The organism is Pseudomonas sp. ZL2, from assembly GCF_054788455.1.
Genome location: NZ_JBGOGX010000003.1, coordinates 1 through 454,328, shown reverse-complemented (window position 1 = coordinate 454,328; position 454,328 = coordinate 1). Strand labels below are relative to the sequence as shown.

Genomic DNA, 454,328 nt, shown 5'->3' with positions numbered 1-454,328 from the left:
TGAAACTCAAGGAGTTTTCAGTTCCGACTGCGCCGGAAGTGGGGCGAATTATAGACAGATCCACAGGGGCGTCAAGGACTTATTTCAACTTTGTTTCAGCGGCGGCGTTTTGGCTATAAGCCACAAGCTTCAAGCTGCAAGTAAAAGCAGAGGCACCGCGCTCAACTTGTAGCTTGCAGCTTATAGCTTGAAGCTTTAGACCACCTTGGCCACCCGCAGACGCTCGATCTCCGATGCCGCCAAGCCAAGCACTTCGCCGAGGATCTGCTCAGTATGCTCCCCCAGCAACGGCGGTGCATGGCGATACTCCACCGGCGTCTCGGACAGACGAATCGGGCTGGCCACCTGCGGCACCTGCCCGGCCAGCGGGTGAGGCATCTCGATAGCCAGGCCCCGCGCCTTGACCTGCGGATCGGCAAACATCTGCGCCAGGTCGTTGATCGGCCCGCACGGCACACCCGCCCGTTCCAACTGCGCGACCCATTCAGCGGTGGTCTTGAACACCGTGGCCTGGCGGATCAGCGGGATCAGCTCGGCACGGTTGGCAACCCGCTGCTTATTAGTAGTAAAGCGCGGATCGTCTGCCCATTGCGGCTGGCCAGCCACTTCGGCGAACTTGCGGAACTGCCCGTCGTTGCCCACGGTGAGGATGAAGTCGCCGTCGGCAGTAGGGAAATCCTGGTAAGGCACGATGTTGGGATGAGCATTGCCCAGACGCCGCGGTGGCGTGCCGGTGGTGAGGTAGTTCATGGCCTGGTTGGCCAGGCAGGCAACCTGCACGTCGAGCAGCGCCATATCGATGTGCTGGCCGCCGCCATCGCGGTCACGATGGGCGAGGGCGGCCAGGATCGCCACGGTCGAGTACAGCCCGGTGAGGATGTCGGTCAGCGCGACACCGACTTTCACCGGCCCCGCACCTTCTTCACCTTCCGGCCGGCCGGTCAGGCTCATCAGCCCGCCCAGGCCCTGGATCATGAAGTCATAGCCGGCGCGCTTGGCGTAGGGCCCGGTCTGACCAAAGCCGGTGACCGAGCAATACACCAGGCGCGGGTTGATCGCCTTCAGGCTTTCATAGTCCAGCCCATAGGCAGCCAAGCCACCAACCTTGAAGTTCTCGATCAGCACATCCGACTTCGCTGCCAGCTCGCGCACCAGGCGCTGGCCCTCGGGCTGGGTGAAGTCGATGGTCAGCGAACGCTTGTTGCGGTTGGCCGCCAGGTAATAGGCAGCCTCGCTGGTGTTCTCGCCGTAGGCGTCCTTAAGGAAGGGCGGCCCCCAGGCGCGCGTATCATCGCCGCTGCCCGGGCGCTCGACCTTGATCACTTCGGCGCCGAGGTCGGCGAGTATCTGCCCGGACCAGGGCCCGGCCAGCACTCGCGACAGATCCAGCACCCGCAGATGAGATAGTGCGCCCATTGCTGGCTCCTTATTAATAGAAGGACTGGATGCCGGTCTGTGCGCGACCAAGGATCAGCGCGTGCACGTCATGGGTACCTTCATAGGTGTTGACCACCTCAAGGTTGACCAGGTGACGGGCAACGCCGAACTCGTCCGAGATACCGTTGCCACCCAGCATGTCGCGAGCCATACGGGCGATGTCCAGGGCCTTGCCGCAGGAGTTGCGCTTCATGATCGAAGTGATTTCGACCGCAGCGGTACCTTCGTCCTTCATCCGGCCCAGGCGCAGGCAGCCTTGCAGGGCCAGGGTGATTTCGGTCTGCATGTCGGCCAGCTTCTTCTGGATCAGCTGGTTGGCTGCCAGCGGGCGACCGAACTGCTTGCGGTCCAGGGTGTATTGGCGCGCGGTGTGCCAGCAGGCCTCGGCGGCGCCCAGGGCACCCCAGGAAATGCCATAACGCGCAGAGTTCAGGCAGGTGAACGGACCTTTGAGGCCGCGCACATCCGGGAAGATGTTCTCTTCGGGGACAAACACGTTGTCCATGACGATTTCGCCGGTGATCGAGGCGCGCAGGCCGACCTTGCCGTGAATCGCCGGGGCGCTCAGGCCCTGCCAGCCTTTCTCCAGGACGAAACCACGAATGTCGCCGGCATCATCCTTGGCCCAGACCACGAACACGTCGGCGATCGGGCTGTTGGTAATCCACATCTTGCTGCCGCTCAGGCGATAGCCCCCGTCGACCTTCTTGGCGCGGGTGATCATCGAACCCGGATCGGAGCCGTGGTCGGGTTCGGTCAAGCCGAAACAGCCGATCCACTCGCCGCTGGCAAGCTTGGGCAGGTACTTCTGCTTTTGTGCCTCGGTACCGAATTCGTTGATCGGCACCATGACCAGCGACGACTGCACGCTCATCATTGAACGGTAGCCGGAGTCGATACGCTCCACTTCCCGGGCAATCAGGCCGTAGCACACGTAGTTCAGGCCGCTGCCGCCGTACTGCTCGGGAATGGTCGCGCCCAACAGGCCGACTTCGCCCATCTCGCGGAAGATCGCCGGGTCGGTCTGCTCGTGACGGAACGCTTCCAGCACGCGCGGGGCCAGCTTGTCCTGGGCGAACTGATAAGCGCTGTCACGCACCATGCGCTCTTCTTCAGTGAGCTGTTGGTCGAGCAACAGCGGGTCGATCCAGTTGAAGCTTGCTTTACCGGCCATGAGCGAATCCTCGAGAAATGGGACCAGAGTTGTTGTGCCTTGATCCTAGGCCCGTTCAGGCGACGAGACAAACGAGGATTGCGCATGCTCTTGTGATAATTTCTCACTTCGTAATGGCCCTAAAGGCCATCTTTACGCCATATTAGTGAGGTTGATGTACATGCGGCGCAAGATCCCCAGTACGGCGGCCCTGGTCTGCTTCGAGGCTGCAGCCCGCCACGAGAGCTTTACCAAGGCTTCCCAGGAGCTATCCCTGACCCAGGGCGCCGTATGTCGGCAAATCGCCGGGCTCGAGGAGTTTCTCAATGTCGAATTGTTTCGCCGCTCCCGCCGCGGGGTGAAGCTCACCGAAGCCGGGCTTTCCTATAGCCGCCGGGTCGCCACCCAGCTGGACGCAGTGGAGCGCGACACCCTGTCGGTAATGGGCCAGCAGGGCGCCAACGTCATCGAACTGGCGGTGGTACCGACATTCGGCACCCAATGGCTGCTGCCACGGCTGAAGGATTTTCAGCAGCGCCACCCCGAGGTCACGGTCAACCTGACCAACCGCACCCGGCCATTCCTGTTTGCCGATACCAGCTTCGACGCGGCGATCTACTTCGGTGATGCCGACTGGTCGGGCACCGAGTCCCATCGGCTGATGGGCGAGAACCCCGTGCCGGTGTGCAGCCCGGCGTTGCTTGGCAATAACAAGCAGCTCACGGGCGAGCAGATCGCCCAGTTGCCGCTGCTGCAACAGACCACCCGGCCCTATGCCTGGCGCCAGTGGTTCAACAGCCTGGAGATGAATGTCGCCCGCGACATGACCGGCCCGCGCTATGAGCTATTCTCGATGTTGGCACAGGCCGCCATGCACGAGATGGGCGTGGCGCTGATTCCGCCCTTCCTGATCCAGCGCGAACTGGCAGAAGGGCGCCTGGTGGTGGCCAGCCCGCACGCGCTGTCGAGCATCAAGGCGTATTACCTGATGATCCCCGAGCGCAAGGTGGAATCGGCTTCGCTGCGCGCTTTCCGCGACTGGCTGGTGGGAGAGGCGAGCCGCTACGCCGCAGCGCATAAGGACGACAGCTATAACTTGACCCCGTAGTCAGCAAAACTGAAACCCTACAGATATAAGGAAATGTCGCATTTAGGCCAACTGTTTCAGAGGCCCTCACAAAAGCCCTTAACCCTGCTGTTTATGCGGCCTTCACAGCATAAATCGCGCTTTTAGCCAGGCATTCAGCAAATTCGGCGGAAAATTTTCAAATTTTACCGTAATCTCCCTGAAGCCCGCGCTTGGCGGGCTCCAGGCCTGTTATTGCGACATTCGGTCACAGGGTGACTTGTAGTTTGATTGCCGTCACCCTTCAAAACTGGTTGAAGCGATTCAGGAATCACCTGCAAAATGCCGCGCCCCGCTTGAATTCGGCGGGATCGTGCTGATCGGCCGCCCCAGCGCACCATCCGCAGTGCACTGGTTTACCAACAAAAGATCACGCAGGAGAAATGACGTGCACATTGGTGTTCCTCTCGAAACGCAGACGGGCGAAACACGGGTTGCTGCAACCCCGGAAACCATCAAGAAACTGATTGGCCAGGGGCATCAGGTCACCGTCCAGAGCGGCGCCGGCATCAACGCCAGCGTTCCGGACAGTGCCTATGAAGCAGCAGGCGCCACTATTGGCAGCGCTGCCGATGCGTTTGGAGCTCAGCTGGTTCTGAAGGTTGTAGCCCCTGACGATAGCGAACTGGCCCAGATCAAGAGCGGCACTGTCCTGGTGGGCATGCTCAATCCGTTCAATAACGAAACCATCGCCAAGATGGCCGAGTGCGGCATTACCGCCTTTGCCCTCGAAGCTGCGCCGCGCACCTCGCGAGCCCAGAGCCTCGATGTGTTGTCGTCGCAGGCAAACATTGCCGGTTACAAGGCGGTGTTGCTCGCGGCTCACCACTATCCGCGCTTCATGCCGATGTTGATGACCGCTGCCGGTACCGTTAAGGCCGCGCGCGTGCTGATCCTCGGCGCCGGTGTCGCCGGGCTGCAGGCCATCGCCACGGCCAAGCGCCTGGGTGCGGTGATCGAAGCCTCGGACGTGCGTCCGGCAGTGAAGGAGCAGATCGAGTCGCTGGGTGCCAAGTTCATCGACGTCCCTTACGAGACCGATGAAGAGCGCGAGTGCGCCGAAGGTGTCGGCGGTTACGCCCGGCCCATGCCGGCCAGCTGGATGCAGCGCCAGGCGCTGGCGGTGCACGAGCGCGCCAAGCAGGCCGACATCGTCATTACCACCGCACTGATCCCCGGCCGCAAGGCACCCACCTTGCTCAGCGCCGAAACCGTGGCGCAGATGAAACCCGGCTCGGTGGTCATCGACCTCGCCGCAGCCCAGGGTGGCAACTGCCCGCTGACCGTCGCCGACCAGGTGGTGGTGGAGCAGGGCGTGACCATCGTCGGCCCAACCAACCTGCCAGCCCAGGTCGGCGCCGATGCCTCGGCCCTGTACGCACGCAACCTGCTCGACTTCATGAAGCTGCTGTTCGACAAGGACGGCGCGCTGACGATCAACCTCGAAGACGACATCGTCGCCGCGTGCCTGATGTGCCGCGACGGCCAGGTCATCCGCAAGAACGGATAAGGAGCCAGACAATGGAAGACATGCTGATCTCTCACGGCGTCTATAACCTGATCATCTTCGTGCTGGCGATCTATGTCGGTTACCACGTGGTCTGGAACGTCACCCCTGCACTGCACACCCCGTTGATGGCGGTCACCAACGCCATCTCCGCCATCGTCATCGTCGGCGCCATGCTGGCCGCCGCGCTGACCGTCACACCGCTGGGCAAGACCATGGGCACCCTCGCGGTGGCCCTGGCGGCGGTCAACGTATTCGGCGGTTTCCTCGTCACCCGGCGCATGCTGGAGATGTTCAAGAAGAAAGCCCCAAGCAAGGGCGCAGCGAAGCAAGAGGGGCAGAAGTAAACATGAGCATGAACCTGGTAACACTTCTCTACCTTGTCGCCTCGGTATGCTTCATCCAGGCGCTCAAGGGTCTGTCGCACCCGACCACGTCGCGGCGCGGCAACCTGTTCGGCATGCTCGGCATGGCCCTGGCGGTGATCACCACCATCGGCCTCATCTATAAGCTCGGAGCTGAACTGGCCACCGATGGTATCGGCTACGTCATTGTCGGCCTGCTGGTCGGCGGTACTGCCGGTTCGATCATGGCCAAGCGCGTTGAAATGACCAAGATGCCCGAGCTGGTCGCCTTCATGCACAGCATGATCGGTCTGGCCGCGGTGTTCATCGCCATTGCCGCAGTGGTCGAGCCGCAATCGCTGGGCATCGTCGCCAGTATCAGCGACCCGATCCCTAGCGGTAACCGCCTGGAACTGTTCCTCGGTGCCGCCATTGGTGCGATCACCTTCTCAGGTTCCGTCATTGCCTTCGGCAAGCTCTCGGGCAAGTACAAGTTCCGTCTGTTCCAGGGCGCACCGGTACAGTTCAGCGGACAGCACAAACTGAACCTGGTACTCGGCCTTGCCACCATCGGCCTGGGCCTGGTGTTCACGTTCACCGGCAGCTACAGCGCCTTTGCCCTGATGCTGATCCTGGCGTTCATCATGGGCGTGCTGATCATCATCCCGATTGGTGGCGCCGACATGCCGGTGGTGGTGTCGATGCTCAACAGCTACTCGGGCTGGGCGGCAGCAGGTATCGGCTTCTCGCTGAACAACTCGATGCTGATCATTGCCGGCTCCCTGGTCGGTTCGTCCGGTGCGATCCTCTCGTACATCATGTGCAAGGCGATGAACCGCTCGTTCTTCAACGTGATCCTCGGCGGTTTCGGCGGCGCGGCAGAAGCGGCCGGCCCGGCGGGCGCCAAGGAAGCCCGCCCGGTGAAATCCGGTTCGGCCGACGATGCGACCTTCCTGCTCAGCAACGCCGACACCGTGATCATCGTCCCCGGCTACGGCCTGGCGGTGGCCCGTGCCCAGCACGCACTGAAAGAGCTGACCGAGAAGCTGACCCACAACGGCGTGACCGTGAAGTACGCGATCCACCCGGTGGCGGGGCGCATGCCCGGGCACATGAACGTACTGCTGGCCGAAGCCGAAGTGCCATACGACCAGGTGTTCGAGATGGACGACATCAACTCCGAGTTCGGCCAGGCCGACGTGGTGCTGGTACTTGGCGCCAACGACGTGGTCAACCCGGCAGCGAAGAACGATCCGAAGTCGCCGATTGCCGGCATGCCGATCCTCGAGGCCTTCAAGGCCAAGACCATCATCGTCAACAAGCGCTCGATGGCCAGCGGCTACGCCGGCCTGGATAACGAACTGTTCTATCTGGACAAGACCATGATGGTCTTCGGCGACGCCAAGAAGGTCATCGAAGACATGGTCAAAGCGGTCGAATAAGCCGTTCAACCTGCTGTGACAAATAGCCCCAGCGCGGTACCGGCTGGGGCTTTTTCATGCCCGGCCCGCCGACAGAAGGCTCTATTTCAGGGCTTCGCATTCGACCTTGGTCGCGGGACGAAGCCAGGCGAAAACACTAGACTGCGCATCTAGCTTTAGTAGCCCGAGATAACAATCCATGTACCGTGATCGTATCCGCTTGTCCTCCCTGCACAGCAAGGTAATGAGTGCGGCTGATGCCGCTGGCCTGATCGAGGACGGCATGACCGTCGGCATGAGCGGTTTTACCCGTGCCGGTGAAGCCAAGGCCGTGCCCCATGCACTGGCCGAACGCGCCAAGCAGTCGCCCCTGAAAATCAGCCTGATGACCGGCGCAAGCCTGGGCAACGACCTCGACAAACAGCTGACCGAGGCCGGTGTACTGGCCCGTCGCATGCCGTTCCAGGTCGACAGCACCCTGCGCAAGGCCATCAACGACGGCAAGGTCATGTTCATCGACCAACACCTGTCGGAAACCGTCGAGCAGCTGCGCAACCAGCAGCTCAAGCTGCCGGACATCGCGGTCATCGAAGCGGTCGCCATCACCGAGCAAGGCCACATTGTGCCGACCACTTCGGTGGGCAACTCGGCCAGCTTCGCGATTTTCGCCAAACAGGTGATCGTCGAGATCAACCTGGCGCACCACGCCAACCTGGAAGGCCTGCACGACATCTATATCCCGACCTACCGCCCGACCCGTACGCCGATCCCGCTGGTAAAAGTCGATGACCGCATCGGCAGCACCGCGATCCCGATCGACCCGGCCAAGATTGTCGGTATCGTCATCACCGAGCAGCCGGACTCGCCGTCCACCGTGCTGCCGCCAGACGACGAAACCCAGGGCATCGCCAACCACCTGATCAACTTCCTCAAGCAGGAAGTCGACGCCGGGCGCATGACCAACAAGCTCGGTCCGCTGCAGGCCGGTATCGGCAGCATTGCCAACGCGGTGATGTGCGGCCTGATCGACTCGCCGTTCGAAGACCTGACCATGTACTCCGAAGTACTGCAGGACTCGACCTTCGACCTGATCGACGCCGGCAAGCTGAGCTTCGCTTCGGGCAGCTCGATCACCCTGTCGACCCGCCGCAACGCCGACGTCTTCGGTAACCTGGAGCGCTACAAGGACAAACTGGTCCTGCGCCCGCAGGAAATTTCAAACCACCCTGAAGTGGTCCGCCGCCTGGGCATCATCGGCATCAACACTGCCCTTGAGTTCGACCTGTACGGCAACGTCAACTCCACGCACGTCTGCGGCACGCGGATGATGAACGGCATCGGTGGCTCGGGCGACTTCGCCCGCAACGCGCACCTGGCGATCTTCGTCACCAAGTCGATTGCCAAGGGCGGGGCGATTTCCAGCGTGGTGCCGATGGTCAGCCACGTCGACCACACCGAGCACGACGTCGACATCCTCGTCACCGAGCAGGGCCTGGCTGACCTGCGTGGCCTGGCACCACGCGAACGTGCCCGGGTGATCATCGACAACTGTGTGCACCCGGATTACCGCGACGCGCTGAACGACTACTTCACCCGCGCTTGCGAACGCGGCGGCCACACGCCGCACATCCTGCGCGAAGCCCTGGCCTGGCACGAAAACCTGGAAGAAACCGGGCGCATGCTCGCCAGCTGACCTGCACAGTAACCGGCCGGTTGTGCGCAATGCCAACCGGCCGGACAACTGATTTATTTATTTTGGCAAAAACTGTTCTACTGTACCGGTGATTTCACCACCATTTTCCGCCCTCTTGTCCCTTCTCCGAGCAGAAATGCACCATTTCAGTGCCGACCAGTACAGTTGCGCCTATTCCGAGTGCAACAGTCGCTTAAAACAGTTAACTGGCCCATCACAATGCAGGTGAACTGTATCTACTGTTATGGACGGCAGAGGAGGATCATTGGCATCAGTTAAATCACTACCTAATGCCGCCACAAGCGGAAGGATGACATCATGGAACGTACCCTCAGTTCCGATCTGGTTTTCGAAAACACCGCCGAACAATCCAAGGCCTCGCTGCCACTGCGCCTGCTGGCCAACCTGATGCTGTGGCAACGCCGTATTGCCAGCCGCCACCAACTGGCTCGCCTGGACTCGCGTCTGCTGGCTGATGCCGGTATCAGCGAAGCACAACGCTACGAAGAGCTGAGCAAGCCTTTCTGGCGTTAATGCAGGGCTCGCCGGCCAAGGCCGGCACCTCGAATTCCCCAAAACCCGTCGCAGGTGACTGCTGACGGGTTTTGTCGTTTAAAGGCCCGAGATAGAGCGGCTGACACCACGACAGGTACAGTTATACATTTAATCAATATGACCGGTACAGTTGATAAATCTTGCGACGAGGTGGTCCAAGCCTCAGGTTCCTATCGCGTGATACCCTTAGCGTACCCAGCTTGGTAATAAGTAGCGCAACAAGCTGAGCGTGCGTCTGACATAAGAACCACCAAAAAGCCTATCCAGGAGATCGACCATGTTCCATTCACGCTTGTTTGGCGCCGCGCTGCTGCTGGCCCTGGCTTCCACTGCCAACGCCACCAGCTTTGTCGTCACCACCGATACCGTCGTTCGTGGCGTCGCCGCCTCCACTGATGCCACCTCCGATGTGTCGTCCTCGTTCCGTGACGACAAGATCGTCCAGGCCGCCCGTGACGACGCCGCCAGCTTCGTTGCCAGCCACGGTGACATCCGCGGCGCGAAACTGGAGAGCGCTTTCGCCCACATTCGCCAGCAGACCCCAACCCTGCAGGCCAGCGACGCTCAACTGGCACAGGCCATCCTGGCGCTCTGAAGCACTCGCTTCCGGCCCATGCATGTAACAACGTGCAACTAAGCCGGGCCCTCTGCGCTGGTCCTCACCAGCGCATTGGGATAGCCTTTGCCGCCTGATTCAGCTGCCGTTCGAGACCCATGCGTTATCTGTCATTGCTGTTGCTCGTATTCTGCTGGAGCGGTGCCGCCCAGGCGCTGGACCTGACCACCAACAACCTTGTCGTCAGTGGTTACGTCACCAGCAAAGTGACGTCGGCGCCCTTCGATCGCAAACTGCTGCTGGCCGCCCATGACGATGCCGCTGCCTTTGTGGGCAGCGACGGTCAATGGCGGGGCGCTCGCCTTGAGGCTGCACTGGACCGGCTGCGCCAGGCCAACCCGGAACTTCATGCCAGCGACCTTGAACTGGCGCAGGCAATTCTCGTCCAATGATTACTTCTGTTTTCCCGGAGATGCTCCATGCGTAACCCGCTGATTGCCGCCACCCTTGGCCTTCTGCTGCTGGCCGATGTGGCCCAGGCACAAACCCTGGTGGCCACCAGCAACATCATCGTTCGCGCCTTCGGCCGCTCGATCGACTTCACCTCCGACACCACTACTTCGATTCGCGATTCCAAAGTCGTGCGCGAAGCCCGCGACGATGCCGCCAGCTATGTCGCCAGCCGTGGCGAGATCCGTGGCGCACAACTCGAAGCCGCCTTCGATACCCTGCGCCAGCGTGTTCCTGAAGCACGCCAGGCCAGTGACCAGGTCCTGGCTGAAGCCATTCTCGCTCTGTGAAGCCGGTGCGTGCCTGGCTGCTGGGTTGCCTGCTGATACTGTTCGGCAGCCCGGCACTGGCCGACCTGCAGCTGGTGCTGCAGGCCGATGACTTGAACCCGCAGCAACAGCGGGCCAGCCAGGCATTGCTGGACGAAGCCCTGCAGGCACTGCCGCCGAGCTTCAAGACCCGCCTTGACCGACGCATCCAGGTCAGCTGGAGCAGCCGCATGCCGGCCGACGCCTACGGCCAGGCATCGCTGGTCTCCACCCTGGAGCTCAATAGCCGCCTGCTGCCGGGCCTTGCCGATGGCAGCGCCGCCACGCAGAAGACCGGCCGCCCCCACGGCACCGTACGCCAGGAGTTGTTGGCCACCGTCCTGCATGAGCTGACCCACATCTATGACCGCGCCCGCCTGTGGCAGGGTGCGCAACGTCGGCTGATCACCCAGTGCACCCGACAGCGGAACAGCCAGGGCAAAGTCGGCCTGCCCGAACAGTGCCGTGGCCAGACCGAACGCCGTTTTACCCTCAGTGACGACCCGCGCCTACTCGATCTGGCTGGCTGGCCGCAATATGTCGGCCGTCGTGGCGAGCGCGAACAGCACAACCGCCAGGTGGCACGCAGCCCCGACAGCTATGAGCTGAGCAGCCCCAAGGAATTCATTGCGGTCAACATGGAGTACTTCCTGCTCGACCCAAGCTTTGCCTGCCGCCGCCCGGCCTTGCAGGCTTACCTGAAGGAGCATTTCGACTGGGCGCCCGAGCATCCGCCATGCCCGAGCGCATTGCCGTTCCTCAACGCCGGCAATGACTTTGCCAAATCGCCGCTGGGCGAGATCGACCCCGAGCGGGTCTATGCCGTGGATTACCTGCTGGCCGAAGCCAACCAGAACTGGGTCAGCCGCTGGGGCCACAGCATGCTGCGCCTGGTGATCTGCGCCCCAGGGCGCCCGCGCGGGCCGGACTGCCGCCTGGACCTGGACCAGCACCTGGTGCTGTCGTACCGGGCGTTCGTCAATGATGTGCAGCTGTCGAGCTGGGACGGTTTGACCGGTGCCTACCCGTCGCGGCTGTTCGTGTTGCCACTGGCCCAGGTCATCGACGAATACACCAAGACTGAACTGCGCAGCCTCGCCTCTATCCCGCTCAGGCTCAACCGTAACGAACTGGAAAGCCTGGTGCGGCAGGCCGTCGAGATGCACTGGAGCTACGACGGCAACTATTACTTCCTGTCCAACAACTGCGCGGTCGAAACCCTCAAGCTATTGCGTAGCGGCACCGCCAACCCACGCCTGAACAATCTGGACAGCATCGTTCCCAATGGCTTGCTCGAAGTACTCGAAGGCCGCGGCCTGGCTGACGTCAGCGTGCTCGACGACCCGCGCGAAGCGCTACGCCTGGGTTACCGCTTCGACTCCTACCGCGACCGCTACCAGGCGATGTTCCTGGTACTGAAGCAGCAGCTGCCGATCAAGCAGGACAGCGTCGAAGCCTGGCTGGAACAATCTGCCGAACAACGCCAGCAGTGGTTTGCCCAAGCCGACCTGCGCACCAGCGCGGCGTTGCTGCTACTGGAGCAAGCCAGCCTGCGCCGCCAGCTGTTGCTGGCCCAGGACGAGGTCAAGCAGCGCTACCTGACCGGGCGGGAGCTCAATGACGCCAGCGTCGGCAAGGCTAACAACACCCTGCAGCAGATTCTCGCCAACAGCGGTTTTCTCAGCCGCCCGGCGGAACTGCTGGGCAGCAGTGGCTACGGTTTGCCCCAGGCCAGTGAGCGGGAAAAGCTGCTGAGTGAAACCAGCCAGCGGCAAAAACAGCTGCAAACCCTCAGCGCCGAACTCGACAAGGAGGTGCGCGCCTTGCTCGGCCCGACACGCGCGGCTGAAATCAAAGCGGTCGAGGCCAACATCAAGCAGGTGGGCGAACATTTGCGCGCACTGCACAAGGCCGGCGGCGGCCTGCAACTGCCCTGATCACAGGGTTTCGCCATGCTCTTCAGGCAACTGTTCATCCAGGTGCAGCCAGGACAGGCGGCTGTCGATCCAGATGTGCCGGTTGGGCGGCGCCAGCTCCGGCTGGTCGAGCGTCGTCACGGTGACGTCGATGCTCTGCGGGCTCAGATCAGTGGTCAAGGCCACATGGGCACCGCAACGACTGCAAAAATATCGCACGCAACTGGCCGATGAGTCATAGCGTTGCGGCGTACCACTCAACCACTGGAAATCATCACAGTTCACCGTCAACCAGGTGATCAACAAGCCACCACTGACCCGCCGGCAAACCGAGCAATGGCAGTGGGCAACATCCGTCAACGGGCCTTGAATCCGGTAGCGCAGGGCGCCGCAATGGCAGCCGCCTTCGTACGAATCGCGCATCGCTCCCTCCTGTTACCTATTGGCTTACAGCCAACAATGCACCTCTCGTCGGCTTTGGGCCAGCGAAAGCTGGCTGAAAGCTTCCCGCCTTAGGATTGCCTCCACTACCGGCACCAGACCGGTCAGCCAGGGCCCTGTGTCTTTCATACAGCGCCCGGCCCAATTAACAACAACAATGGTGATACTGATGCTTTCCTACGCCCGCCTCCCTGCAGCCATCCCTCCGCTATTCCACGCGCCGCGCCCCGCGCGCTGATCCGCCCGAATCGTTCTTCCTTCGACGCGCTACGCCTGGAGTACTCCCATGCTGACCTTCCTCGGCTTCGCCATGGTCATCACCTTCATGTACCTGATCATGACCAAGCGCCTGTCGGCCTTGATCGCGCTGATCCTGGTACCGATTCTGTTCGCCCTGTTCGGCGGTTTTTCCGCCAAGATCGGCCCGATGATGCTCGAAGGCATCAGCAAACTGGCGCCGACCGGGGTCATGCTGATGTTCGCTATCCTGTATTTCGCCCTGATGATCGACTCCGGCCTGTTTGACCCGGCCGTACGCAAGATCCTCAAGCTGGTCAAAGGCGACCCGCTGAAAGTCTCGGTCGGCACGGCAGTGCTGGCCCTGGTAGTGTCGCTGGATGGTGACGGCGCCACCACCTACATGATCTGCGTGGCGGCCATGCTGCCGCTGTACAGCCGCCTGGGCATGAGCCCGCGGATCATGGCCGGCCTGATCATTCTCGCCGGCGGCATCATGAACATGACCCCCTGGGGTGGCCCGACCGCTCGCGCCGCCAGTGCCTTGCATGTCGACCCGTCGGATATCTTCGTACCGATGATCCCGGCCATGCTCGCCGGTGTCGTCGCCCTGCTGGCCATCGCCTACATGTATGGCAAGCGTGAGCGCGCTCGCCTGGGCGAACTGCATCTGCCGGGCGATGAAATCGATCACAGTGAAATCAGCGTCTCGCAGTTCCCGGATGCCCGCCGTCCCAAACTGCTGTGGTTCAACGGCGTCCTGACCGCCTTGCTGATGGTCTCGCTGATCATGGGCCTGTTGCCGCTGCCGGTGCTGTTCATGATCGCCTTCAGTATCGCGATGATCGTCAACTACCCGTGCCTGCAACAGCAGAAGGACCGCATCGCCGCCCATGCCGGCAGCGTCCTGGCGGTGACCGGCCTGATTTTCGCCGCCGGTATCTTCACCGGTATCCTCTCCGGCACCGGCATGGTCGACGCCATGTCCAAAAGCCTGCTGGCGGTCATCCCGGATGCGCTGGGCCCTTATCTGGCGGTGATCACGGCGATCGTGAGCATGCCGTTCACCTTCTTCATGTCCAACGACGCCTTCTACTACGGGGTATTGCCGGTGCTGTCGGAAGCGGCCAGCCATTACGGCATCTCGCCTGTTGAGATGGCCCGCGCGTCGATCGTCGGCCAACCCGTGCATCTGCTCAGCCCGCTGGTACCCTCTACCTACCTGTTGGTGGCCCTGGCCGGCATTGAGTTCGGCGATCATCAGCGCTTCACCCTGAAGTGGGCAGTGCTGGTCTGCCTGTGCATAATGCTCGCCGCGCTGCTCATGGGAATTTTCCCCCTGTTCAGTAGCCTATAAGACAACAGAATCACCTAACCGTAGCCGCGCCCCATTGCCTGGGGCGTTCTGCTTACATCGTTCGAAGGAATACACATGGAATGGCTGACCAGCCCAGAAATCTGGGTTGCCTTTTTTACTCTGACGGCGCTTGAGATCGTTCTCGGTATCGACAACATCATCATGATCTCGATCCTGGTCAGCCGCATGCCCAAGCACATGCAGCAGCGCACTCGGATCTTCGGCCTGGCACTGGCCATGGTCACCCGGATCCTCCTGCTGCTGTCGATCACCTGGGTAATGCGCCTGACCGCCGATCTGTTCGTAGTGTTCGACCAGGGCATTTCCGGGCGCGACCTGATCCTGTTCTTCGGCGGCCTGTTCCTCTTGTGGAAAAGCTCTCAGGAGATTTACCACGGCCTGGAAGGTGAAGACGAAACCAGCGACGAGCCAAGCGGCGCCGGCGGCAAGTTCTTCTACACCATCATCCAGATCGCGATCATCGACATCGTCTTCTCCCTGGACTCGGTGATCACTGCCGTGGGCATGGTTTCCCACGTACCGGTGATGATCGCGGCGATTATCGTCGCCGTGCTGGTGATGATGCTCTGTGCCGGCGCCATCAGTAACTTCATCGACAAGCACCCGTCGCTGAAGATGCTCGCCCTGTCGTTCCTGATCGTGGTCGGTACCGTGCTGATCGCCGAATCCTTCGACGTGCACGTACCGAAAGGCTATGTCTACTTCGCCATGGCGTTCTCGCTGGCAGTCGAAGCGATCAACATCAAGATGCGCACGGCCATGGCCAAGAAAAAGCAACAGAGCGATCCGGTGAAACTTCGCAAGGACATCCCGGGTCAGTAATCCCGGTGCTGTTGAAAAGGGCCCTGCGGGGCCCTTTTTTCATCCAGCTTCATGACAGTGCTGTTTCAAAGCCTGCCGTGGCTATGCGATGCTGGCGCCACGGCCATTGGCCGACTACAGCTTAAGTGGGCACTGGGAAAAACCGCCTGGTAGCAGGACAGGCTCACGGCATCATCCATTTGCCCCACTGGGGCGCATAACAGGGGGCCTTTTCAATGCTGACCCTGCTCAATCTGCTTTCCGCCGTGGCGTTGCTGATCTGGGGCACGCACATCGTGCGTACCGGCATCCTGCGGGTGTATGGCTCGAACCTGCGTCGGGTGCTGAGCCAGAACATGTCCAAGCGGCCGTTGGCCTTTGTCGCCGGTATCCTGGTGACGGCGATGGTGCAAAGCAGCAACGCCACGGCGATGCTGGTGACCTCGTTCGTCGGCCAGAGCCTGATGGGGCTGACCCCGGCGCTGGCGATCATGCTCGGTGCCGACGTCGGTACCGCGCTGATGGCGCGGGTGCTGACATTTGACTTGTCGTGGCTGTCGCCGCTGCTGATCTTTCTCGGGGTTATTTTCTTTCTTTCCCGCAAGCAGACCCGCGCCGGCCAACTGGGCCGCGTCGGTATCGGCCTGGGCCTGATCATCCTCGCCCTGCAGTTGATCGTCGAAGCGGCAGCGCCGATCACCCATGCACAGGGCGTGAAAGTGCTGTTCGCCTCACTGACCGGCGATATCCTCCTCGATGCCCTGGTCGGCGCCCTGTTTGCACTGATCTCCTACTCGAGCCTGGCCGCCGTGCTGCTCACCGCAACCCTGGCCGGTGCCGAGTTGATCAGCCTGCCGGTGGCCATCGGCCTGGTGATCGGCGCCAACATCGGCAGTGGCCTGCTGGCCTTTCTCAGCACCAGCATGCAGAACGCCGCAGGCCGTCAGGTGGCGCTGGGCAGTTTGCTGTACAAGCTGATCGGCCTGGTGCTGATCATTCCCGTGCTCAATCCGCTGGTGGCGTGGATGGACAGCCTGAGTTTCAGCCCCCAGGAACTGGTCATCGGCTTTCACCTGCTCTACAACACCTTGCGCTGCCTGATCCTGTTGCCGACGGTGACGCCCATGGGCCGCCTGTGCAGCTGGTTACTGCCTGAGCGCGAAGAAGCCAACGGCCGTGCCCGCCCACGGCACCTGGACGCTACCGCGCTGACTACGCCAAGCCTGGCCCTGGCCAACGCGGTACGCGAAACCCTGCGCATGGGCGATCTGGTCGACAGCATGCTCGATGCCATGCTCAATGTGCTGCGCGGCACCCAGACCGCCATGACCCAGCAGATGCGCGGCCTGGGCGAAGACGTCGAGGCCCTGTACAACGCCATCAAGCTGTACCTGGCGCAAATGCCCCGCGAAGACCTCAGCGAGCAGGACAGCCGGCGCTGGGCCGAGATCATTGAGCTGGCGATCAACCTCAAGCTTGCCAGCGACCTGATCGAGCGCATGCTGCGCAAGGTTCAACAGCAGAAGACCTCTCAGCGCCGGGAGTTTTCCGACGTCGGCCTGGAAGAGCTCACCGGTTTGCACAGCCAGTTGCTGGCCAATTTGCGCCTGGGCCTGTCGGTGTTCCTCAGCGCCGATCCGGAAAGCGCCCGCCAGCTGCTGCGGGAAAAACGCCGCTTCCGCGCCCAGGAACGACGCCTGGCCCACGCCCATGTCAGCCGACTGCAACGTAAAGTGGTGCAAAGTATCGAGACCAGCTCATTGCACCTGGAACTGATCGCCGACATGAAACGATTGAACTCCTTGTTCTGCAGCAGTGCCTATGTGGTATTGGGCGGCGCCGATACCGGCGGCCTGCTGCTCGACAGCGTGCCGGACGACGCTCACTCACCCTGACCGCTTCACCTCAAGAACTCCCGCAAGGAAGCTCGCCATGCGTTGCCTGATGTTCATTTGCCTGTTGCTGGGCTGCGCGCCCGGCTTTGCCATCGACCGCTCCCAGGTCGAAGGCTACCTGCTGCCCAATGGCCTGCAGGTGGTGCTCAAGTCGGGTTATGAACGCAGCCATGTGTCGATTCGCCTGGTGGTGGGTGTTGGCTTCGATGACTTCCCCTGCGAGCGCCAGGAGCTGCCGCACTTGCTTGAACACCTGCTGTTCAGCGGCATCGACGACAGCGGCGAGGGCGGCCTGGAAGAACGCATGCAGGCACTGGGCGGGGAGTGGAATGCCTATACCAGCAGTGCCGACACCACCTTCGTCATCGAAGCGCCGGCGCGCAACCAGCGCAAGGTACTCGACCTGCTGCTGGCGGTGATCAACGACACCCGGATCGATGAAAAAGCCCTGGAGCTGTCCAAGCGCATCGTCGAACGTGAAGACGGTGGCCATTACTCGCACCTGCAGCGCTGGCTCGACCGCCAGGACATCGGCCATCGCGCCAGCGACCAACTGGCAGTGGAGCTGGGGCTCAAGTGCGCCGAACGTTCGTCGATCGAGGACATGACCCTGGAAGAGGTCAATGACCTGCGCGAGCACTGGTACGCGGCCAACAACATGACCCTGATCGTTGTCGGCGGCCTCGACCGCCTGCTGCCAGCCTATCTGGAGCGCACCTATGGCGAGCTGCCAGCGGTCGAGCCGGGTGAGCGCCGGGTGCTCGACGGTGTCACGCACAAAGCCGAAGCCCGCCGTGAGTTGACCCGTGACTGGCTGGGCGACAGTGCGCGCCTGCACTGGCTATTCCTCGAACCGGTACTGGACAACGACCACGGCCAGACCTGGGACCTGCTGCAGCGCTACCTGGACTGGGCGTTGTACGACGAACTGCGGCTCAAGCACGGGTTTTCCTACGGCCCGTTCAGCCAGCGCGAGAGCTTCGGTGACACCGGGCTGATGGTGCTCAATGCCGATCTGGACCGCGCCGATGTCGATGCCGCCGAGCAGGCCCTGGCCGCCATGCTCGAGCGCCTGCGCAAGGATGGCCTGGACCCGGCAACGTTCCAGCGCATCAAACAGGCCGCCATCGACCGCGAAGCCTGGACCACCCAGGGCAACAGCGTCCTGGCCGATTATTACTGGGGGGCGCTGAACGATTACGCCGACGGGCGCTTTGCCGATCCGGTGCGGGCGTTGCGCAGAATCAGCCTGGAAGATGCCAACCGGGCCCTGCAGCAGTTACTGGCCGAGCCTGGCTATGTGCGGATCGAGAAGCCGCTGCTCAGTTTTGACGAGCTGTATGGGTGGGTGGCGCTGGCGGTGGGGGTGTTGTTGGCCGGGGTGTTGATCTGGGGGCGGCGGCGTTCCCGCTGAAATCATCGCGGGGCAAGCCCGCTCCTACAGAGTATCCTGTGAAGGTTTTTACCTGACCTTGCGAACACCTTCATGCCTCTTTACCTCCAGCGCCTGATCGAGCTGATCAAGCGCTATCCCGGAGTCATCGCCCTCGGTGGTTTCATTTCCGGTGTCGGCAGCTTCATTCTGGTCGATCGCCAGGAGAGCCTGGCCAGCTGGATCGCCATCGTCATGCTCATCAGCTGGATCTGGCTGATGATGGAGAACACCTTCACCAAGGTCTTCACCAAGGTCTTCAAGCGCGAAATCCCCCAGCCGCTGCTGCGCTACGCGACGCAGATGATCCACCAGGAAAGCCTGTTCTTCGTCCTGCCGTTCTTCTTCGTGACCACCACCTGGAACAGTGGCCAGCTGGTGTTTACCGGCATACTCGCCGCAGCCGGACTGATATCGATCATCGACCCGCTGTACTACAAGTGGCTGGCCCCGCGGCGCTGGCTGTACCTGGCGCTGCATACCCTGACCTTGTTTGCCGCGCTGCTGACCGCGCTGCCAATCATCCTGCACCTGACCACCTCGCAGAGCTTCAAGCTGGCCCTGGGCATCGCCATGCTGCTGTCGTTCCCGAGCCTGGCCAGCAGCTTCCCGATCAGCCACTGGCGCCGTGGGATCATGCTGGTGGTGATGACCCTGGCCGTCGGTGCCGGCGGCTGGATGCTGCGCTCCTGGGTGCCACCAGCGACCCTGTGGATGACCGAAGTGGCGGTCAGCACCCAGGTCGAGAACCGCACGCCGGGCAAAAGCCTGGAGCAGATCAAAGCCAGTGAAATACGCAGTGGTCTCTACGCCTTTACCGCGATCAAGGCCCCTCGCGGGCTGAACGAGCGGATCTACCATGTCTGGCAATTCGAGGGCAAAGAGGTCGACCGTATCGCCCTGGACATTCATGGCGGGCGCAAGGAAGGCTACCGGGCCTGGACCCACAAGCAGAACTTCCCCGGCAACCCGGTCGGGCGCTGGCAGGTGCGGGTGCTGACCGAAGACGGCCAGGTCATCGGCGTGCTGCGCTTTCGCGTGGTTGACGATGGTCAAGCGTTTGCGGCCGAGTAACGCTATGCTCTGAGGCTGCGAACCGTTGGTCGGACTGCATGGAGCCTATGACTACACACGCCAGCGCCACCCTGGATACTGCAAGCAGCCCGCCACGGCTGCGGATCACCGGTGACTGGACCCTGGCCAACTACGCCAGCCTCAAGCGCAGCAGCGACAGCCTGGCCGGCCAGTATGACCCCTCTACCGAGGTCGATCTCGACCAGCTTGGCAAGCTCGACACCGCCGGTGCGGCTTTGCTGGTCGAGCTGCTCGGTGCCGAGCGCCTGGCGCGGCTGACCGAAACCGCCACACACTTGCCCGCTGCCAGCCAGGCGCTGCTCAAGACTGTGTATTGCTCGGTGCAGGACTTCTGCATCCCGCAAAAGCAGCCGGAACGCTCGGTGCTGATTCAACTGCTCAGCCGTATCGGCCGCGCGGTCGACATCCTGTGGCAAGACACCCTGCAGATCCTCGGCTTCATCGGCCTGATCCTGCAAACCCTGTTCCTGCGTCTGCTCCAGCCCAAGCGCTGGCGGGTTACCTCGGTGGTTGCGCATATCGAACAGACCGGCCTGGACGCCGCGCCCATCGTCGCCTTGCTGACCTTCCTGGTCGGTGCGGTGGTGGCCTTTCTCGGCGCCACGGTGCTGGCCAGCTTTGGTGCCAGCATTTTTACCGTCGACCTGGTGGCGTTCTCGTTCCTGCGTGAATTCGGCGTGCTGCTGACCGCAATCCTGATGGCTGGGCGTACTGCCAGCGCCTTCACCGCGCAAATCGGTTCGATGAAGGCTAATGAGGAGATCGACGCCATCCGCACCCTGGGTCTCGATCCGGTGGAGTTGCTGGTGGTGCCGCGGGTGCTGGCGTTGCTGATCGCGCTACCGTTGCTGACTTTTGTCGCCATGCTCTGCGGCATTATCGGCGGGGCGGTGGTCTGTGCGCTGTCGCTGGGTATCTCGCCGGCGATGTTTCTGTCGCTGCTGCAAAGCGATATCGGTGTGCAGCACTTCCTGGTCGGGCTGGTGAAAGCACCGTTCTTCGCCTTCCTGATCGCTGCCATCGGCTGCCTGGAAGGCTTCAAGGTCAGCGGCAGCGCCGAATCGGTCGGCGCCCACACCACCTCCAGCGTGGTGCAGTCGATCTTCGTGGTGATCGTTCTGGATGCCGTGGCGGCACTGTTTTTCATGGAGATGGGCTGGTGAAAGAGGCCAACGGCAACGCTCGCGGGACGGTGATCGAAGCCCGGGGCATCTGCAACCGCTTCGGCACCCAGAGCGTGCACGAGCAACTCGACCTGGACCTGTACCGCGGCGAAATCCTCGCGGTGGTCGGCGGCTCGGGCAGCGGCAAGTCGGTGTTGCTGCGCAGTATCGTCGGCCTGCGCCGGCCCAACGAAGGCCAGGTGCGGGTGTTCGGCCAGGACCTGAGCAGCGCCAGCGACGAGCAGCGTTCACTGGTCGAGCGGCGATTCGGCGTGCTGTTCCAGAAGGGCGCGTTGTTCTCGTCACTGACCGTCACCGAAAACGTCGCCTTGCCGCTGATCGAGCACGCGGGCCTGAGCCGCGCAGATGCCGAGCACCTGGCCGGGGTCAAGCTGGCCCTGGCCGGGTTGCCGATTTCCGCGGCAGACAAATATCCGTCGTCGCTGTCAGGCGGGATGATCAAGCGCGCGGCGCTGGCCCGGGCGCTGGCCCTGGACCCGGACATCCTGTTTCTCGACGAACCCACCGCCGGCCTTGATCCGATTGGCGCGGCGGCCTTCGACCAGCTCATCCTGACCCTGCGCGACGCCCTGGGCCTGAGCGTGTTCCTGATCACCCACGACCTGGACACCCTCTACACCATCACTGATCGCGTCGCCGTGCTGTCGCAGAAAAAGGTGCTGGTTGCCGGGCCCATTGCCCAGGTCGAAGACACCGACGACGCCTGGATTCACGACTACTTTCATGGCCCGCGTGGCCGCGCGGCGTACCAGGCCGCTACAGCGCCCAAGGAGCTCTGAGATGGAAACCCGTGCACATCATGTTTTGATCGGCCTGGTCACCGTACTGGTGGTGGCCGGCGCCATGCTGTTCGGCCTGTGGTTGACCAAGTCCAGCGTCGACAGCACCTTCAAGGACTACGAAGTGGTGTTCAACGAAGCCGTCTCCGGTTTGTCCCGGGGCAGCTCGGTGCAGTACAGCGGCATCAAGGTCGGTGACGTGACCAGCCTGCGCCTGGACCCCAGTGATCCGCGCCGGGTACTGGCCCAGGTGCGTCTGAGCGCCGATACCCCCATCAAGGAGGACACTCAGGCCAAACTGACCCTCACCGGCATCACCGGCACCTCGTTCATCCAGCTCAGCGGTGGTACGCCACAAAGCCCCGAGCTCAAGGGCAAGGATGGCAAACTGCCCGTGATCATCGCCTCGCCGTCGCCGATTGCCCGCTTGCTGGATGACGGCAGCGACCTGATGACCAACATCAACGCCCTGGTGCACAACGCCAACGCGTTGTTCTCCCAGGACAACGTCGCCCGCCTGAGCAACACTCTGAACAACCTCGAACAGACCACCGGAGCTTTCAACGACCAGCGTGGCGACATCCGCGAGGCCATCCAGCAACTGGCCCAGGTCGGCAAGCAGGCCGGGGCCATGCTCGAGCAGACCAGCGAACTGATGCGCAACGCCAACGGCCTGCTCAGCAACCAAGGCAAGCAGATGTTCGGCAGCGCAGAGCAAGCCATGCAGTCGCTGGCGCAAAGCACCGCGACCATCAACAGCCTGCTCAATGACAACCGCGAAGCCATCGACGGCGGCGCCCAGGGTTTCAATCAACTGGCGCCGGCAATCCGCGAGCTGCGCGATACCCTGACCTCGCTCAAAGGTATCTCCCAGCGCCTGGAAGCCAACCCCAGCGGCTACCTGCTGGGCCGTGACAAAAACAAGGAGTTCGAGCCATGAGCCATACCTGCCGCTACCTCGTCCTGGCCACTGCGCTGAGCCTGAGCAGCGCCTGCTCGATCCTGCCCCAGGCCGAACCTGCCGACATCTACCGCCTGCCTTCGGCGCAAAGCACCCGGACTGTGCCGCACAGCACGTTGTGGTCGCTGCGGGTGAACAAGCCGATCGCCAGCGATGTCCTGAACAGCCCGCGTATCGCCGTGGTGCCGCAAGGCGACCTGATCAGCAGCTACAAGGGTGCACGCTGGAGCGACCCGGCGCCGACGTTGCTGCGCAATCGCATGCTCGATGCCTTCCAGCGTGACGGCCGGGTGCAGCGCCTCAGCGCCGACGACAGCAACCTGCAAAGCGATTATGAAATTGCCGGTGAACTGCAGGCCTTCCAGAGCGAGTACAGCGCCGATGGCCTGGCGGTGGTGATCCGCTACGACGCGCGCCTGGTGCAGGGCCGCAGCCAGCGCATCCTCGCCAGCCGGCGCTTTGAGGTGCGCCAGCCGGTGAGCGACAAGCAGGTTTCAGCGGTGGTCAGCAGCTTTGGCACGGCCAGCGACCAGTTGATGAAGCAACTGGTCGACTGGACGGTAGTCCAGGCCGGTCAGCTTCAGGCGAAGAACCAGTAGCACACGAAGATCGCCGCGACCACTCCGGCCAGCTCCGCCAGCAACGCACAGCCTACTGCATGGCGGGCGCGCTGGATGCCGACGGCGCCGAAGTACACTGCCAGCACGTAGAAGGTGGTTTCGGTGCTGCCCTGGATGGTGGCTGCCACCAGGGCCGGGAAGCTATCCACGCCGTGAGTCTGCATGGTTTCGATCAGCATCGCCCGTGCCGCACTGCCGGAAAACGGTTTGACCAGGGCTGTGGGCAGGCCTTCGACAAAGCGGGTATCCCAGCCCAGCCACTCGACCGCATGACGGATGCCATCCAGAGCCAGCTCCAGAGCCCCTGAGGCGCGCAGCACGCCGACGGCGCAGAGCATGGCAACCAGATAGGGCAACAGGCTCTTGGCGACGTCAAAGCCCTCCTTGGCGCCTTCCACGAAGGTTTCATAGACCTTCACCCGCTTCAGCGCACCGATCACCAAAAACAGGATGATCAGGCCGAACAACGTCAGGTTGCCGAGAATCGATGACAGGCTCGCCAGCGCCGTGGCCGACAGGGTGCCGAGAAAGGCCATGAACCCGCCCAGCAGCAGGGCGCCCGGGATCAGGTAAGCCAGCACTACCGGGTCCCATAGCCGAAGTCGCTGCATCACCGCCACCGACAACAGGCCGACCAGGGTCGAGGCGCTGGTGGCGAGCAGGATCGGCAGGAACACCAGGGTCGGGTCCATTGCCCCTTGCTGGGCGCGGTACATGAAGATGGTCACCGGCAGCAGGGTCAGCGAGGAAGCATTGAGCACCAGGAAGAGGATCTGCGCGTTGCTGGCGGTCGTGGAGCTGGGGTTGAGTTCCTGCAGTGCGCGCATGGCCTTGAGGCCGATGGGCGTAGCGGCGTTGTCCAGGCCCAGGCCGTTGGCGGCGAAGTTGAGGGTAATCAGGCCCAGGGCCGGATGGCCGGGCGGGACTTCCGGCATCAGCCGGGCGAACAACGGGCCGAGGACCTTGGCCAGCCATTCGACGATGCCGGCCTTTTCGGCAATCTTCAAAAAGCCCAGCCACAGGGTCAGGGTGCCGAACAGCAGGACCATGACCTCGACCGAGAGCTTGGCCATGGCAAAGATGCTTTCGACCATTGCCGCGAAGATCCCGGCGTTACCGCCCACCAACCATTGTGTCAGTGCCGAGACGGCGGCGACCAAGAAAAAACCAAGCCAAAGGCCGTTGAGCATCCGTTGTTCCCCCCAAAGATGGCGCAAATGATAGCGGGCCGGGTTGGCTTCGCGCCATAAACGTCGACTCAGGCACCGTCTCCATCGCGGGTCAAGCCCGCTCCCACACTGCAGGGGCGGGCTTGACCCGCGATAGGGTCAACAAAAAAGCCCCGACCAGGTCGGGGCTTTTCGTGCAGCCGGTTAGCGCTTACTTGCTGGCAGGCTTGCCAGCCGGTACGGCTTCCTTGCTGCGCCAGTGCGGCAGCGAGTTCCAGTAGCGCTGGCCCTTGGCATCGTCGTACATGCCTTCCCAACGAGCGATAACCAGTACCGCCAGGGCGTTGCCGATCACGTTCAGGGCAGTACGAGCCATGTCCATGATGCGGTCGACACCGGCGATGAAGGCCAGGCCTTCCAGCGGGATACCAACGCTGCCCAGGGTGGCCAGCAGGACCACGAAGGACACGCCCGGTACACCGGCGATGCCTTTGGAAGTGACCATCAGGGTCAGCACCAGCAGCAACTGCTGGCTCAACGACAGGTCGATGCCATACAACTGGGCGATGAAGATCGCCGCGATGCTCTGGTACAGGGTCGAACCGTCAAGGTTGAACGAGTAGCCGGTCGGCACCACGAAGCTGCAGATGGCTTTCGGCGCACCGTAGGCTTCCATCTTCTCGATCACGCGCGGCAGCACGGTCTCGGAGCTGGCGGTGGAGTAGGCCAGGACCAGTTCGTCCTTGAAGATGCGCATCAGCTTGATCACCGAGAAGCCGAACAGGCGGGCGATCAGGCCAAGGACCATGAAGGCGAAGAAGGCGATGGCGAAGTACACCAGCAACACCAGCTTGGCCAGCGGCAGCAGCGAGGCGAAGCCGAAGTTGGCGACGGTCACCGCGATCAGCGCGAACACACCGATTGGCGCGTAGTTCATGATCATGTGAGTGACCTTGAACATGGCTTCGGAGACGCCCTGGAAGGTTTTCACCAGCGGGTCGCGGATGTCTGCCTGCAGGCTCGACAGGCCCAGGCCGAACAGCACCGAGAAGAAGATGATCGGCAGCATCTCACCGCGCATCAGCGCTGCGAAGATGTTCGACGGGATCAGGTTGAGGATGGTCTCGATGAACGCATGCTCATGCTGAACCTCGGCCGCCGTGGCCTGGTACTTGGAGATGTCGACGGTACCCAGGGTGCTCATGTCGATGCCGGCACCCGGGTGGAACAGGTTGGCCAGCACCAGGCCGACGACGATGGCGATGGTGGTCACCACCTCGAAGTAGATGATGGTCTTGAGGCCGATACTGCCGAGTTTTTTCGCATCGCCAACCCCGGCGATACCCACGATCAGCGACGAAATCACGATCGGGATGACGATCATCTTGATCAGGCGAATGAAGATGTCACCTGCAGGCTGCAGGACGTTGCTGATCCACCATGCCTTTTCTGCACTGAAATGGTTCAGTAAAGCGCCGATTGCAATCCCCAGTACCAGACCGATGAGGATCTGCCAGGCGAGGCTTAGCTTTGCCTTCTTCATGTCGTTACCTTTCTTCAAGTGGAAACGGCCACCAGGCTGATAACCGCGATCCAGAGCTGTTGCCAGCGATCCGTATCGTTTTTGTTATCTGCCGATGACATCGTAAAAGGTCACCGCAAGCGAGCGTAGGAACGCTCAGGCCAGCGAAAAAAGGCGCAACTATTCCGACGTGGGGGGGCTCCGTCTAATGCCGTAAACGACTACCCTATGCCGAATCGGCATGAGGTTTATCGGCCAAATCGTACGTCACAATGGGTTATTCGCCTACCGTTCGGAATTCCGACGATGGCCAAAGCGCCATAATCCGGCAGATATAGAGGTATCCACCTGCAAGGCAAAGGCCTTTGTTCGACAATCCGAATGGGTGAAATTGCTTCGACTTTGGTAGGGCGGCGGGGTGAAAAAATATCGATGTACGGTCGGGCAAAAATATGCGTCGACTGCTTCGGTAGGAAAAACGAATTTACTGCGAGGAAAAGGCGATTGCCTCAAAGAGCGCTACGGAAGCCCGGTCGGGCACCTCTGCCTGAAGGCAGTTACCCGACCCGGAACTTCCGCTACCGCTGCACCTGACCCGGCCCTCATCGGAGGTACTCCCTGTACCCCTAGGCCCCTCCGATCCTGAAACAATCAGAGCAGCCCGGCCCCCTGGTCATGCGCCTGCCTTCCTCGGGTGGCGCAGCATAGAAGCCTGAAATGGAAAAAGGTTCAGCTTCTATATATGTACTGATGTGTGAGCAACACCTCAGTACCAGTTCGGATCCCGCTTGAGTTGCTCCTTGAGCAGGGCCTGCATGCCTTCGTCCGGCTTGCCCAGCCATCGGTAGTCGGCGTGGCGTGTGGGCGACTTGTCGGACGGCAACCCTTCGGGTACTTCAACCAGCATCCCGTAGGCTTCGTCCTTGTCCCAACTGAAGGCAACGATCAGGCGCTTGTTCAGGCATTTCTGCTCGGACTCGCACAACGGTCCGACCAGATACTTGTCGCCATCTTCCTCAACCGCCGACATCTGTTGCTCGGAGGTACCGCTCAGGTTGAGGACCCATTCGGGCAAGCGCTCTTCGTTTTTGACCACGTCCTGCCAGGTTTCCCGGTATTCAGGGTCCGAGCCAAGAACCTGATTGGCCCGGACCTGGCCGTCATTGGCCGCCATTGCCACTGCGCTGCCGCCCATGATCAGGGCGGCAACCAGGGCTCTGCCTAGCGTTGTGCTCATACTCAGCCCCTACCGCGGCGACCAAAGAAGAAGGACACCACGAATAGCACCAGGAAGATAATGAACAGAATCTTCGCGATACCGGTAGCGGCGCCGGCGATACCACCGAAGCCCAGCACGGCAGCGACAATGGCGATAATCAGGAAGGTGATGGCCCAACTCAACATGGTGATTCTCCTTACCGTTTTTAGAAGAGGTCCTTGGGTGTTCGCTTAAAACACCCAGCGATCACGGGGTGCAGCGTTATCAACAACGGCTGGAGTGGTCACTGGCGTAGACAGTGCGACCCGGGCCTGCAGCGGTGCAATGGAGCGTTGCGCCTGAACCTGCGCCACCAGTGCTGCCTGGGCAGCCAGCTGCTCGGCACTGTGCGCGGTTTCCCAGCTGTTATAGAGCTGACCGGCAATCAGGGTCAGCAACAGCGCCAGGCTGAAAAACAGGCCTTGGCGCAGCTGAAGCGAAGAAACCTGCACTAGGGTGGCGGGGTAGCGGTTCATGCCGTGCTCCTCCTGCTGCGTTTACTGTTGACTTGATGTAGTCATTGCAGCCTGCATGCCATCCTTTAAAACAATTTTTTATCGTTAAAAATCAATATGTTATCCATATATTTGGATCCCGCCCGAAACGTATCCTGCACGATCGGGCGCAGGCGCTCGTGCGTTTTGCATGATCAGCCCGGGACCTTGCTCGCCACCTTGAGCATGTCGGCATCGACCCCGCGAACGCCGCGAATCTGCCGGGCGACCTCGACGGCAATGGTCTTCTGCTCGCTGCTGACCACCTCGCCAGACAAGCGCACCACGCCATCCTGGGTCGCCACCTTGATGTTCGGGCCATCGAGGTTGCGGCTGTACATGAAACTGGTCTGCACCTTGTCGTTGATCCAGGCGTCGCTGAGCTGCGGATCGGCAACCAGCTCCTGGCGCTCTTCGCGCAACCTGGCCATATCCGCGGCACCCAGGCTGATCAGGTTGTTGACCAGGTAAACGCCCTCGGTGGAGCTTGCCAGTACGCCCGCCAGCTCCTTGGCTTCGGCGCTGCTGACTTGGCCGCGCAGGGTGACCACACCTTCACGGCTGTCTACTTCTATAGGGGCTGCCTGGGTATGAGTGCTCCACAGCAGGCGCGCGCGAATAATGGAGGCGAGGGTCGCGTCCTCCAGGCGCTGGGCATAGGCGCGCAGCTCCAGCGGTTGTTCGACCAGTTCGGCATTTAGCTGCAGGTCGTTCTGCACCGCCTCGATGCCGCGGGTCGCCAGGGCAATACGTTCGGCCAGCTGACGCTCGACCTCGTTTTCCACCTCACCCTGCAAATGCGCCGTGCTGCCCTGGACCTTGACCTCGATCTTGAACGGGTTGAGCAAGCGGTTGAGCGCCAATGCAGTTTGCAAGGCGCCTTCTTGGCGGGCCTGCTGCACGCTGGAAGAAGGCGATTCGGCGGCGCTGCTGGCCATCGGCAGCAGCAGGAACAGGGCAGTAGCGACTGCCAACGGATAGGGCGCGGACATGACAAAGCCTCCGATGGGTCAGAGTCTTTTGTCTTCGCAGAGCCCGTGCCAGTTCCTTGCGGGTAAACAACCGCTGACTTTTCAGTGGGTTAGATAAGTGCTGGGCGAACGGCTACCATGCAGACAGCGGAATGAATCAGAATGAACCATGCAACTTGCCCGATTTTTCCGACACTAACCTAGATCATTCTCAAAGGAGCGTAGGAAATGGAGCCAGCCCAGGAACATCAAGGCCGTATTCTGCTGGTCGACGATGAGTCCGCCATCCTGCGAACCTTCCGCTACTGTCTCGAAGATGAAGGCTACAGTGTGGCCACCGCCAACAGTGCGGCGCAGGCCGAAACCCTGCTGCAACGACAAGTCTTCGACCTGTGTTTCCTCGACCTGCGCCTGGGCGAGGACAACGGTCTGGATGTACTGGCACAGATGCGTATCCAGGCGCCGTGGATGCGCGTGGTGATCGTCACTGCGCATTCGGCGGTCGACACCGCGGTTGATGCAATCCAGGCCGGTGCCGCCGATTACCTGGTGAAGCCGTGCAGCCCGGACCAGTTGCGCCTGGCCACTGCCAAGCAACTGGAAGTCCGTCAGCTGTCGGCACGCCTGGAAGCACTGGAAGGCGAAGTCCGCAAACCCAAGGACGGCCTCGACTCGCACAGCCCGGCGATGATGGTAGTGCTGGAAACTGCCCGCCAGGTCGCCACCACCGACGCCAACATCCTCATTCTCGGTGAGTCCGGTACCGGTAAAGGTGAACTGGCCCGCGCCATTCACGGCTGGAGCAAGCGTGCGCGCAAAGCCTGCGTGACCATCAACTGCCCGTCGTTGACCGCCGAGCTGATGGAAAGCGAGCTGTTCGGCCACAGCCGCGGTGCCTTTACCGGTGCCAGCGAAAGTACCCTGGGCCGGGTTAACCAGGCTGACGGCGGTACGTTGTTCCTCGACGAGATCGGCGATTTCCCGCTGACCCTGCAACCCAAGCTGCTGCGCTTTATCCAGGACAAGGAATACGAGCGGGTCGGCGACCCGGTGACCCGCCGTGCCGATGTGCGGATTCTGGCCGCGACCAACCTCAACCTTGAGGACATGGTCCGCGAAGGACGCTTCCGGGAAGACCTGCTGTACCGTCTGAATGTCATCACCCTGCACCTGCCGCCATTGCGCGAGCGCAGCGAAGACATTCTCACCCTGGCCGATCGTTTCCTCGCCCGCTTCGTCAAGGAATACTCGCGACCGGCACGCGCGTTCAGCGACGAAGCCCGCGCCGCGCTGCTCAATTACCGCTGGCCAGGCAATATCCGCGAGCTGCGCAACGTGGTCGAACGGGCGAGCATCATCTGTGCCCAGGAGCGCGTCGAGATCAGCCACCTGGGCATGGCCGAACAACCGGCCAGCAATGCCCCGCGCATTGGCGCGGCGCTGAGCCTGGATGAACTGGAACGCGCCCATATCGGTGCGGTACTGGCCACCAGTGAAACCCTCGACCAGGCCGCCAAGACCCTCGGTATTGATGCCTCGACCCTGTACCGCAAACGCAAGCAGTACAACCTGTGAAACTGGCGATGAAGCTGCGCACGCGGCTTTTCCTCAGCATTTCAGCGCTGATCACTGTCGCGCTGTTCGGCTTGCTGCTGGGCCTGGTCAGCGTGCTGCAGATGGCCAACGCGCAACAGGCGCTGGTGCGGGAAAACTCGGTGACCCTCGACCTGGGCCTGAAGCTACGGCAGAACCTGGGCGAGCAACTGACCCTGCTGCTGGATGACTCCCAGGACAAACCAGCCCTCGAAGGGCTGCAAAGGCAGTTCCAGCAACTGCTGGACGAAGGCATCAACCATGACGACGACAGCCCTGGCGATCAGGGCTTTGCCAAAGCCAGTATCGATTACCAGGCCTTCCTCCAGGCCTACCGTAGCAGTAGCTCGCCTTCCAAGAGTCTGGGCGCGGACCAACCGTTGGGCCACGCCTTCAACGTACTGCGTGCCGATCTGGTCGAATCGCATAAACGCGCCTTGCAGCACATCAACGAAAGCGAGCAGAAAGCCCATGACCGCGCCCTGCTGATTGGCGGCTTGCTCGGCCTGGTTGGCCTGACAGTATTGATTCTCGGTTTTGTTACAGCCCATGGCATCGCCCGCCGCGTCGGCCAGCCGATCGAAGCACTGGCCAAGGCCGCCGACCAGATCGGCCAAGGCAACTTCGAGGTGACCTTGCCGGTCGCCCACGCCCTGGAGCTGAACCAGCTGACCCGCCGCTTTGGCCTGATGGCCGAAGCCTTGCGCAAGCATCAAGCAACCAACATCGACGAAGTACTGGCCGGCCAGCAGCGTCTGCAAGCGGTGCTCGACAGCATCGACGACGGCTTGCTGATCATCGATCGCCAGGGCCATCTGGAGCACCTCAACCCGGTCGCCCAACGCCAGCTGGGCTGGGAAGATGCACGCCTGGGCACCGGGCTTGGCGATGCCCTGCAGCGCCCGGAGCTGGACGAACAACTGCGCCTGGTGCTGCGCGGCGGCACCCTGGACCGGGTGCCCGATGATCTCAGCCTGGAAATAGATGAAGAATCCCGGCTGCTTTCCTACAGCCTGACACCGGTATGCCATCCACAAGGGCAAATCCTCGGCGCGGTGATGGTGCTGCACGATGTCACCGAACAACGCGCATTCGAACGGGTACGCAGTGAATTCGTCCTGCGTGCCTCCCATGAGCTGCGCACGCCGGTGACCGGCATGCACATGGCTTTCGGCCTGCTGCGTGAGCGCCTGAGCTTTGCCCCTGATTCGCGGGAGGCGGACCTGTCCGACACCATCGGCGAAGAGATGCAGCGCCTGAACCAGCTGATCAATGACCTGCTGAACTTCTCCCGTTACCAGAGCGGCCTGCAAAAGCTCGAACTCACCCCTTGTGCCATCGACGAACTGCTGGGCCGTGCCTGCGAGCGTTTTGCCGCTGCGGCCAACGACAAGCAGATCGAGTTGCAGGTCGAACTCACTGCGCCCCTGCCGCGCATCCAGGCCGACCCCGCGCAACTGGACCGGGTCATGGACAACCTGCTCGACAACGCCGTGCGCCATACGCCGACTGCCGGGCGCATCCGTCTGCATGCACGCCGTCACGCCGAGCGGGTGATCATCAGCATCGAAGACAACGGTGAGGGCATCGCCTACGGCCAGCAGGGCAGGATCTTCGAGCCTTTCGTCCAGGTCGGGCGCAAAAAGGGCGGTGCAGGCCTGGGCCTGGCGCTGTGCAAGGAGATCGTCCAGCTGCACGGCGGGCGCATGGGGGTGTATTCGCGGCCAGGCCAGGGCACCCAGTTCTATATGGCCTTGCCGGTCTGAATCACCTGCGGCTCAGGCTTCATCGTCGATGCGACGAGGCCCGAGACGCCGGCCGCGGGTGATCAGCTCGATGAACTGGCGGGCGTTGAGCGGATGAGCGAACAGCCAGCCCTGGCCGTAATTGACCCCTTCACTGTTCAGCAGCAAGGCTTGGTCTTCGTACTCGATACCCTCGGCAATCACCCGCAACTGCAGGGCGTGGGCCATGCGGATGATGTGCGGCGCCACCCCGCTGCTGGCCGCGTCATGGCCCAATGCATCGATAAAGGCCTTGTCGATCTTCAGGCAATCGACCGGCAGGGTTTGCAGGTAGGCCAGGCTGCAATAGCCGGTGCCGAAATCATCGATCAACACCTGATGCCCCACCGCCCGCAAGGCTTGCAGGTTATCCCGGGCCACCACTACATCAATCAGCCCGCGCTCGGTGACCTCGAAGGCAATCTGGCTGGCCGCCACATGGTGCAAAGCCAGCAACCTCGCGGCTACCCGACCGATTCTCGGCACCATGACATCGCAAGCGGCAAGATTTACCGAGATGTACAGCTGGCGATTGGCGCGCAGCAACTGGCCCAATTGCTCCAGCACTCGCTGCAGGACGAAGTCGGTAATCTGACGGATCTGCCCCGTGTTCTCCGCCAGCGGGATGAACAAGTCCGGGCTGGTCAGCGTGCCATCCGGCCGTCGCCAGCGTACCAGGGCTTCAGCCCCCACGCAGCGGCGGCTGGTGAGTTCGAAGATCGGCTGGTAGAGCACTTGCAACTCCCCCCGGCGCAAGGCGCCCTGCAGCTCCGAGCTCATCGAGCGACGCTGGCGAACCAGCTGCAGCACCAACCAGCCAATGCACCAAGCCAGCACCAGGCTGCCTGGGAACAGTAGCCAGAGAATGCCGTTCATCTTCAACGGCAAGCTGGCCCGCGGGGCGATCAGCACCAGTTGATAGTCCGGCGACTTGGTCGGCATACGGTAGATAAGCCGGTCCGACAGCTCCAGCAGGGAATCGTTGGAGGCCGGCGGCCAGTCGGTTGACGGCGGCCATACTTGCGGCGGGCCAAGTACCGGAACGGCACGTGCACCGTTGTCCAGCACCACTAGCAAGCTGCCCTCCGGCGGCAGGTCGACCACATCGGTCAGGTGCCCACGGGAAGTGGCGACGAGAAATTTGCCACGGCCAAGCATCAACGCCGCCAGGTTGTCATCGGGTTCGGTGGTGGTGTTGAGCCAGTAGCTGTAGGTAGGGCCCTGGATATCGGCAGGGCGTAACGGATTGATGGTGCGCTCGCCGATGCGGTTGGAACAGGCGATAGTGCCATCGACGTAGGCGGCTTCATAAACGAAACGGTAGCTGAAGCCGACCTGCTGCAAGGCCGCTAGCATATTGGCGTCGCAGCCCCGCAAAGGCTGGGCCTGAAGCTGATCGACGCCTTCGCGCAACTGGCCGAATATCTGTTCCAGGCGCACGAGAAAACGCTCGCCCTTGGCGTTCATCTGCTCGATTTCGCTTTGCTGTATCTGGTGCATGGCCACGCCAACGCTGGCCATGAGCAACAGGATCGCGCTGGCCGTAGCCGCGAGTATGGCCAATAACCAGGGACGATAGAGCAGGTGGCGCAGCACGGACAGGGCAGCTGACATCAATAAGCATCCAGTTGAATACCAAGAGGTATAGCAACTGCCAGCCAAGTCAGCCTGCCCGTTGGGCGGTGCCGGTTAACGACTGCTGTTGAGCACCTGCAACATCGCCGCTGTTTGTGCATCCGGCACACCATCGAAACGCTGGGGGCGGAAGCGCATCTGGAAAGCTGCCAACACGTGCTTGGTGCTGACGTCGTATTCGCCGGTCTGCTCGATGGCATAGCCAAAGCGCTTCAACTGCTGCTGATACCAGGTGATGCTCGGCGGATTGACATTGAAGTACGCCTGCTGCCGGGCCACGGCCTGTGCGTTCGGCCAGACCCCAAGCCCCGCGTCTGCCAGGCGCTTCCAGGGGAACATCGGACCCGGGTCGAGTTTGCGCAGCGGCGCGATATCGCTGTGGCCGATGATGTAGCGGGGTTTGATGTTGTTGCGCTTGACGATGTCCTTGAGCAGGACGATCAGCGCTTCGATCTGTGCCTCGGTGTACGGCTGCCAGACCCGCCCGGTTGGCGTGTCGGTAAAACCCGGATTGACGATCTCGATACCGATGGAGGTGGAATTGAGCCAGGTGCGGCCATCCCACTGGCTGTCGCCGGCATGCCAGGCACGGCGGCCCTCGTCGACCAGTTGATAGACGGTCGCCGGTGAATCGCCAATCAGGTAATGACTGCTGACTTCACCGTGGGTCAGCAAGGCCAGGGAACGCTCCAGCGACGCGTTGGTGTAATGCAGGACGACGAACTGGATCCGTTCGTCCTGGTTGGCGGAGGTGTGGCTGCGATCGATCCGCAGGCCAGTGGCGCAACCTGCCAGGGTCAGCAGCAGGAGGGCGGTGAAAAACGCTTTCATGGAGAGGGCACTGTGATGAGAGTCTGCAAAGCGTAAGCTTACCGTATCCTCAATGTTGCCACTCAGCCCTGTTCGACACGATTTCGACCAAGATGTTTCGCCCGGTACAGCGCCTCGTCCGCCCGCTTGAGCACCACCTCGCTGCGCTCACCGCTGCGAAATGCGCTGATACCGATCGACAAGGTGATGGTCACCCGCTCGCCCTTGAAGTGGAACGGGCAGGCTTCAATGGCTGCGCGCAAGGTTTCCGCCAGTTGGCAGCCAGCAGGCAGCGAGGTTTGCGGAATCAGCAAGACGAACTCCTCACCACCAAAGCGGGCGATGAAATCACGGCTGCGCAGGCGCTTGCGCAGCACGCTGGCGACAATCTTCAGCACCTTGTCGCCAGCCAGGTGGCCATAGCTGTCGTTGATACGCTTGAAATGGTCAAGATCGAGGATCGCCATTAGCAGGTGGCCACCGCTTTCTTGCCACTCCAGCACTTCCTGATCGACCCGCTCCGACCAGGCGGCGCGGTTGGGCAGGCCGGTGAGGGGGTCGATCAGGGCTTTCTGACGCTGCTCCTCAAGGTGCTCGCGATAGCCCAGGGCTTCCTGCTCCATGCTTGCCACCCGTTCGGCCAAGCCATGCAGGCGACTGGCCATCTCCTGCTCGCGCTGATCGCGCTGTTGCTGGTGCTCGTCCATGGTACCGAGCAAGCCTTCGAGGCGGTTTTCGAGGATGTTTTTGAGACTGCCCAAGTCGGCTGCGCCCTGCACACTGCTTTGCAGGCCATCGACTTGCTCACGCAGCTGGCTGTCGAGGTCGCGCGCTGCCGAGGTATTGTCGGCATGGCCTTCGCTGGCTTCGTGCAGGTGGCTCTGGAATGACTCCAGGCGTTCGTTGAGTTGCTGCAGGTAGGCTTCGAATTCGTGCTGGCCACTGTCGTTGATCGCCAGCATCAGCACTGCCAGATCATCCAGCACCGGCAGCAGCTCATACCAGTTCAGGCCGTGCTCCAGGCGCTCGCGCATGGATTGCGCCTGGGCCTTGTGGCGTTCGGGCAGGGTCAGGTCGTCGAGCAAGCCAAGCAGAGTCTCTTCAATATGAGTTGCGACCGAGCTGTAAGTGGGCTCGGTGCCATCGGGCAGGGCGTACTGGGCGTCCTCATCGTCGACGGCCTCGGCTTCTGGCTGGTGAGCGGGGGGATCGTCCGGGCTATGTTCGAGTAGCGCCAATACATCCTGCTCACTGTCCAAAATGATGGACTCGACCGGCGCTGGCAGTTCGGGTTCGGGCTCTGTTGGCAGCTCTAGAACTGGCTCGGGCTCGGGCTCGGGCGCAGCCGTAAGCGGTGGCTCTTCGTTAGCTTCAGCCTCGACCGTTGCGGGCTCGAACGCCTCGGGCACAAGCGCTTGAGCAGCCGACAAGGGCTGCAACTCATCGATATCGACGGGCTCTTGCGGTGCAGTTTCCACAACAGCTTGCGGCATCGGCGCAAGCTGCTCTCTAGCCTCAGGTACAGCCACTGCTGTTCCTGCGAGCGCCGGTTGCAAGGCTTCGGCTTCTGCTTCGGCTTCGCGGTTTCCGAACAAACGCTGCAGCAAGCCGGGCCGATGCGCCTCTTCAGGCCGCTCCAGCGCCAGCAGTGCTTGGCCCTGCAAGCCGCTCAACTCGCCCAGCAGCAGGGGCATTTCCCGGGATTGGCTGGCGCGGGCCTCGACCTGCTTGGCGAATTTTTTCAGCGGTCGGCTGACGTCGCTGGGCAAGGGCAGGGTCTGCAACTGGCTGACCAGCGAGGCGAGGGCAGTGGTGACCTGAGCGATACGGGTTTCCCGGCGCTGCTCGGAATCGAGCACGGCCTTTTCCAGGCGCGGGATCAAGCCGGCGAGGGCGGCGTCCATGTTGTCGGTGCGGATCACCTCGCGCATTTCCTTCATGCACTGGTCCACCGCGCGGTCGCTGCCTTCAGCGGCCAGCGTGCTGCGCACAAGACCACGGCGCAACAGGTCGAGACGGGCCTCCCAACGGCGCTCCAGCTTCTCTTGCTGCTCGATACTCTTGAGGTATTTCTCTTTCCAGCGCTGGGCTTCGTCGGTCATGCCTGGGTCCGCAGAGGGTAATGGCAATTAGCTCAAAGCGGGCAGCGTATCCACAGCAAGGGCATCAGGCAAACGAATCTCAACCGCGACCGGAAGATGATCGGAAATAGGCTGGGCCAGAACCTCGACCCGCTCCAGGGTCAGGCTCGGGCTGAGCAGAATATGATCAAGGCAGCGCTGTGGCCGCCAGCTGGGGAAGGTGGCTTGAATCTGGGGCGCGATCAGGCCCAGATCGCGCAGCGGCGAGTGTTCGAGCAGGTCGGTGGCATGGGTGTTCATGTCACCCATCAGTACCTGATGGCGGTAGCCGCCGATCAGTTCGCGAATGTAGGCAAGCTGCCGGGCTCGGGTCTTGGAGCCAAGGGCCAGGTGCATCATCACCACGACCAGGGCGTCTTCACCCTCGCCGAAACGCACCAGGATTGCCCCACGCCCGACAGGGCCCGGCAACGGGTGATCTTCGAGCAGTTGCGGCTTCAGGCGGCTGAGCACGCCATTGCTGTGCTGGGCCAGACGACCGAGGTTGCGGTTGAGCTGCTGGTACCAGTAAGGGAAAGCACCGAGCTGGGCCAGGTGCTCGACCTGGTTGACGTAGCCCGAGCGCAGGCTGCCGCCGTCGGCCTCCTGCAAGGCGACCAGGTCGAAATCGGCGAGCAGGTCGCCGATTTTCTGCAGGTTGCCGGCCCGCCCGGTGTGCGGCAGCAAGTGCTGCCAGCCACGAGTCAGGTAATGGCGGTAACGCTCGGTGCTGATGCCGACCTGGATGTTGAAACTGAGCAGCCGCAGCCGGCCATCCTCTGGCAGGCCGTTGGCCTGCAAGTGATGTTCGTTGACCTGCGGATCATGCAGGCCAACGCCACGCTCGGTTCTCCAGCGGCGCATGGCTGGCGCCGCTTACTTAGCGGCGCGCTCCTTGGCGATCAGGTAGTCAGCGACATTCAGCACGCCCTGCGGACCTTTGGCGGTGCCCAGGTCAAAGCGGTACTTGCCGTTGACAACCATGCTCGGTACGCCGGTGATGCCGTACTTCTGGGCCAGATCTTTGGCCTGCTTCACTTGGCCCTTGATGGCAAAGGAGTTGAAGGTGGCGAGGAACTTGTCGCGATCAACACCTTGAGTGGCGAGGAAGTCAGCCATCTCTTCAGGCTTGGTCAGGTGCTTGCGCTGAACCTGAATGGCTTCGAACACCGCAGCGTGAACCTTGTGTTCAACACCCATGGCTTCGAGGGTCAGGAACATCTGGCCGTGGGCATCCCAAGGGCCACCGAACATCGCCGGGATCCGCTTGAAATTGACGTCCTCGGGCAGCTTCTCGACCCATGGATTGACCACCGGCTCGAAGCTGTAGCAGTGCGGGCAGCCATACCAAAACAGTTCGACCACTTCGATCTTGCCAGGTACCGACACCGGAACCGGGTTCTGCAGCTCGGTATACCGGTCGGAGGGTACCGGTTCTGCCGCCTGGGCAGTCATGCCGAAGAGGCTGGCGGTGACCAGCGCGGCGCCGAGAATCAGATTACGCATGCTTTACTCCTGAGCAGTCTATTGAGTCGCCTTGGCGCGACCGGTCGCAGGACAGGTCGAGGCAGGCCCGAGTTCGTTAGTGTAACGGCAGCGGGCACAAAAAAGGGCGGCCGAAGCCACCCTTTTCATCTTTGCGCCGCAGTATTAACCCAGCGTTAAAGCGCGGATCAGTGCAGACCCTGGATGTAGCTGGACAGCGCTTCGATGTCCTTGTTGCTCAGCTTGGCAGCGATGGTGCGCATGGTGGTGGCGTCGCCATCGTTGGTACGGTTGCCTTCGCGGAAGTCGGTCAACTGCTTGGCTACGTAGCTGGAGTGCTGGCCACCCAGGTGCGGGAAGCCGGCCAGGGCAATGCCTGCGCCGTTAGGCGAGTGGCAGCCGGTGCAGGCCGGCAGGCCTTTCTCGACGTCGCCGCCGTTGAACAGAGCGCGGCCACGCTCGACCAGCTTCGGATCAGCCGCGCCGACACTGCCTTTCTGGCTGGAGAAGTAAGCGGCGATATCCGCCAGGTCCTGGTCGCTGAAGGCGGCCAGCATGCCGGTCATTTCCAGCACGGTGCGCTTGCCCGACTTGATGTCATGCAATTGCTTTTCCAGGTACTTTTCACCCTGGCCTGCAAGTTTCGGGAAGTTCGGCGCCAGGCTGTTGCCGTCCGGATTGTGACAAGCGCCACATACAGCAGTTTTGGCCTGACCAGCAGCGGCATCCCCTTTGATAGGCTCTGCGGCATTGGCTGCACCGGTGATGCCCAAGGTCAACAGCAGACTCACGAGTAGTTTGTTCATCAGCTAATCCAACTACGGCTAAGGGTGAAAGAGTTATGTATCGGGACTTTGGCTCATCCACTGGATGATTGCCTGGTAGTCCTCGGCACTGCAGTCCATGCACAATCCACGCATTGGCATAGCCTTGAAACCCTGGGTGACATGCACCACCAGCATCTCCATACCCTTCGCCAGTCTTGGCTCCCAAGCCGCACGATCACCCGCTTTCGGTGCCTGTGGCAGCTGCCCGGCGTGACAAGCCGCACACGTGCGGTTGTACAACGCCTCGGGATCCTGTGTAGCCTGAGCGCTGAATAACGGTATCAAGACACCGACAACAAGCAGCCATTTCGTCATGCGAACGACCTTTCAGGGTTGGGGGCTGCACTGCGTTCTAATGCGCAAGCTTGAATCCGATGCCCCCGTGCACATCCTCCTACGCTGGGATAATGCGCACACAAAATCTGGGGCATTATATACTCCCGTTACTGAAACGGAAACGACACCGCTTGCCGAGCCTGCCTCTGGCAACGCCCACACCGGATATCCCATGCAAGTCAAAAACCCCATCCTCGGCCTCTGCCAACAGGCCAAATTCGCCATCAGTGCTGCCAAGGTCGACCAGTGTCCGCCCGACCAGGGCTATGAAGTGGCCTTTGCCGGCCGTTCCAACGCCGGCAAGTCCAGCGCCCTGAACACCCTGACCCACGCCAGCCTGGCGCGCACCTCGAAAACCCCGGGGCGCACCCAGCTGTTGAACTTCTTCAGTCTGGACGATGAACGGCGTTTGGTCGACTTGCCGGGTTACGGTTATGCCAAGGTGCCAATCCCGCTCAAGCAGCACTGGCAGCGCCACCTGGAGGCCTACCTGGGCAGCCGCGAGGCCTTGAAGGGCTTGATCCTGATGATGGATGTGCGCCATCCGATGACCGACTTCGACATGATGCTGCTCGACTGGTCGCGCGCATCGGGCATGCCGATGCACATCCTGCTGACCAAGGCTGACAAGCTGACCTTCGGTGCAGCCAAGAACACCCTGCTCAAAGTTCAGTCGGAAATTCGCAAAGGCTGGGGCGACAGCGTGTCGATCCAGCTGTTTTCGGCGCCCAAGCGTCAGGGCCTGGAAGAGGCCTACGGGGTGCTGGCGCGCTGGATGGAACTGCCGGACAAGCCCGCCGAATAAGGGCTGCCCGGCAAACGCCGGGCAAAAAAAACCCCGGACTTCGTATGGGGAGGGGGAAGTTCGGGGTTCAAGTTTCCGGACCGCTAGGGCGGGGTCCAGATATCTGCCAACACTTAACACAACATAGGAGCATCGAAGGGCTTCACCAGCCATTCAGTTACTCTGAGTCGCGGTTCACCGGTTTAGTTCCGGACGTTTAAAAACTATTTGCGATAGATGGGAAATTTCCGGCACTGATTCCATCTAGCCAGGCCAGAAGCCGCGACGATATGCCGCAGCTTTCCCCCGATTTTCAGCGCATTTTTAGTGCGCTTCGTCCCAATTTGCCCCCACTCCGACCTCAACCAGCAACGGAACATCCAACTGGGCAGCCCCGCTCATGTGTGGACGAATTTGCTCGCGCACCTGCTCGACCAGGTCTTCGCGCACCTCCAGCACCAGTTCATCGTGCACCTGGAGGATTACCCGGGCATCCAGGCCCGAATCGGTCAGCCAGTTATCCACAGCGACCATGGCGCGCTTGATGATGTCGGCCGCCGTGCCCTGCATCGGCGCGTTGATTGCGGTGCGCTCGGCGCCTTTGCGCAGGGCCGGGTTCTTGGCGTTGATCTCCGGCAAGTACAGGCGCCGGCCAAACAGGGTTTCGACATAACCTTGCTCGGCCGCCTGGGCGCGGGTGCGCTCCATGTAGGCCAGCACGCCGGGGTAGCGGGCGAAGTAACGATCGATGTAGGCCTGGGACTGTTTACGGTCGACGCCGATCTGCTTGGCCAGGCCGAAGGCGCTCATGCCGTAGATCAGGCCGAAGTTGATGGCCTTGGCGCTACGTCGCTGGTCGGTAGTGACCTGCTCCAGCTCAACGCCGAATACCTCGGCAGCGGTGGCACGGTGAACGTCCAGGTCGTTGCGGAAGGCGTGCAGCAAGCCTTCGTCCTGGGCCAGATGGGCCATGATCCGCAGCTCGATCTGCGAATAGTCCGCCGCCAGCAGTTTGTAGCCCGGGGCCGCAACGAAGGCCTGACGGATACGCCGGCCTTCGGCGGTACGGATCGGGATGTTCTGCAGGTTCGGGTCGCTGGACGACAGGCGCCCGGTGGCCGCCACCGCCTGATGGTAGGAGGTGTGGATACGCCCGGTGCGGGGGTTGATCTGCTCTGGCAGGCGATCGGTGTACGTGCTCTTGAGCTTGCTCAGGGAGCGGTACTGCATCAGCACCTTGGGCAGCGGGAAGTCCATGTCGGCCAGTTCCGCCAGCACCGCTTCGGCGGTGGAAGCCTGGCCCTTGGCGGTCTTGTTGAGCACCGGCATACCGAGCTTGTCGTAGAGGATCACGCCCAGTTGCTTGGGCGAACCGAGGTTGAACTCCTCGCCGGCGATCTCGAAGGCCTGGCGTTCCAGCTCGGCCATTTTCTCGCCCAGCTCGATACTCTGCACGCCCAGCAGCTTGGCATCGACCAGCGCGCCCTGGCGTTCGATCTTGGCCAGTACCGGTACCAGCGGCATCTCGATGTCGGCCAGCACCGATTGCAGGCTTGGAATCTGCGCAAGCTTCTGCTGCAGGGTCTGGTGCAGACGCAGGGTCACGTCGGCGTCTTCCGCGGCATAGGGGCCGGCCTGTTCCAGGGTGATCTGGTCGAAGGTCAACTGCTTGGCACCTTTGCCGGCGATGTCGGTAAAGCCGATGGTAGTGTGGTTCAGGTACTTGAGCGCCAGGCTGTCCATGTCATGACGGGTGGCGGTGGAGTCGAGCACGTAGGACTCGAGCATGGTGTCGTAGGCCACGCCCTGCATCTGGATGCCGTTGGCAATGTCGCCACCGATGGCGCAGTGGGCCAGGATGTTCATGTCGTACTTGGCGTTCTGCGCCACCTTGACCTTGGTCGGGTCCTCCAGCAGCGGCTTGAGCGCCAGCAACACGCTGTCGCGGTCGAGCTGCTCGGGCACGCCCATGTAGGAATGGGTCAACGGCACATAAGCGCCTTCATGGGCCTGGACCGCGAACGACACGCCGACCAGTTGCGCCTGCTGGGCATCGAGCCCGGTGGTTTCGGTGTCGAAAGCGAACAGTGGCGCCTGGCGCAGCTTCTCTAGCCAAGCGTCGAATCGGGCCTGGTCGAGGATGGTTTCGTACTGGGCCTCGACCACTTCCTGCGGCGCTTCGACCACCACCTCCTGGCCGGCGCGCTTGGCGTCGCGCTGGACTTCGTCGATCCAGCTCTTGAATTCCATCTCCGTATACAGCGCCAGCAGCGCGTCACGGTCTGGCTCGCCGCAGACCAGCGCATCGACTTCAACGTCCAGTGGCACGTCAATCTTGATGGTTGCCAGCTCATAGGAAAGGAACGCCGCGTCACGGTGCTCTTCAAGCTTCGCCGGCAGGGTCTTGGCGCCGCGAATGGCCAGGGCCGGAACCTTGTCGAGGTTCTGGTAAAGGTCGCTCAGGCCGCCGCCGATACCGGTCAGCAGGCCCACCGCGGTCTTTTCGCCTACCCCCGGTACACCCGGGATGTTGTCGACCTTGTCGCCCATCAGGGCGAGGAAATCGATGATGTGCTCAGGACCGACGCCAAATTTCTCGTGCACGCCAGCCACGTCGAGCACGCTACCGGTCATGGTGTTGACCAGCGTAATGTGGCCGTCGACCAGCTGCGCCATGTCCTTGTCGCCGGTGGAGATGATCACCGGACGCCCGGCAGCAGCGCTGCTGCGCGCCAAGGTGCCGATAACGTCGTCGGCTTCCACGCCTTCGACGCACAGCAGCGGGTAGCCCAGGGCACGCACGCTGGCGTGCAACGGCTCGATCTGCACCCGCAGGTCGTCGGGCATGCTCGGCCGGTTGGCCTTGTACTCGGCGAACATTTCGTCGCGGAAGGTGCCGCCCTTGGCGTCGAAGACCACCGCGAACAGGCTGTCCGGATACTGCTTGCGCAGGCTCTTGAGCATGTTCAGCACGCCCTTGACCGCGCCGGTTGGCAGGCCCTTGGAGGTAGTCAGTGGTGGCAGCGCGTGAAAGGCGCGGTACAGGTACGAGGAACCGTCCACCAGGACGAGGGGAGCTTGGCTCATGTGCAGAATCAACCTTTTCGACGGGCCCGGCGCTAGAATGTCCGGAACATTGACGACAAAGGGACAAGGTTATCATGCGTACACTAAATCGCCTGTTGCTGCTCAGCCTGTTGGCAGTCACTCCGGTCGTCACCCTGGCAGCGGACGACGCGCCATCGGCTGATCCGGATGTAACCATTCGCACGGAAGGCGACAAAACCATCCAGGAATACCGGCAAAATGGCTTCCTGTATGCAATCAAGGTGACCCCGAAAGGCGGCAAACCTTACTTCCTGGTACGCGCTGATGGTTCGGAGGGCAATTTCATCCGCTCCGACCAACCGGACATGCTGATCCCGTCGTGGAAAATCTTCGAGTGGTAAGCCGTACCCTTTACATCAACCTGGCACTTCCCTGCTGAAGTGCCCGTATGGGCAATTTTTGATCATGTCAGTCTTCACCCCCCTGACCCGGCCTGAGCTGGAAACCTTTCTGGCGCCGTACGGCCTGGGCCGCCTGCGGGACTTCCAGGGCATTGCCGCCGGTACCGAGAACAGCAACTTCTTTGTCAGCCTGGAACAAGGGGAGTACGTGCTGACGCTGGTCGAACGCGGGCCGATCCAGGACCTGCCGTTCTTCATCGAACTGCTCGATGTGCTGCATGAGGCCGACCTGCCGGTACCGTACGCCTTGCGTGGCAACGACGGCGTGGCCCTGCGAGAGCTGGCCGGCAAGCCTGCGCTGCTGCAGCCACGGCTGCCGGGCAAACACATCAAGACCGCCAACAATCAGCACTGCGTGCAGGTGGGCGAGTTGCTCGGGCACCTGCACCTGGCCACCCGTGACAAGGTCCTGGAGCGCAAGACCGACCGCGGCCTGGACTGGATGCTGGAAACCGGCGCCGAACTTATGCCGCGCCTGAACGCCGGACAACGCCAGCTGCTGCAGGCTTGCCTGGACGAGGTGGGCGAGCACAAGGCGCAGATCATGGCGCTGCCCCGGGCCAACCTGCATGCCGACCTGTTCCGCGACAACGTGCTGTTCGAAGGCACCCACCTGACCGGCCTGATCGACTTCTACAACGCCTGCTCGGGGCCGATGCTCTACGACCTGGCGATCACCCTGAACGACTGGTGCTGCGATGATGCCGGGCTCATCGACGGCCCGCGGGCGCGGGCGTTGCTGGGGGCTTATGCGGCGCTGCGGCCGTTCACTTCGGCCGAGGCCAACCTGTGGCCGGTGATGTTGCGCATTGCCTGCGTGCGCTTCTGGCTGTCGCGCTTGATTGCTGCCGAGTCGTTTGCCGGGATGGACGTGCTGATTCACGATCCGGCGGACTTTGAAGTGCGCCTGGCGGCGCGGCAGCAGGTGGAAATCGCTTTGCCGTTTGCGTTGTGAAACATCGCGGGGCAAGCCCGCTCCTACAATAGGTTGGAGCGGGCTTGCCCCGCGATCAGGGCGTCACAACTTCTCCAGGCACCCCGCCAGATCATTCCCCAGCGTCTCCAGCAACTGCTCATAGCCCTGGGCACTGGCTGGCGCGGTCCCGCCCAGCGCATCCAGCTCAGCCAGGGTCACCGGCAGCCCCGCCGTCAGCGTTTCGGCCAGCCGTGGCCGCAGTGGCGGCTCGCTGAACACACAGGTCTTGCCCACTTCCTGCAGACGCTTGCGCATCGCCGCCACGTGCTGAGCACCTGGCTGCACTTGCGCAGCCACGCTGAACACCCCGGTGTGTTTCAGGCCATAGGCCGATTCGAAGTAATCGAAAGCTTCATGGAAGACAAAAAACGGTTTGCCGCTGATACCCGCCATACGCTTTTGCAGGCGCAGGTCGAGTGTATCCAGGCGCTCGCCAAAGGCCTTGAGGTTGCTCTGGTAGCGCGCCGCGTTGGCAGGGTCGGCAGCGCTGAGGTCAGCCGCCATCTTCGCCGCAATCACCCGGGCGTTGACCGACGACAGCCACAGGTGTGCATCGAGGCTGCCGGGGCGGTGATCGTGGTCATGATCGTCGCCATCTTCGTCGTGGGAGTGGCCATCTTCGTCGTGGGAGTGGCTATCTTCGCCAAAGTGGCGCAGGTGCAGGCCAGGCAGGTCCTGCACGGCGACGCTTGGCTTGCTGCGGGTCTTGAGCACACGAGGCAGGAAGCCTTCCATGTCCGGGCCGATCCAGTACAGCAACTCGACATCACCCACGCGCCGTACGTCGGAAGGACGCAGGGCGTAATGGTGCGGCGAGGCGCCTGGCGGCAGCAGCACTTCAGGGGTGCCGACGCCGTCCTGAACCGCTGCAGCGATCTGTTGCAGGGGCTTGATGCTGGTCAGCACACGCACTTCGGCCTGTGCCTGGGCCATCGCCAAGGTGGCGATAAAAGCGACAAAAAGGGCAAAAATTCGGGACACGATGACCACTCACAGGGGCTGAAACAGGTAACATAATAACGTCTCCAATCAGAACCGTCGCCGCTCATGCCTAAAACCCCGCTGGCCAACCGCCCCCACGACCACTCCCATTGCGTGCACAGCGCCCTGGCCGAGGCCGATGCGCTGTGCGCACGCCAGGGTGTGCGCCTGACCGCCTTGCGCCGGCGCGTGCTGGAGCTGGTATGGCAGAGCCACAAGCCGCTGGGTGCCTACGACATCCTTGCCGTGCTGAGCGAGCAGGACGGTCGCCGGGCGGCGCCGCCCACCGTGTACCGGGCGCTGGATTTCCTCCTGGAAAACAGCCTGGTGCACCGCATTGCCTCGCTCAACGCCTTTATCGGCTGCAGTCACCCCGAGCATGCGCACCAGGGGCAGTTCCTGATCTGCCGCGAATGCCACGTGGCCATCGAGCTTGAGCAAAGCAGCATCAGCGACGCCATCGTCGCCAGCGCCAAAGAGGTCGGTTTCAGTGTCGAAGCACAGACGGTCGAAGTGGTTGGCCTGTGCGGCAACTGCCGGAGCGCCTGATGAGCAATGCGCTGATTCGCCTCGAACAGGTGGGCGTGAGCTTCGCCGGCCAGGCGGTACTCGACAGCATCGACCTGGCCGTGGAGCCCGGACAGATCGTCACCCTGATCGGCCCCAATGGTGCCGGCAAAACCACCTTGGTGCGCGCCGTGCTGGGCCTGCTCAAGCCGCATACCGGCAAGGTCTGGCGCAAGCCACGGCTGCGCATCGGCTACATGCCGCAAAAGCTTCAGGTCGATGCCACCTTGCCGCTTTCGGTCCTGCGTTTTTTGCGCCTGGTACCCGGCGTTGACCGCGCGGCGGCGCTGTCGGCATTGAAGGAAGTCGGCGCCGAACAGGTCATCGACAGCCCGATCCAGGGCATTTCCGGCGGTGAGATGCAGCGTGTATTGCTGGCCCGGGCGTTGCTGCGCGAACCTGAACTGCTGGTACTCGACGAACCGGTGCAAGGCGTCGACGTCGCCGGCCAGTCCGAGCTGTACAGCCTGATTACCCGCCTGCGCGACCGTCATGGCTGCGGCGTGCTGATGGTTTCCCACGACCTGCACCTGGTCATGAGCACCACCGACCAGGTGGTCTGTCTGAACCGTCACGTCTGCTGTTCCGGCCATCCGGAGCAGGTCAGCGGCGACCCGGCTTTCGTTGAGCTGTTCGGCAGCAACGCGCCGAGTCTGGCGATCTATCACCACCACCACGACCACGCCCACGACCTGCACGGCTCGGTGGTTACCCCGGCCAAAGGCGGCCATGTCCACGGAGATCACTGCAAGCATGGCTGATTTTCTGCTTTACGCCCTGCTCGCAGGTTTGGCACTGGCACTGGTCGCAGGCCCTCTGGGGTCCTTCGTGGTCTGGCGGCGCATGGCCTATTTTGGCGACACCCTGTCCCATGCCGCGCTACTCGGCGTCGCCTTGGGCTTTGTGCTGGATGTCAGCCCGGCCCTGGCGGTAACCGTCGGCTGTCTGTTGCTGGCTATCCTGCTGGTGACCCTGCAACAGCGTCAGCCGCTGGCCTCGGACACCCTGCTGGGGATTCTTGCGCCCAGCACGCTTTCCCTTGGCCTGGTGGTACTGAGCTTCATGCACGATGTGCGCATCGACCTCATGGCCTACCTGTTTGGCGACCTGCTGGCGATCAGCCCGGGGGATCTGGCCTGGATTCTCGGCGGCAGCGCCGCAGTGCTGCTGTTGCTGGTGGTGCTGTGGCGCCCGCTGCTGGCGGTCACCGTGCATGAAGAACTGGCCATGGTCGAAGGCTTGCCTGTCGCCGCGCTGCGCCTGGCGCTGATGCTGCTGATCGCGGTAGTGATCGCCGTGGCGATGAAGATCGTCGGCGTGCTGCTGATCACTTCGCTATTGATCATTCCCGCCGCTGCGGCGCAACGTCACGCTCGCTCGCCGGAACAGATGGCCCTGGGCGCCAGCCTGTTGGGGGTGACTGCGGTTTGCGGAGGGCTGGCGCTATCGTGGTTCAAGGACACCCCGGCCGGGCCGTCCATCGTGGTCTGCGCCGCAGTGCTATTCTTGCTAAGCCTGGCACTGCCCCGGCGCTGAAGGCGTGGGGCGCAGCCTCGGCGGTTGCACCCTGCGACATTAAAAACGCGCAGGGTCCTGAAGAGTTATTTTCGAGTCTGCGGACTGGGTGTAGACTTGCTCGCTTTTTGCGCAAATAGAGAGTCGCAGGAATGAAGCCGTTCGCCTCCCGTTATCTGCTCCTTGCCGCGTTTTCGCTGATCCTCGCCGCGTGCTCCAGCACCCCGGCCGACAACGCCGCCGTGCCTGCCCAGCCTGATGCCTGGCAGCAGCTGGAGCAAAGCATCGCCAGCAGCGAGCTGGCCACTGCCGAAGATCAACTCGCCACCCTGCAAAGCCAAGCGCCAAATGACAGCCGGATCGAGCAATACCAGCGTCAGCTGGCCGAAGCCTATCTGCAACGCAGCCAGATCGTCCTGCAAAAGGGTGATGTGAATGCGGCTGCCACCGCATTGGCCCGCGCCCGCGCGCTGATGCCCAAGGCACCAGCGCTGACCGGTGGTGTCAACGGCGCTATCGCCCAGGCGCGCAAGGCCGAGCTCGATAAAGCCGAGGCTGCCCTGAAGGCCGCCGAAGCCCGCCCGGCCGCCAAACTGATCGACCCGACCGCACCCAACACGGTCGTTGCATTGAAAACCACGAATATTCGCGAAATGCGCAAGCAACTGGATGACATCGCCACCGATGTGGTCAATTACCAGTGCGAGGTGGTGTTCCAGGTTCCGCGTAAGCAGGACGCGCCCTGGCTGCAAACCCTGCTGGGCAAACGGGTGAAAAAACTCGACAGTGAGTTTGCCTTGCAGCAAAGCCACGAGATTCATCGCAACCAGCCTGCCCAGGCGGTGTTGATCCCGCGCCGCCCGTAACAAAAAGGGTGCCCAGGCGGGCACCCGGTTCCTGCCTCAAGCCGGAATGGCTTTCGCTGCAGCCTCACGCGCCCACACCCGATGCTTGCTGATTGCAGTGATGAAGGCCTTGTAATCTTTGTCATCGTTGCCTAGCAGCAAACCGCTGTCGACCTTGAGCCCCAGTTTGTCGAGCACGGCTTGCGCCTCGCTGGCCAAGCCGATCGGCTTGAGGTGCTTGTAGGCTTCGAGCAGGAAGTGCACCGCTACACCATCACCCGCCAGGGCCTGCAGTGAGGCCTTGCCGCCCGGCACCCAGACTGCATCGAAAATCACCGAAGGCATGCCTTGCATCGAAGCATCCACTGCCAACGGCTTGCCCTGGGCGGTCTTGACCGGTGCCGAAGTAGGGCCAAGTACCTTGATCTGTGCGCTCTCGGCTTCCAGCGCCTTGACCAGGCCATCGACACTGGCGGCATCCACCCCATCGGCCACCAGCACTGCGACCTTGCGGCCCTTGATGCCTTCGCCCAGCAGGTTCATCTGACTCAGGGCAGGGGACTCCTTGAGGCTTGGCGCAGGCACATCCACCGTGCCTTTCTTCGGCGCCGGCAGGCCCAGGTTCGCCGCCACGCGCGCGGCCAGCTTGAGGTCGATGTTGGCGAGGATCTCGTTGACCTCGCGGGCGCGGATGAACTCACGCTCAACCTTGCCCAGCTCGAAGCTGTAGGCACTGACGATGTGTTCCTGCTCGGTCGGGCTCATGCTCTGGAAGAACAGCCGTGCCTGGGAGAAGTGGTCGGCAAACGACGGGCTGCGCTGGCGCACCTTGTGCGCTTCGATGCGTTCCGGGTACGACTCGAAGCCGCCATCGCTGGCTGCTGGCGCGGTCTCCTTGGGCCAACCGCCGTCGATCGAGTTGGGTTCATAGGAAGTGCGGCCCTTGTCCACGGTGGTCCGGTGCAATGCATCACGCTGACCGTTGTGGTTGGGCGCCAGCGGGCGGTTGATCGGTATCTCGTGGAAGTTCGGCCCGCCGAGCCGGCTGATCTGGGTATCGGTGTAGGAAAACAAACGGCCCTGCAGCAGCGGGTCGTTGGAAAAATCAATGCCGGGAACGATATGCCCGGGGCAGAAGGCAACCTGTTCGGTTTCGGCAAAGAAATTGTCCGGGTTGCGGTTGAGCACCATCTTGCCCAGCGGCGTAACCGGCACCAGCTCTTCGGGGATGATCTTGGTCGGGTCGAGCAGGTCGAAGTCGAACGTGTGCTCGTCTTCTTCAGCAACGATCTGCACGCCGAACTCCCATTCCGGGTAATTGCCGGTTTCGATCGCTTCCCAGAGGTCGCGGCGGTGGTAGTCGGTATCTTTACCCGCCAGCTTCTGCGCTTCGTCCCAGAGCAGCGAACATACACCAGCCTTGGGCTTCCAATGGAATTTGACGAAGCTTGACTTGCCTTCGGCATTGATCAGTCGAAAGGTGTGCACACCGAAACCCTGCATGGTCCGCAGGCTTTTCGGAATGGCGCGGTCGGACATCGCCCAGATCACCATGTGCGCTGACTCCGGCACCAGCGAAACGAAGTCCCAGAAAGTGTCGTGGGCCGAGCCTCCGGTGGGAATTTCGTTGTGCGGCTCAGGCTTCACCGCATGGACGAAGTCGGGAAACTTGATGGCATCCTGAATGAAGAACACCGGCATGTTGTTGCCCACCAGGTCGAAGTTGCCTTCATCGGTAAAGAATTTGACGGCAAAACCGCGCACATCACGCACGGTATCACCAGAACCCCGTGGGCCCTGAACGGTGGAAAAACGCACGAACACCGGGGTAATTTTCTCCGGGTCCTGTAGGAAGCCGGCCTTGGTCAAGGCGGCATGAGATTCGTAGGCCTGGAAGTAACCATGGGCCCCGGTACCGCGGGCATGCACGATGCGTTCAGGGATGCGCTCGTGGTCAAAATGCGTGATCTTCTCACGCATGATGAAGTCTTCAAGCAGCGACGGGCCACGGTCGCCAGCCTTGAGGGTGTTCTGGTTGTCGGCAACCTTGACCCCCTGATTAGTGCGCAGGGCCTGGCCGGTGGCGTCACTGCGAAACACCTCCAGGCTTTGCAGCTTGGCGTTGGTATTGGCCCGGTCGGGGGTCTGGGTACCGGCGAGTTGGCTTTCCTTGGGCGGGTTCTTCTTGCTGGGCATCAGTGTGCTCTCCTCACTCGATCAGTCCTGCGGTTCGACCCCACGGTGGGCCCTATTCAGTAGGGACTGATGGCTTGTGCAGGCGTTCCTTCGGATTGACCACTGATCGCGTTATTCCAGTAGCATTGGTCAATTGCGAAATAAATGCTAAGAACCTCTATACGAACAGGCTAAAATGCGCGCCCGGCTAACCGCTGACCCCATTCCCATGCGCCCCACAAGGTTCGCTACGTGATCGAGTTTCAAAATGTCCATAAGACCTACCGCGTTGCCGGTAGGGATATCCCCGCACTGCACCCGACCAACCTGAGCGTCGAAGACGGCCAGGTGTTCGGGCTGATCGGCCATTCCGGTGCCGGTAAAAGTACCCTGCTGCGCCTGATCAACCGCCTGGAAGCGCCGAGCGGCGGCAAGATCATCGTCGACGGCGAAGACGTCACTGCGTTCAACGCCAACGATCTGCGCCGATTCCGCCAGCAAGTCGGGATGATCTTCCAGCACTTCAACCTGCTGGCCTCCAAGACTGTCGCCGACAACGTGGCCTTGCCACTGACCCTGGCCGGCGAGCTGTCGCGCAAGGAAATCGACACCCGCGTCAACGAACTGCTGGCCCGCGTCGGCCTGTCCGATCACGCGAAAAAGTACCCGGCGCAGCTCTCCGGCGGCCAGAAGCAGCGCGTCGGCATCGCCCGCGCCCTGGCTACCAAACCGAAGATTTTGCTGTGTGACGAAGCCACCAGCGCCCTTGACCCGCAAACCACCGCTTCGGTGTTGCAGTTGCTGGCCGAGATCAACCGCGAATTGAAACTGACCATCGTGCTGATCACCCATGAAATGGACGTGATCCGCCGGGTCTGCGACCGCGTGGCCGTAATGGACGCCGGGCAGATCGTCGAGCAGGGCCCGGTGGCCGATGTGTTCCTGCATCCGCAACACCCGACCACCAAGCGCTTTGTCCAGGAAGATGAACAGATCGACGAGAGCGAACAGCGCGACGACTTCGCCCACGTGCCAGGGCGCATCGTGCGCCTGACCTTCCAGGGTGACTCGACCTACGCGCCGCTGCTGGGCACTGTGGCCCGGGAAACCGGTGTGGACTACAGCATCCTGGCTGGCCGCATCGACCGTATCAAGGACACCCCGTATGGGCAGCTGACCCTGGCCGTCACTGGCGGCGACATGGAAGCGGCGTTTGCCCGCTTCACTGCGGCTGATGTTCATATGGAGGTACTGCGTTGATGGACGCTTTGAGTTTCTTTGCCAACGTCGACTGGGCCGAAATCTGGCTGGCCACCATCGACACCATGATCATGCTGTTCGGCTCGCTGTTCTTCACCGTGCTGCTCGGCCTGCCGCTGGGCGTGCTGCTGTTCCTCTGCGGCCCGCGCCAGCTGTTCGAGCAGAAGGGCGTGTACGCGCTGCTGTCGCTGGTGGTGAACATCCTGCGCTCGCTGCCGTTCATCATCCTGCTGATCGTGATGATCCCCTTCACCGTGCTGATCACCGGCACCTCGCTGGGCGTCGCCGGGGCCATCCCGCCACTGGTGGTTGGAGCCACGCCGTTCTTCGCCCGCCTGGTGGAAACAGCGCTGCGTGAAGTCGACCGCGGCATCATCGAAGCCACCCAGTCGATGGGCGCCACTACCCGCCAGATCATCATGAACGCCTTGCTGCCCGAGGCCCGCCCGGGCATCTTCGCGGCCATTACCGTCACTGCCATTACCCTGGTGTCCTACACCGCCATGGCTGGTGTAGTGGGCGCTGGCGGCCTGGGTGACCTGGCGATCCGCTTCGGTTACCAACGTTTCCAGACCGATGTGATGGTGGTCACCGTGGTTCTGCTGCTGGTCCTGGTTCAAGTCCTGCAGAGCGTGGGCGACAAACTGGTTGTGCATTTTTCCCGTAAGTAACCCCATGGGTCGGCACTAGCCGACGCACCGGGGGCCGGATCGGCCCTCACAAGGAGTGATTTGATGAAAAAGCTGCTTGCTGTTGTCGCCGCCGTCGCGGCTTTCTCGGCCCAGGCCGAGACCCTGACCGTCGCCGCCACCCCGGTGCCGCACGCCGAGATCCTCGAGTTCGTCAAACCGGCCCTGGCCAAAGAAGGCGTGGAACTGAAGGTGAAAGTATTCACCGACTACATCCAGCCGAACGTACAGGTCGCCGAGAAACGCCTGGACGCCAACTTCTTCCAGCACCAGCCGTACCTGGATGAGTTCAACAAGGCCAAGGGCACTGATCTGGTCAGCGTTGCCGGCGTACACCTGGAGCCGCTGGGCGCCTACTCGAGCAAGTACAAGAAGCTCGACGAGCTGCCTTCGACTGCCACCGTGGTCATCCCCAACGATGCCACCAACGGCGGTCGTGCCTTGCTGCTGCTGGACAAGGCCGGTGTGATCAAGCTCAAGGACAACAAGAACATCCTCTCGACCGTCAAAGACATCACCGAGAACAGCAAGAACCTGAAATTCCGTGAGCTGGAAGCCGCGACCATCCCGCGCGTGCTGACCCAGGTCGACCTGGCGCTGATCAACACCAACTACGCGCTGGAAGCCAAGCTCAACCCTGAGAAGGATGCGCTGGTCATCGAAGGCAGCGATTCGCCTTACGTGAACATCCTGGTGACCCGCGAAGACAACAAGGACGCGGACGCTGTGAAGAAGCTGGTAACAGCCCTGCACACGCCGGAAGTGAAGAAGTTCATCGAAGAGAAGTACAAGGGCGCGGTCAAGCCGGCGTTCTGATAAGCCGCATCGCCCTCATCGCTGGCAAGCCAGCTCCCACAGGTTCAGGTGCAAAGCCGGACCTTGTGGGAGCTGGCTTGCCAGCGATGCTTTTCAGTCGCGCTTAACCAATCCCGGCAACTGCGCAACCAGCTTCTGGTTGTTGAACGGCGCCCGGATAAACCCGCGCTGCTTGCCATCCGGCCCCAGCAGTGCCAGGTTGCCGCTGTGATCAACCGTGTAGTTCGGCTTGCTGGTATCGGCCGGAATGAACGGAATGCTCACCGCATTGGCCAGCTTCTGAATGTTCTCCAGCGAGCCGGTCACCCCGCGAAAATCCTTGTCGAAATAGCCCAGGTACTGCTTCAGCTGTGCCGGGGTGTCGCGGTTCGGGTCGACACTGACCAGCACCACCTGCAATCGGTCTACCGCCTCTTTGGGCAGCTCGCTTTTCACCTGGCGCAGCTGGGCGAGGGTGGTCGGGCAAATGTCCGGGCAGAAGGTGTAGCCGAAGAACAGCAGCGACCACTTGCCCTTGAGCTCGTCCATCACCACCGGCCGACCCTGCTCGTCGGTCATCTCCACGGCAGGCACGGTGCGGCTCTGTGGCAGCAGGATGATGCCGGCATCGATCAGCTCGGTAGGATTACCCTCGCTGCGGCCATTGAGCACCTTGTTGACGGTAAGCCCGAGGATCACGGCGACCAGGGCAACGAGAATAAAGACGGTTTTCTGGGTTCGAGTCATAGGTTCAACAGTAGGTAGTGGTCAACAAGCAGCGCGATGAACAGCAGCAACAGGTACCAGATAGAGTACTTGAAGGTCTTGATCGCCGCGTGCGGCCGACTGCCACGGTACAACACCCAGGCCCACTGCAGGAAGCGCCCGCCCAGGGCCAGGGCGCAGGCCAGGTACAACGGGCCGCTCATGTGGATGGCGTAGGGCAGCAGGCTGACCGCCAGCAAAACCAGGGTGTACAGCAGGATATGCACCTTGGTGTAGTGTTCGCCGTGGGTCACCGGCAGCATGGGAATATCAGCCTTGGCGTACTCCTCCTTGCGGTGAATGGCCAAGGCCCAGAAGTGCGGCGGCGTCCAGGCGAAGATGATCAGCACCAGCAGCAATGGCTCGGCGCTGATATGCCCGCTGATTGCCACCCAGCCCAGCAGTGGCGGGGCGGCGCCGGCCAGGCCGCCGATAACGATGTTCTGCGGCGTGGCGCGCTTGAGAAAGCCGGTGTAGATCACCGCGTAGCCGAGCAGCGAGGCCAGGGTCAGCCAGGCGGTCAGGGCATTGGTGAAGACCAGCAGCAGGGCCATGCCCATTGTCGCCAGCAGCAGGGCAAAGGCCAGTGCCGCCGCCGGTGCCACTCGGCCTTCGGCAATCGGGCGTTTATGCGTACGCGCCATCAGCGCGTCGATACGCCGGTCCACCACATGGTTGACCACCGCAGCACCGCCGGCGCAGCAGGCGATGCCAAGGTTGCCGAACAACAGGATGGTCCACGGAACCCCGGCGCGGGTGGCGAGGAACATACCGACCAGCGAGGTGATCAGCATCAGCACCACCACCTTGGGTTTGGTCAGCTCCAGGTAATCACGCCAACCTGCTTGCAGCCTGCGCTCGCTCAGAAGCGTCGCCATGAGTTATCTCCCAGATAATGAACGACTCCGCCGCTAGCCAGCGGGGTCAGGCGCCAGCCCTGGCTGACCCGACGAACTTTGGCCTGGGCAACCAGGCGAATGCGGTAATTGACCAGCACCATGCTCAGCAACAACATGGCGCCACCGGCGTTGTGCGCCACGGCCACAGCCAGCGGCAGGTGGAACAGCACGTTGCTGACCCCCAAGGTCACCTGCACTGCCAGCGCCACCAGCACCAACCCGGCCAGCCTGCTCAAGCCATGGCGATGCAGCTTCCAGCTCAGGGTCAGCATGACTGCGGTCACCAGCAAGGCACCCAGGCGGTGACTCATGTGAATCGCCGTGCGCGCATCGCTGTCGAGCTGGCCGCCGAGGTAATTGGGGCCGATGTGCTGGGTCAGGTGAAAGCCGTTGGCAAAATCGGCCTGCGGCCACCACTGGCCATGGCAGGTCGGCAGGTCAATACAGGCCACTGCCGCGTAGTTGGCGCTGACCCAGCCACCCAGGGCGATCTGGCCAATCACCACCAGCAAGCCCAGCGCCGCCACCCGGCGCACGCTCAAAGGCAGCTTGGGCAAGGGTGCAAAGGCCCGCGACAGGCGCAGGCTGAGCAGGAACAACAGGCTCAAGGTGGCAAAGCCGCCCAATAGATGTGCCGTAACCACCTGCGGCCAGAGCTTGAGGGTCACCGTCCACATGCCGAAGGCCGCCTGGGCGAACACCACGCAGAGCAACAGCAGGGGCAGGCGATAAGGCTGGCCATCGCGGCCATGACGGCGCCAGGCCTGCAGGGCCAGCAGCGTGATCACCAGCGCCAGGGTGCCGGCAAAGTAGCGATGGACCATTTCGTTGCGGCCCTTGTGCGCCTCCACCGGAGTGTCGGGGAAGTGCAGCTCGGCGTGGGCCAGTTGCGCTTCGGTCTTGGGCACGCTGATAAAGCCATAGCAGCCCGGCCAGTCCGGGCAACCCAGGCCGGCGTGGGTCAGGCGGGTATAGGCACCGAGCAACACGACAACCAGTGCCAGCAGGGTGGCGAAGACGGCGAGGCGAAATCCTGGTCTGGCCATGGCGATGTCCTACCCGATGTTGGACAGCTTCAGCAGGTGGCGCAGGTCGTTGAGCAAGTCCTTGCCCTTGACCCTGGCGTCGTAGCGCAGCACCAGGTTGCCGTGCGGGTCGATGATCCACAGCTGGGCATCCTGTTTGCCCTGGCTGACCGCGCCGTAGCGCGACAGGTCCAGGGAGTAACGCTGCAGTTGCGGGTACTCGCGGTCCAGCTTGGCCTGGTAGTCGCTGGCCAATGGCTGGCCGGCGGCCAGGGCATGGCTGGCGCGGCTGGCATCGCGGCCCAGGCCGATCTGGATCTGCCGGGCCAGGTACACCAGTTGCTGGCAGTCCAGTGCGCAATCCTTGGGCGTACTCACCAGCAGTTGCCAGCGCCCTTCGTCAGCGCTCACCCCCAGGTCGGTGCGGGTCTGGCCGTTGCCGATCATTTCCCCGTGGTAGCTACGGCTGTCGGGCACCCAGAACTTGAGTTTGTACATGCTGGTGGCAAGGATCATCGGGCCGAGTACCACCAGCAGGATCAGCAGCAGCTGCAGCCGCCCGCGCGCACGACTGCGCGGGACCTTGCCTTCAGACATGTTGAGTGGACTTGTGACGGCTCCCATGCTGTTTCTCCTTGTTGTTATGCCAGCCGAAATAGAGGTAGAGCAGCCCCAGGGCCAACGCCAGGGCAAACCACTGCACGGCGTAACCCAGGTGTTTTTCCGGGCCCAGAGCGACTACCGGCCAGTCCAGCCGGTAGCTGGCCGGGCCCGGTTCCAGGCGCAATTCGTGGGTGAAACCATCGCGGCCCAACAGCGGCCACAGCATGCTGGCGTCGATGGCGGTGATCAGCCGCGGCCAACTGCCGCCTGCCGGGTCGGCCTGCAATTGAAAGGTGGCGCCCGGGGCGACATACACCGAGGCGTCCAGGCTCAAAGGCTGATCAGGCGTGCTGAACTGCACGGGTATGCGCCGGTCCGGCCAGGGCAACCAGCCGCGATTGATCAACAGCCACAGGCCGCTGGCCTGGTCGAGAAAGGGTTGCAGCAGCTCGACGCCGACCTGGCCATCGCGCATGCGGTTATCCAGCAACAGGCTGTGCTGACCATCAAAATGGCCATACAGGTGCACCCGGCGATATGCCGGATCATCGATCTGCAGCAACTGCGCACTGCCTACCGCGTCGCCGGCACTACGCTCGGCGTAGGCCTGCAGCAGCTGGCGTTTCTGCTCGGCACGCCCGAGCTGCCAGCAGCCGAGCGCAATCAACCCCGGCAGCAGCAACAGCACCACCAGGGTCGGCACGATGCCGGGGCGAAAGCGCGTCACCGGGCCCTCGAAAGGTCAGTCGCTATACTTGTACTCATCACTGCATCCCCCCGGAGTTTCGCCATGCTTAAAGCCGCGATTGTCCTGATGCTGTTGGCGACCATCGCCAGCCTGTTCAGCGGCCTGTTCTTTCTGGTCAAGGACGACGGGCAGTCGACTCGCCTGCTTAAAGCCCTGACTGTTCGCGTCACCCTGGCCGCCTTGACCCTGGCCCTGGTGACCTGGGGTTTCTATAGCGGCCAGTTGGTGTCCCACGCGCCGTTCTGAACCCGGCTACAGCACATAAACAAAGATAAACAGCCCCACCCAGACCACATCGACGAAGTGCCAGTACCAGCTGGCCGCCTCGAAGCCGAAGTGTTTGTCGGCGTTGAAGTGCCCGCGCATGATCCGCACCAACATCACGAACAGGATCAAGGTACCCATGGTCACGTGGGCACCATGGAACCCCGTGAGCATGAAGAAGGTGGCGCCATAGATGCCCGAGCCCAGGGTCAGCCCCAGTTCGGTATAGGCCTCGTGATACTCGTAAGCCTGCAGCACCAGGAAGCCCAGGCCGAGCAGGATGGTCAGCGCCAGCCAGGCCTTCAGCGGCCCGCGGTGGTTCTTGCGCAGGGCATGGTGGGCGATGGTCACGGTGACACTGGAGCTGACCAGCAGGATGGTGTTGATCAGCGGCAGGTGCCAGGGGTCGATGATGTCCTTGGGCGGCGGGAACAGTTTCGGGTCTGGGGTATTGAGCAACGGCCAGGCGAACTCGAAGTTCGGCCAGAGCATGTGGGTCACACCCTTGGCACCATCGCCACCGAGCCAGGGCCCGGCCAGGTTGCGCACATAGAACAGCGCACCGAAAAAGGCGATGAAGAACATCACCTCGGAGAAAATGAACCACGACATGCCCCAGCGGAACGAGCGGTCCAGCTGCGGGCTGTAGAGCCCGGCGCGGCTTTCCTTGACCACCGCGCCGAACCAGCCGAACAGCATGTAGGCCAGGCACAGGGCACCGAAGAAGAAGATCCACGGCCCGTGGGATTCCGGCCGCCCGGCCTTCAGGTCATTGAACCAGGTGCCCAGGCCGAACACCGTGATGAACATGCCGACCGTGGCAATGATCGGCCACTTGCTTTGCGCCGGGACGTAATAGTGCTCATGGGAAGCCATCTTGGTGTTCTCCTTATCGGGCGCCCTGTGCAACCGGGTCCGCCAGGTGTGCAACCGGCGGGTGGCGAGCGGTGATATCGAACAGCGTGTAAGCCAGTGTCAGGTGTTTCACATCCTTGGGCAGGTCGCGGTCGACGATGAAGCGCACGGGCATTTCGATGCGCTCACCCGGCTGCAGCACCTGCTGGGTAAAGCAGAAGCATTCGGTCTTGTGGAAATACGCCGCCGCCTCGGCTGGAGTAATACTGGGAATGGCCTGGGCGCTCATGGGTTTGTCGGTCGGGTTGCGGGCGATGAACACCATCTGGTTGACCGCCCCCGGGTTGACGTCGATCTGGTCGGCGGTGGAATAAAAGTCCCAGACCATGTCGCTGGCGTTGGTCGACATGAACTGCACCTTCACCGTACGGTTGGGGTCGCTGACCTGGGTGCCTTCGTACTGCCCGCCGGTCTTGCCATTGATGCCAAAGGCCTTGCACATCACGTCGTAGATCGGCACCAAGGCAAAACCGAAAGCGAACATCACCACGGTCAGCAGCATCAGCCGCCAAACCAGGCGTTTGAGCGAGGTCCCTTCACTCATGGCTGCATCCTCGGGCCGGAGCCGTTCATTTCACTTCCGGAGGAGTCTGGAAGGTGTGATAGGGCGCCGGTGACGGTACCGACCATTCCAGCCCTTCGGCGCCATCCCAGGGTTTGGCCGGCGCCGGGGCGCCGCCGCGAATGCACTTGATGACGATGAACAGGAAGAAGATCTGCGTGGCACCGAAGGTAAAGGCGCCGATTGACGAGATCATGTTGAAGTCGGCGAACTGCAGGTTGTAGTCCGGAATCCTGCGCGGCATGCCGGCCAGGCCCACGAAGTGCATGGGGAAGAAGGCCATGTTCATGCCCACGAACGACAACCAGAAGTGCAGCTTGCCCAGGGTTTCGTCGTACATATGCCCGGTCCACTTCGGCAGCCAGTAATAGGCCGAGGCGAAGATGCCGAAGATCGCACCGGGCACCAGCACATAGTGGAAGTGAGCAACCACGAAGTAGGTGTCGTGGTACTGGAAGTCCGCCGGGGCGATCGCCAGCATCAGCCCGGAAAAGCCACCGATGGTGAAGAGGATGACGAAGGCGATGGCAAACAGCATCGGTGTCTCGAAGGTCAGCGAGCCTTCCCACATGGTGCTGACCCAGTTGAACACCTTTACCCCGGTGGGCACCGCGATCAGCATGGTGGCGTACATGAAGAACAGCTCGCCGACCACCGGGATGCCGACCACGAACATATGGTGGGCCCAGACGATAAACGACAGGAAGGCGATCGCCCCGGTGGCGTAGACCATGGAGGTGTAGCCGAACAGCGGCTTGCGCGAGAACGCCGGGATGATCGAGCTGACCGCGCCGAAGGCCGGCAGGATCATGATGTACACCTCGGGGTGGCCGAAGAACCAGAACACATGCTGGAACAGCACCGGGTCACCGCCGCCGGCGGCGCTGAAGAAGCTGGTGCCGAAGTGGATGTCCATCAGCATCATGGTCACCACACCCGCCAGCACCGGCATCACCGCAATCAGCAGGAAGGCGGTGATCAGCCAGGTCCAGACGAACAGCGGCATTTTCATCAGGGTCATGCCCGGGGCACGCAGGTTGAGGATGGTAGCGATAACGTTGATCGCGCCCATGATCGAGCTGATGCCCATCAAGTGGATGGCGAAGATGAAGAAGGTCACGCTTTCCGGCGCATAGGTGGTCGATAGCGGAGCGTAGAAGGTCCAGCCGAAGTTCGGCCCGCCGCCGGGCATGAACAGGGTCGAGACCAGCAGCAGGAAAGCTGCCGGCAACAGCCAGAAGCTGAAGTTGTTCATCCGCGGCAGGGCCATGTCGGGCGCGCCGATCATCAGCGGGATCATCCAGTTGGCCAGGCCGACGAAGGCCGGCATCACCGCACCGAAGACCATCACCAGGCCGTGCATGGTGGTCATCTGGTTGAAGAATTCCGGCTGGACGATCTGCAGGCCAGGCTGGAACAGTTCGGCGCGGATGACCATGGCGAACGAGCCGCCGAGCAGGAACATCATGAAACTGAACCACAGGTACATGGTGCCGATGTCCTTGTGGTTGGTGGTCAGCACCCAGCGCATCAGGCCCTTGGCCGGCCCGTGGGCGTGCTCATGACCGTGGCTGTGGTCGTCGATCACTGCGCTCATGTCCTGTCTCCTGCAGTCCGGTGGTTGGGGCGCGGATACGCGTCAACCCGGCTCATTTGCTTTCTGCCTGTTTGATCGCCAGCACGTCTTTTGGCGTGACCATGTCGCCCTTGTTGTTGCCCCAGGCGTTACGTTCGTAGGTCACCACGGCGGCGATATCGACTTCCGAGAGCTGCTTGCCGAAGGCGGCCATGGACGTGCCCGGCTTGCCGTGGAAGACGATGCTCAGGTGATCTTCCTTCGGCCCGGTGGCAATCTTCGACCCCTTGAGCGCCGGGAACATCGGTGGCAGGCCCTGGCCTTCGGCCTGGTGACAGGCCACGCAGGTGGTGTGGTAGACCTTGTCGCCGCGCTCGACCAGCTCTTGCAGGGTCCATTCCTTGCTGGTCAGCTCCTTGAGCTTGGCCGCTTCGGCCTTGCGCTCGCCGAGCCAGGTGTCGTAGTCGGCCTTGGACTTGACCTCGACCACCACCGGCATGAAGCCATGGTCCTTGCCGCACAATTCGGTACATTGGCCGCGGTAGATGCCGGGCTTCTCGATCCGGGCCCAGGCTTCGTTGACGAAGCCGGGGATGGCGTCACGCTTGACCGCAAAGGCCGGCACCCACCAGGAATGGATAACGTCGGCGGCGGTCACCAGAAAGCGCACCTTGGCCCCCACCGGCAGCACCAGCGGCTGATCGACTTCGAGCAGGTAGTGCTCATCCTTGGGGGCTTTGTTGTGGATCTGCTCGGCGGGGGTGGCCAGGTTGCTGAAGAACTCGACGTCCTGCCCCAGGTACTTGTAATGCCACTTCCACTGGTAGCCGGTGACCTGGATGTCGACGTCCGACTCGCTGGCATCGTAGATATCGATCAGGGTCTTGGTCGCCGGAATGGCCATGGCCACCAGGATCAGGAACGGCACCACCGTCCACATGATCTCGACCCAGGTGTGCTCGTGAAAGTGCGCGGGCTGCTGGCCGGTGGAACGACGGTGGATGATCATCGACCAGAACATTGCGCCAAAGACCACCAGACCGATGATCACGCAGATCCAGAAGATGGTCATGTGCAGGTCGAACACTGCGTTGCTGACTTCAGTCGCCCCTGGCGCCATGTTCACGGTCCAGGCGGCGTGCGCCTGACCGAATACCGACCACAACAGGAGGCCCATCCAGACATGTGGATGTCGCATCATTGCGGGTTCCCCTTATCGTTCTTGTTATCCCGGAGGCGTGGACCTACGGCTAAGGGTACGGCGGCCAAGACTGCGAACTTCGACGACCGAGCCCCTGCGAACTGCAGTCGGGCCTCATCAGCGAATCACTTTCAAACCGGAGTATAGACAGCGACCCCGGCCTCGCAACGCGCGCAAGGAAAACATCAGAAGAAGTTGAACGTTTGCGCGCAAAGCCGCGAATTACCTGGCTTGGGGCACAATGATGGCATTTCGATATAATTGGCGAATATTAAGTTGTTAATGGTTATGCCAAATGCGTCTTAGGCATTTTCAGAACCGAGCTACCTTATGTCTTCCGTTTGTCACGCCTTTACCCTGGAGTTGTCATGAACATCGCCGCTTTGCGCGAGCAGATCACCCGTGCCCGTCAACATGAGACCGAAACCGGCCAACTGAAAGAGCAACTCGAAAAACAGCTGCCCCACCTGCATCCTTCAATCCATTTGCCAGAGGCCGATGCCCAAGGCGCCCTGGCGCGCTTCGTCGGCGCTTATATCGATCAGGTTCCGGAACTGCTGGAAGCGGCCAATGACGTTGCCCGCGAAGCCGGCATCGAGTCGCAGATCAAACCGGTGCTGAAAATCGCCGAACAGTATTTCCTGCAACCGCCCACCATCACCAATACCCACCTGGGCCTGGGCTGCCTGCTGGATGAGGCCTACCTGGCCCACCGCCTGGTGGAAGAAGTTAACGATCTGTACATCAAGCACTTCAACCAGCCGCTGATCCCGCTGGACACCACCGTGGCCAACCTGATCGCCCATCAACTGATTGGTGAAGACTTTGCCAACCAGCTGGATGAAGTGGTGCACCACTCGGTGGATGAGATGCTCAATGACCAGAGCTTTGCCCTGGAGTCAGTCGAACAGTACCGCGACAAGCTCAGCAGCCCGGACACTGGCGAAGCCTGGAAGCGCTGGCCGTGCCTGTCGCGGCAGTTGGGTGTGGGCCTGGAGCTGGATCAATCCGCTTGATATTGATGCGCCAGCATCGCCGGCAAGGCCGGCTCCCACCGGTTCAGTGCAGAGCCCGAGCGGGGTGTGGGAGCTGGCATTGCCAGCGATGGCAACACCGCTGAATCCAGATCAGGCCCCCAACCCCGCCGTCGTGCGCACTCGCCCCTCGACCCGGCGCTTGAGTCGTCGCTGCTCGATCAGCAACCGCGAACCCTTGCCGGCGTTGGCCCGCCCCCAGTCCTCGAGCAGCTCCAGGCAGGAGTGGTCGATGTAGCTGAGGTTGGCCAGTGGCACATGCAGGGTGGTCCCGGGCGGAATGCCTTCAAGCACCTGGGCCAGCGCGGGCACCTTGAGAAAGGTCGCCGCGCCGCTCAGGCGCAGCTCCAGATGGCCCGGTTGATCAAGGCTGACCACGCTGATTTTCAGGCGTGCGGCCTTGAGCGCCAGCTTCAGCAGGGTCAGGGCAAAACCGAGCAACACGCCGGTGAGCAGGTCGGTGAAGATGATTGCCAGCGCAGTCGCGGCATAGGTCAACATCGGCATGCGTCCATAGCGCCCGAGCCCGCGAAAGGCCTTGAAGTCGACCAGCTTGACCCCGGTGTAGACCAACACACCGGCCAGGCTCGCCACCGGAATCTGCTGCAGCACGCTGCTCAACACCACCACGAAGGCCAGCAACCAGACCCCGTGCAGGATCGCCGACAGGCGCGTCTGCGCGCCGGCCTGGACGTTGGCCGAGCTGCGCACGATTACCCCGGTCATCGGCAACGCACCGAGTACCCCACAGAGCATGTTGCCCAGCCCCTGCGCCGACAGTTCACGATCGAAGTCCGAACGCTGGCCGTTATGCATGCGATCGACCGCAGCGGCAGAGAGCAGGGTTTCGGCGCTGGCTATAAAGGCCAGGGCGAAAGCGGCGACCAGCAGGTTCGGGTCGGCGAGGTTGAGCAGGTCAGTCGGGCGCAGCCAGTCGATGGCTTCGCTCAGGTTCGCCGGCACTTCGACGCGGTTCACCGGCAATGCCAGCCAGATGCTGATTGCTGTCATCAAGGCCACGCCAAGCAAGGCCCCCGGAACGAATCGTAGCGACTGCGGGCGCAAGCGCTCCCAAGCCCACATGATGGCAATGGTGCCAAGCCCGAGCGCACCGGCCTGCCAGCCATTGCCCCGGCTTTCCAACGGCAGCGCCTGAGTCAGGGTTGCCGGAAAGCCCAGCAGGTTGGCCAGGCCCGAGGGTTGGGGGGCGCTGTCGAACATCACATGCACTTGGGACAACACGATCAGCACGCCGATACCGGCGAGCATGCCGTACACCACCGCCGGCGCCGTGACCCGAAACCAGCAGCCCAGGCGCAAGCGCCCGGCGAGCAATTGCAGCAGGCCGGCCAACAGCAGGATCGGGCCGAGCATCGCCACGCCGTGCTGGCGCACCAGTTCGAACACCAGCACCGCCAGGCCGGCTGCCGGACCGCTGACCTGCAACGGCGAGCCGGCCAGCCAACCGACGACAATGCCGCCGATGATCCCGGTGATCAGGCCCTTGGCCGGCGGCATGCCCGAGGCAATGGCGATGCCCATGCATAAGGGCAGGGCGACCAGGAACACCACCACCGAGGCCAGCAATTCACGCGGCAAAGCCGCTTTCACTTGTGTCTTGTTCACCCTGTCACTCCTTCTTTCACGATTCATGGCCATTCCAATGGCCGCTGGCACAACCCCTGACACACGCGCAGGCACACACCGCCAGCGGGCGCCGGCAAGGCAGTCAGGGAAATTCAAGGCAGCCGATGACCAGGCCGCACCAGGCAGGTGCGGCCGTCAATCAGCTATTCGCGGGGGTGTCTGGAACGCTTAGTAGCGTCCTCTGGGTGTTGCGCAGGGGATCGGCTGACCTTGGGCAAGGGGCAGGAAGCTGTCGCTTGCCGCGTCGTAGGCTTCGATCTGGCTGGTTTCGATGTCGTAGATCCAGCCGTGAATAAACAGCTGGCCAGCCGCCAGGCGCGAGGCCACCGAAGGGTGGGTGCGCAAGTGGTGCAGCTGGGCGATGACGTTTTCCTTGGTCAGCACCTGCATGCTTTCATGCTCGCTGCCACAGGAGCAGTTGTCTTCGACCACCGTGCGGGCGACCTCGGCATGGCGCAGCCAGGCTTTGACCGTCGGCATCTTCTCCAGGCTCTGGGGGTTGAGCACCGCGCGCATGGCGCCACAATCGGAGTGACCGCAGACAATGATGTGGTGTACGCCGAGGGCCAGCACAGCATATTCGATGGCGGTGGATACGCCGCCGTTCATCTGCCCGTAAGGTGGCACGACGTTACCGACGTTGCGGGTCACGAACAGATCGCCAGGGGAGCTCTGGGTAATCAACTCGGGCACGATGCGCGAGTCGGCACAGGTGATGAACATCGCACGGGGCTTTTGCGCGGTGGCGAGTTTCTTGAACAGCTCCTGCTGCTCGGGAAAAACGTCGTGATGGAACCGCAGAAAGCCGTCGACGATATGCTTCAGGGCGGCATCGGCGCTCTCGGTGGGGGTTTCCGGGACGGCCTTGGATGGGTCCTTGACGGGCATGATTCATCCTCTTTGACGGTTTTAGGTTAAGTCCATTTTACCGGGTTGATGATTCAAACGGCGTATGACAGTTGGATGAAATACGCGCGCCAACAATCACATCAGTTGCTGGCTGAATTCCTACGCTACTCGGCGAAACTTAACTCAAACTGAATTGCGAGGCTCTAGTACGGGCGTTCCAGAGATTCAAAGAGTTGCCAGGATAATATCAAAAAAACATTAATGGCCAATACCCATTATTGAAATCAGAGCAGTGACATCTGCCCGCCAGGGGGGCAAAACGCACTGCAATCAAGCGCGTAGCCTTCGCGCCGGTTCAGCCCCAGGCGGCGGATCGCCTTGCTGAAGCGTTGCGCCAGCAACTCGGCAAATACCCCTTCGCCGCGCATGCGCGCACCGAAGCGGCTGTCGTACAACTCACCACCGCGACTCTGGCGGATCAAGCTCAGGACATGATTGGCCCGTTGCGGGTAATGGTCCTGCAGCCATTGCTCGAACAGCGGCGCGACCTCCAGCGGCAGGCGCAACATCATGTAGGCCGCGCTCAGGGCGCCGTTGGCCTTGGCCGCCTCGAGCAAGTGCTCAAGCTCGCTGTCGTTGATCATCGGGATCATCGGCGAGCACAACACCCCCACCGGAACACCAGCCTCAGTGAGCACCCGGATTGCCCGCAGCCGTGCCTTGGGTGCTGCTGCCCGTGGCTCCAGGGTGCGTTTTAGTTCGTCGTCCAGCGTGGTCAGGCTGATCATCACCTGCACCAGACGCTGCTGGGCCAGTTCGGCAAGCAGGTCAAGGTCACGCAGGATCAACGAGCCTTTGGTGACAATGGTGACCGGATGGCGATAACGCAGCAGCACTTCCAGCAGTCGGCGAGTCAGCTTTTGCTCGCGTTCGATGGGCTGGTAGGGGTCGGTGTTGGAGCCCAGGTTGATCGGCGCGCACACATAGCCCGGCTTGCTCAATTGCTGTTCGAGCACGGCGGCGGCGTTGGTCTTGGCAATCAGCTTGGTTTCGAAGTCCAGCCCCGGCGACAGGTCCCAATAGGCATGGCTGGGCCGCGCATAGCAGTAGATACAGCCATGCTCGCAGCCGCGATAAGGGTTGATCGCACGATCAAAAGGCAGGTCGGGCGAGTTGTTGCGGGTGATGATGCTCTTGGCGGTTTCGATGCGTACTTCGGTGCCCTGGGTCAGGGGCACTTCCTGGTACCAACCGTCATCCTCGGCCACCGAGCGATTCGGGGCGAAGCGGTTATGGGGATTGCTCGCGGTGCCACGACCCCGCACCGGTCCTTGAGGATTGAACATGAAAAACCCCGAATACTGTTTTTATATACAGTACACGGGGCTTGCGTTCGATTCCAGTACCGCTGGGCGCCAGCCGAAAACGCTGGCGCTGGCGCGTTTACTCGGTTGACTTCTTCAACTTCGGATTAGGGAAGAACTGTACCGTCTGCACCGTAGCCGCAGCCGGTTTCACCTCGACCTTGTTGACCCGGGTCCCCAGTTCCTTGGGCACCGACAACCCTTTCTCGTTAAGGGTGTCGGAAAACCCGCAGGCCACGCACTCACGGTGCGGAACGCTGTCTTCGCTCCACATCATCAGTTTGTCCGGCTCGCTGCACGCCGGGCAGACCGCCCCGGCGATAAAGCGCTTTTTCGTTATCACAGGCCCATCACTCATGCCGCCACTTCCTCACTCAAGCCGCTATGGCGCAAGAGTGCATCGATTGACGGCTCGCGGCCACGGAAGTCGACGAACAGCAGCATCGGCTCCTGGGAACCGCCACGGGCCAGGATCGCTTCGCGGAACGCGCGACCGGTGTCGGCATTGAGCACGCCTTCTTCTTCGAAGCGCGAGAAGGCGTCGGCCGACAGCACTTCAGCCCACTTGTAGCTGTAGTAACCGGCTGCATAACCACCGGCGAAGATATGCGCAAAGCTGTTGGGGAAGCGGTTGTACGCAGGTGGGCGCATGACCGAGACCTCGTCGCGGATGCCTTCGAGCACTTGCAGTACACCGCGGCCGTCGCCGTGGCTGGCGTGCAGTTCGAAGTCGAACAGCGAGAATTCCAGCTGGCGGACCATCATCAGCCCGGACTGGAAGTTCTTTGCCGCCAGCATCTTCTCCAGCAAATCCTGGGGCAGGGCTGCGCCAGTTTCGTAGTGACCGGAAATCAGCGCCAGGCCTTCAGGCTCCCAACACCAGTTTTCCATGAACTGGCTCGGCAGCTCGACCGCATCCCAGGCCACACCGTTGATACCGGAAACACCGGCATGCTCGATACGGGTCAGCAGGTGATGCAGGCCATGGCCGAATTCGTGGAACAGGGTGGTGACTTCATCATGGGTCAGCAGCGCCGGCTTGCCAGGGGCGGCCGGGGTGAAGTTGCACACAAGGTTGGCCACCGGGCTCTGCAACTGGCCGTCAGCGGTCAGGCGACGGTCGCGGGCGCCGTCCATCCAGGCACCGCCGCGCTTGTTGGCACGGGCGTAGAGGTCGAAGAAGAAGCGCCCGACGTGCTGGCCGTGCTCCTTGATTTCGAACAGGCGCACGTCCGGATGCCAGCTATCGAAGCCCTTGAGCTCGGCAATCTCGATGCCGTACAGGCGCTGGACGATGGTGAACAGGCCGGTCAGCACCTTGTCGATCGGGAAGTAGGCGCGCAGGGTTTCCTGGGAAACGCTGTAGCGCTGTTCACGGAGTTTTTCCCCATAGAAACCGCTGTCCCAGCTTTGCAGGTCCGGGCACCCCTGCTCGGCGGCATAGGCCTTGAGCTGGGCCAGATCCTGGGTGGCAAACGGCTTGCTGCGCTTGGCCAGGTCACGCAGGAAGCTCAGCACCTGATCGCTGGACTCGGCCATCTTGGTCGCCAGGCTCAGCTCGGCGAAGTTCTGGTAGCCCAATAGTTGAGCCAGTTCCTGACGCAGATCGAGGATCTCGCCCATCACCGGACCGTTGTCGAACTGGCCGGCGTTAGGGCCCTGATCGGAGGCGCGGGTGCAGTAGGCGGCGTAGATTTCCTCGCGCAGGGCGCGATCTTCAGCGTAGGTCATCACCGCGTAGTAGCTGGGGAATTCCAGGCTGATCAGCCAGCCATCGAGGCCCTTGGCCTGGGCGGCGGCAGCCATCTGTGCCTTGGCCGAGTCAGTCAGGCCGGCCAGTGCCGCTTCGTCGGTGACGTGCTTGGTCCAGGCCTGGGTGGCGTCCAGCAGCTGGTTGGAGAAGCGGCTGCCCAGTTCGCTGAGCTTGCTCTGAACTTCGGCATAACGTTGTTGCTTATCGGCCGGCAGGTCGATACCCGACAGGCGGAAGTCACGCAGGGCGTGTTCGAGAATTGTCTTTTGCGCCACATCGAAGCCGGCGGCTTCGGGGCTGGCGATCAACGCTTCATAGGCCTGGAACAGCTCGCGGTTCTGGCCCATTTCGGTGGCGTAGGCGCTCAACGCCGGCAGGCAGGCCTCGTAGGCTTCACGCAGTTCGGCGCTGTTGCACACGGCATTGAGGTGGCTGACCGGACTCCAGGCGGCGCCCAGGCGGTCGTTGAGTTCGTCCATGGCCAGGATCAGGCCGGCCCAGCTTGGGTGCTTGCCCTGGGCCTGGAGGATGTCGGCAATGGCTTTACGGTTGTCGGCCAGGATCTGTTCAATCGCCGGCTGCACATGCTCGGCACGGATCGCCGAGAAGGGCGGCAAGTCATAAGACTGCAGAAGCGGGTTGTTCGCACTCACGGTTAAACACCTTGGCAGAAGAAACACTTCCCCATCTTAATTACAATCGACGCCGACCGCAGCCCTATCCATACCAAAGAGAATTCCTATCATGGCCATCCGTAGCTTCCAGCATCACACTCCCAGGCTTGGCGAGCGTGCCTTTGTCGACCGCAGTGCCGTGGTGCTGGGCGATGTCGAGATCGGCGCCGACAGCTCGGTGTGGCCATTGACGGTGATCCGCGGCGATATGCACCGCATCCGCATCGGCGCGCGCACCAGTGTCCAGGACGGCAGCGTGCTGCACATCACCCATGCCGGGCCGTTCAACCCGGATGGTTTCCCGCTGCTGATCGGCGATGAAGTAACCATCGGTCACAAAGTCATGCTCCATGGCTGCACCCTGGGCAACCGCATCCTGGTCGGCATGGGCAGCACCATCATGGATGGTGCAATCGTCGAAGACGAAGTGATCATCGGCGCCGGCAGCCTGGTGCCTCCGGGCAAGCGCCTGGAAGGCGGTTTTCTCTATGTCGGCAGCCCGGTCAAACAAGCTCGCGCCCTGACCGAGAAGGAGCGCGCGTTCTTCCCCTACAGCGCCGGCAACTACGTCAAACTCAAGGATCAGCACCTGGCCGAAGGCTACCACCTGCCCGAGTGAACCTGCCCACAGCCTATTCGAGACTGCCATGCACCAGCAAAACATCCTCTTCGACCTCGACGGTACTCTGACCGATCCGCGATTGGGCATCACCCGCTCGATCCAGTACGCACTGGCCAAGCTCGGCATCGATGAGCCGGACCTGACGCGCCTGGAACACTTCATCGGCCCGCCGTTGCTGCAGGCGTTCATGCAGTTCTATGACTTCGATGAGGCCAAGGCCTGGGACGCGGTGAACTTCTATCGCGAGCGCTTCAAGGTCACCGGCCTGTACGAGAACCAGGTGTTCGACGGCGTCAGTGAAATGCTCGAAACCCTGCAAGGGCAGGGCCGCACCCTGTACATCGCCACCTCCAAACCCTGGGAATTTGCCCGCGAGATCGCCCGGCACTTCGATTTTGCCCGGCACTTCAAGGTGATCTACGGCAGCGAGCTGGACGGCACCCGCACCAACAAGGTCGAGCTGATCCGCCACCTGCTGGCCGAAGAAGCCCTGGACCCTGCGCACACCCTGATGATCGGCGACCGCAAGCACGACCTGATCGGCGCGCGCAGCAACGGCCTGGAAGCGGTAGCGGTGGGTTATGGCTTTGGTAGCCATGAAGAGCTGACAGCGGAGCAGCCGGCTTATCACTTTGCTACGTTGGCGGAACTGCATCAGGCTTTTCAGCGCGGCTGAGGCCCCTATCGCGGGGCAAGCCCGCTCCCAGTGGAGGAGCGGGCTTGCCCCGCGATGCTTTTCAGCGCCTGCTGACGCTGTTCAAGGGGCAGCCGCCCGAAAGCTTCTACTCGCTGATAAAACACCTGCCAATCGCCCCCCACCTCGGCAAACAGCTGCGCAAACGCCGGCACCCACTGGTCATACAGGCCAAAGGGCAGCAACTTGGCATTGTTCATCGGCGCATTGATCCAGGCGTCATAGCGCCCGACACCGCCCCATTGGCTATCGCGCAAGGCCCGGTACTCACGGCGCAAGCGTTCGAACTCGGCCTGCTTGCCAGCGCGCTTGGCGGGCTCGGTCAGCGGCGCCGCGTACAAGGCTTTGAGCCGTTCGCGGCTGGCCAGCACCAAGCCGACGAACTGCTCGCGCTGCTGGCTGCCAGCCTCGGCCAGCGCTGGCAGACTCCGCGCCGCTCGCCATTGACGGGTACCTTCCTGCTCGACAAACGTGGCGAAGGACTCGTTGAACGCAGTGTCGTCCTGTACATAGACCCGTTGGTGGGCCAACTCATGGAAGATCACCGTGGCCAGGCGTTCATCGCCCCAACCAAGCATCGAACTGAGGATCGGGTCGTCGAACCAACCCAGGGTCGAATAAGCTTCAACGCCACCCACATACACATCCAGCCCTTGCTGTTTCTGCAGCGCCGCCGCTCCTCGCGCCGCACCCTGGCTGTAATAACCGCGGTAGGCAACGCAGCCGGCGATGGGGAAGCAATGGGTTTGCGGCTCAAGTGAAAACTCCGGTGTGGCGAACACATTCCAGACCACATAGGGCCTGCCGATGTCGGCATACACCCGGTAACTGCGGTTGTCCGGCAGCTTCAAACGCGCACTGGCGAAGGCCCGGGCCTGCTCGGCATGCAACAAATGCTGGCGCAATGCGCTGTCGGTGGCCGGGTCGGCTACCAGTTCGGCGACCGGCTGGCGTGCCTGCAACAACTGCCACTGACCACTGGCCAGTTGCCCGTAGTAACTGACACTGGTGCAACCGTTCAGCAGTCCAATGGCCAGGAAGGGAACCAAGTAGCGAAAAATGTGGTCGAGTGACACATGACTTGAGCGCAACAAAAAAAATAGTCGAAGCATTCGTATCCCGTCATCCGCTCAAGTACTCGTCAGCTTCAAGACTATCCTGCCCGGCTGGAGTTTTGCCATGCGTACACTGCTTGTCATCAGCGGTCTTCTGCTTCTGTCCGGCTGCGCCGGCCTGCCCGATCCCGACCCCAACCAGGCCTGGATCGACCTCGCACCGGGCCAGGATGACACCCTGCATGCCATGGAAATTGACGAACGTGCCTGGGCCGACAAACGCTATTTCGAGGTACCGCCAGGCAGCCATGAGCTGACCGTGCGCTATCTCTTCCCGGTTACCCCAAGCAATATCGGCCCGGTCGACGAGCCGCTGTGGCGCGATTGCCAGCTGAATGTGAAGTTCAAGGATTTCAGTGCCGGCCAGCGTTATCAGCTTGAGGCCGGCAGCATCGGATTCCGCCCCTGGGCCAAGCTCTATGACGAACAGCGCAAAGTGGTCGGCAAAGGCCAGCCGGCGGGCTGCCAGCGTACCTAAAGGCGTGAATGGCGCTATGCTTATGCTTTGTAACCCGCACGTCGGAGTTCGCCATGCGCCAGCCTATGATGCTGCTCGCAATCAGTACCCTGGGAGCTTGCGCCAGCCCCCTGCCACCTGTGGATAACAAGCAGGCCTGGGTCGACCTTTACACCATCACACCGGGCAAACTGGTGATGGCCGAACAGCTTGATGGCCAGCGCCTGACCGATGGCCGGTTCTTCCAGGTCACGCCCGGCGCACACGAGTTGGTGGTGAGGTTCGATTACGAAATCTACTCCGGTGGTTTCAGCACCGACCCGACCGAGCGTACCTGTTACCTGACGGTCAAATTCGCCCATTTCGAGGCCGGTCAGCGCTACCGCCTGGAAGCCCGGGCACCGGCCATGCAGCCCAGTGCCTACCTCTATGACGCTCAGCGCAAGGTCGTGGCCGAGGAATCGAACGACATCTTCTGCACACCCTGATACCTAGCGATCATTCTTTTGATAGATGATCTTCTTGGTGCCGTTTTCACAGCTGCCAACCACCATGTTCTGGTCTTTGACTTCGTCATTGCTGACAATTTCCAGGGTGTAGGAACTCACGTTGTTGGCCTGGATCTTCGCCTCAATCTCGGCCTTGAGCTCTTCACAGTTCTTGGTCGCGGCCAACGCAGACGTTGCCAGCAGCGAAGCGAGCACAGCGATTGCAACACGGATCATGGGACAGCTCCTTGTGGCGGCAGACGTTCTACCGACCCTCATTTGACCACAAGAAGCGCGTCCCGGTTCTGCCTTAACTCAGCAGCGTCGCATCCAGGCTGATTTTCGCGTTGAGCACTTTCGATACCGGGCAACCGGCCTTGGCCTTGTTGGCGATCTCAAGAAACTGCGCTTCGCTGGCCCCGGGCACCTTGGCCTTTAGGATCAGGTTCACGGCGGTAATGGCAAAGCCATCTGGCAGTTTGTCGAGGGTCACTTCAGCAATGGTATCGATGCGTTCTGCGGTCAATCCGGCCTCACCGAGCATCATCGACAGGGCCATGGAGAAACAGCCGGCATGCGCCGCACCGATCAATTCTTCCGGGTTGGTGCCCGGCTGGCCCTCGAAGCGGGTGTTGAAGCCATAGGGGTTCTGTTTAAGCGCGCCACTTTCCGTAGAAAGCAGGCCCTTGCCGTCCTTCAAGCCACCTTGCCAGATAGCCGATGCTGTTTTTTTCATAATGCCTCCTGAGCTCCGTGGGACGCGTGATATCGCGCCTTGCCTTAAATTCAGAGATCCTTGACTCAGGCAAGTTCAGACGGATTACAAACCCTGGCATTGATTCCTGCAGATGTGCCCATACAGAGCTAGAAAGGCCGTTGGGTTATTTCGGCCAATCGACTGCCCAGGAGGCTCAAACGCCCATGAAGCGACTTGCGGATATCAAGATCTCCACCCTCGACCTGGTACCAGTGCGTGCCGACAGCGGCCCGGCGCAGTCCCTGCGCAACTCGCTGGACCTGGCGCAACATGTCGAAAAGTTTGGCTACAACCGCTTCTGGGTGGCCGAGCACCACAACATGGATGGCATCGCAAGTTCTGCAACCTCGGTACTGCTCAGTTACCTGGCCGGTGGTACGTCGACCATTCGCGTTGGCGCCGGCGGGGTAATGCTGCCCAACCATGCGCCGCTGGTGATCGCCGAACAGTTCGGGACCCTGGCCAGTCTTTACCCCGGGCGTATCGACCTGGGCCTGGGGCGCGCACCCGGCTCCGACCAGATGACCGCCCGCGCCCTGCGCCGCGAACGCTCTGGCAGTGCGGACGACTTCCCCGATGATGTCGAAGAACTGATGCGTTACCTGGGCCCGCGCACACCGGATCAGAAAGTCATTGCCGTGCCGGGATACGGTACTGAAGTACCGATCTGGTTACTGGGTTCGAGCCTGTTCAGTGCGCAATTGGCCGGAATGCGCGGTTTACCCTACGCCTTCGCTTCGCATTTCGCCCCGCGCTACATGCACGAAGCGATTCGCGTGTACCGCAACCACTTCCAGCCTTCGGCCGTGCTCGACAAGCCCTACGTGATGCTCGGTGTACCCCTGGTGGCGGCCGAGACTGATGAACAGGCTGATTACCTGGCCACCTCGGTGTATCAGCGCATCCTCGCCCTGATGCGCGGCCAAAGCCTGGTGCAACGTCCGCCGGTAGAGACCATGGACGGCCTGTGGCTGCCTCATGAGCGTGAAGCGGTGGGCAGTTTCCTTGGCCTGGCGATGGTGGGTAGCCCAGAGAAAATCCGCGCCAAGCTTGAGGTGCTGCTGGAGCAAACCGAGGCTGATGAGCTGATCTTTACCTGCGATCTGTATGAGCATGCAGACCGGATTCGGTCTTATGAGCTGCTGGCGCAGACGGTGCTGGGCGGCTGAGGGCCCTATCGCGGGGCAATCCAGCTCCTACAATCAGGTAGGAGCGGGATTGCCCCGCGATGGATTCAATATCGATCAGCCGCGCTTGTAGACGATTTCCTTGGTACCGCCTTCGCAGCTACCCACGACCTTGCCACCAGCGGCAGCGCCTTTATCGACGATCTCCAGCGAGTAGCCGCTGACGCCCTTGGCGTCGATCTTGGCGGCTATCTCAGCTTTCAACTCTTCACATGGCTTGCCGGCTGCCAACGCGGTACCCGCCAACGTCATCAAACCTATCGCTACTACTAACTTCTTCATCGATCGCTTTCCTTGTTCAGATCAAAGTAGAGAAGGGCGCCAGGAGGGCCGGGCGCCTCAGACTGTGTAACGCAATTGACCCGCACAAGCCAGTGTCGCCGCTTCAGCTATTGACGATGCGAAAGCCCACCTTGAGCGTGACCTGAAAATGCGCGGCCTTGTTGTCCTTGATATGGCCACGGGTGTCGACCACCTCGAACCATTCAAGATGCTTGATGCTTTTGCCTGCCTCGGCCAGGGCGTTGTTGATCGCCTCTTCAATGGAAGTAGGCGACGAGCCGACAAGCTCGATTTTCTTGTAGGTGTGGTGATCTGACATGGCAACCTCCTTTTTTAATGTGAGATAGAGCCTAGCAGCGCCGGGCTGATTTACCTGCGAGGGGTAAATACCGCTAAAAGTTCGACTGCACTTTCCCAACACCCTGTAGTCGGAAACTACACAGCTCAACTCAACCTCGAAGGAGAGTCACCATGGCCAACACCTCGCTGCGCAAAGCTTCGCTGCAAAGCATGGAAGCGGAAATCGAAAGCCTGCTCAAGTCCCTGGAAAGCCTCAAGGACGATGCCTCGGATGAGTCGCGCAAAACCTTGAAGACGCTCAAGGGCAACGCCGAGAATGCCCTGCGCCATTCGCGCAGCCTGCTCAGCGATGCCTACGAAGACGTCAAAACCAAGACCCGCCAGACTGGCCTCGCCACCCGCGACTATGCCCAGGAGCACCCTTGGACCACCGCCGGTGTCGCCGTTGGCGCCCTCGGCCTGTTGGCCGCGTACCTGCTGTGCAAACGCGGTAACTAAGCGGCCTGGCGCGCCAGCTCGGCGCGCAACCAGCCGGCTAATTGCTCGGCGCGCCCGTCTGCGGCGCGTCGCGGCACCCACAGGGCCAGCGCGGCCTGTGTTTCACAAAATCCCCAGGGTGCAGCCAGACGGCCGGCCCGCAGATCGTCGGCTACCAGCGGTTGCGGTGCAATCGCCACACCCAGCCCCGCCACTGCCGCCTCCAGCAAGTAATACAGATGCTCGAAATCCTGCCCGTAGCGCAGCGCCTGCGGGTCTATACCCTGCTGCGCGGCCCAGCTTGGCCAGGCTTGCGGGCGAGAGGTGGTCTGCAACAGTGTTTCAGCCAGCAGCGCCTCAGCCGGCGCCTGCTGCAAGCGGTTGAAGCCGGGGAAGTGCGGGCTGAGCACCGGGCCAATGCGCTCCTGGGCCAGCACATGAACCTGCATGTCCGCCGGCCACGGTGGCTCGGCAAACACCAGCAGGGCGTCCAGCCCCGGGCGGCGCGGGTCGAGATCACCTTCACCGGCCGACAGGTGCAGGCGCAGTTGCGGCAGGTCCGCCTTCAGCCGGCCCAGCCGCGGGATGAACCAGCGTGCCAGCAAGCTACCGGAACAGCCGAGGACGAACGGCGCATCGGCGCTGCTCTGGCTCAGTTCGGCGCACACCCCGCGCAGACGCTCGAACGCGTCGCTGCTGGCATCGCGTAAACGCACACCCGCATCTGTGAGTTTAAGGCCGCGCCCTTCCTTGACGAACAACGCCACCCCAAGGTGTTCTTCAAGCACCTTCAATTGCCGGCTTACCGCACCGTGGGTAACGTGCAGCTGCTCGGCCGCCTGGCTGACGCTGTTGAGCCGGGCAGTGGCTTCAAAGGCCCGAAGGGCATTGAGGGGAGGCAGGTCCTGGCGCATGACGTGTGAGTTTTCCTGACATGTTGTCGCAATCTTATCGGTTTTCAGTTGCGCGTGTCGTGGTTAGAGTAAAGCCATTCCCGACTTCACTACCGCCCTGGAGCGACCCATGACCCAGACCAACTTCCGCGCCGGCCCCGATGCCAACGGCCTGTTTGGCGCATTCGGCGGCCGCTACGTGGCAGAAACCCTGATGCCGCTGGTGCTCGACCTGGCCCGCGAATACGAGGCGGCCAAGGCCGACCCGGAGTTCCTCGAGCAACTGGCGTACTTTCAGCGCGACTACATCGGCCGGCCCAACCCGCTGTATTTCGCCGAACGCCTGACCGAACATTGCGGCGGCGCGAAGATCTTCTTCAAGCGTGAAGAGCTCAACCACACCGGCGCGCACAAGGTGAACAACTGCATTGGCCAGGTACTGCTGGCCAAGCGCATGGGCAAAAAACGCTTGATCGCCGAAACCGGAGCCGGCATGCACGGTGTGGCCACTGCCACCGTCGCCGCACGCTTCGGCCTGCCTTGCGTGATCTACATGGGCGCCACCGACATCGAGCGCCAGCAAGCCAACGTATTTCGCATGAAGCTGCTGGGCGCCGAAATCGTCCCGGTCACCGCCGGTACCGGCACCCTCAAGGACGCGATGAACGAGGCTTTGCGTGACTGGGTCACCAACGTCGACGACACCTTCTACCTGATCGGCACCGTGGCCGGCCCGCACCCGTACCCGGCAATGGTCCGCGACTTCCAGTCGATCATCGGCAAAGAAACCCGCGAACAGCTGCAAGCCAAGGAAGGGCGCCTGCCCGACAGCCTGATCGCCTGCGTCGGCGGCGGCTCCAATGCCATGGGCCTGTTCCACGACTTCCTCGATGACGCCAGCGTGCAGATCATCGGCGTCGAAGCCGGTGGCCATGGCGTCGACACTGACAAGCATGCCGCCAGCCTCAACGGTGGCGTGCCGGGCGTACTGCATGGCAACCGCACCTACCTGCTGCAGGATGCCGACGGCCAGATCACCGACGCCCACTCGATTTCCGCCGGCCTCGACTACCCCGGCATCGGCCCTGAACACGCCTGGTTGCACGAAGTGAAACGCGTCGAGTACGTCAGCATCACCGACGACGAAGCCCTGGCCGCGTTCCACACCACCTGCCGCCTGGAAGGCATTATTCCGGCCCTGGAAACCTCCCATGCCCTGGCCGAAGCGATCAAACGCGCGCCAACCCTGCCCAAGGATCACCTGATGGTGGTGTGCCTGTCCGGGCGCGGCGACAAAGACATGCAAACCGTGATGAGCCATATGGCCGCCCAGGAGAAACAGGCATGAGCCGTCTTGAACAACGCTTCGCCGAACTGAAGGCCGAAGGCCGCTCCGCACTGGTCACCTTCATCACCGCCGGCGACCCTGGCTACGATGCCTCGCTGGAGATCCTCAAGGGCCTGCCGGCTGCTGGCGCCGACGTGATCGAGCTGGGCATGCCGTTCACCGACCCGATGGCCGACGGCGTGGCAATTCAGCTCGCCACCCTGCGCGCCCTGGAAGCCGGCCAGACCCTGGCGAAAACCCTGCAGATGGTCAGCGAGTTCCGCGTCGGCAACCAGACCACGCCGATCGTGCTGATGGGCTACTACAACCCGATCCACCGCTTTGGTGTCGAGGCCTTCGTGGCCCAGGCCAAGGCAGTGGGCGTGGATGGCCTGATCATCGTCGACCTGCCGCCAGAGCATGATGCCGAGCTGGCTACCCCGGCCCAGGCCGCAGGTATCGACTTCATCCGCCTGACCACCCCGACCACCGACGACGTGCGCCTGCCGCGCGTGCTTGAGCGCAGCTCGGGCTTCGTCTACTACGTGTCGGTTGCCGGCGTGACCGGTGCCGGTTCAGCGACCACCGAACACGTCAGCAGCGCCATCGAGCGCCTGCGCCGGCACACCGACCTGCCGATCAGCGTCGGCTTCGGTATCCGCACGCCAGAGCAGGCAGCTGCCATTGCCAAACTGTCAGATGGTGTAGTGGTAGGCTCGGCGCTGGTGGACAAGATTGCCAATGCCAAGAATGCCGAACAGGCCGTGGGTGATGTGCTCGAGCTGTGCTCGGCGTTGGCCCAGGGTGTGCGGGGTGCGCGCAAGGCTTGAGGCAGCGCCTCAATCGCCGGCAAGCCGGCTCCCACAGGACAGCGGCGATCTTCGGATCACTCCGGTACCTGTGGGAGCTGGCTTGCCAGCGATGGTAAAGCTCGAAATTTCAAGGCTGTTGAAAGATCGAAAGATTCAAAGGCCGCACCGCTCCCATCCAGATCGCATGATCGCGATGATCGGCCAGCTCATCCCCGGTCAGCGGATGCAGAAACACCACCAGCCCATGGCGATACAACGCCAGCCAGGGCAACACCACGCCCACCACCTCAGGCCCGAAGGCCAGCTGGCAGCTCCAGTCCGGGTGCGGTCCGACCGGCTTCTGATGCATGCGGCCCATGCTCACCGGAAACAGCCGAGCGGCTTCTTCACACAGTTGCCGGGCCTGTTCCATGGTGCTGGCGTCATAGTAGATATGGGCGTGATAACCCTTGATCCTCTGCACGAAAACTCCTGAATCATAACGAACCCGCAGCGCGCTGCGCGGGTCAAATGATCACCCGCTGCCAATGGAGTGATCTGGTGAAAAATGCCGAAACCCCAGTGTTCAAACTGGCCCTGCTCGGAGGACTGAGCAGCCTGGGCAGCGCCCTGATGGCCGAATTGCTCAAGCGCCAGCACGAGGTGATCGCCGTGGTCGATGACCTCAACAGCCTGGCGCCACGCCCCGGCTTGCACTTCAAGACCGGCGGCCTGGACAACCCCGATCAGGCTGAACAAAGCGTAGCCGGCGGTTCGGCGGTGATCTGCCTGCTGGCGGCACTGGCGCCTGACGACTTTGCCGCGCAGCTGCGCATGAGCCAAGCGCTGATCGCCGGCATGGCCCGCACAACTATACGCCGGCTGCTGCTGGTGGGCGATTTCGACGTGCTGGATCACAGCGAAGGGCACAGCGAGCAGCAACGGGCCTGCGCCGACCAGATCGTCGACCTGTTGCAGCGCAGCCCGCTGCACTGGACCTTGGTCAATACTCCACAACAGGTTGCTGGCCTGGGTATCGAGCATTTTCACCAGACCCACGGCACCCTTGAGCCGGGCCTGGCCGAGCCACTGCAACGCCTGGCCCGGGTGGCGGCCGCCATGGTTGATGCCCTGGAGCTGAAGCTGCACCACGGCGAACACGTGAACTTTGTCTTCTGACCCGGCTTGCACCCAAGCGCCCGACATCGCACCCTGAACAGCTTCCACCTGCGATAGAGACCCTTCATGGCCTGGCCCGACCGCCACCAACTGCTGCCGTTTCTCACTTGGCTGCCGCGCCAGACCCGAGCCAGTGTGCGCCGCGATCTACTGGTCGGCCTGAGCGGGGCGATCCTGGCCTTGCCGCAATCAATCGCCTACGCCCTGATCGCCGGGCTGCCTGCCGAGTACGGGCTGTACGCGGCGATTGTGCCGGTCATGATCGCCTGCCTGTGGGGTTCTTCCTGGCACCTGATCTGCGGGCCGACGGCAGCGATCTCAATCGTCCTCTATGCCAGCGTCAGCCCGCTGGCGGTCGCTGGCAGCAGCGACTACATCACCCTGATCCTGCTGCTGACCTTCCTCGCCGGGGTGTTTCAGTGGTTGCTGGGGCTGCTGCGCTTTGGTGCGCTGGTCAATTTTGTCTCGCAATCGGTGGTGCTGGGCTTCACCCTGGGTGCTGCGGTGGTGATCGCGCTTGGGCAACTGCCCAACTTGCTGGGGATGAACCTGCCCAGCCAGGCCACGGCATTGAAAACCCTGCAAAACTTGCTGGATCACGCCGGGGAGGTGGATTGGCCTTCACTGTTGCTGGGCCTGGGTACCGTACTGCTGGGCGTTGCGGTAAAGGTAATGCGCCCGCGCTGGCCCGGCCTGTTGATAACCTTGGCGGTTGCCAGCTTGCTGGTCTGGTCGCTGCCAGGCGTTTTTGGCCACGTGCAATTGGTCCCCGGCTTCATCGGCCAGTTGCCACCGCTGAGCCCGTTGCCACTGCTGGACCTGGAACTGATCCTGCGTCTGCTACCCAGCGCCGTCGCGGTAGGCATGCTCGGTCTGGTTACCAGCCTGTCGATTGCCCGCTCGCTGTCTTCACGCTCCGAACAGCTCATCGATGCCAATCAGGAGATCCGCGCCCAGGGCTTGTCGAACATGGTCGGGGGGTTCTTCTCCGGCTACCTGTCGTCCGGTTCCTTCACCCGCTCCGGGCTCAGCTATGACGCTGGCGCCCGTTCGCCCTTGGCCGGAGTGTTTTCCGCCCTGTGGGTAACTTTATTTGCGGTAGCAGGGGCGGGACTGATCGCGCATATCCCGATCCCGGCCATGGCCGGCAGCATCCTGCTGATCTGCTGGGGACTGGTGGATCGTCGGGTGATCCGCGCACTATTTCGGGTCAGCCGCTCGGAATTTCTGGTCATGGCCCTGACTGCTGCCGCCACCTTGCTGCTGGAGCTGCAAACAGCAATCTACGCCGGGGTACTGGCGTCGCTGTTTTTCTACCTCAAGCGTACTTCGCGGCCACGGGTGCAGCAGTCTCGTGAAGGCGATGCCGATGTGCTGCGGGTGGGTGGCTCGATCTTCTTCGGCGCCAGCCATTACCTGCAGGTACGCCTGCAACGCTGCCAGGGCCCGCAGGTGGTGATCGATGCGCGGCAGATCAACTTCATCGACTATTCCGGGGTCGACATGCTCCACCGCGAAGCCCGGCGACTGGGCCGTGCGGGCGGCAGCCTGACGCTACAACGGGCGCGCCCGCAAGTGATCGAGGAATTGCACAAGCTCGAAGGGGCAGCGAACTGCCCGATCCGCTTCAAAGATTAGCCGCGCGCCAGCTGGCGGCGCAGTTCATCCAGCACCGGGGCAGTGTCGGGGCGCACGCCACGCCAGATGAAGAACGCCTCGGCGGCCTGTTCGGCAAGCATGCCCAGGCCGTCCAGGACCTTGGCGGCCTGGTGCTCGCTGGCCCAGCGGCAGAAAGGCGTCGGCTCCTTGCCATACATCATGTCGTAGCACACGGTTTTACCCGGCTCGATCAGGCTGGCGGAGATCGGCGGCAACTCGCCGGCAAGGCTCGCCGAAGTGGCGTTGATGATCAGGTCGACCGGCTCTTCAAGCCAGTCGAAACCGCTGGCAGCCACCGGCCCCAGGTCGGCGAACTCACGGGCCAGTTGTTCGGCTTTTTCCACCGTGCGGTTGGCGATCACCAGCGAAGCCGGATTGTGCGCCAGCAATGGCTCCAGCACCCCACGCACGGCACCGCCGGCGCCGAGCAGCAGGATGCGCTTGCCGGTCAGTTGCACGCCGGCATTGACGGTCAGGTCGCGCACCAGGCCGGCACCATCGGTGTTGTCGCCCTGCAGGCTGCCGTCGGCGAGCTTGCTCAGGGTGTTGACCGCCCCCGCACGCTTGGCCCGTGGCGTCAGGCTATCGACCAGGCGATAGGCTTCTTCCTTGAACGGCACGGTGACGTTGGCGCCCAGGCCCTGCTTGAAAAAGCCTTGGGCACACATGCTGAAATCATCCAGTGGCGCCAGCAGCGTGCTGTACTCCAGCTGCTGGCCGGTCTGGTCGGCGAACAGGCGGTGGATCAGCGGCGACTTGCTGTGGCCGATCGGGTTGCCGAATACAACGTACTGGTCCATTCACGCGGTTCCTGGGTCAAGGTCGGGCAGGGCCGGAAAGTTATCCACAGCGGTTCAGTGGCTGGTCCTGGCCTCGCCAAGCCAATCACGGTCCTGCAGGAAATACTCGGTCAGACGTGCTTCTTCGCTGCCTGGCGCGGCCTTCCAATCGTACCCCCAACGCACTTGCGGTGGCAGCGACATGAGGATCGATTCGGTACGTCCGCCCGATTGCAGGCCGAACAGGGTGCCACGGTCGTAGACCAGGTTGAACTCGACATAGCGGCCGCGACGGTATTCCTGGAACTCACGCTGCTCGGCGGTATAGGGCTGATCCTTGCGGCGCTGGACGATCGGCAGGTAAGCCTCGACATAGGCGTCGCCGATGGCGCGGATGAAGGCGAAGCAGGTGTCGAAGTCCCATTCGTTGAGGTCATCGAAGAACAGGCCGCCAATGCCCCGTGGCTCGCCGCGGTGCTTGAGGTGGAAGTAGCGGTCGCACCAGGCTTTGTAGCGCGGATAGACGTCGGCGCCAAAAGGCGCGCAGGCGCGCTCGGCAACCTGGTGCCAATGCACACAGTCTTCTTCGTTGCCGTAGTAAGGGGTCAGGTCGAAGCCGCCGCCAAACCACCAGACGGCTTCTTCACCTTCTTTCTCAGCGATGAAAAACCGCACGTTGGCGTGGGAAGTCGGCACATGCGGGTTGTGCGGATGGATCACCAGCGACACGCCCAGGGCTTCGAAACCGCGCCCAGCCAGCTCCGGCCGGTGGGCACTGGCCGAGGGTGGCAAACCGCTGCCGAACACGTGGGAGAAGTTCACCCCGCCTTTTTCGATGACCTTGCCGTCGCCGATCACCCGGGTTCGCCCGCCACCGCCGGCCTCGCGCGTCCAGGCGTCCTCGACAAAGCGGGCGCCGCCGTCTTCGTTTTCGAGGGCGGTGCAGATACGGTCTTGCAGGTCGAGCAGGTAGGCTTTCACGGCCTCGGTGCGGCTAGTCATCAGGTCACCTGGAAGCGGGCTAAGGCAAATTCGGCGCGTAGCATACCACCGGCGGCAGGCGGGCCGCAGTTGACGGCGATCAAGCAAAGGCGTCCGATAGGGGTTTTCCGGTACCTTCAGGAGAGTGCAGATGGCCAAGCGTATCCAGTTCAGCCAGCACGGCGGCCCCGAAGTCCTGACCCTGGTCGACTTCGAGCCGGCGGCGCCCGGCCCGCAGCAGGTCCGCGTGCGTAACCAGGCGATCGGCCTGAACTTCATCGATACCTACTTTCGCAGCGGTCTCTATGCGCCGCCGTCACTGCCATCGGGCCTGGGCACTGAAGGCGCCGGAGTGGTCGAGGCGGTGGGCGAGCAAGTCACCCGGCTCAAGGTCGGCGACCGCGTCGCCTATGCCGGCGGCCCGCTGGGCGCCTATAGCGAAGTGCATGTGCTGCCTGAGGCCAACCTGGTCAAACTCCCCGACAGCATCAGCTTCGAGCAAGCGGCGGCGGTGATGCTCAAGGGCCTGACCGTGCAATACCTGCTCAAGCAGACCTACGCGGTGCAACCGGGCGAAACCATCTTGTTCCACGCCGCAGCAGGTGGCGTCGGCTCGCTGGCCTGCCAATGGGCCAAAGCCCTGGGGGCCAGATTGATCGGTACTGTCAGCTCCGCCGAGAAGGCCGAGCGAGCCAAAGCCCTGGGCGCCTGGGCGGCCATCGATTACAGCCGCGAAGACGTGGCCCAGCGAGTACTGGAACTGACTGACGGAAAGAAATGCCCGGTGGTGTACGACGGCGTCGGCCAGGACACTTGGCTGACTTCATTGGACTGCCTGGCGCCGCGTGGGCTGATGGTCAGCTTCGGCAATGCCTCTGGCGCGGTGAGCGGGGTCAACCTGGGGATCCTGGCGCAAAAGGGCTCGCTGTATGTCACCCGGCCAACCCTGGCCAGCTATGCCAATAACGCCGAGAACACCCAGGCGATGGCTGACGATCTGTTTGCGATGATTGCCAGCGGCAAGCTGGCTGTGGATATCCAGCAACGTTATCCACTGAGCGAGGCGGCCAGGGCACAGAGCGAGCTGTCGGCGCGCAGGACGGTGGGGTCGACGGTGTTGCTGCCTTGAAGCGGGGGTGAATTCATCGCCGGCAAGGCCGGCTCCCACAGGGCTCTCGGTAAACCTTGTGGGAGCTGGCTTGCCAGCGATGAGGCCCTCAGCCGGCCCGCACAATCTCACCGGTCGCCAGGTCACGAATCACACTCGGGTTACGCCGCCCACCCAGGGCGCCACCGAGCACCAGGTCCAGCTGCCCGCGGAAGTACTGCTCGACGCGCAAACGGGTCTTGGCAGCCGGGCGACCTTGCGGGTTGGCCGACGTGGAAATCAGCGGCCCGACCAGTGCGCACAAATCCCGCACGACCGGGTGATCGCTAACGCGCAACGCCACCGTGTCATGCACCCCGGTAATCCACTCCGGCAGCAGGTTCTGATGCGGCACCAGCCAGGTGTTCGGCCCCGGCCAGGTCGCAGACATGCGGTCCAGCCAGGTTTCGGGGAAATCCTCGAAAAGGAAGTCGAACTGGTGGATATTATCGGCGATCAGGATCAGCCCCTTGTCGACCGAACGCGACTTGATCGCCAGCAGGCGATCCACCGCTTCTTCGTTCCAAGGGTCACAACCCAGGCCCCAGACCGCTTCGGTCGGATAGGCAATCACCGCACCTGCCCGAATTTCACGCGCGGCTTGTTGCACACGCCAACTGCTCACCATTGCTTTCACTCCGCATAAAGGCAGATGAGCAGTGTACTTAGCCGGGCCGGGCAAACCAACGCCCAGCTTCATTACAGACCCTTCCGGCCAATTCCAGCTCAGTCAGCGCGGCCAGCACCCTGGGTAACGGCCAGCCACTGCTACTGGCCAGGCCCTCAGTGGTTTGCGGCGCGGCCAGCAGCAAGTCGACCAGGGCATGGCTGGCGGTTACAGGCGATTGCAAGGGCGGCAAGCGCTGCCAGCCCTGCAGGGTTTCGACGATCTGGTCGACGGTTTCCACCAACAAGGCGCCATCACGAATCAACTGGTGACAGCCCTTGGAGCCGGGGTGGTGAATCGAGCCTGGAATGGCATACACCTCGCGGCCTTGCTCAGCCGCCAGTCGCGCGGTAATCAGCGAACCACTGGCAAGACTCGCCTCGACCACCAGCACACCCAGCGACAGGCCGCTGATGATCCGGTTTCGCCGGGGAAAATTACCGGCCACAGGCCCGGCATCCAGCGGAAACTCGGAGACCACCGCGCTACCTCGCTCGATCATCGCCGCCGCCAGCGCTCTGTGGCGCTGTGGATAAAATTTTTGCAGCCCGGTACCCAGCACACCGATGGTCTGCCCGCCGGCGTCCAGGGCAGCCTGATGCGCAGCGCCATCGACCCCCAGGGCCAGGCCGCTGGTAATGACAAAACCACCCCGGGCAAGACTTCGAGAGAAGGCCGCTGCTGTATCGAGCGCAGGCCTCGCCGCCCTTCGACTGCCAACGATCGCCAACTGCGGTTTTTCCAGAATGGCCGGGTTGCCGGCGATAAAAAGCAGCGGCGGGGCGTCCCCCAGTTCGGCCAGCAAGCCTGGGTAGCAGGGGTCATCCCACATCAGCAAATGCTGGTCGCGGGCCTCTAGCCAGCGCATTGCCGCTGCCGCGCCGTCACGCACTTCAAGGCTGCGCCGGGCATCGCTGCTCTCCGTTGGCACGCCCAGCACGCGCCAGGCAGCGGCCGGCGCACTGAGTGCCGCAGAGGCGTTGCCAAAGGCCTGGATAAGGGTATGAAAACGCCGCGGCCCCAGGGACGGCAGCAAATGAAGACGCAAGCGCGCTTCGAGTTCGGCGGGTGAACACGCCGGCGATAAGGGTTGCGACATGACGATCATCCTTGATCGGGCAGCCTGGGCCAGCCGTGAAGAAGCTGTGGATAACTCTGTTGATAATACTTTGACAACCGGTTGAAGGATTTCCCTCGAGGGCAGTCCTTCAGGCTTGCAGACACGGGTGAAAAAGCACCCTGAAACCTTAGCTGACCTTTGCCAGGTGCCGAATGCGCCGAATCCCTTTATTATGTGTACTCATGTTTGTAATTCATCGCACAGTGCAGCTCATACGCTTATGGCCATTCTGAACATCCTCGAATTCCCGGACCCGCGCCTTCGTACCATCGCCAAACCGGTGACCGAAGTCGACGACGGCGTTCGCCAGTTGATCGATGACATGTTTGAAACCATGTACGAAGCCCCTGGCATCGGCCTCGCCGCCACCCAGATCAACGTGCACCAGCGCATCGTGGTCATGGACCTGAGCGAAGACCGCAGCGAGCCACGGGTGTTCATCAACCCCGAACTCGAGATGCTGACCGACGAAATGGATCAGTATCAGGAAGGCTGCCTGTCGGTGCCCGGCTTCTACGAGAACGTCGATCGCCCGATACGGGTCAAGGTCAAGGCGCTGGACCGCGACGGCAAGCCGTACGAGCTGATCGCCGAAGGCCTGTTGGCGGTGTGCATCCAGCACGAATGCGACCACCTCAACGGCAAGCTGTTCGTTGACTACCTGTCGACGCTCAAACGCGACCGGATCAAGAAGAAGCTGGAAAAACAGCATCGCCAGCAAGCTTGATCTCCTCTTCCCAAAGGCTTGCTCCGGCAAGCCTTTTTCTTTTTAAGCGAGAACTCCATGCGCATTGTCTTCGCAGGCACCCCAGAGTTTGCCGCCGAACACCTCAAGGCCCTGATCGACAGCCCCTATGACGTGGTGGCGGTCTACACCCAGCCGGACCGTCCGGCCGGTCGTGGGCAAAAACTGATGCCAAGCGCGGTCAAGCAGCTGGCTGTGGATAACGGCATCCAGGTCCTGCAACCACCGACCCTGCGCAACGCCGAGGCACAAGCGGAACTGGCAGCCCTGCAGCCTGACCTGATGGTGGTGGTCGCCTATGGCCTGATCCTGCCCCAGGCGGTGCTGGATATTCCGCGCCTGGGCTGCATCAACAGCCATGCTTCGCTGCTGCCGCGCTGGCGTGGCGCCGCGCCGATCCAGCGTGCGGTCGAAGCCGGTGACAGCGAAAGCGGCGTCACCGTGATGCGCATGGAAGCGGGCCTGGACACCGGGCCGATGCTGCTCAAGGTCAGCACCCCGATCAGTGCCAGCGACACCGGTGGCACCCTGCACGACCGCCTCGCCGAAATGGGCCCGCCAGCCGTGCTCGAGGCCGTTGCGGGCCTCGCCGCTGGCACCTTGCAGGGTGAAGTACAGGACGACAGCCTGGCCACTTATGCACACAAGCTGAACAAGGACGAAGCGCGCCTGGACTGGAGCCGTCCGGCGGTTGAGCTGGAGCGCCTGATTCGCGCCTTCAACCCATGGCCGATCTGCCACAGCACCCTCAACGGCGAAGCCGTGAAGGTGCTCACCGCCAGCTTATCCACAGGCTCGGGCAACCCAGGGGAAATCCTCTCTGCCAGCAAGGACGGCCTGATCGTCGCCTGCGGTGAGCAGGCGCTGTGCCTGACCCGCCTGCAACTGCCTGGCGGCAAGGCGCTGAACTTCAGTGACCTGTTCAACAGTCGCCGCGAGAAATTCGCCACCGGCACGGTACTTGGCCAATGAATCCACGTCTGGCAGCCGCCCGCGCCCTGGCGGCAGTACTCAGTGGCAAGGCATCGCTGAACAGCTCGCTGCCAAGTCAGCTGGACAAAGTCGAAGTACGTGACCGTGGCCTGACCCAGGACCTGGCCTTCGGCACCGCGCGCTGGCAGCCACGGCTGTCGGCCCTGGCCGAGCGCCTGCTGCAGAAGCCGTTCAAGGCCGCCGACGCTGATGTCGAGGCGCTGCTGCTGGTCGGCCTGTATCAGCTGCTCTACACGCGCATTCCCGCCCATGCCGCCATCGGCGAAACCGTAGGCTGCGCCGACAAGCTGAAAAAGCCCTGGGCCAAGGGCTTGCTCAACGCCGTGCTGCGCCGTGCGCAACGGGAAAGCAGCGAGATTTTCGCCGAGCTGGAACGCGACCCGGTGGTGCGCACTGCGCACCCGCGCTGGCTGCAAAAGTCGCTCAAGGCCTTCTGGCCCGAGCAATGGGAAGCCATCTGCGCTGCCAACAACGCCCACCCGCCGATGATTTTGCGGGTCAACCGCCGCCATCACAGCCGCGATGCCTACCTCGAACTGCTGCGTGAAGCCGGCCTTGAAGCCGCGCCCTGCCAGTTCAGCGGCGACGGCATCCTGCTCGCCGAAGCCTGCGATGTACGCGGCCTGCCCGGTTTCGACCAGGGTTGGATCAGCGTCCAGGACGAAGCCGCACAACTGGCCGCCGACCTGCTCGACCTGTCCCCCGGCCAGCGCGTGCTCGACGCCTGCTGCGCCCCGGGTGGCAAGACCTGCCACCTGCTGGAAGCTGAAGCGGGGCTGGACGCCGTGGTCGCTATCGACCTTGAGGCCAAGCGCCTGACCCGCGTGCGCGAGAACCTCGATCGCCTGGGCCTCGACGCCCAGTTGATCGCCTGCGACGCCCGCGACACCGCCAACTGGTGGGATGGCAAAGGCTTCCAGCGCATCCTGCTCGATGCGCCGTGTTCAGCCACCGGGGTGATCCGCCGCCATCCGGACATCAAGCTGACCCGCCAGGCCGGCGACATCGCCGCCCTGGCCAGCCTGCAAGGCGAGCTGCTCGACGCCCTGTGGCCAACCCTCGAGGTCGGCGGCATCCTGCTCTACGCCACCTGCTCGACCTTGCCGACGGAAAACACCGAAGTGATCGAGGCCTTCCTCGCCCGCACCCCCGGTGCCCGCGAGCTGGACCTGGCGACCCAGGCCGGTATCCGCCAGCCCCATGGCCGCCAGTTGCTGGCCCAGGAAGGCGGACACGACGGCTTCTACTATGCCAAGCTGATCAAAATCGCCGCCGTGCGCGGATAACAAGAGAAGGGAACAGCGGATGAAGATCATCATCCTCGGCGCAGGGCAGGTCGGCGGTACGCTGGCTGAACACCTGGCCAGCGAAGCCAACGACATCACCGTGGTCGACACCGATGGCGACCGCCTGCGCGACCTCGGCGACCGCCTGGACATCCGTACCGTGCAGGGCCGCGCCTCCTTTCCGACCGTGCTGCGCCAGGCCGGCGCCGACGATGCCGACATGCTGGTGGCGGTAACCAATAGCGACGAGACCAACATGGTGGCCTGCCAGGTCGCCCATACCCTGTTCCACACCCCGACCAAGATCGCCCGGGTGCGCGAATCGGCCTACTTGACCCGCGCCGGCCTGTTCGACAACGACGCCATCCCGGTCGACGTGCTGATCAGCCCCGAGCAGGTGGTAACCCACTACATCAAGCGTCTGATCGAACATCCCGGCGCCTTGCAGGTGATCGACTTCGCCGAAGGCAAGGCCCAACTGGTGGCGGTCAAGGCCTACTACGGCGGACCGCTGGTGGGCCAGCAACTGCGCCAGATCCGTGCGCACATGCCCAATGTCGACACCCGCGTGGCAGCGATCTTCCGCCGTGACCGGCCGATCCTGCCCCAAGGCGACACGGTCATCGAGGCCGACGACGAAGTGTTCTTCATCGCCGCCAAGGCGCACATCCGTGCGGTGATGGGCGAGCTGCGGCGCATCGACGAGACCAACAAGCGCGTGGTCATCGCCGGCGGCGGGCAGATCGGCGAGCGCCTGGCCGAGGCCATCGAGAGCCGTTACCAGGTGAAAATCATCGAGATGAACCCGGCACGCTGCCGGCACCTGTCCGACACCCTGGAAAGCACCGTGGTACTGCAAGGCAGCGCCTCGGACCGCGACCTGATGCTCGAAGAGAACATCGCCGAAGCCGACATCTTCCTGGCCCTGACCAACGATGACGAGGCCAACATCATGTCCTCGCTGCTGGCCAAGCGCCTGGGCGCGCGCAAGGTAATGACCATCATCAACAACCCGGCCTATGTCGACCTGGTCCAGGGTGGCGAAATCGACATCGCCATCAGCCCGCAGCTGGCCACCATCGGCACCCTGCTGGCTCACGTGCGCCGCGGCGATATCGTCAGCGTGCACTCGCTGCGCCGCGGTGCGGCCGAGGCCATCGAGGCGATTGCCCACGGCGACTCGAAGTCGAGCAAGGTGATCGGCAAGGCCATCGAAGACATCGCCCTGCCACCGGGCACCACCATCGGCGCGATCATTCGCGACGAAGAAGTACTGATCGCCCATGACGACACGGTGATCGAAGCCGGCGACCACGTGATCCTCTTCGTTGTGGATAAAAAGTACATCCGTGACGTCGAGAAGCTGTTCCATGTAGGGTTGAGCTTCTTCTAAAGAGGGACCTGGAATGCGCGAATCACTGGAAAAGATGCTGGCCAAGGGTGTGGATAACGCCCTGTTGCGCTTTGGCCTGGGCAAGGCCTGGCTCGATGAAGGCAATGGCGCCGAGGCGGCCGTGCACTTGCAGCGCTGCGTTGAGCACGACCCGAAGTATTCGGCGGCATGGAAGCTGCTGGGCAAGGCGCATCAGCTACAGGGAGACCTGGCGGGTGCACGCAAGGCCTGGGAGCAGGGGCTGGAAGCGGCTCGCGCCCATGGCGACAAGCAGGCCGAGAAAGAGATGACGGTGTTTCTGAAGAAGCTCGACAAGGCTGTTTAGGACCGCTTCGCGGTCCATCGCCGGCAACGCCGGCTCCCACAATTGATGGCCGAACTCGATCCTGTGGGAGCTGGCTTTGCCTGCGATAGGGAGCTCAATACCAGCGCGGCTCACCCGCCGGACGCTTCTTGAAGCGCTTCATGCTCCACATGTATTGGCTCGGATACGCCCGCACATAGCGCTCGACCACCTGGCTCATGGCCGCCGCCGAGGTTTCGGTGTCTTCGCTGTACATCGCCTCGGGCGCCGCTTCCAGGATCACCTTGAAGCCAGAGCCATCCGGCAGGCGCAGGGCATGCAGGAACACCCCGACTGCCTTGCCGCCAGCGAGCATGTTTGGCACGAATTTGCTGGTCAGCGCCTTGGTGGCGAAGAACGGCACGAAGATCCCCGCCGACTCGGCCGGCTCCGGGTCTGCCGGAATGCCGACCTGACCGCCTCTACGCACTTCCTTGATGATGCTCAGGATGCCTTCCTTGGTGGAAGCGGCCACGCGGTTACCCAGCTGCACGCGCTGCTCGCGCAACAGGTCATCAACCGCCTTGAGCTTGGGCGGGCGATAGAAAATGATCGGTTTGCACTGGCTGCAATAGAAGTGGTTGAGCACTTCCCAGTTGCCCAGGTGGCTGGTGATGCCGACCACGCCCTTGCCCGACGCCAAGGCAGCTTCAAGCACGTCCAGGCCTTCGACCTCGCGCACCAGGTCGAGCGAGCGCTGGGCCGGCCAGATCCAGGCACAGGCGCTTTCGGTAAAGGATTTGCCGATGTCCATCAGGGTCCGGCCAACCAGTTGCTCACGGGCAACCGGGTCCATTTCCGGGAAGCATTTGGCCAGGTTGATGCGCACGACGTTGCGCGAACTGTTCGGCACCTTCCACATGATCCAGCCGATGGCCGCGCCGACTCGCTGTACCGCGCCCCAGGGGAGTTTGGCAAACAACCGCAACGCCCCGACCATCAAGGCGCCCTTGAATTTATCCACAGGCTGGTTCCTCTTTCTGCAAGCCGGCCATTGTAACCCTCAGCGCAGCAGAGCGGCGTAGCGATCACAATCGCGGGTGTGATCCATGACCATGCCGGTGGCCTGCATGAAGGCGTAGCAGATAGTCGGGCCGACAAAGGTGAAGCCAGCTTTCTGCAGTGCCTTGCTCATTGCCTTGGCCTCATCGGTGACTGCCGGGACCTCGCTGCGCTGGCCGAAATGATTGATCTTCGGTGCGCCGCCGACGAACGACCAAAGCCATTCAACGGGGTTCTCCAGCGCCAGCCAGGCCCGCGCATTGCGCCGCGCGGCATTGAGCTTGAGGCGGTTGCGGATGATGCCCGGGTCGAGCATGCGCTCTTCGATCTCTTCATCGCTCATTTGCGCCAGGCGCTGCGGATCGAAGCCGAACAGCACCTGACGGTAGCGTTCGCGTTTCTTCAGCACAGTGATCCACGACAACCCGGCCTGGAAGCCTTCGAGCAGCAACATCTCGAACAACTGGCCAGGATCACGCTGCGGCGTGCCCCATTCCTGGTCGTGGTAAGCCTGGTAAAGCGGATCGTCGGTACACCAAAAGCAACGTGGCATAAGGCTCCAAGGGTAGAGGCCTGCGCGAATCGGGTTATACTCCCGCTCTTTATATTCGCAGCCCTAGAAACAGGTGAATTTCGTGAGCCAGCCTACGCCAGCCGTGCGTACCTTCCAAGACTTGATCCTCGCCCTGCAGAACTACTGGGCCGAGCAAGGTTGTGTGGTGCTTCAGCCCTACGATATGGAAGTAGGCGCCGGCACTTTCCATACTGCCACGTTCCTGCGCGCCGTCGGCCCGGAAACCTGGAACGCCGCCTATGTGCAGCCTAGCCGTCGTCCGGCGGATGGCCGTTATGGCGAAAACCCGAACCGCCTGCAGCACTACTATCAGTTCCAGGTGGTCCTCAAGCCGAACCCGGCGAACTTCCAGGAACTGTACCTGGGCTCGCTGAAAGCCATCGGCCTCGACCCGCTGGTGCACGACATCCGTTTCGTCGAAGACAACTGGGAATCGCCGACCCTCGGCGCCTGGGGTCTGGGTTGGGAAATCTGGCTCAACGGCATGGAAGTCACCCAGTTCACCTACTTCCAGCAAGTGGGCGGCATCGAATGCTTCCCGGTCACCGGTGAAATCACCTACGGCCTGGAACGCCTGGCCATGTACCTGCAAGGCGTGGATTCGGTCTACGACCTGATCTGGACCGACGGCCCGTTCGGCAAGGTGACCTACGGCGACGTGTTCCACCAGAACGAAGTGGAGCAGTCGACCTACAACTTCGAACACGCCAACGTCGAGAAGCTGTTCGAACTGTTCGACTTCTACGAAAGCGAAGCCAACCGCCTGATCGAGCTGGAGCTGCCGCTGCCGACCTATGAAATGGTCCTCAAGGCCTCGCACACCTTCAACCTGCTCGATGCCCGCCGCGCCATCTCGGTGACCGAGCGTCAGCGTTACATCCTGCGCGTACGGACCCTGGCCCGGGCCGTAGCCCAGAGCTACCTGCAAGCCCGCGCCAAGCTGGGCTTCCCGATGGCGTCCCCTGAATTGCGTGATGAAGTGTTGGCTAAGCTGGAGGCTGCACAATGAGTGCTCAAGATTTCCTGGTTGAACTGGGCACCGAAGAACTGCCACCCAAGGCCCTGAGCAGCCTCGGTGACGCCTTCCTCGCCGGTATCGAGAAAGGCCTGCAGGCCGCTGGCCTGAACTACACCGACAAGCAGGTGTTCGCCGCGCCGCGCCGCCTGGCCGTGCTGATCCGCAACCTCGACACCCAGCAGCCGGACCGCAGCGTCAACCTCGACGGCCCGCCACGCCAGGCCGCCTTCGATGCTGAAGGCAACCCGACCCAGGCCGCCCTGGGCTTCGCCAAGAAGTGTGGGGTAGAGCTGTCGGATATCGACCAGAGCGGCGCCAAGCTGCGCTTCTCACAGCACATCCCGGGCAAGGCCACCGCCAGCCTGCTGCCAACCATCGTCGAAGACTCGCTCAACGACCTGCCGATCCCCAAGCGCATGCGCTGGGGTGCACGCAAGGAAGAGTTCGTGCGTCCAACCCAGTGGCTGGTCATGCTGCTCGGTGACGAAGTGGTCGACTGCACCCTGCTGGCGCAGACTGCCGGTCGTGAATCCCGTGGCCACCGCTTCCACCATCCGGAAAACGTGCGCATCAGCGCCCCGGCCAACTACCAGGAAGACCTGCGCAAGGCGTACGTCCTGGCAGATTTTGCCGAGCGCCGCGAGCTGATCAGCAAGCGTACCGCCGAACTGGCAATGCAACAGGAAGGCAGCGCCATCGTGCCGCCAGCGCTGCTCGATGAAGTGACCGCCCTGGTCGAATGGCCAGTGCCGCTGGTGTGCTCGTTCGAGGAACGCTTCCTTGAAGTACCGCAGGAAGCCCTGATCACCACCATGCAGGACAACCAGAAATACTTCTGCCTGCTGGATGCCGACGGCAAGCTGCTGCCGCGCTTCATCACCGTGGCCAACGTCGAGAGTCGCGATCCGAAGCAGATCGTCGAAGGCAACGAGAAGGTCGTGCGCCCACGCCTGACCGACGCCGAATTCTTCTTCAAGCAAGACAAGAAGCAGCCGCTGGAAAGCTTCAACGAGCGCCTGAAGAACGTAGTGTTCCAGGCCCAGCTGGGCAGTGTCTTCGACAAGGCCGAGCGGGTTGCCAAGCTGGCTGCCTTCATCGCTCAGCGCATTGGCGGCGACGCCCAACGTGCGGCGCGTGCCGGGCTGCTGTCGAAATGCGACCTGGCCACCGAAATGGTCGGCGAGTTCCCTGAAATGCAGGGTGTTGCCGGCTACTACTACGCGCTCAACGACGGCGAGCCGCAAGACGTTGCCCTGGCCCTGAACGAGCAGTACATGCCGCGCGGTGCCGGTGCCGAACTGCCGTCGACCCTGACCGGCGCGGCTGTGGCCATCGCCGACAAGCTCGACACCCTGGTGGGTATCTTCGGTATCGGCATGCTCCCGACCGGTAGCAAGGACCCCTATGCCCTGCGTCGTGCAGCGCTGGGAGTACTGCGCATCCTGATCGAGAAACAGCTGGACCTGGACCTGAACGAAGCGGTGAACTTCGCAGTCAGCCAGTTCGGTACCAAGGTCAAGGCCGCCGGCCTGGGCGAGCAGGTACTGGAGTTCGTCTTCGATCGTCTGCGTGCCCGTTACGAAGACGAGGGTATCGACGTTGCCACCTACTTGTCGGTGCGTGCCCTCAAGCCAGGCTCGGCCCTGGACTTCGACCAGCGCGTGCAGGCCGTCCAGGCCTTCCGCCAACTGCCGGAAGCCGCTGCCCTGGCCGCGGTGAACAAGCGCGTGTCGAACCTGCTGAGCAAGGCCGAAGGCGCTGTCGCCACCACGGTCGAGCCGAAGTACTTCGACAACGCCAACGAGTTCTCCCTGTACTCGGCCATCCAGCAAGCCGACCAGGCCGTGCAGCCAATGGCTGCCGCGCGCCAGTACAGCGAATCGCTGGCGCGCCTGGCAGCCCTGCGTGAACCGGTCGACGCCTTCTTCGAGGCGGTGATGGTCAACGCCGACGACGCCAATGTCCGCGCCAACCGTTATGCCCTGCTCAGCCGCCTGCGCGGTCTGTTCCTGGGCGTGGCCGACATTTCGCTGCTGGGGTAAGTCTTGAAACTGCTGATTCTCGATCGGGACGGGGTTATCAACCAGGACTCCGACGCCTACATCAAGTCGCTGGACGAGTGGATTCCGATCCCGGGTTCGATCGAAGCGATTGCGCAGTTGAGCAAGGCCGGCTGGACGGTGGCGGTTGCCACCAACCAGTCCGGCATTGCCCGTGGCTACTACGACCTGGCTACTCTCGACGCCATGCATGCGCAATTGCGCAAGCTGGTGGCCGAGCAGGGTGGCGAAGTCGGGCTGATCGTCTATTGCCCGCACGGGCCCGATGAGGGCTGCGCCTGCCGCAAACCCAAGCCGGGCATGCTCACCAGCATTGCCGCGCATTACGACGTGAATCTGGCCGGCGTGTGGTTTGTCGGTGATAGTAAGGGTGACCTGGAAGCCGCTTTGGCCGTCGATGCTCAACCGATTCTGGTAAAAACCGGAAAAGGCGAGAAGACCCTGAGCAAGGGAATTCCAGAGAACACGCTGATTTTCGATGATCTGGCAGCCATCGCCAGAGAACTTATCCACAACTAGCGCGTCTGCAAAACAGGCGCACTTTTACTAGGCGGGCAAGCCCGCAACGGTACATGCCGCTATGTCGATCTTGCAGGCGATCAGAGTTTTTCTTTTTTACCTGCTGCTGGGTACCAGCTCCTTGCTGTGGTGCACCCTGAGCTTTTTTATCGCGCCGTTTCTGCCATTCAGCGCCCGCTACCGCTTCATCAACGTCTACTGGTGCCGCTTTGCGCTGGTGCTGGTACGGGTGTTTCTCAACATCAAGGTCAAGGTCACCGGGGCTGAGAACATCCCCAAGCAACCCTGCGTGATCCTCTCCAACCACCAGAGCACCTGGGAAACCTTTTTCCTTTCCGCCTATTTCTCGCCCTTGAGCCAGGTGCTCAAGCGTGAACTGCTGTATGTGCCGTTCTTCGGCTGGGCCATGGCCATGCTGCGGCCGATCGCCATCGACCGCGACAACCCCAAGGCGGCCTTGAAGCAAGTTGCCAGCAAGGGCGACAAGCTGCTCAAGGAGAACGTCTGGGTACTGATCTTCCCCGAAGGCACCCGCGTGCCGTTTGGCCAGATCGGCAAGTTCTCGCGCAGCGGTGCCGCGCTGGCGGTGAACGCTGGCCTGCCGGTGCTGCCAATCGCCCACAACGCCGGCAAGTTCTGGCCCAAGCAGGGCTGGGGCAAGCGCGCCGGCACCATCGAGGTGGTGATTGGCGCCCCGATGTTTGCCGAAGGTAGCGGCCCACGGGCCATTGCCGAGCTCAACGACCGTGCTGCTGCGTGGAACGAACAAACCCAGCGTGACCTCGGCTCACTGCCTGCAGCAGCGCCAAACCAAGCGCAAGGCGTGGCCTGACCGATCTGTGGATAACTTGTGTACAGTATTTGGATTTCTCAGCGAAAAATCCGCTAAGTGATTAATTTAGCTACTTATTTCTCTGTATGACTGTTTTCTGAAAATCGTGCATAAGTTTTTTCGCGGCATAAAAAAACCGGCGCTTACGCCGGTTTTTTTGTGCCTGCAAATCCTCACACCTTGTCGATATCCACGTCACGGGTTTCTTTCAGGCAGAACAGCCCCACCACCAGGCTGATGCCGGTGATCAACACCGGGTACCAGAGCCCGTAGAAAATGTCGCCGGTGTACACCACCAGGGCAAAGGACACGGTGGGCAGGAAGCCGCCGAACCAGCCGTTACCGATGTGGTAGGGCAGCGACATCGAGGTGTAGCGGATGCGGGTCGGAAACAGTTCGACCATCACCGCCGCCAGCGGGCCGTAGGTCATGGTCGCGATCAGGATCATGGCCACGATCAGCAGCACCACCATCGGCTGGTTGACGCTGGCAGGGTCTGCTTTGGCCGGGTAGCCGGCCTTGTCGATGGCAGCGCGCATGGCCGCTTCGTCAAAGCCGCTGATCTGCTGCTCGCCAATACTCACCACCACCTCGGCGCCAGCGGCCGCTTCAGCCGAGCTGTAGGGCAGGCCCTGTTTGACCAGGAAGGTCTTGACCTTGTCGCAGGGGCTGTCAAAACGCGCCTTGCCCACCGGGTCGAACTGGAAGGTGCAGCCTTGCGGGTCGGCCATCACCACAATCGGCGCCTGACGGCTGGCGGCGTCGATCTGCGGGTTGGCGTAGTAGCTCAGGGCCTTGAACAGCGGGAAATACAGCACCGTGGCCAGCAGCAAGCCGAGCATCAGGATCGGCTTGCGCCCGACCCGGTCCGACAGCCAACCGAAAAACACGAAGAACGGCGCGCCGATCACCACGCTGATGATCAGCAGGGTGTTGGCCTGGGCCGGGTCCATCTTGAGCATCTGGGTGAGGAAGAACAGCACATAGAACTGCGCGGTGTAGAAGGTCACCGCCTGGCCGGCGTTGATACTGAACAGCGCAGTGAGCACCACCTTGAGGTTGGGCCAGGAACCGAACGACTCGCGGATCGGCGCTTTACTGGTCTTGCCCTGAGCCTTCATTTTCACGAAGGCTGGCGACTCATGCATGCTCATGCGAATCCAGGTGGAAATCCCCAGCAGCACAATCGACAGCAGGAACGGCAAGCGCCAGCCCCAGACTTCGAACTGGTCACCGCTGATATAGCGGCTGCCGAGTACCACCAGCAACGACAGCAGCAGGCCGAGGGTTGCGGTGGACTGGATAAAACCGGTGTGGAAGCCGCGCTTGCCGGGTGGTGCATGCTCGGCAACATAAGTGGCTGCGCCACCGTACTCGCCGCCCAGGGCCAGGCCTTGAAGCATGCGCAACACCACCAGAATGATCGGTGCAGCAATGCCGATACTGGCATAGGTCGGCAACAGGCCAACGGCAAAGGTCGACAGGCCCATCAGCACGATGGTGACCAGGAAGGTGTACTTGCGTCCGATCATGTCGCCCAGGCGGCCGAACACCAGCGCGCCGAAGGGCCGCACCAGGAAACCGGCGGCGAAGGCCATCAAGGCAAAGATAAAGGCAGTGGTGTCGTTCACCCCGGCAAAAAACTGCTTGCTGATGACCGCGGCCAGCGCCCCATAAAGAAAAAAGTCATACCACTCGAAAACCGTCCCGAGGGATGACGCGAAAATGATCTTGCGTTCTTCCCGGCGACTATTGCTCGCCGTTGCAGCGCCCTGCTCTTGAATGTAATCCGACATCGTTGCTGTCCTCGGCCTGCAGGCCCCAGTGATTATTCTTGTTGTTCCACTGTCGGCGCCGGCAGACTGCGTCCGGCGCCGTTGTTGCTACGCACCCTGGTCAGGGCGTCGGTACGGCGGTGTTTTCGTCGATGCTGGTTGTGGATAACGTCCCCTGGCGAATCAATTGCGCCGCCTTCTCGGCAATCATCAGGGTCGGTGAGCAGGTATTGCCGGAGACGATTTGCGGCATGATCGAGGCGTCGGCGATGCGCAGCCCCGGCACGCCGTGCACCCGCAGCTGGTCGTCGACCACATCCAGCGGCCCGTTGCCCATGCGGCAAGTACCCACCGGGTGGAAGATCGTAGTGCCGATCTGCCCGGCGGCTTCATGCAGTTGCTCTTCGCTTTGCAGGTCCGGGCCGGGCAGGTATTCGCGCGGGCTGAAGGCAGCCAGGGCAGGGGCCCGGACGATCTTGCGGGTCAGGCGAATGGCCTGGGCGGCAACGCGCAGGTCTTCGGGGTCACTCAGGTAGTTGGGATCGATCAGCGGTGCATCGTCCGGGTTGGCCGAACGGATATCGATACGCCCGCGGCTGGCCGGGCGCAGGTTGCACACCGAAGCAGTAAACGCCGGGAAGCGGTGCAGTGGCTCGCCGAAGCGTTCCAGCGACAGGGGCTGCACGTGGTACTGCAGGTTGGCCGAAGCCTGTTCGGGCCCGGAACGAACAAAAGCCCCCAATTGGCTCGGCGCCATCGCCAGCGGACCGCTACGATCGTAAAGGTAACGCAGGCCCATGCCGAGCTTGCCCCAGAGGCTGTTGGCGACCTGGTTGAGGGTTCGCGCCTGGGTAACCTGATAGATCAAACGCAGTTGCAGATGGTCCTGCAGGTTGCCACCAACGCCGGGCAGCTCGTGACGAACAGTTATCCCCAGGCTCTCGAGCAAGCCGCGCGGACCAATGCCGGAGCGCTGCAGGATCCCGGGTGAACCCACGGAGCCTGCACACAGGATGATTTCCCGGCGTGCGCTGAAGTTCTGCCAGTTGCCTTGCCAGCGGGCACGTACCTTGGAAGCACGGCCGTCTTCCAGCACTACCTGGTCAACCAGCACATCGGTCAGCACGGTCAGGTTGGGACGTTTGAGGATCGGGCGCAAAAAGGCCTTGGCCGAGTTCCAGCGAATGCCGGAACGCTGGTTGACCTGAAAGTATCCACAGCCCTGGTTATCCCCGGTGTTGAAGTCAGCAACGCTGGCGATGCCGCTCTGCGCCGCCGCTTCGCGGAACGCATCGAGGATCGGCCAGGAGTAGCGTTGTTGCTCGACCCGCCACTCGCCCTCATTGCCATGGGCTTCGCTGGCGCCGGCGAAGTGGTTTTCGCTGGCCTTGAATAGTGGCAGCACATCCTTCCAGGCCCATCCGGCATTGCCTTGCTCGGCCCAGCGATCGTAATCGCCAGCCTGGCCGCGCATGTAGATCATGCCGTTGATGGACGAACAGCCACCGAGCACCTTGCCCCGTGGATAACCCAGGGCACGGCCATTGAGGCCGGGTTGCGCTTGGGTCTTGAAACACCAGTCGGTGCGGGGATTGCCGATGCAATAGAGGTAGCCCACCGGAATGTGAATCCAGGGGTAGTTGTCGCGCCCACCGGCTTCGAGCAGTAGCACCCGGCAGCCTGGCTCGGCGGATAAACGATTGGCCAGAAGGCATCCGGCAGGGCCGGCACCCACCACCACATAGTCGTAGACAGGATCGGCTGATGGCATGGGCAACCTCGCGCCTGATTATTATTCTTGTCCCAGCCCATGTTATTGATTAATTTCGGGATGAAAACGTTAGATTTCACTCAAGTGCTGTGCGTTTTAACACAACGTCCGTGAACACCTGATTCACAAGGAAAAGCATGTTCGACTGGAATGATCTGCGGTTTTTTCTCGAGTTGCAGCGCAGCGGCCGGCTGCTGACCGCGGCCAAACGCCTCAACACCACCCACAGCACCGTGGCCCGGCATATCGACAATATCGAGCAAAGTCTGGGCACCGCGCTGTTCGTTCAGCATGCCCAGGGCTACGAACTGACGCCTTCCGGGCAGGCCCTGCTCAAGCACGCCGAAGCCATGGAAAACGTTGCCCTGCTGGCTCAGGAAGAGATCACCCAGGCCATCACCCCGCTGGGCAAGATTCGCCTGGGGGTAACCGAAGGCATCGGCATCATGTTCTTCACCCCGCGCATGGGCAGCTTGTTCGAGCGCTACCCGGGGCTTGAGGTGGAGCTGGTGGCAGTACCGCGGTTTGTCAGCATCCTCAACCGCGAGGCGGAAATCAGCATTCACCTTGAGCGACCCAACGCCGACCTGTTGATAACTCGCAAACTCACCGACTACCGCCTGGCGCTGTACGCCAGCCCCGAATACCTGGCCCAGGCGCCGGCGCTCAATCATCGCGAAGACCTGGCCAAGCACAGCTGGATCGGCTACGTCGACGACCTGCTGTTCAGCCAGGAATTACTGTTTTTGAACAGCTTCTGCCGGGCACCCAATGTCGCGTTTCGCAGCACCAGCGTGATCGCCCAGCAACAGGCCGCTCGCGCCGGCCTGGGCATCGCCGTGTTGCCCAACTACATGGCCCGCCACGATCCGGCACTGGTGCGGGTGCTGCCCAGCGAGACCATCCAGCGCAGCTACTGGATCTGTACCCGCCGTGAGCTGCACAAGTCAGTGCGCCTGCGCGTGGTCTGGGATTTCCTCCTGGCCCTGTGCGCGCAAGAGCAGGACGCCTTGCTGGCGGAGTAGGGCGTCAACTGCCCAGGGTTTTGACCGCCAGCAACAATGCCGCGCAGATACCCACACCCGCGAACATTTGCTGCAGTCGCGGCCCGGCCAGTTTGCTGGCGACCTGGCGAGCCAGCAGCAGCCCGAGCACGGCGCCGCCGGCAAAGGGGGCGCCCACCGCCCAATGCATGACGCCGCCGACCGTCGCGCTGACCACACTGCCGGTGGACACCAGGGCGATCACCGCCAGCGAAGTGGCAACGATGCTCTTCATGTCCAGGTTGGTGTAGCGGCTCAGTGCCGGGATGATTACGAAGCCGCCACCCACACCCAGCAACCCCGAAAGCAAGCCGGACAGCGCGCCGGTAAAGGCCAGTGCGCGGGCGCAGGGCAGGGTCCAGCGCAGACGCCCCTGCAAAGGGTTGAGCACACAGGGCATGACCATGCGCTGGCCCAATGGCGGCTCGCCGCGAAGCTCCCGGCGAGCCTTGAGCAGCATGCGTGCACAGGCATAGACCAGCACCAGGGCGAAGGTCAGGGCCAATGGCCCGTTCGGCAAACGATGGGCAAGCATCAGGCCGAAGGGCGCGATAGCAATGCCGATCAACGCCACGAACAGCGCCGCGCGATAACGCACCAGGCCCTGGCGCAATCCCAACAGGGCACCCACCGCCGCCGCCATGCCGACGGCCAGCAGGCCGACTGGCGCCGCCTCGACCATCGACAAGCCCAGGCCGAATACCAACAAGGGCACGGCAAGAATGCCGCCGCCGGCGCCGGTCAGCGCCAGCACCGCACCAATGATCGCTCCCAAACCTGCCGCAAGAAACTGATGCTCGATCACCGCAGGCCCTCGGCGGTAACCCGGGGTTTGGCCAGCCACTCACGGCCCTTGAGCATGCAGCACCAGTACAGCGGCGGCAGGATCTGTGCCTTCAGTAGCCAGGCCAGGCGCGTCGGCCGGCGACCATCGAGCAGCCAGCGCGGGAAGCTCGGCGCCAGCTTGCCGCCATAGGTGAACTCGGCGAGCACGATCTTGCCGCGCTCGACGGTCAACGGGCAGGAGCCATATCCATCATAGTGGGCGAGGTTGGGCAGGCGCCCCAGCGCCACCAGTACATTATTGGCAACCACCGGCGCCTGTTTGCGTGCAGCCGCCGCGGTCTTGGCATTGCTGGTATTGATGCCATCGCCCAGGGCGTGGATGTTGGCGTAGCGCTGGTGACGCAGGGTGGCCGGGTCGACATCGATCCAGCCGGCCTGGTCAGCCAGCGGGCTGTTACGGATGAAATCGGGAGCGACCTGCGGCGGCACAACATGCAGCATGTCGAACGGCTGAACCCGGGTTTCGCTGCTGCCATCGGGCAGGGTGCGCACGAAGGTCGCCCGCTTGCCCGGACCATCGACAGCAACCAGGCGGTGGGCGTACTGCAGGTCGACTGCGTACTTGTCGATGTACTCCATCAGCGCTGGAACATAGTCGGGCACACCGAACAGTACGCCACCGGCATTGAAGAACTGTGCCTGGATGTTCCCCAGGCGACCGTTGCGCAACCAGTGATCGCAAGACAGGTACAAGGCCTTTTGCGGTGCACCGGCACACTTGATCGGCATCGGCGGCTGGGTGAACAGTGCCCGCCCTTCACGAAGATTCTGCACTAATTGCCAGGTGTAGGGCGCCAGGTCGTAGCGGTAGTTGGAGGTCACGCCATTGCGCCCGAGGGTTTCGCTCAGGCCTTCGATGGCGTCCCAATCGAGCTTCAGCCCTGGGCAAACCACCAATTGCTCGTAACTGAGCAGACGGCCGTCATTCAGGGTGACCGTTTGTGCCTGCGGGTCAAAGGTCTCGACCCGCGCCTTGATCCACTGCACGCCACCAGGAATGGTCGAAGCCATGGTACGTGCCGTCGAAGGGGCCTGGAAGATGCCAGCGCCGACCATGGTCCAGCCGGGTTGGTAGTAGTGAACGTCAGCCGGGTCGATGATTGCGACATCCAGCGAAGGGTCGCGGCAGATCAAGCTGGAAGCGGCGGCGATACCGGCGGCACCGGCACCGACGATCAGCACTTTATGATGGTCGCCTTTCGGCACCTCGGCAGGGGAGGGTTGAGCATGCATGGCAGGGTCCTTCTAATAATAATTCTGGGGTGAAGCTCAGAGCACGTTGAGCGGGATCTTCAGGTAGCGCACTCCGTTCTCTTCAGGTTCGGGCAGCTGGCCGCTGCGCATGTTGATCTGCACCGAGGGCAGGATCAGTACCGGCATCTCCAGGGTGGCGTCGCGGGCTTCGCGCATGGCGACGAAGCTGTCTTCGCTGATGCCTTCATGGATATGGATATTGCTGGCGCGCTGTTCGGCCACCGTGGTCATGTAACGTAGTTCTCGGCCACCCGGCAGGTAGTCGTGGCACATGAACAAGCGCGTCTCGGCGGGCAGGGCGAGGATGCGCTGGATCGAGCGGTACAGGGTGCGCGCGCTGGCGCCAGGGAAGTCGCAACGGGCGGTGCCGTAGTCAGGCATGAACAGGGTATCGCCGACGAAGGCGATGCTCTGTCCTTCGATTTCCAGCACGTAGGTCATGCAGGCCGGGGTATGCCCGGGCGTGTGCAGGGCACGCGCTTGCAGGTTGCCGATGGTGAAGGGCTGCTCATCGTCGAACAGCACATCGAACTGGCTACCGTCGCGGGCAAAACCGGTATCGGCATTGAACAGCGCGCCGAAGACTTTCTGCACCTGGGTGATCTGGCTACCAATGGCGATCTGGCCACCCAGGGCCTGCTTGAGGTAAGCCGCCGCAGACAGGTGATCTGCGTGTACGTGGGTTTCCAGAATCCACTGAACCTTGCCGCCCAGTTCAGTCACCCGGCCAATCAGCTTGTCTGCCGAAGCACTGGTGGTGCGCCCGGACTTTGGATCGTAATCCAGCACACTGTCGATCAAGGCACAGTCGCCGCTGCTACGGTCCATCACCAGGTAGCTGATGGTCGAAGTCACACTGTCGAACAGTGCCTCCACATACAAGTTGCCGCCGATGATCATTTACTACGCTCCGAATTCATCACAGGTGCCAGGTATGAAGCCTTGCTGGCAGTGGACAGGCTGTCATCAAGATATGTGCCACGGAATAGGTAGGCCTTTTCCCAATGGTTAAGGCGGTATTTCAGGCGGCGTATCGCTCATCGCTGCCAGACTGTCAGCATAGTTGGCAGTGACATGGCAGCACCTGGCAGTTTTTGGCAGTCCCTGGCACCTTCAGTTAAGCTTTGCCCGTGCTTGCCCAGGTGTCGCCATGTCTTTCTCTACTGCTGTTGCTCCTCATCCTGCCGTACAGGCATTGGTGTCCTACCTCGAACACGACGCCCAGCCGACCATCGTGCTGGACACCGACTACAACATTCTTGCCGCCAACGGTGCCTACCGACGCCAGTTCGGCATTGACGGCCAGCCGCCCATTGGCGCCAAGTGCCACCGGGTGTCCCACCACTACGCCGTCCCTTGCGACCAGGCCGGTGAACACTGCCCGATGCGCAAGGCCTGGGACAGTCGGCTGCCCGAGCGTGTGCTGCATGTGCACCACACCCCTCGCGGGCCGGAGCATGTGGACGTCGAGTTACGCCCTATCCTCGACAAGCAGGGTGAGGTGGTAGCTTTTGTCGAGCGCCTGACCAGCATCACCGTCGCTTCGGCTCAGCCCCAACAACACGGCCTGGTCGGGCGCTCACCGGCGTTCCAGGACGCACTGGCGAGCCTTCAGCGTGCGGCACCTGCGCAAATCCCGGTATTGCTCCAGGGCGAATCCGGTACCGGCAAGGAGCTGTTTGCCCGCGCGCTGCACTTGGGCAGTCCACGGGCAAACGGCCCATTGGTGGTGGTCGATTGCACCGGCCTGACCGAGTCATTGTTCGAGAGCGAACTGTTCGGTTACGAGAAGGGTGCCTTTACCGGCGCCCACCAGCGCAAGATCGGCCTGGCGGAAGCCGCCCATGGCGGCACCTTGTTCCTCGATGAGATCGGCGAAGTGCCGTTGCCGATGCAGGTCAAACTGCTGCGCCTGATCGAGTCCGGCAGCTTTCGCCCGGTTGGCAGCCTGCGCACGGTTCACTCAGATTTCAGACTGGTCTCGGCCACCCACAAACCACTCAAGGAAATGGCAGCGGCGGGCACTTTCCGTGAAGACCTGTACTACCGCATTAGCGGCTTCCCCATTCGCCTGCCGGCGTTGCGCGAGCGGGTCGATGATCTGCCGTTGTTGATCCAGAGCCTGCTGCAACGAATGGCAGGTTCTGCAGCGCCGCAGGTCGATCCACAAGCGATGAAACGGCTGAACTTGTACGCCTATCCCGGCAACATTCGCGAGCTGCGCAATATCCTCGAGCGGGCGCGGCTGTTCGCCGACGACGGACTGATTCGTGCCGAGCATCTGCCTGCGGAGCTCGGTTCGGTGCTTGGGCCGATGCCAAGCATGAGCCGTCGATCCAAAGACAACCTCGGGCAGCTGGCCCAGGCCCTGGACAGCTTCAATGGATCGCGCAGTGAGCTGGCGCGTCATCTGGGGATGAGTGAACGCACCTTGTACCGACGCCTGCGCGAATTGGGCCTTTGAGCCCGACGCAGAAACAACAAACCCCGGCTTTTTCTTCTACGCTGAAACTGCTCACCCGCTGCGAAGAGCTTTCCATGCGTCGATTGCCGAGTCGGTAACCAGGTGCCCGGGCGCCTGACGTTCCGCTCTGTCTTTTCTGCCACAGGAGCATCGTCATGTCTGCCTGCCTTCACAGGGCGATCTTGCTCACCATCGCCATACTCGCGCTTTTTGGCTGTTCCGAAGAGGATGCGCAACCTAAGGCAACCGCCACGGCGCCTGCAACAGCTGTACCGGCTGTACCGGCCGCTCCGACGACGCCAAGCGAGGCGGTGTTCAACGCCGAACAGCTTGATCAAATGCTTGCACCGTTGGCGTTGTATCCGGACGCTTTACTGGCTCAGGTGCTGATGGCCACCACCTATCCAGGCAATGTCGCCGACGCGGTTGTCTGGTCCAAGGCGCATCCGAACGTCAGCGGTGATGCCGCCGTCAAGCAGGTCGCCGACCAACCTTGGGACCCCAGCGTGCAATCGTTGGTGGCTTTTCCGCAGGTGCTGGCCACACTTGGCCAGGACCCGGTCTGGGTGCAACGAGTCGGTGATGCCTTTCTCGCCCAGCCCGACGCGGTGATGAACTCGGTGCAGCGCCTGCGCGCCAAGGCCAAGGCTGCTGGCCACCTGGAGTCCAACGCTCAGCAGACCGTTATCGTGCAACCGTCAAGCGCCCCCGCAGGCGGCACGACCACGGTGGTGCAAGGTACCGCGCCGGCACAGACTATCGTTATCCAGCCGACCAACCCGCAGGTTGTATACGTGCCAAGCTACAACCCCTCTGTGGTGTACGGCAGTTGGTCCTCGCCATCCTACCCTCCAGCGTATTATCCGCCACCACCGGGGTATGCCATCGGCACGGCTTTAGCGACCGGCCTGGCTTTCGGTGCTGGAATAGCGATCGTCAATTCACTGTGGGGGGATTGTGACTGGGACGATCATGACGTCGATATCAACGTCAATCGCTACAACAATATCAACAACGTCAACCGCAGGCTCGATGCCAACCAGAACAACTGGCGCCATAATCCTGCGTATCGCGACGGCGTCCCGTACCGCGACCAAGCCAGTCGAACCCAGTTCGACCGGCGCTTACCCGGCAGCGCAGAGCGCACTGCCTACCGCGGAGACACGCCGGCCCGGGTCGAAGATCGCGCGCGAGCCCGTGAAACCCTGGCACAGCGCGGCATCGAAGCACCGGCAACCAGTAACCTTGAAGCCCGCCAACGGGTGCAGAGTGCCGACCGCGAGCGCGCCCAACAGCGCCTGGAAAAGCAGGGCATCAACCCGTCCGGCAACGCACGCGAGCGCGCCCAGGTCGCCGACCGCCAACTGAAAAATGACGGTCAGGCTCGCCAACGTGCGCAGGCGCCCCAGAAGAACCGCCAGCCTCAGCAGCCGGGGCGCAACCAACAAGTCCGCCAACAAGTTCGCCAGCAACATGTTAGCGCCCAGGCGCCCCGCAACAATGCGTTGGCCGGGGTGCGCAACCCTTCGCAGTCACGCAGCGCGAGTAATCGTGGCCAGATCAGCCAACGGAGCGCCAGCCGACCGTCCGCAGCGTCTGCGGGCCACCAGGTGCAACGACCCGCGCGGATGCAACCCAGCGGTGGCGGCCGTCGCCGTTGAGAGGAGAGTCAGTCATGAATGCTGCTAGTCGAATTGTGCTGGTTCTGCTCCTGTTCTGGACATCCAGCAGTTTCGCTCAGAAACACTTCCCAACCCCGGAGGCCGCCGGCGAAGCACTGGTGCAGGCGCTTGGAAGTGAAAAGGCCGATAGCCAACAGTTGGCGAACTTGCTCGGCAACGACTGGAAGAGTTATATCCCGGCCAAGAACGTCGATCGTAAAGATGTTGATGCCTTTCTCTCCCTCTACAAGGAAAAACATCAGGTTCAGTCCGACAACCCGAAGCGTGCACATCTGGTCGTCGGCGACACGCCCTGGATGTTCCCGATTCCCATCAGACACAATACTGGCGGTTGGGCATTCGACACCAAAGCTGGCGCCGAGGAAATCCGCCAGCGCCGCATCGGACGCGACGAACTGGCGACAATTCAAGCGGCGCGTGCCTATCACGACGCGCAGATGGATTACGCCGAGATTGATCGTAATGACGATGGGGTCCTCGAATACGCGCAGAAGTTCATCAGTAGCGACGGGCAGTTCGACGGCCTGTACTGGCCGGAAGAGGGCGGTGTCGAAGAAAGTCCGCTCGGACCGCTTTTTGGAGATACCGCGACTGGCGACGACTGGCACGGCTACCACTATCGCATCCTCACTGGCCAAGGCCCTTCGGCGCCGGGCGGCGCCTATGACTACATGATTGGCGATCGCATGACGCGCGGCTTTGCCGTGATCGCCTGGCCGGCAGACTACGGCGACACTGGCGTGATGAGTTTCATGATCAGCCACGACGGCGAACTGTTCGAGAAAGACCTCGGTCGTGACAGCGCCAAGCAAGCTGCTGCGATTACGCGTTTCGACCCCGACAGCAGTTGGAGCGAAGTAAAGGACGAGGAAGAGGCGCGTTGAACCGAGCAGCTCAACACATGGAAGCCAACGCAACAAAAAGCCCGCGTGAGCGGGCTTGATGATGTTGCATTTTTGAACCTACACCTGATCAGAAGTCCAGGTTGGACACTGCCAGAGCGTTGCTCTCGATGAACTCACGACGTGGCTCAACGGCGTCGCCCATCAGGGTGTTGAAGATCTGATCGGCAGCGATCGCGTCTTCGATGGTCACCTTGAGCATGCGGCGCACAGTTGGGTCCATGGTGGTTTCCCACAGCTGATCCGGGTTCATCTCACCCAGACCTTTGTATCGCTGAATAGTGTGGCGCTTGGTGCTTTCGGTCATCAGCCAGTCGAGGGCTTCCTTGAACTCGGTGATGGCTTTCTTGCGCTCGCCACGTTGCACGTAGGCGCCTTCACCCAGCAGGGTACTCAGCTGTGCACCGAGGGCGGTGACGGTGCGGTAGTCGTTGCTGCCGAAGAAGTCACGGTTGAAGGTGACATAGCTGGCCAGGCCGTGGGAGGTGATTTCCACTTCCGGCAGCCAGACGTTGCGCTCTTTGTCTTCGCGCAGGCTGGCCTTGTACAGCAGGCCGGACTTCTCGCTGATACGCAGGCGCTCTTCGAACTTGCCCAGCCATTCCTGCATGGCAGCGTGGTCGCCCAGCTGCTCCAGCGAGACCGCCGGCAGGTAGACGAAGTGCTCAGTCAGCTCCTGCGGGTACAGGCGCGACAGGCGCTTGAGAGTTTTCATCACGGTACGGAATTCGTTGACCAGACGCTCCAGCTCGACGCCGGAAACAGGTGGTGCGGATTCGTCCAGGTGCAGGCTGGCATCTTCCAGAGCCGACTGAGTCATGTACTCTTCCATGGCGTCGTCGTCTTTGATGTACTGCTCTTGCTTGCCTTTCTTGACCTTGTACAGCGGCGGCTGAGCGATGTAGATGTAACCACGCTCGACCAGTTCCGGCAGCTGACGGAAGAAGAAGGTCAGCAGCAGGGTACGGATGTGCGAACCGTCGACGTCAGCATCGGTCATGATGATGATGTTGTGATAACGCAGCTTGTCGATGTTGTACTCTTCGCGGCCGATACCACAGCCCAGCGCGGTGATCAGCGTGCCCACTTCCTGGGACGAGATCATCTTGTCGAAGCGTGCTTTCTCGACGTTGAGGATCTTGCCCTTGAGCGGCAGGATCGCCTGGGTCTTGCGGTTACGGCCTTGCTTGGCCGAGCCACCCGCGGAGTCACCCTCCACCAGGTACAGTTCGGAAAGAGCAGGGTCCTTCTCCTGGCAGTCCGCCAGTTTGCCCGGCAAGCCGGCGATATCCAGCGCACCTTTGCGGCGAGTCATTTCCCGCGCTTTACGTGCAGCTTCACGGGCACGAGCGGCGTCGATCATCTTGCCGACAACTGCCTTGGCTTCGTTCGGGTTCTCCAGCAGGAAGTCGGAGAAGTACTTGCCCATCTCCTGTTCCACGGCTGTTTTCACTTCCGAGGACACCAGCTTGTCTTTGGTCTGCGAGCTGAACTTCGGATCTGGCACCTTCACCGAGATGATCGCGGTCAGACCTTCACGGGCGTCGTCGCCGGTGGTCGAAACCTTGTTCTTCTTGGCCAGGCCTTCCTGCTCGATGTAGTTGTTCAAGTTACGGGTCAACGCCGAGCGGAATCCGACCAGGTGAGTACCACCGTCGCGCTGCGGAATGTTGTTGGTGAAGCACAACAGGTTCTCGTTAAAGCTGTCGTTCCACTGCAGGGCGATTTCCACACCCACGCCGTCTTCACGCTGAACGCTGAAATGGAATACCTGGTTGACCGGAGTCTTGTTGGTGTTCAGGTATTCAACGAAGGCACGCAGACCGCCTTCGTATTTGAAATGCTCTTCTTTGCCCGAACGCTCATCCTTCAGCAGGATGCCAACGCCGGAGTTGAGGAAGGACAGTTCACGAATCCGCTTGGCCAGGATGTCCCAGCTGAAGTGGATATTCTTGAAGGTTTCAGCCGATGGCTTGAAGTGGATGTGGGTACCGGTGGTTTCACTTTCGCCAACAATTTTCATCGGCGCTTGTGGAACACCGTGGACGTAAGTCTGTTCCCAGATCTTGCCACTGCGGCGAACGGTGAGGATCAACTGCTCGGAGAGAGCGTTAACTACCGACACACCTACACCGTGCAGACCGCCGGATACTTTGTAGGAGTTGTCGTCGAACTTACCGCCCGCATGGAGGACGGTCATGATGACCTCGGCGGCGGAAACGCCTTCCTCTTTATGCACGTCAACCGGAATGCCACGACCGTTGTCGCGAACACTGATGGATTCGTCCGGGTGAATAATTACGGTGATGTCATCGCAGTGGCCGGCGAGTGCCTCGTCGATCGAGTTATCGACCACCTCGAACACCATGTGGTGCAGGCCGCTACCATCATCGGTGTCGCCAATGTACATACCGGGACGCTTGCGCACGGCATCTAGCCCTTTCAGCACCTTGATGCTGGAGGAGTCGTACGTTTGATTTTCGCTCATGCCTTCACTCCCGATGGTCGTGGGTCTGGGTGATACGGCCCTGTTCCACGTGGAACAAAGCAACTGGCGTTTCCGTCTGCCAGCCTTCCCTCAATAATTCTTGATCTACACAGGTGATAAACACCTGGCAGCGTAAGTCTTCCAACAAGCGACAAAGTGCGCGGCGGTGCTGGTCGTCGAGTTCCGACGGCAAGTCATCCACCAGATAAATACATTGGCCGCGACGCGCCTGGCTAACCAGATGGCCTTGGGCGATACGCAATGCACAGACCACCAGCTTCTGCTGGCCGCGAGACAAAATGTCAGCCGCGTTATGGGCGCCGAGTCTCAGGCGCAGGTCGGCACGTTGTGGGCCGGCCTGGGTATGGCCCATGTGCTGATCACGTTGCAGGGAGGAGGCGAGCACTTCACTGAGTTCGCGATCCTTGTCCCAGCCACGGTAATAGCTCAGGGTCAGCCCTTCGAGCTCGACCAAATCGCTCAGGGTTTGCTCAAAGACGGGCTTCAAGGCCTTGATGTAATTGCGACGGTATTCATCTATTTCCGCGCTGGCCAGGCACAGTTCCCGGTCCCAGGCCGCTTGCGAAACAGCGTCAAGTGTACCATGCCGCAACCATGAGTTCCGCTGCCGCAAAGCCTTCTGCAGGCGTTGCCATGTGGCCATGAAGCGGGGTTCCACGTGGAACACTCCCCAATCGAGGAACTGCCGACGTATTTTCGGAGCGCCTTCGAGCAGGCGAAAACTGTCCGGGTTGATCAGTTGCAGGGGCAGTATCTCTGCCAGCTGTGCAGCACTACGGGCGTTCTGACCGTCGATGCGAATGGTGAACTCACCTTGCCGATCCCGCGAAATCCCCAGGTTGCTCGAACCGCCTTCGCTTAACTCGACCTGGCCGAATACCGTACAAGCCAATTGCTCGTACTGAATCACCGGTGTCAGGCGGGTGCTGCGAAACGAACGGGCCAGGCCCAACAGATGAACGGCTTCCAGCACGCTGGTTTTGCCGCTGCCGTTGGCGCCGTACAGGATATTGATGCGGGGGGAGGGAGAGAAGGTCACCGGGTGCAGGTTACGCACCGCGGTGACAGAAACGCGACTGAGGGACATCTAGAGTCTGCTGGACAAATTACAGACGCATCGGCATGACAACGTAAGCGGAGTCGTCGTTGTCAGCTTCCTGCAGCAGGGCACTGCTGTTGGAGTCCGACAGGATCAGACGAACCTGCTCAGTGGTCATGACACCCAGTACGTCGAGCAAGTAGCTGACGTTAAAGCCGATTTCCAGCGAACTACCGTTGTACTCGACGCTGATTTCTTCTTCCGCTTCTTCCTGCTCAGGGTTGTTGGCCTGAATCTTCAACTGGGCATTGGCCAGTTGCAGGCGGATGCCGCGGTACTTCTCGTTGGACAGAATCGCGGTACGGCTGAAGGCCTCACGCAGTGCCTGACGGTCGCCGACCACCAGCTTGTCGCCGCCCTTGGGCAGTACACGCTCGTAGTCGGGGAACTTGCCATCGACCAGCTTGGAGGTGAAGGTGAACTCACCGGTGGTGGCGCGAATATGGTGCTGACCCAGAACGATGCTGACCATGCCATCCGGTTCGGTGAGCAGGCGCGCCAGTTCGAGGATACCTTTGCGCGGTACGATGACCTGGTGGCGATCAGCCTGGCCGATATCGGCACGCATCGAGCACATGGCCAGACGGTGACCGTCGGTGGCGACGGCGCGCAGCGTATCGGTGGACACCTCCAGCAGCATGCCGTTGAGGTAGTAGCGCACGTCCTGCTGGGCCATGGCGAAGCTGGTGCGCTCGATCAGGCGGCGCAGGCGGCTTTGCTCCAGGTTGCAGGTCAGCGAGCCAGGGCCTTCTTCCACCGTCGGGAAATCATTGGCTGGCAGGGTCGACAGGGTGAAGCGGCTACGGCCGGCCTTGACCACGAGCTTCTGCTCATCGAGCTTGATATCGATCAGCACGTCGTTGGGCAGGCTTTTGCAGATATCCATCAGCTTGCGCGCAGGCACGGTGATCTCGCCAGGTTCAGCCGGCTCTTCCAGCTGCACACGGCCTACCAGTTCCACTTCCAGGTCGGTACCGGTCAGCGATAATTGCTGACCTTGTACCACCAGCAGTACGTTGGACAGTACCGGCAAGGTCTGGCGGCGCTCGACGACGCCTGCGACCAGTTGCAGGGGTTTCAACAGGGCTTCGCGTTGAATGGTGAAATGCATGGTCTAGTCCCTTGCCTTTAATAAGCTGCGCTGACGTTCATCAAGTCGTCAGAGTCCGCAGCAGGTTCTTGTAGTCCTCGCGGATATCCGCGTCGGATTCCTTGAGTTCGTTGATCTTGCGGCACGCATGCAACACGGTGGTGTGATCGCGGCCGCCGAAAACGTCGCCGATTTCCGGCAGGCTGTGGTTGGTCAGCTCTTTGGACAAGGCCATGGCGACCTGCCGCGGACGGGCTACCGAACGGGAACGACGTTTGGACAACAGATCGGAGATCTTGATCTTGTAGTACTCGGCAACGGTGCGCTGGATGTTATCCACACTCACCAGTTTGTCCTGCAGTGCCAAAAGATCCTTGAGCGATTCGCGAATCAGCTCGATGGTGATGTCGCGACCCATGAAGTGCGAATGCGCAATCACCCGTTTCAGTGCGCCTTCGAGTTCACGCACGTTCGAGCGAATTCGCTGAGCGATAAAGAAAGCAGCATCGTGCGGCAGGTCGACCTTGGCCTGATCGGCCTTCTTCATCAGGATCGCTACCCGGGTTTCGAGCTCCGGAGGCTCTACCGCGACGGTCAGGCCCCAGCCGAAACGCGACTTCAGGCGCTCTTCCAGCCCTTCGATCTCCTTCGGATAACGATCGCTGGTCAGAATGACCTGCTGACCGCCTTCGAGCAGGGCGTTGAAGGTGTGGAAAAACTCTTCCTGGGAACGCTCTTTACGGGCAAAGAACTGAATGTCATCGATCAGCAGCGCATCGACCGAACGGTAGAAACGCTTGAACTCGTTGATGGCATTGAGTTGCAGCGCCTTGACCATATCGGCGACGAAGCGCTCGGAGTGCAGGTACACCACCTTGGCATTCGGGTTCTTCTTGAGCAGGTGGTTACCCACAGCGTGCATCAAGTGGGTTTTACCCAGGCCCACACCGCCGTACAGGAACAGCGGGTTGTAGCCATGCTTGGGGTTGTCGGCAACCTGCCAGGCCGCAGCGCGGGCCAGCTGGTTGGACTTACCTTCGACGAAGTTCTCGAAGGTAAAGGTGCGGTTCAGGTAGCTGGTGTGCTTGAGCGCACCCTCGACCTGCACGGTGCGTTGTTCGGTGCGGCCGCTTGGCGCCGGGGCGGCATTGGTTTCGCCCATGGAATCGAAGCTGTCACGCGAAGGTGCTTCCTCGACTTCGGCCACCGGTGCCGGTGCTGCTACGGGTGCGGCTACAGGTTCGTTGACCACCGCAGTTTTCGCAGCCTGGGCCTGGGATGCGGCTACAGCCGCGGCGAGCGGTGCATTAGGCGCGGCACGCGGCGCCGAACTGCGTCTGCTGCCTATTAATAAGGAAAGGGCAGGCGCAATACCGTTGCCGTGTTCACCCAGCAGCTCGAGCAGACGGCTCAGGTACTTTTCATTGACCCAGTCGAGAACGAAACGGTTGGGCGCATAGACGCGCAACTCGTCGCCTTCGGCTTCGACCTGTAGCGGACGGATCCAGGTGTTGAATTGCTGGGCAGGCAGTTCATCGCGCAGAAGCTCCACGCACTGCTGCCAAAGTTCCACTGACACGGATATCCCCTGAGTTGAAAGCCGGTGAGGCAAAAACAAGCGCCCATTGTACCCAGCGCCAGCGCAGTTATCCACATGCAGGTGCGTCGAGGATGGCGATAAATCAGCAGTTTAGTGACCAAAATGTCGTTCTGGCCATGTGAATAAGCCCTGTGGATAACCGCGCCTGAGGTCTTTGCACAACTGGGGGTCGAAATCGGTGGATAACCTGCCTGTGGATAACAGGCCATTTGATCCACAGCTTTTCCGAGGGTACAACACAGTCAGAGCACCTCTTCTCGACAAGGTTTCTTTCCTCTGTACATTACGTGTTTCAAGGGCTCTAGCTTGTTATCCACAGAAATCGTCCACATAAGATTTATAAGATTCACTAAAAAGCTTTAAATAAGTCCTCTCTTTTTTTCTATGTTTAAGTGATCCGTTACTCGCGACCTGTCAGCCCGCTCCGAGCGATCCCCCGAATGAAGCCGATTTTCCGTCCATAAGGAAAAGCTGGTTGGAAATTGACCTACGGCCCTGCTTTCTCTAGAATCGCCGGTCTCTTAAAACGGGGGCCATTCCGGCCCGTTGTCGACGAACCAGGTAACACGCCATGAAACGTACTTTCCAACCAAGCACCATCAAGCGCGCTCGCACTCACGGTTTCCGTGCCCGTATGGCCACCAAGAACGGTCGTGCCGTTCTGTCGCGTCGCCGTGCCAAAGGCCGTAAGCGCCTGGCAGTTTGATTTTTCGGCACTGGTGGTGAGTCAGGACTTCAGTCGGGAAAAGCGTCTGCTTATTCCCCGACACTTCAAAGCGGTCTTCGACTCCCCAACCGGCAAGGTTCCAGGGAAATGCCTGCTGATCCTTGCTCGCGAGAACGGTCTTGATCATCCCCGCCTGGGGCTTGTGATCGGGAAAAAGAGCGTCAAGCTCTCCGTTCAACGCAATCGCCTGAAACGCCTGATGCGCGATTCGTTTCGCCTGAACCAGCATTCGCTTGCCGGTTGGGATATCGTGATCGTCGCGCGCAAAGGGTTGGGCGAGATTGAAAACCCAGAATTGCACCAACATTTTGGCAAGCTCTGGAAGCGCCTTGCACGCAGTCGGCCCGCTCCAGTGGTTAACACCGACTCTGTGGGGGTAGACAGTCAAGATGCGTAAACTGGCGCTCGTTCCGATCCAGTTTTACCGTTATGCCATTAGTCCTCTGATGGCCAGTCACTGTCGTTTCTACCCCAGTTGCTCCTGCTATGCGTACGAAGCCATCGAAACACATGGCCTTTTACGCGGCGGGTGGCTTACCGTTCGTCGCCTGGGGCGTTGTCATCCGTGGAATGCCGGTGGTTTTGACCCGGTTCCACCTGCCTCCTCTTCCCGTACTTCTTCGATAGCCGAGTAATCATGGATATTAAACGCACGATCCTGATCGTCGCCCTGGCAATCGTGTCCTACGTCATGGTCCTTAACTGGAACCAGGACTATGGCCAGGCTGCCCTGCCGACTCAGAATACTGCTGCCAGCAACGTTGCCCCGGCCCTGCCGGACACCGCGCAGGCCGGTAACACTGGCGCCAGCGCCGATGTACCGAGCGCCAACGCTGAATCCAGCCCAGCAGAACTTGCCCCGGTAGTGGTCAGCAAGGACCTGATTCGGGTCAAGACTGATGTCCTCGATCTGGCTATCGATCCCAAAGGTGGTGACATCGCCCAGCTGATGCTGCCGAAGTACCCACGCCGTCAGGACCATCCGGACATTCCGTTCCAGTTGTTCGACAACGGTGGTGAGCGTACTTACCTGGCACAGAGCGGTCTGACTGGCGCCAACGGCCCGGATGCACGTTCGTCTGGCCGTCCGCTGTATGCCGCTGATCAGAAAAGTTATCAACTGGCCGATGGTCAGGACCAACTGGTCGTCGACCTGAAGTTCAGCGATGCCGGCGTCAACTACATCAAGCGCTTCAGCTTCAAGCGCGGTGAGTACGACCTGACCGTCACCTACCTGATCGACAACCAGAGCGCCCAGCCCTGGACCGGTAACCTGTTCGCGCAACTCAAGCGCGACGCCAGCTCGGATCCTTCCTCGAGCACCGCAACCGGTACCGCGACCTATCTGGGTGCCGCCCTGTGGACAAGTTCGGAGCCCTACAAAAAGGTGTCGATGAAAGACATCGACAAGGGAAATCTGAAAGAAAATGTTTCCGGTGGCTGGGTAGCCTGGCTGCAGCACTACTTTGTAACTGCCTGGATTCCTAACAAGTCTGACAACAACATCGTTCAGACCCGTAAGGACAGCCAAGGCAATTACATCATCGGTTTCACCGGCCCGGCATTGAACGTTGCCGCCGGCGGTAAAGCCGAAACCAGCACCGTGTTGTATGCCGGTCCCAAGGTTCAGGACAAACTCAAAGAGTTGTCCCCAGGTCTGGAACTGACCGTCGACTACGGCATTCTGTGGTTCATTGCCCAGCCCATCTTCTGGCTGCTGCAACATATCCACAGCCTGCTCGGCAACTGGGGCTGGTCGATCATTGTCCTGACCATGCTGATCAAGGCACTGTTCTTCCCGCTGTCAGCTGCCAGCTACCGTTCGATGGCGCGCATGCGTGCCGTGGCACCAAAACTGGCGATCTTGAAAGAACAACATGGCGACGACCGGCAGAAAATGTCGCAAGCCATGATGGAGCTGTACAAGAAAGAGAAGATCAACCCGCTCGGCGGCTGCCTGCCGATCCTGGTGCAGATGCCGGTCTTCCTCTCGCTGTACTGGGTTCTGCTGGAAAGCGTCGAGATGCGTCAGGCGCCATGGATGTTCTGGATCACTGACCTGTCGATCAAGGATCCGTTCTTCATCCTGCCGATCATCATGGGCGCGACCATGTTCATCCAGCAGCAGCTGAACCCGACTCCGCCGGATCCGATGCAAGCCAAGGTGATGAAGCTGATGCCAATCATCTTCACCTTCTTCTTCCTGTGGTTCCCTGCAGGTCTGGTGCTGTACTGGGTTGTGAACAACTGCTTGTCGATCGCACAGCAGTGGTACATCACCCGCGGCATCGAAAAGGCTACCAAGAAAGCCGCTGCTTGACGGGTTAGCCAGCTAACCTGTGGATAAACGCCCCCTCGTGGGGCGTTTTGCTATCTGTCGTTTTTGTCGTGAGGCCTTCGAGCATGAACACTGTGCGTGAAACCATTGCCGCCATCGCTACCGCCCAGGGACGTGGGGGCGTGGGGATCGTGCGGCTATCCGGCCCTCTGGCCGAACAAGCCGGGCTGGCCATCTGTGGAAAAACGTTAACGCCGCGGCACGCCCATTACGGCCCGTTCCGCGCTGAAGATGGCCTGGTACTGGATGAAGGCATTGCGCTGTTTTTCCCAGGGCCCAACTCCTTCACCGGTGAAGACGTGCTGGAGCTGCAGGGCCACGGCGGCCCGGTTGTGCTCGATATGCTCCTGCAGCGCTGTGTACAACTGGGTTGCCGCCTGGCGCGTCCGGGGGAATTCAGCGAGCGTGCGTTCCTCAACGACAAGCTCGACCTGGCCCAGGCCGAGGCAATCGCCGACCTGATCGAAGCCAGTTCTGCCCAGGCGGCGCGTAATGCCTTGCGCTCGCTGCAGGGCGAGTTTTCCCGACGTGTGGATAACCTCACGGAGAAATTGATCAGCCTGCGTATTTATGTGGAAGCGGCAATCGACTTCCCCGAAGAAGAAATCGACTTTCTCGCCGACGGTCACGTGCTGGGTATGCTCGATGACGTGCGCAACAATTTATCCACAGTGCAGCGCGAAGCCGGGCAGGGGGCCTTGCTGCGTGACGGCATGACGGTGGTGATTGCCGGCCGGCCGAACGCCGGCAAGTCGAGTCTGCTTAACGTTCTGGCTGGCCGCGAGGCGGCGATTGTCACCGATATCGCCGGCACCACCCGGGACATCCTGCGCGAACATATCCACATCGACGGCATGCCGCTGCACGTTGTTGACACGGCCGGGTTGCGTGATACCGATGACCATGTGGAAAAGATCGGCGTCGAACGCGCCCTCAAGGCTATCAACGAAGCCGATCGGGTATTGCTGGTGGTCGACTCCACAGCACCGGAAGCCAGTGATCCGTTTGCCCTGTGGCCGGAATTCCTCGATCTGCGTCCGGATCCGGCCAAGGTCACGCTGATTCGTAACAAGGCGGATTTGAGCGGCGACGCGATTGCCATGGAACAGAGTGAAGATGGCCATGTCACCATTACCCTCAGTGCCAAGGACAGCGACATGGGCCTTGAGCTGCTGCGCGAGCACCTGAAGGCCTGCATGGGTTATGAACAGACTGCCGAAAGCAGCTTCAGCGCACGCAGGCGCCACCTGGAGGCATTGCGTCAGGCCAGTGCACACCTGGAGCACGGCCGCGCCCAGTTGACCCTTGCCGGTGCCGGTGAACTGCTGGCAGAGGATCTGCGCCAGGCTCAACAAGCCCTGGGCGAGATTACCGGGGCATTCAGCTCTGATGACTTGCTTGGGCGGATCTTCTCCAGTTTCTGTATCGGCAAGTAAACATCCTGATCTACCGTCGGGTCTGCAACGGACCCGACTGCAGCAGCCTTTTTCTCCAATCCCCTCTCCTGGTCAGTACAGCCACAGTGCTCGTGCTGCGCTGATGCCTGCGCGTCTATCCACAATTCTCTGACATAAGCCCTGTGGAAAACCCACCTTCAGCTCCGTTGATAACTGGCCTTCAAGGCTGGAGATAACTACGCTTGTGGGTAACTGACCATTTCATCCACAGGCTTAAAGCGCTTATCCAGAACGCTCATCCCGGGTAGACCACAGGGTTTTGAATCTCTGTACATAAGGTAAATAAAGGCCTGTAGAACTTTATCCACAGAAAGGTGCCTGACTAAGAATAAACATAAAAACAAAGCTTTAATAAATTTCTCTCTTTTAATTTCTATTACTCGCCATTCATCCACAGCCTGGTTAAATTTTGTGCAAAAGGTTCCTTTAGAGGGGGGTAAGTCCCTATACTTGTGCGTTATCCCTATCTATTCCCGAAACAGGCACGAGGTGCGTGGTGGATTTCCCTTCCCGTTTTGAAGTGATCGTCATCGGCGGCGGCCATGCCGGTACCGAGGCTGCGCTTGCGTCTGCACGCATGGGTGTAAAAACCCTGCTGTTGACCCACAACGTGGAAACCCTCGGTCATATGAGTTGCAACCCGGCCATCGGTGGCATCGGCAAGAGCCACCTGGTCAAGGAAATCGATGCGCTCGGCGGTGCCATGGCACTGGCCACTGACAAGAGCGGTATCCAGTTCCGTGTTTTGAACAACCGCAAAGGCCCAGCCGTGCGCGCTACTCGCGCTCAGGCCGACCGCGCCATCTACAAATCGGTGGTGCGCGAGATTCTCGAGAACCAGCCCAACCTGTGGATATTCCAGCAGTCGTGCGACGACCTGATCGTCGAGCAGGACCAGGTACGTGGGGTGGTGACGCAAATGGGTCTGCGTTTTCTCGCTGACTCCGTAGTGCTGACCACCGGAACCTTTCTCGGTGGACTTATCCACATCGGTTTGCAGAATTACTCCGGCGGCCGCGCCGGCGATCCGCCATCGATTGCCCTGGCTCGCCGCCTGCGTGAACTGCCGCTGCGCGTTGGTCGCTTGAAAACCGGTACGCCGCCGCGCATCGACGGCCGCTCTGTGGATTTCTCGGTGATGACCGAGCAACCGGGTGACACGCCGATCCCGGTGATGTCGTTCATGGGCTCCAAGGAGCAGCATCCGCGTCAGGTCAGCTGCTGGATTACCCACACCAACGCCCGGACCCACGAGATCATTGCCTCGAACCTCGATCGTTCGCCGATGTACTCCGGGGTCATCGAAGGCATTGGCCCACGCTACTGCCCGTCGATCGAAGACAAGATCCACCGCTTCGCCGACAAGGAAAGCCATCAGGTGTTCATCGAGCCCGAAGGCCTGAACACCCACGAGCTCTATCCGAACGGGATATCCACATCCCTGCCGTTCGATGTGCAGTTGCAGATCGTCCGCTCGATCCGCGGCATGGAAAACGCCCACATCGTGCGCCCGGGCTACGCCATCGAATACGACTACTTCGATCCACGTGATCTCAAGTACAGCCTGGAAACCAAGGTGATTGGCGGGCTGTTCTTTGCCGGCCAGATCAACGGCACCACTGGCTACGAAGAAGCCGGTGCCCAGGGTCTGCTCGCGGGTACCAACGCCGCACTGCGTGCGCAAGGCCGCGAAAGCTGGTGCCCACGCCGCGATGAAGCGTACATCGGGGTGCTGGTTGACGACCTGATTACCCTGGGTACCCAGGAGCCGTACCGCATGTTCACTTCGCGCGCCGAATACCGGCTGATCCTGCGTGAAGACAACGCCGATCTGCGCCTGACCGAGAAAGGTCGTGAACTGGGCCTGGTCGATGACGAGCGCTGGGCCGCGTTCAGTGCCAAGCGCGAAAGCATCGCCCTGGAAGAACAGCGTCTCAAATCCACCTGGGTCCGCCCGGACACCACCCAAGGTCAGGCCATTGCCGAGAAATTCGGCACGCCGTTGAGCCATGAATACAACCTGCTCAACCTGCTGACTCGCCCGGAAATCGATTACGCCGGGCTGATGGAAGTGACCGGCGGTGCCGAGATCGACCCGCAGGTGGCCGAACAGGTTGAAATCAAGACCAAATACGCCGGTTACATCGACCGGCAACAGGAAGAAATCGCCCGGCTGCGCGCCAGCGAAGACACCCGCCTGCCCGACGATATCGATTACAGCGGTATTTCCGGGCTGTCCAAGGAAATCCAGGGCAAGCTCGGCCAGACCCGGCCCGAGACCCTGGGCCAGGCTTCGCGTATCCCCGGCGTGACCCCGGCGGCGATTTCCCTGTTGCTGATTCATCTGAAAAAACGCGGCGCAGGCCGCGAGTTGGAGCAAAGCGCTTGAGTTCTCAGGTCACCCCTCAACACGCCGAAGAGTTGTCCACAGGCGCCCGCCAGCTCGGTGTCGAGCTGAGCGAGGCCCAGCAGGCACAACTGCTGGCCTACCTGGCCTTGCTGATCAAGTGGAACAAGGCCTACAACCTGACCGCCGTGCGCAATCCGGACGAAATGGTTTCCCGCCATCTGCTCGACAGCCTCAGCGTCATGCCGTTTATCCACAGCGAGCGCTGGCTGGATGTCGGCAGCGGCGGTGGCATGCCGGGCATTCCTTTGGCTATCCTGCATCCGGACAAGCAAGTCACGGTGCTCGACAGCAACGGCAAGAAAACCCGCTTCCTGACCCAGGTAAAGCTTGAACTCAAACTGGATAACCTCACAGTTATCCACAAGCGGGTAGAGGAGTTCCAACCGGAGCTGCCTTTCACCGGAATTGTTTCCCGTGCTTTCAGCAGCATGGAGAACTTCACCAACTGGACGCGCCACCTCGGTGACGCCCAGACGCAGTGGCTGGCAATGAAAGGGCTGCATCCTGCCGATGAGCTGGTAGCATTGCCGGCAGATTTCAGAGTGGATAGCGAGCAGGCCTTGACCGTTCCGGGTTGCCAAGGCCAACGCCATCTGCTGATACTGCGCCGCACGGCATGACTGGGAACACAAGCAAGAATGGCTAAGGTATTCGCAATCGCGAACCAGAAAGGTGGTGTGGGCAAAACCACCACCTGTATCAATCTCGCAGCATCGCTGGTGGCAACCAAGCGCCGCGTGCTGCTGATCGATCTCGATCCACAGGGCAACGCCACCATGGGTAGCGGTGTGGATAAACACGTCCTGGAACATTCGGTCTATGACCTGTTGATCGGCGAATGCGACCTGGCCCAGGCCATGCACTTCTCCGAGCACGGCGGCTATCAGCTGCTGCCGGCCAACCGCGACCTGACCGCCGCCGAAGTGGTCCTGCTGGAAATGCAGATGAAGGAGAGCCGCCTGCGCACCGCGCTGGCGCCGATCCGCGAGAATTACGACTACATCCTGATCGACTGCCCGCCGTCGCTGTCGATGCTGACCCTCAACGCCCTGGTCGCCGCCGATGGTGTGATCATTCCGATGCAATGTGAATACTTTGCCCTGGAAGGCTTGAGCGACCTTGTGGATAACATCAAGCGGATCGGCGAGCGGCTGAACCCGCAGCTCAAGGTCGAAGGCCTGCTGCGGACCATGTACGACCCACGTCTGAGCCTGATCAACGATGTTTCCGCACAGCTCAAGGAACACTTCGGCGACCAGCTGTACGACACCGTGATTCCACGCAACATCCGCCTTGCCGAGGCCCCGAGCTTCGGCATGCCGGCCCTGGCCTACGACAAGCAATCGCGTGGCGCCCTGGCATACCTGGCACTGGCCGGGGAACTGGTTCGTCGCCAACGTCGTCAAACCCGCACTGCACAGACAACTTAAGGAATCCGCATGGCCGTTAAGAAACGGGGTCTCGGACGTGGGTTGGATGCACTGCTCAGTGGTCCGACCGTCAGCGCGCTCGAAGAGCAGGCTGTCCAGGTCGACCAAAAGGAACTGCAACACCTGCCGCTCGACCTGATCCAGCGCGGCAAGTACCAGCCGCGCCGGGACATGGACCCGCAGGCACTGGAAGAACTCGCCCACTCGATCAAGAGCCAGGGCGTGATGCAGCCGATCGTGGTGCGCCCGATCGCTGACAACAAATTCGAGATCATCGCCGGTGAACGCCGCTGGCGCGCCAGCCAGCAGGCCGGCATGGACACCATCCCGGCCATGGTCCGCGATGTGCCGGATGAAGCGGCCATCGCCATGGCCCTGATCGAGAACATCCAGCGCGAAGATCTCAACCCGGTGGAAGAGGCCATCGCCCTGCAGCGTCTGCAGCAGGAATTCCAGCTGACCCAGCAACAGGTCGCCGATGCTGTGGGCAAGTCGCGGGTAACCGTGGCCAACCTGCTGCGCCTGATCTCGTTGCCAGAGGTGATCAAGACCATGTTGTCCCACGGCGACCTGGAAATGGGTCACGCCCGGGCATTGCTCGGATTGCCGGATGAACAGCAGGTCGATGGGGCGCGTCACGTTGTCGCACGCGGCCTGACCGTGCGCCAGACTGAAGCACTGGTTCGCCAGTGGCTCAACGGTAAGCCTGAGGCCGCAGAACCTGCCAAGCCGGACCCGGACATCACCCGCCTTGAACAGCGTCTGGCAGAGCGTCTGGGCTCGGCCGTACAGATTCGTCACGGCAACAAGGGCAAGGGCCAGTTAGTTATCCGTTACAACTCACTAGATGAGTTGCAAGGTGTGCTTGCTCACATCCGCTGAAACAATTCCTTTTGTAGCGCGTAGTCGGAAATCACTACCCGGCAGTTGAATAGGGGTTAAACCGCCCCTATACTCTGCGCGCATTTTGTCGGCACAAATTATGCCAAGTCATAGCTGACTGGTTGGTCGACTTTCGAGGAGCAGTTGTGATGGAAACCCGCACGCCAAACCGCTTGCCTTTCCATCGCTGGGCGGTTTTTCCGGTACTGTTGGCTCAATGTGTCGTGTTTCTGCTGGCAACTTTGGCGTTGTGGCAGTGGCACGGGGCGGTCAGTGGATATTCGGCACTCTGCGGAGGGCTGATTGCCTGGCTGCCGAATGTGTATTTCGCCTGGAAGGCTTTTCGTTACACGGGAGCCAGGGCAGCGCAGGCCATCGTCAAGTCGTTCTACGCTGGCGAGGCAGGCAAGTTGATTTTGACGGCAGTGCTTTTTGCACTGACGTTCGCAGGAGTGAAGCCATTGGCGCCGTTAGCAGTCTTCGGTGTCTTTCTGCTGACCCAGTTGGTCAGCTGGTTCGCGCCCCTGCTGATGAATATAAGACTTTCGAGACCTTAGGGCGTTTGAGGCAACCATGGCAGCAGAAACCGCTTCGGGCTATATCCAGCACCACTTGCAGAACCTGACCTTCGGTCAACTACCAGACGGCGGTTGGGGCTTTGCCCATTCCGCAGCAGAAGCCAAGGCAATGGGCTTCTGGGCTTTCCACCTGGATACCCTGGGTTGGTCGGTCGCACTGGGTCTGCTTTTCGTATTCCTGTTCCGCATGGCAGCCAAGAAGGCGACTTCCGGTCAGCCTGGCGGCCTGCAGAACTTCGTAGAAGTGCTGGTTGAGTTCGTCGACGGCAGCGTCAAGGACAGCTTCCACGGCCGCAGCCCGGTGATCGCCCCGCTGGCGCTGACCATTTTCGTCTGGGTCTTCCTGATGAACGCCGTCGACCTGATCCCGGTCGACTGGATTCCGCAACTGGCCATCCTGATCTCCGGTGATCCGCACATTCCGTTCCGTGCCGTTTCGACCACCGACCCGAACGCGACCCTGGCCATGGCCTTCAGCGTATTCGCCCTGATCATTTTCTACAGCATCAAGGTCAAAGGCCTCGGCGGCTTCCTCGGCGAGCTGACCCTGCACCCGTTCGGCAGCAAGAACATCTTCGTTCAGATCCTGCTGATTCCGGTCAACTTCCTGCTCGAATTCGTGACCCTGATTGCCAAGCCAATCTCGCTGGCCCTGCGTCTGTTCGGCAACATGTACGCCGGCGAGCTGGTGTTCATCCTGATTGCCGTGATGTTCGGCAGCGGCCTGCTCTGGCTCAGCGGCCTGGGCGTGGTGCTGCAGTGGGCGTGGGCTGTGTTCCACATCCTGATCATCACCCTGCAAGCGTTCATCTTCATGATGCTTACCATCGTCTACCTGTCGATGGCTCACGAAGATAACCATTAAGACCGCCTGGCGTGTCTGATGACCCTTGCGCCGGTACGGGGAAGGGTCGAAAAAGTCCGCAAGGGCAGCTGTACCAAACGATTTTGTTTTACCGCTTCAAACTAAAAAACCTAACCAATACGACGTAAAAGTCGGGAGGAAAGATGGAAACTGTAGTTGGTCTTACCGCTATCGCTGTTGCTCTGCTGATCGGCCTGGGTGCTCTGGGTACCGCCATTGGTTTCGGCCTGCTGGGCGGCAAGTTCCTGGAAGGCGCTGCTCGTCAGCCAGAGATGGTTCCAATGCTGCAAGTTAAAATGTTCATCGTTGCCGGTCTGCTCGACGCCGTAACCATGATCGGTGTTGGTATCGCTCTGTTCTTCACCTTCGCTAATCCCTTCGTTGGTCAAATCGCCGGCTAATCACTCGAATTCTCGAGTGGTTTGGTGTGATGGACAAAGAACGAGCGAGGTGTTGGCGTGAACATTAATGCAACCCTGATTGGTCAGTCCGTTGCGTTCTTCATTTTTGTGCTGTTCTGCATGAAGTTCGTGTGGCCTCCGGTCATCGCGGCATTGCAAGAACGTCAGAAGAAGATCGCGGATGGACTGGACGCTGCCAACCGAGCAGCTCGCGACCTGGAGTTGGCCCAAGACAAAGCGGGTCAGCAACTGCGCGAAGCGAAAGCTCAGGCAGCCGAAATCATTGAGCAAGCCAAGAAGCGCGGTGCTCAGATCGTCGAGGAAGCCCGTGATCAGGCCCGCGTCGAAGCTGACCGTGTGAAGGCTCAGGCTCAGGCCGAGATCGAACAGGAAATTAACGGTGTCAAAGACGCCCTGCGTGCCCAAGTGGGTCTGCTGGCTGTCGGCGGTGCTGAAAAGATCCTTGGCGCCACAATCGATCAAAACGCGCATGCGGAGCTGGTTAATAAACTGGCCGCTGAAATTTAAGCGAGGGCGATCATGGCAGAACTGACCACGTTGGCCCGACCTTACGCTAAGGCGGCCTTTGAGCACGCCCAGGCCCATCAGCAACTGGCCAATTGGTCAGCCATGCTCGGCCTGGCTGCTGCAGTGTCGGAAGACGACACGATGCAGCGCCTGCTCAAGGCCCCGCGACTGACGAGCGCAGAAAAGGCCGCCGCGTTTATTGACGTGTGCGGTGACAAGTTCGATGCACAGGCACAGAATTTCATTCATGTTGCCGCGGAAAACGACCGTCTCCTGCTTTTGCCGGAGATTTCGGCTTTGTTCGACCTGTACAAGGCTGAACAAGAGAAATCCGTGGACGTGGAAGTCACCAGTGCTTTTGCGTTGAACCAAGAACAGCAAGACAAACTCGCCAAGGTTCTCAGTGCACGGCTCAGCCGGGAAGTGCGCCTGCATGCGACGGAGGATGCCACCCTGATCGGTGGTGTCGTGATCCGCGCCGGCGACCTGGTAATCGATGGCTCGGTTCGCGGCAAAATCGCGAAACTGGCCGAAGCATTGAAATCTTGAGTTTGAAGGGGCAGCAGAGCAATGCAGCAACTCAATCCTTCCGAAATTAGTGAAATCATCAAGGGTCGCATCGAGAAACTCGACGTGACCTCCCAAGCCCGCAACGAGGGTACCGTCGTCAGCGTTTCTGACGGTATCGTGCGGATTCACGGTCTGGCCGACGTTATGTACGGCGAAATGATCGAGTTTCCAGGTGGCGTGTTCGGTATGGCCCTCAACCTGGAGCAAGACTCCGTTGGTGCGGTAGTACTGGGCGCCTACGACACCCTCGCTGAAGGCATGAGCGCCAAGTGCACCGGCCGCATCCTCGAAGTTCCAGTTGGTAAGGAACTGCTGGGTCGCGTAGTCGACGCACTGGGTAACCCAATCGACGGCAAAGGCCCACTGGGCAACACCGAGACCGACGCGGTCGAGAAAGTTGCTCCGGGCGTGATCTGGCGTAAGTCGGTAGACCAGCCTGTACAGACTGGCTACAAATCTGTCGACGCCATGATCCCGGTCGGCCGTGGCCAGCGCGAGCTGATCATCGGTGACCGTCAGATCGGTAAGACCGCCATGGCGATCGACGCCATCATCAACCAGAAAGACTCCGGTATTTTCTGTGTTTATGTTGCTGTCGGTCAGAAGCGTTCCACCGTTGCCAACATCGTTCGCAAGCTGGAAGAAAACGGCGCCCTGGCCAACACCATCGTGGTGGTTGCCAGTGCTTCGGAATCCGCCGCACTGCAATTCCTGGCGCCATACGCCGGTTGCACCATGGGCGAGTTCTTCCGTGACCGCGGTGAAGACGCGCTGATCGTATACGATGACCTGTCCAAGCAGGCCGTTGCCTACCGTCAGATCTCCCTGCTGCTGCGCCGTCCACCAGGACGTGAAGCGTACCCAGGTGACGTGTTCTATCTCCACTCCCGTCTGCTGGAGCGTGCATCGCGCGTTTCCGAAGAGTACGTCGAGAAGTTCACCAACGGTGCTGTAACTGGCAAGACCGGTTCCCTGACCGCACTGCCGATCATCGAAACCCAGGCTGGCGACGTTTCCGCGTTCGTTCCGACCAACGTGATTTCCATCACCGACGGTCAGATCTTCCTGGAATCGGCCATGTTCAACTCGGGCATCCGCCCTGCAGTGAACGCCGGTGTTTCGGTATCCCGTGTGGGTGGTGCCGCTCAGACCAAGATCATCAAGAAGCTCTCCGGTGGTATCCGTACCGCTCTGGCTCAGTACCGTGAACTGGCGGCATTCGCCCAGTTCGCTTCTGACCTGGACGAAGCCACCCGTAAGCAACTCGAGCACGGTCAACGTGTTACCGAGCTGATGAAGCAGAAGCAATACGCTCCAATGTCCATCGCGGACATGGCGCTGTCGCTGTATGCCGCTGAGCGTGGGTTCCTGACCGACGTTGAAATCGCCAAGATTGGTAGCTTCGAACAAGCACTGATCGCTTACTTCAACCGTGATCACGCCGAACTGATGGCGAAGATCAACGTGAAGGGTGACTTCAACGACGAAATCGACGCTGGCATCAAAGCCGGTATCGAGAAGTTCAAGGCCACCCAAACCTGGTAAGCCGCAGCGGGGGCTTTGCGGCCCCCGCTTGCTAACCTGATAGGTGTTACATGGCAGGCGCAAAAGAGATTCGCAGTAAGATTGCGAGCATCAAAAGCACGCAAAAAATTACCAGCGCCATGGAAAAAGTGGCGGTCAGTAAAATGCGCAAGGCACAAATGCGCATGGCTGCTAGCCGTCCTTACGCGGAGCGTATCCGCCAGGTTATCGGTCATCTGGCCAACGCCAACCCGGAATACCGCCACCCCTTCATGATCGAACGCGAAGTAAAGCGCGTTGGTTATGTCGTCGTGAGCAGTGACCGTGGTCTGTGCGGTGGCTTGAACACCAACCTGTTCAAGGCTCTGGTCAAGGACATGGCGGTCAACCGCGAGCAAGGTATCGAGATCGATCTTTGCGTGGTTGGCAGCAAGGGTGCGGCGTTTTTCCGCAGCTTCGGCGGCAACGTCGTAGCCGCGATCAGCCACCTGGGCGAAGAGCCGTCGATCAATGATCTGATCGGCAGCGTCAAGGTCATGCTGGACGCTTACCTGGATGGTCGTATCGACCGTCTGTCCGTGGTATCGAACAAGTTCGTCAATACCATGACGCAAGCCCCAACGGTCGAGCAGTTGATTCCGTTGGTTGCAACCCCGGATCAAGAACTCAAGCACCACTGGGACTACCTCTACGAACCTGACGCCAAAGAGCTGCTGGACGGCCTGATGGTGCGTTACGTGGAGTCGCAGGTCTACCAGGCGGTGGTCGAGAACAACGCAGCTGAACAAGCTGCCCGGATGATCGCGATGAAGAACGCCACCGACAACGCCGGTGACCTGATCAGCGAATTGCAGCTGATCTACAACAAGGCGCGTCAGGCTGCGATCACCCAAGAGATCTCGGAAATCGTCGGCGGCGCTGCCGCGGTTTAACGGTTCAAATATTCAGAGGATCCAGCTATGAGTAGCGGACGTATCGTTCAAATCATCGGCGCCGTCATCGACGTGGAATTTCCACGTGACAGCGTTCCGAGTGTTTACAACGCGCTGAAAGTAGTAGGCGCGGAAACCACCCTGGAAGTTCAGCAGCAGCTGGGCGACGGCGTGGTTCGTACCATTGCGATGGGCTCGACCGAAGGCTTGAAGCGCGGTCTGGACGTTGCAGACACCGGCGCAGCCATCTCCGTACCAGTCGGTAAAGCGACCCTGGGCCGGATCATGGACGTCCTGGGTAACCCAATCGACGAAGCTGGCCCGATCGGTGAAGAAGAGCGCTGGGGTATCCACCGCGACGCTCCTTCGTTCGCTGACCAGGCAGGCGGCAACGACCTGCTGGAAACCGGCATCAAGGTTATCGACCTGGTTTGCCCGTTCGCCAAGGGCGGTAAAGTTGGTCTGTTCGGTGGTGCCGGTGTAGGCAAAACCGTAAACATGATGGAACTGATCCGTAACATCGCCATCGAGCACAGCGGTTATTCCGTGTTCGCCGGTGTGGGTGAGCGTACTCGTGAGGGTAACGACTTCTACCACGAGATGAAGGACTCCAACGTTCTCGACAAAGTAGCGCTGGTCTACGGTCAGATGAACGAGCCACCAGGAAACCGTCTGCGCGTAGCGCTGACCGGCCTGACCATGGCTGAGAAGTTCCGTGACGAAGGTAACGACGTTCTGCTGTTCGTCGACAACATCTATCGTTACACCCTGGCCGGTACCGAAGTATCCGCACTGCTGGGCCGTATGCCTTCGGCAGTAGGTTACCAGCCGACCCTGGCTGAAGAGATGGGCGTTCTGCAAGAGCGTATCACTTCGACCAAGGAAGGTTCGATCACCTCGATCCAGGCCGTATACGTACCTGCGGACGACCTGACCGACCCGTCGCCAGCGACCACCTTCGCCCACTTGGACGCTACCGTCGTACTGTCCCGTGACATCGCCTCCCTGGGTATCTACCCAGCGGTCGATCCACTGGACTCGACTTCGCGCCAGCTGGACCCGAACGTGATCGGCAACGAGCACTACGACACCGCTCGTGGCGTTCAGTATGTTCTGCAGCGCTACAAAGAGCTGAAGGACATCATCGCCATTCTGGGTATGGACGAACTGTCCGAAACCGACAAGCAGCTGGTATCGCGCGCTCGTAAGATCCAGCGCTTCCTGTCCCAGCCGTTCTTCGTGGCCGAAGTCTTCACCGGTTCTCCAGGTAAATACGTTTCCCTGAAAGACACCATTGCAGGCTTCAGCGGCATCCTCAAAGGTGACTACGACCACCTGCCAGAACAAGCGTTCTACATGGTCGGCAGCATCGAAGAAGCCGTCGAGAAAGCCAAGAAACTGTAATCCCGGCGCCCCGCAAGGGGCGCTAATCAGGTTGAGGCAAGCAGATGGCTATGACAGTCCATTGCGATATCGTCAGCGCGGAAGGGGAAATTTTCTCCGGTCTGGTCGAGATGGTGATTGCGCACGGCAACCTGGGTGATCTTGGTATCGCTCCAGGCCACGCCCCGCTGATCACTAATCTGAAGCCAGGTCCGATCACGCTGACCAAGCAGGGTGGCGCCCAAGAGGTGTTCTACATCTCTGGTGGTTTCCTCGAGGTCCAGCCGAACATGGTCAAGGTGCTTGCCGATACTGTGCAACGTGCTGCAGACCTGGACGAGGCTCAGGCTCAGGAAGCCCTCAAGGCTGCCGAGAACGCCCTGAATCTGAAAGGCGCGGATTTCGACTACGGCGCCGCCGCCGCACGTCTGGCCGAGGCCGCAGCCCAGCTGCGTACCGTCCAGCAAATGCGCAAAGGCAAGTAATCTGGCGCTCGCCGATCACTTCCGTAGCGATTGAGTTAAAGGGTAGCCTCGGCTACCCTTTTTCTTTTTCCGAATTTCTTCTTCTGGTCACAGCGCTGACCCCCCAGGATTGGTAGCCAGTCAATGTCTCTCGATATCGTTATTCTCGCCGCAGGCCAAGGTACCCGCATGCGCTCGGCGCTGCCCAAGGTGCTGCATCCGGTCGCCGGCGACTCCATGCTCGGCCATGTTATCCACAGTGCCCGCCAACTGCAGCCGCAGGGTATTCATGTGGTGATCGGGCATGGTGCGGAGCTGGTACGTGAACGACTGGCCGCCGATGACCTGAACTTCGTGCTGCAAGACAAGCAGTTGGGCACCGGCCACGCCGTGGCCCAGGCCCTACCGGCACTGAATGCCGATACCGTGCTGATCCTCTACGGCGATGTACCACTGATCGAGGTAGACACGCTCAAGCGTTTGCTTGCCAAGGTCACCCCGCAGCAGCTTGGCCTGCTGACCGTGACCCTGGATGATCCGACCGGCTATGGCCGCATCGTCCGTGATGCCCAGGGTCAGGTGGCGGCGATCGTCGAGCACAAGGATGCCAGCGACGCACAGAAAGCTATCAACGAAGGCAACACCGGCATCCTCGCCGTCCCGGGCGCGCGCCTGGCTGACTGGCTGGGCCGGCTGTCGAACAACAACGCCCAGGGCGAGTACTACCTCACCGACGTCATCGCCATGGCCGTGGCCGATGGCCTGGTGGTCGCCACCGAACAGCCGCTGGACCCGATGGAAGTGCAGGGCGCCAACGACCGTCGCCAGCTGGCTGAGCTGGAGCGTCACTATCAGCTGCGCGAAGGCCGCCGCCTGATGGCCCAGGGCGTGACCCTGCGTGACCCGGCGCGCTTCGATGTACGTGGTGAAGTGACCGTTGGTCGCGACGTGCTGATCGATATCAACGTGATCCTCGAAGGTCGCGTGGTCATCGAAGACGACGTCGTCATCGGCCCGAACTGCGTGATCAAGAACAGCACCCTGCGCAAGGGTGTGGTGGTCAAAGCCAACAGCCATCTGGAAGGCGCGATCATGGGTGAAGGCAGTGATGCCGGCCCGTTTGCCCGCCTGCGTCCAGGCAGCGTGCTCGAAGCGCGTGCCCATGTGGGTAACTTTGTCGAATTGAAGAACGCCCACCTGGGTGAAGGCGCCAAGGCCGGTCACCTGACTTACCTGGGTGATGCCGAGGTCGGCGCGCGTACCAACATTGGGGCCGGCACCATCACCTGTAACTATGACGGCGCCAACAAGTTCAAGACCGTGCTGGGTGAAGACGTGTTCATCGGCTCGAACAACTCGCTGGTAGCGCCTGTGGATATCCTCGACGGCGCCACCACCGCAGCGGGTTCAACTATTACCCAGAACGTTGAAGCGGCGCAGTTGGCGGTCGGTCGGGCGCGTCAGCGCAATATCGATGGCTGGAAGCGGCCGGAGAAGATCAAGAAGAGCTGAGTTATCCACAGCTGAAAAAGAAGGCCGACGGGATTGTGCATAAGTCGGCCTTTTTCATTCTGTGGATAAAGTCGTGCTGTGGAGAAAGTTGTTCACATTAAGAAAATCTTTTCAGCGTCCTTGACGCATGAGTCGCTATAGGTTTTGATTGGCATCATTATCTTTCGAAACGAAACTTAAGGCACCATGTCGAAACGTAACACTCCCCAACGTCGTCATAACATCCTGGCTTTGCTCAATGAGCAGGGCGAGGTGAGCGTCGACGCTTTGGCCAAGCGTTTCGAAACCTCGGAAGTCACCATCCGCAAGGATCTGGCTGCCCTTGAAGCCAACGGCCTGCTGCTGCGTCGCTATGGCGGTGCGGTAACTCTGCCGCAGGAACTGTTTACTGATCAGGGCCAGCCGGTCTCCCTTTATAAGCAGGCCATCGCCAAGGCTGCTGTGGGACGTATCCGCGAACACGCACGAATCATCATCGACAGTGGCAGCACCACCGCTGCGATGATCCCGGAGCTGGGTCATCAACCCGGTCTGGTGGTGATGACCAACTCGTTGAATGTGGCCCGTGCCCTCAGCGAACTGGAACACGAACCGGTACTGCTGATGACCGGTGGCACCTGGGACCCGCATTCGGAATCGTTCCAGGGCCAGGTAGCCGAGCAGGTACTACGCTCGTACGACTTCGACCAACTGTTCATTGGCGCCGACGGCATCGACCTGGCGCGCGGCACCACCACGTTCAACGAACTGCTGGGCCTGAGCCGGGTGATGGCTGACGTCGCCCGGGAAGTGATCGTCATGGTCGAGTCCGACAAGGTCGGGCGCAAGATCCCCAACCTTGAGCTGCCGTGGAGCAGCGTCAACACCCTTATTACTGATGATCGCCTGCCCACCGAGGCACGCGAACAGATTGAAGCCCGCGGCATCAACGTGATTTGCGCCGCTATCACCCAGGAGCATGACTAATGTGTGGAATCGTTGGTGCCGTCGCCGAACGTAACATCACAACCATTCTGATCGAAGGCCTCAAGCGTCTCGAGTACCGTGGCTATGACAGCGCAGGTCTGGCCGTTTACACCCAGCAGGGCAACCTCGAGCGCCGCCGTCGTATCGGCAAGGTCAGTGAGCTGGAAGCTGCAGTCGGCGCTGAACCGCTGGCCGGCAACCTGGGTATCGCCCATACCCGTTGGGCCACCCACGGTGCCCCAACCGAGCACAATGCTCACCCGCATTTCTCCGGTCATGAACTGGCGGTGGTGCACAACGGCATCATCGAGAACCACGAAGAACTGCGTGAAAAGCTCAAGGGCCTGGGTTACGTATTCAGCTCCGAGACCGATACCGAGGTGATCGTTCACCTGCTGGCTCACACCCTCAAATCTTTGCCTGACCTGGCCGATGCCCTCAAGGCTGCGGTCAAGCAGCTACACGGCGCTTATGGCCTGGCAGTGATCAGCGCCAAGCAGCCTGATCGCCTGTTGGCAGCCCGCAGCGGCAGCCCGCTGGTCATCGGCCTGGGCCACGGCGAGAACTTCCTGGCTTCCGACCAACTGGCCCTGCGCCAGGTCACCGACCGCTTCATGTACCTGGAAGAGGGCGACATCGCCGAAATCCGCCGCGAACAGGTCACCATCTGGGACGTCGCCGGCACCCAGGTCCAGCGCGAAACCGTGCAATACCATGAAGGCGCCGAAGCGGCTGACAAGGGCGAGTACCGTCACTTCATGCTCAAGGAAATCCACGAGCAGCCAACCGTGGTGCAACGCACCCTGGAAGGCCGCCTGGGCAAGGATCACGTGATGGTCCAGGCTTTCGGTCCGCAAGCTGCCGAGCTGTTCGCCAAAGTGCGCAATGTGCAGATCGTTGCCTGCGGCACCAGCTACCATGCCGGTATGGTTGCCCGTTACTGGCTGGAAAGCCTGGCCGGTATTCCTTGCCAGGTCGAAGTCGCCAGCGAGTTCCGCTACCGCAAGGTGGTGGTGCAGCCTGACACCCTGTTCGTCTCGATCTCCCAATCGGGTGAAACCGCCGACACCCTGGCTGCCCTGCGCAACGCCAAGGAACTGGGCTTCCTCGGCAGCCTGGCAATCTGCAACGTTGGCATCAGTTCGCTGGTGCGTGAGTCGGACCTGACCCTGCTGACCCAGGCCGGCCCGGAAATTGGCGTAGCTTCGACCAAGGCCTTCACCACCCAGCTGGTGTCGCTGATGCTGCTGACCCTGTCCCTGGGCCAGGTGCGCGGTACCTTGGCCGCCGGTGTCGAGGCTGAGCTGGTGGAAGAACTGCGTCGCCTGCCAACCCGCCTGGGCGAAGCCCTGGCCATGGATGCGATCGTCGAGAAGACCGCCGAGCTGTTCGCCGACAAGCACCACACCCTGTTCCTCGGCCGCGGTGCGCAGTTCCCGGTGGCGATGGAGGGTGCTCTGAAACTCAAGGAGATCTCCTACATCCACGCTGAAGCCTACCCGGCCGGCGAGCTCAAGCACGGCCCGCTGGCGCTGGTCGACAGCGACATGCCAGTGGTCACTGTGGCGCCGAACAACGAGCTGCTGGAAAAGCTCAAGTCCAACCTGCAGGAAGTCCGCGCTCGCGGTGGCGAGCTGATCGTCTTCGCAGACGAGCAGGCCGGCATGAGCAATGGTGAAGGCACCCATGTAATCGCCGTGCCGCACATCATCGATGCCCTGGCGCCGATCCTCTACACCATCCCGCTGCAACTGCTGTCGTACTACGTGGCGGTGCTCAAGGGTACCGACGTCGACCAGCCGCGTAACCTGGCGAAATCGGTGACTGTCGAGTAACGGTCGCTGCGGTAAAGTCCAGATGGTTTTAAAGAATTAAAACTGTCGCGGATGAAGGGAGCCGCCACTGGCTCCCTTCTTTGACGCGCCCTTCCTATCTCCTGTTGCGCTTGCCGCAACCCTCGTTCGACACTTGCCGGCCATGCCAGCGTCATGCTGCTTTAGCCTGTGTGCTATCTCAGTTTCTGACTCACGATCGCTTCACGAACGTAGCGCGCTGGTGAGTTTCCAAGCGTTTTGCGAAACATGCTGATGAAAGAACTGACAGACTCATAGCCCAACGCTTCGGCGGTGCTCTGCACCGATGCGCCCTCGACCAAGTGCTGCAACGCAACGATTATCTGCCATTGCTTACGCCAATGTCCGAAGGTAAGGCCCGTCTCGCTTTTGATCAGCCGCGCAAGAGTCCGCTCACTCATGGCAACCCTGTCTGCCCACTCGGCCACTGTCACACGACTAGCAGGGGCCTCAGCCAAGGCGCTAGCAATCTTCCGTACTTGCGGGCTCTTCGGAAGCGGTAGATAAAAACGCTCAGTAGGTGCTTGTTCCAGGAGCTCAAGTAGCACCCCAGCAAGCCGCGTAATCTGGCCATCGGCAGGATAATCGTTAGGGCAGCCTGCCAGATGCAAAACCAACTCCAGGATGAGTGGGCTCAATGCCAGGGTGCAGCAATGCTCCGGAAGCTGAGCGATGCCAGGCTCTATGAACAGCAAGCAGATCTTGCCATTGGCCGTAACGCGGTTGCTATGAACTGTTCCACTTGGAACCCATACACCAAAGCCTGGCGGTACCATCCATAAGCCATCTTCGATGGTGCACACGTTTCCCCCTTTCAATGCCACGACCAGTTGGCCCTTGCGGTGGTAGTGGACAGGTACCTCAGTGTCGTTTTGTTGAGACTCGATCAGCAAGGCCACAGCCGGCTGCGCAAGTGAATCAGGATCATGAAGATCTAGAGGGAAAGCGGTCGTAGCCATAAAGTGCCGCTATGTCTGAATTTGATTATTTATTGTCTTAATAGTCCATATCTGAATCAAGCTGCATTTTCTACGATGCGCTGACTTGGCCAGCAACAGGTGCGATCCATGCTCAGCGAGTTCTCCTTTGCCAACGTGTACTTCCCTCCACTGTTCATCTACCTGCTGGTAGCAACGGTGCTCTATCTCATTTTGGAAAGGATGACGCGACGTTGGTTGGACCTGATGTGGCATCCAAACCTGCTCCGATTCTTCCTGTCGGTGTCCTTGCTTTCTCTGCTGGTCATCAATTTCTGAAGAGGCGTCGATGAATCACGTAGTGAGATTGTTCAAGTTCCTGGCCACCCTGGTTGTTGGTGCCTTTTCACTCTATTTCTGCCTGTCACTTTGGAATGCTTATGTATTGGCACCATGGACCCGAGATGGCCGCATTAGTGCTCAGGTTATCCGAATCGCTCCCGAGGTATCCGGCAGCATCGAGCGGGTTTGGGTCGGTGATAACCAGTGGGTGCAAAAGGGCGATCTGATGTACAGCATCGATGCTCGAAGCTATGCCCTGGCAGTCGATCAAAAAGCCGCCGAACTGGCCGAGGTCAAGGAGGTGTTCCAGCAGCGCAACGAAGAGCTACGCCGCAGGAAGCTGCTTGTAGGTGTAGTGCCCAAGGAAGAGATCGATAACGCTGTACGCTCCAGTGCAATCGCCAAAGCTCGGCTGAACATTGCACAGACCCAGTTGGCACAGGCTCAACTGGAACTACAACGCACCAAGATCTTTGCGCCCGTAGATGGCTACGTCACCCAACTGCGTCTGCAACCCGGTGATTATGCCGTTGCAGGTGGCACCAACATGTTCGTTGTCGACAGCAAGAGTTTCTGGGTCACCGGCTATTTCGAGGAGACCAAACTCACAAATATTCCTCTTGGAGCCAGTGCCAAGGTCAAGCTCATGGGGTTCTCGCCGCTGCTCTCCGGTCATGTGTCGAGCATAGGACGGGGAGTCTCAGATACCAATGAAGTGCGGGCGCAGAACGGTTTACCTCAGGTGAGCCCGACGTTCAGCTGGATTCGACTGGCCCAGAGATTGCCGGTGCGCATTGAAATTGACCACATCCCGGAGGGCGTGGAGCTTGCAGCAGGCATGACAGCAAGTATTGAGGTGGACCAGGCTGATGCACCAAACCATCAGCGTCTGACTCATTGGCTCCAGGAGTATCTGTAATGGGCGCCGTAGCTATAGGTAAACGGTTTGGTGCATTGCCGTTGCCCTTTACTTCTTCTACAAGCCTGTATGTCTTGCGCAGTTGCATGGCAGCAGCTCTGGCATTATGCGTAGGTCTCTACCTGCATCTGGACTCGCCATTCTCCGCGGCCTCTACCGTGCTCCTGCTGGTCAATCCCGTTCAGGGAGCTGTGGTTGGCAAAGGTCTGCATCGTATCGCCGGCACACTGGTAGGTGCCGTAGCCGCATTCGTTCTGGTGGCGTGTTTCGCCCAGCAAATGATCCTGTTGATATTGGGCGTTGGGATATGGCTTGGGCTATGTGTAGCCGCTATGTCTGTAGTTCGGCATTACTACGCAACAACCGCCGTAGTGGCCGGCTACACCGTTTGCCTGGCGTTGGGGCCAGCCATTGTCGAACCTCAGATCAGCTTTGAACACATCGTCTCCCGTGCCACTGCGGTGGTGGTCGGGGCTATTAGTCTGACTCTGGTTACCGTTCTCTTCAGTCGCAAGACAGTCGAGGCTCGGATACGCGACACCGTGATCAGCTTGTGTGTCAAGGCCGCAGCATTGATTGCAGAGAAATACGCACAACCTGCAGATGAGCAGGCGCATCGCAACCGTCTTGTCCTCGCGGCAGAGATCAACAAGATGGACGATCTCCTCGGTCTGGGTCGAGGTGAATCCTGGGTCATCAGTGACAATTTGAAAGCCATCAGGTCTGGCTCGGCTTACTTGCAATCGGCACTGCTGGAACATGAGTTGCCTGCCGACTTGTCGGTACTGGAATCAACACATGCGGTTTCGGCAACGGGCCTTCAGCTTGCTTCGGTAAGCAGGGCATTAAGCGAGCACTCTCTGAGCCTGTCAGAGGCCAAGGTCCGAGTTCGAAATATTCGTGACGAGCTAGCAAGCAAAATAGCTTCGGCTCCCCAATCGAGTCATCCAGAACAACGTACCCTCCTTGCGTTCAGGCGCTTGGACGAGCAGTTGGAAGAGTTCGCTTTGGCCCTGGAAGGCTTCTCTTCCCTAGAGCAAGAAACTGCTCATGTTCATCGCCCATTTCGCTTTCATCGCCATTACGCCGACGGCCTGCGTAACGGGATCAGAGCCCTTCTGGCAACTTTGCTGGCAGGTGCTGTCTGGTACATAAGTGGCTGGGACCAAGGCCCGACCCTGCTGGCAGTTCTGGGGCCCTACTGCACACTGATCGCTGCAATGCCCACCCCCGAAAAAGGCACCGAAAGCTTTCTACGTGGGACGCTGTATGCGATTCCCGCAGCGCTCGCGTGCAAGTTCCTCATCCTGCCGCAGATCAATGGTCTGCCACTGCTTCTGGTCAGCCTGAGCCTTTTCTGGTCGTTCGGCATTCACGCGACTACCTTGCCTTCCCGCGCTTTCCAAGGGGTAGCTTTTCTGATCGCCTTCAACACTTTGGTATCTACTACTCTCGTACCCGCCTATGACTTCAATGATTTCGCGAATCAATCCGTTTCATGGATCATCGCTTTAGGTATCTGTCTGCTTGCGTACCAGCTACTACCAAAACGAAATGACAGGAATTTCGATGGGCTAGTTGAAGCCCTTCATCGCGAGACTCTGGTATTGCTTCGACGGGGTGCTGCCGGTAGTGATCACTCATGGCAGGTACGCCAGCAGCACCGGCTCGCCTCGTTGGCTGCACTGGCACCGGCAACACTCGATAGCCAACATCAACACGAGTACCTGGGCAGGTTGTCACTGCAACTAGCGCGTGAACTGAGGCGGGTGCATGCCGACCTGAAGCATCTTGACCCTCAAGGCCCGATCGCGCAGCTCATCGGCGCTGGTCTGAGCCGCCTCGCTCGCTCCCCTCAAAGCTACCCCCGGATGATCCTTCAATCACACCGAACCGCAAATTCATTGCGTCGGCTTGGCGCGATGCATTTCGCTGCGATCTTCGATGATTTGGCCTGGTTGTTGGGACAGTACGGACACGTTCAAAGTAAAAAAGTGAGGTCCTCATGAAACTGGTTAGCTCAATCCTGCTTGCTCTCTTGCTCCTCAGCCCGCTTAGCCAAGCATCAGATGGTGCAGAGGCATTGGAGCGATGGCACCAAAGATTCAAAGAGGAGCGCAGTCAGGACAAAGGTCGGTCCGAAAAGAAGCCAATTGCGCCATCGACTTCGAACACTAGTAAAAAAACAGACTGACCTGCGCCTCTTCCGGTATTCCAAAGCGATCATGTGAGTACTCTGCTACAGACGCTAATCGCGGTTCGAACAGACATAACGTGCTCCTCCCTTGTGCATTCAAATCGGGTCACCGATTTGAATGCACTTTTTTCTAGAATCGCCCGTTGAGAAACGTCGGCCAGATAAGCACAGGCCATCTGCCCTGTTTTGTCGGTTTGTCCGGCAAGCAGACCCATTAGCTGGCCTGGATCAATAGTCCAGGCGCGCGCTTGGCATAGTGTGCGCAGTCCATGTTTCTTTTTCACGGACGAAAAGCTATGCAGACTCTGGAGCGAAAGCTTGATATCCAGCCCCTGTCGCGGGCGGACATGACCATCGAACTCAACGGCCAGGCAGTCGCTGTCGCCGCCGGTGAAACCGTGCTCAGCGTGCTCAACGCTGTGGGCCTGCGCCAGGTGGCGCGCAACGATCACGATCAACTGACCGGCGCTTTCTGCGGCATGGGTGTCTGCCATTGCTGCCTGGTGTCGATCAACGGCCGGCCCAAGCGCCGCGCCTGCCAGACTGTGGTGCAGCCGGGTATGCAGGTCGAAACCGGGACCAACCGCTTTGCCGGGCAGGAGGCACCATGAGCCTGCGTCCAGTGATTGTCGGGGGTGGTTCGGCGGGTATGGCGGCGGCGATCGAGCTGGCCAACCACGGTGTTTCCAGCCTGTTGTTCGATGAAGCCTCGCGTCCGGGTGGCGTGGTCTTTCGCGGGCCGCTGCGCAGCGGCGTCGACCTGGGTTACCTGGGCGCCCGCTACAGCAAGGCGCTGAAGAAACTGCACAAGGATTTTGCCGCCTGCGGCGATCGTATCGACCTGCGCCTGAACAGCCGCGTGGTGGGTGGTGACGAGCAGCGCCTGATGGTGCTCGATGCCGAAGAAACCCTGCACGAGATCGACTATTCCCACCTGCTGCTGTCGGCCGGTTGCCATGAGCGCAACGTCCCCTTCGCCGGTTGGACCTTGCCTGGCGTCATGCTGCTCGGCGGGCTGCAACTGCAGATCAAGAGCGGCGTGGTCAAACCCCTGGGCAGTACCGTGATCGCCGGTACCGGGCCGTTGTTGCCGCTGGTGGCCTGCCAACTGCACGCGGCCGGGGCGAAAGTCGCCGGTGTCTATGAAGCCTGCCCGTTCAGCAAGATCGCCCGTGAAAGCCTGGCGCTGATGAACAAGCCGCAACTGTTCCTCGATGGCCTGAGCATGCTCGGCTACATGAAACTCAATGGCATCCCCATGTACTACGGCTGGGGCGTCGTCGAAGCCAAGGGCGAGGGCGAACTGGCTGAAGTGACCGTGGCACCCTACGGTGACGATTGGCAACCAGACCTCTCCCGCGCTCAACGCGAACCGGCGCAAACCCTGGCGGTGGGCTACGGCTTTATCCCGCGCACGCAACTCAGCCAGCAACTGGGTCTGGACCACGGCTTCAACGAAGACGGCTACCTGCGCCCGGAAAGCAACGTCTGGCAGCAAAGCAGCCAGGCGCATATCCACCTGGCTGGCGACATGGGCGGCATCCGTGGTGGCGAAGCGGCAATGCTCACCGGGCGCATCGCCGCCGTCTCGATCCTGCTGCAGCGCGAAGTGCTCAACGCTGAACAGGCCATCGAATTGCGCGAGAAGTACCTCGGCCAACTGGCGGCAATCAAGCGCTTTCGCGCTGGCGTAGAACGCTACACCCACCGCGGCACCAAGCAGATTGACCTGCCGCAGCCCGACACGGTGATCTGCCGCTGCGAACACGTGACCCGCAGCGACATCGACCGCGCCCTGGAGCAGGGTGTCGAAGACATGGCCGGGCTGAAGATGCGCACCCGGGTCAGTATGGGCGACTGCCAGGGGCGCATGTGCGTCGGCTACTGCAGCGATCGCCTGCGCGAAGCCACCGGGCGCGCCGACGTAGGCTGGCTGCGCCCGCGTTTCCCGATCGACCCGATTCCATTCTCTGCATTCCAGCAACTCGGCACGGAAGCCTGAAGCATGAACAGAACCTATGATGTGGTCATCGCCGGTGGCGGCGTGATCGGTGCGTCCTGCGCCTACCAGCTGTCCAAACGCAAAAACCTGAAAATCGCCCTGATCGATGCCAAGCGCCCGGGCAATGCCACCCGCGCCTCGGCGGGCGGCCTGTGGGCAATCGGCGAGTCGGTGGGCTTGGGCTGCGGGGTGATCTTCTTTCGCATGATGTCGGCCAAGCACAAGCGCGAGGCCCATGGCGCGGCAGTGGCGGTGGATTCGAGCACGCCGCATATCCTGCCGCAGTCGTTCTTCGACTTTGCCTTGCAGTCCAACGCACTTTATCCACAGCTGCACCGCGAGCTGATCGACCGCCACGGCATGGACTTCAAGTTCGAGCGCACCGGCCTCAAGTACGTGATCTACGACGATGAAGACCGCCTGTACGCCGAACACATCGTCGCGCAGATTCCGCACCTGGCCGACCAGGTACGCTGGCTCGACCGCGAGGCCCTGCGCCAGGCGGAGCCGGCAGTCAGCCATCAGGCCCATGGCGCTCTGGAGTTCCTTTGCGATCACCAGGTCAGCCCGTTCCGCCTGGCCGATTCCTATATGGAAGCGGCGCGCCAGAACGGCGTCGACCTGTTCCACAACACCAACATCACCGGCGTGCTGCACCAGGGCTCGCGGGTCAGCGGTGTGCAAACCGCAGAAGAGGGCACCTTTCACTGCGATACCCTGATCAACGCCGCTGGCGCCTGGGCCGCAGACTTGAGCGAATGGGCCACCGGCCTGCGGATTCCGGTCAAGCCGGTCAAAGGCCAGATCATCCTCACCGAGCGCATGCCCAAGCTGCTGCAAGGCTGCCTGACCACCAGCGATTGCTACATGGCGCAGAAGGACAACGGCGAGATCCTGATAGGCAGCACCACCGAGGACAAAGGCTTCGACGTCAGCAACACCTTCCCGGAAATCAACGGCCTGGTTCAGGGTGCGGTTCGCTGTGTACCGGAGCTGGCGCAGATCAACCTGAAACGCACGTGGGCCGGCCTGCGCCCGGGCTCGCCGGACGAGCTACCGATTCTGGGGCCGGTCACGGAAGTCAGTGGTTACCTGAATGCCTGTGGACACTTTCGCACCGGCATCCTCACTTCGGCCATCACCGGGGTGCTGATCGACAAGGTCGTGCATCAGGAAGCCCTGCCGCTGGATATCACTCCATTCCTGGCCGAGCGTTTTGACTTGCTTGCTGTGGAAAACAAGCAGGCTGCCCTGGCCTGATTGTGGATAAACCGGCCTTCAGCCCTGGGGGCCGGTATTCATCTGTGCCACTAAACTCAAGCACTGCCGGACCTGTGGCGAGTTATCCCCAGCCCGGCGACTGAGTATGATCGGTGACACTGCGGTTTTTTCTGGCAGTGGTGCATAAACAATGTCGGCGCGATGCTGGCTTTGCACGGACGCTGGCACCAACGTTATCCCCAGGCCAGCAGCAACCAGGCCCAGCGCGGTCTGCAGTTCGTTGGTCCACTGGATTACCTTGATGTTCACACCCTGGGCGGTAAACAGCGCCATGATGTGATCGGCGTAGCTCGGCCGCGGGTTGGCGGGGTAGAGCACGAAAGGCTCGTCGGCCAGGCGTTTGAGGTCCAGGGGCTGGCCGAGCAAAGGGTGCCCGCAGGGCAGGGCAACGACTAACGGTTCCTCGCGCAGCAACACCTGTTCGATGGCTGGATCCTTGATGTGGATGCGGCCAAAGCCGACATCGATGCGCCCGGCCTTGAGTGCCTCGACCTGCTGCAGGGTGATCATTTCCTGCAGGCCCAGCTCCATTTCCTCATTGCGCCGCAGCTGGCGAATCAACTCGGGCAGCAAGTCATAGAGCGTCGACGGCGCAAAGCCGATTCGCAGCCACTGCCGTTCACTGTTGGCGATGCGCCGGGTGCCTTCGGCGATCTGTTCGAGCTGGTCGAGCAAGGCAGCGCTCTGCTCGTGGAAAAACCGACCGGCTTCGGTCAGGCGCAGGGGCCTGCCACGCTCCAGCAGTTCGACGCCGAGGGTTTCTTCCAGCTGACGGATCTGCCGGCTCAAGGGCGGCTGGGCAATGTGCAGCTGCTCGGCGGCGCGGGTGAAATTGAGGGTTTGCGCGAGCACCCGGAAGTAGCGCAGATGACGCAATTCCATGATACCTCCAGGGTATGGTTGCCTACCCAACGGATATTGGACTGCCTGCAGGCGCTGGCGCAAGCTGCTGCCTTGTGGATAACCAGACCCTGTGGATATCGTCGTACGACCATAACAATGAGGCCAGCCCATGAGCAGCCAACTGTTGAGCGAGCGCAGCCGTGTGTTCCAGCATGCCGACCCTTATGCGGTGTCCGACTACGTCAACCAGCACGTTGGCGGCCACAGTCTGCGCCTGCCGCGCAGCGGTGACCTGCAGGCGAGCATCAACCATCGCAAGTTTGCCAGCCTCGACCTGTGCCGCCTGAGCTATGGGGGCAGGGCGCGGATTACTTCGCCGGCGCTGGGCACCCTGTATCACCTGCAGATATTGCTTAAAGGGCACTGCCATTCAAGCTGTCGCGGCGATGAGCATCACTATGTGCCCGGCGAGCTGCTGCTGATCAATCCGGACGATCCGGTTGACCTCACCTACTCGGCCGATTGCGAAAAATTCATCCTCAAGTTGCCGGCCAACCTGCTCGAACAGGCTTGTCTGGAACAGCGCTGGCAACTGCCCGAAGGCGGTATCCGCTTCACCAGCGCGCGTCATGCCACTGGCGCGCTGGCGGGGTTTATCGGCCTGATCGGGCTGGTGTGTGACGAAGCCGAATCCACCCAGTCGCTGCCGCAGGTGCAGGAGCATTACGGGCGCATCGTCGCCAGCAAGTTGCTGAGCCTTTTGGGCAACAACATCGATCGTTGCGAGCCGGGGTTGCAGACCCACTCGTTCGAACAGCTGGTGGCCTATATCGACGTCAACCTGCATAAGGATATCGGGGTCAGCCAGTTGATGACGGTAGCGCGGGTCAGCGAGCGTTCGTTGTATACGCTGTTCGAGCGTCACGCCGGCCTGTCACCCAAGGGGTATGTGCGCCAGCGCAAGCTCGAGCGGATTCACGCGGCCCTGCAGGACCCCTCCAGCCCGGTCCGCAATGTCACCGAAATCGCCCTGGACTACGGCTTCCTGCACCTGGGCCGCTTCGCCGAAAGCTATCGCCAGCGCTTCGGCGAGCTGCCTTCGGTTACCTTCAAACGCCACCGCTGAACGCTCATCGGCCCCTGCGCAATCTGGATAGCGATTCGCAGGAAACGGCTATTGGCGCCTTGCTGCTGCTCCTAACCTGACCTTGCGAACACTGCCCGGCCCCGCGCCCGGCAGGTATCGCCATTCAGGTTTCGATAACAACAACAAAAGAGACGCGCCTCATGCGAGCGATCGATATCAATAGCCTGATCGATCAGGCGAAGTTCAATTCCTTTCACTGGCGTGTGCTGTTCTGGTGTGCGCTGATCATCATCTTCGACGGTTACGACCTGGTCATCTACGGCGTGGTGCTGCCGGCCTTGATGCAGGAGTGGGGCATGACCCCGCTGCAGGCCGGTGCCCTGGGCAGCTATGCGCTGTTCGGCATGATGTTCGGCGCCCTGGTGTTCGGCCCGCTGTCGGATCGGATCGGGCGCAAGAAGGCCATCACCCTCTGCGTGATCCTGTTCAGCGGCTTTACCGTGCTCAACGGCTTTGCCCGCAACCCTGCCGAGTTCGGCCTCTGTCGCTTTCTGGCAGGGCTAGGGATCGGCGGGGTGATGCCCAACGTGGTGGCGCTGATGAACGAATATGCGCCCAAACGCATGCGCAGCACCCTGGTGGCGATCATGTTCAGTGGCTACTCGGTGGGCGGCATGCTCTCCGCCGGGTTGGGCATCGTGCTGTTGCCGGCCTTCGGTTGGCAGTCGGTGTTCTATGTGGCGATCATCCCCTTGCTGGTGCTACCGCTGATCCTGCGTTACCTGCCCGAGTCCCTGGGGTTTCTGGTGCGCCAGGGTCGTACCGAACAGGCCAGCCAGTTGCTGCAGCGGGTCGAGCCGAGCTATCAGCCACAAGCGGGTGATCGTCTGGAGGTGGTGACCGGCACTCAAGCCGGTGGCTCGGTACCGCAGCTGTTTCGCGAAGGGCGAGCGCTGAGTACGTTGATGCTCTGGGTCGCGTTTTTCTGCTGCTTGTTGATGGTCTATGCCCTCAATTCCTGGCTGCCCAAGCTGATGAACAACGCCGGCTACGGCCTGGGCTCGAGCCTGGCGTTTTTGCTGGTGCTGAACTTCGGCGCGATCTTCGGTGCGGTCGGCGGCGGCTGGATTGGTGACCGCTTCAAGCTCGATCGGGTGCTGGTGGTGTTCTTCGCCGTGGCGGCGTTGTCGATCAGCCTGCTCGGCTTCAAGAGCCCGACGCCGGTCTTGTACCTGCTGATCGCCATTGCCGGCGCGACCACCATCGGCACGCAGATTCTCGCCTATGCCTGTGTAGCCCAGTACTACCCCATGGGGATCCGTTCGACGGGATTGGGTTGGGCATCGGGTATCGGTCGCAGCGGGGCGATTATCGGGCCGATCCTGGGTGGGATGCTGCTGGGGATTCAGCTGCCGCTGGCGCTGAATTTCATGGCCTTTGCGCTGCCGGGGGCGGTAGCGGCGGTGGCGATGATGGTGTTTGCCGGGCGTGGTGCTGCCAGGGGCAGGGCGGCGTTGCAGTCAGCGGCATAGCCAAATAACCGCGTTGGCCCTATCGCTGGCAAAGCCAGCTCCCACAGTGGTCGGAGTACATAGCGTTCTTGTGGGAGCTGGCCTTGCCAGCGATGCAGGCGCCACAAATTTACAAGCCAAAACAACAATAACAAGAGCACCACTACCATGACCAACTTCCCACACTGCGGGTTGCTGTTTCTCTGCGCCCTGAGTTTCTGCGCCAATGCCGCCGAGCCGGGTTTTATCAAGGACGCCAGCGCTACCCTGCAAGCGCGTAACTACTACTTCAGCCGCGACTTTTCCGGCATTGTCGGTGCCAACCAGCAATCAAAGGCTGAGGAATGGGGCCAGGGCTTTATCTTCAACTTCAAGTCCGGTTATACCCCGGGCCCCTTGGGGGTGGGCGTCGATGCCATTGGCCTGCTCGGCCTCAAGCTCGACAGCAGCCCGGATCGCACCGGCACCGGTTTGCTGCCGGTGCAGGACGATGGCCGCGCTGCCGATGAGTACAGCCGGGTCGGCGCCACGCTGAAAATGCGCTATTCGAAGACCGAGCTGAAAGTCGGCGAGCTGCAAACCAATCTGCCCATCCTGCAATACAACGACTCGCGCCTGCTGCCACCAACCTACCAGGGCGTCAGCCTGACCTCGGCCGAGATAACCGGCCTGACCCTGCAGGCCGGCCACCTGAGTTCTACCAGCCTGCGCAACGAAGCCGGGGACGAGAAAATGATCGCCATGCTCGGCCACTTGCCCCAGCGCCAGGCCGACAGCGATGCCTTCAACTATGCCGGTGGCGACTACAGCTTCAACGCCAATCGCACCACCGCCAGCCTCTGGTACGGGCGCCTCGAAGATATCTATCAACAAGGCTTCGTGGGCTTGAAGCACAGCCAGCCCCTGGGCGACTGGACCCTGGGCGCCAACCTCGGTTACTTCACCGCCAGGGAGCAGGGCGATGCGCGCCTTGGTGATGTCGACAACCGGGCGTTCTATTCGCTGCTGTCGGCCAAGCGTGGCGGGCACACCTTCAGCGTCGGCTACCAGGCAATCTATGGTGACGATGCCTTCCCGCGGGTGTTCCCGAACATCTCGCCGCTGGGCAACGAAGTGCCAACCTATGAATTCTCCTACACCGATGAGCGTTCCTGGCAGGTACGTTATGACTATGACTTCGTGGCCATGGGCATACCGGGTTTGACTGCCACCGTGCGTTACCTGAAGGGCAATAACGTCGATACCGGGCTGGGCTTCGAGGGCAAGGAACATGAGCGCGATCTTGACCTTGGCTATGCGGTGCAGAGCGGGCTGCTCAAAGGGCTGGGGATACGGCTGCGCAATGCCATGGCACGGTCCAATTACCGTTCGGACATTGATGAGAACCGGGTGATCCTGAGTTACACCTGGACGTTGTTGTAGGCCATATCGCGGGGCAAGCCCGCTCCTACCGGGGTTGTGGGTAACTCTGTGGGAGCTGGCTTGCCAGCGATGCTTTTGGAAACACACCGTCCATCCCCAGGTTGCTCGCCGGCCAGTGCTATCGCTTAGACTGGCCGCATAACTACAACGAGTGACCTGGTATGGCTGGTATGGCCGATATGGGTATGGACAGTCCCCTGCTCAGCGAACGCAGCCGGGTGTTCGAGCGTGCAGACCCTCATGCGGTGTCGACCTACGTCAACCAGCATGTCGGCCCCCATTGCATTCGCCTGCCGCGCTACGGGCATCCGGAGGCGTACCTCAACCATCGCAAGTTCGCCAGCCTCGACCTGTGCCGGATCAGCTACGGCGGCGATGTGCGGGTGATGTCGCCAGCGCTGGAGAACGTCTTTCACCTGCAGATCCTGCTGCGTGGCCACTGCCTCTGGCGCCGTGGCCGTGAAGAGCGCCTGCTGACCCCCGGCGGGCTGCTGCTGATCAACCCCGACGAACCGGTCGACCTGGCCTATTCCGCGGATTGCGAGAAGTTCATCCTCAAGCTGCCCACCCGCCTGCTCGAATCAGTGTGCGACGAGCAACGCTGGCAGCGCCCCAGCGAAGGTGTGCGCTTTCTCGATCATCACTACCAGCTGTTGGCGCTGGAAGGCTTTGCCGGGCTGCTGGCGATGGTCTGCCAGGAGGCCGAAAGCAACGAGCCGATGCTGCGGGTGCAGGAGCACTACAGCCAGATCGTCGCCAGCAAGCTGCTGACCCTGATGCACACCAACGTCAGCCGTGAAGCCCTGAGCAGCCAGGCGGCATCCTTCGAGCGGATTGCCGAGTACATCAGTGCCAACCTCAAGCAGGACATCTGCAGCGAACAGCTGGCGCAGCAGGCGAGCATGAGCCTGCGCTCGCTGTATGCCTTGTTCGAGCGCAACGCTCGCACCACGCCCAAGCTGTATATCCGCCAGCAGAAACTCGAACGCATCCGCGCCAGCCTCAGCGACCCCGACTGCAAGGTGCGCAACATCACCGAGCTGGCCATGGACTATGGCTTCGTCCACCTCGGGCGTTTTTCTGAACACTACAAGTCGCTATTCGGCGAACTGCCCTCCGACACCCTCAAGCGCCGCCTCTGACACTTTGCAGAAAACGGATAAAGGTCTGCACAAAGCGGATATTTACCGTGCCCCTCGCTCCCTAACCTGACATGGCCTGAACACAATAACAACGGAGGCCCCGGCCATGTCCCTGGGATTCGATTACCTTAATTCCCTGCTTGAAGAAGATCAGGAGAAGGGCGTCTTTCGCTGCAAGCGCGAGATGTTCACCGACCCCCGTCTGTTCGATCTGGAAATGAAACATATCTTTGAGGGCAACTGGCTGTACCTTGCCCACGAAAGCCAGATTCCTGAAAAGAACGACTTCCTCACCACCACCATGGGGCGCCAGCCGATCTTCATCGCGCGCAACAAGGATGGGGTGCTCAATGCCTTCCTCAATGCCTGCAGCCATCGCGGTGCGATGCTTTGCCGACACAAGAGCGGTAACCGCTCGTCCTACACCTGCCCGTTCCACGGCTGGACCTTCAACAACTCCGGCAAGCTGCTCAAGGTCAAGGATCCGGTCGACGCCGGCTACCCGGCCAGCTTCAACTGCGAAGGCTCCCACGACCTGACCAAGGTCGCCCGTTTCGAGTCCTACCGCGGCTTCCTGTTCGCCAGCCTCAACCCGGACGTGGTGCCCTTGGTGGAGCACCTGGGTGAGTCGGCGAAGATCATCGACATGATCGTCGACCAGTCGGCCGATGGCCTGGAAGTGCTGCGCGGTTCGTCCTCGTACATCTACGAAGGCAACTGGAAGCTGACCGCTGAAAACGGCGCCGATGGTTACCACGTCAGCGCCGTGCACTGGAACTACGCCGCTACCCAGAACCAGCGCAAGCAGCGTGAAGCCGGTGATGAGGTCAAGACCATGAGCGCGGGCGGCTGGGCCAAGAGCGGTGGTGGTTTCTATTCCTTCGACAAGGGCCATCTGCTGCTCTGGACTCGCTGGGCCAACCCCGAGGACCGGCCGCTGTTCGAGCGCCGTGACGAACTGGCGGCTGACTTCGGCCAGGCTCGCGCCAACTGGATGATCGAGAACTCGCGCAACCTGTGCCTGTACCCGAACGTGTACCTGATGGACCAGTTCAGCTCGCAGATCCGCATCGCTCGGCCGATCGCCGTGGACAAGACCGAGATCACTATCTATTGCATCGCCCCCAAGGGCGAGAGCGACGAGGCGCGAGCCCAGCGTATTCGCCAGTACGAAGACTTCTTCAACGTCAGTGGCATGGCCACCCCGGATGACCTGGAAGAATTCCGCTCCTGCCAGATGGGCTATCAGGGCGGGCGGGGCTGGAACGACATGTCCCGTGGTGCCACCCATTGGGTCGAAGGCGCCGATGCCGCCGCGCAGGAAATCGACCTGCATCCGCAACTGAGCGGCGTGCGCACCGAAGACGAAGGCCTGTTCGTGCTGCAACACAAGTACTGGCAGGAAACCATGCTCAAGGCCCTCGCCGCCGACCAGCAGTTGATCCCCGTGGAGGCCGTGCAATGAGCATTTCCTTCGAGCAAGTGCGCGACTTTCTCTTTGAAGAAGCACGCTACCTGGACGACAGCCATTGGGACCAGTGGCTGGAGTGCTACGCCGCCGACGCCACCTTCTGGATGCCGGCCTGGGACGATAACGACCAGCTCACCGAAGACCCGCAACGGGAAATCTCGCTGATCTGGTACGGCAATCGTGGTGGCCTGGAAGACCGGGTGTTCCGGATCAAGACCGAACGCTCCAGCGCGACCATGCCCGACACCCGGACCTCGCACAACATCAGCAATATCGAGCTGCTGGAGCAGGGCGAAGGCCTGTGCAAGGTGCGCTTCAACTGGCACACCCTGAGCTTTCGCTACAAGACCGTCGACAGCCACTTCGGCACCAGCTTCTACACCCTCGATATCCGCGGCGAACGGCCGCTGATCAAGGCCAAGAAGGTAGTGCTCAAGAACGACTACGTGCGTCAGGTCATCGACGTTTATCACATCTGAATCCTGCTTTGCTGCGAGGTGCGCCATGCACAAGATCGCCTTGAATTTCGAGGACGGGGTCACCCGTTTCATCGACGCCACCGCTGACGAAAGCGTGGCCGATGCCGCTTACCGCCAGGGCATCAACATTCCGCTGGATTGCCGCGACGGCGCCTGCGGTACCTGTAAGTGTTTCGCCGAAGCTGGCCGTTACGACCTCGGTCAGGAATACATCGAAGACGCCTTGAGCGAGGAAGAAGCCGCCCAGGGCTATGTGCTGACCTGCCAGATGCGCGCCGAGAGCGATTGCGTGGTGCGTGTGCCGGCTTCGTCGCAACTGTGCAAGACCGAGCAGGCCAGCTATCAGGCCAGCATCAGCGCCGTGCGCCAGTTGTCCGACAGCACCATTGCCCTGTCGATCAAGGGCGAGGCCCTGAGCCGCCTGGCGTTTTTGCCGGGGCAGTACGTCAACCTCGGCGTGCCCGGCAGTGAGCAGACTCGCGCCTATTCCTTCAGCTCGTTGCAAAAGGACGGTGAGATCAGCTTTCTGATCCGCAACGTGCCGGGCGGCTTGATGAGCAGCTTTCTTACCGGCCTGGCCAAGGCGGGCGACAGCATGACCCTGGCCGGCCCGCTGGGCAGTTTCTACCTGCGCGAGATCCGTCGGCCGTTGTTGTTGCTGGCCGGTGGTACCGGGCTGGCGCCGTTCACCGCGATGCTGGAGAAAATCGCCGAAGAGGGCAGCGAGCATCCGCTGCACCTGATCTACGGCGTCACCAACGACTTCGACCTGGTCGAACTCGACCGCCTGCAGGCCTTTGCTGCGCGCATCCCGAATTTCAGCTTTGGCGCCTGCGTAGCCAACCCCGAGAGCCAGCATCCGCTCAAGGGCTATGTCACCCAGCACATCGAGCCGCACCACCTCAACGAAGGCGATGTCGATGTGTACCTGTGCGGGCCGCCACCGATGGTTGAGGCGGTCAGCCAGTACATCCGCGAACAGGGCATCACCCCGGCGAACTTCTACTACGAAAAATTCGCCGCCGCCGCTGCCTGAAGCCGTTTTATGGGGCCGGGCGCATCGTGCGGGTACGGTCGGTCCCTTTTTTATTCGAGGTTGTCATGAACAGATTCACCAACAAGGTCGCGCTGGTTACCGGCGCGGCGCAGGGGATCGGCCGTCGTCTGTGCGAGCGTCTGCTTGCAGAAGGCGCGACGCTGGTGGCCGTGGATCGCTCGGAGCTGGTGCATGAACTGCAAGGCGAGGGCGTGCTGAGTTTGACCGCCGATCTTGAACAGCACAGCGAGTGCAGCCGAGTGATGGCCGCTGCGGTGGAGCATTTCGGCCGCCTCGATGTGCTGGTCAACAACGTTGGCGGCACCCTCTGGGCCAAGCCGTTCGAGCACTACGAAGCGGCGCAGATCGAAGCGGAAGTGCGCCGCTCGCTGTTTCCCACGCTGTGGTGCTGCCATGCGGCGCTGCCCTACATGCTTGAGCAGGGCAGTGGGGCGATCGTCAACGTCTCCTCGATCGCTACCCGCAGCATCAATCGCGTGCCCTATGGCGCGGCCAAGGGTGGCGTCAATGCACTGACTGCCTGCCTGGCCTTTGAAACCGCCGGACGCGGAGTGCGGGTCAACGCCACGGCGCCCGGCGGCACCGACGCACCGCCACGGCGGGTACCGCGCAACAGTGCCGAGCAGAGCGCCGAGGAGAAAGTCTGGTACCAGCAGATCGTCGATCAGACCCTCGACAGCAGCCTGATGAAACGCTACGGCAACCTCGATGAACAGGTTGGCGCAATCCTCTTCCTCGCTAGCGACGAAGCCTCTTACATCACCGGCACGGTGCTGCCGGTCGGCGGCGGCGACCTCGGTTGAGCGCCCCTGGAGAACCTTGATGAGTCATCCCCTGATTGAGCGCATCTCGACCCTGATCGTCGACTTGCCAACCATTCGCCCGCACAAGCTGGCGATGCACACCATGCAGAAGCAAACCCTGGTGATCATCCGCCTGCAGTGCAGCGACGGTATCGAAGGCCTCGGCGAAGCCACCACCATCGGTGGCCTGGCCTACGGCAACGAAAGCCCGGAAAGCATCAAGCAGAATATCGACAGCTATTTCGCGCCGCTGCTGACCGGCCTGGATGCCAGCAACATCAACGCCGCCATGCAGCGCCTGGACAAGGTGATCAAGGGCAACACCTTTGCCCGCTCGGGGATCGAAAGCGCCTTGCTCGATGCTCAAGGCAAACGCCAGGGCCTGGCGGTCAGCGAGCTGCTCGGCGGGCGTGTACGCGACAGCCTGGAAGTGGCCTGGACCCTGGCCAGCGGCGACACCGGGGGCGACATCGCCGAGGCCGAGCAGATGCTCGACCTGCGCCGTCACCGGATCTTCAAGCTGAAGATCGGCGCCAACGAAGTGGCCCATGACCTGCGCCATGTCATCGCGATCAAGCGGGCACTGGGCGAGCGTGCCAGCGTGCGCGTCGACGTCAATCAGTACTGGGACGAGTCCCAGGCGATCCGCGCCTGCCAGGTGCTGGGCGACAACGGCATCGACCTGATCGAGCAACCGATCTCGCGCATCAACCGTGCCGGCCAGGTGCGCCTGAACCAGCGCAGCCCGGCACCGATCATGGCTGATGAATCAATCGAAAGCGTCGAGGATGCCTTCAGCCTCGCGGCTGACGGCGCCGCCAGCATCTTCGCCCTGAAGATCGCCAAGAACGGTGGCCCACGCGCTGTGCTGCGTACCGCGCAAGTTGCCGAAGCCGCCGGTATCGCCCTGTACGGCGGGACCATGCTCGAAGGCTCGATCGGCACCCTGGCTGCCGCCCATGCCTTCGTCACCCTCAACCAACTGACCTGGCATACCGAGCTGTTCGGCCCACTGCTGCTGACTGAAGAAATCGTGATCGATGCGCCGGTGTACCGCGACTTCGCCCTGCAGGTACCCCGCACTCCCGGCCTTGGCCTGACCCTGGACGAAGAGCGCTTGGCGTTCTTCAGCCGCACGTAAGCAAGGAGAGACACCATGTTGTTCCACGTGAAAATGACCGTGAAATTGCCCCTGGACATGGACCCGACCAAAGCCGCGCAGCTCAAGGCCGACGAGAAGGAACTGGCCCAGCGCCTGCAGCGCGAAGGCAGTTGGCGCCACCTGTGGCGCATCGCCGGGCATTACGCCAACTACAGCGTGTTCGACCTGCCCAGCGTCGAAGCCCTGCACGACACCCTGATGCAACTGCCGTTGTTCCCCTACATGGACATCGAAGTCGACGGCCTGTGCCGCCACCCGTCATCGATCCACAGCGACGACCGCTGAACAACGAGCGCCGATAACAACAATTCGAGGTAACCCGTCATGACCGTGAAGATTGCTCACACTGCCGATATCCAGAAATTCTTCGAAGAAGTCAGTGGCCTGCACAACGACCAGGGCAGCCCGCGCCTGAAGCTGCTGACCCAGCGCATCGTCAACGATGTGGCGCGCCTCATCGAAGACCTGCAAGTGACCCCCGACGAGTTCTGGAAGGCGGTCGACTACCTCAACCGCCTCGGCTCGCGCCAGGAAGCCGGGCTGCTGGTTGCCGGGCTCGGCGTCGAGCACTATCTGGACCTGCAACTGGACGCCCAGGATGCCGAAGCCGGCATCAGTGGCGGCACCCCGCGGACCATCGAAGGCCCGTTGTATGTGGCGGGTGCCCCGCTGGCCGAAGGCGAGGTGCGTATGGACGATGGCCGTGACCCGGGCACGGTGATGTTCCTCCAGGGCCGCGTGCTGGATGAACAGGGCCAGCCGGTAGCTGGCGCCGTGGTCGACCTGTGGCATGCCAACACTCAGGGCACCTACTCGTATTTCGACAGCACGCAGTCCGAGTTCAACCTGCGCCGGCGCATCGTTACCGACGCCGAAGGCCGCTACCGCGCCCGCAGTATCGTGCCGTCGGGCTACGGTTGCCCTGCGGACGGGCCGACCCAGGAGTTGCTCACTCAGCTCGGTCGTCACGGCAATCGCCCAGCGCATATCCACTTCTTCATCTCGGCCCCTGGCTACCGGCACCTGACCACCCAGATCAACCTGGCGGGCGATGAGTACCTGTGGGATGACTTCGCCTACGCCACCCGTGACGGGTTGATTGGCGAGTTGCGCTTTGTCGAGGATGCGGCGGCGGCCGATGTTCGTGGTGTGGAGGGGCGCTTTGCCGAGATGGACTTTGACTTCCAGCTGTTGAGTGCGCCCAAGCCTGCCAGTGAGCAGCGCAGCCAGCGGCCGCGGGCGTTGCAGGACGTTTGAGGCCGGGTTGAATCCATCGCTGGCAAGCCAGCTCCCACAAGGTTCAGTGCAAACCCTGTGGGAGCTGGCTTGCCAGCGATGCCTTTCAGAAGCCCACGACTGGATAAATTCATGAAAACAATATTCCAGGACTTCTCCCTCTCCGCCCTGGTCGCCGGCTTCATCGCCACCCTGATTTCCTACGCCGGCCCCTTGGTGATCATCTTCCAGGCCGCCCACAGCGCCCAGCTGTCGGCGGCCGAACTGTCTTCATGGGTCTGGGCGATTTCCATCGGCAGCGGCCTGCTCGGGGTAATCCTCAGCCTGCGCTACAAGGTGCCACTGGTGATTGCCTGGTCGGCACCGGGCTCGGCATTGCTGGTAGCGTTGTTGCCGGGAGTCGCCTTTGCCGAAGCCGTCGGTGCCTACATCGTCGCCAACCTGGTGATCCTGCTGGTGGGGCTGTCCGGCGCCTTCGACCGTATCGTCGGCAAGCTGCCGCCAGCCATATCGGCAGCGATGCTGGCGGGCATCCTGTTCAGCTTCGGCACGGGTCTGTTCGTTTCGCTGAAATCGCAGCCAACCCTGGTGCTGGCGATGTTCGTCAGCTACCTGCTGTTCAAGCGTCTGGCCCCGCGCTATGCGGTGCTGGCGGTGCTGGTCTGCGGCGTGAGCATTGCTGTGCTGGGCGGTGAGTTGAACAGCTCGGCACTGGTGATCGGCCTGGCCACGCCGGTATGGACCACGCCAGCGTTTAGCTGGAATGCAGTACTGAGCATCAGCCTGCCGCTGGTGATGGTGGCCCTGACCGGGCAATTCGTGCCGGGCATCGCGGTGTTGCGCAACGACGGGTATCGCACACCTGCCAGCCCGATCATTGCCAGCAATGCCCTGACCAGCCTATTGCTGGCGCCGTTCGGTTGCCATGGCCTTAACCTGGCGGCGATCACCGCAGCAATCTGTACCGGACGCGAGGCTCATGACGACCCTGGCCGCCGCTATTGGGCCGGGGTTTGGGGTGGCGTGCTGTATTTGCTGCTGGGATTATTCGGCGCGACCCTGGTTTCACTGTTCACCGCCTTCCCCGCTGCCTTGATTGCGGCCCTGGCCGGGTTGGCGTTGTTCGGGGCGATTGGCGGCGCACTGGCCGGGGCGATGAGCGTGCCGAGTGACCGTGAAGCGGCGCTGATCACCTTTCTCGTGACCGCTTCGGGCATGTCATTTCTTGGTTTGTCGGCGGCGTTTTGGGGGCTGATTTTCGGCCTGTTCGCACACTGGCTGCTCAACCTGCGGCGATTGACGCCACAGGCTGGCAGGGCAGGGGTGCAGGCTGACTGATCAGATCTGCATGGCTTTGCCGTCGACGTTCATCGCTGCCTGGCGCAGGGCTTCGGAGCGGGTCGGGTGCGGGTGGCAGGTGAGGGCGATGTCTTCAGCCGAGGCGCTGAACTCCATGGCCACGCAGTACTCGCCGATCATCTCGCTGACACTCGGGCCGACCAGGTGCACACCCAGCACTTCATCGGTACGGGCGTCAGCCAGGACCTTGGCAAAGCCTTCGGTCTCGTGGTTGATCTTGGCCCGGCTGTTGGCGCTGAAAGGGAACTTGCCGACCTTGTACTCGCGCCCTTCGGCCTTGAGCTGTTCTTCGGTCTTGCCGACGCTGGCCAGCTCCGGGCGGGTGTAGATCACCGCCGGGATCAGGTTGTAATTGACCTCATGAGCCTTGCCGGCGATCTGCTCGATGCAGGAGACGGCTTCGTCCTCGGCTTTGTGCGCGAGCATCGCCCCGGAAGTGACATCGCCAATCACCCAGACCCCCGGCACGCTGGTGCGGTGGTGCTGGTTGGCGAGCATGCCGCGCTTGTCAGTCTCAAGGCCGACACTTTCCAGGCCCAGGCCCTGGGTGTAGGGGCGCCGGCCGATGGCGACCAGCACGTAATCGGCTTCGAGGGTTTCGGCGCTGCCGCCAGCGGCAGGCTCCAGGCTCAGGTTCACCCCGTGCGCCGAAGCGCTGGCCTGGGTGACCTTGCTGCCGAGCTTGAACTTCATGCCTTGCTTGGCCAGGGAGCGTTGCAGGGTTTTTGCCGCTTCTTCATCGGTGCCGGGGCAGATGCGATCAAGGTACTCGACCACGGTCACCTGGCTGCCCAGCCGGCGCCACACCGAACCCAACTCCAGGCCGATCACGCCGGCGCCGATCACCACCAGGTGCCTGGGCACCTCACTCAGGGCCAGGGCACCGGTGGAGTCGATGATGCGCTGGTTGTCGATAGTGACACCTGGCAGCGGCGTTGGCTCGGAACCGGTAGCGATGACGATGTCCTTGGCCTGCAGCTCGGTGACAGCGCCCTGGTCGTCGGTCACTTTGACCCGGCCGATGCCGTCGAGCTTGCCCCAGCCCTTGATCCAGTCGACCTTGTTTTTACGGAACAGGAACTCGATGCCCTTGGTCAGGCCGCTGACGCTTTCGTCCTTCTGCTTCATCATCTGCGCAAGGTTGAGGGTTGGTTTGACTTCGATGCCGAGGCTGGCGAACTCGCTGCCAACTGCCGCCTCATACAGCTCGGAGGCATGCAACAGGGCCTTGGACGGCATGCAGCCGACGTTCAGGCAGGTGCCGCCGAGGGTTGAACGGCCTTCCACGCACGCTACGCTCAGGCCCAGCTGGCCAGCGCGGATGGCCGCGTTGTAGCCGCCAGGCCCGCCGCCGATGATCACCACATCATAGTTTTTCATTGTTGTACTCCAGGATGAAGAATCGACAATGGCGCCAAGACTAATCCGCAATTCGATTGATTGTATACAATTGATCGCGGGCTTGATCAGGCGTCGCAAGGTCTGGAACGGGGCAGATAGGCTCAGACTATGGTCGGCATTAGCTGAAACTTGCTGTAGATGAACTACCCTTTTCGACAGACGTCCGATGAAAAAAGGAGGCTCATTTCATGCTTGCGCAACTTCCACCTGTTCTGCAAAGCCTGCAACTGCCGCTGCGATTGAAGCTCTGGGATGGGCATGCGTTCGATCTGGGACCAAAGCCGCAGGTCACCATCCTGGTCAAGGATCCGCAACTGATCACCCAACTGACCCATCCGAGCCTGGATGAACTGGGTGCGGCATTCGTTGAAGGCAAGCTGGAACTGGAAGGCTCCATCGCTGAGGTGATCCGTGTCTGCGACGAACTCAGCGTGGCCTTGCTCAAGGATGAAGAAGACGATCAGCCGGTGCGTACCGAGCATGACAAGGCTACCGATGCGGCAGCGATCTCTTACCACTACGACCTGTCCAACGCCTTCTACCAGCTGTGGCTGGATAGCGACATGGCGTACTCATGCGCCTATTTCAAATCGGCAACCAACACGCTGGAGCAAGCCCAACAGAACAAGTTCGAGCACCTGTGCCGCAAGCTGCGCCTGCAGAAAGGCGACTACCTGCTCGATGTCGGTTGTGGCTGGGGCGGGCTGGCGCGCTATGCGGCGAGGGAGTTCGGCGCCAAGGTGTTCGGCATCACCTTGAGCCAGGAGCAGCTCAAGCTGGCCCGTGAACGGGTCAAGGCCGAAGACCTGGAAGGGCAGGTGGAGCTGCAGATTCTTGATTACCGTGACCTGCCCCAGGACGGCCGCTTCGACAAGGTAGTGAGTGTCGGTATGTTCGAACACGTCGGCCATGCCAACCTGGCGCTGTATTGCCAGCGGCTGTTCGGGGCAGTGCGCGAAGGCGGCGTGGTGATGAACCACGGCATTACCTCCAAGCACACCGATGGACGACCGGTCGGGCGTGGCGCCGGTAGTTTTATCGAGCGCTACGTATTTCCCCATGGCGAGCTGCCGCACCTGTCGATGATCAGTGCGCGGATCAGCGAGGCGGGCCTGGAAATCGTCGACGTCGAGAGCCTGCGCCTGCATTACGCGCGGACCCTGGAACATTGGAGCAACCGTCTCGAAGCACAACTCGATAAGGCTGGCGCGCTGGTGCCAGAGAAGGCCCTGCGCATCTGGCGCCTGTACCTGGCCGGTTGTTCCTACGCCTTTGCCAAGGGCTGGATCAACCTGCACCAGATCCTCGCGGTGAAACCTTTCGCCGATGGCAGCCATGACCTGCCGCTGACCCGTGCAGACTTCTACCGCTGAAGCGCCTTACAAGATCGGTGAGATCAACCTGGCGATACGCATCCCCAGTTGTTGCAGGCGGTGCGTGTCGCGAGTGTCTTCGGCGGTGATCTCCCGGGCTCGATCGAAGTCATGGGCGAGCATGGCTTCGACCTGGTCGGCGAACTCGCGGTCCACCGTCAGCAGCATGATTTCGAAGTTGAGGCGGAACGAACGGTTGTCGAGGTTGGCGCTGCCGATGGCGCTGATCTCGCTATCGACCAGCACCACCTTCTGATGCAGGAACCCCGGCTCATAGCGAAACATACGCACCCCGGCGCGCACCGCCTCGAAGGCGAACAGGCTGGAGGCGGCGTAGACGATGCGGTGGTCCGGTCGCGAAGGAATCAGGATGCGCACATCCACACCGCGCAATACCGCCAGGCGCAAGGCAGCGAACACCGCCTCGTCGGGGATGAAGTAGGGGCTGGTGATCCACAGCCGTTCGCGCGCCGCGTGAATGGCCTCGACGAAGAACAGTGAGCAGGTCTCCTGTGGGTCGGCCGGACCGCTGGCCAACACCTGGCAGAGCACACCGTCTTCCGGGTAGGTATCCGGCAGAATCAGTGGCGGTAGGTTTCGCGACGCCCAGAACCAGTCTTCGGCGAACGACTCCTGCAAGCAGGCCAGCACCGGCCCGCTGACCTGTACGTGAGTATCACGCCAGGGCGACAGCTTGGGGTTGCCGCCGAGGTACTCATCGCCAACGTTATGCCCGCCAAGAAACCCCTGCAGGCCATCGACCACGACGATCTTGCGGTGGTTGCGGAAGTTGACCTGGAAGCGGTTGAACCAGCCGCGGCGGGTAGCGAAGGCGCGGATGTTCACGCCGCCGTCACGCAGCTTCTGGCTGTAGGCGGAAGGCAGGGCGTGGCTGCCGACGCGGTCATAGAGCACGTAGACCTTCACGCCTTCGGCGGCTTTTTCTAGCAACAGGGTTTGCAACTGCCGCCCGAGGGTATCGTCGTGAATGATGAAGAACTGCACCAGCACCGTATCGCGAGCGCCAGCAATGGCGCGCAAGATCGCATCGAAGGTGGCCTTGCCGTCGACCAGCAAGCGCACCTGGTTATTGGCCAGGCACGGCATGCGCCCGAGCTTGGGCATCGCCCGCAGTGCGCCATAGGATTCCGAGTTGCGCGCGGCCAAGGCTTCCTCGACCCAGGGTCGCCAGTTCAGGTCGGCCATGGCCACGTGCATTTCGCGGTTGGCCTGGCGCCGGGCCTGGATGTAGGCGTCGAAGGTTCGGCTGCCGAATACCAGATAGGGAATGAGGGTGAAGTAGGGAATGAACAGCAGCGACAACGCCCAGGCAATTGCCCCCTGGGCCGTGCGCACGGTGAACACTGCGTGCAAGGCTGCGATTGCGCCAAGCAGGTGAATCACGCCAATGAGGTAACCGAAGAAGTAGGGGCTGTGGTAATCCATACGCATCCTGCTGTCCGAAGGCTCTGCCCCTAACAGAGCATGTTCATGGCAGCACTTGCAACCGAAAGCACAAATTGACGTCTAAGCTGTGTTCCAGCTTGGGGCTGGAGTTTCGAGGAGTCATTACATGAAGAATCGTCTGCCGCTGCTGGCACTGGTGCTGGGCCTGGCAAGCCCGTTGGTGCATGCGCAGGTGCTGCAACCTGGCCTGTGGGAGCTGACCACCAGCAACATGCAGGTCGATGGCAAGCCGTTGCCGGACATGGGCTTCATGCTCGGCCAACTGAAGAACCTGCCGCCTGAACAACGGGCGATGATCGAGGGTGGCCTGGCCAAGCAAGGGATCAGCGTGGCCGGTCAGGGCGTACGTTCCTGTCTGACGCCTGAGCAGGTGAAAACCAATGACATTCCGCTGCAGGATCCCAAGTCCGGCTGTACTCAAAAAATCACCGAGCGCAACGGCAATGTCTGGAAGTTCACCTTCAGCTGCCCGAAAGCCCAGGGCAATGGTGAGGCTCAGTTCCTCAGCGACCGCGAGTTCCTGACCAAGGTCAACGGCACCTTCAATGCCTCCGGCGTGCAACAGCAAGGCAGCATGAACACCCGTGCGGTGTGGCTGGGTAATGATTGCGGTACGGTCAAACCGCGAACCTGAAGCGCCTCACCACCGCCATTGGCTGTGAGCGACTGCGTCGTGGGCGTGCAGGCTTTCGGCATGTTCCACGCGCAGGTTGAAGCCGCCGAGCCAGGGCAGGGTTTTCAAGGCCACGTGCAGTCGCCGGGCGGCATCTTCACAGAACATAAGATTCTGTCCATTGGCCAAGGCAAAGGCCTGTTCATCGGCGCGCTTTACCGCAGTTTGTACCGCAGTGCCCAAGGCATTTTCGGCCTGGTTGATCAACGCTTCTAGCGGCAGTTCGTTAATCCCTTGCCTCAAACGAACCTGCAGCTTCGCCACACTGCGTTGGCTGTGGGGGGTAGCGACGATACCTTCGGCACTGCCCAGCCAACTCAAGACAGCTTCATGGCTCAAGCTGCGATTGCCAAAGTCGGTGAGGAACTGCTGCTGAATCAACTGTCGAGCCAAGGCAGCGGAGCAGGGACAGGTGGAGGAATACTCCACATCGACAAATAGTTCCACGTGGAACACTCCGTCTTTTATCTGCGCATCCAGGGTAACCGGATAGGCTTTCCAGCCCGCCAACGGGCTGATCAGGGCAGGTCGTTTGAGCATCAGTTCGAAACGAAGGGTCAAGAACGCGCTGGCGGAAAGCCCGATATGACTATCGAGAAACCGCTCCAGAACTTCGTTCACTAACGCAGGGCTCAACGCTTGTTGTTCTAGAGCTTCCAGCGCCAGGTACAAGCGTGACATGTGAATGCCCCGAGAGGCGCCATCATCAAGGCTGACACCCGCGTCGGCACTTGCTGGCAAAATCTGCCCATTGATCCGTAGGGGCAGGGCAATACCACTCATGCCCACCCAATCCAGTGGCAACTGGCTGTTAGTGGCTTGGGCAGCAATGTCAGGAAGGGTGAAAGCGCTCATCAGTGGTTCACTTTTCAAGGAAGACTATTGGCAGCCGCTCAGGCGATTGCAGCGCAGATTGAAACGCTGCCCGGTGGAACTGGACACGCTGTTCAAGGTGGTCCAACCCACGCGCCGGCTGTAACCGACCCAGGTTTCACCGTTGCTCGCCACGCCTGTGTAAAAGGTCAGCTGGCCATAACGGCTGTTGGTTTGTGCCCATAGCCTGCGACCTTCCATTTCAAAGCCGCGCAGGTAGGTAGTGCTGCCCTGGGTTTGCACGCTGTAGTAATTGCCTTGGGCATCGCTGCAGGCAAGCAGTGTTGCGCTGCGGGTACAGAGCGCCAGGCCGTTGCTGAGGGGCGCGGTGTTCGCGCTGGCGAACTCGCACAGCAGCAATGCGGCGAAGGCAAACAAGCAACGCGATTTCATCTTTCAGGTCGGCCTTTGGTCATGTTCTGAGCGAAGTGGGTTGGCGAGATTGTATTGTTATAATATAACATTGCGCAATGCATCGTTCGAATGCACTCGCCCTGATGAGGATAGCCCCCATGCCCAACCGTCTTCCCGTCACCGTGCTCTCCGGCTTTTTGGGTGCCGGCAAAAGCACGCTGCTCAATCACGTGCTGAAAAACCGCGACAACCTGCGGGTCGCGGTGATCGTCAACGACATGAGTGAAATCAACATCGATGCCAGTGAGGTCCAGCGCAACGTCAGCCTCAACCGCGCCGAAGAGAAGCTGGTGGAGATGAGCAACGGTTGCATCTGCTGCACCCTGCGTGAAGACCTGCTCGAAGAGGTCGCCCGCCTGGCCCGTGAGGGGCGTTTCGATTACCTGTTGATTGAGTCCACCGGCATCTCCGAGCCGTTGCCGGTAGCCGAGACCTTCACCTTTCGTGATGAGCAAGGCCGCAGTCTGGCCGACCAGGCACGCCTGGACACCATGGTCACCGTGGTCGATGGTTTGAACTTCCTGCGTGATTATCAGGCAGCCGAAAGCCTGGCCAGCCGTGGCGAAACCCTTGGTGAAGAAGATGAGCGCTCGATCAGTGACCTGCTGATCGAACAGGTGGAATTTGCCGACGTGATTCTGCTGAGCAAGATCGACCTGATCAGCAGCGCCGAGCGCGAAGAGCTCAGTGCCATTCTGCGCAGTCTCAACGCCCAGGCGCAGATTGTGCCGATGGTCATGGGCCAGGTGCCGTTGCAACAGATCCTCAACACCGGTCTGTTCGACTTCGAGCGCGCCGCCCAGGCGCCCGGCTGGCTGCAGGAACTGCGCGGGGAGCATGTGCCGGAAACCGAGGAGTACGGCATTGCCGCTACTACCTGGCAAGCGCGCCGGCCGCTGCATCCGCAGCGCTTTTTCGACTTTATCCACAAGCCCTGGGACAACGGCCGGCTGCTGCGCTCCAAGGGCTTCTTCTGGCTGGCCAGCAAGCACCAGGACGCCGGGAGCTGGTCGCAAGCGGGCGGTATGATGCGCCATGGTTTTGCCGGGCGCTGGTGGCGTTTTGTTCCACGCGAGCATTGGCCGCAGGATGAGCAGAGTACTGCAGCCATCCTCAAGAACTGGAATGCCGAATGCGGCGATTGCCGCCAGGAGCTGGTGTTCATTGGGCAGAACATCGACTTCGCCCGGCTGGATGCCGAGCTCTCGGCCTGCCTGCTCAGCGATGCAGAAATGGCCGCAGGCGTGCACAGCTGGCGGCAATTGTCCGACCCGTTTGGCCCCTGGTTCGACGAGGAAGCGGCGTGATGCGCCAGGCATTCGGCGAAACCCCTCAGGTACTCACCGAGGCGTTGCAGGATGGCGTGAACCTCGCGGTGTGGCAGCGGCGCCTGCCGGTGCAGATCGAGGACTTTGCCCGGTTGCTGTTGTCGCTGAACCAACCGCTCGGTGAAAGCCGGGTCATCGAACTGGATGAGCAGCAACAGCTGCCGGACCTCAGTGGCTTGCTGGGCAGTTATGCCGACCTGGAGGGCCACGTGGCGTTTCTGACCGATGTTGCCTGGCTGGTAGCCGCCTACGCTTGCCTGCTTGATGCCCGGCGTGTCGGACTGCGGTTACAGGCGCTGAGCAACGCCATGTGCCCGCGGTTTCATGTCGATCATGTCCCCCTGCGTTTGCTGAGCACCTACGCCGGCCCGGGCAGTGAATGGCTGGAAGAAGGCGCAGTCGACCGATCGCAGCTCGCCCGGGAACAACCGGATGCCAATGCCGTCCGCCAGTTGGCCGTGGGCGAGGTGGCTTTGCTCAAGGGCGAGAAATGGCTCGGCAATCAGGGCGCCGGGCTGGTCCATCGTTCGCCGATGCTGGTGAACGGCGAACGTCGTCTGATCCTCAGCCTTGACTGGATGGCCTGAAATAGCGGCATAGTGGTGAAAATTTCAGGCACTCTCCGTCCCATGTTGCAGAACATTCCTACCCACGTGATTGCCGGTCCGCTCGGTGCCGGCAAGACCAGCCTGATTCGTCAGTTGCTGGCGCAGCGGCCCGCCGATGAGCGCTGGGCTGTGCTGATCAACGAGTTTGGCCAGATCGGCCTGGATGCGGCGCTGCTGGCTACCGATGACGATGGGATTGCCCTGGGTGAAGTGGCCGGTGGTTGCCTGTGCTGCGTCAACGGCATGCCGTTCCAGGTCGGCCTGGGTCGGTTGCTGCGCAAGGCCAGGCCGCATCGGGTGTTTATCGAGCCGTCCGGATTAGGCCATCCGTTGCAGTTGCTTGAGCAGCTGCGTTTGCCGCCTTGGCAGGGGGTGTTGGCGGTACAACCGGCAGTGCTGGTGCTGGATGCCGAGCAACTGGCTGCAGGTTTTGCCCTGCCTGAAGCACAACAATCCACCCTGGCCAGCGCCGGGTTGCTGGTGCTGAACAAATCCGCCGGGTTGGAGACACAACAGCGCTTGTGGATAACTTCTCAGCTACCTGCTGCCCGTCTGTTCTGGACCGATTTTGGCCAGATACCCTTGTCCGAAGTGCCTGTGGAAAGCGCTACAGCGCCATTTTCCGGCGCTGTGGATAAGCTGGCGGCGGTCAATGTTTCCGGGGTTGTCAGCAGCCTGTGGACAAATCCGCAGGAGCCTATTTGCAGTATTCAGCAGGCCGCGGAGGGTTGGAGCATAGGTTGGCGATGGCACCCGAGTCAGGTGTTTGATCGTGGCCGCGTGGAGCTTTTTCTGAAGGGCTTGGACTGGCGCCGCGCCAAGGCAGTTATCCACAGCCTGGACGGCTGGCAGTCGATCAACGCCTTGGCAGGGCAGCCTTCGTTGCTGTGGAGCAGCAGTGAATGGCGCCGCGACTCGCGCCTGGAGCTGATCTTCGTCGAGCCGCAAGACCCTGAACGACTAAAGCAAGCCATGCTGGCCTGCCGCGCCTAGTTGCGCCAGCGGTTATGATCCTGACGCCACTGGTTCATCTCGACGACATTGTCGTGGTGTTGAGGCGTCTTGATCTCGAACGGGTAGGGCGCCAGTTCGATCTGCATGGTGTGGGCGCCGAACTGGGTAACGGTACCGGGGTGGCGCTGTTCGCCGGTCACGGTGAATTCGAAGTTGTACACGCGGGCCAGGCGCTTGCGGCCGTTGGCGTCGCGCACGAAACCGATGCGCTTGAGCGCGACATTGCCATCGAGCAGTTCCAGGTCAAGCTTGGCGCAGTGCTGCTTGACCCGCTCCAGGGCCTTTTCACGCAAGCCGTGGTTATGCCACAACCAGGCGCCTGCCGTGGCCAGCAGCATCAGCACGAAGAGATTTCCCAGGGTCAACATTTACATATGCTCCAACGAGGTATGCCCAGCTTAACTGCCTCCCCGGTCTGTCGTACAGGTGGCATTTAGCGCCATACTGCGCGCCTTGTTTTTCATTCCTACGCTTCGGAAGACCTGCATGAAACGTACACCGCATCTGCTCGCCATCCAGTCCCACGTGGTATTCGGCCATGCCGGCAACAGCGCTGCGGTGTTTCCCATGCAGCGGGTCGGGGTGAAGGTCTGGCCGCTCAATACCGTGCAGTTCTCCAACCATACTCAGTATGGCCAGTGGACCGGAGAAGTGCTTGCTCCAGCGCAAATACCTGCACTGGTAGAGGGGATTGCGACGATCGGTGAGCTGGGCAATTGCGATGCAGTGTTGTCCGGCTACCTGGGCAGTGCCGAGCAGGGGCGGGCGATCCTCAGCGGCGTGGCCCGGATCAAGGCCGCCAACCCGCGCGCCTTGTACCTGTGCGACCCGGTGATGGGCCATCCGGAGAAGGGCTGTATCGTCCCGGCCGAGGTCAGCGAGTTTCTGGTTGAAGAAGCGCTGACCAGCGCAGATGTACTGTGCCCGAACCAGCTGGAGCTGGACAGCTTCTGCGGGCGCCGTGCCGAGTCGCTGCAAGACTGTGTCGACATGGCCCGCAGCCTGCTGGCGCGGGGCCCGAAGGCGATCCTGGTCAAGCACCTGGCTTATCCTGGGCGTGGTGCCGAAGACTTTGAAATGCTGCTGGTGACTGCCGAAGGCAGCTGGCATATCCGCCGCCCGCTGCTGGCGTTTGCCCGCCAGCCGGTAGGCGTTGGCGACCTGACTTCAGGCTTGTTCCTGGCGCGCTTGCTGTTGGGCGAGGATTGGGTGGCGGCTTTTGAGTTCACCGCCGCCGCGGTGCACGAAGTGCTGCTGGAAACCCAGGCCTGCGCCAGCTACGAGCTGGAGCTGGTGCGTGCCCAGGACCGCATCGTGCACCCGCGGTTGCGCTTTGCAGCGCAGCCTCTGGCCTTTTAAAGGGCGTCGCCCTTGAGCTCCTGATAGCGTTTTTCCAACTCCTGACGGATCAGCCGGCGCTGTTTGCCCTGCAGGAAACGGCGCTTTTCCTCGCTGGTTTCAGGCTGGCGCGGCGGCACCGCCACCGGCTTGCGGTCATCGTCGACGGCGACCATGGTGAAGAAGCAGCTATTGCTGTGGCGCACCGAACGTTCGCGAATGTTTTCGGTGACCACCTTGATGCCGACTTCCATCGAGGTGTTGCCGGTGTAGTTGACCGAGGCGAGGAAGGTCACCAGCTCGCCGACATGCACCGGTTCGCGAAAGACCACCTGGTCGACCGACAGGGTCACCACATAACGGCCGGCATAGCGGCTGGCGCAGGCATAGGCCACTTCATCGAGGTATTTGAGCAGGGTGCCGCCGTGGACGTTGCCAGAAAAGTTGGCCATGTCCGGGGTCATCAGGACGGTCATCGACAGCTGGGCGTTTCCAGGTTCCATAGTGTGCTCACGGTAAGGTTGCGCTGAGGCGGGGTGGCGATTGCTATTCACGCTTCTTTCCCCCAATACGATTCCCATCTACGTAGACGGGACGCTGACAGCGGCCTTGCCGTCACGCTGTTTGTGCCATTTGCAGCGATGCTTTGGTCGATCTGTTTCTTCATATTGCACCGGCTATTTGCGACAAGCGGCGGTGTTAACCTGAGGAGGCCCATGCAACGTGGGCTTCCTACATTTAAAACGCTATGTACCCGCAACTCAATCAGACAATTCATCGGGTGAGTTGCGGCTTGTCTCTGGATACCAGGTAAGGAGTCCCACGCCGTGCATGCCATCAGCTTTATTCAGGATTTGGCAGTGATCATGCTGGTTGCCGGGGTGGTCACTATCCTGTTCCACCGCTTCAAGCAGCCCGTAGTGCTTGGCTACATTGTTGCCGGCTTTATCATCGGCCCGCACACCCCGCCGTTTGGCCTGATTCACGACGAAGACACGATCAAGACCCTGGCCGAGCTCGGGGTGATCTTCCTGATGTTCTGCCTGGGGCTGGAGTTCAGCCTGCGCAAGTTGTTCAAAGTCGGGGCCACGGCGTTCATCGCCGCGTTCCTGGAAATCGTGCTGATGATCTGGATCGGCTTCGAGATCGGCCGCTGGTTCGGCTGGAACACCATGGATTCGCTGTTCCTCGGTGCCATCCTGGCAATCTCCTCGACCACCATCATCGTCAAGGCGCTCAACGACCTGAAGATGAAGAACGAGCGCTTTGCCCAGCTGATCTTTGGCGTGCTGATCGTCGAGGACATCCTTGGCATCGGCATCATCGCCTTGCTCTCGGGCATCGCCGTCAGTGGTACGGTGAGCTCCGGCGAAGTGTTCTCCACAGTCGGCAAGCTGTCGCTGTTCATGATCGTCGCCCTGGTCATCGGCATTTTGCTGGTGCCGCGCCTGTTGGCATACGTGGCCCGTTTCGAAAGCAACGAGATGCTGCTGATCACCGTCCTGGGCCTGTGTTTTGGCTTCTGCCTGCTGGTGGTCAAGCTTGAATACAGTATGGTCCTGGGCGCCTTCCTGATCGGTGCGATCATGGCCGAGTCGCGTCAGTTGCTGAAGATCGAGCGGCTGATCGAGCCGGTTCGCGACCTGTTCAGTGCCATCTTCTTCGTCGCCATCGGCTTGCTGATCGACCCTTCGATCCTGGTCGAGTACGCCTGGCCGATCGTGGTCATCACCATCGCCGTGGTGCTGGGCAAGATGCTGTCCTGCGGCATGGGCGCCTTTATCGCCGGTAACGACGGACGTACCTCGCTACGGGTAGGGATGGGGCTTTCACAGATTGGCGAATTCTCTTTCATCATCGCCGCACTGGGCATGACCCTGCAGGTCACCAGCGACTTCTTGTACCCGGTGGCGGTAGCCGTTTCGGCTATCACCACACTGCTCACGCCTTACCTGATTCGTGCTGCCGACCCACTGTCGTTGAAGCTGGCCAAGGTTGTGCCGGGGCGCCTGTCGCGGGTGTTGTCGCTGTATGGCGAGTGGTTGCGCAGCATCCAGCCCCATGGCGAAGGGGCATTGCTGGCCTCGATGATCCGACGGATTCTGCTGCAGGTGGGGGTAAACCTGGCGCTGGTGGTGGCGATCTTCTTCAGCGGTGGCTATTTTGCCGCGCGCATTGGTGACTACCTGAGCGAATGGGTCAGTGATGTTGGCCAGCAGAAGGCCTTGATCTGGGGCGCGGCGCTGATGCTGTCGCTGCCATTCCTGATCGCCGCGTATCGCAAGCTCAAGGCGCTGTCGATGCTGCTGGCGGAGATGGGGGTCAAGCCGGAGATGGCCGGACGGCACACCCAGCGGGTTCGACGGGTGATTGCCGAGGTGATCCCACTGCTGTCGCTGCTGGTGATTTTCCTGCTGCTGTCGGCGCTGTCGGCCAGCATTCTGCCTACCAGCGAGCTGCTGTTACTGATCGTGGTGGTCGCGGCGGTGGTGGTTGCAGTGCTGTGGCGCTGGTTCATCCGCGTGCACACACGCATGCAGATCGCCTTGCTGGAGACCCTGGAAAACAACCAGGAGAACCACCACTAAGAGGCGCTTCCTGCGCGGGGCGGTTCGAATGTCCGAGGGGATGGAGCGGTAGCGAAGCGCCACGCGCAGGAAGGCGTGGCGATTCTACGAACATTAATAGCCAAGAGCCATTATTTTATGCGGTTATTTCTCATTCAGCTTTCCAGCCAGACGTCCCGCGCCCAGTGCCAGACCGATTCCCAGCTGTCTTCGGTAACGATTTCTTCTTCACCGGACCACAGCACCACGGTGCCGTCTTCTTCGACGCAGTAGTAGTCGTCGCCATCCTGGCAGATCGGGATCAGGTCGCGCGGCACGCCGGCATCCCAGGCATTGGCTGCCACGTCCGGCAAGTAGGTATGCGACTGCGAGTCGGTGACGGTGACCGGCTCCAGGCTACCGTAGACCACGTCGCTGACCGTCAGCAGGAATTCCTTGAAGACGAACGGAATGTTGATGAACAACTCTTCTTCGATTTCGACCAGTTGGTCTTCGTCCGGCAACTCCAGCGGCACCGGTACCGGTTCATTGGCTTCTCGGAGCTGTTCGATGACTTCTTCCACGGTTCTATCCTCTAACCTTTACGACACGCTGCGCGTTATACCCTAGTAGCCCGCTGCGCTAAAAGCAAAACCCCGGGACAAGCCCGGGGTTTTTTTGTGCAATGCCTCAAGATCAGCCGTTCTGACGGATCCCGGCGACCAGCCAAGGCTGGTTTTCGCCCGGCGCGCGTTCCATGTTCCAGCTTTCGCTGAACACTTCGCCCTGGTCGAAGCGCGAGGTCTTCGACACACCGCTGAAGGTCAGGGTGGCGATGGTCTTGTCGGCACGGTCGTCGACACCTTCGAGCTGCACGTTCAGGTCGTCGATGTAGGTTGACTGGAATGCATCACCCAGGTCAGCACGCTCTTGCTTGAGGAACTGCAGCATCTGCGGCGTGACGAACTCGGCGATCTTGTCCATTTCGTTGGCGTCCCAGTGCTGCTGCAGCGACTGGAAGTGGTTGCGGGCAGCCGCGAGGAAGCTCTGCTCGTTGAACCAGGCCGGGGCGTTGATCACCGGGCGGGCAGCGGCGGCAGGCGCAGCGGAACCACCGAAGATCGACGGCTGGGCAGGCTGCTGGTGCACTTCACGCTGGAATGGCGCGTGGCCGGCGGCGGCCATTTGTGGCTGCTGCTTGCGACGACGGGCGGCGATGAAGCGGAACACCAGGAAGGCGATCAACGCCATGATCAGGATGTCGAAGATCTGCATGCCCTGGAAGCCGTCGCCCATGAACATGGAGGCCAGCAGGCCACCGGCGGCGAGACCGGCCAGTGGGCCGAGCCAGCGCGAAGCACCGCTGGCAGCGGCAGGTGCGCGACCTGGCGCGGTTGGCGAGGCAGCCGGAGTAGCCGGGGCCGCCTGACGGGTCTGGTGGGTCGGCGCGGCGCCCGAGCTCTTGCCGCCGCCGAAGCGTTTGGCGTTGGCGTCGAGACTCATCGTCAGGCCGATGCACAGCGCCAAAGCGATGCTAAGAAAACGTTGCATAGAAGGGTATTCCCGTTTTGTGGATTGCACGCGCGTCATGGTGCACAGGTTGTAGGACACATGACCAGCGCCATAATGTTTCCAGCTTTTGCCTGAATTGTCTGTATACGCTGTAGGAGCGGGCTTGCCCCGCGATTTGCGGTTTGCAAGTCACATTGCATCACGGGGCAAGCCCGCTCCTACAGGGCCTCAAGCTTGGCGTAACCGAGCATCAGCCATTTGCTGCCCTCGGCGAAGTTGACCTGGACCCGGGCCTGGGCGCCGGAACCCTCGAAGTTGAGGATCACGCCTTCGCCGAATACCGCGTGCTGCACCCGCTGGCCCAGATTGAAGGCGGTCTGCGGGATGTTGGCGTTGGCAAACAGGCTGCTCGAGTTCTGCTGCTGGCCCGAGCCGAACGGACGGCTGACGCTGTTGGACAAGCGTACTTCCTGAACCAGGCCGGTCGGAATCTCGCGTACGAAGCGCGAGACCTTGTTGTAGGTCTCGCTGCCATACAACCTGCGGGTTTCGGCGTAGGTCATCACCAACTGCTGCATGGCGCGGGTGATGCCGACGTAGGCCAGGCGGCGCTCTTCTTCCAAGCGGCCGGGTTCTTCCAGGCTCATCTTGTGCGGGAACAGGCCTTCTTCCATGCCGACCAGGAACACATGGGGGAATTCCAGGCCCTTGGCGCTGTGCAGGGTCATCAGCTGGATGCTGTCTTCGTGCTCGTCGGCCTGGGCGTCGCCGGCTTCCAGCGAGGCGTGGCCGAGGAACGCCGCCAATGGCGAAAGCTCGGCGTCTTCTTCGCTGTTTTCGAAGTTGCGCGCGGCGCTGACCAGTTCCTCAAGGTTTTCTACCCGGGCCTGGCCTTTTTCGCCTTTTTCTTCCTGGTGATAGACGATCAGCCCGGACTGCTCGATAACCGTCTGGGTCATCAGGTGCAGGGGCATCTCCAGGACCTTGGCAGCAAGGTTTTCGATCATTTCCATGAACGCGCCCAGGGCACTGGCAGCGCGGCCTTTGAGCGCCTTGTTGGCGATCAGCAGGCTCATCGATTCCCACATCGAGACCTGGGCGTGGCGCGCGTGCTCGCGAATCGCTTCGACGGTTTTCTCGCCGATGCCACGCGGAGGTACGTTGATTACCCGCTCAAGGGCGGCGTCGTTGCCGCGGCCTTCAAGCAGACGCAGGTAGGCCATGGCGTTCTTGATCTCGGCGCGCTCGAAGAAGCGCTGACCACCATAGATGCGGTAAGGAATGCGTTCGCGCAGCAGCGCTTCTTCAAGCACCCGCGACTGGGCGTTGGAGCGATAAAGGATGGCGATATCGTTGCGGGCCAGGCCGGTCTTGAGCGCGCTTTCGATGCTCTCGACCACGTAGCGGGCTTCGTCGTGTTCGTTGAAGGCGGCGTACAGGCTCAGCGGCTCGCCATCGCCACCGTCGGTCCACAGCTCTTTGCCCAAACGCCCGCTATTGTTAGCAATCAGGGCGTTGGCCGCCTTGAGGATGCCGGCGGTGGAGCGGTAGTTCTGCTCCAGGCGGATCAGCTCGGCGTCGGGGAAGTCGGCCGTGTACTGGTGGATGTTCTCGATCTTGGCGCCGCGCCAGCCGTAAATCGACTGGTCGTCGTCGCCGACCACCATCAGGCTGTCGCCACCCTTGGCCAGCAGTCGCAGCCAGGCGTACTGCACGGCGTTGGTATCCTGGAACTCGTCGACCAGCACATGGCGGAAGCGCCGCTGGTAGTGTTCGAGCAGGCCGGGGTGGTCACGCCACAGGTCCAGGGCGCGCAGCAGCAGCTCGGAGAAGTCGATGACGCCGGCGCGCTGGCAGGCTGCCTCGTAGGCTTCATAGATGCTGCGCATGGTGCCCAGGAACAGGTCACCACTGGCCTGGATATGTTGCGGGCGCAGGCCTTCGTCTTTCTGGCCGTTGATGAACCATTGCGCCTGGCGCGCCGGCCAGCGCTGTTCATCCAGGCCCAGCTCGCGGATTACCCGCTTGACCAGGCGCTGTTGGTCGTCGCTGTCGAGGATCTGGAAGTTCTGGTTCAGCCCCGCCTCTTGCCAGTGCGCGCGCAACAGGCGGTGCGCCAGGCCGTGGAAGGTGCCTACCCACATGCCGGCCGGGTTGATGCCCATCAGCTGTTCGATACGCTGGCGCATCTCGGCAGCGGCCTTGTTGGTGAAGGTCACCGACAGGATCGAGTGCGGCGAGGCCTGCACGACCTGGATCAACCAGGCGATGCGGTGCACCAGCACACGGGTCTTGCCGGAGCCGGCACCGGCCAGGACCAACTGACGACCGACCGGCGCAGCTACAGCCTGGCGTTGGGCGTCGTTGAGAGAGTTCAACAGGAGAGAGAGATCATCGCGCATCTGGCCATTTTAGGGGCGCAGACGACCCTTGGGCAAATATACAGTAGAAAAACTTGCCACTGACGACCGGCCGGTCACCGGCTGCAGCCCAAGGCCTGCGCGCTTGAGCGCCTGCCGTCGGGAAATGCGATGAAATAATTATGATCCAGAGCAGTTTGGCCCGGGGGCTTGCTTGTGTATGCTCCGTGCACGTTTAAGGCTAACCATTACAAGAACACTGCCTATGACACTCGGTTCCGACTCCATGAGCGCCCCTTCCGAAGCGCGCCGGAGTATTCGCAAACACTTCGCAACCCAACTGGCTGTCGAGCGCACCCGCCTGCTATACCAGGGCTCGTTGCTGCCGACCCTGTTCATGCTGCTCAATGGTCTGGTCTGTGCCTGGTTGCTCTGGAGCCCGGCGCGCTACCTTTTGGTCAGCGTGTGGATCGTCTGGCTGATGGCCCTGGTGGCGTTGCGGGTGATCCAGGTCGCCGCCTTCGATGCCGCCATGCCCGATCGTCAGGCCCAGCCCAGCTGGTGGCGAATGTTCCTGCTCGGTTCGGCTTTCAGCGGCCTGACCCTGGCCAGCGCGGCAATAGCCCTGGTGCCTGTGGATAACTTCGTGCAGCAGGCCTGGGTGTTTGGCCTGCTGGGGGCGGCGACGCTATCGGCCAGCGTTGCCTATGCCGTCAGCCTGCCGGCCTTCCTCAGTTTTACCTTGCCCTGCCTGCTGCCGCCGATTGCCTTCCTGTTCTGGAATGGCGATGAACAGCAGCGCGGCTGGGGCTGGCTTGGGCTGATTCTATTGATCGCCTTGTCAGTGGTGGCCTGGCAGGTCAACCGGCTGATCGAGCGTGGGCTGTTGCGGCGCTTTCAGAATCAGGAACTGATCGAGCACCTGCAAGCTGCGCAAAGCCGCAGCGAACGACTTAACCAGGCATTGGCCGGGGAGGTCGAGCAGCGTCGGTTGATCGAGGAACAACTGCGCGAGGCGCAAGTGGGACTTGAGTCGCGCGTCGCCCAGCGCAGCCAGGAGCTCGATGTTGCCAACCAGGCGCTGAGCAAGAGCGAACAGCGCCTGGCCCTGGCCCTGGAGGCCAGCGAACTGGGGCTGTGGGACTGGAACCTGGAAACCGACGAGATCCACCATACCCAATTGCGTGAATTGTTCGGCCTGGAGCCTGAACAGGTCCAGGAAATGCTCGCGCACCTCAAGCCACGGCTGCATCCCGATGACGTGCCGCTGCTCAAGCGCACCCTGGTCGAACACCTCAAGGGTCGCAGCGAGGATTACCGCATCGACTACCGGGTGCGTCACCGCCAGGGCCACTGGTGCTGGATCGAAGACCGTGGTCGGGCGGTGGAGCGCGATGCCAGCGGGCGGGTGTTGCGTATGCTCGGCACCCGCCGCGATATCAGCGCGCAAAAAGCCCAGGAAGAACAACAGCGCCTGGCCGCCACCGTATTCGAAGCGGCCAGCGAAGGCATCGTGATTCTCGATCCTGACTATGTGTTGCTGGCGGTCAATCAGGCCTTTTGCCGGGTTACCGGCTACAACCGCGAAGAACTGCTCCAGGGCCGTTTGCTGGAGCTGCCGTGCAGCCGGGATGCACGCCGGCATTCCCAGGTCATCGAACTGGCGCTGGAGCAGCAGGGCAGCTGGCAGGGTGAGCTGGTCGAGGCGCGCAAGAACGGTGAGCTTTATCCACAGTGGCTGCAGCTTAACGGCGTGCGCGATGCCCGCGGCAACCTGACCAGCATCGTCGGCTTCTTTACCGACCTGTCGGCGCGCCGCGAGTCCGAGGAGCGCCTGCGTTACCTGGCCCACTATGACGAGCTGACGGGCCTCGCCAACCGCGCCTTGTTCCGCCTGCGCCTGCATGAGGCCGGTGAGCGCCTGCGTCAGAGCGGGCGCGGGCTGGCGCTGCTGCACATCGACCTGGACCGCTTCAAGCTGCTCAATGACAGCCTTGGCCATGAAGTTGCCGACCATTTGCTCAAGCAGATGGCCCAGCGCATCAGCAATGCCATGCCCGAGGCCGACACGGTGGCGCGGCTTTCCGGCGACGAGTTTGCCGTGCTGTTCGATGCCTATAGCAACCTGTCGAGCCTGGTGCGGGTCGCCAGCCGCTTGCTGGACAAGTTGCGTGTGCCGCTGCGGGTCGATGGCCACGAGCTGGTGATCAGCGCTTCGGTGGGCATCAGCCTGCTGGCCGACACCTCGCGGGATGTCACGGTGCTGGTCAGCCAGGCCAATACCGCCATGCAACACGCCAAGCACCTGGGGGGCGACAACTTCCAGTTCTACACCGAGAGCCTGCAGGCCAGCACCCTGCAGCGCCTGCAGTTGGAGAACCACCTGCGCAAGGCCATCGAAGAGCGCCAATTGCAGGTCTACTACCAACCCAAGTTGTGTCTGGCCACTGGCCGTCTGCATGCAGCCGAGGCGCTGGTGCGCTGGCAGCATCCGCAGTGGGGCATGGTGCCGCCGTCGGACTTCATCGGCCTGGCCGAAGAAACCGGGCTGATTGCGCCGATGGGCGAGTTCGTCTTGCGCCAGGCTTGCTGGCAGGCCTGCGAGTGGCAGCGCATGGGCCTGGAGCCGATCCGCGTGTCGGTGAACCTGTCGGTCTATCAGTTGCGTCAGGGCAAGCTGGTCAGCCTGGTGCGCCAGGTGCTGGAGGAAAGCGGCCTGGCCCCGCACCTGCTGGAACTGGAGCTGACCGAGAGCCAGTTGCTCGACAGCGTCGAGCACATCATCGCCACCTTCCGCCAGTTACACGAACTGGGGGTAAAGCTGGCGATCGACGACTTCGGCACCGGCTATTCATCGCTCAGCTACCTCAAGCGCTTCCCGGTGGATTACGTAAAAATCGATCAGGCCTTTATCCGTGGCCTGAGCGAGGGTAGCGAAGACGCGGCCATTACCCGGGCAATCATCGCCATGGCCCAGAGCCTGGACCTGCAGGTAGTGGCCGAGGGCGTCGAGACCCATGAACAGCTGGATTTCCTGCGCAAGCAAGGCTGCAATGAAGTGCAGGGCTACCTGATCAGCCGGCCGGTACCGGCGCAGGAGCTGGCCGGGTTACTGGCCAGCCGCTACAGCTTTTAAAGGTGCCAGGCGCGGCCCTGGTGCGCCAGCAGGCTGTGCGCCTGGTCCGGGCCGTTGCTGCCGGCATGGTAGGGGCGTGGGGCCTGGAAGTGCTCCTGCCAGCCGGTGAGGATCGGGTCGATCCAGGCCCAGGCGGCCTCGACTTCGTCACGGCGCATGAACAGCGTCGAGTCGCCTTCGAGCACATCCAGCAACAGCCGCTCATAGGCGTCCCAGCGACGGGTCTGGCCGAACACCTGGGCCAGGTTGAGGTTCAGTTCCACCGGCTCCAGGCGCATGCCCTTGCCGGGGGTCTTGGTCATCATCTGCAGGCTGATGCGCTCATCGGGTTGTAGTTGAATCAGCAGTTGGTTGGCCTGATCACCTTCGAACAGGCGATGGGGCACCGGCTTGAACTGGATGACGATCTGCGACGAACGCTTGGCCAGGCGCTTGCCGGTACGCAAATAGAAGGGCACGCCGGCCCAGCGCCAGTTGTTGATATGCGCTTCTACGGCGACGAAGGTCTCGGTATCGCTGTCGTTGTCGACATCTTTCTCGAAGTAGTAGGCCGGAACTTCCTGGCCGCCGATCTTGCCGGCGCTGTACTGGCCGCGCACGGTCTTGTCCTGCACATCCTGGCCAGTGATCGGTTGCAGGGCCTTGAGGATCTTCACCTTCTCGTCGCGTACCGCTTCGGCCTCGAACTGTGCCGGTGGCTCCATGGCCACCAGGCAGAGCAGCTGCAGCAAGTGATTCTGCAGCATGTCGCGAGTGGCGCCGGCGCGATCGTAGTAGGCGCCGCGGTTCTCTACACCGAGGGTTTCACAGACGCTGATCTGCACATGATCGACCTGGTTGTTGCGCCACACGGGCTCGAGCAGGGCATTGGCGAAGCGCAGGGCCATGAGGTTCTGCACGGTTTCCTTGCCCAGGTAGTGATCGATACGAAACACCTGCGACTCGGCGAAAACGGCGCCGAAGGCCTCGTTGATTGCCGTCGCCGACTCCAGCGAGTGGCCGATCGGCTTTTCCAGCACGATGCGCGCATCGTGATCGGCCAAGCCTGCGACTTTGAGGTGGTTGGCAATTGGCACGAACAGGTTGGGTGCGGTGGCCAGGTAGTAGATCCGGGTCAGGCCGCCGGCCTCACCCAGAAACCGTGCCAGACGGACAAAATCGGCGCTTTGCGAGGCGTCCATGGGGAAGTAGTCGAGGCGGGCAGAGAAGCGCGCCCAGACATCTTCATCGAAGTCGGCACGGGCGATCTGCGCCCGGCAACGGCGTTCGGCGAGCTTGAGGAATTCATTGCGTGGCAGATTGCTGCGGGCCAGGGCGATGATGCGCACGGCGGGGTGTAGGCGAGCCTCGCGATACAGGTGGTAGAGCGCCGGAAGCAGTTTGTGCAGGGCCAGGTCACCGGTGCCGCCGAACACCATGATGTCGCAAGGGATAGTCAATACCACCACTCTCCTAGTTCGTTTAGCTGGGCGGGTCGCCGGTCATGTAGTATAACTACAAGAAAGCTACAACCCGGTCAGTCGATCATAACCGAGTCCTGCCCTTGAATCTGTTGCAACACATCGCCCAGTCGCGCCATCTGCTACGCAAATCGGAACTCAAGGTTGCCGATCACGTGCTGCTTGATCCTGCGGCCGTCATGCATAGCTCCATGGCCGACCTTGCCCACAGCGTCGGCATCAGCGAGCCGACCATCGTGCGTTTTTGCCGTGCGATCGGTTGTTCCGGGTTCCAGGACCTCAAGCTCAAGCTGGCCCAGAGCCTGGCGGCGGGCGCAAGTTTCGGCCAGTTCGCCATTCATGAGGACGACTCGGTTGCCGACTACAGCCTGAAGATCTTCGACACCACCCTGCATACCCTGATGGAAGTGCGCGAGCACCTCGATCCACAGGCCTTGCAGCGTGCGGTGACCGCCATGGCCCAGGCCCAGCGCGTCGAGTTCTACGGTTTTGGTGCCTCTGGCGCGGTAGCGGCCGATGCCCAGCACAAGTTCTTCCGCCTGCTGCTGACGGCGGCGGCGTATTCCGACCCGCATATGCAGGCAATGTCGGCGGTTACTCTCAAGCCTGGCGATGTGGCCATCTGCATTTCCCAGTCGGGGCGCTCCAAGGACCTGCTGATCACCGCCAACCTGGTGCGTGAAAGCGGCGCCACGCTGATTACCCTGTGCCCGAGCCAGACGCCATTGGCGGAGCTGTCGACCGTCAACCTGGCCATCGACGTGCACGAAGACACCGAGATCTACACCCCGCTGACCTCGCGTATTGCCCACCTGGTGGTGATCGACGTGCTGGCCATGGGCGTGGCCATGGCCCGCGGGCCGAGCCTGGTCAACCACCTCAAGAGCGTCAAGCGCAGCTTGCGCAGCCTGCGTTTGTCGCCCAAGTCGATCAAGGCGATGGACGACTGATACATCCTCTAGGAGCGGGCTGCCCCGCGAATCGCGGGGCAAGCCCGCTCCTAGAGGTTCATTGATTTGTCATTGGCCCGCCGCCAAACCGTAATGCCACGACGTCAGGCTGAAGCTCCCGCACTCGAAAAGGGAGATATGCAATGGCTCGTGAATTCGATGGCTCGTACCAACCCAACGCCAAATCCCGCAAACAGCAGGAAAAAGACCAGCGCCGCATGGAGTTTCGCCGCGCGATCGAAAGCTATTCCGAGCAGCGCCGCCTGCTGCAGGAGATCACCGATTACGCCGACTTGCAGACCCTCAGCGTGTGGCAGGTATCGGCGGCAGAATCCCCGAGAAACGCTCAACAAGCCCGCTGATCTGTGCACGTTCGCTACGAATGAACGCTAAAAAGGCCAGGGCCACCGGCGACTGCCGCTTGGCCTTGGACTGCACCACGCACCAACTGCGGTACAGTGGCAGCTCTTCGACCGGCAGTTCGCGCAGCACGCCGGTCGCCAGTTCCAGGTTCAGGGCGTGACGGGTCAGCAGGGCGATACCCAGGCCTGCGATCACGCATTCGCGCTGGGCATCGGCCGAGGCCACCTCCAACGTCTGGGTGAAGTGCACGCGCTTTTCCTTGAAGTACTCTTCGCAAGCCTTGCGCGTGCCCGAGCCCTGTTCGCGCACTAATAGCGTGTGCGGCTCAAGGTCCTGCAGGCGCAGGCTGTCGAGCTTGCACAGCGGGTGATCGGGCGGTGCCACGGCAACGATCGGATTATTCAGGAACGGCAGGAACTCCAGGCCCATGTCCTGGGGCACCATGGACATGATGATCAGGTCATCACGGTTGTCCGAGAGGCGACGGATGGCCTGGGCCCGGTTGACTACCGTGAGGGTAAGATTGACCTCCGGGTGCAGGCGTTTGAAGGCGGCGAACAGGTGCGGAACGAAGTACTTGGCGCTGGATTCGACCGCCAGCTTCAGTTGCCCCTGCAGCGAGCCCTGCATGTCCGAGAGCTGCATGTCGAGGCTCTCCAGGCGCCCGAAGATGTCGCGGCTAGCGCGCTGCAGCGCTTCGGCGGCGTCGGTCAGGTAGAGCTTTTTGCCGACGTACTCGAACAGCGGTTGGCCAACCAGTTCTTCGAGTTGACGGATTTGTAGACTAACGGCGGGTTGCGTCAGGTTCATCTCCTCGGCCGCCCGGCTGTAGGAACGCAAATCACAGACCTCATTGAAGATCTGAAGTTGACGCAATGTCATACGCATCAATGACTTACGCATTTCTCTCAAGCCCCGGCAAAACCTTGTAACAGCACTATAAGCTTTTGCTTATGCACACCCTAATAAATATTGATTTTTGTTTATCCAGAGACAGCGCTAGGGTAAAGATGCGACTGGCCAGCGACGATTGGTCACGCGCCGACCGGCGTTGCCGGCTCGTTTGTTCTAGCGGCCTTGGGAATACTCCAGTGATAAAAAAGATCCTGATCGCCAACCGCGGTGAAATTGCTGTTCGAATCGTGCGTGCCTGCGCCGAGATGGGCATCCGTTCCGTGGCGATCTACTCAGACGCCGACCGCCATGCCTTGCACGTCAAACGTGCCGATGAGGCCCACAGCATTGGTGCCGAGCCCCTGGCCGGCTACCTGAACCCGCGCAAGCTGGTGAACCTGGCCGTGGAAACCGGTTGTGATGCGCTGCATCCCGGTTATGGTTTTCTGTCTGAGAACGCTGAACTTGCGGACATCTGCGCCGAACGTGGAATCAAATTCATTGGCCCTTCGGCGGAAGTCATTCGCCGCATGGGTGACAAGACCGAAGCCCGCCGCAGCATGATCAAGGCCGGCGTGCCGGTCACCCCGGGCACCGAGGGCAACGTCGCCGACATCCATGAAGCGCTGCTCGAAGGCGACCGCATCGGTTATCCGGTGATGCTCAAGGCCACTTCCGGTGGTGGCGGCCGTGGTATTCGTCGCTGCAACAGTCGTGAAGAGCTGGAACAGGCTTTCCCGCGGGTGATCTCCGAAGCGACCAAGGCCTTTGGTTCTGCGGAAGTGTTCCTGGAAAAATGCATCGTCAACCCGAAACACATCGAGGCGCAAATTCTCGGCGACAGCTTCGGCAACGTCGTGCACCTGTTCGAGCGCGACTGCTCGATCCAGCGGCGCAACCAGAAACTCATCGAAATCGCCCCGAGCCCGCAACTGACCCCCGAACAGCGCGCCTACATCGGCGACCTGTCGGTACGCGCGGCCAAGGCCGTGGGTTACGAGAACGCCGGCACCGTGGAGTTCCTGCTCGCCGATGGCGAGGTGTACTTCATGGAGATGAACACCCGGGTGCAGGTGGAACACACCATCACCGAAGAAATCACCGGCATCGATATCGTTCGCGAGCAGATCCGCATTGCCTCCGGCCTGCCGCTCTCGGTCAAGCAGGAAGACATTCAGCACCGCGGCTTCGCCCTGCAGTTCCGGATCAATGCCGAAGACCCGAAAAACAACTTCCTGCCCAGCTTCGGCAAGATCACCCGCTACTACGCGCCCGGCGGCCCCGGTGTGCGCACCGACACGGCGATCTATACCGGCTACACCATTCCACCGTTCTACGATTCGATGTGCCTGAAACTGGTGGTCTGGGCGCTGACCTGGGAAGAAGCCATGGACCGTGGCCTGCGTGCCCTGGACGACATGCGCGTACAAGGGGTGAAGACCACCGCCGCCTACTACCAGGAAATCCTGCGCAATCCGGAATTCCGCAGCGGTCAGTTCAATACCAGCTTCGTTGAAAGCCACCCGGAACTGACCAACTACTCGATCAAGCGCAAACCCGAAGAGCTGGCCCTGGCCATCGCTGCCGCCATCGCCGCCCACGCAGGCCTGTGAGGAACCCATAATGTCCAAGAAGATCTTTGTTACTGACACAATCCTGCGCGACGCCCACCAGTCCCTGCTGGCCACCCGCATGCGTACCGAAGACATGCTGCCGATCTGCGACAAGCTCGACAAGGTCGGCTACTGGTCGCTGGAAGTCTGGGGTGGCGCAACCTTCGACGCCTGCGTGCGCTTCCTCAAGGAAGACCCGTGGGAGCGCCTGCGCAAGCTGCGCGCGGCACTGCCCAACACCCGCCTGCAGATGCTCCTGCGCGGGCAGAACCTGCTCGGCTACCGCCACTACAGCGATGACGTGGTCAAAGCCTTCGTCGCCAAGGCGGCGGTCAACGGCATTGACGTGTTCCGCATCTTCGACGCCATGAATGACGTGCGCAACCTGCGCGTGGCCATCGAAGCGGTGAAGGCCGCTGGCAAGCATGCCCAAGGCACCATCGCCTACACCACCAGCCCCGTGCACACCATCGAAGCTTTCGTCGCCCAGGCCAAGCAGATGGAAGCGATGGGTTGCGACTCGGTGGCGATCAAGGACATGGCCGGCCTGTTGACCCCGTACGCCACCGGCGAGCTGGTCAAGGCGCTGAAGGCCGAGCAGTCGCTGCCGGTGTTCGTCCACTCCCACGACACCGCCGGCCTGGCTGCCATGTGCCAGCTCAAAGCTATCGAGAACGGCGCCGATCATATCGACACCGCCATCTCCAGCTTTGCCTGGGGCACCAGCCACCCGGGCACCGAGTCGATGGTCGCGGCTCTCAAGGGCAGCGAATTCGACACTGGCCTGAGCCTGGAACTGCTGCAGGAAATCGGCCTGTACTTCTATGCCGTGCGCAAGAAGTACCACCAGTTCGAAAGCGAGTTCACTGCTGTCGATACCCGCGTGCAAGTCAACCAGGTTCCGGGCGGGATGATTTCCAACCTGGCCAACCAGCTCAAGGAGCAGGGTGCGCTCAACCGCATGAACGAAGTGCTGGCGGAAATCCCGCGGGTCCGCGAAGACCTCGGCTTCCCGCCACTGGTGACCCCGACTTCGCAGATCGTCGGCACCCAGGCGTTCTTCAACGTGCTCGCCGGCGAGCGCTACAAGACCATCACCAACGAGGTGAAGCTGTACCTGCAAGGCGGCTACGGCAAGGCCCCGGGTGTGGTCGACGAAAACCTGCGGCGCCAGGCCATCGGCAGCGAAGAAGTCATCGACGTCCGTCCGGCCGACCTGCTCAAGCCAGAAATGACCAAGCTGCGCAACGACATTGGCGCCCTGGCCAAGTCGGAAGAAGACGTACTGACCTACGCCATGTTCCCGGACATCGGGCGCAAATTCCTCGAGGAGCGTGAGGCCGGCACCCTGACCCCTGAAGTGCTGCTGCCGATTCCGGAAGCAGGCGCTGTGGCTTCGGCTGGTGGCGAAGGCGTACCGACCGAGTTTGTCATCGACGTGCACGGCGAAACCTACCGGGTGGACATCACCGGTGTTGGCGTCAAGGCCGAAGGCAAGCGCCACTTCTACCTGTCCATCGACGGCATGCCGGAAGAAGTGGTGTTCGAGCCGCTCAACGAGTTCGTCGGCGGCGGCAGCAGCAAACGCAAGCAGGCCAGCGCGCCGGGCCATGTCAGCACCACCATGCCGGGCAACATCGTCGATGTGCTGGTCAAGGAAGGCGACATGGTCAAGGCCGGCCAGCCAGTGCTGATCACCGAGGCAATGAAGATGGAGACCGAAGTGCAGGCCGCGATTGCCGGCAAGGTCACCGCCATTCATGTGGCCAAGGGCGACCGGGTCAACCCGGGCGAGATCCTGATCGAGATCGAGGGCTGATTTTCACGCCCTCATCTACAAGCGGTTAACCTCTGGGGGGCGTATGCTCCCCTTTTTTTGCCCGCTCCTAGCGGCACGCTTGCAGTGTTCGCGCCTGCCCCTCGGGCCGCTGGTTATCCTCCGCCAACCAGCGCTCGAACCCCGCCGCAATCGCCGGCCATTCATCATCGGTAATCGAGAACCAGGCCGTGTCGCGGTTACGGTCCTTGATCACCATGTGCTTGCGAAACACCCCTTCGAAGGTGAAGCCAAAGCGTAGCGCGGCACGCTTGGAGCGGGCGTTGTCGTTGTTGCACTTCCATTCCAGGCGGCGGTTGCCCAGCGCGAACGCCAGCTTGCCGAGCAGGTAGACGGCCTCGCTGCCCTTGGGCGTGCGTTGCATGGCGGCGCCGAAGGCGATATGACCAATCTCGATGCGGCCCTGGTCAGGAACGATCGACATGAGGCTGAGGATGCCCTGGGTCTGGCCGTTGGCAAGGTCGATGACGCTATAGAACAGCGGATCGCTGCTGGCGGCGTTGGTGTCGAGCCAGTGATCGAAATCCTCGCGTTCGCTGAACGGACCGTAGGCCAGGTAATCCCACAGTTTGTTATCGGCCCGGGGGCCCTGGAACACTTCCCAGAGGTCTTCGGTGTCGCGTTTGGGGTCGAGTTTCTCCAGGCGCACGAAGCGCCCGGTCAGTGTTGCAGGTTGTGGGCGCTTGGCCGGATGCCAGTTCAATGGGCTGCTCATGGTGGCTCCTCTAGCTTACAGCGGTTTGCGGAACTGGATGAAGCCGGGCCGCTCGGCAACCTGTTCGTACAGGCTGATGGCCGTGGCATTGGTTTCGTGGGTCAGCCAGTGCACCTTGGCGCAACCTGCCGCCTTTGCCGTAGCGTAGACGTGTTCGATCAGTTGGCGGCCGACACCCAGGCCCCGTTGTTCGCTGTGCAGGTACAGGTCTTGCAGGTAGCAGGAATTCTCGATGCTCCAGTTGGAGCGGTGATAGATCCAGTGAACCATGCCCAGCGCCTTGCCGTCGACCCAGGCCAACGCGGCGTTGGTGGGTTCGTTTGGGTCGAGCATACGCTCCCAGGCCACGGCGCTGACCTCGTCGGCGATCCGGGTTTCGTAGAAGCGTTGATAAGCCTGCCACAGCGGCAGCCAGGCAGTGTGATCATCGGCAGTGACGGGACGGATGGTTACGCCAGGCATAGGTATGTTCCTTCAAGGTTGGCCCATCAGGGCGGCCAGTTGGTTGTCCAGGGGGTCGGTGCTGTTGGCCAGGCCGTTGCGCACGCCTTCGATATCGATGGCCGAACGGTTCTGGCTGAGTTTGCGTGTGCCTTGCAGGCGTTCGATGGGCAGGGCGAAGCCGACGATCGCCTTGAGCATGCCGGCCATGTAGTCGGCCGGCGCCTCATCCACTGACCAGGGTTTGGACTGGCGCTGTTCATGGTGATCGCTCAGGCGCTGGACGATAGCCAGCAGGTGCTCGGCGTCGTGATACACCTCGGCCTTGCCCCAGGCGTGCACCGTCACGTAGTTCCAGGTCGGCACCGTACGCGGGTCGTCGACTTTGCTGGGATAGTAGCCGGCGCTGACGTAAGCATCAGGCCCGGCAAACACCACCAGCGCCTCGGCGCCGTTGGCCAGCTCCTGCCATTGCTTGTTGGCGCGGGCGAAGTGGCCGTACAGGGTGCCGTTGCTGCCCTGGCTGCGATCCAGCAGCAAGGGCAGGTGGCTGGCCTGCAAACCTTGGGCGCCGTGGGTGACCAGCACGGCGAGGCGCGTTTGTTCGATCTGCTGATGCAGGCGGTCGAGATCGGTTTCCTTGTGGCTCGAAGGTGTGAACATATGGATTGTCCTTGGCGAATGGCTCAATCCTAGGCAGGCTATTGGCCTATGGTAAGAGCCATTTCCAGCTAATTTCATAGGTCCATTGTCATGAGCGAGCGTCCCTTCACCTTGCCGTTCGACCCAACGGGCATCGTTCTTGATCGCCGCCAGGGACTCAGCCGCCAGCTTTATCAGGCCCTGCGCATGCGGGTGCTGGACGGCCGCCTGAGCAGTGGTACGCGCCTGCCTGCCAGCCGCGACATGGCGGCGGCGCTGGCGCTGTCACGCAACAGTGTGGTGCGCGCCTATGACCAGTTGTACGCCGAAGGCTTTATCGAAAGCCGGGTCGGCGATGGCACCTATGTCAGTCAGCTGCCAAAATTATCCACAAAAGTATCCACAGGGTTATCCCTGGGTTTTTCCACAGGGTTATCCACAAAAACCGCTGAAAGCACTGAGGTTTTATCCAGTAAAGTTATCCACAGTGGTCCTTTGAGCCGCCTGGAAAACAACCATTTGCCGGAACCTAAAAGCGGTCCGCCGCGGGCGTTTCGCGTCGGGTTGCCGGCGTTCGACCTGTTCCCGTTCGACGTCTGGGCCAAGCTGCAGGCGGGTTTCTGGCGAAATCCCGGAGCTGCTGCGCTTGGGTATGGTGATCCTGCAGGCGAGCCGCAACTTCGAGAGCTGATCGCCACCTATTTGCGCCGATCTCGTGGGCTTTCCTGCACGGGTGAACAAATTGTGATCACCAGTGGCGCGCAGCAGGCAATCAGCCTTTGTGCACAGCTGCTACTGGAGCCTGGTGAGGTAGTTGCTGTGGAAAACCCCGGTTACCGTGCCGCCGGCAATGCCTTCGCGCTGACCGGGGCAAAGGTGCAGGGTGTAGGGGTGGATCACGAAGGTCTGGACTGCACAGCGCTCAATGCCGTGGAACATTGCCGCCTCAGTTACGTGACGCCGTCCCACCAGTACCCGACCGGGGTCACCATGAGCCTGGCCCGACGCCTGGAACTGCTGGCCTGGGCCGAGCGCAGGGACGGCTGGATCATCGAGGACGACTACGACGGCGAGTACCGCTACAGCGGTGACCCACTGGCGCCGCTCGCGGCATTGGATCGTACCGGGCGGGTGTTGTACGTCGGGACCTTCGGCAAGATTGCCTTCCCGGCGCTGCGCCTGGGCTACCTGGTATTGCCCAGGCAACTGGTGCAGGCGTTTTCCCGCTGCCGGGCGCTGGCGGTGCGGCATTCGGAGGTGGGCACCCAGGCGGTAATGGCGCAGTTCATGGCCCAGGGGCATTTTCAGCGGCATATCCGGCGCATGCGCCGAGCTGCGTTGAACCGGCGCAACGCATTGAAGGCCGGCTGGGCGGTTGATGTTCCCGGTCTTGGGCCGATGCCCGAAGTTTCAGCGGGGCTGCATGTGAAAGTCGATGTCGAGAGTTTCGCCCGCGAGCAGGAACTCATTGCCCGTGCAGAAACGGTGGGCGTCGAGCTCAACGCCCTGAGCGATTACTGGCTGCCGGACTCGCTCACCCCTGTGGATAAGCGTGCTGGCCTGGTATTGGGCTTCGCCGCGGTGGACGAAGCCGCTATTGCCGACGCCCTGGCCCGCTTGCGCCGGGCCTGGCGTGAGTGACGATCAGGTCCCGGCCTTGATCTTGGTCCAGGCGCGGGTGCGCGCCCGCTCGGCATCCCGCGGCAGCGGTTGCAGGGTGTAGAGCTTGGCCATGGCCTCTTCTGTCGGGTAAAGGTTGGGGTTGTTGCGGATGGCCGGGGCAACCAACTCGGTGGCGTCCTTGTTCGGGTTCGGGTAACCGACAAAGTCGCTGATGGGCGCGATCACCTTCGGTTGCAGCAGGTAGTTGATGAAGGTGTAGGCATCTTGCGCATTGGCCGCTCCTTTGGGGATCGCCAGCATGTCGAACCAGATCGGCGCGCCTTCCTTGGGCAGGCGCATATCGACCACCACGCCGTTCTTCGCTTCAGTGGCGCGGTTGGCCGCCTGGGAGAAGCTGCCGGAGTAGCCCACGGCCACGCAGATGTCGCCATTGGCTATGTCGGCCATGTACTTCGAGGAGTGAAAGTAGGTGACGTGCGGGCGGATTTTCAGCAGCAGTTCTTCAGCCTTTTTGTAGTCCGCCGGCTTCGTGCTATTCGGTGGCAGGCCCAGGTACTGCAAGGCCAGCGGCAGGATCTCCGACGGCGAGTCGAGCAAGGCCACGCCGCACTGCTTGAGCTTGGCGATGTTCTCTTCCTTGAAGATCAGGTCCCAGCTGTCGACCGGAGCATTGTCGCCCAGCGCCGCCTTGACCTTGGCCGGGTTGAAGCCGATCAGCACGGTGCCGTACATATACGGCACGGCGAACTTGTTGCCGGGGTCGTTGGCCTCGATCAGCTTCATCAGTTTCGGGTCCAGGTGCTGCCAGTTCGGCAGCTTGCTGCGGTCCAGCGGCTGGAATACCCCGGCTTCGATCTGCTTGGCCAGGAACACGTTGGACGGCACCACCACGTCGTAGCCGGAGTTGCCGGTCAGCAGCTTGGCTTCCAGGGCTTCGTTGGTGTCGAAGATGTCGTAGATGAGTTTGACCTGGCTGTCTTTCTGGAAGTCCACCAGGGTTTGCGGGGTGATGTAGTCGAACCAGTTGTAGACCCGCAGGGTGCGTTGTTCGGCAGCTTCCAGGCTACCGGCGAGCAGGGTGCTGCAGAGCAGGGGGGCGAGCAGGCGCTTGAGTCGAGTCATGCTTGAGCTTCCTGTTGGGCGCGTTCGAAACCTTCGAGTACGTTCACCGCGTTGATACCGATTTCCTCGACGGCATAACCACCTTCCATGACGAACAGCGTCGGCTTGCCGAGGCGGGCGATGCGTTCGCCCATCTTCAGGTAGTCGGGACTGTCGAGCTTGAACTGGGAAATCGGGTCGTCCTTGAAGGTGTCGACGCCGAGGGAAATCACCAGCACGTCCGGGCCATAGGCGGCGATGCGTTCACAGGCCTCATCCAGGGCCTTGCTCCAGGTCGGCCAGTCGCTGCCGGCAGGCAGCGGATAGTTGACGTTGCAGCCCAGGCCTTCACCTTCGCCTTGCTCGTCGGCATAGCCGAGGAAAAATGGAAACTCGGCCTGCGGATCACCGTGAATCGAAGCGAAGAACACGTCACGGCGCTGGTAGAAGATTTCCTGGGTACCGTTGCCGTGATGGTAGTCGACATCGAGGATTGCCACCTTGCGCCGGCCCTGGTCGAGGAACGCCTGGGCGGCAATGGCGGCGTTGTTCAGGTAGCAGTAGCCACCCATGACGTCACTGGCGGCGTGATGTCCCGGTGGTCGGCAGAGGGCGAAGGCGCTGTGGGCGCCGGCCTGGATCGCAGCCTGGGCGGTCAGGGCCACTTGCGCGGCGCTGTAGGCCGCTTGCCAGGTGCCAGCGGTAATCGGCGCGCCGGCATCGAAGCTGTAGTAACCGAGTTCGCCATGCAGGCCGGTGGGTTTGACGCTGCGCAGGGTGCGCGCCGGCCAGGTGAAGGGCAGCAGGTCGCCTTCGTGGCCCAGTTGGGTCCAGCGCTGCCAGGCACCTTCGAAGAAGTTCAGGTAATCGGCACTGTGCACGCGCAGCAAGGGCGCGCGGCCAAAATCGGCAGGGCCCTTGATTGCGCCCAGCTCGCGGGTTTTTACCCGCTCCAGAACATGGTCGGCGCGCGAGGGCATCTCGAAGCAGGGCATCAGTTGCCCGTCGATCAGCTCGCAGCGGCCGTGGTGCAGGCGGTGGTCATCGGAATAGATCGTCAGCATTTTGTTGTTCTCCGGGTCACTGGCGTCGCTCCATTGTTGGTGGCGCGGGTCCGGGGCAGAACGACGGAAACGGCCAAAAGGGGATCAATATGGCCAACCTGGTTGTCCGGATTTCGCCCCCTGGCGGTGCAACCGTTGTATTCAGGCGCGGAAGTGACTCGGTGCAACCCCGCTCCAGCGCATGAAGGCGTGGCGAAAGCTGGCGGTTTCGCTGAAGCCCAGCAGTTCGGCGATGCGGTAGATGGGCAGCTGATCTTCGGCCAACAGCTGCTTGGCTCGCTCGAAACGCAGTTCATCGAGCAGCTGTTGATAACTGCTGCCCAGCTCCTGCAGGTGCCGGCGCAAGGTGCGTGACGAGCAGTTCATCTGTCGCGCCAGGCCTTCCAGGCCGGGAGCTGCATCGAGTTGGTCGAGCAGCAGCTGGCGGATCCGCCCGAGCCAGGCCTGGCGGCCGGTGAATTCCAGGTTAAGCCGCCGGCAGCGCTCGCTCATGGCCCGGTGGGTGATCAGGTCGGCCAGCGGCAGAGGTTGGTCCAGCCATGTGCGGGCGAAGGCGAAGGCATTGTCCGCGGCGTCGAAGCGCAACGGGCAGGCGAAGCTGTCGCCATACAGCGCATGGTAATCCGGGGTCGGGTGGGCGAAGCGTGCAGCCAGCAGTGGCAGCGGCTGGCCAAGCAGGTCGTCGCAGATGACTTTCAGCGAGGTCAGGCAGAACTCGGCATTGAAGGCTGCCAGCTGTGGTTCTTCGCGATAATCGCTGGCGCTGAACCAGACCCGCTCGCCATCGTCGATCAAGCGCAGCTGGAAAAGTGTTCCCAGTAGCGCCGGGTATTGCATCGCCAGACGCAAAGCGTCACCTAAGGTGGCACTGGAGAGCAGGGCGTAACCGAGCATGCCGTAGCAGGAAACATGCATGCGCCGGCCTAACTCCAGCCCCACTTCGCGGCGCCGGGCCACGGCATTGGCACACACCAGCATCTCCTGGCGGGTGGTGATGCGCGAGTCGGCGCGGCCCAGGTCTGCCGGGCTGATGCCGCTGCCGGCAAGCAAGGCTTCATCGCCAGGGCCCTGGCCTTGAAAGGCTTGTAGAACCAAGGACACGGCGTTCAGGGTGGTGAGGTGTGAATGGAGCATGCTCGGCTTCTTTCGACAGGTTGGCCGAACAAGTCGAGCAATTTGTATGCCTTCAGCCGCTTATAGCAATTCACCGCAAAGATCCTGTTCGACCAGGCGGCGTACCTCGGTAACCGGCAAGCCACAGCCCAGCAGCAACTGCAACTTGCCGAACAATGCCTCACGGGTCATGCCGGCCCCCGACAGCACGCCGACCTGACGCAAGCGGCTGCCGGCCTCGTAGACATCCAGTTCGACCCCGCCTTCATGGCACTGGGTGATGGCGACTACGACGATGCCACGTGCCCGAGCCTCAGCCAGGGCCGCGAGAAAGTCGGGGTTGTCGGATGGGCCGGTGCCACTGCCGAAGCACTCCAGGATCAGGCCCTGTGCACCGCTGGCGAGCGCGGCCTGCAACAGCGGCGCGCCAAACCCCGGCACCAGGGGCAGCACCGCGACATTGGCGAGCTGTTTTGGCTGGCGATAGTCGAGCGCTGCCGGCAAGGGCTGCGGCGTGGCAGAACCTGCAAAGCGCTTCAGGGTGACGAATGGATGACGGCCAAAACTGCGTACCTTGGCCGTACGGTGCGGGGCCAGCAGTTCACCGTGAAAGTACAGTTGCACACCCGGCGGGACGCCGGCAGCCAGGGCTTGTAGTGCCCCGGTGAGGTTTTCCCAGGCATCGCTGTCGGCCACGCCGGCTGGCAGCATGGAGCCGGTGAACAGCACCGCGGCCTGCAGGCCAAGCAACTGGAAGCTCAACGCCGCGGCGCTGTAAGCCAGGGTGTCGGTGCCATGCAGCACCAGCACGGCATCGCAACCTTGCCCGTCGACCGCCTCGATAATCGCTGCGCGTAGGCGCTGCCAGTACTGCGGGGTCATGTTGGCGCTGTCGATCAGTGGCAGCAGTTCTCGGAACTGCCAGGCGGGCAGGTCGGCCTGCCCGGCCAGATGCTCGCGCATCCTTTGCTCGAAGTCCGAGGCCGGGGCCAGGCCATTGGCGCTGTTTTGCATGCCGATGGTGCCGCCGGTGTACAGCACCATGATGTTGCGGGCCGGTTGCGCAGTTGCCATCGCCTGTCTCCGTGGTCAGCTTGAGGAAGACCGACCACAGTACGCCATCACCGCGCAGGCTGTCAGCGCTTGGAGTCTTCGACCTTGGCTGGCCAGGCTTTGGTGTCGAGGTCGAGGTCGGCGAACTTGGCCGAATCGAACACCGGCGTTTTCACCCCGGCAGCGCGCTGGTCGTCGTAGTCGCGCAGCACGCGCATGGCCACCTTGAACAACAGGGCCAGGGCGATCAGGTTGACGAAGGCCAGGCAGGTCATGGTGATGTCGGCGAACGCGAACACCGTGCCCAGATTCTGCACCGCGCCCCAGAAGATCAGCAGCAACACCAGTGCGCGGTAGCCGATCAGGGCCTTGCGGTTGTCACCGACCAGAAAGCGCAGGTTGCTCTCGCCCAGGTAGTAGTTGTAGAGGATCGAGGTGAACACGAACAGCGCCAGGGCGACACTGATGAAGATCCGCCCCCAGTCACCGACTACGGCAGCCAGCGAGTTCTGGGTCAGGGCGATGCCGTCGCCTTCGAAGCCCGGGGTATAGAAGCCCGAGAGCAGGATCAGCAAGGCGGTGCAGGTGCAGATGATGAAGGTGTCGAGGAACACCGAGAACGCCTGGACTACGCCCTGGGCAATCGGGTGGTCGACCTGGGCCACGGCGGCGACGTTGGGTGCGCTGCCAAGGCCGGCTTCGTTGGCGAACACGCCGCGTTTGACGCCCATGATGATGGCGCTGCCGACCAGGCCACCGAAGGCCTGATCCAGGCCGAAGGCGCTCTTGACGATGGTCATCAGCATGTCCGGTACCTGGTCGAACTGCAGCACGATCACGTACAGGGTCACGGCGATGTAGGCCAGGGTCTTGACCGGTACCAGCAGGTCGGCGACGGCGGCGATGCGCTTGATGCCGCCGATGAACACCAGGCCCAGCAGCACGGCCAGAGCAATGCCGGTATAGGTGGTGTCGAACTGGAAGGCGTTGTTCAGCGAGTGGGTCACGGCGTGGGCTTGCAGGCCGTTGAAGGCGAAGCCGAAGGTGATCAGCAGCAGGAACGCCATGACCATGCCCAGCCAGCGTTTGCCCAGGCCATGTTCGATGTAATACGACGGGCCGCCGCGGTACTGGCCTTCGCTGTCGCAACGCTTGTACAGCTGGCCGAGGGTGCATTCGATGAAGCTGCTGGACATACCCACCAGCGCCGTCACCCACATCCAGAACACCGCGCCGGGGCCGCCGAGGGTCACGGCGATGCCGACACCGGCAATATTGCCCGCACCGACGCGGCCGGCGAGGCTGAGCATCAGCGCCTGGAAAGAGCTGAGCTGTTCGCTGCTGCTGCGCAGGCTGTCGCGAAATACCGAAAACATGTGGGTGAAGTAACGCAACTGAACGAAACGCGAGCGGATCGTGAAGTAACTGCCCAGACCGACAATGAGCACGATCAGTACCTTGCCCGAGAGGAAGTCGTTAATGACTTCAAGCATGGAGTGTTCCTCGCTTTTAATGGCTTTTACTGCGTGTAGCGCCGGGGTGCTGGCACGCAAGAGGGCGGGCACTATACCGATGCGAGCGCCGCGCGTCTGCCTTGGCGTGGCGGATATGCCCTGTGGTTGCCGTTGTGGGAGCTGGCGTTGCCAGCGATGCGGGCGCCGCGCAGTAGCTGAAACCGTGCGGGTTTTATCGCCGGCAAGGCCGGCTCCCACAGGGATAGAAGGTGCGGCAGGAGGGCATAAAAAAAGGGCCCGGGGAGTGATCCCTGGGCCCTCAAAAGGTGAGAGGTGTCTAGTCCCTCGACCTGGTGAGCGTGTTACAGCATCGGTTACGCCTTGAGCGGCACCAGACGCGGAGCAATCATGTTTTCCGGACGCAGGATGTCGTTGAGCATCTCTTCGTCCAGCAGGCCTTCCTCACGTACCAGTTCCAGCACACCACGGCCGCTTTCCAGGGCGATGGCAGCGATACGGGTCGCGTTTTCGTAGCCGATGTACGGGTTCAGGGCAGTGACCAGGCCGATCGAATGTTCGACCAGTTCGCGGCAGCGCTGTTCGTTGGCGGTGATACCGACGATGCAGTGCTCGCGCAGCATGTCCATGGCGCGTTGCAGCAGGCGGATCGAGTCGAAGATCTTGTAGGCGATCAGCGGCTCCATGACGTTCAGCTGCAGCTGGCCACCTTCGGCCGCGACGGTCAGGGCCAGGTCGTTGCCCATGATGGCGAAGGCCACCTGGTTGACCGCTTCCGGGATTACCGGGTTGACCTTGCCTGGCATGATCGAGCTGCCTGGCTGACGCGCCGGCAGGTTGATTTCGTTGATGCCGGTGCGTGGGCCGCTGGACAGCAGACGCAGGTCGTTGCAGATCTTCGACAGCTTGACCGCGGTACGCTTGAGCATGCCCGAGAACAGGACGAAGGCGCCCATGTCCGAGGTGGCTTCGATCAGGTCGGCAGCCGGTACCAGCGGCTGGCCGCTGATGGTGGCCAGGCGCTGTACGGCCAGGAGCTGATAGCCTGGGTCGGCGTTGATGCCGGTACCGATGGCGGTACCACCCAGGTTGATTTCGGTCAGCAGCTCTGGCGCCAGGGAACGCAGACGGTTGAGGTCTTCGGTCATGGTGGTGGCGAAGGCGCGGAATTCCTGGCCCAGGGTCATCGGCACGGCGTCCTGCAGCTGGGTACGGCCCATCTTCAGTACGTGGTCGAATTCCTGACCTTTGGCAGCGAAGGCCTGGATCAGGCTGTCGAGGCTGGCCAGCAGGGCGTCGTGACCCAGCAGCAGACCCAGGCGGATCGCGGTCGGGTAGGCGTCGTTGGTCGACTGCGCCATGTTCACGTCGTTGTTCGGGTGCAGGTACTTGTATTCGCCTTTCTGGTGGCCCATGGCCTCCAGCGCGATGTTGGCGATCACTTCGTTGGCGTTCATGTTGGTAGAAGTACCAGCACCGCCTTGAATCATGTCGACCACGAACTGCTCGTGGTAGTCGCCGCGGATCAGGCGGGCGCAAGCCTCGCTGATGGCAGCGTGCTTGGCATCGCTCAGGTGACCCAGCTCACGGTTGGCGTCGGCAGCAGCCTGCTTGACCATGGCCAGGGCCACAACCAGTTTAGGGTAGTGCGACAGCGGAACGCCGGAGAGGTGGAAGTTGTTGGCAGCACGCAGAGTCTGGATACCGTAGTAGGCATCAGCAGGGACTTCGAGGGTGCCAAGCAGATCTTTTTCGACACGGAACGATGCAGCAGCGGACATGATAGATATCATCTCGAGTTTGGCCCGGCACATGCCGGAATGGCGCCAATCCTAGGCTTGCGCCGATTTTGCGGCCAATGCTGTTGCGCGCTAACCTATGCACAAACGGCATACAGGTTGGTGTGACGCCAACTGCCGATCGAGCGTGTTCAATTTTGGTGCATGCCTGGAGAGCCCATGAACCTTGAGAGCAAATGGCTGGAAGACTTCAGCGCCCTGGCCGCGACCCGCAGTTTTTCCCAGGCCGCCGAGCGCCGTTTCGTCACCCAGCCGGCCTTCAGCCGGCGGATTCGCAGCCTGGAAGCGGCGCTGGGGCTGACCCTGGTCAACCGCTCACGCACGCCTATCGAGCTGACGGCGGCGGGGCAGTTGTTTCTGGTGACGGCGCGTACGGTGGTTGATCAGTTGGGCGAGGTGCTGCGCCATCTGCATCACCTGGAAGGCGGGCAGGGCGAGGTGATCCAGGTGTCGGCGGCGCACTCGCTGGCGCTGGGGTTCTTTCCACGCTGGATTGCGCAACTGCGTAACGACGGCCTGAACATTGCCACGCGCCTGGTGGCGACCAACGTCGGCGACGCCGTGCATGCCCTGCGCGAAGGCGGCTGCGACCTGATGCTGGCCTTCTACGACCCGGATGCAGCCTTGCAGATGGATGCGGAAATTTTCCCGTCGCTGCACCTGGGCCACACCGAGATGTTGCCGGTGTGCGCCGCCGATGCCGAGGGCAAGCCGCTGTTCGACCTGGAAGGCGAGGGCAGTGTGCCGTTGCTGGCCTACAGCGCTGGGGCGTTCCTCGGACGTTCGGTCAATCTGCTGCTGCGCCAGCGCAACCTGCGTTTTACCACTGTCTATGAAACGGCGATGGCCGACAGCCTCAAGAGCATGGCCCTTGAAGGCCTGGGCATCGCCTGGGTACCACGGCTGTCGGCGCGGGCCGAGCTTGAGCGCGGTGAGCTGGTGATTTGCGGCGGCAGCCAGTGGCACGTACCACTGGAAATCCGCCTGTATCGCTGCGCCCTGGTGCGCAAGGCCAACGTGCGCCTGCTGTGGCGCAAGCTGGAGGGTGGTTCGCCAGCCGCCGGGGCTTGACCCGAAAGTCAGCCAAAGCCCCGAAAAATAAGGCCGACAGTTGGTCGTCAGGGTGCATCCAAGACGTTCCTTTGCGGTATACTGCGCGGCCTTTGGTCGGTATGCCCGGCCCTAATTCGTATAACAAGCCACGCCGGTCGTCCCGCGTGGCTTGTTGTTTTTTGACGCGCCTGCGGGCGCCCAAGAGAAGAGGCTCGACGATGAGTGCACTGGTTGGCGTGATCATGGGCTCCAAGTCCGATTGGTCCACCCTTAGCCACACCGCCGATATGCTGGAAAAACTCGGCATTCCCTACGAGGTCAAGGTGGTGTCTGCCCACCGGACCCCGGACCTGCTGTTCCAGTATGCCGAAGAGGCCGAAGGCCGTGGCATCGAGGTGATCATCGCTGGAGCCGGTGGCGCTGCCCACCTGCCAGGCATGTGCGCGGCCAAGACCCACCTGCCGGTGCTGGGCGTGCCGGTACAGTCGTCGATGCTTTCCGGTGTCGACTCGCTGCTGTCGATCGTGCAGATGCCAGCCGGTATTCCGGTAGCCACCCTGGCCATCGGCAAGGCCGGTGCGATCAACGCCGCGCTGCTCTCGGCGAGCATCCTCGGCGCCAAGCACCCGCAGTTCCACACTGTGCTCAAACAGTTCCGCACTGAACAGACAGACAACGTTCTGGACCATCCAGATCCGCGCCAGGCCTGAGGTCAAAAGCATGAAAATCGGTGTAATCGGTGGCGGCCAGCTGGGCCGCATGTTGGCCCTGGCAGGTACCCCGCTGGGCATGAACTTCGCTTTCCTCGACCCGGCTCCGGACGCCTGCGCGGCGCCTCTGGGCGAGCACCTGCGCGCCGATTACGGTGACCAGGATCACCTGCGGCAGCTGGCTGACGAAGTTGACCTGGTGACCTTCGAGTTCGAAAGCGTCCCGGCTGAAACCGTGGCCTTCCTGTCGCAGTTCGTGCCGGTCTACCCGAGTGCCGAGTCGCTGCGCATCGCCCGCGATCGCTGGTTCGAAAAGAGCATGTTCAAGGACCTGGGCATTCCCACTCCGGCCTTCGCCGATATTCAGTCGCAAGCCGACCTGGATGCCGCCGTTGCCAGCATCGGCCTGCCTGCCGTGCTCAAGACCCGCACCCTGGGTTATGACGGCAAAGGTCAGAAAGTGCTGCGAACTGCCGAGGATGTTGTAGGCACCTTCGCCGAACTGGGCAGCGTCCCGTGCCTGCTCGAAGGTTTCGTGCCGTTCACCGGCGAAGTGTCGCTGATCGCCGTGCGCGCCCGCGATGGCGAAACCCGTTTCTACCCGTTGGTGCACAACACCCACGAAAGCGGCATTCTGCGCCTGTCGGTGGCCAGCGAAGACCACTTGCTCCAGAGCCTGGCCGAAGACTACGCCGGCCGCGTGCTCAAGCAACTTGACTATGTCGGCGTGCTGGCCTTCGAATTCTTCGAAGTCGATGGCGGCCTCAAGGCCAACGAGATCGCCCCGCGGGTACACAACTCCGGGCACTGGACCATCGAAGGCGCCGAGTGCAGCCAGTTCGAAAACCACCTGCGCGCCGTTGCCGGCCTGCCGCTGGGTTCGACTGCCAAGGTCGGCGAAAGCGCCATGCTCAATTTCATCGGTGAGGTGCCGGCGGTCGACAAGGTGATTGCCATCGACGAATGCCATCTGCACCACTACGGCAAGGCCTTCAAGGTCGGGCGCAAGGTCGGCCATGCCACCCTGCGTTGCGACGACATGGCGACCCTGGAGCAAAAAATCCAGCAAGTCGAAGCCCTGATCAAGGGCTGAAGGGAACCTTCCCGCTGCTCTATCCCTCTGATGGCAGGATGCCAAAGCGCTGACTAGGCTTTGGCATGCGCCATTCAACTCAGAGGGATTGCCATGGGTATCATCGGAACCATCTTCATCGGCCTGATCGTCGGTCTGCTGGCACGCTTTCTAAAGCCGGGCGACGACAGCATGGGCTGGATCATGACCATTCTGCTGGGTATTGCCGGTTCGCTTGCCGCGACCTACGGCGGCCAGGCGCTGGGCATCTATCAGGCCGGAGAGGGTGCGGGTTTCCTCGGCGCGCTGGTGGGCGCGATTGTCCTGTTGGTGATCTACGGCCTGGTCGTCAAAAAGAGCTGACGGCAGGCTAGAATGCTCGGCACCGAACTCCTTCGTTGCCGAGCTTTTTCATGCGCCGTGTATTACTCCTCTCCCTATTGCTGCTGAGCGGCCTGGCCCGGGCTGAAATGCCGGAAACCGACTGGCTGGAACTGATGCCCAAGTCGGACCAGAAAGCCCTCGAGCAGATGCCCGAAATCGACCACAACTCCCCGGAAGCCATGGGCACCTTCACCGACAAGGGTGGCCTGAAGCAGAGCAAGGGCCTGCCGGCGGTGATGTATTCGACCAAGACCGTGCCGGCCATGAACGGCAAGCACATCCGGCTGGGCGGTTATCCGGTGCCGCTGGAAACCGACGCCAAGGGCAACAGCACACTGTTCTTCCTGGTGCCTTACCCGGGCGCCTGCATCCACGTGCCGCCACCGCCACCGAACCAATTGGTGCTGGTGCGCTACCCCAAGGGCCTGAAGCTCGACGATATCTACACGCCGCTATGGGTCAACGGCACCTTGAAGGTGGAAACGGTCAGCAATGACCTGGCCGATGCCGCTTATGCAATGGATGCGGCCAAGGTGCGAGTGGTTGAAGACGCAGATTTGTGAATGATCGCGGGGCATGCGCCCCGCGATAGCGATCTAGAGCGCCTGGCTGCCGATCGTCAGGCTCAGCGAATGGGTAGCCCCCGGCGCCAGTGTCACCAGGTCATCCACCACGTTGGCGGTCTCGATGCAGAGCATGCGCTGCCAGCCATCCTCGGCCATGTCCGGCAACTCGGCGGCACGCTCGGTCCAGGGGTTCCAGATCACTGCCGTACGCGAACCCTTGGCCGTTATCACCACGCGGCGGTTCCAGGCCGGGTCGACGATGCTCAGTTGCTCGGGCGCCTGCAGATAAATGCGGTCGGTTTCACCGGCAAAGCCCAGCGCGCCTTGCTGCTGGCGCTGCTCCCAGTTGGCCAGGGTTTCGATGTAGCTCAGGCCATCGACACCTCCGACCTGCACCTGCCGCACATCGCTGACGGCGAAGTAGCTGTGCAGCGCCTGGCTCAGGGTGACCGGAACGTTGTCGAGGTTGTAGCTGGAGAGGGTGATACTCAGCTGTTCGCCCATGACGATGGTCAGCTTGAGCTCGACAATGTGAGGCCAGCCGGGGAGATCGCCCTGACTGGCGGGCAGGGTGAACTCGGCGCGCACGCTGTCGCCGCTGCTGTCGATGCCCAGCAACTGCCAGTCACGGCCGCGCACCAGGCCATGGGCCGGGCCGTCTTCACCGTGATACATGGCCTGCACGGCTTCGGGGTTGCGCTTGAAAATGCCGAACCAGGGCCAGCACACCGGAACCCCGGCGCGCACGGATTTACCCTGCCTGAAGATGGCTTGTTCGCTGAGCCACAGCAAAGGCGGCTCGCCGAGGCGCTGATAGCTCAGCACCTGCGCGCCCTGCTGGGCGACCAGCAATTCAGCCGTGTCGCTGGTGATGCGCCAGCAATTGAGCTCGCCGTGCTTTTCGGATTCGACCTTGGGTGTGGACATGCGCTTTATCTCGTTGGTTTGCCGTACGGCCTTGGACCGCTTGCATGCCTTCGAGTTTACCGCGCAGCGGTCTCAGCGACGAGGAGGAACCGAACGGGTGCGACCGCTGCCGTCGATGGCGACGAACACGAATACGGCTTCGGTAACCTTGCGCCATTCGCTGGACAGCGGATCGTCACTCCACACCTCGACCATCATCTGGATCGAGCTGCGGCCGATTTCCAGGGTCTGGGTATAAAAGGACAACTGCGCGCCGACAGCCACCGGCACCAGGAATGCCATGCGATCGATGGCTACGGTAGCCACTCTGCCACCCGCAACGCGGCTGGCCATGGCGGTACCGGCCAGGTCCATCTGAGCGACCAGCCAGCCGCCGAAGATATCGCCAAAACCGTTGGTTTCACGGGGCAATGCAGTGATCTGCAAGGCCAGGTCGCCTTGCGGGATAGGATCTTCTTGTTCGAGTTCAATCATGCCGGGGGTGCCTCTGACCCATGACGCTTCGTTGGTTGGCGCTATGACAGACGCCTCGAAAAACGATTCAGCACAACTATTCTACGCTGCTTTCGCTTTGCCAGGCGGCGAAGGGAAACTCTGCGAAACCGACTAAGCATACCTAGCGGCGTTTTCGCACAACATCCTTCAGAAGACCCAACCTTTTCCTACAAGCGGCCAGTATATAGAGCCGAAAGCGCAGCGACGACCATGCAGTCATGAATACTTGTATTGAATTTGTACTGCTATGTGCTTTTTCCGCCAATTTGCTATCTTTCGATGCTTCCCAGGCCGAAACCCGCGTGCCAGGCGGCCTGCACCCCAATAAGAAATGCCAACAAGAGAGACCTATGACCTCCGTGCCCGGCAGTATCGCGCAGCCTTCGAGGCCGCTGACCCGCAGTGACTACAAGACCCTGTCGCTTTCCGCCCTGGGCGGTGCGCTGGAGTTCTACGATTTCATCATCTTCGTGTTCTTCGCCACGGTGGTCGGCAAGCTGTTCTTTCCCGCCGAAATGCCTGAATGGCTGCGTTTGATGCAAACGTTTGGCATCTTCGCCGCCGGCTACCTGGCACGGCCTCTGGGTGGCATCGTCATGGCCCACTTCGGCGACCTGCTGGGGCGCAAGAAGATGTTCACCCTGAGCATCTTCATGATGGCCGTGCCGACGCTGATCATGGGCCTGCTGCCGACCTACGCGCAGATCGGCCTGTGGGCGCCGATCCTGTTGCTGGTGATGCGGGTGATCCAGGGCGCGGCGATTGGTGGTGAAGTGCCGGGCGCCTGGGTGTTCGTCTCCGAGCACGTGCCGGCGCGCAATACCGGTTACGCCTGCGGTACGCTGACGGCGGGCCTGACCGCCGGGATCCTGCTCGGTTCGCTGGTGGCAACGCTGATCAACACTGTTTATAGCCAGCAGGAAGTCGCCGATTACGCCTGGCGTATCCCGTTCCTGCTCGGCGGGGTGTTCGGCCTGTTCGCGGTGTACCTGCGCCGCTGGTTGCATGAAACCCCGGTGTTTGCCGAGATGCAGGCGCGCAAGGCGCTGGCCGAAGAGGTGCCGTTGCGCGCGGTGTTGCGTGACCACCGTGGTGCCATTGTCCTGTCGATGCTGCTGACCTGGCTGCTGTCGGCTGGCATCGTCGTGGTGATTTTGATGACCCCGGCGCTGCTGCAGAGTCTTTACCAGGTCAGCCCGACCGACTCGCTGAAGGCCAATAGCCTGGCCATCGTCCTGCTCAGCCTCGGCTGCATCGGCACCGGTGCATTGGCCGACCGCTTTGGCGCCGGCCGGGTATTCATCGTCGGTAGCCTGGCGCTGCTGGTCACGTCCTGGACCTTCTATCACACCTTGCCTACCCACCCGGAGTGGCTGTTCCCGCTGTATGCCCTGACCGGACTGTGTGTCGGCATTGTCGGCGCCGTGCCTTACGTCATGGTCAAAGCCTTCCCGCCTGTCGTACGTTTCAGCGGACTGTCGTTTTCCTACAACCTGGCCTACGCGATTTTTGGCGGGATGACGCCGATGGTAGTGACCGCGTTGCTCAAGTTCAGCCCGATGGCACCGGCCTACTATGTTGCTGGCATCTGTGCCATTGGTCTGCTCGTGGGTATTTATCTGACGGCGAAGAAGCGCTGAAACCGCTCTAACACAACCCTCGCAACATTTTGAAAAGGCCATCACCGCTAGCCGGTGATGGCCTTTCATCTAATTGTCACATTCGATTCATAGAGTAGTCATACGGCCTGCAGATACTTGGGCCCGATCCATCTCACCCCAATTCCTGCTAGGAGCAAGGCATGAAACTGAAGCGTTTGATGGCGGCCCTGACTTTCGTCGCCGCTGGCGTTGCCACCGCCAATGCGGTTGCCGCTGTTGACCCAGCTATTCCGACCTACACCAAGACCACCGGTGTGTCGGGCAACCTCTCCAGCGTCGGTTCCGATACCCTGGCGAACCTGATGACCCTGTGGGCCGAGGCCTACAAGAAGGAATATCCGAACGTAAACATCCAGATTCAGGCTGCCGGCTCCTCCACCGCGCCACCCGCGCTGACCGAAGGCACCGCCAACCTCGGCCCGATGAGCCGCAAGATGAAGGACGTCGAGCTGCAGGCCTTCGAACAGAAATACGGCTACAAGCCAACCGCCATCCCGGTTGCCGTCGACGCCTTGGCCGTATTCGTGCACAAGGACAACCCGATCAAAGGCCTGACCATGGCCCAGGTCGATGCAATTTTCTCCTCGACCCGCCTGTGCGGCGCCAAGGCCGACGTCAAAACCTGGGGCGACCTGGGCGTGACCGGCGACCTGGCCAACAAGCCAGTGCAGCTGTTCGGTCGTAACTCGGTGTCCGGCACCTACGGCTACTTCAAGGAAGAAGCCCTGTGCAAAGGCGACTTCAAGCCTAACGTCAACGAACAACCTGGCTCGGCTTCGGTCGTGCAGTCGATCAGCAGCTCGCTGAACGGCATCGGTTACTCGGGCATCGGCTACAAGACCGCCAGCGTCAAGACCGTGCCACTAGCCAAGAAGGAAGGCGGTGCTTTCGTTGAAGACAACGAAGCCAACGCCCTGAACGGCACCTACCCGCTGTCGCGCTTCCTCTACGTCTATGTCAACAAGGCACCGAACAAGCCTCTGGCCCCGCTGGAAGCCGAGTTCGTCAAACTGGTCCTGTCGCAAGCCGGCCAGCAAGTCGTGGTCAAGGACGGTTATATCCCGCTCCCTGCCAAAGTGGTTGATAAAGCCCTGGCGGACCTGGGTCTGAATCACAACGGCAACGTTGCGAAGAAGTAACTGAAAGACCGGCGGGGTCAGGTTTTGACCTGGTCTCGCCACAAATTGCGAGTCCGCTGCCAGGGGTATCTGCGCGGCGGGCTTTTTTGCGTCACTGCATTGTCATGTTTTTGTCATACGGGACCGCTAGGGTGTGCGCATGAATGATCTGGCCAACTCCACAATGACCCAAAATTCTCCCCCCGTGCGGATTGACTTCAATACGCCCGAACTGCAACGCAAGCGGCGCATGCGTGCGCTCAAGGACCGCCTGACCCGCTGGTATGTACTGGTGGGCGGGCTTGCCGTGCTGGCGGCAATTACCCTGATCTTCTTCTACCTGGCCTACGTGGTCGTGCCGCTGTTCCAGGGCGCCGAACTGACCAGCAAGAAGGCCCTGGAGCCGACCTGGCTGCAGCAGGACGCCGGCAAGCCGCTGATGATCGCCCTGGAAGAACAGAACCTGGTCGGCATGCGGGTTTCCGACAAGGGCCAGGCGCTGTTCTTCGACACCAAGACCGGTGCTGAGCTCAAGCGCGTCGAGTTGCCGGTGCCAGCCGGTACCCAGGTGACCTCGATCGGTGCCGACCAGCCGGGCAACCCGCTGGTGGTGCTGGGTTTGTCCAACGGTCAGGCGCTGGCGTTCAGCCACAGCTACAAGATCACCTACCCGGACAACAAGAAAACCATCAGCCCGGGCATCGACTTCCCTTATGGCCAGGAGCCGTTCACCCTGGATGAACAGGGCCGGGCGCTGGAGCATGTCAGCCTCAACGTGAATGGCGAGACCCTGGTGGTGGCCGGCTCTACCGGTGCGCACCTGCAGGTTGTGTCGCTGAGCCGCGAAGAAAACATGATGACCGGCGAAGTCACCAGCGAGCAGAGCCGTATCGACCTGCCGCAAATGACCGAGCCGGTCAAAGCCATTTTCATCGATCCGCGCCAGCAGTGGCTGTATGTAATCAACGGTCGCGCCCAGGCCGACGTCTTCAGCCTGCGCGACAAGAGCCTCAACGGCCGCTACAAACTGCTCGACGACGGCAATGCCGAAGTTACTGCCAGCACTCAGCTGGTGGGCGGTATCTCGCTGATCATCGGTGACTCCAAAGGTGGCCTGGCCCAGTGGTTCATGGCCCGTGATCCGGACGGCGAGCAGCGCTTCAAGCGCATTCGCGAGTTCCAGATGGGCAAGGCGCCGATCGTCCAGATCGATGCTGAAGAACGCCGCAAGGGCTTCATCGCCCTCGATGCCGATGGCGAGCTCGGTGTGTTCCACAGCACCGCGCACCGTACCCTGCTGGTCGAGCCGGCCGCTGAAGGCGCGGGCGTCCTGGCGCTGTCGCCACGGGCCAACCGCATCATCATCGAAGAAGGCGGCAAGCTGCTGCCGCTGACTTTGAAGAACCCGCACCCGGAAGTGTCCTGGAGCGCGCTGTGGAGCAAGGTCTGGTACGAGAACTACGATGAGCCGAAGTACGTCTGGCAGTCGACCGCCTCGAACACCGACTTCGAACCCAAGCTGAGCCTGTCGCCGCTGACCTTCGGTACCCTGAAGGCGGCGTTCTACGCGATGATTCTCGCCGCGCCGCTGGCCATTGCCGCCGCCATCTACACCGCCTACTTCATGGCCCCGGGCATGCGCCGCAAGGTCAAGCCGGTGATCGAGCTGATGGAAGCGATGCCGACGGTGATTCTCGGCTTCTTCGCCGGCCTGTTCCTGGCGCCGTTCCTTGAAGGGCACCTGCCGGGCGTGTTCAGCCTGTTCCTGTTGATGCCGCTGGGTGTTCTGGTGGCTGGTTTTGCCTGGAGCCGTCTGCCCGAGTCTCTGCGCCTGCGGGTACCGGACGGCTGGGAAGCGGCGATCCTGATCCCGGTGATCCTGTTCACCGGCTGGTTCGCCCTGTACATGAGCCCGTTCATCGAGACCTGGTTCTTCGACGGCGACATGCGCCTGTGGATCACCAACGATCTGGGCATCACCTACGACCAGCGCAACGCTCTGGTGGTCGGTATCGCCATGGGCTTCGCGGTGATCCCGAACATCTATTCGATCGCCGAAGATGCCGTGTTCAGCGTGCCGCGCAGCCTGACCCTGGGTTCGCTGGCGCTCGGTGCCACGCCGTGGCAGACCCTGACCCGTGTGGTCATCCTGACCGCCAGCCCGGGGATCTTCTCGGCGCTGATGATCGGCATGGGCCGCGCCGTGGGTGAAACCATGATCGTGCTGATGGCCACCGGCAACACCCCGGTCATGGAAATGAACCTGTTCGAAGGTATGCGCACCCTGGCGGCCAACGTTGCGGTGGAGATGCCCGAGTCGGAAGTCGGTGGCAGTCATTACCGCGTGCTGTTCCTCGCCGCGCTGGTGCTGCTGATGTTCACCTTCGTGATGAACACCTTGGCCGAGCTGATTCGCCAGCGTCTGCGCAAGAAATACTCGTCGCTTTGATAGAAAGGTAGCGATCCGTGAAAAAGGATTCCCTCAAAAGCTGGTTCAAGAGCGGCGCCCCCGGCGTCTGGATGAGCGGTGGCGCGGTCGCCATCGCGGTGATCATGACCATCGGTCTGCTCGCCGTGATCGCCGTGCGCGGCCTCGGCCACTTCTGGCCGGCCGACCTGCTGCAAGCCAGCTACAACGTGCCTGGCCAGGCCAATCACATCGTCGTGGGCGAAGTGGTACAGAAGGAAGAAGTACCTCGTGCCCGTCTCAAGGGCGCCGGCCTGCCGGTGCCTGACGAAGGCCCGGAGTTCATGACCCGCGAACTGATCAAGGTCGGTAACCGCGACCTCAACGGCAGCGACTTCACCTGGGTGGTCGGCGAATGGCTGACCGACCAGCAAAAGCCGGTCGAGCTGATCGCCCTGGAGCGCCGCGAGTGGGGCAACTTCTACGGTTACCTGGTCAGCGTCAAGGAAAACGGCAAGGTTGTCGCCGAAGGCCAGGCGGCCTGGAACGAACTGCAAAACCGCCTCAAGCGTGCCGACAAACTGGCCGGCGAACTGCAGAAGCTTGAGAAGAAAGACATCGGTGCGATCAACTACGGCCTTGAGCGCCTGCGCCTGCAGACCCGCAAGCTGGAACTGGATGGCAAGCTGGATGCCGCTGCCCAGGCCGATATCGAAGCCGAGCGCGCCGAGCTGAACAACCGTTACAAGGCCATCGAAGAGCGCCTGGGCGGCCTGCACCAGGACTTCGGCCGCGACAGCCTGGTAGCCAAGGACGGTAATGGTCGTGAGGTGGAAATCAACCTGAGCAAGGTGGTGCACGCCTACCAGCCGAACGGCATGGGCGTGTTCACCAAGCTGGGCGTGTACTTTGCCAAGGTCTGGGAATTCCTCAGCGACGACCCGCGTGAAGCCAACACCGAAGGCGGGATCTTCCCGGCGATCTTCGGTACCGTGATGATGACCCTGATCATGGCGGTGATCGTCACCCCGTTCGGCGTGCTGGCGGCGGTGTACCTGCGTGAGTATGCGCGTCAGGGCCCGGTGACCCGCCTGATTCGTATTGCGGTGAACAACCTGGCGGGTGTTCCGGCGATCGTTTACGGCGTGTTCGGCCTGGGCTTCTTCGTCTATGTGCTGGGTGGCTCGCTCGACCGCCTGTTCTTCCCTGAAGCGCTGCCCGCGCCGACCCTGGGTACCCCGGGCCTGCTCTGGGCTTCGCTGACCCTGGCGCTGCTGGCGGTGCCGGTGGTGATCGTGGCCACCGAAGAAGGTCTGGCGCGGATTCCGCGCACGGTCCGCGAAGGATCGCTGGCGCTCGGTGCGACCAAGGCCGAGACCCTGTGGAAGATCGTCTTGCCGATGGCCAGCCCGGCGATGATGACCGGCATGATCCTCGCCGTGGCCCGCGCCGCAGGTGAAGTCGCGCCGCTGATGCTGGTGGGTGTGGTCAAGCTGGCGCCTTCGCTGCCGGTGGACGGCAACTACCCGTATCTGCACCTGGACCAGAAGATCATGCACCTGGGCTTCCACATCTATGACGTCGGCTTCCAGAGCCCGAACGTCGAGGCCGCGCGGCCGCTGGTGTACGCCACCGCGTTGCTGCTGGTGCTGGTAATCGCCACCCTGAACCTCTCGGCGGTATGGATTCGTAACCACCTGCGCGAGAAGTACAAGGCGCTGGACAGCTGACTGAAAGCTATTAGCCATAAGCGGCAAGCTACAAGCCGCTTTTGCTCAAACTTGCAGCTTGCAGCGAGAAGCTAGCAGCTACAAACGGAGTGAAATCATGCAACATGAAACCCATTCTCACGGTATAGACATGTCGGCCCTGGGTCGCGACAAACAGAGCCTGCGCCTGGCTGAAGAAACCGTAGCCATCGAAGTGCCTGGCCTGAGCCTGTACTACGGCGACAAGCAAGCCCTGTTCGATGTCAGCATGAACATCCCCAAGCAGCGCGTGACCGCCTTCATCGGCCCGTCCGGCTGCGGCAAGTCGACCTTGCTGCGTACCTTCAACCGCATGAACGACCTGGTTGACGGCTGCCGCGTGGAAGGCGCGATCAACCTCTACGGCAACAACATCTACCGCAAGGGCGAAGACGTTGCCGAGCTGCGCCGCCGGGTCGGCATGGTGTTCCAGAAGCCCAACCCGTTCCCCAAGACCATCTACGAGAACGTGGTCTACGGCCTGCGCATCCAGGGCATCAACAAGAAGCGTGTGCTCGACGAAGCCGTGGAGTGGGCGCTCAAGGGCGCGGCGCTGTGGGAAGAGGTCAAGGACCGCCTGCACGAGTCGGCGCTGGGTCTGTCCGGTGGTCAGCAGCAACGTCTGGTGATTGCCCGCACCATCGCCGTGGAGCCGGAAGTACTGCTGCTCGACGAACCCTGCTCGGCACTCGACCCGATCTCGACGCTGAAGGTCGAAGAGCTGATCTATGAGCTCAAGTCCAAGTACACCATCGTCATCGTTACCCATAACATGCAGCAAGCGGCGCGGGTCTCGGACTACACCGCGTTCATGTACATGGGCAAGCTGGTGGAGTTCGGTGATACCGACACGCTGTTCACCAACCCGGCGAAGAAGCAGACCGAAGACTACATCACTGGCCGTTACGGCTAACGGCAGTTGCAAGCTTCAAGCCGCAAGCTGCAAGAAAGTGGCGAGCGTGAAGCCCGGGAACGACACGAACAAACTTGAAGCTTGAAGCTTGCTACTTGAAGCTTTTTCGCGGAGCGAAAGCATGATCGATAAAGACAGCCTTACCCACCATATCTCCCAGCAGTTCAACGCCGAACTCGAAGAGGTTCGCAGCCACCTCCTGGCGATGGGCGGCCTGGTCGAGAAGCAGGTCAACGACGCGGTTACCGCGCTGATCGAGGCCGACTCGGGCTTGGCCCAGCAGGTGCGCGAAGTCGACGAGCAGATCAACCAGATGGAGCGCAACATCGACGAAGAGTGCGTGCGCATTCTGGCCCGTCGTCAGCCGGCGGCGTCCGACCTGCGTCTGATCATCAGCATTTCCAAGTCGGTGATCGACCTGGAGCGCATCGGCGACGAGTCGACCAAGATCGCCCGCCGCGCCATCCAGTTGTGCGAAGAAGGCGAGTCGCCCCGCGGTTACGTCGAAGTGCGCCACATCGGCGACCAGGTGCGCAACATGGTCCGCGATGCCCTCGATGCCTTTGCCCGTTTCGACGCCGACCTGGCGCTGTCGGTGGCCCAGTACGACAAGACCATCGACCGCGAGTACAAGACCGCCCTGCGCGAGCTGGTCACCTACATGATGGAAGATCCACGCTCGATCTCGCGTGTTCTCAGCGTAATTTGGGCCCTACGCTCGCTGGAGCGTATCGGTGACCACGCGCGCAACATCTCCGAGCTGGTGATCTACCTGGTGCGCGGCACCGACGTCCGTCACCTGGGCCTCAAGCGCATGCAGGAAGAGGTTCAGCGCAGCGGCGAAAAGGCTAATGTTCCGGGCAAATCTGACGATAACTAAGACTGCCCGAGAATGAACGCCCGGCCTTGGCCGGGCGTTTTCGTTTGCGGGTGAGGCAGCCGCGAACGAAACAACGAGTCCCGGCGTGACCCAATGTTTGGCAAATGGCCATCAGTCAGCGTTATGCTAGTCGGGATTCAATAGGAGTGGCGATGAGTAAAGTCAGTGTGTTGGTTGTGGATGATGCGCCGTTCATTCGCGATCTGGTCAAGAAGTGCCTGCGTAACTACTTCCCCGGTGTTGTGATCGAAGACGCGGTCAACGGTCGCAAGGCCCAGACCTTGTTGAGCCGTGAGACCTTCGATCTGGTCCTGTGCGACTGGGAAATGCCGGAAATGTCCGGCCTTGAGCTGCTGACCTGGTGTCGCCAGCAGGAGTCGATGAAGACCCTGCCGTTCATCATGGTGACCAGCCGTGGCGACAAGGAGAACGTGGTTCAGGCGATCCAGGCCGGGGTCTCGGACTTTGTCGGCAAGCCATTCACCAACGAGCAGCTGCTGACCAAGGTGAAAAAAGCCCTGACCAAGGTCGGCAAGCTCGACACTTTGCTGGCCAGTGCACCGACCCGCGCTACTTCGGCGTTTGCCAACGACTCGCTGAGTGCCCTGACCGGCGGCCGTGCCGAAACGGTCAAGCCGGCAGCGCCAGCAGCCCCGGTAGCGGCGGCCAAGCCACTGGTGAGCGCTCCCAAGCCTGCAACTGCCGCACCGGCAGGTCGTGGCCAGGGCCAACTGCGTTTGCCAAGCGGCGTTCAGCCGTGCGTGATCAAGGCCCTGAGCCTCAAGGAGGCGCTGTTGGTGGTGCGCCGTGGCGAAACCCTGCCACAGGTACTGGAGGGCGCGGTGCTTGACCTGGAGCAGGGCGAGAACGCCGAGATCGCCCGTCTCAATGGCTACCTGCATGCGATTGCCGCGCTGGAGCCCAAGCCGGACAGCGACTGGCTGCAACTGACCTTCAAGTTCGTTGACCAGGATGCGCAGAAGCTCGACTACCTGTCGCGTCTGATTGCCCGCGGATCGGCGCAGAAGCACTTCGTGCCGGGGGCCTGACGGCCCCATCCCTGGCAAGCCAGCTCCCACAGGGTCTGTGACTATCGTTTCTGTGGGAGCCGGCCTTGCCGGCGATCAAAGCACCGCTCGTCTCCTGGCACACCCCTGAAACACTCTCGCCCCATCCCCGCCAAAATCTGCTGCTAGGCTTCGACAGACCATCAACTGTCAAAAAGCCACTACTCATGCCTGCACGCACGCTGCTGTTCTGCGCCTTGCTCACGGCTTGCGGCCCTGTGCTCGGCATAACCCTCTACAAAAGTACCGACGCCTATGGCGTGGTGTCTTATTCCGATCGCCCGATTCCCGGCAGCCGGGCGTTTGTCTTTGGCGACAGGATGGTCGAACAGCTGGACACCCAGGTGCAGTTGCAGGTCAACCGGTTTGCCGGTGGTGTGCGCTTCAGTGCGCGCAACGACACTTACGCGCCAGTCGAGGTGGAGCTGCGTCTGCAGCGCATGGGCAATGTGCAGGGTGGGGCGTCACGGCTGGTACGGGGGGTAATACCGGCACGCACGACGATGCCGTTGACCCTGCTAAGTGCACGGCAGCCCGGCAGACCGGTGAGCTATAAGGAGAAATTCTCTTACGCCCTGGGCAACCCGGGCCAGCGCCAACTGGCCTTCCGCTACCCCTTGCCCTGGCGCGGCGGGCCTTTTCGCCTGAGCCAAGGGCCAAACGGCCGCTACAGCCATTTCGGGCCCAAGGGCCGCTATGCCATGGACATCGCCATGCCTGAAGGCACGCCGATCATCGCCGCAAGGGCGGGGGTAGTGATCAAGACTGAAAACAGCCAAAGCGGCCGTGGCAGCCATCCTTCGGGCAATTTCGTGCGGGTCCTCCACGAAGACGGCACCATGGGCGTGTACCTGCACCTGATGCGCGGCTCGGTGGTGGTCAGGGAAGGGCAGCGAGTGGTGTACGGCACGCCGCTGGCCAAATCCGGCAATACCGGCAACAGCAGTGGCCCGCACCTGCACTTTGTGGTGCAGCGCAACGTCGGGCTGGCGCTGGAGTCGATACCCTACCAGTTCAACCAGCCCGTCGGCGGGTTGCCGAACTTTACCGCCGGCAACCCCTGAGGCGGTTCAATCGAGCTTGAGCACCTTGGCCAGGACGATCTTCGGCCCTTTCATCTTCTTGATGATGATGCGCAGGCCTTCGACTTCCAGCAGCTCTTCCTCTTCCGGCACCCGCTTGAGGGTCTCGTAGACCAGGCCGGCGAGGGTTTCCGCTTCGATATGGTCAAGGTCGACACCAAGCAGGCGCTCGACCTTGAACAGCGGTGTATCACCGCGCACCAGCAGCTTGCCCGGCTGATAGGCGAGGATGCCGCGTTCGGCCTTGCGGTGTTCGTCCTGGATATCGCCAACCAGCACTTCCAGCACGTCCTCCATGGTCAGGTAGCCGATCACCTTGCCGTCGGCTTCCTCGACCAGGGCAAAGTGCGCGCCGCCTTTGCGGAACTGCTCCAGCAAGTGAGCCAACGGCATATGCCGCGACACACGTTCCAGCGGGCGGGTCAGTTCCGCCAGGTTGAACGACTCGGGAATATGGTCGAGGTCGGCCAGCTCCAGCAGCAGATCCTTGATGTGCAGCAGGCCGATGAATTCGCCGCGCTCGGCATCGAGTACCGGGTAGCGGCTGAACTTGTGCCGGCGGAACATCGCGAGGATTTCCTTGAGCGGTGCATTGGCGTCGAGACAGACCATGTCTTCACGGGAGTTGGCCCAGTCGACTACCTCCAGCTCGCCCATTTCCACTGCCGAAGCCAGTACGCGCATACCCTGGTCGCTAGGGTCCTGGCCACGGCTGGAGTGCAGGATCAGCTTGAGCTCTTCGCGGCTGTAATGGTGTTCGTGGTGCGGCCCGGGCTCGCCCTGGCCAGCGATACGCAGGATGGCGTTGGCGCTGGCGTTGAGCAGGTAGATGGCCGGGTACATGAGCCAGTAGAACAGGTAGAGCGGCACCGCCGTCCACAGCGACAGCAGCTCGGGCTTGCGGATCGCCCAGGACTTGGGCGCCAGCTCACCGACGACGATGTGCAGGTAGGAGATGACGAAGAAGGCGCTGAAGAACGAGATGCCCTTGATCACTTCCGGCGACTCGACGCCGACTGCGCCCAGCAGCGGTTCGAGCAGGTGCGCGAAGGCTGGCTCACCCACCCAGCCCAGGCCCAGCGAGGCAAGGGTGATACCCAGTTGGCAGGCGGACAGGTAGGCGTCCAGTTGGCTGTGGACGGTACGCAGGATCTGCCCGCGCCAGCCATGCTGCTCGGCAATCGACTCGACCCGGGTCGAGCGCAATTTGACCATGGCGAACTCGGCGGCAACGAAAAAGCCGTTGAGCAGCACCAGCAGCAGAGCAAAAAGAATCATGCCGAAATCGGCGAACAGTGCAGCGAGGTTGAAACCAGGGGAAGGGTCCATGATGGAGTTTTACGGGGTCCGTCTTCTAAGAATGGGAGTACAGCAATGCCAGCATGTGCTGGCGCGAGTCAGCCAATGTAGCGGCTGACTGTGCAAATTTAAAGGGCGGCGGCTCAGGAGGCCTGGCGCGCCGCGATCTGGGCAGGGGAGAAATGGCAGGTAAAGGTGCTGCCGTGGCCGGGTACGCTGCTGATTTCCAGGCGCGCGCGATGGCGCAACAGGACGTGCTTGACGATCGCCAGGCCCAGGCCGGTGCCGCCGGTGTTGGAGGCGCGGCTGGAGTCGACCCGATAGAAGCGCTCAGTCAGGCGTGGCAGGTGCTTGGGGTCGATGCCGATGCCTGAATCCTGCACGCTCAGGTGCGCGCCTTGCTCGTCGGCCCACCAGCGGATGCGGATCTGGCCTTCATCCTGGGTGTATTTGACCGCGTTGAACACCAGGTTGGAGAAGGCGCTGCGCAGCTCTGCCTCGCTGCCCTTGAGGCGGATGCCTGGCTGGGCTTCAAGGCTGATGCGCTGGTTACGTTGCCCGGATAGCGCCTGGGCGTCGCCCTTGATCGACTGTAGCAGGGTTTCGACGGCTACTGGCTGGTTGTCCGAGGGGTAGTCGGTGGCCTCCAGCTTGGCCAGCAACAGCAGGTCATTGAGCAGGGTCTGCATGCGCCCGCCTTGCTGCTGCATCTGCTGCAGGGCGCGAACCCAGCGTGGATTCACCTCCTCAACGTTGTCGAGCAAGGTTTCCAGGTAGCCGGCAATCACCGTCAGCGGCGTACGCAGCTCGTGGGAGACGTTGGCAACGAAGTCCTTGCGCATCTGTTCCAGCTGGTGGATGCGGGTGACATCGCGCACCAGCATCAGGTGTTCGTTGTTGCCGTAGCGGGTGATGTGCAACTGCACGCGCATGCGGTCGTTGATCGGTGAAGGGATTTCCAGCGGCTCTTGATAGTTTTCCTGCTCGAAATACTCCTTGAAGCGCGGATGGCGGACCAGGTTGGTCACCGGCTGGCCGCTGTCCTGCGGGGTTTTCAGGCCCAGCAGAGTTTCTGCGGCGCGGTTCCACCACTCCAGGTTGCCATCGCTGTCGAGCATGATCACCGCGTCCTTGAGCGCAGCGGTGGACTCCTGCACCCGGTCGATCACCGCCTGCAGGCGCCCGCGCACGCGCTGATCGCGGCGTTGCAGGTGATAGATGCTGTCGAACACCTCGCCCCACAGGCCATAACCATCGGGCGGTGCTTCATCGGGTTTGTGCAGGCGCAACCATTCATGCAGGCGCAGCAGTTGCTTGAGGGTCCAGCCCAGGTAGATGGCCAGGCCCAGGGCCAGGCTCCAGCCATAGTAGCCGCTGATCAGGCCCGCCAGCAGGCAGACGGTGATCAGCAACAGCATGTGGCGAATCAGGGTGCCATGCCAGTTCTGGTTCAATTGGGATCCTTAGCGGATCAGCTGCACGTTGCAAGCTACAAGCTGCAAGGTTGAAGCGGATCTGCGTTTGCTTTTGCTCTTTCTTGCAGCTTGAGGCTGGCAGCTTGCAGCGTTCTCAACTTTTGGTCGAGAACCGGTAACCCGTGCCGCGGACGGTTTGTACCAGATTTTCGTAGGCATCACCCAGCGCCTTGCGCAGGCGGCGGATGTGCACGTCGACGGTGCGCTCCTCGACATAGACATTGCCCCCCCAGACTTGGTCGAGCAGCTGGCCGCGGGTGTAGGCGCGCTCCTGGTGGGTCATGAAGAACTGCAGCAGGCGGTACTCGGTCGGGCCCATTTCGGCGGGCTTGCCGTCGATGGTCACCCGGTGGCTGATCGGGTCGAGCAGCAGGCCACCGACTTCGATCGGTGCTTCGCCATCGCTCGGGCCTGCGCGGCGCAGTACGGCCTTGAGCCGGGCTACCAGCTCGCGCGGCGAGAATGGCTTGGTGATGTAGTCGTCGGCGCCGACTTCCAGGCCCTGTATCTTGTTGTCTTCCTCACCCTTGGCGGTGAGCATGATGATCGGGATGTCGCCGGTCAGCTCGTCACGCTTGAGGCGTCGGGCCAGCTCGATGCCCGAGGTGCCCGGGAGCATCCAGTCGAGCAGGATCAGGTCCGGCTTGCGGTCGACGATAATGGCGTGGGCCTGCTGGGAGTTCTCGGCTTCCAGGCAGTCATAGCCGGCCATTTCCAATGCAACGGCGATCATCTCGCGAATTGGCGCTTCGTCGTCAACGATCAGAATGTTTCTGCCAACCATGCTCAAACCTCTTCCATTAAAGGTGTCTTGGCCCGCATTAGATAACGGAATTATTGCAGTCGTGTGACAGCTCGTGGGCCATTGCAGCAACATTCTGTTACTGGGCTAGGCTTAAACTCCCTCTCCCGATTATTACGGTGAATCCAATGACACGACATACGCTGAACTGGATGACGCTTTTCGCTGCAGTGGCACTGGCGTTGCCAGGGATAGCGTCGGCCCATCATGCCATGATGAAGGACGGCATGATGGTCGACCATGCTGGCATGACGCTCTACACCTTTGACAAGGATTCGGGCGGCAAGTCCATGTGCAACGATGAGTGTGCCAAGAACTGGCCGCCGCTGATGGTCAAAGCTGGCGACATGGCGGAAGAGGGCTGGACTCAAGTCAAGCGCGATGACGGTTCAATGCAGTGGGCCTACAAAGGCAAGCCGGTGTACACCTTCATCAAGGACAAGAAAGCCGGTGACATGACCGGTGATGGCATGAAAGATGTCTGGCACGTGATCAAGTAACAGTGCCTTCAATCGCGGGGCAAGCCCGCTCCTACATGTAGGAGCGGGCTTGCCCGCAAAAAGATCAGAAACTGTAATCCAGCACGATGCCGATAAAGATCAGCAGCCCCGCCCAGTGATTGTGCAAAAAGGCCTTGAAGCACGACTCGCGGTCCAGCTTGCGCGTCGACCAGAACTCCCAGGCAAAGCACACTAATGCCGCCAACAGCCCCAGGTGGAACCAGCCGCCCAGTTCGAAGCGGTTGCCGGCCAGCAGCAAGCAGCCCAGCGACAGCACCTGCAAGGTCAGAATGATCACCCGATCGGCTTCGCCAAACAGAATGGCAGTGGATTTGACCCCGATCTTCAGGTCGTCATCACGGTCGACCATGGCGTAGTAGGTGTCGTAACCCACGGTCCACAGCAGGTTGGCGATGTACAGCAGCCAGGCAATGGCCGGCAGCTCGCCGGTGGCGGCGGTGAAGGCCATGGGGATGCCCCAGGAATAGGCCGCGCCCAGTACTACCTGTGGGTAGTAGGTGTAGCGCTTCATGAACGGGTAACAGGCCGCCAGCGCCACCGCGCCGAACGACAGCCATACCGTGGTGGCGTTGGTGCATAACACCAGCAGAAAACTCACTCCGACCAGCACGGCAAACAGGGTCAGCGCTTCGCGGGCGTTGATCCGGCCAGCGGCCAGAGGGCGATCGGCGGTGCGTTTGACGTGGCCATCGACCTTGCGATCGGCAAAGTCGTTGATCGCGCAACCGGCGGCGCGCATCAGTACCACGCCAAGGGTGAAGATCAGCACGTTGGCCACGGTCGGTGTGCCCTTGGCCGCAATCCAGACTGCCGAGAGGGTTGGCCACAGCAGCAGATAGATGCCGATCGGGCGGTCCATCCGGCTCAGCTGAATGAAGTCCCAGGCCCGTGGGTGCAGGCGATTGAACGACTTGAGCAACTGCAGGTACATCAGTGGTTCTCCGAAGGGGTGTCGGCAGCAATCCACAGCGTAGGCAAGAACACCTCGGCCACCAGCACGCTCAAGGGGCCGCGGTCAAAGCGTGAGCGGCGCCCCCACAAGCTTTCATGGCGTTGTTCCGCCGGCAGCCAGGCCTGTGGATAGTTGCAGACCTCAATGGGCCTGCGGACAAAACCCTTTTCGCAAAACAACAGCTCACCCAGTGAGCGGCTGCCCAGTGCTTCCAGGTCCAGGCCGCCACTTTCCAGCGAACTGCGCGCGGCCACGCTGCGGGCGAACACCCAGGGCTGGCCATGGCCGCGCAGGTACACCTCGCGCACCCAGCCTTCGCTGCCCTGGGGCAGGTCAAGGGCCAGGCATTCGTCGTCGCGCAGGCGTTGCCAGCCTTCGCAAAGGGGTGTCACGGAAAAGTGATCGGCGGATAATTGGATCAGGCGGCGGGTCAGGGAGCCCTGGTCGAACAACCAGTCAAGGGTCGCGGGCGAGGTGTTGTCTGCCACGTCAGGGTGCTGCAGCCAGAATGCAGCGGGCGCTTGCAATGTTTCGTACGGCACGTCGGTATCGAATAACAGGCCAGAGAGACGCCGAGCTTAGCATGATTGCCCGATCCGGCTTGCATGCTGGCACCTCGCTCCAGTACAAAGCCCCTCTTTGATGGCCGCCATTGTAATGTTCACGAGAGCGGCCACTCCAAAGCCTGAGTCTTTCGAGGAAGTGCGTAATGAAAAAGTGGCAATGTATCGTCTGTGGCCTGATCTACAACGAAGCCGACGGTTGGCCGGATGACGGTATCGCTCCAGGCACCAAGTGGGAAGATGTACCCGAAGACTGGCTGTGCCCGGACTGCGGTGTCGGCAAGATGGACTTCGAAATGATCGAAATCAACTGATCTCACTCAATCAGATTCAAGGAAAGCAGCGCATGACGGCTCCAGTGGTGATTGTCGGTACGGGTCTGGCGGGTTACAACCTGGCTCGCGAATTTCGCAAGCTCGACGGTGAAACACCGTTGCTGCTGGTCACCGCCGACGACGGCCGTTCCTACTCCAAGCCGATGCTCTCCACCGGTTTTGCCAAAAACAAGGACGCCGACGGCCTGAGCATGGCCGAGCCCGGCGCCATGGCCGAGCAGCTCAAGGCCGAAGTGCGCACCCACACCCGCATCAGCGGCATCGATCCGGGCCACAAGCGCCTGTGGATCGGCGAAGAGCAGGTGCCCTATCGCGACCTGATCCTGGCCTGGGGTGCCGAGACCGTGCGGGTGCCCGTCGAAGGCGATGCTGCCGAGCTGATTTTCCCGATCAACGACCTCGAAGACTACGCCCGTTTCCGTGCCGCGGCAGCCGGCAAGCAACGGGTGCTGATCCTCGGTGCCGGCTTGATCGGCTGTGAATTTGCCAATGACATGAGCCTGGGCGGCTTTCAGGTCGAGCTGGTGGCGCCGTGCGAGCAGGTCATGCCGACCTTGCTGCACCCGGCGGCCGCTGCCGCCGTACAGGTTGGCCTGGAGGGGCTGGGCGTGCGTTTCCACCTGGGGCCGGTGCTGACCCGCCTGCAGCGGCTGGAGCAGGGCCTGGAGGCGCACTTGTCAGACGGCAGCGTGATCGCTTGCGACCTGGTGGTTTCAGCCGTTGGCCTGCGGCCACGCATCGATCTGGCTTCGGCAGCGGGGCTGCAGGTCAACCGCGGCGTGGTGGTCGACCGTCAACTGCGCACCTCTCACGACAATATCTTCGCCTTGGGCGACTGCGCCGAAGTCGATGGCCTCAACCTGCTGTACGTAATGCCCTTGATGAGCTGCGCCCGGGCATTGGCGCAAACCCTGGCCGGTAACCCGACAGCGGTTGCCTATGGGCCGATGCCGGTCACGGTGAAAACCCCGGCCTGCCCGCTGGTGGTTTCGCCCCCGCCCCATGGCCGCGAAGGCCAGTGGAGCGTTGAGGGGCTGGGTACGGACCTCAAGGTGCTCTGTCACGATGCGGACGGCCAGTTGCTGGGCTATGCCCTGACCGGCACTGCGGTCATGGAGAAGCTGGCTCTAAATCGGCAACTTCCGGCGCTAATGGCGTAAATAACCGGCGTTCTGTCGGATTTCCCCTGCCTTTGCCCCAACAATGGCCGCCCAGAGACTGGCGCGGCCCCTGAGGGCATGCCATTCTCACTCCCGTCTGCCGCAGTTTAGAGCCTGCGGTGCCTTGGGCGCTGTTCTTGAAGAGCAGCACGGCATAACAACAAAAAAACCGTCAAAGAGGCTTCACTATGCGTAAACCAGAACTCGCCGCCGCCATTGCGGAAAAGGCCGATCTCACCAAAGAGCAAGCTAACCGCGTGCTCAACGCCGTGCTCGAAGAAATCACTGGCGCCCTGCATCGCAAGGACAGCGTGACGCTGGTCGGCTTCGGTACCTTCCTGCAGCGCCACCGCGGTGCCCGCACTGGTAAAAACCCGCAAACCGGCGAACCGGTCAAGATCAAGGCCAGCAACACCGTTGCTTTCAAACCCGGCAAATCCCTGAAGGACAGCGTCAATCCGTGATGCCTCGCACAGATCGATTGCAGTAAAAAACGGGCACCGCACAAGGTGCCCGTTTTTTATTGCCGCCGCCCTGGCATCTGGCTAGCATACGCGGCCCCCGTCGCAAGGACGGGAAAGTGTCCAGGGAGGGCCGTGATGAAGATCGAAGGATTCGCAGTAACCGCTAGCGCAGGGCAACGCCATGTATGACGGTCTGACCTTGCCCAACTACCTGGCGAGTGTCGCCGACAGCAACCTGTTCGGCAGCCTGGCCTTTGTCTGCCTGATATTGATACTCACCGGCCTGCACCGGCGCTGGCGCGACCAGCTCTGGCATCGCCTGCTGACGTTCATTTGCCTGACCACCGTGGTGGTCATGGAACTGGTGGGCTCCTACTACGCGAACCTGCCACCGGCATGAGCAAAGGCAGATGGTTCGCTCTGGCGTTGCTGGTGCTCCTGCTGCTGCCAGGCGTGACCACGCAGTTGTACTGGAACGCGCTGCTGCTATGGATGGAACCTGACAACTTCATCCCCGCCGAGTCCTCAATGCTGACCTTCGAGCCCTACCAGATTTCCCAGGGCTCCTCGTCGTACTGGCTGTACGGCCAGGACAAGCACAACTACTACCACTTCACCTACGACGCCGCGCACCCCTATCGCTATATCCCCCGCGACAACAACTGCCCGGGCTTCGACAGGAACGATGTGCGCAGCTGGTGCCAGGTCTTGCAAGGAAACACCCGATGATCAAGCGTTGGCTGATCGCCCTGGCCACGCACGCGCTGGCTTGCTACCTGTTCCTGGTGCTCAACGACATCGGGGTTGATTACTACAAGCAGGTCTACGGCGGCTTCACCGCCCGCGGCGTGGCGTCTGGCGCCATTTTCTGGCTGGTCTTCGATGTGATGGTGATCTTCAGCCTGGTGATCGTTTTTGTGCCGAGGCTCAAGCACAAACTCATGATCAATGGTGCGCTGGTGGCGTTGATCATCTACTGGCTGATGCCGGATCACCCGGTGCGCACGATGTTCTTCAGCCCCCTGGCCGGTGGCCTGACTTTCCTGGCGATAATGATTGCCCACTGGTTGGGCCGGCTGAATGTATTCAAAAAGGGACAGTCTTGAAACGTAGGCACTATTTTGCCCTGGCGATAGTTGGGGCATTGGTACTTTGGGTGGGACACAACATCCAGGTACTGATCGACCGGCCAGGCGAAGTCAGGGTGGTCAGCGAATCGGGCCGTTATCTCATGGAAAACGTGCCGGTTGGTGGCTGGCTGGTGCCTTTCGATGACCTGGCCTACCTGCGTTTCATTGACCGCAGCAATCAAAAGCAGGTTTACCGCACGCCGCTGTTCTCGCAGATCTCCTTGGACATGCGCGACTACGAAGACGACGGCAGCGTCGGCATCGTCTGGATCAGCTTGTTCAAGGCCGATGGGCATATCGAGATCGCCATGCCCAACTGGGAACCCCATTGGCTCAACTACTTCATCAGCAATACGCCCTATGACGTGGCCGACGAGCAGGCCGATTGCCGCAAGCCGGAAAACGCCCTGCGCTTCATCTGGGATGTGCTGAGTTACTGGCTGGGCTTCAGTGACTACTGGTGTACCCCCACTCAACAACTGATCGACAGAGGCAAACCATGAAGGGCTGTGCGACGAACTTGCGGCAGTGGCTCTGCTCGTTTCTGCTGCTGGCCGGCGCGACAACCTGTGTTGCCGCCCCGGTGGACATGCCGGATTGCTCCGACAATGACTTCGGCGCCTTCTTCACCGCGTTTGCCCAGAGCGAGGCGCTGCAGCAGTCGCTGGTAGCCGACCCGCTGATCGAGCAACGGATCTACCCCGGGCGCAAGCAACCGCGTGTGTCGATTCGCAAGCTGACCCCCGAACAGCGCCCGTCCCTGGCGTTGCTGCAGCCGGCCAAGCGTGCCGAGCTGGGCCTGGTGGTCGAGCAGGAGGGCATACGGCAAGTGGTGTTGCACGACACCAAGGGCGAACTGCTCAAGGTCTACACCTTTTCCCGTGGCCAGTGCTGGGTGCTGCAGCGGATCGACGACTGGTCCCTGGAAGGCTTCTTCACCGGGCGCAAGGAGAAGGTCGCCGGCGAGCTGGATGTCGAGCGTGCCAGGCTCTATGAGGACCTGGGCAGGGCAGGGCTCTACGACAACCCTGGGCAACTGATGAACGCCGCCCTCAACAGCCTGCTCAGTGCCGCTGCCAAGGGCAACAACGAAGCGGCGGTGCAGGCGGTCATCCTGATTTTTTCGGGAGAGGCCGAACGGCTGCCGGACGCGACCATCGTGCAACTGCTGGAATCGGCCATGAGCACTGAACGCGACGCCGGCGCCATGCTGGCGCACTTTGTGTGCTACGGCGAAGAGTATGCCGAGAACTTGACCTGCCAAAACCCGGGCAAAGCACTGCAAGCCTTGCAGCAATCGGCGAAGCTGGAGTCACCGAGGGGGCTGGTGGACCTTGGTTACGCCTATGAGAAAGGCAAGCTTGGCCAGCAGGACAATGCCCGCGCCATGGCTTGCTATCAACAAGCCGCCCTTGAGGCGAGCGGTTACCGTGATAGCGCCGTGGACGGCATCAAGCGCCTGAGCGACCAAGGCGTGGTCGAGGATGTAGTGCAGAAATGCCTGTAACTCGCCCTTATCGCCTGGCAATCGCCCTGATTGTGCATGTGTTGGCCATTGTCACTTACCTGCTGCTGCACAACACCGGCATGACGATGTACAGGCAGATGGCCGGCGGGCTGATGTCGCGTGGGGTGGCGATCGGCATGGGCATGTATTTGATCTTCTACTTCGTGGTGCTGATGAACCTGGTGATCGCGCTGGTGCCGCGGCTCAAGTGGCGGTTGCTGCTGGCGGCCGCCATTCCTGCGACGATCCTCTTGTACCTGCTGCCGCAGCATCCGCTGCGCGCGCTGTTTTGCAGCGTGCTGGGGGTTTCCACTGCATTGGCGGCAATCGGCGCGAACCAGTTGATCTTGCACCTGCTGAGCAAGGTCCGGCGCCAGTGAATAACCCGGTTACAAGGCCAACGGCGGCTATCGTCGCGTAAAGCGCAGAGAACTATGGCGTTTTCGTAGCGAGACTATAAACTGCTTCGCCAGTCACTTTTTAGCCGAGGCGTGCACATGAAGTTTCGCTTTCTCCTTTGGGCCATGGGCCTGCTGATGGCCAAGGCCAGCCGCAACAACCCTGCCTTCCAGCAGCAACTGGCTGACAAGGATCTGGTGTTCCAGTTGCAGACCCTCGATGGCAAGGCCGCTCGCCATTTCATCGTCAAGGACATGCGCATCAGCAGCAAGTCCGGCACCCATGCCGCCCCGGCGTTCGCGATAGCGTTCAAGGACGCAGCGTTCGGCTTTGCCACCCTGCAGGCCAAGAACAAGCAGCTGGCCTTCATGCAGGGGATTCAGGACAAGAGCATCCAGATCAAGGGCAACCCGGCGCTGGTGATCTGGTTCCAGGGCCTGATGAAGTACCTGAAGCCGAAAAAGAAGGCCTGACCGTCAGGGTCAGGCCCAGGCCTCAGTGCTGGCTGAACTGCGAGGCCAGCTCACGGAGCATGGCTTCGGCTTCCAGCACCTTGTTGACTACATCCTCGGCTTTTTCGCGGGTCAGGTTCAGACGCTCGAGCAGCTCGTCGGGGATGCTTTCCTGCGGGCCCGAGCCGATCCCGCGTGAGCGCAGCAAGCGTACTGCCAGGCATACCAGGTTGGGGAAGGCAGCGTGGTCGCCGGCGTAGGTCGGGTCGTGCTGGAAGCGCAGGGCGGTGGACAGTTCTTCCGGCATGTCCCAGTAGCGCATCAGCCAGGCGCCGATCTGCTCGCGGCTGATACCCAGCAGGTGCTGTTCGACATAGCTGTGGCACAGGTGCGGATTGACCTCCAGGTGCCGGCAGATCAGCGAGAAATGCGGCGGGAACACATGTGCCAGCAACAGGTAGCCGAAGTTGTGCAGGAGCCCGGCCAGGTAGGTCAGGCCCGATTCCGGGCGCTCGGCCCGGGGCATGGCACGGGTCAGGCCTTCGATCACCGCAGCGGTGTAGATCGATTGCTGCCAGTAAGGCGTGGTCTGTTGCGGGTGGTCCTTGGGCAGGCTCAGGGTCTTGCCCAGAGCCAGGCCCAGGGCCAGGTTGATCACCAGGTCAAAGCCCAGCACGCGGACGATGGCGTCTTCCACCGAGCGGATCTTGCCCGGTGAGGCGTAGTAGGGCGATGCTGCCCAGCTGACCACTTGCGCGGCCAGCGCCGGGTCGGTTTCGACCACGCCGGTGATGTCATCGATGGTGGCGTTGGGGTCGACCCGCAGCTTGATGATCTTTTGCGCGGTTTCCGCCAGCGGCGGGATCTCGATGGTGCTTTCCAGGCGCTGCTGGATACGCCTGGCGGTGAACGCCTGGACGGCCTGGGAGATCTCGTCGCGGTCGTCATGGGGGCGGTCGAGGTTGGGGCGGATGCTGCTCAGCAGTTCGCCGAAGTTGCCGGCGCTGGCCTTGCTGAGCATTTTCTTGAAATCGTCGCGCTCGATCTCCAGCAACAGCCCGGCCTCCCCGGAGTGAATCAGCAGGCGCTCGGGGCGCAGCAGGCTTTCTTCATACAGGCATGGCGAGCTAGTCAGGGCCGGGATCCCGGGGAGGATCTTCAGGCCGTGCTTTTCCAGCATGTGGCGCAGGCGTTCCAGCGGCACGGCGGCGAGCTTGCGCCCGGTCAGTTCGGTCAGGCGATTGAGGTCGAGGAGCTGGTTCTGCGGGAACAGCACCATCAGCGCGCCGACTTCATCGTCCAGCAGTACGGCCTGCACCTTGGCGGCGGCCGGTAGCTGCGGGTGTTCGCTCACTTCGCGGTAGGCGATGCCGAGCTTGTCGAGCAGCAACCGGATAACAGACGGAGCGTGGGGGGTTGCGGTGTCCAAAGCAACTTCAGTCATGGTCTGTATCCAAAAATTTTTCAATCGCATGAGTATAACCAGCTTGAACCCTGGGCTGGCTGCAATCTGGGACGGGCGTCACACTTGGCCATATTGCTGGCCGTGGCGCAGCCAGCGCTCCAGCAACGGGCTGACGTGGGTCGGCCAGCGCGCCAGCAACGCTTGGGCGGCATCGCGCACGGCGGGTAGCAGGTCGGCGTCGCGCATCAGGTCGGCGACCTTGAATTGCAGCAGGCCGGTCTGGCGGGTACCGAGCATTTCGCCGGGGCCGCGCAGCGCCAGGTCCTTCTCGGCAATGATGAAGCCGTCGTTGGTTTCGCGCATGATCCCCAGGCGTTCGCGGCCGATCTGCGACAGCGGCGGGTGATACAGCAGCACGCAGTGGCTCACTGCGCTGCCACGGCCAACCCGGCCGCGCAGCTGGTGCAACTGGGCCAGGCCCAGGCGCTCGGGGTTCTCGATGATCATCAGGCTGGCGTTGGGCACGTCGACGCCGACCTCAATCACCGTGGTCGCCACCAGCAGTTGCAGGTTGCCCTGCTTGAACTCGGCCATCACCGCGGCTTTTTCCGCAGGCTTCATGCGCCCGTGGATCAGGCCGACACGCAACTCGCCCAGGGCGCTGCTGAGCTCCTCGAAAGTGGTTTCGGCGGCCTGGCAGGTCAGCTCCTCGGATTCTTCGATCAGGGTGCACACCCAGTAGGTCTGGCGTCCTTCGGCACAGGCTGCACGGACCCGCTCGACCACCTCGAAACGACGGCTGTCAGCCACCAGCACGGTATTGACCGGGGTGCGGCCTGGCGGCAGTTCGTCGAGGATGGAGGTATCCAGGTCGGCATAGGCGCTCATTGCCAGGGTGCGCGGGATCGGCGTCGCGGTCATGATCAGCTGGTGCGGGCAGAGCTGACCACCCACGCCTTTCTGGCGCAGGGCCAGGCGCTGCTGCACGCCGAAGCGGTGCTGTTCGTCGATGATCGCCAGGGCCAGGTTCTTGAACTTCACTTCTTCCTGGAACAAGGCATGGGTGCCGACCACCATCGGTGCACCGGCGGCGATCTGTTCCAGGGCGCTGGTGCGCGCCTTGCCCTTGAGCTTGCCGGCCAGCCAGGCAATTTCGATGCCCAGCGGCTCCAGCCAGCGCTTGAAGGTGATGAAGTGCTGCTCGGCGAGGATCTCGGTGGGCGCCATCAGTGCCACCTGGTAACCGGCTTCCAGCGCCTGCAGGGCGGCCAGGGCGGCGACCACGGTCTTGCCCGCGCCAACGTCACCCTGGACCAGGCGCAACATCGGCTCCGGCTGGCTGAGGTCGTAGGCAATCTCGTTACCGACCCGCTGCTGCGCACCGGTGGGTGCAAAGCCGAGGTTGGCCAGGTACTGCCGGGGCAGCCGGCTGGCCTTGGGCAGCACCGGCGCCCGCTGGGCGCGCAGGCTTTCGCGCAGGCGTTGCTGGGACAGCTGGTGGGTTAGCAGTTCTTCGAACGCCAGGCGGTGCTGGGCCCAATGGTGACCTTCGGCAAGCTCATCGACATCGGCATCGGCGGGTGGGTGATGCAGGTAGCGGATCGCATCGTCCAGCGGCGCCAGTTGGTAATCCCGGGCCAGCTCTTCCGGCAGCCAGTCCGGCAGGCTCCGCGGGCCGAGCATCGCCAGGCTCTGCTGACACAGCTGGCGCAGGCGTTGCTGGGTCAGGCCTTCGGTGGTCGGATAGATCGGTGTCAGGGTCTGTTCCACCGGCGCCGGCTCATCGCCGGTCAGCGCGCGGTATTCCGGGTGGTAGATCTCCAGGCCCGAAGCACCGGGGCGGGCTTCACCGTAGCAGCGCAGGTGGGTGCCACGCTTGAGGCCTTCCTTCTGCGCGTTGCTGAAGTGGTAAAAGCGCAGGCTCAGCACGCCGCTGCCATCGCCCAGGCGCACCAGCAGGCTGCGGCGCTTGCCCATTACCACGTCGGTGCCGCTGACCACGCCTTCGATGACCGCGTCCTGGCCCGGGCGCAGGGCGCCGATGGGCACCACGCGGGTGCGGTCCTGGTAGCGCAGCGGCAGATGGAACAGCACGTCCTGGAGGTTCTCCAGGCCGACCTTGGCGAGCTTCTCGGCCATGGCCTCGCCGACACCCTTGAGCGCGGTCACCGAGACCTGGGACAACTCCGGCATGGTGCTTTCCTACTGGCTCGCGGCGGGTTTGGCGACCGAGCACAGGCGGATCGAGTCAGCGAGGATCTCGATCGCCTTGGGCCGCGGGAAGCTGGCGCGCCAGGCGATGGCCACGGTACGAAACGGTGCCGGTGGGCTCAGGGGGCGCACTTCGATCACGCCGGGGGCATAATGATGGCTGTGCACCGCCGACAGCGGCAGGATCGACACACCGAGCCCCGACGCGACCATATGACGAATGGTTTCCAGCGAGCTGGACTCGACCGTGGTGTGCTTGGCGCCGTCGCTGCCCTTGGCCAGGGTCGGGCAGGCCTCGAGCACCTGGTCACGGAAGCAGTGGCCTTCACCGAGCAGCAGCAGGCTCTTGTCGTTGAGCAGGCCGGCGTCGATGGTTTCTTTCTGGGTCCATGGATGCTCGCTGGGCATCAGCACGTAGAAAGGTTCGTCGTACAGCGGCAGCGTCAGCACATCGGCCTCGTTGAACGGCAGGGCGATGATCACTGCGTCCAGCTCACCGTTGCGCAGCTTGTCGCGCAGTACATGGGTGAAGTTTTCTTCGATGTACAACGGCATCTGCGGGGCGACCCGGTGCAGTTGCGGGATGAGGTGCGGGAACAGGTAGGGGCCGACGGTGTAGATCGCGCCGACTTTCAGCGGGGCGGTCAGCTGGTTCTTGCCGGCCTGGGCCAGTTCGCGAATGCCCTGGGCCTGTTCGAGGACCTTTTGCGCCTGGGCCACGATGCCTTCGCCGACCGGGGTCAGGCGCACCGCGCTTTTGCTGCGCTCGAAGATCAGTACACCCAGCTCGTCCTCAAGCTTCTTCACGCCGACCGACAGGGTCGGCTGGCTGACGTGGCAGCGCTCGGCAGCGTGGCCGAAGTGCTGCTCTTGGGCGAGGGTGACGATGTAGCGCAATTCTGTGAGGGTCATAACGTGCGTCCATGAAGTTGCGGCCCCAGCATAGCGGCTGCAATCGATAGACGCACGTTATCAGACTTGCTCGTTTGTGACAGAAACAAAGCGTTAGCGCTTGTCCAGCGAGTAGACGAAAGGCGCGATCACTTCAATGCTGCCGTTGTTGAGCAATTCCTTTGGCGGCGGTGGAACCGGTTGCGCACGACGGATCATCTCCAGAGTCGCCCGATCCAGTGCCGCGCTGCCCGAACCACCGGCCAGGGCGTAGGAGAGGATCCTGCCCTCGCCATCGACCACGAAGCGCAGGCGGTTGATGCCTTCCATGCGCATGCGCCTGGCGTTTTCCGGGTACTTCTTGTACTTCGCCAGGTGACGCAGCAGGTCGCTCTGCCAGGTGGGCAGGGCGTTGCTGTTGGTGGCGATGCTCGGCGCCGGGGCAGCCGATTTCTGCGCCGGTGCGGTGCTTGGCGGTGTATCGACCGCTTCCTCGTCGGCCGGCTTCTCCTGCGGCGGCTCAGGCTTTTTCTCAGGCTTGGGCGGCTGCGGTTTGGCCTTCGGCTTGACCGGTTTGGCAATGGCGATCTTCGGTTTCGGCGCCTCGGCCAGTTTCGGCAGCGGCGGTTCTTCTACCGGCGCTGGCGGTTGTGGCGGGGTGACCACCTTGGGTGGAGGTGGCGGTGCCGGTTCGGGCATCGGTGCCATTTCGACCATCATCGCCGCAGGCGGCAACTCGATCGCCTGGGGCACCGACCAATTGAGCGTCAGCAACACGGCAACGGCATGGATACCCAGCACAATCGCCAGACTACTGCTGTAACGCGCCAGCTTATGCCGCGTCTTGATCATTTCTTGGCTGCCGTCTCGAGGCCGACCAGACCGACTTTCAGGTAACCGGCCGCGCGCAGCGTGTTCATGACTTCCATCAGATCGCCGTAATCCACGCCTTTGTCGGCCTGGAAGAAGATCGTGGTGTCCTTGTCGCCCTTGGTCTTGGCGTCGAGGATCGCACCGAGCTGGTCACGCTGGACCTGCTCGTCACCGACGTACAGGTTCTGGTCCGCCTTGACGCTGAGGAACACCGGTTTTTCGGGCCTCGGCGCAGGTTTTGCGGTCGAGGCTGGCAGGTCGACCTTGATGTCGACGGTCGCCAGCGGCGCTGCCACCATGAAGATGATCAGCAGGACCAACATGACGTCGATGAACGGCGTGACGTTGATTTCGTGGTTTTCGGCGAGGTCGTCGCCACCTTCGTTAAGATGCAGGCCCATGGTTTAGCCCACTTTGACCATGTGAGGTGGGGCAGCACGATCGCCTGGCTGGTGGTCCAGGTCGCGGCTGACCAGCAGCAGGACCTCGGCCGAGGCATCAGACACCTGAGCCTTGTAACCGGCGATGGAGCGGGCGAAGACGTTGTAGATGACGACTGCCGGAATTGCCGCTACCAGGCCCAGGGCGGTGGCCAGCAGTGCTTCGGCGATACCCGGGGCAACCACGGCGAGGTTGGTGGTCTGGGTTTTGGCGATGCCGATGAAGCTGTTCATGATGCCCCATACGGTACCGAACAGACCGACGAACGGGGCGGTGGAACCGATGGTTGCCAGTACGCCGGTGCCACTGCTCATGTTGCGGCCGCTGGCGGCTACCAGGCGCTCAAGGCGGAAGCTGACGCGTTCCTTGATACCTTCTTTCTCGCGGGTATTGGCCGACAGGCGCATTTCATCCAGGGCATCGTGGACCAGGATATGGGCCAGGGTGCCTTCTTTATTGGCGCTGTCGCTGGCTTCCTTGAGGGTGGTGGCACGCTTGAGTGCAGCAATCTCGCCACGCAGGCGGCGCTTGGCGCCCATCAGCTCGAAGCCTTTGGCGATCCAGATGGTCCAGGTGATGATCGAGGCGATGGCCAGGCCGATCATGACGATCTTGACCACGATGTCGGCGTTTTTGTACATGCCCCACGGCGACAGGTCGTGGGCCATGCCCAGGCTGGTATCTTCAACCAGTGCTTCAACGCTTTCGTCGGCCGGGTTGGCTGCCTGGCCGTCGATCGGGGCAGCGGCAGGTGCGGCAGCCGGATCGGTCGGTGCTGCAGCCTGTTCGGCGCCTGGTGCGGCCGGTGCTACGGCTGCAGCTGGAATGACGGGGGCAGTGGTCGGCTCATCGGCCAGGGCGGCGGGTGCCATTACCAGGCTGAACATCAGCGCGGCAATGGCGCGCCATGCGCGCGACATGGTTGGCGAAGCGGAAGGTTGGATACGTGTCATGCTGGCCTGACCTGATGAAGAAGAAAGAGGTGCTTGTCCTTCCAGGCCTCGAGACAGGCCGAGAACAAAATTGGGTGGCCATTATTGCAAGTAATTCTTGTTAGCAGAAGTAATAAAGTTACTTTTTTTCCACTATAGCTAGCCGCCTATCGATTTATTTGGATAGGCTGGGCCTTTGATTTGCGGAGTTTCGGGATGTCTGCGCCCTCAGTTCTGATCGTCGGTTGTGGCGATGTCGGTGGCCGTCTGGCCAAGCAATTGCTGGCTTCTGGCTGGCCGGTGAGCGGCTTGCGCCGCAGTGTTGGCCAATTGCCAGTTGGGGTGACGGCTATCGCTGCCGACTTGAATGATCCGCGCTGTCCGCCCGAGTGGCCGGTTGACGCGCCGGATTACCTGGTCTACAGCGTCGCGGCGAGCCAGCATGACGAAGCCGGTTATCAGTCAGCTTATGTTGAGGGCTTGCGCCGCGTGCTGGGCTGGCTGGCCGAGCGCGGGCAGAAGCCGCGGCGGCTGTTGTTTGTATCGAGCAGCAGCGTGTATGCGCAGAAGGATGGTGAGTGGATTGACGAAACCGCTGCCGTGGAGCCCGAAGGCTATTCCGGCAGGGTAATGCTCGAAGCCGAGCAGCTGGCGCTGGCCAGTGGCATTCCAGGCACCATCGTGCGCCTCACGGGGATCTACGGCCCGGGCCGCGAATGGTTGCTGAGCCAGGTACGCCAGGGCTATCGGGTGACTGAAGAGCCGCCGCTGTACGGCAACCGTATCCACGCTGAAGACGCGGCCGGGTTGCTGGCCTTTTTGCTCAAGGCCGATCACCAGGGCAAGGTCCTGGAAGATTGTTACATCGGTGTCGATGACGCGCCGGCGCCGCTGTTCGATGTAGTCGCCTGGCTGCGCGAGTACATGGGCGTTACCCAGTGGTCGGAGCAGGAGCGGGTGCGGCGTACCGGCAGCAAGCGTTGCAGCAACGCCCGGGCCCGGGCACTGGGCTGGGCGCCACAGTACCCTAGCTACAAGGAAGGCTATGCGGCCATCCTTGCCGGTAGCAATTAACCCTTACTGACGCTCAAGCAGCCAGCGGCGAGTGCCAGGATGCAGATCCGGCATCTCGTCGGCCTGGGCCTGATTGACGGCCTGGAAGATTTCCAGCTGTTTGCCGTCACGCTTGAAGATCCACGGGTTGCCTTGCTGATTGCGCTCCAGCCACAGGCTGTCGTACTCGCCGCTCATGGCCGCGCAGTCGCCAGCCAGGCACAGGGCGTAGCGATCCAGGCCGGGCAGGCCGTCGAGGCTGCCATTGGCGCGAAAATGCGCAATCGTCCCCTGTCCGGGGCCTTCGATGATCTTCCAGTTGCCACCCAGGTAAGCCTTGTACAGCTCGGTTTCGAAGGTGGTGCCAGCTGGCGCATCAATCGGGGCCGGGGTTTCGGCGCGCTGGAAACTCTGCTGCGGATTGGCGTCACTGGCCGCTTGAACCAGTTCGTCGCCGTCCAGGCTCAGCGTTTCGACATAGTTGCCGTAGAAATCGACTTCCCACTGGTCGTCCTTGAGCGCCTTGAGCTTGCCGTCCCCGGCTTCGAAGCCGTTGCTGAAGGTGGCCTGGGCGGCGGCAATGTTGACCTTCCACTCAAGGTTCGGGCCATTGGCGAGCAGGGCCTGGCGCAGGTTGACGCCTTTGGCCGCAGCATCGATGGCGTTCTGATTGATCCAGGTACCGTTGAGGTCTTCCGGGCTGTGGCTGGCGCAGCCGCTCAACAGGGTGGCGAGCAGCGACAGGGCGAGCGCGTAGCGCATGGCGGGGGTCCTTGCAGGGGCGGGGGATGAAGGCGCACCGGGCGGTGCGCCTTCAGGGGGTATTACTCGATGACCAGGATGGCATCCATTTCAACCTGCGAACCCTTCGGCAGGGCAGCAACGCCAATGGCGGCGCGGGCCGGGTACGGCTGGTCGAAGTACTTGCCCATGATCTCGTTGACCTTGGCGAAGTGGCTCAGGTCGGTGAGGAAGATGTTCAGCTTGACGATGTCCTTGAACGAACCGCCGGCGGCTTCAGCAACGGCCTTGAGGTTTTCGAAGACCTGAACGGTCTGGGCTTCGAAGCCTTCGACCAGTTCCATGGTTTTCGGGTCCAGCGGGATCTGCCCGGACATGTACACCGTGTTGCCGGCCTTGATCGCCTGGGAATAGGTACCGATGGCGGCTGGGGCCTTGTCACTGGTGATGACGGTCTTGGTCATGATGACTCCTTGCTGTTATTGGGCTACGCACGCATGCGGGTGATTCGGATCACCCCGGTCAGGGCGCGCAGTTTCTTGATCACGCGTGCCAGGTGCACTCGGTCGTGCACGCTGACCACCAGTTGGACCACGCTGATGCGACCATCGCGTTCATCCATGCTGATTTTCTCGATATTGCCGTCGGCGGCATTGACGCTGCTGGCCAGCAGGGCGATCAGGCCGCGCTGGTGCTCCAGCTCGACGCGCAGTTCGACGTTGAATTCGCCGGTGACATCCTTGGCCCAGGACAGCTGGATGCACTTTTCCGGGTTGTGGCGGATTTCGCTGATGTTGCGGCAGTTTTCCAGGTGCACCACCATGCCTTTGCCCGCCGACAGGTGCCCGACAATCGGGTCGCCCGGGATCGGCGTGCAGCATTTGGCGTAGCTCAGTACCAGGCCTTCGGTGCCGCGGATCGCCAGCGGGCCCTCCGGGCTTGGCAGTTGCTCGCCTTCGGTGGACAGCAGGCGGCGGGCCACCACATAGGCCATGCGGTTGCCCAGGCCTATGTCTTCGAGCAGGTCCTCGATCAGCTCCAGGCGGTATTCGCCGAGCATGGCCTGGATGCGCTCCTGGGGAATCTTGTCCAGGGCACTGTCGAAACCGTTGAGGACCTTGTTCAGCAGGCGTTCGCCAAGGCTGATGGACTCCGAGCGGCGCTGCAGCTTGAGCGCATGGCGGATGTGCGTGCGGGCCTTGCCGGTCACCACGAAGTTGAGCCAGGCCGGGTTCGGCCGCGCGCCCGGGGCGCTGACGATCTCGACCGTCGAGCCGCTCTGCAGCGGTTCGGACAACGGTGCCAGGCGGCGGTTGATGCGGCAGGCAATGCAGCTGTTGCCGACGTCGGTGTGCACCGCGTAGGCAAAGTCGACCGCCGTGGAGCCTTTGGGCAGCTCCATGATCCGGCCTTTGGGCGTGAACACGTAGACCTCGTCCGGGAACAGGTCGATCTTCACACTCTCGATGAATTCGAGGGAGTTGCCCGCACGTTGCTGCATTTCCAGCACGCCTTTGACCCACTGGCGCGCCCGGGCATGGGTGCCCTTGGGCTGCTCGTCGTCACTGGACTTGTACAGCCAGTGGGCGGCGATGCCGTTGTTGGCCATCTCTTCCATTTCGCGGGTGCGGATCTGGATCTCGATCGGTACCCCGTGCATGCCGAACAGCGTGGTATGCAGCGACTGGTAGCCGTTGGCCTTGGGGATCGCGATGTAATCCTTGAAGCGCCCCGGCAGCGGCTTGTACAGGTTATGCACGGCGCCGAGCACGCGGTAGCAGGTGTCGACCTTGTCGACGATGATACGGAACGCGTAGACGTCCATGATCTCGTTGAAGGCCCGGCGTTTGCCGCGCATCTTCTTGTAGATGCCATAGAGGTGCTTCTGCCGGCCGCTGACTTCGCCCTCGATACCGTCGACCGCCAGGCAGTGGGCCAGCGACTCTTCGATCTTGTTGACGATTTCCTTGCGGTTGCCGCGGGCACGCTTGACCGCCTGGTAGATGCGCGCCGAACGCATCGGGTGCATGGCCTTGAAACCGAGGTCTTCGAACTCTACGCGCACACTGTGCATGCCCAGGCGGTTGGCGATGGGCGCGTAGATTTCCAGGGTTTCTTTGGCGATGCGCCGGCGTTTTTCGCCGGACAGCACTTCGAGGGTGCGCATGTTGTGCAGGCGGTCGGCCAGCTTGACCAGGATCACGCGGATGTCCCGGGCCATGGCCATGGCCATTTTCTGGAAGTTTTCCGCCTGGGCTTCGGCCTTGGTCTCGAAGTTCATCTGGGTCAGCTTGCTGACGCCGTCGACCAGTTCGGCCACGGTTTCGCCAAATTGCGAGCTGAGCGCTTCCTTGGCGATGCCGGTGTCTTCGATCACGTCATGGAGCATGGCCGCCATCAGGCTCTGATGGTCCATGTGCATGTCGGCAAGGATGCTTGCCACCGCCAGCGGATGCGTGACGTAGGCTTCGCCGCTGCGACGGCGCTGGCCGTCGTGGGCTTGTTCGGCGTAGAAATACGCCCGGCGCACCAGGTTGACCTGGTCTGCGCCGAGGTAGGTCGACAAGCGATCGGCGAGGGCGTCTATGCTCGGCATGGGATTACCTCTTGCCAAGGGACGGGGACCGGCGCCGTACTACGTCGACCAGGCATGGGCTTAGACCGCCTCGTTGGCCTCGTCACCCTCGCCGAACGCGAAGATCGGATCTTCTTGCGTGCGGATATCCTGTTCGGCCATGAACTCAGGGGTGCAGATGCCTTCAGCGATTTCGCGCAGGGCAACGACGGTAGGTTTGTCGTTTTCCCATGCCACTTTCGGCTCTTTGCCGCCGGTGGCCAGTTGACGGGCACGTTTGGTGGAGAGCATGACCAGCTCAAAACGGTTATCCACGTGTTCTAGGCAGTCTTCAACGGTTACGCGGGCCATGGTCTTCCTCAAGTAGCAAATGCGGTGTTCAGCCCGAATGGGCGAGCGGACTCGATAGTTTAAAAAATCACCAGCCTTTATGGAAGCGCTGATTTCATTTCGAGCCCTTGATACCCCGACGATAACCATTTCAAGGGCTCTAGCACAACTGTCTTGTATGCGTGCTCAATTCAATAGCATCGCGGGGCAAGCCCGCTCCTACAGTGGTTCTGTGGGAACGGGCTTGCCCCGCGAGGACGATTTCACTGGCGACCCAAGGCGTCACGCAGGCGCGGGGTCAATTCGTCGAACAGCGTCTGCACCGAACGCAAGGCCCGGCAATCCGGCCGGGTCAGCAGCCACAGTTCGGTATCGCAACCGGGCAGCGGATCGCTCAACTGCTCCACCCCCGGCAGGGTATGGGCCATGTAGTCGGGCAGGGCGGCAACGCCCAGGCCGGCACTGACCAGTTGGGCAATTGCCGAAATCCCGCTGCAGCGGTATTTGGGCATCACCCCGGGCATGTGCTCGCTGCGCCAGACCACGGTCGGGTGATCCTGCATGGCGTCGTCCGGGGCGATCCAGGCCACGCTGGCAGGGTTTTCAGTCAGGCGTTCGCGAAACTCCTCGCGCCCACAGATCACGTAGGACGCCGCCCCCAGGCAACGTCCGACCAGATGCTCCGGCGGCGTATTGGTCAGGCGCAGGGCCAGGTCGGCATCCCGCCGGCTGAGGTTGGCAAAGGTATTGGAGGTCGCCAGCTCCAGCGACAGTGCGGGATACGCTGGCATGAACTCGGCCAGCGCCGGCAGCAGCAGGCTGTGCAGCACGGCGTCGGTGCAGGTCAGGCGCACTGTGCCGCTGACCACCTGTTCACCATGCTCCAGTGCCACGCGCGCGGCATCCAGCGCCTGTTCGGCGCGCTCGGCCTGCTCGGCCAGGGCCTGGGCGGTGCCGGTGGGGATGTAACCCTTGCGGCTTTTGACGAACAACGCGGTACCCAGGGCGGCTTCCATGCGCCGGATCGAACGAAAAACAGTCGATACATCGACCTTCAGCAGCTCGGCGGCCTTGGCCAGGGAGCGGCCGCGGACCAGAGCGAGCACCAGTGAAAGGTCGGCGTGGCTGATCTGATATTGCATGGATGCACTCTTTGCTTGCCTAAATGCCAATGTCTGTTGCGTGGGGGCCATTCTATAGTGAGGCGGCAGTCGTGAATCAAGTCGCGACGTTGTCAGATAAATCTGGAACGTCCGTGCGAAGCCACGGCGTTCAGCTGTTCCCCACGATGGGACCACTTAAAAGAACAAATGAAACCATCGCCGCTCCCGATAGCGCAGTAGTACCTCCTCCATGTCGTTCGATAAAAAATCAAAGGATGCCTAGCCATGACGTCGGTCTCCCCGTGCGCCATCCCTCTCGATGAGATGGGCGAATTTCTCCAGGCCCACCCTGAGGTGCAATTTGTCGATCTGCTGATTGCAGACATGAACGGCGTGGTGCGCGGCAAGCGCATCGAGCGTGCAAGCCTGGTTAAAGTCTACGAAAAAGGTATCAACCTGCCGGCTTCGCTGTTTGCCCTGGACATCAACGGCTCGACCGTCGAAAGCACCGGCCTGGGCCTGGACATCGGCGATGCCGACCGCATCTGCTATCCGATCCCCGGCACCCTGGCCTACGAGCCCTGGCAGAAGCGCCCGACCGCGCAATTGCTGATGACCATGCACGAGCTGGACGGCACGCCGTTCTTCGCCGACCCGCGGGAAGTGCTGCGCAGTGTGGTGGAGAAGTTCGATGCGCTGGGCCTGGATATCTGCGCGGCGTTTGAGCTCGAGTTCTACCTGATCGACCAGGACAACCTCAACGGCCGTCCGCAACCGCCGCGTTCGCCGATCTCCGGCAAGCGCCCGCAGTCGACCCAGGTGTACCTGATCGACGATCTCGACGAATACGTCGATTGTCTGCAGGACATGCTCGAAGCGGCCAAAGAGCAGGGCATCCCGGCGGATGCGATCGTCAAGGAAAGCGCCCCGGCGCAGTTCGAGGTCAACCTGCACCACGTCGCCGACCCGATGAAGGCCTGCGACTACGCAGTGTTGCTCAAGCGCCTGATCAAGAACATCGCCTACGACCATGAAATGGATTCCACCTTCATGGCCAAGCCCTATCCGGGCCAGGCGGGCAACGGCCTGCACGTGCACATCTCGTTGCTGGACAAGAAAACCGGCAAGAACATCTTCACCAGCGAAGACCCCGAGCAAAGCGAGACCCTGCGCCACGCTATCGGCGGCGTGCTGGAGACCATGCCGGCATCGATGGCCTTCCTCTGCCCGAACATCAACTCCTACCGCCGTTTCGGTGCCCAGTTCTATGTGCCCAACGCACCCAGCTGGGGGCTGGACAACCGCACCGTTGCGGTCCGCGTGCCGACCGGCAGCAGCGATGCCGTGCGCATCGAGCACCGTGTCGCCGGTGCTGACGCCAACCCGTACCTGATGATGGCGGCGATTCTCGCCGGTATCCATCACGGCCTGACCAACCAGATCGAGCCGGGAGCGCCTATCGAAGGCAACTCTTACGAGCAACTGGAACAGAGCCTGCCGAACAACCTGCGCGATGCGCTGCGAGAGCTCGATGACAGTGAAGTGCTGAACAAGTACATCAGCCCTGACTACATCGATATTTTTGTCGCCTGCAAGGAAAGCGAGATGGCCGAGTTCGAGGTGTCGATTTCCGACCTCGAATACAACTGGTACCTGCACACGGTGTGACGCCGGAGAGAACAACAATGACAACAGCACCACGCCAACACTGGGAACAGCTTTTCCAGGGCCTGAACATCGAAGGCCGTGCCTTTATCGACGGCCAGTACTGCACCAGTGTGTCTGGCGAGACCTTCGAGTGCACAAGCCCGGTCGACGGTCGCCAACTGGCGCACATCGCCAGCTGTGACAGCGCCGACGCCGAACGTGCGGTGGCCGTTGCCCGGCGCAGTTTCGACAGTGGTGTCTGGGCCAACCAGGCCCCGGCCCAGCGCAAGCGGGTGCTGATCGCCTTTGCTGATTTGCTGCTGGCAAACGCCGAAGAACTGGCATTGCTGGAAACCCTGGACATGGGCAAGCCGATTGCCGATTCCCTGAGCATCGACATTCCGGCGGCGGCCAACGCCATTCGCTGGAACGCCGAAGCCATCGACAAGATTTACGACGAAGTTGCTGCGACCCCGTCCGACCAGCTGGGTTTGGTCACCCGCTCGCCGGTCGGCGTGGTCGCGGCCATTGTTCCGTGGAACTTTCCACTGATGATGGCCTGCTGGAAACTCGGCCCGGCCCTGGCCACCGGTAACTCGGTGATCCTCAAGCCGTCCGAAAAGTCGCCGCTGACCGCCATTCGTATCGCCCAACTGGCGATCGAAGCGGGCCTGCCGGCCGGCGTCCTCAACGTGCTGCCAGGCTATGGCCACACCGTCGGCAAGGCCCTGGCCCTGCACATGGACGTCGACACCCTGGTGTTCACTGGCTCCACCCGTATCGCCAAGCAGCTGATGGTCTACGCCGGTGAGTCGAACATGAAGCGGGTCTGGCTCGAAGCCGGTGGCAAGAGCCCGAACATTGTCTTCGCCGACGCCCCGGACCTGCAGGCCGCCGCCGAAGCTGCGGCCAGCGCCATTGCCTTCAACCAGGGCGAGGTATGCATTGCCGGTTCGCGCCTGCTGGTCGAGCGCAGCATCAAGGCGCGCTTCCTGCCGATGGTGGTCGAAGCCCTCAAGGCCTGGAAACCCGGCCATGCGCTGGACCCGGACACCCGCGTCGGCGCCCTGGTGGACACCACCCAGCTGGATACCGTGCTGGGTTACATCGAAGCCGGCAAGGCTGACGGTGCCACCCTGGTCATTGGCGGCGAGCGTGTCCTGGAAGACACCTGCGGTGTTTACGTGCAGCCGGCGATCTTCGACGGCGTCACCAATGCCATGCGAATCGCTCGCGAAGAAATTTTCGGCCCGGTGCTGTCGGTGATCACTTTCGACAGCGCCGAAGAAGCCATCGCCATCGCCAACGACTCGCCTTTCGGCCTGGCCGCGGCGGTATGGACCAGCAACATTTCCCGCGCCCACAACACCGCTCGCGCCCTGCGTGCTGGCAGCGTCTGGGTCAACCAGTACGACGGCGGCGACATGACCGCGCCGTTCGGCGGCTTCAAGCAGTCGGGCAATGGCCGGGACAAATCGCTGCACGCTTTCGACAAATACACCGAACTCAAGGCGACCTGGATCAAGCTGTAAGGGAGGGTGAACCCATGCAAACTACCGCCGCAATGCCGCCTTTGATTGGCGTTTCCGCTTGCCGCCAGCAACTGGGCAAGAACTCGTCGCACACCGTTGGCGACAAATATGTCGAGGCCGCAGGTTTTGCCGGGATCCCGCTGATCCTCCCGGCACGGGCCGAGCCCAGCGACCCGCGCCGCGTATTAGAGCGGCTCGATGGCATTCTTTTTACCGGTTCGCCTTCAAATGTCGAGCCGCATCATTACAATGGCGCCCCCAGCGTGGAAGGGACCAGGCACGACGTGTTTCGCGATCGGCTGACCCTGCCGCTGCTGCAGGCCGCGATTGCCGACGGCGTGCCGGTGTTCTGCATCTGCCGCGGATTCCAGGAACTCAACGTGGCCCTCGGCGGCACCCTGCACCAGCGGGTGCAGGAGCTGCCTGGTTACCTGGATCATCGCGAGCCGCAGGATGCCCCGCTGGAAGAACAATACAGCCTCCGTCACCTGGTTACTGTCCAGCCCGGCGGGCTGTTCGAGCGCCTGGGGATGGAGCACAGCTTCATGGTCAATTCGCTGCACAGTCAGGGTATCGATCGCCTGGCTGACGGCTTGCGAGCCGAGGCATTGGCCCCCGATGGACTGATCGAGGCGGTGTCCATGGATGACGCCCCAGGCTTTGTGGTCGGTGTGCAATGGCACCCCGAGTACCGCTTTGCCGACAACCCGGTCTCGCTGCGCCTGTTCCAGGCGTTCCGTGAGGCATGCCTGGCCCATGCCATGGGCGAGCAGATCCGGGAGAAGACCCTATGAGGTCAACCGGTTGATCCGGGCTTGAAGTACCACGCAACAGGTTTCAGTGAGTGAAAGCGGACACCCTGCGGGGCGTCCTGAAAAACAATACCAATATTGGCGGCAACTACTCATGAGTGAACACAAAGCAGGCCTGTCCCCAGGTGAGGGCGGGCGATCCAAGGGGCTGGCCAAGGGCCGGCTCGGACTGCTGGCCAGCATCGTGCTGGGCATCTCCACCATCGCCCCGGTCTATACCCTGACCGGCGCGCTGGGACCGACCGTGCGTGAAGTCGGGGCTCACCTGCCGGCGGTATTCATCGTTGGCTTCCTGCCGATGCTGCTGGTGGCCCTGGGTTACCGCGAACTGAACGCGGCCGAGCCGGACAGCGGTACTTCCTTTACCTGGTCGGCGCGGGCCTTCGGCCCGATGATCGGCTGGATCGGCGGCTGGGGGCTGGTCACTGCGACCACCATCGTGCTGTCCAACCTGGCCGGGGTGGCCGTCGACTTCTTCTATCTATTCCTTGGGCAGATCACCGGCAGCCACGAGGTGGCTGCGCTCAGCGACAACTTGCTGATCAATGTGGTCACCTGTTGCGTGTTCATCGCCATGGCGGTGTGGATCTGTTGCCGCGGCATCGCCACGACCATGACCGTGCAGTACGGCCTGGTGGCATTGCAGCTGGTGGTGCTGGTGGGCTTTGCCATGGCTGCGTTTGGCGAGTCTTCGGCGACGCCGCCGCTGGCGTTCGACCTGGACTGGTTCAACCCCTTCGGCGTTGAATCGTTCTCGGCTTTTACCGCCGGCCTGTCGCTGTCGATCTTCATCTTCTGGGGCTGGGACGTGTGCCTGAGCATCAGTGAAGAGTCGGTAGGTAGCGGTGACACCCCCGGCCGCGCGGCCACTCTGACGGTACTGTTGATTCTCGGCCTGTACCTGGTCACGGCGATTGCCACGCTGCAGTTTGCCGGTATCGGTGATATTGGCCTGGGCTTGAACAACCCGCGCATCCAGGAAAACGTCTTCGCTCACCTGGCCGGTCCGGTCATGGGCCCGTTGGCGATCCTGATGTCGATCGCTGTGTTGGCCAGCACTGCTGCCTCGCTGCAGTCCACCTTCGTGTCGCCAGCACGTACGCTGCTGGCCATGGGTTACTACGGGGCCGTGCCTGAGCGTTTCGCCAGTGTCTGCCCGCGTTCGAAAACCCCGCGTTATGCCACCATCTGCGCTGGCGTTGCAGCAGGCGTGTTCTACGTGACCATGCGCACCCTCAGCGAGAACGTCCTGGCTGACACCATCACCGCCCTGGGCATGATGATCTGCTTCTACTATTCGCTGACCGCCTACGCCTGTGTCTGGTACTTCCGCCACAGCCTGTTCGACAGCCTGCGTCACTTCCTGATGCGCGGCCTGTGCCCGCTGCTCGGCGGCGGCATCCTTTCGGTGATCTTCCTGCAGACGGCCATCGACAGCGCTTCGCCGTCGTTCGGCAGCGGTTCGCATGTGGGTGGGTTGGGACTGGTGTTCGTGATCGCAATGATCATCACCGTGCTCGGACTGGTGCTGATGATGCTGTCCCGCCTGCGTGCGCCGGCGTTCTTCCTGGGCATGACCTTGCACCGTCACGCCACGGTCTCCAGCCGCCGTTAAGCGGCTGGAGGTGCCGGTTGCTCAGGCAAGCAATTGCTTGAGCAGCTGGCCATGACGCTGCTGCTGATTGGCCTGCAGCAAGCGATTGGCGCGGAACACCGCCTTGAGGTCTTCCAGTGCCGTGGCGAAGTCATCATTGATGATGACGAAGTCATATTCGTCGTAGTGACTCATTTCGCTCACCGCTTCACGCATCCGTCCTTCGATGATCTCGTCGCTGTCCTGGCCGCGGTTGGTCAGGCGCTGGCGCAGGGCCTCCTGGGTCGGCGGCAGGATGAAGATCGATCGCGCCTCGGGCATCAGCTTGCGCACCTGCTGGGCGCCTTGCCAGTCGATCTCGAGGATCAGGTCCCGGCCTTGGTCAAGGGCCTGCTGCAGCGCGCTGCGCGAAGTCCCGTAGAAGTTACCGAAGACCTCGGCCTGCTCGAGGAAGTCGCCTTGCTCGATCATCAGCTTGAACTCGGTATGCTCGACGAAGTGGTAGTTCACGCCGTGCACTTCGCCCGGGCGCATGGCCCGGGTGGTGTGCGAGACCGATACCTGGATGCTGTTGTCAGCGTCGATCAGGGCTTTGACCAGGCTGGTCTTGCCGGCGCCGGAGGGGGCCGAAACGATATAAAGGGTGCCGCTGCTGTGATTCATGGTCGGGGTGGCCTTACTCAATGTTCTGTACTTGTTCACGCATCTGCTCGATCAGTACCTTGAGGTTGACCGCGGACTGGGTGCTGCGTGGGTCGAAGGCTTTGGAGCCCAGGGTGTTGGCTTCGCGGTTGAGCTCCTGCATCAGGAAGTCCAGGCGCCGGCCGGCGGCGCCGCCGGACTTGAGCACCCGGCGCACTTCGGTGACGTGGGTGCTCAAGCGGTCGAGTTCTTCGGCAACGTCGCTCTTTTGCGCCAGCATGACCATCTCTTGCTCCAGGCGCTGCGGGTCGAGCTCGGCCTGCATGTCACTGAAGCGGTCGAGGATCTTCTGCCGTTGGGCGGCGAGCATCTGCGGTACCAGGACGCGCAGGGTGGTGACCTCGCTGGCCATGTTGTCCAGGCGCTCGTTGATCAATCGGGCCAGCTCGGCGCCTTCGCGGTTACGGCCATTCTTCAGTTCGTTCAGGGCCTCTTCGAACAAGGCCATGGCTTCGCTGTTGAGCGCCTGCGGGTCGGCGGCATCAGCCACCAGCACGCCCGGCCAGGCCAGTACTTCGAGCGGATTGAGCGGTGCTGGCTGCTTGATCAGGCTGGCGACTGTCTCGGCGGCGGCAACCAATTGCGCGGCGCGCTCGCGATCAATCTGCAGGGCCTTGCCGTTATTCTCTTCGTTGAAGCGCAGGGTGCACTCGACCTTGCCGCGCGACAGGCCCTGGCGCAAGCTCTCGCGCACAGCACCTTCGAGGTCGCGGAAGGCTTCTGGCAGGCGCAGGTGCGGCTCCAGGTAGCGATGATTGACCGAGCGCAGTTCCCAGATCAGGGTGCCCCGGCTACCGGCGCGCTCGACACGAGCAAAAGCGGTCATGCTGTGCACCATGGGAAGTACCTCGCGCAATAGATGAAGGAAAGCCAACGGCTGAAGGCGCAGGATTGTAGCGCAGTGCAGCGCTGGCTCCCAATCCACTGATGTTACAAACCCTTGGGCCGTTCCCGGAAAAACCCGACCTGCGGCCCTGGGCCGTCTGTTTCGGGGCCTGCGACAATAGGCATGTCCTCATCGCCCGGCGCGCTCTATAATGCTGGGCAGATTCAAGTCCAGTACAGGTATCCCAAATGAAACGTCCAAGTGGTCGCGCTGCCGATCAGCTTCGCTCGATCCGCATCACCCGCAACTACACCAAACACGCCGAGGGGTCAGTACTGGTCGAGTTCGGTGACACCAAAGTCATCTGTACCGTCAGTGTCGAGAACGGTGTCCCGCGCTTCCTCAAAGGTCAGGGCCAGGGCTGGCTGACTGCCGAATACGGCATGTTGCCGCGCTCCACCGGCGAGCGTAACCAGCGCGAAGCCAGCCGTGGCAAGCAAGGCGGGCGCACCCTCGAAATCCAGCGCCTGATCGGCCGTTCCCTGCGCGCCGCGCTGGACATGAGCAAGCTGGGCGACATCACCCTGTACGTCGACTGCGACGTGATCCAGGCCGACGGCGGCACCCGCACCGCATCGATCACCGGCGCCATGGTTGCCCTGGTCGACGCTCTGCGCGTGGTCAAGAAGCGTGGCGGCCTGAAGGGCGGCGACCCGCTCAAGCACATGATCGCTGCCGTTTCGGTGGGCATGTACCAGGGTGAGCCGGTGCTCGACCTGGATTACCTCGAAGACTCGGCCGCCGAGACCGATCTGAACGTGGTGATGACCAGCCAGGGCGGTTTCATTGAAGTCCAGGGCACTGCCGAAGGCGCGCCATTCCAGCCGGAAGAGCTCAATGCCATGTTGGCATTGGCGCAAAAAGGCATGGTCGACCTGTTCGAACTGCAGCAAGCCTCGCTGGCTGACTGAATTCAACCCGGGCAAGGAGCAGAATATGACCGAGCAGCCGTTGCAGTTGCCTACCCCCAATGCCGAAGTGCGGCAGTGGGCAATGTTCTGCCACCTGGCCGCGCTGTTGGGCCTGGTCTTTCCCTTCGGTAGCCTGTTGGGGCCGTTGGTGATGTGGATCTGGAAGAAGGACGTCGATCCGTTTGTCGATGCCCAGGGCAAGGAAGCGTTGAACTTTCAGATCACCGTGTTCATTGCCTCGATCATCTGCGCCGTGCTGATGTTCGTGCTGATCGGTGTGGTGTTGTTCGGCATGCTGATGATCGCCGTGCTGATCCTGACCATCATGGCCGGGGTCAAGGCCAATGACGGCCAGCCTTATCGCTACCCGTTGACCTGGCGGCCGATCAAATAATGATCAGCTGAATGTTGCAGTGACAAAAAAGCCGACGCGAAGTCGGCTTTTTTGTGGCTGAGCAAATCAGATGGTCAGCGTCCAGTCGTAGTCCACGATCAGCGGCGCGTGCTGAGAAAAGCGCGGCTGGCGTGGCAGGCGTGCGCTGCGCACGAAACGGCGCAGGCCCGGGGTCAGCAACTGGTAGTCGAAGCGCCAGCCCAGGTTGAGCATCTCGGCTTGCTCGTTGTCTGGCCACCAGCTGTACTGGTCGCCTTCACGGCTGACTTCGCGCAGGGCATCGACATAACCCATGTTGCCGACAATCTCGTCCATCCAGGCGCGTTCCGGCGCCAGGAAGCCTGGAGATTGCTGGCCATCTCGCCAGTTCTTGACGTCGAGTTTCTGCTGCGCCACGTACAACGAGCCGCAATAGATGTATTCACGACGCTTGCGCCGTTGCTTGTCCAGGTACTTGGCGAAGTCGTCCATCAACTTGAACTTCTGGTTCAAGTCTTCATCGCCGTTCATTCCCGAAGGTAGCAACAGGGTTGCGATACTTACCTTGTCGAAATCGGCCTGCAGGTAACGTCCGTAGCGGTCGGCTGTCTCGAAGCCCAGGCCGCTGATGACTGCCTTGGGCTGCAACCGCGAATAAAGTGCCACGCCGCCTTGGGCGGGAACTTCTGCGTCGCAGGCATAAAGGAAGTAGCCATCGAGCTGGAAAGCTGGGTCGTCGAGTTCAAAGGCCGAGGCGCGGGTATCCTGAAGGCAGATGACGTCAGCATTCTGGGCTTGTAGCCAGCTGAGCAAACCACGCTCAACGGCAGCCTGAATGCCATTAACGTTCACACTGATGATCCGCATAAATGGCCCCAAAAATCTCGTGCGTGTATGATACCCGAGCTGTACTCAATTAGCTAAATCCGTGGTATCCGGGACTCTTCATGCAGCCGTATCAGCGCGACTTCATTCGTTTTGCCATCGACCGCGGGGTTCTGCGCTTCGGTGAATTCACCCTCAAGTCCGGGCGCACCAGCCCGTACTTCTTCAATGCCGGCCTGTTCAACAGCGGCTCGGCCCTGGCTCAGCTCGGGCGTTTCTATGCTGCGGCGATCGTCGACAGCAAGATCCCCTTCGACGTGCTGTTCGGCCCGGCCTACAAGGGTATCCCCCTGGCGGCAGCCACTGCCGTGGCCCTTGCCGAGCACCATGACCTCGACCTGCCATGGTGCTTCAACCGCAAAGAGGCCAAAGCCCATGGTGAAGGCGGTAGCCTGGTCGGCGCGCCGCTGACCGGCGATGTACTGATCATCGACGACGTGATCACTGCCGGCACTGCCATCCGCGAAGTCATGCAGATCATCCAGGGTCAGCAAGCCAAGGCTGCTGGCGTGCTGATCGCACTGAACCGCCAGGAGCGCGGCAACGGTGAGCTGTCGGCGATCCAGGAAGTCGAGCGTGACTTCGGCATCCCGGTGGTGAGCATCGTCTCGCTGACCCAGGTGCTGGAGTTCCTCGCCGACGACCCGGCGCTCAAGCAGCACTTGCCGGCCGTCGAGGCCTACCGGGCGCAGTACGGTATCTGAAGCCAATAAAAAAAGGCGACCATAGGGTCGCCTTTTTTTGTGCCTCATCGCGGGTCAAGCCCACTCCCACAGGCTCTGTAGGAGCGGGCTTGACCCGCGAAAGGGTTTAACGCGGCTTGTGATTGGTAATCAGGGTACCCACACCGCTGTCGGTGAAGATCTCCAGCAGCACCGCGTTCGGCACCCGGCCATCGATGATGTGCGAGCTGTTGACCCCGCCTTGCACCGCTTCCAGTGCGCAGCGGATCTTCGGCAGCATGCCGCCGTAGATGGTGCCGTCGGCGATCAGTTCGTTGACCTGCTCGGTGGTCAGGCCGGTGAGCACGGTGCCTTGCTTGTCCATCAGGCCGGCGATGTTGGTCAGCAGCATCAGCTTTTCAGCCTTCAGCGCTTCGGCCACTTTACCTGCCACCAGGTCGGCGTTGATGTTGTACGACTCGCCATTGGCGCCCACGCCGATTGGCGCGATCACCGGGATGAAGTCGCCTTTGACCAGCATGTTGAGCAGGTCGGTGTTGACCCCGACCACTTCGCCCACATGACCGATGTCGATGATTTCCGGGGTGGTCATCTCTGGCGTCTGACGGGTGACGGTGAGCTTCTTCGCACGGATCAGCTCGGCATCCTTACCGGTCAAGCCGATGGCGCTGCCGCCATGACGGTTGATCAGGTTGACGATGTCCTTGTTGACCTGGCCGCCGAGGACCATCTCCACCACGTCCATGGTTTGCGCGTCGGTAACGCGCATGCCATCGATGAAGTGGCTTTCGATCGACAGGCGCTTGAGCAGGTCACCGATTTGCGGGCCGCCGCCGTGCACCACCACCGGGTTGATGCCGACGGCTTTCATCAGCACCACATCGCGGGCAAAACCGGTTTTGAGCTCTTCGCTCTCCATCGCGTTGCCGCCGTATTTGATCACCAGGGTCTTGCCGACAAAGCGGCGAATGTAAGGCAGCGCTTCGGACAAAACCTGGGCGACATGGGTGGCGGCATCGCGATCGAGGGTCATGCAGGGCTCCAGTTGGAACAGGGGGTCGGTCAGAACTTGGGTTGCAGGTCAGGGGCAACGCGCTTCAGTTGGGCGCGGAATACCTCTTTGATACGCTGCAGTTCGGCGTCGTTGTCGGCCTCGAAGCGCAATACCAACACCGGCGTGGTGTTGGAGGCGCGAACCAGGCCCCAGCCGTGGGGGTAGTCGACCCGCACACCATCGATGGTGGTCAGGTTGGCGTCGTTGCCCCAGTCGGCGTTGCGTTGCAGTGCATCAATGATGCTGAATTTACCCTCGTCGGTCACATCAATATTGATTTCCGGCGTGCAAATATCGTTCGGGAACGCAGCAAACAGCTGTTCGGCATCGGTTTTGGCCTTGCTGAGGATTTCCAGCAGGCGTGCGGCGCTGTAAATGCCGTCGTCAAAACCATACCAGCGCTCCTTGATGAAGATGTGACCGCTCATCTCGCCTGCGAGCAAAGCACCGGTCTGCTTCATCTTTTTCTTGATCAACGAGTGGCCGGTCTTCCACATTAGTGCGCGGCCACCGTATTGCTCGATCAACGGGGTCAGGCGACGGGTGCATTTGACGTCGAAGATGATCTCGGCGCCCGGATTTCTCTCAAGTACGTCCTGAGCGAACAGCATCAGCAGGCGGTCCGGGTAGACGATGCTGCCGGTGTTGGTGACCACGCCGACGCGGTCGCCATCGCCGTCGAAGGCCAGGCCCAGGTCGGCACCGGTTTCCTTGACCTTGGCAATCAGGTCGACCAGGTTCTCAGGTTTGCCTGGGTCCGGGTGGTGGTTGGGGAAGTTGCCATCAACCTCGCAGAACAGCGGGATCATCTCGCAGCCCAGGGCTTCGATGAGCTGGGGAGCGATCACGCCGGCCGCACCGTTGCCGCAGTCGACGACCACCTTGAGCTTTTTCCCCAGCTTGATATCACCGGTGATCTGCTTGAAGTAGCGATCGAGGATTTCGACTTTCTCGACGCTGCCTTCGCCACGGCTCAGGTCGTTGCTTTGCAGGCGGGTCAACAACGCCTGGATCTGTTCGTTGGCCAGGGTGTCGCCGGCTATGACGATCTTGAAGCCGTTGTAATTCGGCGGGTTGTGGCTGCCGGTGAGCATCACCCCGGACTTGCCGGCCAGCACGTTGGCGGCGTAGTACAGGGCAGGGGTCGGTACCAGGCCGACATCGCTGACCTTGCAGCCGGCTTCGACCAGGCCCTTGATCAGTTGCTCGACCAGCATCGGCCCGGACAGGCGGCCGTCACGGCCGACCGAGATGTTCGGTTCACCCTGGGCGAGGGTTTGTGCGCCGATGGCGCGACCGATCCAGTAGGCGGTTTCGGCGGTGAGGGTGTCACCGACCACGCCACGGATGTCATAAGCGCGGAAGATGCTGGCGGGAAGTACAGGTACCAGGTGTGCCATGTCGTTCATCTCTGGGGAGCTCCAATTTAGAGGGCGTGCAGGGCAGGCTCAAACTGAACGCTTTGACGGCCATTTCGCCAGAGAGTTCGCCATCCTTGGCTCGCGCTGGGCAACCGACGGATCAATGGCTACCGGAATGGCCGAAACCGCCAGCGCCGCGCTGGCTTTCGTCGAAGGCTTCGACGATATCGAAATGCGCCTGTACCACCGGTACCAGCACCAGCTGCGCGATGCGCTCGCCGATGGCGATGGTGAACGGGGTCTGGCCGCGGTTCCAGCAGGAAACCATCAGCTCGCCCTGGTAGTCGGAGTCGATCAGGCCGACCAGGTTGCCGAGGACGATACCGTGTTTGTGGCCAAGGCCCGAGCGCGGCAGGATCAGTGCTGCCAGGCCCGGATCACCGATGTAGACCGACAGGCCGGTAGGGATCAGCAGGGTCTGGCCAGGCTCGAGGACGGTGTCTTGCTTGAGCATGGCGCGCAGGTCGAGGCCGGCCGAACCCGGGGTGGCGTACTGTGGCAGCGGGAAGTCGCTGCCGATGCGTGGATCGAGAATCTTGGCTTGTAGAGCGTGCATGCGAAATTAAACCTGGTTGAGACGTTCGGCGATGAAAGCGACCAGCTGGCGGGCGATCTTGCCCTTGCTGGTCTGCGCGAAAATAGTTGCGTGAAGTTGACGGTCGATGACGCTGCAGGCGTTCTCCTCGCTGTTGAAGCCGATGCTGGGGTTGGCCACATCGTTGGCGACAATCAGGTCGAGGTTCTTGTCCTTGAGCTTGCGCGCGGCGTAATCGAGCAGGTGTTCGGTCTCGGCGGCAAAGCCGACGCTGAACGGGCGATCGGGGCGGGTGGAGATGCTGGCGAGAATGTCCGGATTACGGACCATCTGCAGCAGCAGGCCGTCACCTGTCGTAGGGTCTTTCTTGAGTTTTTGCGGGGCCACAACCTCTGGGCGGTAGTCTGCGACTGCTGCCGAGGCGATGAACACATCGCAGGGTATGGCCGCTTCGCAGGCGGCGAGCATGTCGCGGGCGCTGACCACGTCGATGCGGGTGACACGATCGGGCGTTGGCAAGTTCACCGGGCCGGTGACCAGGGTTACCTTGGCGCCGGCTTCGACAGCCGCTTCGGCCAGGGCAAAGCCCATTTTCCCCGAGCTGTGGTTGGTGATGTAGCGCACCGGGTCGATGTTTTCCTGGGTCGGGCCAGCAGTGATCAGCACGTGCTTGCCGGTCAGCGACTCGCGCTTGAAGGTCTCGGCGGCGCACCAGGCCAGGTCAGTGGCTTCGAGCATGCGGCCCAGGCCCACGTCGCCACAGGCCTGGCTGCCGGAGGCCGGGCCGAACACCTGGATATCACGGCTTTGCAGCAGCTCCAGGTTGGCCTGGGTGGCCGGGTCGCGCCACATCGCCTGGTTCATCGCCGGGGCCACGGCCACAGTGGCGTCGGTAGCCAGTACCAGGGTGGTCAGCAGATCGTCGGCAACACCCTGTGCCAGGCGCGCGAGCAGGTCGGCGGTGGCTGGGGCAATCAGCACCAGGTCGGCCCACTTGGCCAGTTCGATATGGCCCATCGCCGCTTCGGCAGCAGGGTCCAATAGGTCCATGTGCACCGGATGCCCGGACAAGGCCTGCATGGTCAGTGGGGTGATGAATTCGGCGCCGCCACGGGTCATGACGACGCGTACTTGGGCGCCGTGTTCCAGGAGTCGGCGAACCAGCTCGGCACTCTTGTAGGCGGCAATGCCGCCGCCGACGCCGAGAACGATGCGCTTCCGATACAGCCGCTGCATAGGCTTGCCTTTTGCTCAGTGATTACACGCGGCGACGACGCCTCCCCAGGCCGGTTCGTCGCGTAAAAATGAGCGGCTAATGTAGCACAGGGCTCAAACCGGGAGCAGTAACCGAAAGACAGAGGGAATTGTCATGAGTATCAGGGACTGGCCTGCGGCGGAAAGACCGCGGGAAAAACTGTTGGAGTCGGGGGCGGGCAGCCTGTCGGATGCCGAGCTGCTGGCTATCTTTCTGCGCACGGGCGTGCGTGGGCGTAGCGCGGTCGACCTGGCCAGGCATTTGCTCGGGCGCTTCGGCAGCTTGCGCGCGCTGCTCGAGGCTGACAGCCGCAGCTTCAACGGCGAACTCGGGCTGGGGCCGGCGAAGTTCGCCCAGTTGCAAGCCGTGCTGGAAATGTCCCGGCGCCACCTGGCTGAGCGCCTGCGGCGCGATTCAGCCTTGCAGAGCCCGCAAGCGGTCAAGGATTACCTCAAGGCGTGTCTGCGCCACGAGCCGCACGAAGTGTTCGGTTGCCTGTTTCTCGACAGCAAGCACCGGGTGCTGGCCTTCGAGGCGCTGTTCCAGGGTTCGATCAACAGCGCCAGTGTCTATCCCCGGCAAGTGATCAAGCGGGCCCTGGCGCACAACGCTGCGGCGTTGATCCTCTGCCACAACCATCCCTCGGGTGTGAGCGAGCCCAGCGATGCCGACCTGGTGCTGACCCGGCGCCTGAACAAGGCCCTGGACATGATTGAAGTCCGCGTGCTCGACCATTTCGTCATCGGCGACGGCGAGCCGCTGTCGATGGCTGAGCACGGCTGGCTTTAACGCGAGGTACTGACCCCGGCAAAGTCCTGGCGGCCGAACGGGCTGACCTGATAGCCCTGGACATCCTTGCGGGCCAGCACGGCGGCCGTCGGGTGGGCCAGGGGCAGCCACAAGGCCTGCTGCTGGATCAGCGTCTGGGCCTGCTGGTACAGGCGACTGCGCACGCTCTGGTCGTTGGTGGTCTTGCCGGCGCTGATCAGCTGGTCGAGGCGCTGATCGCAGTAGCGGGCGAAGTTGGTCCCTGACTTGACCGCCGCGCAGGAAAACTGCGGGCTGAGGAAGTTGTCCGGGTCGCCGTTGTCGCCGGCCCAGCCCATGAACAGCAGGTCGTGCTCGCCGGCCTTGGCCCGGCGGATCAGCTCGCCCCATTCGATCACGCGGATTTCGGCCTTGATGCCGATTTTGCCCAGGTCTGCCTGCAATAATTGAGCGCCAAGGCTGGGGTTGGGGTTGAGCAGGCTGCCTTGCGGGCGGGTCCAGATGGTGGTGCTGAAGCCGTCCTTGAGGCCGGCCTTGGTCAGCAGCGCCCGGGCCTTGTCGAGGTTGGCCGGATAGCCGGGCAGGTCCTTGGCGTAGCTCCAGGTGTTGGGTGGGTACGGACCATTGGCGGCAACGGCGGTATCTTCGAACACAGCCTTGAGGTAGCTGGCCTTGTCGAAGGCGAGGTTGATGGCCTGGCGCACCTCCGGCTTGTCCAGGGGCGCGTGCTGGCTATTGATGGCGACGAAAGCAGTCATGAAGGCTTCGGTCTTTTCTACCTTCAGGGTCGGATCCTCGCCGGCCGCGGCGATATCCAGCGGTTTTGGCGACAGGGCGATCTGGCACTCGTTGCGCTTGAGTTTTTGCAGGCGCACGTTGGCGTCGGGGGTGATGGCGAAGATCAGTGGATCAACCCCAGGCTTGCCGGCAAAGTAGTCCGGGTTGGCCCGGTAGCGGATTACCGCGTCCTTCTGGAAGCGATTGAACACGAAAGGCCCGGTGCCGATTGGCTGGCTGTTGAGCTTCTCCGGAGTACCGGCCTTGAGCAGTTGGTCGGCGTACTCGGCGGAGTAGATCGAGGCAAAGCCCATGCTCAGGGTGGCCAGGAAAGTGGCGTCGGGGTGATCGAGGGTAAAGCGCACGGTCAGCGGGTCTACCGCCTCGATCTGCTTGATCAGGCTGGGCAGCTGCAGTGACTGGGCGTGCGGGTAGCCGCTCTGGGCGATCTTGTGCCAGGAATGGGCGGGGTAGAGCATGCGCTGGAAGCTGAACAGCACGTCGTCGGCGTCCAGGTTGCGATTGGGCTTGAAGTAGCCGGTGCTGTGGAATTTCACCCCCGGGCGCAGCTTGAACTCGTAGATCAGGCCGTCCGGCGACACCGTCCAGCTTTGCGCCAGGCTCGGCACTACCTGGCCCTGGCGTGCGTCGAACTCGACCAGGCGGTTCATCAATACATCGGCCGAGGCATTGGTGGTGGTCAGCGAGTTGTACTGGACCACGTCGAAGCCTTCGGGGCTGGCTTCGGTGCATACGCTCAGCGCAGCCGCCTGGGCGAAAGCCGGGCCGAGCAGGGTGGCGAACAACAGGGGTAGAACGGCAGCGCGCATGGGGATTCCTTGGCTGATCGATGGCCCATCTGCCAATGCAGTCTGGAAAAGTCCTACCCTAGTGTGCCGTGAGGCAAATGACCATATCCTTTTTTGCCGATCGGGCGACGGGCGGTCGACAGCCGGCCGGGCCAGTGGTTATGCTGCTCCGGCGTGTCGAACAGCAAGTCAAAGCACATCTTCTGTTGTTGTGCTCTGGTCTTTCTGGTATAAAGCAGCGCTCTTTTCTAGGGGCTCGGCTTGTCGCATCTGCTGACCGAGTCGATAAGACCCTGAAGAAACACGGCGCCTGGCGCCAAAGACTGAGAGATTAAGCGGCCAACCCATGCCGGGTTGGGCATGTGGTTTTAGAGGGCTGAGGCATGTCGAGAGTCTGTCAAGTTACCGGTAAGGGTCCGGTAACCGGGAATAACATTTCCCACGCAAACAACAAAACCCGTCGTCGTTTCCTGCCGAACCTGCAGCATCATCGCTTCTGGGTCGAGTCCGAGAAGCGTTTCGTGCGTCTGCGCGTATCTGCCAAAGGCATGCGCATCATCGACAAGCGCGGCATCGATGCCGTTCTGGTCGACATTCGCCGTAACGGCGCTAAGGTCTAAGGGAGAGAATCATGCGTGAATTGATCCGTCTGGTGTCGACCGCTAATACCGGCCACTTCTACACCACCGACAAGAACAAGCGCACCACTCCGGACAAAATCGAAATCAAAAAATTCGATCCGGTTGTTCGCAAGCACGTGATCTACAAGGAAGCCAAGATCAAGTAATTGATCCGGCGGACGAAAAAAGGGCCCGTATCTCAGGATACGGGCCCTTTTTTTATGCCGCTTTTTCGGTACCAGGGCCTAAGCCCGGCTGTCGATCAGTTGAAGGCGAACGATTTAATCTTGCCGTCCGCATCCCCCTCGATCTGAATCCGCTCCGGATCATACTCGCGAGTCGAGCGGTCATTGATGCCGACGACGCGGTCACGACCGGTCAACTCACTGACGTAGGCTTTGACGCTAGGTACATAGCGGGTGCCGATAAGGTGATCGATCTGTTGCAGGGCTTCTTCGTTGGTCATGACGTTGCTTCCTTCGATTGATTGAATGCCCGGTTGGGCAACGCCATGCTCTGTTGGACAAGTCCTGCTCGAGCGGTAGATATTTATTTCTGCTCGAACATCACATAGATCTTGCGGCACGGTTCCAGCACTTCCCAGGTGCCCTTGAAGCCCGCCGGGATCACGAAGCGGTCGCCAGCGCGCAGGGTTTTTGCCCCGCCGTCCTCATCACGAAGTACCGAGACGCCTTGAACGATCTCGCAATACTCATGTTCGGTGTAATTGACGGTCCATTGCCCGACCGCGCCTTCCCAGACGCCCGCATGAAACTGTGAGCACGGGCTGGAGTAGTGGTTGTAGACCGCCTGCTCGGGATCGCCCTTGAGCACCTTTTCTGCGGCGGGGCGGTAGCGCTCGGCCTCGGTCAGCACCTGGGCAAAGTCGATGATCTGGTTAATGCGCATGGTCGGGTCCCCTTTTTGTTGTTTAATAAAATGAACATCAGTAGGTGTTTGATGTGATTATGTCAAATATATTGAAAATTAGGGCGCCGGTGGTTTAGGGTGGCAGGTGCCTGTGCGCGTGTGTCGCCCAGCCAGAATTTTCGACAGTGCCCCCAAGCCCTCGTGCGGCACTGCACCTTAACAAGAGGAGGAGTTTCGTATGACCACCCTGACTCGTGCGGACTGGGAACAACGTGCCCAGCAACTGAAGATCGAAGGCCGTGCTTTCATCAATGGTGAATACACCGCTGCCGTTTCCGGCGCCACGTTCGAGTGCCTCAGCCCGGTCGACGGACGCCTCCTGGCGCAGATCGCCAGCTGCGACGAGGCCGATGCCAACCGCGCCGTGGAAAATGCCCGTGCCACCTTCGCCTCCGGCGTCTGGTCGCGCCTGGCCCCGGCCAAGCGCAAGGCCACCATGATTCGTTTCGCCGGCCTGCTCAAGCAGAACGTCGAAGAGCTGGCCCTGCTGGAAACCCTGGACATGGGCAAGCCGATCAGCGACTCGCTGAACATCGACGTGCCAGGTGCCGCCCAGGCCCTGAGCTGGAACGGTGAAGCGATCGACAAGATCTACGACGAAGTCGCCGCCACCCCGCATGATCAGCTGGGTCTGGTGACCCGTGAGCCGGTGGGCGTGGTTGCTGCCATCGTGCCGTGGAACTTCCCGCTGCTGATGGCCTGCTGGAAGCTCGGCCCGGCGCTGGCCACCGGTAACTCGGTGGTGCTCAAGCCTTCGGAAAAGTCGCCACTGACCGCCATCCGCATCGCCCAACTGGCGATCGAGGCTGGTATCCCGGCCGGCGTGCTCAACGTGCTGCCAGGCTATGGTCACACCGTCGGCAAGGCCCTGGCCCTGCACATGGACGTCGATACCCTGGTGTTCACCGGTTCGACCAAGATCGCCAAGCAGTTGATGATCTACGCTGGCGAGTCGAACATGAAGCGCGTCTGGCTGGAAGCCGGCGGCAAGAGCCCGAACATCGTCTTCGCTGACGCCCCGGACCTCAACGCCGCTGCCGAATCCGCTGCCAGCGCCATCGCCTTCAACCAGGGCGAAGTCTGCACCGCAGGTTCGCGCCTGCTGGTCGAGCGCTCGATCAAGGACAAGTTCCTGCCGCTGGTGCTCGAAGCACTCAAGGCCTGGAAGCCGGGCAACCCGCTGGACCCAGCCACCACCGTCGGTGCCCTGGTCGATACCCAGCAGATGAACACCGTGCTGTCCTACATCGACGCTGGCCACAGCGATGGCGCCAAGCTGCTGGTGGGCGGCAAGCGCATTCTCGAGGAAACCGGCGGCACCTACGTCGAACCGACTATCTTCGACGGCGTGACCAATGCCATGAAGATCGCCCAGGAAGAGATCTTCGGCCCGGTGCTGTCGGTCATCACCTTCGACTCCACCGAAGAAGCGATCAACATCGCCAACGACACCCCGTACGGCCTGGCTGCCGGTGTGTGGACCGCCGACATCTCCAAGGCGCACCTGACCGCCAAGGCCCTGCGTGCCGGTAGCGTGTGGGTCAACCAGTACGATGGCGGCGACATGACCGCGCCGTTCGGCGGCTTCAAACAGTCGGGCAACGGCCGCGACAAGTCGCTGCATGCGCTGGACAAGTACACCGAGCTGAAAGCGACCTGGATCAAACTGTAAGTCCTGGCGGACCTGTCGCGGGGCAAGCCCTCTTCCACAGTGTGGGAGCGGGCTTGCCCCGCGATTTTTTTGGAAGGAAGACGCCGATGCGTTGGGGAACCTATTTCGCCGTGCTAGCGGCCGTGCTCAGTGTCGGTCTGGCCTTGGGCGTCAGTATGCCGCTGGTGTCGTTACGCCTGGAGGGCTGGGGCTACGGCAGCTTTGCTATCGGCGTGATGGCGGCAATGCCGGCCATTGGCGTGCTGGTCGGTGCCAGCCTTTCCAGCCGTCTGGCTGCGCGCTTCGGCACGCCGGGGCTGATGCGCCTGTGCCTGTGGGCCGGGGCGTTTTCCATCGGCCTGCTGGCGCTGCTACCCAGTTATCCGTTGTGGCTGGCCCTGCGCTTGCTGATCGGGGTGATCCTGACCATCGTCTTCATTCTTGGCGAAAGCTGGATCAACCAGCTGGTGGTCGAACAGTGGCGCGGACGTCTGGTGGCACTGTATGGCAGCAGCTATGCCCTGAGCCAGTTGGCCGGGCCGCTGTTGCTCGGCGTCGTGGGCTCGGAAGATGACCTGGGCTTCTGGCTCGGTGCCGGCCTGCTGATTGCCGCGCCGCTGGTACTGCTCGGCCGCGATGGCGCGCCCAGTGCCGAATCCTGCAGTGTGACCTTCGCGGACCTGTTCGGCTTCTGTCGGCGCTTGCCGGTGATCGCCTGGGCCATTGCTTTGTTTGCTGCCTTCGAGGCCATGATTCTGACCTTGCTGCCGGTCTACTGCCTGCAGCAGGGTTTCACCACCGAAATCGCCCTGTTCATGGTCAGCACCGTAGTGGTCGGTGATGCGCTGCTGCAGTTGCCGATTGGCGCGTTGGCCGACCGCATGTCGCGGCGCACGCTGTTCAGTGGTTGCGCATTGACCCTGCTGGCTTCAAGCCTGGCGATTCCGCTGCTGCTGCAAACGCCGCTGATCTGGCCGCTGTGGGTGCTGTTCGGCGCCAGTGCTGGCGGCCTGTTCACCTTGTCGCTGGTGCTGATTGGCGAGCGTTATCGCGACGACGCGCTGGTTCGCGCCAATGCCCACGTTGCGCAGCTGTGGGGCATCGGTTGCCTGATCGGGCCGCTGGCGGCAGGGGCGGGCAGCCAGTGGGTCAGTGGGCATGCGCTGCCGCTGTTCATGGCTTTGGGCGCGTTTGGCCTGGTGCTGCTTGCACGGCGGCCCAATGCTTTCGAACCGGCCCCGGTCTAGAGCATCTTCTCCAGGCCCACGGCCTTGCTGATCCAGGCGTTGAAGCGCCGCCAGACGCCGCCGGGCTCGGTGGTCAGGGTGTGCAGGCGGTGGTTGTCTTCGGTCACCCAGACCAGCTGGCCATCGACCAGTTGCGGCTGGTAGCTGAGGGCCGGGGCCATGCCTTGGGCAGCCAGTTCGCGGGTGTATTCGGCCAGCTCCGGGCTGTCGACCAGCACGCCGACCTCGGTGTTCCACAGCACCGAGCGCGGGTCGAAGTTGAACGAACCGATGAAGGTCTTCTTGCGATCGAAGACGATCGCCTTGCTGTGCAGGCTGGAGTCGGAGCTGCCGCGCAAATTGATCCTGCGGCTTGCGCTCGGATCGCCCGGCTGGCGGCGCAGTTCATACAGATGCACGCCGTGCTCGAGCAGTGCCTTGCGATAGGGGGCGTAGCCGCCGTGCACCGCCGGTACATCGGTGGCTTCCAGCGAGTTGGTCAGCAACTTCACCGATACGCCTTTGTCGGCATGGCTGGTCAGGTAGAGCAAGCCGGACTCGCGGGGCACGAAGTAGGCCGAGATCAGGATCAGTTCGTGCTGGACATTGTTCAGGTCGGGCGCCAGTTGCTGAGTCATCAACAGCTGCGGGTCGGGCTCATCGCGGGCCAGGACCTTGCTCGGCGCGTCCCAGAGCGCCTGGTTATGGGCCCAGATCAGCTCGTTGCGCCACACATCCAGGCGCGGCCGGGTCTGGTAGGCCATCAGCCGGTCATAGAGTGCCTGGCGCTTGATCCGTGCTTCAGCCAGTGAGGCCTCCAGGCGCTGACGGCTTTCGCGCAAGTCGCGAGCGTCCGGTTGGGTGAGCAGGAAGTCGCCAATGGGCTTGCTCAAGGCGCTGTTCCAGTATTGATCGAAGCTGTGCCCCAATTGCTCGGCCACCGGGCCGACGCCGAGCAAGTCGATGTCGGTGAAGTTCAGGTTGGGTTCGGCATCGAAATACTCATCTCCCAGGTTGCGCCCGCCGACGATGGCCATGCTGTTGTCCACCAGCCACAGCTTGTTGTGCATGCGCCGATGCTGCAGCGACAGGTTGAACAGTCGGCCCATGGCCCGGGTCACGCCGGTGCTGCGGCCCAGGTGTAACGGGTTGAACACGCGGATGTGGATGTTCGGATGCGCGGCCAGGGTGCCCATCAGTTCGTCGAGGCCGTCACTGGTGGTGTCATCGAGCAGGATGCGCACCCGTACGCCGCGGTCGGCGGCTTGCAGCAGTTCATGCACCAGGGCGCGGGTGCTCAGGCCGTCGTGGACGATGTAATACTGCAGGTCGATGCTCGACCGGGCGTTGCGGATCAGTTCGGCGCGGGCGCGGAAGGCTTCGTTGCTGTTGGGCAGCAGGCGAAACCCCGAGCGTCCGTCATAGGCCGAGGCCTGGCGCTGTACTGAGCGGCCGAACGACGACTCGCTGGCCGGCAGGGCCTGGCTGATTTCCCGTGGCTGGCTGACGCTGGCACAGCCGCCCAGGCCGAGCAGCAGCGACAGCAGTAGGGGCAGCACCCGCTGGCTTTTCAAGAAAATTCGTCCTGTTACAACTGAGGCATATGGATATGGACCACGAGCGGCGGCGGAAAGTTACCCGTTGCTGTGCTCTTGGGCCAGTAGACGAATGGCGGTCTCGCCGACCTTGCGCACCGCCGCTTCGATCTCGGCGCTGGGGCGTGCGGCGAAGTTCATCCGCAGGCAGTTACGGTACTTGCCCGAGGCCGAGAAAATACTGCCGACGGCAATCTGCACCCCTTGCCCAAGTAAAGCCCGGTTCAGGCGCAATGTGTCGAAACTTTCCGGCAGCTCCACCCAGAGCATGAAGCCGCCCTGAGGCCGGCTGGCGCGGGTGCCCGGTGGAAAGTAGCGGGTAACCCAGTCGCTCATCTGGTCGCGCCCGCGCTGGTACTGGCTGCGCATGCGCCGCAGGTGCGGCTGGTAGTGTCCGCCTTCGATGAAGTCGGCGATGGCCAGTTGTGGCTGCGTGGCGGTGCATCCGGTGCTGATGTACTTCATGTGCAGCACCCGCTCCAGGTAACGCCCGGGGGCTACCCAGCCAATACGCAGGCCTGGCGCCAGGGTTTTGGAGAACGAGCTGCACAGCAGCACCCGACCGTCCTCGTCGAACGACTTGATGGTCCGTGGCCTGGGATAGGTGTAGGCCAGGTCGCCATACACATCGTCTTCGAGGATCGCCACGTCGAAGCGTTGCGCCAGGGTCAGCAAAGCCTTCTTGCGCGCCTCGGGCATGATGTAGCCGAGCGGGTTGTTGCAGTTCGGAGTGATCTGGATGAGCTTGATCGGCCATTGCTCCATGGCCAGCTCCAGGGCTTCGAGACTGATCCCGGTGAGCGGGTCGGTGGGGATTTCCAGGGCCTTCATGCCCAGGCCCTTGAGGGTCTGCATGGCGCCATGAAAGCTGGGCGAATCCACCGCGACGATATCACCGGGCTGGCACACCGCGCGGATGCTGCTCGACAGCGCTTCGTGGCAGCCGGTGGTGACCACCAGGTCCGCCGGGCTCACGGTACAGCCGGAATCGAGCATCAGCCGGGCGATCTGCTCGCGCAGGGCCTGGGTGCCGGAGATGGTGTCGTAGTACAGGCCGGGCATGTCCTGACGCCTGCTGAGCTGGGCCAGGCTGCGCAGCAGCGGCTTGAGGGTCGGGCTGTCGATGTCGGGCATGCCACGGCCCAACTGCACCACGTCCTTGCTCGGCACGCTGCGAATCAGCTCGATGACCTGCTCCCATTGGGAAATATCCACCGGGCGTTGTGCCGGCCGACTGACATCGGGGAGGGCAGGCAGGCTGCGATTGTTGGGCACGAAGTAACCGGATTTCGGCCGGGGCGCGGCCAGGCCGTTGTCTTCCAGCAGGCGATAGGCCTGCTGGACGGTGCTCAGGCTGACACCATGCTCGAGGCTCAGGGCGCGCACCGAAGGCAAGCGATCGCCGGGACGGTACAGGCCTTGTTCGATGCGGGCGCCGAGCAACTCGGCGAGGTTGACGTACAGCGTCATGGCATACTCCGGAGGGCGGCTACAGCAACTGACCAATACAGATGGGGAAAAAATACAGCATTCAGTAGGAAATCTGCCAATTCTGTATGGAAATAATAGTCAGGCTTTGGATCTGTAATGGTTTTGCACCGACGCGCATGCTTGCTCCACGGTTCACACACCCTGGAGGTAACAAGCAATGAGCGGCATGAGCGATGTGCGCCTGAAACTGTATGCCGAAGAACTGAGCCGCGAGCAGCGCACCCGGTTATCCAGTACGCCCGCCGGCCTCAACCGCTGGGGCCTGATGGTTCATCGCTGGCATACCCGCAGGGCGCTGCTGGAGCTGGACGCCGCACAGTTGCGCGATGTCGGTCTGACCCGTGAGCAGGCCCGCGAGGAAGGGTTGAAACCCTTCTGGCGCTCTTAGGTCAGCTCTTTCAGTCGGTGCCAGAGCATGCCCAGGGCCAGTAGCGGCGAGCGCAGGTGCTTGCCGCCCGGGAAGGTGATGTGCGGTACCCGGGCGAACAGGTCGAAGCGCCCGCTGTGCTGGCCGCTGATGGCTTCGCCGAGCAGCCTGCCGGCCAGGTGCGTGGCATTGAGGCCATGGCCGGAGTAGGCCTGGGCGAAGTACACGTTGGGCTGGTCGGGCAGGCGGCCGATCTGCGGCAGGCGATTGGCACCGATGCCGATCATCCCGCCCCATTGATAGTCGATACGTACATCGGCGAGCTGCGGGAACACCTTGAGCATCTTCGGTCGCATATAGGCGGCGATATCCTGCGGATCACGCCCGGAATAGTGGCAGGCGCCGCCGAACAGCAGCCGGCGATCGGCGGACAGACGGTAATAGTCCAGGGCCACGCGCTGGTCGCAGACGGCCATGTTTTGCGGCAGCAACTGGCTGGCCTGGGCCTCGCTCAGGGGTTCGGTGGCGATGATATAGCTGCCGGCGGGCAGCACCTTGCCGCCAAGCTCGGCATTCAGGTCGTTCAGGTAGGCGTTGCAACCCAGCACCAGGGTGCTGGCATGGACGGTCCCGTTGGCGGTGTGCACCCGCACTTGCGAGCCATAGTCGATCCGTGTCACCGCCGACTGCTCGAACAGACGCACGCCCAGCTTGCTGGCGACGACCGCTTCGCCCAGGGCCAGGTTAAGCGGATGCAGATGTCCCGAGCCCATGTCGATCAGGCCACCAACGTAGCGGTCCGAGCCGACTACGCTGTGCATCTGCTCCGGCTGCACCAGGCGTAGCTCATGGCGGTAACCCAAACTGCGCAGCTCTTCGGCGTCCTCGGCGAAACCCTGCAGGTCACGGGGTTTGTTGGCCAGGTCGCAGTAGCCCCAGGCCAGGTCGCAGTCGATGGCGTGGCGCTCGATTCGCTCGCGGACAATATCTACCGCTTCCAGGCCCATCAGCTTGAGCTCTCGCACGCCGTCGCTGCCAAGGATCGGGGTGAATTGCTCAAGGCCATGGCCGACTCCGCGAATCAGCTGGCCGCCATTGCGCCCGCTGGCGCCCCAACCGATCTTGCGCGCCTCCAGCAGGATCACATTGAGGCCGCGTTCGGCCAGTTCGATTGCCGTGTTCAGCCCGGAAAAACCGCCGCCGACCACGCAGACGTCACAACTCAGTTCGCCCTGCAGCTGTGGGTAATCCGCCTGTGGGACGCTGCTGGCAGCGTAGTAGGAAGCGGTGTGCGAGGCGGGCTGCTGAACGCCGGCGTTCATGGCATTGTCCTGGTTCTGAGTGTTTGGAAAATTTTACGCAGGATAAGCTGCGCTTTCAGGGGCGGGCAACCGTAGGGCAAAATAGTGCGCCACACTTCTTTGCCGCAGGCCGCCATGAGTTGCAACAGCCACAAGATCCGCTTCCTGCGTGAGCAGATCCCGTCATTCGAATGCGTGCCCGGATGCCACGACTGCTGTGGGCCGGTGACCACCTCCAGCGAAGAAATGGCCCGCCTGCCGCGCAAGAGCGCCGCCGAGCAGGAAGCCGCACTGGCGGAACTGAACTGCGTGCACCTGGGCCCCAACGGCTGCACCGTGTACGAAGAACGGCCGCTGATCTGCCGCTTGTTCGGCACTACCCCAAAGCTGCCATGCCCCAATGGCCGCGCCCCGGCCGAGATGATCGAGCCGCAGGCCGAGAAGCTGGTGCACCAGTACATCGCCAGCACCCGGCAGGTGCTGGTCTGAGCCTCAGTCCGGAATCGGCAGGTTGAGGCTTTCCTTCACCTCTTCCATGACGATATAGCTCTTCGACTCGCGCACATGCGGCAGCTTGAGCAGGATGTCGCCGAGCAGCTTGCGGTAGGAGGCCATCTCGGAAATCCGTGCCTTGACCAGGTAATCGAAATCGCCCGAGACCAGGTGGCACTCGAGCACATGTGGCAACTTCAGCACGGCACGTCGGAATTCCTCGAAGGTGTCGCCCGACTTGTAGTCGAGGCTGATTTCGACGAACACCAGCAGGCTGCCCTTCAAATGCTGCGGGTTGAGCCGGGCGTTGTAGCCCATGATGATCCCTTCGCGCTCCAGGCGCCGGACCCGCTCGGTGCAGGGGGTCGTCGACAGGCCGACCTTTTCGCCCAGTTCAGTAAACGAGATACGCCCATCTGCCTGCAGGATGCGCAGGATATTGCGGTCGATCTTGTCCAGTTCACGTTTGCTTTGGTGCTGGGTTCTCATAGTGGATGCCCCTCCGTAAAAGCCAACCTTGCCGAGAATTCTCGCCAAATATAGGCTTTTATATAGTGAAAAGCACTGGTCATACCTTCCTATACTGCGCCCATCTATGCCATTAACAACAAATGTCAGCGGTACGCTGCGTCGAGGGTAATAAACATGCGAGTTCTGGTGCTTGGTAGCGGTGTGATCGGAACCGCCAGTGCCTACTATCTGGCACGGCAAGGGTTCGAAGTCGTCGTGGTCGACCGTCAACCGGCAGTCGCCATGGAAACCAGTTTTGCCAACGCCGGCCAGGTCTCGCCTGGTTACGCTTCGCCCTGGGCTGCCCCGGGTGTGCCGCTCAAGGCCATCAAGTGGCTGCTTGAACGCCACGCGCCCCTGGCCATCAAGGCCACCGCCGACATTGACCAATACCTGTGGATGGCGCAAATGCTGCGCAACTGCACCGCCAGCCGTTATGCGGTGAACAAGGAGCGCATGGTGCGCCTGTCCGAGTACAGCCGTGACTGCCTCGATGAGCTGCGCGCTGAAACCGGGATTGCCTACGAAGGCCGTACCCTGGGTACCACGCAGCTGTTCCGCACCCAGGCACAGCTGGACAACGCCGCCAAGGACATCGCCGTCCTCGAGCAGTCCGGTGTGCCGTACGAAGTACTCGACCGCGCAGGCATCGCCCGCGTCGAACCGGCCCTGGCCAACGTTACTGACATCCTCGCCGGTGCCCTGCGCCTGCCCAACGACCAGACCGGCGACTGCCAGCTGTTTACCACCCGCCTGGCGGAAATGGCGATCAAGCTCGGCGTCGAGTTCCGCTTTGGCCAGGACATTCAGCGCCTGGACTACGCCGGTGACCGCATCAATGGTGTGTGGATCGACGGCAAGCTGGAAACCGCCGACCGCTACGTGCTGGCCCTGGGCAGCTATTCGCCGCAGTTGCTCAAGCCGCTGGGCATCAAGGCCCCGGTCTACCCGCTCAAGGGTTACTCGCTGACCGTGCCGATCACCGACCCGGCCATGGCCCCGACCTCGACTATTCTCGACGAAACCTACAAGGTCGCGATCACCCGTTTCGACAACCGCATCCGCGTTGGCGGCATGGCTGAAATCGCCGGTTTTGACCTGTCGCTGAACCCGCGTCGGCGCGAAACCCTGGAGATGATCGTCAACGACCTTTATCCTCGTGGCGGCGACCTGAGCCAGGCCAGTTTCTGGACCGGCCTGCGCCCGACCACTCCGGACGGTACGCCGATCGTTGGCTCCACGCCGTTCCGCAACCTGTTCCTCAACACGGGGCACGGTACGTTGGGCTGGACCATGGCTTGCGGTTCCGGTCGCCTGCTGGCCGACCTGATTGCGCGCAAGAAGCCGCAAATCAGCGCCGAAGGCCTCGATATCTCTCGCTACGGAAAACACCAGGAGCCTGCCAAACATGTCAGTCCAGCGCCAGCTCACCAATGAGCGCATGAGCCAGATCGTCACCCACAACAGCACCGTCTACCTGGCGGGCCAGGTGGGTGACGACATGAACGCCGGGATCGAGCAGCAAACCCGCGAGACCCTGGCCAACATCGAGCGCCTGCTGGACCTGGCCGGCACCGACAAGAGCCGCCTGCTCTCGGTGACCATCTACCTCAAGGACATCGACGCGCACTTTCAGGGCATGAACGCGGTGTGGGACAAGTGGCTGCCAAAAGGCGTCGCGCCGGCCCGTGCCACCGTTGAAGCCAAGCTGTGCGAACCGGAAATCCTCATCGAGCTGTCGGTGGTCGCCGCACTGCCGTAACACCCGATCCCTCACCCGGTGCCGCCGGCGGCCGACCAGCTGCCTTCGGGCACCGGGTTTTTTACTTTTAACCAGACTGCCCAGAAGGCTGCCGTCATGCGTCCTGCCCGTGCCCTGATCGATCTTCAAGCCCTGCGTCACAACTATCAACTTGCCCGCGAACTGACCGGAGCCAAAGCCCTGGCCGTGATCAAGGCCGATGCCTATGGTCACGGTGCCGTGCGTTGTGCCCTGGCCCTGGAGCAGCAAGCCGATGGTTTTGCCGTGGCCTGCATCGAAGAGGCGCTGGAGCTGCGCGCAGCCGGGATCAAGCCGCCGGTGCTGCTGCTTGAAGGCTTTTTCGAAGCCAGCGAACTGCAACTGATCGCCCAGCACGACCTGTGGTGCGTGGTGCATTCGCTGTGGCAGCTGGAGGCGATCGAACAGGCACACCTGAGCAAGCCGATCACCGTCTGGCTCAAACTCGACTCGGGCATGCACCGGGTCGGCCTGCACGCCAAGGACTATCAGGCCGCGTACCAGCGCCTGCTGGCCAGCGGCAAGGTTGCGCGTATCGTGCTGATGAGCCACTTCGCCCGTGCCGATGAACTCGACAGCGACGCCAGCAACGAACAACTGGCGGTATTCCAGGCCGCGCGCCAGGGCCTGAGCGCCGAGGTCAGCCTGCGCAACTCGCCGGCCGTGCTCGGTTGGCCGAATATGCCCAGCGACTGGGTGCGCCCGGGCCTGATGCTGTACGGCGCCACGCCCTTCGAAGTGCCTCAGGCAGAAGCTGCGCGCCTGCAGCCGGTAATGACCGTGCAATCGCGGGTGATCAGTGTGCGTGAGCTGCCGGCCGGCGAGCCTGTCGGTTATGGCGCCAAGTTCATCAGCCCGCGGCCGACCCGGGTTGGCGTGGTGGCCATGGGGTACGCCGATGGCTACCCGCGCCAGGCGCCAAACGGTACACCGGTGCTGGTGGCCGGCAAACGCACCCAGCTGATCGGCCGGGTGTCGATGGACATGCTCTGCATTGACCTGACCGACGTGCCGGAAGCGGGCCTCGGCAGCCCGGTGGAGCTGTGGGGCAAAAACGTGCTGGCCAGCGAAGTGGCCATGCATGCTGGCAACATCCCTTACCAGATTTTCTGCAACCTCAAGCGCGTACCGCTGGACTACAGCGGCGATTAAGGCGCCAAAGCGGACAGGCTGCGGGTCGAAGTGTTGTAAATACTGAACGCTGTTGCGATGATGACGTTCAATTTCGACCCCACTCGTTCGTTTAGGAGGGCTCCAGCATTGGACGTCGGTGAACGACTGCAAGCCATTCGCAAGCTCAAGGGCCTGTCACAGCGTGAACTCGCCAAACGTGCGGGCGTCACCAACAGCACCATCTCGATGATCGAGAAGAACAGCGTCAGCCCTTCAATCAGCTCGCTGCGCAAGGTGCTGAGCGGTATTCCAATGTCCATGGTCGAGTTCTTTTCCGAAGAGCTGCAACCGGAAAACCCTACCCAGATCGTCTATAAAGCCCACGAACTGATCGACATTTCGGACGGTGCGGTGACCATGAAACTGGTCGGCAAGGCGCACCCGAGCCGGGCTATTGCCTTCCTCAACGAGGTCTATCCGCCGGGTGCCGATACTGGCGAAGAAATGCTCACCCATGATGGCGAAGAGACCGGCATCCTCCTCGAAGGCCGCCTTGAACTGGTGGTGGGCCTGGAAACTTTCATCCTCGAAGCGGGCGACAGCTACTATTTTGAAAGTACCAAGCCGCACCGTTTCCGCAATCCTTACGATGAGCCGGCCCGGCTGATCAGCGCGGCGACTCCGGCCAACTTCTAGTGGGCATTGCGCGGCGGATTGTCGCGGCTAAGACCCTTTGGACACTAGGGTTGTTTCGGTGAGGCAGGGTTCCCGTTATACTTGCGCCGCCTGCGAAACCGTGGCCGCGGGCGTGACTAGCCACCATGAGGGTGTACGCGTGAATCTAATCAAGAAAATGCTGGCCGTACCAGCTGCCGTATTGGCCCTTTGGGCAGTCAGCGCACAAGCTGCGACCAACGACGACATCGCCAAGCGACTGGAACCGGTTGGCCAGGTGTGTGTACAGGGTCAGGAATGCAAGGGTATGGAAGTCGCGGCAGCTGCTGCTGGCGGCGGTGCCAAGACCCCGGATGAAATCATCGCCAAGCATTGCAATGCTTGCCATGGCAGCGGCCTGCTCGGCGCACCGAAAATCGGCGATACCGCCGCCTGGAAAGAGCGCTCTGACCATCAGGGTGGTCTGGACGGCATCCTCGCCAAGGCCATCACCGGCATCAACGCCATGCCGCCAAAAGGCACCTGCGCCGACTGCTCGGATGACGACCTGATGGGCGCCATCAAGAAGATGTCCGGCCTGTAAGCCCAGCGCTTGCCCAGCAAAGCCCGCCACGTGCGGGCTTTGTGCGTTTTAGCGCTGGTCAGCGCAGCATTCTGGCGGCATGCTCGGTCCAAAGTGGTCAAGGAATGCCACAGGAGGCCGAGATGGCGTACAGCTGTTCGATCGACACTGCCGTGGACCAGGTGCTGGCACGCCTGCCCGCGCATATCCACATGGGCCTGCCGCTGGGGCTGGGCAAGCCCAACCGCTTCGTCAATGCCCTGTATGCGCGGATCCGCCAGTTGCCCGAGCGGCAACTGACGATCTACACCGCCTTGAGTCTCGGCCGCCCGGACCTTGGTGACGGCTTGCAACGGCGCTTTCTTGAGCCCTTCATCGAGCGCGTGTTCGCCGACTACCTCGAACTGGACTACCTGCACGACCTGCGCCGCGACCAGTTGCCGGCGAACATCCGTGTCGAGCAGTTCTTCATGCAGCCCGGCAGCCTGCTGCACAGCGCCATGGCCCAGCAGGACTACGTCAGCAGCAACTACAGCCACGCCGCCCGCGATATCAATGCCAAGGGCTTGAACCTGGTGGCGCAGCTGGTCGCCGAAGACCCGGCGCATCCCGGCCAGCTGAGCCTGAGTTGCAACCCGGACATCACCCTCGACCTGTTGCCAATGATCGCCCGCCGCCGGGCGGCCGGTGAAACCATCCTGGTGCTCGGCCAGGTGCATACCGAACTGCCGTACATGCCGGGCGCCTCGGAGCTGCCCCGGGATGACTTCGACCTGCTGATCGATAGCGCGGAAAGCACCCGGTTGTTCTCCACGCCGAACATGCCGGTCACCACCCAGGACCATTTCATCGGCCTGCATGCCAGTACCCTGGTGCGCGATGGCGGCACCCTGCAGATCGGCATTGGCGCCATGGGCGATGCGCTGACCGCCGGGCTGCTGGCGCGGCAGGCTGACAGCGAGGCCTACAGTGCGTTGCTGGCTGATATTGACCTCACGCCCTGGCAAACCCTGATCGCACGCGAAGGCGGCATCGAGCCCTTTACCCACGGCCTGTATGGCTGTAGCGAAATGTTCGTCAACGGCCTGCTGGCACTGGTCGAAGCGGGGATCATCCGCCGCCCGGTTTATCCTGAAGAGGCACGCCAGCAGGCGGCCAACAATGGCGAGCTGGATGACCAGGGCGTGTTGGTGCATGGCGGCTTCTTTCTTGGCCCTCAGGCCTTTTACCAGCGCTTGCGGGAAATGCCTTTAAGCCAGCGCAAACGCTTTGCCATGAGCGCCATCAGCTACATCAACGAGCTGTATGGCCAGGAGTCGCTCAAGCGCCTGCAGCGCCAGGATGCGCGCTTTATCAACACGGTGTTCACCATGACCTTGATGGGCGCCGGGGTGGCCGATCAGCTGGAAGACGGCCGGGTGCTCAGCGGGGTAGGTGGGCAGTACAACTTCGTTGCCCAGGGCCATGCACTTGAAGGCGCGCGCTCGATCCTGCTGCTGCGCAGCTGGCGTGAAGCGGGCGGGGAGGTCAGCTCCAACCTGGTCTGGGAATACGGTCACTGCACCATTCCCCGGCACCTGCGCGACATCGTCGTCACCGAGTACGGCATCGCCGACCTGCGTGGGCAAACTGACGCCGAGGTGATTGCACGGTTGCTGGCGATCAGCGACACGCGCTTTCAGCCCGAGCTGATCGAACGGGCGCGGAAGGCCGGCAAGTTGCCGAAGGATTTTTGCCTGGATCAGCGCTTCACCGAGAACACCCCGCAGCGTTTGCAGGCGCTGCGCGAAAGGCACGCACGGTTGTTCCCCGAGTATCCGCTGGGCAGTGACTTCACGGCTGAGGAGCGTGATTTGTTGCGGGCGCTGAATTGGCTCAAGAGCAAGTTCAAACTGAGCGAGGTGCTTGAGCTGGGCAAGGCGGCGCTGGATGCACCGGCACCCGAGGCGTTTCCCGGGCAGTTGACGCGGATGGGACTGGCGCAGCCGCAGGGGCTGAAGGAGGACTTGTATCAGCGCTTGTTGCTGGCGGGGTTGCAGGCAACAGCGTTCCGTTGAGGACGCTATCGCTGGCAAGCCAGCTCCCACAAGGTCCGCGGTATGCAGTATCTGTGGGAGCTGGCTTGCCAGCGATGAGGCCAGCGCAAATTACTCGATGAAAGTAACCACGCCACCTTCCAGCGACTTCACCCGAGCCAGCGATTCAACGCGGTAGCCCTGGCTGTCCAGCTCGGCACGGCCGCCCTGGAACGACTTCTCGATGACGATACCCAAACCGGCAACGGTGGCACCGGCTTGCTTGATGATCGAGATCAGCGCCTGGGAGGCTTTGCCGTTGGCCAGGAAGTCGTCGATCACCAGCACGCGGTCGCTGCTGTTGAGGTGGCGCGGGGAGATCGCCACGGTGTTTTCAGTCTGCTTGGTGAAGGAATACACCGAAGCCACCAGCAGGTTTTCGGTCAGGGTCAGCGACTGGTGCTTGCGCGCGAAAATCACCGGAACGCCCAGTTTCAGGCCGGTCATCACCGCTGGGGCAATGCCCGAGGCTTCGATGGTGACGATCTTGGTGATGCCCGAGTCGGCGAACAGACGGGCGAACTCGTCGCCAATCAGTTGCATCAGCGCAGGGTCGATCTGATGGTTGAGAAACGCATCGACTTTGAGAACCTGATCGGAAAGCACGATGCCTTCTTCGCGAATCTTCTGGTGCAGTGCTTCCACTGTGGTATTTCCTCGATGTAGCAAGAGTGGCCACGGCAATACGCCGCAGCAAAGGTTGATTATCTAACGTTTGAGCATGGCACGGATATCGGCCAGTGCATTGTTGCCACGAGCGGCCTTCACTTCGGTCGGCGCGTCGTCCAGGCCCTCCCAGGCCAGGTCGTCGTCGGGCAGCTCGTCCAGGAAGCGGCTCGGCGAACAATCGATGATCTCGCCGTACTGCTTGCGCTTGGCGGCAAAGGTGAAGGCCAGGGTCTGACGTGCGCGGGTAATCCCGACGTAGGCCAGGCGCCGTTCTTCTTCGATGGTGTCGGCTTCGATGCTGGAACGGTGCGGTAGGATTTCCTCTTCCATGCCCATGATGAACACGTAGGGGAATTCCAGGCCCTTGGAAGCGTGCAGGGTCATCATCTGCACACCTTCGGCGCCGTCTTCCTCTTCCTGCTGGCGTTCGAGCATGTCGCGCAGCACCAGCTTGCCGATGGCTTCCTCGATGGTCATGCCACCGTCTTCGTCTTTCTCGAGGGTGTTTTTCAACGCCTCGATCAGGAACCAGACGTTGCCCATGCGAAAGTCCGCGGCCTTGTCGCTGGAGCTGTTGGTGCGAATCCAGTTCTCGTAGTCGATGTCCATGATCATGCTGCGCAGGGCAGCGATCGGATCTTCCAGGGCGACCTGCTCGCGGACCTTGTCCATCCAGCGTTTGAAGCGCTGCAGGCGGTCGGTGTAGCGGCTGTCCAGGTGTTCGCCGAGGCCCAGCTCCTCGCTGGCGGCGTACATCGAAACCTTGCGCTCGGTGGCGTAGTTGCCAAGTTTTTCCAGGGTGGTCGAGCCGATTTCCCGGCGCGGCACGTTGATCACCCGCAGGTAGGCGTTATCGTCGTCCGGGTTTACCAGCAGGCGGAAGTAGGCCATCAGGTCTTTGACTTCCTGGCGTCCGAAGAAGCTGTTGCCGCCCGACAGGCGATACGGCACCTGGTGGTGCTGCAGCTTCAGCTCGATCAGCTTGGCCTGGTAGTTGCCCCGGTAAAGAATGGCGAAGTCGCTGTAGGGCCGGTCGGTGCGCAGGTGCAGGCTGAGGATTTCCATGGCCACCCGTTCGGCCTCGGCTTCCTCGTTCTTGCAGCGGATCACGCGGATCTCGTCGCCGTGGCCCATCTCGCTCCACAGCTGCTTTTCGAAGGCATGCGGGTTGTTCGAGATGAGTACGTTGGCACAACGCAGGATGCGGCTGGTGGAGCGGTAGTTCTGCTCGAGCATCACCACTTTCAGCGACGGGTAGTCGTCCTTGAGCAGCATCAGGTTCTCGGGCCGCGCACCGCGCCAGGCGTAGATCGACTGGTCGTCGTCGCCGACCACGGTGAACTGGTTGCGCGTGCCGATCAGCATCTTCACCAGCAAGTACTGGCTGGCGTTGGTGTCCTGGTATTCGTCGACCAGCAGGTAACGTACCTTGTTCTGCCACTTCTCCAGGACATCGGGGTTGTCCTGGAACAGCTTGACCGGCAGCAGGATCAGGTCGTCGAAGTCCACCGCGTTGAATGCCCGCAGGGTGCGCTGGTAGTGCGCATAGACCACCGCGGCGGTCTGCTCCTTGGGGTTGCGGGCCTTTTCCAGGGCTTCGGGCGGCAGGATCAGGTCGTTCTTCCAGGCGCCGATCATGTTCTTGATCTCGTCGATGCCGTCGTCGCCCGAGTATTCCTTCTGCATGATGTCGGTCATCAGGGCTTTGACGTCGGTCTCGTCGAAAATCGAGAAGCCCGGTTTGAAGCCCAGCCGTTCATGCTCCTTGCGGATGATGTTCAGGCCCAGGTTGTGGAAGGTCGACACGGTCAGGCCGCGGCCTTCGCCCTTGCGCAGCAGGGTGCCGACCCGCTCCTTCATCTCCCGCGCGGCCTTGTTGGTGAAGGTCATGGCCACGATGTACTGGGCACGGATGCCGCAGTTCTGGATCAGGTGCGCGATCTTGCGGGTGATCACGCTGGTTTTGCCGGAGCCAGCACCGGCGAGCACCAAAAGAGGGCCGCCGACGTAGTTCACGGCTTCTTGTTGCCGGGGGTTGAGTCGGGACATGACGAAAACCGGGGACGCTAGAAAAATAGCCGGGCATTTTAGCAGGGGTAGAAAGTTTCTGCCGCGACCGTCTGACAGTGTGACGTACCACGCGATCTAAATTTGCCGCATTTGATACTTTCCCGCAGGATGCGTGGCGAAACCTGCGGGATGTCGGCAATGGAATGGCATGACTTTAAGTGAAAATCATTTTCATTAATGGTTTAGGATACGCATTCTCGCTGCCCATCGTCATTTGACTGCGCCTACGTCCTAAGGAGCCAGCTTGTCTACGCCCGTCGAACCCTTGCGTTTGCTCCTGCTGGCCGATGAGCCGGAATGGGCCACTGTCTTGCGCGAGTGTCTGCTGCCGATGGCGGGCCAGGCGGTATTGCTGACCGCTCCGAACTGGGAGGCAGTCGACACCCTGTTTGCCAACGACCGCAATGCGCTGGTGCTGGCGACCCCGCCACTGCAACCGGCGCCCGGGCGCTGCATATTGCCGATGGTTCTGCTGCTCGAGCACGAGCCGCAGGTGCCGCCGCCGGGGGTCAGCGACTGGCTGATCCGCGACCAACTGACCAGCAATATCCTGCGCCGCAGCCTGCGCCATGTCCGCGAGCGCGGCGTCCTCGAAGCGACCTTGCAGCGTTTGGCCGAGCAGGACCCGCTGACCGGCATCGCCAACCGCCAGGGCTTTCAGACCCTGTTGGCAGCGCGCCTGGCTGACAGCGAAGGGCGCGGTGTCGCCCTCGGTCATCTGGACCTCGACAACTTTCGCCATGCCAACGATGCCCTTGGTCATCAGGCCGGCGACCGGCTGATCCTGCAAGTGGTGGGCCGGCTGAAAAGCCAGCTCGAAGCCGGTGACCAGGTCGCGCGCCTGGGCAGCGACGAATTCGCTCTGTTGATCGATACTCGCCGCGAGCCGCAGCGCGCCGAATGGATGGCCGAACGCATCACCGAAGCCCTGGCCGAACCCTACTGGATCGACGGCGAAAGCCTGCTGCTAGGCTGCAGCCTGGGCGTCGCCCACGCCCGCGCCCAGGGTGGCGCCGACCCGCTGATGTGGCATGCGCACATCGCCATGCAGCAGGCCAAGAGCACCCAGGGCTGTACTTTCCACGTCTTCAACGAACGCATCAACCGCAACGCCCGCAGCCTTGCCGACCTGGAAAGCGAACTGCGCCGGGCGCTGCGTCGTGACGAGCTGGAACTGCACTACCAGCCGCGGCTGAACCTGGCCGACGGGCGCATCGTCGGCCTCGAAGCCCTGGTGCGCTGGCGCCATGCCGAACGCGGGCTGCTGCCGCCCAGCGAGTTCGTGCCCCTGGCCGAGCAGAGCGGGCTGATCGTGCCCCTGGGCTACTGGGTGATTTCCCGTGCCCTGCGCGACATGCAGGCGCTGCGCGAACAAGGGCTGGCGCCCTTGCACATGGCGGTGAACCTGTCGTTCCGCCAGTTCCAGGACAGCCAGCTGTTGGCGACCCTGAGCCGGCTGATCATCGAGCACGGCGTCGATGCCCGCTGGCTGGAGTTCGAGCTGACCGAAACCGCGGTGATGCGGCGCAACGACCTGGTCAAGCAGACCATGGATGCGCTGGGGCGCCTGGGTGTGCGCTTTTCCCTGGATGACTTCGGTACCGGCTTCTCGTCGTTCGTGCACCTGAACAGCTTGCCGATCACCTTGCTCAAGGTCGATCGCAGCTTTGTCGGCGGCATGGAGCAGCGCGAAGAAAACCGCAAGCTGGTGCACGCGATGATCAACCTGGCGCACAACCTCAACCTCGAGGTGGTGGCCGAGGGTGTGGAAACCCCGGAGCAGATGGACCTGTTGCGCAGTTTTGATTGTGACCAGGTGCAGGGGTTTCTGATCAGCCGGCCGTTGCCGATGGATGAGTTGATGGAGTATCTGCTGCGTGGTCCGGCGCAGCAGTCGGTGGCTTTGTAGATTCTGGGGCTGCTTTGCAGCCCATCGCTGGCAAGTCCAGCTCCCACAGGGCCTTCAAACCACCGAAGCCGTCACCTTGTTCACCCCACCGGCACTGCCCAGCAAGCGCTTCATTCGCCATTCAAATGCCAAAGTCAGGCTCACCGCCGCACACGCCAGGCCCAGCGCCAGCCCCCACCACACGCCCACCGCACCCAGGCCGAGGTTGAACGCCAGCAACCAGGCCGCCGGCGCACCGATCACCCAGTAACAGAACAGCCCGACCAGGAAGGTGGTCTTGGCATCCTTGAGCCCGCGGATCGAGCCCATGGCAATCGTCTGCACACCATCGAACAGCTCGAACCAGGCGGCGACCATCAGCAGGCTCACGGCCAGCTGGATGATGTCGGCAAAGGCCGGGTCACCGTGGTCGAGGAACAGCCCCACCAGCGGGTCTGGCAGCAGCCAGAAGAGGATGGCGAACATCAGCATCATCGCCGCGCCAAAACCGATCCCAACCCGGCCAGCGTGTCGGGCACCCAAGAGGTTATCGGCACCGTAATAGAGCCCTACACGCATGGTTACGGCATACGACAGGCCCGCCGGAATCATGAACGCGGTCGAGACGATCTGCAGGGCGATCTGGTGCGCGGCAAGCTCGGTGCTGCCGAGCACGCCCATGCACAGTGCGGCGAAGGCGAACAGGCCGACCTCGACGGTGTAGGTGCCGCCAATCGGCAAGCCCAGGCGCCACAGCTCGCGCAGGGCTGGCCACGACGGGCGGCTCAGGCCCTGGCGAATCGGGTAGGGCGCGTAGGCCGGGTGCCAGCGGATATACAACGCCATGGCCACGGCCATGCAGTTGGCAACGATCGCGGTCACCAGGCCGATGCCCACCAGGCCCAGTTTCGGCAGGCCGAACATGCCCTCGATCAAGGCGTAATTGAGCAGGAAGTTGGCCACTGTGCCGACCAGGCTGATAACCATCACCGGCGTCGAACGGCCGATGGCGCTGGTAAAGCCGCGCAGGGCCATGAAGCTCAGGTAGCCGGGCAGGGCGAAGGGCAGCAACAACAGGAACTGCGCGGCGGCCTCGACGTTGTTGGGGCTCTGGCCGAGCAGTAGCAGCACCGGCTCCAGGTTCCACAGCGCCAGTGCTGCCACCAGGGCCATGACCCAGGCCAGCCACAACCCGGCCTGGGTCAGGCGGGTGGCGCCGGCGATGTCACCGGCACCCTTGCGAATCGCCACCAGGGTGCCGACCGCGGCGATCACACCCAGGCAAAAGATCGACACGAACGAATAACTCGCCGCCCCCAGACCACCACCGGCCAGCGCTTGCGGGCTGATGCGGGCCATCATCAGGGTGTCGGTGAGTACCATCAGCATGTGCGCCAACTGCGAGGCAATCAGCGGCCCGGCCAGGCGCAGCAAAGCCTTGAGTTCATGGGTAGGCGCAGCCTGCATGGAGTCGTCCTTTTCTTACGCGATAGATTCAAAGCATGAAAGCTTGAGGCTTTGCACGGTTATCCACAAAAGGATAATAGCGATGCTTGGCATGATTAAAACTCATGGGAGTATGATCCTGACGATCGCCTGTGGATAACCCGGAGCCCGTCCCTCATGTCTCGTCGTTTACCGCCCTTGTACGCACTGCGGGCTTTCGAAGCGGCCGCCCGGCACAGTTCGTTCACCCGCGCCGCAGATGAGTTATCAATCACCCAGAGCGCGGTCAGCCGGCACATCCGCACCCTTGAGGAGCACTTCGCCTGCCGTTTGTTCGTGCGCAACGGCCGCAGCCTGCAACTCAGCGAAGCGGCGCGTTTGCTCCTGCCCGGAGTGCGCGAAGGCTTTGCGGCACTGGAGCGGGCTTGCAACACCCTGCGCAGCGAGGACGACATCCTGCGCATGAAAGCCCCTTCGACCCTGACCATGCGCTGGCTGCTGGCACGCCTGAGCCGCTTTCGCCACCTGCAGCCGGGCAACGAAGTACAGCTGACCAGCGCCTGGATGGACGTCGATCATGTCGATTTCAATCATGAGCCTTTCGACTGCGCGGTGTTGCTGAGTGACGGTCACTTCCCGCCGGATTGGGAGGTCAAGCGGCTGTTTTCCGAGCTGCTGATACCGGTCGGCGCGCCGGAACTGCTCAAGGAAGGACCCTGGGATGAGCGGCGCCTGGCGGGTGTCGAGCTGCTTCATCCGACCCCCGACAAGCGCGACTGGCGCAGCTGGCTGGCGCGCATGGACCTCACCGACAAGGTCTCGCTCAAGGGTGGCCAGGTGTTCGATACCCTGGAACTGGGCATGATCGCCGCTGCCCGGGGTTATGGCGTGTCCATGGGGGACTTGTTGATGGTGGCCGAGGATGTCGCCCAGGCCCGGCTTAGCCTGCCATGGCCGACGGCGGTTGCCAGCGGGCTGGATTACTACCTGGTCTGGCCGAAAACCCGCCCCGGTGGCGAGCGCTTGCGACGCTTGAGTGACTTCCTGCAAGGCGAGGCAGACTCCATGGACTTGCCCAAGGTGGAAATACTGGGGCCATCAGCGTCTATCGGAAGCGGTTGAACGTTTGCGCGGGATAACCCTGTTGCACACTCAAGTATTGCCGCGCGCCGCCGAAGCAGAGGCATCAGAGCCACGTCTAGATGGCTCGCTTCCCGTATTGATGCGGACGGTCAGCGTGATCAGGACGATCCCGGCCCCTCTTGCCAGGAGCTTCCATGTCTCAACCCCGTGCCCGGATTGCCTCGCAACTCGGTATCGCCCTCGCCATCGTGCTGGCCGTGGTGATTACCGGTAGCACCCTGTTTGCCCTGCGTTCGCTGGACAACGCCAACCTGATTACCCGCCAGGAACACCTGGCCAGCGAAGCGCGACTGCTCGCCGATCAGCTCGATACCTTTCACGGCACTCTGCGCGAAAGCACTCAGCGCCTGAGCGGCTTGTTCGAGAAGCGCTTTGCCGCCGGTTTGCAGTTGCATTCCGGGGAGTCGGTGACGGTTGCGGGGGTTGCCACGCCCGCGCTGTACCTGGGTGATCAACTGCTCAACAACGACTTTCGCCAGGTGGATGATTTCCGCCAGATGACCGCGGGCGTCGCCACCTTGTTCGTGCGCAGCGGTGAAGACTTTGTCCGTATCAGCACCTCGCTGACCAAGCAGGACGGCAGCCGCGCCATCGGCACGCTGCTCGACCGCCAGCATCCGGCGTACGCCCGCTTGCTGGCCGGTCAGGCCTATGTTGGCCGGGCGAACCTGTTCGAGCGCGATTACATGACCCAGTACACCCCGGTGCGTGACAGCAGCGGGCGGGTGATTGCGGTGCTGTTCGTCGGCTTCGACTACACCGATGCGCAAAAGGCCCAGTTCGCCAACCTCGGGCGCTTTCGCATCGGCCAGACCGGCTCACTGGCCCTGCTCGACGACAAGCAGCACTGGCTGGTGCCGCCAGCAGGTGTGCGCCCGGATAGCCAGGCGGCACAGGCACTTGCCGGGTTCACCGCGGGCGAAGGGCGTTTCTGGCATGACGGTGTCGAAGAGCTGTTCAGCGTTGCCGTGCCGTTTGCAGGTGGGCCCTGGACGGTGGTGGCGAGCATGCCGAAGGCGGAAATCCGCGCGGTAACCTGGAGCGTCGGTACCCGCCTGGCCATCGGCAGCCTGTTGGCGATGCTGCTGGCCGTTGCTGCGACCCTGTGGCTGTTACGCCGCCGTCTGCGCCCGCTGGGTGATCTGCTGCAGCAAGCGCAAGCCCTGGGTGGCGGTGACCTGCAGGCGCGTCTGCGGGTATCGAGCAACGATGAAATCGGCCAGCTGGCGCACAGTTTCAACCAGATGGGCGAAGCGCTGGCGAGCATGGTCGAGCACATTCGCGCAGCGGCAGAGCAGGTCAGCAGCCGTGCCCAGGCATTGTCGGGAATGTCCTCCGGTGCCTGTGAGGGGATGGAGCAGCAATCCGGCGAAATCACCAGCATGGCCGGTGCCGTCGAGCAGTTCAGTGCCACTTCGATGAACATTGCCGACAACATGGGCAGCACCGAGCGCATGGCCCAGGACAACGTCCAGCAAACCCGCACTGGCCGCACCTCGATGGACCAGGCGTCGTCGTCCCTTGAGCAGATCGCCAGCGCACTGGCCGGCACCGCCGAAGTGATCGACACCCTCGGCCTGCGCTCCCAGGAAATTGGCGGCATCGTCGGGGTGATCACCTCGATTGCCGAGCAGACCAACCTGCTGGCCTTGAACGCTGCCATTGAAGCGGCGCGGGCCGGTGAACAGGGGCGGGGCTTTGCCGTGGTCGCGGACGAGGTGCGCAATCTGGCCTCGCGTACCCGTCAGGCTACCGATGAAATCTCGACCATGATCGGCAGCATCCAGCAGGAAACCGGCAACGCCATCAGCACCATGGAGCAGGGCAACCGCCTGATGCAGGAAGGGTTGGAGCGCAATGCCAAGGTTGCCGCGGCGCTGGCGCAGATTGATGAACGCAGCCGTTCGGCGGGGGAACAGTTTGCCGCCATCACCACGGCAACCCAAGAGCAGAGCAGCACGGCGAATGTGCTCAGCCGTAACCTGCAGAGCATTGCCCTGGCCAACAGTGAGCAGCGCGAGGTAGCGACGAACCTGGCGGCTACGGCGCGTGAGCTTGAGGGATTGGCGGGGCAGTTGCGGCAGGAAGTGGATCGCTTTCGGGTTGGGCGTTAGGTTCTAAATCGGGGCCGCTTTGCGGCCCATCGCCGGCAAGGCCGGCTCCCACAATGGAACTGCAAACACTGAAACTGTGGGAGCTGGCTTTGCCAGCGATGGGCTGCGTAGCAGCCCTGGGTTCCTACAGCTGCGACAGGCCCAGCGCCTGCGCACAGGCCATCAACGATCGCCGCTCACTCTCGGCGTACAACCCCAGCTCATCCTGCACCGGTTTGCCCAGCGCCTGTTCGAAGGCTTCGCGGTTGGCATTGCTGCCGTACTCGTTCTGCGCATCATCGCCCAGGTTCGACTGGAAAATCCCCGCCGCACTGACCGGCAGAAAATCCTCGTACACCAGCGCTTCAAAGTGAACATGCCCAGCGTCGATCAGCCCCTGCAATGAAGTCGGCCGCTGCGCTTCACCACGCGCCGCCAACCCGCGTTCGGTCGGGAAGTAGCGGAAGTACGCCAGCGCCTGCTCCCGCATCTGCGCCAGGTCATCCGGGAAGGCCTTGAAGCTGTCGCTGAGCAGACTCATGTAGCGCTCGGCATTGGCCTCGGCGGGAACGCCACCCAGCGCCGTGCGGGCGGCATCGAGCAATTGGTCATAAAGCTGGCGACCTTTTGGCGTCAGTGCTGCACCCCGTTGCTCGATCTCGCCAAAGCGCGCGGTATGGCTGCCACTGCCTTCACCCTGCTGATCAGTGAACGCGACCTTCTCCTGCAGCGCCTTGAAACTAGTCTGACGCAGCAGTATCGGGCAGCGACGCGGTGGCGGGCCTTCGATTACGGCCTTGGGCGGAATACCTTTGGCCGGCATGCCCAGCTGGATGGCATCGATGTCCAGGGTGCGCGGAGTCAGGTGATTGATGTGCGGGCCCTTGAAGGCCACCACATCGGCAATCAGGCGGTGCTGGTCGTGTAGTTGCTGGTACTGCTCGGCGGTCACCGTGGCGTCCCGGTGCCAGCGGAAGGTGTGCAGGGCTTCGTCGACAAACGCCAGGGCATCGTCGGCATTCAGGCCACCATCGCGCTCGAATTGCTCGATCAACTGCAACGCACGCGGGGTGAAGATTTGCCGGCGGGCGAGAATCTCGCGCGACAGCTCACGCAGCGCCGGGTTGTCGATCAGCTCCAGGCGCAGCAGCGAGGTGAAGACCCGGAACGGGCTGATGTGCAGCGATTGCTCGTGCACGGCGCGAAAGGCGGTGGAATGCACCGGTACACCGGCGCTGCTGAGGTCGTAGTACCCCACTGGTTGCATGCCCATCACCGCGAACAGGCGGCCGATGGTTGCCAGCTCTTCGGCGGTGCCGACGCGAATGGCGCCGTGGCGTTCCTGGTCGAGGCGCTCGATTTCACCGGTCCAGCGCAGGGCCTGGGCAACCTCGGGTTGCTGGGTCATGACCTGCTGATTGATTTCGCTCACCAGTGACAGCAGCGTGCCGTACAGCGGCACCTCTTGCTTGTACATGAGCGACATGGCGGCCGAGAACTGCGCGCGAATGCTGTCCGGGCTGACGAAATCTTGAGCGGGCATCGAAAGCTTCCTGGTAAGTGGGCACCCTTACATGAAAGCGAGGAATGCAGTGCTCGCACAAGCGAAAAAAAGTCGATCTGTCATTCCAAAAATTATCAACCTTGCAGGTCCAGCTCCGCCCGAATCCAATCGACCAACGCGCGTACCTTCGGCACCTCCGCCGCATGCTCGGAAAACGCCAGGAAATGCGCGCCATTGCTGCGCATGCTGTGCTGCCAGGGCACGATCAATTTGCCTTCGGCCAGTTCCTGGGCCACCAGATAGCGCGGCACCAGGGCCACGCCGCAGCCGGACTGGGCAGCGCTGAGGCTCATATAGAAGGTATCGAAGCGCGGCCCGTGATAACTGTTGGCCGAATGCAGGCCTTGCTCGAGAAACCACTCGTGCCAGGCCTCCGGACGCGAAGTGCTTTGCAGCAGCACCAGCTCGGCCAGTTCGCTGGCGTCCTTGAGCGTGCGCCCCTGCAACAGTTCCGGTGCGCACACCGGCAGCACTTCCTCGCCGAACAGCTCGATGCAGGTGGCCCCCGGCCAGGTGCCCTGACCAAAGAAGAACACCACGTCGGCAGTGGCCTGCAGCAGGGCAAAGGGCTCCATCTCGTTGCGGATGTCGAGGTGGATGTTCGGGTGCTGCTTGCCGAAGCCTTTGAGGTGCGGGATCAGCCAGCGCACGCCAAAGCTCGGTTGAGTGGCTACCTTGAGGACTTCGGTCTGTTCGCCGTAGGACATGATGTAACGGCTGGACATATCGACCTGGGTGAGAATCTTGTTGACCTCGGCCAGGTACAGCGCGCCTGCTGGAGTCAGTTGCAGGCGCCGGCGGATCCGCAGGAACAGGTGATGGCGGAGCATCTCTTCAAGCTGGGCCACCTGCTTGCTCACCGCGCTCTGGGTCAGGTGCAGCTCTTCGGCGGCGCGGGTGAAGCTCAGGTGCCGGGCGGCAGCCTCGAAACACTGCAGGGCGGCCATCGATGGCACCAGACGTTTGGACATAGCGGTCTCTAAGCCAGTAGATCATTACCTGGCGGAATGATATGCAGAATAAAGGTCGTTTGTTGCGCCAGAGTGATCGGATTAATACTGATCCCTATCACTATTTCAACCACTCATCGCATGCAGGAGAAGAAAATGGTTGATGGACTGCTTGACCGCCTCGGTGTTCCCACTACTGCCTACACCCATGGCAACCATCCCGTTCACACCCCTATCGATGGCAGCGCGATTGCCTCGGTGCACCTGGAAAGCAAAGCCCAGGTGACCGCCAAGATCGATCAGGCTGAACAAGCCTTCCAGGCTTGGCGCAACGTTCCGGCCCCGCGTCGCGGTGAGTTGATCCGCCTGTTTGGCGAAGTGCTGCGCAAGCACAAGGCCGAACTCGGTGAGCTGGTGTCGATCGAAGCCGGCAAGATCACCCAGGAAGGCCTGGGCGAAGTGCAGGAAATGATCGATATCTGCGACTTCGCCGTCGGTCTGTCGCGTCAGCTGTACGGCCTGACCATCGCCTCCGAGCGCCCGGGCCACCACATGCGTGAAACCTGGCATCCGCTGGGGGTGGTCGGGGTGATCAGCGCCTTCAACTTCCCGGTCGCGGTCTGGGCCTGGAACACCACCCTGGCACTGGTGTGCGGCAACGCCGTGGTGTGGAAGCCGTCGGAGAAAACCCCGCTGACCGCGCTGGCCTGCCAGGCGCTGTTCGAAAAAGCCCTGAAAGCCTTTGGCGAAGCGCCAGAAGGCCTGAGCCAGCTGATCATCGGTGATCGCGATGCCGGCGAAGCCTTGGTCGACGACCCGCGCGTGCCGCTGGTCAGCGCCACCGGCAGCACCCGCATGGGCCGTGAAGTCGGCCCGCGCGTGGCCGCGCGTTTCGGTCGCAGCATCCTCGAGCTGGGTGGCAACAACGCGATGATCCTCGCGCCCAGCGCCGACCTCGACCTGGCCGTGCGCGGCATCCTGTTCAGCGCCGTTGGCACTGCGGGCCAGCGCTGCACCACCCTGCGCCGGCTGATCGTTCATCGTTCGATCAAGGACGAAGTGGTGGCCCGGGTCAAAGCCGCATACGCCAAGGTACGTATCGGTGATCCACGTAAAGACAACCTGGTCGGCCCGCTGATCGACAAGGCTTCGTTTGAAGGCATGCAGGACGCCCTGACGCGCGCCCGCGATGAAGGCGGCCAGGTGTTTGGTGGTGAGCGGCAGCTTCAGGACCAGTACCCGAATGCCTACTACGTTTCTCCAGCTATTGCCGAGATGCCCGCGCAGAGCGCCGTGGTTCGTCATGAAACCTTCGCCCCGATCCTCTACGTGCTGGCCTACGACGAATTCGACGAAGCCCTGCGCCTGAACAACGAAGTGCCGCAAGGCTTGTCGTCGTGCATCTTCACCACCGACCTGCGTGAAGCCGAGCGCTTCCAGAGTGCGGCAGGCAGTGACTGCGGGATTGCCAACGTCAACATCGGCACCAGCGGTGCGGAGATTGGCGGGGCGTTTGGCGGTGAGAAGGAAACCGGCGGTGGCCGTGAGTCGGGCTCGGATTCGTGGAAGGCCTACATGCGTCGGCAGACCAATACCGTGAACTATTCCCGCGAGCTGCCGTTGGCGCAGGGGATTGTGTTCGACTGATCACCGAGTCGGCCCCATCGCTGGCAAGCCAGCTCCCACAAGGACCGCTGCTCCCTGTGGGAGCTGGCTTGCCAGCGATAGGGGCACCACCGCACAAGAATAAAAGAGGAAGCCGGCCATGCCAGAACTGCGTCAACAATGCCTCTGGGAACACGTCACCCAGCCCGCCGCGCCATCCCGGGTGCTGAACGCCGAGCTCAAGGCCGATGTGTGCATCATCGGCGGCGGTATCACTGGCCTGTCGGCAGCCATTCACCTGCTCGAACAGGGCAAGACGGTGATCCTGCTCGAAGCCTGGAAAATCGGCCACGGTGGTTCCGGGCGCAACGTCGGCCTGGTCAACGCCGGCACCTGGATTCGTCCGGATGACGTTGAAGCGACCCTTGGCCAGAAGCAAGGCAGCCGCCTGAACAAGATACTGGGTGAGGCGCCGGGCGAAGTGTTCGCCACCATCGAACGCCTGGGTATCGACTGCCAGGCCCACAACACCGGCACCCTGCACATGGCCCACAACGCCACCGGCGTTGCCGACCTCGAAGCCCGTCACCAGCAATGGAGCCGGCGTGGCGCCGATGTCGAGCTGCTGACCGGGGCCAAGTGCGAAGAATATTGCGGTACCGACAAGATTTCCGCCGCGCTGCTCGATCGCCGCGCCGGCACCATCAACCCCATGGGTTATACACAGGGCCTGGCCGCTGCGGTCGAGCGTCTGGGTGGGCAGATTTTCCAGCAGTCCGCCGTGCAAGGCCTGGAGCGTGAAGGCGGCAGCTGGCGGGTGAAGACCGCCAAAGGTTCGGTCAGCGCCGACAAGGTGGTGATCTCTACCGGCGCCTACACCGAAGGCGACTGGACCAACCTGCAACGCCAGTTCTTCCGCGGCTACTACTACCAGGTCGCTTCGGTGCCGCTGCAAGGCGCCGCTGCCGACAACGTGCTCAAGCACGGCCAGGGTTCGTGGGATACGCGCACGGTGCTCAGCAGCATCCGTCGTGATGACCAAGGGCGCCTGTTGCTCGGCAGCCTCGGGCGGGTCGACAACAAGCCGGCCTGGTTCATCCGCAGTTGGGCCGACCGCATCCAGAACCACTACTTCCCGCAACTGGGCAAGGTCGAGTGGGAAATGCACTGGACCGGCTGCATCGACTTCACCCCGGACCACCTGATGCGCCTGTTCGAGCCGGCGCCGGGCATCGTCGCCGTCACTGGCTACAACGGCCGCGGCAACACCACCGGCACGGTGATCGGCAAAGCCTTTGCCCAGTACCTGCTCTGCGACAACCCGGATGCCTTGCCGATTCCGTTCTCGGCAATGAAACCGGTGTCGGCGCCGGCGCTGCGTACCGGCTTCTACGAAACCGGCTTCTCGCTGTATCACGCCGGGCAATGCTTGCGCGTGGTGCTCTGACGGCTACTTGTGCAGCCAGCTGAGAAAACCGCCTTTCTTGATGGCTGCAGGCTTTTGCTCCAGCAGTGACTGGCGGGTTTGCTGGCGGATGCGTTGCAGCTTGAGCAGCGCAGTCTTGACCTCGGTGCGTTGCTCCAGGCAACTGCGCACTTCGTCCTTGTCGATGCGATAGAGAATGCAGCTGGTCAGGGTGCGGAACTCGGCAGTGGAATCATCCGCTTCCAGCAAGCCCTCCACTCCCAATACCTCACCCGGGCCCATGCGCCCGGCTTCGAGCTGCTTGTCGCCATCACGAATGCCGACAGACACCACCCCGGTGCCAATCACCAGCAGGTAATCCGAGCTGTCGCCGACGCCGAGGATCACCTGGTCGGCCAGGTATTCCACGGCGGTCATGCGCTGGCTGAGGTTGTCTTTCTCCTCGTTGCTGAGCGAACGGAAGATCCGCACATCCTCGAGCAGGGCGCGCTGACGGTTCCACATCTGGCCTGGCTGGGTATCGCTGTTCCACACCACGCCGGCCGCTTCCAGGTGGCGGTGGGCGAGGTCGAACATATGGTTGCGCACCTCGGTCTTCTGGCTCATGGAGCTGACAAAGCCGCTGGCCTCGTACTCCACCGACTCCAGGCTCGAACTCTTGATCGTCGCTTTCGGGGCAGGGGTGATCAGTAACGTGCGCGTGCCTTGCAGGGTTTTCTCCAGCGCATCGAGCACCCGTCGCGGGCGCACCTTGGCCGGCACCACGACGGTGATGGAGACGCCGTGCACATCGCTGGGCTGGCTGAAGTTGAGCAGCTTGGCCTTGGCCGCCACCGAGTTGGGAATCACCGCCATGCTGCCGTTGCCGGTAAGCAGGCGGGTGGCGCGCCAGTCGATCTCGATGACCTTGCCTTCGGTGCCGTCGATGCTGATCGAATCGCCGATCTGATAGGGGCGGGTGGTATTCAGCACAATGCCGGAGAACACATCGCTCAGCGTGCTCTGTAGCGCCAGGCCGATCACGATTGCCATGACCCCGGAGGTTGCCAACAGGCCTTTGACCGGCAGCTGCAGCACATAGGCCGCTGCGGCAACAATAGCGACCAGGAAGATCACCGCCCCCAGCACATCCTGCAGCAACCGCCCGGTGTGACCGCTACGGGCCACCAGCACCAGGCCGATCACTACCGTGGCGGTACGCGCCGCAAACAGCCACCAGGCAATCCCCAGCACCGTAGCGAGCAGATTGCGCGGCACATCCTCGACCCAGGGCGCAGGTTGCAGCGGGCTGACCCCGGCGCTGATCAGCACCCAGGTAAACAGCGAAAACGCCAGCAAGCGCGCACCGATGCGCCAAGGGCGGCGATTGGCGGGTATCAGTTGCCAGAGCGTGAGGTCGAGCACGATCAGGGTAATGCCGAGCAACAGCGGGTAACTCTGGACGAATGCGAACATACCGGTCTCGGTGCGGTGGGCTGTTGCCAAGTTAAGAGCAGAATGCGGGCAATTACTACTGGTTGCTGGGGCGATAGTGCAGCGCTTCGGCCAGATGATCACGGCCAATGTTTTCAGCCTGTTCCAGGTCAGCCAAACTACGCGCGACCTTGAGCAGGCGGTGGGCGGCTCGTAGCGACAGGGTCAGGCGTTCGCAGGCGCTTTCCAGCCAGGTCTGGTCGGCTGTGGATAACCCGCAATACTGGCGCAGGCCGGGCAGGTCGAGGAAGGCGTTGGCGCAGCCCTGGCGCTGTTGCTGGATGTCGCGGGCGGCGGCGACTTGCGCGGCAATGGTGGCGCTGCTTTCGCCGTGGCTGCTGCTGGTGGACAGTGCCGTGGCTTCGCGGGCGACAGTCAGGTGCAGGTCGATGCGGTCGAGCAAGGGGCCGGAGAGTTTGTTGCGGTAGCGCTGGATCTGTTCGCTGCTGCAGCGACAGCGCCCGGTGGGGTCGCCAAGATATCCACAGGGACAGGGGTTCATGGCGGCGACCAGCTGGAAGCGCGCCGGAAAGCGGATCTTGTCCTTGGCCCGGGCGATGACGATTTCGCCAGATTCCAGCGGTTCGCGCAGCACTTCCAGTACGCGCCGCTCGAACTCCGGCAGCTCATCGAGGAACAGCACGCCGTGATGGGCCAGGGTTATCTCTCCTGGCTGCGGTCGGCTGCCACCGCCGACCAGCGCAGCACCTGAGGCCGAATGGTGCGGATGACGAAACGGACGCTGCGGCCAGCTGCTCAGCGGTACATGGCTGGCCACCGACTGGATCGCTGCCACCTCCAGTGCCTCGCGCTCATCCAGCGGCGGCAACAGGCCGGGCAGGCGGCTGGCGAGCAGGGTCTTGCCGGTGCCGGGTGGGCCGCTGAACAGCAGGTTGTGTGCGCCTGCGGCCGCGACCAGTAGCGCGCGCTTGGCGGCTTGCTGGCCTTGCACTTCGTTGAGGTCGGGGTAGGGGCGGATCTGCAGCAACAAGCCGTTGGCAGCGTAGGGGTTGAGCGGGGTCTGGCCGTTGAAGTGGGCGACCAGCTCCAGCAGGTGACTGACTGCAAACACCACCAGCCCCGATGCCAGACAGGCTTCTTCGGCATTTTCCTGCGGCACGACCAGGGCCCGACCGGCTGCTCGTGCAGCCAAGGCTGCGGGCAGAACACCTTGCACCGAGCGGATCGCCCCGGACAGCGCCAGTTCGCCCAGGCATTCCACCTCGCCAAGCGCTGCAATCGGGAACTGGCCGTTGGCGGCGAGAATCCCCAGGGCGATGGCCAGGTCGAAGCGCCCGCCATCCTTGGGCAGGTCGGCTGGCGCGAGGTTGAGGGTGATGCGCCGGGCGGGGAATTCCAGGCCGGAATTGAGGATCGCGCTGCGCACCCGATCCTTGCTTTCCTTCACGGTCGCTTCCGGCAGGCCAACCAGGGTCAGCGCCGGCAAACCATTGGCCAGATGCGCTTCAACACTGACCGCCGGGGCCGAAACACCGACCTGGGCACGGCTGTGGACAAGGGCGAGGGACATGAACGCTCCATGATCTAGACGAGGCCGCGTCCTGCGGCTCTGCAAGCGTAGTGGGGTGGAGCGGATCGGGGCGGGGAAGAGTGAGTCAGGTTTTTACAGGACCATTTGTGCGAGCGCTGCGCACTCGATCGCCGGCAAGCCAGCTCCCACAGGTTCAGCACTGTTCTCAGGCTTGGCGCTCACCTTGTGTAGGAGCGGGCTTGACCCGCGATGGGGTCAGCTCAGCCAGCTCCCACTGCTCCCCGGGCTGGCACTGACCCTGTGGGAGCTGGCTTGCCAGCGATGAGGCCAGCTCAGCCAGCCACGCCGAGCGCACTACCGCGTCGCTCAGGCGCGCACGTAAACCCAGGCCGTCAGGCCAGAGGCCAGGGTCACCGCAACCCGCTTGTAGTCGGACACTTCATAGGCATCCGCCGCCGCAAGCTCGGCCTCGCTGATCTGGAAGACCATGCCGGCCACGCTGTCGTTTGCATTGTTGCTGGGGGTGACGATCGGGTGGTGGGTCTTGCCGCTGGTGGCCAGGACTTGCGGGTCGGTAATTTCCACCCATGTCTGGCTGTAACCGAGCATCTGGTCAGTCTGGCCGACCAGTTCGCGGCCGAAGTTGGCCAGTTGCACGGCTTTGTCCTGCAAGGTGCCGTAGGAGAACAACAGCACCGGGTACTCAGTAGAAGGCGTCATCGCAAGCTCACTCGGCAGCGGGCGGGTTCTGGCGTGCTTCCATCTCCGCGACCTTGGCTTCGAGCGCTTCAAGGCGGGCGCGGGTGCGGGCCAGGACGACCATCTGGCTGTCGAATTCTTCCCGGCTGACCAGTTCCAGTTTGCTGAACCCACTTTGCAGCAGGGCCTTGAACTGGCTTTCGATTTCGCTGCGGGGCTGCGAGGAGTCGCCACTGAACAGGCGCGAGGCCTGGTCGCTCAGGGCATCAAGAAAGGCTTTGGGCGCGAGCATGTTCGGCTGTCCACAGTATGCAATGGGGCGCCAGTGTAACACGCACCTTTAGCGCCCCAATGCTGCACGCTTTTCGCGCATGGCGGCGAAACGCCGCGCACCGTTGTTGTGCATCAAAACGGTGCTGGCGACTGGCCAAGTCGGGCCGAGTAACGTAAGTCCCTGTAATCCGGGGGTTTAACCAATCTGGCAAGCTTTCTGCTAAGACCTTCATGACCCATGCACTGATGCAGTCACCATGACGACGCGTTACAAAGCCAGGCACTGCGCTTAGACTTGAGTCGGGTTTGTTTTCCTGGGGCAAGTCCACCAATTCGGGAGAGAGTTTCATGAAGCTAGTCACTGCCATCATCAAGCCGTTCAAGTTGGACGACGTGCGCGAGTCGCTGTCCGAAATCGGCGTGCAGGGCATCACTGTCACTGAAGTCAAAGGTTTCGGCCGGCAGAAAGGTCACACCGAGCTGTATCGCGGCGCTGAATATGTGGTCGATTTCCTGCCCAAGGTGAAGATCGACGTCGCCATCGACGACAAGGATCTGGACCGGGTCATCGAGGCGATCACCAAGGCGGCCAACACCGGCAAGATCGGTGACGGCAAGATTTTCGTGGTCAATCTGGAGCAGGCGATTCGCATCCGTACCGGCGAAACCGATACCGACGCGATCTAACAAAAAAGCCTCACCAAACCCCAACGCCCCAGGAGATAACAATATGACTCTGCGTCAGTTCGCAGGGCTAGGAGCCCTTTTGTCCCTCGTAATGCCCGGCCTGGCCCTGGCAGAGGAGGCAGCCCCCGTGCTCAACTCCGGCGATACCGCCTGGATGTTGACCGCCACAGCCCTGGTGCTGTTCATGACCATCCCTGGTCTGGCCCTGTTCTACGGCGGCATGGTGCGTTCCAAGAACGTGCTGTCGGTGATGATGCAGTGCTTTGCGATCACCGGCCTGATCAGCGTTCTGTGGGTGGTTTACGGCTATAGCCTGGCGTTCGATACCACCGGTATGGAGCAAGGTGTAGTCAACTTCAATTCCTTCGTTGGCGGTCTGTCCAAGGCGTTCCTCGCCGGCGTGACCCCGGCGAGCCTGACCTCTTCGGCGGCGCTGTTCCCTGAAGCGGTATTCATCACCTTCCAGATGACCTTCGCGATCATCACCCCGGCGCTGATCGTCGGTGCCTTTGCCGAGCGTATGAAGTTCTCGGCGATGCTGATCTTCATGGCCATCTGGTTCACCCTGGTCTACGCGCCGATCGCCCACATGGTCTGGAGCGGCAACGGCGGCCTGATGTGGGACTGGGGCGTGCTCGACTTCGCCGGCGGCACCGTGGTGCACATCAACGCCGGTATCGCCGGCCTGGTGGCCTGCCTGGTGCTGGGCAAGCGCAAGGGCTTCCCGACCACGCCGATGGCGCCGCACAACCTCGGTTACACGCTGATGGGCGCGGCCATGCTGTGGATTGGCTGGTTCGGCTTCAACGCAGGCTCTGCCGCTGCGGCCAACGGCACCGCCGGCATGGCCATGCTGGTGACCCAGATCGCCACCGCCGCAGCGGCCCTGGGCTGGATGTTCGCCGAGTGGCTGACCCACGGTAAGCCAAGCGCACTGGGCATCGCCTCGGGGGTGGTAGCAGGTCTTGTGGCCATCACCCCGGCTGCCGGCACCGTCGGGCCGATGGGCGCCCTGGTGATCGGCCTGGTGGCAGGCGTGATCTGCTACTTCTGCGCCACCAGCCTCAAGCGCAAGCTCGGCTATGACGACTCCCTGGATGCCTTCGGCGTGCACGGCATCGGCGGTATCGTCGGTGCGATCCTCACCGGCGTGTTCGCAGCCCCGGCCCTGGGTGGCTTCGGCACCGTTGAAGACATCGGCGCACAAGTCTGGATTCAGGCCAAGGGTGTCGGCTTTACCGTGATCTACACCGCGATCGTCACGTACGTGATCCTCAAGGTGCTGGATCTGGTCATGGGCCTGCGGGTCAACGAAGAAGAAGAGTCGGTCGGTCTCGACCTGGCGCAACACAACGAGCGCGGCTACAACCTGTAACGGCCTCGAAAAAAACTTGCCCGGCTTGCCGGGCATTTTTTTGCCCGTAAATTGTCCGTTCGTTCAAGCGCAAACGGTTTCTACCCGAGCTTTGATGGCTGCGTGTGATGTGGGCAGAAAACTTACAGCGCTCAGTGAAATTTAGGCACTTTGCTTTTTCTCTGAGCACGCTAGAATGCGCGCCGAAGGGTGCTGACGAGCTGTCCGCAAACTTCCATACCCTTTGCTAGGCTTGCCAATAAGCGAGTCGATCACGCCAGGGTATGTCGGCGCATTAACGCCGCCCGCTCTTTATTTGTACAGGCCTCGCCCGTGACGTGGGGTTTGCCCGGTTCTCGCCATTCGTTGTGGCGCAACCACGGCCTGCGGCCAGTCCGCGGACCTTGAATTTTTTCTGGCAGCTGTCGATTTTCGACGTTGCTGGTCTATAACTAATCTGCTTTTCGCAAGTCATGAGGTAGAACATGAGCGACGACGATCTGGAAACTGACGACCTCGAAGTAGGCGACGAAGACGAAGGTGATGAAGGCCTCGAAGCGGCAGCTGATGATGTGGCTGACGACAGCGGCGACGACAGCCCGGCACCTGTAGCCAAGGGCAAGAAGTCGGCGGCGGTCTCGGTCGACGAGATGCCGAGCATGGAAGCCAAGCAGAAGGAGCGTGATGCTCTGGCCAAGGCCATGGAAGAGTTTCTCTCCCGTGGTGGCAAGGTGCAGGAAGTGGAGGCCAACGTGGTCGCCGATCCGCCCAAGAAGCCGGACAACAAGTACGGTAGCCGCCCTATCTGAGTGGCCCCGTCAGCAAAAAAGCCCGCCGTCGCTGCGGGCTTTTTTGTGTCTGTAATGGTTGGATCGCCGAAATGTAGGAGCGGGCTTGCCCCGCGATGCGATGTGCGCTGACAGTCCGCAATCGCGGGTCAAGCCCGCTCCCACAGATTTAGCGCCAGCTGTTGAGCAGTTCAGGCAGCTGCGACAGGCGCTGGATCTCCGCGTCAGGGCGGTTCTCAGCCTCCCAGGTCTTACCCTGAGGGTTGAACCAGATCGCCCGCAGGCCGGCACGCTGGGCGCCGGCAATGTCATCGCCGGGGTGATCGCCGATATGCACCGCCGCATGCGCTTCGACCTCACCCTGACGCAGGGCTTCGAGGAAGGGCTGCGGATCGGGTTTGCCAACGCCTAGGTCTTCGGCGCACAGGGCAAACTTGAAGTAGTCGGCCAGGCCCAGGCGGCGTACATCGGCGTTGCCGTTGGTAACCACACCCAGGGTATAGCTGTGCCGGAGGATCTCCAGTACCGGCTGCACTTCGGGAAAAATGTCGATCTGGTGCCGGGCATGCAGGAACACTTCGAAGCCTTCGTTGGCCAGCTCACGGGCCTTGTTCTCGCTGTAGCCGACCTCTTCCAGGGCGCGGAACAGCACGCGCCGACGCAGGGCGCTGATGCGGTGCTTGAGCCCGGGTTCCGCCTGCACCAGATGCTCGCGGATGGCGTACAGGTGCTCCACCGGGACCGCGCCCAGGGTTGGCGCATTGGCCGCCAGCCAGTCGCGCAGGATGGCCTCGGCGCTGACAATCACCGGCGCGGTGTCCCACAGGGTGTCGTCGAGGTCGAAGGTGATCAGCTTGATGCTCATGAGTCACTGCCCTTACTGCGTTTGGCCCGGGGATGGGCGCTGTCATAGACGGCGGCCAGGTGCTGGAAGTCCAGGTGAGTGTAGATCTGCGTGGTGGCGATGTCGGCGTGGCCAAGCATCTCTTGCACGGCGCGCAGGTCCTGGGACGATTCCAGCAGGTGGCTGGCGAAGGAGTGCCGCAACATGTGCGGGTGCAGGTTCTGGCCCAGCTCGCGGGCACCAGCGGCCTGCACGCGCAGCTGAATGGCCCGTGGGCCGAGCCGTCGGCCTTGCTGGCTGACGAATACGGCGCCGTCCTGCGGGCCACTGCCAGCGCGCAGGGGCAGCCATTGTTCCAGCGCCTCGCGGGCCTTGCGGCCGACCGGCAGCACGCGGGTCTTGCTGCCCTTGCCGTGCACCTGCACCAGGCCGCCCGGCAGGTCGAGCTGCTCCAGGTTGAGGCTGGTCAGCTCCGACAGGCGCAGGCCGGAGGAGTAGAACAGCTCGAGCATGGCCTGGTCGCGGCGGGCGAGAAATTCATCCTCGACTGCGCCTTCCAGCAGTTGCAGGGCGCGGTCGGTGTCGAGGGTCTTGGGCAGGCGCCGCTCGCCCTTGGGTGCCGACAGGCCGTTGGCCGGATCGTGGCTGCAGTGGCCTTCGCGGTTGAGGTAGCGGTAGAAGCCACGCACTGCCGAGAGCAGGCGGGCGAGGCTGCGTGAAGACTGGCCCTGATGGTGCTGGCGGGCGATCAGTTGGCGCAGATGCTGGATTTGCAGGGCGTTCCAGCTGTCGATGCCGCCTTTGGTGCAGAACGCCAGGACACTTTCGAGGTCGCGTCGGTAGGCCAGCTGGGTGTGTTCGGACACCTGGCGCTCGTTGCGCAAGTGCGCGCAGAAGGCCTCCAGCTGGCGTTCCACTAGCGCACCGGACGCAGGGTCTGGGTATGGCGCGGGACGACCCGGCCCAGCACTTCGGCGATGTAGCTGAGGAACAGGGTGCCGACCGTGCTCTTGTAATGCTGCGGATCGCGGCTACCGATCGCCAGTACGCCGTGCAGGCCCTGATGGTTGAGGGTGGCGACGGCGCTGGAGCCGACTTCCTTGCGCTGCTCTTCGCCGAACAGAAAGTCCAGCTCGTGATCACGCAGGTTGCCGCTGACCGTCTTGCCGGCGCACAGCAGGCCGCCAATGGCTTGCTGGGCGTCTGTGCTGTTGACCCAGCGGCCGACCGGCGCGGCGGTTTCGCCGAACAGGATCAGGCTGACAAAGGGCACCTTGAACTCCTGGCGCAGGCTGTCTTCGACGGCCATGACCACGCTTTCGAGGCTGTCGGCATCGAGCAGGTCGAGGATCAGCCGGCGGGTCTTGTCGAACAGCCGGTCGTTGTCGCGGGCCACGTCCATCAGTTGCGAAAGGCGGTGGCGCATTTCGATGTTGCGGTCGCGCAGCAGCTTGAGCTGGCGCTCGACCAGCGACACGGTGTCACCACGCTGATGGGGGATGTGCAGCTCGCTGAGCAACTCGTCGTGCTCGGCGAAGAACGTCGGGTTGTCGCGCAGGTAGGCAACCACGGCCTCAGCCCCGAGGTTGGGCGTCGAGCCCTCGGCGCTAAGGTCGGTGGGCTGTTCGGCGGGAGCCTGGGGCTGATCGGTCATGGCTGGTACTCACTCATAGACGAACCTGTCCTTCAAACACGCGTACGGCGGGGCCGGTCATCAGCACCGGTTTGCCCGGGCCTGCCCATTCGATGGACAGGCGCCCACCCGGCAGGTCGATCAACAGCGGTGAATCCATCCAGCCCTGGCTGATCGCCGCCACGGCAGCGGCGCAGGCGCCAGTACCACAGGCCTGGGTTTCGCCAGCGCCACGTTCCCACACCCGCAGTTGCGCGCGGTGGCGGTCGATGACCTGGATGAAACCGACATTGACCCGCTGCGGGAAGCGCGGGTGATGCTCGATCTGCGCGCCCAGCTCGTGCACCGGTGCGGCGTTGATGTCGTCGACGCGCAGCACCGCATGGGGGTTGCCCATCGACACGGCGGCCAGTTCGACAGTGCGTCCGGCGACCTCCAGCGGGTAGCTCAGGGCCTGGGCCGGCGCGTCGAACGGAATCTCGGCCGGCACCAGCCGCGGCGGGCCCATGTCGACGCTGATCTGCCCGTCGTTGCGCACGTCCAGCTCGATGATGCCGCCCTTGGTTTCGACGCGGATGCGTTTTTTAGCGGTCAGGCGCTTGTCCAGCACGAAGCGTGCAAAGCAGCGCGCACCGTTGCCGCACTGTTCGACTTCAGAGCCGTCGGCGTTGAAGATCCGGTAGCGGAAATCCACTTCCGGATTGCTCGGCGCCTCGACGATCAGCAACTGGTCGAAGCCGATGCCGGTGTGGCGGTCGCCCCATTGCTTGGCGTGCTTGGGCAGAATGTGCGCATGCTGGCTGACCAGGTCGAGGACCATGAAGTCGTTGCCCAGCCCATGCATCTTGGTAAAACGCAGCAGCATGGGTTTACTCCGGCAGCAGGCTTTCGCCGGCGAACAACTCGGCCACGGTTTCGCGACGACGCACTTCGAAGGCCTGGTCACCATCGACCAGCACTTCGGCACAACGACCACGGGTGTTGTAGTTCGAGCTCATGACAAAACCATAGGCGCCCGCCGAGTGCACCGCCAGCAAGTCGCCTTCGGCCAGGTTCAGTTCGCGCTCTTTGGCGAGGAAGTCGCCGGTCTCGCAGATCGGCCCGACGATGTCGTAGGTACGGCCTTCACCGGCACGCGGTTGCACCGCGGTGACGTTCATCCAGGCCTGGTACAGGGCCGGGCGGATCAGGTCGTTCATCGCCGCATCGACGATGGCGAAATCCTTGTGCTCGGTGTGCTTGAGGTACTCGACCTGGGTCAGCAGTACGCCGGCGTTGGCGACGATGTAGCGGCCCGGCTCGAACACCAGGGCCAGGTCGCGATCACCGACGCGCTCGCGGATGGCCTTGATGTAGTCGCTGGCCAGTGGCGGCTCTTCGTCGCGATAGCGCACGCCGACGCCGCCACCCAGGTCCAGGTGGCGCAGGAGGATGCCGCAGTCGCCGAGGCGGTCGATCAACGCCAGCAGGCGGTCGAGGGCATCGAGGAAGGGTTCCAGGGTGGTCAGTTGCGAGCCGATATGGCAATCGACGCCGACCACTTCCAGGTTCGGTAGCTGCGCGGCGCGGATGTACACCTCTTCGGCATCGGCGATGGCGATCCCGAACTTGTTTTCTTTGAGGCCCGTGGAGATGTACGGGTGGGTGCCGGCATCGACGTCCGGGTTGACCCGCAGCGAAACCGGCGCACGCACGCCCATTTCGGCAGCCACTGCCTGCAGGCGCTCGAGCTCGTCGGTGGATTCGACGTTGAAGCAGTGCACGCCGACTTCCAGGGCGCGGCGCATGTCTTCGCGGGTCTTGCCGACGCCCGAGAACACCACGCGATCGGCACGCCCGCCAGCAGCCAGGACCCGCTCCAGCTCACCGCCGGAAACGATATCGAAACCTGCGCCCAGGCGGGCCAGCAGGTTCAGCACGCCGAGGTTGGAGTTGGCCTTGACGGCGAAGCACACCAGGTGCGAAACACCCTCCAGGGCATCGGCGTAGCTACGGTACTGGGCCTCGATGTGGGCGCGCGAGTAGACGTAGGTGGGCGTGCCGAAACGTTTGGCGATGGCCGACAGGGCCACGCCTTCCGCGAACAGTTCACCGTCGCGGTAGTTGAAAGCGTCCATGGGTTACCCTTACTGGTGCTTGTGCGATTGCGACTTTTGACCGTCTTTGCTTTCGTCTGGCAGGTACAGCGGGCCCTTCTGGCCGCAGGCGGAAACGAGGCAGGCAACCGCGACGAGCGCCGCGAGGGTGGAGATCAGGCGCTTCATGGCGTAATCCTTTGTAATAAGCAGTATTGCGCCCGAGTATACCGAGCGCCCGGCCCCTTGCCTATGCAGGCAGCCCGCCGTCGGGCGGGGTGGTGGCTGCGCCGGCGGGCGCAGGTCGGTATCCTTTGCATTCGGCGCGCCGCGCTCGTATCTTGCCCGGCTTGCGTGTGTGCAGACATTTTTGAGGTTCTTGCAATGAGTTTGACCGAAGCGCGTTTTCACGACCTGGTCGACGCGACCCAACAGGCCCTGGAAGACCTGTTCGACGAGACTGACCTGGATCTGGACATGGAGAACTCGGCAGGGGTCCTGACCATCAAGTTCGACAACGGCAGTCAGCTGATCTTCAGCCGTCAGGAGCCGCTGCGCCAACTGTGGCTGGCCGACAGGTCCGGTGGTTTCCACTTCGACTACGACGAGCAGAACGGCAAGTGGACCTGCGAAAAGAGCGGAGAGCTGCTGGGCGAAATGCTCGAGCGCATCGTCTGGGAGCGAGCGGGTGAAAAGCTCGATTTCGACGACATCTGATGAGCAGTGCAGCCAAGCCGGCCAAGCCGCTCTACAGCAATGTCAGCCCGGCAGTGCCGTCGCCGTGCATCAGCACCTGCCGGCTGGATGAGCACAAGGTCTGCATCGGCTGCTTCCGCCATGTCGAGGACATTCGCCAGTGGCGTGCGGCCGACGATGAGCAACGCCGGCAGATCTGCCGTGAGGCGCTGGCGCGTCGCCAGCTGGCCGGGTCGGCATAGACCCTCCGGGTATTGTGTATTTACTTGGCTGTGGTAGTGTCGAACCTGTTTCGGCTGTGCCGAATTCCTGCAAACCCCGCCCTTGGGCGGGGTTTTGCTTTATATCGCCCAGAAAAAGGAGTCTGACCGGATCATGAGCACCAAGCCTTCCATTATCGTCACCCGATTGGACGTACAGCGTCTCGAGCGTCTTATCGACAGCCTCGATGAGAAGACGCAGGATTCGCCGGGTGTGCTCGCCTTGCAGGACGAGCTGGACCGCGCCGAAACGGTCGGTCACGAGGAAATTCCGGCCGGTGTCGTGACCATGAACTCCCGGGTTCATTGCCGCGAAGAAGCCAGTGGCAAGGACTACCACCTGACTTTGGTCTATCCGAAAGACGCCAATGCCGACGAAGGCAAGATCTCCATCCTCGCCCCGATCGGCAGCGCGCTGCTGGGCTTGTCGGTGGGCGAGAAGATCGACTGGCCGGCCCCGGGCGGCAAGACCCTCAAGCTCGAGCTGCTGGCAGTCGAGTACCAGCCAGAAGCGGCAGGCGACTTCGACCTCTGAGCCTCAAGCCTGCGCCAGGGCCTCGTTGAGCGCCCGCTCCAGTTCGCCCTTGTAGCGCAGGTACAAGATGCTCGAACCCAGGCCGTCGGCCAGCAGGCCGGACAGGTCCAGGTCAGTGATGTAACACCGGTAGCGCTCGGCCTCGAGGCGCTGCTCGATGATCTCGCGGGCGACCACGGCATACAGCTGGTCGCCGTGCTCGAGCTGGGAAAACTCCCGTTGATTGCAGTACAGCGTGACTTGCACGTCGTCGCTGGCGCCTGCCTGCAAAATCGCCTGCACCTCGTAGTACGGCCGGTCGCTAGTTTTGACCTCGACCTGGCGCGCTTCCACCTGGCGGACCTTGCCGGTACCCGATGGCAACAATTGGTAATAAAGAATATCCAGTGAGCCTTGGGCCTGCAGGTTGTCCAGCGGCAGGCGCGCTTCGCGGCGAAACACGATTGATTGCAAAAAGCGCTGCAGCGGCAGCAACAGGCTGTTTTCATCGTGGAACGGCAGGCGCTGCTGCCACAGCGCATTGTGCTCATCGAGCACATAGACATCCGCCCAGGCGTCCTGCACCCGATAGAACAACTGGATGCACTGCGGCTGCCCCAGGGACAGCAGCTGGGCCAGGTCAAGCTCCTGCAGGGCGTTGGCGTCCAGGTGCAGGGGGCTGTAATCGCTGCGCTCTTCGCCGAGGTAACGCAGCACGGCGTCCTGATCTTCCAGGGTCACCAGGTTCACCGCGCCGCTTTGCAGTTCCAGCACATGGGTGTGTTGCTCAACCTGCAACAGGTAGCGGTGGTTGAGGTTCTGCGCGAGCAGCGCCTGGGTAGTGGCGAACACTTCCTCGACCCGCAGGGCGATGGCCTGGGCACGGTTGTGGCAGAAACAGCGCACCCGCAGCCTCGGCGTGTGGCCGGTGCCGAGGCTGTTGAGGTAATCGCGCAGGCAGCGCAGCAGGGCATGTTCGCCGTCGTAGCGGTGTACCTGCACTTCGTTCCAGCTATTGAGCGTGACCTGATCGAGGGTCAGCACCAGGTTTTCGCGCACCCCGGCATAGCTCAGCGAGTCGGTGCGCTCGGTGGTCATCAGGATGTTCAGGTCGCGGTGGTGCTGCAGCGGGTCGATGCCGACGTTGACCAGCAGAAGGATCTCGTCCGCCACGCTCGGTTGCAGCAGGCGCTGTTCGCTGACCACCGGCAGGGGCAGGGCGACGCTCTGTTGCAGGCTGCCGAGCAGGTTGAACAGCTCATACTCGCTGAGGTCGCTGCTGCCCGGGTGCAGGGCCAGGCGCGTGCTGCTGTCGATCACGCCATTGCGGTGGGCCCAGGTCAGCAATTCGAGCAGTTCGCGGCAACGCTTGATCGGGGCAAAGTGCTCCCACTCGTGTACGCCCAGGTTGCCGTTGTACAGGCCCCAGTGAGTTTGCCCGGGTTCCTTGCGGTTGGGCGACTGGACCAGGGTCAGGGTGTCTTCGGCGAGGTCCGGGGCGATCCCCGGGTTGATGAACTCGACCTTGCCGGCGCGCCGTTCGAAGGCGGCGTACAGGCGCCGGCCGAGGACGCTGAGGTCACGCTGGTCGATGCGGCTGATAGCGTTCTGGCTGCGGGCGAATTGGCAGAGGAAGCGGTAGCTGTAGTTCAGCTCGGCCACCAGCTCACGGCGCTCGACCGCCACCTGGCGGACTTTCCACTGGCTGCGGCTGTCGAGCAGCGCCAGTTGGCGCTCATCCCAGCCCCATTCCTGGCTGAGGCGCTGCAGCAGGTCACGCTGCCAGCTGGCACTACGCTGGCGGGCCAGGCCGCTGAGTTTCTTGTTCACCTTCAAGTACAGGCTGCGCCGCACCAGCTCCAGCCGCTCACGTTCGCCACGGCCTTGCAGGTACTGCTCGATACGCCGGTAGACCATCATGTACGGGTCGAGCTCGTCGAGATCGAGGTGATTGCTGAACACCGCCTGCTTGAACTGCAGGCTCAGGCACTGTACCTGCGGGTGTTCGCTGGCATAGACCTCGGTGAGCAGCAGCTTGAGCACCGACTTGTAGGGCGACTCGATACCCTTGAACAGCTGCCACAACCCGGCGCCGACGAACTCGCCCGGCGGGATGTGCGCGAGGTTGCCGAGGTCGAGGTTGTCTTCGGCGCGCACGAAGCGCTTGGACAGCAGGGTATCGATGTATTGCCTGTAGCGTGTTTCTTCGTAGACCGGTACCAGCCACCACAAGGGCGTGCGCCCGGCGAGCCAGATGGCGGTACGGTAAAACTCGTCGAGCAGCAGGTAATGCTGGGTGGTGCCGCAGTCATCGGAGCTGAGCTGGCCGTCGCGCTCGCCCTGGACGAAGCTTTGCGGCTCGATCAAAAACAGGTGGGCTTCGGCGCCCTGGCTGGCAGCCCAGATTTCCAGCAGCAGGCATTTCTTGCGCAGCTCTGCCAGTTCGCTTTCGCTGAGGTCGGCGGCGTGACAGACCCAGACGTCCATATCGCTTTGCTCGGCCTGGGCCAGGGTGCCCAGGCTGCCCATCAGGTACAGCCCGTGAATCGGCTGGGGCGGGTTGCCGCGGCGGGCCTTGTACGAGAACGAGCGGGTCAGGCGCTGGGCTTCGGCCAGCAGTGGGGCATCAGGCTCGAAATTGGCGACGCCCGCCGGTGTGTTGCCGGATACATAACCGGGTAGCAGTGGGTGATTGACGTGGAAAAACAGCGGCAGCAGGGTCAGCACCTGCTGTTGCCGGCTCGACAGCCCGTCCATGGCCCGCCCCAGGCGCCCCTGGTTGAGCGTCAGGAAACGTTGGCGCAGCTGGCTGAGCACCTTGCGGTCAATGCCCTGGTCGAGGTCGGGGCGAATTTCGTGGGGGTGGTTCATGGCGAGCTAAACCGGCCGTCTGGGGAGCAATGGCGAGTTTAAGCTATTTTAATTTTGACGCCATTTTATTAGCGTTGGTGTGGATACGACCGCTAGCAAGGCCAGCCCCCACTGTGGGAGCCGGCGTTGCCGGCGATGGACTGCAAGGCAGTCCCGATCAGGCAGGTTCGACGACATTCAGAATGTTCAGCAACACCTGCACGTTCTCGGCAGCATCGTGACCAAGGCTGGTCAGATACCCGCCATCGGGCTGGTCGGTGAGCTTTTTCTCGTACAGGCGACGCGCAGCGGCGATCACCTCCTTGGAGGCAGTGTTATGGACCTTGATGCCTTCCTGGCTGCTATCCAGGTTGAACAAGGCAAGGACTTCCAGCTCGGCAATCAGTTCGGGGGTAAACGACATAGAGACTCCGACTTCCAGACAAGGAGGGCAGCACCGTCGCCGGTGCCTGGTTTTGCAGTGTAGTCAGGGAAATCCTGCTTTGCTTCAGACCTTTTCCGGCGGCAGCTCGGGCAGGGCGCGCAAGGCGGTTTCGTACCATTCGGTGTTGAACGCGCGGTCGTCTTCGAGCATCGCGTCAATCTCGTAGGCCAGCACATGGGCCATCAGGTTGAGAATATCTTCACGCTCGTAGCCCACCAGGGTCAGCTTGTTGAACGTGGCCTTGGCCGCCGGCGGGTTGTCGCTTTCGATCTGGTTCTCGATGGCTTCGATCAGGGTCGACTCGGCGAACTCTTCTTCGTCGTTGTCGATATCGGTTGGTTCGCTCATGGGCGCTTTCCTCTTTAGGGGGGCCCAGTTTGCCACGAGCCGGGCACCGATGCCTTGCTATCGACGAACTCCATGATGCTGGTCAGTGCCCGGCACTTGGGTCTATAACAACCCGGCCAACCCCTTTACGGCCTGGAGGCTGTTTCATGCTCAAGCTTCATGGATTTTCGGTCAGCAACTACTACAACATGGCCAAACTGGCGCTGCTGGAGAAGGGCGTGCCGTTTGAAGAAGTGCTGTTTTTCGGCGGCCACAGCCCCGAAGCGCTGAAGCTCAGCCCGCGCGGCAAGGTGCCGGTGCTGGAGACCGAAGAGGGCTTTATCAGCGAAACCAACCTGATCCTCGACTACATCGAGCGGACCCAGCCGGGCAAGGCGCTATTGCCTGAAGGGGTTTTTGCCCAGGCCAAGGTGCACGAGCTGGCCAAGGAGATCGAGCTGTACATCGAACTGCCTGCCCGCGCCTGCTACCCCGAAGCATTTTTCGGCGCACGGGTCGATGACGCCATCAAGGCCAAGGCCAAGGCCGAATTGCTGGCCGGTATCGCCACCCTCAAGCGCAATGGCAAGTTCAGCCCATTTGTGGCCGGCGACAGTCTGACCCTCGCCGACATGCTGTTCTGCTTTAGCGTCGACCTGGCCTATGCCGTGGGCAAGAAGGTCTTCGCCATCGACGTGCTGGAAGACTTCCCGCAAGCGCGTGAGCTGTTGGAGCGCTTCAAGCACAACCCGAACGTGCAGAAAATTGCCGCCGACAAGGAAGCGCAGATGCCTGCTTTCCTGGAGATGGTGCGCTCAAGCAAGCCTTGAAGGCCAAGTGCTGCCACCCAGTCAGAACTGGCCGGGCAGCAGCACGCGACAGGGCTTAGCGCGCGGCGAGCAGCGCCTTGCCGCGGGCTACGGCAGCGCGTACTTGTGCAGGCGCAGTACCGCCGATGTGGTCACGGGCGTTGACCGAGCCTTCGAGGGTCAACACGGCGAACACGTCCTGCTCGATCTGGTCGCTGAACTGGCGCAGTTCGTCCAGGCTCATTTCGGCCAGGTCCTTGCCGGTATCGACACCGTATTTAACCGCGTGGCCGACGATTTCGTGGCAGTCACGGAACGGCAGGCCGCGGCGCACCAGATAGTCGGCCAGGTCAGTGGCGGTGCTGAAGCCGCGCAGGGCCGCTTCGCGCATGATGGCGTGGCGTGGCTTGATCGCCGGGATCATGTCGGCAAAGGCACGCAGCGAGTCGCGCAGGGTGTCTGCGGCGTCGAACAGCGGCTCTTTGTCTTCCTGGTTGTCCTTGTTGTAAGCCAGGGGTTGGCCTTTCATCAGGGTCAGCAGGCCGGTGAGGGCGCCGAACACACGGCCGGTCTTGCCGCGTACCAGCTCCGGCACGTCCGGGTTTTTCTTCTGCGGCATGATCGAGCTGCCGGTGCAGAAGCGATCAGGCAGGTCGATGAACTGGAACTGGGCGCTGGTCCACAGCACCAGCTCTTCCGAGAAGCGCGACAGGTGCATCATCGCCACGCTGGCGGCAGCGCAGAATTCGATGGCGAAGTCACGGTCGGAGACGCCGTCGAGCGAGTTGCCGGCCACGGCTTCGAAGCCCAGCAACTGGCAGGTCAGTTCGCGGTCGATCGGGTAGGTGGTGCCGGCCAGCGCGGCGCTGCCCAGGGGCATGCGGTTGGTGCGCTTGCGGCAGTCGACCAGGCGCTCGTAGTCGCGGCTGAGCATCTCGAACCAGGCCAGCAGGTGGTGGCCGAAGGTTACCGGCTGGGCGGTCTGCAGGTGGGTGAAGCCGGGCATGACGGTTTCGGCTTCGCGCTCGGCCTGTTCCAGCAGCCCCTGCTGCAAGCGGGTGATTTCGGCCAGGATCAGGTCGATCTCGTCACGCAGCCACAGGCGGATATCGGTTGCGACCTGGTCGTTGCGGCTACGGCCGGTGTGCAGCTTCTTGCCGGTGATGCCGATGCGGTCGGTCAGGCGCGCTTCGATGTTCATGTGCACGTCTTCAAGGTCGACGCGCCAGTCGAAGTTGCCGGCCTCGATTTCGCCCTGGATGGTCTTCAGGCCATCAATGATGGTGTCGCGTTCGGCGTCGGTGAGAACGCCGACCTTCGCCAACATGGTGGCGTGGGCGATCGAACCCATGATGTCGTGGCGATACAGGCGCTGGTCGAAATTGACGGAGGCGGTGAAACGGGCGACGAAGGCGTCGACGGGCTCACTGAAGCGGCCGCCCCAGGACTGATTGGTCTTGTCGGTGCTCATGGATTCACTCGTTGAAGGCGTGAACGGAAAAAGTGGCGTCGATCATAGCAGGATTGGCGGCCCTGCCGGAGTGCGGCGGTCGGGGCAAATGCGGGTTTATGTCGCAGCACAGGCCCGCGACAGCGCGCTTGCAACAGGATATTTATCGATTGAACGGCAGTGTTGCGGCAACCGTCTACAGTTGGACAGAGGCTCGGCATGTTTCCTGCCGAGCCAGTGAATCTTTAGCCATCGTGCGAGTCTGAGCGTGGATCGCCGTGACGGTCGTCACCTCACCTGTCTACGCTATCCTTGTGCGAGACTCACGCAGGAATCCAGCGCAATATGAATGTCCTGATCGTTGATGACGAACCCCAAGCCCGGGAACGCCTGAGCCGACTGCTCGGCGAACTGGAGGGCTATACCGTGCTGGAGCCCAGCGCCACCAATGGCGAAGAGGCTCTGGCCCTGATTGACAGCCTCAAGCCCGAGGTGGTCCTGCTCGACATTCGCATGCCGGGGCTGGATGGCCTGCAGGTCGCTGCCCGGCTGTGCGAGCGTGAAGCACCGCCTGCGGTGGTGTTTTGCACCGGTGACGATGAGTTCACCGTACAGTCGTTCAAGGACAGCACCCTGGGCTATGTGCTCAAGCCGGTGCAACCCGACAGCCTGCGCGAAGCCCTGAGAAAGGCCGAGCGCCCCAACCGCGTGCAACTGGCGGCCCTGACCCGTCCGGCAGCCGAGAGCGGCAGCGGCCCGCGCAGCCACATCAGTGCCCGTACCCGCAAGGGCATCGAACTGATCCCCCTCGATCAGGTGATCTATTTCATTGCCGACCACAAGTACGTGACCCTGCGCCACGAATCCGGTGAAGTGCTGCTCGACGAACCGCTCAAGGCGCTGGAAGACGAGTTCGGCGAGCGATTTGTGCGTATTCACCGCAACGCCCTGGTCGCCCGCAACCGCATCGAACGCCTGCAACGCACGCCACTGGGGCATTTCCAGCTATTTCTCAAGGGCCTCAATGGCGATGCCCTGATTGTCAGCCGCCGACATGTGGCCGGTGTGCGCAAAATGATGCAACAGCTTTAAGGGCGGGGACCATGGAGCAGTCGACGGCCAGGGAAGGTCGCCTCCTCCCATGATTTAGATCTGCTAGCGGTCTGGACTGAGCTGTTATCATCGGGAGAATCTATCTCGTACGGATCGTTCCATGTCCACTCGCGAAATCCGCATTGCCACCCGCAAAAGTGCCCTGGCCCTGTGGCAGGCCGAATATGTCAAAGCCCGTCTGGAACAGGCCCATCCCGGTCTGGTCGTGACCTTGGTGCCGATGGTCAGCCGTGGCGACAAGCTGCTCGACTCGCCGCTGTCGAAAATCGGCGGCAAGGGGCTGTTCGTCAAGGAACTGGAAACCGCGCTGCTCGAGAACCAGGCCGACATCGCCGTGCACTCGATGAAAGACGTGCCGATGGACTTCCCCGAAGGCCTGGGCCTGTTCTGCATCTGCGAGCGCGAAGACCCGCGCGATGCCTTTGTTTCCAACACCTTCAACAGCCTTGAGGCGCTGCCGGCCGGCAGCATCGTCGGTACCTCCAGCCTGCGCCGCCAGGCCCAGTTGCTGACCCGCCGCCCTGACCTCGAAATCCGCTTCCTGCGTGGCAACGTCAACACCCGCCTGGCCAAGCTCGACGCCGGTGAGTACGACGCCATTATCCTCGCGGCCGCCGGCCTGATCCGCCTCGGCTTTGAAGACCGCATCACCTCCAGCATCAGTGTCGACGACAGCCTGCCTGCGGGCGGCCAGGGCGCGGTGGGCATCGAGTGCCGCAGCGCCGACAGCGAAATCCATGCGCTGCTGGCCCCGCTGCATCACGCCGACACCGCTGACCGGGTCACTGCCGAGCGGGCGCTGAACAAGCACCTCAATGGTGGCTGCCAGGTGCCGATCGCTTGCTACGCGGTGCTCGAAGGCGAGCAGCTGTGGCTGCGCGGACTGGTTGGCGAGCCGGCTGGCGGCAAGCTGCTCACTGCCCAGGCCCGCGCGCCGCGCCAGGATGCCGAAGCGCTGGGCATCAAGGTCGCCGAAGACCTGCTCGGGCAAGGTGCCGAGGACATCCTCAAGGCGGTCTACGGCGAGGCCGGGCATCCGTGAGCTGCTGGCGCCTGCTGCTGACCCGGCCGGCAGAAGAGTGCTCGGTGCTGGCCCAGACGCTTGCCGAACAGGGCGTGTTCAGCAGCAGCCTGCCGTTGCTGGAAATCGAGCCGCTGGCGCTGACGCCAGCGCAGCTTCGCCAGGTACAAGCGCTTGATCAGTACTGCGCGATCATTGTCGTCAGCAAGCCGGCTGCGCGCCTGGCGGTTGAACAGCTGAATGCGCACTGGCAGCAGCCGCCCGAGCAAGCCTGGTTCACCGTCGGCGCAGCCACCGCGCAGATCCTCGACGACCATGGCCTCAACGTCAGTTATCCACCGCAAGGTGACGACAGCGAAGCGCTGCTGCAGCTGCCGGCATTGACCGCAGCGATCAGCCAGGCGCAAGCCCGGGTGCTGATCATTCGCGGCGAAGGCGGGCGCGAGTTGCTCGCCGAACGCCTGGCTGCACGGGGTGCCCGCGTCGATTACCTCGAGTTGTATCGCCGCTATCTGCCGCATTACCCTGAGGCTGTCCTGGCCCGGCGTATTGCCGGGGAACGCCTGAACGGCCTGGTGGTCAGCAGTGGGCAGGGTTTTGAACACTTGCGCCAACTGGCGGGCGAAGACTGGCCACGGCTGGCGCAGCTGCCATTGTTCGTGCCCAGCCCACGGGTGGCGGAACTTGCCCGCGCCAGTGGCGCACAGAATGTAGTGGATTGCCGTGGTGCCAGCGCCACGGCTTTGCTGGCAACATTGCAGGAAACTCCTGCACCAGCCCCCTAAGGCGCTAAGCTGATTGGCGACGTGCCGCAAAGCAAAGGATGGATACGTGAGCGAAACTGTCTTGCCCAACGATGAACTGAAGGCCCCTGAGGCTGCTGCGCAAACCCCCGTGGAACCGGCCAAGCGGTCCGGTAATGGTCTGGCAATCCTGGCCTTGCTGCTGGGCGCGGCGGGTGTTGCAGTTGGCGGGTGGGGCGTATGGCAGGTTCGCCAGCTCCAGGGTGCCGAGCAGGGGCAGGTGCAGAACCTGCAGGCCCTGAGCGAGCAAACCCGGGCCCTGCAGCAGCGTGAGCAGCAACTTTCTGCACAGCTGGCCGTTTTGCCGCCTGCTTCCGAACTGGAAGACCGTCGTCGCCTGGTCGCCCAACTGCAGGGTGATCAGCAGCGTTTGAGCCAGCGCCTGGAGACCATCCTCGGCGCCAGCCGCAAGGACTGGCGCCTGGCCGAAGCCGAGCACCTGCTGCGCCTGGCCAGCCTACGTCTATCCGCCTTGCAGGACATCGTCAGTGCCCGCGAGCTGGTCAAGGGGGCAGACGAAATCCTCCGTGAACAGAGCGACCCGGGGTCGTTTGCCGCCCGCGAGCAACTGGCCAAGAGCCTGGCCACCCTCAACAGCGTCCAGCAGCCCGATCGCACCGGCCTGTTCCTGAAGCTGGCAGCCCAGCGCGAGCAAGTGCTGCAGCTCAGTGCCCAGTCGCCGGAGTTCAACAGCAATGCCGATGCGCTGGGAGCCCTGACCGCTGATGGTGATGGCGCCAGTCGCTGGTCGCAGTGGTGGGCCGAGCTGTCCAAGTACTTCCAGATCGATTTCAACGCCGACGACAATGTTCGTCCGCTGCTGGCCGGGCAATCGCTCAATCAGTTGCGCCTGGCCCTGAGCCTGACGATCGAGCAAGCCCAGTGGGCTGCGCTCAATGGCGAAGCCAAGGTCTATACCCAGGCCCTGGATGACGCCAGGAGCGTGCTGTTGGCCAATTTCAACCCGGACAACCCGCAGAGCCAGGCAATGCTTGCCGCTCTCAACGAGCTGGCCGAGCAGCCGGTTGCGGTGGTGGTGCCGGACCTGGCAGACAGCATCAGTGCCGTTCAGGCCTACCTTGAGCGCCGGCATCTGCCGGTCGAGGAGGCCAAGCCATGAAGCGCGTCTACCTGCTGGCGGTGGTGGCCATTGCAGTGGCTGCTGCGCTCGGGATCGCGATCGCCAAGCACAGCGGCTATGTGCTGATCTCCTACGGCAGCTTTCGCTATCAGTCGGGCCTGTGGGCAGCCCTGGCGGCGCTGGCCGGGATTATCCTGGCGGTGCTGCTGGTGCGCTACCTGGTCGGCCTGGTGCTGACTTCAGGCGGGGTGGTCAACCCCTGGTCGCGGCGCAACCGCAGCCGTCGCACGCAACTGGCCATCGAGCAGGGCCAGCTGGACCTCGCCGAGGGTCGCTGGGCCAGCGCTCAACGTCACCTGCATCGCGCTGCCGAAGCCGAGCGTCAACCGCTGCTGTACTACCTCGGCGCCGCGCGTGCCGCCAATGAGCTGGGCCGCACCGAAGACAGTGACAACCTGTTGGAGCGTGCCCTGGAGCGTCAGCCCGAAGCCGAGCTGGCCATTGCCCTGAGCCACGCCCAGTTGCAGATGGACCGCGGCGACAGCGACGCGGCCCTGGTTACCCTGCAGGCCATGCAGGAGCGTCACCCGCACAACGTTCAGGTGTTGCGCCTGTTGCAGCGTCTGTATCGCGAGCGTGGCGACTGGTCAGCACTGATCCGCCTGCTGCCTGAGCTGCGCAAGGACAAAGTGCTGCCGGCGCCGGAGCTGGCTGAACTGGAGCGCCGTGCCTGGGGTGAGAACCTGAGCCTGGCGGCCAGCCGCGAAGGCGATGAACAGACCGCGCGGCAATCCCTTGAGCGCGCCTGGCAGCAGCTTACCGCTGCGCAGCGTCAGGAACCGCCGCTGGTGCTGGCCTATGCCGAGCAGCTACGCCAGCTGGGTGCTGAAAGCGAGGCCGAGCAGGTCTTGCGTACAGCCCTCAAGCGTCAGTACGAAAGCCATCTGGCCCGGCTGTACGGGTTGGTGCGCGGCGGCGACCTGGCTCGCCAGTTGCAAACGGCCGAAGGCTGGCTCAAGGAGCATCCTGACGATCCAAGCCTGCTGCTCACCCTGGGCCGCCTGAGCCTGCAGAACCGCTTGTGGGGCAAGGCGCGGGATTACCTGGAAAGCAGTTTGCGTGTGCAGCGCAATCCCGAGGCCTGTGCCGAACTGGCGCGCCTGCTTGCTGGCTTGGGTGATACCGAACGCAGTAACCAATTGTTCCAGGAAGGCCTGGGCATGCTTGATGAGCGTCTGCTGGCATTGCCACTGCCAGAGGTCGTGCGAGCTTGAGTTACCCATGGGCGCGCCGAAAAACGCGGGCCCATGGGCTTGAGCCAATTTCCTGCGTTAGCCGGTAAGTTTTCCTTCAAATACCTACGCATTTTTCTTGCTGAGTTCGGGATACTTCCCCAGTCGTTCAGGGACTTGTCCCGACTGTCTTGCCTTGATACAAGCCGCGCCTTTCCTCTACCGTTATCGCCTGTCTATTGCGCTCCTGGATTCGCCATGTCGTTGGCCCGCTTGCGTTCACTATTCTTCCCGGCGTTGCTGGCATCGATACTGGTCCAGGCTGCCGCCTATTACCTGGAATTCGGCATGGGCCTGGTGCCATGCCCGCTGTGCTACAGCCAACGCCTGTTCCTGGGCGCGTTTGCCGTGGTCTGCCTCTGCGCGGTGGTGCATTCCCCGGGGCGTCTGGGTACCCGCATCTATGCCGCTCTGGCGCTGTTCTTTGCCGCAGGTGGCGCGCTGCTCGCCGCCCGGCACGTGTGGCTACAAGGCAATCCGGCGCTTTCAAGCACCGAGTGCGAACCGGCTTTTGACTACGTTATCGAAAGCATGCCAACGCTCCAGGTCATCAAGGCAATGGTCATCGGCAGCCCCGATTGCGTGCCTATCAACTGGAGTTTCCTGGACCTGACCCTGCCTGAATGGAGCCTGCTGTCCTTTGTGTTGCTGGCAACCTTGCCGACCTTCCGCCTGCTCGGCCGCACCCGCCCCCTGTTCACCCGCGCGGTAAAAAACTGAGGCGAAGTTTTTCACAGTGCAAGCGACCGGCGGCAAAGGATGGTCGGATTAAACACTTGTATGAACTTTGTCGCGTGCGTACCTTGAAGGCTAGGGCGCACGGGAATAATCTCCCTGCACGCATACCGAAAACACAGCTGCTCGATGCCGCTCTGCTGATTCCACCTTTGCTCTGCACATTTGCGGCGCGGGGGCAGGGGCATTACCCAGAAGGGAAGAGATCGCCATGCTAGATAGTTGTCAGAATGCTCAGGAACGCTGGGGTGGGGTTCATAAGCTCATTGACCGCTGGTTGGACGAGCGTGCAGAGCTGGTGACGGCCTTCCGCGAGCTGCGTGATGCCAAGCCGGCGTTTGCCGACAAGGACAAGAACCGTGACTTCTGTGCGGTGCTGATCGATTACGTGTCAGCGTGGCATTTCGAAGTGAGCGAACAACTGGTCAGCGAAGCCAAGGCGTTTGGTGATACTCGCGGCCTCGAGCTGGCCAAGCAGATCAGCCCTCGCATCGACGCCATCACCGAAATCGCTTCGGCTTTCAACGATCACTGCGACAAGGGCAACTGTAACGACCCTGAACGTTTCGCGGAAAAGCTGGGCAAGCTCGGCAGCCTGTTGCATGAGCGTTTCGAGCTCGAGGATTGCCTGATCGAAGTGCTGCATACTGCGCACAGTGAAGAAGGCGCGGTGCAGGCCTGACGGTGCTGCCGACCCTCAGTCGGCAACCCCGAGCAGTTCGATCTCGAACACCAGCGGCGTATAGGGTGCAATCAGGTCACCCGCGCCATCGGCGCCGTAAGCCTGCGCCGAAGGGATCACCAGCCGCCATTTCGCCCCGGTCGCCATCTGCGGCAATGTCACCTGCCAGCCCTCGATAACACTGTCCAGATTGAACCACTGTGCCTGCTGGTTCTGATCGAACACGGTCCCGTCCGGCAACTTGCCAACATAGCGAACCTGGACTTTGCCTCCCGCTTTGGGTTTGCTGCCAGTGCCGGCCTGCAATTCGCTCACGAGTATGCCTTCAGCCAGTTCACGCACTCCGGGCCTGGCCCGTTCAGTGGCCATGAAACGTTTCTCTGCGCTCAGCAATTGTTCGGTCTGGGCTTGAACTGCAGCCTCGTTGGCCTGGGCATCATGTTCACTGAGTATTGCCGTCATGCGCTCTTTGCTCAGCGCCAGCGGCTTGTTCTGATAAGCCTGGCGCAACCCTTCGATCAAGGCATCGAGTTGCAGGCCGGGAACTTCGGTACGCAGGCGTTCACCCAGGCTGGCGCCCAGGCTGTAGGCCAGGTCATGGTCACTTGTCGAAGTAGTTTCAGGCGCTGCAATTAACGATGTCGGCAATAGCAACAGGGTAAGGATTAGATAGCGCGGCACAGGCTCGCTCCTGCTTCAGAGGAAACAAAGTATGCCAGCCTTCGCTCGTCACTTCGTGTAAATATCAGCAACACTTTGTGCAGCATCTACACTTGTTTCCAGCTGCAGCGATAACAACTTTGCCCAGGCATGCAACGCGGCGCATTTAATACTGTCAACATGCCCTAGCGGCGGTAGCAGCAGAAGCATAGTATGAGCCGCAATCTCGTCAGCCAGGAGGTAAACCATGTCGGCCAATAAGAAGCCAGTAAGTACGCCGTTGCACCTGCTCCAGCAACTCTCGGGCAGCCTGCTCGATCATTTGGAAAATGCCTGCTCGCAAGCGCTGGCTGATGCTGAAAAACTGCTCGCCAAGTTGGAAAAACAACGGGGTAAGGCACAGGAAAAACTGCACAAGTCCCGTCTTAAACTGCAGGACGCTGCCAAGGCTGGCAAAGCCAAGGCACAGGGCAAGGCCAAGGACGCTGTGGCCGAACTGGAAAAGTTGCTCGACAATTTGAAGGACCGTCAATCGCAAACGCGCACCTACATCCTGCAACTCAAGCGTGACGCTCAGGAAAGCCTGAAACTGGCCCAGGGTGTTGGCAAGGTCAAGGAAGCCGCCGCCAAGGCGTTGACCCTGCGTTCGGCCAAACCTGCTGCAGTGGCTGCTGCCAAGCCAGCCGCCAAACCTGCTGCCAAGGCACCGGCCAAAGCCGCGAGCAAACCTGCTGCCAAGCCTGCGGCAAAACCGGCCGTTAAAGCCGCCGCCAAACCAGCAGCCAAGCCTGCTGCTAAAGCACCCGCGCGCACTGCTGCAGCCAAGCCTGCTGCTGCCAAACCGGCCGCCAAGCCTGCTGCCAAAGCCCCTGCCAAGCCTGCGGCGAAAACTGCAGCGGCAAAACCGGCAGCCAAGCCGGCAGCTAAACCCGTTGCGGCAAAACCTGCCGCTAAACCTGCCGCTAAACCAGCAGCGGCAAAACCAGCAGCCAAGCCAGCCGCAAAAGCTCCGGCCCGTACCGCTGCAGCCAAACCGGCCGCGGCAAAAGCCCCGGCTAAGCCCGCTGCCAAACCTGCCGCTAAGCCTGCTGCCGTAAAAGCACCCGCCAAGCCTGCTGCAAAGCCCGCTGCAGCCAAACCAGCAGCCAAGCCGGCTACTCCAGCAGCACCGGCAGCAGCCGCTGCTCCTGCACCGGCAGCCGCTGCGTCGTCTGCACCAGCAGCTTCGGTAACACCGGCCACTCAGACCCCGTCTTCGGCGTCCTGAGTCGTCAGCATCACGGCGCGCAGCCTGTGCAGCGCGTCGTGATGCGCACCGGCGCCTTCGGGGGCCAGCCAGCTTATCCAGTCCAGTGCGGTTTCGGGCGTTGCTGCCCAGTCCTTGCAGGTCGTCTCAAGGCGCTCCAGCAGGATGCGTTCTGCCGCTAACTCCAGACCTTTTACCTGCTCGCGCAATCCCGTCAATTGCGGATCCCTGGCTGCCTCGTTTCGCCAGGACTGACGCAGGGCGCGCAGTGGTTTCACCACTTCGGTTTGCCAGGTCTCGGCCAGCTCCGTGAGCTGTCGCACCCGTTGTTCGTTCGCTGCTACGCCACGGGCACTAAGCCAGATGCCGCACAGCAGCAGGCAGACGTCGCCACCCAGGTCCTGCCACTGCAGGCAGGCGGCTTCCACGCCTGGTCGGGCGTAAAGCTTCAGGGCAAAATTCCACAGGTCGGTGTGCATGGTCCCACTCGCGCCAGTTGCCGACGAAGCTGGTAGACTCCGCGGCCATTATGATCAGACTATCGAACCTCACTTTACAGCGTGGTCCACAGCGCCTGCTAGAAGGCGCCGAGATGACCCTGCACGCCGGTCATAAAGCCGGCCTGATCGGTGCCAACGGCGCCGGTAAATCCAGCCTGTTTGCCTTGCTGCGCGGCGAGTTGACGCCCGACTCCGGTGACTGTCAGCTGCCTGCGGACTGGCGCATCGCGCACATGCGCCAGGAGGTCGATACCCTCGACCGCCTGGCGGTCGACTATGTACTCGACGGCGATGCCCGCCTGCGCAAGGTCCAGGCCGACCTGGCTGCGGCCGAAGCCGCCCACGACGGCACTGCGCTGGCACGCCTGCACATCGAACTCGACAGCGCCGACGGTTATACCGCCGACGCCCGGGCGCGCAAGTTGCTGGCGGGTCTTGGCTTTACCAACGAGCAGGTGGACCGCCGGGTCGGCGACTTCTCCGGTGGCTGGCGGATGCGCCTGAACCTGGCCCAGGCACTGATGTGCCCGTCCGACCTGTTGCTGCTCGATGAACCGACCAACCACCTGGATCTCGATGCCATCCTCTGGCTGGAAGACTGGCTCAAGGGCTACCCCGGCACGCTGCTGCTGATTTCCCACGACCGAGACTTCCTCGATGCCGTGGTCGATCATGTCGCCCATGTCGAGCAGTGCAAGCTGACCCTCTACCGTGGCGGCTACACCGCGTTCGAGCGCACCCGTGCCGAGCGTCTGGCGCAGCAGCAACAGGCCTACGAGAAGCAACAGGCCCAGCGCGCGCACATGGAAAAGTACATCGCCCGGTTCAAGGCCCAGGCTACCAAGGCCCGTCAGGCGCAGAGCCGGATCAAGGCCCTGGAGCGCATGGAAGAGCTGTCGGCGGCCCATGTCGATTCGCCGTTCGACTTCGTCTTCCGCGAGTCGGAGAAAATCTCCAGCCCGTTGCTCGATCTGTCCGAAGGCCGTCTGGGCTATGGCGACAAGACCATCCTCGAGAAGGTCAAGCTGCAGCTCACGCCGGGTGCCCGGATCGGCCTGCTGGGCCCGAACGGCGCTGGTAAGTCGACCCTGATCAAGAACCTCGCCGGTGAGCTGGAGCCCCTGAGCGGGCGCCTGGTGCGTGGCGAGAACCTCTCGGTTGGCTACTTCGCCCAGCATCAGCTCGACTCGCTGGACAACAAGGCCAGCCCGCTGCTGCACCTGCAACGCCTGGCGCCGACCGAGCGCGAGCAAACGCTGCGCGATTTCCTCGGTGGCTTCGACTTCCGTGGCGGGCGCATTGACGAGCCGGTGCTGAACTTCTCCGGCGGCGAAAAAGCCCGCCTGGCTCTGGCCCTGATTGCCTGGGAGCGGCCGAACCTGTTGCTGCTCGATGAACCGACCAACCACCTGGACCTCGAAATGCGCCTGGCGCTGACCATGGCCCTGCAAGAGTTCAGTGGCGCGGTGCTGGTGGTCTCCCACGACCGTCACCTGCTCAAGAGCACCACCGATGACTTCCTGCTGGTAGCCGACGGCAAGGTCGAGGCTTTCGATGGCGATCTGGACGACTACAGCCGCTGGCTGGTCGAGTACCGTCAACGCAATGCTCCGGTGAGCAGCGCGCCGGTCAATGCCGACAAGACCGACAAGAAGGCTCAGCGCCAGGCCGCAGCGGCCCTGCGTCAGCAGCTGGCACCGCACAAGCGTGAAGCCGACAAGCTCGAGCGCGAGTTGGGCAGCGTGCATGAGCAACTCGCCAAGGTCGACGCCGGCCTCGGCGACAGCGCGCTCTACGAGGCGGCGCGCAAGGACGAGCTGCGTGACCTGCTGGCTCAACAAGCCAGGCTCAAGGTCCGTGAAGGGGAGCTGGAAGAAGCCTGGATGGCTGCCCTGGAGACGCTTGAGAGCATGCAGGCGGAGCTGGAGGCGTTGTCCTGATGGAATCCTTGCAATGGCCATTGCCGGTGGAATGGATCGCACCGTTCTGGCTGGGTTTGCAGATCCTGCTGATCCTTTCGGCGGCGTTCATCCTGCAGCGTGTGGTTGCGCGTTGCCTCAAGCGCCTGGGCGAGCGCTATCCGTTGCCGCCCGAGCTGCTGATGCCGCTGCGCGGTGGCCTGCGCTGGCTGATCATGGGCAGTGCGCTGATCTTCGTCCTCGAACGCCTGGGGGTTTCCGCCACGGTGCTGTGGACCGCCTTGTCCGGTTTCGTTGCGGTGGCGGCAGTGGCGTTCTTCGCCATGTGGAGCGTGCTGTCGAACCTGCTCTGCGCGGTGCTGATCTTTACCGTCGGGCCATTTCGCATCGGTGATGTGGTCGAGCTGGTCGAAACCATCGACAAGCCCGGCGTCAAAGGCCGGGTGGTCGCGATCAACCTGTTGTTCACCACCTTGATCGAACTGCCGGAGGCTGGCGGTGCGCTGGTGCAGGTGCCCAACAGCCAGTTCTTCCAGAAATCGGTACGGCGCTGGCGCGGTGCCGAAGTACTGCCGCTGGTGAGCGAAAGCAAAACTTCGGACAATTGATCGGTCGCAGAAAAAAATCGTGGTGATTTTTTCGCCAGGGCACTAGCTTAGAGGTTTGTAACAAGTTAGTGCCGAGGTGCGCGATGTTATTGGAAACGTGGTTGGCATTTTTTGCCGCTTGCTGGGTAATCAGTCTGTCGCCGGGGGCCGGGGCCATTGCCTCGATGTCCTGTGGCCTGCAATACGGCTTCTGGCGCGGCTACTGGAACGCGCTAGGCCTGCAACTGGGCCTGGTGCTGCAGATTGCAATCATTGCCGCCGGCGTCGGTGCCATCCTCGCGACATCAGCCACTGCGTTCCAGGTCATCAAATGGTTCGGTGTTGCCTACCTGGTGTATCTGGCGGTCAAGCAGTGGCGCGCGCTGCCGGCTGACATCAGCGACAATTCCGCCGTACGCCCCATCGGCAAGCCGCTGAGCCTGGTGTTCCGTGGCTTTCTGGTCAACGTCAGCAATCCCAAGGCGCTGATCTTCATGCTCGCGGTGCTGCCGCAGTTCATCAACCCGCATGCGGCCCTGCTGCCGCAGTACCTGATCATCATCGCGACCATGGTCACGGTCGACCTGATGGTCATGGCGGGTTATACCGGGCTTGCAGCCAAGGTGTTGCGCCTGCTGCGCACGCCCCGGCAGCAGCGGCGGATGAACCGTACCTTTGCCGGGTTGTTCCTGGGCGCGGCGACGTTGCTGGCGAGTATCCGTCGGGCGCCGGTTTAGGAACCCGCGATAAACTCACCGCACACAAAAAGGCGACCCGAAGGTCGCCTTTTTGCTTTCTCAGCGCAAAATCTGCGCCGGCTCATCAGGCGGCAAGTTGTTGCGCGCCGGTGCACGTTCGTGCCCCGGTACGCTACCGCCCAGTTGCTCGGCCATCTGCCGCGCAACGTCCATTCCCAACTCCTTCGAGACCTCACGCACCACCCGCGGGCGGTTCAGGGTTACCCGCACATCCTGGCTGTTGACCAGCTTGGTGTCCTGGCCTTCGCCCATGGCGGTGAACGCCGAGGTGATCTCGTAGGTCTTGGTGTTGATCAGGCTGAAGTCGGCCACCAGGCTCAGGCCAAGGATGGCCGAATAGCTGTTGGTGTTGTCCAGGGAGGTGATATCGCGCTGGAAATCGATATCCGACAAGGTGCCGAACAGCACGTAGTCGGCGCCCTTGAAGTTGCCGTTCTTGATGCGCCGGATCACGTCATACACGTCGCCTTTGGCATCGGCGGTGTAGGGCGTGCCCTGAACCAGCTGAAACATCCCGGACTTGAGAATCTCGCCCTTGATGTCACCGGTGAACTTGCGCAGTTCGGTCTGCTCGATGTAGCTGTCGCGGCTCTCGTACTCGCTGTAGCTCGACGAGCCACTGGCGTGGTACATGCTTGCCTGGCCGCTGCTCTGCGCCGAGACCGTGTGGATGTACTGCTCCACACGCTCCTGGTACGCGAGGTCGGTGACCGCGACCTTGGGGGCCGCTTGCACGCTGAACGCGCAAGCCAGGCCCAGAACGCCCATCCATGCACGCATTGCTTAGCGCTCCGTGGTCTTGCGGATTTCTTTTTCGTCCATCCACTCGGCCAGGCCGCTTTCAACGTCGATCAACTGCAGGCTGAACTTGTAGAACACGTCCTTGTAGTCGCTGCTGCGCTTGACGATCGAGCTGATCGAGCCTTCCAGGCGGTACTTGGCGGCGATCATGTTGCCGGTCTTGGCCACAGTGCCCTTCTTGTACAGGCCGCTCTGGTTCTGCAGCTTGAGCTGGTCGACCTGGCTCTGCATCTGGGTGTTGTCGCTGGCGAAGCGGGCGGTGCCGGACTTCATCAACTGGGTCTTGATCGAGGTGGTGATCTCGCGGGTATCGATGTACTCGCTGGTCTTGTTCTTCACGTCATAGACCTGCACCACCGGGCGACCCTGGAGGATGCCGGACTGGGCCAGGGAGCGGGTCATGGATTCGGCGATCATCTGCAGGTCGGTCGAACCGAACTCGTTGGTGACCAGTTCCACGGCCTTGCTGTCGCCGTAGCCGATGTTCTTGCCGCCCAGGACCGGCGACGGCGTGCTGCAGCCGCTGACCAGAGCAATGGCGAGGGCGGCGAGGGAAATGCGTGCAATCATGAAAAGGTGCTCCTGCAAAAATGATTACTGAGACTGAACTTCAAGGCGGAAATCGGTGGCCTGCGGCACGGGTGCGATAGCCGGCAACACGCTGGCCTGCTTGCCGTACAGGATCACGGTCTTCCAGCTTTCTTCATCGGCAACCGGGAAGCCGTCGTTACCCAGCCAGGCGAAGCGGTAGAACAGGGTTTTGTTGCTGCCGCTGGTGTTGTTCAGCGACACCTTGACGGTCAGGAAGCCGTTCTCGCGCGCAACGCGCATCGGGCCGGTTTCGATGTTCTTCAGTTTGCCCATCTTCACCACCTTGCTGGCGGCGCTGCCAGGCTCTGGCGGTGGCGGGGTCGCGCAACCGGCCAGCAGGGCAGTGACGAGAACGGCGAGCAATTTGATACGCATGACGCTTCCTTAAGGTTGTTTGAGGCTGGCGACGGCCTGACCCGCGGCTTTCGTTTCCACATGCAGGGCTGGACCACCGGCAAAGACCTGGTTGCCGACCACGCGCAGGGTGACGACCTGGAACGGGCGGTCGATCTTCACGCTGACCTGGCTGCCACCCAGGCTCGACGGCAGGCTGAGCTGGTGCTCGCCCTGGCGCAGGCGCACGCGGGCAACCTGGGTTTCGTCAGGCAGGGTGCGCCAGGTGCGGGTGTCGGCACCTTCGGTGATGGTCGAGGCAATACCGACGGCGAGGCCGGCCAACGGGTTGACGTCGTTCAGCTGCTTCTGTGCCACGCCACGGGAGATGGCCCGTACGCTGGTACGCAGGATGATCCCCGGCATGTCGTCACGCAGGGCGCGGCGCGACATGGCGGTGGTGCTGTTGAGGGCGGTCAGCTTCAGCTCGCGGTCATTCAGGTAGATCTCGCTGAAGTGCGCAGTGGAAGTGTCTTCCTTGATCACCGGGAACGACAGCGGGGTGATTACCAGGTTGCCGCTGATTGGCAACGGCAGCGGGACACGCACCGAGTCGCGGGCCGGGGCCAGGCCGCTCTGGATCACGATCAGCACGTCGCTGTCGGTGGTTTTCGCTGCGGGCTTGTCCAGTTCGAGCAGGGCCTGCTCCAGCAGCGGGGTGTTCGGGCGCAGCTCGGCAGCCTTGCGGTAGCCCGGTGCAGCCAGGCCTTTTTCGCCCAGGGCTTCGTACACATAGCCGGACAGGTAGTGGCTGAACGCACTCTGGTAGCTGTTCTTCAAGCCGACCACTTCCGGAGCGTCGAGGCTGGCTACCGGGTAACCCTGGAGCTCCTTGTACTCGGTCTTGACGCCTTCTTTCTCGGCCTCTTCTTCGCGCTTGAGGTACTCCTTGTCGCGCAGCTCGGCGATGACCGCTTCACGCTCGTGGGTCTTCTTGATTTCGGTACGGGCGCCGTCGAAGTCGTTCTGGGCCAGCAGGTTGAGGGCCATCTGCGTGGTCAGCATGACTTTTTCGTAGTCGTAGCCTTCGTAACGGCGGACCTTGTCGTTGACCAGGTAGCTGCCGAACTGGCTCAGGTACTTGTCGGTGTCCAGCTTGACCGACTCTTCCCACTTGAACACCACGTCGTCGGCACTGCGCCAGGCCAGCTGGCTGCCGGCCAGGTCGCCCTTGGAGCGCAGCAGTTCGCCTTTCTCGAAGTAGTAGAGAAGGTCTTTGTCCTCACCCTTGTTGTTCTTTTCCAGCAGTTGCAGGGCAGCGTCGACGTTGCCGCTACTCAGGTGCTGGTTGGTTTCCTGAAGTTCGCTGTCGTAACTGCGAAAGGCCGAGCAACCAGCCAGTTGGATGGCCGCGACCAGGGTCGCGACGGTGAGGACACGGGATGCCATCTGAATTCTTCTTCCCTGAATTGATGAGAGGCCTGGGGGGCGAGACGGCTGTCATCTCTCTGGCGATATCGCCAAATCCTCTTAAAAGAAGAGCCTAAATTCTTATCCGCTATATAGCGGCGCGGCATTATAAACGCATTTGCTGGCTAATTAATGGCGTTTTGCTTTTTGAATCTGCCGTTGTGCCAGCATTCACATATCGGCCGACGAACGGTTGTTCTTTAGCCGGAAGGGATTCAGGGCTATTTGTCACAAAATTTTTCAAGGATCAGCCTGACAAGCCTTGAGCGAAGGGCAGTGGAAGTGAACAATGCTTTACCTCGTATTTCCATTTGAGAGTCGCTCATGATTCCCCGTTCCCGCTTACTCGCCTGGCTGCTCTGGCCGGTGCTGGCGTTGAGCAGTGCCACACTGCTGGCCGACAGCACCGATGGCGCTGCCAAGGCCCTGCACCTGCTCGATTACATCGGTGCCGATTACCCGGCCACCGTTGAGGCAGGCAAGGTCATTGACGAAGGGGAATACCGCGAGCAGCTCGAGTTCATCGATGTGCTTCAGGGGCTGATCGTCGCCTTGCCTGCGCGTGCGGAGCGCCAGGCCCTGGAGCAAGGTGTGGTCAATTTGCGTCAGGCGGTCAGTCAGCGTAAGGACGGCCCGGGCGTCGCCCGTCAGGCCCGTCTGCTCGGCGCGCAACTGGCGGTGGCTTATGATGTCAGCCAGGCGCCGATCATTACCCCGGACCCGAGCCGCGGCGCGCCGCTGTATGCCCAGCATTGCTCGGTGTGCCATGGCGATACCGGCGCTGGCGACGGCCCGGCCGGCCTCGGCCTGACCCCGCCGCCGGCGAACCTGCGCAGCGCCGAGCGGCTCGACCGTTTGAGCCTGTTCGACCTGTACAACACGCTCGGCCTGGGTATCGAAGGCACCGACATGCCGTCGTTTGCCGACCAGCTCGACGAGCGTCAGCGCTGGGACCTGGCGACCTATGTCGCCAGCTTCACTGCCGACCCGGCCACGGCCAAGGGTGACAAAGCCTACAACCTCGCCGACCTGGCCCGTCAGACGCCGGCCGAAGTCGAAGCCAGTGAAGGGCCGCAAGCGCTTGCCCGGTTCCGCGCCCAGCGTGCCCAGCCGCCACAGGTTCAGCGTGGCCCGGCGCAACTGCTGGAGTACACCGCCAGTACCCTGGACAAGAGCCTGGCGGCATATAAGTCCGGCGACCACGAACAAGCCTATGACCTGTCGGTAGCGGCCTACCTGGAAGGTTTCGAGCTGGTTGAAAGCTCGCTGGACAACGTTGATGCCAACGTGCGCAAGGACACCGAAAAGTCACTGATGGCGTACCGGCAGTCACTGCAGGACGGCTTGCCGCTGGAGCAGGTGCAACAGCGCCTGGATGCGGCCAAGGCCAAGCTCAAGGATGCCGCCGGCCTGCTTGGCGGTGATGGTCTGAGCTGGTCGCTGAGTTACATTTCAGGCCTGCTGATCCTGCTGCGCGAAGGCCTGGAAGCAATCCTGGTGCTGGCGGCGATCCTCGCCTTCCTGCGCAATACCGGCCAGCAATCGGCGGTGCGCAGCGTCAACGTGGGCTGGGGCCTGGCCCTGCTTGCCGGGCTCGGTACCTGGGCGCTGGCGGCGTATGTGATTGACGTCAGCGGCGCCCAGCGCGAATTGCTTGAAGGCTGCACGGCACTGTTTGCCAGCGTCATGGTGCTTTGGCTGGGCGTGTGGATGCACGATCGCCGCCACGCGGCGGCCTGGCAGGACTACATCAAGAGCAGCCTGGTCAGTGGCGGCGGGCGCTTCGGTTTTGCCGTGCTGGCGTTCTTTTCGGTGTACCGCGAGTTGTTCGAAGTCATCCTGTTCTACGAAACCCTCTGGCTGCAGGCCGGCCCCGCCGGGCACAACGCGGTGCTGGCCGGTGGCGCCACGGCGCTGGTGCTGCTGGTCGGCCTGGCCTGGGTGATCCTGCGCGGTTCGGCCAAGCTGCCGCTGGCGCTGTTCTTCAGTATCAACGCGGCATTGCTGTGCGCCTTGTCGGTGGTGTTTGCCGGGCACGGGGTCAAGGCCCTGCAGGAAGCCGGGGTGTTCGGTACACGGCCGGTGGCGTTCTTCGATTTCGACTGGCTGGGGATTCATGCCGATGCCTACTCGTTGGCAGCGCAGGTAGTTGCGCTGCTGGCCATTGCCATCCTCTACGGGCGCAGCCGCCTGGCCGAGAAGCGCCGCCAACTGGCGGGCTGATTTGAAGCGAAACGGGTGAGCAGGGATACTGTTCCCCCGTTTTTGTTGGAAATCTGTGCCATGCGTGTGTGGATCGATGCCGACGCCTGCCCCAAGGCGGCCAAGGATCAACTGGTCAAGTTCGCTCTCAAGCGACAGCTGGAAGTGGTGCTGGTGGCCGGGCAGAGCCAGATCAAGCCGGCCTTTGCCTGCGTCAAGCTGATCGTCGTGCCCAGTGGTCCGGATGCCGCCGATGATTACCTGGTCGAGCACGCCGTGCCTGGCGAACTGGTGATCTGCAGTGATGTGCCGCTGGCCGATCGCCTGGTCAAGAAGGGTGTTGCCTGCCTCGACCCGCGCGGCAAGGAATTCGACGAGCGCAACATGGGCGAGCGCCTGGCGGTGCGCAACCTGTTCACCGACTTGCGCGAGCAAGGGCAGGTCGGTGGTGGTCAGGCGCCTTATGGCGACCGCGAGAAGCAGGCGTTTGCCAACGCCCTGGACCGGATCCTGACCCGCCTGGCGCGCCAGGTGCCATAGCCGCTGGCTTGGGCTGGCGATCACCCTGTGGGCGCTGGCTTTGCCAGCGATCGAGCGCGCAGCGGTCGAAAGTCAGGCAGCAATGAGGTGTTGACTGTACAGGCCTCATCGCCGGCAAGGCCGGCTCCCACAGTGGATCTGTGCCTCACTCCAGTGTTCAGTCATTCTCGTGGGTCAGTTCCAGCACCCGGTCGACCAGCTTGTAAATGCCACCTGCCGCTTCGCTGATGCTTTTGGCCAGCATGTAGGCCGGGGTGCTGACCAGCTTGCGCAGGGTGTCCTCGACGATGTCATGGACATCGCATTCCTCATGGGTGCCGCCCATCTTGACGATAGCCGCGCTGGTGCCGGCATCGTTACCGATGGTGCAGACCACGCCGGGGCCGTAGATCTTCGCCGCCAGGGCCGGTGAGATGCAGATCAGGCCGACCGGCTTGCCGGCTTCGGCGAAAGCTTCAGCCAGGGCCAGGACGTCCGGGTGCACGCTGCAGCCGGCGCCTTCCACGGCAAAATTCGAGAGGTTTTTCGCCGCGCCAAAGCCGCCCGGCACGATCAGTGCGTCGAAGTCCTTGGCGTCGGCTTCACGCAGATCCTTGGCCTCGCCGCGGGCGATCCGCGCCGATTCCACCAGCACATTGCGGGTCTCGGGCATTTCTTCGCCGGTCAGGTGATCGATCACATGCATCTGCGCAATGTTTGGCGCAAAGCACTGCACTTGCGCCCCGCGCTGATCCAGGCGCAGCAGGGTGATCACGCTTTCGTGAATCTCGGCGCCGTCATAAACGCCACAGCCGGAAAGAATCACAGCAACTTTTTTCTGGGTCATGCTCACTACTCCCGATTCGAGGCGCTAAATGTCCTCTAGTTTGGCAGATGTGGCCATAGGGGTTGTGCCATTCCCGGCCTAATCTTGCTGGATAGCCTGGAGATGGATAACCCATGGACCTGATCCTGTTGGCGGTACCGTTTTTCTTCGTTCTGATCGTGGTCGAACTGCTCGCCGACCAGTGGCGGGGCATGCGTACCTATCGCCTGGCGGATGCTATCAACAGCCTCAGCGCCGGGGTGCTGTCGACCACCACCGGCCTGTTGACCAAGGGCGTGGGCCTGGTTACCTACGCCCTGGCCTGGGAACATCTGGCACTGTTCAAACTGCCGGGCGAGGCGCTGTGGGTGTGGGTGCTGGCGTTTGTCTTGTATGACTTCTGCTATTACTGGCTGCACCGTATGGGCCACGAGCGCAACATCCTCTGGGCCGCTCATTCGGTGCATCACCAGAGCGAGGACTACAACCTGTCCACGGCCTTGCGCCAGACCAGCAGCGGCTTCTTGCTGTCTTGGATCTTCTACCTGCCGATGGCCGTGCTGGGCGTGCCGCCGCTGGTGTTCATCACCGTCGCGGCGCTCAACCTGCTGTACCAGTTCTGGGTGCACACCCGGCACATTCCGAAACTGGGCTGGTTCGAATGGCTGTTCATTACCCCGTCCAATCATCGTGTCCACCATGCGCAGAATCCTCTGTACTTGGATCGCAACTACGGCGGAGTGTTCATTGTCTGGGATCGTCTGTTTGGCACCTTCCAGGAAGAGGATGACAACGAGCCGGTGATATTCGGCGTGACCACGCCGCTGGCCAGCTGGAACCCGCTGTGGGCCAACCTGCAGTTCTATGCCCAGCTATGGAGCGATGCGCGGCGGGCCGAGTGCTGGTGGGACAAGCTGCGGATCTGGTTCATGCCCACTGGCTGGCGCCCGGATGACGTGGCCCGGCGTTATCCACAGGCCAAGCAGGACTTGAGCCGCTTCGAGAAGTTCGAGGTGCCCCTGGCCTGGCCGCAGCAGCTTTATGTTGTTGTGCAGTTCGTGGCTTATGTGGCGTTGGGCAGTTACTTGATGGAGCACGCCGAGCAGCTGTCGATCGGTGCATTGCTGCTGGGCTGGGGCTTGATGGCGTTTGGTTTGTTCGTGCTGGGCACGGCGCTGGAGAACCGGCCCTGGGCCTTGAGGCTGGAACTGCTGCGTCTGGGGTTGAATGCCCCGGCCATGCTGCTGGCCGGGACTACCGGCTTATGGCCGGTCACCGCCCTGGCTTGGGTCTTGCTGCTTGGCTACAGCTTGCTCAGCCTGTTCGGCCTCTACGGCAGCCGCTTCCTTGCGCGCAACGCGGGCAGCCTTGAAGCGCCGGCGCAGCCACAGGCAGCCGCCGAGCACCAGCAGGCCGCCGAGCACCCATAGCTCGTATTTCTTCACGTTGCCCAGCAGGCCTTCGAGAATGGCGCCGAAGTGATAGGCAGCAGCGCCCAGGGCCAGGGCCCAGATGGCTGCGCCAATGCCGTTGAGCAGCAGGTAGCGGCGCGGCGGGTAGCCGGACAGGCCGATGGCCACCGGCATCACCGTGCGCAGGCCATAGACGAAGCGGAAACTCAGAACCCAGATGTCCGGATGACGGCGAATGTGCTCCAGCGCACGGTCGCCCATCATCTGCCAGCGCGGTTTGCGCGCCAGCAGTTTGCGCCCATGGCGGCGCCCCATGAAGTACCACAGCTGGTCGCCCGCGTAGCTGCCGAAGAAGGCCACTACGACCACCAGGTTGATATCCATGTATCCGCGGAACGCAAGGAAGCCTGCGAGAACCAGGATGGTCTCACCTTCGAAAAACGTGCCGAGAAAAAGGGCAAAGTAGCCGAAATCCTGCAGGAATTGTTGGAGCATTTTCTGGGTGCTGGCGAAATGAACGCGCAGCCTAACCCTTCGTGGCCTTTGGGGAAAGTGTCCAAATGTGTCTCGACGTGAACATTTCCTACAAGGACAATGACTGCGTCCTCAAGTCGCAGGGTTGCCCTTGGCTGTCATACAGGCGTCATAATGGCCGCTTATAACTGTCGCGCTCGCCCGCCTGCGCGGGCTCAGGAGTCTGCCGTGAGCTTTACCCCCGCTAACCGTTTGTTTCCTGCCACCCGTCTGCGTCGCAACCGTCGTGACGACTTTACCCGTCGTCTGGTTCGCGAAAATGTTCTGACTGTCGATGACCTGATCCTCCCGGTGTTTGTCCTCGATGGCGAAAACCGCCGCGAAGAAGTCGCCTCGATGCCGGGCGTCGAGCGTTTGTCCATCGACCTGTTGCTGGAAGCTGCGCAAGAGTGGGTAAAACTGGGCATTCCGGCCCTGGCGCTGTTCCCGGTAACCCCGGTGGAAAAGAAATCCCTCGACGGCGCCGAAGCCTGGAATCCCGACGGTATTGCCCAGCGTGCCACTCGTGCCCTGCGTGAGCGTTTCCCGGAACTGGGGGTGATCACCGACGTTGCCCTGGACCCATTCACCACCCACGGCCAGGACGGCATTCTCGATGAAGAAGGCTACGTCCAGAACGACATCACCGTCGATGCCCTGGTACGCCAGGCGCTGTCCCATGCCGAAGCCGGTGCCCAGGTGGTCGCACCATCGGACATGATGGACGGCCGCATCCAGGCCATCCGTGAAGCCCTGGAGCTGGCCGGTCACGTCAACGTACGGATCATGGCCTACTCGGCCAAGTACGCCAGCGCCTATTACGGCCCGTTCCGCGATGCGGTCGGCTCGGCGCTGAACCTGGGCAAGGCCAACAAGGCCTCCTACCAGATGGACCCGGCCAACAGTAACGAGGCCCTGCACGAAGTGGCCGCCGACCTGTCGGAAGGTGCCGATATGGTCATGGTCAAACCGGGCATGCCGTACCTGGATATTCTTCACCGGGTCAAAGACGAATTCAAAGTGCCGACCTTCGTGTACCAGGTCAGCGGCGAGTACGCCATGCACATGGCGGCGATTCAGAACGGCTGGCTCAGTGAAGGGGTTATCCTTGAATCCCTCACCGCTTTCAAACGGGCGGGCGCCGATGGCATCCTCACCTATTTCGCTGTTCGCGCTGCTCAATTGATGAGAGGGCAGTAACGCCCTTCAGGAACGCTAGATGAATAACGAAGTACTTACCGACGTCGCTGTGAAAGACGCCCAGCCTGTGCCCGAGCAGATGGTCGAGACCCCGCCGGAACCGCCTGCGGTTGCCGAGCCTGCGCTCGAAGCCCCTGCGGTAGAGGCGCCAGCTCCGGCACCGGTGGCCGCGCCGGCCATCGTCATTCCCGGCCTGGACGACAGCAGCCTGTACATTCATCGCGAATTGTCCCAGCTGCAGTTCAACATCCGCGTGCTGGAACAGGCGCTGGATGAGTCCTATCCATTGCTGGAGCGACTGAAGTTCTTGCTGATCTTCTCCAGCAACCTGGATGAGTTCTTCGAAATTCGTGTGGCGGGCCTGAAGAAACAGATCACCTTCGCCCGTGAACAGGCCGGCGCCGACGGCTTGCAGCCGCACCAGGCGCTGGCGCGGATCAGCGAGCTGGTGCACAGCGAAGTCGATCGCCAGTACGCGATCCTCAACGACGTGCTGCTGCCGGAGCTGGAAAAACACCAGATCCGCTTCATCCGCCGCCGGCACTGGAACACCAAGCTCAAGACCTGGGTGCGGCGCTTCTTCCGTGACGAGATCGCACCGATCATCACCCCGATCGGCCTCGACCCGACCCACCCGTTCCCGTTGCTGGTGAACAAGAGCCTGAACTTCATCGTCGAGCTTGAAGGCGTCGATGCCTTCGGTCGTGATTCAGGCCTGGCGATCATCCCGGCGCCGCGTTTGCTGCCGCGGGTGATCAAGGTGCCGGAGGAAGTCGGGGGGGCTGGCGACAACTATGTGTTCCTGTCGTCGATGATCCACGCTCACGCCGATGACCTGTTCCAGGGCATGAAGGTCAAGGGCTGCTACCAGTTCCGCCTGACCCGTAACGCCGACCTGGCGCTGGACTCCGAGGATGTCGAAGACCTGGCCCGGGCCCTGCGCGGCGAGCTGTTCTCGCGCCGTTATGGTGATGCCGTGCGCCTGGAAGTGGCCGACACCTGCCCCAAACACCTCTCCGACTACCTGCTCAAGCAGTTCAGCCTGAGCGAGAGCGAGCTGTATCAGGTCAATGGCCCGGTCAACCTGACCCGGCTGTTCAGCATCACCAGCCTGGACAGCCACCCGGAGCTGCAATACACGCCGTTCACCCCGGCGATCCCCAAGCTGTTGCAGAACAGCGAGAACATTTTCAGCGTGGTCAGCAAGCAGGACATCCTGCTGATGCACCCCTTCGAGTCGTTCACTCCGGTGGTCGACCTGCTGCGCCAGGCGGCCAAGGACCCGCACGTCCTCGCCGTGCGCCAGACCCTGTACCGCAGCGGTGCCAACTCGGAGATCGTCGACGCGCTGGTCGACGCCGCGCGTAACGGCAAGGAAGTCACTGCGGTGATCGAATTGCGTGCGCGTTTCGACGAAGAGTCCAACCTGCAGATGGCCAGCCGCCTGCAGGCTGCTGGTGCGGTGGTGATCTACGGCGTGGTCGGCTTCAAGACCCACGCCAAGATGATGCTGATCCTGCGCCGCGAAGCCGGCGAGATCGTCCGCTACGCGCACCTGGGTACCGGTAACTACCACGCCGGCAACGCCCGCCTGTACACCGACTACAGCTTGCTGACCTCCGATGACGCCCTCTGCGAAGACGTCGGCAAGCTGTTCAGCCAGCTGATCGGCATGGGCAAGACCTTGCGCATGAAGAAGCTGCTGCACGCGCCGTTCACCCTGAAAAAGGGCATGCTCGACATGATCGCGCGCGAAACCCAGTTCGCCCTCGACGGCAAGCCGGCGCACATCATCGCCAAGTTCAACTCGCTGACCGATCCGAAGATCATTCGCGCGCTGTACAAGGCCAGCCAGTCAGGGGTGCGTATCGATCTGGTGGTGCGTGGCATGTGCTGCCTGCGCCCGGGCATTGCCGGGGTATCGCACAACATTCAGGTGCGCTCGATCATCGGCCGCTTCCTCGAACACACGCGGGTGTTCTACTTCCTCAATGGCGGCGAAGAGCAGATGTTCCTCTCCAGCGCCGACTGGATGGAGCGCAACCTCGACAAGCGCGTCGAGACCTGCTTCCCGGTCGAGGGCAAGAAGCTGATCCTGCGGGTGAAAAAGGAACTGGAAGGGTACCTGACCGACAACACTCACGCCTGGATCCTGCAGCCGGATGGCCGCTACGTACGCAGCACGCCAACCGGCAACCAGAACCCGCGCAGTGCCCAGGCCACTCTGCTCGAGCGCCTGAGCAATCCGGTGCTTATCGTACGCTGAGTACGAAGCCGACCCGGGCCAGCCACTCGGCCTCCAGGCCGAAGTCGGCCTGGGTCAGCTGGTTTTCATCCAGCCAGCCCACAGGGAACTCGACGTCCAGGCTGTCGCCTTTGGCGTGCAGGGTCACCGTGGGCATCTGCTGGGTGCCGCGGATGTGGTGGAACAGGATCGCAAAGCGCAGCAGCACGCACAGGCGGATCAGCTTGGCGGCGTCGTCGCCGAACTCGGCGAACTTGTCCTTGGGAATGTTGCGCCGGTGGCCGCGTACCAGCAGCGCGAGCATCAGTTGGTCTTCCCGGGAGAAGCCGGAAAGGTCGGAGTGCTCGATCAGGTAGGCGCCGTGCTTGTGGTAATGGTAGTGGGCGATGTCCAGGCCCACTTCATGCACCTTGGCCGCCCAGCCTAGCAGTTCACGCCAGATACCGTCTTCCAGGTCCCAGTCCTTGGCCACCTGGTCGAAGGCATGCAGGGCCTTGCGCTCGACCCGTGCCGCCTGTCCCTGATCAACGTGGTAACGCTCCATCAGCGAGGTCAGGGTGCGCTCACGTACGTCTTCGTGGTGATGGCGGCCAAGCAGGTCGTAGAGCACGCCTTCGCGCAGAGCGCCGTCGCAGTGATCCATGCGTTGCAGCTCAAGGGCGTCGAAAATCGCTTCCAGGATCGCCAGGCCTGCCGGGAATATCGCCCGGCGGTCGGGTTTGACCCCGTCGAAGTCAATCTTGTCGGTTTCCCCCAGCTTGAACAGCTTGCGTTTGAGCCAGGCCAGGCCTTCGGCATTGACCTCGCCGCTGCCCATGCCACCGGATTTCAGCGCCAGGCCAATGGCGCGGATCGTCCCCGAAGAGCCGATGGCTTCATCCCAGGTCAGGCGGTGCAGGGCGTTTTCAATGCTCATCAGCTCCAGGCGTGCGGCGGTGTAGGCCTGGGCGTAGCGCGCCGGGGTGATCTTGCCGTCGCGGAAATAACGCTGGGTGTAGCTGACGCAGCCCATCTGCAGGCTTTCGCGCAGCAGCGGCTCGAACCGCTGGCCGATGATGAATTCGGTGCTGCCGCCGCCGATGTCGGCGACCAGGCGCTTGCCCGGGGTGTCGGCCAGGGTATGGGACACGCCAAGGTAAATCAGGCGGGCTTCTTCACGACCGGAGATGACTTCCACCGGGTGGCCAAGGATGGCTTCGGCGCGGCGGATGAATTCGCCACGGTTGCGCGCCTCGCGCAGGGCGTTGGTGCCAACGATGCGTACGGCGCCATCGGGCAGGCCGTTGATCAGTTGGGCAAAACGCTTGAGGCAGTCCAGGCCGCGTTGCATGGACTCTTCGCTGAGCTGGCGCTCTTCGTTGATGCCGGCGGCCAGCTGAACTTTTTCGCCGAGCCGCTCCAGGATGCGGATCTCGCTATGGTGGGCCTTGGCGACCACCATGTGGAAACTGTTGGAGCCCAGGTCTATGGCAGCGATCAAGGACAGATTCTTGGCTGTGGTTTGCGGCATGGTCATGGGTTCTCGGTCGATAACCCGGCAATCCTGCCACGATCCGGCGCTGGCGCCAACGCGCAGCGTATCAAGGCTTGATATGGGGCAGGTTGTGCGGGAAATATGATTTTCCCGTGACAGCAGCGATATGCGCGGTCATGCACAACTATAGTTACACTCAATCGTTCCCGGCTTCCTGTAGGCGGCGGGTGCAGCTATGATGGGCCACGTTTTTTTGCTTACGACCTTGGAGACTTCCATGAGCAGCGATCTTATCAAACACGTCACCGACGCCACCTTCGAAGCCGAAGTTCTGAAGGCTGAAGGCCCGGTGCTGGTCGACTACTGGGCTGAATGGTGCGGCCCTTGCAAAATGATCGCGCCGGTTCTGGACGACATCGCCGCTAGCTACGCGGGCAAACTGACCGTCGCCAAGCTGAACATCGACGACAACCAGGAAACCCCGGCCAAGCACGGCGTGCGTGGCATCCCGACGCTGATGCTGTTCAAGAACGGCAACGTCGAGGCCACCAAGGTCGGCGCGCTGTCGAAATCTCAGCTGGCAGCCTTCCTGGACGCCAATATCTGAGTGAAAAAAGCCCCGCATTCGTCGGGGCTTTTCTTTATCTGGTGACTAGACGCCAGAAAAAGCAGGTGTTACATTCGGCCTCGCACTGTTTCTTCGGTGCCCTCTGCACGCCGTCGCCGACGCATCCCTAATTCGAATCAGTACGCGATCCTGTCGCCTTCTTTGCGGCGCGGCTTCATTAAGCCAGAAGCTTAATTCCCCCTTCTTACATGATTACGTCACTCCCCTTATGAACCTGACTGAACTCAAGCAAAAGCCGATTACCGATCTGCTCGAAATGGCCGAACAGATGGGCATAGAAAATATGGCCCGTTCGCGCAAGCAAGATGTGATTTTCTCCCTGTTGAAAAAGCATGCGAAAAGCGGCGAGGAAATCTCCGGTGACGGCGTGCTGGAGATTCTCCAGGACGGCTTCGGCTTCCTGCGCTCGGCCGATGCCTCGTACCTGGCCGGCCCGGACGACATCTACGTGTCGCCAAGCCAGATCCGCCGTTTCAACTTGCGTACCGGCGACACCATCGTCGGCAAGATCCGCCCGCCAAAAGAAGGCGAGCGTTACTTCGCCCTGCTGAAAGTCGACACCATCAACTTCGACCGGCCGGAAAACGCGAAGAACAAGATCCTGTTCGAGAACCTGACGCCGCTGTTCCCCAACGAGCGCCTGAAGATGGAAGCCGGCAACGGTTCCACCGAAGACCTCACCGGCCGGGTTATCGACCTCTGCGCCCCGATCGGCAAAGGCCAGCGCGGCCTGATCGTCGCTCCGCCAAAAGCGGGCAAGACCATCATGCTGCAGAACATCGCGGCCAACATCACCCGTAACAATCCCGAGTGCCACCTGATCGTCCTGCTGATCGACGAGCGCCCGGAAGAAGTGACCGAAATGCAGCGCACCGTGCGCGGCGAAGTGGTTGCCTCGACTTTCGACGAGCCGCCAACCCGCCACGTGCAGGTTGCCGAAATGGTCATCGAGAAGGCCAAGCGCCTGGTTGAACACAAGAAAGACGTGGTCATCCTGCTCGACTCCATCACCCGTCTGGCCCGTGCCTACAACACCGTGATCCCGAGCTCCGGCAAGGTCCTCACCGGTGGTGTCGATGCCCACGCCCTGGAGAAGCCGAAGCGTTTCTTCGGTGCCGCGCGTAACATCGAAGAAGGCGGTTCGCTGACCATCATCGCCACCGCGCTGGTCGAAACCGGCTCGAAGATGGACGAAGTGATCTACGAGGAGTTCAAGGGTACCGGCAACATGGAGCTGCCCCTGGACCGCAAGATCGCCGAGAAGCGTGTCTTCCCGGCCATCAACATCAACCGTTCGGGTACCCGTCGCGAAGAGCTGCTGACCGCCGACGACGAGCTGCAGCGCATGTGGATCCTGCGCAAGCTGCTGCACCCAATGGATGAAGTTGCTGCTATCGAGTTCCTGATCGACAAACTCAAGCAGACCAAGACCAACGACGAGTTCTTCTTGTCGATGAAGCGCAAGTAAACTGCTGCGCTGGGCAAGAGCCGGGGCGACCCGGCTTTTTGCTATCTGTACTTTGGCTATTCTGAGCAGCCGAGTTCGGCGCTACACTCTGCAGCCCGACCGCTACGGCAGCCAATACGAGGCTTTTGCATGCAGTATCGCGATTTGCGCGACTTTATCCGTGGCCTGGAACAGCGCGGCGAACTCAAGCGCATCCAGGTGCCGATCTCTCCAGTCCTGGAAATGACCGAAGTCTGCGACCGCACCCTGCGCGCCAAAGGCCCGGCCCTGCTGTTCGAAAAACCTACCGGCTTCGACATTCCGGTGCTCGGCAACCTGTTCGGTACCCCGGAGCGGGTAGCCATGGGCATGGGTGCCGAGTCGGTCAGCGAGCTGCGCGAAATCGGCAAACTGCTGGCCTTCCTCAAGGAGCCCGAGCCGCCGAAAGGCCTCAAGGACGCCTGGTCGAAGCTGCCGATCTTCAAAAAGGTCGTGGCGATGGCGCCGAAGGTGGTCAAGGATGCGCCGTGCCACGAAGTAGTCATCGAAGGCGACGATGTCGATCTGGGCCTGCTGCCTGTGCAGCATTGCTGGCCGGGCGACGTTGCGCCGCTGATCACCTGGGGCCTGACCGTTACCCGCGGGCCGAACAAGGACCGCCAGAACCTGGGTATCTATCGCCAGCAGGTAATCGGCCGCAACAAGGTCATCATGCGCTGGCTGAGCCATCGCGGCGGCGCCCTGGACTATCGCGAATGGTGCGAAAAGCACCCCGGCCAACCCTTCCCGGTGGCCGTGGCCCTGGGCGCCGACCCGGCGACCATTCTCGGTGCTGTGACGCCGGTGCCTGATACCCTGTCCGAATATGCCTTCGCCGGCCTGCTGCGCGGCAACCGCACCGAGCTGGTCAAATGCCGTGGCAGCGACCTGCAGGTGCCGGCGACAGCCGAAATCATTCTCGAAGGCGTGATCCATCCGGGCGAAATGGCCCCGGAAGGGCCGTACGGCGACCACACCGGTTACTACAACGAAGTCGACAGCTTCCCGGTGTTCACTGTCGAGCGCATCACCCACCGCACCAAGCCGATCTACCACAGCACCTACACTGGCCGTCCGCCAGATGAGCCGGCGATCCTCGGCGTGGCGCTGAACGAAGTGTTCGTGCCGATCCTGCAGAAGCAGTTCCCGGAGATCACCGACTTCTACCTGCCGCCTGAGGGCTGCTCGTACCGCATGGCGGTGGTGACCATGAAAAAGCAGTACCCGGGCCACGCCAAGCGCGTAATGCTGGGTGTCTGGTCGTTTTTGCGACAGTTCATGTACACCAAGTTCGTTATCGTCACCGACGACGATATCAATGCGCGGGACTGGAACGACGTGATCTGGGCAATTACCACGCGGATGGACCCCAAGCGCGATACGGTGATGATCGACAACACCCCGATCGATTACCTGGACTTTGCTTCGCCGGTGTCCGGGCTGGGATCAAAAATGGGCCTGGATGCCACCCACAAGTGGCCGGGTGAAACCACCCGCGAGTGGGGCCGGGTCATCGTCAAGGATGAGGCCGTCACTCGGCGGATCGATGAGCTTTGGCATCAGTTGGGAATAGACTAAATGCAGGTAACCTTGCAGCCGTCCGGGGCCGTGTTGGCGCTCAAGCCCGGAGAAAGGATTCTGGATGCGGCGCGGCGCCTGGGCTACGACTGCCCGCAGAGCTGTCGCAACGGTAACTGCCATGTCTGCGCCGCGCTGCTGGTCGAAGGCCGGGTGCGCCAGGATGGCGTCGAGCGTGATCACGGCGAGCTGTTCACTTGCATCGCCGAGCCCCTGGAGGACTGTGTCTTGTTGTGGGATGGCGTGCTGGCCCTGGGCGAATTGCCGGTACGGACCCTGGCCTGCCAGCTCAGCGAATGCGTGGAAGTCGGCGGCGACGTCTGGCGCGTGCGCCTGCGTGCGCCAGCCGGCAAGCCACCGCGCTACCATGCTGGGCAGTACCTGATGATCGAGCGTGACAGCGGCGACAAGGCCGCCTTCTCGCTGGCCTCGGCACCGCACACTGGCCGCGACCTTGAGCTGCATGTGCTGGCCCGCGAGAACAGCGCACTTGAGCTGATCGCCCAGTTGCAACGCAATGGCATGGCACGGCTCGAGATGCCGTTTGGCGACACGCACCTGGCGGAGTTGCCCGACGGCCCGCTAGTGCTGATCGCCGCCGGTACCGGCATGGCGCAGATGCACAGCCTGATCGAGCATTGCCGGGCCAGCGGTTTCAAGCACCCGGTGCACCTGTACTGGGGCGTGCGTCTGCCGGACGACTTCTACCAGATCGAGCACTGGGCCGAATGGGAGCACCTGCCCAACCTGTTCCTGCACAAGGTGGTCAGCGATCTGTGTGGTTGGGAAGGGCGCTGCGGCCTGCTGCACCAGGCGGTGTGTGAAGACATCAGCGACCTGGCCGGTGTGCATGTCTATGCCAGCGGCTCGCCGAACATGATCTATGCCACGCTCGATGCCCTGGTCGAAGCCGGCATGGATGCGCATCAAATGCGCGCCGATGTATTCGCTTATGCCCCACGCAATTGAATGACGGAATAAGGCACGCTGCAACAGCGTGCCGGCTTAAATAACGGTTGGCGTTGCCCGTGGTGATAAGCCAATAATTATTGGCAACAACGAAAATAACTTTCGCTACACTTGAAACAGTGCACCTGTTATCGCACCTGCACGGCCGTTGTTGCCGTCTCCGGTGGCCTGGGGGCTTGTATTGCAGCGCTTATCTGCCGTACGGTAACTCGGTGCGCAGTGCTTTGGCTTATAGTGCAGTGCTTTGGTAATTCACGGGGAAGTGTGGCGGCAGCTATGTCGGCGATCGAAACTGCATCTTTGAATGTGGCATATCCTCCTTTGCTTGATTTCGGGGAACAATTAACCCGCGAGCAACTTGTACATTCAGTTCAACACACCATGTCCCGGCATCAGGGCGGCCCGGTGTGGTTGTTTGCCTACGGCTCGTTGATCTGGCGCCCGGAGTGCAATGCCGCCGAAAGGCGCCGGGCGCGGGTGCATGGTTATCATCGTGGTCTGTACCTGTGGTCCCACGAGCACCGCGGCACGCCGGAATGCCCGGGTCTGGTCTTCGGCCTGGATCGCGGTGGTTCGTGCAGCGGTTTCGCCTACCGCTTGCCGGACGACTGCCTGGAAGAATCGCTGCTGGCCTTGTGGCAACGGGAGATGCCTTACCCGGCCTATCGTCCGCACTGGCTCAATTGCCGTCTTGAGGATGGCAGCAAGGTCCAGGCCCTGGGCTTCGTACTCGAACGCCACTTGCCGTGCTACGCCGGCAATTTGCCGGACACCTTGCTCAGTCAGATCTTTGCCAGTGCCAAGGGTCGTTATGGCACTACCCGCGACTATGTCGAGCAGACCCTCGATGCCCTGCGCAGCCACGCCATGCCGGATCGCAATCTGGAGGCGCGCTTTCGGCGTTGTCATTCCAGGTAGGAGCGGGCTTGCCCCGCGATGAGGTCGGTAATGTGGGAGGCATCGCGGGGCAAGCCCGCTCCCACAGCTTCAGCTGTTTAGGCCATGGTCACTACCAGCTTGCCTACCGCCTTGCGCTGGCCAAGCATCTCGATGGCTGCACCGGCTTCAGCCAGCGGGAAGGTTTGCGACACCAGCGGCTTGAGCTTGCCCTCGGCAAACCAGGCAAACAGCTGCTGAAAGTTCGCCGCGTTGTCAGCCGGCTGGCGTTGGGCAAAGGCGCCCCAGAACACCCCGAGCACCGCCGCACCCTTGAGCAGCGCCAGGTTCACCGGCAGCTCGGGGATGCGTCCGCTGGCAAACCCGACCACCAGCAGCCGGCCATTCCAGGCGATACCGCGCACCGCCTGGTCAAACAGGTCGCCACCCACCGGGTCGTAGATCACATCGGCGCCATTGCCGCCGGTCAGGCGTTTGATCTCGTCCTTGAGGCTGGCTTCGCTGTAGTTGATCAGCTCGTCGGCACCGGCAGCCTTGGCCACGGCCAGCTTCTCGGGACTGCTGGCTGCGGCAATCACCCGCGCGCCCATGGCTTTGCCAATTTCCACCGCCGCCAGGCCGACACCGCCGGAAGCACCGAGCACCAGCAGGGTTTCCCCGGCCTTGAGCTGGCCGCGCTGGCTGAGCGCATGCATCGAGGTGCCGTAGGTCATGCCGAAGGCCGCAGCGGTGGTGAAGTCCATCTGCGCTGGAATCGGCAATACGTTATAGGCCGGCACCGCCACCTGTTCGGCAAAACTGCCCCACCCGGTCAGGGCCATGACCCGGTCGCCGACCTTCAGGTGGCCAGCCTTTTCGCCCACGGCGCTGACCACGCCAGCGGCTTCGCCACCCGGCGAGAATGGCAGTGGTGGTTGGAACTGGTACTTGCCTTCGATGATCAGGGTGTCGGGAAAGTTGACCCCGGCGGCCTGCACGTCCAGCAGGATCTCGTTCTTCTTCGGCACCGGGCTGGCGACGTCTTCCAGGACCAGGTTTTGCGCCGGGCCAAGGGCTTTGCACAACACTGCTTTCATCGGGACTATTCCTTTGCGCGTAGTGGCCGATAAGTGTAGGTGGGCGAGGTGCCGGGTCAACGAGCATGGCCCGCCCTGATAGGCCGGCATAAGCCCGGGCTTGGGTTTGACCGGTGCGCTGGGTATGCTGGCGCCAACTGTATGAGGAGCGAATTCGTGAAAGCGTGGATCTTGATGGTACTGGCGCTGATGCTGCCGATGGCGGCCATGGCCGAGGAAGCCAAGGAAGGGGAACCGAAGGTTTCCTATATTTCCCTCACCCCGCCTTTTGTGGGTAACTACGCCCTCGATGGCGGGTCGAAATTGCGCGTGTACAAGGCCGACGTGGCCCTGCGGGTCAACAGCGACGCCGCGGCGGCAGCAGTGCGTCATCACGAGCCGTTGATCCGTAACCAGCTGGTTGCCCTGTTCACCCAGCAGAACCTCGAGAGCATGAGTAACGTCGAGGCCAAGGAAAAGCTGCGTCAGGAAGCCCTGAAGCAGGTCCAGCAGGTGCTCGAAACCGAAGAAGGCAAGCCGACGGTCGACGACCTGCTGTTCAACAACCTGATCGTCCAGTAATCACGACGTCAGGCTGCGGCGAAAGCGCGCCAGGGCAATCGCGAAGAAGGCCAGGCCAATGGCGGCGAGCGCTGCGATGTCTGGCCAGACTACTTCCAGCCCGGCGTCACGGAACAGGATGGCTGCACTCAGGCTGACGAAGTGGGTCGAGGGCGAGCCCTGCATCACCCACTGCAGCCACTGCGGCATGCTGTCCAGTGGCGTGCTGCCGCCCGAGAGCAACAGCATCGGGATGATCACCGGGATGGCCAGCAGGCCGAACTGCGGGGTCGAGCGTGCCAGGGTGGCGAGGAAGATCCCCAGCGCGGTGCTGGCGAACAGGTACAGCGCCGTCACCGCCAGAAACAACCCCAGCGATCCCGCCAGTGGCACCCCCAGCGCCCCTTTGACGATCACTTCCAGCGACACCCAGGTGCACAGCACCACCACCAGGGCGTTGCTGCCGATCTTCGCCAGCATGATTTCCAGGGCGGTCAGCGGCAGCACCAGCAGGTGGTCGAGGGTGCCGTGTTCGCGCTCGCGCAGCAGTGCCGTGCCGGTGAGGATGATGGCCAGGATGGTGATGTTGTTGACGATCTGGATCACCGCCAGGAACCAGCCACCCTCAAGGTTGGGGTTGAACAGCGCCCGGGCACTGAGCAGTGCCGGGCTGCCGGCAGTGGCCGAGCCCTGGTTGGCGTAGTCGAGCAGTTCGCGTTCGACGATCCGGCCGATGTAGCCGGCGCCCATGAATGCCTGGCTCATGGCCGTGGCGTCGACGTTGACCTGCAGCTCCGGCGAGCGTCCGGCCAGCAGGTCGGTCTGGAAGTTCACCGGCACGTTGATCACAAAGGTGTAGCGGCCGCTGTCCATGGCCTGGTCGAGCTGATCGTAGGCCAGTGGCACAGCGCGCTGGAACTCCGGTGGTTGCAGGGCTTCGGCGAGTTTGCGCGAAACCAGGCTATGGTCTTCGTCGATCACCGCGACGCTGGCGTTGTGCACGCCGATCACCGAGCCTGCGGCCGGCATGTAGATCGCCACGCTGAAGGCATACAGCAGGAACAGCAGCAGCACGCTGTCATGACGCAGGCTGGTCAGCTCCTTGAGCCCCAGGCGCAGGGTGTGTGCCAGACGATGCATCAGACCTCCTGCTTCTTCAGCATGGCCAGACTCAGGCCGGTGAAACCGACAAAGAAGCCCAGCAGCGCCAGGCATTGCGGCCAGAGTTCACGCAAGTCCAATGCCTTGGTGAAGGTGCCGACAGCGATATCGAGAAAGTAACCGGCCGGGAACAACTGCCCCATCAAGGCCGCAGCGCCGTCGAGCGAGGAGCGCGGCACGATCAGCCCGGAGAACTGAATGGTCGGCAGGCTGGTGATGATCATGGTGCCGAGGATCGCGGCGATCTGGGTGCGGGTGAAGGCCGAGATCAGCAGGCCCAGGCTGGTGGTCGCCAGCAGGTACAGCAAGCCACCGCAGGCCAGTGCCAGGGCGCTGCCCTTGAACGGCACGCCGAACAGCCAGCGGTTCATTGCCACCAGCAGCGCCAGGTTGATCATGCTCACCGCCAGGTACGGCGCCTGCTTGCCGAGCAGGAACTCCAGGCGGGTCAGTGGCGTGGCATAGAAGTTGGTGATCGAGCCCAGTTCTTTCTCGCGCACGATACCCAGCGCGGTGAGCATCGCCGGAATGAACGCCAGGATCAGCGCCATCACCCCGGGGCCGATGGCGTTCACGCTGACCACATCCTGGTTGTAGCGAAAGCGGGTTTCCAGGCGCACCGGGGTTTGCCCGGGCCGGGACTTGCTGCTCAGCGCCGCCAGTTGTTCAAGGTTGGCCTGGTGCACGGCCTCGACATAGTTGCGGCTGGTCTCGGCGCGAAACGGCATGCCGCCATCCAGCCAGGCCGCGACTACCGGCTGGCGCCCGGCGTACAGGTCGCGGCCAAAGCCTGGCGGAATCTCCAGGGCCAGTTTGATTTCCGAGCGCTGCAGGCGTTTATGCAACTGTGCGGCATCGCGGATCGGTGTCTGCTCGGCGAAGTAGCGTGAGCCGCGGAAGGCTTCCAGGTAAGCGCGGCTTTGCGGGCTCTGGTCCTGGTCGTAGACGGCGAAGGCGAGGTTCTCCACATCCAGGGAGATGCCATAACCGAAGATCACCATCATGAACAGCGCGCCGAGCAGGGCGAAAGCCAGGCGCACCTTGTCGCGCAGCAGTTCCTTGCCTTCGCGGGTGGCGACGGCGAACAGGCGCTTGAGGCTGAAGCCGCGGCGCAGGTGCAGCGGCGCTGCGTTGGCTGGAGTATCGAGCTGGGTGCTGACCGTCGGCGCTTCGCTGGCTCCCTGAGCCTGTTCCAGGCAGGTGACGAAGGCGTCTTCAAGGGTCTCGCCACCAAACTGCTGCTGCAGCGCCGCCGGGGTATCGCAGGCCAGGACCTTGCCGGCATGCATCAGGGAAATCCGGTCGCAGCGCAACGCTTCGTTCATGAAGTGGGTGGAGAGGAAGATCGTCACCCCCTGGTCTCGCGACAGCTCGATCAGCAGGCGCCAGAAATCATCGCGGGCGGCGGGATCGACGCCTGAGGTGGGTTCGTCGAGGATCAGTACTTCCGGGCGGTGCAGCACTGCCACCGCCAGTGACAGGCGCTGGCGCAAGCCCAGGGGCAGGGCGCCGGACTGCTGGTCGGCGATGGCGCCCAGGTCGAAACGCTCGATCAACTCGGCGATACGCGGGCCACTCTCGGCCTTGGGCAGGTCGAACAGCCGCGCATGCAGGTCAAGGTTCTGTCGCACGCTGAGTTCGCCATACAGCGAGAAGCTCTGGGACATGAAACCGACGCGCTTGCGCGTGGCCAGGTCCTTGGCGTTCACCGGGCGGCCGAGCAGGGTGGCGCTGCCTTCGCTGGCCGGCATCAGGCCGGTGAGCACCTTCATGGTGGTGGTCTTGCCGCAGCCGTTGGAGCCGAGAAAACCGAAGATCTCGCCACGGCCGATGGCGAAGCTGACCTTGTTCACGGCGGTGAAGTCGCCGAAGCGCAAAGTCAGTTCGTGGGCCTCGATGGCGATCTCGGCATTGCCGGTGTCACGCGCAGGGATCACCAATGGCTGCTGGCTGTGCTGGCTGTCGCCCTGGAAGTGGGTAAAGGCGTCATCGAGCTTGTGGCTGGCGGTGGCTGCGGCCAGTTCTTCGCTCAAGCCCGCGGCAATCAGCCGGCCACGATCAAGCATCAGGCAGTGTTCAAACTGTTCGGCTTCTTCCATGTAGGCCGTGGCCACCAGCAGGGTCAGTTGCGGTCGCTCCTGGCGTACCTGTTCGACCAGCTCCCAGAAGCGCCGGCGCGACAGCGGGTCGACGCCGGTGGTGGGTTCGTCGAGAATCAGCAGGTCCGGTTCGTGGATCAGCGCACAGCACAGCCCGAGCTTCTGCTTCATGCCGCCCGACAACTTGCCCGCCGGGCGCTCGGCAAAGCGCAGCAGGTCGGTGGCCAGCAGCAGGTTGTGCATGCGCTGTTCGCACTCCTTGGCGCCAAGGCCGAACAGGGTGGCGAAGAAGCGGATGTTCTCGCTGATCGAAAGCTCAGGGTAAAGGTTATTGCCCAAGCCTTGGGGCATGAAGGCGATGCGCGGGTACAGGTTGTTGCGATGGCGGCGCTGGCGGATCGAGCCGCCGAGCACCTGCAGCTCGCCGTTTTGCAGTTTCTTGACCCCGGCGATCAGCCCGAGCAGGCTCGACTTGCCGGCGCCGTCCGGGCCGATGAGGCCGCAGCGGGTGCCAGCCGGCAGGCTGAAGGCGATGTCCTGCAGGGCACTCAGCCCACCGTAGCGGTGGTTGATGCCCTCGGCGTTCAGCGCCAGCGCGCTCATTGCAGGTTGGCCGGCCAGTCCACATCAGCGGTGCGCACATAGCCTGCGCCCGGCATGCCGGGTTTGGCCTGGGGCACGGCGCTCGGTTCGGTCAGGCGCAGCTTGACCCGGAACACCAGCTTCTGGCGCTCGTCACGGGTTTCCACTTGCTTGGGGGTGAACTGTGCCTTGGCCGCGACGAAGGCAATTTTCGCCGGCAAGGCCCGGTCGGGCAGGGCGTCGAGGACGATGCGCGCCTGGTCGCCGACAGTCAGGCGGCCTGTGGTGGAGGCGGGCAGGTAGAGGTTCATGTACTGGTCGCTCGGGTCGATCAGCATCAATACGCGGCCGCCAGCACCGAGCACTTCGCCAGGTTCGGCCAGGCGCAGCTGGATCACGCCGTTGATCGGCGCGCGCAGGCTGCTGTCGTCGATTTCGCTGGTCAGTTGCGCGACCTGGGCTTCGGCAGCGCCGATGGCCGCCTTGATTGCCGCCAGTTGCGCGCGGGCGGCGACCACGGCCGAGTTGCTGGTGTCGTAACGGGCCTGCTGCTGGTCGAGCAACTGCTGGCTGGCATATTTGCGCTGGAAGATTTCGCGTACGCGCTTGAGCTCCTGGCTGGCCAGCAGTTGTTCGCTCTGGCGCAATTGCACCGTGGCCTGGGCCGCGGAGTAGTTCTCCCGGGCGCGCAGCACTTCGGCTTCGGCCTGGCTGCGCTGGGCTTCGAGGGTGCGGGTGTCGATGCGGGCGAGCAACTGGCCCTGTTTGACCGTATCGCCTTCATCGACCAGTACTTCGGCCAGGCGCCCGGGGATCTTGCTGGCGATCTGCACTTCAGTGGCTTCGAGCCGGCCGTTGCCCATGCTCAGGCCTTCGGGCAAGCGGTCATGCAGGGACTTCCAGTAGCCCAGGCCACCTGCGGCCAGGAGCAGGGCGATCAAGGCGCCGGCGAAGAGTTTGGGGGTGTGTTGGCTCATCGACATGGTTGGGCAATCCTTGCTGCATTAACGTCAAATTGTGACGCTGCACCGGTCCTGGTGCGTTGATGTTCGTCAAATGAGCGGCAATCCTACCCTGTTTAACGCAGTGCGAGTACCGCTGCCCATTGTTCGGCGGTGACCGGCATCACCGAAAGACGGCTGCCTTTGTGCACCAGCGGCAGTTCGGCCAGGGCGGTTTGCTGCTTGAGGTAGCCCAGTTGCAGGACCTTGCCGAAGGTTTCGACATGGGCGACATCCACGGCGCTCCACGGGTTCTTCTCGTCGTTGGCCTTGGCGTCGAAGTAATGGCTTTGCGGGTCCAGCGCAGTGGGGTCGGGGTAGGCTGCGGCGCTGATGCGGGCGATGCCGGCAATGCCCGGCTCCGGGCAGCTGGAGTGGTAGAAAAAGAACAGGTCACCGACCGCCATGGCGCGCAGGAAATTACGCGCCTGGTAGTTGCGCACGCCATCCCAGCGCGCTTCGCCAAGGCGCGCCAGGTCCTTGATCGAGAGTTCGTCGGGCTCGGATTTCATCAGCCAGTAGGCCATGGGTGGTGCTCCAGACAATGTTTGAAATAACCTGTTTCAGGAAACCGACGGTCGGTTGGCGTCAACGTTTGCGTGTCGCCTCAGGTTGTCGGAGAATGCGCGCATTTTAAGCTTGACGCTGCTGCAACAACAAAAACGTTGCTGACAACGTGATCAGTTTGCCTGAGGGGGGCAATCGATGAATCGCAAACCGGATTTGCTCTGGATTCTGGTGTTTCTGTTCGGTTTGGGTGTTGTCACTACCGGTTATGCGCAAAGCCTTTGGGAACGCAAACTCGACGCCCCCTACGAAATGCCGGTCAATCCGCAACAGCGTTGATTGCCCTTGCTGGCGCCTATCAATCGGGTGCCAGGTACCAGCCACGGTCCGAGACCGTCCCCTGCAGCGGCACATCCCAACTGGCTTGCGCCAGTCGCTCGACCTTCTGGCATTCATGCGCCAGGCCCAGCAGCAATGGCTTTTTCCAGGCCTTGCGGCGGGCCTGATAGGCCAGGCTGCGGTCATAGAAACCGCCGCCCATGCCCAGCCGACCACCCACTTCATCAAAACCCACCAGCGGTAGCAGGATCAGGTCCAGCGCCCAGATCGGCCGTTGCCGGGCCAGGCTGATGTGCGGCTCGGGGATGCGAAAGCGGTTGGGCCGCAGCTTCTCGCCGGCTTCGATGCGCTGGAACACCATCTTGGTCTTCGGCCAGGCGTGCAGCACCGGCAGGTAGGTGCGCTTGCCGCGACGCTGGGCTTCACGCATCAGCAGACGCGGGTCGATCTCGCAATCATTGGGCAGGTACAGGGCGATGTGTCTGGCCCGGCGAAACAGCGGGTGCTGCGCCAGCTGACGGTACAGGCCTCTGGCTGCCTGGCGCTGTTCGGCCGGCGTCAGGGCGCGGCGGGCATCGCGAAGCAGGCGGCGAAGTTGGGGGCGGGTAAGCGGCGCGGTGTCGGTCATGGCACGGGCGGTCCCAGAGAGGGCTGCCACCTGCGGGTGACAGCTCGATTGCCCGCGCAGAAGGGCGGGCAAAGGTAATTCAGGCTCCCCGACGAACCGCTGTCGGTGTAGCCCTTGAACCCGAAAGTTCAAGGTGGAGATTGCAGGAGGCGTTAAGGCTTTCCGTCAAGCGGACATGCACACCGGCCCCACGTGCAACCCCCGTGGTTGTGCGTATCGGCTCAGGGACATGACCGACTGGCAAGCACTCCAGGGAGTGGCGCCAGTATACCGATACTCAACCCTTATTTGAATCTTGATCGTCGGCCAATGCCTGATCGACGCGTTCAAGCAGGTCGCGCACCTGTTCACGGTTAACGCCAGTGCCCGTCGCTTCCGGGCGTTCCTGGTTGTGCAGCAGGTCGTGGGTGATGTTCAGTGCGGCCATCACGGCAATCCGGTCGGCACCGATGACTTTGCCGCTGCTGCGGATTTCGCGCATCTTGCCGTCCAGGTAGCGCGCGGCGCTGACCAGGTTGCTGCGTTCTTCCGGCGGACAGATGATCGAATACTCTTTGTCGAGAATCTGAACAGTGACGCTATTGCTTGAGCTCATGAGTCTTGCTCCAGGGCCTTGAGTCGCAAAATCATCGATTCGACCTTACGCCGGGCGATTTCATTTTTTTCGATGAGGTGGGCGCGCTCTTCGCGCCAGGATTTTTCCTGAGCTAATAAGAGTGCATTTTGCCGTTTTAGTTGCTCGACCCGCTCAATCAGCAGTTCGAATCGGCCCATCAGCGCTTGCAGATCGTTCTCTTGCATTGGTTGCCACTCGATTCGGTCTTGCGGGTGGTTGCCCGGTTTATGCCCTGGCCGGCCCGGAGTTGGCCGCGTCGATGGTCTTGGCGCGCCTGCCGGTGCTAGGATACAAGGTCTTCATTCTAGTCATTGCGCCGTCTGGCGCCTAGTTGCCCATGCCCAATACCAATTCGCCGTACACCGCCTTCGCCACCTTGCTCAGCAGCAACGGGCATCCTGTTTCCCCTGCCGAACTGCACGGGCTGTTGCTCGGGCGCAGCTGCGCCGGTGCTGGCTTCGATGCCGACGCGTGGCTGGCAGACGCCGCTGGCCTGCTGGAAAGCGAGCCGGTAGACAACGTTCGTAACGCTTTGATCGGCCTGCAAGAAATGGTCAAGGGCGAACTCACCAGTGACGATATCACCGTCGTGCTGTTGCTGCCGGGTGATGATGAGCCGCTGACCGAGCGTGCTGCCGCCCTGGGTCAATGGTGCCAAGGCTTCATTGCCGGTTTCGGCCTGAACGCCGGTGGCAAGGAACTGAGCACCGAGGCCAAGGAAGTGCTGCAGGACCTGGTCGCGATCTCTCAGGTTCAGGACGCCCTGGAAGAATCCGAAGACGGCGAAAACGATTACATGGAAGTCATGGAATACCTGCGTGTCGCCCCGCTGCTGCTCTACACGGAGCTGGCAAAGCAGCCGGTCGAGCCTGCGGCCAAACCTTCGCTGCACTGATCAACCAGGGACTGCCACTGCCCATGAGCCACATCCCCAAGTCGGAATACGCCCGTCGACGCAAGGCGCTGATGGCGCAGATGGAACCCAACAGCATCGCCATCCTGCCCGCCGCCGCGGTTGCCATCCGCAACCGCGACGTCGAGCATGTGTACCGCCAGGACAGCGACTTCCAGTACCTCAGCGGCTTCCCCGAGCCCGAGGCGGTGATCGCTCTGATCCCTGGCCGCGAGCACGGCGAATACGTACTGTTCTGCCGCGAACGTAATCCCGAGCGCGAGCTCTGGGACGGCCTGCGTGCTGGCCAGGAAGGAGCGATCCGCGATTTTGGCGCTGATGACGCCTTCCCCATCACCGATATCGACGACATCCTCCCCGGCCTGATAGAAGGCCGTGACCGGGTGTATTCGGCCATGGGCAGCAACCCCGAGTTCGACCGCCACTTGATGGAGTGGATCAACGTGATCCGCTCCAAAGCGCGCCTGGGTGCGCAGCCGCCGAACGAATTCGTTGCCCTGGATCATCTGCTGCACGACATGCGCCTGTATAAATCGGCGGCGGAAGTGAAAGTGATGCGCGAGGCCGCGGCGATTTCCGCCCGTGCCCACGTGCGGGCCATGCAGGCCTGTCGCGCCGGTCTGCGCGAGTACAGCCTGGAAGCCGAACTGGACTACGAGTTTCGCAAGGGCGGGGCGAAGATGCCGGCCTACGGCTCGATCGTCGCCGCCGGGCGCAATAGCTGCATCCTGCATTACCAGGAGAACGACGCGCCGCTCAAGGACGGTGACCTGGTGTTGATCGACGCCGGTTGCGAGATCGACTGCTACGCCAGCGACATCACCCGTACCTTCCCGGTCAGCGGGCGTTTTTCGCCGGAGCAGAAGGCTATCTACGAGCTGGTATTGAAGGCTCAGGAAGCCGCCTTTGCGGTGATCGCCCCGGGCAAGCACTGGAACCACGCCCACGAAGCCACGGTGCAAGTGATCACCGAAGGCCTGGTGGAGCTGGGCCTGCTCAAGGGCCAGGTGCAGGAACTGATTGATAGCGAAGCCTACCGGGCCTTCTACATGCACCGCGCCGGGCACTGGCTGGGCATGGATGTGCACGATGTCGGCGAGTACAAGGTCGGTGGTCAGTGGCGCGTGCTCGAGCCGGGCATGGCCCTGACCGTGGAACCCGGCATCTATATCGGTGCCGATAACCAGAGTGTCGCGAAGAAGTGGCGCGGCATCGGTGTGCGAATCGAGGATGACGTAGTGGTAACCAAGCAGGGCTGTGAAATCCTGACCTCCGGCGTACCCAAGACGGTTGCCGAAATCGAAGCCTTGATGGCTGCTGCGCGCAGTGACGCGGCATGAGCCGGGTCAATCTGGCGATCATTGGCGGCGGCCTGGTCGGCGCCAGCCTGGCCCTGGCCCTGCAAGCCGGGGCCAAGGCCCGTGGCTGGAAGATCCTGCTGATCGAGCCGTTCGCCCCTGGTGACAGTTTTCAGCCGAGCTACGATGCCCGTTCTTCGGCGTTGTCCTTCGGTACCCGGCAAATCTACGAACGCCTCGGCCTGTGGCAGCAGATCAGCCGCCGCGCCGAGCCGATCCGCCAGATCCAGGTCTCCGACCGCGGGCGCTTTGGCGCCACCCGCCTGGATGCCCTGGAAGAAGGCGTGCCGGCGCTTGGCTATGTGGTCGAGAACGCCTGGCTCGGCCAGTGCCTGTGGAAGGGCCTGGACGCCGAGGTGGTGAGCTGGCGCTGCCCGGCGGAAGTCACCGCCATGCAGGCGTTGGAAGACGGCTATCGGCTGTCGCTCAACGACGACACCACGCTTGAATGCGACCTCGCGGTACTGGCCGATGGCGGCCGCTCCGGCCTGCGCGAGCAACTGGGCATTCATGTCAGCCAGCGGCCGTACAACCAGAGCGCCCTGATCGCCAACATCACCCCGAGCGAAGCCCATTGCGGCCAGGCCTTCGAGCGCTTCACCGATGACGGGCCGATGGCCTTGCTGCCATTGCCGGAAAACCGCTGCGCGCTGGTCTGGACCCGCGCCGGGATGGACGCCAAGCGTTTGGCCGAACTGGACGAGCGCAGCTTCCTCAGCGAGCTGCAGGACGTGTTTGGCTACCGCCTGGGCTCGCTGCGCCAGGTTGGCGCCCGGCATTTGTATCCATTGTCGCTGGTCGAGGCCCAGGAGCAGGTGCGCCCGCACCTGGTGGTGCTCGGTAATGCCGCGCACAGCCTGCACCCGATTGCCGGGCAGGGTTTCAACCTGTCGCTGCGCGATGTGCAGTCGCTGGCCGAAGGCCTGCTGGCCAGCCCAGGTTTGCCGGGAGATTTCGCCACACTGCAAGCTTATCGCGAGCGTCAGCGCCTGGATCAGGACCTGACCGTGGGCTTCTCCGACCGTGTGACTCGTTTGTTCGGCAGCGCCCAACCGTTGGTGGCCACCGGCCGTAACCTGGGCCTGCTCGGCCTTGACCTGCTGCCCCCGGCCAAGCGCTGGTTCGCCCGCCAGGCCATGGGCCTGGGCACTCGCCCGGACCCACGGAACTGAACATGAGCGACCCGCGCAAACTGGCCCGGCGCGCGCGCAGGCTGCGCTGGCTGCTGAACATCTATCCGCCGTACCTGGGCGCGGGCATCCGTGTGCTCAGCGTCAGCCCCGACCTGCGCCATATCCGTGTGCGCATGGGCCTGCGCTGGTTCAACCGCAATTATGTCGGCACCCAGTTCGGCGGCAGCCTGTATGCGATGGTCGACCCGTTCTACATGTTGATGCTGATGGAGCTGCTCGGGCGTGAGTACATCGTCTGGGACAAGGCCGCCAGCATCGACTTCGTGTCCCCGGGCAAAGGCCCGGTGTTCGCCGACCTGCGCATCGACGATGCGCTGCTCGACGACATCCGCCAGCACACCGCCGGCGGCAAAAAGTATCTGCCACGACTTCAGGTCGATATCCGCGACGCCGCCGGTGAGCTGGTGGCGCGGGTCGACAAAACCCTTTACGTGCGGCTCAAGCCGCAAGCGAGACAGGCTTAAGGCATGGAAATGCGCGCAGATCTGTTGATTGTCGGTGCTGGTATGGTCGGCAGCGCTCTGGCCCTGGCGTTGCAGCACAGCGGCCTGGAAATTCTCTTGCTCGATGGCAGCCCGTTGTCGATCAAGCCCTTTGACCAGCAGTCGGCATTCGAGCCGCGGGTCAGCGCCTTGTCGGCGGCCAGCCAGCGCATCCTCGAGCGCCTGGGCGCCTGGCAGGGGATCAGCGAACGGCGCTTGAGCCCCTACTCGGACATGCGTGTGTGGGACGGCAGTGGCACTGGCCAGATCCACTTCTCGGCCGCCAGCGTGCATGCCGAGGTGCTCGGCCATATCGTCGAGAACCGGGTGGTGCAGGATGGCCTGCTGGAGCGCCTGCACGACAGCGAGATCGGCCTGCTGGCCAATGCCCGCCTGGAGCAGATGCGCCGCTCCGGCGACGACTGGCTGCTGACCCTGGCCGACGGTCGTACCCTGCGTGCGCCGCTGGTGATTGCCGCTGACGGTGCCAACTCGGCGGTGCGCCGCCTGACCGGTTGTGAGACGCGCGAGTGGGATTACCTGCATCACGCCATCGTCACCAGTGTGCGTTGCGCCCAGCCGCATCAGGCGACCGCCTGGCAGCGCTTTACCGATGAGGGGCCGCTGGCGTTCCTGCCCCTGCTGCGCGATGGCCAGCAGGATTGGTGCTCGATCGTCTGGTCGACCACGCCGGAGCAGGCCGAACACCTGATGGCGTTGAGCGACGAAGGGTTCTGCGCCGAGCTCGAGCGTGCCTTCGAAGGGCGCCTGGGCAGCGTGCTGCAGGCCGATCCGCGGGTCTGCGTGCCACTGCGTCAACGTCACGCCAAACGTTACGTGGCCGAAGGCCTGGCGCTGATTGGCGATGCCGCGCACACCATTCACCCGTTGGCCGGGCAGGGTGTCAACCTCGGTTTTCTCGATGCCGCGGTGCTGGCCGAAGAGCTGCAACATGCCTACGAGCGTGGCGAGCGCCTGGCCGATATTCGCGTGCTGAGCCGTTTCGAGCGCCGGCGCATGCCGCACAACCTGGCCTTGATGGCGGCGATGGAAGGTTTCGAGCGCCTGTTCCAGGCTGATCCATTGCCCTTGCGCTGGTTGCGCAATAGCGGCCTGAAATGGGTCGAGCAACTGCCGGAAGCCAAGGCTTTGTTCGTGCGCCAGGCCCTGGGCTTGAGCGGTGACCTGCCGGAACTGGCGCGGGCCTGAGGGCCCCGCAACATCTGGTAACTCCTCACTTGTGAGTTCGGTTGAGAAGCCAAATGGGATTAACTACCATTTGCGCCTCTCTTGAACTCCGAGGACCGCACCATGTTGCCACGCAAGCACGTACTGGCCGCCCTGGCTCTGACCCTGTTCGGCACTGCCGCCCAGGCGGCGGACGAGGTGGTGGTGTATTCCTCGCGCATCGACGAGTTGATCAAACCGGTATTCGACGCCTACACCAAAGAGACCGGGGTGAAGATCAAGTTCATCACCGACAAGGAAGCACCGCTGATGCAGCGGATCAAGGCCGAGGGCGAGAACGCCACTGCCGACCTGCTGCTCACCGTCGACGCCGGCAATCTCTGGCAGGCGGAGCAGATGGGCATCCTGCAGCCGATCAAGTCGGACATCATCGACAAGAACATCCCCGCCCAATACCGTGCCTCGTCCCACGACTGGACCGGCCTGAGCCTGCGCGCGCGGACCATTGCCTACTCCACCGACCGGGTCAAACCCGAAGAGTTGAGCACCTACGAGGCCCTGGCCGACAAGAACTGGGAAGGACGTCTGTGCCTGCGTACGGCGAAGAAGGTCTACAACCAGTCGCTGACCGCCACCCTGATCGAAACCCACGGCGAGCAGAAAACCGAAGAAATCATCAAGGGCTGGGTCAACAACCTGTCCACCGACGTGTTCTCCGACGACACCGCGCTGCTCCAGGCGATCAACGCCGGCCAGTGCGACGTCGGTATCGTCAACACCTACTACTACGGCCGCCTGCACAAGGAAAACCCCAAGCTGGCAGTCAAGCTGTTCTGGCCTAACCAGGCTGACCGTGGCGTGCACGTCAACCTCTCGGGCATTGGCCTGACCAAATATGCGCCGCATCCTGAAGCGGCGAAGAAGCTGGTCGAATGGATGACCGGTGAAGAGGCGCAGAAGATCTTTGCGGGCGTGAACCAGGAGTTCCCGGCCAACCCGGCTGTGGCGCCTTCGGAAGAAGTGGCCGCCTGGGGCAAGTTCAAGGCCGACAGCATTCCAGTGGAAGTAGCCGGCAAACGCCAGGCCGAAGCCATTCGCCTGATGGATCGGGCTGGCTGGAACTAAGCGCCAGGCTTTATCCTTCCGGGGCCCTATCGGGCCCCAATCGCTGGCAAGCCAGCTCCCACAGGGATAGCGGTGCTCTCTTTTCACTGTGGGAGCTGGCTTGCCAGCGATCGACCGCAACGCGGTCGCAATCATTCCCATAGAGATTTCACTTTTGGCCCACCCCGCCCAACGCCGCTGGTACCCCCTGGTCTTCACCATCGCCGCCCTGGTGCTGCTGCCGCTGAGCGTGCTGTTGTTGTCCTGGCAGTCGGTCGACATGCAGATCTGGTCGCACCTGCTCGATACCCAGATGAGCCGCCTGCTGGGCAACACCCTGACGCTGATCCTCGGTGTCGGCGTCGGCGTGACGGTGCTGGGAGTGAGCCTGGCCTGGCTGACCAGTCTGTGCGAGTTTCCCGGGCGGCGCTGGCTCGACTGGGCCCTGATGCTGCCCTTCGCAATTCCGGCCTATGTGCTGGCGTTCGTGTTCGTCGGCCTGCTGGATTTCGCCGGGCCGGTGCAAACCCTGTTGCGCGAGTGGTTCGGGCCCATGCACCTGCCGCGGGTGCGCTCCACCGGCGGGGTGATCACCGTGCTGGTGCTGGTGTTCTACCCGTACGTTTACTTGCTGGCCCGTAACGCCTTCCTGGCCCAGGGCAAAGGCCTGATGGAAGCGGCACGGGTACTGGGACTTTCGCCGCTGCAGGCATTCTGGCGGGTCGCCATGCCCATGGCGCGGCCGGCGATCGGTGCCGGGGTGGCGCTGGCGTTGATGGAGACCCTGGCGGATTTCGGCGCAGTGTCAGTGTTCAATTTCGACACCTTCACCACCGCCATCTACAAGACCTGGTACGGCTTCTTCAGCCTCTCCAGCGCCGCCCAGCTGGCCAGCCTGCTGTTGCTGGCGGTGATGCTGGTGTTGTACGGCGAGCGGCGTGCCCGTGGCGCGGTGCGCAGCAGCAACGAACGGCCGCGGGGCAAGGCGTTGTATCACTTGCGTGGATTCAAGGCGCTGGCTGCCAGCAGCTGGTGCCTGCTGGTGTTTGCCTGTGCCTTCGTGGTGCCGATGCTGCAACTGATGGTGTGGTTCTGGCAGCGCGGCCGCTTTGACCTCGACGAGCGCTATGCTGGCCTGATCCTGCATACCCTCTACCTGGGCGCCATGGCGGCGCTGATTACCGTGTGTGTCGCCCTGGTGCTGGCGTTTGCCCGGCGCCAGGCACCGACGCCGGGCATCCGCGCGGGTGTCGGTCTTGCCAACCTGGGCTATGCCTTGCCCGGTTCGGTGCTGGCGGTGTCGATCATGCTGGCCTTCAGTTACCTCGATAATCAGTTGGTGGTGCCGCTCTCCAACTGGCTGGGTGGCGCCGGCAAGCCGTTGCTGCTCGGTAGCCTGTCGGCTTTGTTACTGGCTTACCTGGTGCGTTTTATTGCAGTGGCCTACGGGCCATTGGAAAACAGCCTGGGGCGGATTCGTCCTTCTTTGCCGGAAGCGTCCCGCAGCCTGGGCGTCAGCGGTCCGAGATTGTTTTTCAAGGTGTATCTACCCTTGCTGGTGCCCGGTGCAATGAGTGCAGCGCTGCTGGTGTTCGTCGACGTGCTCAAGGAGATGCCGGCGACCCTGCTGATGCGCCCGTTTGGCTGGGACACTCTGGCAGTACGGGTGTTCGAAATGACCAGCGAAGGCGAATGGTCGCGAGCGTCGCTGCCGGCCTTGACCCTCGTGTTAGTCGGCCTGTTGCCGGTCATCGGGCTGATTCGACGTTCGGCCCAGCACCCGGGTCAAACGCGCTGAGGGTGTAAGCCTGCCTCCTTGCAGCTACAATGCGCGGCATTCGCTGCGGCCGGTCCTACAGGCCGGGTAGCTGCAACGCTGCCAGCCGTAGCCTCGCCACGCCCGGAAGGAGAAACCCATGGGACAGCGTACGCCTCTTTATGACCTGCACTTGGCCCTTGGCGCCAAGATGGTCGATTTTGGCGGTTGGGATATGCCTCTGCATTATGGTTCGCAGGTCGAGGAGCACCATCAGGTGCGCCAGGCCTGCGGCGTATTCGATGTATCCCACATGACCGTGATCGATATCCGTGGCGTCCAGGCCCGCTCTTGGCTGCAGCATGTGCTGGCCAACGATGTCGACCGCCTTGGCGCTCCCGGCAAGGCCCTGTACAGCACCATGCTCAACGAGCAGGGCGGAGTCATCGACGATATGATCGTCTACCGTTGTGAAGACGGTTACCGCCTGGTGGTCAACGCTTCGACCCGCGACAAGGACATGGCCTGGCTGCAGGCGCGCAAGATCGGTTTCGAAGTCGAACTCAGCGAACGCCCGGAACTGGCCATCCTGGCCATCCAGGGCCCGGACGCACGGGAAAAGGTCGCTGAACTGGTGACTGCCGCACGCGCCGCGTTGATCCGTGAACTGAAACCCTTCGAAGGCCTGGCCGACGGCGACTGGTTTATCGCCCGCACCGGTTACACCGGTGAGGATGGCCTGGAAATCATCTTCCCCGCTGTCCAGGCCCCGGCATTTTTCAACGACCTGGTCGGCGCCGGCATTGCCCCGAGCGGCCTTGGTGCGCGCGACACCCTGCGCCTGGAAGCCGGCATGAACCTTTATGGCCAGGACATCGACGAAGCCCATACGCCGCTGACTTCGAACCTGGGCTGGAGCGTCGCCTGGGAGCCGGCAGCGCGCGATTTCATCGGCCGTAAAGGCTTGTTGGAAGAAATCGAGCATGGCGTCGAGCAGAAACTGGTCGGCCTGGTGCTCGAAGAACGCGGGGTTTTACGCGCCCACCAGGTGGTCCGTGTCGCCGGGATTGGCGAAGGGGAGATCACCAGTGGTAGTTTCTCTCCTACGCTGAGCAAATCCATTGCCCTGGCGCGGGTGCCGATGGCCACCGCCGATCGTGCCGAGGTGGAGATCCGCGGCAAGTGGTACCCGGTGCGAGTGGTCAAGCCGACCTTCGTGCGCCATGGCAAGATCCTGATCTGAACCTTTCTGGCGGGCCAACCGCTGACCCAATCGAGGACAACAATTATGAGCAATATCCCCGCCGACCTGCGTTTTGCCGAAAGCCACGAATGGGCCCGGCTGGAAGCTGATGGCACTGTGACTGTCGGGATCAGCGACCACGCCCAGGAAGCCCTGGGTGACGTGGTGTTCGTCGAGCTGGCGGAAGTGGGCAAGGTCTTTGCCGCCGGCGATGCGGCGGGTGTGGTCGAGTCGGTCAAGGCAGCTTCCGACATCTACGCACCGGTCAGCGGTGAAGTGATTGCGGTCAACGAGGAGCTGGCCGACAGCCCTGAGTCGCTGAACAGCGATCCGTACGCCAGCTGGATCTTCAAGCTCAAGCCAAGCGACAAGGCCGAGCTGGACAAGCTGCTCGACGCCGCCGGTTACAAAGCCGCCATCGGCGAATAGTTTCACGCAGGCGGCAATCTCTTCCTAGACTCAATATGCCTCGAGCGCTCGAGGCTTGGTCGAGGAAGAGAGAGCCGCTATGTCCCAGTCGCCGTCCCTGAGCCAACTGCAAGACCGCAATTCTTTCCTGCGTCGCCACCTGGGGCCCGATGCCTCGGAGCAGCAGGCCATGCTCGCCACCCTCGGCGTTGGCAGCCGGCGCGAGCTGATCGAGCAGACCGTGCCGCCGGGCATTCGCCTGATCCGGCCGCTGGACCTGCCTGACGCCCTCGATGAACAGGCCGCCCTGGCCAAGCTCAAGGGCTACGCCGAGCAGAACCAGGTGTGGACCAGCCTGATCGGCATGGGTTATCACGGCACCGTCACCCCCACCGTCATTTTGCGTAACGTCCTGGAAAACCCGGGCTGGTACACCGCCTATACCCCGTATCAACCGGAAATCGCCCAGGGCCGCCTGGAAGCTTTGCTCAATTTCCAGCAGATGATCATCGACCTCACCGGCCTGGACCTGGCCAACGCCTCGTTACTCGACGAAGCCACCGCCGCGGCGGAAGCCATGGCCCTGGCCAAGCGCGTGGCCAAGTCGAAAAGCAATGCCTTCTTCGCCGATGAACACTGCCATCCGCAAACCCTCTCGGTGCTGCAGACCCGTGCCGAAGGCTTCGGCTTCGAACTGATCGTCGACGCTGTGGATAACCTCGCCAAGTACCAGGTATTCGGGGCTTTGCTGCAATACCCCGATACCCATGGCGAAGTGCGCGACCTGCGCCCGCTGGTTACCCAGTTGCATGCCCAGCAGGCATTGGCCTGTGTAGCTGCCGACCTGCTCAGCCTGGTAATGCTGATGCCGCCGGGCGAGCAGGGCGCCGATGTGGTGCTGGGCTCGTCCCAGCGCTTTGGCGTGCCCATGGGCTTTGGTGGCCCGCATGCGGCGTATTTTGCCTGTCGTGACGAGTTCAAACGGGCCATGCCCGGGCGCATCATTGGCGTGTCCAAGGATGCCCGGGGCAACACTGCGTTGCGCATGGCCCTGCAGACCCGCGAGCAGCATATCCGCCGCGAGAAGGCCAACTCCAACATCTGCACTGCCCAGGTACTGCTGGCCAACATCGCCGCGTTCTATGCGGTGTACCACGGCCCGGAAGGCTTGCAGCGCATCGCCCAGCGCGTGCATGCGCTGACCTTCGTGCTTGCTGCGGGCCTGGAGAGCAAGGGCATCAAGCGCCTCAATGAACACTTCTTCGACACCCTGACCCTGGAGGTCGGTGGCAGCCAGACGGCAATCATCGAAAGCGCCGAGGCGGTGCAGGTCAACTTGCGGATTCTTGGCCGCGGGCAACTGGGCGTGAGCCTCGACGAGACCTGTGACGAAAGCACGGTCATGCGCCTGTTCGATATCTTCCTCGGCGCCGACCACGGGCTGGATATCGCCGCGCTGGATGCCCTGGCGCAGCCCGAAGGCATTCCGCCAGCACTGGTGCGGCGCTCGGACTTTCTCCGTCACCCGGTGTTCAACCTGCACCACAGCGAAACCGAAATGCTGCGCTACCTCAAGCAGCTGGAGAACAAGGACCTGGCACTGAACCAGTCGATGATCCCGCTGGGCTCGTGCACCATGAAACTCAACGCCAGCAGCGAGATGATCCCGATCACCTGGCCCGGCTTTGCCCTGCTGCACCCCTTTGCGCCGGCGGCACAGGTGCAGGGTTACAAGGCGATGATCGACGAGCTGGAAAGCTGGTTGTGTGCGATCACCGGCTTCGATGCCATCTGCATGCAGCCCAACTCTGGCGCCCAGGGCGAGTACGCCGGGTTGATGGCGATTGCCAAGTATCACCGCAGCCGCCATCAACCGCAGCGCGATATCTGCCTGATCCCGGCTTCGGCCCACGGCACCAACCCGGCCTCGGCGCAGATGGCCGGGATGCAGGTGGTGATCGTCGAGTGCGACCAGGCCGGCAACGTCGACCTGGCCGACCTCAAGGCCAAGGCGCAGGCGGCCGGCGAGAAGCTGTCATGCCTGATGGCCACCTATCCATCGACCCACGGCGTCTACGAGGAGGGCATCAGCGAGATCTGCGAGGTTATCCACAAGCACGGCGGCCAGGTGTACATGGACGGCGCCAACCTCAATGCCCAGGTCGGCCTGGCGCGACCGGCGGATATCGGTGCCGATGTCTCGCACATGAACCTGCACAAGACCTTTTGCATCCCCCACGGCGGTGGCGGCCCGGGCATGGGCCCGATCGGCGTGCGGGCGCATCTGGCGCCCTTTGTCGCCAGCCACCCGGTAATCCCGCTACCCGGCCCCGACCCGCAGAACACAGCGGTCAGCGCCGCGCCCTGGGGCAGCGCCAGCATCTTGCCGATCAGCTGGATGTACATTGCCATGATGGGCCCGCAGCTGGCCGATGCCAGCGAGGTGGCGATCCTCTCGGCCAACTACCTGGCCGAGCAGTTGGGCGGCGCCTTCCCGGTGCTTTATCGCGGACGCAACGAACGGGTGGCGCATGAGTGCATTCTCGACCTGCGGCCGCTGAAAGCCCTGACCGGGATCACCGAGGAGGATGTGGCCAAGCGTCTGATGGATTACGGCTTCCACGCACCGACCATGTCATTCCCGGTGCCGGGGACCTTGATGGTCGAGCCGACCGAGAGCGAGTCCAAGGCCGAGCTGGACCGCTTTGTCGAGGCGATGTTGAGCATTCGTGCCGAGATCCGCGAAGTGCAGGAGGGTAACTGGCCGGCAGAAGATAATCCGCTCAAGCATGCGCCGCATACGCTTGAGGATGTGCTGGGCGTATGGGAGCGGCCCTACAGCATTGCCCAGGGCGTGGCGCCCAGTGCCCATGCGCGGATGCACAAGTACTGGCCGGCGGTGAACCGGGTCGACAACGTGTATGGCGACCGGAATCTGTTCTGTGCCTGTGTGCCGGTGGAAGATTACCGCTGAGGCAATTGTTTCGGGTAGGAGCGGGCTTGCCCCGCGATGAGGCCGGTGCAGACTGGCTTTTTCGCATTCGCGGGGCAAGTCGAGGCGTCGCACCGCCGCTCCCACAAGGGTTGTCGTTTACTCGCTGGCTACCGCGTTCTTGGCCAGGATCGCATTGGCCAGTTCCATGTCACTGACTTTCAGGCCCGGGTTGTCGGCGCGGACTTTCTGCATCGCCGCTTCCAGGTATGGGCCGCGAATCGCACCTTCGCTGGCGACAAAGCTGCCGGCATCATCCTGGGCAGCCACGACCAGCTTGTGGTCTTTGGAGGTCAGGTAAGAGGACGCGGTGGTGGCGCCAGAAGAGATGACGTTGCGCCAGAAGGTATCAGCCATGGCAGATCCAACCGGCAGGGAGAGCAGGGCAAGGGTTGCGACTGCAAACTTGAAACGCATTAAGGTGACTCCAACTGAGGTGAACTGGGGCCTTTGATTGGGTTTATGTGGATCTAGTTCCCTGGCCAGATAAAAGGTTTGGCGCCTGCTTCAGGCGATGACGCGAAGCACTTCGGCCTCGGTTGTCTGCCCTGTGGCAACCTTCTCGGCGCCACTGTGCTTGAGGCTGAGCATGCCGTCATCAAGCGCCAGTCGGCGCAAGGCGAGCAGATCGAGGTCGGGCTCGATTCGGGCTTTGAGTGCATCACTGATGCCCAGCAGTTCGTAGATCGCGCTACGTCCGTGATAGCCGGTCTGCCGGCATTCACTACAGCCCACCGCTTGATGGCTCTGCCCCGGCGACGCTGGCGCGGCCTTGCAGTGCTTGCACAGGGTGCGCACCAGGCGCTGGGCCATGACCCCGATCAGGCTGGCCTTGAGCAGGTAAGGCGCGATACCCAGCTCCAGCAAGCGGGTGATGGCGCTGCAGGCGTCGTTGGTGTGCAGGGTCGAGAGCACCAGGTGCCCGGTGAGGGCGGCCTGGATCGCCACCTGGGCAGTTTCCAGGTCTCGTATCTCGCCGATCATGATGACATCCGGGTCCTGGCGCAGCAGGGCGCGGGTCCCGGTGGCAAAATCCAGGTCGATGCTTGGTTGCACCTGCAACTGGTTGAAGGCCGGCTCGACCATCTCGATCGGGTCTTCGACGGTGCACAGGTTGATCTGCGGGGTGGCCAGGTGCTTGAGGCTGGCGTAAAGGGTGCTGGTCTTGCCCGAGCCGGTGGGCCCGGTGACCAGGATGATGCCATGGCGATGGTCAAGCATCGACAGCCAGCGCCTGAGGTCGGCTCCGCCGAGGCCCAGTTGCGCAAAGTCCTGTTGCAGCAGTTGCGGGTCGAAGACTCTGAGCACCAACTTTTCGCCGAAGGTAGTGGGCAGGGTCGACAACCGCAGCTCGACCTCTTCGCCGCCAGGCAGGCGGGTCTTGATCCGGCCATCCTGGGGGCGGCGCTTTTCTGCGACATTCATGCGCCCCAGGTTTTTCAGGCGGCTGACCACAGCCAGGGTGACCGGCCCCGGGAACTGGTAGACCGGATGCAGCACGCCGTCGATACGAAAGCGCAGCTGACCCTGGTCGCGCCGGGGTTCGAGGTGAATATCGCTGGCGCGCTGTTCGAAGGCGTACTGCAATAGCCAGTCGACGATGCTGACGATATGCGCATCGTTGGCTTGCGCCTCGCGGCCCCGGTTGCCCAGTTCGAGCAACTGCTCAAGATTGCCCGCGGCCGTCGGCATTGACTGTTGCTGGCTGGCGCCACTGACCGATTGTGCGACCTGGAAAAACGTCTGGCTGAGCTGGCGGATCTGCACCGGGCTTGCCAGCACGCGCTTGATCGGCCGTTGCAGCACCTGGGCCAGGTCCGCTTCCCAGGCGCGTACATAAGGTTGTGCGCTGGCCACGGTGACGCCGCTGGCATCGGCGGCCAGCGCGAGGATGCCGTGGCGCCGGGCGAACCCTGCGGACATCAGGCCGGTGAGCCGGGCAAGGTCGATCTTCAGGGGATCGATATGCAGGTAAGGCTGGCCAGCCTGCCTGGCCAGCCATTGGCACAGGGTACCCAGGTCCAGGCGTTGGCCGGGATTGCCCAGGTCGGCAAGCTGTTGGCTGGCGATCCATTCGAGTGGGTGCTGCTCGTGCTGCACGGGAGGGCAGATGTTGCGATCATCCGGGCTGATGCGTTGATCGGCCACCAGCTCGTCAAGCAAGGTGCCGAGGTCAAGCCAGCGATCTTCGCTGAGGTTGTGCATGCGTGCGGGCTTCCTTGCCGCGCCACCGACAGTGGTGGCCTGAGCAAGGTTAGCCGCTGAGGCGGGCTTTCCACGGGTACAAGGGTTACCAGGCTTTTCGGGTCTCGCTCAATTGCACCTCGGTCACGCAGATCAGGTTGCGCATTTTTTGTGCAATCAGTTCGGCGCGGTGCCAGCTCAGGCCGCTGATGCCGATCTCGACGTTGAGCAGATCATCCTCTTGCTCAACCTTCAGCCGATGCGGCACCAGAAATTGCAGGGCAAACAGGTTGAGCAGCCGGCACAGGCTGTCGGGCTCGGCTTCTACCTGCAGTTGGTAGCAGACATCGCTGTGCACGTTGCTGGCGGCCCAGACATCGTTGCGCAAGGGCGTAAGGGGGCTGTCCAGCCGTTCGAGAGCGCTCATGGGATTCTCCGCAGAAAGTGGAGAAATTTTTACATGCAGGTCGGGGTATTTCTTCTCTATGATCGTGCGATATCGCCAGCTATTGAATAGCTCAATTCGTTACTATCCGTTTTGGAGGAATAATCATGCACAGCGAGTTAGACGCCTATGACCGGCGCATCCTGGCCTTGCTGCAGGAAGATGCCTCGCTCTCCAGCGCGCAGATCGCCGAGCGCGTGGGCTTGTCGCAATCGCCATGCTGGCGGCGCATACAACGCCTGAAAGAGGAGGGGGTGATTCGCGCCCAGGTAACCCTGCTCGACCGCAAGAAGATCGGCCTGAACACGCAGATTTTCGCCGAGGTCAAACTCAACGCCCACGGGCGCTCCAACTTCACCGAGTTCACCGAGGCGATCCGCGGCTTTCCGGAAGTGCTGGAGTGTTATGTCTTGATGGGCGCAGTGGATTTTCTGCTGCGCATTGTCACCCCGGACATCGAAGCCTACGAACGGTTCTTCTTCGAAAAGCTGTCGATGGTGCCGGGGATCCAGGAGGTCAACTCGACCGTGGCCTTGTCCGAAATCAAGTCCACGACGAGTCTGCCGGTATTGCCTTGAGCCTTACTTGCGCAGCAGATGCTTCCAGCCGCGACTCTGGAACACCGCCATGGCCTGGTGGACGCGGGCTTCGAGCACTTCGTCGCTGATCGGCAGGTTGGCCAGCTCGTGCAGCTTGTTCAGTTCACCGAACAGGCGGTCCAGGTCCGGGCTCTCCAGCACCTGACGGGCGTGGTGCAGCCAGGCTAGCAGGCGTTCGATCCGCGGCAACTGCTCGGCCAGGTCTTCCGGCTGGCGATGGTATAGCGGCAGGTTGAGGGCCCTGGCTTCTTCGGCCAGCAGCACGTTCAGCCAGTTGGCCAACTGTGCGGCGCCCTGGCGGTCGCCGCGCTTGTTGCGCTCGACGGTCCAGCCACGGGCCAGCAGCCAGCGCGAGGTTTCCAGGGAGAACTGGCCCCAGCGGGTTTCCAGCAGCTCTTCAGCGAACTGCTCGGGCGCAGCGCGACGCACGTCTTCATCGTCGGCACCGGCCAGCACCAGCGGGCGCCAGTCTTCGAGCAGGGCGTCAAGGCTGTTGCGCAGCTCGCGGGTGCTGGCGCGTGGGCCGGCCTGACCGAGGCTGCTGGCCAGGGCGCGCAGCTCCCAGAGGCTTTCGACCCAGTCCTGCAGCAGGCGCCAGTGGCCATTGAAACGGTACTGTTCGGCCAGGCGCTGGCTGCTGCCGAGCAACTGCCAGGCCAGCGCAGCGAAGGCGTCGTCGAGGGTCATCTCGGCGTTCAGTTCGGCGCCAGGCAGGCTCAGGGCGTAGCTGCCGGCGTCGAGCAGGCGGTAGCCGCGCTCGGCCTTGCTGATGTCGCAGGGCATCAGCGGCAGTTTTGCCGACAGCTCGGCGGCCAGTTCCAGCAGGGCTTCGGGGGCGCCTTCGCGCAGCTCCAGCTCCAGCTCGCAGATTTCTTCCTTCTGCTTGCCGGCGACCACGGTGCCGAGGTCCAGTGCGGCTTCGATCACCACCTTGGCCTTGCCGCGGCCCCAGGCGATTTCGGCGTATTCACGAGTGAAATCGGTGGTGAACAGCGGCTTGATGGTCTTTTTGTCGACATCAGCCAGTTGCTCTGGCCAGCACTCGGCGTCGAGTTTTTTCAGGTCGAGCTTGGCCTTGGGCAACTCCCACTCGAACTCGTTGCGCTGGGACAGGCCGGCGACGCTCTGGCCGCGGGTCTTGAGGGTCTGGATCACCACATCGCCGTCGCGGCGCAGGCGCAGGGCGACCTTGGCGGCGGCCAGGTCGCGCTCCGGGGTGTCGAAGTACTGGTTGAGCAGTTCGCGGCTTTGCCACCCGGACTTGTTGCGCTTGTTCAGCAATGGGTGTTCACGCAGGGCGGCGAGGGTCTCGCGGCTGACCCGCAGTTTGATTTCGGTTTCTTTATGCATTGCTGGGTAATCCAGGCTCGAATGACAGGGAGCGTCTTGGGGGTGCAGTGTACAGGAGTCGGCTAGCGGCGGTTTATTCCCGGTGCCGGATGGCCCTATGATGGGCTTCGCCCAAGGAGAAAGCGCATGCCGTTGCCATCGCTCAAAGAGCAGTTCGCCGCCCTGATCGCCGCGCCATCGGTCAGTTGCACCCAGCCGTCACTGGATCAGTCCAACCGTGCGGTGATCGACCTGCTGGCCGGCTGGCTGGGGGACCTGGGTTTTGCCTGCGATATCCAGCAGGTCAGCCCGGGCAAGTTCAACCTGCTGGCAAGCTACGGCAGCGGCCCGGGCGGGCTGGTGCTGGCCGGGCACAGCGACACCGTGCCCTACGACCCCGAGCTTTGGCAGACCGATCCGCTCAAGCTGACCGAGGTCGACGGGCGCTGGGTGGGCCTGGGCAGTTGCGACATGAAGGGCTTTTTCGCCCTGATCATCGAAGCCGTGCAGCCCTTGCTGGCTCATGACTTCAAGCAACCGCTGCTGATTCTCGCCACTTGTGATGAAGAAAGCTCGATGGCCGGCGCCCGCGCCTTGGCCGAGGCCGGGCGGCCCTTGGGCCGTGCGGCGGTGATCGGCGAGCCGACCGGGCTCAAGCCGGTCCGCCTGCACAAGGGGGTGATGATGGAGCGCATCGACATCCTTGGGCGCAGCGGCCACTCGTCCGATCCGAGCCTGGGCCATAGCGCCCTGGAGGCCATGCACCAGGTGATGGGCGAACTGATGAACCTGCGCCGGCAATGGCAGAAGGAATTCAGCAACGCGCAGTTCAGCGTGCCGCAGCCGACAATGAACTTCGGCTGTATCCATGGTGGCGACAACCCCAACCGCATCTGCGGCCAGTGTGCCCTGGAATTCGACCTGCGCCCGCTGCCGGGCATGGACCCTGAAGTGCTGCGTGCCGCCATTCGCCACAAACTGGCGCCGCTGGCCGAACAGCATCAGGTGCGCATCGACTATGCACCGCTGTTCCCCGAGGTGCCGCCGTTCGAGCAGGCCGCCGATGCGGAACTGGTGCGGGTAGCCGAACGTCTTACCGGTCATCGCGCCGAAGCGGTAGCCTTTGGCACCGAAGCGCCTTATCTTCAGCGCCTGGGCTGCGAGACCCTGGTGCTCGGCCCTGGCGACATCGCCTGCGCCCACCAGCCGGGTGAATACCTGGAAATGTCACGCTTGCAGCCTACTGTGCGTCTATTGCGTGAGTTGATCGAACATTATTGCCTCAGCCCGGTAATTGCCCGCTGAGCTGAACCGTTTTGCAGAGGAGATTGCGCGTGACGCCAAGCCTGTTCCGACGATAACCCTTCGAGCGCTGTGTGCTTTCCCGTTCTTGTCCCTATTTTCTACAGGCTCTCCGGTTATGCCCGAATACGTCAATTGGCTGCGTCACGCTTCGCCTTACATCAACGCCCACCGCGACTGCACCTTCGTGGTCATGCTCCCCGGTGATGGGGTCGAGCACCCCAACTTCGGCAATATCGTCCACGACCTGGTGTTGCTGCACAGCCTTGGCGTGCGCCTGGTGCTGGTCCACGGTTCGCGCCCGCAGATTGAAAGCCGCCTGGCTGCCCGCGGCCTGGCCCCGCACTACCACCGCGGCATGCGGATCACCGATGCTGCCACCCTGGAATGCGTGATCGACGCCGTCGGCCACCTGCGCATCGCCATCGAAGCGCGCCTGTCGATGGACATGGCCGCCTCGCCGATGCAGGGCTCGCGCCTGCGCGTGGCCGCTGGCAACCTGGTTACCGCACGGCCGATCGGCGTGGTCGAAGGCGTTGATTACCACCACACCGGCGAAGTGCGCCGGGTCGACCGCAAGGGCATCAACCGCCTGCTCGACGAGCGCTCTATCGTCCTGCTTTCGCCTTTGGGCTACTCGCCCACCGGCGAGATCTTCAACCTGGCCTGTGAAGACGTCGCCACCCGCGCCGCTATCGAGCTGGGCGCCGACAAGCTGTTGCTGTTCGGTGCCGAGCGTGGCCTGCTCGACGAGCAGGGCCGGCTGGTACGCGAGTTGCGCCCACAGCAGGTGCCCGCGCACCTGCAGCGCCTGGGCAGCGATTACCAGGGCGAGCTGCTCGATGCTGCCGCCGAAGCCTGCCGTGGCGGCGTGGCGCGCAGCCATATCGTCAGCTATGCCGAAGACGGCGCCTTGCTCACCGAGCTGTTCACCCGCGACGGTGGCGGCACCCTGGTGGCCCAGGAGCAGTTCGAGAAGGTCCGTGAGGCGGCGATCGAGGATGTCGGTGGCTTGCTCGACCTGATCAGCCCGCTGGAGGAGCAGGGCATCCTCGTGCGTCGTTCGCGCGAGGTGCTGGAGCGCGAGATCGAGCAGTTCAGCGTGGTCGAGCGCGAAGGCATGATCATCGCCTGTGCGGCGTTGTACCCGATTGCCGATTCTGAAGCGGGTGAGCTGGCGTGCCTGGCGGTGAACCCGGAGTATCGCCATGGTGGCCGTGGTGACGAGCTGCTGGAGCGTATCGAGACGCGGGCGCGGGAGATGGGGCTCAACACGCTGTTTGTGCTAACGACGCGGACAGCGCACTGGTTCCGCGAACGCGGCTTCGTGCCGAGCGGCGTCGAGCGGCTGCCGGCGGCGCGGGCATCGCTGTACAACTATCAGCGTAATTCGAAGATCTTCGAAAAAGCGCTGTAGCCTTTGGGGCTGCCTTGCAGCCCATCGCTGGCAAGCCAGCTCCCACAGGTCCGGTGTACACAGCACTTGTGGGAGCTGGCTTGCCAGCGATGAGGCCATAAAAAACGCCGTCGACTCAGGGGCCGACGGCGTTTTTCATTCCAGCATCCAACCGCTGTTACACGGTATGCAGATACCAGTTGTACTCAAGGTCGGAGATGGAGTGTTCGAACTCCTCCAGCTCGCTCTCTTTACAGGCCACGAAGATATCGATGTATTTCGGATCGATGTACTTGGCCAGGATCTCGCTGTCGTCCAGCTCGCGCAGGGCATCACGCAGGTTGTTCGGCAGGCTCTGCTCGTTCTGCTCGTAGGAGTTGCCTTCAACCGGCTCGCCCGGGTCGACCTTGTTGGTCAGGCCATGGTGAACACCGGCCAGTACGGCGGCCATCAGCAGGTACGGGTTGGCGTCGGCACCGGCTACGCGGTGTTCGATGCGCACGGCATCCGGCGTGCCGGTGGGCACGCGCAGGGCCACGGTACGGTTGTCCAGGCCCCAGCTCGGCGAATTCGGCACGTAGAACTGGGCACCAAAACGGCGGTACGAGTTGACGTTCGGGCAGAGGAACGCCATCGACGCCGGTAGGGTCTCGAGCACACCGCCGATCGCGTGACGCAGTGCGGCGTTCTGCTCGGGATCCTCGCTGGTGAAGATGTTCTTGCCATCTTTGTCCAGCACCGAGATATGGACATGCAGACCATTACCCGCCTGGCCCGGATAGGGCTTGGCCATGAAGGTGGTATCCATCTCATGGTCGTAGGCGATGTTCTTGATCAGGCGCTTGAGCAGGACCGCGTAGTCGCAGGCCTTCATCGGGTCGGCAACGTGGTGCAGGTTCACTTCGAACTGGGCCGGGGCGCTTTCCTTGACGATGGCGTCGGCAGGAATGCCTTGTTCCTTGGCGCCTTCGAGGATGTCCTGCAGGCAGTCGACGTACTCGTCGAGGTCGTCGATCAGGTACACCTGGGTCGAGATCGGGCGTTTGCCGGAAATAGGCGAACGCGGCGGTTGCGGACGGCCATTCACGTTCTCCTGGTCGATCAGGTAGAACTCCAGCTCGAATGCGGCACAGATGGTCAGGCCGAGCTCGTCGAACTTGCTCACGACCTGACGCAGGACTTCGCGCGGGTCGGCGAAGAACGGCTCGCCTTCGAGCTCGTGCATGGTCATCAGCAGTTGTGCGGTGGGACGCTTCTGCCAAGGCTCGTTGGACAGGGTGTCAGGGATTGGATAGCAGATGCGGTCGGCATCGCCGATGTCCAGGCCAAGGCCGGTGCTTTCGACGGTCGAACCGTTGATATCCAGGGCGAAGAGGGAGGCCGGCAGGTTGATGCCTTTCTCGTAAACCTTGTGGAGGCTGGTGCGCTCGATGCGCTTGCCGCGCACCACACCATTCATATCTGCAATCAGAAGGTCAACGTAGAGAACCTCAGGATGTTCCTTAAGGAACGCGTTCGCTTCGTTAAGCTGAACGGCACGCGGGGGTACCGACATGATGCAACACCTTTGTTGTTAAAAATATCAATCAATGGGGGCTTGCAGGTTCAGTCAATCGGAAAGCCTTGCTGAAGTCAAGCCAGCCCCATGATGCCCTAAAATGGCCCTCAAGCGGCATTTTTGCTGCAATTGGGGGCGCCGACAAGGGCTGCTTTCGTACGGTAACGGCGATCTTGAGCGGGGCGTGTTCTATTTTTTACGGGGGTGTTGTGTAAAAAAATGAACAAGGCTAAGCTCGGTGGCAACCCATAACACCAATAATACCGGGGGTTACATGTCACGCCTGCCGACAACCGGCATCATCGCCCGCCGTTCACAGAACGGTTTGCACGCGTTCCTCGCGGGTGGCTTGCGCCATGCGCCAGCACGTTGCGCCCCGGCTGAAATAATTGACGGCCCGGGTGTCCTGCCTGCTGCCGACGCTGCTTCGAATTACCTCTGCCATCACTATAGCGGGCTCGTCAGCCTTGCGGGAACTGCCCGTTGCGGCCTCCCTGCGCCTGACTTTTGCTTTAGCCTCGTGGGGCATCCAGAATGTCTGGGACGGCCCACTCCGGGTGTCGTCCTGACGTCTGTCCAGACATTTACCTCCTGAGGTATTTATGAGTAGCAACCTCGACCAGCTCACCGATTGGTTGAAAGAACACAAGATCACCGAAGTCGAGTGTCTGATCAGCGACCTCACCGGTATCACCCGTGGCAAGATCTCGCCGACCAACAAGTTCATTGCCGAAAAAGGCATGCGCCTGCCCGAGAGCGTGCTGCTGCAGACCGTGACCGGCGACTATGTCGACGACGACATCTATTACGAGCTGCTCGACCCGGCCGACATCGACATGATCTGCCGCCCCGACGAGAACGCGGTGTTTCTCGTGCCTTGGGCCATCGAGCCGACCGCCCAGGTGATCCACGACACCTACGACAAGCAAGGCAACCCGGTTGAGCTGTCGCCGCGCAACGTGCTCAAGAAGGTCTTGAAACTCTATGCCGACAAGGGCTGGCAGCCGATCGTGGCACCAGAAATGGAGTTCTACCTGACCAAGCGCTGCGAAGACCCGGACTTCCCCCTGCAGCCACCGATCGGCCGCTCCGGGCGCCCGGAAACTGGCCGTCAGTCGTTCTCGATCGAAGCGGCCAACGAATTCGACCCGCTGTTCGAGGACGTCTACGACTGGTGCGAGCTGCAGAACCTGGATCTCGACACGCTGATCCACGAAGACGGCACGGCGCAGATGGAGATCAACTTCCGTCACGGCAACGCCCTGTCGCTGGCCGACCAGATCCTGGTGTTCAAGCGCACCATGCGCGAGGCCGCGCTCAAGCACAACGTCGCCGCCACCTTCATGGCCAAGCCAATGACCGGCGAGCCGGGCAGCGCCATGCACCTGCACCAGAGCATCATTGACGTGCACACCGGCAAGAACATCTTCTCGGACGAAGACGGGCGCATGAGCGAGTTGTTCCTCAACCACGTCGGCGGCCTGCAGAAGTTCATCCCGGTGGTGTTGCCGCTGTTCGCGCCGAACGTCAACTCGTTCCGCCGCTTCCTGCCGGATACCTCGGCACCGGTAAACGTCGAGTGGGGCGAAGAGAACCGTACCGTTGGCCTGCGCGTACCGGATGCTGGCCCGCAGAACCGCCGGGTCGAGAACCGTCTGCCAGGCGCCGACGCCAACCCGTACCTGGCGATCGCCGCCAGCTTGCTGTGCGGCTTCATTGGCATGGTCGAAGGCATCAAGCCGAGTGCGCCGGTACAGGGGCGTGGTTACGAGCGCCGCAACCTGCGCCTGCCGCTGACCATCGAGGACGCCCTGGAGCGCATGGAAAACTGCAAAGCCCTGGAGCCATACCTGGGCAAGAAATTCATCGCCGGCTACGTCGCCACCAAACGCGCCGAGCATGAAAACTTCAAACGCGTAATCAGCTCCTGGGAACGTGAGTTCCTGCTGTTTGCGGTCTGATCAACCCGGAGCCGCAGGACCGCGGCCGTCAACAAACGGAGAAGCACATGAGCGTCAACAACCCGCAAACCCGTGAGTGGCAAACCCTTAGCAGTGAGCATCACCTGGCACCTTTCAGTGACTATAAACAGCTGAAGGAGAAGGGGCCGCGGATCATCACCAAGGCCGAGGGCGTGCACCTGTGGGACAGCGAGGGCAACAAGATCCTCGATGGCATGGCGGGCCTGTGGTGCGTGGCGGTCGGTTACGGCCGTGAAGAGCTGGTTGAAGTGGCCGCCAAACAGATGCGCGAGCTGCCGTATTACAACCTGTTCTTCCAGACTGCCCACCCACCGGCACTGGAGCTGGCCAAAGCGGTCTCCGCCGTGGCGCCGAAAGGCATGACCCATGTGTTCTTCACCGGTTCCGGTTCCGAAGGCAACGACACCAACTTGCGCATGGTCCGCCACTACTGGGCGCTCAAGGGCAAGCCGCAGAAGCAGGTGATCATCGGTCGTATCAACGGTTATCACGGTTCCACCGTGGCCGGTGCCGCCCTGGGTGGCATGAGCGGCATGCATGCACAGGGCGGGACGCTGCCGGGCATCGAGCATATCCCGCAGCCGTACTGGTTCGGCGAAGGTGGCGACATGACTCCGGACGCGTTCGGCGTGTGGGCAGCCGAGCAGTTGGAAAAGAAAATCCTCGAAGTTGGCGAAGATAACGTCGCCGCCTTTATCGCCGAGCCGATCCAGGGCGCGGGCGGGGTGATCATTCCGCCAGACACCTATTGGCCGAAGATCAAGGAAATCCTCGCCAAGTACGAGATCCTGTTCATTGCTGACGAAGTGATCTGTGGCTTCGGTCGCACCGGTGAGTGGTTCGGTTCCGATTACTACGACCTCAAGCCCGACCTGATGACCATCGCCAAGGGCCTTACCTCCGGTTACATCCCCATGGGCGGTGTGATCGTGCGTGACGAAGTGGCCAAGGTGCTCAGCGAAGGTGGCGACTTCAACCACGGCTTCACTTACTCCGGTCACCCGGTGGCGGCGGCGGTGGGCCTGGAAAACCTGCGGATCCTGCGCGACGAGAAGATCATCGAGCGTGTCCACGAAGAAACGGCACCGTATTTGCAGAAACGTCTGCGTGAGCTCAACGATCACCCATTGGTGGGCGAAGTGCGTGGCCTGGGCATGCTCGGTGCCATAGAACTGGTCAAGGACAAGGCTACCCGCGCCCGTTACGAAGGTCAGGGTGCAGGCATGATCTGCCGCCAGTTCTGCTTCGACAACGGCCTGATCATGCGCGCCGTGGGCGACACCATGATCATCGCCCCGCCGCTGGTGATCAGCCATGCAGAGATCGACGAGCTGGTGGAAAAGGCGCGCAAATGCCTGGACCTGACGCTCGAAGCGCTGAAGTAGCCAAGTGCTAGGCTAGCGTAATGGCATCAATGAGTTTCAAGGTGCCTCTTTTGTTGAAAGAGCGCCTTGTAACTTGCCAGACTAGCGACTGTTTCAGTCGCTCGGAGCTTGCGCCGAATAAGCCGGCCGCTGAACAGATGGCTAAATAAAAATTCTGGAGCATTACGCATGAAGAAATTGGGCAAGACGTTGCTGGCTATGTCCCTGATGGGCGCCATGGCCAGTGCTGTTCACGCGGATGACAAAGTACTGCACGTCTATAACTGGTCCGACTACATCGCACCAGACACCGTCGCCAAGTTCGAGAAACAGTCCGGCATCAAGGTCGTCTACGATGTCTTCGACAGCAACGAAACCCTTGAGGCCAAGTTGCTGGCGGGCAAGTCCGGCTACGACGTGGTAGTACCTTCTAACAACTTCCTGGCCAAGCAGATCAAGGCCGGCGTCTACCAGGAGCTGGACCGCTCCAAGCTGACGAACTGGAAGAACCTCGACGAAGACCTGCTCAAGGCCGTTGGTGACGCCAGCGACCCGGGCAACAAATATGCGTTCCCCTACATGTGGGGCTCCATCGGCATCGGCTACAACCCGGAGAAGGTCAAGGCTGCGCTGGGCATCGACAAGATCGATTCCTGGGACGTGGTGTTCAAGCCCGAGAACATCGCCAAGCTCAAGAGCTGCGGTGTGAGCTTCCTCGATGCTCCGACCGAGATGATCCCGGCGGCGCTGCACTACCTGGGCAAGCCGACCAACAGCACGAAAAAAGAAGACCTGAAAGCCGCCGAGGACCTGTTCCTCAGCGTGCGTCCTTCGATCGGTTACTTCCACTCCTCCAAGTACATCTCGGACCTGGCCAACGGCAACATCTGCGTGGCCGTGGGTTACTCGGGTGACCTGGAGCAGTCCAAGGCCCGGGCCCATGAAGCCGGTGACAAGGTCAAGCTGGACTACATCATTCCGAAAGAAGGCGCCGGTACTTTCTACGACATGGTTGCCATCCCCAAAGATGCCGCCAACGTCGACGCCGCCTACAAGTTCATGGATTTCCTGATGCAACCGGAAATCATGGCCGAGATCACCAACGCCGTACGTTTCCCGAACGGCAACAAGGCGGCCACCCCGCTGGTGGACAAGGACATCTCGGGCGATCCGAGCATCTACCCACCGGCTGATGTGAAGAAACAGCTGTACGCAATTGCTGACCCGGGTGCCAAGGCCCAGCGCGAAATTACTCGCAGCTGGACCAAGATCAAATCGGGCAAGTAACCCTGGTTGCCTCCCTGGGTGCGGTGTAAATCCCGCCCAGGGAGCATGAAAGCACAAATTTTTTTTGCGGCACGAGTGCATCGAAGGTAAGTTGCGCGCCGGTTTGCTTATCCGGCAGGTATTTCTGTCGTTCGCCACTGGCACATTTGTGAGGACCTCCCACTTGTCTATTTCTGTATTTCGCAAGGCCGTCATGGCTGGAGCGGGTCTGACGCTGGCGATCAGCGTCCAAGCGGCGCCCACGGTGCACATTTATAACTGGTCGGACTACATCGGTCAGACCACCCTCGCCGACTTCGAAAAAGCCACTGGCATCAAGCCGGTGCAGGATGTCTTCGATTCCAACGAAACCCTGGAAGGCAAGCTGCTGGCCGGTCGCACCGGCTATGACGTGGTCGTGCCGTCCAACCATTTCCTCGGCAAGCAGATCAAGGCGGGCGCGTTCCAGAAGCTCGACAAGGCGCTGCTGCCCAATTACGCGAACCTCGACCCGGCGCTGATGAAGCGCCTGGAAAAGAACGATCCTGGCAACCAGTACGCCGTCCCCTACCTGTGGGGCACCAATGGCATCGGCTACAACGTCGAGAAGGTCAAGGCGGCGCTGGGTACCGACAAGATCGATTCCTGGGCCATGCTGTTCGAGCCGGAAAACATCAAGAAGCTTTCCAAGTGCGGGGTCGCCTTCCTCGACTCGGCCGACGAGATGCTCCCGGCCGTCCTCAACTACATGGGGCGAGACCCCAACAGCACCAACCCCAAGGACTACGCCGACGCCGAGAAGAAACTCCTGGCCGTGCGTCCTTACGTGACCTACTTCCACTCGTCCAAATACATCTCGGACCTGGCCAACGGCGACATCTGCGTGGCCGCCGGTTTCTCCGGCGATGTATTCCAGGCCAAGTCCCGCGCCGAAGAAGCCGGCAAGGGCGTCAAGGTGGCCTATGCGATTCCCAAGGAAGGCGGCAACCTCTGGTTCGACATGCTGGCGATCCCCAAGGATTCCAAGAATGTCAAAGAGGCCCACGCCTTCATCAACTATTTGCTGCAGCCTGAGGTCATTGCCCAGGTCAGTGATTACGTCGGTTATGCCAACCCGAACCCCAAGGCTGGCGATCTGATGGACCAGAGCGTGCGAACCGACGCAGCGGTTTACCCACCGCAAGAAGTGCTGGACAAGTTGTACGTCAATTCCGAGCTACCTCCCAAGGTGCAACGGTTGATGACCCGTAGCTGGACCAAGGTCAAGTCGGGCAAGTAAAAATCCAGGGTCCGTCACGGCAGGGGCGGGCGCAAAAAATCTTGTTGGGAGTTTCACAAATGGCAGTTGCCTCCGGTGCCTATAAGAAAGCCCTCGAGGGCGACCAGCAACCTAAACAGGTGCTGGTCAAAATCGACCGGGTCACGAAGAAGTTCGACGAAACGATCGCCGTGGACGATGTGTCCCTGGAAATCAAGAAGGGCGAGATCTTTGCCCTGCTCGGTGGCTCGGGTTCGGGCAAATCCACCTTGCTGCGCATGCTCGCCGGTTTCGAACGGCCAACCGAGGGGCGTATTTTCCTCGATGGTGTAGACATCACCGATATGCCGCCCTACGAGCGGCCGATCAACATGATGTTCCAGTCGTACGCGCTGTTTCCGCACATGACCGTAGCGCAAAACATTGCCTTCGGCCTGCAGCAGGACCGCATGCCCAAGTCCGAGATCGATGCCCGCGTGGCCGAGATGCTCAAGCTGGTGCACATGACCCAGTATGCCAAGCGCAAGCCGCACCAGCTCTCCGGTGGCCAGCGTCAGCGCGTGGCCCTGGCCCGCTCGCTGGCCAAGCGGCCGAAGCTGCTGCTGCTCGATGAGCCGATGGGCGCGCTGGACAAGAAACTGCGCTCGCAGATGCAACTGGAGCTGGTGGAGATCATCGAGCGGGTCGGCGTGACCTGCGTAATGGTGACCCACGACCAGGAAGAGGCCATGACCATGGCCCAGCGCATCGCCATCATGCACCTGGGCTGGATCGCCCAGATCGGCAGCCCGATCGATATCTATGAAACCCCGACCAGCCGCCTGGTCTGCGAGTTCATCGGTAACGTCAACCTGTTCGAAGGCGAAGTGGTCGATGACGCCGAAGGCCACGCGGTGATTTCCAGCCCCGAGCTCGAGCGCCGCATCTACGTCGGCCACGGTGTCACCACCTCGGTGGAAGACAAGCGCATCACCTACGCCCTGCGTCCGGAAAAACTGCTGGTGACCACCGAGCAGCCGACCTGCGAGCACAACTGGTCGCGCGGCAAGGTCCACGACATCGCCTACCTGGGCGGCCATTCGGTGTTCTACGTCGAGCTGCCTGGCGGCAAGATCGTCCAGTCGTTCGTCGCCAACGCCGAGCGCCAGGGCACCCGGCCGACCTGGGACGACCAGGTCTACGTCTGGTGGGAGGATGACAGCGGCGTGGTACTGCGCTCATGAACGCCCGCAAGCTCAAGCGAGCCTTCAACCGAATAAAGCCCGAGGGGCGCCATGTGGTGATCGGCGTGCCGTTCATCTGGCTGTTCCTGTTCTTCATGCTGCCGTTCTTCATTGTTCTGAAGATCAGCTTCGCCGAAGCCGACGTGGCGATCCCGCCGTACACCGAGATCTACAGCTACGTCGAAGACAAGGTGCAACTGGTGCTCAACCTGGCCAACTATGGCCTGTTGACCGAAGATGAACTGTACATCTCGGCGTACCTGGGTTCGTTGAAGATGGCCTTCGTCAGCACCCTGCTGTGCCTGCTGATCGGCTATCCGATGGCCTATGCCATTGCCAATGCGCGCAAGGAAACCCAGACCGTGCTGTTGCTGCTGATCATGATGCCGACCTGGACGGCGATCCTGATCCGCGTGTATGCCTGGATGGGCATCCTCAGCAACAACGGCCTGCTCAACGCCTTCCTGCTGTGGCTAGGCTTGATCGATCAGCCGTTGCAGATCCTCAACACCAACCTCGCGGTATACATTGGTGTGGTCTATTCGTACCTGCCATTCATGATCCTGCCGCTCTATGCCAACCTGGTGAAGCACGACCAGAGCCTGCTTGAGGCCGCGTCGGACCTGGGTTCGAGCACCTTCAACAGCTTCTGGAAGATCACCGTGCCGCTGTCGAAGAACGGCATCATCGCCGGCTGCATGCTGGTGTTCATTCCGGTGGTGGGTGAGTTCGTCATTCCTGAGCTGCTCGGCGGCCCGGAAACCCTGATGATCGGTAAAGTGCTCTGGCAAGAGTTCTTCAACAACCGCGATTGGCCGGTGGCCTCTGCCCTGGCGGTAGTGATGCTGGCGATCCTGATCGTACCGATCCTGCTCTTCAACCGTAGTCAGGCCAAAGAGATGGAGGGCAGGGCATGAAGCGTTTCAGTTTCTCCAAATTGATGTTGATCCTGGGCCTGCTGTTCATTTACCTGCCCATGCTGATCCTGGTGATCTACTCGTTCAACGCCTCCAAGCTGGTTACGGTGTGGGGCGGCTGGTCGGTGAAGTGGTACGTCGGCCTGCTCGACAATACCCAGCTGATGGGCTCGGTGATGCGCTCGCTGGAGATCGCCTGCTACACCGCGATCGCCGCAGTGGCGCTGGGTACCCTGGCCGCCTTCGTGCTGACCCGGGTCACCCGCTTCAAGGGCCGTACCCTGTTCGGTGGCCTGGTTACCGCACCGCTGGTAATGCCCGAGGTGATCACCGGTCTGTCGCTGTTGCTGCTGTTCGTGGCCATGGCGCAGATGATCGGCTGGCCCCAGGAGCGTGGCATCGTCACCATCTGGATCGCCCACACCACCTTCTGCGCAGCCTATGTGGCGGTAGTGGTGTCGGCACGCCTGCGTGAGCTGGACCTGTCGATCGAAGAAGCGGCCATGGACCTCGGTGCGCGGCCGTGGAAGGTGTTCTTCCTGATCACCATCCCGATGATCGCACCGTCGCTGGCAGCAGGCGGGATGATGTCCTTCGCCCTGTCGCTGGATGACCTGGTGCTGGCCAGCTTCGTGTCCGGCCCTGGCTCGACCACCCTGCCGATGGAGGTCTTCTCTGCCGTGCGTCTGGGCGTGAAGCCAGAAATCAACGCCGTGGCCAGCCTGATCCTGCTCAGCGTGTCGCTGGTGACCTTCATGGTCTGGTACTTCAGCCGTCAGGCCGAAGAGCGTCGCCGCCGGGCGATCCAGCAGGCAATCGAAGAAAGCGCTGCCGACTCGTGGAAACAACCGGACGTGCGTCGCGCGCCGGCGCCGGTTTCGGCGTGATCTGACGGGCCTCATCGCCGGCAAGCCGGCTCCCACAGGTTCTGTGTACGCAGTCCCTGTGGGAGCTGGCTTGCCAGCGATGGGGCCTTCGGGTTTTCACTCCGGCCAGTGCCAGGCCGGCTCATCCAGCATCCCCTGACCGGCAACACGGGTCTGCCCCAGCACCTTCTCCAGCACGATCGAATTGCAGGTCGCATCCTGTTCCAGCGCGGCCACCAATCTTCGTGCATGCGACACTACCCATACCTGACACTGCTCCGAGGCGCGAACGATCAAGCGTGCCAGTGCCGGCAGCAAGTCCGGGTGCAAGCTGGTTTCCGGCTCGTTCAACACCATCATGGTCGGTGGCCTTGGCGTCAGCAGCGCGGCGACCAGCAGCAGGTAGCGCAAGGTGCCGTCCGACAGCTCGGCTGCGGTCAGCGGTCGCAACAAGCCTTCTTGATGGAACAACACGCCAAACGCCCCACCCGGCACTGCATCGATTTCCAGGCGCGCGCCTGGGAAGGCATCGGCGATGGTCGCCTGTAAGGCGTGCGGGTCGCCGATCTCGATAATGGTCTGCAGCGCGGCGGCCAGGTCGCGGCCATCGTGGTGCAGCACCGGCGTGCGCGTGCCCAGTTGCTGGCGGCGGGCCGGGGCATCACGGTCGGTGCGAAAGTGATCGTAGAAGCGCCAGCCACGGATGCGCTCGCGCAGCAGCAACACTTCGGGCGAGGAACGCAGGTTGCCGACCTGGTCGAACAGGCTGTCGAAGCTCGGTGTGTGCTGCGCCTGCACATCCCATTGCCGTCCTTCGCGGGCCTTGACCATCGGCCCCTGGCGATCCACCAGCAGGCTGGCCGGACGGTACAGCGTCCCTGCCCAGATGCTTTCGCGCTTGATCTGCGGGTCGAGTGCGAAACATGATTTGCTCGGTTCCGGCAGGCCCAGGCCGATGGCGTAACCGAACGCCTCGTCAGCAAACCCCAGGCGCAAGCGCCGAGCGTGCTGGCGCGGACCGCCCTGGATGGCGACTTCGCCGTTGCTCATGCGCCGGCTGATCTGCTCGGGGCCGGCCCAGAACGTTGATTCCAGCCCGCCTTCCACGGCCAGGGCGTTGACCACGCCACCCTGGGCCGTTTCGGCGAGCAGGCGCAAGGCCTTGTACAGATTGGACTTGCCGCTGCCGTTGGGCCCGGTGATGACATTCAAGCGTGCCAGCGGCAGCACCAGATGATTGATCGAGCGGTAGTTGGCGACAGCCAGGGTGGTCAGCATGGCGGCGTCCGTTCAGGCAAAGAGGCCAGTATCGCCGATTCTGCGTGGTGAACGAATTGTGTATGCCGACAAGCGGCAAGTGGATCCCTGATCTACGCTAACACTCGCATTCCTCAATAGATCTGGCACGTGCAAGGAGCCTGCATGACGGTGTCGCGTTCTTTATCGATCGTCTGCCTGGGGGTGTTGTTGGTGCTGGCGGGGTGCGGCGAAAAAAAGGCTGCTGAAGCCGAGCTGCCCAGGGTCGGCGTACAACGAGTTGAGCCCAGTGATTTCGCGGCTTCGGTGACGCTGACCGGTGATGTTCAAGCGCGGGTGCAGACCGATCTTTCGTTTCGCGTGGGCGGCAAGATCATTGCCCGCAGCGTCGACGTCGGCGATCACATCAAGGCCAACCAGGTCCTGGCCCGGCTCGACCCCAAGGACTTGCAGACCAATGTCGATTCGGCCAAGGCCGAAGTCTTTGCCGAACAGGCGCGCGTGACCCAGACCGCCGCCGCCTTTGTCCGTCAGCAAAAGCTATTGCCCAAGGGTTACACCAGCCAGAGTGAGTACGACTCTGCCGAAGCGGCTTTGCGCAGCAGCCAGAGCGCCCTCAAGGCCGCTCAGGCACAACTGGCCAACGCCCGTGAACAGCTGAGCTACACCGCCCTGGTGGCCGAGGCGGACGGGGTGATCACCGAGCGCCAGGCCGAAGTCGGCCAGGTGGTCCAGGCCACGGTGCCGATTTTCAGCCTGGCCCGCGATGGCGAGCGTGATGCGGTGTTCAACGTCTATGAGTCCTTGCTGGTGGCGCCACCGAGCGAGCATGCCATCACCGTGCGCCTGGTCGATGACCCGAAGATCCAGACCCAGGGCCATGTGCGGGAAGTCACCCCGACGGTGTCGGCGCAAAGCGGCACGGTGCAGGTCAAGGTGGCCCTGGACCAGGTCCCGGCGGGAATGGAACTCGGCTCGGCCGTCACCGCTACCGGTAGCAGCCAGGGCAAGCCAAGCGTCGAGTTGCCCTGGTCGGCCCTGACCAAGGCCCTGCATGACCCAGCTGTGTGGGTGGTGGGCGAAGGCAACAAGGTCAGCCTGCAGCAGGTCAAGGTGATTCGTTACCTCACGGGCAAGGTGGTGGTCGGCGAGGGCCTCAAGGGCGGGGAGACCGTGGTGGTGGCGGGCGGACAACTGCTGAACCCGGGCATGCAGGTGGAAATCGCCGCGAACAAGGACAGCGGGGTGGCGCAATGAGAACCGTGACCCTGGGCCTGTGCAGCCTGCTGTTGCTCAGCGGCTGTGAACAGCAGGCGACTGCGCCTGAACCGGTCCGGCCGGTGTTGTCGATGATCGCCGAGCCTCAGGTCCAGGCCAACCTGGGCCGTTTCGCTGGCAGCATCCAGGCGCGCTACGAGAGTACCTTGGGTTTTCGTGTGGGCGGTCGCATCGCCCGACGCTGGGTCGATGTCGGCAGTCAGGTGAAACCGGGTGACTTGCTTGCCAGCCTTGATCCGACTGATCAGCGTAACCAGTTGCGCGCCGCCGAAGGCGACCTGGCAAAAGTCCAGGCGCAATGGATCAACGCCCAGGCCAATGCTCGCCGCCAGCAACAGTTGTACGACCGCGGCGTGGGCGCCCAGGCGCAGCTGGACATTGCCCAGACCGACCTGAAAACCACCACCGCCGCGCTGGAGCAGGCGCGCGCGGCCGTGGCCCAGGCGCGTGACCAGCTTGGCTACAGCGAACTGCGTACCGACCACGCGGCAGTGGTCACCAACTGGCAAGCCGAGGCAGGGCAGACGGTCAGTGCCGGTCAGGCCGTGGTCACCCTGGCCAGGCCGGATATCAAGGAGGCGGTGATCGATCTGCCGACGTACCTGGCCGAGCAGCTGACGACCGAACTGAAATTCCAGGTCGCTTCGCAGCTGGACCCCAGCATCAATACCGCCGCGACCCTGCGTGAACTCGAACCCCAGGCCGATGCTGCCACCCGCACCCGGCGCGCGCGACTGACCCTGGTCGACACTCCGGCGGCTTTTCACCTGGGCACAGCCATCAGCGTCACCTTGACTTCCCTGGTGTCGCCGCGAACTGAGCTGCCGCTATCGGCATTGCTGGAACGGGATGGGCAGACCCAGGTCTGGGTGGTCGATCCGCAGCAGAACACCGTCGCTGTGCGCGAGGTGAAACTGATGGAACGTACATCCGACAGCGTCGTGCTGAGCTCAGGGGTGCAGGCAGGCGAACGGGTGGTGACGGCAGGCGTGAACAGCTTGAAGCCGGGCCAGAAAGTCAAAGTCGATGAGGAAGATCCACGATGAAAGGAAGCTTCAACCTATCGGAGTGGGCGCTGAAGCACCAATCCTTTGTCTGGTACCTGATGTTCGTCGGCTTGCTGATGGGCGTACTTTCCTACATGAACCTGGGGCGCGAGGAAGACCCGTCATTCACCATCAAGACCATGGTGATCCAGACACGCTGGCCTGGAGCGACGCAGGATGAAACCCTCAACCAGATTACCGACCGGATTGAAAAGAAGCTCGAAGAGCTGGATTCGCTCGACTATGTGAAAAGCTACACCCGCCCGGGTGAGTCGACGGTCTACGTCAACCTGCTCGATACCACTCCGGCCGAGAGCATCCCCGAGATCTGGTATCAGGTGCGCAAGAAGATCCAGGACATACGCGGCCAGTTTCCCCAGGGTATCCAGGGCCCGGGGTTCAACGACGAATTCGGTGATGTGTACGGTTCGATCTACGCCTTTACCGCCGACGGCCTGACCATGCGCCAGTTGCGCGACTACGTCGAACAGGTGCGCGCCGAGATCCGCGAAGTGCCCAACCTGGGCAAGGTGGAAATGATCGGCACCCAGGACGAGGTGCTGTACCTGAATTTCTCCACACGCAAACTGGCGTCGTTCGGTATCGACCAGCGCCAGGTGCTGCAAGCCCTGCAGAGCCAGAATGCGGTAACCCCAGCCGGGGTCATCGAAGCCGGGCCTGAGCGGGTTTCGGTGCGCACCAGTGGCCAGTTCGCCTCGGAAAAAGACCTGCAAGCGGTCAACCTGCGCATCAATGACCGCTTTTTCCGTCTGGCCGACATTGCCGAGATTCAGCGTGGCTATGTCGACCCACCCGCGCCGATGTTTCGCTATAACGGTCAGACCGCCATCGGCCTGGCCATCGGCATGAAGGCCGGTGGCAACATCCAGGCCTTCGGGGCCGACCTGCACAAAATGATGGACCGGGTGATTACCGAACTACCGGTCGGTGTTGGCGTGCATACCGTGTCCGACCAGGCCGTGGTGGTCGAAGAGGCAGTGGGGGGGTTCACCAGCGCGCTGTTCGAGGCGGTGATCATCGTGCTGGTGGTGAGTTTCGTCAGCCTCGGCGTGCGCGCCGGGCTGGTGGTGGCCTGCTCGATCCCGCTGGTGCTGGCCATGGTGTTCATCTTCATGGAATACAGCGGTATCACCATGCAGCGGATTTCCCTGGGTGCTTTGATCATTGCCCTGGGCTTGCTGGTGGACGATGCGATGATCACCGTGGAGGTGATGGTCACGCGCCTTGAAAAGGGCGAGAGCAAGGAGCAGGCGGCAACATTCGCCTACACCTCGACGGCATTCCCGATGCTCACCGGTACTCTGGTAACCGTGGCGGGCTTCGTACCCATTGGCCTCAATGCCAGTTCGGCGGGGGAATACACCTATACCTTGTTCGCAGTGATTGCCGCGGCTTTGCTGGTGTCCTGGGTGGTGGCCGTGATGTTCGCGCCAGTGCTGGGGGTGCATATCCTCAGCACCAAAGTCAAAGCCCATGATGCGGAGCCCGGCCGCGTCGGCAAGGCTTTCGAGCACAGCCTGCTGTGGTGCGTGCGCCATCGCTGGGTGACCATCATCGGTACGGTGTTGTTGTTCGTGCTGGCGTTGTTCTGCATGCGCTTTGTCCAGAACCAGTTCTTCCCCTCTTCGGATCGCCCGGAAATCCTGGTCGATCTGAACCTGCCGCAGAATGCTTCAATCGAGGAAACCCGCAAGGCCGTGGACCGCTTGGAGGCGACGCTCAAGGGTGATCCGGATATCGTGCGCTGGAGCACCTATATTGGCCAGGGTGCGATCCGCTTCTACCTGCCGCTGGACCAGCAGCTACAGAACCCTTACTACGCCCAGCTGGTGATCGTCAGCAAAAGCTTCGAGGCGCGCGAGGTACTGATCAAGCGCTTGCAGCAGCGCTTGCGCGAGGACTTCGTCGGCATCGGCAGCAACGTTCAGTCACTGGAAATGGGCCCACCGGTGGGCTTGCCAATCCAGTATCGGGTCAGCGGCAAGGACATCGATCAGGTGCGCCAGCATGCCATCGCGCTGGCAACCTTGCTGGACAGCAACGATAACATCGGCCAGATGATTTATGACTGGAACGAGCCAGGCAAGGTGTTGCGGATCGAGATCGCCCAGGACAAGGCGCGCCAGTTGGGCTTGTCGTCCGAGGACGTGGCCAATGTGATGAACAGCATCGTCAGCGGCATGCCGGTGACCGAGGTGAATGACAATATCTACCTGATCAATGTCGTGGCCCGTGCCGAGGACAGCGAACGTGGCTCGCCGCAGACCTTGCAGAACCTGCAGATCGTCACCCCCAATGGCACCTCGATCCCGCTGCTGGCTTTTGCCACCGTACGCTACGAGATGGAGCAACCTCTGGTCTGGCGCCGCGACCGCAAGCCAACCATTACCATCAAGGCGGCGGTGCGCGGCGATATCCAGCCAACCGACCTGGTGCGTGATCTCAAACCGCAGATCGACGACTTCGCCAGCAAATTGCCGGTGGGCTACCAGGTGGAAACCGGTGGTACGGTGGAGGCCAGCGGCAAGGCCCAAGGCCCAATCGCTAAAGTGCTGCCATTAATGTTCTTTTTGATGGGCACGTTCCTGATGCTCCAGCTGCATAGCGTGCAGAAGCTGTTCCTGGTCGCCAGCGTGGCGCCGCTGGGCTTGATCGGTGTAGTCCTGGCGCTGGTGCCGACGGGCACGCCGATGGGCTTTGTGGCGATCCTGGGGATCCTCGCGCTGATTGGCATCATCATCCGCAACTCGGTGATCCTGGTGACCCAGATCGACGAGTACGAAGCCCAGGGCTATTCACCCTGGGACGCGGTACTGGAAGCGACCAACCACAGGCGCCGGCCGATCCTGCTGACGGCGGCAGCGGCGAGCCTGGGCATGATCCCGATTGCCCGGGAAGTGTTCTGGGGGCCGATGGCCTACGCCATGATTGGCGGGATTATCGTGGCGACCTTGCTGACCCTGCTGTTTTTGCCGGCGCTGTATGTGGCCTGGTACAAGATCCGCGAGCCGCAGCACCATTGACTACGCCATCGCTGGCAAGCCAGCTCCCACAGGGTCCGGTGCGTGCAGACCCTGTGGGAGCTGGCTTGCCAGCGATGCGGTGCATCAGAAACATCCGGTCTGATTGACACCCCACTTTGCCTTTCTTGTGCAGCTACCTTGAAGGTTCATCTTCAGGGAGCGCGACACGGAACGTCCATCCTCTCATCGACTACGCCGGGGGCGCGTGTCTGAACCCGGCAGGTTGTATCTGTTGACCAGTGTGATCGAGAACCGCACGCCCATCTTCGAAGATATCTGGCTGGCCAGATTGATCATTGCCCAGTTTCGTCAGGCCGAGGAAGAGCAGTCGGCTAGAACTTTGGCGTGGGTGGTGATGCCTGATCATTTTCACTGGCTGATCGAGTTGCATCAGGTGACGCTGAAAACCCTGATGCGCCGACTCAAATCTCGATCTACGTGTGCGGTGAACAAGGCCTGCAATCGCCATGGGCGGCTATGGCAGCAAGGGTTTTATGACCGGGCGTTACGTCGTGAGGAGGATGTTCGCGCGGTTGCCCGTTATATCGTTGCCAATCCATTACGAGCGGGCTTGGTACACCACATTGGTGACTATCCTCATTGGGATGCCGAATGGCTTTGACCCGTGTAACGGCCATCGCTGGCAAGCCAGCTCCCACAGGTTCTGCATGCACTGGCCCCTGTGGGAGCTGGCTTGCCAGCGATGAATTCAGCGCTTGTTCAAACCCTTTGCCAACCGATCCCCGCCCAGCTGGATCAACGCCACCAACACCACCAGCATGACGATCACCGTCAGCATGATCTGGCTGTCGAAGCGCTGGTAGCCATAGCGGTAGGCAATGTCGCCCAGGCCCCCGGCACCAATGGCGCCAGCCATGGCCGAGGAGTTGATCATGGTCACCAAAGTGATGGTAAAGCCGCCGACAATACCCGGCAGGGCTTCTGGCAGCAGCACATGCCAGACGATGTGCCAGCGCCGGCAACCCATGGCCTGGGCCGCTTCGATCAGGCCATGGTCGACCTCGCGCAGGCTGACTTCGGCGATGCGCGCAAAGAACGGCGTGGCGGCAATGGTCAGCGGCACTACCGCTGCCCAGACACCATAGGTGGTGCCGACGATCAAACGGGTGAAGGGGATCAGCGCCACCATCAGGATCAGGAACGGAATCGAACGGAACAGGTTGACGAAGGCGCCGAGCACCCGGTTCAGGGTGGGCGCTTCGAAGATCCCGCCCTTGCCGCTGGTGACCAGGATCACCGCCAGCGGTACACCGGCGAGCAGGGCAATCAGCGACGAGACGCCAACCATCAGCAGCGTGTCGAGTACACCCTGAAGCAAGCGATCAAACCACATAACCCAGTACCTCCACCTGTGCAGCCCATTGCCGGGCGCGCTCAATCACCTGCTCGTGGCTGTGCGGCGAGTGGGCCACCGACACCACGAGTTGCCCCAGGGCGCGGCCCTGGATCGGTTCAATGCCGCCTTGCAGCAGGCTGATCTGGCCGCCGAGCAAGGTGAACAAAGAAGACAGCTCCGGCGCCTGCTTGTCCTTGCCGCTGACCCGCAGGTTGAGCACCAGCGCCGCTTCCGGGCTGGGCGCCTGTGCTTGCAAGCGTGCCTGCAACGCAGCCGGCAGGGCGGCTTGCAACGGTGCAAGCAGGGTCTTGCTGACCTCATGCTGCGGGTCGCCAAACACTTGCCAGACGGCACCCTGCTCGACGATTCGCCCACGCTCGAGCACCACCACTCGATGGCAGATATCGCGAATCACCGCCATCTCATGGGTGATCAGCACGATGGTCAGGCCCAGGCGCTGGTTGATGTCGCGCAGCAGGCCGAGGATCGACTCGGTAGTCTCCGGGTCTAGTGCCGAAGTGGCTTCGTCACACAGCAGAATTTCCGGGTCATGTACCAGCGCCCGGGCAATGCCGACGCGCTGTTTCTGCCCGCCGGACAACTGAGCCGGGTACACGTGGTGCTTTTCCTGCAGCCCGACCAGTTCCAGCAACTCGGCGACCTTGCGCTGGCGCTGGGCCTTGGGCACGCCGGCAACCTTGAGCGGCAACTCGACGTTCTGCCACACGGTCTTGGCCGACATCAGGTTGAAGTGCTGGAAGATCATGCCGATGCGCCGGCGCAGGCGCACCAGGCGGTCTTCGTCGTACTCGCCAATGTCCACCTGGTCGATCAGCACCCGGCCATGGCTCGGTTGCTCCAGGCGGTTGATGGTACGGATCAGCGACGACTTGCCGGCACCGCTGCGGCCGATGATGCCGAAGATCTCACCGTGCTGGATGTTCAGGTCGATGCCGTCCAGCGCCGGGGCTTGCTGGCCCGGGTAGGTCTTGCCCAGGCCGATGAAACGTACATGGGCGTTGCCCAGCTCCGGGTGCAAGGCCCGTTGCCGGGCCTGTTGCAGGGGCGCGAAAGGCCGCTGCTGCTCCTGCGCCACGCGGGCGCTGACGGCGCTCATCTCAGCTCTCCCAGCCAGCTTGGTAGAGCTTGCCGTGGGCCTGGTCGAGGGCGGCCCGCACCACCGGCGAGTGCTGGTAGATGTCGATGAATCTGGCCAGGCGCGGGTCGTCCTTGCTCTGCGGGCGGATGACGAACTGGATCACGTATTCCTTGTGGTCCAGGCCGTCGAACAGCAGCGCCGAGGTGGCGTCGAAGGTCTTGGCCAGGCGAATGTAGGCCGGGTAGCCCTGGACCAGGTCGGCGTCATCGTAGGCGCGCACCAGTTGCACCGCTTCGACCTGGAGGATCTTCAGTTTTTTCGGGTTGGCGACGATGTCTTCTTCGGTGGCCTTGTAGCCGGCGCCGGGCTTGAGGGTGATCAAACCGGCTTTGGCCAGCAGCTGCAAACCGCGGCCGCTGTTGATCGGGTCGTTGGCGATGGCGACGCTGGCGCCCTCGGGCAACTCAGCGAAGCTTTTGAATTTTTTCGAGTACAGGCCGACGTTGTTGATGATCCCCGGGGCGAAGGGCACCAGGTCGAAACCGCCGGCGGCCTTGGCGTTTTCCAGAAACGGGATGTGCTGGAAGTAGTTCACGTCGATGTCACCGGCCGCCAGGCTGACGTTGGGCGCGATCCAGTCGCTGAACTCGATCAGCTCGACGTCCAGGCCCTGTTTCTTCGCTTCGCTGACGGCCGCTTCGAGGGGGATGGAAAAGGCTGCGGTGGTGCCGACTTTCAAGGCGTCGGCGGCCTGGGCGGTGCCGAACAGGCTAAAGGTCAGGGCCAGGGCTGCGACCGGGCGGGCAATAAAGGTCTTAAGCATGCTGTAGCGCTCCCGTCGGGGTCGTAGGGGTGTGGCGATAGCTGGCGCCAGGATGGTCTGCCGGCAGGTGAGGCTGGTCGCTGGCGAAGAGTTTCTCGCGCAGGCTGCCCTGTTCGTAGGCGGTCTTGTACGAGCCGCGGCGTTGCAGCTCGGGGATCACCAGGTCGATGAAATCGACATAGCTTTCCGGGGTAACCGTGCGGGCCAGGTTGAAGCCGTCCAGGCCGGTTTCGGCGATCCAGCTTTCCAGCTCGTCGGCGACCTGGGTCGGCGAGCCGATCAGGGTGATGTAGCGTCCGCCAAGGGCGTGTTGCTCGAGCAGCTTGCGCCGGGTCCAGTCGTTGTTCTGCAGGTTCTTGGTGGCGGACTGGATGGCGTTGCTTTTCACGTACTGGATCGGCTCGTCCAGTTCGTACTCGGAGAAATCGATGCCGGTGGAGCTGGCAAAGTGCGCAACACCGGCCTCGGCGCTGGCATAGCGCAGGTACTCGGCGTGCTTGGCCTTGGCCTGCTCTTCAGTGCGGGCGACGATCACCGTCAGGCCCATGAACACCTTGATCGCCTGCGGGTCACGCCCCGCTGCCACGGCGGCAGCGCGCACCTTGTCGACCTGGGCGCGGGTGGCGGCCTTGTTCTGGCCGCTGATGAACACGCACTCGGCGTGGCTGCCGGCAAAGCTCAGGCCGCGCTCGGAGCTGCCGGCCTGGAACAATACCGGGGTGCGCTGTGGCGATGGCTCGCACAGGTGATAACCCTCGACCCGGTAGAACTCGCCCTTATGGTTGACCTTGTGCACTTTGTCCGGCCGGGCGTAGACCCGCTGCTGGCGGTCGTTGACCACCGCGCCGTCTTCCCAGCTGCCTTCCCAGAGCTTGTACAGCACCTGCAGGTACTCGTCGGCCTGGTCATAGCGGCGGTCGTGCTCGGGCTGCTGATCCAGGCCCATGGCCTTGGCTGCGCTGTCGAGGTAGCCGGTGACGATGTTCCAGCCCACCCGGCCACGGCTCAGGTGGTCGAGGGTGGAAAGGCGCCGGGCGAACAGGTAAGGCGGCTCGTAGGTCAGGTTGGCGGTCAGGCCGAAGCCGAGGTTGCGGGTGACGGCGGCCATGGCTGAAACCAGCAGCAGCGGGTCATTGACCGGAAGCTGGATCGACTCCTTCAGCGGTACATCGACGGACTGTTGGTAGACATCGTAGACGCCGACGATATCGGCAATGAACAACCCGTCGAACAGCCCGCGCTCCAGTAGCTGGGCCAGCTCGGTCCAGTATTCGAGGGTCTTGTACTGGCTCGAGTTGTCCCGCGGATGGGTCCACAGGCCGTGGTTGATATGGCCGACGCAGTTCATGTTGAAGGCGTTGAGCAGGATCTTCTTCTTGGCCATCAGATGGTGCCCCGCAACGGTGGATTTTCATCGTTCAGGTAGTAGTTGCCGATGGCGTGGTACTTCCAGCGCACCGGGTCGTGCAGGGTATGCACCCGGGCGTTGCGCCAGTGTCGATCAAGGCCATGCTCGGCCAGGGTTGCCTGGCTGCCGGCCAGCTCAAACAGCGTGGTGCCGGCGGCGAGGGAAATCTCGGTACTGATCGCCCGCGCTTCGGCCACGGCGATGGAGGCGGCGGCGACGGTTTCGGCATTCGGCTCGGCCTGGGCACGGTCGAGGTGCTCGCCGGCGCGTTCGAGCAGGGCTTCGGTAGCGTGCAAGCGGATCGCCAGGTGGCCGAAGGACTTCAGGGTCAGCGGGTCTTCGCTGGCCTGGTCGACACCGGAGTCGACCCATGGCCGGCTGCGGGTGCGCACGAAGTGCAGGGCATCTTCATAGGCGGCGCGGGCGATGCCGGTGTCAATGGCAGCATGGAGGATCTGCGCCAGCGGGCCGACCGTGGTCGGGCGCTCGAAGGCACTCTGGAACGGCAGCACGTCCTCGGCGGCGACCTGCACGTTGTCGAACACCACTGAACCGCTGCCGGTGGTGCGTTGGCCGAAGCCGCTCCAGTCGTCAATTACCTTCAATCCAGCGCTGTCAGCCGGCACGAAAGCCAGGCGCTGAATGCCCACTTCATCGACGACCGACGTGGGGATGCGCTGAGCGTAGATCGCACCCGTGGCGTAGAACTTGCGGCCATTGATGCGATAAGCGTCGCCATCGCGGGTCAGGGCAGTGGTACGGTCGTGGGCAGTCTTGGTGCCGAGCTCGGCCAGGGCATTGCCGAAGCGCTTGCCGGCCAGTACTTCGGCGTACAGGCGCTGCTGTTGCTCCGGACTGCCGTTCACCCGCAGCACTTCCAATGCATAGAAATGGTTCTGTGGAATTTGCCCCAGCGAGGCGTCGGCCTGGGCGATGCGGGCGATGACCCTGGCCAGGGTGACGTTCGATACGCCAGCGCCGCCATAGGCCTTGGGCACGCTGATGCCCCACAGGCCGGAGCGGGAGAACAGCTCGAGTTCAGGGTGCGGCAGGCGTCGTTCGCGGTCGCGCAAGGCGCTGTCGCGATGCAGTTGGACGGCGATTTCCTCGGCGATTTGCAATGCCTGGGCGTCAGTGTGGATGACCGCGACGTTAGCGTGCGGTTGTGGCAATAGGCTCATAAACAGGGCTCCAGTGGTCTGGTCAAATCCAGGAGTGCCGGGCAGGCAAGGTACCGTTGAGGTGATAGGCGCCGACGGCGTGGTATTTCCAGCGCACCGGGTCGTGCAGGGTGTGCACGCGGGCATTGCGCCAGTGCCGGTCGAGATTGAACTCGGCCAGGGTGGCGCGGCTGCCGGAGAGCTCGAAGAGCTTCTCGCTGGCTTGCAGGGAGATCTCGGTGGTCAGCACCTTGGCTTCGGCCACGGCGATCGAGGCGCGGGCGGCAGCGGCGGCGTCGACCGGTGCGGCGTTGACTTCGTCGAGTACCCGCGCAGCCTTGCCCAGCAGTGCCTGGGCGGCGTGCAGCTCAAGCTGCAGACGGCCGACGTCGGCGATCACGTAGAGATCGTGACTGGCGCGATCGACCTTGGCGTCGATCCACGGCCGGGCTTTTTCGCGGACAAATGCGATGGTGTCGGCAATCGCCGCTTCGGCGATGCCTGCATCAATGGCAGCCTGGATCAGCTGCGAAGCGGCGCCCTGGATGTTCGCTACTTCGCCCTGCTTCCAGGTATCGATCACCAGTTCGGCGTCGACCTGCACCTTGTCCAGCAACACGGTGCCGCTGGCGGTGGTACGTTGGCCGAAACCGGACCAGTCGTCGACGATGCGCAAGCCCGGGGTGCCACGGCGGACGAAGGCCATGACCTGGCGGCCGTCGTCGTTCAGCGCCTTGACCGCCACCCAGTGGGCAAACAGGGCGCCGGTGGAATAGAACTTCTGGCCACTGAGCACATAATGATCGCCCTCGCGGGTGATCCGCGCCTTGAGGTCCAGGGTGTGCTTGGTGCCGCGTTCCGGCCCGGCATTGCCGATGCGCCAGCCGTCGAGCACTGATTTGAACAGCAGCTCTTTCTGCCGCTCAGTGGCGGTGCCTTTGAGCAGTTGCAGGATACCGAACTGGTTTTGCGGGATCTGCCCCAGCGCCGGGTCGGCGGCGCTGATGATGCGAAACACCTCGGCAATGGTGACAAACGACACCTGCGCGCCGCCAAACGCCCGCGGGATGCTGATGCTACCCAGGCCGCTGCGGGTGAATTGTTCGATTTCTGCCCAGGGCAGCTTGCGTTGCTGGTCGCGCCTGGCCGCCTGGCCGCGAGCTGCCTCGGCCAGCTCATGGGCCGCCTGCAGGGCTTGCTCGTCATTGCTCAGCACCTTGGCCGGCAACAACAGCGGGGCGCTGTCCAGGTCGCTGTGGATTGTGGTTTCTGCCAGATTGGACATCAGTACCGCTCCTTGGCTGCACTCAATGCCCTGGCGTTACGCACTGGGGTGATTGTGTTCCTGACCATACCTACCTCACGAATTGAAAACGTCGACGCGGGGGTGCGGCGACAAAATTGCGCTGGTCCGGTGGTCCGGTTCATATACCCTAATAGCGTATAAAAATTAAATAAACTAACTTTTAGGAATAAATATAGAAGTACTTGGCGGTCGCTGGAGGAACGCCTGCCGGGGCAGGGCAGGCGCTATCAGAAAGGCGGGACAGGGGAGGGAAAAACTCAGTAACCGGTGTTCTGCGTGCCGAGGAATTTGCCGAGGAACTGGCGGGTGCGTTCTTCTTTCGGCTGGGCAAACAGCGCCTTGGCTTCGCCCTGTTCGACGATCACGCCCTTGTCGAAGAAGATCACCCGGTTAGCTACATCGCGGGCAAAACTCATCTCGTGGGTGACGATGATCATGGTGCGCTTTTCTTCGGCCAGGCTGCGGATGGTCGCCAGCACTTCGCCGACCAGTTCGGGGTCGAGCGCCGAAGTCGGCTCGTCAAAGAGGATCACCTCCGGCTCCATGGCCAGTGCCCGGGCAATCGCTACCCGCTGCTGCTGACCACCGGACAGCTTGCGCGGGTAGGAGGCCTCTTTGCCGGCCAGGCCGACCTTGGCCAACAGCTTCATGCCCAGGGCCACGGCCTGCTCGCGAGGCGTCTTCTTGACCACCAGAGGGCCTTCGATGACGTTCTCCAGCGCAGTGCGATGGGGGAACAGGTTGAAGTTCTGGAAGACGAACCCGACCTCCTGGCGCAGCCGACGGATCAGCCCGCTTTGCTGGCTGAGCGGACGGTTGGCGTCAATCTCCACATTGCCGACCTTGATGCGCCCGCTGCTGGGGGTTTCCAGCAGGTTCAGGCAACGCAGGAAGGTGGTTTTGCCGGAACCGCTGGGGCCGATGATGGCGATCACCTCGCCGGCCTCGACCTTGAGGCTGATGTCATCGAGCACGGTCTGGCCGTTGAACTGCTTGCTCAGTCGTTGTACCTCGATCATGCCTCAGGACTCCTGGTCGTGCCGGTTGACTCGCGCTTCCAGGCGGTTCTGCAGGTGTGCGAGAACGCTGGCCAGCACCCAGTAGATCAGTGCAGCGGCAAGGTACATGGTGAAGATTTCGAAAGTGCGCGCAGTAATCAGCTGCGCCTGGCGGAACAGCTCCGGCACCTGGATGGTGGCGGCCAGGGCGGTGTCCTTGACCAGCGAGATAAAGCTGTTGCCCAGTGGCGGCAAGGCGGTGCGCGCCGCTTGCGGCAGGATCGCCCGGCGCATGGCCTGGCCACGGGTCATGCCGATGCTGGCGGCCGCCTCCCACTGGCCGCGGTCGATGGAGCTGATTGCGGCGCGAAGGATTTCACAGGCATAGGCGGCCATGTTCAGCGAGAAGCCGATCAGCGCCGCCGGCAGCGGATCGAGCTCGATGCCTAGCTGCGGCAGGCCGTAGTAGATCATGAACAGCTGCACCAGCAGCGGCGTGCCGCGAAAGAACGAGACGTAGACCCGCGCGGTCCAGCTCAGCAGCTTGAGCGACGACAGGCGCATCAACGCCAGGCTGAAGCCCAGCAGCAGGCCAAAGAACATCCCGCCGAGGCTGAGGACTACCGTGAAGTACGCGCCCCTGAGCAGGAAGGGCGCGGACTCTATTGCGAGTTGGAAAGCTTCTTCCATTATTGAGTGACGTCAGCGTTGAAGTACTTTTCCGAAAGCTTTTTCAGCGTGCCGTCGGCGCGCAGCTTGTCGATGGCCTTGTTCACGGCGGCCAGCAGTTCCGGCTCGCCTTTGCGCAGGGCAATACCGGCTTCCTGGCGGGAGAACGCGTCACCGGCGGCGGTGGTGTCCTTGGCTTTCTTGGCGTATTCCAGTGCGGCCAGACGGTCGATCAGGATGGCGTCGATACGGCCGACACGCAGGTCCTGGAACTTGGTCGGATCGTCTTCGTATGTGCGCACGTCAGCGGTCGGCACATTGGCTTTGACCCACTGTTCGTAGTTGGTGCCCAGGCCCACGCCGACTTTCTTGCCGCCCAGGTCGGCAGCGGACTTGATGTTCAGGTCGGCGGCCTTTTTCGTCAGCACAAGCGCCTGAATCCCGGAAACAGTGTAGGGCTCGGAGAAGTCGTACTTCTTCTTGCGTTCTTCGGAGATGGTCACCTGGTTGACCACCGCATCCAGGCGCTTGGACTCCAGGGCCGCGAGGATGCCGTCCCACTTGGTCGGTTGCAGCTTGACCTTGACCCCCAGCTCCTTGGCCAGGGCCTCGGAGAGTTCCACCTCAAAGCCGGCCAGCTTGCCATCGGCATCGACGAAGCTGAACGGTGGATAGGTGCCTTCAAGGCCGATGTTGATCACGCCCTTGTCCTTGATCTGCTGCAGTTGCTCGCCAGCCACAGCCTGGCCGAGCAGGCTGGCCCCGAGCAGCAGGCCAAGGCCGGCGGCTACTGCCTGTTTACCGAAAGCGGAAATCTTCATGGTTAGCCCCAATGTTGTTGTGAGTGTGGCGCTGACTATAGGGTGACGCTTTTAGTCTGAAAAATAATATAAATTCATGCTCTTATATCATTTTCAAATAAGTTGATTAGCCGTTCCAGACCTCAGGGTAGGCGAATAATGCCGGTGCCCCACCGGTATGCAGAAAAATCAGCGGGCCGTCGTCGAAGCGCTGGCGGGCAATGCCGTCGAGCAGCCCGGCCATGGCCTTGCCGGTATACACCGGGTCGAGCAGCAATCCTTCCTGGCTGGCCAATAAGCGAATGGCGGCAAGGGTGCCAGCGTTCGGTTCGCCATAGCGTGGGGCGAAGTACTCGTCCCACAGTTCGATCTTGAAGGTTTCTGGCAAACGCACGCCCAACAGCTCGGCGGTGCGTTCGGCCAGGCCCTGGACTTTCGGCCGCTGGTCTTCATCGCTGCGCGATACGGTCACGCCGATCACCGGCAGTTTCGGCAGTTTGTGCGCCAGGGCGATGGCCAGGCCGCTGTGGGTGCCGGCGCTACCAGAAGCCAGTACTACCCCGGCGAACTGCTCGCCGCAATGTTCGATCTGCTGTGCCAGCTCAAGGCCTGCGCGTACATAACCCAAGGCACCCAGCGCGTTGGAGCCGCCAATCGGCACGATGTAGGGTTTGCGCCCGCTGGCGTGCAGGCGCACCGCCAGGGCTTGCAGTTGTTCATCGGCATTATCGAGGTTGTCGACCAGTTCGACCTTGGCGTCGAACAACTCCAGCAACAGTCGGTTGCCGTTCTGCCGGTAGTTGAGCGAATCGGTACCGATCGGGTTTTCCAGCAGAGCTACACACGTCAGGCCCAATTGAGCGGCCAGGGCTGCGGTCTGGCGCACATGGTTGGACTGGATCGCCCCGGCGGTGACCAGGGTGTCGGCACCTTTGCTCAGGGCGTCGGCGGCCAGGTATTCGAGCTTGCGCAGCTTGTTGCCGCCCATCGCCAGCGGCGTGCAATCGTCGCGTTTAACGTAGATGTCGCGGCCAGCCCAGGCCGAGAGGCGATGGAGTTTTTCCAGCGCGGTGGGGGCGCCAAGCAAGTCCAGACGATTGAAGCGGGCAAGCTGTCGGTCGATCATGGGGTCACGTCGGCTAGGTAAAATTTGACTATAAGCAGCCTGCGGCGTGCGGGCAACTACCTGGCTTATGCCGCCTTTATCGCGTTCTGGAATAAAGGGTTATTTTTTCCCCTGTAGGAATTTGCCGTAAAGTGATCGTCAATTGTGGCGGAACTTCAACCCACCGACCGCCGCTGCAGCAGGAGAGGTAACCGTGAGCGAGAACGCGCAATCAGGGCATTGGCAGCTGCAAACCATCGTTGGCCAGCTGCGTGCCGCCCGCGATCAGTGGCGCAGCAGCAATGGTCGCAGCAGCGGCGAGCAAGGCGGCCGTGAGCTGCCTTCGCGCGAAGCGGTGCGGCATATTCTCGAGCAGTTGTGTGGTGCCTTGTTCCCTATGCGCCTGGGCCCGGTCGACCTGCGTGAAGAGAGCGAAGACTTTTATGTCGGCCATACCCTCGACGCGGCCCTGACCGCCTTGCTTGCCCAGGCCCGCCTTGAACTGCGTTATGTCGCTCGCCAAGGTAAAAACACATCGTCCGAGATCGATGCCAAGGCCTTGCGCCTGATCCAGGACTTTGCCGCGGCCTTGCCGGGTCTGCGCAGCATCCTCGATACCGATGTGCTGGCCGCTTTCCACGGTGACCCGGCGGCGCGCAGCGTCGATGAGGTGCTGCTGTGCTACCCGGGTATTCTCGCCGTCATCCACCACCGCCTGGCCCACCATCTGTACCGGGCCGGCCTGCCATTGCTGGCACGGATCAGTTCGGAGCTGGCCCACTCGGTCACCGGCATCGATATCCATCCCGGCGCGCAAATCGGCCCGAGCTTCTTCATCGACCACGGCACCGGCGTGGTGATCGGCGAAACGGCGATCATCGGCGAGCGGGTACGCATCTACCAGGCCGTTACCCTGGGCGCCAAACGCTTCCCGGCGGACGAAGACGGGCAGTTGCAGAAGGGCCATCCGCGTCACCCGATTGTCGAGGACGACGTGGTGATTTATGCCGGCGCGACTATTCTGGGACGAATCACCATCGGCAAGGGTTCGACCATCGGCGGCAACGTCTGGCTGACCCGCAGCGTGGCCCCGGGCAGCAACCTGACCCAGGCCAATCTGCAGCATGATGACGGTACCCAGAAGTAGGCGACCCAAAGCTTGGCTTGCGGCAACGGGTCGCATCGCGACCCCCATCCATGTTTAACTTGAACGCTTGTTCAAGTTAAAACGGTGGTCCGCTGCCGGTGTTCAACAGGAGGAAACCCTTTGCTGAACCCGTTCAATCCAAGCTTCTCCCCCCTCGGCGAGGTGCACGCCCAATGAGTGCACCCAGCCCCGACTCCAGCGGCAAGATCCGCATGAATCCGCCGGTTTTCTACTTCGCGGCGAGCTTTATCCTGATATTCGGCCTGGTGGTCATCAGCAATCCGCAAGCCGCTGGCGAGTGGCTGCTGGCGGCGCAGAACTGGGCGGCCAACACCGTTGGCTGGTACTACATGCTGGCGATGACGCTGTATCTGGTCTTCGTGGTGGTCACCGCCTTGTCTGGCTACGGCAAGATCAAGCTCGGTGCCGACCACGACGAGCCCGAGTTCAGCTACCTGTCCTGGGCCGGCATGCTGTTCGCAGCAGGCATCAGCATTACCCTGTTCTTCTTCTGTGTCTCCGAACCCCTGACCCACATGCTCCAGCCGCCGCAAGGCGAGGCCGGCACGGTCGAGGCTGGGCGCCAGGCGATGCAGCTGCTGTTCCTGCACTGGGGCCTGCATGGCTGGGGCGTGTTCGCCTTTGTCGGCATGGCCCTGGCGTATTTCGCCTACCGGCACAACCTGCCGCTGGCCTTGCGTTCGGCGCTGTATCCGCTGATCGGCAAGCGTATCAACGGCCCGATCGGTTACGCCGTGGACGGCTTCGGCATCATCGCCACGGTGTTCGGCCTGGGCGCCGACATGGGCTTTGGCGTGTTGCACCTCAACTCCGGCCTGGACTACCTGTTCGGCGTGCCGCATACCCAGTGGGTGCAGGTGATCCTCATCACCCTAATGATGGGCGCGGCGGTCGCCGTGGCGGTTGCCGGGGTCGAGAAGGGCGTGCGGGTGATGTCCGACATCAACATGTTCCTGGCCTGCGCGCTGCTGCTGTTCGTGCTGTTCGCCGGGCCCACCCAGCACCTGTTCAATACTCTGATCCAGAACCTCGGTGACTATCTCGGCGCCTTGCCGCGCAAGAGTTTCGATGTCTACGCCTACAACCAGGCCAATGAGTGGCTGGGCGGCTGGACCGTGTTCTACTGGGCCTGGTGGATTGCCTGGGCGCCGTTTGTCGGCCTGTTCATTGCGCGGATTTCCCGCGGCCGGACCATCCGCGAGTTCGTCTTTGGCGTGCTGCTGATTCCCCTGGGTTTCACCCTGGCGTGGATGTCGATCTTTGGTAACAGCGCGCTGTTCCAGGTGCTCGAACACGGCATGACCGCGCTGGGCCAATCGGCCCTCGACAACCCGTCGATGACCCTCTACCTGTTGCTGGAAACCTACCCGTGGAGCAAGGCGGTGATTGCCGTCACGGTGTTCATCAGCTTCGTGTTCTTCGTGACCTCCGCCGACTCCGGCACCGTGGTGCTCTCGACCCTCTCTGCACGTGGCGGCAACGCCGACGAAGATGGTCCGAACTGGTTGCGGGTGTTCTGGGGCGCGATGACCGCGCTGGTGACCAGCGGGTTGTTGTTCGCTGGCAGCATCGATTCGCTGAAGTCGGCGGTGGTACTCACCTCGCTGCCGTTCTCGGTGATCCTGCTGTTGATGATGTGGGGCCTGCACAAGGCGTTCTACCTGGAATCGCAACGGCAGATCGCCCAGCTGCATTCGCTGGCACCGTTCGCCAACTCGCGGCGTGGCCGTGGTGGCTGGCGTCAGCGTTTGAGCCAGGCCGTGCACTTCCCGTCACGCGATGAGGTGTATCGCTTCATGGATGACGTGGTGCGCCCGGCGATTGCCGAGGTGACCCAAGTGTTTGGCGAGAAGGGTCTGCATGTCATCACCCAGGAAGACCCGAGCCACGACAACGTCAGTTTGAAGATTGGCCATGGTGAAGAGCAGCCGTTCATTTACCAGGTGCAGATGCGCGGTTACTTCACCCCATCATTTGCCTTGGGGGGCCTGGGTACCCAGGAACTGAAGAACCGCCGCTACTACCGTGCCGAAGTGCACCTGAGCGAAGGCAGCCAGGATTACGACCTGGTTGGCTACAGCAAGGAGCAGATCATCAACGACATTCTCGATCAGTACGAGCGGCATATGCAGTTCTTGCACCTGGTGCGTTGATTTTTCTGGCCCCATCGCTGGCAAGCCAGCTCCCACAGGGTTTTGTGGGAGCTGGCTTGCCAGCGATGGTAGCGCCGCGATGGATCTTTAAAACGGCGCGTCCCCCAGAATCGTCGCCCGGTGCATCACCCGCCGCACCGGCCGGTAATCATCCACCGCGTAATGCTGGGTCACGCGGTTATCCCAGAACGCCACGTCGTTTTCCTGCCAGCGCCAGCGAATGGTGAACTCCGGACGGGTCGCGTGAGCGAACAGCAGCTTGAGAATTGCCTCGCTTTCAGCCTCGCTCAGTTCGTTGATGCGGGTGGTGAAACCGTCGTTGACGAACAGCGCCTTGCGCCCGCTCACCGGGTGAGTACGGATCACCGGGTGCGACAACGGCGGGTTGTTGCGCCGTGCCGCTTCCCAGCGCGCCAGGTCTTCAGGGGTGGTACCGAAGCGCTCCAGCGGAAACGACTTGGTGAAGTCATGGGTCGCGGTAAGGCCAGCAAGCAGCTGCTGCAGCGGTGCCGACAGCGCCTCGTAGGCAGCGATGCCACTGGCCCACAAGGTATCGCCGCCGTAGGCCGGCAGCTGCTTGGCACTGAGCACGGCACCCAGCGCCGGGGTCGGCAGGAAGGTCACGTCGGTGTGCCAGATGGCGTTGTCGCGCACGTCGGTGACGGCGGTATCGAGCACCAGCACCTGTGGGGTTTCCGGCACATTCGGGTAGATCGGATGGATATGCAGGTCGCCAAAGCGCGCGGCAAATTCGGCCTGCTGCTGCGGGTTGATCGGCTGGTCGCGAAAGAACAGCACCTGATGCTTGAGCAGTGCCTGTTCGATGGCGTCGCGTTGTTCTTGGCTGATTTCGCGGCTGAGGTTGATGCCGCTGATCTGGGCGCCGAGGGCAGGGCTCAGCGGGGTAATGGTCAGGCTCATGGTTGTTCTCTATCCGTTGTCAATGGCTCTGGCCGTGCCAGGGCACCAGCTTGCGCTGCAGGGCGCGCAGGCCCATCTCCAGGGCGAAGGCAATCAGCGCGATCACCAGGATGCCCAGCACCACCACATCGGTTACCAGGAACTGCGCCGCCGACTGGACCATGAAACCCAGGCCGCTGGTGGCGGCGATCAGCTCGGCAGCCACCAGGGTCGACCAGCCGACACCCAGGCCGATGCGCACGCCGGTGAGAATGTCGGGCAGGGCGCTGGGCAGGATCACATGGCGAATCAGCTGCCAGCGCGTGGCCCCCAACGACTGCGCCGCGCGCAGCTTGGTGGGGTCGACGGTACGCACGCCAGTGGCGGTGGCAATGGCGATCGGGGCGAAGATCGCAAGATAAATCAGCAGCACTTTCGACAGCTCGCCGATGCCGCACCAGATCACGATCAGCGGCAGGTAGGCCAGGGGCGGAATCGGCCGGTAGAACTCGATCAGCGGGTCGAGAATGCCGCGGGCGATACGGTTATGGCCGATGGCAATCCCGATCGGAATCGCCGTGACGATCGCCGCAGCGAGGGCCAGGCCAATACGTTGCAGGCTGGCGCCCAGATGCTGCCACAGGGTGGATTCCATGTAGCCCTGGGTCAGTAGCAACCAGGCCTTGCTCAGCACCGCTTCGGGTGAGGGCAAAAACAACGGCTCGATCCATTCGGCGGCGGTAACCGCCCACCACACCAGCAACAGCGTGGCCAGGGTCAGGGCGCTGATCCAGCGGGTGCTCAGACTGCGCCGGGGTTTGCTCGGCGTGGTTTGGCTGGCGGCGCGTTTGGCCGCTACCGGGACATCCAGGCTGCTCATGCAGACTCCTGCCGCGTCGCGGCACTGCGTTGGGAGAACACCCGGGCCAGCACGTGCTCGCGGGTTTCGATAAAGCGCGGGTCGGACTTGATCGAGCGGGCCGGCTCGCCGGCGCTGTAGCGCTGGCCGAAATCCAGTTGCAGGCGTTCGACGATCTGCCCGGGATTCGGCGCCAGCAACACCAGTTCGGTGGCGAGGAACACCGCCTCTTCAATGTCGTGGGTAATCAGGAACACCGGTTTGGCGGTGCGCTGCCAGACTTGCAGCAGCAACTCCTGCATCTGTTCACGGGTAAAGGCATCCAGTGCGCCAAACGGCTCGTCCATCAGCAGCACACGCGGGTCGGCAGCCAGCGCCCGGGCCAGGCCCACGCGCTGCTTCTGGCCACCGGACAGCTGCCAGATTCGCCGGCTGGCAAAGTCCGCCAGGTCGACCAGGGCGAGCATCTCGCGGGCCTTGGTTTCCCGCTTGGCGCGCGGTACCCCGGCCAGTTCCAGGCCGAAGGCAACGTTGGCCAGCACATCCTGCCAGGGCAGCAGCGCATCATCCTGGAACACCACGCCGCGCTCGGCGCCGGGGCCTTGCACCGGGACGCCGTCGAGGGTGATACGGCCGCTGCTGGGCGCCACGAAACCGGCAATCAGATTGAGCAGCGAGGTCTTGCCGCTGCCCGAAGGGCCGAGGGCCACCAGCAATTGCTGCGGGCCCAGGCTCAGGTTGATGTCGGCCAGCACCGGCTCGGCCGCGCCGGGGTACTGTGCGCTGATGCGCTCCAGTTGTAACAGGGCCATGGTCTGCTCCGAGTCTCAGTTGGCAATGAATTTGGCGCTGACGTAAGGCGCATAGTCCGGCAGCACCGCTTCGACCTTGCCTTGCTCCTTGAGGAAGGTAGCGGTGTCGGTGATTGCCTGGGTGGTCGGTGCGCCCAGCGCTGCAACCTGGTCGGCGGCCAGCGGGAACACGTTGCCTTGCAGCAGGCCAGGGATATCAGCCGCCTTGGCGCCGGAGAGCTTCACCAGCTTGTCGACGTTGCTCTTGTTCGCCAGCCATGCTTGCGGGTCTTTGCGGTAGTCGGCGTAGGCATCCAGGGTGACTTTGGCGAAGGCCTTGACGATCTCCGGGTGCTTGGCCGCGAAGTCCTTGCGCACGATCCAGGCGTCGAAGGTCGGTGCGCCTTTGTCGGCCAGCTCACCGGAGGTGATCAGTACCTTGCCGTTTTCCTTGGCCACGCCCAGGGCCGGGTCCCAGACGTAGGTGGCGTCGATGTCACCGCGCTTCCAGGCGGCGATGATTGCCGGTGGTGCGAGGTTGAGGATCTGTACCTTGGCCGGGTCGATGTTCCATTGCTTGAGCGCAGCCAGCAGGCTGTAGTGACCGGTGGAGACGAACGGTACGGCGATCTTTTTGCCAATCAGGTCCTGCGGCGAGTTGATGCCGGCGCCATCGCGGGCGACCAGGGCTTCGGCAGCGCCAATCTGGGTGGCGATCAGGAAGGTTTCCACCGGCAGCTTGCGGGTCGCGGCCGCGGCCAGCGGGCTGGAACCGAGGTAGCCGATCTGCACATCGCCGGAGGCCACGGCGGTGATCACGTCGGCGCCGCTGTCGAATTTGCGCCAGTCGATGTCGGCTTTGCTGGTTTTCTCGTAGGTACCGTCGACCTGGGCGACTTTCGCCGGGTCCACGGTGGTCTGGTAGGCCACCGTCAGGTCGGCCGCCTGGGCAAACCAGCTGGTGCCGGCCAGGGTCAGGGCGGCGAACAGGCGCAGGGGAGCATGCAGGGTCATGGTTAACTCCTTGTCAGGCGGGCGGTTGTGTTGGTGTGGAATAAGACTAGATGATCTAAGAAAGTTAAAATAAATAACTTTTTTGCATTAGCTTAGGAGCCAATTGATTTAAGGCTCTGCAAATGAGGTGGTTTCATCGCGGGGCAAGCCCACTCCTGCAGGTCCTTGTGGGAGCGGGCTTGCCCCGCGATACGATCTCACTGAATAAACTTGGCGCTCACGTACGGCGCGTAGTCCGCCAGTACCGCTTCGACCTTGCCCTGTTCCTTGAGGAACCGCGCGGTCTCGCCAATCGCCTTGGGCGTCTGGCTCTGCAGCAACTGCGGCTGCGCCTGGGCATCGGGGAACGCCGCCCCGGCCAGCAACTGCGGAACATCTGCCGGATTGGCGCCGGTCAATTTGGCGATCTTCTGCACCGGTACCGAGTCGCTCGTCCACTGCGCCTTGTTGGCAGCGTAGTCGGCAAATGCATCAAGGGTGACCTTGGCGAACTTGCTCACCACCTCAGGATGCTTCTCGGCAAAAACCTTGCGCGCTACCCACACTTCGAACGTCGGTGCACCCCAGCCGCCAACCTCGGCGGCGTCGGTGAGCGTTTTGCCGGTCTTGCGGATTTCGCCCAATGCCGGCGACCAGACAAAGGCACCGTCGATGTCGCCACGTTTCCACGCTGCGGCGATTTCCGCTGGTTGCAGATTGACCACCTTGACCTGACGGGTGTCGAGGTTCCAGTGCTTGAGCGCACCAAGCAGGCTGTAGTGCGAGGTGGACACGAACGGCGTGGCGATGGTCTTGCCGACCAGGTCCTGCGGGCTGTTGATGCCGCTGCCGTTGCGCACCACCAGTGCTTCGGCGGCGTTGATCTGCGCCGAGACGATAAACGCCACGATCGGCAGCTTGCGCGAAGCGGCAGCGGCTAACGGGCTGGAGCCCAGATTGCCAATCTGTACATCGCCAGAGGCAATCGCGGTGACCACTTCCGGGCCGCTGTTGAAACGGCGCCAGGCGATCTTTTCACCGATGGCCTGTTCATAGGCGCCGTCGGCCTGGGGCACTTTGCTCGGGTCGATGCCGGTTTGGTAGCCCACCGTCAGTTCATCGGCCTGGGCGACAAAAGTGATGCTGGTCAAGGCCAGGGCATAAAGGAAACGCAATGATGGTCTGGCCATGAGGGGCTGCCTTGTCGAAGGGGGAAGGTTCGACAAAGCTAAGCGATCTAAAAAACCGCTTCAAAATACCCTTTAGGAATTAGCTTATGTGCCGATAACGGCAGCGGAGAAAAATTCGGATCATATTCCGTAATAATCTGAAAAATTACGAAATAAGTCTTTTTGGATTTATAGGATTGTCATTATCCTTCACCCCCACCGCTGGCGCATTAGACCAAAGTAGTGAAATGAATAGTTACGATTGACTAGACGGTCACCCTTTGGTGCAAATCGCCAATCGACGTCGAGCGGGACACAAAGATCCTGCCGTAAGCGACACACAAGAATTAGAACGTAGAGGAGCAAAACATGTACAAGTCCACCTTGGCACTTGCCGTGGCCGTTGGGGTTCTGGCCCAGCAGGCGGGTGCTGCCGGTTTCGTTGAAGACAGCAAGGCAAGCATCACTGCCCGCAACTTCTACATCAACACCGACAACCGTAGCGGCACCGCTGACCCATCCAAGACTGAAGAGTGGGGCCAAGGCTTCATTTTCAACTTCACCTCCGGTTACACCGAAGGTACCGTCGGCTTTGGTGTCGATGCCATCGGCCTGCTGGGCATCAAGCTCGACTCCGGTCGTGGCACTGCCTACAACAAAACCAACGGCAGCACTGGCGGTACTGTATTCCCGAGTGAAAGCAACGGCCGTGCTGTCGACGATTTCGGCAGCCTGGGCCTGACCGGCAAGGTCAAGTTCTCCAAGACTGAAGCACGCCTCGGTACGCTGATGCCGAAGCTGCCGGTCGTGACCTACAACGACGGTCGACTGCTGCCGCAAACCTTTGAAGGTGGTCAGGTCACTTCGAACGAAATCGAGAACCTGACCTTGATCGGCGGTAAGCTGGAGCACGCCAAAGGTCGTAACTCCACCAACAACGACTCGCTGTCGATTGCAGGTGCCAACAGCCGTACTGGTCAGCGCAGCAACGCCTTCTACTACGCCGGTGGCGACTACAAGGTCACCAAGGACCTGCTTGCCCAGTACTACTACGGCAACCTGGACGACTTCTACAAACAGCACTTCCTCGGCCTGACCCATAACTGGGCGCTGCCGGTCGGTAGCCTGAAGTCCGACCTGCGTTACTTCTACAGCGATTCCGATGGCAAGAACGCCAGCACTGAAGGCCGCCTGGCTGGCTATAAAGCTTCCGGATACCAGAACAACGGCGAAGTGGACAACCGCACCTGGAGTGCGATGTTCACCTATAGCCTGCAAGGTCATGCGCTGAGCGCTGGTTACCAGCGTGTCAACGGCACCAGTGACTTCCCGTTCCTGAACCAGGGTGATGGTGCTTCGGCCTACCTGATCACCGACCGTCAGATCGGCAAGTTCCAGCGTGCCGGCGAGCGCACCTGGCTTGCGCAGTATGCCTATGACTTCGCTGCGGTTGGCCTGCCGGGCCTGACCACCTCCGTGGTCTACCTCAAAGGTACCAATATCAATGCTCCGGGCAGCGACCGTTCCGAATGGGAGCGCGACTTCTCCCTCGGCTATGTTGTACCTGAAGGTACCTTCAAAGGCCTGGGCCTGGCCTGGAAGAACGCTTCGCTGCGTTCCGACGCAGTCAACCAGCGTGACCAGGACGAAAACCGTCTGATCCTCAGCTACACCCTGTCGATCCTGTAAGTCGGCAATCAGAGCCCGTCCCGCATTTGTGCCGGGCGGGCTTTCTTTTGCCTGTTTTTTGATATCCCTTTTTGATCTAAATAAATCGATATTTATTCTTTTTAATTTTACGAGTAAGCAGGCACAGTGAAGCCATAACGAACCCAGCCAAGGAGCCGCACCATGAGCCTCAGACTCGGCGATATCGCCCCCGACTTCGAACAGGATTCCAGCGCCGGCAAGATCCGCTTCCACGAATGGCTGGGCGACAGCTGGGGCGTGCTGTTCTCTCACCCGGCCGACTTCACCCCGGTGTGCACCACCGAGCTGGGTTTCACCGCCAAGCTCAAAGAGCAGTTCGCCGAGCGCGGGGTCAAGGCCATCGCCCTGTCGGTGGACCCGGTGGATTCGCACCACCGCTGGATCGAAGACATCAACGAAACCCAGAACACTGTCGTCAACTTCCCGATCCTGGCCGATGCCGATCGCAAAGTCTCCGACCTCTACGACCTGATTCATCCCAATGCCAGCGATACCCTGACGGTGCGTTCCTTGTTCGTTATCGATCCGAACAAGAAGATCCGCCTGACCATCACCTATCCGGCCAGCACCGGGCGCAACTTCCACGAGATCTTGCGGGTGATCGATTCGCTGCAACTGACCGACAACCACAAGGTTGCCACCCCGGCCAACTGGCAGGATGGTGACGAGGTGGTGATCGTGCCGTCGCTCAAGGATGAAGACGAAATCAAGCGCCGCTTTCCCAAGGGTTACCGGGCGGTCAAGCCGTACCTGCGCCTGACCCCGCAACCCAATCGTTGATCTTTAGCCATAGCAGGGAACTCGGGCCGTTTTACGGCCCTTTTTTTCTTCCCCCCAATACCTGTAGGAGCGGGCTTGCCCCGCGATGCTCTCATAGCTCTTAAAGGAATAAACAAATGAAAAAATATGATTTATCGATATATGTATCAAGCTGTTAAGGTCACTTCACTCCAGCGAGAACTCCAACTCGCGGCCCTCTAGAACACGATCAAGGATGCGTTCCAATGCTGGTTGTTTCTCTCGGTGGTAGTCCCAGTCTGCGTTCCCGCTCCGGTGTCCTGCTTGAGCGCAGCCGCCAGTGGCTGCAAGGCCAGGGCGTGGAAGTGGTGACTTTCCAGGTGCGGGATTTTCCGGCCGAAGACCTGCTCCATGCACGTTTCGACAGCCCCAAGGTGCAGCACTTCCTGCAATTGGTAGAACAGGCCGATGGCCTGGTGGTTGCTACCCCGGTGTACAAGGCCTCGTTCGCCGGTGCGCTGAAAACCCTGCTCGACCTGCTGCCCGAACGCGCCCTGAGCCACAAGGTGGTGCTGCCGATCGCTACCGGCGGCAGCATCGCCCATATGCTCGCCGTGGACTACGCGCTCAAGCCGGTGCTGTCGGCACTCAAGGCCCAGGAAACCCTGCAAGGGATCTTCGCCGACGACAGCCAGATCGCCTACGGCGAAGGCAGTGCCGCCGCGCAACTGGCGCCGGCCCTGGAGCAGCGTCTGCTCGAATCCCTGGAACTGTTTCACAGCGCCCTGGCGCGTCGACCCAAACCGGTTGCGCCGGGCGTGTTGAATGAACGTCTGCTCAGTGCTCGCTGGAGCATCTGAAGCGTATCACCCGCTACCTGTAGTTCCCACCTTACTCGCCCGCCAACGGGCAAGCAGGTGCAGCCTGAACCCCAACAGCAAAGGAGAGCGCTATGCGCACTGTCATTTTGCGTCGTGGTCTGGTCGCTCTGTTTGCTGCGGCTGTGTCCTTCGGCGCCATTACTCAAGCCCAGGCCGAAAGCCTGCGTATCGGTTACCAGAAGTACGGCACCCTGGTGCTGCTCAAGGCCAAGGGCACGCTGGAGAAGCGCCTTGCCGCTCAGGGCGTGCAGGTGCAATGGACTGAATTCCCCGGTGGCCCGCAACTGCTCGAAGGCCTGAACGTCGGCTCGATCGACTTCGGGGTGACCGGCGAGACGCCGCCGGTGTTCGCCCAGGCCGCTGGCGCCGACCTGCTGTATGTCGCCTACGAACCGCCAGCGCCGCACAGCGAAGCCATCCTGGTGCCCAAGGGCTCGCCAATCCAGTCGGTCAAGGAGCTCAAGGGCAAGAAGGTCGCGCTGAACAAAGGCTCCAACGTTCACTACCTGCTGGTCCGCGCCCTGGAAGACGCCGGCCTCAAGTACAGCGACATCCAGCCGGTATTCCTGCCGCCCGCCGATGCCCGCGCCGCCTTCGAGCGTGGCAGCGTCGATGCCTGGGTGATCTGGGACCCGTACCAGGCCGCTGCCGAGCAGCAGTTGCAGGCACGCACCCTGCGTGACGGCGAGGGCATCGTCGACAACCATCAGTTCTACCTGGCGACCAAGCCCTACGCGCAGAAGCACCCTGAAGTGATCAGCGCCTTGGTCGATGAAGTGCGCGCAGTGGGCGAGTGGTCCAAGGCCAACCCGCAGGAAGTCACCGACCAGGTCGCGCCGCTGCTCGGCTTGCCCGCCGACATCACCCAGACCTCGGTCAAGCGCCAGGGCTACGGCGCCGCCTTCCTCACCCCGGAAGTGATCGCTGCCCAGCAGAAGATCGCCGACACCTTCAAGACGCTCAAGCTGATTCCCAAGCCGTTGAGCATCAAGGACGTGATCTGGACACCGCCGGCCAAGGTCGCCAGCGCCCCTTGACGATTTGCCCGCGCCGGGGCGCCGCCCCGGTCTGCGCCACCCCTAGGAGACAACTCCAATGAGCCTCAACGTATTCTGGTTTCTTCCAACCCATGGCGACGGCCATTACCTTGGCACCGCCGAAGGCGCGCGCGCCGTCGATCACGGCTACCTGCAGCAGATTGCCCAGGCGGCTGACCGCCTCGGCTTTGGCGGTGTGCTGATCCCCACCGGGCGTTCCTGCGAGGACTCCTGGCTGGTCGCCGCTTCGCTGATTCCGGTGACCCAGCGCCTGAAGTTCCTGGTAGCCCTGCGTCCGGGGATCATCTCGCCGACCGTGGCAGCGCGTCAGGCGGCGACCCTGGATCGTCTTTCCGGTGGTCGTGCCTTGTTCAACCTGGTCACCGGTGGCGATCCGGAGGAGCTGTCCGGTGACGGCCTGTTCCTCAGCCACGAAGAGCGCTACCAGGCCTCGGTGGAGTTCACCCGCATCTGGCGCCGGGTGCTGGAAGGCGAAACCGTCGACTACGACGGCCAGCACATCCAGGTCAAAGGCGCCAAGCTGCTCTATCCGCCGATCCAGCAGCCGCGTCCGCCGCTGTACTTTGGTGGCTCTTCGGAAGCGGCCCAGGACCTGGCGGCCGAACAGGTCGAGCTGTACCTGACCTGGGGCGAGCCACCCGCCGCGGTTGCCGAGAAGATCGAGCAGGTGCGTGCCAAGGCCGCCAAGCAAGGCCGTAGCGTACGTTTCGGCATCCGCCTGCACGTGATCGTGCGTGAGACCAACGCCGAAGCCTGGCAGGCCGCCGAGCGCCTGATCTCGCACCTGGACGACGACACCATTGCCCGCGCCCAGGCCTCGCTGGCGCGCTTCGATTCGGTCGGCCAGCAACGCATGGCCGCGCTGCACGGCGGCAACCGCGACAACCTGGAAGTCAGCCCCAACCTCTGGGCCGGTGTCGGCCTGGTGCGCGGCGGTGCCGGTACGGCCCTGGTCGGCGATGGCCCGACCGTGGCCGAACGGGTCAAGGAATACGCGGCGCTGGGTATCGACACCTTTATCTTCTCCGGTTATCCACACCTGGAAGAGTCGTACCGGGTGGCCGAGCTGCTGTTCCCGCACCTGGACGTGGAGCGCCCGCAACTGCCGCAAAGCGGTGGCTACGTGAGCCCGTTCGGCGAGATGGTCGCCAACGACATCCTGCCCAAATCCTCGGCGCAGCGCTGAGGGCCGGGCCATGAGTCGTTCATCCACTCCCTGGCAGCAACGCCTGGCGCCCTGGGCGCTGCCGTTACTGTTGTTGGCGGTCTGGCAACTGGCAGTCAGCGTCGGCTGGCTGTCGACGCGGATTTTGCCGGCACCAAGTGCAGTATTGAGCGCCGGCGTCGAGCTGGTGCGCAGCGGCGAGATCTGGACCCACCTGGCAATCAGTGGCTGGCGGGCAGCCGTCGGCTTTCTGATTGGTGGCGCCATCGGCCTGGCGCTGGGCTTTATCACCGGCCTGTCGAAATGGGGCGAGCGCCTGCTCGACAGTTCGGTGCAGATGATCCGTAACGTGCCGCACCTGGCGCTGATTCCGCTGGTGATCCTGTGGTTCGGCATCGATGAGTCGGCGAAGATTTTCCTGGTGGCCCTGGGCACCCTGTTCCCGATTTACCTGAATACCTACCACGGCATTCGCAACGTCGATCCGGCCCTGGTGGAAATGGCCCGCAGCTATGGCTTGTCCGGCTTCGAGCTGTTCCGCCAGGTGATCCTGCCGGGCGCCTTGCCGTCGATCCTGGTTGGCGTGCGCTTTGCCCTGGGCTTCATGTGGCTGACCTTGATCGTTGCCGAAACCATCTCGGCCAATGCCGGTATCGGCTATCTGGCAATGAATGCCCGCGAGTTCCTGCAGACCGATGTGGTGGTACTGGCCATCGTCCTCTATGCCGTGCTCGGCAAGCTTGCCGATCTGGCCGCACGCGGTCTTGAGCGGGTCTGGCTGCGCTGGCATCCGGCCTATCAACCGAGCAGGGGAGAGGGCGCATGACCATCCTCAAGGAAACGCCACCACGACTGCTGCGCGGGATTCCGCTGGCGGCGCAGAACCTGCAGAAGACCTTCGGCCAGCGCCAGGTGCTGCGTGACATCGACCTGCATATTCCGGCCGGGCAGTTCGTCGCCATTGTCGGGCGCAGCGGCTGCGGCAAGAGCACCTTGCTGCGCTTGCTCGCCGGGCTCGACCAGCCCAGTGGCGGCGAGCTGTTGGCCGGTTCCGCGCCGCTGCGCGAAGCCCAGGAAGACACCCGCCTGATGTTCCAGGAAGCGCGCTTGCTGCCGTGGAAGAAGGTCATCGACAACGTTGGCCTGGGCCTGTCGGGCAACTGGCGGCCGCGAGCCCTTGAAGCGCTGGAGGCGGTCGGCCTGGCCGAGCGCGCCCATGAATGGCCGGCGGCGTTGTCGGGCGGCCAGAAGCAGCGTGTGGCCCTGGCCCGCGCCCTGATCCACCAGCCACGCCTGTTGCTGCTCGACGAGCCATTGGGCGCGCTGGATGCGCTGACTCGTATCGAAATGCAGCAGTTGATCGAACGGCTGTGGCGCCAGCACGGCTTCACCGTGTTGCTGGTTACCCACGACGTCAGTGAAGCGGTGGCGGTTGCCGACCGGGTGATCCTCATCGAAGACGGCGAAGTGGGCCTGGACCTGACGGTCGACCTGCCTCGCCCGCGGGTGCGCGGGTCACACCGCCTGGCCGCACTGGAAACCGAAGTACTCAACCGGGTTCTGTCGATTCCGGGCACACCGCCCGAGCCGGAACCTGTCGCACCTTTGCCGACGCAATTGCGTTGGGCTCTCTGACCTGTAAGGAACCAAGCAGATGACTATCAAAGCGATCAACGTACGCAACCAGTTCAAAGGCACCGTCAAGGAAATCCTCGAAGGCCCGGTGTTGTCGGAAATCGATGTGCAAACGGCCTCGGGTATCGTCACTTCGGTGATCACCACCCGCTCGGTGCGCGAGCTGGAGCTGACCATTGGCAGTGAGGTGATTGCCTTTGTGAAGTCGACTGAAGTGTCGATTGCCAAGCTCTGACTACCAGGGCAAGGCTTTGCCTTGCATCGCTGGCAAGCCAGCTCCCACAAGGTTCGGTGTATACAGTCCCTGTGGGAGCTGGCTTGCCAGCGATGAGGCCATCAGCGTTTAGGCAGAAACGGCGGCAAATACAGCCCCAGATACGCATCAAACACCCGCATCCCTTCCTCGGCCATGCGCGGCGTGATCTGCCCGTGCAACTGCACCGAGCGGGCATACACCCGATCGCCCAGCTCCATGGCCAGCGCAAACACATCCACGTCCTGCGGCAACACCGGCAACTGGAAATGCTCGGCGAACAAGGTATGCATCAGGTCGCCCAGCTCGATGTCGTGCTGGCGGTCAGCCTGGGTCACTTCGCTCAGACCATGCTGGGCCAGGATCAACTGGCGCGCCGCGGCATCTTCGTTGTAGATCACCAGCATGCGTTGCTCGACCAGGCGCGACAGGTCGTGCCAGGTGTTCAACGCCGCTGCATCAATGGGCGCTTCAAGGCAGGCGCGAAAGGCGCTGTGCACGTCGGCGGTGAGCGCTTCAAGCAGGGCCGGGACACTGGCGAAGAAGTGATACACCGACGACGGCGGAATCTGCGCGCGCTCGGCCACGCTGTAGATCGACAGGCTGGCCACCCCTTCGCTGGCCAGCAGCGTGCGCGCCGCCTCGAGGATCGAATCGATCCTCGCCTGGCTGCGGGCCCGGGGTTTGCGCGGGGTAGCAGTGCGGGTCATGTCAGTTGCTGATCGCCAGGATGCTCGCCTGGTAAGCGCTGACGAACAGGTCGAAGTCGGCCTTGTCCTCTTCGCGCTCGAGCTTTGCCTGGGCTTCCAGGGACTCGTGCGCTGCCGTTTCGAAGCGTTGCTGCTGCTCGATCGGCAGGGCCTGGGCGCGGAAGAACTCTGCATGGGCCTGGCTTTGCCGCAAGGCGAAGCGGCTGAAGCTTTCCTTGTGCTCGGTCATGCTCGCCAGCACCTGCGCCGATGGCGTCAGGGAAGGGTCGCTGACCTTGGCTTTCTGCGCGTGCAGGGCCTTGGCGTGTTCGTCGCTGCCGTGGCTGCGGTCGAGCAGTTCGGCCAGGGGCGCAATGCGTTCGAGCAGTTCAGCGGCCCACTGCTTGAGCTCGACCGGCTGACCGTCACGCTGCAACTCCAGGCCCGGACGGCGACCTTCCTTGACCACGCTAAGGAAGTTGCCGGTGCAGTTGCCGCACTCCAGGTTGCCCAGCAGCGGGCTTTCTTCCAGGGCGCAGAACAACAGGAAGGCGTCGAGGAAACGCGCTTCGGGCAAGTCGATACCGGTTGGCAGGAACGGATTGATGTCCAGGCAGCGCACTTCGACGTACTGGATGCCACGGGCCATCAGCGCCTGGATCGGCCGCTCGCCGCTGTAGGTGACGCGCTTGGGGCGGATATTGGAGTAGTACTCGTTTTCGATCTGCAGGATGTTGGTGTTCAACTGAACCCACTCGCCATCCTTGTGCGTACCGATCTCGACATAGGGCGCGTAAGGCGTGGCTACCGCTTTGCGCAGGCTGTCGGTGTAGCTGGCGAGATTGTTGTAGCAGGGCGTCAGGCCGGACTGGGCGTTGCTCTGGTAACCCAGGTCGCTCATGCGCAGGCTGGTGGCGTAGGGCAGGTACAGGGTGTCGGCGTCGAACTGTTCGAGCTGGTGCGGGCGGCCACGCAAAAAGCCCGCATCCAGGGCCGGCGAGGCGCCGAACAGGTACATCAGCAGCCAGCTGTAGCGGCGGAAGTTGCGGATCAGGGCGATGTAGGCCGACGACTGATAGTCGCGATTATCTTCCGTGCCGTGTTCGGCAGCGCGCAGCAGCGGCCAGAGTTTTTCTGGCAGCGAGAAATTGTAGTGAATCCCGGCGATGCACTGCATGGTGCGGCCGTAACGCAGGGCCAGGCCCTTGCGGTAGACGTACTTGAGCTGACCGATGTTGGAGGTGCCATACCAGGCGATCGGAATGTCTTCCTCGGCCGGCAGCGGGCAAGGCATCGACGGGCTCCAGAGGAACTCGTTGCCAAGCTTGGTGTAGGCGAAGCGGTGGATGTTTTCCAGGCTTTCGAGGGTCTGCGCCGGGTCGGCCAGGGCTGGGGTGATGAACTCCAGCAGCGACTCCGAATAGTCCGTGGTGATCTGCTCGTGGGTCAGCGCCGCGCCGAGGGCTTCGGGGTGCGGAGTCTGGGCCAGACGACCTTCCTCGGTCACACGCAGGCATTCACGCTCGATGCCGTGCAGGCACTGCTTGAGCAGGGAGAGGTTGTCGCCTTGGCCGAGCAGGCTCAGGCGGCGGTTGAGAAGTTCGCTCAAGATGGATTCCTTCACGCGTCAGTCGCCCCAATATGGGGGTGGAGATGACGGTCTACAAGGGTGGACAGAGGAACTGGCGTTGTCGCCTGGTTGTGGCCGGCTTTCGGCAGCGCCTGCGCTCTGCCGAAAGTACCGCAGTTTGGCCATTTGCGGCTAGAGGACGACGAATGTCCCCTGCGCTTTTGCCACCAGTTTGTCGCCCTGAAGTACATCGGCGTCGACCACCAGCGTGCGCCGCCCGGCATGCAGCACCCGGGCAACGCACAGCACTTCACCTTCACTGACCGCGCGCAGGTAGTTGATCTTGCATTCCAGGGTCACGCTCTGCTGGTCGAAACCATGGGAACTGGAACAGGCCAGGCCCATGGTGGTGTCGACCAGGCTGAAGATCGCCCCGCCATGCAGCTTGCCACCCCGGTTGCGCAGGTGCGGCTCCAGGGCCATGACCACCTCTGCAACACCGTTTTCCAGGCGTTGCAGACGGCAGCCGAGCAACTGGCTGAAGGCGCTGAAGACGACGTCGTCGGGAGCCGTCATCACTTCTTCTTCAGCTGCTTGGCGTTGGCGAACAGCGAGGCCATGGCGTTGTTGGCCGGTGCCGGGGTTTCCTTGGCACGGGCTGGAGCGCTTTGCTGGCGCGGGGCCGAGCCCGGGCGGCTGCCACGGGCGCCGTCGATCTTCTCGCCCGGGGTGTCGCTCATGCGCATCGACAGGCCGACGCGTTTGCGCGGGATGTCGATTTCCATGACCTTGACCTTGACCACGTCGCCGGCCTTGACCGCTTCACGCGGGTCCTTGATGAACTTCTCCGACAGGGCCGAGATGTGCACCAGGCCATCCTGGTGCACGCCGATGTCGACGAAGGCACCGAAGTTGGTGACGTTGGTCACCACACCTTCGAGGATCATCCCCAACTGCAGGTCCTTGAGGTCTTCGACGCCTTCCTGGAACTCGGCGGTCTTGAACTCGGGGCGTGGGTCGCGGCCGGGTTTGTCCAGCTCCTGGAGGATGTCGGTGACGGTCGGCAGGCCGAAGGTTTCATCGGTGAATTTCTTCGGCTCCAGACGCTTGAGGAAACCGCTGTCGCCAATCAGCGAACGGATGTCGCGGTCGGTTTCAGCGGCAATGCGCTGTACCAGCGGGTAGGCTTCCGGGTGCACTGCGGAGGCGTCCAGCGGGTTGTCGCCGTTCATTACGCGCAGGAAGCCTGCGGCCTGTTCGAACGTTTTCTCGCCCAGGCGGCTGACTTTCTTCAGTGCTGCGCGGGTCTTGAAGGCGCCGTTGGCATCGCGGTGAGCGACGATGTTCTGCGCCAGGGTGCTGTTGAGGCCGGAGATACGGGCGAGCAGGGCGACCGAGGCGGTGTTGACGTCAACGCCGACGGCGTTCACGCAGTCCTCGACCACCGCATCCAGGCCACGGGCCAGTTTCAGCTGCGAAACGTCATGCTGGTATTGGCCGACACCAATGGATTTCGGGTCGATTTTCACCAGTTCGGCCAGCGGGTCCTGCAGGCGCCGGGCAATGGACACGGCGCCGCGGATCGATACGTCGAGGTCCGGGAACTCCCTGGCCGCCAGTTCCGAGGCCGAATACACCGAAGCGCCGGCTTCGGAGACCATGATCTTGGTCATCTTCAACGCTGGGTATTTTTTGATCAGTTCGGCGGCGAGCTTGTCGGTTTCGCGGCTGGCGGTACCGTTACCGATGGCGATCAGTTCCACCGAGTGCTTGGCGCACAGCGCGGCGAGCACGGCGATGGTCTGGTCCCACTGGTTTTTCGGCACGTGCGGGTAGACGGTGGCGGTGTCCAGCAGCTTGCCGGTGGCATCGACCACGGCGACCTTGCAACCGGTACGCAGGCCCGGGTCCAGGCCCAGGGTGGCACGCGGGCCGGCCGGGGCGGCCAGCAGCAGGTCGTGCAGGTTGTGGGCGAAGACGTTGATCGCCTCGCCTTCGGCGTTGTCGCGCAGCTCGCCGAACAGGTCGGTTTCAAGGTGGCTGTAGAGCTTGACCTTCCAGGTCCAGCGCACCACTTCGGCCAGCCACTTGTCGGCAGGACGGTTCTGGTTTTGCAGGCCGAAACGCTCGGCGATCATCATTTCGCAGGGGTGCAGGGTGCCCGGCAGCTCTTCGCCGACTTTCAGCGAAGCAGCCAGCACGCCTTCGTTACGGCCCCGGAAAATTGCCAGGGCGCGGTGCGACGGCACGCTCTTGAGCACTTCGTCGTGCTCGAAGTAATCGCGAAACTTCGCCCCTTCCTCTTCCTTGCCGGCCACCAGGCGAGCACTGAGCACCGCTTCCTGCTTGAGGAAGCTGCGCAGCTTGTCGAGCAGGCTGGCGTCTTCGGCGAAGCGCTCCATGAGGATGTACTTGGCGCCTTCGAGGGCGGCTTTGACATCGGCCACGCCTTTTTCGGCGTCGACAAAACGCGCGGCTTCGGTTTCAGGGCTCAGTTGCGGGTCGTTCAGCAGGCCATCGGCCAGCTCGCCCAGGCCGGCTTCCAGGGCGATCTGACCCTTGGTGCGGCGCTTTTGCTTGTACGGCAGGTACAGGTCTTCGAGGCGGGTCTTGGTATCGGCCAGTTTGATTTCGCGGGCCAGCTCCGGGGTCAGCTTGCCTTGCTCTTCGATGCTGGCAAGGATGCTGACACGCCGGTCGTCCAGCTCGCGCAGGTAGCGCAGGCGCTCTTCCAGGTGGCGCAGCTGGGTGTCATCCAGGCTACCGGTGACTTCTTTCCGGTAACGGGCGATAAAAGGTACGGTCGAACCTTCATCAAGTAGAGCCACGGCCGCTTCGACCTGTTGTGGGCGGACACCGAGTTCCTCGGCGATGCGGCTGTTGATGCTGTCCATAAAACCACCTGACAAATTGTGAATACAAAGGCCGCGGGCGGGCGCTGTAGAGCGCTTGTGGTCAATGCGGCGCTGGCTGAAAGCGGCGCATTATACCCAGCGCGTCCGGCTTGCGGTGATAGCAGCAGGCCAGTTGTCGGCCCGGCAATACTGGCACCCGGGGAAAAATCTGCTAACAATGCACACGGCACGGCCATTGATGGCTAAGCCATAATGCGTGCCGAGATTAGAGGAGCTACCCATGAGCAGCACTGCACAAACCGCCGAAGGCGACAAAATTCTCATCGTCGACGATGACCCGGGCCTGAGCAGCCTGCTGGAACGTTTCTTCACCAGCAAGGGTTATCGCGCCCGTGCAGTACCCAATACCGAACAGATGGACCGCCTGCTGGCCCGCGAAGTTTTCAACCTGGTAGTGCTCGACCTGATGCTGCCTGGCGAAGACGGCCTGACTGCCTGCCGCCGCCTGCGCGCCGCGAACAACCAGATCCCGATCATCATGCTCACCGCCAAGGGCGACGAGCTGAGCCGCATCAAGGGCCTGGAGCTGGGTGCCGACGACTACCTGGCCAAGCCTTTCAACCCCGACGAGCTGATGGCCCGGGTCAAGGCCGTGCTGCGCCGTCAGGCACCGGCGGTACCGGGCGCACCGGGCAGCGAGGACGAAACCGTTACCTTCGGCGACTACGAGCTGTCGCTGGCCACCCGCGAACTCAAGCGCGGTGAAGAAGTGCACATGCTCACCACCGGTGAGTTCGCCGTACTCAAGGCGCTGGTGATGCACGCCCGCGAGCCGCTGACCCGCGACAAGCTGATGAACCTGGCCCGTGGTCGCGAGTGGGACGCCCTTGAGCGCTCCATCGACGTGCAGATCTCGCGCCTGCGGCGGATGATCGAACCCGACCCGTCCAAGCCGCGTTATATCCAGACCGTCTGGGGCGTTGGTTATGTGTTTGTGCCGGATGGTAATGCCACCAAGTGATGTTTCGTTTGCAGGAGTAGCTCACCGCCAGCAGGGCAGACCTTCGGGGTTGCCCTGTTTTTGCCTGTGCAGCGCTTTGCAAAGCCTGCGAGCCCCGCTCGTTCCCGCATAGTGTGTAGCCGTTGTCGATGAAAACGCCCCTGTGGTTCCCGCAAAGCTTCTTCGCCCGCACCCTCTGGCTGGTGCTGATCGTCGTGCTGTTCTCCAAGGCCCTGACCCTGGTGTACCTGCTGATGAACGAGGACGTGCTGGTTGATCGGCAGTACAGCCACGGCGTGGCCTTGACCCTGCGCGCCTACTGGGCTGCCGACGAGTCTGACCGCGACAAGATCGCCGAGGCGGCGGGGCTGATTCGCGTGGTTGGCTCCGGCGTTCCCGAGGGTGAACAGCACTGGCCGTACAGCGAGATCTACCAGCGCCAGATGCAGGCCGAGCTGGGCGCCGATACCGAAGTTCGCCTGCGCGTGCATGCACCACCGGCCTTGTGGGTACGGGCTCCGAGCCTGGGCGATGGCTGGCTGAAGGTGCCGCTGTATCCGCACCCGCTGCGTGGGCAGAAGATCTGGAGCGTGTTGGGCTGGTTCCTGGCCATCGGCTTGTTGTCCACCGCGTCGGCGTGGATCTTCGTGCGCCAGCTCAACCAGCCGCTCAAGCGCCTGGTGTTCGCTGCCCGGCAGCTGGGCCAGGGGCGCAGCGTACGGCTGCCGATCAGCGACACGCCGAGCGAAATGACCGAGGTATACCGCGCGTTCAACCAGATGGCCGAGGATGTCGAACAGGCCGGCCGCGAGCGCGAGTTGATGCTGGCCGGGGTTTCCCATGACCTGCGCACACCGCTGACGCGCTTGCGTCTGTCGTTGTCGTTGCTGGCCAACGAAAGCGACCTGACCGACGACATGGTCCGCGATATCGAAGACATGGACGCAATTCTCGACCAGTTCCTGGCGTTCATTCGCGATGGCCGCGACGAGCCGGTCGAAGAGGTCGATTTCAGTGAGCTGGTGCGTGAAGTGGTGGCGCCGTTCAACCAGCCGGAAGAACAGGTACGCCTGTGCCTGGAGCCGATCCCGCCGTTCCCGCTGCGCCGGGTGTCGCTAAAGCGCCTGCTCAACAACCTGATCGGCAACGCCCTGTATCACGCCGGCAAGGGTGTGGAAGTGGCGGCCTATGTATCGGGTGAGAGTGGTGCGCCTTACGTGGTGCTGAGCGTGCTGGACCGTGGTGCCGGGATCGACCCGGGCGAGCTGGAGGGTATCTTCAACCCGTTCATTCGCGGTGACCGTGCCCGCAGCGGCAAGGGCACCGGGCTGGGCCTGGCGATCGTCAAGCGGATCGCCGCCCAGCACGGCGGCAACGTGCAGTTGCGCAACCGTTCAGGCGGCGGCCTGGAGGCGCGGGTGCGGTTGCCGTTAGGGCTGATGCTGCCCCGCGACGCGGTCTAGCCTTTGCCTTTGGTGCGGGTCAGGTTCGGCCCGCCATTCTTCTCCAGGTGTTCGATGATCATCCCGGCAACGTTCTTGCCGGTGGTGACTTCAATGCCTTCCAGGCCTGGTGAGGAGTTCACCTCCATCACCAGCGGACCGTGATTGGAACGCAGGATATCCACCCCGGCCACGCTCAGGCCCATGACCTTGGCCGCGCGGATGGCGGTCATGCGCTCTTCCGGGGTGATCTTGATCAGGCTGGCGCTGCCGCCGCGGTGCAGGTTGGAGCGAAACTCACCAGGCTTGGCCTGGCGCTTCATCGAGGCGATGACCTTGTCACCGACCACGAAGCAGCGGATGTCGGCGCCTCCGGCTTCCTTGATGTATTCCTGGACCATGATGTTCTGCTTCAGCCCCATGAAGGCTTCGATCACCGACTCGGCGGCCTTGGTGGTTTCGCACAGCACGACGCCGATGCCCTGGGTGCCTTCGAGTACCTTGATCACCAGCGGGGCGCCGTTGACCATCTGGATCAGGTCGGGGATATCGTCCGGCGAGTGGGCAAAGCCAGTGACCGGCAGTCCGATCCCCCGACGCGACAATAGCTGCAGCGAACGCAGCTTGTCCCGCGAGCGGGCAATGGCCACCGATTCGTTGAGCGGGAACACCCCCATCATTTCGAACTGGCGCAGCACTGCGCAGCCGTAGAAGGTCACCGAAGCGCCGATCCGTGGGATCACCGCGTCGAAGTTTTCCAGCGGCTTGCCGCGGTAGTGAATCTGCGGCTTGTGGCTGGCGATGTTCATATAGGCGCGCAGGGTGTCGATCACAACCACCTCATGGCCTCGTTCGGTACCGGCTTCGACCAGGCGACGAGTGGAATACAGACGCGGGTTTCGCGACAGCACGGCGATCTTCATGCAACACCTGTGGAGGGAGTGATAGTGGCCGGGAATGCCGGCTTGTCCTGAACGTACTTGAGCCCCGGATTGACCACCAACTGGCCATGGATCAGGGCTTTGGAACCGAGCAACAGGCGATAGCGCATGGCCTTGCGGCAAGCCAGGGTGAATTCCACTTCCCACACCCGGTCACCCAGCGCCAACGGCGTGCGGATCACGTAGCGGGTCTGGGCCTGGCCGTTGGAGCTCTTGATGGTCTTCATCGTCACCAGCGGCGCTTCGCAGCGCCGGTGGCGCAGTTGTACCACCGAGCCCAGGTGGGCGTTGAAACGCACCCACTGCTCGCCATCGCGCTCGAAGGGTTCGACTTCGGTGGCGTGCAGGCTCGAGGTGCTGGCGCCGGTGTCGATCTTGGCCCGCAGGCCGGCCAGGCCGAGGTCCGGCAGGGCCACCCACTCGCGCAGGCCGATCACGGTCAAATGGTCAAATGTCTTCAAAATGCTCAACCAGCGTAATAAGTCGTCAGGCACCAAAACGGATGTGAGCGACAGGTCGGTGAACTGTAAGCACGCCGCGTGTTTTTTGCATCCGCCAGATACGGTAGTACAGTTCCCTTTACGAAAATAAGTGGGGAAATGTCATGGCACAAAAGCAGGAAGAGGATGACAAGGTCCGCCTGGACAAATGGCTATGGGCAGCGCGTTTCTACAAGACCCGGGCGCTGGCCAAGGCGGCCATTGAAAGCGGCAAGGTGCATTGCCGGGGCGAACGGTGCAAGCCGGGCAAAGAGCCGCGGATGGGCGATGAGTTCGTGCTGCGCACCGGCTTTGACGAGCGTACGGTAGTGGTCAAGGCGTTGTCGGTGGTGCGTCGTGGCGCGCCGGAGGCTCAGGCGCTGTATGAAGAGACCGAGCAGAGCATTGCTCGCCGCGAACAAGCCGCTGCCCTGCGCAAGGCCGGCGCTCTGGGTGTCAGCACTGATGGCCGGCCCACCAAGAAACAGCGGCGCCAGCTGCATCAGTTGCATGACAGCGCAGGTTAAGCGCGCGGGTTGATCACGTGCAGGCGCCCGAGCAGCGGCAGCCGCACCAGCCACTCGAACAATGGCGCGCTCAGGCGCATCAGGGTGGCGCTGGCTTTGGCGGCAAATGGGGTATAGCAGCTCCAGCCCAGGGCCAGCACTGCCATCAGCACGCCGCCGATGTAGTCGTCCTGGCCCCAGTGCGCGCCGGCTACCAGGCGTGGCAACATGAACAGCAGCGCCAGGGCCCAGACCAGTATTTGCTGCAGCAGCTTGCGGCTGAACAGGCTCATGAACATCGCCCAGATCAGCAGCACCGAGGCATGGTCACCGGGGAAGCTCTGGCTGGAGCGGTCCTTGAGCTCCCATCTGGCTTCCAGATGCGGGTAGAAGTCGCTCAGGTGGATGGCGTCGCTGAACACCATCGACGGGCTGTTGTGCTGCCAGCCCATGGCGTTCATCCATTTCGAGAACAACGCGCGGATCACCAGCAGCAAGACCAGGGTGGCGAAGAAACCAAAGAAGGCCTGGCGCACCTGGCCCGCCTTGAACACCCAGTCGCCGCGGACCAGCAGGCTGAGCAGGATCAGGCCGACGACGATATCGAACGGACGCAGGCTGCCAACGGTCCAGATGTAACGCCAGGTGCTATTGTCGGCAAGTGGCCGATTGAGCAGGTGAAACAGCCATTCGTCGAAAGTCAGGCAGAGGATCTGGCCAAAGGGCCATAACCAGAAACACAGTAGGGCAACGGGCAAAACCGTGCAGAGAATCAAAGGACCCCAAGCCCACCTTGCTTGGAACAGTGAAGAATTGTCCATAAACTACCTCTTTGCTGCGAACCACGAGTGCACCATTCTGGTGCTCTAGGTCGGGCTTTATAGGCCCTTGAAATTATTTTGTCATCATTCAGAAAGCCAGAACCCATGTCCGATTTGCCAGATACCGACTACACACAACGCTTCATCTTCGACGACCGCGATGTGCGCGGTGAAATGGTCGGGCTGGAGCGCAGCTACGCCGAAGTGCTGGCCAAGCATCCTTACCCGCAGCCTGTCGCCCAACTGCTCGGCGAGCTGATGGCGGCTGCCGCGCTGCTGGTGGGTACGCTGAAGTTCGATGGTCTGCTGATCCTTCAGGCACAGTCGAGCGGGCCGGTGCCCCTGCTGGCCATCGAGTGCACCAGCGAGCACGAAATTCGCGGCCTGGCACGCTATGCGGCCGAGCAGATCGAGGATGATGCAACCCTTGCCGACCTGATGCCTGGCGGGCATCTGGTCCTGACCATCATTCCGGTCAACGGTCAGCGCTACCAGGGCACGGTGGAGCTGGACGGCAAAGACCTGTCGGAGTGTTTCACCAACTATTTCGTCATGTCCCAGCAGATCAACACCTGCATCTCGCTGGCCGCCGACGGTATTCGAGCCCGTGGCCTGCTGGTGCAGCAGCTGCCTGCTGATCGCCAGAAGGACATCGAGGAGCGTGAGGAAAGCTGGAACCATGTGAAAGCGCTGGCCAATACGGTGAAAGCCGAGGAACTGCTGGGTCTGGACAACGAAACCGTGCTGCATCGCCTGTATCACGAGGATGCCGTGCGCCTGTTCGATGTCCAGCCGCTGCATTTCCGCTGCAGCTGCTCGCGTGAGCGCTCCGGTAATGCATTGGTCAGCCTTGGCAAACATGACGCGCTGGAGCTGATTAACGAGCATGGCGGCAAGATCGAAGTCGATTGCCAGTTCTGCAATCAGCGCTATCAATTCGATGCCGCCGATATCGAGCAATTGTTCGCCGGTGGCGGTGTAGACACGCCGTCAGATACTCGTCACTAAAACGTTTCATCACAGGTAAATCTCCTGTCTAACGCCGGAAACACGCCGTTCTGACAGGAGGGCCCTACTTTTTTTGGGCGTTTCTGGCATAATCCGGCCACTTTTTTCGCTGTAGTAGTTTGGAAAGATCTACTACAAAACGTTTGGAGCACTCGGCCGCAGGCCGGATGGGGAATCTCATGACGCAAGCCAACAACACCGTCTACACCGACCTGAGCGTCGATGAGCTGGTCAAAGAAGCGCTGAACCGCGGTGAAGGCGAGCTGGCCGACACTGGCGCGCTGGTCGTGAAAACCGGTCACCGCACCGGTCGTTCGCCAGTGGATCGTTTCATCGTCGAAGAGCCGTCCACTCAGGACGCCATCGCCTGGGGCCCGATCAACCGCAAGTTCCCGGCCGACAAGTTCGATGCCCTGTGGGACCGCGTCGAGGCGTTCAACAACGCCCAGGAACACTTCGTTTCCTACGTTCACGTAGGTGCAGCCGCCGATCACTACCTGCCGGTCAAGATGACCACCCAGACCGCCTGGCAGAACCTGTTCGGCCGTTGCCTGTTCATCAACCCGCAGCAGTACAACCCTGCTGGCCGTGATGAGTGGCAAGTACTCAACGTTGCCAACTTCGAGTGCGTGCCTGAGCGTGACGGCACCAACTCCGATGGTTGCGTGATCCTCAACTTCGCCCAGAAGAAAGTGCTGATCGCCGGTATGCGTTACGCCGGTGAAATGAAGAAAGCCATGTTCTCGGTGCAGAACTTCCTGCTGCCGGCTGCCGACGTGCTGCCAATGCACTGCGCCGCCAACATCGGCGAAGAGGGCGACGTGACCCTGTTCTTCGGTCTGTCGGGTACCGGCAAGACCACCCTGTCGGCTGACGAAAGCCGTTACCTGATCGGCGACGACGAGCACGGTTGGGGCGAAGGCGTTGTCTTCAACATCGAAGGCGGCTGCTACGCCAAGTGCATCGACCTGTCCGAGAAGAACGAGCCGGTCATCTGGAAAGCCATCAAGCACGGCGCGGTACTGGAGAACGTCGTCATCGACGACGCCAAGCACGCCGACTACGCCGATGTCAGCCTGACTCAGAACAGCCGCGCCGCCTACCCGCTGGAGCACGTTGCCAAGCGTTCCGAGAAAAACCTCGGTGGCGAGCCTAACGCGGTCATCTTCCTGACCTGCGACCTGACCGGCGTGCTGCCGCCAGTGTCGATCCTCAACGAAGAACAAGCGGCCTATCACTTCCTGTCCGGCTACACCGCACTGGTGGGCTCGACCGAAATGGGTTCGGGCAGCGGCATCAAGTCGACCTTCTCCACCTGCTTCGGCGCACCGTTCTTCCCGCGTCCGGCTGGCGAGTACGCTGAACTGCTGATCAAGCGTATCCGCGGCTTCGGCTCCAAGGTCTACCTGGTCAACACCGGCTGGACCGGCGGTGGCTACGGCGTTGGCAAGCGCTTCAACATTCCGACCACCCGCGCGGTGATCGCAGCGATCCAGAGCGGCGCCCTGATCGGCACCGAAACCGAACACCTGGACATCATCAACGTCGACGTGCCGCTGGCCGTGCCGGGCGTTGAAACCAACCTGCTCAACCCACGCAACACCTGGGCTGACAAGGCTGCTTACGATGAAGCTGCAAAAGCCCTGGCTGGCCTGTTCATCGAAAACTTCAAGAAGTTCGAAGTTTCCGACGCCATCAAGGCTGCTGGCCCACAGCTGTAAGCTGAAGCCCGCGTAAACAAAAAACCGCCCTCATGGGCGGTTTTTTGCTTTCCGGTCCAACGAATCTCTTGTGGGAGGGGGCTTGCCCGAATGATGATCAATTGGTGCTTGATCGCGGGGCAAGCCCGCTCCTACAGTTATGAGCCATCCAATACTCAGGCCCACCATGTCCGAACTCCCTCAGCGCCAAGCCTATCCCCACCTGCACCCGATCCTCAGCCGCTGGCAGGACAGCGACCTCAATGGCCATATAGCCGGTGCCACGGTTTACGCCTACTTCGACACGGCGATCCAGGCGTACCTGCTGCAACAGGCCGGGCTGGACCTGCAGGAAGGCGAGGTCGCCGGCTTCGTGGTCAGCTCGGCGGCGGACTTCTTCGCCTTGCCGGCCTTCCCCGACACCCTTGAGGTCGGCCTGCGGGTGGCGCGCCTGGCAGGCAGTTCGGTGGAGTACCAGTTGGCGTTGTTTCGGGTCGAGGACGGGCAACCCTGCGCGGCCGGCAAAGTGGTACAGGTGTTCGTCGAGCGCAGCTCAGGCCGGCCGGCGCAGTTACCGGCCATGCTGCTGGCGGCGCTGGAGCGCTTGCAAGGCTGAGGCCACTCAATCGTTGAGGCGGATGATCCCTTCGCGTACGGCGAACAGCACCAGGCCCGGTACGTCGTGAATCTGCAGGCGGTGCATGATTTGCGAGCGATGCGCCTCGATGGTCTTCACGCTCAGGCCGAGGCCGTCGGCAATCGAGCGGGTCGATTCACCGCGGGCGATCAGCCGCAGGATTTCCAGCTGGCGTGCGGTGAGCTGCATCGTGGTGCTGCCGCTGGGGCGCTTGCGGCTGTGTTTCACCGCCTGGCCAATGACCATCGGCAGCACCGCTGAGGACAGGTACTGGCCGCCGTTCTTCAGGGCCTGCAAGGCCTGCTCCAGCTCCAGTACGGTGGCGCTCTTGAGCAGGAAACCATGGGCACCCAATTGCAGGCAGCGCATGACGAAGTCCAGCTCCGAGCGCGACGAAAGCATCAGCACGTGGCTGGACGGCACGCGCAGGAACAGCTCGCGCAGAATCTGCTCGCTGTCGAGGGTGTCGGCGGTCATGTCCAGCAGGATGATGTCGGGCTTGAGTTTCTCGGCCAGGGCGACAGCGGTCATGCCATCGCCTGCGTCACCGACTACGGCGTATTGTTTTTTTTGTTCGAGCAGCGCTCGCAGGCCCGCTCGAAAGAGCGGCGAGTCATCGGCAAGTAGTATTCGGCAAAGCATGGGTTCGAGCCTGTTTCGCAAAAGAAGAGGGGCGGCAGGTTTGCTCGGTCCGGATGAGCGCTGCCGCGTGGTGGCGCGATCAGTATCGGGGGCCTGCCGCAGGTCCCGGCAGCGCAGGCCATCATAGGCGTTCGAACACCGAGGGCAGGATCGGCCGCAAGGGCAGGTCAAGCCCATGGATGCTCTCGCTATGCCCGATCAGCAGCAGGCCGCCCGGGCGCAGGCAGGCCAGCAGGCGATGAACCACGCGCTGCTTCTCATCCTGACTGAAATAGGCCAGCAGATTGCGCAGAAAAATCACATCGAACAGCCCCAGGTCACCAGCCAGAGGCTGGATCAGGTTGATCTGGCGAAACGTCAAGCGCTCCCGCAAGGACGCCGCCATGCGCATGCGCCCGGCCATCTCGCCGACGCCACACAGGCAGTAACGTTGCAACCAGCCTTCAGGAAAATAACGGGCCTGGGTAACCTCGTAGATGCCTTCGGCTGCCTGCTGTAGCAGGTTGGGGCTGACGTCGCTGGCCAGAACGCTCCAGTCATCGTTTGCGGCGTGTTCGCTGGCCACCATGGCCAAGCTGTAGGCTTCTTCGCCAGAGGCGCAGGCCGCGCTCCAGAGCCTTAGCGGCCGCGGTATGTCGCGCAGCCACTGGGCGAGGAATTCGAAATGGCGATGTTCGCGGAAGAAGTAGCTGTCGCGGGCGATCAACAGGTCTAGCACCCGCTGCTGTTCCTGCTGCTGATCAGGCTGTTCGATCAACTGCAGGTACTGCTCGAAGGCGCTCAGTTGCAGATGCCGCAGGCGCTTTCCCAGGCGCGCAGCCACGGCGGCCCGGCGGTCGGCGGCGAGGAACACGCCAGTGCGCTGGCTGACCAGGGTGCGAAAGCGCAGGAACTGGGCTTCGCTCAGCAACGGAGGGCGGCTGCTGGCAGGCATCTCACTCCCCTCGTGCAATGGGCAATCGGGCCGTCTTTGCGTGATAGATGCGCATTCCCTGCGTCCATTGGCTGATTGGGAACGGCCGATGATAGCTACTGGCTATATTCGCCAGAATCGGGGTTGCCCCTAGGTCGCGGGTGAGTAGCAAGGAGGAGGGAATGTAGAACCTGCCTGGAGTGGCCGGAGGATTGGCCTGCAGGGCTTGATCGGTAACGCGCGGGGTATTGTAGCGATCCCTGCCCGTGAGGGCAGGGTCTAGGAGTTTGGCTTAAGCCCGAAAGGGCTTAGCGATGACGCCAGTGCTTTTTGTGCTTGCGGTGGCCGTAGTGGTGGCCACGGTCGTAATAACGACGGTCGTCGTAGCCGCGGCGGTAGCGGCGGTCATCGCGGTCGTCTTCATCGGCCTTGTTGCCCATGTAGTTACCCAGTGCGCCACCGGCGCCACCACCTGCGGCCGCACCGATGTAGCTGCCAGTGGTACCGCCCATGCTGCGGCCGACCACGTTACCGCCGGCTGCGCCCAGGGCACCACCGATTGCGGCTTCACCACGCTGGCGCTTGTCGGCACCAACCGCACTGCCGGCCGCGCCGCCCAGGCCGGCACCGATTGCACCGCCAGTGCTGCCGCCGATGGATTGACCGACCACTGAGCCGAGTACCCCACCCAATGCGCCGCCAATACCGGCTTCGGTGGTGCCACCTGCCGAGGCAACGCCGCTGAGCAGGCCGAGAGACAACAACAGAATCGAGGAGTACTTCATCAAGAAAGCCTCATAGGGATGACGAGGCGATCCTGAGGCTGGAGAGGGGGGCTGGCAAACGAAATCCGACGAGTAACACGAGTTGTACACAATTTTCTAAGTTACTGTTTTCACTGTGAAACTTTATCGTTTTTCGCTTGTCTGAGTTTACTTGGAACGAGGCCCCGACAGTGATGTCAGGGCCTTTTTTGTGCCTGTCTGCCGCCGATTCTGTCAGAGGATCCGGGCGTTGTCGCTGGCAGGTTGCAGCTGGATCGCAACGAACTTCGAAGTTGGCGTGTGGCTGCCGTCGCCAACGCTTTCCAGTGGCACCAGCGGGTTCACTTCCGGGTAGTAGGCGGCCGCCTGGCCGGCCGGGATATCAAAGGCCAGCAGGGTGAAGCCCTTGACCCGCCGTTCGCGGCCATCACTCCACAACGAGACGATATCGGCCTTGTCACCGGGGTGGAAACCCAGGCGGAGGATGTCGGCTTCATTGGCGAACAGCACGTTGCGCTGGCCCTTGACCCCACGGTAGCGATCATCCAGGCCGTAGATGGTGGTGTTGTACTGATCGTGGGAGCGCATCGACTGCATGATCAGGTCCGGCACCTGGCCGCTGGCGCGCACGCGCTCGTGCAGCAGGTCGTCCGGCAGGGCATTGGCCTTGAAGTTGGCCCGGCCGCTGGCGGTTTTCCATTGACGTTGGCCGGCGCTATTGCCCAGGTAGAAGCCGCCTGGATGCTCCAGACGCTGGTTGAATTTGTCAAAGCCGGGGATGGTCTGGTCGATCAGGTCGCGGATCCGCGCGTAGTCGGCGATCAGCCAGTTCCAGTCCACCGGCTTGGCGCCGAGGGTGGCATTGGCAATCCCGGCGATTACCGCAGGCTCCGAGCGCATTTGCCGTGACAGCGGTTGCAGCTGGCCATTGGAGGCGTGGACCATGCTGAACGAATCTTCCACCGTCACTGCCTGCGGGCCTTCGCCCTGCAGGTCGATATCGGTGCGCCCCAGGCACGGCAGAATCAGCGCCTGCTTGCCATGCAGCAGGTGGCTGCGGTTGAGCTTGGTACTGATCTGCACGGTCAGCTCGCAGTTGCGCAGGGCCTGGGCGGTGCGTTCGGTGTCCGGCGTGGCCTGGGCGAAATTACCACCCAGGGCGATGAACACCTTGGCCTGGCCGTCGGCCATGGCACGGATCGCCTCGACCGTGTTGTGGCCATTGTGCCGTGGCACCTTGAAGCCGAAGCGGCGCTCCAGGGCGTCGAGCAGGGCCACCGGTGGCCGCTCGTTGATGCCCATGGTGCGGTCGCCCTGCACGTTGCTGTGGCCACGCACCGGGCACAGGCCGGCGCCGGGGACGCCGAGGTTGCCGCGCAGCAGCATCAGGTTGGCGATTTCCTGGATGGTCGCGACCGAATGGCGATGCTGGGTGATACCCATGGCCCAGCACATGATGACCTTTTTCGCCTTGCAGTACATGCGTGCGGCGTGCTCGATCTCGGCCAGGGTCAGGCCTGATTGCGCGGTGATCTGCTCCCATGAGGTGGCATCGACGGCTGCCAGGTAAGCCAGTACGTCCTGGGTATGCTGGTTGAGGAAGTCATGATCGAAGATCGCCGGGGCATTGCTGGCCTGGGCTTCACGCTCCCACTGCAAGAGGAACTTGGCCATGCCGCGCAGTACCGCCATGTCGCCACCCAGGGCCGGGCGGAAGTAGGCGGTGTTGGTCGGGCGGTCGCCGTTGGTGAGCATCTCCAGCGGGTGCTGCGGGTGCTGGAAACGTTCCAGGCCGCGCTCCTTGAGCGGGTTGACGCATACCACCTGGGCGCCGCGCTTGACCGCTTCACGCAGCGGCTCGAGCATGCGCGGATGGTTGGTGCCGGGGTTCTGGCCCCAGACGAAGATCGCGTCGGCATGCTCGAAGTCGTCGAAAGTTACCGTGCCCTTGCCAACCCCGACACTCTGCCCAAGGGCCACGCCACTGGCCTCGTGGCACATGTTCGAGCAGTCCGGAAAGTTGTTGGTGCCATAGGCACGCACGAACAGCTGGTACAGGTACGCCGCTTCATTGCTGGCCCGGCCGGAGGTGTAGAACTCGGCCTGGTCCGGGCTTTCGAGCTGGTGCAGGTGCTCGGCGATGAGGGCGAAGGCACCGTCCCAGTCGATCGGTTTGTAGCGGTCGGTATTGGCGTCGTAGACCATCGGCTCGGTCAGCCGGCCCTGGTATTCGAGCCAGTAGTCGCTCTGGGCCAGCAGCGATGTGACGCTGTGGCGGGCGAAGAACGCGGCATCCACCCGGCGCTTGGTCGCCTCCCAGTTCACCGCCTTGGCGCCGTTCTCGCAGAACTTGACCATGCCGCTTTCCGGCGAGTCGCCCCAGGCGCAGCCCGGACAGTCGAAACCGCCGTTCTGGTTGGTCTTGAGCAGTGCGCGGATGTTCTTCAGGGCGTTGTCGCTGCCGATCCAGGCCTGGGCCACGCTGCGCAGCGCGCCCCAGCCGCCAGCGGCACCGCTGTAGGGTTTGTAGCGAGGCACGGGCTTCTGATCGGCTTGGTGATGCAGGCTCACGTTCTGTTCTCCCGCACGGGGCTGAACACCCGTGGCGCGCTGTGTTTGGGCAGGTGAATAAGATTGAGGTTGTGCCGCCGCGCCCACTGCAGGGCCAGGCCGGTGGGTGAGGACAGGCTGACCAGGGTCTGGATGCCGGCGCGCAAAACCTTCTGGATCAGTTCCAGGCTGCAGCGGCTGGTAACGATAGCCAAGCCACCGTCGAGGCTGATGTGCTGGCGCACCAGGGCACCGATCAACTTGTCGAGGGCGTTGTGCCGGCCGATATCTTCACGGCCCAGCAGGATCTCGCCCTGATTGTTCATGAACAGCGCCGCATGCACCGCGCCGCAATGCTGGCCCAGGGGCTGGAAAGCATCCATGCGCTGGCGCAGGCCTTCAAGCCAGCGCGCTGGCGGCAGAGGCGCGCCCGGCAGCACGGCAAGGTCGGGCAGTGCCTGCTCCACCGCTTCTACACCGCACAGGCCACAGCCGCTGGTACCGGCCAGTTGCCGGCGCTGGGTCTTGAGGTTCCAGAAGGCGCGGTTGGTGATCTCGACGTCGGCATGCACGGCCGAACCCTTGCTGGTGAACTTGACGTCGTAGATCTCGTTGGCCGAGGCAATGATGCCGCTGCCGATGCTGAAACCGACGATAAAGTCTTCCAGGTCAGTGGGGCTGACCAGCATCACCGCCTGGCTGATGCCGTTATAGGCGATCGCCAGGGCGACTTCTTCGGCCAGTGCGGTGTGCGCCTGGCTGTCGTCGGTAAGGTGGCAGTAGTCGTAGGTGTTGCTGGCCGCGGGCGCAGTCACAAGCGGGGTGGACGCCGCACAGGCCGGGGGTTTAGTGCTCATCAGCAGAGGTACCGGCGGCTGTTCAGCTTTAAGCCTAGGCTTGCGCTCGGGTATCGTCTAATCGCTAATGCTGATGCTTTGATAGACGGCGTCGATCAAGCCTCGCCTTGCAGCGCTTGATATTCCGCCAGGCACACCTCGGCCAGGGCCGAGCGTGGCGCCGTGCGGCGCATGATCAGGCCCAGTGGCGCCAGGGTGCAGGCCTGTTCGATCGGTTGCAGGCGCAGCCGTTCGGTGAGCACTTCCAGGCCTGCCGCCAACGGCATGATGGCACAGCACAGCCCGCCGCTGACGGCCTGGGCCAACTGATGGACGGCATCGGTCTGCAGCAACAGCTGCGGTGTCAGGCCGCGGCTGTGGAAATTGTGGTCGATCGACTGGCGAAAATGCATGCCGGCGGTGAGCAGCCCCAGCGGCAGTTCGGTCAGCTGTTGCCAGCTTAGGGGCTGGGCCTCGAAGCGAAAATGATCTGGATCATATAAAAGCCCCATGCGCGTCTCGCCCAGCGGCAGCGACTGGAAGCGTTCATGGTCGAGACGATCGAGGTACGACACGCCCAGGTCCAGCTGGTTGCTGGTCAGCTGTTCGAGGATCTGCTCGGAGCTCAGGGCGCTGAGTTCGAAGCGCAGTTCCGGGTGCTGCTGGTGCATGCGCCGCAGCAGCGGCAGCGGATCGAAGCTCGACAGTGGCACCACGCCCAGGCGCAAGGTGCCGACCAGATGACCACGGCAGGCGGCCGCTTCGGCATTCAGGCCGTCGTAGGCGGCGATCACTGAGCGGGCCCAGGCCAGTACCCGTTCGCCCTGGGCGGTAAAACCCTCGAAGCGCTGGCCACGGTTGACCAAGGCCAGGTCCAGCTCCTGCTCCAGGTTGCGCAGGCGCATCGACAGGGTCGGCTGGGTGACGTGGCAGCGGGCGGCGGCCTGGCCGAAGTGGCGGGTTTCATCCAGGGCGATGAGGAATTTGAGTTGTTTGATGTCCATCGTCGCTCCACGGCGCAAAGCAGGCGAAGCATTCTAACCTGTCCTAGACTCCAGGCTCCGAGATTCATCACCAAGGAGAGCGGTATGAGCATTTTCAGTTTCGTCAAAGAAGCAGGCGAGAAACTTATCGACCTGTTGACCCCGGGTAATGCCAATGCCAGCGAGCAGTTGAAGGAGCATGTGGCGAAGGTCGGCCTGGGTAATCCGAACGTTCAGGCCACAGTCGAAGGCGACAAGGTGATCCTGACTGGCGAAGTCAGCAGCCAGGAAGAGAAAGAGAAGATCCTCCTGGCGGTCGGCAACATTGCCGGTGTTGCGTCGGTGGATGATCAGATCACTGTCACCGGTCCGGTTGTTGCTGCGGCCCGTTTTGTCGTGGTGAAGAAGGGCGACACCCTCAGCGCCATTTCGCTGGCCGTGTACGGCAATGCCAACCAGTACAACAAGATTTTCGAAGCCAACAAGCCGCTGCTCAGCCACCCGGACAAGATCTACCCGGGCCAGACCCTGCGCATCCCCGAGTAATCACAACCCTTCGAGCAACGCCCGGTAGTCCTCTACCGCGGCGAATTCTTCGGTATCCCGTGGCCCTTTGCGGCTGTCCGGCTGGCGCACCGCAAGCAGGTGCGTCACGCCGAAGTCGCGGGCGCTGCGCAGGATCGACAGGGTGTCGTCGATAAACAGGCTGCGTTGCGGGCTGAAGCCGATATCGGCCTGCAGGGCGCTCCAGAACTGCGGGTTCTCCTTGGGGTAGCCGTAGTCGTGGGAGCTGATCAGGCGCTCGAAATACGGCGCCAGCTCCACCCGTTCCAGCTTCAACGACAGCGAGTCGCGATGGGCGTTGGTGATCAGGATCACCCGCTTGCCGGCCTGTTTGATCGCTTGCAGGAAAGTGTCGGCATCCGGGCGCAAGGCAATCAGGTGGGCGGTTTCCAGCTTCAGCTCGCGCACCGAAAGGTTCAGCTCGCGGCTCCAGAAGTCCAGGCAGTACCAGTTCAGCGAACCTGCGTGCTGCTCGAACAGCGGCTGCAACTCGAGCTCGGCCATGGCCCGGCTGATGCCGTGCAGATCGGCGTAGCGCTGTGGCAGTTGCTCGAGCCAGAAATGGTTGTCGAAGTGCAGGTCGAGCAGGGTGCCGTCCATGTCCAGCAGGACGGTATCGATGGTGGACCAGGCTAAAACGGGCATATGAAATTCTCGAGCAGTCAGGAGGCAGCGGCCGGGCAAGCCACGGTATAGTAACCCGTTCACGCCAAGGAGCCGCCCCATGCGCCAGAAACCCACCGTCCTCTCTCGCGAGATCGTCGCCAGCAGCCGCCTGTTCCGCGTCGAAGCCGTGCAATTGCGCTTTGCCAACGGCGCCGAGCGCACCTACGAACGCCTGGTCGGGCGCGGCAACGGTTATGGCGCGGTGATGATCGTGGCGATGCTCGATGCCGAGCATGCGGTGCTGGTTGAAGAATACTGCGGCGGCACCGACGAGTATGAACTGTCGCTGCCCAAGGGCCTGATCGAGCCGGGTGAAGACGTGCTGGCGGCGGCTGACCGGGAACTCAAGGAAGAAGCAGGTTTCGGCGCCCGTCAGCTGGAGCACCTGACCGAGCTGTCGCTGTCGCCAGGCTACATGAGCCAGAAGATCCAGGTGGTACTGGCCAGCGACCTCTACGAGGAGCGCCTGGAAGGCGACGAACCGGAGCCGATGCGCGTGGACAAGATCAACCTGCGCGAGCTTTCGGCCCTGGCCCAGCATCCACAGTTCTCCGAAGGCCGGGCCTTGGCGGCGTTGTACCTGGTGCGAGACCTGCTGAGCCAGCGTGGGGTGTTCCCGCTATGAACAACATTGCCCTGATGCAGCAGGTGGTGGAACTGGCTCGCCAGGCGGGCAAGGCCATCCTGCCGTTCTGGCGCGCCGATGTGGCGGTGACGGCCAAGGCCGATGAGTCGCCGGTCACTGCCGCCGACCTGGCGGCCCATGAGGTGATTGCCGAAGGCTTGCGCGCGCTGGCCCCGGAGATCCCGGTGCTATCGGAAGAAGACTGCGATATCCCCCTGAGCGAACGGCAAGGCTGGCAGCGCTGGTGGTTGGTCGATCCGCTGGATGGCACCAAGGAATTTATCGCCGGCACTGAAGAATTTACCGTCAACATCGCCCTGGTCGAGCAGGGTCAGGTGGTGTTTGGCGTGGTGGCGATTCCCACCAATGGCCGCTGCTATTTCGGCGGCAAAAGCCTTGGTGCATGGCTCGCCGAAGCGGGTGGGGTGGCCAAGGCCATCAGCGTGCGCACTGCGCCTCCTGCAGGTGAGCGCTTTACTGTGGTCGCCAGCCGCCGACATTCCAGCCCGCAACAGGAAGCCTTGCTGGCCGGGCTGAGCCAGGCAGTGGGGGAGCTGGAACTGGCCAACATCGGTAGCTCGCTGAAGTTCTGCCTGCTGGCCGAGGGCGCGGCGGATTGTTACCCGCGCCTGGCACCCACTTCGCAGTGGGATACCGCTGCAGCCCAGGGCGTGCTGGAAGGCGCCGGCGGTGAAGTGCTCGGCCTTGATGGCCAGGCCTTCGTCTACCCGCCGCGCGAATCCTTGCTCAACCCGTTTTTCCTGGCCTTGCCGGCTGCCGCGCCATGGCGCGACAAGCTGTTGCAGCAAGCCTTAGCGGTGTAGCACGTACTGGCCGCTGAACTGCACGGCAGCCTCGCTGCTGCCGGCATTACTGACCTGGGTGTGCAGGTTCAGACGCGCTCGGCCACGGCGTTGATAGGTGGCAATGAAACGCTCCCAGACTTTCTCTTCCGGTGCCGCGCAGGTGGCGATGGCCGCGCCGGTGACCGGTAACGGATAGCTGATCTGGCCCTCCTGGATGACGATATGCCCGTCATCAATCCCCGCTTCACGCAACCTCAGGTGCAACCAGCCCCAACCGACCAGCACCGCAGCGCAGTACAGGCTGCCGCCGAACATGGTGCTCTTGTGGTTGACGTTGGCCTCCAGCGGTAATTGCAGGCGCAGGCAATGCTGCTGCCAGTCGAGTACCTGCAGGCCCATCTGCCGGGTCAGCGGGATGTCGCTGTGCAGTAACGATTCGAGGTAGTGGCTATCCGTGCTCATGAACGGTTGTCCTCCAGGTCATCGCTGTTGTGGTTGCTGTCGGCGAAGCTCAGGCCGTGTTTGCGCAGCTTGTCGTGCAGGGTTTTGCGCGGGATGCCGAGGGCTTCGGCCAGGCTGCGCAACGAGCTGTGCGAGCGCGCCAGTTCGGCGGCGATCAGCGAGCGTTCGAACTGCTCGACCTGTTCGCTGAGGTTACCGCTACCGATGCTTGCCACGGCCTCGTCGGCTGCGGGCGGTACATCACCGTCCAGGGCCAGTTCCAGGCCGAGGGCGAAGCGCTCGGCGGCGTTCTGCAGCTCGCGTACGTTGCCCGGCCATTCATGGCGTAGCAGCAGTGCCCGTTGCGCCGGTTGCAGCGGATGCATCGGCAGGCCATGGCGTTCGCTGGCGGCATCGGCGAAGTGCTGGAACAGTACGAGGATGTCTTCGCCGCGCTCGCGCAGCGGCGGGATGCGCAACGGCGCGACGTTCAGGCGGTAATACAGGTCGGCGCGAAAGCGCCCCTGGTCAGCGGCCTGGCGCAGGTCCTCCTTGGTCGCGGCGATGATGCGGATATCCAGCGGGATCAGCTGGTTGCCGCCCAGGCGCTCGACCACCCGCTCCTGCAGCAGGCGCAGCAGCTTGACCTGTACATCCAGGCTCATGCTTTCGATTTCATCGAGGAACAGTGTGCCGCCATTGGCGAATTCGAACTTGCCGATGCGGCGCTTCTGCGCACCGGTGAATGCGCCGGGTTCGTGGCCAAACAGCTCGCTTTCGACCACCGACTCGGCCAGGGCGCCGGCGTTGATCGCCACGAACGGGCCGTCACGACGGCTCGACAGGTCGTGCAGGGCGCGAGCCACCACCTCTTTGCCGGCACCGGTTTCGCCGAGGATCAGCACGTCAGCGCGGGTGCCGGCCAATGCGCCGATCTGCTCGCGCAGTCGCAGCATCGGTGCCGAGTGGCCGACCAGGCGCGTGCTCAGCTCCTGGCGATCGCTCAGGGCCAGGCGCAGGCTGCGGTTGTCCAGCACCAGGCGACGCAGGGCCAGGGCACGGCGCACACTGTCGAGCAGGGCATCGCTGGCGAAGGGCTTTTCCAGAAAATCATAGGCCCCGGCGCGCATCGCCTGCACCGCCAGGGGCACGTCACCATGGCCGGTGATCAGCAGCACCGGCAGTTCCGGGTCCTGGGCGTGCAACTGCTGCAGCAGCTCAAGACCGTCGATCCCGGGCATGCGGATATCGCTGACCACCACCCCGGGCCAGTCTCGCTCGATGCGCCCGGCCAGGCCCTGGGCATCGCTCAGGGGCAGGATTTTCAGGCCGGCGAGGTCGAGGGTCTGGCTCAGCGCCTGGCGCAGGTGCGGGTCGTCGTCGACCAGGATTACCTGCGTGCGGCTGTCGATGAGCGGCTCGGTCGTCATGCCGATGGGTCCTCTGAAGTGGGTAATGTGGCGCCGGGCTTGGCGATGCGCAGCTGCAGGGTGAGCAGGGCGCCGCCTTCAGGGTGGTTGCCCAGCAGCAGCTCGCCGCCCAGTGCACGCATCAAGGTATCGCAGATCGCCAGGCCCAGGCCAAGGCCCTGGGTGCGCGTCTTGGTGGTGAAGAACGGCTCGCGGGCGCGGGCCAGGGCCTGGCTGGTAAAGCCCGGCCCGTTGTCGCGTATGTACAGGTAGACGTTGCCATCACGCTGTTCGGCACTGAGCCAGAGTTTGCGTGGGTTGGCTTTTTCGGTCAGGGCGTCGAGGGCGTTGGCCAGCAGGTTGCCGAGCACCTGGCGCAGGCGGGTTTCACCGGCCTGGACCCACAAAGTGGCTTCCGGCAGGTCGCGCACCAGCTCCACGGCCATCGCCCGCCGGCGCTTGGCCAGTAGCGCCAGGGCATCGTCCAGTGCCGGCTGCAGGGCAACGCTCTCCGGGGCATGGCGGTCGCGGCGGGCGAAGGCGCGCAGGTGGGCGATGATCGACGCCATGCGCCCGGTCAGCTCGCTGATCAGCTTGAGGTTGCTGCGGGCATCGTCGGTGCGTTGGTGATCGAGCAGGATCTCGGCGTTCTCGGCATAGCTGCGGATCGCCGCCAGCGGCTGGTTGAGCTCGTGGCTGATGCTTGCCGACATGGTGCCTAACACCGACAGCTTGCCAGCCTGCACCAGTTCGTCCTGGGCGCGCACCAGTTCCTGCTGGGCCTGTTCGCGTTCCAGTACTTCGTTCTTCAGGCGGCTGTTGAGGCCTTCAAGGTCGGCGGTGCGCTCTATCACGCGTTTTTCCAGCTCCTGGCGGCCGTGGGCTTCAAAGTCGATGCGGTCCATGTAGTGGCGGCGCCGCTGCATGATCAAGCCGAGCAGCAGCATCACTACCAGCAAGGTAGCGCCACCGATCGCCACCACAGTACGCACCGAGCGGTCGATCAGGGTACGCGGGGCCAGAATGCTGACCTGCCAGCCGGTCTCCTCGATGGTCTGGGTCTGGGTCAGCCAGGCTTTGGGCTCAAGGTTCAACGGCTTGGGCGACTGGGTCGGGTAGGGCTGGATGGCGACGATGGCTTCGCGTTCGGCGTCGCTCAGGGGCCGGGTGGCGCGGAAACGCCAGTCGGGGCGCGAAGTGAGGATCACCACGCCGTTGTGGTCAGTCAGCAACAGTTGCTCGGGGGTCTTGCCCCAGAGGGTTTCGGTATGGTCGAGGTCGACCTTGACCACCAGCGCGCCAATAACCCGGTCGCGGTCACGCACGGCAGCGGCAAAGAAGTAGCCACGCTTGGCCGAGGTGGTGCCCTGGCCGAAGAAGCGCCCCAGGCGCCCGGCGATGGCTTCACTGAAGTAGGGACGGAAGGCGAAGTTGCGGCCAACGAAACTGTCGTGTTTATCCCAGTTGGAGGCGGCCAGGGTGTTGCCGTTGGCGTCCATCAGGTACATGACTTCGGCGCCGGTCTGGGTGGCGATGTCCTTGAGCAAGCGGTTGGCGTTGGTCAGGGTTTCCAGGCGCAGCGGGTCGGCCAGTACCGCGCGCAAGGCTGGCAGGTCGCCGAGGATCTGCGGCAGGGTTTCATAGCGGTGCAGGGTGCCGAGCAGGTTGGCCACATAGAGATCGAGGGTCTGGCGGTTCTGCCCGGCCAGCTCGTCCTGGTAGTAGCGCTCGGCGAGGTGTTGCAGTGGCCACAGCAATGGCGCCAGGCACACTGCAAGTATGGCCAGGCTGCGCCAGCGAGGGCGGCGGGGTACGGGTGGAGTTATGTTCATCGCAACTGCGCCAGAATGATCTGGCGCATTATGCGCTACTTCAGGCAGTCGATCAGCGCCTGCTGCCAATGCGGCTGGCTGACCTGCCACTGGCGTTGCAGGCGACTGCAATCGAGGCGCGAGTTCAACGGGCGGCGGGCCGGGGTCGGGTAGTCGCTGGAGGAGATTGGCAACAGCTCGGCACAAGGCAGGCCCCGGGCCTTGAGTTGCTCGGCAATGGCCTGGGCAAAGCCGAACCAGGAGGTTTCACCCTGGGCGGTCAGGTGATAGGTGCCCCAGGCACCGGCCTGGCCAGCCTGCCAGCGTTCGATCAGGGCACGGGTGCTCTGGGCGATGGTACCGGCCCAGGTCGGCGCGCCGATCTGGTCGGCAACGATGCGCAACTCTGGCTTTTCCTGCAGCAGGCGCTGCATGGTCAGCAGAAAGTTGCGCCCGTGGCGCGAATACACCCAACTGGTACGCAGGATCAGATGCTGGCCACCCACTGCAGTAATCGCCTGCTCGCCGGCCAGCTTGCTGCGCCCGTAGACGCCGAGTGGATTGGGCTCGTCGTCTTCGGTGTAGGGGCTGGACTTGCTGCCGTCGAACACGTAGTCGGTGGAGTAGTGGATCAGCGGGATCCCCAGCTTCGCGGCTTCCTCGGCAAAGACGCCGGGGGCCCGGGCATTGATCGCGAAGGCCAGCTCCGGCTCGCTTTCGGCCTGATCGACGGCGGTATGGGCCGCGGCGTTGATGATCAGGTCGGGCTTGAGCGACTGCACCCGCTCACGAATGCCTTCCGGCTTGGCGAGGTCGAGCTGGTCACGACCCAGCACATGCAGCTGGGCCAGATCGCCCAGGCGCTGTTGCAGCTCCAGGGAAACCTGGCCGTGCTGGCCGCTGATGAGGATGCGCGGGCGGTGCTGGATCACGGGAACAGATCCGCCTCATGCAGGAATTTGCCAACCTGGTCCTTGGCAGAAAGCGCGGGGGCGTTATCCAGCTGCCAGTTGATCGCCAGGTCCGGGTCGTTCCAGCGGATGCAGCGTTCGGCAGATGGAACGTAATAGTCGGTGGTCTTGTAGAGAAACTCGGCAAAATCGCTCAATACCACAAACCCATGGGCAAAGCCCTTGGGGATCCACAGTTGGCGATTGTTCTGAGCCGAAAGCCTGATACTTACCCAGCGACCGAAAGTCGGTGAGTGGCGGCGGATGTCCACTGCCACATCCAGCACTTCGCCGGCAGTTACCCGCACCAGCTTGTCCTGGGTGTGTTCAATCTGATAATGCAAACCGCGCAGTACACCTTTCTGCGAGCCGGAATGATTGTCCTGAACGAAATGGGCATTGATGCCCGTGGCTTCCTGAAACGAACGCTCGTTGAAACTCTCGAAGAAGAAGCCTCGTTCGTCACCGAACACTTTCGGCTCGATAACAAGAACATCAGGCAGCGTACTGGCGGTTACTTTCATTAATGTTTTCCTACGAGACCGAACAGGTACTGACCATAACCGGTCTTGCCGAACATCTTCCCTCGTTCAAGCAGGTGCGCTTGATCAATCCAGCCCTGCTGGTATGCGATTTCTTCAAGGCAAGCGACTTTCAGGCCCTGACGGTGCTCAATGGTCTGCACGTACTGCGATGCTTCCAGGAGGCTGTCGTGGGTGCCGGTGTCGAGCCAGGCGAAACCACGTCCGAGCAGTTGAACGTTGAGGTCGCCGCGGTTGAGATAGGCATTGTTGATGTCGGTGATTTCCAGCTCACCGCGTGGCGACGGCTTGACCGCCTTGGCGATCTTGACCACATCGTTGTCGTAGAAATACAGGCCCGTCACGGCGTAACTGGATTTGGGTTGCGTCGGCTTTTCCTCGATGGACAGGGCGCGGCCCTCGTCGTCGAACTCGACAACGCCGAAGCGCTCCGGATCCTTGACCCAGTAGCCGAACACGGTAGCGCCGCTACCCTGCTGGGTGGCCTTGCGCAGCTGGGGAGTGAAACCCTGGCCATGGAAAATGTTGTCGCCAAGGATAAGGCAAACAGAGTCGTTGCCAATAAATTCTTCACCAATCAGGAAGGCCTGTGCCAGGCCATCCGGAGAAGGCTGTTCGGCATAGCTGAGTTCGATACCGAACTGGCTGCCATCACCCAGCAGCTGCTGGTATTGCGGCAGATCCTGTGGTGTGGAGATCAGCAGGATTTCGCGAATACCGGCCAGCATCAGTACCGAGATCGGGTAGTAGATCATCGGTTTGTCGTAGATCGGCAACAGCTGTTTGGAAACACCCAGGGTGATAGGGTGCAGGCGGGTGCCGGAGCCACCTGCCAGGACGATACCTTTGGTCATGCAATCAGATCCTTGAATTCGCTGGCGCCCAGGCGCTGGCCTTGATAACTGCCGTCTTGTACCCGCTGGCACCATTGCAGGTTGTCCAGGTACCACTGAACGGTCTTGCGCAGGCCGGTCTCGAAGGTCTCTTCAGGAACCCAGCCCAGTTCACGCTCGATCTTGCTGGCATCGATCGCATAACGCTGGTCGTGCCCAGGGCGATCCTGCACGTAGGTGATCAGGTCGGCATAGTTGGCAATGCCGGCAGGACGTTGTGGCGCCAGCTCTTCGAGCAGTGCACAGATGCCGCGTACGACGTCGATGTTCTTCTGCTCGTTATGGCCGCCGATGTTGTAAGTCTCGCCGACCTTGCCTTCGGTTACGACTTTGAACAGGGCGCGGGCATGGTCTTCGACAAACAGCCAGTCACGCACTTGCAGCCCGTTGCCGTACACCGGCAGCGGCTTGCCTGCCAGGGCATTGAGGATCACCAGCGGAATGAGTTTTTCCGGGAAGTGGAACGGGCCGTAGTTGTTCGAGCAGTTGGTGATCAGTACCGGCAGGCCATAAGTACGCTGCCAGGCGCGGACCAGATGGTCGGACGCGGCCTTGCTCGCCGAGTACGGTGAGCTTGGGGCATACGGTGTAGTTTCGGTGAACAGGTCATCGACGCCATGCAGGTCGCCATACACTTCGTCGGTAGAAATGTGATGGAAACGAAACGCTGCACGCTCGTCGGCAGGCAGCGTCAGCCAGTAGGCGCGAGTAGCCTCCAGCAGGCTGTAGGTACCGACAATATTGGTGTGGATAAAATCGGAAGGGCCGTCGATCGAACGGTCGACATGCGACTCGGCTGCCAGGTGCATGATGGCATGCGGCTTGAAGCGCTCGAGTACAGCGCTGACAGTTGCCTGATCGGCAATGTCGGCCTGGACGAACTCGTAGCGGGTATTGGTCGCGATGCTGGTCAGCGATTCCAGGTTACCGGCATAGGTCAGCTTGTCCAGGTTGAGCACTTCGTGCTCGGTATTGTTGATCAGGTGACGCACCAGCGCCGAACCGATGAATCCGGCTCCGCCGGTGATGAGAATTCGCATGTCTGACTGCCTTTCTTCCATAACTGACATTGGGCATAAAGTGTATAGCTTGTGGCCGGGTGCAGGCAGGTGCAAGCGAAAAGCGCCGAAGCGCCCATTTATGCCTGGCTGGTTGGCCCTTCAAGCGGCTTGTCGGCAATTTTACCCGTTGTTCTTGCTTATCGGCAGGCACAGTGGCGATATAAGCAACAAAAAAAATGAGGTTCCCTGCCCATGCCGCTTACCACCCTGATCCACCGTTCCAGTCAGCCATGCCCTGACGTCAGCCCGCAGCAAGCAGCGACCCTGTTGCAGGATCACTATGGGCTAAGCGGCTCACTGCAAGCGCTGGGTAGCCAGCAAGACCTGAATTTTCGCCTGGACGCCCCCAGCGGGCGCTATGTGCTGAAGGTTTGCCATGGCGACTATGCCATTGCGGAGCTCCAGGCCCAGCATGCTGCCCTGGGCTATTTGCATGACCAGGGAGTGCCGGTACCTGCGGTGTTGGCAGCACGTACCGGCGAGCAGTTGCTGGCGGTGAACGTGAACGGTCAGGGCTTGCGCGTGCGCTTGCTCGACTATATAGAAGGTCAGTCGCTGACCCGTATCAAGCACATGGAGCCGCGCCTGGTGGCTGAGCTGGGCCGTCTTTGTGCACGAGTCGACCTGGCCCTGGCCGACTTCACCCACCCGGGGCTCGAACGAACCTTGCAATGGGACCCACGGCACGCCCAGGCATTGATCGCTCACCTGTTGCCGGTGTTGGCCAAAAGCCCGCAGCAAGCGCGGGTAAGTGCCGCCGCAGAGCAGGCCAGGGAATGTCTGCAACCGTTGCTCGACAAGTTGCCGATGCAGGCGGTACATCTGGACATCACCGATGATAACGCCGTCTGGGCGCGCGATGAGCAGCGCCAGTGGCAGTTGCAAGGCGTCATCGATTTCGGCGACCTGATGTACACCTGGCGCGTCGCCGACCTGTCGGTGACCTGCGCGGCATTGCTGCATCACGCCGAAGGCGACCCGTTGCGGATACTGCCGGCAATCGAGGCCTACCATGCGCTCAACCCGCTGACCGAAGCCGAACTCAAAGCCTTGTGGCCATTGGTGGTGGCCCGCGCCGCGGTGCTGGTACTGAGCAGTGAGCAGCAGTTGAGCGTCGACCCGGGTAACAGCTATAGCCGCGACAATCTGGCCCATGAGTGGGAGATCTTCGACGTCGCCACCAGCGTGCCTTTCGAACTGATGGAGGCGGCGATCCTGCAGGTGGCCGGGCATGAGATGCCCGCGTTGGTGCTGGAAGGTTGCGTGCCGTTGTTGCCGCCAACGCTCGCACATCAGGTTGTAACGGTGGACCTGGGCGTCCTCAGCGAGCACTACCAGGCAGGGAACTGGGAGCAGCCCGGCATTGACCAGCAGTTGCTGGCCGAGCAGGCGACAGCGTCGGGCGCGGCCTGCTCCTTGTACGGGCAATACCGCCTGTCGCAGACGCATATCGACAACCCTGCAGAGCCTGCGACCTTTGCCTTGCAGGTTGAATTGCTGCTACCGCTCGGCACGACGTTGCAGGCGCCCTGGGCCGGTACCTGGCATCAGCATGGCGAAGACAGCGGCTGCCTTGAGGGCAAGGAATGCAGCCTGTGGCTGCACGGGTTGGGCGCCGCGCCAGAGGATGGTCAGAAGGTCACCCCAGGGCAGGCATTGGGTGCCAGCGCCGGACTTTTCAGTGCTCAACTATGCCGGATTGCCGGGCTCTACCCGCCAGCCTTTGTCGAGCCGTCACGGGCACAGGCCTGGCAGGCACTCTGCCCCTCGCCGCAGGCCATCCTCGGCGTTGCCTGCGACGCCGAACCGCTGGTCGATGCCCAGGCCTTGCTGGCTCGGCGCGATGCCAGTTTCGCCCGCTCGCAGAAGCACTACTACCAGCAACCGCCGCATATCGAGCGCGGCTGGCGTAACTACCTGTTCGACATGCAGGGGCGGGCTTACCTGGACATGCTCAACAACGTTGCGGTACTCGGTCACGGGCATCCGCGCATGGTTGCCGAGTCGGCGCGGCAATGGTCATTGCTCAATACCAACTCGCGCTTCCACTATGCAGCCATCGCCGAATTCTCCGAGCGCTTGCTGGCCCTGGCTCCGAGCGGCATGGACCGGGTGTTTCTGGTCAACAGCGGCACCGAGGCCAACGACCTGGCGATCCGTCTGGCCTGGGCCTACAGCGGTGGGCGCGACCTGCTGAGTGTGCTCGAGGCCTATCACGGCTGGTCGGTAGCTACCGATGCGATTTCCACCTCCATCGCCGACAACCCCCAGGCCTTGAGCACAAGGCCGGACTGGGTACACCCGGTGATTGCACCGAACACCTATCGCGGCGCCTATCGTGGCGCCGAGAGCACCGCCGATTACCTGCGTGACGTCGATGCCAGGCTCGACGCACTGGCCGCCGAGCAACGGCAACTGGCCGGCTTCATCTGTGAGCCAGTTTACGGCAATGCCGGCGGCATCTCGCTGCCGCCGGGTTACCTGCAGCAAGCCTATGCCAAGGTCCGTGCAGCGGGCGGCGTGTGCATCGCCGATGAAGTGCAGGTTGGTTACGGCCGTCTTGGCACCTGGTTCTGGGGGTTCGAAGAGCAGGGCGTAGTGCCGGACATCATTACCATGGCCAAGGGCATGGGTAACGGCCAGCCATTGGGCGCGGTCATCACCCGCCGGGAGATTGCCGAGGCGCTGGAAGCCGAGGGCTATTTCTTTTCCTCTGCCGGTGGCAGCCCGGTCAGCTGCCGCATCGGCATGGCCGTGCTCGATGTCATGGAAGAAGAAGGGCTGTGGGACAACGCCCGTGAAGTCGGCGGCTACTTCAAGTCGCGGCTGCAGCAGTTAGTCGATAAACATCCGCTGGCAGGTGCCGTACACGGTTCCGGCTTCTACCTGGGGCTGGAACTGGTGCGGGATCGCCAGACCCTGGAGCCGGCCAGTGCCGAGACCACGGTCCTGTGCAACCGCCTGCGCGACCTGGGTATCTTCATGCAGCCCACGGGCGATTACCTCAACATCCTCAAGATCAAGCCGCCGATGTGCACCACCCGGGCAAGCGTGGACTTCTTCGTCGACAGCATCGACCGGGTACTGTCAGAAGACCTGTAACGCTTGAGCAAAAGCCGGTTAATTCGATTGTTATCGGATTAACCGGCTTTTTACTGGCTAATATTTTCGCAATGTTACTTTTAAAGCCGATATTTATCGGATATAAATGCCTCCATCATCACCGTGATGGCCTGGCCTTGTCGGCCCAGCCACCTGCCGAGGAGGAATAAATGAGCCGCACTGTCACTGTTGCCGCCACCCAGATGGCCTGCACCTGGGACCGCCAGGGCAACCTGGAAACTGCCGAGCGGCTGGTCCGCGAAGCGGCCGCCAAGGGCGCGCAGATCATCCTGATCCAGGAGCTGTTCGAAACTCCGTACTTCTGCCAGAAGCCCAATCCGGATTACCTGCAGCTGGCCACCCCGGTTGAATCCAACGCCGCCATCGCCCATTTCCAGCAGCTCGCCAAAGAGCTGCAGGTGGTGCTGCCGATCAGCTTCTACGAACTGGCCGGGCGCGCGCGTTTCAACAGCATCGCGATCATCGATGCCGACGGCAGCAACCTGGGCGTGTACCGTAAAACCCACATCCCGGACGGTCCCGGCTATCACGAAAAGTACTACTTCAACCCGGGCGACACCGGCTTCAAGGTCTGGCAAACCCGTTACGCAAAAATCGGCGTAGGCATCTGCTGGGACCAGTGGTTCCCCGAGTGCGCGCGCAGCATGGCCCTGCTCGGTGCCGAGGTGCTGTTCTACCCGACGGCCATCGGCAGCGAGCCGCACGATAAAACCATTTCCTCGCGCGACCATTGGCAGCGTGTGCAGCAAGGTCATGCCGGCGCCAACCTGATGCCGCTGATCGCCAGCAACCGCATCGGTCGCGAAGAGCAGGACGGCTACGACATCACCTTCTACGGCTCCTCTTTCATTGCCAACCAGTTCGGCGAGAAGGTCCAGGCGCTGAACGAGACCGAGGAGGGTGTGCTGGTGCATACTTTCGACCTCGACAAACTTGAGCACACCCGCAGTGCCTGGGGCACTTTCCGAGACCGTCGTCCGAATCTGTACGGCCCGGTGAAGACCCTCGACGGCGCGCTGCAATCCTGATAGTTCAGCAAGGATCATCTATGAAAACGCTTACCAGTACCCCGCGCGCCGACGGCTTCCACATGCCTGCCGAATGGGCGCCACAAACCCAGGTCTGGATGGTCTGGCCCGAGCGCCCGGACAACTGGCGCCTGGGTGGCAAGCCGGTGCAGGCTGCCCACGTGATCCTGGCCAAGGCTATCGCCCGTTTCGAGCCGGTGACCGTTGCCGTCTCCGCCGCTCAATACGATAACGCCCGCGCCCGTCTGGACCTGCCGAACATTCGTGTGGTGGAAATCAGCAACGACGACGCCTGGGTTCGTGATACCGGCCCGACCTTCGTCATCAACGACAGCGGTGAAGTGCGTGGTGTCGACTGGGGCTTCAATGCCTGGGGCGGCTTCGAGGGTGGTCTGTACTCGCCATGGAACCGCGACGAGCAAGTGGCCAGCAAGGTGCTGGAGATGGAACGCTGCCAGCGCTACCACACCGAAGGCTTCGTGCTGGAAGGCGGCTCGATCCATGTCGATGGTGAAGGCACCCTGATCACCACCGAGGAATGCCTGCTCAACCACAACCGCAACCCGCACCTGAACCGTGAGCAGATCGAAGCCATTCTGCGCGATCACCTGGCAGTTGACAGCATCATCTGGCTGCCGGATGGCCTGTACAACGACGAGACCGACGGCCACGTCGACAACTTCTGCTGTTACGTTCGCCCGGGTGAAGTGTTACTGGCCTGGACCGATGATCCGCAAGACCCCAATTACGCACGCTGCCATGCCGCACTTGAGGTGCTGGAGAACAGCCGTGACGCCAAAGGCCGCGCCTTTACCGTGCACAAGATGCCGATTCCGGGGCCGTTGTTCGCCACTGAAGAAGAGTGCGCCGGGGTCGATCCGGTGGCCGGCAGCCAGGAGCGCAACCCGTCGGTGCGCCTGGCCGGCTCCTACGTCAACTTCCTGATCGTCAATGGCGGCATCATCGCGCCAAGCTTCGACGACCCGGCAGATGCTGAAGCTAGAGCGATTCTGGCGCGAGTGTTCCCTGAACACGAAGTGGTCATGATCCCCGGGCGTGAGATGCTTCTGGGGGGCGGCAACATTCATTGTCTGACCCAGCAGCAACCGGCACCAGCCAAAGGCTGAAGCGCTGGAGGAAAAGAGCCCGTCGATTGACGGGCTTTTTTTTGCGTGGACGACGATCGGCATAGCCTTCTGGCACACCTCTTGTATTTGTTTTGCATTGTATTTCAAACAGATAGGGCTGCTTAGTTCTGTCACAAAGTTTGAGTAGGTTAGCCGCTCACGGCCCCGGGAGTACGTGTCGAAATGAATGCAGCAAGTGAGCCGGCTTCGCCCCCATCAGCGGTGAATCACGAGTCCCTCCAACGCGTGGCGCAGTGGTTGAAACACAATGGAGCAAACCGGGTCAGGAAGGCCGACCAGCGACGCACGTTGCTGGCGCGTTATCCGGCAGGCCTGCTTAGCGAAGCAGAGCTGGAAGCGCTGCTGGGTGATGGCAGCCGCTAGGAGGTTCGGCAGCAGGAATGAAAAGGGCGGCATTGTCTGAACAATGCCGCCCTTTTTAGTCGCTTGGCGTTTAGAAACTATAGGTGCCGGTAACGATCAGGCTGCGGGGATCACCGAACTGGATCTGCGCGGCGCTGGTGGCCGAGCTGTAGTAGGTCTTGTCGGTGATGTTGTTGAGCGCCGCACGCAAGTCCCAGTCCTTGGTGCGGAAGCCGGCCAAGGCATCCCAGCGGCCATAACCTGGTAATACCGCCGTGTTCTGGTTGTCGGCATAACGCTCGCCGACCAGGGTCAGGCCGGTTTCGCCGTACCAGCCCATTTCCGGCTTCCAGGTCACGAACAGGCTGCCATTGCGCTTGGCGACGTTGCTCACGCGGTTGCCTTCCTGGCCGTTGTTGTCCTTGACGATGGTTGCATCCTGGATACCAATGCCGCCGCGTACGTACCAGTTGCCCACGATGTTGCCAGTGGTGGTCAGCTCGACGCCGCGGGAACGCTGCAGGCCCGAGAGCAGGGTGATGCCCGGGTTGTTCGGGTCGCTGGTGCGGCGGTTGTAGAGTTCAAGTTCGTAGACCGCCAGGGTGGTACTCAGGCGCTCATCTAGCCAGTCGCTCTTGACCCCGATTTCCTTCTGCCGGGTCTGTTCCGGACTGGTTTCGTTAGTGTTGCCGGCAGCACCCGGGGTGATGCCGATCAAGCCACCGCCGACTGGCGAGAACGTCTTGCTCCAGGACGCATAGAAGGAGTGCTCCTTCCAGGGCGAATAGACCACGCCCAGGCGCGGGCTGGTGCTGTTGCTGTCCTGCTTTTCGGATATGCCGCGGATCTTGTTGGTGGTTTCCACTTCGAACTGGTCGAAACGGACCCCGGCCAGCACTTGCCACTGATCATTCAGGCGCAGTTGGTCCTGGAGGTACAGGCCGCGGCTGTCGACCACGGTGTGGTTATTGCTGGAGACCACCATGGTGCCGTTGTGTTGCAGGTTACGGTTGGGATTGTTCAGGTCCAGGCTCGGTACCGGGCGAGAGCCTGTGCCCGAGGTCGCTGCGGTGTAGAGGAGCGGGTCGCGGCGCTGGTTGCCGAATTCAAGGCCGGTGAGCAGGGTGTGCTGCAGGCCGAAAGTGTCGAAGTTGCCTTCCAGTTCAAGGTTGTTGAACAGGTTGCGGGTGTTCAGGTCCTGCTGCCAGCGCTGGCGGGTGACCTGTTGGGTGGTGGTGTTGTAGCTGGTCTGGTAGGTGTTGTCGAAATCGCTGTTGAGCTTGAACAGGCCCAGGGTATGGCGTACCTGCCAGTTGTCACTGAGCTGGTAGTTCAGGCGCGAGCGCAGGGACTGGGCCTTGTCGTCGATGAAGTCGCGCTGGGTATCACCGTAGGTGGTGTCGCGGCCGACATCGGCCGGGCGGCCATTGACGCTGGGGATACCGCGATCCGGGGTGCGGTTGTAACGGCTGTATTCGTACTGCACCAGCCAGTTCAACTCCGGGGTCAGCTGCCAGCTCATGGACGGCGCGAACAGCTGGCGGCTGCCATCGATGCCGTCGCGGAAGCTGTTGTTGTCCTGATTGCCCATGTTCAGGCGCAGGCTGATGTTGTCGGTTGGATCGGCGCTGAGATCGGCATACAGGCTGCGCAGGTCTTCGCTGCCACCCTGGGCCTCGATGCTGGAACGCCGGCCGGCTTCCGGCATCTTGCTCACCCGGTTGACGATCCCGCCCTGGCTGCCGCGGCCATAGAGCACCGCGGCTGGCCCCTTGAGCACTTCAACCCGCTCGATGCTGTGCAGGTCGCGCACGTACTGGCTGTCGTCACGGATCCCGTCGAGGTAGAAGTCGTTGCTGGCATCAAAGCCGCGGATACGCACGCTGTCAAAGCGCGTGTCGGCGCCGCTGCTGACGTTGGGGATGCCACTGAGTGCCTTGCCCAGGTCATTGCTGCCGTAGTCCAGGACGTTGCTGGTCTTCACCGAGTCGATGGCCTGGGGCACATAGCGGGCAGGCGTAGTGGTGCGGGTTGCAGTGTTGACCTCAGGTACCCGCGGATCATCGCGTTCGCGATCTGTCTCGGCGGTGACCGAGACCTCGGGCAGTGTGGTGGTGGCAGCAGCGACCAGGCCAGAGCTGAACAACAGCGACAGGCCCAGGGTCAGCGGAGAAAGGCGGCAGGGGGCAAGCATGGCGGATATCCGGACATTCATTGGCAGAGGAAAATTTTGCGCGAATGATAATGCTTGACATTTACTAACGTTAATTGTTTCTTTGTTTGTCGACGAGCTGTTTGTTTCAAGATATTTCTGTCTATAAGCCTTTAGTCTGGCAGGGTTATTTGTGCTGTTTTTTGCAACAAACCTGTCGTCACGACGACGTTTTTCGCAATCTTCGCGGGCATTAACCTGACGGCATCATTTTTTGCTGTCGCGGAGACCGCTATGCCGGTGCAAACCACCCTTCACTATGTTTTCGACCCCCTGTGCGGCTGGTGCTATGGCGCCGAGCCGCTGATCAGCGCCGCCAGCGGTTTGTTGCCGGTGGTGATACACGGGGGCGGGATGATGGCCGGTGCCAATCGCCAGAAGGTGTCGGCGCAGCTGCGCGACTTTGTCATGCCCCATGACCGGCGCATTGCTGAATACACTGGGCAGCCTTTTGGCCGGGACTATTTCGAAGGGTTGTTGCGTGACCACGATGCAGTGTTCGATTCGCAGCCGCCAATCGCGGCGATCCTTGCCGCAGAGCAACTGGCGGGCCGTGGCCTTGAATTGCTGGCGCGCTTGCAGCGTGCGCACTACGTAGAAGGTCGACGTATTGCCGATGATGCGGTGCTCAAGGCAATCGCCACAGAGATGGGGCTACCTGCCCAAGCTTTTGCCAGCGCATTGCTGGAAATGGACACACAAAGCCATATGCGCACCAGCCGCGCATTCATGGCCAGCGTCGGTGGGCAGGGATATCCAACCCTGGTGCTGGAGCGCGAAGGGCGGCTGCAGGTCATCGACATCGGCCCCTTCCTCGGTAAGCCTGACGCCTTTGTGCAATGGCTGGACCGGGAGTTCTACCTGAGCGCTGAGGCAAAGGTCTCTAACCTGCCGTTTTGCACCCCTGATGGCTGCGGTTCGTAACCGGAAACAGTTACTTTTCACGAATTTTTGACATGCTGATCCGCACACGGATAGGATTCGGTCAACGCCTGTAGGCCCATCGGCCAAGAGTCCAGAAAAAAGGCCCGCTGCGAACACTCGCAGGCGGGCTTTCTATTTTCAGACCCGTGAGCGTCAACCCACGCAGGGGGCGTGGTTTTTGGCGTTTGGTCGCAGAGCGTCTTTGACTAAGTAATAAGGAAAATAAAATGTTGAAAACCAGGATCAGTCTGATCGCGCTGGGGCTTATGGCAGCGACTCAGGCTATGGCCAATGACCAGGCCGAAGCCAAGGGCTTCGTAGAAGACAGCAAAGCCAGCGTTCTGCTGCGCAACGCCTTCATCAACCGTGACAAGAAGCACCACACCAAAGACCAAAGCGAGTGGGGCCAGGCCTTCATCGGCAAGTTCTCCTCCGGCTACACCCAGGGCACCGTTGGTGTCGGTGTCGACGCTTTCGGTCTGTACGCTGTGCGTCTGGACGGTGGTAAAGGCCGCAACGGCGGTGGCGGTATCGACTTCTTCAAGCCGGCGGACGGCGACTCGCCAACCAACCAGCAGAACTCCCCGCACAATCTGGCCCGTGGTGGCGCAGCAGTTAAATTCCGTATCTCCAACACTGTACTGAAGTACGGTGACCAGATGCCGGAACTGCCAGTGCTGCAGTACGACGACGGTCGCCTGCTGCCAGAAAGCTACACCGGTACCCTGATCACCTCCAAGGAGATCAAGGGCCTGGAACTGAACGCCGGTCGTTTCACCCAGGAAGCCCGCAAGAGTGCTGAAGGCCGTGACAGCGGTGGCCTGAAGTCGATCAACGTATTCGGCGGCAGCTACAAGTTCACCGAAAACCTGTCGGCTTCCCTGTACACCTCCGATGTTGAAGATGTACTGAAGAAGCACTACCTGGGCGTGAACTACGTTCACCCTATCGCCGACGACCAGTCGCTGACCCTGGACTTCAACGGCTACAAGTCGGACATCGACAAGAAGTACGTCGCTGCCGCCGACCTGACCGGTGACTCCAACACCATCTGGAGCCTGGCGGCCACCTACGCCTTCGGCCCGCACTCGATCACCATTGCGCACCAGCGCAGCACTGGCGACACCGGCTATCAGTACGGCTTCTACCAGAACGCCGGTGGCGTGGGTGACGGTGGTTCGACCATCTACCTGGCCAACTCCTACTGGTCCGACTTCAACGCTGAAGACGAGCGTTCCTGGCAGCTGGGCTACGGCCTGGACTTCGGCGCCTTCGGCGTACCGGGCCTGACCTACAAAGTGGCCTACGTGCGTGGTGACAACATCAACACCCACGGCTTCGGCGAAGGTAAAGAGCGCGAAATCTTCAACCAGTTCAAGTACGTGGTTCAGGAAGGCCCTGCCAAGGACCTGTCCGTCAAACTGCGTAGCTCGTTCCTGCGTACTTCTGACAGCGTTCGTCAGAACGGCTACAACGACGACGGTAACGAAGTCCGCGTATTCGTCGAGTACCCGATCAGCATTCTCTAATAGCTGTTTGGCGACTCCAGCAACCCCGGCCTAGGCCGGGGTTGTTTCTTTTCGGCGTACAGCAGGCTTGATCGCCAGCACCTCGCTGCTCTGCGGCTCGAAGCTGTCGCTACGGGCCATGCGCCACATCCGTGCATAGAACTCACTGTCGATCGAGCCGCTGAGCAATTCACCGGGCTTGAGGAACACGTGCAACTGCGAAAACAGGCGGATCTCGCTGGCGCTGATGCGTCGCACCAGGTGCTTTGGTTTGAGCTCATTGGGGGGCTCAAGGCCAGCAGCGGCAAGCATTTCGGCCAGAGCATGCAGGGTGTTGCGATGGAAGCTGAAAACTCTGTCAGCTTTATCCGGCACAACCAGGGCCCGTTGGCGCAGCGGATCCTGAGTGGCCACACCGGTCGGGCATTTGTTGGTGTGGCAGCTCTGCGACTGGATGCAGCCGATGGCGAACATGAAGCCACGGGCCGAGTTGACCCAGTCGGCGCCGATGGCCAATACGCTGGCGATGTCGAAAGCACTGACAATCTTGCCGCCCGCGCCGATACGAATCTTGTCGCGCAAGTTCAGGCCCACCAGGGTGTTGTGCACGAACATCAGGCCTTCGCGCATCGGCACGCCGATGTTGTCGCTGAACTCCCGTGGCGCGGCGCCGGTACCGCCTTCCTTGCCATCAACTACGATGAAGTCCGGGATGATACCGGTGGCCAACATGGCCTTGGCGATGCCCATGAGCTCCCATGGGTGGCCAAGGCAGAACTTGAAACCCACGGGCTTGCCACCGGACAGCTCGCGCAACTGGCCAATAAACTGCAACAGTTGCACCGGGCTGCGAAAGGCACTGTGCGCCGCCGGTGAAATACAGTCTTCGCCCATCAGCACACCACGGGTTGCGGCGATTTCGGCGCTGACCTTGTGTCCTGGCAATATTCCGCCATGACCGGGTTTGGCGCCTTGGCTGAGCTTGATCTCGATCATCTTCACCTGCGGGTCGCGGGCCTGTTCGGCGAAACGTTCAGGATCGAAGCGGCCCTCTGGCGTGCGGCAGCCAAAATAGCCGCTGCCGATTTCCCAGATCAGGTCGCCACCATGCTCACGGTGGTAAGGGCTGATGCTGCCTTCACCGGTGTCATGGGCGAAGTGGCCAAGTTTCGCGCCCTTGTTCAGCGCAGCAATGGCATTTGCACTGAGCGCACCGAAGCTCATCGCCGAGATATTGAAGATCGATGCCGAGTAAGGTTGGCGGCACTGCGGGCCGCCGATGCTGATGCGAAACGAGGCTGGGTCGGGTGTTTCTACCGGCAGCATGGAGTGGCTGATGAACTCGAAGCCTGGCCGGTAGACATCGTTGAGGGTGCCAAAGGCCTTCTCGGCGCTTTCATTCTTGGCCCGCGCGTACACCAGCGAGCGTTGGGCCCGGGAAAACGGCAGCTTGTCGTCATCGCCCTCGAGCAGGTACTGACGAATCTCCGGGCGGATGGTTTCGATCAGGTAACGGATGTTGCCGAGGATCGGGTAGTTGCGCCGTACTGCGTGGTGGCTTTGGCGCAGGTCATTGAGGCCGACCAGGCTGAGCAGCGCGCTGATCAGGGTCAAAGGCCATAACCAGGAATGGGCAGAAAGAAACGGCAGGCTGGCAAGGGTGAAAACAAGGCAGCCGAACAGGCAGGCGTAGCGGCTGGGTAGCGAAGCTTTCATGGATCTTCCGCTGATATGAGAGATCCTTCCTAGGATAGGCAAAGCGCCCCGGTAGAAAACCAGTGGTTTCGGTAAAACACTTTTATCCCCGCCGTGCTTGTCAGGCGGCCACGCTCATGCGCCGGATTCGGTTGCCTGGGCGAGTATTTGCAGAAAAGCGTCGGCTGCCCGTGAGCGTCGATGGCGATGGCTGACAGCGAGTAAACCGATGGTGGCCGCAGCTTCGCTCAAGGGGCGGTAGCACACGCCGCGCTGGTTCAAGGCACGGGCGCAGGCGGGGACCAGAGCGATGCCTTGACCGGCTGCCACCAGGGCAATGATCGACGTGATCTGGCGTCCCCTCGGCCCGCGCAGCAAGGGCAGCTCGCAATGGTGGAACAAGCGCTCGATGGCATCGTTGAGGCCGGTGCCCTGCTCGTCGCTGTACAGCACCACAGGATGCGCTTGCAGCTCGACCAGGCTGATGGTTTCGAGGGTCGCTAGCGGGTCGCCCTCGGCCAGCGCCACAAACAGTGGCTCCTGATCCAGCGGCTGGACCTGCAGCTCACTGAACTCCTGCGGTGGCAACAGACGACTAAGACCGATTTCCAGGGTGCCTTCGACGATGTTCCGCCATTGCGCACTGGAGGCTTCTTCGACCAGGGTCAGGCGAACCTGCGGATAGGCGCGGGAAAACTGCTGGATAGCCTGGGTGAAACGGTCGCTCAAGGCTACCGAGCTGGCATAACCGATGCTCAGGTGCCCGGCAGTCCCGGCAGCCAGCTTGGCGGCAAAGCTCTCGCTAAGAGTCAGTTGCTCCAGCACTCCGCGGGCGTAGGGCAGAAACTGCTGGCCTTCGCCGGTGAGGCTGACACTACGGCTGCTGCGTTCGAACAGACGAAACCCCAGCTGGCTTTCCAGCGCCGAGATCTGCCGGGTCAGTGCCGGCTGGGCCAGGTGCAGACGCTGCGCGGCGCGGCCGAAATGCAGGTCGTCGGCGACGGCAATGAAATAGCGCAGCTTTCGCACATCGAGCATGTTGCACCTTGAGGTATCAATCGGTCCGAAATCGGTATTGGCCAGCGCCAATGACCGCACCTTATAAACATTGCTCGTCACTGTAACGAGTTTTCCCATGCAATCGCGCCTGTCCGCCGCCCGCTTCGCCATGTTCCTCTGCGGATGTGCCGCGTTTCTGCCGCTTTACGCTACCCAGGGCATTCTCGCCGAGCTGGCGCAGAGTTTCGCTGTGGGCGCCCAGCACGTCAGCTGGAGCATCACCTCGACCACCCTGGCCGTGGCCCTGGTCGCACCCTTTGTCGGCGTGCTGACCCGGCGCTGGAGCCAGAAGACCGTATTGGTCGCCGCAACGCTGTTGCTCAGCCTGCCGGGCTTGATGCTGGCATCGGCCAGTGACTTGAACAGCCTGCTGTTCTGGCGCTTTGTCCAGGGCATGCTGATCCCGGTGATCTTCGCCACCAGCGTGGCTTACATCGGCGAGCGCTGGCAGGGTGCCAAAGTCACCGAAGTCACCAGCCTGTACGTCGCCGGAACCATTCTCGGCGGTTTTGCCGGGCGCTTTCTGACCGGGGTCATGACTGAATACCTGGGCTGGCGCGAAGCTTTCATCCTGCTGGCGACGTTGAACTTGCTGATCGGCCTGAGCATCCACCGGCTGCTGCCTAGCGGCGCGCGCCTGATCGAGATCACCATCGCCAACAAACGTATCAGCATGCTGCGCAATAGGCGGTTGCTGGCTGCTTATTTGGTTGGTTTTTGTGTGTTGTTTTCGCAAATTGCCACCTTCACCTATGTCGGGCTGCATCTGCTGGCCGCGCCATTCAATCTCAGCTCAGCAGCGCTGGGCTCGGTTTATGCGGTGTTTCTCCTGGCCCTGGTGGTCACGCCGATTGCCGGCAAGCTGGCCGGCGCCCGACCGCCTGCACACCTGGTGCTGGTAGCCGGCGTGCTAGGGCTGTGCGGGTCCTTGCTGACGTTGCTCAGCAGCCTCTGGTGGATCGTGCTGGGACTGGCGTTGAGTTCCACAGGGGTATTCCTCGCCCAGGCGGCCGCCAATGCTTTTGTCACCACCACCGCGAAGCACAACAAGGCCGGCGCCGTAGGCTGCTACCTGACGTTCTACTACCTGGGCGGCAGCGTCGGCGCCTTGTTACCGGCGTTGCTCTGGGAGCGCTGGGGCTGGTCAGGCTGTGTGCCTCTGATCATGGCTGCACAACTGCTGGTGATGCTGATTGCCTGGTTTGGCTGGCAGCGCACCGATGCCGCTGACACAAATACGTTCAAAGAACCGCTGACCCATCCATAACAAGGACGTGAATACTCAAATGAACACCGTGATAGCCCTGCACAGCAAACTGCTTTCAATCGTCGAGCCGGTGCTCAATGACATGCCGGCCAGCACCCTCAAGCACGCGTTGTTCGAAGCGTTCTGGGCGGTTGAGGACGAGCTGATGGAAATCGAGAAGGCTTTTTCACTGCTCACCGAGCGTAGGCATTCACCTGCGGTGCTGCGCAAGTTCTTCGCCAGTTGGTCGAAAACCAACAACTCCGCGGCCAGTGTCTCCGGGCTGGCCAACCGCCTGACCCTGCTGGCCCGTTCCGATGCAGGCTCTATGGCTGCCGACCAACTCTATCGCGCCTGCGGCAGCCTGCAACGGATTACCGACGAAGACCTTGGCGCCCTGGGCAACACTTTGCATGCCGATCTGTTCTACAACATGGCGACGCCGATCTGTGGTGATGACCAATGGATGCTCAAGGCCAACTGCCTGCCTTCTGCCCAGTCCTTCAAGGACTGGACCGACCGCCAGCGCCTGCGTGAGCGTGACTTGCTGCAAGGTCTGCTGACCACTTTGGTGCATGAGGTCTATACCCATGGCGAGGTCGAGTTCATCCACCCGATGTTCAAGGAGTGGTTCGTCCGCGATATGGGCATACCGGCAGAACGGGCTCGAGCGACGGTGGCCTGGGTCACCGTGCACACCGGTGGTACCGAGAGCAATCACTTCGCCCATGCGGTAGCGGCGGTCGAGCAGTTTGTCGAAGCCATGCAGATCAATGTCGATCAGGCGGCGGCGCGGGAGATATTCGAGCGCTACCTGCGAATGAAAGCCGGGGTGATGAAGGAGTGTGCAGAGCTGCTGCATTAACCTCCGGGCGGTTCATTTCCGTGGACATGGCACCATCGTTGGCCGTGTTCGGCAGTGGTCGCCTGATCGGGCGCAGGCGCGCCCGTATACTGGCTGCGGCGAGCTGACGGCTTACTGATCCGGGGCGATGGCAAACATCAGCTGGTCGGCTTCCAGGTAGACGATCGCCTCGCGGCCAATGACGTCCACCGGGCGGGCGGCCACCGCTTCGTGTTCGGGGACGATTTTCTCCAGGCGCTTGCTCACCAGGTCGACCCGCCAGATACAGGCGAACCCACCGTTGTTGTCGAAGTACAGCACTGGCCGGGTCGGGCTCCAGGTCGGGTTGACCAGGCTCCAGCCGCCGGCATCCTTGTCCATCACCCGGTCGTAGGGGTTGCTGTCGCCGGTAAGGTGCGGGTAATAGATCAGCAGGCCGGAGTTGTCGTGGTTCAGGTCGCCACTGATCTGCGCCTTGGCAAAACGCTTGCTGTTGGACTCGGCCGCGTACAGTTGTGTTGAAGGTTGCGGCGCAGCCTTGGAGCCCAGTTTGTAGGCCATGCTTTGCTGCGCTTCGCCGCTCATCTTCTGCCGGTAGTAGAACACCCCGTCAATGATCCCGGCATAGCGCCGGCCCTGATCGTTGGCGGTGATACTGTTCCAGCCATCAAAGCGCACATTGCGCGCGAACGGGTGCAGGCCAGGGCGAGCATCGGAGTATTCGTAGAGGGTGCCGATCGGGCGGCTGTCATAGATATTGCCGGGGTTGCTGCCTTCGTCATCCTGCTTTTCGGAAACGAACAGCACCACGTTCAGCACGCCATCGAGGGTGGCGACGTCCACCAGGTAGGCAAAACTGTCTTCGCTCATGTCGGCGACGGTGGCCAGGGGAAAGCGCTGCCACGGCTCATCCTCGACCTGGGTATAACGCTGGTCGCGGGGCAGGGGCTGCAGGCTCTTGGGATCAACCTGGGATAGTGCCGGTACTGGCGTCAGCAGCTTGATCTGCTGGTCGTAGGCGACTTCCAGGCAGGCGGCAGTCTCGCAGCGATTGCGCACCTCGCGCAGCCAGAAGTTCTCCAGCTCACGGAAAATCTTGCGGTCCTTGAGCGGCTTGTAGCGCTCGTTGAGCGTGTCGTCCTTGGCCGACAGCGACGGCGTGGTGCAGATGGCGGTTTCCAGCAGGGTACTGGCCTTGCTGCAGTCAAAGCCCGCGGCAACGGTTGCGGGGCTGTGCAGGCAGGCAGCGAACAGGGCGGCAGGAAGCAGGCGCGCGGCGGCTTTCATCGGACATCCATGTGAATTTGAGCAAGGTGCGGATGATACGTCAGCAAAGGCCATTGCGGAATCTGCCGCAGCAATGGCCAGCCTCGGGTTTCACGTGAACTGAATGAAGAAAAATCCTCCCTCGTCACCTTCCTTGCCGCGCCGCGCCTGGCGGTTCACATACAGGTAGCCGATGCCGTCCGCCAGCAGGCCTTCATGGGCAGGGCTGGCCTTGGCAATGTCGCTGTCCAGCAGTTGCATGAGGAACTGATAGCGCTGTGGTTCGTAGATCGGGTCCTGCAGCCACGAAGGGCGTCCCAGCGGCTTGCTGACTTCCAGGCCACTGTCCTCGTCGGCCAGCTCTTCGTCTTCTTCCTGCGCGCTGAGCGGTTCGAACTGAATGAAGCTGCGCTCCAGCAGCAAGGGCGGAACGGCTGGCAGCAGCTCCTGCTCGGCGAGGGTATGCAGAATGACGCGGGCATAACCATTGCCGGTCTTGTCCAGGTCATCCTGCTGGTTGACCGTGTAGTGCCGCTGTACGGCGCGGTTGAAGGCGCCGCCGTGCTGGCGGGCGGTGATGAACACGGTCAAGGCCATGCCGGCCGGTATGAAGTTGATCGGCAGGAACCGCTCGGTGATTGTGCACAGCGGAGTCATCGGTTCCTGGGTGTCGGGCGTCAATGGCCACAGGTCCAGGCGTGGCAGACGGGCGCCGCCACCGACCTGGCCGAGGCCTTGATCGTTGCTGCCAAGAAGGATTTTTTGCGAGTCCATGTTTAGTAACACCCCTTACGTTTGGCGAAGGATTCGGCATATCGCCGGGCGATGCGCAGTTGAGTCTGGGTGATTTTGCCTTTGCTGACCAACGAGTTGTGAATGGCTTGGGACATAAGGCGGATTTCCAGCTTGCCTCTTTTGAGCATCTGGTTGGGCTTGAGCCCCAATTGTCGCCGCAGGCGGTTTTCTTCAAGGTGAACGGCGTCGTGGTTCTTCGGCGAGAGCGCCATCGAAGGGTTGCCTTTGACCCGTTTGCCGGTGGCAATGCCCTTGTCTTCGAGGAACTTGTTGCGCATCAGTTCGTGGGCTTCGAGCTTGTCGCCGCGGTGTGCCTTGGCACCGTAGCCTGCGGTTTCACCCTCCTTGAGCAAGCCCCACGGGTCGATCCAGCCTAGTGGGTTTGGCGCGTACTGGTAGAGGTTGATTCCACCGGCCAGACCGATCGGGTCCGGCTGGGTGAAGCGGCCGATATCCGGGTCATAGAAACGGAACAGGTTGTAATGCAGGCCGGTTTCGCGGTCCAGGTACTGGCCCTGGAACCTGAGGTTCTGCTCCTCGATGAAATGCGCCTCACGCACTTCCTGCAGGGTATTGCCCCAGACCTGATAACGCGCCTGCCAGACAGTTTCGCCGCTGTCTTCGCTCAGTTGCCCAGGCATGCCGTTGAGATCGTTGTGGTAGTAGCGAACTTGCTGCTGCGCACCAGTGCCGTCAACCCGGGCCAGCGCTTCGTAGCTGTCCTCGACATACAGGTACAGGCTGGTCTGGCTGTGGCGGTGTTCCTGTAGCAGGCGCAGTCCGTCCCAGGCGAAGCAGGTCCGGTCGAGCAGGTTGCCCTGGTCATCGTACTCGCTCTTCTCGACACGCCGCCCCAGCGGGTCGTAGCGCATGTTCAGTACCCGCTCGCGACCGCCGTGCTGGCTGCGCACTTGCACCAGGCGGTGTTCGGCATCGTAGCTGAAGTGCTGGATGCCGCGCCGGCTGCTGCGTTTTTCAATCAGGCGGCCGAAGCCGTCGTAGCGGTAGCGTTTGTCCTGGTAGGTGAGCACGCGGTTGTGGCGCACCAGGCCCATGCCCGTCAGCGATCCGTCGAGCAGGTTGGCGGCGGCGTCGTAGGCGAAGGCTTCGCTCTGGCCCTGGCCGGCGTCCTGGCTGGCCATGATCCGCCCGCTGGCATCGTAATGCAGTAATTGCTGGTGCTGGCTACCGGGCTGCTGGTTGAAGCGGCTGATCAGGTTGTCTGCGGGATCGAAGTCGAAACGTTGCTGCACCGCAGCCGGCAGTTGCGGCGGCTGGTGGTTGGGGCGGCGCAGCCGTGAACGCAAACGACCGCTGCGGTCGTACTCGCTGCGGGTGTTGATACGTCCCTGGGTGCGCAGCACTTCGCGGTGCAGGCGGTCGCGCTCGAAATCGCTGATCACCTTGCCATCGAGGTTGAGCTGGTGCAGATGACCGCTGCCGTAGTACAGGCGGTTGAGCCAGCGGCCATCAGGCAGCTGGGTCTGGATCAGGTTGCCGAGTTCGTCGTAGTGATGCTGCAGCACTCCGCTGGCACTGTGTTCCTCCAGCAGTTGGCCAAGGGCGTCGTAAGCGAAGGCCAGTTGTTCGCTGTTGCCTGCCTTGTCGGTGAAACTGATTGCCGTCAGTTGATCGAGAGGATCGTAGCTGTACAGGGTTTCGCCGTCGTCGGTCTGCTTGCTGATCAAGCGTCCGACGGCATCCCGGCGTAACTGATGGATGATCGGTGCACTGCCGCCATGGGGAGCGGGGAGGTACTCCAGGCAACCGAGGTTATCCAGCGGGTCGTAGTGGTAGCGGCTGGCGCTGCCGTCCAGATCCTGCTGTTCAGTCAGGCGATCAAGCAGGTCCCAGCTGAACCTGTAGCTCTCGCCATTTTCGTTGCTCAGCGCTTGCAGGCGACCATAGGCATCGTAACTGAACTGTACCAGTCGACCATGCGGGTCGATACGCTGATGCACCTGGCCGCGACGGTTGTAGCGGTAGTGGGTGGAGTGCCCGGCGGGGTCGGTATAGCTGTTGAGCTGGCCGTTGAGATCAAGCTGATAGTGCTCACTGCGCCCATCGGGCAATTGCGAGCCGAGCAATCGGCCCTGGGCATCGTACTGGTACTCGGTACGTTCGCCGAGGGCATCGGTGACAGCCTGCAGATGCCCGCGCCGGTCATAGCTGAAGCGGGTCGGATACCCTGAGCAATCGACCTGCTCAATCAGCAGGCCCAATTCGTTCCAGCGCAGGTGCTTGTGCTTGCCCGCCGCAT

General features: G+C 62.1%; 431 protein-coding genes, 1 other RNA gene and 4 pseudogenes. 242 read left to right on the top strand and 194 right to left on the bottom strand.

What is annotated here, in order from left to right; genetic code table 11:
- Positions 1-195 precede the first annotated feature (195 nt).
- Together ABM562_RS05850 and ABM562_RS05845 are read right to left on the bottom strand one after the other, a co-directional pair.
- Positions 196-1,416: a CaiB/BaiF CoA transferase family protein gene (locus tag ABM562_RS05850; RefSeq protein WP_115084417.1), complete on the bottom strand. Its 1,221-nt coding sequence runs from the start codon at positions 1,414-1,416 to the stop codon at positions 196-198.
- Between the two features lie 13 nt (positions 1,417-1,429).
- On the bottom strand, positions 1,430-2,611 hold the full coding sequence (locus ABM562_RS05845; RefSeq protein WP_010222582.1) for an acyl-CoA dehydrogenase: 1,182 nt from the start codon (positions 2,609-2,611) through the stop codon (positions 1,430-1,432).
- A gap of 160 nt (positions 2,612-2,771) precedes the next feature.
- Between ABM562_RS05845 and ABM562_RS05840 the strand changes: the two genes are divergently transcribed.
- From ABM562_RS05840 to ABM562_RS05795, 10 genes are all read left to right on the top strand, one after another.
- A complete protein-coding gene (locus tag ABM562_RS05840; protein WP_115084991.1) occupies positions 2,772-3,698 on the top strand; it encodes a LysR family transcriptional regulator in 927 nt (308 codons plus the stop codon).
- A gap of 406 nt (positions 3,699-4,104) precedes the next feature.
- Positions 4,105-5,226 carry a Re/Si-specific NAD(P)(+) transhydrogenase subunit alpha gene (locus ABM562_RS05835; RefSeq protein ID WP_038997785.1) on the top strand — a complete coding sequence of 374 codons (1,122 nt, stop codon included), beginning with the start codon at positions 4,105-4,107 and terminating at the stop codon, positions 5,224-5,226.
- Positions 5,227-5,237: 11 nt separating this feature from the next.
- Positions 5,238-5,570: an NAD(P) transhydrogenase subunit alpha part 2 gene (locus ABM562_RS05830; protein ID WP_115084418.1), complete on the top strand. Its 333-nt coding sequence runs from the start codon at positions 5,238-5,240 to the stop codon at positions 5,568-5,570.
- A 2-nt stretch (positions 5,571-5,572) separates the two neighbouring features.
- On the top strand, positions 5,573-7,009 hold the full coding sequence (locus ABM562_RS05825; RefSeq protein ID WP_115084419.1) for an NAD(P)(+) transhydrogenase (Re/Si-specific) subunit beta: 1,437 nt from the start codon (positions 5,573-5,575) through the stop codon (positions 7,007-7,009).
- Positions 7,010-7,187: 178 nt separating this feature from the next.
- Positions 7,188-8,681 (top strand): acetyl-CoA hydrolase/transferase family protein, encoded by a 1,494-nt coding sequence (locus tag ABM562_RS05820; RefSeq protein ID WP_460421134.1) that lies wholly within the window; start codon positions 7,188-7,190, stop codon positions 8,679-8,681.
- 318 nt (positions 8,682-8,999) lie between these two features.
- Entirely contained in the window at positions 9,000-9,215 is a 216-nt protein-coding gene (locus ABM562_RS05815; protein WP_010222590.1) for a DUF1127 domain-containing protein, read from the top strand.
- Positions 9,216-9,513: 298 nt separating this feature from the next.
- Positions 9,514-9,831 (top strand): DUF2388 domain-containing protein, encoded by a 318-nt coding sequence (locus ABM562_RS05810; RefSeq protein ID WP_010222591.1) that lies wholly within the window; start codon positions 9,514-9,516, stop codon positions 9,829-9,831.
- Between the two features lie 119 nt (positions 9,832-9,950).
- Entirely contained in the window at positions 9,951-10,244 is a 294-nt protein-coding gene (locus ABM562_RS05805) for a DUF2388 domain-containing protein (RefSeq protein ID WP_115084421.1), read from the top strand.
- 27 nt (positions 10,245-10,271) lie between these two features.
- The gene (locus ABM562_RS05800; RefSeq protein ID WP_010222593.1) at positions 10,272-10,592 is read left to right on the top strand and encodes a DUF2388 domain-containing protein; all 321 of its coding nucleotides are present in this window, start codon (positions 10,272-10,274) and stop codon (positions 10,590-10,592) included.
- Positions 10,589-12,547, top strand: coding sequence for a DUF7844 domain-containing protein (locus tag ABM562_RS05795; RefSeq protein ID WP_460421132.1), 1,959 nt, complete (start codon positions 10,589-10,591; stop codon positions 12,545-12,547). Before ABM562_RS05800 ends, ABM562_RS05795 begins: the two co-directional genes overlap by 4 nt.
- On the opposite strand, the gene ABM562_RS05790 is transcribed toward ABM562_RS05795, so the two are convergent.
- Positions 12,548-12,949 carry a GFA family protein gene (locus tag ABM562_RS05790; protein WP_115084423.1) on the bottom strand — a complete coding sequence of 134 codons (402 nt, stop codon included), beginning with the start codon at positions 12,947-12,949 and terminating at the stop codon, positions 12,548-12,550.
- A gap of 304 nt (positions 12,950-13,253) precedes the next feature.
- Here ABM562_RS05790 and ABM562_RS05785 point away from each other — a divergent pair, with 304 nt between their 5' ends.
- From ABM562_RS05785 to ABM562_RS05745, 9 genes are all read left to right on the top strand, one after another.
- Positions 13,254-14,561: a CitMHS family transporter gene (locus ABM562_RS05785; RefSeq protein WP_115084424.1), complete on the top strand. Its 1,308-nt coding sequence runs from the start codon at positions 13,254-13,256 to the stop codon at positions 14,559-14,561.
- Between the two features lie 75 nt (positions 14,562-14,636).
- Positions 14,637-15,404 (top strand): TerC family protein, encoded by a 768-nt coding sequence (locus tag ABM562_RS05780; RefSeq protein ID WP_115084425.1) that lies wholly within the window; start codon positions 14,637-14,639, stop codon positions 15,402-15,404.
- Positions 15,405-15,619: 215 nt separating this feature from the next.
- Positions 15,620-17,278, top strand: a complete 1,659-nt coding sequence (locus ABM562_RS05775; RefSeq protein ID WP_258578616.1) for a Na/Pi cotransporter family protein — start codon at positions 15,620-15,622, stop codon at positions 17,276-17,278.
- A gap of 37 nt (positions 17,279-17,315) precedes the next feature.
- The gene (locus tag ABM562_RS05770; protein ID WP_460421130.1) at positions 17,316-18,692 is read left to right on the top strand and encodes a M16 family metallopeptidase; all 1,377 of its coding nucleotides are present in this window, start codon (positions 17,316-17,318) and stop codon (positions 18,690-18,692) included.
- Positions 18,693-18,764: 72 nt separating this feature from the next.
- The gene (locus ABM562_RS05765; RefSeq protein ID WP_460421128.1) at positions 18,765-19,784 is read left to right on the top strand and encodes a DUF5924 family protein; all 1,020 of its coding nucleotides are present in this window, start codon (positions 18,765-18,767) and stop codon (positions 19,782-19,784) included.
- 38 nt (positions 19,785-19,822) lie between these two features.
- Complete coding sequence (locus ABM562_RS05760) at positions 19,823-20,968, top strand: MlaE family lipid ABC transporter permease subunit (RefSeq protein ID WP_460421126.1); 1,146 nt, start codon at positions 19,823-19,825, stop codon at positions 20,966-20,968.
- A 29-nt stretch (positions 20,969-20,997) separates the two neighbouring features.
- On the top strand, positions 20,998-21,768 hold the full coding sequence (locus ABM562_RS05755; protein WP_166675764.1) for an ABC transporter ATP-binding protein: 771 nt from the start codon (positions 20,998-21,000) through the stop codon (positions 21,766-21,768).
- Between the two features lies 1 nt (position 21,769).
- Positions 21,770-22,708 (top strand): MlaD family protein, encoded by a 939-nt coding sequence (locus ABM562_RS05750; RefSeq protein ID WP_115084431.1) that lies wholly within the window; start codon positions 21,770-21,772, stop codon positions 22,706-22,708.
- Positions 22,705-23,328: an ABC-type transport auxiliary lipoprotein family protein gene (locus tag ABM562_RS05745; RefSeq protein ID WP_115084432.1), complete on the top strand. Its 624-nt coding sequence runs from the start codon at positions 22,705-22,707 to the stop codon at positions 23,326-23,328. The genes ABM562_RS05750 and ABM562_RS05745 overlap by 4 nt, the downstream gene beginning before the upstream one ends.
- Here ABM562_RS05745 and ABM562_RS05740 read toward each other — a convergent pair.
- The 6 genes from ABM562_RS05740 to ABM562_RS05715 form a co-directional block, all read right to left on the bottom strand.
- Entirely contained in the window at positions 23,310-24,539 is a 1,230-nt protein-coding gene (locus ABM562_RS05740; RefSeq protein ID WP_460421123.1) for a nucleoside recognition domain-containing protein, read from the bottom strand. The genes ABM562_RS05745 and ABM562_RS05740 overlap by 19 nt on opposite strands.
- A gap of 190 nt (positions 24,540-24,729) precedes the next feature.
- Entirely contained in the window at positions 24,730-26,061 is a 1,332-nt protein-coding gene (gene gltP / locus ABM562_RS05735; protein WP_038997805.1) for a glutamate/aspartate:proton symporter GltP, read from the bottom strand.
- Positions 26,062-26,806: 745 nt separating this feature from the next.
- A complete protein-coding gene (locus ABM562_RS05730) occupies positions 26,807-27,277 on the bottom strand; it encodes an inhibitor of vertebrate lysozyme family protein (RefSeq protein WP_115084434.1) in 471 nt (156 codons plus the stop codon).
- Between the two features lie 2 nt (positions 27,278-27,279).
- Positions 27,280-27,444, bottom strand: a complete 165-nt coding sequence (locus ABM562_RS05725; RefSeq protein ID WP_010222609.1) for a DUF1328 domain-containing protein — start codon at positions 27,442-27,444, stop codon at positions 27,280-27,282.
- A 45-nt stretch (positions 27,445-27,489) separates the two neighbouring features.
- Entirely contained in the window at positions 27,490-27,774 is a 285-nt protein-coding gene (locus tag ABM562_RS05720) for a hypothetical protein (protein ID WP_115084435.1), read from the bottom strand.
- 173 nt (positions 27,775-27,947) lie between these two features.
- Positions 27,948-28,730, bottom strand: a complete 783-nt coding sequence (locus ABM562_RS05715) for a BON domain-containing protein (RefSeq protein ID WP_240047908.1) — start codon at positions 28,728-28,730, stop codon at positions 27,948-27,950.
- Between the two features lie 261 nt (positions 28,731-28,991).
- Between ABM562_RS05715 and algB the strand changes: the two genes are divergently transcribed.
- Positions 28,992-30,338, top strand: a complete 1,347-nt coding sequence (algB, locus tag ABM562_RS05710) for a sigma-54-dependent response regulator transcription factor AlgB (RefSeq protein WP_115084437.1) — start codon at positions 28,992-28,994, stop codon at positions 30,336-30,338.
- Between the two features lie 8 nt (positions 30,339-30,346).
- A complete protein-coding gene (locus ABM562_RS05705) occupies positions 30,347-32,122 on the top strand; it encodes a KinB sensor domain-containing domain (protein ID WP_115084992.1) in 1,776 nt (591 codons plus the stop codon).
- A 12-nt stretch (positions 32,123-32,134) separates the two neighbouring features.
- On the opposite strand, the gene ABM562_RS05700 is transcribed toward ABM562_RS05705, so the two are convergent.
- The 7 genes from ABM562_RS05700 to ABM562_RS05670 all read right to left on the bottom strand — a co-directional run bounded on the left by ABM562_RS05700 (position 32,135) and on the right by ABM562_RS05670 (position 39,332).
- A complete protein-coding gene (locus tag ABM562_RS05700; protein WP_115084438.1) occupies positions 32,135-33,754 on the bottom strand; it encodes an EAL domain-containing protein in 1,620 nt (539 codons plus the stop codon).
- A gap of 75 nt (positions 33,755-33,829) precedes the next feature.
- Complete coding sequence (locus tag ABM562_RS05695; RefSeq protein ID WP_115084439.1) at positions 33,830-34,606, bottom strand: N-acetylmuramoyl-L-alanine amidase; 777 nt, start codon at positions 34,604-34,606, stop codon at positions 33,830-33,832.
- A 62-nt stretch (positions 34,607-34,668) separates the two neighbouring features.
- A complete protein-coding gene (locus ABM562_RS05690) occupies positions 34,669-36,687 on the bottom strand; it encodes a GGDEF domain-containing protein (RefSeq protein ID WP_134065324.1) in 2,019 nt (672 codons plus the stop codon).
- 27 nt (positions 36,688-36,714) lie between these two features.
- Positions 36,715-37,569 (bottom strand): endonuclease/exonuclease/phosphatase family protein, encoded by an 855-nt coding sequence (locus ABM562_RS05685; RefSeq protein WP_460421118.1) that lies wholly within the window; start codon positions 37,567-37,569, stop codon positions 36,715-36,717.
- 12 nt (positions 37,570-37,581) lie between these two features.
- A complete protein-coding gene (gene dsbA / locus ABM562_RS05680; RefSeq protein WP_115084442.1) occupies positions 37,582-38,211 on the bottom strand; it encodes a thiol:disulfide interchange protein DsbA in 630 nt (209 codons plus the stop codon).
- A 167-nt stretch (positions 38,212-38,378) separates the two neighbouring features.
- On the bottom strand, positions 38,379-38,996 hold the full coding sequence (locus ABM562_RS05675) for a c-type cytochrome (protein WP_045200661.1): 618 nt from the start codon (positions 38,994-38,996) through the stop codon (positions 38,379-38,381).
- Positions 38,997-39,029: 33 nt separating this feature from the next.
- The gene (locus ABM562_RS05670; protein WP_038997819.1) at positions 39,030-39,332 is read right to left on the bottom strand and encodes a c-type cytochrome; all 303 of its coding nucleotides are present in this window, start codon (positions 39,330-39,332) and stop codon (positions 39,030-39,032) included.
- 193 nt (positions 39,333-39,525) lie between these two features.
- Between ABM562_RS05670 and yihA the strand changes: the two genes are divergently transcribed.
- On the top strand, positions 39,526-40,158 hold the full coding sequence (gene yihA, locus ABM562_RS05665) for a ribosome biogenesis GTP-binding protein YihA/YsxC (RefSeq protein ID WP_115084443.1): 633 nt from the start codon (positions 39,526-39,528) through the stop codon (positions 40,156-40,158).
- Between the two features lie 303 nt (positions 40,159-40,461).
- On the opposite strand, the gene polA is transcribed toward yihA, so the two are convergent.
- Positions 40,462-43,224 (bottom strand): DNA polymerase I, encoded by a 2,763-nt coding sequence (polA, locus tag ABM562_RS05660; protein ID WP_233673881.1) that lies wholly within the window; start codon positions 43,222-43,224, stop codon positions 40,462-40,464.
- 74 nt (positions 43,225-43,298) lie between these two features.
- On the opposite strand from polA, the gene ABM562_RS05655 reads away from it, so the two are divergent.
- Both ABM562_RS05655 and ABM562_RS05650 read left to right on the top strand, forming a co-directional pair.
- Positions 43,299-43,586, top strand: coding sequence for a DUF2782 domain-containing protein (locus ABM562_RS05655; protein ID WP_115084447.1), 288 nt, complete (start codon positions 43,299-43,301; stop codon positions 43,584-43,586).
- Positions 43,587-43,650: 64 nt separating this feature from the next.
- The gene (locus ABM562_RS05650) at positions 43,651-44,601 is read left to right on the top strand and encodes a homoserine kinase (RefSeq protein WP_115084993.1); all 951 of its coding nucleotides are present in this window, start codon (positions 43,651-43,653) and stop codon (positions 44,599-44,601) included.
- A 63-nt stretch (positions 44,602-44,664) separates the two neighbouring features.
- Here the strand turns inward: ABM562_RS05650 and znuA are convergent, their stop codons facing one another.
- The gene (gene znuA, locus ABM562_RS05645; RefSeq protein ID WP_460421114.1) at positions 44,665-45,603 is read right to left on the bottom strand and encodes a zinc ABC transporter substrate-binding protein ZnuA; all 939 of its coding nucleotides are present in this window, start codon (positions 45,601-45,603) and stop codon (positions 44,665-44,667) included.
- A gap of 66 nt (positions 45,604-45,669) precedes the next feature.
- On the opposite strand from znuA, the gene zur reads away from it, so the two are divergent.
- The 4 genes from zur to ABM562_RS05625 all read left to right on the top strand — a co-directional run bounded on the left by zur (position 45,670) and on the right by ABM562_RS05625 (position 48,551).
- The gene (gene zur, locus ABM562_RS05640; RefSeq protein ID WP_115084449.1) at positions 45,670-46,152 is read left to right on the top strand and encodes a zinc uptake transcriptional repressor Zur; all 483 of its coding nucleotides are present in this window, start codon (positions 45,670-45,672) and stop codon (positions 46,150-46,152) included.
- Positions 46,152-46,931: a zinc ABC transporter ATP-binding protein ZnuC gene (gene znuC / locus ABM562_RS05635; RefSeq protein WP_115084451.1), complete on the top strand. Its 780-nt coding sequence runs from the start codon at positions 46,152-46,154 to the stop codon at positions 46,929-46,931. The genes zur and znuC overlap by 1 nt, the downstream gene beginning before the upstream one ends.
- A complete protein-coding gene (znuB, locus tag ABM562_RS05630; RefSeq protein WP_038997827.1) occupies positions 46,924-47,706 on the top strand; it encodes a zinc ABC transporter permease subunit ZnuB in 783 nt (260 codons plus the stop codon). The genes znuC and znuB overlap by 8 nt, the downstream gene beginning before the upstream one ends.
- A 131-nt stretch (positions 47,707-47,837) precedes the next feature.
- Entirely contained in the window at positions 47,838-48,551 is a 714-nt protein-coding gene (locus ABM562_RS05625; protein WP_460421111.1) for a PA5502 family lipoprotein, read from the top strand.
- Between the two features lie 36 nt (positions 48,552-48,587).
- Here the strand turns inward: ABM562_RS05625 and katE are convergent, their stop codons facing one another.
- Positions 48,588-50,726, bottom strand: a complete 2,139-nt coding sequence (gene katE / locus ABM562_RS05620) for a catalase HPII (RefSeq protein ID WP_460421109.1) — start codon at positions 50,724-50,726, stop codon at positions 48,588-48,590.
- Between the two features lie 231 nt (positions 50,727-50,957).
- Between katE and ABM562_RS05615 the strand changes: the two genes are divergently transcribed.
- The 3 genes from ABM562_RS05615 (at position 50,958) to ABM562_RS05605 (ending at position 53,470) form a co-directional block, all read left to right on the top strand.
- Positions 50,958-51,965, top strand: a complete 1,008-nt coding sequence (locus ABM562_RS05615) for a methionine ABC transporter ATP-binding protein (protein ID WP_115084458.1) — start codon at positions 50,958-50,960, stop codon at positions 51,963-51,965.
- Positions 51,965-52,636 carry a methionine ABC transporter permease gene (locus tag ABM562_RS05610; RefSeq protein WP_115084460.1) on the top strand — a complete coding sequence of 224 codons (672 nt, stop codon included), beginning with the start codon at positions 51,965-51,967 and terminating at the stop codon, positions 52,634-52,636. Before ABM562_RS05615 ends, ABM562_RS05610 begins: the two co-directional genes overlap by 1 nt.
- Positions 52,637-52,699: 63 nt before the next feature.
- Entirely contained in the window at positions 52,700-53,470 is a 771-nt protein-coding gene (locus ABM562_RS05605; protein ID WP_115084461.1) for a MetQ/NlpA family ABC transporter substrate-binding protein, read from the top strand.
- A gap of 93 nt (positions 53,471-53,563) precedes the next feature.
- On the opposite strand, the gene ABM562_RS05600 is transcribed toward ABM562_RS05605, so the two are convergent.
- Genes ABM562_RS05600 through ABM562_RS05580 form a run of 5 tightly spaced genes read right to left on the bottom strand, consistent with a single transcriptional unit; the run spans position 53,564 to position 57,468 of the window.
- Positions 53,564-54,196 (bottom strand): SCO family protein, encoded by a 633-nt coding sequence (locus ABM562_RS05600; RefSeq protein WP_134065316.1) that lies wholly within the window; start codon positions 54,194-54,196, stop codon positions 53,564-53,566.
- Positions 54,193-55,092, bottom strand: a complete 900-nt coding sequence (gene cyoE, locus ABM562_RS05595; RefSeq protein ID WP_115084465.1) for a heme o synthase — start codon at positions 55,090-55,092, stop codon at positions 54,193-54,195. The genes ABM562_RS05600 and cyoE overlap by 4 nt, the downstream gene beginning before the upstream one ends.
- On the bottom strand, positions 55,077-56,159 hold the full coding sequence (locus ABM562_RS05590; RefSeq protein ID WP_346617777.1) for a COX15/CtaA family protein: 1,083 nt from the start codon (positions 56,157-56,159) through the stop codon (positions 55,077-55,079). Before ABM562_RS05590 ends, cyoE begins: the two co-directional genes overlap by 16 nt.
- 9 nt (positions 56,160-56,168) lie before the next feature.
- Positions 56,169-56,762, bottom strand: coding sequence for a hypothetical protein (locus tag ABM562_RS05585; protein ID WP_460421105.1), 594 nt, complete (start codon positions 56,760-56,762; stop codon positions 56,169-56,171).
- Entirely contained in the window at positions 56,728-57,468 is a 741-nt protein-coding gene (locus ABM562_RS05580; protein WP_460421103.1) for an SURF1 family protein, read from the bottom strand. The genes ABM562_RS05585 and ABM562_RS05580 overlap by 35 nt, the downstream gene beginning before the upstream one ends.
- 63 nt (positions 57,469-57,531) lie before the next feature.
- Between ABM562_RS05580 and ABM562_RS05575 the strand changes: the two genes are divergently transcribed.
- On the top strand, positions 57,532-57,735 hold the full coding sequence (locus ABM562_RS05575; RefSeq protein ID WP_010222642.1) for a twin transmembrane helix small protein: 204 nt from the start codon (positions 57,532-57,534) through the stop codon (positions 57,733-57,735).
- 6 nt (positions 57,736-57,741) lie between these two features.
- On the opposite strand, the gene ABM562_RS05570 is transcribed toward ABM562_RS05575, so the two are convergent.
- The 4 genes from ABM562_RS05570 to coxB are packed head-to-tail and all read right to left on the bottom strand — an operon-like array spanning position 57,742 to position 62,007.
- The gene (locus ABM562_RS05570) at positions 57,742-58,629 is read right to left on the bottom strand and encodes a cytochrome c oxidase subunit 3 (RefSeq protein ID WP_115084472.1); all 888 of its coding nucleotides are present in this window, start codon (positions 58,627-58,629) and stop codon (positions 57,742-57,744) included.
- A gap of 13 nt (positions 58,630-58,642) precedes the next feature.
- A complete protein-coding gene (locus tag ABM562_RS05565) occupies positions 58,643-59,212 on the bottom strand; it encodes a cytochrome c oxidase assembly protein (RefSeq protein WP_115084473.1) in 570 nt (189 codons plus the stop codon).
- 25 nt (positions 59,213-59,237) lie between these two features.
- Positions 59,238-60,827 (bottom strand): cytochrome c oxidase subunit I, encoded by a 1,590-nt coding sequence (ctaD, locus tag ABM562_RS05560; RefSeq protein WP_115084475.1) that lies wholly within the window; start codon positions 60,825-60,827, stop codon positions 59,238-59,240.
- A gap of 52 nt (positions 60,828-60,879) precedes the next feature.
- Positions 60,880-62,007: a cytochrome c oxidase subunit II gene (gene coxB, locus ABM562_RS05555; RefSeq protein WP_115084477.1), complete on the bottom strand. Its 1,128-nt coding sequence runs from the start codon at positions 62,005-62,007 to the stop codon at positions 60,880-60,882.
- A gap of 368 nt (positions 62,008-62,375) precedes the next feature.
- Here coxB and ABM562_RS05550 point away from each other — a divergent pair, with 368 nt between their 5' ends.
- A complete protein-coding gene (locus tag ABM562_RS05550; RefSeq protein WP_115084479.1) occupies positions 62,376-63,023 on the top strand; it encodes a hypothetical protein in 648 nt (215 codons plus the stop codon).
- Positions 63,024-63,134: 111 nt separating this feature from the next.
- On the opposite strand, the gene ABM562_RS05545 is transcribed toward ABM562_RS05550, so the two are convergent.
- The 5 genes from ABM562_RS05545 to prlC form a co-directional block, all read right to left on the bottom strand.
- Entirely contained in the window at positions 63,135-64,694 is a 1,560-nt protein-coding gene (locus ABM562_RS05545; RefSeq protein WP_167458854.1) for a SulP family inorganic anion transporter, read from the bottom strand.
- Between the two features lie 162 nt (positions 64,695-64,856).
- A complete protein-coding gene (locus tag ABM562_RS05540; RefSeq protein WP_115084482.1) occupies positions 64,857-65,576 on the bottom strand; it encodes a carbonic anhydrase in 720 nt (239 codons plus the stop codon).
- Between the two features lie 245 nt (positions 65,577-65,821).
- A complete protein-coding gene (locus ABM562_RS05535; RefSeq protein ID WP_115084484.1) occupies positions 65,822-66,883 on the bottom strand; it encodes a PA0069 family radical SAM protein in 1,062 nt (353 codons plus the stop codon).
- Positions 66,884-66,980: 97 nt separating this feature from the next.
- Complete coding sequence (locus ABM562_RS05530; RefSeq protein ID WP_460421098.1) at positions 66,981-67,259, bottom strand: YheV family putative zinc ribbon protein; 279 nt, start codon at positions 67,257-67,259, stop codon at positions 66,981-66,983.
- Positions 67,256-69,307, bottom strand: a complete 2,052-nt coding sequence (gene prlC, locus ABM562_RS05525; RefSeq protein WP_010222657.1) for an oligopeptidase A — start codon at positions 69,305-69,307, stop codon at positions 67,256-67,258. The genes ABM562_RS05530 and prlC overlap by 4 nt, the downstream gene beginning before the upstream one ends.
- A gap of 91 nt (positions 69,308-69,398) precedes the next feature.
- Here prlC and ABM562_RS05520 point away from each other — a divergent pair, with 91 nt between their 5' ends.
- A complete protein-coding gene (locus ABM562_RS05520) occupies positions 69,399-69,947 on the top strand; it encodes a gamma carbonic anhydrase family protein (protein ID WP_115084488.1) in 549 nt (182 codons plus the stop codon).
- A gap of 28 nt (positions 69,948-69,975) precedes the next feature.
- Positions 69,976-70,626 carry an HAD family hydrolase gene (locus tag ABM562_RS05515; RefSeq protein ID WP_115084490.1) on the top strand — a complete coding sequence of 217 codons (651 nt, stop codon included), beginning with the start codon at positions 69,976-69,978 and terminating at the stop codon, positions 70,624-70,626.
- Positions 70,627-70,631: 5 nt separating this feature from the next.
- Here ABM562_RS05515 and ABM562_RS05510 read toward each other — a convergent pair whose 3' ends face one another.
- The gene (locus ABM562_RS05510) at positions 70,632-71,756 is read right to left on the bottom strand and encodes an aminopeptidase (RefSeq protein ID WP_460421095.1); all 1,125 of its coding nucleotides are present in this window, start codon (positions 71,754-71,756) and stop codon (positions 70,632-70,634) included.
- Between the two features lie 67 nt (positions 71,757-71,823).
- On the opposite strand from ABM562_RS05510, the gene ABM562_RS05505 reads away from it, so the two are divergent.
- Both ABM562_RS05505 and ABM562_RS05500 read left to right on the top strand, forming a co-directional pair.
- Positions 71,824-72,237 carry a PA0061/PA0062 family lipoprotein gene (locus ABM562_RS05505; protein WP_115084493.1) on the top strand — a complete coding sequence of 138 codons (414 nt, stop codon included), beginning with the start codon at positions 71,824-71,826 and terminating at the stop codon, positions 72,235-72,237.
- Between the two features lie 53 nt (positions 72,238-72,290).
- Positions 72,291-72,704, top strand: coding sequence for a PA0061/PA0062 family lipoprotein (locus ABM562_RS05500; RefSeq protein ID WP_460421092.1), 414 nt, complete (start codon positions 72,291-72,293; stop codon positions 72,702-72,704).
- A gap of 3 nt (positions 72,705-72,707) precedes the next feature.
- Here ABM562_RS05500 and ABM562_RS05495 read toward each other — a convergent pair whose 3' ends face one another.
- Together ABM562_RS05495 and ABM562_RS05490 are read right to left on the bottom strand one after the other, a co-directional pair.
- Positions 72,708-72,941, bottom strand: coding sequence for a DUF1161 domain-containing protein (locus ABM562_RS05495; RefSeq protein WP_038997857.1), 234 nt, complete (start codon positions 72,939-72,941; stop codon positions 72,708-72,710).
- Positions 72,942-73,014: 73 nt separating this feature from the next.
- Positions 73,015-73,440, bottom strand: a complete 426-nt coding sequence (locus ABM562_RS05490; RefSeq protein WP_093377662.1) for an OsmC family protein — start codon at positions 73,438-73,440, stop codon at positions 73,015-73,017.
- Positions 73,441-73,625: 185 nt separating this feature from the next.
- Here ABM562_RS05490 and ABM562_RS05485 point away from each other — a divergent pair, with 185 nt between their 5' ends.
- Positions 73,626-74,630: an LLM class flavin-dependent oxidoreductase gene (locus tag ABM562_RS05485; protein WP_115084497.1), complete on the top strand. Its 1,005-nt coding sequence runs from the start codon at positions 73,626-73,628 to the stop codon at positions 74,628-74,630.
- A 75-nt stretch (positions 74,631-74,705) separates the two neighbouring features.
- Here the strand turns inward: ABM562_RS05485 and ABM562_RS05480 are convergent, their stop codons facing one another.
- Together ABM562_RS05480 and ABM562_RS05475 are read right to left on the bottom strand one after the other, a co-directional pair.
- Positions 74,706-74,930 (bottom strand): DUF1161 domain-containing protein, encoded by a 225-nt coding sequence (locus ABM562_RS05480; RefSeq protein ID WP_460421090.1) that lies wholly within the window; start codon positions 74,928-74,930, stop codon positions 74,706-74,708.
- A 103-nt stretch (positions 74,931-75,033) separates the two neighbouring features.
- Positions 75,034-75,249 (bottom strand): dodecin, encoded by a 216-nt coding sequence (locus ABM562_RS05475; RefSeq protein ID WP_010222667.1) that lies wholly within the window; start codon positions 75,247-75,249, stop codon positions 75,034-75,036.
- A gap of 152 nt (positions 75,250-75,401) precedes the next feature.
- Between ABM562_RS05475 and ABM562_RS05470 the strand changes: the two genes are divergently transcribed.
- A complete protein-coding gene (locus ABM562_RS05470) occupies positions 75,402-75,728 on the top strand; it encodes an ElaB/YgaM/YqjD family protein (RefSeq protein ID WP_460421088.1) in 327 nt (108 codons plus the stop codon).
- Here ABM562_RS05470 and ABM562_RS05465 read toward each other — a convergent pair.
- The gene (locus ABM562_RS05465; RefSeq protein WP_166675760.1) at positions 75,725-76,621 is read right to left on the bottom strand and encodes a LysR family transcriptional regulator; all 897 of its coding nucleotides are present in this window, start codon (positions 76,619-76,621) and stop codon (positions 75,725-75,727) included. The two genes, ABM562_RS05470 and ABM562_RS05465, sit on opposite strands and share 4 nt — an antisense overlap.
- 109 nt (positions 76,622-76,730) lie before the next feature.
- Here ABM562_RS05465 and trpB point away from each other — a divergent pair, with 109 nt between their 5' ends.
- Both trpB and trpA read left to right on the top strand, forming a co-directional pair.
- Positions 76,731-77,948: a tryptophan synthase subunit beta gene (trpB, locus tag ABM562_RS05460; RefSeq protein ID WP_038997863.1), complete on the top strand. Its 1,218-nt coding sequence runs from the start codon at positions 76,731-76,733 to the stop codon at positions 77,946-77,948.
- On the top strand, positions 77,945-78,757 hold the full coding sequence (gene trpA / locus ABM562_RS05455) for a tryptophan synthase subunit alpha (RefSeq protein WP_115084504.1): 813 nt from the start codon (positions 77,945-77,947) through the stop codon (positions 78,755-78,757). Before trpB ends, trpA begins: the two co-directional genes overlap by 4 nt.
- Positions 78,758-78,866: 109 nt before the next feature.
- Here trpA and ABM562_RS05450 read toward each other — a convergent pair whose 3' ends face one another.
- Positions 78,867-79,202, bottom strand: coding sequence for a DOPA 4,5-dioxygenase family protein (locus ABM562_RS05450; protein WP_115084506.1), 336 nt, complete (start codon positions 79,200-79,202; stop codon positions 78,867-78,869).
- Positions 79,203-79,279: 77 nt separating this feature from the next.
- Between ABM562_RS05450 and ABM562_RS05445 the strand changes: the two genes are divergently transcribed.
- Together ABM562_RS05445 and ABM562_RS05440 are read left to right on the top strand one after the other, a co-directional pair.
- Positions 79,280-79,897, top strand: coding sequence for an NAD(P)-dependent oxidoreductase (locus ABM562_RS05445; RefSeq protein ID WP_115084995.1), 618 nt, complete (start codon positions 79,280-79,282; stop codon positions 79,895-79,897).
- A 66-nt stretch (positions 79,898-79,963) separates the two neighbouring features.
- Positions 79,964-81,535, top strand: coding sequence for a SulP family inorganic anion transporter (locus tag ABM562_RS05440; protein ID WP_115084508.1), 1,572 nt, complete (start codon positions 79,964-79,966; stop codon positions 81,533-81,535).
- Here ABM562_RS05440 and aroE read toward each other — a convergent pair.
- Positions 81,532-82,356: a shikimate dehydrogenase gene (gene aroE, locus ABM562_RS05435; protein WP_115084510.1), complete on the bottom strand. Its 825-nt coding sequence runs from the start codon at positions 82,354-82,356 to the stop codon at positions 81,532-81,534. The genes ABM562_RS05440 and aroE overlap by 4 nt on opposite strands.
- A 54-nt stretch (positions 82,357-82,410) precedes the next feature.
- Complete coding sequence (hemF, locus tag ABM562_RS05430; protein WP_115084511.1) at positions 82,411-83,337, bottom strand: oxygen-dependent coproporphyrinogen oxidase; 927 nt, start codon at positions 83,335-83,337, stop codon at positions 82,411-82,413.
- Between the two features lie 130 nt (positions 83,338-83,467).
- Here hemF and ABM562_RS05425 point away from each other — a divergent pair, with 130 nt between their 5' ends.
- Positions 83,468-84,445, top strand: a complete 978-nt coding sequence (locus tag ABM562_RS05425) for an NADPH:quinone reductase (RefSeq protein ID WP_460421084.1) — start codon at positions 83,468-83,470, stop codon at positions 84,443-84,445.
- A gap of 88 nt (positions 84,446-84,533) precedes the next feature.
- On the opposite strand, the gene ABM562_RS05420 is transcribed toward ABM562_RS05425, so the two are convergent.
- Both ABM562_RS05420 and dprA read right to left on the bottom strand, forming a co-directional pair.
- Positions 84,534-85,091 carry an L-threonylcarbamoyladenylate synthase type 1 TsaC gene (locus tag ABM562_RS05420; protein WP_115084515.1) on the bottom strand — a complete coding sequence of 186 codons (558 nt, stop codon included), beginning with the start codon at positions 85,089-85,091 and terminating at the stop codon, positions 84,534-84,536.
- 37 nt (positions 85,092-85,128) lie between these two features.
- Positions 85,129-86,229 carry a DNA-processing protein DprA gene (dprA, locus tag ABM562_RS05415; RefSeq protein ID WP_115084516.1) on the bottom strand — a complete coding sequence of 367 codons (1,101 nt, stop codon included), beginning with the start codon at positions 86,227-86,229 and terminating at the stop codon, positions 85,129-85,131.
- A gap of 241 nt (positions 86,230-86,470) precedes the next feature.
- Between dprA and def the strand changes: the two genes are divergently transcribed.
- Genes def through ABM562_RS05390 form a run of 5 tightly spaced genes read left to right on the top strand, consistent with a single transcriptional unit; the run spans position 86,471 to position 90,992 of the window.
- On the top strand, positions 86,471-86,977 hold the full coding sequence (gene def / locus ABM562_RS05410; RefSeq protein WP_134065291.1) for a peptide deformylase: 507 nt from the start codon (positions 86,471-86,473) through the stop codon (positions 86,975-86,977).
- A 57-nt stretch (positions 86,978-87,034) separates the two neighbouring features.
- The gene (fmt, locus tag ABM562_RS05405; RefSeq protein WP_134065289.1) at positions 87,035-87,967 is read left to right on the top strand and encodes a methionyl-tRNA formyltransferase; all 933 of its coding nucleotides are present in this window, start codon (positions 87,035-87,037) and stop codon (positions 87,965-87,967) included.
- Positions 87,964-89,274 carry a 16S rRNA (cytosine(967)-C(5))-methyltransferase RsmB gene (gene rsmB / locus ABM562_RS05400; RefSeq protein ID WP_460421081.1) on the top strand — a complete coding sequence of 437 codons (1,311 nt, stop codon included), beginning with the start codon at positions 87,964-87,966 and terminating at the stop codon, positions 89,272-89,274. Before fmt ends, rsmB begins: the two co-directional genes overlap by 4 nt.
- Before the next feature lie 19 nt (positions 89,275-89,293).
- A complete protein-coding gene (trkA, locus tag ABM562_RS05395) occupies positions 89,294-90,667 on the top strand; it encodes a Trk system potassium transporter TrkA (RefSeq protein ID WP_010222685.1) in 1,374 nt (457 codons plus the stop codon).
- 13 nt (positions 90,668-90,680) lie between these two features.
- Entirely contained in the window at positions 90,681-90,992 is a 312-nt protein-coding gene (locus tag ABM562_RS05390; protein ID WP_134065285.1) for a tetratricopeptide repeat protein, read from the top strand.
- Positions 90,993-91,086: 94 nt separating this feature from the next.
- Here ABM562_RS05390 and ABM562_RS05385 read toward each other — a convergent pair whose 3' ends face one another.
- Both ABM562_RS05385 and ABM562_RS05380 read right to left on the bottom strand, forming a co-directional pair.
- Positions 91,087-91,974, bottom strand: coding sequence for a lysophospholipid acyltransferase (locus ABM562_RS05385; protein WP_115084525.1), 888 nt, complete (start codon positions 91,972-91,974; stop codon positions 91,087-91,089).
- 39 nt (positions 91,975-92,013) lie between these two features.
- Complete coding sequence (locus ABM562_RS05380; RefSeq protein ID WP_115084526.1) at positions 92,014-92,565, bottom strand: DNA-3-methyladenine glycosylase I; 552 nt, start codon at positions 92,563-92,565, stop codon at positions 92,014-92,016.
- An 82-nt stretch (positions 92,566-92,647) separates the two neighbouring features.
- Between ABM562_RS05380 and glyQ the strand changes: the two genes are divergently transcribed.
- The 4 genes from glyQ (at position 92,648) to ABM562_RS05360 (ending at position 97,015) form a co-directional block, all read left to right on the top strand.
- Positions 92,648-93,595, top strand: a complete 948-nt coding sequence (glyQ, locus tag ABM562_RS05375; RefSeq protein ID WP_115084528.1) for a glycine--tRNA ligase subunit alpha — start codon at positions 92,648-92,650, stop codon at positions 93,593-93,595.
- Positions 93,592-95,646: a glycine--tRNA ligase subunit beta gene (glyS, locus tag ABM562_RS05370; RefSeq protein ID WP_115084530.1), complete on the top strand. Its 2,055-nt coding sequence runs from the start codon at positions 93,592-93,594 to the stop codon at positions 95,644-95,646. The genes glyQ and glyS overlap by 4 nt, the downstream gene beginning before the upstream one ends.
- 3 nt (positions 95,647-95,649) lie before the next feature.
- Positions 95,650-96,183, top strand: a complete 534-nt coding sequence (gene gmhB, locus ABM562_RS05365; protein WP_115084531.1) for a D-glycero-beta-D-manno-heptose 1,7-bisphosphate 7-phosphatase — start codon at positions 95,650-95,652, stop codon at positions 96,181-96,183.
- 61 nt (positions 96,184-96,244) lie between these two features.
- Positions 96,245-97,015, top strand: coding sequence for a lysophospholipid acyltransferase family protein (locus ABM562_RS05360; protein WP_115084533.1), 771 nt, complete (start codon positions 96,245-96,247; stop codon positions 97,013-97,015).
- 173 nt (positions 97,016-97,188) lie between these two features.
- Here the strand turns inward: ABM562_RS05360 and ABM562_RS05355 are convergent, their stop codons facing one another.
- Positions 97,189-98,811, bottom strand: coding sequence for an MFS transporter (locus tag ABM562_RS05355; RefSeq protein ID WP_115084535.1), 1,623 nt, complete (start codon positions 98,809-98,811; stop codon positions 97,189-97,191).
- A 100-nt stretch (positions 98,812-98,911) separates the two neighbouring features.
- Positions 98,912-100,561, bottom strand: a complete 1,650-nt coding sequence (locus ABM562_RS05350; protein WP_460421077.1) for a GMC family oxidoreductase — start codon at positions 100,559-100,561, stop codon at positions 98,912-98,914.
- Between the two features lie 137 nt (positions 100,562-100,698).
- Between ABM562_RS05350 and ABM562_RS05345 the strand changes: the two genes are divergently transcribed.
- Positions 100,699-101,586 carry a LysR family transcriptional regulator gene (locus ABM562_RS05345; protein ID WP_115084539.1) on the top strand — a complete coding sequence of 296 codons (888 nt, stop codon included), beginning with the start codon at positions 100,699-100,701 and terminating at the stop codon, positions 101,584-101,586.
- Between the two features lie 4 nt (positions 101,587-101,590).
- On the opposite strand, the gene ABM562_RS05340 is transcribed toward ABM562_RS05345, so the two are convergent.
- The 3 genes from ABM562_RS05340 to ABM562_RS05330 are packed head-to-tail and all read right to left on the bottom strand — an operon-like array spanning position 101,591 to position 104,604.
- Entirely contained in the window at positions 101,591-102,409 is an 819-nt protein-coding gene (locus ABM562_RS05340) for a sulfite exporter TauE/SafE family protein (protein ID WP_115084541.1), read from the bottom strand.
- Positions 102,406-103,683, bottom strand: coding sequence for an NAD(P)/FAD-dependent oxidoreductase (locus ABM562_RS05335; RefSeq protein ID WP_258578604.1), 1,278 nt, complete (start codon positions 103,681-103,683; stop codon positions 102,406-102,408). Before ABM562_RS05335 ends, ABM562_RS05340 begins: the two co-directional genes overlap by 4 nt.
- Before the next feature lie 36 nt (positions 103,684-103,719).
- Positions 103,720-104,604: an MBL fold metallo-hydrolase gene (locus ABM562_RS05330; RefSeq protein ID WP_115084545.1), complete on the bottom strand. Its 885-nt coding sequence runs from the start codon at positions 104,602-104,604 to the stop codon at positions 103,720-103,722.
- A 250-nt stretch (positions 104,605-104,854) separates the two neighbouring features.
- Between ABM562_RS05330 and ABM562_RS05325 the strand changes: the two genes are divergently transcribed.
- From ABM562_RS05325 to ABM562_RS05315, 3 genes are all read left to right on the top strand, one after another.
- Entirely contained in the window at positions 104,855-106,168 is a 1,314-nt protein-coding gene (locus tag ABM562_RS05325) for a sigma-54 interaction domain-containing protein (RefSeq protein WP_134065279.1), read from the top strand.
- A gap of 155 nt (positions 106,169-106,323) precedes the next feature.
- On the top strand, positions 106,324-107,829 hold the full coding sequence (locus tag ABM562_RS05320) for a DUF3300 domain-containing protein (protein WP_460421074.1): 1,506 nt from the start codon (positions 106,324-106,326) through the stop codon (positions 107,827-107,829).
- A gap of 14 nt (positions 107,830-107,843) precedes the next feature.
- Complete coding sequence (locus ABM562_RS05315; RefSeq protein ID WP_460421072.1) at positions 107,844-108,734, top strand: DUF2950 domain-containing protein; 891 nt, start codon at positions 107,844-107,846, stop codon at positions 108,732-108,734.
- 88 nt (positions 108,735-108,822) lie between these two features.
- Here ABM562_RS05315 and gyrB read toward each other — a convergent pair whose 3' ends face one another.
- Genes gyrB through dnaA form a run of 4 tightly spaced genes read right to left on the bottom strand, consistent with a single transcriptional unit; the run spans position 108,823 to position 115,029 of the window.
- On the bottom strand, positions 108,823-111,240 hold the full coding sequence (gene gyrB, locus ABM562_RS05310) for a DNA topoisomerase (ATP-hydrolyzing) subunit B (protein ID WP_115084554.1): 2,418 nt from the start codon (positions 111,238-111,240) through the stop codon (positions 108,823-108,825).
- Positions 111,241-111,244: 4 nt separating this feature from the next.
- Positions 111,245-112,348, bottom strand: coding sequence for a DNA replication/repair protein RecF (recF, locus tag ABM562_RS05305; RefSeq protein WP_010222707.1), 1,104 nt, complete (start codon positions 112,346-112,348; stop codon positions 111,245-111,247).
- Between the two features lie 19 nt (positions 112,349-112,367).
- Entirely contained in the window at positions 112,368-113,471 is a 1,104-nt protein-coding gene (gene dnaN, locus ABM562_RS05300) for a DNA polymerase III subunit beta (RefSeq protein ID WP_038997897.1), read from the bottom strand.
- A 40-nt stretch (positions 113,472-113,511) separates the two neighbouring features.
- Positions 113,512-115,029, bottom strand: a complete 1,518-nt coding sequence (gene dnaA, locus ABM562_RS05295) for a chromosomal replication initiator protein DnaA (RefSeq protein WP_115084556.1) — start codon at positions 115,027-115,029, stop codon at positions 113,512-113,514.
- Between the two features lie 592 nt (positions 115,030-115,621).
- On the opposite strand from dnaA, the gene rpmH reads away from it, so the two are divergent.
- The 21 genes from rpmH (at position 115,622) to glmS (ending at position 135,852) form a co-directional block, all read left to right on the top strand.
- Positions 115,622-115,756, top strand: coding sequence for a 50S ribosomal protein L34 (rpmH, locus tag ABM562_RS05290; protein WP_002551315.1), 135 nt, complete (start codon positions 115,622-115,624; stop codon positions 115,754-115,756).
- 13 nt (positions 115,757-115,769) lie between these two features.
- Positions 115,770-116,174: a ribonuclease P protein component gene (rnpA, locus tag ABM562_RS05285; protein ID WP_010222710.1), complete on the top strand. Its 405-nt coding sequence runs from the start codon at positions 115,770-115,772 to the stop codon at positions 116,172-116,174.
- Complete coding sequence (gene yidD / locus ABM562_RS05280) at positions 116,167-116,412, top strand: membrane protein insertion efficiency factor YidD (RefSeq protein WP_080764817.1); 246 nt, start codon at positions 116,167-116,169, stop codon at positions 116,410-116,412. Before rnpA ends, yidD begins: the two co-directional genes overlap by 8 nt.
- Positions 116,413-116,414: 2 nt before the next feature.
- On the top strand, positions 116,415-118,097 hold the full coding sequence (gene yidC, locus ABM562_RS05275) for a membrane protein insertase YidC (RefSeq protein ID WP_115084557.1): 1,683 nt from the start codon (positions 116,415-116,417) through the stop codon (positions 118,095-118,097).
- An 83-nt stretch (positions 118,098-118,180) separates the two neighbouring features.
- Positions 118,181-119,551 (top strand): tRNA uridine-5-carboxymethylaminomethyl(34) synthesis GTPase MnmE, encoded by a 1,371-nt coding sequence (gene mnmE, locus ABM562_RS05270; RefSeq protein ID WP_115084559.1) that lies wholly within the window; start codon positions 118,181-118,183, stop codon positions 119,549-119,551.
- Positions 119,552-120,068: 517 nt separating this feature from the next.
- Positions 120,069-121,961, top strand: coding sequence for a tRNA uridine-5-carboxymethylaminomethyl(34) synthesis enzyme MnmG (gene mnmG, locus ABM562_RS05265; protein ID WP_115084996.1), 1,893 nt, complete (start codon positions 120,069-120,071; stop codon positions 121,959-121,961).
- Positions 121,958-122,602, top strand: coding sequence for a 16S rRNA (guanine(527)-N(7))-methyltransferase RsmG (gene rsmG / locus ABM562_RS05260; RefSeq protein ID WP_115084562.1), 645 nt, complete (start codon positions 121,958-121,960; stop codon positions 122,600-122,602). The genes mnmG and rsmG overlap by 4 nt, the downstream gene beginning before the upstream one ends.
- Positions 122,603-122,620: 18 nt before the next feature.
- Positions 122,621-123,412: a ParA family protein gene (locus tag ABM562_RS05255; protein ID WP_010222720.1), complete on the top strand. Its 792-nt coding sequence runs from the start codon at positions 122,621-122,623 to the stop codon at positions 123,410-123,412.
- 9 nt (positions 123,413-123,421) lie between these two features.
- The gene (locus ABM562_RS05250) at positions 123,422-124,294 is read left to right on the top strand and encodes a ParB/RepB/Spo0J family partition protein (protein WP_045199401.1); all 873 of its coding nucleotides are present in this window, start codon (positions 123,422-123,424) and stop codon (positions 124,292-124,294) included.
- Between the two features lie 149 nt (positions 124,295-124,443).
- Positions 124,444-124,851, top strand: coding sequence for a F0F1 ATP synthase subunit I (locus ABM562_RS05245; RefSeq protein ID WP_010222722.1), 408 nt, complete (start codon positions 124,444-124,446; stop codon positions 124,849-124,851).
- A gap of 16 nt (positions 124,852-124,867) precedes the next feature.
- Positions 124,868-125,737: a F0F1 ATP synthase subunit A gene (gene atpB / locus ABM562_RS05240; RefSeq protein ID WP_115084564.1), complete on the top strand. Its 870-nt coding sequence runs from the start codon at positions 124,868-124,870 to the stop codon at positions 125,735-125,737.
- Positions 125,738-125,880: 143 nt separating this feature from the next.
- Entirely contained in the window at positions 125,881-126,138 is a 258-nt protein-coding gene (atpE, locus tag ABM562_RS05235; RefSeq protein WP_003097235.1) for a F0F1 ATP synthase subunit C, read from the top strand.
- A 57-nt stretch (positions 126,139-126,195) separates the two neighbouring features.
- Complete coding sequence (locus ABM562_RS05230) at positions 126,196-126,666, top strand: F0F1 ATP synthase subunit B (RefSeq protein WP_010222733.1); 471 nt, start codon at positions 126,196-126,198, stop codon at positions 126,664-126,666.
- Positions 126,667-126,678: 12 nt separating this feature from the next.
- On the top strand, positions 126,679-127,215 hold the full coding sequence (locus tag ABM562_RS05225; protein WP_115084566.1) for a F0F1 ATP synthase subunit delta: 537 nt from the start codon (positions 126,679-126,681) through the stop codon (positions 127,213-127,215).
- A gap of 21 nt (positions 127,216-127,236) precedes the next feature.
- On the top strand, positions 127,237-128,781 hold the full coding sequence (gene atpA / locus ABM562_RS05220; RefSeq protein WP_038997914.1) for a F0F1 ATP synthase subunit alpha: 1,545 nt from the start codon (positions 127,237-127,239) through the stop codon (positions 128,779-128,781).
- 50 nt (positions 128,782-128,831) lie between these two features.
- Positions 128,832-129,692 carry a F0F1 ATP synthase subunit gamma gene (atpG, locus tag ABM562_RS05215; RefSeq protein ID WP_038997915.1) on the top strand — a complete coding sequence of 287 codons (861 nt, stop codon included), beginning with the start codon at positions 128,832-128,834 and terminating at the stop codon, positions 129,690-129,692.
- Between the two features lie 27 nt (positions 129,693-129,719).
- Complete coding sequence (atpD, locus tag ABM562_RS05210) at positions 129,720-131,096, top strand: F0F1 ATP synthase subunit beta (protein WP_115084568.1); 1,377 nt, start codon at positions 129,720-129,722, stop codon at positions 131,094-131,096.
- 44 nt (positions 131,097-131,140) lie between these two features.
- The gene (locus ABM562_RS05205) at positions 131,141-131,560 is read left to right on the top strand and encodes a F0F1 ATP synthase subunit epsilon (RefSeq protein ID WP_038997917.1); all 420 of its coding nucleotides are present in this window, start codon (positions 131,141-131,143) and stop codon (positions 131,558-131,560) included.
- 123 nt (positions 131,561-131,683) lie between these two features.
- Entirely contained in the window at positions 131,684-133,051 is a 1,368-nt protein-coding gene (glmU, locus tag ABM562_RS05200) for a bifunctional UDP-N-acetylglucosamine diphosphorylase/glucosamine-1-phosphate N-acetyltransferase GlmU (RefSeq protein WP_115084570.1), read from the top strand.
- A gap of 186 nt (positions 133,052-133,237) precedes the next feature.
- Positions 133,238-134,017: a DeoR/GlpR family DNA-binding transcription regulator gene (locus ABM562_RS05195; protein ID WP_134065270.1), complete on the top strand. Its 780-nt coding sequence runs from the start codon at positions 133,238-133,240 to the stop codon at positions 134,015-134,017.
- Entirely contained in the window at positions 134,017-135,852 is a 1,836-nt protein-coding gene (gene glmS / locus ABM562_RS05190) for a glutamine--fructose-6-phosphate transaminase (isomerizing) (protein WP_115084574.1), read from the top strand. Before ABM562_RS05195 ends, glmS begins: the two co-directional genes overlap by 1 nt.
- A 173-nt stretch (positions 135,853-136,025) precedes the next feature.
- On the opposite strand, the gene ABM562_RS05185 is transcribed toward glmS, so the two are convergent.
- Positions 136,026-136,829 (bottom strand): AraC family transcriptional regulator, encoded by an 804-nt coding sequence (locus tag ABM562_RS05185; RefSeq protein WP_258578598.1) that lies wholly within the window; start codon positions 136,827-136,829, stop codon positions 136,026-136,028.
- Positions 136,830-136,937: 108 nt separating this feature from the next.
- On the opposite strand from ABM562_RS05185, the gene ABM562_RS05180 reads away from it, so the two are divergent.
- From ABM562_RS05180 to hcnC, 6 genes are all read left to right on the top strand, one after another.
- Positions 136,938-137,126 carry a DUF1656 domain-containing protein gene (locus ABM562_RS05180; RefSeq protein WP_258578597.1) on the top strand — a complete coding sequence of 63 codons (189 nt, stop codon included), beginning with the start codon at positions 136,938-136,940 and terminating at the stop codon, positions 137,124-137,126.
- Positions 137,127-137,136: 10 nt separating this feature from the next.
- On the top strand, positions 137,137-138,048 hold the full coding sequence (locus tag ABM562_RS05175; RefSeq protein WP_258578596.1) for an efflux RND transporter periplasmic adaptor subunit: 912 nt from the start codon (positions 137,137-137,139) through the stop codon (positions 138,046-138,048).
- The gene (locus ABM562_RS05170) at positions 138,048-140,057 is read left to right on the top strand and encodes an FUSC family protein (protein ID WP_460421063.1); all 2,010 of its coding nucleotides are present in this window, start codon (positions 138,048-138,050) and stop codon (positions 140,055-140,057) included. Before ABM562_RS05175 ends, ABM562_RS05170 begins: the two co-directional genes overlap by 1 nt.
- 484 nt (positions 140,058-140,541) lie before the next feature.
- A complete protein-coding gene (hcnA, locus tag ABM562_RS05165) occupies positions 140,542-140,856 on the top strand; it encodes a cyanide-forming glycine dehydrogenase subunit HcnA (protein ID WP_038997941.1) in 315 nt (104 codons plus the stop codon).
- On the top strand, positions 140,853-142,247 hold the full coding sequence (gene hcnB / locus ABM562_RS05160; protein ID WP_134065266.1) for a cyanide-forming glycine dehydrogenase subunit HcnB: 1,395 nt from the start codon (positions 140,853-140,855) through the stop codon (positions 142,245-142,247). Before hcnA ends, hcnB begins: the two co-directional genes overlap by 4 nt.
- A gap of 3 nt (positions 142,248-142,250) precedes the next feature.
- Complete coding sequence (gene hcnC, locus ABM562_RS05155) at positions 142,251-143,507, top strand: cyanide-forming glycine dehydrogenase subunit HcnC (RefSeq protein ID WP_115084579.1); 1,257 nt, start codon at positions 142,251-142,253, stop codon at positions 143,505-143,507.
- Positions 143,508-143,525: 18 nt separating this feature from the next.
- Here hcnC and ABM562_RS05150 read toward each other — a convergent pair whose 3' ends face one another.
- Positions 143,526-144,410 carry a LysR family transcriptional regulator gene (locus ABM562_RS05150; RefSeq protein ID WP_134065264.1) on the bottom strand — a complete coding sequence of 295 codons (885 nt, stop codon included), beginning with the start codon at positions 144,408-144,410 and terminating at the stop codon, positions 143,526-143,528.
- A 130-nt stretch (positions 144,411-144,540) separates the two neighbouring features.
- On the opposite strand from ABM562_RS05150, the gene ABM562_RS05145 reads away from it, so the two are divergent.
- The 12 genes from ABM562_RS05145 to ABM562_RS05090 all read left to right on the top strand — a co-directional run bounded on the left by ABM562_RS05145 (position 144,541) and on the right by ABM562_RS05090 (position 157,079).
- Positions 144,541-145,497, top strand: coding sequence for an AraC family transcriptional regulator (locus ABM562_RS05145; protein WP_460421062.1), 957 nt, complete (start codon positions 144,541-144,543; stop codon positions 145,495-145,497).
- 161 nt (positions 145,498-145,658) lie between these two features.
- On the top strand, positions 145,659-146,990 hold the full coding sequence (locus tag ABM562_RS05140; RefSeq protein ID WP_115084584.1) for an aromatic acid/H+ symport family MFS transporter: 1,332 nt from the start codon (positions 145,659-145,661) through the stop codon (positions 146,988-146,990).
- 147 nt (positions 146,991-147,137) lie between these two features.
- Positions 147,138-148,391 carry an OprD family porin gene (locus tag ABM562_RS05135; protein WP_258578594.1) on the top strand — a complete coding sequence of 418 codons (1,254 nt, stop codon included), beginning with the start codon at positions 147,138-147,140 and terminating at the stop codon, positions 148,389-148,391.
- A 185-nt stretch (positions 148,392-148,576) separates the two neighbouring features.
- The gene (locus ABM562_RS05130) at positions 148,577-149,533 is read left to right on the top strand and encodes an AraC family transcriptional regulator (protein WP_134065260.1); all 957 of its coding nucleotides are present in this window, start codon (positions 148,577-148,579) and stop codon (positions 149,531-149,533) included.
- Between the two features lie 106 nt (positions 149,534-149,639).
- Positions 149,640-150,998 carry a benzoate 1,2-dioxygenase large subunit gene (benA, locus tag ABM562_RS05125; RefSeq protein WP_115084587.1) on the top strand — a complete coding sequence of 453 codons (1,359 nt, stop codon included), beginning with the start codon at positions 149,640-149,642 and terminating at the stop codon, positions 150,996-150,998.
- Positions 150,995-151,483, top strand: a complete 489-nt coding sequence (benB, locus tag ABM562_RS05120; protein WP_134065256.1) for a benzoate 1,2-dioxygenase small subunit — start codon at positions 150,995-150,997, stop codon at positions 151,481-151,483. Before benA ends, benB begins: the two co-directional genes overlap by 4 nt.
- A gap of 25 nt (positions 151,484-151,508) precedes the next feature.
- Positions 151,509-152,519 carry a benzoate 1,2-dioxygenase electron transfer component BenC gene (gene benC, locus ABM562_RS05115; protein ID WP_460421060.1) on the top strand — a complete coding sequence of 337 codons (1,011 nt, stop codon included), beginning with the start codon at positions 151,509-151,511 and terminating at the stop codon, positions 152,517-152,519.
- Positions 152,520-152,584: 65 nt separating this feature from the next.
- Positions 152,585-153,343, top strand: a complete 759-nt coding sequence (locus ABM562_RS05110; RefSeq protein WP_115084592.1) for a 1,6-dihydroxycyclohexa-2,4-diene-1-carboxylate dehydrogenase — start codon at positions 152,585-152,587, stop codon at positions 153,341-153,343.
- Between the two features lie 19 nt (positions 153,344-153,362).
- Positions 153,363-154,484, top strand: a complete 1,122-nt coding sequence (locus tag ABM562_RS05105) for a muconate cycloisomerase family protein (RefSeq protein WP_460421058.1) — start codon at positions 153,363-153,365, stop codon at positions 154,482-154,484.
- Positions 154,485-154,499: 15 nt separating this feature from the next.
- Positions 154,500-154,790 (top strand): muconolactone Delta-isomerase, encoded by a 291-nt coding sequence (gene catC / locus ABM562_RS05100; protein ID WP_460421056.1) that lies wholly within the window; start codon positions 154,500-154,502, stop codon positions 154,788-154,790.
- Between the two features lie 39 nt (positions 154,791-154,829).
- Positions 154,830-155,762, top strand: a complete 933-nt coding sequence (catA, locus tag ABM562_RS05095; protein ID WP_115084598.1) for a catechol 1,2-dioxygenase — start codon at positions 154,830-154,832, stop codon at positions 155,760-155,762.
- Positions 155,763-155,873: 111 nt separating this feature from the next.
- A complete protein-coding gene (locus ABM562_RS05090; protein WP_115084600.1) occupies positions 155,874-157,079 on the top strand; it encodes a benzoate/H(+) symporter BenE family transporter in 1,206 nt (401 codons plus the stop codon).
- Here ABM562_RS05090 and lpdA read toward each other — a convergent pair whose 3' ends face one another.
- On the bottom strand, positions 157,080-158,480 hold the full coding sequence (lpdA, locus tag ABM562_RS05085; protein WP_233673843.1) for a dihydrolipoyl dehydrogenase: 1,401 nt from the start codon (positions 158,478-158,480) through the stop codon (positions 157,080-157,082). It lies immediately after the preceding gene.
- 209 nt (positions 158,481-158,689) lie between these two features.
- Between lpdA and cfaB the strand changes: the two genes are divergently transcribed.
- Positions 158,690-159,874: a C17 cyclopropane fatty acid synthase CfaB gene (gene cfaB, locus ABM562_RS05080; protein ID WP_115084603.1), complete on the top strand. Its 1,185-nt coding sequence runs from the start codon at positions 158,690-158,692 to the stop codon at positions 159,872-159,874.
- 6 nt (positions 159,875-159,880) lie between these two features.
- Here the strand turns inward: cfaB and cls are convergent, their stop codons facing one another.
- Complete coding sequence (gene cls / locus ABM562_RS05075; RefSeq protein ID WP_115084605.1) at positions 159,881-161,320, bottom strand: cardiolipin synthase; 1,440 nt, start codon at positions 161,318-161,320, stop codon at positions 159,881-159,883.
- Positions 161,321-161,447: 127 nt separating this feature from the next.
- Between cls and ABM562_RS05070 the strand changes: the two genes are divergently transcribed.
- The gene (locus ABM562_RS05070; protein WP_115084606.1) at positions 161,448-161,975 is read left to right on the top strand and encodes a DUF3617 domain-containing protein; all 528 of its coding nucleotides are present in this window, start codon (positions 161,448-161,450) and stop codon (positions 161,973-161,975) included.
- Between the two features lie 6 nt (positions 161,976-161,981).
- Here the strand turns inward: ABM562_RS05070 and folE2 are convergent, their stop codons facing one another.
- Positions 161,982-162,869 (bottom strand): GTP cyclohydrolase FolE2, encoded by an 888-nt coding sequence (gene folE2, locus ABM562_RS05065; protein ID WP_346617415.1) that lies wholly within the window; start codon positions 162,867-162,869, stop codon positions 161,982-161,984.
- Positions 162,870-162,893: 24 nt separating this feature from the next.
- Positions 162,894-163,280 (bottom strand): glutamine synthetase, encoded by a 387-nt coding sequence (locus ABM562_RS05060; RefSeq protein WP_115084608.1) that lies wholly within the window; start codon positions 163,278-163,280, stop codon positions 162,894-162,896.
- 119 nt (positions 163,281-163,399) lie between these two features.
- Here ABM562_RS05060 and zigA point away from each other — a divergent pair, with 119 nt between their 5' ends.
- Genes zigA through ABM562_RS05045 form a run of 3 tightly spaced genes read left to right on the top strand, consistent with a single transcriptional unit; the run spans position 163,400 to position 166,230 of the window.
- Complete coding sequence (zigA, locus tag ABM562_RS05055) at positions 163,400-164,608, top strand: zinc metallochaperone GTPase ZigA (RefSeq protein WP_115084609.1); 1,209 nt, start codon at positions 163,400-163,402, stop codon at positions 164,606-164,608.
- Positions 164,608-165,216 carry a DUF1826 domain-containing protein gene (locus ABM562_RS05050; RefSeq protein WP_346617416.1) on the top strand — a complete coding sequence of 203 codons (609 nt, stop codon included), beginning with the start codon at positions 164,608-164,610 and terminating at the stop codon, positions 165,214-165,216. Before zigA ends, ABM562_RS05050 begins: the two co-directional genes overlap by 1 nt.
- 42 nt (positions 165,217-165,258) lie before the next feature.
- Entirely contained in the window at positions 165,259-166,230 is a 972-nt protein-coding gene (locus tag ABM562_RS05045) for a CobW family GTP-binding protein (RefSeq protein ID WP_134065242.1), read from the top strand.
- Here ABM562_RS05045 and ABM562_RS05040 read toward each other — a convergent pair.
- Complete coding sequence (locus ABM562_RS05040) at positions 166,227-166,619, bottom strand: DUF3301 domain-containing protein (RefSeq protein WP_010222780.1); 393 nt, start codon at positions 166,617-166,619, stop codon at positions 166,227-166,229. The two genes, ABM562_RS05045 and ABM562_RS05040, sit on opposite strands and share 4 nt — an antisense overlap.
- A 118-nt stretch (positions 166,620-166,737) precedes the next feature.
- Between ABM562_RS05040 and pdxY the strand changes: the two genes are divergently transcribed.
- Positions 166,738-167,610 (top strand): pyridoxal kinase PdxY, encoded by an 873-nt coding sequence (gene pdxY / locus ABM562_RS05035; RefSeq protein ID WP_134065240.1) that lies wholly within the window; start codon positions 166,738-166,740, stop codon positions 167,608-167,610.
- Here the strand turns inward: pdxY and ABM562_RS05030 are convergent.
- Positions 167,607-168,092, bottom strand: coding sequence for an acyl-CoA thioesterase (locus tag ABM562_RS05030; RefSeq protein ID WP_010222782.1), 486 nt, complete (start codon positions 168,090-168,092; stop codon positions 167,607-167,609). The genes pdxY and ABM562_RS05030 overlap by 4 nt on opposite strands.
- A gap of 324 nt (positions 168,093-168,416) precedes the next feature.
- On the opposite strand from ABM562_RS05030, the gene ABM562_RS05025 reads away from it, so the two are divergent.
- A complete protein-coding gene (locus ABM562_RS05025; RefSeq protein WP_115084613.1) occupies positions 168,417-170,177 on the top strand; it encodes a cation:proton antiporter in 1,761 nt (586 codons plus the stop codon).
- Positions 170,178-170,311: 134 nt separating this feature from the next.
- Here the strand turns inward: ABM562_RS05025 and ABM562_RS05020 are convergent, their stop codons facing one another.
- The 3 genes from ABM562_RS05020 to uvrD form a co-directional block, all read right to left on the bottom strand.
- A complete protein-coding gene (locus ABM562_RS05020) occupies positions 170,312-170,719 on the bottom strand; it encodes an SMI1/KNR4 family protein (protein WP_115084614.1) in 408 nt (135 codons plus the stop codon).
- A 112-nt stretch (positions 170,720-170,831) separates the two neighbouring features.
- Positions 170,832-171,686: a Tim44 domain-containing protein gene (locus ABM562_RS05015; RefSeq protein WP_115084615.1), complete on the bottom strand. Its 855-nt coding sequence runs from the start codon at positions 171,684-171,686 to the stop codon at positions 170,832-170,834.
- Positions 171,687-171,865: 179 nt separating this feature from the next.
- On the bottom strand, positions 171,866-174,049 hold the full coding sequence (gene uvrD, locus ABM562_RS05010) for a DNA helicase II (protein ID WP_115084616.1): 2,184 nt from the start codon (positions 174,047-174,049) through the stop codon (positions 171,866-171,868).
- Positions 174,050-174,272: 223 nt separating this feature from the next.
- On the opposite strand from uvrD, the gene ABM562_RS05005 reads away from it, so the two are divergent.
- Complete coding sequence (locus ABM562_RS05005) at positions 174,273-177,143, top strand: putative bifunctional diguanylate cyclase/phosphodiesterase (RefSeq protein ID WP_460421048.1); 2,871 nt, start codon at positions 174,273-174,275, stop codon at positions 177,141-177,143.
- Here the strand turns inward: ABM562_RS05005 and zwf are convergent.
- A complete protein-coding gene (gene zwf, locus ABM562_RS05000) occupies positions 177,140-178,582 on the bottom strand; it encodes a glucose-6-phosphate dehydrogenase (protein WP_115084618.1) in 1,443 nt (480 codons plus the stop codon). The genes ABM562_RS05005 and zwf overlap by 4 nt on opposite strands.
- A 104-nt stretch (positions 178,583-178,686) precedes the next feature.
- Between zwf and hexR the strand changes: the two genes are divergently transcribed.
- Both hexR and ABM562_RS04990 read left to right on the top strand, forming a co-directional pair.
- The gene (hexR, locus tag ABM562_RS04995) at positions 178,687-179,553 is read left to right on the top strand and encodes a transcriptional regulator HexR (RefSeq protein WP_010222789.1); all 867 of its coding nucleotides are present in this window, start codon (positions 178,687-178,689) and stop codon (positions 179,551-179,553) included.
- 143 nt (positions 179,554-179,696) lie between these two features.
- Positions 179,697-179,915, top strand: a complete 219-nt coding sequence (locus ABM562_RS04990; protein ID WP_026001293.1) for a PA3496 family putative envelope integrity protein — start codon at positions 179,697-179,699, stop codon at positions 179,913-179,915.
- Here ABM562_RS04990 and ABM562_RS04985 read toward each other — a convergent pair.
- Positions 179,857-180,804: a LysR family transcriptional regulator gene (locus tag ABM562_RS04985; protein ID WP_162471128.1), complete on the bottom strand. Its 948-nt coding sequence runs from the start codon at positions 180,802-180,804 to the stop codon at positions 179,857-179,859. The two genes, ABM562_RS04990 and ABM562_RS04985, sit on opposite strands and share 59 nt — an antisense overlap.
- A gap of 203 nt (positions 180,805-181,007) precedes the next feature.
- Between ABM562_RS04985 and ABM562_RS04980 the strand changes: the two genes are divergently transcribed.
- On the top strand, positions 181,008-182,423 hold the full coding sequence (locus ABM562_RS04980; protein ID WP_010222792.1) for an acetyl-CoA carboxylase biotin carboxylase subunit: 1,416 nt from the start codon (positions 181,008-181,010) through the stop codon (positions 182,421-182,423).
- 10 nt (positions 182,424-182,433) lie between these two features.
- A complete protein-coding gene (gene oadA, locus ABM562_RS04975) occupies positions 182,434-184,242 on the top strand; it encodes a sodium-extruding oxaloacetate decarboxylase subunit alpha (RefSeq protein WP_115084619.1) in 1,809 nt (602 codons plus the stop codon).
- Positions 184,243-184,309: 67 nt separating this feature from the next.
- On the opposite strand, the gene ABM562_RS04970 is transcribed toward oadA, so the two are convergent.
- Genes ABM562_RS04970 through ABM562_RS04960 form a run of 3 tightly spaced genes read right to left on the bottom strand, consistent with a single transcriptional unit; the run spans position 184,310 to position 186,079 of the window.
- On the bottom strand, positions 184,310-184,975 hold the full coding sequence (locus ABM562_RS04970; protein ID WP_460421045.1) for a GNAT family N-acetyltransferase: 666 nt from the start codon (positions 184,973-184,975) through the stop codon (positions 184,310-184,312).
- 15 nt (positions 184,976-184,990) lie between these two features.
- The gene (locus ABM562_RS04965; RefSeq protein ID WP_460421043.1) at positions 184,991-185,437 is read right to left on the bottom strand and encodes a GNAT family N-acetyltransferase; all 447 of its coding nucleotides are present in this window, start codon (positions 185,435-185,437) and stop codon (positions 184,991-184,993) included.
- A 12-nt stretch (positions 185,438-185,449) separates the two neighbouring features.
- A complete protein-coding gene (locus tag ABM562_RS04960; RefSeq protein WP_115084622.1) occupies positions 185,450-186,079 on the bottom strand; it encodes an FMN-binding negative transcriptional regulator in 630 nt (209 codons plus the stop codon).
- A gap of 90 nt (positions 186,080-186,169) precedes the next feature.
- Here ABM562_RS04960 and pdxR point away from each other — a divergent pair, with 90 nt between their 5' ends.
- Positions 186,170-187,699 (top strand): MocR-like pyridoxine biosynthesis transcription factor PdxR, encoded by a 1,530-nt coding sequence (gene pdxR / locus ABM562_RS04955; protein WP_460421040.1) that lies wholly within the window; start codon positions 186,170-186,172, stop codon positions 187,697-187,699.
- Positions 187,700-187,702: 3 nt separating this feature from the next.
- Here pdxR and ABM562_RS04950 read toward each other — a convergent pair whose 3' ends face one another.
- The 6 genes from ABM562_RS04950 to aspA all read right to left on the bottom strand — a co-directional run bounded on the left by ABM562_RS04950 (position 187,703) and on the right by aspA (position 195,265).
- Positions 187,703-188,803: a polyamine ABC transporter substrate-binding protein gene (locus ABM562_RS04950; protein WP_115084624.1), complete on the bottom strand. Its 1,101-nt coding sequence runs from the start codon at positions 188,801-188,803 to the stop codon at positions 187,703-187,705.
- A complete protein-coding gene (locus ABM562_RS04945; protein ID WP_134065236.1) occupies positions 188,800-189,846 on the bottom strand; it encodes a histone deacetylase family protein in 1,047 nt (348 codons plus the stop codon). Before ABM562_RS04945 ends, ABM562_RS04950 begins: the two co-directional genes overlap by 4 nt.
- Before the next feature lie 141 nt (positions 189,847-189,987).
- Positions 189,988-190,980, bottom strand: coding sequence for an AraC family transcriptional regulator (locus tag ABM562_RS04940; RefSeq protein ID WP_233673838.1), 993 nt, complete (start codon positions 190,978-190,980; stop codon positions 189,988-189,990).
- A gap of 60 nt (positions 190,981-191,040) precedes the next feature.
- Positions 191,041-192,033, bottom strand: coding sequence for an asparaginase (locus ABM562_RS04935; protein WP_115084627.1), 993 nt, complete (start codon positions 192,031-192,033; stop codon positions 191,041-191,043).
- Between the two features lie 62 nt (positions 192,034-192,095).
- Complete coding sequence (locus tag ABM562_RS04930) at positions 192,096-193,505, bottom strand: alanine/glycine:cation symporter family protein (RefSeq protein WP_115084628.1); 1,410 nt, start codon at positions 193,503-193,505, stop codon at positions 192,096-192,098.
- Positions 193,506-193,840: 335 nt separating this feature from the next.
- Positions 193,841-195,265 (bottom strand): aspartate ammonia-lyase, encoded by a 1,425-nt coding sequence (gene aspA / locus ABM562_RS04925; RefSeq protein ID WP_045199650.1) that lies wholly within the window; start codon positions 195,263-195,265, stop codon positions 193,841-193,843.
- Between the two features lie 177 nt (positions 195,266-195,442).
- Here aspA and ABM562_RS04920 point away from each other — a divergent pair, with 177 nt between their 5' ends.
- The 5 genes from ABM562_RS04920 (at position 195,443) to ABM562_RS04900 (ending at position 199,065) form a co-directional block, all read left to right on the top strand.
- Positions 195,443-196,354 carry a LysR substrate-binding domain-containing protein gene (locus ABM562_RS04920; RefSeq protein WP_010222804.1) on the top strand — a complete coding sequence of 304 codons (912 nt, stop codon included), beginning with the start codon at positions 195,443-195,445 and terminating at the stop codon, positions 196,352-196,354.
- 200 nt (positions 196,355-196,554) lie between these two features.
- On the top strand, positions 196,555-197,046 hold the full coding sequence (purE, locus tag ABM562_RS04915; RefSeq protein WP_115084630.1) for a 5-(carboxyamino)imidazole ribonucleotide mutase: 492 nt from the start codon (positions 196,555-196,557) through the stop codon (positions 197,044-197,046).
- 10 nt (positions 197,047-197,056) lie between these two features.
- The gene (locus ABM562_RS04910; RefSeq protein WP_115084632.1) at positions 197,057-198,139 is read left to right on the top strand and encodes a 5-(carboxyamino)imidazole ribonucleotide synthase; all 1,083 of its coding nucleotides are present in this window, start codon (positions 197,057-197,059) and stop codon (positions 198,137-198,139) included.
- Between the two features lie 93 nt (positions 198,140-198,232).
- A complete protein-coding gene (locus ABM562_RS04905) occupies positions 198,233-198,481 on the top strand; it encodes a GlsB/YeaQ/YmgE family stress response membrane protein (protein WP_010222807.1) in 249 nt (82 codons plus the stop codon).
- Positions 198,482-198,531: 50 nt separating this feature from the next.
- Positions 198,532-199,065 (top strand): DUF3299 domain-containing protein, encoded by a 534-nt coding sequence (locus ABM562_RS04900; RefSeq protein ID WP_460421035.1) that lies wholly within the window; start codon positions 198,532-198,534, stop codon positions 199,063-199,065.
- 33 nt (positions 199,066-199,098) lie between these two features.
- Here the strand turns inward: ABM562_RS04900 and ABM562_RS04895 are convergent, their stop codons facing one another.
- On the bottom strand, positions 199,099-199,995 hold the full coding sequence (locus ABM562_RS04895) for a D-hexose-6-phosphate mutarotase (RefSeq protein WP_460421033.1): 897 nt from the start codon (positions 199,993-199,995) through the stop codon (positions 199,099-199,101).
- 72 nt (positions 199,996-200,067) lie between these two features.
- Positions 200,068-200,469 carry an acyl-CoA thioesterase gene (locus tag ABM562_RS04890; RefSeq protein ID WP_009402429.1) on the bottom strand — a complete coding sequence of 134 codons (402 nt, stop codon included), beginning with the start codon at positions 200,467-200,469 and terminating at the stop codon, positions 200,068-200,070.
- Positions 200,470-200,840: 371 nt separating this feature from the next.
- Between ABM562_RS04890 and ABM562_RS04885 the strand changes: the two genes are divergently transcribed.
- From ABM562_RS04885 to ABM562_RS04850, 8 genes are all read left to right on the top strand, one after another.
- Positions 200,841-202,130: an MFS transporter gene (locus ABM562_RS04885; protein WP_115084638.1), complete on the top strand. Its 1,290-nt coding sequence runs from the start codon at positions 200,841-200,843 to the stop codon at positions 202,128-202,130.
- A 161-nt stretch (positions 202,131-202,291) separates the two neighbouring features.
- Complete coding sequence (locus ABM562_RS04880) at positions 202,292-203,290, top strand: phosphate ABC transporter substrate-binding protein PstS (protein ID WP_010225946.1); 999 nt, start codon at positions 202,292-202,294, stop codon at positions 203,288-203,290.
- Positions 203,291-203,429: 139 nt separating this feature from the next.
- Complete coding sequence (locus ABM562_RS04875) at positions 203,430-205,718, top strand: phosphate ABC transporter permease (protein WP_346617421.1); 2,289 nt, start codon at positions 203,430-203,432, stop codon at positions 205,716-205,718.
- A gap of 71 nt (positions 205,719-205,789) precedes the next feature.
- Positions 205,790-207,406, top strand: a complete 1,617-nt coding sequence (gene pstA, locus ABM562_RS04870) for a phosphate ABC transporter permease PstA (protein ID WP_208644354.1) — start codon at positions 205,790-205,792, stop codon at positions 207,404-207,406.
- 97 nt (positions 207,407-207,503) lie between these two features.
- Positions 207,504-208,337, top strand: coding sequence for a phosphate ABC transporter ATP-binding protein PstB (gene pstB, locus ABM562_RS04865; protein WP_115084643.1), 834 nt, complete (start codon positions 207,504-207,506; stop codon positions 208,335-208,337).
- A 121-nt stretch (positions 208,338-208,458) separates the two neighbouring features.
- On the top strand, positions 208,459-209,217 hold the full coding sequence (gene phoU / locus ABM562_RS04860) for a phosphate signaling complex protein PhoU (protein ID WP_038997986.1): 759 nt from the start codon (positions 208,459-208,461) through the stop codon (positions 209,215-209,217).
- Between the two features lie 152 nt (positions 209,218-209,369).
- A complete protein-coding gene (locus ABM562_RS04855; RefSeq protein WP_115084644.1) occupies positions 209,370-210,266 on the top strand; it encodes a response regulator in 897 nt (298 codons plus the stop codon).
- Positions 210,267-210,451: 185 nt separating this feature from the next.
- The gene (locus tag ABM562_RS04850; protein WP_115084646.1) at positions 210,452-211,348 is read left to right on the top strand and encodes a peptidoglycan DD-metalloendopeptidase family protein; all 897 of its coding nucleotides are present in this window, start codon (positions 210,452-210,454) and stop codon (positions 211,346-211,348) included.
- Between the two features lie 6 nt (positions 211,349-211,354).
- Here the strand turns inward: ABM562_RS04850 and ABM562_RS04845 are convergent, their stop codons facing one another.
- The 3 genes from ABM562_RS04845 to phoB all read right to left on the bottom strand — a co-directional run bounded on the left by ABM562_RS04845 (position 211,355) and on the right by phoB (position 214,924).
- Complete coding sequence (locus ABM562_RS04845; RefSeq protein WP_038997990.1) at positions 211,355-212,695, bottom strand: hemolysin family protein; 1,341 nt, start codon at positions 212,693-212,695, stop codon at positions 211,355-211,357.
- A gap of 113 nt (positions 212,696-212,808) precedes the next feature.
- A complete protein-coding gene (phoR, locus tag ABM562_RS04840) occupies positions 212,809-214,083 on the bottom strand; it encodes a phosphate regulon sensor histidine kinase PhoR (RefSeq protein WP_233673890.1) in 1,275 nt (424 codons plus the stop codon).
- A 151-nt stretch (positions 214,084-214,234) separates the two neighbouring features.
- Complete coding sequence (phoB, locus tag ABM562_RS04835; protein WP_010225936.1) at positions 214,235-214,924, bottom strand: phosphate regulon transcriptional regulator PhoB; 690 nt, start codon at positions 214,922-214,924, stop codon at positions 214,235-214,237.
- Between the two features lie 146 nt (positions 214,925-215,070).
- Between phoB and ABM562_RS04830 the strand changes: the two genes are divergently transcribed.
- Positions 215,071-215,442 carry a COG4315 family predicted lipoprotein gene (locus ABM562_RS04830; protein WP_233673835.1) on the top strand — a complete coding sequence of 124 codons (372 nt, stop codon included), beginning with the start codon at positions 215,071-215,073 and terminating at the stop codon, positions 215,440-215,442.
- Between the two features lie 64 nt (positions 215,443-215,506).
- Here the strand turns inward: ABM562_RS04830 and ubiA are convergent, their stop codons facing one another.
- Complete coding sequence (gene ubiA, locus ABM562_RS04825; RefSeq protein ID WP_115084649.1) at positions 215,507-216,394, bottom strand: 4-hydroxybenzoate octaprenyltransferase; 888 nt, start codon at positions 216,392-216,394, stop codon at positions 215,507-215,509.
- Positions 216,394-216,957 carry a chorismate lyase gene (locus tag ABM562_RS04820; protein WP_115084650.1) on the bottom strand — a complete coding sequence of 188 codons (564 nt, stop codon included), beginning with the start codon at positions 216,955-216,957 and terminating at the stop codon, positions 216,394-216,396. The genes ubiA and ABM562_RS04820 overlap by 1 nt, the downstream gene beginning before the upstream one ends.
- 167 nt (positions 216,958-217,124) lie before the next feature.
- On the opposite strand from ABM562_RS04820, the gene ABM562_RS04815 reads away from it, so the two are divergent.
- The 10 genes from ABM562_RS04815 (at position 217,125) to ABM562_RS04770 (ending at position 222,446) form a co-directional block, all read left to right on the top strand.
- A complete protein-coding gene (locus ABM562_RS04815; RefSeq protein WP_038997996.1) occupies positions 217,125-217,292 on the top strand; it encodes a rubredoxin in 168 nt (55 codons plus the stop codon).
- 32 nt (positions 217,293-217,324) lie between these two features.
- The gene (locus tag ABM562_RS04810) at positions 217,325-218,473 is read left to right on the top strand and encodes an NAD(P)/FAD-dependent oxidoreductase (protein WP_134065226.1); all 1,149 of its coding nucleotides are present in this window, start codon (positions 217,325-217,327) and stop codon (positions 218,471-218,473) included.
- Positions 218,474-218,661: 188 nt separating this feature from the next.
- On the top strand, positions 218,662-218,937 hold the full coding sequence (locus ABM562_RS04805; RefSeq protein WP_003213368.1) for an HU family DNA-binding protein: 276 nt from the start codon (positions 218,662-218,664) through the stop codon (positions 218,935-218,937).
- Between the two features lie 181 nt (positions 218,938-219,118).
- Positions 219,119-219,337 (top strand): hypothetical protein, encoded by a 219-nt coding sequence (locus ABM562_RS04800; protein WP_010225925.1) that lies wholly within the window; start codon positions 219,119-219,121, stop codon positions 219,335-219,337.
- Positions 219,334-219,666, top strand: coding sequence for a hypothetical protein (locus ABM562_RS04795; protein WP_115084652.1), 333 nt, complete (start codon positions 219,334-219,336; stop codon positions 219,664-219,666). The genes ABM562_RS04800 and ABM562_RS04795 overlap by 4 nt, the downstream gene beginning before the upstream one ends.
- A complete protein-coding gene (locus ABM562_RS04790) occupies positions 219,663-220,043 on the top strand; it encodes a hypothetical protein (RefSeq protein ID WP_115084653.1) in 381 nt (126 codons plus the stop codon). Before ABM562_RS04795 ends, ABM562_RS04790 begins: the two co-directional genes overlap by 4 nt.
- A 50-nt stretch (positions 220,044-220,093) precedes the next feature.
- Positions 220,094-220,570, top strand: coding sequence for a hypothetical protein (locus ABM562_RS04785; RefSeq protein WP_460421026.1), 477 nt, complete (start codon positions 220,094-220,096; stop codon positions 220,568-220,570).
- Positions 220,567-221,574: an SEL1-like repeat protein gene (locus ABM562_RS04780; protein WP_115084655.1), complete on the top strand. Its 1,008-nt coding sequence runs from the start codon at positions 220,567-220,569 to the stop codon at positions 221,572-221,574. Before ABM562_RS04785 ends, ABM562_RS04780 begins: the two co-directional genes overlap by 4 nt.
- Positions 221,565-221,954, top strand: coding sequence for a hypothetical protein (locus tag ABM562_RS04775; RefSeq protein WP_233673832.1), 390 nt, complete (start codon positions 221,565-221,567; stop codon positions 221,952-221,954). The genes ABM562_RS04780 and ABM562_RS04775 overlap by 10 nt, the downstream gene beginning before the upstream one ends.
- A gap of 117 nt (positions 221,955-222,071) precedes the next feature.
- Positions 222,072-222,446, top strand: a complete 375-nt coding sequence (locus ABM562_RS04770; RefSeq protein ID WP_134065220.1) for a helicase — start codon at positions 222,072-222,074, stop codon at positions 222,444-222,446.
- A gap of 22 nt (positions 222,447-222,468) precedes the next feature.
- Here ABM562_RS04770 and ABM562_RS04765 read toward each other — a convergent pair whose 3' ends face one another.
- From ABM562_RS04765 to exbB, 6 genes are all read right to left on the bottom strand, one after another.
- The gene (locus ABM562_RS04765) at positions 222,469-223,869 is read right to left on the bottom strand and encodes an aminoacyl-tRNA deacylase and HDOD domain-containing protein (RefSeq protein WP_115084658.1); all 1,401 of its coding nucleotides are present in this window, start codon (positions 223,867-223,869) and stop codon (positions 222,469-222,471) included.
- Between the two features lie 78 nt (positions 223,870-223,947).
- Positions 223,948-226,023 carry an ATP-dependent DNA helicase RecG gene (recG, locus tag ABM562_RS04760; RefSeq protein WP_460421024.1) on the bottom strand — a complete coding sequence of 692 codons (2,076 nt, stop codon included), beginning with the start codon at positions 226,021-226,023 and terminating at the stop codon, positions 223,948-223,950.
- Positions 226,024-226,032: 9 nt separating this feature from the next.
- A complete protein-coding gene (locus ABM562_RS04755; RefSeq protein WP_010225913.1) occupies positions 226,033-226,953 on the bottom strand; it encodes a hydrogen peroxide-inducible genes activator in 921 nt (306 codons plus the stop codon).
- A 93-nt stretch (positions 226,954-227,046) separates the two neighbouring features.
- Complete coding sequence (locus ABM562_RS04750; RefSeq protein ID WP_115084660.1) at positions 227,047-227,784, bottom strand: energy transducer TonB; 738 nt, start codon at positions 227,782-227,784, stop codon at positions 227,047-227,049.
- Positions 227,781-228,206, bottom strand: a complete 426-nt coding sequence (gene exbD / locus ABM562_RS04745) for a TonB system transport protein ExbD (RefSeq protein WP_045199557.1) — start codon at positions 228,204-228,206, stop codon at positions 227,781-227,783. The genes ABM562_RS04750 and exbD overlap by 4 nt, the downstream gene beginning before the upstream one ends.
- Before the next feature lie 3 nt (positions 228,207-228,209).
- Positions 228,210-229,199, bottom strand: a complete 990-nt coding sequence (gene exbB / locus ABM562_RS04740) for a tonB-system energizer ExbB (RefSeq protein WP_460421022.1) — start codon at positions 229,197-229,199, stop codon at positions 228,210-228,212.
- Positions 229,200-229,394: 195 nt separating this feature from the next.
- Between exbB and ABM562_RS04735 the strand changes: the two genes are divergently transcribed.
- A complete protein-coding gene (locus ABM562_RS04735; RefSeq protein WP_233673830.1) occupies positions 229,395-230,252 on the top strand; it encodes an SDR family oxidoreductase in 858 nt (285 codons plus the stop codon).
- 3 nt (positions 230,253-230,255) lie between these two features.
- Here the strand turns inward: ABM562_RS04735 and ABM562_RS04730 are convergent, their stop codons facing one another.
- The 5 genes from ABM562_RS04730 to ABM562_RS04710 form a co-directional block, all read right to left on the bottom strand.
- Positions 230,256-230,993, bottom strand: a complete 738-nt coding sequence (locus ABM562_RS04730; protein ID WP_115084663.1) for a hypothetical protein — start codon at positions 230,991-230,993, stop codon at positions 230,256-230,258.
- Positions 230,994-231,055: 62 nt separating this feature from the next.
- On the bottom strand, positions 231,056-231,436 hold the full coding sequence (locus ABM562_RS04725) for a RidA family protein (RefSeq protein ID WP_003229509.1): 381 nt from the start codon (positions 231,434-231,436) through the stop codon (positions 231,056-231,058).
- A 23-nt stretch (positions 231,437-231,459) separates the two neighbouring features.
- Positions 231,460-233,568, bottom strand: coding sequence for a bifunctional GTP diphosphokinase/guanosine-3',5'-bis pyrophosphate 3'-pyrophosphohydrolase (spoT, locus tag ABM562_RS04720; RefSeq protein ID WP_045199568.1), 2,109 nt, complete (start codon positions 233,566-233,568; stop codon positions 231,460-231,462).
- A 60-nt stretch (positions 233,569-233,628) separates the two neighbouring features.
- Positions 233,629-233,898: a DNA-directed RNA polymerase subunit omega gene (rpoZ, locus tag ABM562_RS04715; protein ID WP_115084664.1), complete on the bottom strand. Its 270-nt coding sequence runs from the start codon at positions 233,896-233,898 to the stop codon at positions 233,629-233,631.
- Between the two features lie 242 nt (positions 233,899-234,140).
- The gene (locus ABM562_RS04710) at positions 234,141-235,019 is read right to left on the bottom strand and encodes a LysR family transcriptional regulator (RefSeq protein ID WP_115084665.1); all 879 of its coding nucleotides are present in this window, start codon (positions 235,017-235,019) and stop codon (positions 234,141-234,143) included.
- Positions 235,020-235,265: 246 nt separating this feature from the next.
- Here ABM562_RS04710 and ABM562_RS04705 point away from each other — a divergent pair, with 246 nt between their 5' ends.
- The 4 genes from ABM562_RS04705 to ABM562_RS04690 all read left to right on the top strand — a co-directional run bounded on the left by ABM562_RS04705 (position 235,266) and on the right by ABM562_RS04690 (position 240,586).
- The gene (locus ABM562_RS04705; RefSeq protein ID WP_010225896.1) at positions 235,266-236,648 is read left to right on the top strand and encodes a glutamine synthetase family protein; all 1,383 of its coding nucleotides are present in this window, start codon (positions 235,266-235,268) and stop codon (positions 236,646-236,648) included.
- A gap of 17 nt (positions 236,649-236,665) precedes the next feature.
- Positions 236,666-238,159 carry an aldehyde dehydrogenase gene (locus ABM562_RS04700; protein WP_134065214.1) on the top strand — a complete coding sequence of 498 codons (1,494 nt, stop codon included), beginning with the start codon at positions 236,666-236,668 and terminating at the stop codon, positions 238,157-238,159.
- Between the two features lie 14 nt (positions 238,160-238,173).
- Positions 238,174-238,953 carry a gamma-glutamyl-gamma-aminobutyrate hydrolase family protein gene (locus tag ABM562_RS04695; protein ID WP_134065212.1) on the top strand — a complete coding sequence of 260 codons (780 nt, stop codon included), beginning with the start codon at positions 238,174-238,176 and terminating at the stop codon, positions 238,951-238,953.
- Between the two features lie 112 nt (positions 238,954-239,065).
- Positions 239,066-240,586, top strand: coding sequence for an APC family permease (locus ABM562_RS04690; protein ID WP_115084668.1), 1,521 nt, complete (start codon positions 239,066-239,068; stop codon positions 240,584-240,586).
- A gap of 21 nt (positions 240,587-240,607) precedes the next feature.
- Here the strand turns inward: ABM562_RS04690 and gmk are convergent, their stop codons facing one another.
- Complete coding sequence (gene gmk, locus ABM562_RS04685; RefSeq protein WP_115084669.1) at positions 240,608-241,228, bottom strand: guanylate kinase; 621 nt, start codon at positions 241,226-241,228, stop codon at positions 240,608-240,610.
- Positions 241,229-241,241: 13 nt separating this feature from the next.
- A complete protein-coding gene (locus ABM562_RS04680) occupies positions 241,242-242,105 on the bottom strand; it encodes a YicC/YloC family endoribonuclease (RefSeq protein WP_233673828.1) in 864 nt (287 codons plus the stop codon).
- Positions 242,106-242,341: 236 nt separating this feature from the next.
- Here ABM562_RS04680 and rph point away from each other — a divergent pair, with 236 nt between their 5' ends.
- Together rph and ABM562_RS04670 are read left to right on the top strand one after the other, a co-directional pair.
- Positions 242,342-243,064, top strand: coding sequence for a ribonuclease PH (rph, locus tag ABM562_RS04675; protein ID WP_115084671.1), 723 nt, complete (start codon positions 242,342-242,344; stop codon positions 243,062-243,064).
- A 25-nt stretch (positions 243,065-243,089) separates the two neighbouring features.
- Positions 243,090-243,458 (top strand): DUF4870 domain-containing protein, encoded by a 369-nt coding sequence (locus tag ABM562_RS04670; RefSeq protein ID WP_115084672.1) that lies wholly within the window; start codon positions 243,090-243,092, stop codon positions 243,456-243,458.
- Between the two features lie 66 nt (positions 243,459-243,524).
- Here ABM562_RS04670 and ABM562_RS04665 read toward each other — a convergent pair whose 3' ends face one another.
- On the bottom strand, positions 243,525-244,304 hold the full coding sequence (locus ABM562_RS04665; RefSeq protein WP_010225880.1) for an exodeoxyribonuclease III: 780 nt from the start codon (positions 244,302-244,304) through the stop codon (positions 243,525-243,527).
- A gap of 80 nt (positions 244,305-244,384) precedes the next feature.
- Here ABM562_RS04665 and pyrE point away from each other — a divergent pair, with 80 nt between their 5' ends.
- On the top strand, positions 244,385-245,026 hold the full coding sequence (gene pyrE / locus ABM562_RS04660) for an orotate phosphoribosyltransferase (RefSeq protein WP_010225878.1): 642 nt from the start codon (positions 244,385-244,387) through the stop codon (positions 245,024-245,026).
- Positions 245,027-245,132: 106 nt separating this feature from the next.
- Here the strand turns inward: pyrE and argB are convergent, their stop codons facing one another.
- The 4 genes and pseudogenes from argB to coaBC form a co-directional block, all read right to left on the bottom strand.
- Positions 245,133-246,038 (bottom strand): acetylglutamate kinase, encoded by a 906-nt coding sequence (gene argB / locus ABM562_RS04655; RefSeq protein ID WP_115084673.1) that lies wholly within the window; start codon positions 246,036-246,038, stop codon positions 245,133-245,135.
- A 29-nt stretch (positions 246,039-246,067) separates the two neighbouring features.
- Positions 246,068-247,444: pseudogene (locus ABM562_RS04650) on the bottom strand (phosphomannomutase/phosphoglucomutase); the annotation flags it as partial.
- Positions 247,445-247,580: 136 nt separating this feature from the next.
- Complete coding sequence (dut, locus tag ABM562_RS04645; protein WP_134065210.1) at positions 247,581-248,036, bottom strand: dUTP diphosphatase; 456 nt, start codon at positions 248,034-248,036, stop codon at positions 247,581-247,583.
- A gap of 6 nt (positions 248,037-248,042) precedes the next feature.
- Complete coding sequence (coaBC, locus tag ABM562_RS04640; RefSeq protein ID WP_115084676.1) at positions 248,043-249,251, bottom strand: bifunctional phosphopantothenoylcysteine decarboxylase/phosphopantothenate--cysteine ligase CoaBC; 1,209 nt, start codon at positions 249,249-249,251, stop codon at positions 248,043-248,045.
- A 133-nt stretch (positions 249,252-249,384) separates the two neighbouring features.
- Between coaBC and radC the strand changes: the two genes are divergently transcribed.
- Positions 249,385-250,059, top strand: coding sequence for a RadC family protein (radC, locus tag ABM562_RS04635; protein WP_460421016.1), 675 nt, complete (start codon positions 249,385-249,387; stop codon positions 250,057-250,059).
- Here the strand turns inward: radC and ABM562_RS04630 are convergent.
- Positions 250,056-251,645, bottom strand: coding sequence for an ABC transporter substrate-binding protein (locus tag ABM562_RS04630; protein WP_258578578.1), 1,590 nt, complete (start codon positions 251,643-251,645; stop codon positions 250,056-250,058). The genes radC and ABM562_RS04630 overlap by 4 nt on opposite strands.
- Before the next feature lie 362 nt (positions 251,646-252,007).
- Here ABM562_RS04630 and rpmB point away from each other — a divergent pair, with 362 nt between their 5' ends.
- Together rpmB and rpmG are read left to right on the top strand one after the other, a co-directional pair.
- Positions 252,008-252,244, top strand: coding sequence for a 50S ribosomal protein L28 (gene rpmB / locus ABM562_RS04625; RefSeq protein ID WP_010225868.1), 237 nt, complete (start codon positions 252,008-252,010; stop codon positions 252,242-252,244).
- Positions 252,245-252,255: 11 nt separating this feature from the next.
- The gene (gene rpmG / locus ABM562_RS04620; RefSeq protein WP_010225867.1) at positions 252,256-252,411 is read left to right on the top strand and encodes a 50S ribosomal protein L33; all 156 of its coding nucleotides are present in this window, start codon (positions 252,256-252,258) and stop codon (positions 252,409-252,411) included.
- A 95-nt stretch (positions 252,412-252,506) separates the two neighbouring features.
- Here the strand turns inward: rpmG and ABM562_RS04615 are convergent, their stop codons facing one another.
- A complete protein-coding gene (locus ABM562_RS04615; RefSeq protein WP_134065208.1) occupies positions 252,507-252,710 on the bottom strand; it encodes a hypothetical protein in 204 nt (67 codons plus the stop codon).
- An 83-nt stretch (positions 252,711-252,793) separates the two neighbouring features.
- Positions 252,794-253,153: a cupin domain-containing protein gene (locus ABM562_RS04610; RefSeq protein ID WP_115084680.1), complete on the bottom strand. Its 360-nt coding sequence runs from the start codon at positions 253,151-253,153 to the stop codon at positions 252,794-252,796.
- Between the two features lie 199 nt (positions 253,154-253,352).
- On the opposite strand from ABM562_RS04610, the gene ABM562_RS04605 reads away from it, so the two are divergent.
- Positions 253,353-254,846, top strand: a complete 1,494-nt coding sequence (locus ABM562_RS04605) for an aldehyde dehydrogenase (protein WP_115084681.1) — start codon at positions 253,353-253,355, stop codon at positions 254,844-254,846.
- A gap of 86 nt (positions 254,847-254,932) precedes the next feature.
- On the top strand, positions 254,933-256,072 hold the full coding sequence (locus ABM562_RS04600) for an MFS transporter (RefSeq protein WP_115084682.1): 1,140 nt from the start codon (positions 254,933-254,935) through the stop codon (positions 256,070-256,072).
- Here ABM562_RS04600 and ABM562_RS04595 read toward each other — a convergent pair.
- Both ABM562_RS04595 and ABM562_RS04590 read right to left on the bottom strand, forming a co-directional pair.
- Positions 256,069-257,625 carry a phospholipase D family protein gene (locus tag ABM562_RS04595; RefSeq protein WP_258578576.1) on the bottom strand — a complete coding sequence of 519 codons (1,557 nt, stop codon included), beginning with the start codon at positions 257,623-257,625 and terminating at the stop codon, positions 256,069-256,071. The two genes, ABM562_RS04600 and ABM562_RS04595, sit on opposite strands and share 4 nt — an antisense overlap.
- Positions 257,626-257,685: 60 nt before the next feature.
- Complete coding sequence (locus tag ABM562_RS04590; RefSeq protein ID WP_134065204.1) at positions 257,686-259,116, bottom strand: aminotransferase-like domain-containing protein; 1,431 nt, start codon at positions 259,114-259,116, stop codon at positions 257,686-257,688.
- A 178-nt stretch (positions 259,117-259,294) separates the two neighbouring features.
- Here ABM562_RS04590 and ABM562_RS04585 point away from each other — a divergent pair, with 178 nt between their 5' ends.
- Positions 259,295-259,525, top strand: a complete 231-nt coding sequence (locus ABM562_RS04585) for a DUF1127 domain-containing protein (protein ID WP_115084686.1) — start codon at positions 259,295-259,297, stop codon at positions 259,523-259,525.
- On the opposite strand, the gene ABM562_RS04580 is transcribed toward ABM562_RS04585, so the two are convergent.
- Positions 259,522-260,826 (bottom strand): NAD(P)/FAD-dependent oxidoreductase, encoded by a 1,305-nt coding sequence (locus tag ABM562_RS04580; protein WP_134065202.1) that lies wholly within the window; start codon positions 260,824-260,826, stop codon positions 259,522-259,524. The genes ABM562_RS04585 and ABM562_RS04580 overlap by 4 nt on opposite strands.
- Before the next feature lie 114 nt (positions 260,827-260,940).
- On the opposite strand from ABM562_RS04580, the gene ABM562_RS04575 reads away from it, so the two are divergent.
- Positions 260,941-261,294 (top strand): YkgJ family cysteine cluster protein, encoded by a 354-nt coding sequence (locus tag ABM562_RS04575; RefSeq protein WP_115084689.1) that lies wholly within the window; start codon positions 260,941-260,943, stop codon positions 261,292-261,294.
- A 3-nt stretch (positions 261,295-261,297) separates the two neighbouring features.
- Here ABM562_RS04575 and dadR read toward each other — a convergent pair whose 3' ends face one another.
- Positions 261,298-261,786 (bottom strand): transcriptional regulator DadR, encoded by a 489-nt coding sequence (dadR, locus tag ABM562_RS04570; protein WP_008366790.1) that lies wholly within the window; start codon positions 261,784-261,786, stop codon positions 261,298-261,300.
- A 156-nt stretch (positions 261,787-261,942) separates the two neighbouring features.
- Between dadR and dadA the strand changes: the two genes are divergently transcribed.
- The 6 genes from dadA to ABM562_RS04540 all read left to right on the top strand — a co-directional run bounded on the left by dadA (position 261,943) and on the right by ABM562_RS04540 (position 267,994).
- Positions 261,943-263,244 carry a D-amino acid dehydrogenase gene (gene dadA, locus ABM562_RS04565; protein WP_460421012.1) on the top strand — a complete coding sequence of 434 codons (1,302 nt, stop codon included), beginning with the start codon at positions 261,943-261,945 and terminating at the stop codon, positions 263,242-263,244.
- A complete protein-coding gene (locus tag ABM562_RS04560; protein ID WP_460421010.1) occupies positions 263,216-263,569 on the top strand; it encodes a RidA family protein in 354 nt (117 codons plus the stop codon). Before dadA ends, ABM562_RS04560 begins: the two co-directional genes overlap by 29 nt.
- A gap of 96 nt (positions 263,570-263,665) precedes the next feature.
- A complete protein-coding gene (gene alr, locus ABM562_RS04555) occupies positions 263,666-264,739 on the top strand; it encodes an alanine racemase (protein WP_115084692.1) in 1,074 nt (357 codons plus the stop codon).
- 108 nt (positions 264,740-264,847) lie between these two features.
- Positions 264,848-265,396, top strand: coding sequence for a cupin domain-containing protein (locus ABM562_RS04550; protein WP_010225839.1), 549 nt, complete (start codon positions 264,848-264,850; stop codon positions 265,394-265,396).
- Between the two features lie 139 nt (positions 265,397-265,535).
- On the top strand, positions 265,536-265,958 hold the full coding sequence (locus ABM562_RS04545; RefSeq protein ID WP_177414928.1) for a c-type cytochrome: 423 nt from the start codon (positions 265,536-265,538) through the stop codon (positions 265,956-265,958).
- 122 nt (positions 265,959-266,080) lie between these two features.
- Positions 266,081-267,994, top strand: coding sequence for an acetyl-CoA hydrolase/transferase C-terminal domain-containing protein (locus tag ABM562_RS04540; RefSeq protein WP_460421007.1), 1,914 nt, complete (start codon positions 266,081-266,083; stop codon positions 267,992-267,994).
- A gap of 90 nt (positions 267,995-268,084) precedes the next feature.
- On the opposite strand, the gene ABM562_RS04535 is transcribed toward ABM562_RS04540, so the two are convergent.
- Together ABM562_RS04535 and rep are read right to left on the bottom strand one after the other, a co-directional pair.
- Positions 268,085-268,657 (bottom strand): xanthine phosphoribosyltransferase, encoded by a 573-nt coding sequence (locus tag ABM562_RS04535; RefSeq protein ID WP_010225834.1) that lies wholly within the window; start codon positions 268,655-268,657, stop codon positions 268,085-268,087.
- 63 nt (positions 268,658-268,720) lie between these two features.
- On the bottom strand, positions 268,721-270,730 hold the full coding sequence (gene rep, locus ABM562_RS04530) for a DNA helicase Rep (RefSeq protein WP_460421005.1): 2,010 nt from the start codon (positions 270,728-270,730) through the stop codon (positions 268,721-268,723).
- A gap of 265 nt (positions 270,731-270,995) precedes the next feature.
- Here rep and ABM562_RS04525 point away from each other — a divergent pair, with 265 nt between their 5' ends.
- Positions 270,996-272,660: a putative bifunctional diguanylate cyclase/phosphodiesterase gene (locus ABM562_RS04525; protein WP_115084699.1), complete on the top strand. Its 1,665-nt coding sequence runs from the start codon at positions 270,996-270,998 to the stop codon at positions 272,658-272,660.
- Between the two features lie 54 nt (positions 272,661-272,714).
- Here the strand turns inward: ABM562_RS04525 and ABM562_RS04520 are convergent, their stop codons facing one another.
- Positions 272,715-274,106 carry a NorM family multidrug efflux MATE transporter gene (locus ABM562_RS04520; RefSeq protein WP_460421003.1) on the bottom strand — a complete coding sequence of 464 codons (1,392 nt, stop codon included), beginning with the start codon at positions 274,104-274,106 and terminating at the stop codon, positions 272,715-272,717.
- Positions 274,107-274,262: 156 nt separating this feature from the next.
- On the opposite strand from ABM562_RS04520, the gene ABM562_RS04515 reads away from it, so the two are divergent.
- From ABM562_RS04515 to ABM562_RS04505, 3 genes and pseudogenes are all read left to right on the top strand, one after another.
- A complete protein-coding gene (locus ABM562_RS04515; RefSeq protein WP_258578572.1) occupies positions 274,263-275,207 on the top strand; it encodes a LysR substrate-binding domain-containing protein in 945 nt (314 codons plus the stop codon).
- 155 nt (positions 275,208-275,362) lie between these two features.
- Positions 275,363-276,475: pseudogene (locus ABM562_RS04510) on the top strand (Cache 3/Cache 2 fusion domain-containing protein); the annotation flags it as partial.
- Positions 276,473-277,342: a methyl-accepting chemotaxis protein gene (locus ABM562_RS04505; protein ID WP_460421140.1), complete on the top strand. Its 870-nt coding sequence runs from the start codon at positions 276,473-276,475 to the stop codon at positions 277,340-277,342. The pseudogene ABM562_RS04510 and the gene ABM562_RS04505, both read left to right, overlap by 3 nt.
- A 124-nt stretch (positions 277,343-277,466) precedes the next feature.
- Here the strand turns inward: ABM562_RS04505 and hglS are convergent, their stop codons facing one another.
- Positions 277,467-278,864: a 2-oxoadipate dioxygenase/decarboxylase HglS gene (gene hglS / locus ABM562_RS04500; protein ID WP_134065190.1), complete on the bottom strand. Its 1,398-nt coding sequence runs from the start codon at positions 278,862-278,864 to the stop codon at positions 277,467-277,469.
- Between the two features lie 95 nt (positions 278,865-278,959).
- Positions 278,960-279,856, bottom strand: a complete 897-nt coding sequence (locus ABM562_RS04495) for a LysR family transcriptional regulator (protein ID WP_115084707.1) — start codon at positions 279,854-279,856, stop codon at positions 278,960-278,962.
- A gap of 135 nt (positions 279,857-279,991) precedes the next feature.
- Here ABM562_RS04495 and amaB point away from each other — a divergent pair, with 135 nt between their 5' ends.
- Positions 279,992-281,482, top strand: a complete 1,491-nt coding sequence (amaB, locus tag ABM562_RS04490) for an L-piperidine-6-carboxylate dehydrogenase (protein ID WP_460421001.1) — start codon at positions 279,992-279,994, stop codon at positions 281,480-281,482.
- A gap of 118 nt (positions 281,483-281,600) precedes the next feature.
- On the top strand, positions 281,601-282,887 hold the full coding sequence (gene amaA / locus ABM562_RS04485) for an L-pipecolate oxidase (RefSeq protein WP_115084710.1): 1,287 nt from the start codon (positions 281,601-281,603) through the stop codon (positions 282,885-282,887).
- Between the two features lie 3 nt (positions 282,888-282,890).
- Here the strand turns inward: amaA and ABM562_RS04480 are convergent, their stop codons facing one another.
- The 4 genes from ABM562_RS04480 to ABM562_RS04465 form a co-directional block, all read right to left on the bottom strand.
- Positions 282,891-284,321: a mechanosensitive ion channel family protein gene (locus tag ABM562_RS04480; protein WP_115084712.1), complete on the bottom strand. Its 1,431-nt coding sequence runs from the start codon at positions 284,319-284,321 to the stop codon at positions 282,891-282,893.
- 55 nt (positions 284,322-284,376) lie between these two features.
- The gene (locus ABM562_RS04475; protein ID WP_460420998.1) at positions 284,377-285,870 is read right to left on the bottom strand and encodes a YifB family Mg chelatase-like AAA ATPase; all 1,494 of its coding nucleotides are present in this window, start codon (positions 285,868-285,870) and stop codon (positions 284,377-284,379) included.
- A gap of 327 nt (positions 285,871-286,197) precedes the next feature.
- Positions 286,198-286,551, bottom strand: coding sequence for a gamma-glutamylcyclotransferase family protein (locus ABM562_RS04470; protein WP_115084715.1), 354 nt, complete (start codon positions 286,549-286,551; stop codon positions 286,198-286,200).
- A 7-nt stretch (positions 286,552-286,558) separates the two neighbouring features.
- Positions 286,559-286,822: an accessory factor UbiK family protein gene (locus tag ABM562_RS04465; RefSeq protein ID WP_115084717.1), complete on the bottom strand. Its 264-nt coding sequence runs from the start codon at positions 286,820-286,822 to the stop codon at positions 286,559-286,561.
- Between the two features lie 329 nt (positions 286,823-287,151).
- On the opposite strand from ABM562_RS04465, the gene glnK reads away from it, so the two are divergent.
- The 3 genes from glnK to sutA all read left to right on the top strand — a co-directional run bounded on the left by glnK (position 287,152) and on the right by sutA (position 289,653).
- Positions 287,152-287,490 carry a P-II family nitrogen regulator gene (gene glnK / locus ABM562_RS04460; RefSeq protein WP_002555808.1) on the top strand — a complete coding sequence of 113 codons (339 nt, stop codon included), beginning with the start codon at positions 287,152-287,154 and terminating at the stop codon, positions 287,488-287,490.
- Between the two features lie 43 nt (positions 287,491-287,533).
- Entirely contained in the window at positions 287,534-288,865 is a 1,332-nt protein-coding gene (locus tag ABM562_RS04455) for an ammonium transporter (protein WP_010221118.1), read from the top strand.
- A gap of 464 nt (positions 288,866-289,329) precedes the next feature.
- Positions 289,330-289,653 (top strand): transcriptional regulator SutA, encoded by a 324-nt coding sequence (sutA, locus tag ABM562_RS04450; RefSeq protein WP_115084719.1) that lies wholly within the window; start codon positions 289,330-289,332, stop codon positions 289,651-289,653.
- Between the two features lie 148 nt (positions 289,654-289,801).
- On the opposite strand, the gene ABM562_RS04445 is transcribed toward sutA, so the two are convergent.
- The 6 genes from ABM562_RS04445 to lptM are packed head-to-tail and all read right to left on the bottom strand — an operon-like array spanning position 289,802 to position 294,373.
- Positions 289,802-290,497: an HAD family hydrolase gene (locus tag ABM562_RS04445; protein WP_460420994.1), complete on the bottom strand. Its 696-nt coding sequence runs from the start codon at positions 290,495-290,497 to the stop codon at positions 289,802-289,804.
- Positions 290,494-291,393, bottom strand: coding sequence for a tyrosine recombinase XerC (gene xerC, locus ABM562_RS04440; RefSeq protein WP_115084722.1), 900 nt, complete (start codon positions 291,391-291,393; stop codon positions 290,494-290,496). Before xerC ends, ABM562_RS04445 begins: the two co-directional genes overlap by 4 nt.
- Positions 291,393-292,130 (bottom strand): DUF484 family protein, encoded by a 738-nt coding sequence (locus ABM562_RS04435; RefSeq protein ID WP_115084724.1) that lies wholly within the window; start codon positions 292,128-292,130, stop codon positions 291,393-291,395. Before ABM562_RS04435 ends, xerC begins: the two co-directional genes overlap by 1 nt.
- Before the next feature lie 13 nt (positions 292,131-292,143).
- Positions 292,144-292,974 (bottom strand): diaminopimelate epimerase, encoded by an 831-nt coding sequence (gene dapF, locus ABM562_RS04430; protein WP_045200978.1) that lies wholly within the window; start codon positions 292,972-292,974, stop codon positions 292,144-292,146.
- 4 nt (positions 292,975-292,978) lie between these two features.
- Positions 292,979-294,226, bottom strand: a complete 1,248-nt coding sequence (lysA, locus tag ABM562_RS04425) for a diaminopimelate decarboxylase (RefSeq protein ID WP_115084726.1) — start codon at positions 294,224-294,226, stop codon at positions 292,979-292,981.
- Positions 294,227-294,235: 9 nt separating this feature from the next.
- Positions 294,236-294,373: an LPS translocon maturation chaperone LptM gene (gene lptM / locus ABM562_RS04420; protein ID WP_038998077.1), complete on the bottom strand. Its 138-nt coding sequence runs from the start codon at positions 294,371-294,373 to the stop codon at positions 294,236-294,238.
- Between the two features lie 195 nt (positions 294,374-294,568).
- Here lptM and cyaY point away from each other — a divergent pair, with 195 nt between their 5' ends.
- The 3 genes from cyaY to rnk all read left to right on the top strand — a co-directional run bounded on the left by cyaY (position 294,569) and on the right by rnk (position 295,675).
- Positions 294,569-294,901 carry an iron donor protein CyaY gene (cyaY, locus tag ABM562_RS04415; RefSeq protein ID WP_038998079.1) on the top strand — a complete coding sequence of 111 codons (333 nt, stop codon included), beginning with the start codon at positions 294,569-294,571 and terminating at the stop codon, positions 294,899-294,901.
- Positions 294,901-295,122: a DUF1289 domain-containing protein gene (locus ABM562_RS04410; protein ID WP_010221127.1), complete on the top strand. Its 222-nt coding sequence runs from the start codon at positions 294,901-294,903 to the stop codon at positions 295,120-295,122. Before cyaY ends, ABM562_RS04410 begins: the two co-directional genes overlap by 1 nt.
- 133 nt (positions 295,123-295,255) lie before the next feature.
- Positions 295,256-295,675, top strand: coding sequence for a nucleoside diphosphate kinase regulator (rnk, locus tag ABM562_RS04405; protein WP_115084729.1), 420 nt, complete (start codon positions 295,256-295,258; stop codon positions 295,673-295,675).
- Positions 295,676-295,678: 3 nt separating this feature from the next.
- Here rnk and ABM562_RS04400 read toward each other — a convergent pair whose 3' ends face one another.
- From ABM562_RS04400 to ABM562_RS04390, 3 genes are all read right to left on the bottom strand, one after another.
- Positions 295,679-298,525 (bottom strand): class I adenylate cyclase, encoded by a 2,847-nt coding sequence (locus ABM562_RS04400; protein ID WP_460420990.1) that lies wholly within the window; start codon positions 298,523-298,525, stop codon positions 295,679-295,681.
- Between the two features lie 157 nt (positions 298,526-298,682).
- Positions 298,683-298,928 carry a TIGR02647 family protein gene (locus tag ABM562_RS04395; protein ID WP_045200993.1) on the bottom strand — a complete coding sequence of 82 codons (246 nt, stop codon included), beginning with the start codon at positions 298,926-298,928 and terminating at the stop codon, positions 298,683-298,685.
- An 84-nt stretch (positions 298,929-299,012) separates the two neighbouring features.
- Positions 299,013-299,297: a hypothetical protein gene (locus ABM562_RS04390; protein ID WP_010221131.1), complete on the bottom strand. Its 285-nt coding sequence runs from the start codon at positions 299,295-299,297 to the stop codon at positions 299,013-299,015.
- A 146-nt stretch (positions 299,298-299,443) separates the two neighbouring features.
- Between ABM562_RS04390 and ABM562_RS04385 the strand changes: the two genes are divergently transcribed.
- A complete protein-coding gene (locus tag ABM562_RS04385; protein WP_134064926.1) occupies positions 299,444-300,106 on the top strand; it encodes a glutathione S-transferase family protein in 663 nt (220 codons plus the stop codon).
- A gap of 55 nt (positions 300,107-300,161) precedes the next feature.
- Here ABM562_RS04385 and argH read toward each other — a convergent pair whose 3' ends face one another.
- Positions 300,162-301,556, bottom strand: coding sequence for an argininosuccinate lyase (gene argH, locus ABM562_RS04380; RefSeq protein WP_115084735.1), 1,395 nt, complete (start codon positions 301,554-301,556; stop codon positions 300,162-300,164).
- A gap of 220 nt (positions 301,557-301,776) precedes the next feature.
- Here argH and ABM562_RS04375 point away from each other — a divergent pair.
- From ABM562_RS04375 to rsd, 8 genes and pseudogenes are all read left to right on the top strand, one after another.
- Positions 301,777-301,884, top strand: a pseudogene (locus ABM562_RS04375) (sensor histidine kinase); the annotation flags it as partial.
- Positions 301,881-302,627, top strand: a complete 747-nt coding sequence (locus tag ABM562_RS04370; RefSeq protein WP_115084737.1) for a LytR/AlgR family response regulator transcription factor — start codon at positions 301,881-301,883, stop codon at positions 302,625-302,627. The pseudogene ABM562_RS04375 and the gene ABM562_RS04370, both read left to right, overlap by 4 nt.
- Before the next feature lie 121 nt (positions 302,628-302,748).
- The gene (gene hemC / locus ABM562_RS04365) at positions 302,749-303,690 is read left to right on the top strand and encodes a hydroxymethylbilane synthase (protein ID WP_115084738.1); all 942 of its coding nucleotides are present in this window, start codon (positions 302,749-302,751) and stop codon (positions 303,688-303,690) included.
- Positions 303,687-304,454, top strand: coding sequence for a uroporphyrinogen-III synthase (locus ABM562_RS04360; protein WP_115084740.1), 768 nt, complete (start codon positions 303,687-303,689; stop codon positions 304,452-304,454). The genes hemC and ABM562_RS04360 overlap by 4 nt, the downstream gene beginning before the upstream one ends.
- 46 nt (positions 304,455-304,500) lie before the next feature.
- Positions 304,501-305,592 carry a uroporphyrinogen-III C-methyltransferase gene (locus ABM562_RS04355; RefSeq protein ID WP_115084742.1) on the top strand — a complete coding sequence of 364 codons (1,092 nt, stop codon included), beginning with the start codon at positions 304,501-304,503 and terminating at the stop codon, positions 305,590-305,592.
- Complete coding sequence (locus ABM562_RS04350; RefSeq protein ID WP_115084743.1) at positions 305,589-306,827, top strand: heme biosynthesis protein HemY; 1,239 nt, start codon at positions 305,589-305,591, stop codon at positions 306,825-306,827. Before ABM562_RS04355 ends, ABM562_RS04350 begins: the two co-directional genes overlap by 4 nt.
- A 216-nt stretch (positions 306,828-307,043) precedes the next feature.
- The gene (locus ABM562_RS04345) at positions 307,044-307,565 is read left to right on the top strand and encodes a disulfide bond formation protein B (RefSeq protein ID WP_115084745.1); all 522 of its coding nucleotides are present in this window, start codon (positions 307,044-307,046) and stop codon (positions 307,563-307,565) included.
- A gap of 226 nt (positions 307,566-307,791) precedes the next feature.
- Complete coding sequence (rsd, locus tag ABM562_RS04340) at positions 307,792-308,262, top strand: sigma D regulator (RefSeq protein ID WP_115084747.1); 471 nt, start codon at positions 307,792-307,794, stop codon at positions 308,260-308,262.
- Positions 308,263-308,277: 15 nt separating this feature from the next.
- On the opposite strand, the gene ABM562_RS04335 is transcribed toward rsd, so the two are convergent.
- Positions 308,278-308,943 carry an FKBP-type peptidyl-prolyl cis-trans isomerase gene (locus tag ABM562_RS04335; protein ID WP_115084749.1) on the bottom strand — a complete coding sequence of 222 codons (666 nt, stop codon included), beginning with the start codon at positions 308,941-308,943 and terminating at the stop codon, positions 308,278-308,280.
- Positions 308,944-309,169: 226 nt separating this feature from the next.
- On the opposite strand from ABM562_RS04335, the gene ABM562_RS04330 reads away from it, so the two are divergent.
- Complete coding sequence (locus ABM562_RS04330) at positions 309,170-310,189, top strand: AlgP family protein (protein ID WP_460420986.1); 1,020 nt, start codon at positions 309,170-309,172, stop codon at positions 310,187-310,189.
- On the opposite strand, the gene ABM562_RS04325 is transcribed toward ABM562_RS04330, so the two are convergent.
- Positions 310,165-310,647 carry a TIGR02444 family protein gene (locus ABM562_RS04325; RefSeq protein WP_460420984.1) on the bottom strand — a complete coding sequence of 161 codons (483 nt, stop codon included), beginning with the start codon at positions 310,645-310,647 and terminating at the stop codon, positions 310,165-310,167. The two genes, ABM562_RS04330 and ABM562_RS04325, sit on opposite strands and share 25 nt — an antisense overlap.
- A 50-nt stretch (positions 310,648-310,697) precedes the next feature.
- On the opposite strand from ABM562_RS04325, the gene abc-f reads away from it, so the two are divergent.
- From abc-f to ABM562_RS04310, 3 genes are all read left to right on the top strand, one after another.
- Positions 310,698-312,608, top strand: a complete 1,911-nt coding sequence (gene abc-f, locus ABM562_RS04320) for a ribosomal protection-like ABC-F family protein (protein WP_460420983.1) — start codon at positions 310,698-310,700, stop codon at positions 312,606-312,608.
- Positions 312,608-313,195 carry a mechanosensitive ion channel family protein gene (locus ABM562_RS04315; protein ID WP_115084754.1) on the top strand — a complete coding sequence of 196 codons (588 nt, stop codon included), beginning with the start codon at positions 312,608-312,610 and terminating at the stop codon, positions 313,193-313,195. The genes abc-f and ABM562_RS04315 overlap by 1 nt, the downstream gene beginning before the upstream one ends.
- 83 nt (positions 313,196-313,278) lie before the next feature.
- Complete coding sequence (locus ABM562_RS04310) at positions 313,279-313,911, top strand: LysE family transporter (protein ID WP_115084756.1); 633 nt, start codon at positions 313,279-313,281, stop codon at positions 313,909-313,911.
- 60 nt (positions 313,912-313,971) lie between these two features.
- Here ABM562_RS04310 and ABM562_RS04305 read toward each other — a convergent pair whose 3' ends face one another.
- Genes ABM562_RS04305 through ABM562_RS04290 form a run of 4 tightly spaced genes read right to left on the bottom strand, consistent with a single transcriptional unit; the run spans position 313,972 to position 317,106 of the window.
- On the bottom strand, positions 313,972-314,712 hold the full coding sequence (locus ABM562_RS04305; RefSeq protein WP_115084758.1) for a penicillin-binding protein activator LpoB: 741 nt from the start codon (positions 314,710-314,712) through the stop codon (positions 313,972-313,974).
- A 3-nt stretch (positions 314,713-314,715) separates the two neighbouring features.
- Entirely contained in the window at positions 314,716-315,303 is a 588-nt protein-coding gene (gene lpoB / locus ABM562_RS04300; RefSeq protein ID WP_115084760.1) for a penicillin-binding protein activator LpoB, read from the bottom strand.
- A gap of 24 nt (positions 315,304-315,327) precedes the next feature.
- Positions 315,328-315,699, bottom strand: a complete 372-nt coding sequence (locus tag ABM562_RS04295) for a YcfL family protein (RefSeq protein WP_258578561.1) — start codon at positions 315,697-315,699, stop codon at positions 315,328-315,330.
- A 9-nt stretch (positions 315,700-315,708) separates the two neighbouring features.
- The gene (locus tag ABM562_RS04290) at positions 315,709-317,106 is read right to left on the bottom strand and encodes a COG3014 family protein (RefSeq protein ID WP_115084764.1); all 1,398 of its coding nucleotides are present in this window, start codon (positions 317,104-317,106) and stop codon (positions 315,709-315,711) included.
- 345 nt (positions 317,107-317,451) lie between these two features.
- Between ABM562_RS04290 and ABM562_RS04285 the strand changes: the two genes are divergently transcribed.
- Both ABM562_RS04285 and ABM562_RS04280 read left to right on the top strand, forming a co-directional pair.
- Positions 317,452-319,350: an FTR1 family protein gene (locus tag ABM562_RS04285; protein ID WP_460420979.1), complete on the top strand. Its 1,899-nt coding sequence runs from the start codon at positions 317,452-317,454 to the stop codon at positions 319,348-319,350.
- Positions 319,351-319,410: 60 nt separating this feature from the next.
- Entirely contained in the window at positions 319,411-319,869 is a 459-nt protein-coding gene (locus tag ABM562_RS04280; protein WP_115084767.1) for a YaiI/YqxD family protein, read from the top strand.
- Between the two features lie 157 nt (positions 319,870-320,026).
- Here the strand turns inward: ABM562_RS04280 and elbB are convergent, their stop codons facing one another.
- Positions 320,027-320,695, bottom strand: a complete 669-nt coding sequence (elbB, locus tag ABM562_RS04275; RefSeq protein WP_460420977.1) for an isoprenoid biosynthesis glyoxalase ElbB — start codon at positions 320,693-320,695, stop codon at positions 320,027-320,029.
- 113 nt (positions 320,696-320,808) lie between these two features.
- On the opposite strand from elbB, the pseudogene ABM562_RS04270 reads away from it, so the two are divergent.
- Positions 320,809-321,435 (top strand): annotated as a pseudogene (locus ABM562_RS04270) (sterol desaturase family protein); the annotation flags it as partial.
- A 501-nt stretch (positions 321,436-321,936) separates the two neighbouring features.
- On the opposite strand, the gene ABM562_RS04265 reads toward ABM562_RS04270, so the two are convergent.
- Positions 321,937-322,581: a DedA family protein gene (locus tag ABM562_RS04265; RefSeq protein WP_166675748.1), complete on the bottom strand. Its 645-nt coding sequence runs from the start codon at positions 322,579-322,581 to the stop codon at positions 321,937-321,939.
- Between the two features lie 207 nt (positions 322,582-322,788).
- On the opposite strand from ABM562_RS04265, the gene hemB reads away from it, so the two are divergent.
- Both hemB and ppk1 read left to right on the top strand, forming a co-directional pair.
- Positions 322,789-323,799 (top strand): porphobilinogen synthase, encoded by a 1,011-nt coding sequence (gene hemB / locus ABM562_RS04260; protein ID WP_115084772.1) that lies wholly within the window; start codon positions 322,789-322,791, stop codon positions 323,797-323,799.
- A 19-nt stretch (positions 323,800-323,818) separates the two neighbouring features.
- The gene (gene ppk1, locus ABM562_RS04255; protein ID WP_134064911.1) at positions 323,819-326,065 is read left to right on the top strand and encodes a polyphosphate kinase 1; all 2,247 of its coding nucleotides are present in this window, start codon (positions 323,819-323,821) and stop codon (positions 326,063-326,065) included.
- On the opposite strand, the gene ppx is transcribed toward ppk1, so the two are convergent.
- The gene (gene ppx, locus ABM562_RS04250) at positions 326,052-327,554 is read right to left on the bottom strand and encodes an exopolyphosphatase (RefSeq protein ID WP_115084999.1); all 1,503 of its coding nucleotides are present in this window, start codon (positions 327,552-327,554) and stop codon (positions 326,052-326,054) included. The genes ppk1 and ppx overlap by 14 nt on opposite strands.
- 241 nt (positions 327,555-327,795) lie before the next feature.
- Here ppx and trxA point away from each other — a divergent pair, with 241 nt between their 5' ends.
- From trxA to ABM562_RS04225, 5 genes are all read left to right on the top strand, one after another.
- Positions 327,796-328,125 carry a thioredoxin TrxA gene (gene trxA / locus ABM562_RS04245; RefSeq protein WP_038998114.1) on the top strand — a complete coding sequence of 110 codons (330 nt, stop codon included), beginning with the start codon at positions 327,796-327,798 and terminating at the stop codon, positions 328,123-328,125.
- Between the two features lie 229 nt (positions 328,126-328,354).
- Positions 328,355-329,614: a transcription termination factor Rho gene (gene rho / locus ABM562_RS04240; protein ID WP_028942380.1), complete on the top strand. Its 1,260-nt coding sequence runs from the start codon at positions 328,355-328,357 to the stop codon at positions 329,612-329,614.
- A gap of 129 nt (positions 329,615-329,743) precedes the next feature.
- Positions 329,744-331,210, top strand: coding sequence for a 4-hydroxy-3-polyprenylbenzoate decarboxylase (gene ubiD / locus ABM562_RS04235; protein ID WP_115084774.1), 1,467 nt, complete (start codon positions 329,744-329,746; stop codon positions 331,208-331,210).
- Positions 331,211-332,179, top strand: coding sequence for a CDP-6-deoxy-delta-3,4-glucoseen reductase (locus ABM562_RS04230; protein ID WP_460420974.1), 969 nt, complete (start codon positions 331,211-331,213; stop codon positions 332,177-332,179).
- A 276-nt stretch (positions 332,180-332,455) separates the two neighbouring features.
- Positions 332,456-333,097, top strand: coding sequence for a gamma-glutamylcyclotransferase (locus ABM562_RS04225; protein ID WP_115084776.1), 642 nt, complete (start codon positions 332,456-332,458; stop codon positions 333,095-333,097).
- Positions 333,098-333,174: 77 nt separating this feature from the next.
- Here ABM562_RS04225 and ABM562_RS04220 read toward each other — a convergent pair whose 3' ends face one another.
- Positions 333,175-334,152, bottom strand: coding sequence for an NADPH:quinone oxidoreductase family protein (locus ABM562_RS04220; RefSeq protein ID WP_460420972.1), 978 nt, complete (start codon positions 334,150-334,152; stop codon positions 333,175-333,177).
- 156 nt (positions 334,153-334,308) lie between these two features.
- Between ABM562_RS04220 and ABM562_RS04215 the strand changes: the two genes are divergently transcribed.
- Entirely contained in the window at positions 334,309-334,713 is a 405-nt protein-coding gene (locus ABM562_RS04215) for a flagellar basal body-associated protein FliL (protein WP_115084778.1), read from the top strand.
- Here the strand turns inward: ABM562_RS04215 and ABM562_RS04210 are convergent, their stop codons facing one another.
- The 4 genes from ABM562_RS04210 to ABM562_RS04195 form a co-directional block, all read right to left on the bottom strand.
- Entirely contained in the window at positions 334,714-335,832 is a 1,119-nt protein-coding gene (locus ABM562_RS04210; protein ID WP_115084779.1) for an ABC transporter permease, read from the bottom strand.
- A complete protein-coding gene (gene rbbA / locus ABM562_RS04205; RefSeq protein WP_460420970.1) occupies positions 335,832-338,555 on the bottom strand; it encodes a ribosome-associated ATPase/putative transporter RbbA in 2,724 nt (907 codons plus the stop codon). Before rbbA ends, ABM562_RS04210 begins: the two co-directional genes overlap by 1 nt.
- A complete protein-coding gene (locus tag ABM562_RS04200) occupies positions 338,552-339,517 on the bottom strand; it encodes an HlyD family secretion protein (protein WP_415842464.1) in 966 nt (321 codons plus the stop codon). The genes rbbA and ABM562_RS04200 overlap by 4 nt, the downstream gene beginning before the upstream one ends.
- A 95-nt stretch (positions 339,518-339,612) precedes the next feature.
- Positions 339,613-340,062 (bottom strand): EVE domain-containing protein, encoded by a 450-nt coding sequence (locus ABM562_RS04195; RefSeq protein WP_134064905.1) that lies wholly within the window; start codon positions 340,060-340,062, stop codon positions 339,613-339,615.
- A 178-nt stretch (positions 340,063-340,240) separates the two neighbouring features.
- Between ABM562_RS04195 and ABM562_RS04190 the strand changes: the two genes are divergently transcribed.
- Entirely contained in the window at positions 340,241-340,381 is a 141-nt protein-coding gene (locus ABM562_RS04190) for a hypothetical protein (protein ID WP_165392175.1), read from the top strand.
- Positions 340,382-340,400: 19 nt separating this feature from the next.
- Here the strand turns inward: ABM562_RS04190 and ABM562_RS04185 are convergent, their stop codons facing one another.
- The 4 genes from ABM562_RS04185 to ABM562_RS04170 form a co-directional block, all read right to left on the bottom strand.
- On the bottom strand, positions 340,401-341,009 hold the full coding sequence (locus tag ABM562_RS04185; RefSeq protein ID WP_115084782.1) for a 5-formyltetrahydrofolate cyclo-ligase: 609 nt from the start codon (positions 341,007-341,009) through the stop codon (positions 340,401-340,403).
- 81 nt (positions 341,010-341,090) lie between these two features.
- Positions 341,091-341,268: non-coding RNA, 6S RNA (ssrS, locus tag ABM562_RS04180), on the bottom strand.
- Between the two features lie 18 nt (positions 341,269-341,286).
- Entirely contained in the window at positions 341,287-341,604 is a 318-nt protein-coding gene (locus ABM562_RS04175; RefSeq protein ID WP_115084783.1) for a cell division protein ZapA, read from the bottom strand.
- Positions 341,601-341,810 (bottom strand): TIGR02449 family protein, encoded by a 210-nt coding sequence (locus ABM562_RS04170; RefSeq protein WP_010221172.1) that lies wholly within the window; start codon positions 341,808-341,810, stop codon positions 341,601-341,603. Before ABM562_RS04170 ends, ABM562_RS04175 begins: the two co-directional genes overlap by 4 nt.
- 152 nt (positions 341,811-341,962) lie before the next feature.
- Between ABM562_RS04170 and ABM562_RS04165 the strand changes: the two genes are divergently transcribed.
- From ABM562_RS04165 to gcvP, 10 genes are all read left to right on the top strand, one after another.
- Positions 341,963-342,520 carry a YecA/YgfB family protein gene (locus tag ABM562_RS04165; protein WP_115084784.1) on the top strand — a complete coding sequence of 186 codons (558 nt, stop codon included), beginning with the start codon at positions 341,963-341,965 and terminating at the stop codon, positions 342,518-342,520.
- Between the two features lie 23 nt (positions 342,521-342,543).
- A complete protein-coding gene (gene pepP / locus ABM562_RS04160; protein ID WP_115084785.1) occupies positions 342,544-343,878 on the top strand; it encodes a Xaa-Pro aminopeptidase in 1,335 nt (444 codons plus the stop codon).
- The gene (gene ubiH / locus ABM562_RS04155) at positions 343,875-345,068 is read left to right on the top strand and encodes a 2-octaprenyl-6-methoxyphenyl hydroxylase (RefSeq protein WP_460420966.1); all 1,194 of its coding nucleotides are present in this window, start codon (positions 343,875-343,877) and stop codon (positions 345,066-345,068) included. Before pepP ends, ubiH begins: the two co-directional genes overlap by 4 nt.
- Before the next feature lie 2 nt (positions 345,069-345,070).
- Complete coding sequence (locus ABM562_RS04150; protein ID WP_115084787.1) at positions 345,071-345,553, top strand: DUF4442 domain-containing protein; 483 nt, start codon at positions 345,071-345,073, stop codon at positions 345,551-345,553.
- 9 nt (positions 345,554-345,562) lie between these two features.
- Positions 345,563-346,780, top strand: coding sequence for a 2-octaprenyl-3-methyl-6-methoxy-1,4-benzoquinol hydroxylase (locus tag ABM562_RS04145; protein WP_166675751.1), 1,218 nt, complete (start codon positions 345,563-345,565; stop codon positions 346,778-346,780).
- A 102-nt stretch (positions 346,781-346,882) separates the two neighbouring features.
- On the top strand, positions 346,883-347,884 hold the full coding sequence (locus ABM562_RS04140; RefSeq protein ID WP_115084789.1) for an extracellular solute-binding protein: 1,002 nt from the start codon (positions 346,883-346,885) through the stop codon (positions 347,882-347,884).
- Between the two features lie 154 nt (positions 347,885-348,038).
- A complete protein-coding gene (locus ABM562_RS04135) occupies positions 348,039-349,661 on the top strand; it encodes an ABC transporter permease (protein ID WP_134064901.1) in 1,623 nt (540 codons plus the stop codon).
- Between the two features lie 118 nt (positions 349,662-349,779).
- Positions 349,780-350,862, top strand: a complete 1,083-nt coding sequence (gene gcvT / locus ABM562_RS04130; protein WP_134064899.1) for a glycine cleavage system aminomethyltransferase GcvT — start codon at positions 349,780-349,782, stop codon at positions 350,860-350,862.
- A 45-nt stretch (positions 350,863-350,907) separates the two neighbouring features.
- Positions 350,908-351,291: a glycine cleavage system protein GcvH gene (gene gcvH, locus ABM562_RS04125; protein WP_115084792.1), complete on the top strand. Its 384-nt coding sequence runs from the start codon at positions 350,908-350,910 to the stop codon at positions 351,289-351,291.
- A gap of 79 nt (positions 351,292-351,370) precedes the next feature.
- Positions 351,371-354,244, top strand: a complete 2,874-nt coding sequence (gene gcvP / locus ABM562_RS04120; RefSeq protein WP_115084793.1) for an aminomethyl-transferring glycine dehydrogenase — start codon at positions 351,371-351,373, stop codon at positions 354,242-354,244.
- A 117-nt stretch (positions 354,245-354,361) separates the two neighbouring features.
- Here gcvP and ABM562_RS04115 read toward each other — a convergent pair whose 3' ends face one another.
- The 3 genes from ABM562_RS04115 to ABM562_RS04105 form a co-directional block, all read right to left on the bottom strand.
- Positions 354,362-354,679: a DUF2388 domain-containing protein gene (locus ABM562_RS04115; RefSeq protein WP_036994901.1), complete on the bottom strand. Its 318-nt coding sequence runs from the start codon at positions 354,677-354,679 to the stop codon at positions 354,362-354,364.
- Positions 354,680-354,769: 90 nt separating this feature from the next.
- Positions 354,770-356,467 carry a GspE/PulE family protein gene (locus ABM562_RS04110; RefSeq protein WP_460420963.1) on the bottom strand — a complete coding sequence of 566 codons (1,698 nt, stop codon included), beginning with the start codon at positions 356,465-356,467 and terminating at the stop codon, positions 354,770-354,772.
- Positions 356,468-356,552: 85 nt separating this feature from the next.
- On the bottom strand, positions 356,553-356,873 hold the full coding sequence (locus tag ABM562_RS04105) for a hypothetical protein (protein ID WP_134064891.1): 321 nt from the start codon (positions 356,871-356,873) through the stop codon (positions 356,553-356,555).
- 125 nt (positions 356,874-356,998) lie between these two features.
- Here ABM562_RS04105 and ABM562_RS04100 point away from each other — a divergent pair, with 125 nt between their 5' ends.
- Positions 356,999-357,469, top strand: a complete 471-nt coding sequence (locus ABM562_RS04100; protein ID WP_123565204.1) for an Lrp/AsnC family transcriptional regulator — start codon at positions 356,999-357,001, stop codon at positions 357,467-357,469.
- A gap of 3 nt (positions 357,470-357,472) precedes the next feature.
- Here the strand turns inward: ABM562_RS04100 and ABM562_RS04095 are convergent, their stop codons facing one another.
- Positions 357,473-358,840, bottom strand: coding sequence for a CYTH domain-containing protein (locus ABM562_RS04095; protein WP_460420961.1), 1,368 nt, complete (start codon positions 358,838-358,840; stop codon positions 357,473-357,475).
- A gap of 126 nt (positions 358,841-358,966) precedes the next feature.
- Here ABM562_RS04095 and argE point away from each other — a divergent pair, with 126 nt between their 5' ends.
- Together argE and argA are read left to right on the top strand one after the other, a co-directional pair.
- On the top strand, positions 358,967-360,124 hold the full coding sequence (argE, locus tag ABM562_RS04090; protein WP_115084798.1) for an acetylornithine deacetylase: 1,158 nt from the start codon (positions 358,967-358,969) through the stop codon (positions 360,122-360,124).
- 115 nt (positions 360,125-360,239) lie between these two features.
- A complete protein-coding gene (gene argA / locus ABM562_RS04085) occupies positions 360,240-361,538 on the top strand; it encodes an amino-acid N-acetyltransferase (RefSeq protein ID WP_115084799.1) in 1,299 nt (432 codons plus the stop codon).
- 157 nt (positions 361,539-361,695) lie between these two features.
- Here the strand turns inward: argA and ABM562_RS04080 are convergent, their stop codons facing one another.
- Positions 361,696-363,072, bottom strand: a complete 1,377-nt coding sequence (locus tag ABM562_RS04080; protein ID WP_115084800.1) for a glutamine synthetase family protein — start codon at positions 363,070-363,072, stop codon at positions 361,696-361,698.
- 605 nt (positions 363,073-363,677) lie between these two features.
- Here ABM562_RS04080 and ABM562_RS04075 point away from each other — a divergent pair.
- The 7 genes from ABM562_RS04075 to ABM562_RS04045 all read left to right on the top strand — a co-directional run bounded on the left by ABM562_RS04075 (position 363,678) and on the right by ABM562_RS04045 (position 371,972).
- Entirely contained in the window at positions 363,678-365,036 is a 1,359-nt protein-coding gene (locus tag ABM562_RS04075) for a glutamine synthetase family protein (protein WP_115084802.1), read from the top strand.
- A 47-nt stretch (positions 365,037-365,083) separates the two neighbouring features.
- Entirely contained in the window at positions 365,084-366,442 is a 1,359-nt protein-coding gene (locus tag ABM562_RS04070; RefSeq protein ID WP_115084803.1) for an aspartate aminotransferase family protein, read from the top strand.
- Positions 366,443-366,610: 168 nt separating this feature from the next.
- Positions 366,611-367,708 carry a polyamine ABC transporter substrate-binding protein gene (locus ABM562_RS04065; protein WP_134064887.1) on the top strand — a complete coding sequence of 366 codons (1,098 nt, stop codon included), beginning with the start codon at positions 366,611-366,613 and terminating at the stop codon, positions 367,706-367,708.
- A 163-nt stretch (positions 367,709-367,871) separates the two neighbouring features.
- The gene (locus tag ABM562_RS04060; protein ID WP_115084805.1) at positions 367,872-368,966 is read left to right on the top strand and encodes a polyamine ABC transporter substrate-binding protein; all 1,095 of its coding nucleotides are present in this window, start codon (positions 367,872-367,874) and stop codon (positions 368,964-368,966) included.
- Between the two features lie 59 nt (positions 368,967-369,025).
- Positions 369,026-370,168, top strand: coding sequence for a polyamine ABC transporter ATP-binding protein (gene potA, locus ABM562_RS04055; protein WP_115084806.1), 1,143 nt, complete (start codon positions 369,026-369,028; stop codon positions 370,166-370,168).
- Positions 370,165-371,085 (top strand): ABC transporter permease subunit, encoded by a 921-nt coding sequence (locus ABM562_RS04050; protein WP_115084807.1) that lies wholly within the window; start codon positions 370,165-370,167, stop codon positions 371,083-371,085. Before potA ends, ABM562_RS04050 begins: the two co-directional genes overlap by 4 nt.
- Positions 371,082-371,972 carry an ABC transporter permease subunit gene (locus tag ABM562_RS04045; protein WP_115084808.1) on the top strand — a complete coding sequence of 297 codons (891 nt, stop codon included), beginning with the start codon at positions 371,082-371,084 and terminating at the stop codon, positions 371,970-371,972. Before ABM562_RS04050 ends, ABM562_RS04045 begins: the two co-directional genes overlap by 4 nt.
- Positions 371,973-372,068: 96 nt before the next feature.
- Here ABM562_RS04045 and ABM562_RS04040 read toward each other — a convergent pair whose 3' ends face one another.
- Complete coding sequence (locus ABM562_RS04040) at positions 372,069-373,229, bottom strand: AAA family ATPase (RefSeq protein WP_115084809.1); 1,161 nt, start codon at positions 373,227-373,229, stop codon at positions 372,069-372,071.
- 144 nt (positions 373,230-373,373) lie between these two features.
- On the opposite strand from ABM562_RS04040, the gene ABM562_RS04035 reads away from it, so the two are divergent.
- From ABM562_RS04035 to ABM562_RS04020, 4 genes are all read left to right on the top strand, one after another.
- Positions 373,374-374,465, top strand: a complete 1,092-nt coding sequence (locus tag ABM562_RS04035; RefSeq protein WP_115084810.1) for an efflux RND transporter periplasmic adaptor subunit — start codon at positions 373,374-373,376, stop codon at positions 374,463-374,465.
- Positions 374,462-375,532, top strand: a complete 1,071-nt coding sequence (locus tag ABM562_RS04030; RefSeq protein ID WP_115084811.1) for an efflux RND transporter periplasmic adaptor subunit — start codon at positions 374,462-374,464, stop codon at positions 375,530-375,532. The genes ABM562_RS04035 and ABM562_RS04030 overlap by 4 nt, the downstream gene beginning before the upstream one ends.
- Positions 375,529-378,576, top strand: coding sequence for an efflux RND transporter permease subunit (locus ABM562_RS04025; RefSeq protein WP_460420957.1), 3,048 nt, complete (start codon positions 375,529-375,531; stop codon positions 378,574-378,576). The genes ABM562_RS04030 and ABM562_RS04025 overlap by 4 nt, the downstream gene beginning before the upstream one ends.
- 148 nt (positions 378,577-378,724) lie before the next feature.
- Positions 378,725-379,198, top strand: coding sequence for an REP-associated tyrosine transposase (locus ABM562_RS04020; protein WP_460421137.1), 474 nt, complete (start codon positions 378,725-378,727; stop codon positions 379,196-379,198).
- Positions 379,199-379,285: 87 nt separating this feature from the next.
- Here the strand turns inward: ABM562_RS04020 and ABM562_RS04015 are convergent, their stop codons facing one another.
- The 10 genes from ABM562_RS04015 to ABM562_RS03970 form a co-directional block, all read right to left on the bottom strand.
- Positions 379,286-379,930, bottom strand: coding sequence for a methionine ABC transporter permease (locus ABM562_RS04015; protein ID WP_036994912.1), 645 nt, complete (start codon positions 379,928-379,930; stop codon positions 379,286-379,288).
- Entirely contained in the window at positions 379,920-381,050 is a 1,131-nt protein-coding gene (locus ABM562_RS04010; RefSeq protein ID WP_115084814.1) for a methionine ABC transporter ATP-binding protein, read from the bottom strand. Before ABM562_RS04010 ends, ABM562_RS04015 begins: the two co-directional genes overlap by 11 nt.
- 1 nt (position 381,051) lies before the next feature.
- The gene (locus tag ABM562_RS04005; protein WP_460420954.1) at positions 381,052-381,855 is read right to left on the bottom strand and encodes a MetQ/NlpA family ABC transporter substrate-binding protein; all 804 of its coding nucleotides are present in this window, start codon (positions 381,853-381,855) and stop codon (positions 381,052-381,054) included.
- Positions 381,848-383,239 carry an LLM class flavin-dependent oxidoreductase gene (locus tag ABM562_RS04000; RefSeq protein ID WP_134064882.1) on the bottom strand — a complete coding sequence of 464 codons (1,392 nt, stop codon included), beginning with the start codon at positions 383,237-383,239 and terminating at the stop codon, positions 381,848-381,850. The genes ABM562_RS04005 and ABM562_RS04000 overlap by 8 nt, the downstream gene beginning before the upstream one ends.
- Entirely contained in the window at positions 383,239-384,444 is a 1,206-nt protein-coding gene (locus tag ABM562_RS03995; RefSeq protein WP_460420952.1) for an SfnB family sulfur acquisition oxidoreductase, read from the bottom strand. Before ABM562_RS03995 ends, ABM562_RS04000 begins: the two co-directional genes overlap by 1 nt.
- A 22-nt stretch (positions 384,445-384,466) precedes the next feature.
- Positions 384,467-385,708: an SfnB family sulfur acquisition oxidoreductase gene (locus ABM562_RS03990; RefSeq protein ID WP_460420950.1), complete on the bottom strand. Its 1,242-nt coding sequence runs from the start codon at positions 385,706-385,708 to the stop codon at positions 384,467-384,469.
- A 278-nt stretch (positions 385,709-385,986) separates the two neighbouring features.
- The gene (tcyN, locus tag ABM562_RS03985; protein WP_115084820.1) at positions 385,987-386,748 is read right to left on the bottom strand and encodes an L-cystine ABC transporter ATP-binding protein TcyN; all 762 of its coding nucleotides are present in this window, start codon (positions 386,746-386,748) and stop codon (positions 385,987-385,989) included.
- Positions 386,749-386,751: 3 nt separating this feature from the next.
- Positions 386,752-387,417, bottom strand: coding sequence for a cystine ABC transporter permease (tcyL, locus tag ABM562_RS03980; protein ID WP_115084821.1), 666 nt, complete (start codon positions 387,415-387,417; stop codon positions 386,752-386,754).
- Positions 387,417-388,217 (bottom strand): cystine ABC transporter substrate-binding protein, encoded by an 801-nt coding sequence (tcyJ, locus tag ABM562_RS03975; protein ID WP_115084822.1) that lies wholly within the window; start codon positions 388,215-388,217, stop codon positions 387,417-387,419. The genes tcyL and tcyJ overlap by 1 nt, the downstream gene beginning before the upstream one ends.
- Before the next feature lie 106 nt (positions 388,218-388,323).
- Positions 388,324-389,322 (bottom strand): D-cysteine desulfhydrase, encoded by a 999-nt coding sequence (locus ABM562_RS03970; protein WP_115084823.1) that lies wholly within the window; start codon positions 389,320-389,322, stop codon positions 388,324-388,326.
- Positions 389,323-389,515: 193 nt separating this feature from the next.
- Between ABM562_RS03970 and epsC the strand changes: the two genes are divergently transcribed.
- Both epsC and betT read left to right on the top strand, forming a co-directional pair.
- Complete coding sequence (gene epsC, locus ABM562_RS03965) at positions 389,516-390,448, top strand: serine O-acetyltransferase EpsC (protein WP_115084824.1); 933 nt, start codon at positions 389,516-389,518, stop codon at positions 390,446-390,448.
- A gap of 173 nt (positions 390,449-390,621) precedes the next feature.
- Positions 390,622-392,622, top strand: coding sequence for a choline transporter BetT (betT, locus tag ABM562_RS03960; protein WP_115084825.1), 2,001 nt, complete (start codon positions 390,622-390,624; stop codon positions 392,620-392,622).
- Between the two features lie 87 nt (positions 392,623-392,709).
- Here betT and tauD read toward each other — a convergent pair whose 3' ends face one another.
- The 5 genes from tauD to tauA (ABM562_RS03935) all read right to left on the bottom strand — a co-directional run bounded on the left by tauD (position 392,710) and on the right by tauA (ABM562_RS03935) (position 397,355).
- A complete protein-coding gene (tauD, locus tag ABM562_RS03955; RefSeq protein WP_460420946.1) occupies positions 392,710-393,543 on the bottom strand; it encodes a taurine dioxygenase in 834 nt (277 codons plus the stop codon).
- A 19-nt stretch (positions 393,544-393,562) separates the two neighbouring features.
- Positions 393,563-394,402 carry a taurine ABC transporter permease TauC gene (gene tauC / locus ABM562_RS03950; RefSeq protein WP_115084827.1) on the bottom strand — a complete coding sequence of 280 codons (840 nt, stop codon included), beginning with the start codon at positions 394,400-394,402 and terminating at the stop codon, positions 393,563-393,565.
- On the bottom strand, positions 394,399-395,193 hold the full coding sequence (gene tauB, locus ABM562_RS03945; RefSeq protein ID WP_233674084.1) for a taurine ABC transporter ATP-binding subunit: 795 nt from the start codon (positions 395,191-395,193) through the stop codon (positions 394,399-394,401). The genes tauC and tauB overlap by 4 nt, the downstream gene beginning before the upstream one ends.
- A 15-nt stretch (positions 395,194-395,208) precedes the next feature.
- On the bottom strand, positions 395,209-396,186 hold the full coding sequence (tauA, locus tag ABM562_RS03940; protein ID WP_115084829.1) for a taurine ABC transporter substrate-binding protein: 978 nt from the start codon (positions 396,184-396,186) through the stop codon (positions 395,209-395,211).
- 197 nt (positions 396,187-396,383) lie between these two features.
- On the bottom strand, positions 396,384-397,355 hold the full coding sequence (tauA, locus tag ABM562_RS03935; RefSeq protein ID WP_460420942.1) for a taurine ABC transporter substrate-binding protein: 972 nt from the start codon (positions 397,353-397,355) through the stop codon (positions 396,384-396,386).
- A gap of 348 nt (positions 397,356-397,703) precedes the next feature.
- Between tauA (ABM562_RS03935) and ABM562_RS03930 the strand changes: the two genes are divergently transcribed.
- The 8 genes from ABM562_RS03930 to ABM562_RS03895 all read left to right on the top strand — a co-directional run bounded on the left by ABM562_RS03930 (position 397,704) and on the right by ABM562_RS03895 (position 404,756).
- Complete coding sequence (locus tag ABM562_RS03930) at positions 397,704-399,023, top strand: OprD family porin (protein ID WP_134064872.1); 1,320 nt, start codon at positions 397,704-397,706, stop codon at positions 399,021-399,023.
- 162 nt (positions 399,024-399,185) lie between these two features.
- Complete coding sequence (locus ABM562_RS03925; RefSeq protein ID WP_045201153.1) at positions 399,186-399,824, top strand: peroxiredoxin; 639 nt, start codon at positions 399,186-399,188, stop codon at positions 399,822-399,824.
- A 224-nt stretch (positions 399,825-400,048) separates the two neighbouring features.
- Entirely contained in the window at positions 400,049-400,642 is a 594-nt protein-coding gene (gene ssuE, locus ABM562_RS03920) for an NADPH-dependent FMN reductase (RefSeq protein ID WP_115084832.1), read from the top strand.
- A gap of 92 nt (positions 400,643-400,734) precedes the next feature.
- Positions 400,735-401,700, top strand: coding sequence for a sulfonate ABC transporter substrate-binding protein (locus ABM562_RS03915; protein WP_115084833.1), 966 nt, complete (start codon positions 400,735-400,737; stop codon positions 401,698-401,700).
- A gap of 58 nt (positions 401,701-401,758) precedes the next feature.
- The gene (gene ssuD / locus ABM562_RS03910) at positions 401,759-402,907 is read left to right on the top strand and encodes an FMNH2-dependent alkanesulfonate monooxygenase (protein ID WP_115084834.1); all 1,149 of its coding nucleotides are present in this window, start codon (positions 401,759-401,761) and stop codon (positions 402,905-402,907) included.
- Between the two features lie 10 nt (positions 402,908-402,917).
- Complete coding sequence (gene ssuC / locus ABM562_RS03905; RefSeq protein WP_115084835.1) at positions 402,918-403,712, top strand: aliphatic sulfonate ABC transporter permease SsuC; 795 nt, start codon at positions 402,918-402,920, stop codon at positions 403,710-403,712.
- Positions 403,709-404,521, top strand: coding sequence for an aliphatic sulfonates ABC transporter ATP-binding protein (gene ssuB / locus ABM562_RS03900; protein ID WP_167458856.1), 813 nt, complete (start codon positions 403,709-403,711; stop codon positions 404,519-404,521). The genes ssuC and ssuB overlap by 4 nt, the downstream gene beginning before the upstream one ends.
- Before the next feature lie 19 nt (positions 404,522-404,540).
- Positions 404,541-404,756, top strand: coding sequence for a TOBE domain-containing protein (locus ABM562_RS03895; RefSeq protein ID WP_010221227.1), 216 nt, complete (start codon positions 404,541-404,543; stop codon positions 404,754-404,756).
- 101 nt (positions 404,757-404,857) lie between these two features.
- On the opposite strand, the gene ABM562_RS03890 is transcribed toward ABM562_RS03895, so the two are convergent.
- The 4 genes from ABM562_RS03890 to ABM562_RS03875 form a co-directional block, all read right to left on the bottom strand.
- On the bottom strand, positions 404,858-405,484 hold the full coding sequence (locus ABM562_RS03890) for a TetR/AcrR family transcriptional regulator (RefSeq protein WP_115084836.1): 627 nt from the start codon (positions 405,482-405,484) through the stop codon (positions 404,858-404,860).
- 1 nt (position 405,485) lies between these two features.
- Positions 405,486-407,087, bottom strand: coding sequence for a glutamate--cysteine ligase (gshA, locus tag ABM562_RS03885; RefSeq protein ID WP_134064866.1), 1,602 nt, complete (start codon positions 407,085-407,087; stop codon positions 405,486-405,488).
- 138 nt (positions 407,088-407,225) lie between these two features.
- The gene (locus ABM562_RS03880) at positions 407,226-407,609 is read right to left on the bottom strand and encodes a PaaI family thioesterase (protein ID WP_115084838.1); all 384 of its coding nucleotides are present in this window, start codon (positions 407,607-407,609) and stop codon (positions 407,226-407,228) included.
- Positions 407,609-409,927, bottom strand: coding sequence for a Tex family protein (locus tag ABM562_RS03875; RefSeq protein ID WP_258578547.1), 2,319 nt, complete (start codon positions 409,925-409,927; stop codon positions 407,609-407,611). Before ABM562_RS03875 ends, ABM562_RS03880 begins: the two co-directional genes overlap by 1 nt.
- Positions 409,928-410,168: 241 nt before the next feature.
- Between ABM562_RS03875 and ompR the strand changes: the two genes are divergently transcribed.
- Entirely contained in the window at positions 410,169-410,909 is a 741-nt protein-coding gene (gene ompR / locus ABM562_RS03870) for an osmolarity response regulator transcription factor OmpR (RefSeq protein WP_115084840.1), read from the top strand.
- A 128-nt stretch (positions 410,910-411,037) separates the two neighbouring features.
- Positions 411,038-412,351: an ATP-binding protein gene (locus ABM562_RS03865; protein ID WP_115084841.1), complete on the top strand. Its 1,314-nt coding sequence runs from the start codon at positions 411,038-411,040 to the stop codon at positions 412,349-412,351.
- Here ABM562_RS03865 and rimK read toward each other — a convergent pair.
- Positions 412,348-413,253 carry a 30S ribosomal protein S6--L-glutamate ligase gene (rimK, locus tag ABM562_RS03860; RefSeq protein ID WP_010221234.1) on the bottom strand — a complete coding sequence of 302 codons (906 nt, stop codon included), beginning with the start codon at positions 413,251-413,253 and terminating at the stop codon, positions 412,348-412,350. The two genes, ABM562_RS03865 and rimK, sit on opposite strands and share 4 nt — an antisense overlap.
- A complete protein-coding gene (rimB, locus tag ABM562_RS03855) occupies positions 413,250-413,732 on the bottom strand; it encodes a retropepsin-like aspartic endopeptidase RimB (protein ID WP_038998194.1) in 483 nt (160 codons plus the stop codon). Before rimB ends, rimK begins: the two co-directional genes overlap by 4 nt.
- 143 nt (positions 413,733-413,875) lie before the next feature.
- Here rimB and ABM562_RS03850 point away from each other — a divergent pair, with 143 nt between their 5' ends.
- Complete coding sequence (locus ABM562_RS03850) at positions 413,876-414,277, top strand: RNA-binding S4 domain-containing protein (RefSeq protein WP_115084842.1); 402 nt, start codon at positions 413,876-413,878, stop codon at positions 414,275-414,277.
- Here the strand turns inward: ABM562_RS03850 and ABM562_RS03845 are convergent.
- Positions 414,274-415,077, bottom strand: coding sequence for a phosphatase PAP2 family protein (locus ABM562_RS03845; protein ID WP_134064862.1), 804 nt, complete (start codon positions 415,075-415,077; stop codon positions 414,274-414,276). The two genes, ABM562_RS03850 and ABM562_RS03845, sit on opposite strands and share 4 nt — an antisense overlap.
- Before the next feature lie 105 nt (positions 415,078-415,182).
- Between ABM562_RS03845 and hslO the strand changes: the two genes are divergently transcribed.
- From hslO to ABM562_RS03830, 3 genes are all read left to right on the top strand, one after another.
- Positions 415,183-416,085, top strand: coding sequence for an Hsp33 family molecular chaperone HslO (gene hslO, locus ABM562_RS03840; RefSeq protein WP_115084844.1), 903 nt, complete (start codon positions 415,183-415,185; stop codon positions 416,083-416,085).
- Positions 416,086-416,264: 179 nt separating this feature from the next.
- Entirely contained in the window at positions 416,265-417,806 is a 1,542-nt protein-coding gene (locus ABM562_RS03835) for a phosphoenolpyruvate carboxykinase (protein ID WP_115084845.1), read from the top strand.
- A 166-nt stretch (positions 417,807-417,972) separates the two neighbouring features.
- On the top strand, positions 417,973-418,401 hold the full coding sequence (locus ABM562_RS03830; protein ID WP_460420934.1) for an acyl-CoA thioesterase: 429 nt from the start codon (positions 417,973-417,975) through the stop codon (positions 418,399-418,401).
- A 6-nt stretch (positions 418,402-418,407) separates the two neighbouring features.
- Here the strand turns inward: ABM562_RS03830 and ABM562_RS03825 are convergent, their stop codons facing one another.
- From ABM562_RS03825 to ABM562_RS03800, 6 genes are all read right to left on the bottom strand, one after another.
- Positions 418,408-419,064, bottom strand: coding sequence for a response regulator (locus ABM562_RS03825; protein WP_026001197.1), 657 nt, complete (start codon positions 419,062-419,064; stop codon positions 418,408-418,410).
- A gap of 121 nt (positions 419,065-419,185) precedes the next feature.
- Positions 419,186-419,998 carry a CheR family methyltransferase gene (locus ABM562_RS03820; protein ID WP_115084847.1) on the bottom strand — a complete coding sequence of 271 codons (813 nt, stop codon included), beginning with the start codon at positions 419,996-419,998 and terminating at the stop codon, positions 419,186-419,188.
- A gap of 287 nt (positions 419,999-420,285) precedes the next feature.
- A complete protein-coding gene (locus ABM562_RS03815; protein WP_176470452.1) occupies positions 420,286-420,765 on the bottom strand; it encodes a glycine zipper domain-containing protein in 480 nt (159 codons plus the stop codon).
- A gap of 210 nt (positions 420,766-420,975) precedes the next feature.
- Entirely contained in the window at positions 420,976-423,312 is a 2,337-nt protein-coding gene (locus ABM562_RS03810; RefSeq protein ID WP_460420931.1) for an FdhF/YdeP family oxidoreductase, read from the bottom strand.
- Positions 423,309-424,148 (bottom strand): formate dehydrogenase accessory sulfurtransferase FdhD, encoded by an 840-nt coding sequence (gene fdhD / locus ABM562_RS03805; RefSeq protein ID WP_460420930.1) that lies wholly within the window; start codon positions 424,146-424,148, stop codon positions 423,309-423,311. Before fdhD ends, ABM562_RS03810 begins: the two co-directional genes overlap by 4 nt.
- A 95-nt stretch (positions 424,149-424,243) precedes the next feature.
- On the bottom strand, positions 424,244-425,131 hold the full coding sequence (locus ABM562_RS03800; RefSeq protein WP_134064858.1) for a LysR family transcriptional regulator: 888 nt from the start codon (positions 425,129-425,131) through the stop codon (positions 424,244-424,246).
- A gap of 84 nt (positions 425,132-425,215) precedes the next feature.
- Here ABM562_RS03800 and lysM point away from each other — a divergent pair, with 84 nt between their 5' ends.
- Positions 425,216-425,656, top strand: a complete 441-nt coding sequence (gene lysM, locus ABM562_RS03795; protein ID WP_115084851.1) for a peptidoglycan-binding protein LysM — start codon at positions 425,216-425,218, stop codon at positions 425,654-425,656.
- Here lysM and yrfG read toward each other — a convergent pair whose 3' ends face one another.
- Positions 425,657-426,319 (bottom strand): GMP/IMP nucleotidase, encoded by a 663-nt coding sequence (yrfG, locus tag ABM562_RS03790; protein ID WP_115084852.1) that lies wholly within the window; start codon positions 426,317-426,319, stop codon positions 425,657-425,659.
- 79 nt (positions 426,320-426,398) lie between these two features.
- Between yrfG and nudE the strand changes: the two genes are divergently transcribed.
- Together nudE and cysQ are read left to right on the top strand one after the other, a co-directional pair.
- Complete coding sequence (gene nudE / locus ABM562_RS03785; RefSeq protein ID WP_115084853.1) at positions 426,399-426,965, top strand: ADP compounds hydrolase NudE; 567 nt, start codon at positions 426,399-426,401, stop codon at positions 426,963-426,965.
- Positions 426,962-427,789, top strand: coding sequence for a 3'(2'),5'-bisphosphate nucleotidase CysQ (gene cysQ / locus ABM562_RS03780; RefSeq protein WP_346617450.1), 828 nt, complete (start codon positions 426,962-426,964; stop codon positions 427,787-427,789). Before nudE ends, cysQ begins: the two co-directional genes overlap by 4 nt.
- Here cysQ and ABM562_RS03775 read toward each other — a convergent pair.
- From ABM562_RS03775 to rfbB, 7 genes are read right to left on the bottom strand one after another with little or no spacing between them, the layout of a single operon-like run.
- The gene (locus ABM562_RS03775) at positions 427,778-428,233 is read right to left on the bottom strand and encodes a YiiD C-terminal domain-containing protein (RefSeq protein WP_115084855.1); all 456 of its coding nucleotides are present in this window, start codon (positions 428,231-428,233) and stop codon (positions 427,778-427,780) included. The genes cysQ and ABM562_RS03775 overlap by 12 nt on opposite strands.
- The gene (locus ABM562_RS03770; protein WP_115084856.1) at positions 428,230-429,642 is read right to left on the bottom strand and encodes a sigma-54-dependent transcriptional regulator; all 1,413 of its coding nucleotides are present in this window, start codon (positions 429,640-429,642) and stop codon (positions 428,230-428,232) included. The genes ABM562_RS03775 and ABM562_RS03770 overlap by 4 nt, the downstream gene beginning before the upstream one ends.
- Positions 429,639-431,453, bottom strand: a complete 1,815-nt coding sequence (locus ABM562_RS03765) for a sensor histidine kinase (protein WP_115084857.1) — start codon at positions 431,451-431,453, stop codon at positions 429,639-429,641. Before ABM562_RS03765 ends, ABM562_RS03770 begins: the two co-directional genes overlap by 4 nt.
- A gap of 35 nt (positions 431,454-431,488) precedes the next feature.
- On the bottom strand, positions 431,489-432,364 hold the full coding sequence (rfbD, locus tag ABM562_RS03760) for a dTDP-4-dehydrorhamnose reductase (protein ID WP_415842465.1): 876 nt from the start codon (positions 432,362-432,364) through the stop codon (positions 431,489-431,491).
- Positions 432,361-432,906, bottom strand: a complete 546-nt coding sequence (gene rfbC / locus ABM562_RS03755) for a dTDP-4-dehydrorhamnose 3,5-epimerase (protein WP_460420926.1) — start codon at positions 432,904-432,906, stop codon at positions 432,361-432,363. Before rfbC ends, rfbD begins: the two co-directional genes overlap by 4 nt.
- The gene (gene rfbA, locus ABM562_RS03750; protein WP_115084859.1) at positions 432,906-433,778 is read right to left on the bottom strand and encodes a glucose-1-phosphate thymidylyltransferase RfbA; all 873 of its coding nucleotides are present in this window, start codon (positions 433,776-433,778) and stop codon (positions 432,906-432,908) included. Before rfbA ends, rfbC begins: the two co-directional genes overlap by 1 nt.
- Positions 433,775-434,857, bottom strand: a complete 1,083-nt coding sequence (gene rfbB / locus ABM562_RS03745) for a dTDP-glucose 4,6-dehydratase (protein WP_115084860.1) — start codon at positions 434,855-434,857, stop codon at positions 433,775-433,777. Before rfbB ends, rfbA begins: the two co-directional genes overlap by 4 nt.
- Before the next feature lie 213 nt (positions 434,858-435,070).
- Between rfbB and ABM562_RS03740 the strand changes: the two genes are divergently transcribed.
- From ABM562_RS03740 to ABM562_RS03725, 4 genes are all read left to right on the top strand, one after another.
- Positions 435,071-437,980: an aminotransferase gene (locus tag ABM562_RS03740; RefSeq protein WP_460420924.1), complete on the top strand. Its 2,910-nt coding sequence runs from the start codon at positions 435,071-435,073 to the stop codon at positions 437,978-437,980.
- A 170-nt stretch (positions 437,981-438,150) separates the two neighbouring features.
- Positions 438,151-439,029 carry an N-carbamoylputrescine amidase gene (gene aguB, locus ABM562_RS03735; RefSeq protein WP_115084862.1) on the top strand — a complete coding sequence of 293 codons (879 nt, stop codon included), beginning with the start codon at positions 438,151-438,153 and terminating at the stop codon, positions 439,027-439,029.
- A 20-nt stretch (positions 439,030-439,049) separates the two neighbouring features.
- Complete coding sequence (aguA, locus tag ABM562_RS03730) at positions 439,050-440,156, top strand: agmatine deiminase (protein ID WP_460420922.1); 1,107 nt, start codon at positions 439,050-439,052, stop codon at positions 440,154-440,156.
- Positions 440,157-440,339: 183 nt separating this feature from the next.
- Positions 440,340-440,540, top strand: a complete 201-nt coding sequence (locus ABM562_RS03725; protein ID WP_115084864.1) for a hypothetical protein — start codon at positions 440,340-440,342, stop codon at positions 440,538-440,540.
- 70 nt (positions 440,541-440,610) lie between these two features.
- Here ABM562_RS03725 and ABM562_RS03720 read toward each other — a convergent pair whose 3' ends face one another.
- On the bottom strand, positions 440,611-442,713 hold the full coding sequence (locus tag ABM562_RS03720; RefSeq protein WP_115084865.1) for a TonB-dependent receptor: 2,103 nt from the start codon (positions 442,711-442,713) through the stop codon (positions 440,611-440,613).
- 252 nt (positions 442,714-442,965) lie between these two features.
- On the opposite strand from ABM562_RS03720, the gene ABM562_RS03715 reads away from it, so the two are divergent.
- Together ABM562_RS03715 and ABM562_RS03710 are read left to right on the top strand one after the other, a co-directional pair.
- Positions 442,966-443,655 carry a DsbA family protein gene (locus tag ABM562_RS03715; RefSeq protein WP_134064825.1) on the top strand — a complete coding sequence of 230 codons (690 nt, stop codon included), beginning with the start codon at positions 442,966-442,968 and terminating at the stop codon, positions 443,653-443,655.
- Between the two features lie 227 nt (positions 443,656-443,882).
- Positions 443,883-445,184, top strand: coding sequence for an OprD family porin (locus ABM562_RS03710; protein ID WP_010221262.1), 1,302 nt, complete (start codon positions 443,883-443,885; stop codon positions 445,182-445,184).
- A gap of 30 nt (positions 445,185-445,214) precedes the next feature.
- On the opposite strand, the gene ABM562_RS03705 is transcribed toward ABM562_RS03710, so the two are convergent.
- Both ABM562_RS03705 and ABM562_RS03700 read right to left on the bottom strand, forming a co-directional pair.
- Positions 445,215-446,879, bottom strand: a complete 1,665-nt coding sequence (locus tag ABM562_RS03705; RefSeq protein WP_460420919.1) for an FMN-binding glutamate synthase family protein — start codon at positions 446,877-446,879, stop codon at positions 445,215-445,217.
- 114 nt (positions 446,880-446,993) lie between these two features.
- Positions 446,994-447,896 (bottom strand): LysR family transcriptional regulator, encoded by a 903-nt coding sequence (locus tag ABM562_RS03700; protein WP_258578537.1) that lies wholly within the window; start codon positions 447,894-447,896, stop codon positions 446,994-446,996.
- A gap of 97 nt (positions 447,897-447,993) precedes the next feature.
- Between ABM562_RS03700 and ABM562_RS03695 the strand changes: the two genes are divergently transcribed.
- Entirely contained in the window at positions 447,994-449,184 is a 1,191-nt protein-coding gene (locus ABM562_RS03695; RefSeq protein WP_460420917.1) for an MFS transporter, read from the top strand.
- A gap of 19 nt (positions 449,185-449,203) precedes the next feature.
- Positions 449,204-450,028 (top strand): hypothetical protein, encoded by an 825-nt coding sequence (locus tag ABM562_RS03690; protein ID WP_115084870.1) that lies wholly within the window; start codon positions 449,204-449,206, stop codon positions 450,026-450,028.
- A gap of 111 nt (positions 450,029-450,139) precedes the next feature.
- Here the strand turns inward: ABM562_RS03690 and ABM562_RS03685 are convergent, their stop codons facing one another.
- From ABM562_RS03685 to ABM562_RS03675, 3 genes are all read right to left on the bottom strand, one after another.
- On the bottom strand, positions 450,140-451,294 hold the full coding sequence (locus ABM562_RS03685; RefSeq protein WP_460420915.1) for a lysozyme inhibitor LprI family protein: 1,155 nt from the start codon (positions 451,292-451,294) through the stop codon (positions 450,140-450,142).
- Positions 451,295-451,384: 90 nt separating this feature from the next.
- Entirely contained in the window at positions 451,385-452,047 is a 663-nt protein-coding gene (locus ABM562_RS03680) for a hypothetical protein (RefSeq protein ID WP_115084872.1), read from the bottom strand.
- A gap of 2 nt (positions 452,048-452,049) precedes the next feature.
- The coding region (locus ABM562_RS03675; protein WP_460420913.1) for an RHS repeat-associated core domain-containing protein at positions 452,050-454,328 on the bottom strand (2,279 nt) is incomplete at its 5' end.

Coding starts and splice junctions, on each gene's coding strand:
- ABM562_RS05510 (WP_460421095.1), bottom strand. CDS start 71,756: ATGCTTCGACTATTTTTTTTGTTGCGCTCAAGTCATGTGTCACTCGAC.
- ABM562_RS05810 (WP_010222591.1), top strand. CDS start 9,514: ATGTTCCATTCACGCTTGTTTGGCGCCGCGCTGCTGCTGGCCCTGGCT.
- atpA (WP_038997914.1), top strand. CDS start 127,237: ATGCAGCAACTCAATCCTTCCGAAATTAGTGAAATCATCAAGGGTCGC.
- ABM562_RS03695 (WP_460420917.1), top strand. CDS start 447,994: ATGCAATCGCGCCTGTCCGCCGCCCGCTTCGCCATGTTCCTCTGCGGA.
- ABM562_RS04750 (WP_115084660.1), bottom strand. CDS start 227,784: ATGATCAAGACGCGGCATAAGCTGGCGCGTTACAGCAGTAGTCTGGCG.
- ABM562_RS05535 (WP_115084484.1), bottom strand. CDS start 66,883: ATGTTCAATCCTCAAGGACCGGTGCGGGGTCGTGGCACCGCGAGCAAT.
- ubiH (WP_460420966.1), top strand. CDS start 343,875: ATGAGCCGGGTCAATCTGGCGATCATTGGCGGCGGCCTGGTCGGCGCC.
- pdxR (WP_460421040.1), top strand. CDS start 186,170: ATGAGCGAGCGTCCCTTCACCTTGCCGTTCGACCCAACGGGCATCGTT.
- ABM562_RS04725 (WP_003229509.1), bottom strand. CDS start 231,436: ATGACCAAGACCGTCATCACCAGTGACAAGGCCCCAGCCGCCATCGGT.
- ABM562_RS05545 (WP_167458854.1), bottom strand. CDS start 64,694: ATGAATCGTGAAAGAAGGAGTGACAGGGTGAACAAGACACAAGTGAAA.
- ABM562_RS05690 (WP_134065324.1), bottom strand. CDS start 36,687: ATGACCGACGAAGCCCAGCGCTGGAAAGAGAAATACCTCAAGAGTATC.
- ABM562_RS04185 (WP_115084782.1), bottom strand. CDS start 341,009: ATGACCGACACCGCGCCGCTTACCCGCCCCCAACTTCGCCGCCTGCTT.
- aroE (WP_115084510.1), bottom strand. CDS start 82,356: ATGGACCAGTACGTTGTATTCGGCAACCCGATCGGCCACAGCAAGTCG.
- ABM562_RS05740 (WP_460421123.1), bottom strand. CDS start 24,539: ATGCTCAACGGCCTTTGGCTTGGTTTTTTCTTGGTCGCCGCCGTCTCG.
- ABM562_RS05255 (WP_010222720.1), top strand. CDS start 122,621: ATGGCTAAGGTATTCGCAATCGCGAACCAGAAAGGTGGTGTGGGCAAA.
- ABM562_RS03775 (WP_115084855.1), bottom strand. CDS start 428,233: ATGAGCACGGATAGCCACTACCTCGAATCGTTACTGCACAGCGACATC.
- ABM562_RS05145 (WP_460421062.1), top strand. CDS start 144,541: ATGAGCAGCCAACTGTTGAGCGAGCGCAGCCGTGTGTTCCAGCATGCC.
- ABM562_RS04295 (WP_258578561.1), bottom strand. CDS start 315,699: ATGCGTATCAAATTGCTCGCCGTTCTCGTCACTGCCCTGCTGGCCGGT.
- ABM562_RS05360 (WP_115084533.1), top strand. CDS start 96,245: ATGTCGATCTTGCAGGCGATCAGAGTTTTTCTTTTTTACCTGCTGCTG.
- ABM562_RS04810 (WP_134065226.1), top strand. CDS start 217,325: ATGACGGCTCCAGTGGTGATTGTCGGTACGGGTCTGGCGGGTTACAAC.
- ABM562_RS05185 (WP_258578598.1), bottom strand. CDS start 136,829: ATGGCTACGACCGCTTTCCCTCTAGATCTTCATGATCCTGATTCACTT.
- ABM562_RS04435 (WP_115084724.1), bottom strand. CDS start 292,130: ATGACCGATCAGCCCCAGGCTCCCGCCGAACAGCCCACCGACCTTAGC.
- ABM562_RS04815 (WP_038997996.1), top strand. CDS start 217,125: ATGAAAAAGTGGCAATGTATCGTCTGTGGCCTGATCTACAACGAAGCC.
- ABM562_RS05440 (WP_115084508.1), top strand. CDS start 79,964: ATGGCCTGGCCCGACCGCCACCAACTGCTGCCGTTTCTCACTTGGCTG.
- ABM562_RS04005 (WP_460420954.1), bottom strand. CDS start 381,855: ATGCTTAAGACCTTTATTGCCCGCCCGGTCGCAGCCCTGGCCCTGACC.
- ABM562_RS04140 (WP_115084789.1), top strand. CDS start 346,883: ATGTTGCCACGCAAGCACGTACTGGCCGCCCTGGCTCTGACCCTGTTC.
- ABM562_RS03865 (WP_115084841.1), top strand. CDS start 411,038: ATGAAAACGCCCCTGTGGTTCCCGCAAAGCTTCTTCGCCCGCACCCTC.
- atpB (WP_115084564.1), top strand. CDS start 124,868: ATGGCAGCAGAAACCGCTTCGGGCTATATCCAGCACCACTTGCAGAAC.
- ABM562_RS04520 (WP_460421003.1), bottom strand. CDS start 274,106: ATGCAGGCTGCGCCTACCCATGAACTCAAGGCTTTGCTGCGCCTGGCC.
- ABM562_RS04580 (WP_134065202.1), bottom strand. CDS start 260,826: ATGAACGCCGGCGTTCAGCAGCCCGCCTCGCACACCGCTTCCTACTAC.
- lysA (WP_115084726.1), bottom strand. CDS start 294,226: ATGGACGCTTTCAACTACCGCGACGGTGAACTGTTCGCGGAAGGCGTG.
- ABM562_RS04875 (WP_346617421.1), top strand. CDS start 203,430: ATGAATGATCTGGCCAACTCCACAATGACCCAAAATTCTCCCCCCGTG.
- ABM562_RS04695 (WP_134065212.1), top strand. CDS start 238,174: ATGCAAACTACCGCCGCAATGCCGCCTTTGATTGGCGTTTCCGCTTGC.
- abc-f (WP_460420983.1), top strand. CDS start 310,698: ATGATCAGACTATCGAACCTCACTTTACAGCGTGGTCCACAGCGCCTG.
- ABM562_RS05570 (WP_115084472.1), bottom strand. CDS start 58,629: ATGGCTTCCCATGAGCACTATTACGTCCCGGCGCAAAGCAAGTGGCCG.
- ABM562_RS05780 (WP_115084425.1), top strand. CDS start 14,637: ATGGAATGGCTGACCAGCCCAGAAATCTGGGTTGCCTTTTTTACTCTG.
- ABM562_RS04225 (WP_115084776.1), top strand. CDS start 332,456: ATGTCGGCGATCGAAACTGCATCTTTGAATGTGGCATATCCTCCTTTG.
- ppk1 (WP_134064911.1), top strand. CDS start 323,819: ATGAATAACGAAGTACTTACCGACGTCGCTGTGAAAGACGCCCAGCCT.
- ABM562_RS04175 (WP_115084783.1), bottom strand. CDS start 341,604: ATGAGCTCAAGCAATAGCGTCACTGTTCAGATTCTCGACAAAGAGTAT.
- exbB (WP_460421022.1), bottom strand. CDS start 229,199: ATGACACGTATCCAACCTTCCGCTTCGCCAACCATGTCGCGCGCATGG.
- ABM562_RS05785 (WP_115084424.1), top strand. CDS start 13,254: ATGCTGACCTTCCTCGGCTTCGCCATGGTCATCACCTTCATGTACCTG.
- recF (WP_010222707.1), bottom strand. CDS start 112,348: ATGTCCCTCAGTCGCGTTTCTGTCACCGCGGTGCGTAACCTGCACCCG.
- tcyN (WP_115084820.1), bottom strand. CDS start 386,748: ATGATCGAGGTACAACGACTGAGCAAGCAGTTCAACGGCCAGACCGTG.
- ABM562_RS05315 (WP_460421072.1), top strand. CDS start 107,844: ATGAATGCTGCTAGTCGAATTGTGCTGGTTCTGCTCCTGTTCTGGACA.
- tcyL (WP_115084821.1), bottom strand. CDS start 387,417: ATGGAAGAAGCTTTCCAACTCGCAATAGAGTCCGCGCCCTTCCTGCTC.
- ABM562_RS04910 (WP_115084632.1), top strand. CDS start 197,057: ATGAAAATCGGTGTAATCGGTGGCGGCCAGCTGGGCCGCATGTTGGCC.
- aguB (WP_115084862.1), top strand. CDS start 438,151: ATGAGCCGCACTGTCACTGTTGCCGCCACCCAGATGGCCTGCACCTGG.
- ABM562_RS05825 (WP_115084419.1), top strand. CDS start 5,573: ATGAGCATGAACCTGGTAACACTTCTCTACCTTGTCGCCTCGGTATGC.
- tauA (WP_460420942.1), bottom strand. CDS start 397,355: ATGGCCAGACCATCATTGCGTTTCCTTTATGCCCTGGCCTTGACCAGC.
- ABM562_RS05840 (WP_115084991.1), top strand. CDS start 2,772: ATGCGGCGCAAGATCCCCAGTACGGCGGCCCTGGTCTGCTTCGAGGCT.
- ABM562_RS05135 (WP_258578594.1), top strand. CDS start 147,138: ATGACCAACTTCCCACACTGCGGGTTGCTGTTTCTCTGCGCCCTGAGT.
- rph (WP_115084671.1), top strand. CDS start 242,342: ATGAAACGTCCAAGTGGTCGCGCTGCCGATCAGCTTCGCTCGATCCGC.
- ABM562_RS04165 (WP_115084784.1), top strand. CDS start 341,963: ATGCCCAATACCAATTCGCCGTACACCGCCTTCGCCACCTTGCTCAGC.
- ABM562_RS04480 (WP_115084712.1), bottom strand. CDS start 284,321: ATGTTCGCATTCGTCCAGAGTTACCCGCTGTTGCTCGGCATTACCCTG.
- ABM562_RS04615 (WP_134065208.1), bottom strand. CDS start 252,710: ATGACCAACGAAGAAGCCCTGCAACAGATCGATCACCTTATCGGCACC.
- ompR (WP_115084840.1), top strand. CDS start 410,169: ATGAGCAGCACTGCACAAACCGCCGAAGGCGACAAAATTCTCATCGTC.
- pstB (WP_115084643.1), top strand. CDS start 207,504: ATGCAACATGAAACCCATTCTCACGGTATAGACATGTCGGCCCTGGGT.
- ABM562_RS05550 (WP_115084479.1), top strand. CDS start 62,376: ATGAACATCGCCGCTTTGCGCGAGCAGATCACCCGTGCCCGTCAACAT.
- ABM562_RS04370 (WP_115084737.1), top strand. CDS start 301,881: ATGAATGTCCTGATCGTTGATGACGAACCCCAAGCCCGGGAACGCCTG.
- tcyJ (WP_115084822.1), bottom strand. CDS start 388,217: ATGAAGATTTCCGCTTTCGGTAAACAGGCAGTAGCCGCCGGCCTTGGC.
- ABM562_RS05090 (WP_115084600.1), top strand. CDS start 155,874: ATGAAAACAATATTCCAGGACTTCTCCCTCTCCGCCCTGGTCGCCGGC.
- ABM562_RS05465 (WP_166675760.1), bottom strand. CDS start 76,621: ATGCGCCAGGACCTGCCTCCCCTCAATGCCCTTCGGGCCTTTGAAGCC.
- ABM562_RS04190 (WP_165392175.1), top strand. CDS start 340,241: ATGAATCGCAAACCGGATTTGCTCTGGATTCTGGTGTTTCTGTTCGGT.
- cfaB (WP_115084603.1), top strand. CDS start 158,690: ATGCTTGCGCAACTTCCACCTGTTCTGCAAAGCCTGCAACTGCCGCTG.
- purE (WP_115084630.1), top strand. CDS start 196,555: ATGAGTGCACTGGTTGGCGTGATCATGGGCTCCAAGTCCGATTGGTCC.
- ABM562_RS05790 (WP_115084423.1), bottom strand. CDS start 12,949: ATGCGCGATTCGTACGAAGGCGGCTGCCATTGCGGCGCCCTGCGCTAC.
- ABM562_RS05605 (WP_115084461.1), top strand. CDS start 52,700: ATGAAAAAGCTGCTTGCTGTTGTCGCCGCCGTCGCGGCTTTCTCGGCC.
- ABM562_RS05140 (WP_115084584.1), top strand. CDS start 145,659: ATGCGAGCGATCGATATCAATAGCCTGATCGATCAGGCGAAGTTCAAT.
- ABM562_RS05705 (WP_115084992.1), top strand. CDS start 30,347: ATGAAGCTGCGCACGCGGCTTTTCCTCAGCATTTCAGCGCTGATCACT.
- ssuD (WP_115084834.1), top strand. CDS start 401,759: ATGAGCCTCAACGTATTCTGGTTTCTTCCAACCCATGGCGACGGCCAT.
- ABM562_RS03690 (WP_115084870.1), top strand. CDS start 449,204: ATGAACACCGTGATAGCCCTGCACAGCAAACTGCTTTCAATCGTCGAG.
- ABM562_RS04855 (WP_115084644.1), top strand. CDS start 209,370: ATGAGTAAAGTCAGTGTGTTGGTTGTGGATGATGCGCCGTTCATTCGC.
- ABM562_RS05775 (WP_258578616.1), top strand. CDS start 15,620: ATGCTGACCCTGCTCAATCTGCTTTCCGCCGTGGCGTTGCTGATCTGG.
- radC (WP_460421016.1), top strand. CDS start 249,385: ATGAGTATCAGGGACTGGCCTGCGGCGGAAAGACCGCGGGAAAAACTG.
- trpA (WP_115084504.1), top strand. CDS start 77,945: ATGAGCCGTCTTGAACAACGCTTCGCCGAACTGAAGGCCGAAGGCCGC.
- ABM562_RS04730 (WP_115084663.1), bottom strand. CDS start 230,993: ATGCGCTACGCGCTCGCCCTGTCGCTGCTCGCCACCCTGTTGAGCGGC.
- argE (WP_115084798.1), top strand. CDS start 358,967: ATGCCGTTGCCATCGCTCAAAGAGCAGTTCGCCGCCCTGATCGCCGCG.
- glyS (WP_115084530.1), top strand. CDS start 93,592: ATGAGTGCTCAAGATTTCCTGGTTGAACTGGGCACCGAAGAACTGCCA.
- ABM562_RS04885 (WP_115084638.1), top strand. CDS start 200,841: ATGACCTCCGTGCCCGGCAGTATCGCGCAGCCTTCGAGGCCGCTGACC.
- rpmG (WP_010225867.1), top strand. CDS start 252,256: ATGCGTGAATTGATCCGTCTGGTGTCGACCGCTAATACCGGCCACTTC.
- hcnA (WP_038997941.1), top strand. CDS start 140,542: ATGCAGACTCTGGAGCGAAAGCTTGATATCCAGCCCCTGTCGCGGGCG.
- lptM (WP_038998077.1), bottom strand. CDS start 294,373: ATGAAGCGCCTGATCTCCACCCTCGCGGCGCTCGTCGCGGTTGCCTGC.
- ubiD (WP_115084774.1), top strand. CDS start 329,744: ATGCAGTATCGCGATTTGCGCGACTTTATCCGTGGCCTGGAACAGCGC.
- ABM562_RS04610 (WP_115084680.1), bottom strand. CDS start 253,153: ATGCGCATTAACCAGATCATCGACTTTGCCCAGGTGCTGACCGAGGCC.
- ABM562_RS03685 (WP_460420915.1), bottom strand. CDS start 451,294: ATGAAAGCCGCCGCGCGCCTGCTTCCTGCCGCCCTGTTCGCTGCCTGC.
- glnK (WP_002555808.1), top strand. CDS start 287,152: ATGAAGCTAGTCACTGCCATCATCAAGCCGTTCAAGTTGGACGACGTG.
- ABM562_RS04315 (WP_115084754.1), top strand. CDS start 312,608: ATGGAATCCTTGCAATGGCCATTGCCGGTGGAATGGATCGCACCGTTC.
- lpdA (WP_233673843.1), bottom strand. CDS start 158,480: ATGAAAAACTATGATGTGGTGATCATCGGCGGCGGGCCTGGCGGCTAC.
- ubiA (WP_115084649.1), bottom strand. CDS start 216,394: ATGTACCTGCAGTTGCTCAAGTCGTTCAATCGCCTGCACCCACGGGCC.
- gyrB (WP_115084554.1), bottom strand. CDS start 111,240: ATGAGCGAAAATCAAACGTACGACTCCTCCAGCATCAAGGTGCTGAAA.
- ABM562_RS04280 (WP_115084767.1), top strand. CDS start 319,411: ATGCGTGTGTGGATCGATGCCGACGCCTGCCCCAAGGCGGCCAAGGAT.
- ABM562_RS03715 (WP_134064825.1), top strand. CDS start 442,966: ATGCCGGTGCAAACCACCCTTCACTATGTTTTCGACCCCCTGTGCGGC.
- yihA (WP_115084443.1), top strand. CDS start 39,526: ATGCAAGTCAAAAACCCCATCCTCGGCCTCTGCCAACAGGCCAAATTC.
- ABM562_RS05750 (WP_115084431.1), top strand. CDS start 21,770: ATGGAAACCCGTGCACATCATGTTTTGATCGGCCTGGTCACCGTACTG.
- spoT (WP_045199568.1), bottom strand. CDS start 233,568: ATGCCGAGCATAGACGCCCTCGCCGATCGCTTGTCGACCTACCTCGGC.
- ABM562_RS05060 (WP_115084608.1), bottom strand. CDS start 163,280: ATGAAATCGCGTTGCTTGTTTGCCTTCGCCGCATTGCTGCTGTGCGAG.
- ABM562_RS04445 (WP_460420994.1), bottom strand. CDS start 290,497: ATGAGCATCAAGCTGATCACCTTCGACCTCGACGACACCCTGTGGGAC.
- catA (WP_115084598.1), top strand. CDS start 154,830: ATGACCGTGAAGATTGCTCACACTGCCGATATCCAGAAATTCTTCGAA.
- ABM562_RS03930 (WP_134064872.1), top strand. CDS start 397,704: ATGTACAAGTCCACCTTGGCACTTGCCGTGGCCGTTGGGGTTCTGGCC.
- ABM562_RS05655 (WP_115084447.1), top strand. CDS start 43,299: ATGCGTACACTAAATCGCCTGTTGCTGCTCAGCCTGTTGGCAGTCACT.
- ABM562_RS05575 (WP_010222642.1), top strand. CDS start 57,532: ATGCTTAAAGCCGCGATTGTCCTGATGCTGTTGGCGACCATCGCCAGC.
- ABM562_RS05335 (WP_258578604.1), bottom strand. CDS start 103,683: ATGCATGCTCAACCCTCCCCTGCCGAGGTGCCGAAAGGCGACCATCAT.
- ABM562_RS04170 (WP_010221172.1), bottom strand. CDS start 341,810: ATGCAAGAGAACGATCTGCAAGCGCTGATGGGCCGATTCGAACTGCTG.
- trxA (WP_038998114.1), top strand. CDS start 327,796: ATGAGCAGCGATCTTATCAAACACGTCACCGACGCCACCTTCGAAGCC.
- ABM562_RS04985 (WP_162471128.1), bottom strand. CDS start 180,804: ATGCGTATGACATTGCGTCAACTTCAGATCTTCAATGAGGTCTGTGAT.
- ctaD (WP_115084475.1), bottom strand. CDS start 60,827: ATGAGCGCAGTGATCGACGACCACAGCCACGGTCATGAGCACGCCCAC.
- ABM562_RS04470 (WP_115084715.1), bottom strand. CDS start 286,551: ATGACGCCTTCTACTGAGTACCCGGTGCTGTTGTTCTCCTACGGCACC.
- ABM562_RS04000 (WP_134064882.1), bottom strand. CDS start 383,239: ATGGCCAAGAAGAAGATCCTGCTCAACGCCTTCAACATGAACTGCGTC.
- pstA (WP_208644354.1), top strand. CDS start 205,790: ATGAGCGGTGGCGCGGTCGCCATCGCGGTGATCATGACCATCGGTCTG.
- amaA (WP_115084710.1), top strand. CDS start 281,601: ATGCCAGAACTGCGTCAACAATGCCTCTGGGAACACGTCACCCAGCCC.
- ABM562_RS04195 (WP_134064905.1), bottom strand. CDS start 340,062: ATGGCCTACTGGCTGATGAAATCCGAGCCCGACGAACTCTCGATCAAG.
- gcvP (WP_115084793.1), top strand. CDS start 351,371: ATGTCCCAGTCGCCGTCCCTGAGCCAACTGCAAGACCGCAATTCTTTC.
- dut (WP_134065210.1), bottom strand. CDS start 248,036: ATGCACGCTCTACAAGCCAAGATTCTCGATCCACGCATCGGCAGCGAC.
- ABM562_RS03825 (WP_026001197.1), bottom strand. CDS start 419,064: ATGCTTTGCCGAATACTACTTGCCGATGACTCGCCGCTCTTTCGAGCG.
- dapF (WP_045200978.1), bottom strand. CDS start 292,974: ATGCTGCTGCGTTTTACCAAGATGCATGGGCTGGGCAACGACTTCATG.
- ABM562_RS04735 (WP_233673830.1), top strand. CDS start 229,395: ATGTCTGCGCCCTCAGTTCTGATCGTCGGTTGTGGCGATGTCGGTGGC.
- ABM562_RS05590 (WP_346617777.1), bottom strand. CDS start 56,159: ATGGCCAGACCAGGATTTCGCCTCGCCGTCTTCGCCACCCTGCTGGCA.
- cls (WP_115084605.1), bottom strand. CDS start 161,320: ATGGATTACCACAGCCCCTACTTCTTCGGTTACCTCATTGGCGTGATT.
- recG (WP_460421024.1), bottom strand. CDS start 226,023: ATGCCGGAGTTGTCCCAGGTCTCGGTGACCGCGCTCAAGGGTGTCGGC.
- hslO (WP_115084844.1), top strand. CDS start 415,183: ATGTCCGATTTGCCAGATACCGACTACACACAACGCTTCATCTTCGAC.
- rfbB (WP_115084860.1), bottom strand. CDS start 434,857: ATGCGAATTCTCATCACCGGCGGAGCCGGATTCATCGGTTCGGCGCTG.
- ABM562_RS05800 (WP_010222593.1), top strand. CDS start 10,272: ATGCGTAACCCGCTGATTGCCGCCACCCTTGGCCTTCTGCTGCTGGCC.
- hemF (WP_115084511.1), bottom strand. CDS start 83,337: ATGACTAGCCGCACCGAGGCCGTGAAAGCCTACCTGCTCGACCTGCAA.
- ABM562_RS04630 (WP_258578578.1), bottom strand. CDS start 251,645: ATGCGCGCTGCCGTTCTACCCCTGTTGTTCGCCACCCTGCTCGGCCCG.
- ABM562_RS05725 (WP_010222609.1), bottom strand. CDS start 27,444: ATGTTGAGTTGGGCCATCACCTTCCTGATTATCGCCATTGTCGCTGCC.
- coxB (WP_115084477.1), bottom strand. CDS start 62,007: ATGATGCGACATCCACATGTCTGGATGGGCCTCCTGTTGTGGTCGGTA.
- ABM562_RS04780 (WP_115084655.1), top strand. CDS start 220,567: ATGAAGGGCTGTGCGACGAACTTGCGGCAGTGGCTCTGCTCGTTTCTG.
- ABM562_RS05320 (WP_460421074.1), top strand. CDS start 106,324: ATGTCTGCCTGCCTTCACAGGGCGATCTTGCTCACCATCGCCATACTC.
- oadA (WP_115084619.1), top strand. CDS start 182,434: ATGTCCAAGAAGATCTTTGTTACTGACACAATCCTGCGCGACGCCCAC.
- ABM562_RS05180 (WP_258578597.1), top strand. CDS start 136,938: ATGCTCAGCGAGTTCTCCTTTGCCAACGTGTACTTCCCTCCACTGTTC.
- rnk (WP_115084729.1), top strand. CDS start 295,256: ATGAGCACCAAGCCTTCCATTATCGTCACCCGATTGGACGTACAGCGT.
- ABM562_RS05485 (WP_115084497.1), top strand. CDS start 73,626: ATGAAGCGACTTGCGGATATCAAGATCTCCACCCTCGACCTGGTACCA.
- ABM562_RS04795 (WP_115084652.1), top strand. CDS start 219,334: ATGAGCAAAGGCAGATGGTTCGCTCTGGCGTTGCTGGTGCTCCTGCTG.
- ABM562_RS04400 (WP_460420990.1), bottom strand. CDS start 298,525: ATGAACCACCCCCACGAAATTCGCCCCGACCTCGACCAGGGCATTGAC.
- ABM562_RS04770 (WP_134065220.1), top strand. CDS start 222,072: ATGAAGTTTCGCTTTCTCCTTTGGGCCATGGGCCTGCTGATGGCCAAG.
- ssuC (WP_115084835.1), top strand. CDS start 402,918: ATGAGTCGTTCATCCACTCCCTGGCAGCAACGCCTGGCGCCCTGGGCG.
- argA (WP_115084799.1), top strand. CDS start 360,240: ATGCCCGAATACGTCAATTGGCTGCGTCACGCTTCGCCTTACATCAAC.
- ABM562_RS04755 (WP_010225913.1), bottom strand. CDS start 226,953: ATGACCCTCACAGAATTGCGCTACATCGTCACCCTCGCCCAAGAGCAG.
- ABM562_RS04200 (WP_415842464.1), bottom strand. CDS start 339,517: ATGTCGATGAGCCAACACACCCCCAAACTCTTCGCCGGCGCCTTGATC.
- ABM562_RS04015 (WP_036994912.1), bottom strand. CDS start 379,930: ATGTGGTTTGATCGCTTGCTTCAGGGTGTACTCGACACGCTGCTGATG.
- ABM562_RS03880 (WP_115084838.1), bottom strand. CDS start 407,609: ATGACGGCTCCCGACGACGTCGTCTTCAGCGCCTTCAGCCAGTTGCTC.
- dsbA (WP_115084442.1), bottom strand. CDS start 38,211: ATGCGTAATCTGATTCTCGGCGCCGCGCTGGTCACCGCCAGCCTCTTC.
- ABM562_RS04305 (WP_115084758.1), bottom strand. CDS start 314,712: ATGCGTGCATGGATGGGCGTTCTGGGCCTGGCTTGCGCGTTCAGCGTG.
- ABM562_RS03800 (WP_134064858.1), bottom strand. CDS start 425,131: ATGGACATCAAACAACTCAAATTCCTCATCGCCCTGGATGAAACCCGC.
- benB (WP_134065256.1), top strand. CDS start 150,995: ATGAGCATTTCCTTCGAGCAAGTGCGCGACTTTCTCTTTGAAGAAGCA.
- znuC (WP_115084451.1), top strand. CDS start 46,152: ATGAGCAATGCGCTGATTCGCCTCGAACAGGTGGGCGTGAGCTTCGCC.
- ABM562_RS05345 (WP_115084539.1), top strand. CDS start 100,699: ATGTTCGACTGGAATGATCTGCGGTTTTTTCTCGAGTTGCAGCGCAGC.
- atpD (WP_115084568.1), top strand. CDS start 129,720: ATGAGTAGCGGACGTATCGTTCAAATCATCGGCGCCGTCATCGACGTG.
- ABM562_RS03835 (WP_115084845.1), top strand. CDS start 416,265: ATGACGCAAGCCAACAACACCGTCTACACCGACCTGAGCGTCGATGAG.
- ABM562_RS03970 (WP_115084823.1), bottom strand. CDS start 389,322: ATGATCGACCGACAGCTTGCCCGCTTCAATCGTCTGGACTTGCTTGGC.
- ABM562_RS04845 (WP_038997990.1), bottom strand. CDS start 212,695: ATGGACCCTTCCCCTGGTTTCAACCTCGCTGCACTGTTCGCCGATTTC.
- ABM562_RS04930 (WP_115084628.1), bottom strand. CDS start 193,505: ATGCTTGAAGTCATTAACGACTTCCTCTCGGGCAAGGTACTGATCGTG.
- ppx (WP_115084999.1), bottom strand. CDS start 327,554: ATGCCGCAAACCACAGCCAAGAATCTGTCCTTGATCGCTGCCATAGAC.
- ABM562_RS03845 (WP_134064862.1), bottom strand. CDS start 415,077: ATGGACAATTCTTCACTGTTCCAAGCAAGGTGGGCTTGGGGTCCTTTG.
- ABM562_RS05480 (WP_460421090.1), bottom strand. CDS start 74,930: ATGAAGAAGTTAGTAGTAGCGATAGGTTTGATGACGTTGGCGGGTACC.
- ABM562_RS04880 (WP_010225946.1), top strand. CDS start 202,292: ATGAAACTGAAGCGTTTGATGGCGGCCCTGACTTTCGTCGCCGCTGGC.
- ABM562_RS04025 (WP_460420957.1), top strand. CDS start 375,529: ATGAAAGGAAGCTTCAACCTATCGGAGTGGGCGCTGAAGCACCAATCC.
- ABM562_RS04095 (WP_460420961.1), bottom strand. CDS start 358,840: ATGCATAAAGAAACCGAAATCAAACTGCGGGTCAGCCGCGAGACCCTC.
- lysM (WP_115084851.1), top strand. CDS start 425,216: ATGAGCATTTTCAGTTTCGTCAAAGAAGCAGGCGAGAAACTTATCGAC.
- ABM562_RS04585 (WP_115084686.1), top strand. CDS start 259,295: ATGAGCGGCATGAGCGATGTGCGCCTGAAACTGTATGCCGAAGAACTG.
- ABM562_RS04070 (WP_115084803.1), top strand. CDS start 365,084: ATGAGCGTCAACAACCCGCAAACCCGTGAGTGGCAAACCCTTAGCAGT.
- ABM562_RS04030 (WP_115084811.1), top strand. CDS start 374,462: ATGAGAACCGTGACCCTGGGCCTGTGCAGCCTGCTGTTGCTCAGCGGC.
- ABM562_RS05765 (WP_460421128.1), top strand. CDS start 18,765: ATGCCTCTTTACCTCCAGCGCCTGATCGAGCTGATCAAGCGCTATCCC.
- polA (WP_233673881.1), bottom strand. CDS start 43,224: ATGAGCCAAGCTCCCCTCGTCCTGGTGGACGGTTCCTCGTACCTGTAC.
- zigA (WP_115084609.1), top strand. CDS start 163,400: ATGCCCAACCGTCTTCCCGTCACCGTGCTCTCCGGCTTTTTGGGTGCC.
- rpoZ (WP_115084664.1), bottom strand. CDS start 233,898: ATGGCCCGCGTAACCGTTGAAGACTGCCTAGAACACGTGGATAACCGT.
- uvrD (WP_115084616.1), bottom strand. CDS start 174,049: ATGCGCGATGATCTCTCTCTCCTGTTGAACTCTCTCAACGACGCCCAA.
- ABM562_RS03875 (WP_258578547.1), bottom strand. CDS start 409,927: ATGGACAGCATCAACAGCCGCATCGCCGAGGAACTCGGTGTCCGCCCA.
- benA (WP_115084587.1), top strand. CDS start 149,640: ATGTCCCTGGGATTCGATTACCTTAATTCCCTGCTTGAAGAAGATCAG.
- ABM562_RS04935 (WP_115084627.1), bottom strand. CDS start 192,033: ATGGCAACTGCGCAACCGGCCCGCAACATCATGGTGCTGTACACCGGC.
- argB (WP_115084673.1), bottom strand. CDS start 246,038: ATGACCCTCGATCGCGATGCCGCCACCCATGTCGCCCAGGTTTTGTCC.
- ABM562_RS05720 (WP_115084435.1), bottom strand. CDS start 27,774: ATGAACCGCTACCCCGCCACCCTAGTGCAGGTTTCTTCGCTTCAGCTG.
- ABM562_RS05715 (WP_240047908.1), bottom strand. CDS start 28,730: ATGGCCAGCAGCGCCGCCGAATCGCCTTCTTCCAGCGTGCAGCAGGCC.
- ABM562_RS05490 (WP_093377662.1), bottom strand. CDS start 73,440: ATGAAAAAAACAGCATCGGCTATCTGGCAAGGTGGCTTGAAGGACGGC.
- rpmB (WP_010225868.1), top strand. CDS start 252,008: ATGTCGAGAGTCTGTCAAGTTACCGGTAAGGGTCCGGTAACCGGGAAT.
- ABM562_RS03720 (WP_115084865.1), bottom strand. CDS start 442,713: ATGCTTGCCCCCTGCCGCCTTTCTCCGCTGACCCTGGGCCTGTCGCTG.
- ABM562_RS05420 (WP_115084515.1), bottom strand. CDS start 85,091: ATGGTGAGCAGTTGGCGTGTGCAACAAGCCGCGCGTGAAATTCGGGCA.
- ABM562_RS05625 (WP_460421111.1), top strand. CDS start 47,838: ATGAAGCCGTTCGCCTCCCGTTATCTGCTCCTTGCCGCGTTTTCGCTG.
- ABM562_RS05730 (WP_115084434.1), bottom strand. CDS start 27,277: ATGAGCACAACGCTAGGCAGAGCCCTGGTTGCCGCCCTGATCATGGGC.
- ABM562_RS05520 (WP_115084488.1), top strand. CDS start 69,399: ATGGCCATCCGTAGCTTCCAGCATCACACTCCCAGGCTTGGCGAGCGT.
- ABM562_RS04115 (WP_036994901.1), bottom strand. CDS start 354,679: ATGCGTTTCAAGTTTGCAGTCGCAACCCTTGCCCTGCTCTCCCTGCCG.
- tauB (WP_233674084.1), bottom strand. CDS start 395,193: ATGGCCCTGTTACAACTGGAGCGCATCAGCGCACAGTACCCCGGCGCG.
- ABM562_RS03890 (WP_115084836.1), bottom strand. CDS start 405,484: ATGACCCGCACTGCTACCCCGCGCAAACCCCGGGCCCGCAGCCAGGCG.
- ABM562_RS05695 (WP_115084439.1), bottom strand. CDS start 34,606: ATGAAAGCGTTTTTCACCGCCCTCCTGCTGCTGACCCTGGCAGGTTGC.
- ABM562_RS04850 (WP_115084646.1), top strand. CDS start 210,452: ATGCCTGCACGCACGCTGCTGTTCTGCGCCTTGCTCACGGCTTGCGGC.
- ABM562_RS03995 (WP_460420952.1), bottom strand. CDS start 384,444: ATGAGCCTATTGCCACAACCGCACGCTAACGTCGCGGTCATCCACACT.
- ABM562_RS05685 (WP_460421118.1), bottom strand. CDS start 37,569: ATGCGCCGCTGGAGAACCGAGCGTGGCGTTGGCCTGCATGATCCGCAG.
- ABM562_RS04970 (WP_460421045.1), bottom strand. CDS start 184,975: ATGAGCAGCCCATTGAACTGGCATCCGGCCAAGCGCCCACAACCTGCA.
- dnaN (WP_038997897.1), bottom strand. CDS start 113,471: ATGCATTTCACCATTCAACGCGAAGCCCTGTTGAAACCCCTGCAACTG.
- ABM562_RS05530 (WP_460421098.1), bottom strand. CDS start 67,259: ATGAGTGATGGGCCTGTGATAACGAAAAAGCGCTTTATCGCCGGGGCG.
- ABM562_RS03680 (WP_115084872.1), bottom strand. CDS start 452,047: ATGGACTCGCAAAAAATCCTTCTTGGCAGCAACGATCAAGGCCTCGGC.
- ABM562_RS04905 (WP_010222807.1), top strand. CDS start 198,233: ATGGGTATCATCGGAACCATCTTCATCGGCCTGATCGTCGGTCTGCTG.
- ABM562_RS04965 (WP_460421043.1), bottom strand. CDS start 185,437: ATGCCTGGCGTAACCATCCGTCCCGTCACTGCCGATGATCACACTGCC.
- ABM562_RS05650 (WP_115084993.1), top strand. CDS start 43,651: ATGTCAGTCTTCACCCCCCTGACCCGGCCTGAGCTGGAAACCTTTCTG.
- ABM562_RS05045 (WP_134065242.1), top strand. CDS start 165,259: ATGTTGCAGAACATTCCTACCCACGTGATTGCCGGTCCGCTCGGTGCC.
- aguA (WP_460420922.1), top strand. CDS start 439,050: ATGAAAACGCTTACCAGTACCCCGCGCGCCGACGGCTTCCACATGCCT.
- ABM562_RS04590 (WP_134065204.1), bottom strand. CDS start 259,116: ATGACGCTGTACGTCAACCTCGCCGAGTTGCTCGGCGCCCGCATCGAA.
- ABM562_RS04775 (WP_233673832.1), top strand. CDS start 221,565: ATGCCTGTAACTCGCCCTTATCGCCTGGCAATCGCCCTGATTGTGCAT.
- tauD (WP_460420946.1), bottom strand. CDS start 393,543: ATGAGCCTGACCATTACCCCGCTGAGCCCTGCCCTCGGCGCCCAGATC.
- ABM562_RS05195 (WP_134065270.1), top strand. CDS start 133,238: ATGTCGAAACGTAACACTCCCCAACGTCGTCATAACATCCTGGCTTTG.
- cyaY (WP_038998079.1), top strand. CDS start 294,569: ATGAGTTTGACCGAAGCGCGTTTTCACGACCTGGTCGACGCGACCCAA.
- ABM562_RS03770 (WP_115084856.1), bottom strand. CDS start 429,642: ATGACGACCGAGCCGCTCATCGACAGCCGCACGCAGGTAATCCTGGTC.
- ABM562_RS05585 (WP_460421105.1), bottom strand. CDS start 56,762: ATGGGAGCCGTCACAAGTCCACTCAACATGTCTGAAGGCAAGGTCCCG.
- rep (WP_460421005.1), bottom strand. CDS start 270,730: ATGTCCCGACTCAACCCCCGGCAACAAGAAGCCGTGAACTACGTCGGC.
- ABM562_RS04045 (WP_115084808.1), top strand. CDS start 371,082: ATGAAGCGTTTCAGTTTCTCCAAATTGATGTTGATCCTGGGCCTGCTG.
- ABM562_RS04895 (WP_460421033.1), bottom strand. CDS start 199,995: ATGTCCACACCCAAGGTCGAATCCGAAAAGCACGGCGAGCTCAATTGC.
- ABM562_RS04390 (WP_010221131.1), bottom strand. CDS start 299,297: ATGAGCGAACCAACCGATATCGACAACGACGAAGAAGAGTTCGCCGAG.
- ABM562_RS05505 (WP_115084493.1), top strand. CDS start 71,824: ATGCGTACACTGCTTGTCATCAGCGGTCTTCTGCTTCTGTCCGGCTGC.
- hcnC (WP_115084579.1), top strand. CDS start 142,251: ATGAACAGAACCTATGATGTGGTCATCGCCGGTGGCGGCGTGATCGGT.
- ABM562_RS04560 (WP_460421010.1), top strand. CDS start 263,216: ATGTCAGTCCAGCGCCAGCTCACCAATGAGCGCATGAGCCAGATCGTC.
- dadA (WP_460421012.1), top strand. CDS start 261,943: ATGCGAGTTCTGGTGCTTGGTAGCGGTGTGATCGGAACCGCCAGTGCC.
- betT (WP_115084825.1), top strand. CDS start 390,622: ATGAGTGCACCCAGCCCCGACTCCAGCGGCAAGATCCGCATGAATCCG.
- potA (WP_115084806.1), top strand. CDS start 369,026: ATGGCAGTTGCCTCCGGTGCCTATAAGAAAGCCCTCGAGGGCGACCAG.
- ABM562_RS03820 (WP_115084847.1), bottom strand. CDS start 419,998: ATGCCTGCCAGCAGCCGCCCTCCGTTGCTGAGCGAAGCCCAGTTCCTG.
- nudE (WP_115084853.1), top strand. CDS start 426,399: ATGCGCCAGAAACCCACCGTCCTCTCTCGCGAGATCGTCGCCAGCAGC.
- elbB (WP_460420977.1), bottom strand. CDS start 320,695: ATGACCCAGAAAAAAGTTGCTGTGATTCTTTCCGGCTGTGGCGTTTAT.
- gcvT (WP_134064899.1), top strand. CDS start 349,780: ATGGGACAGCGTACGCCTCTTTATGACCTGCACTTGGCCCTTGGCGCC.
- ABM562_RS04345 (WP_115084745.1), top strand. CDS start 307,044: ATGTCGTTGGCCCGCTTGCGTTCACTATTCTTCCCGGCGTTGCTGGCA.
- mnmE (WP_115084559.1), top strand. CDS start 118,181: ATGAACACTGTGCGTGAAACCATTGCCGCCATCGCTACCGCCCAGGGA.
- ABM562_RS05150 (WP_134065264.1), bottom strand. CDS start 144,410: ATGGAATTGCGTCATCTGCGCTACTTCCGGGTGCTCGCGCAAACCCTC.
- benC (WP_460421060.1), top strand. CDS start 151,509: ATGCACAAGATCGCCTTGAATTTCGAGGACGGGGTCACCCGTTTCATC.
- cyoE (WP_115084465.1), bottom strand. CDS start 55,092: ATGGCGACGCTTCTGAGCGAGCGCAGGCTGCAAGCAGGTTGGCGTGAT.
- ABM562_RS04330 (WP_460420986.1), top strand. CDS start 309,170: ATGTCGGCCAATAAGAAGCCAGTAAGTACGCCGTTGCACCTGCTCCAG.
- ABM562_RS04010 (WP_115084814.1), bottom strand. CDS start 381,050: ATGAGCGCCGTCAGCGCCCGCGTGGCGCAGGAGCAGCAGCGGCCTTTC.
- ABM562_RS04710 (WP_115084665.1), bottom strand. CDS start 235,019: ATGCAATATCAGATCAGCCACGCCGACCTTTCACTGGTGCTCGCTCTG.
- ABM562_RS04515 (WP_258578572.1), top strand. CDS start 274,263: ATGTCTCGTCGTTTACCGCCCTTGTACGCACTGCGGGCTTTCGAAGCG.
- dadR (WP_008366790.1), bottom strand. CDS start 261,786: ATGAGAACCCAGCACCAAAGCAAACGTGAACTGGACAAGATCGACCGC.
- phoB (WP_010225936.1), bottom strand. CDS start 214,924: ATGGTTGGCAGAAACATTCTGATCGTTGACGACGAAGCGCCAATTCGC.
- hemC (WP_115084738.1), top strand. CDS start 302,749: ATGTCCACTCGCGAAATCCGCATTGCCACCCGCAAAAGTGCCCTGGCC.
- pepP (WP_115084785.1), top strand. CDS start 342,544: ATGAGCCACATCCCCAAGTCGGAATACGCCCGTCGACGCAAGGCGCTG.
- ABM562_RS04035 (WP_115084810.1), top strand. CDS start 373,374: ATGACGGTGTCGCGTTCTTTATCGATCGTCTGCCTGGGGGTGTTGTTG.
- ssuB (WP_167458856.1), top strand. CDS start 403,709: ATGACCATCCTCAAGGAAACGCCACCACGACTGCTGCGCGGGATTCCG.
- ABM562_RS04145 (WP_166675751.1), top strand. CDS start 345,563: ATGCGCGCAGATCTGTTGATTGTCGGTGCTGGTATGGTCGGCAGCGCT.
- ABM562_RS04100 (WP_123565204.1), top strand. CDS start 356,999: ATGCACAGCGAGTTAGACGCCTATGACCGGCGCATCCTGGCCTTGCTG.
- exbD (WP_045199557.1), bottom strand. CDS start 228,206: ATGGGCCTGCATCTTAACGAAGGTGGCGACGACCTCGCCGAAAACCAC.
- ABM562_RS03765 (WP_115084857.1), bottom strand. CDS start 431,453: ATGAACATAACTCCACCCGTACCCCGCCGCCCTCGCTGGCGCAGCCTG.
- ABM562_RS05500 (WP_460421092.1), top strand. CDS start 72,291: ATGCGCCAGCCTATGATGCTGCTCGCAATCAGTACCCTGGGAGCTTGC.
- phoU (WP_038997986.1), top strand. CDS start 208,459: ATGATCGATAAAGACAGCCTTACCCACCATATCTCCCAGCAGTTCAAC.
- ABM562_RS04960 (WP_115084622.1), bottom strand. CDS start 186,079: ATGTTCACACCTTCGAGCCACAAGGAAACCGATCTCGACCGCCTGCAT.
- ABM562_RS04395 (WP_045200993.1), bottom strand. CDS start 298,928: ATGTCGTTTACCCCCGAACTGATTGCCGAGCTGGAAGTCCTTGCCTTG.
- ABM562_RS04265 (WP_166675748.1), bottom strand. CDS start 322,581: ATGCTCCAACAATTCCTGCAGGATTTCGGCTACTTTGCCCTTTTTCTC.
- def (WP_134065291.1), top strand. CDS start 86,471: ATGGCCATTCTGAACATCCTCGAATTCCCGGACCCGCGCCTTCGTACC.
- ABM562_RS04310 (WP_115084756.1), top strand. CDS start 313,279: ATGTTATTGGAAACGTGGTTGGCATTTTTTGCCGCTTGCTGGGTAATC.
- ABM562_RS04065 (WP_134064887.1), top strand. CDS start 366,611: ATGAAGAAATTGGGCAAGACGTTGCTGGCTATGTCCCTGATGGGCGCC.
- ABM562_RS05475 (WP_010222667.1), bottom strand. CDS start 75,249: ATGTCAGATCACCACACCTACAAGAAAATCGAGCTTGTCGGCTCGTCG.
- coaBC (WP_115084676.1), bottom strand. CDS start 249,251: ATGCAGCGGCTGTATCGGAAGCGCATCGTTCTCGGCGTCGGCGGCGGC.
- ABM562_RS04050 (WP_115084807.1), top strand. CDS start 370,165: ATGAACGCCCGCAAGCTCAAGCGAGCCTTCAACCGAATAAAGCCCGAG.
- ABM562_RS03915 (WP_115084833.1), top strand. CDS start 400,735: ATGCGCACTGTCATTTTGCGTCGTGGTCTGGTCGCTCTGTTTGCTGCG.
- gcvH (WP_115084792.1), top strand. CDS start 350,908: ATGAGCAATATCCCCGCCGACCTGCGTTTTGCCGAAAGCCACGAATGG.
- ABM562_RS05845 (WP_010222582.1), bottom strand. CDS start 2,611: ATGGCCGGTAAAGCAAGCTTCAACTGGATCGACCCGCTGTTGCTCGAC.
- ABM562_RS04410 (WP_010221127.1), top strand. CDS start 294,901: ATGAGCAGTGCAGCCAAGCCGGCCAAGCCGCTCTACAGCAATGTCAGC.
- gltP (WP_038997805.1), bottom strand. CDS start 26,061: ATGAAGAAGGCAAAGCTAAGCCTCGCCTGGCAGATCCTCATCGGTCTG.
- fdhD (WP_460420930.1), bottom strand. CDS start 424,148: ATGAGCACTAAACCCCCGGCCTGTGCGGCGTCCACCCCGCTTGTGACT.
- ABM562_RS05205 (WP_038997917.1), top strand. CDS start 131,141: ATGGCTATGACAGTCCATTGCGATATCGTCAGCGCGGAAGGGGAAATT.
- ABM562_RS05130 (WP_134065260.1), top strand. CDS start 148,577: ATGGACAGTCCCCTGCTCAGCGAACGCAGCCGGGTGTTCGAGCGTGCA.
- ABM562_RS05850 (WP_115084417.1), bottom strand. CDS start 1,416: ATGGGCGCACTATCTCATCTGCGGGTGCTGGATCTGTCGCGAGTGCTG.
- ABM562_RS03705 (WP_460420919.1), bottom strand. CDS start 446,879: ATGAAAGCTTCGCTACCCAGCCGCTACGCCTGCCTGTTCGGCTGCCTT.
- ABM562_RS04575 (WP_115084689.1), top strand. CDS start 260,941: ATGAGTTGCAACAGCCACAAGATCCGCTTCCTGCGTGAGCAGATCCCG.
- ABM562_RS04920 (WP_010222804.1), top strand. CDS start 195,443: ATGAACCTTGAGAGCAAATGGCTGGAAGACTTCAGCGCCCTGGCCGCG.
- ABM562_RS04455 (WP_010221118.1), top strand. CDS start 287,534: ATGACTCTGCGTCAGTTCGCAGGGCTAGGAGCCCTTTTGTCCCTCGTA.
- ABM562_RS05425 (WP_460421084.1), top strand. CDS start 83,468: ATGGCCAAGCGTATCCAGTTCAGCCAGCACGGCGGCCCCGAAGTCCTG.
- ABM562_RS04075 (WP_115084802.1), top strand. CDS start 363,678: ATGAGTAGCAACCTCGACCAGCTCACCGATTGGTTGAAAGAACACAAG.
- folE2 (WP_346617415.1), bottom strand. CDS start 162,869: ATGAGCGCTTTCACCCTTCCTGACATTGCTGCCCAAGCCACTAACAGC.
- ABM562_RS04705 (WP_010225896.1), top strand. CDS start 235,266: ATGACGTCGGTCTCCCCGTGCGCCATCCCTCTCGATGAGATGGGCGAA.
- ABM562_RS05245 (WP_010222722.1), top strand. CDS start 124,444: ATGGAAACCCGCACGCCAAACCGCTTGCCTTTCCATCGCTGGGCGGTT.
- ABM562_RS05170 (WP_460421063.1), top strand. CDS start 138,048: ATGGGCGCCGTAGCTATAGGTAAACGGTTTGGTGCATTGCCGTTGCCC.
- ABM562_RS05670 (WP_038997819.1), bottom strand. CDS start 39,332: ATGACGAAATGGCTGCTTGTTGTCGGTGTCTTGATACCGTTATTCAGC.
- ABM562_RS04665 (WP_010225880.1), bottom strand. CDS start 244,304: ATGCGGATCATCAGTGTGAACGTTAATGGCATTCAGGCTGCCGTTGAG.
- ABM562_RS04950 (WP_115084624.1), bottom strand. CDS start 188,803: ATGACTCGACTCAAGCGCCTGCTCGCCCCCCTGCTCTGCAGCACCCTG.
- ABM562_RS04700 (WP_134065214.1), top strand. CDS start 236,666: ATGACAACAGCACCACGCCAACACTGGGAACAGCTTTTCCAGGGCCTG.
- ABM562_RS05515 (WP_115084490.1), top strand. CDS start 69,976: ATGCACCAGCAAAACATCCTCTTCGACCTCGACGGTACTCTGACCGAT.
- ABM562_RS05470 (WP_460421088.1), top strand. CDS start 75,402: ATGGCCAACACCTCGCTGCGCAAAGCTTCGCTGCAAAGCATGGAAGCG.
- ABM562_RS05050 (WP_346617416.1), top strand. CDS start 164,608: ATGCGCCAGGCATTCGGCGAAACCCCTCAGGTACTCACCGAGGCGTTG.
- zur (WP_115084449.1), top strand. CDS start 45,670: ATGCCTAAAACCCCGCTGGCCAACCGCCCCCACGACCACTCCCATTGC.
- ABM562_RS05355 (WP_115084535.1), bottom strand. CDS start 98,811: ATGTCGGATTACATTCAAGAGCAGGGCGCTGCAACGGCGAGCAATAGT.
- katE (WP_460421109.1), bottom strand. CDS start 50,726: ATGCCCAGCAAGAAGAACCCGCCCAAGGAAAGCCAACTCGCCGGTACC.
- pdxY (WP_134065240.1), top strand. CDS start 166,738: ATGAAACGTACACCGCATCTGCTCGCCATCCAGTCCCACGTGGTATTC.
- ABM562_RS05380 (WP_115084526.1), bottom strand. CDS start 92,565: ATGCCACGTTGCTTTTGGTGTACCGACGATCCGCTTTACCAGGCTTAC.
- amaB (WP_460421001.1), top strand. CDS start 279,992: ATGGTTGATGGACTGCTTGACCGCCTCGGTGTTCCCACTACTGCCTAC.
- ABM562_RS05390 (WP_134065285.1), top strand. CDS start 90,681: ATGCGCGAATCACTGGAAAAGATGCTGGCCAAGGGTGTGGATAACGCC.
- sutA (WP_115084719.1), top strand. CDS start 289,330: ATGAGCGACGACGATCTGGAAACTGACGACCTCGAAGTAGGCGACGAA.
- ABM562_RS04540 (WP_460421007.1), top strand. CDS start 266,081: ATGGCGTACAGCTGTTCGATCGACACTGCCGTGGACCAGGTGCTGGCA.
- ABM562_RS05325 (WP_134065279.1), top strand. CDS start 104,855: ATGTCTTTCTCTACTGCTGTTGCTCCTCATCCTGCCGTACAGGCATTG.
- ABM562_RS04150 (WP_115084787.1), top strand. CDS start 345,071: ATGAGCGACCCGCGCAAACTGGCCCGGCGCGCGCGCAGGCTGCGCTGG.
- ABM562_RS04505 (WP_460421140.1), top strand. CDS start 276,473: ATGGGCGAAGCGCTGGCGAGCATGGTCGAGCACATTCGCGCAGCGGCA.
- ABM562_RS04680 (WP_233673828.1), bottom strand. CDS start 242,105: ATGGTGCACAGCATGACCGCTTTTGCTCGTGTCGAGCGCGCCGGTAGC.
- ABM562_RS05600 (WP_134065316.1), bottom strand. CDS start 54,196: ATGACTCGAACCCAGAAAACCGTCTTTATTCTCGTTGCCCTGGTCGCC.
- ABM562_RS04800 (WP_010225925.1), top strand. CDS start 219,119: ATGTATGACGGTCTGACCTTGCCCAACTACCTGGCGAGTGTCGCCGAC.
- ABM562_RS04600 (WP_115084682.1), top strand. CDS start 254,933: ATGCGTTGGGGAACCTATTTCGCCGTGCTAGCGGCCGTGCTCAGTGTC.
- ABM562_RS05330 (WP_115084545.1), bottom strand. CDS start 104,604: ATGATCATCGGCGGCAACTTGTATGTGGAGGCACTGTTCGACAGTGTG.
- ABM562_RS03725 (WP_115084864.1), top strand. CDS start 440,340: ATGAATGCAGCAAGTGAGCCGGCTTCGCCCCCATCAGCGGTGAATCAC.
- lpoB (WP_115084760.1), bottom strand. CDS start 315,303: ATGATTGCACGCATTTCCCTCGCCGCCCTCGCCATTGCTCTGGTCAGC.
- ABM562_RS04790 (WP_115084653.1), top strand. CDS start 219,663: ATGATCAAGCGTTGGCTGATCGCCCTGGCCACGCACGCGCTGGCTTGC.
- ABM562_RS03740 (WP_460420924.1), top strand. CDS start 435,071: ATGCCGCTTACCACCCTGATCCACCGTTCCAGTCAGCCATGCCCTGAC.
- ABM562_RS04325 (WP_460420984.1), bottom strand. CDS start 310,647: ATGCACACCGACCTGTGGAATTTTGCCCTGAAGCTTTACGCCCGACCA.
- ABM562_RS05005 (WP_460421048.1), top strand. CDS start 174,273: ATGACACTCGGTTCCGACTCCATGAGCGCCCCTTCCGAAGCGCGCCGG.
- ABM562_RS04350 (WP_115084743.1), top strand. CDS start 305,589: ATGAAGCGCGTCTACCTGCTGGCGGTGGTGGCCATTGCAGTGGCTGCT.
- rho (WP_028942380.1), top strand. CDS start 328,355: ATGAACCTGACTGAACTCAAGCAAAAGCCGATTACCGATCTGCTCGAA.
- ABM562_RS04080 (WP_115084800.1), bottom strand. CDS start 363,072: ATGTCGGTACCCCCGCGTGCCGTTCAGCTTAACGAAGCGAACGCGTTC.
- ABM562_RS04495 (WP_115084707.1), bottom strand. CDS start 279,856: ATGTCCAAACGTCTGGTGCCATCGATGGCCGCCCTGCAGTGTTTCGAG.
- atpG (WP_038997915.1), top strand. CDS start 128,832: ATGGCAGGCGCAAAAGAGATTCGCAGTAAGATTGCGAGCATCAAAAGC.
- ABM562_RS03710 (WP_010221262.1), top strand. CDS start 443,883: ATGTTGAAAACCAGGATCAGTCTGATCGCGCTGGGGCTTATGGCAGCG.
- phoR (WP_233673890.1), bottom strand. CDS start 214,083: ATGCTGTTGCTGATCACCGTCTGCCTGCTGGCGGGCCTGATCAGCGGC.
- ABM562_RS05070 (WP_115084606.1), top strand. CDS start 161,448: ATGAAGAATCGTCTGCCGCTGCTGGCACTGGTGCTGGGCCTGGCAAGC.
- ABM562_RS04220 (WP_460420972.1), bottom strand. CDS start 334,152: ATGAAAGCAGTGTTGTGCAAAGCCCTTGGCCCGGCGCAAAACCTGGTC.
- ABM562_RS04285 (WP_460420979.1), top strand. CDS start 317,452: ATGATTCCCCGTTCCCGCTTACTCGCCTGGCTGCTCTGGCCGGTGCTG.
- tauC (WP_115084827.1), bottom strand. CDS start 394,402: ATGAGCAGCCTGGATGTCCCGGTAGCGGCCAAACGCGCCGCCAGCCAA.
- rimK (WP_010221234.1), bottom strand. CDS start 413,253: ATGAAGATCGCCGTGCTGTCGCGAAACCCGCGTCTGTATTCCACTCGT.
- ABM562_RS05805 (WP_115084421.1), top strand. CDS start 9,951: ATGCGTTATCTGTCATTGCTGTTGCTCGTATTCTGCTGGAGCGGTGCC.
- ABM562_RS05745 (WP_115084432.1), top strand. CDS start 22,705: ATGAGCCATACCTGCCGCTACCTCGTCCTGGCCACTGCGCTGAGCCTG.
- ABM562_RS04945 (WP_134065236.1), bottom strand. CDS start 189,846: ATGCTGACGATCTATTCCGATGACCACCGCCTGCACCACGGCCGCTGC.
- rfbC (WP_460420926.1), bottom strand. CDS start 432,906: ATGAAAGTAACCGCCAGTACGCTGCCTGATGTTCTTGTTATCGAGCCG.
- ABM562_RS05175 (WP_258578596.1), top strand. CDS start 137,137: ATGAATCACGTAGTGAGATTGTTCAAGTTCCTGGCCACCCTGGTTGTT.
- ABM562_RS05815 (WP_010222590.1), top strand. CDS start 9,000: ATGGAACGTACCCTCAGTTCCGATCTGGTTTTCGAAAACACCGCCGAA.
- ABM562_RS05015 (WP_115084615.1), bottom strand. CDS start 171,686: ATGCAACGTTTTCTTAGCATCGCTTTGGCGCTGTGCATCGGCCTGACG.
- ABM562_RS04765 (WP_115084658.1), bottom strand. CDS start 223,869: ATGACTGAAGTTGCTTTGGACACCGCAACCCCCCACGCTCCGTCTGTT.
- rsmB (WP_460421081.1), top strand. CDS start 87,964: ATGAATCCACGTCTGGCAGCCGCCCGCGCCCTGGCGGCAGTACTCAGT.
- ABM562_RS04210 (WP_115084779.1), bottom strand. CDS start 335,832: ATGCATCGTCTGGCACACACCCTGCGCCTGGGGCTCAAGGAGCTGACC.
- ABM562_RS03700 (WP_258578537.1), bottom strand. CDS start 447,896: ATGCTCGATGTGCGAAAGCTGCGCTATTTCATTGCCGTCGCCGACGAC.
- ABM562_RS04805 (WP_003213368.1), top strand. CDS start 218,662: ATGCGTAAACCAGAACTCGCCGCCGCCATTGCGGAAAAGGCCGATCTC.
- ABM562_RS05760 (WP_460421126.1), top strand. CDS start 19,823: ATGGAGCCTATGACTACACACGCCAGCGCCACCCTGGATACTGCAAGC.
- ABM562_RS04110 (WP_460420963.1), bottom strand. CDS start 356,467: ATGCACAACCTCAGCGAAGATCGCTGGCTTGACCTCGGCACCTTGCTT.
- ABM562_RS05495 (WP_038997857.1), bottom strand. CDS start 72,941: ATGATCCGTGTTGCAATCGCTGTGCTCGCTTCGCTGCTGGCAACGTCT.
- ABM562_RS05610 (WP_115084460.1), top strand. CDS start 51,965: ATGGACGCTTTGAGTTTCTTTGCCAACGTCGACTGGGCCGAAATCTGG.
- aspA (WP_045199650.1), bottom strand. CDS start 195,265: ATGTCCGCTGCTGCATCGTTCCGTGTCGAAAAAGATCTGCTTGGCACC.
- ABM562_RS04230 (WP_460420974.1), top strand. CDS start 331,211: ATGCAGGTAACCTTGCAGCCGTCCGGGGCCGTGTTGGCGCTCAAGCCC.
- ABM562_RS05225 (WP_115084566.1), top strand. CDS start 126,679: ATGGCAGAACTGACCACGTTGGCCCGACCTTACGCTAAGGCGGCCTTT.
- glmU (WP_115084570.1), top strand. CDS start 131,684: ATGTCTCTCGATATCGTTATTCTCGCCGCAGGCCAAGGTACCCGCATG.
- ABM562_RS03830 (WP_460420934.1), top strand. CDS start 417,973: ATGTCCGAACTCCCTCAGCGCCAAGCCTATCCCCACCTGCACCCGATC.
- ABM562_RS03925 (WP_045201153.1), top strand. CDS start 399,186: ATGAGCCTCAGACTCGGCGATATCGCCCCCGACTTCGAACAGGATTCC.
- yrfG (WP_115084852.1), bottom strand. CDS start 426,319: ATGCCCGTTTTAGCCTGGTCCACCATCGATACCGTCCTGCTGGACATG.
- catC (WP_460421056.1), top strand. CDS start 154,500: ATGTTGTTCCACGTGAAAATGACCGTGAAATTGCCCCTGGACATGGAC.
- ABM562_RS05770 (WP_460421130.1), top strand. CDS start 17,316: ATGCGTTGCCTGATGTTCATTTGCCTGTTGCTGGGCTGCGCGCCCGGC.
- ABM562_RS05820 (WP_460421134.1), top strand. CDS start 7,188: ATGTACCGTGATCGTATCCGCTTGTCCTCCCTGCACAGCAAGGTAATG.
- ABM562_RS05030 (WP_010222782.1), bottom strand. CDS start 168,092: ATGGAACCTGGAAACGCCCAGCTGTCGATGACCGTCCTGATGACCCCG.
- ABM562_RS04670 (WP_115084672.1), top strand. CDS start 243,090: ATGACCGAGCAGCCGTTGCAGTTGCCTACCCCCAATGCCGAAGTGCGG.
- rsd (WP_115084747.1), top strand. CDS start 307,792: ATGCTAGATAGTTGTCAGAATGCTCAGGAACGCTGGGGTGGGGTTCAT.
- cysQ (WP_346617450.1), top strand. CDS start 426,962: ATGAACAACATTGCCCTGATGCAGCAGGTGGTGGAACTGGCTCGCCAG.
- ABM562_RS05565 (WP_115084473.1), bottom strand. CDS start 59,212: ATGAGTGAAGGGACCTCGCTCAAACGCCTGGTTTGGCGGCTGATGCTG.
- ABM562_RS04105 (WP_134064891.1), bottom strand. CDS start 356,873: ATGAGCGCTCTCGAACGGCTGGACAGCCCCCTTACGCCCTTGCGCAAC.
- rbbA (WP_460420970.1), bottom strand. CDS start 338,555: ATGAGCGCGCTGGCGCTGAACGCCGAGGGCATCAACCACCGCTACGGT.
- fmt (WP_134065289.1), top strand. CDS start 87,035: ATGCGCATTGTCTTCGCAGGCACCCCAGAGTTTGCCGCCGAACACCTC.
- ABM562_RS05350 (WP_460421077.1), bottom strand. CDS start 100,561: ATGCCATCAGCCGATCCTGTCTACGACTATGTGGTGGTGGGTGCCGGC.
- ABM562_RS04040 (WP_115084809.1), bottom strand. CDS start 373,229: ATGCTGACCACCCTGGCTGTCGCCAACTACCGCTCGATCAATCATCTG.
- atpE (WP_003097235.1), top strand. CDS start 125,881: ATGGAAACTGTAGTTGGTCTTACCGCTATCGCTGTTGCTCTGCTGATC.
- ABM562_RS04990 (WP_026001293.1), top strand. CDS start 179,697: ATGGCTCGTGAATTCGATGGCTCGTACCAACCCAACGCCAAATCCCGC.
- ABM562_RS04475 (WP_460420998.1), bottom strand. CDS start 285,870: ATGTCCCTCGCCCTTGTCCACAGCCGTGCCCAGGTCGGTGTTTCGGCC.
- ABM562_RS04690 (WP_115084668.1), top strand. CDS start 239,066: ATGAGTGAACACAAAGCAGGCCTGTCCCCAGGTGAGGGCGGGCGATCC.
- gmk (WP_115084669.1), bottom strand. CDS start 241,228: ATGAATCACAGCAGCGGCACCCTTTATATCGTTTCGGCCCCCTCCGGC.
- ABM562_RS05105 (WP_460421058.1), top strand. CDS start 153,363: ATGAGTCATCCCCTGATTGAGCGCATCTCGACCCTGATCGTCGACTTG.
- znuB (WP_038997827.1), top strand. CDS start 46,924: ATGGCTGATTTTCTGCTTTACGCCCTGCTCGCAGGTTTGGCACTGGCA.
- trpB (WP_038997863.1), top strand. CDS start 76,731: ATGACCCAGACCAACTTCCGCGCCGGCCCCGATGCCAACGGCCTGTTT.
- glmS (WP_115084574.1), top strand. CDS start 134,017: ATGTGTGGAATCGTTGGTGCCGTCGCCGAACGTAACATCACAACCATT.
- rpmH (WP_002551315.1), top strand. CDS start 115,622: ATGAAACGTACTTTCCAACCAAGCACCATCAAGCGCGCTCGCACTCAC.
- tauA (WP_115084829.1), bottom strand. CDS start 396,186: ATGACCCTGCATGCTCCCCTGCGCCTGTTCGCCGCCCTGACCCTGGCC.
- ABM562_RS05675 (WP_045200661.1), bottom strand. CDS start 38,996: ATGAACAAACTACTCGTGAGTCTGCTGTTGACCTTGGGCATCACCGGT.
- ABM562_RS04290 (WP_115084764.1), bottom strand. CDS start 317,106: ATGGCATCCCGTGTCCTCACCGTCGCGACCCTGGTCGCGGCCATCCAA.
- dprA (WP_115084516.1), bottom strand. CDS start 86,229: ATGTCGCAACCCTTATCGCCGGCGTGTTCACCCGCCGAACTCGAAGCG.
- ABM562_RS04830 (WP_233673835.1), top strand. CDS start 215,071: ATGACACGACATACGCTGAACTGGATGACGCTTTTCGCTGCAGTGGCA.
- ABM562_RS04900 (WP_460421035.1), top strand. CDS start 198,532: ATGCGCCGTGTATTACTCCTCTCCCTATTGCTGCTGAGCGGCCTGGCC.
- ABM562_RS04465 (WP_115084717.1), bottom strand. CDS start 286,822: ATGCTCGCGCCCAAAGCCTTTCTTGATGCCCTGAGCGACCAGGCCTCG.
- rfbA (WP_115084859.1), bottom strand. CDS start 433,778: ATGACCAAAGGTATCGTCCTGGCAGGTGGCTCCGGCACCCGCCTGCAC.
- pyrE (WP_010225878.1), top strand. CDS start 244,385: ATGCAGCCGTATCAGCGCGACTTCATTCGTTTTGCCATCGACCGCGGG.
- ABM562_RS05700 (WP_115084438.1), bottom strand. CDS start 33,754: ATGTCAGCTGCCCTGTCCGTGCTGCGCCACCTGCTCTATCGTCCCTGG.
- trkA (WP_010222685.1), top strand. CDS start 89,294: ATGAAGATCATCATCCTCGGCGCAGGGCAGGTCGGCGGTACGCTGGCT.
- yidC (WP_115084557.1), top strand. CDS start 116,415: ATGGATATTAAACGCACGATCCTGATCGTCGCCCTGGCAATCGTGTCC.
- ABM562_RS05830 (WP_115084418.1), top strand. CDS start 5,238: ATGGAAGACATGCTGATCTCTCACGGCGTCTATAACCTGATCATCTTC.
- hcnB (WP_134065266.1), top strand. CDS start 140,853: ATGAGCCTGCGTCCAGTGATTGTCGGGGGTGGTTCGGCGGGTATGGCG.
- ABM562_RS03850 (WP_115084842.1), top strand. CDS start 413,876: ATGGCACAAAAGCAGGAAGAGGATGACAAGGTCCGCCTGGACAAATGG.
- yidD (WP_080764817.1), top strand. CDS start 116,167: ATGCGTAAACTGGCGCTCGTTCCGATCCAGTTTTACCGTTATGCCATT.
- argH (WP_115084735.1), bottom strand. CDS start 301,556: ATGAGCACCGACAAGACCAATCAGTCCTGGGGCGGCCGCTTCAGTGAG.
- ssuE (WP_115084832.1), top strand. CDS start 400,049: ATGCTGGTTGTTTCTCTCGGTGGTAGTCCCAGTCTGCGTTCCCGCTCC.
- ABM562_RS04605 (WP_115084681.1), top strand. CDS start 253,353: ATGACCACCCTGACTCGTGCGGACTGGGAACAACGTGCCCAGCAACTG.
- ABM562_RS03895 (WP_010221227.1), top strand. CDS start 404,541: ATGACTATCAAAGCGATCAACGTACGCAACCAGTTCAAAGGCACCGTC.
- ABM562_RS04940 (WP_233673838.1), bottom strand. CDS start 190,980: ATGCTCCATTCACACCTCACCACCCTGAACGCCGTGTCCTTGGTTCTA.
- ABM562_RS05540 (WP_115084482.1), bottom strand. CDS start 65,576: ATGCCCGTCAAGGACCCATCCAAGGCCGTCCCGGAAACCCCCACCGAG.
- ABM562_RS03990 (WP_460420950.1), bottom strand. CDS start 385,708: ATGTCCAATCTGGCAGAAACCACAATCCACAGCGACCTGGACAGCGCC.
- alr (WP_115084692.1), top strand. CDS start 263,666: ATGCGTCCTGCCCGTGCCCTGATCGATCTTCAAGCCCTGCGTCACAAC.
- ABM562_RS05110 (WP_115084592.1), top strand. CDS start 152,585: ATGAACAGATTCACCAACAAGGTCGCGCTGGTTACCGGCGCGGCGCAG.
- algB (WP_115084437.1), top strand. CDS start 28,992: ATGGAGCCAGCCCAGGAACATCAAGGCCGTATTCTGCTGGTCGACGAT.
- hglS (WP_134065190.1), bottom strand. CDS start 278,864: ATGCCCGCTCAAGATTTCGTCAGCCCGGACAGCATTCGCGCGCAGTTC.
- ABM562_RS05250 (WP_045199401.1), top strand. CDS start 123,422: ATGGCCGTTAAGAAACGGGGTCTCGGACGTGGGTTGGATGCACTGCTC.
- ABM562_RS04890 (WP_009402429.1), bottom strand. CDS start 200,469: ATGATTGAACTCGAACAAGAAGATCCTATCCCGCAAGGCGACCTGGCC.
- ABM562_RS04385 (WP_134064926.1), top strand. CDS start 299,444: ATGCTCAAGCTTCATGGATTTTCGGTCAGCAACTACTACAACATGGCC.
- ABM562_RS05040 (WP_010222780.1), bottom strand. CDS start 166,619: ATGTTGACCCTGGGAAATCTCTTCGTGCTGATGCTGCTGGCCACGGCA.